At 48.6% G+C, this 334306-nt stretch carries 285 protein-coding genes, 9 tRNA genes, 2 rRNA genes, 1 other RNA gene, 1 riboswitch and 1 other annotated feature (1 of these 299 running past the window's edge); of the genes, 132 read left to right on the top strand and 165 right to left on the bottom strand.

Going from position 1 to position 334306, the window contains the following annotated elements; all coding sequences use genetic code 11:
- The 6 genes from OIK42_RS12265 to OIK42_RS12290 form a co-directional block, all read right to left on the bottom strand.
- Positions 1-616 carry the 5' end (the start) of a sigma 54-interacting transcriptional regulator gene (locus OIK42_RS12265; RefSeq protein ID WP_273640899.1) on the bottom strand. It extends 725 nt beyond the left edge of the window, so only the first 616 of its 1341 coding nucleotides appear in the window; the start codon lies at positions 614-616; its stop codon lies off the left edge, out of view.
- Complete coding sequence (locus tag OIK42_RS12270; RefSeq protein WP_273640902.1) at positions 613-1203, bottom strand: hypothetical protein; 591 nt, start codon at positions 1201-1203, stop codon at positions 613-615. Before OIK42_RS12270 ends, OIK42_RS12265 begins: the two co-directional genes overlap by 4 nt.
- A 4-nt stretch (positions 1204-1207) precedes the next feature.
- Complete coding sequence (locus OIK42_RS12275; RefSeq protein ID WP_273640904.1) at positions 1208-2662, bottom strand: sensor histidine kinase; 1455 nt, start codon at positions 2660-2662, stop codon at positions 1208-1210.
- Positions 2663-3144: 482 nt separating this feature from the next.
- On the bottom strand, positions 3145-3585 hold the full coding sequence (locus OIK42_RS12280; protein WP_273640905.1) for a tellurite resistance TerB family protein: 441 nt from the start codon (positions 3583-3585) through the stop codon (positions 3145-3147).
- 124 nt (positions 3586-3709) lie between these two features.
- Positions 3710-5404, bottom strand: coding sequence for a fused response regulator/phosphatase (locus OIK42_RS12285; RefSeq protein WP_273640907.1), 1695 nt, complete (start codon positions 5402-5404; stop codon positions 3710-3712).
- Between the two features lie 17 nt (positions 5405-5421).
- Positions 5422-5721: an STAS domain-containing protein gene (locus OIK42_RS12290; RefSeq protein ID WP_273640909.1), complete on the bottom strand. Its 300-nt coding sequence runs from the start codon at positions 5719-5721 to the stop codon at positions 5422-5424.
- Positions 5722-5853: 132 nt separating this feature from the next.
- On the opposite strand from OIK42_RS12290, the gene OIK42_RS12295 reads away from it, so the two are divergent.
- The 3 genes from OIK42_RS12295 to pheA all read left to right on the top strand — a co-directional run bounded on the left by OIK42_RS12295 (position 5854) and on the right by pheA (position 8451).
- Positions 5854-6180: an SUI1 family translation initiation factor gene (locus OIK42_RS12295; RefSeq protein ID WP_273640911.1), complete on the top strand. Its 327-nt coding sequence runs from the start codon at positions 5854-5856 to the stop codon at positions 6178-6180.
- A gap of 50 nt (positions 6181-6230) precedes the next feature.
- The gene (locus OIK42_RS12300; RefSeq protein ID WP_273640915.1) at positions 6231-7031 is read left to right on the top strand and encodes a response regulator; all 801 of its coding nucleotides are present in this window, start codon (positions 6231-6233) and stop codon (positions 7029-7031) included.
- A 235-nt stretch (positions 7032-7266) separates the two neighbouring features.
- The gene (gene pheA / locus OIK42_RS12305) at positions 7267-8451 is read left to right on the top strand and encodes a prephenate dehydratase (RefSeq protein WP_273640916.1); all 1185 of its coding nucleotides are present in this window, start codon (positions 7267-7269) and stop codon (positions 8449-8451) included.
- A 61-nt stretch (positions 8452-8512) separates the two neighbouring features.
- On the opposite strand, the gene OIK42_RS12310 is transcribed toward pheA, so the two are convergent.
- The 3 genes from OIK42_RS12310 to OIK42_RS12320 all read right to left on the bottom strand — a co-directional run bounded on the left by OIK42_RS12310 (position 8513) and on the right by OIK42_RS12320 (position 13159).
- The gene (locus OIK42_RS12310; protein WP_273640918.1) at positions 8513-10837 is read right to left on the bottom strand and encodes a methyl-accepting chemotaxis protein; all 2325 of its coding nucleotides are present in this window, start codon (positions 10835-10837) and stop codon (positions 8513-8515) included.
- Positions 10838-10912: 75 nt separating this feature from the next.
- Positions 10913-12064, bottom strand: coding sequence for a bifunctional chorismate mutase/prephenate dehydrogenase (gene tyrA, locus OIK42_RS12315; RefSeq protein ID WP_273640920.1), 1152 nt, complete (start codon positions 12062-12064; stop codon positions 10913-10915).
- A gap of 3 nt (positions 12065-12067) precedes the next feature.
- Positions 12068-13159 carry a 3-deoxy-7-phosphoheptulonate synthase gene (locus OIK42_RS12320; protein WP_273640922.1) on the bottom strand — a complete coding sequence of 364 codons (1092 nt, stop codon included), beginning with the start codon at positions 13157-13159 and terminating at the stop codon, positions 12068-12070.
- A 308-nt stretch (positions 13160-13467) separates the two neighbouring features.
- Here OIK42_RS12320 and OIK42_RS12325 point away from each other — a divergent pair, with 308 nt between their 5' ends.
- The 5 genes from OIK42_RS12325 to OIK42_RS12345 are packed head-to-tail and all read left to right on the top strand — an operon-like array spanning position 13468 to position 18541.
- Positions 13468-14142, top strand: a complete 675-nt coding sequence (locus OIK42_RS12325) for an ABC transporter ATP-binding protein (RefSeq protein WP_273640924.1) — start codon at positions 13468-13470, stop codon at positions 14140-14142.
- Positions 14142-15122: an HlyD family secretion protein gene (locus tag OIK42_RS12330; RefSeq protein WP_273640926.1), complete on the top strand. Its 981-nt coding sequence runs from the start codon at positions 14142-14144 to the stop codon at positions 15120-15122. Before OIK42_RS12325 ends, OIK42_RS12330 begins: the two co-directional genes overlap by 1 nt.
- Complete coding sequence (locus tag OIK42_RS12335; protein WP_273640928.1) at positions 15112-16104, top strand: HlyD family secretion protein; 993 nt, start codon at positions 15112-15114, stop codon at positions 16102-16104. Before OIK42_RS12330 ends, OIK42_RS12335 begins: the two co-directional genes overlap by 11 nt.
- Positions 16101-17285 (top strand): efflux RND transporter periplasmic adaptor subunit, encoded by a 1185-nt coding sequence (locus tag OIK42_RS12340; protein ID WP_273640929.1) that lies wholly within the window; start codon positions 16101-16103, stop codon positions 17283-17285. The genes OIK42_RS12335 and OIK42_RS12340 overlap by 4 nt, the downstream gene beginning before the upstream one ends.
- Positions 17285-18541, top strand: a complete 1257-nt coding sequence (locus OIK42_RS12345; protein ID WP_273640931.1) for an ABC transporter permease — start codon at positions 17285-17287, stop codon at positions 18539-18541. The genes OIK42_RS12340 and OIK42_RS12345 overlap by 1 nt, the downstream gene beginning before the upstream one ends.
- A gap of 58 nt (positions 18542-18599) precedes the next feature.
- On the opposite strand, the gene OIK42_RS12350 is transcribed toward OIK42_RS12345, so the two are convergent.
- Positions 18600-18860: a hypothetical protein gene (locus tag OIK42_RS12350; RefSeq protein WP_273640932.1), complete on the bottom strand. Its 261-nt coding sequence runs from the start codon at positions 18858-18860 to the stop codon at positions 18600-18602.
- A gap of 337 nt (positions 18861-19197) precedes the next feature.
- On the opposite strand from OIK42_RS12350, the gene OIK42_RS12355 reads away from it, so the two are divergent.
- On the top strand, positions 19198-21318 hold the full coding sequence (locus OIK42_RS12355; protein WP_273640934.1) for a response regulator: 2121 nt from the start codon (positions 19198-19200) through the stop codon (positions 21316-21318).
- A 226-nt stretch (positions 21319-21544) separates the two neighbouring features.
- Complete coding sequence (locus OIK42_RS12360) at positions 21545-22294, top strand: glucosaminidase domain-containing protein (protein ID WP_273640935.1); 750 nt, start codon at positions 21545-21547, stop codon at positions 22292-22294.
- Positions 22295-22367: 73 nt separating this feature from the next.
- Here the strand turns inward: OIK42_RS12360 and OIK42_RS12365 are convergent, their stop codons facing one another.
- The 5 genes from OIK42_RS12365 to rpsP all read right to left on the bottom strand — a co-directional run bounded on the left by OIK42_RS12365 (position 22368) and on the right by rpsP (position 24945).
- Positions 22368-22904: a maltose acetyltransferase domain-containing protein gene (locus OIK42_RS12365; RefSeq protein WP_273640937.1), complete on the bottom strand. Its 537-nt coding sequence runs from the start codon at positions 22902-22904 to the stop codon at positions 22368-22370.
- 102 nt (positions 22905-23006) lie between these two features.
- Entirely contained in the window at positions 23007-23366 is a 360-nt protein-coding gene (gene rplS, locus OIK42_RS12370; protein ID WP_273641524.1) for a 50S ribosomal protein L19, read from the bottom strand.
- An 18-nt stretch (positions 23367-23384) separates the two neighbouring features.
- Positions 23385-24101 carry a tRNA (guanosine(37)-N1)-methyltransferase TrmD gene (trmD, locus tag OIK42_RS12375; protein ID WP_273641526.1) on the bottom strand — a complete coding sequence of 239 codons (717 nt, stop codon included), beginning with the start codon at positions 24099-24101 and terminating at the stop codon, positions 23385-23387.
- 45 nt (positions 24102-24146) lie between these two features.
- Positions 24147-24668, bottom strand: coding sequence for a ribosome maturation factor RimM (rimM, locus tag OIK42_RS12380; protein ID WP_273640939.1), 522 nt, complete (start codon positions 24666-24668; stop codon positions 24147-24149).
- A 25-nt stretch (positions 24669-24693) separates the two neighbouring features.
- A complete protein-coding gene (gene rpsP / locus OIK42_RS12385) occupies positions 24694-24945 on the bottom strand; it encodes a 30S ribosomal protein S16 (RefSeq protein ID WP_273640941.1) in 252 nt (83 codons plus the stop codon).
- Between the two features lie 492 nt (positions 24946-25437).
- Between rpsP and OIK42_RS12390 the strand changes: the two genes are divergently transcribed.
- The 3 genes from OIK42_RS12390 (at position 25438) to OIK42_RS12400 (ending at position 31441) form a co-directional block, all read left to right on the top strand.
- On the top strand, positions 25438-27177 hold the full coding sequence (locus OIK42_RS12390) for an ABC transporter transmembrane domain-containing protein (protein ID WP_374211869.1): 1740 nt from the start codon (positions 25438-25440) through the stop codon (positions 27175-27177).
- A gap of 108 nt (positions 27178-27285) precedes the next feature.
- Positions 27286-28341 (top strand): efflux RND transporter periplasmic adaptor subunit, encoded by a 1056-nt coding sequence (locus tag OIK42_RS12395; protein WP_273640944.1) that lies wholly within the window; start codon positions 27286-27288, stop codon positions 28339-28341.
- Entirely contained in the window at positions 28334-31441 is a 3108-nt protein-coding gene (locus OIK42_RS12400; protein WP_273640946.1) for an efflux RND transporter permease subunit, read from the top strand. The genes OIK42_RS12395 and OIK42_RS12400 overlap by 8 nt, the downstream gene beginning before the upstream one ends.
- A gap of 35 nt (positions 31442-31476) precedes the next feature.
- On the opposite strand, the gene OIK42_RS12405 is transcribed toward OIK42_RS12400, so the two are convergent.
- The 7 genes from OIK42_RS12405 to ffh all read right to left on the bottom strand — a co-directional run bounded on the left by OIK42_RS12405 (position 31477) and on the right by ffh (position 41488).
- On the bottom strand, positions 31477-32571 hold the full coding sequence (locus OIK42_RS12405) for an alpha/beta hydrolase (RefSeq protein ID WP_273640947.1): 1095 nt from the start codon (positions 32569-32571) through the stop codon (positions 31477-31479).
- Positions 32572-32805: 234 nt separating this feature from the next.
- Positions 32806-33204 (bottom strand): TerB family tellurite resistance protein, encoded by a 399-nt coding sequence (locus OIK42_RS12410; protein ID WP_273640949.1) that lies wholly within the window; start codon positions 33202-33204, stop codon positions 32806-32808.
- 135 nt (positions 33205-33339) lie between these two features.
- The gene (locus OIK42_RS12415) at positions 33340-34560 is read right to left on the bottom strand and encodes a phosphoenolpyruvate carboxylase (protein WP_273640951.1); all 1221 of its coding nucleotides are present in this window, start codon (positions 34558-34560) and stop codon (positions 33340-33342) included.
- A complete protein-coding gene (locus OIK42_RS12420; protein WP_273640953.1) occupies positions 34557-35192 on the bottom strand; it encodes a condensin complex protein MksE in 636 nt (211 codons plus the stop codon). Before OIK42_RS12420 ends, OIK42_RS12415 begins: the two co-directional genes overlap by 4 nt.
- On the bottom strand, positions 35189-38878 hold the full coding sequence (locus OIK42_RS12425) for an ATP-binding protein (RefSeq protein WP_273640954.1): 3690 nt from the start codon (positions 38876-38878) through the stop codon (positions 35189-35191). The genes OIK42_RS12420 and OIK42_RS12425 overlap by 4 nt, the downstream gene beginning before the upstream one ends.
- 221 nt (positions 38879-39099) lie before the next feature.
- On the bottom strand, positions 39100-39891 hold the full coding sequence (locus OIK42_RS12430) for a hypothetical protein (protein ID WP_273640956.1): 792 nt from the start codon (positions 39889-39891) through the stop codon (positions 39100-39102).
- Between the two features lie 214 nt (positions 39892-40105).
- Positions 40106-41488, bottom strand: a complete 1383-nt coding sequence (gene ffh / locus OIK42_RS12435; RefSeq protein ID WP_273640957.1) for a signal recognition particle protein — start codon at positions 41486-41488, stop codon at positions 40106-40108.
- Between the two features lie 170 nt (positions 41489-41658).
- On the opposite strand from ffh, the gene OIK42_RS12440 reads away from it, so the two are divergent.
- Complete coding sequence (locus OIK42_RS12440; RefSeq protein WP_273640959.1) at positions 41659-42453, top strand: cytochrome C assembly family protein; 795 nt, start codon at positions 41659-41661, stop codon at positions 42451-42453.
- Between the two features lie 80 nt (positions 42454-42533).
- Positions 42534-43826, top strand: a complete 1293-nt coding sequence (locus OIK42_RS12445) for an HlyC/CorC family transporter (RefSeq protein WP_273640961.1) — start codon at positions 42534-42536, stop codon at positions 43824-43826.
- Here OIK42_RS12445 and OIK42_RS12450 read toward each other — a convergent pair.
- Both OIK42_RS12450 and sixA read right to left on the bottom strand, forming a co-directional pair.
- Entirely contained in the window at positions 43816-43992 is a 177-nt protein-coding gene (locus OIK42_RS12450; RefSeq protein WP_273640962.1) for a hypothetical protein, read from the bottom strand. The two genes, OIK42_RS12445 and OIK42_RS12450, sit on opposite strands and share 11 nt — an antisense overlap.
- 114 nt (positions 43993-44106) lie before the next feature.
- Positions 44107-44619, bottom strand: coding sequence for a phosphohistidine phosphatase SixA (sixA, locus tag OIK42_RS12455; protein ID WP_273640963.1), 513 nt, complete (start codon positions 44617-44619; stop codon positions 44107-44109).
- 156 nt (positions 44620-44775) lie between these two features.
- Between sixA and OIK42_RS12460 the strand changes: the two genes are divergently transcribed.
- The 3 genes from OIK42_RS12460 to OIK42_RS12470 all read left to right on the top strand — a co-directional run bounded on the left by OIK42_RS12460 (position 44776) and on the right by OIK42_RS12470 (position 53203).
- Entirely contained in the window at positions 44776-47523 is a 2748-nt protein-coding gene (locus tag OIK42_RS12460) for an insulinase family protein (RefSeq protein ID WP_273640964.1), read from the top strand.
- 180 nt (positions 47524-47703) lie between these two features.
- A complete protein-coding gene (locus OIK42_RS12465) occupies positions 47704-52233 on the top strand; it encodes an EAL domain-containing protein (RefSeq protein WP_273640965.1) in 4530 nt (1509 codons plus the stop codon).
- Positions 52234-52978: 745 nt separating this feature from the next.
- Positions 52979-53203, top strand: coding sequence for a hypothetical protein (locus OIK42_RS12470; protein ID WP_273641556.1), 225 nt, complete (start codon positions 52979-52981; stop codon positions 53201-53203).
- Positions 53204-53247: 44 nt separating this feature from the next.
- Here the strand turns inward: OIK42_RS12470 and OIK42_RS12475 are convergent, their stop codons facing one another.
- The 3 genes from OIK42_RS12475 to fadI form a co-directional block, all read right to left on the bottom strand.
- On the bottom strand, positions 53248-53445 hold the full coding sequence (locus OIK42_RS12475; RefSeq protein WP_273640966.1) for a hypothetical protein: 198 nt from the start codon (positions 53443-53445) through the stop codon (positions 53248-53250).
- A 165-nt stretch (positions 53446-53610) separates the two neighbouring features.
- On the bottom strand, positions 53611-55740 hold the full coding sequence (gene fadJ, locus OIK42_RS12480; RefSeq protein WP_273640967.1) for a fatty acid oxidation complex subunit alpha FadJ: 2130 nt from the start codon (positions 55738-55740) through the stop codon (positions 53611-53613).
- On the bottom strand, positions 55740-57050 hold the full coding sequence (fadI, locus tag OIK42_RS12485) for an acetyl-CoA C-acyltransferase FadI (protein ID WP_273640968.1): 1311 nt from the start codon (positions 57048-57050) through the stop codon (positions 55740-55742). The genes fadJ and fadI overlap by 1 nt, the downstream gene beginning before the upstream one ends.
- A gap of 549 nt (positions 57051-57599) precedes the next feature.
- Between fadI and OIK42_RS12490 the strand changes: the two genes are divergently transcribed.
- The 9 genes from OIK42_RS12490 to OIK42_RS12530 all read left to right on the top strand — a co-directional run bounded on the left by OIK42_RS12490 (position 57600) and on the right by OIK42_RS12530 (position 67863).
- Complete coding sequence (locus OIK42_RS12490; protein WP_273640969.1) at positions 57600-58556, top strand: AAA family ATPase; 957 nt, start codon at positions 57600-57602, stop codon at positions 58554-58556.
- A complete protein-coding gene (locus OIK42_RS12495) occupies positions 58557-59540 on the top strand; it encodes a DUF58 domain-containing protein (protein WP_374211870.1) in 984 nt (327 codons plus the stop codon).
- A complete protein-coding gene (locus OIK42_RS12500; RefSeq protein ID WP_273640971.1) occupies positions 59528-60034 on the top strand; it encodes a DUF4381 domain-containing protein in 507 nt (168 codons plus the stop codon). The genes OIK42_RS12495 and OIK42_RS12500 overlap by 13 nt, the downstream gene beginning before the upstream one ends.
- Positions 60027-61040 (top strand): vWA domain-containing protein, encoded by a 1014-nt coding sequence (locus OIK42_RS12505; protein WP_273641528.1) that lies wholly within the window; start codon positions 60027-60029, stop codon positions 61038-61040. Before OIK42_RS12500 ends, OIK42_RS12505 begins: the two co-directional genes overlap by 8 nt.
- Positions 61037-62950, top strand: a complete 1914-nt coding sequence (locus tag OIK42_RS12510; RefSeq protein ID WP_273640972.1) for a VWA domain-containing protein — start codon at positions 61037-61039, stop codon at positions 62948-62950. The genes OIK42_RS12505 and OIK42_RS12510 overlap by 4 nt, the downstream gene beginning before the upstream one ends.
- Positions 62950-64626, top strand: coding sequence for a BatD family protein (locus tag OIK42_RS12515; RefSeq protein ID WP_273640973.1), 1677 nt, complete (start codon positions 62950-62952; stop codon positions 64624-64626). Before OIK42_RS12510 ends, OIK42_RS12515 begins: the two co-directional genes overlap by 1 nt.
- A gap of 10 nt (positions 64627-64636) precedes the next feature.
- Entirely contained in the window at positions 64637-66490 is a 1854-nt protein-coding gene (locus tag OIK42_RS12520) for a DUF885 domain-containing protein (protein ID WP_273640974.1), read from the top strand.
- 169 nt (positions 66491-66659) lie between these two features.
- Complete coding sequence (locus tag OIK42_RS12525) at positions 66660-67169, top strand: sigma-70 family RNA polymerase sigma factor (protein WP_273641530.1); 510 nt, start codon at positions 66660-66662, stop codon at positions 67167-67169.
- Positions 67162-67863 carry a DUF3379 family protein gene (locus tag OIK42_RS12530; RefSeq protein ID WP_273640975.1) on the top strand — a complete coding sequence of 234 codons (702 nt, stop codon included), beginning with the start codon at positions 67162-67164 and terminating at the stop codon, positions 67861-67863. The genes OIK42_RS12525 and OIK42_RS12530 overlap by 8 nt, the downstream gene beginning before the upstream one ends.
- Before the next feature lie 119 nt (positions 67864-67982).
- Here OIK42_RS12530 and OIK42_RS12535 read toward each other — a convergent pair whose 3' ends face one another.
- Complete coding sequence (locus OIK42_RS12535; RefSeq protein ID WP_273640977.1) at positions 67983-69953, bottom strand: beta-propeller domain-containing protein; 1971 nt, start codon at positions 69951-69953, stop codon at positions 67983-67985.
- Positions 69954-70151: 198 nt separating this feature from the next.
- On the opposite strand from OIK42_RS12535, the gene OIK42_RS12540 reads away from it, so the two are divergent.
- From OIK42_RS12540 to OIK42_RS12560, 5 genes are all read left to right on the top strand, one after another.
- Positions 70152-70997, top strand: coding sequence for a MipA/OmpV family protein (locus tag OIK42_RS12540; protein WP_273640979.1), 846 nt, complete (start codon positions 70152-70154; stop codon positions 70995-70997).
- A gap of 9 nt (positions 70998-71006) precedes the next feature.
- On the top strand, positions 71007-71381 hold the full coding sequence (locus tag OIK42_RS12545; RefSeq protein WP_273640980.1) for a DUF3019 domain-containing protein: 375 nt from the start codon (positions 71007-71009) through the stop codon (positions 71379-71381).
- A complete protein-coding gene (locus OIK42_RS12550; RefSeq protein WP_273640981.1) occupies positions 71381-72085 on the top strand; it encodes a response regulator in 705 nt (234 codons plus the stop codon). The genes OIK42_RS12545 and OIK42_RS12550 overlap by 1 nt, the downstream gene beginning before the upstream one ends.
- Entirely contained in the window at positions 72082-73314 is a 1233-nt protein-coding gene (locus tag OIK42_RS12555) for an ATP-binding protein (RefSeq protein ID WP_273640983.1), read from the top strand. The genes OIK42_RS12550 and OIK42_RS12555 overlap by 4 nt, the downstream gene beginning before the upstream one ends.
- 74 nt (positions 73315-73388) lie before the next feature.
- A complete protein-coding gene (locus tag OIK42_RS12560) occupies positions 73389-73604 on the top strand; it encodes a hypothetical protein (protein WP_273640984.1) in 216 nt (71 codons plus the stop codon).
- 159 nt (positions 73605-73763) lie between these two features.
- Here OIK42_RS12560 and OIK42_RS12565 read toward each other — a convergent pair whose 3' ends face one another.
- Positions 73764-74000 carry a hypothetical protein gene (locus OIK42_RS12565; RefSeq protein ID WP_273640985.1) on the bottom strand — a complete coding sequence of 79 codons (237 nt, stop codon included), beginning with the start codon at positions 73998-74000 and terminating at the stop codon, positions 73764-73766.
- Positions 74001-74246: 246 nt separating this feature from the next.
- Between OIK42_RS12565 and putP the strand changes: the two genes are divergently transcribed.
- The 6 genes from putP to OIK42_RS12595 all read left to right on the top strand — a co-directional run bounded on the left by putP (position 74247) and on the right by OIK42_RS12595 (position 81563).
- A complete protein-coding gene (putP, locus tag OIK42_RS12570) occupies positions 74247-75767 on the top strand; it encodes a sodium/proline symporter PutP (RefSeq protein ID WP_273640987.1) in 1521 nt (506 codons plus the stop codon).
- A 340-nt stretch (positions 75768-76107) separates the two neighbouring features.
- Positions 76108-77022, top strand: coding sequence for a sulfate adenylyltransferase subunit CysD (cysD, locus tag OIK42_RS12575; protein ID WP_273640989.1), 915 nt, complete (start codon positions 76108-76110; stop codon positions 77020-77022).
- Entirely contained in the window at positions 77022-77615 is a 594-nt protein-coding gene (gene cysC / locus OIK42_RS12580; RefSeq protein WP_273640991.1) for an adenylyl-sulfate kinase, read from the top strand. The genes cysD and cysC overlap by 1 nt, the downstream gene beginning before the upstream one ends.
- The gene (gene cysQ, locus OIK42_RS12585) at positions 77615-78403 is read left to right on the top strand and encodes a 3'(2'),5'-bisphosphate nucleotidase CysQ (RefSeq protein WP_273640993.1); all 789 of its coding nucleotides are present in this window, start codon (positions 77615-77617) and stop codon (positions 78401-78403) included. Before cysC ends, cysQ begins: the two co-directional genes overlap by 1 nt.
- Before the next feature lie 2 nt (positions 78404-78405).
- Positions 78406-79821, top strand: coding sequence for a sulfate adenylyltransferase subunit CysN (gene cysN / locus OIK42_RS12590; protein ID WP_273640995.1), 1416 nt, complete (start codon positions 78406-78408; stop codon positions 79819-79821).
- Between the two features lie 17 nt (positions 79822-79838).
- On the top strand, positions 79839-81563 hold the full coding sequence (locus OIK42_RS12595) for an SLC13 family permease (RefSeq protein WP_273640997.1): 1725 nt from the start codon (positions 79839-79841) through the stop codon (positions 81561-81563).
- Between the two features lie 349 nt (positions 81564-81912).
- Here the strand turns inward: OIK42_RS12595 and OIK42_RS12600 are convergent, their stop codons facing one another.
- Complete coding sequence (locus OIK42_RS12600) at positions 81913-83106, bottom strand: ABC transporter permease (protein WP_273640998.1); 1194 nt, start codon at positions 83104-83106, stop codon at positions 81913-81915.
- Positions 83107-83109: 3 nt separating this feature from the next.
- Positions 83110-83889: an ATP-binding cassette domain-containing protein gene (locus OIK42_RS12605; RefSeq protein ID WP_273640999.1), complete on the bottom strand. Its 780-nt coding sequence runs from the start codon at positions 83887-83889 to the stop codon at positions 83110-83112.
- A gap of 298 nt (positions 83890-84187) precedes the next feature.
- Here OIK42_RS12605 and OIK42_RS12610 point away from each other — a divergent pair, with 298 nt between their 5' ends.
- Positions 84188-84892 (top strand): YIP1 family protein, encoded by a 705-nt coding sequence (locus OIK42_RS12610; protein WP_273641001.1) that lies wholly within the window; start codon positions 84188-84190, stop codon positions 84890-84892.
- On the opposite strand, the gene OIK42_RS12615 is transcribed toward OIK42_RS12610, so the two are convergent.
- Positions 84879-85709, bottom strand: coding sequence for a DUF3025 domain-containing protein (locus OIK42_RS12615; protein ID WP_273641002.1), 831 nt, complete (start codon positions 85707-85709; stop codon positions 84879-84881). The genes OIK42_RS12610 and OIK42_RS12615 overlap by 14 nt on opposite strands.
- Before the next feature lie 104 nt (positions 85710-85813).
- Between OIK42_RS12615 and OIK42_RS12620 the strand changes: the two genes are divergently transcribed.
- On the top strand, positions 85814-87454 hold the full coding sequence (locus OIK42_RS12620; RefSeq protein WP_273641004.1) for a M28 family metallopeptidase: 1641 nt from the start codon (positions 85814-85816) through the stop codon (positions 87452-87454).
- Between the two features lie 424 nt (positions 87455-87878).
- The gene (asnB, locus tag OIK42_RS12625; protein ID WP_273641005.1) at positions 87879-89546 is read left to right on the top strand and encodes an asparagine synthase B; all 1668 of its coding nucleotides are present in this window, start codon (positions 87879-87881) and stop codon (positions 89544-89546) included.
- A gap of 148 nt (positions 89547-89694) precedes the next feature.
- On the opposite strand, the gene OIK42_RS12630 is transcribed toward asnB, so the two are convergent.
- Together OIK42_RS12630 and queE are read right to left on the bottom strand one after the other, a co-directional pair.
- Positions 89695-90594, bottom strand: coding sequence for a type 2 periplasmic-binding domain-containing protein (locus tag OIK42_RS12630; RefSeq protein ID WP_273641006.1), 900 nt, complete (start codon positions 90592-90594; stop codon positions 89695-89697).
- A 56-nt stretch (positions 90595-90650) separates the two neighbouring features.
- Positions 90651-91298: a 7-carboxy-7-deazaguanine synthase QueE gene (queE, locus tag OIK42_RS12635; protein WP_273641531.1), complete on the bottom strand. Its 648-nt coding sequence runs from the start codon at positions 91296-91298 to the stop codon at positions 90651-90653.
- Between the two features lie 114 nt (positions 91299-91412).
- Between queE and queC the strand changes: the two genes are divergently transcribed.
- Positions 91413-92069, top strand: a complete 657-nt coding sequence (queC, locus tag OIK42_RS12640; protein WP_273641008.1) for a 7-cyano-7-deazaguanine synthase QueC — start codon at positions 91413-91415, stop codon at positions 92067-92069.
- Between the two features lie 80 nt (positions 92070-92149).
- Here queC and OIK42_RS12645 read toward each other — a convergent pair whose 3' ends face one another.
- The 4 genes from OIK42_RS12645 to OIK42_RS12660 all read right to left on the bottom strand — a co-directional run bounded on the left by OIK42_RS12645 (position 92150) and on the right by OIK42_RS12660 (position 97368).
- A complete protein-coding gene (locus tag OIK42_RS12645; RefSeq protein ID WP_273641533.1) occupies positions 92150-92839 on the bottom strand; it encodes a pseudouridine synthase in 690 nt (229 codons plus the stop codon).
- Between the two features lie 118 nt (positions 92840-92957).
- Positions 92958-93887, bottom strand: a complete 930-nt coding sequence (locus tag OIK42_RS12650; RefSeq protein WP_273641010.1) for a LysR family transcriptional regulator — start codon at positions 93885-93887, stop codon at positions 92958-92960.
- 140 nt (positions 93888-94027) lie between these two features.
- On the bottom strand, positions 94028-96043 hold the full coding sequence (uvrB, locus tag OIK42_RS12655; RefSeq protein ID WP_273641012.1) for an excinuclease ABC subunit UvrB: 2016 nt from the start codon (positions 96041-96043) through the stop codon (positions 94028-94030).
- A gap of 14 nt (positions 96044-96057) precedes the next feature.
- Positions 96058-97368 carry an MATE family efflux transporter gene (locus tag OIK42_RS12660; protein ID WP_273641535.1) on the bottom strand — a complete coding sequence of 437 codons (1311 nt, stop codon included), beginning with the start codon at positions 97366-97368 and terminating at the stop codon, positions 96058-96060.
- A 1168-nt stretch (positions 97369-98536) separates the two neighbouring features.
- On the opposite strand from OIK42_RS12660, the gene OIK42_RS12665 reads away from it, so the two are divergent.
- The 10 genes from OIK42_RS12665 (at position 98537) to nth (ending at position 106807) form a co-directional block, all read left to right on the top strand.
- Positions 98537-98613 (top strand) — tRNA-Asn (locus OIK42_RS12665).
- A gap of 24 nt (positions 98614-98637) precedes the next feature.
- Positions 98638-98714, top strand: a tRNA-Asn gene (locus OIK42_RS12670).
- Positions 98715-98867: 153 nt separating this feature from the next.
- On the top strand, positions 98868-99956 hold the full coding sequence (locus tag OIK42_RS12675; protein ID WP_273641014.1) for a M28 family metallopeptidase: 1089 nt from the start codon (positions 98868-98870) through the stop codon (positions 99954-99956).
- A gap of 222 nt (positions 99957-100178) precedes the next feature.
- The gene (gene rsxA, locus OIK42_RS12680) at positions 100179-100760 is read left to right on the top strand and encodes an electron transport complex subunit RsxA (RefSeq protein ID WP_273641016.1); all 582 of its coding nucleotides are present in this window, start codon (positions 100179-100181) and stop codon (positions 100758-100760) included.
- A complete protein-coding gene (rsxB, locus tag OIK42_RS12685) occupies positions 100760-101326 on the top strand; it encodes an electron transport complex subunit RsxB (RefSeq protein WP_273641018.1) in 567 nt (188 codons plus the stop codon). Before rsxA ends, rsxB begins: the two co-directional genes overlap by 1 nt.
- A gap of 1 nt (position 101327) precedes the next feature.
- On the top strand, positions 101328-103730 hold the full coding sequence (gene rsxC / locus OIK42_RS12690; protein ID WP_273641020.1) for an electron transport complex subunit RsxC: 2403 nt from the start codon (positions 101328-101330) through the stop codon (positions 103728-103730).
- Entirely contained in the window at positions 103727-104827 is a 1101-nt protein-coding gene (gene rsxD / locus OIK42_RS12695) for an electron transport complex subunit RsxD (RefSeq protein ID WP_273641021.1), read from the top strand. The genes rsxC and rsxD overlap by 4 nt, the downstream gene beginning before the upstream one ends.
- Positions 104827-105477: an electron transport complex subunit RsxG gene (gene rsxG / locus OIK42_RS12700; RefSeq protein WP_273641022.1), complete on the top strand. Its 651-nt coding sequence runs from the start codon at positions 104827-104829 to the stop codon at positions 105475-105477. The genes rsxD and rsxG overlap by 1 nt, the downstream gene beginning before the upstream one ends.
- A gap of 2 nt (positions 105478-105479) precedes the next feature.
- Complete coding sequence (locus OIK42_RS12705) at positions 105480-106169, top strand: electron transport complex subunit E (protein WP_273641024.1); 690 nt, start codon at positions 105480-105482, stop codon at positions 106167-106169.
- Positions 106170-106174: 5 nt separating this feature from the next.
- Positions 106175-106807 (top strand): endonuclease III, encoded by a 633-nt coding sequence (gene nth, locus OIK42_RS12710; RefSeq protein WP_273641026.1) that lies wholly within the window; start codon positions 106175-106177, stop codon positions 106805-106807.
- 102 nt (positions 106808-106909) lie between these two features.
- Here nth and OIK42_RS12715 read toward each other — a convergent pair whose 3' ends face one another.
- Both OIK42_RS12715 and OIK42_RS12720 read right to left on the bottom strand, forming a co-directional pair.
- The gene (locus tag OIK42_RS12715) at positions 106910-107377 is read right to left on the bottom strand and encodes a GNAT family N-acetyltransferase (RefSeq protein WP_273641028.1); all 468 of its coding nucleotides are present in this window, start codon (positions 107375-107377) and stop codon (positions 106910-106912) included.
- Complete coding sequence (locus OIK42_RS12720; protein WP_273641030.1) at positions 107370-107768, bottom strand: rhodanese-like domain-containing protein; 399 nt, start codon at positions 107766-107768, stop codon at positions 107370-107372. Before OIK42_RS12720 ends, OIK42_RS12715 begins: the two co-directional genes overlap by 8 nt.
- A 488-nt stretch (positions 107769-108256) precedes the next feature.
- On the opposite strand from OIK42_RS12720, the gene gloA reads away from it, so the two are divergent.
- The 3 genes from gloA to OIK42_RS12735 all read left to right on the top strand — a co-directional run bounded on the left by gloA (position 108257) and on the right by OIK42_RS12735 (position 110758).
- Positions 108257-108640, top strand: a complete 384-nt coding sequence (gene gloA, locus OIK42_RS12725; protein ID WP_273641032.1) for a lactoylglutathione lyase — start codon at positions 108257-108259, stop codon at positions 108638-108640.
- A gap of 4 nt (positions 108641-108644) precedes the next feature.
- Positions 108645-109655 carry a glycerophosphodiester phosphodiesterase gene (gene glpQ / locus OIK42_RS12730; RefSeq protein WP_273641033.1) on the top strand — a complete coding sequence of 337 codons (1011 nt, stop codon included), beginning with the start codon at positions 108645-108647 and terminating at the stop codon, positions 109653-109655.
- Between the two features lie 149 nt (positions 109656-109804).
- Positions 109805-110758 carry a GlxA family transcriptional regulator gene (locus OIK42_RS12735; protein WP_273641035.1) on the top strand — a complete coding sequence of 318 codons (954 nt, stop codon included), beginning with the start codon at positions 109805-109807 and terminating at the stop codon, positions 110756-110758.
- Between the two features lie 74 nt (positions 110759-110832).
- Here the strand turns inward: OIK42_RS12735 and OIK42_RS12740 are convergent, their stop codons facing one another.
- Complete coding sequence (locus OIK42_RS12740) at positions 110833-111711, bottom strand: flagellar protein MotY (protein WP_273641036.1); 879 nt, start codon at positions 111709-111711, stop codon at positions 110833-110835.
- A gap of 198 nt (positions 111712-111909) precedes the next feature.
- On the opposite strand from OIK42_RS12740, the gene rnt reads away from it, so the two are divergent.
- Positions 111910-112551, top strand: coding sequence for a ribonuclease T (gene rnt, locus OIK42_RS12745; protein WP_273641037.1), 642 nt, complete (start codon positions 111910-111912; stop codon positions 112549-112551).
- Between the two features lie 68 nt (positions 112552-112619).
- Here rnt and OIK42_RS12750 read toward each other — a convergent pair whose 3' ends face one another.
- Positions 112620-113225 carry a peroxiredoxin gene (locus tag OIK42_RS12750; RefSeq protein WP_273641038.1) on the bottom strand — a complete coding sequence of 202 codons (606 nt, stop codon included), beginning with the start codon at positions 113223-113225 and terminating at the stop codon, positions 112620-112622.
- A gap of 258 nt (positions 113226-113483) precedes the next feature.
- Between OIK42_RS12750 and OIK42_RS12755 the strand changes: the two genes are divergently transcribed.
- Positions 113484-113678 carry a bacterioferritin-associated ferredoxin gene (locus OIK42_RS12755; RefSeq protein ID WP_273641537.1) on the top strand — a complete coding sequence of 65 codons (195 nt, stop codon included), beginning with the start codon at positions 113484-113486 and terminating at the stop codon, positions 113676-113678.
- A gap of 124 nt (positions 113679-113802) precedes the next feature.
- On the opposite strand, the gene OIK42_RS12760 is transcribed toward OIK42_RS12755, so the two are convergent.
- Positions 113803-114150: a Grx4 family monothiol glutaredoxin gene (locus tag OIK42_RS12760; RefSeq protein ID WP_273641040.1), complete on the bottom strand. Its 348-nt coding sequence runs from the start codon at positions 114148-114150 to the stop codon at positions 113803-113805.
- A gap of 454 nt (positions 114151-114604) precedes the next feature.
- On the opposite strand from OIK42_RS12760, the gene sodB reads away from it, so the two are divergent.
- The 5 genes from sodB (at position 114605) to OIK42_RS12785 (ending at position 120619) form a co-directional block, all read left to right on the top strand.
- A complete protein-coding gene (sodB, locus tag OIK42_RS12765; protein ID WP_273641042.1) occupies positions 114605-115189 on the top strand; it encodes a superoxide dismutase [Fe] in 585 nt (194 codons plus the stop codon).
- Positions 115190-115430: 241 nt separating this feature from the next.
- On the top strand, positions 115431-117353 hold the full coding sequence (locus tag OIK42_RS12770) for a PrkA family serine protein kinase (protein WP_273641043.1): 1923 nt from the start codon (positions 115431-115433) through the stop codon (positions 117351-117353).
- 26 nt (positions 117354-117379) lie between these two features.
- Complete coding sequence (locus tag OIK42_RS12775; protein ID WP_273641045.1) at positions 117380-118666, top strand: YeaH/YhbH family protein; 1287 nt, start codon at positions 117380-117382, stop codon at positions 118664-118666.
- Complete coding sequence (locus OIK42_RS12780) at positions 118666-120177, top strand: SpoVR family protein (protein WP_273641047.1); 1512 nt, start codon at positions 118666-118668, stop codon at positions 120175-120177. The genes OIK42_RS12775 and OIK42_RS12780 overlap by 1 nt, the downstream gene beginning before the upstream one ends.
- Before the next feature lie 58 nt (positions 120178-120235).
- Positions 120236-120619, top strand: coding sequence for a GFA family protein (locus OIK42_RS12785; protein ID WP_445206762.1), 384 nt, complete (start codon positions 120236-120238; stop codon positions 120617-120619).
- Between the two features lie 337 nt (positions 120620-120956).
- Here OIK42_RS12785 and OIK42_RS12790 read toward each other — a convergent pair whose 3' ends face one another.
- From OIK42_RS12790 to prmB, 3 genes are read right to left on the bottom strand one after another with little or no spacing between them, the layout of a single operon-like run.
- The gene (locus OIK42_RS12790; RefSeq protein WP_273641049.1) at positions 120957-122135 is read right to left on the bottom strand and encodes an MFS transporter; all 1179 of its coding nucleotides are present in this window, start codon (positions 122133-122135) and stop codon (positions 120957-120959) included.
- Between the two features lie 24 nt (positions 122136-122159).
- Complete coding sequence (gene aroC, locus OIK42_RS12795) at positions 122160-123260, bottom strand: chorismate synthase (protein ID WP_273641050.1); 1101 nt, start codon at positions 123258-123260, stop codon at positions 122160-122162.
- A 4-nt stretch (positions 123261-123264) separates the two neighbouring features.
- Positions 123265-124200 carry a 50S ribosomal protein L3 N(5)-glutamine methyltransferase gene (gene prmB, locus OIK42_RS12800; protein ID WP_273641051.1) on the bottom strand — a complete coding sequence of 312 codons (936 nt, stop codon included), beginning with the start codon at positions 124198-124200 and terminating at the stop codon, positions 123265-123267.
- Between the two features lie 184 nt (positions 124201-124384).
- Here prmB and smrB point away from each other — a divergent pair, with 184 nt between their 5' ends.
- Positions 124385-124981, top strand: a complete 597-nt coding sequence (smrB, locus tag OIK42_RS12805; protein ID WP_273641053.1) for an endonuclease SmrB — start codon at positions 124385-124387, stop codon at positions 124979-124981.
- Positions 124982-125013: 32 nt separating this feature from the next.
- Here the strand turns inward: smrB and OIK42_RS12810 are convergent, their stop codons facing one another.
- The 4 genes from OIK42_RS12810 to OIK42_RS12825 form a co-directional block, all read right to left on the bottom strand.
- Positions 125014-125139, bottom strand: a complete 126-nt coding sequence (locus OIK42_RS12810; protein WP_273641054.1) for a DUF3149 domain-containing protein — start codon at positions 125137-125139, stop codon at positions 125014-125016.
- Between the two features lie 363 nt (positions 125140-125502).
- Entirely contained in the window at positions 125503-126141 is a 639-nt protein-coding gene (locus OIK42_RS12815; protein WP_273641056.1) for a transglycosylase SLT domain-containing protein, read from the bottom strand.
- Positions 126142-126206: 65 nt separating this feature from the next.
- The gene (gene gshA, locus OIK42_RS12820) at positions 126207-127814 is read right to left on the bottom strand and encodes a glutamate--cysteine ligase (RefSeq protein WP_273641058.1); all 1608 of its coding nucleotides are present in this window, start codon (positions 127812-127814) and stop codon (positions 126207-126209) included.
- Between the two features lie 112 nt (positions 127815-127926).
- Positions 127927-130740, bottom strand: a complete 2814-nt coding sequence (locus OIK42_RS12825; RefSeq protein ID WP_273641059.1) for a M16 family metallopeptidase — start codon at positions 130738-130740, stop codon at positions 127927-127929.
- 167 nt (positions 130741-130907) lie between these two features.
- Here OIK42_RS12825 and OIK42_RS12830 point away from each other — a divergent pair, with 167 nt between their 5' ends.
- Genes OIK42_RS12830 through OIK42_RS12840 form a run of 3 tightly spaced genes read left to right on the top strand, consistent with a single transcriptional unit; the run spans position 130908 to position 133081 of the window.
- The gene (locus OIK42_RS12830) at positions 130908-131471 is read left to right on the top strand and encodes an Hpt domain-containing protein (protein ID WP_273641061.1); all 564 of its coding nucleotides are present in this window, start codon (positions 130908-130910) and stop codon (positions 131469-131471) included.
- Positions 131472-131474: 3 nt separating this feature from the next.
- Positions 131475-132167 carry a TIGR01621 family pseudouridine synthase gene (locus tag OIK42_RS12835; protein WP_273641063.1) on the top strand — a complete coding sequence of 231 codons (693 nt, stop codon included), beginning with the start codon at positions 131475-131477 and terminating at the stop codon, positions 132165-132167.
- 2 nt (positions 132168-132169) lie between these two features.
- The gene (locus tag OIK42_RS12840) at positions 132170-133081 is read left to right on the top strand and encodes a ketopantoate reductase family protein (RefSeq protein WP_273641065.1); all 912 of its coding nucleotides are present in this window, start codon (positions 132170-132172) and stop codon (positions 133079-133081) included.
- A 3-nt stretch (positions 133082-133084) separates the two neighbouring features.
- On the opposite strand, the gene lysS is transcribed toward OIK42_RS12840, so the two are convergent.
- The 13 genes from lysS to OIK42_RS12905 form a co-directional block, all read right to left on the bottom strand.
- Entirely contained in the window at positions 133085-134635 is a 1551-nt protein-coding gene (gene lysS, locus OIK42_RS12845; protein ID WP_273641067.1) for a lysine--tRNA ligase, read from the bottom strand.
- Positions 134636-134661: 26 nt separating this feature from the next.
- Positions 134662-135760 (bottom strand): peptide chain release factor 2 gene (gene prfB / locus OIK42_RS12850; protein ID WP_273641070.1). Its coding sequence is split into 2 segments (ribosomal slippage): positions 134662-135684 and positions 135686-135760, totalling 1098 coding nucleotides; the frame shifts between segments, so codons are not numbered across the junction.
- Between the two features lie 99 nt (positions 135761-135859).
- Positions 135860-136438 (bottom strand): NADPH-dependent FMN reductase, encoded by a 579-nt coding sequence (locus OIK42_RS12855; RefSeq protein ID WP_273641072.1) that lies wholly within the window; start codon positions 136436-136438, stop codon positions 135860-135862.
- Between the two features lie 61 nt (positions 136439-136499).
- Positions 136500-138233, bottom strand: a complete 1734-nt coding sequence (gene argS / locus OIK42_RS12860) for an arginine--tRNA ligase (RefSeq protein WP_273641074.1) — start codon at positions 138231-138233, stop codon at positions 136500-136502.
- 8 nt (positions 138234-138241) lie between these two features.
- Positions 138242-139825, bottom strand: a complete 1584-nt coding sequence (gene prfC, locus OIK42_RS12865) for a peptide chain release factor 3 (RefSeq protein ID WP_273641075.1) — start codon at positions 139823-139825, stop codon at positions 138242-138244.
- Between the two features lie 245 nt (positions 139826-140070).
- Complete coding sequence (gene rimI / locus OIK42_RS12870) at positions 140071-140535, bottom strand: ribosomal protein S18-alanine N-acetyltransferase (RefSeq protein WP_273641077.1); 465 nt, start codon at positions 140533-140535, stop codon at positions 140071-140073.
- A complete protein-coding gene (locus OIK42_RS12875; RefSeq protein ID WP_273641079.1) occupies positions 140520-140984 on the bottom strand; it encodes a hypothetical protein in 465 nt (154 codons plus the stop codon). Before OIK42_RS12875 ends, rimI begins: the two co-directional genes overlap by 16 nt.
- Positions 140985-141164: 180 nt before the next feature.
- Positions 141165-142754 (bottom strand): tetratricopeptide repeat-containing sulfotransferase family protein, encoded by a 1590-nt coding sequence (locus OIK42_RS12880; protein WP_273641081.1) that lies wholly within the window; start codon positions 142752-142754, stop codon positions 141165-141167.
- A gap of 338 nt (positions 142755-143092) precedes the next feature.
- Positions 143093-143169 (bottom strand) — tRNA-Trp (locus OIK42_RS12885).
- A 117-nt stretch (positions 143170-143286) separates the two neighbouring features.
- On the bottom strand, positions 143287-144069 hold the full coding sequence (locus OIK42_RS12890; protein ID WP_273641083.1) for a phosphotransferase: 783 nt from the start codon (positions 144067-144069) through the stop codon (positions 143287-143289).
- Positions 144039-144653, bottom strand: coding sequence for a nicotinamide riboside transporter PnuC (gene pnuC / locus OIK42_RS12895; protein ID WP_273641085.1), 615 nt, complete (start codon positions 144651-144653; stop codon positions 144039-144041). The genes OIK42_RS12890 and pnuC overlap by 31 nt, the downstream gene beginning before the upstream one ends.
- On the bottom strand, positions 144646-144915 hold the full coding sequence (locus tag OIK42_RS12900; RefSeq protein WP_273641539.1) for a YkoF family thiamine/hydroxymethylpyrimidine-binding protein: 270 nt from the start codon (positions 144913-144915) through the stop codon (positions 144646-144648). The genes pnuC and OIK42_RS12900 overlap by 8 nt, the downstream gene beginning before the upstream one ends.
- Positions 144916-144924: 9 nt before the next feature.
- Positions 144925-147000 (bottom strand): TonB-dependent receptor, encoded by a 2076-nt coding sequence (locus OIK42_RS12905; RefSeq protein WP_273641086.1) that lies wholly within the window; start codon positions 146998-147000, stop codon positions 144925-144927.
- A gap of 56 nt (positions 147001-147056) precedes the next feature.
- Positions 147057-147157: riboswitch (TPP riboswitch) on the bottom strand.
- Positions 147158-147545: 388 nt separating this feature from the next.
- On the opposite strand from OIK42_RS12905, the gene OIK42_RS12910 reads away from it, so the two are divergent.
- Positions 147546-149309, top strand: coding sequence for a helix-turn-helix domain-containing protein (locus OIK42_RS12910; protein WP_273641088.1), 1764 nt, complete (start codon positions 147546-147548; stop codon positions 149307-149309).
- Positions 149310-149593: 284 nt separating this feature from the next.
- Here the strand turns inward: OIK42_RS12910 and OIK42_RS12915 are convergent, their stop codons facing one another.
- Together OIK42_RS12915 and OIK42_RS12920 are read right to left on the bottom strand one after the other, a co-directional pair.
- On the bottom strand, positions 149594-150100 hold the full coding sequence (locus tag OIK42_RS12915; RefSeq protein WP_273641089.1) for a GNAT family N-acetyltransferase: 507 nt from the start codon (positions 150098-150100) through the stop codon (positions 149594-149596).
- Between the two features lie 87 nt (positions 150101-150187).
- Positions 150188-150598 (bottom strand): acyl-CoA thioesterase, encoded by a 411-nt coding sequence (locus OIK42_RS12920; RefSeq protein ID WP_273641091.1) that lies wholly within the window; start codon positions 150596-150598, stop codon positions 150188-150190.
- Between the two features lie 155 nt (positions 150599-150753).
- Between OIK42_RS12920 and OIK42_RS12925 the strand changes: the two genes are divergently transcribed.
- Positions 150754-152880 carry a GNAT family N-acetyltransferase gene (locus tag OIK42_RS12925; RefSeq protein WP_273641093.1) on the top strand — a complete coding sequence of 709 codons (2127 nt, stop codon included), beginning with the start codon at positions 150754-150756 and terminating at the stop codon, positions 152878-152880.
- Positions 152881-153092: 212 nt separating this feature from the next.
- Here OIK42_RS12925 and OIK42_RS12930 read toward each other — a convergent pair whose 3' ends face one another.
- The 9 genes from OIK42_RS12930 to OIK42_RS12970 all read right to left on the bottom strand — a co-directional run bounded on the left by OIK42_RS12930 (position 153093) and on the right by OIK42_RS12970 (position 164455).
- On the bottom strand, positions 153093-154379 hold the full coding sequence (locus OIK42_RS12930) for a tetratricopeptide repeat protein (protein WP_374211871.1): 1287 nt from the start codon (positions 154377-154379) through the stop codon (positions 153093-153095).
- Between the two features lie 5 nt (positions 154380-154384).
- On the bottom strand, positions 154385-154996 hold the full coding sequence (locus OIK42_RS12935) for an energy transducer TonB (RefSeq protein ID WP_273641095.1): 612 nt from the start codon (positions 154994-154996) through the stop codon (positions 154385-154387).
- Between the two features lies 1 nt (position 154997).
- Positions 154998-155396, bottom strand: coding sequence for an ExbD/TolR family protein (locus tag OIK42_RS12940; RefSeq protein ID WP_273641096.1), 399 nt, complete (start codon positions 155394-155396; stop codon positions 154998-155000).
- 11 nt (positions 155397-155407) lie between these two features.
- Positions 155408-155932 carry a MotA/TolQ/ExbB proton channel family protein gene (locus OIK42_RS12945; RefSeq protein WP_273641098.1) on the bottom strand — a complete coding sequence of 175 codons (525 nt, stop codon included), beginning with the start codon at positions 155930-155932 and terminating at the stop codon, positions 155408-155410.
- Between the two features lies 1 nt (position 155933).
- Positions 155934-157292, bottom strand: a complete 1359-nt coding sequence (locus OIK42_RS12950; RefSeq protein ID WP_273641100.1) for a MotA/TolQ/ExbB proton channel family protein — start codon at positions 157290-157292, stop codon at positions 155934-155936.
- Positions 157293-157298: 6 nt separating this feature from the next.
- Positions 157299-158063 carry a DUF3450 domain-containing protein gene (locus OIK42_RS12955; RefSeq protein WP_273641102.1) on the bottom strand — a complete coding sequence of 255 codons (765 nt, stop codon included), beginning with the start codon at positions 158061-158063 and terminating at the stop codon, positions 157299-157301.
- 690 nt (positions 158064-158753) lie between these two features.
- Positions 158754-160541 carry a 2OG-Fe(II) oxygenase family protein gene (locus OIK42_RS12960; RefSeq protein WP_273641104.1) on the bottom strand — a complete coding sequence of 596 codons (1788 nt, stop codon included), beginning with the start codon at positions 160539-160541 and terminating at the stop codon, positions 158754-158756.
- A 2-nt stretch (positions 160542-160543) separates the two neighbouring features.
- Complete coding sequence (locus OIK42_RS12965) at positions 160544-161458, bottom strand: hypothetical protein (RefSeq protein ID WP_273641106.1); 915 nt, start codon at positions 161456-161458, stop codon at positions 160544-160546.
- Between the two features lie 90 nt (positions 161459-161548).
- Positions 161549-164455 (bottom strand): TonB-dependent receptor domain-containing protein, encoded by a 2907-nt coding sequence (locus OIK42_RS12970; RefSeq protein WP_273641108.1) that lies wholly within the window; start codon positions 164453-164455, stop codon positions 161549-161551.
- Positions 164456-165150: 695 nt separating this feature from the next.
- On the opposite strand from OIK42_RS12970, the gene OIK42_RS12975 reads away from it, so the two are divergent.
- Complete coding sequence (locus OIK42_RS12975) at positions 165151-165429, top strand: late competence development ComFB family protein (protein ID WP_273641110.1); 279 nt, start codon at positions 165151-165153, stop codon at positions 165427-165429.
- Positions 165430-165700: 271 nt separating this feature from the next.
- Here OIK42_RS12975 and ffs read toward each other — a convergent pair.
- Both ffs and OIK42_RS12985 read right to left on the bottom strand, forming a co-directional pair.
- Positions 165701-165797: signal recognition particle sRNA small type (gene ffs / locus OIK42_RS12980), an RNA gene on the bottom strand.
- 88 nt (positions 165798-165885) lie between these two features.
- A complete protein-coding gene (locus OIK42_RS12985; protein ID WP_273641113.1) occupies positions 165886-166938 on the bottom strand; it encodes a Glu/Leu/Phe/Val dehydrogenase dimerization domain-containing protein in 1053 nt (350 codons plus the stop codon).
- A gap of 202 nt (positions 166939-167140) precedes the next feature.
- Here OIK42_RS12985 and OIK42_RS12990 point away from each other — a divergent pair, with 202 nt between their 5' ends.
- Positions 167141-167608 (top strand): Lrp/AsnC family transcriptional regulator, encoded by a 468-nt coding sequence (locus OIK42_RS12990; protein ID WP_273641115.1) that lies wholly within the window; start codon positions 167141-167143, stop codon positions 167606-167608.
- Positions 167609-167643: 35 nt separating this feature from the next.
- Here OIK42_RS12990 and maiA read toward each other — a convergent pair whose 3' ends face one another.
- The 6 genes from maiA to phhA form a co-directional block, all read right to left on the bottom strand.
- A complete protein-coding gene (maiA, locus tag OIK42_RS12995) occupies positions 167644-168297 on the bottom strand; it encodes a maleylacetoacetate isomerase (protein ID WP_273641117.1) in 654 nt (217 codons plus the stop codon).
- A gap of 142 nt (positions 168298-168439) precedes the next feature.
- A complete protein-coding gene (locus OIK42_RS13000) occupies positions 168440-169450 on the bottom strand; it encodes a fumarylacetoacetate hydrolase family protein (RefSeq protein ID WP_273641119.1) in 1011 nt (336 codons plus the stop codon).
- Positions 169451-169453: 3 nt separating this feature from the next.
- Positions 169454-170593: a homogentisate 1,2-dioxygenase gene (locus tag OIK42_RS13005; RefSeq protein WP_273641542.1), complete on the bottom strand. Its 1140-nt coding sequence runs from the start codon at positions 170591-170593 to the stop codon at positions 169454-169456.
- The gene (gene hppD, locus OIK42_RS13010) at positions 170586-171680 is read right to left on the bottom strand and encodes a 4-hydroxyphenylpyruvate dioxygenase (RefSeq protein WP_273641121.1); all 1095 of its coding nucleotides are present in this window, start codon (positions 171678-171680) and stop codon (positions 170586-170588) included. Before hppD ends, OIK42_RS13005 begins: the two co-directional genes overlap by 8 nt.
- A 216-nt stretch (positions 171681-171896) precedes the next feature.
- Entirely contained in the window at positions 171897-173453 is a 1557-nt protein-coding gene (gene tyrR / locus OIK42_RS13015) for a transcriptional regulator TyrR (protein ID WP_273641122.1), read from the bottom strand.
- 144 nt (positions 173454-173597) lie between these two features.
- Positions 173598-174395: a phenylalanine 4-monooxygenase gene (gene phhA, locus OIK42_RS13020; RefSeq protein WP_273641123.1), complete on the bottom strand. Its 798-nt coding sequence runs from the start codon at positions 174393-174395 to the stop codon at positions 173598-173600.
- Between the two features lie 205 nt (positions 174396-174600).
- On the opposite strand from phhA, the gene OIK42_RS13025 reads away from it, so the two are divergent.
- The gene (locus OIK42_RS13025) at positions 174601-177453 is read left to right on the top strand and encodes a M16 family metallopeptidase (RefSeq protein ID WP_273641124.1); all 2853 of its coding nucleotides are present in this window, start codon (positions 174601-174603) and stop codon (positions 177451-177453) included.
- Positions 177454-177757: 304 nt separating this feature from the next.
- Here the strand turns inward: OIK42_RS13025 and OIK42_RS13030 are convergent, their stop codons facing one another.
- The 5 genes from OIK42_RS13030 to pspA form a co-directional block, all read right to left on the bottom strand.
- Entirely contained in the window at positions 177758-179671 is a 1914-nt protein-coding gene (locus OIK42_RS13030) for an alpha/beta hydrolase family protein (RefSeq protein ID WP_273641125.1), read from the bottom strand.
- Positions 179672-179752: 81 nt separating this feature from the next.
- Positions 179753-182986 carry a TonB-dependent receptor gene (locus tag OIK42_RS13035; RefSeq protein WP_273641127.1) on the bottom strand — a complete coding sequence of 1078 codons (3234 nt, stop codon included), beginning with the start codon at positions 182984-182986 and terminating at the stop codon, positions 179753-179755.
- A gap of 533 nt (positions 182987-183519) precedes the next feature.
- Positions 183520-183966 (bottom strand): envelope stress response membrane protein PspC, encoded by a 447-nt coding sequence (gene pspC / locus OIK42_RS13040; protein WP_273641128.1) that lies wholly within the window; start codon positions 183964-183966, stop codon positions 183520-183522.
- On the bottom strand, positions 183963-184202 hold the full coding sequence (gene pspB / locus OIK42_RS13045; RefSeq protein WP_273641130.1) for an envelope stress response membrane protein PspB: 240 nt from the start codon (positions 184200-184202) through the stop codon (positions 183963-183965). The genes pspC and pspB overlap by 4 nt, the downstream gene beginning before the upstream one ends.
- Positions 184203-184255: 53 nt before the next feature.
- Complete coding sequence (gene pspA / locus OIK42_RS13050; protein ID WP_273641132.1) at positions 184256-184948, bottom strand: phage shock protein PspA; 693 nt, start codon at positions 184946-184948, stop codon at positions 184256-184258.
- Positions 184949-185159: 211 nt separating this feature from the next.
- On the opposite strand from pspA, the gene pspF reads away from it, so the two are divergent.
- Genes pspF through OIK42_RS13080 form a run of 6 tightly spaced genes read left to right on the top strand, consistent with a single transcriptional unit; the run spans position 185160 to position 191587 of the window.
- The gene (pspF, locus tag OIK42_RS13055; RefSeq protein WP_273641134.1) at positions 185160-186263 is read left to right on the top strand and encodes a phage shock protein operon transcriptional activator; all 1104 of its coding nucleotides are present in this window, start codon (positions 185160-185162) and stop codon (positions 186261-186263) included.
- Positions 186264-186265: 2 nt separating this feature from the next.
- Positions 186266-187885: an ABC transporter substrate-binding protein gene (locus tag OIK42_RS13060; RefSeq protein ID WP_374211854.1), complete on the top strand. Its 1620-nt coding sequence runs from the start codon at positions 186266-186268 to the stop codon at positions 187883-187885.
- A complete protein-coding gene (locus OIK42_RS13065) occupies positions 187878-188909 on the top strand; it encodes an ABC transporter permease (protein WP_273641136.1) in 1032 nt (343 codons plus the stop codon). Before OIK42_RS13060 ends, OIK42_RS13065 begins: the two co-directional genes overlap by 8 nt.
- The gene (locus tag OIK42_RS13070; RefSeq protein WP_273641138.1) at positions 188896-189789 is read left to right on the top strand and encodes an ABC transporter permease subunit; all 894 of its coding nucleotides are present in this window, start codon (positions 188896-188898) and stop codon (positions 189787-189789) included. Before OIK42_RS13065 ends, OIK42_RS13070 begins: the two co-directional genes overlap by 14 nt.
- Positions 189789-190784 carry a peptide ABC transporter ATP-binding protein gene (locus tag OIK42_RS13075; protein ID WP_273641140.1) on the top strand — a complete coding sequence of 332 codons (996 nt, stop codon included), beginning with the start codon at positions 189789-189791 and terminating at the stop codon, positions 190782-190784. The genes OIK42_RS13070 and OIK42_RS13075 overlap by 1 nt, the downstream gene beginning before the upstream one ends.
- Complete coding sequence (locus tag OIK42_RS13080) at positions 190781-191587, top strand: ATP-binding cassette domain-containing protein (protein ID WP_273641141.1); 807 nt, start codon at positions 190781-190783, stop codon at positions 191585-191587. Before OIK42_RS13075 ends, OIK42_RS13080 begins: the two co-directional genes overlap by 4 nt.
- Positions 191588-191605: 18 nt before the next feature.
- Here OIK42_RS13080 and OIK42_RS13085 read toward each other — a convergent pair whose 3' ends face one another.
- The 12 genes from OIK42_RS13085 to dapB form a co-directional block, all read right to left on the bottom strand.
- Entirely contained in the window at positions 191606-192736 is a 1131-nt protein-coding gene (locus OIK42_RS13085) for a sodium ion-translocating decarboxylase subunit beta (protein ID WP_273641143.1), read from the bottom strand.
- Positions 192737-192742: 6 nt separating this feature from the next.
- Positions 192743-194518, bottom strand: a complete 1776-nt coding sequence (gene oadA / locus OIK42_RS13090; protein WP_273641145.1) for a sodium-extruding oxaloacetate decarboxylase subunit alpha — start codon at positions 194516-194518, stop codon at positions 192743-192745.
- Between the two features lie 20 nt (positions 194519-194538).
- Positions 194539-194799 (bottom strand): OadG family protein, encoded by a 261-nt coding sequence (locus OIK42_RS13095; RefSeq protein ID WP_273641147.1) that lies wholly within the window; start codon positions 194797-194799, stop codon positions 194539-194541.
- A 602-nt stretch (positions 194800-195401) separates the two neighbouring features.
- On the bottom strand, positions 195402-195590 hold the full coding sequence (locus OIK42_RS13100; protein WP_273641149.1) for a bacteriocin: 189 nt from the start codon (positions 195588-195590) through the stop codon (positions 195402-195404).
- 73 nt (positions 195591-195663) lie between these two features.
- Complete coding sequence (locus OIK42_RS13105) at positions 195664-195816, bottom strand: hypothetical protein (RefSeq protein ID WP_273641151.1); 153 nt, start codon at positions 195814-195816, stop codon at positions 195664-195666.
- 29 nt (positions 195817-195845) lie between these two features.
- Positions 195846-197147, bottom strand: coding sequence for a hypothetical protein (locus OIK42_RS13110; RefSeq protein WP_273641153.1), 1302 nt, complete (start codon positions 197145-197147; stop codon positions 195846-195848).
- A gap of 195 nt (positions 197148-197342) precedes the next feature.
- Positions 197343-197825 carry a GNAT family N-acetyltransferase gene (locus OIK42_RS13115; RefSeq protein ID WP_309568768.1) on the bottom strand — a complete coding sequence of 161 codons (483 nt, stop codon included), beginning with the start codon at positions 197823-197825 and terminating at the stop codon, positions 197343-197345.
- Complete coding sequence (locus OIK42_RS13120; RefSeq protein WP_273641154.1) at positions 197825-198382, bottom strand: NUDIX domain-containing protein; 558 nt, start codon at positions 198380-198382, stop codon at positions 197825-197827. The genes OIK42_RS13115 and OIK42_RS13120 overlap by 1 nt, the downstream gene beginning before the upstream one ends.
- A 96-nt stretch (positions 198383-198478) precedes the next feature.
- The gene (gene greA / locus OIK42_RS13125) at positions 198479-198955 is read right to left on the bottom strand and encodes a transcription elongation factor GreA (protein ID WP_273641155.1); all 477 of its coding nucleotides are present in this window, start codon (positions 198953-198955) and stop codon (positions 198479-198481) included.
- Positions 198956-199261: 306 nt separating this feature from the next.
- Positions 199262-202480, bottom strand: coding sequence for a carbamoyl-phosphate synthase large subunit (carB, locus tag OIK42_RS13130; RefSeq protein WP_273641157.1), 3219 nt, complete (start codon positions 202478-202480; stop codon positions 199262-199264).
- Between the two features lie 11 nt (positions 202481-202491).
- Complete coding sequence (gene carA / locus OIK42_RS13135) at positions 202492-203622, bottom strand: glutamine-hydrolyzing carbamoyl-phosphate synthase small subunit (RefSeq protein ID WP_273641159.1); 1131 nt, start codon at positions 203620-203622, stop codon at positions 202492-202494.
- 321 nt (positions 203623-203943) lie between these two features.
- Entirely contained in the window at positions 203944-204747 is an 804-nt protein-coding gene (gene dapB, locus OIK42_RS13140; RefSeq protein ID WP_273641161.1) for a 4-hydroxy-tetrahydrodipicolinate reductase, read from the bottom strand.
- Positions 204748-204967: 220 nt separating this feature from the next.
- Here dapB and OIK42_RS13145 point away from each other — a divergent pair, with 220 nt between their 5' ends.
- The 3 genes from OIK42_RS13145 (at position 204968) to OIK42_RS13155 (ending at position 207217) form a co-directional block, all read left to right on the top strand.
- The gene (locus OIK42_RS13145; protein ID WP_273641163.1) at positions 204968-205651 is read left to right on the top strand and encodes a cytochrome b/b6 domain-containing protein; all 684 of its coding nucleotides are present in this window, start codon (positions 204968-204970) and stop codon (positions 205649-205651) included.
- A gap of 285 nt (positions 205652-205936) precedes the next feature.
- Positions 205937-206611: a hypothetical protein gene (locus OIK42_RS13150; protein ID WP_273641164.1), complete on the top strand. Its 675-nt coding sequence runs from the start codon at positions 205937-205939 to the stop codon at positions 206609-206611.
- 123 nt (positions 206612-206734) lie between these two features.
- Positions 206735-207217 carry an NADAR family protein gene (locus OIK42_RS13155; RefSeq protein WP_273641166.1) on the top strand — a complete coding sequence of 161 codons (483 nt, stop codon included), beginning with the start codon at positions 206735-206737 and terminating at the stop codon, positions 207215-207217.
- Between the two features lie 273 nt (positions 207218-207490).
- On the opposite strand, the gene OIK42_RS13160 is transcribed toward OIK42_RS13155, so the two are convergent.
- The 8 genes from OIK42_RS13160 to grpE form a co-directional block, all read right to left on the bottom strand.
- On the bottom strand, positions 207491-209068 hold the full coding sequence (locus tag OIK42_RS13160; RefSeq protein ID WP_273641168.1) for a zinc metalloprotease: 1578 nt from the start codon (positions 209066-209068) through the stop codon (positions 207491-207493).
- A 356-nt stretch (positions 209069-209424) separates the two neighbouring features.
- Positions 209425-209751 carry a DUF3392 family protein gene (locus OIK42_RS13165; RefSeq protein WP_273641169.1) on the bottom strand — a complete coding sequence of 109 codons (327 nt, stop codon included), beginning with the start codon at positions 209749-209751 and terminating at the stop codon, positions 209425-209427.
- A gap of 154 nt (positions 209752-209905) precedes the next feature.
- The gene (locus tag OIK42_RS13170; protein WP_273641171.1) at positions 209906-211816 is read right to left on the bottom strand and encodes an acetate--CoA ligase; all 1911 of its coding nucleotides are present in this window, start codon (positions 211814-211816) and stop codon (positions 209906-209908) included.
- A 142-nt stretch (positions 211817-211958) separates the two neighbouring features.
- Positions 211959-214529 carry a putative bifunctional diguanylate cyclase/phosphodiesterase gene (locus tag OIK42_RS13175; RefSeq protein WP_273641173.1) on the bottom strand — a complete coding sequence of 857 codons (2571 nt, stop codon included), beginning with the start codon at positions 214527-214529 and terminating at the stop codon, positions 211959-211961.
- A 303-nt stretch (positions 214530-214832) separates the two neighbouring features.
- A complete protein-coding gene (locus tag OIK42_RS13180) occupies positions 214833-215303 on the bottom strand; it encodes a c-type cytochrome (RefSeq protein WP_273641175.1) in 471 nt (156 codons plus the stop codon).
- Between the two features lie 139 nt (positions 215304-215442).
- Positions 215443-216579 (bottom strand): molecular chaperone DnaJ, encoded by a 1137-nt coding sequence (dnaJ, locus tag OIK42_RS13185; protein ID WP_273641177.1) that lies wholly within the window; start codon positions 216577-216579, stop codon positions 215443-215445.
- Between the two features lie 159 nt (positions 216580-216738).
- On the bottom strand, positions 216739-218667 hold the full coding sequence (dnaK, locus tag OIK42_RS13190) for a molecular chaperone DnaK (RefSeq protein WP_273641178.1): 1929 nt from the start codon (positions 218665-218667) through the stop codon (positions 216739-216741).
- A gap of 87 nt (positions 218668-218754) precedes the next feature.
- Entirely contained in the window at positions 218755-219414 is a 660-nt protein-coding gene (grpE, locus tag OIK42_RS13195; RefSeq protein ID WP_273641180.1) for a nucleotide exchange factor GrpE, read from the bottom strand.
- Between the two features lie 174 nt (positions 219415-219588).
- Between grpE and OIK42_RS13200 the strand changes: the two genes are divergently transcribed.
- Positions 219589-222969 carry a PAS domain-containing hybrid sensor histidine kinase/response regulator gene (locus tag OIK42_RS13200; protein WP_273641181.1) on the top strand — a complete coding sequence of 1127 codons (3381 nt, stop codon included), beginning with the start codon at positions 219589-219591 and terminating at the stop codon, positions 222967-222969.
- A gap of 17 nt (positions 222970-222986) precedes the next feature.
- On the opposite strand, the gene OIK42_RS13205 is transcribed toward OIK42_RS13200, so the two are convergent.
- Together OIK42_RS13205 and OIK42_RS13210 are read right to left on the bottom strand one after the other, a co-directional pair.
- Entirely contained in the window at positions 222987-223634 is a 648-nt protein-coding gene (locus OIK42_RS13205; RefSeq protein WP_273641182.1) for a response regulator, read from the bottom strand.
- Positions 223635-223755: 121 nt separating this feature from the next.
- Positions 223756-226059, bottom strand: a complete 2304-nt coding sequence (locus OIK42_RS13210) for a TonB-dependent receptor (protein ID WP_273641183.1) — start codon at positions 226057-226059, stop codon at positions 223756-223758.
- 189 nt (positions 226060-226248) lie between these two features.
- Between OIK42_RS13210 and OIK42_RS13215 the strand changes: the two genes are divergently transcribed.
- From OIK42_RS13215 to OIK42_RS13240, 6 genes are all read left to right on the top strand, one after another.
- Positions 226249-227544 (top strand): GntP family permease, encoded by a 1296-nt coding sequence (locus OIK42_RS13215; RefSeq protein ID WP_273641184.1) that lies wholly within the window; start codon positions 226249-226251, stop codon positions 227542-227544.
- A gap of 9 nt (positions 227545-227553) precedes the next feature.
- Positions 227554-228747, top strand: a complete 1194-nt coding sequence (locus tag OIK42_RS13220) for an E22 family MetX-like putative esterase (RefSeq protein WP_273641185.1) — start codon at positions 227554-227556, stop codon at positions 228745-228747.
- A 17-nt stretch (positions 228748-228764) separates the two neighbouring features.
- Positions 228765-229766: an extracellular catalytic domain type 2 short-chain-length polyhydroxyalkanoate depolymerase gene (locus tag OIK42_RS13225; protein WP_273641187.1), complete on the top strand. Its 1002-nt coding sequence runs from the start codon at positions 228765-228767 to the stop codon at positions 229764-229766.
- An 11-nt stretch (positions 229767-229777) separates the two neighbouring features.
- Positions 229778-230545, top strand: a complete 768-nt coding sequence (locus tag OIK42_RS13230) for a 3-hydroxybutyrate dehydrogenase (protein WP_273641188.1) — start codon at positions 229778-229780, stop codon at positions 230543-230545.
- A 109-nt stretch (positions 230546-230654) separates the two neighbouring features.
- Positions 230655-231530: an NAD(+) kinase gene (gene nadK, locus OIK42_RS13235; protein WP_273641190.1), complete on the top strand. Its 876-nt coding sequence runs from the start codon at positions 230655-230657 to the stop codon at positions 231528-231530.
- 187 nt (positions 231531-231717) lie between these two features.
- Positions 231718-232812 (top strand): glycosyltransferase family 2 protein, encoded by a 1095-nt coding sequence (locus OIK42_RS13240; protein ID WP_273641192.1) that lies wholly within the window; start codon positions 231718-231720, stop codon positions 232810-232812.
- A 39-nt stretch (positions 232813-232851) separates the two neighbouring features.
- Here the strand turns inward: OIK42_RS13240 and OIK42_RS13245 are convergent, their stop codons facing one another.
- Positions 232852-236781 (bottom strand): S8 family serine peptidase, encoded by a 3930-nt coding sequence (locus tag OIK42_RS13245; protein ID WP_273641193.1) that lies wholly within the window; start codon positions 236779-236781, stop codon positions 232852-232854.
- 381 nt (positions 236782-237162) lie between these two features.
- Positions 237163-238293 carry a response regulator gene (locus tag OIK42_RS13250; RefSeq protein ID WP_273641195.1) on the bottom strand — a complete coding sequence of 377 codons (1131 nt, stop codon included), beginning with the start codon at positions 238291-238293 and terminating at the stop codon, positions 237163-237165.
- Positions 238294-238984: 691 nt separating this feature from the next.
- Here OIK42_RS13250 and recN point away from each other — a divergent pair.
- The 4 genes from recN (at position 238985) to OIK42_RS13270 (ending at position 242606) form a co-directional block, all read left to right on the top strand.
- Positions 238985-240670, top strand: a complete 1686-nt coding sequence (recN, locus tag OIK42_RS13255) for a DNA repair protein RecN (RefSeq protein ID WP_273641196.1) — start codon at positions 238985-238987, stop codon at positions 240668-240670.
- Positions 240671-240825: 155 nt separating this feature from the next.
- A complete protein-coding gene (locus tag OIK42_RS13260) occupies positions 240826-241182 on the top strand; it encodes an outer membrane protein assembly factor BamE (RefSeq protein ID WP_273641198.1) in 357 nt (118 codons plus the stop codon).
- Between the two features lie 285 nt (positions 241183-241467).
- Positions 241468-242124 carry a DUF4097 family beta strand repeat-containing protein gene (locus OIK42_RS13265; protein ID WP_273641199.1) on the top strand — a complete coding sequence of 219 codons (657 nt, stop codon included), beginning with the start codon at positions 241468-241470 and terminating at the stop codon, positions 242122-242124.
- A 2-nt stretch (positions 242125-242126) separates the two neighbouring features.
- Positions 242127-242606, top strand: a complete 480-nt coding sequence (locus tag OIK42_RS13270) for a glutathione peroxidase (RefSeq protein WP_273641200.1) — start codon at positions 242127-242129, stop codon at positions 242604-242606.
- A 27-nt stretch (positions 242607-242633) separates the two neighbouring features.
- Here OIK42_RS13270 and rluB read toward each other — a convergent pair whose 3' ends face one another.
- The 5 genes from rluB to OIK42_RS13295 are packed head-to-tail and all read right to left on the bottom strand — an operon-like array spanning position 242634 to position 246455.
- The gene (rluB, locus tag OIK42_RS13275; protein WP_273641202.1) at positions 242634-243500 is read right to left on the bottom strand and encodes a 23S rRNA pseudouridine(2605) synthase RluB; all 867 of its coding nucleotides are present in this window, start codon (positions 243498-243500) and stop codon (positions 242634-242636) included.
- Positions 243500-244129 carry an SMC-Scp complex subunit ScpB gene (gene scpB, locus OIK42_RS13280; protein ID WP_273641203.1) on the bottom strand — a complete coding sequence of 210 codons (630 nt, stop codon included), beginning with the start codon at positions 244127-244129 and terminating at the stop codon, positions 243500-243502. The genes rluB and scpB overlap by 1 nt, the downstream gene beginning before the upstream one ends.
- Positions 244116-244952 (bottom strand): segregation and condensation protein A, encoded by an 837-nt coding sequence (locus tag OIK42_RS13285; RefSeq protein ID WP_273641205.1) that lies wholly within the window; start codon positions 244950-244952, stop codon positions 244116-244118. The genes scpB and OIK42_RS13285 overlap by 14 nt, the downstream gene beginning before the upstream one ends.
- Before the next feature lie 19 nt (positions 244953-244971).
- On the bottom strand, positions 244972-245592 hold the full coding sequence (locus OIK42_RS13290; RefSeq protein WP_273641207.1) for an L-threonylcarbamoyladenylate synthase: 621 nt from the start codon (positions 245590-245592) through the stop codon (positions 244972-244974).
- Positions 245589-246455, bottom strand: a complete 867-nt coding sequence (locus OIK42_RS13295) for a PHP domain-containing protein (RefSeq protein WP_273641209.1) — start codon at positions 246453-246455, stop codon at positions 245589-245591. The genes OIK42_RS13290 and OIK42_RS13295 overlap by 4 nt, the downstream gene beginning before the upstream one ends.
- A 274-nt stretch (positions 246456-246729) precedes the next feature.
- Here OIK42_RS13295 and OIK42_RS13300 point away from each other — a divergent pair, with 274 nt between their 5' ends.
- The 10 genes from OIK42_RS13300 to OIK42_RS13345 all read left to right on the top strand — a co-directional run bounded on the left by OIK42_RS13300 (position 246730) and on the right by OIK42_RS13345 (position 256165).
- Positions 246730-248328, top strand: coding sequence for an anthranilate synthase component 1 (locus tag OIK42_RS13300; protein ID WP_273641210.1), 1599 nt, complete (start codon positions 246730-246732; stop codon positions 248326-248328).
- On the top strand, positions 248325-248939 hold the full coding sequence (locus OIK42_RS13305; protein WP_273641212.1) for an aminodeoxychorismate/anthranilate synthase component II: 615 nt from the start codon (positions 248325-248327) through the stop codon (positions 248937-248939). The genes OIK42_RS13300 and OIK42_RS13305 overlap by 4 nt, the downstream gene beginning before the upstream one ends.
- Positions 248932-249960, top strand: coding sequence for an anthranilate phosphoribosyltransferase (gene trpD, locus OIK42_RS13310; RefSeq protein WP_273641214.1), 1029 nt, complete (start codon positions 248932-248934; stop codon positions 249958-249960). Before OIK42_RS13305 ends, trpD begins: the two co-directional genes overlap by 8 nt.
- Positions 249957-251354, top strand: a complete 1398-nt coding sequence (gene trpCF / locus OIK42_RS13315; RefSeq protein WP_273641216.1) for a bifunctional indole-3-glycerol-phosphate synthase TrpC/phosphoribosylanthranilate isomerase TrpF — start codon at positions 249957-249959, stop codon at positions 251352-251354. The genes trpD and trpCF overlap by 4 nt, the downstream gene beginning before the upstream one ends.
- A 29-nt stretch (positions 251355-251383) precedes the next feature.
- Positions 251384-252571 (top strand): tryptophan synthase subunit beta, encoded by a 1188-nt coding sequence (trpB, locus tag OIK42_RS13320; RefSeq protein WP_273641218.1) that lies wholly within the window; start codon positions 251384-251386, stop codon positions 252569-252571.
- Entirely contained in the window at positions 252564-253370 is an 807-nt protein-coding gene (gene trpA, locus OIK42_RS13325; protein ID WP_273641220.1) for a tryptophan synthase subunit alpha, read from the top strand. Before trpB ends, trpA begins: the two co-directional genes overlap by 8 nt.
- Before the next feature lie 4 nt (positions 253371-253374).
- Positions 253375-253674, top strand: a complete 300-nt coding sequence (locus OIK42_RS13330; protein WP_273641222.1) for a YciI family protein — start codon at positions 253375-253377, stop codon at positions 253672-253674.
- A gap of 177 nt (positions 253675-253851) precedes the next feature.
- Positions 253852-254127, top strand: coding sequence for a PepSY domain-containing protein (locus OIK42_RS13335; protein ID WP_273641223.1), 276 nt, complete (start codon positions 253852-253854; stop codon positions 254125-254127).
- Between the two features lie 4 nt (positions 254128-254131).
- The gene (locus OIK42_RS13340; protein ID WP_273641225.1) at positions 254132-254824 is read left to right on the top strand and encodes a response regulator transcription factor; all 693 of its coding nucleotides are present in this window, start codon (positions 254132-254134) and stop codon (positions 254822-254824) included.
- A 3-nt stretch (positions 254825-254827) separates the two neighbouring features.
- Entirely contained in the window at positions 254828-256165 is a 1338-nt protein-coding gene (locus OIK42_RS13345) for an ATP-binding protein (protein WP_273641226.1), read from the top strand.
- Positions 256166-256234: 69 nt separating this feature from the next.
- On the opposite strand, the gene OIK42_RS13350 is transcribed toward OIK42_RS13345, so the two are convergent.
- Entirely contained in the window at positions 256235-257293 is a 1059-nt protein-coding gene (locus tag OIK42_RS13350; protein WP_273641228.1) for an AI-2E family transporter, read from the bottom strand.
- A gap of 104 nt (positions 257294-257397) precedes the next feature.
- On the opposite strand from OIK42_RS13350, the gene OIK42_RS13355 reads away from it, so the two are divergent.
- The gene (locus OIK42_RS13355; RefSeq protein WP_273641230.1) at positions 257398-258291 is read left to right on the top strand and encodes a TIGR01777 family oxidoreductase; all 894 of its coding nucleotides are present in this window, start codon (positions 257398-257400) and stop codon (positions 258289-258291) included.
- Positions 258292-258354: 63 nt separating this feature from the next.
- Here the strand turns inward: OIK42_RS13355 and OIK42_RS13360 are convergent, their stop codons facing one another.
- Genes OIK42_RS13360 through OIK42_RS13375 form a run of 4 tightly spaced genes read right to left on the bottom strand, consistent with a single transcriptional unit; the run spans position 258355 to position 263389 of the window.
- The gene (locus OIK42_RS13360; RefSeq protein WP_273641231.1) at positions 258355-259485 is read right to left on the bottom strand and encodes a DUF6136 family protein; all 1131 of its coding nucleotides are present in this window, start codon (positions 259483-259485) and stop codon (positions 258355-258357) included.
- Positions 259482-260087 (bottom strand): ABC transporter ATP-binding protein, encoded by a 606-nt coding sequence (locus OIK42_RS13365; RefSeq protein WP_273641233.1) that lies wholly within the window; start codon positions 260085-260087, stop codon positions 259482-259484. Before OIK42_RS13365 ends, OIK42_RS13360 begins: the two co-directional genes overlap by 4 nt.
- Before the next feature lie 46 nt (positions 260088-260133).
- A complete protein-coding gene (locus OIK42_RS13370) occupies positions 260134-262680 on the bottom strand; it encodes an ABC transporter permease (protein ID WP_273641235.1) in 2547 nt (848 codons plus the stop codon).
- Positions 262670-263389, bottom strand: coding sequence for an ABC transporter ATP-binding protein (locus tag OIK42_RS13375; RefSeq protein WP_273641548.1), 720 nt, complete (start codon positions 263387-263389; stop codon positions 262670-262672). The genes OIK42_RS13370 and OIK42_RS13375 overlap by 11 nt, the downstream gene beginning before the upstream one ends.
- Positions 263390-263425: 36 nt before the next feature.
- Between OIK42_RS13375 and OIK42_RS13380 the strand changes: the two genes are divergently transcribed.
- Both OIK42_RS13380 and OIK42_RS13385 read left to right on the top strand, forming a co-directional pair.
- Positions 263426-264118 (top strand): arylesterase, encoded by a 693-nt coding sequence (locus OIK42_RS13380; RefSeq protein WP_374211872.1) that lies wholly within the window; start codon positions 263426-263428, stop codon positions 264116-264118.
- Positions 264119-264200: 82 nt separating this feature from the next.
- On the top strand, positions 264201-264389 hold the full coding sequence (locus tag OIK42_RS13385) for a hypothetical protein (RefSeq protein WP_273641237.1): 189 nt from the start codon (positions 264201-264203) through the stop codon (positions 264387-264389).
- A gap of 28 nt (positions 264390-264417) precedes the next feature.
- Here OIK42_RS13385 and OIK42_RS13390 read toward each other — a convergent pair whose 3' ends face one another.
- The 10 genes from OIK42_RS13390 to OIK42_RS13435 form a co-directional block, all read right to left on the bottom strand.
- Positions 264418-267309 carry a bifunctional diguanylate cyclase/phosphodiesterase gene (locus OIK42_RS13390; RefSeq protein ID WP_273641239.1) on the bottom strand — a complete coding sequence of 964 codons (2892 nt, stop codon included), beginning with the start codon at positions 267307-267309 and terminating at the stop codon, positions 264418-264420.
- Positions 267310-267824: 515 nt separating this feature from the next.
- A complete protein-coding gene (locus OIK42_RS13395) occupies positions 267825-269102 on the bottom strand; it encodes an amidohydrolase family protein (RefSeq protein WP_273641240.1) in 1278 nt (425 codons plus the stop codon).
- Positions 269099-270517, bottom strand: coding sequence for an amidohydrolase (locus OIK42_RS13400; RefSeq protein WP_273641242.1), 1419 nt, complete (start codon positions 270515-270517; stop codon positions 269099-269101). The genes OIK42_RS13395 and OIK42_RS13400 overlap by 4 nt, the downstream gene beginning before the upstream one ends.
- 133 nt (positions 270518-270650) lie before the next feature.
- Positions 270651-271595, bottom strand: coding sequence for a tRNA dihydrouridine(16) synthase DusC (dusC, locus tag OIK42_RS13405; RefSeq protein WP_273641244.1), 945 nt, complete (start codon positions 271593-271595; stop codon positions 270651-270653).
- Between the two features lie 73 nt (positions 271596-271668).
- The gene (locus OIK42_RS13410; protein ID WP_273641245.1) at positions 271669-271875 is read right to left on the bottom strand and encodes a DUF1289 domain-containing protein; all 207 of its coding nucleotides are present in this window, start codon (positions 271873-271875) and stop codon (positions 271669-271671) included.
- Positions 271876-272118: 243 nt separating this feature from the next.
- The gene (locus OIK42_RS13415) at positions 272119-273018 is read right to left on the bottom strand and encodes a M14 family metallopeptidase (protein WP_273641247.1); all 900 of its coding nucleotides are present in this window, start codon (positions 273016-273018) and stop codon (positions 272119-272121) included.
- A 417-nt stretch (positions 273019-273435) separates the two neighbouring features.
- Positions 273436-273511: transfer RNA gene (locus OIK42_RS13420), tRNA-Glu, on the bottom strand.
- 155 nt (positions 273512-273666) lie between these two features.
- Positions 273667-273742 (bottom strand) — tRNA-Glu (locus OIK42_RS13425).
- A 155-nt stretch (positions 273743-273897) separates the two neighbouring features.
- A tRNA-Glu gene (locus OIK42_RS13430) sits at positions 273898-273973 on the bottom strand.
- A 156-nt stretch (positions 273974-274129) separates the two neighbouring features.
- A tRNA-Ala gene (locus tag OIK42_RS13435) sits at positions 274130-274205 on the bottom strand.
- 667 nt (positions 274206-274872) lie between these two features.
- Here OIK42_RS13435 and OIK42_RS13440 point away from each other — a divergent pair.
- From OIK42_RS13440 to OIK42_RS13450, 3 genes are all read left to right on the top strand, one after another.
- Positions 274873-274948 (top strand) — tRNA-Val (locus OIK42_RS13440).
- A gap of 25 nt (positions 274949-274973) precedes the next feature.
- Positions 274974-275049 (top strand) — tRNA-Val (locus OIK42_RS13445).
- Between the two features lie 249 nt (positions 275050-275298).
- The gene (locus tag OIK42_RS13450) at positions 275299-276933 is read left to right on the top strand and encodes a tetratricopeptide repeat-containing response regulator (RefSeq protein ID WP_273641249.1); all 1635 of its coding nucleotides are present in this window, start codon (positions 275299-275301) and stop codon (positions 276931-276933) included.
- Between the two features lie 61 nt (positions 276934-276994).
- Here the strand turns inward: OIK42_RS13450 and OIK42_RS13455 are convergent, their stop codons facing one another.
- Together OIK42_RS13455 and moaA are read right to left on the bottom strand one after the other, a co-directional pair.
- Complete coding sequence (locus OIK42_RS13455; protein WP_273641251.1) at positions 276995-277531, bottom strand: GNAT family N-acetyltransferase; 537 nt, start codon at positions 277529-277531, stop codon at positions 276995-276997.
- Between the two features lie 6 nt (positions 277532-277537).
- The gene (gene moaA / locus OIK42_RS13460) at positions 277538-278503 is read right to left on the bottom strand and encodes a GTP 3',8-cyclase MoaA (protein ID WP_273641252.1); all 966 of its coding nucleotides are present in this window, start codon (positions 278501-278503) and stop codon (positions 277538-277540) included.
- A gap of 119 nt (positions 278504-278622) precedes the next feature.
- On the opposite strand from moaA, the gene OIK42_RS13465 reads away from it, so the two are divergent.
- From OIK42_RS13465 to OIK42_RS13475, 3 genes are read left to right on the top strand one after another with little or no spacing between them, the layout of a single operon-like run.
- Complete coding sequence (locus tag OIK42_RS13465; RefSeq protein WP_273641254.1) at positions 278623-280407, top strand: ABCB family ABC transporter ATP-binding protein/permease; 1785 nt, start codon at positions 278623-278625, stop codon at positions 280405-280407.
- Between the two features lie 2 nt (positions 280408-280409).
- Positions 280410-280622 carry a DUF3820 family protein gene (locus OIK42_RS13470; RefSeq protein WP_273641552.1) on the top strand — a complete coding sequence of 71 codons (213 nt, stop codon included), beginning with the start codon at positions 280410-280412 and terminating at the stop codon, positions 280620-280622.
- Between the two features lie 6 nt (positions 280623-280628).
- Positions 280629-280961 (top strand): hypothetical protein, encoded by a 333-nt coding sequence (locus OIK42_RS13475; protein ID WP_273641256.1) that lies wholly within the window; start codon positions 280629-280631, stop codon positions 280959-280961.
- Positions 280962-280979: 18 nt separating this feature from the next.
- Here the strand turns inward: OIK42_RS13475 and OIK42_RS13480 are convergent, their stop codons facing one another.
- The 4 genes from OIK42_RS13480 to OIK42_RS13495 all read right to left on the bottom strand — a co-directional run bounded on the left by OIK42_RS13480 (position 280980) and on the right by OIK42_RS13495 (position 284570).
- Positions 280980-282323 (bottom strand): class II 3-deoxy-7-phosphoheptulonate synthase, encoded by a 1344-nt coding sequence (locus OIK42_RS13480; protein ID WP_273641258.1) that lies wholly within the window; start codon positions 282321-282323, stop codon positions 280980-280982.
- Positions 282324-282391: 68 nt separating this feature from the next.
- Complete coding sequence (locus OIK42_RS13485; RefSeq protein ID WP_273641259.1) at positions 282392-283144, bottom strand: ABC transporter ATP-binding protein; 753 nt, start codon at positions 283142-283144, stop codon at positions 282392-282394.
- Positions 283141-284106 carry a FecCD family ABC transporter permease gene (locus tag OIK42_RS13490; protein ID WP_273641261.1) on the bottom strand — a complete coding sequence of 322 codons (966 nt, stop codon included), beginning with the start codon at positions 284104-284106 and terminating at the stop codon, positions 283141-283143. The genes OIK42_RS13485 and OIK42_RS13490 overlap by 4 nt, the downstream gene beginning before the upstream one ends.
- Entirely contained in the window at positions 284103-284570 is a 468-nt protein-coding gene (locus OIK42_RS13495) for a low molecular weight protein-tyrosine-phosphatase (protein WP_273641263.1), read from the bottom strand. The genes OIK42_RS13490 and OIK42_RS13495 overlap by 4 nt, the downstream gene beginning before the upstream one ends.
- Positions 284571-284675: 105 nt before the next feature.
- Between OIK42_RS13495 and pepE the strand changes: the two genes are divergently transcribed.
- Positions 284676-285392, top strand: coding sequence for a dipeptidase PepE (gene pepE, locus OIK42_RS13500; RefSeq protein WP_273641265.1), 717 nt, complete (start codon positions 284676-284678; stop codon positions 285390-285392).
- Here the strand turns inward: pepE and bioD are convergent.
- From bioD to bioB, 4 genes are read right to left on the bottom strand one after another with little or no spacing between them, the layout of a single operon-like run.
- A complete protein-coding gene (bioD, locus tag OIK42_RS13505; RefSeq protein WP_273641267.1) occupies positions 285369-286037 on the bottom strand; it encodes a dethiobiotin synthase in 669 nt (222 codons plus the stop codon). The genes pepE and bioD overlap by 24 nt on opposite strands.
- A complete protein-coding gene (locus tag OIK42_RS13510) occupies positions 286034-286828 on the bottom strand; it encodes a methyltransferase domain-containing protein (protein WP_273641269.1) in 795 nt (264 codons plus the stop codon). The genes bioD and OIK42_RS13510 overlap by 4 nt, the downstream gene beginning before the upstream one ends.
- The gene (locus tag OIK42_RS13515; RefSeq protein ID WP_273641271.1) at positions 286815-288014 is read right to left on the bottom strand and encodes an aminotransferase class I/II-fold pyridoxal phosphate-dependent enzyme; all 1200 of its coding nucleotides are present in this window, start codon (positions 288012-288014) and stop codon (positions 286815-286817) included. The genes OIK42_RS13510 and OIK42_RS13515 overlap by 14 nt, the downstream gene beginning before the upstream one ends.
- Positions 288014-289108, bottom strand: coding sequence for a biotin synthase BioB (gene bioB / locus OIK42_RS13520; protein ID WP_273641272.1), 1095 nt, complete (start codon positions 289106-289108; stop codon positions 288014-288016). The genes OIK42_RS13515 and bioB overlap by 1 nt, the downstream gene beginning before the upstream one ends.
- 38 nt (positions 289109-289146) lie before the next feature.
- Between bioB and bioA the strand changes: the two genes are divergently transcribed.
- The 3 genes from bioA to OIK42_RS13535 all read left to right on the top strand — a co-directional run bounded on the left by bioA (position 289147) and on the right by OIK42_RS13535 (position 291471).
- Positions 289147-290484: an adenosylmethionine--8-amino-7-oxononanoate transaminase gene (gene bioA, locus OIK42_RS13525; protein WP_273641274.1), complete on the top strand. Its 1338-nt coding sequence runs from the start codon at positions 289147-289149 to the stop codon at positions 290482-290484.
- Between the two features lie 35 nt (positions 290485-290519).
- A complete protein-coding gene (locus tag OIK42_RS13530; protein ID WP_273641276.1) occupies positions 290520-291032 on the top strand; it encodes a DUF2937 family protein in 513 nt (170 codons plus the stop codon).
- A gap of 151 nt (positions 291033-291183) precedes the next feature.
- Positions 291184-291471, top strand: a complete 288-nt coding sequence (locus OIK42_RS13535) for a hypothetical protein (protein ID WP_273641277.1) — start codon at positions 291184-291186, stop codon at positions 291469-291471.
- On the opposite strand, the gene OIK42_RS13540 is transcribed toward OIK42_RS13535, so the two are convergent.
- Together OIK42_RS13540 and OIK42_RS13545 are read right to left on the bottom strand one after the other, a co-directional pair.
- Positions 291439-292599: a GNAT family N-acetyltransferase/peptidase C39 family protein gene (locus tag OIK42_RS13540; protein ID WP_273641278.1), complete on the bottom strand. Its 1161-nt coding sequence runs from the start codon at positions 292597-292599 to the stop codon at positions 291439-291441. The two genes, OIK42_RS13535 and OIK42_RS13540, sit on opposite strands and share 33 nt — an antisense overlap.
- Positions 292599-294047: a RimK family ATP-grasp domain-containing protein gene (locus tag OIK42_RS13545; RefSeq protein ID WP_273641280.1), complete on the bottom strand. Its 1449-nt coding sequence runs from the start codon at positions 294045-294047 to the stop codon at positions 292599-292601. Before OIK42_RS13545 ends, OIK42_RS13540 begins: the two co-directional genes overlap by 1 nt.
- Positions 294048-294281: 234 nt before the next feature.
- Between OIK42_RS13545 and OIK42_RS13550 the strand changes: the two genes are divergently transcribed.
- A complete protein-coding gene (locus OIK42_RS13550) occupies positions 294282-295253 on the top strand; it encodes a calcium/sodium antiporter (protein ID WP_273641281.1) in 972 nt (323 codons plus the stop codon).
- 23 nt (positions 295254-295276) lie between these two features.
- Here the strand turns inward: OIK42_RS13550 and OIK42_RS13555 are convergent, their stop codons facing one another.
- Complete coding sequence (locus OIK42_RS13555) at positions 295277-295666, bottom strand: hypothetical protein (RefSeq protein WP_273641283.1); 390 nt, start codon at positions 295664-295666, stop codon at positions 295277-295279.
- 239 nt (positions 295667-295905) lie between these two features.
- Here OIK42_RS13555 and asnS point away from each other — a divergent pair, with 239 nt between their 5' ends.
- The 8 genes from asnS to OIK42_RS13595 all read left to right on the top strand — a co-directional run bounded on the left by asnS (position 295906) and on the right by OIK42_RS13595 (position 306899).
- Positions 295906-297303 (top strand): asparagine--tRNA ligase, encoded by a 1398-nt coding sequence (asnS, locus tag OIK42_RS13560; RefSeq protein ID WP_273641284.1) that lies wholly within the window; start codon positions 295906-295908, stop codon positions 297301-297303.
- 153 nt (positions 297304-297456) lie between these two features.
- Positions 297457-298551, top strand: coding sequence for a paraquat-inducible protein A (locus tag OIK42_RS13565; protein WP_273641286.1), 1095 nt, complete (start codon positions 297457-297459; stop codon positions 298549-298551).
- Positions 298548-300194 carry an intermembrane transport protein PqiB gene (gene pqiB / locus OIK42_RS13570; RefSeq protein ID WP_273641287.1) on the top strand — a complete coding sequence of 549 codons (1647 nt, stop codon included), beginning with the start codon at positions 298548-298550 and terminating at the stop codon, positions 300192-300194. Before OIK42_RS13565 ends, pqiB begins: the two co-directional genes overlap by 4 nt.
- On the top strand, positions 300187-300768 hold the full coding sequence (locus OIK42_RS13575) for a PqiC family protein (RefSeq protein ID WP_273641289.1): 582 nt from the start codon (positions 300187-300189) through the stop codon (positions 300766-300768). The genes pqiB and OIK42_RS13575 overlap by 8 nt, the downstream gene beginning before the upstream one ends.
- Entirely contained in the window at positions 300752-301885 is a 1134-nt protein-coding gene (locus OIK42_RS13580) for a GGDEF domain-containing protein (RefSeq protein WP_273641291.1), read from the top strand. Before OIK42_RS13575 ends, OIK42_RS13580 begins: the two co-directional genes overlap by 17 nt.
- Positions 301886-302016: 131 nt before the next feature.
- Complete coding sequence (locus OIK42_RS13585) at positions 302017-303168, top strand: efflux RND transporter periplasmic adaptor subunit (RefSeq protein ID WP_273641293.1); 1152 nt, start codon at positions 302017-302019, stop codon at positions 303166-303168.
- A gap of 22 nt (positions 303169-303190) precedes the next feature.
- Positions 303191-306334 (top strand): efflux RND transporter permease subunit, encoded by a 3144-nt coding sequence (locus OIK42_RS13590; RefSeq protein WP_273641294.1) that lies wholly within the window; start codon positions 303191-303193, stop codon positions 306332-306334.
- An 82-nt stretch (positions 306335-306416) separates the two neighbouring features.
- Positions 306417-306899 carry a GNAT family N-acetyltransferase gene (locus OIK42_RS13595; RefSeq protein ID WP_273641296.1) on the top strand — a complete coding sequence of 161 codons (483 nt, stop codon included), beginning with the start codon at positions 306417-306419 and terminating at the stop codon, positions 306897-306899.
- Between the two features lie 4 nt (positions 306900-306903).
- Here the strand turns inward: OIK42_RS13595 and OIK42_RS13600 are convergent, their stop codons facing one another.
- Together OIK42_RS13600 and OIK42_RS13605 are read right to left on the bottom strand one after the other, a co-directional pair.
- Positions 306904-307326, bottom strand: coding sequence for a CBS domain-containing protein (locus tag OIK42_RS13600; RefSeq protein ID WP_273641297.1), 423 nt, complete (start codon positions 307324-307326; stop codon positions 306904-306906).
- A gap of 91 nt (positions 307327-307417) precedes the next feature.
- Positions 307418-307774, bottom strand: coding sequence for a hypothetical protein (locus tag OIK42_RS13605; RefSeq protein ID WP_273641298.1), 357 nt, complete (start codon positions 307772-307774; stop codon positions 307418-307420).
- 223 nt (positions 307775-307997) lie between these two features.
- Positions 307998-308117, top strand: a sequence feature (His leader region).
- Between the two features lie 43 nt (positions 308118-308160).
- Here OIK42_RS13605 and hisG point away from each other — a divergent pair.
- Genes hisG through hisIE form a run of 8 tightly spaced genes read left to right on the top strand, consistent with a single transcriptional unit; the run spans position 308161 to position 315307 of the window.
- The gene (gene hisG, locus OIK42_RS13610; RefSeq protein ID WP_273641299.1) at positions 308161-309063 is read left to right on the top strand and encodes an ATP phosphoribosyltransferase; all 903 of its coding nucleotides are present in this window, start codon (positions 308161-308163) and stop codon (positions 309061-309063) included.
- Positions 309064-309079: 16 nt separating this feature from the next.
- On the top strand, positions 309080-310381 hold the full coding sequence (hisD, locus tag OIK42_RS13615; RefSeq protein WP_273641301.1) for a histidinol dehydrogenase: 1302 nt from the start codon (positions 309080-309082) through the stop codon (positions 310379-310381).
- Positions 310382-310396: 15 nt separating this feature from the next.
- Positions 310397-311482, top strand: coding sequence for a histidinol-phosphate transaminase (gene hisC, locus OIK42_RS13620; protein ID WP_273641303.1), 1086 nt, complete (start codon positions 310397-310399; stop codon positions 311480-311482).
- The gene (gene hisB, locus OIK42_RS13625; protein WP_273641304.1) at positions 311479-312549 is read left to right on the top strand and encodes a bifunctional histidinol-phosphatase/imidazoleglycerol-phosphate dehydratase HisB; all 1071 of its coding nucleotides are present in this window, start codon (positions 311479-311481) and stop codon (positions 312547-312549) included. The genes hisC and hisB overlap by 4 nt, the downstream gene beginning before the upstream one ends.
- The gene (gene hisH / locus OIK42_RS13630; protein ID WP_273641306.1) at positions 312549-313154 is read left to right on the top strand and encodes an imidazole glycerol phosphate synthase subunit HisH; all 606 of its coding nucleotides are present in this window, start codon (positions 312549-312551) and stop codon (positions 313152-313154) included. The genes hisB and hisH overlap by 1 nt, the downstream gene beginning before the upstream one ends.
- A complete protein-coding gene (gene hisA / locus OIK42_RS13635) occupies positions 313155-313892 on the top strand; it encodes a 1-(5-phosphoribosyl)-5-[(5-phosphoribosylamino)methylideneamino]imidazole-4-carboxamide isomerase (RefSeq protein WP_273641308.1) in 738 nt (245 codons plus the stop codon).
- Positions 313874-314665 (top strand): imidazole glycerol phosphate synthase subunit HisF, encoded by a 792-nt coding sequence (gene hisF / locus OIK42_RS13640; RefSeq protein WP_273641310.1) that lies wholly within the window; start codon positions 313874-313876, stop codon positions 314663-314665. The genes hisA and hisF overlap by 19 nt, the downstream gene beginning before the upstream one ends.
- Before the next feature lie 18 nt (positions 314666-314683).
- Positions 314684-315307, top strand: coding sequence for a bifunctional phosphoribosyl-AMP cyclohydrolase/phosphoribosyl-ATP diphosphatase HisIE (gene hisIE / locus OIK42_RS13645; protein WP_273641311.1), 624 nt, complete (start codon positions 314684-314686; stop codon positions 315305-315307).
- Between the two features lie 13 nt (positions 315308-315320).
- On the opposite strand, the gene OIK42_RS13650 is transcribed toward hisIE, so the two are convergent.
- The 10 genes from OIK42_RS13650 to OIK42_RS13695 all read right to left on the bottom strand — a co-directional run bounded on the left by OIK42_RS13650 (position 315321) and on the right by OIK42_RS13695 (position 324198).
- Positions 315321-316037, bottom strand: a complete 717-nt coding sequence (locus tag OIK42_RS13650; protein WP_273641313.1) for a substrate-binding periplasmic protein — start codon at positions 316035-316037, stop codon at positions 315321-315323.
- A 76-nt stretch (positions 316038-316113) separates the two neighbouring features.
- Positions 316114-317247 carry an alanine racemase gene (locus OIK42_RS13655; RefSeq protein WP_273641315.1) on the bottom strand — a complete coding sequence of 378 codons (1134 nt, stop codon included), beginning with the start codon at positions 317245-317247 and terminating at the stop codon, positions 316114-316116.
- On the bottom strand, positions 317244-317648 hold the full coding sequence (locus tag OIK42_RS13660) for an MAPEG family protein (RefSeq protein ID WP_273641316.1): 405 nt from the start codon (positions 317646-317648) through the stop codon (positions 317244-317246). Before OIK42_RS13660 ends, OIK42_RS13655 begins: the two co-directional genes overlap by 4 nt.
- A 226-nt stretch (positions 317649-317874) precedes the next feature.
- Positions 317875-318519 carry an adenylate kinase gene (adk, locus tag OIK42_RS13665; protein ID WP_273641318.1) on the bottom strand — a complete coding sequence of 215 codons (645 nt, stop codon included), beginning with the start codon at positions 318517-318519 and terminating at the stop codon, positions 317875-317877.
- Positions 318520-318843: 324 nt separating this feature from the next.
- Positions 318844-320766, bottom strand: coding sequence for a molecular chaperone HtpG (gene htpG / locus OIK42_RS13670; RefSeq protein ID WP_273641319.1), 1923 nt, complete (start codon positions 320764-320766; stop codon positions 318844-318846).
- A gap of 148 nt (positions 320767-320914) precedes the next feature.
- Positions 320915-321514: a recombination mediator RecR gene (gene recR, locus OIK42_RS13675; protein ID WP_273641320.1), complete on the bottom strand. Its 600-nt coding sequence runs from the start codon at positions 321512-321514 to the stop codon at positions 320915-320917.
- 214 nt (positions 321515-321728) lie between these two features.
- Positions 321729-322190, bottom strand: a complete 462-nt coding sequence (locus tag OIK42_RS13680; RefSeq protein WP_273641322.1) for a hypothetical protein — start codon at positions 322188-322190, stop codon at positions 321729-321731.
- Between the two features lie 137 nt (positions 322191-322327).
- Entirely contained in the window at positions 322328-323089 is a 762-nt protein-coding gene (locus tag OIK42_RS13685) for a hypothetical protein (RefSeq protein ID WP_273641324.1), read from the bottom strand.
- Positions 323089-324003 (bottom strand): ABC transporter ATP-binding protein, encoded by a 915-nt coding sequence (locus OIK42_RS13690; RefSeq protein ID WP_273641326.1) that lies wholly within the window; start codon positions 324001-324003, stop codon positions 323089-323091. The genes OIK42_RS13685 and OIK42_RS13690 overlap by 1 nt, the downstream gene beginning before the upstream one ends.
- Before the next feature lie 12 nt (positions 324004-324015).
- Complete coding sequence (locus tag OIK42_RS13695) at positions 324016-324198, bottom strand: hypothetical protein (RefSeq protein ID WP_273641328.1); 183 nt, start codon at positions 324196-324198, stop codon at positions 324016-324018.
- A gap of 142 nt (positions 324199-324340) precedes the next feature.
- Between OIK42_RS13695 and OIK42_RS13700 the strand changes: the two genes are divergently transcribed.
- Positions 324341-325540: an IS4 family transposase gene (locus tag OIK42_RS13700; RefSeq protein ID WP_273641330.1), complete on the top strand. Its 1200-nt coding sequence runs from the start codon at positions 324341-324343 to the stop codon at positions 325538-325540.
- A gap of 148 nt (positions 325541-325688) precedes the next feature.
- Here OIK42_RS13700 and OIK42_RS13705 read toward each other — a convergent pair whose 3' ends face one another.
- From OIK42_RS13705 to OIK42_RS13745, 9 genes are all read right to left on the bottom strand, one after another.
- Positions 325689-326015, bottom strand: a complete 327-nt coding sequence (locus OIK42_RS13705; RefSeq protein WP_273641332.1) for a YbaB/EbfC family nucleoid-associated protein — start codon at positions 326013-326015, stop codon at positions 325689-325691.
- Between the two features lie 127 nt (positions 326016-326142).
- Complete coding sequence (dnaX, locus tag OIK42_RS13710) at positions 326143-328704, bottom strand: DNA polymerase III subunit gamma/tau (protein ID WP_273641334.1); 2562 nt, start codon at positions 328702-328704, stop codon at positions 326143-326145.
- 12 nt (positions 328705-328716) lie between these two features.
- On the bottom strand, positions 328717-329274 hold the full coding sequence (apt, locus tag OIK42_RS13715) for an adenine phosphoribosyltransferase (protein ID WP_273641336.1): 558 nt from the start codon (positions 329272-329274) through the stop codon (positions 328717-328719).
- Between the two features lie 231 nt (positions 329275-329505).
- Positions 329506-330264 carry an HvfC family RiPP maturation protein gene (locus OIK42_RS13720; protein ID WP_273641337.1) on the bottom strand — a complete coding sequence of 253 codons (759 nt, stop codon included), beginning with the start codon at positions 330262-330264 and terminating at the stop codon, positions 329506-329508.
- Entirely contained in the window at positions 330265-331104 is an 840-nt protein-coding gene (locus tag OIK42_RS13725) for an HvfB family MNIO-type RiPP peptide maturase (RefSeq protein WP_273641339.1), read from the bottom strand.
- Positions 331105-331125: 21 nt separating this feature from the next.
- Positions 331126-331704 (bottom strand): HvfA family oxazolone/thioamide-modified RiPP metallophore, encoded by a 579-nt coding sequence (locus OIK42_RS13730; RefSeq protein ID WP_273641340.1) that lies wholly within the window; start codon positions 331702-331704, stop codon positions 331126-331128.
- 130 nt (positions 331705-331834) lie between these two features.
- Positions 331835-333382 carry a methyl-accepting chemotaxis protein gene (locus OIK42_RS13735; protein ID WP_273641342.1) on the bottom strand — a complete coding sequence of 516 codons (1548 nt, stop codon included), beginning with the start codon at positions 333380-333382 and terminating at the stop codon, positions 331835-331837.
- A 493-nt stretch (positions 333383-333875) separates the two neighbouring features.
- Positions 333876-333991: ribosomal RNA gene (gene rrf, locus OIK42_RS13740) — 5S ribosomal RNA — on the bottom strand.
- Between the two features lie 229 nt (positions 333992-334220).
- Positions 334221-334306 (bottom strand): 23S ribosomal RNA (locus OIK42_RS13745); the annotation flags it as partial.

Genomic DNA, 334306 nt, shown 5'->3' on the forward strand with positions numbered 1-334306 from the left:
ATTCCAGCAGGTTTTCGGGCAGCGCACCACAATTAATGGCCACAAAGGGGGCTTCAGCACGATCGCTGGCCCGGTGTATGGCGTTAGCGAGGAGCTCTTTACCGGTCCCACTGGCACCGGTTACCAGCACGCTCACTTCGCGTCTGGCAATGCGGAAAGCCTGATCCAACACTTGGAGCATCTCTGGCGAGCGGGTGATGATTTCTTTACACCATTCGCCGGGTTCGGCCGCTTTTGAATGCTGTAACGCGCGGCTGAGCAGATCACGCAGCTTGTCGTGCTCCACCGGCTTGGTTAAAAAGCCAAAAACACCGCGCTGTGTGGCTTCAACGGCGTCGGCAATAGTGCCATGCGCGGTCATGAGTATGACCGGAATATCCGATCGCACCGTCATGATCTCCTCAAACAGGCTTAAGCCATCAAGACCCGGCATACGCAGGTCGCTTAACACCAGGTCGAAGTTACCGCCATGTATCTTTTTGAGCGCCTCTTTACCATTTTCAGCCGCCGTGACTTCAAATCCTTCGCTTTGCAGACGAATTGTCATGAGGCGCAGCAGGCTTTGATCATCATCAACCAATAAAATATGTGATGATCTTTTTACTTCATCGCTCACTGCTCAGTCTCCTCTTTCTGACCCATCAAATTTGACTCAATATTAAGTAAAGCGTCTAACTGCGCTCTTACTTCATCGGTTTCCTGTGTTTGCGCCGCTAACGCGTCGTTGAGCGCCTGATTGCTTCGATTCATTAAACTCAACGCTGATTCGTATTCGAGAATGTGGTTACTGGGCTCTGCGATAGCCGCTGTAAACCGGGCCTGATTAACCCTGGTCAGGCTTGGCATTACCTGCTCCAGCCAATTTTGGGCTCGCAAACGCGAGCGGTAAGGCGTATTAGTGGGCTGCGATAGCATCACTTTTTGCAGTAACGCATCGGGCGTATTGCCCAGCTCGGCGATTAGACTCTGACGTGTCACCCAGGGCAATTTACTGACTTTAGACCAGTAATCAAACCAAAACTCAAGGCTACAACGGGCTACGTCACTGACCACGCCCGCTTTAAACACACAGTTACCGGCAGGCCCCAAATCTGAAGGCCTGTCAGCGTTATCTGAGGCGGCTGAATCCGCAGGTGTAATGGCGCAGCCTGACACGATTAAGCTTGCACCTAAGGCTGCTATCACTGCAGCGTATTTTTTCATTTTACTAAACTTCCTGTTGAGGGATCACGACCCGAAAACAAACATCTGCGTAATCCACATTGATGACACTCACCCCACCGTGCATTATTCTGGCGCAATCTGCCACTATGGATAACCCTAACCCCGTACCAATGACATTGTCATTGCGCACCCCTTCGCCCCTTACAAAGGGTTCAAATAAATGCTCGATTTCGTCCTCTGATATTGTATTGCCATGGTTCGCCACATCAATATGTACCGCATCTGCATGTTGGGCAACCCGGATATAAATGGCTTTATTCACGGCCCCGTGTGCAACTGCATTCGACAGTAAATTATCTAAGATACGGCGTAACAGCTCTGCATCGGCCATAATAATATCCACATTGACGCGCACATCGACCTCATGCTGCTGCAGCGCAAGCTGATAATCCTCAATACTTTGTTCGACCATACGGGCGACGTTAATCGGCGTAAAACTTGCCCGTGCCTGCTGCAGCAAAATATTATAATCAAGCAGCTTCTCTATCAGCGTATTAAGGCGACTGGTGCTGCTGGCAAGCAGACTCATCACTTCTTTTTGCGGCGCCGTTAATCTGCCTACGGTACCATCGCTGAGCAGTGCGCACCCTTCTTTAATACTGGCCAGCGGGGTTTTTAATTCGTGGGCGGCATGACGCAATAACGCGGTGCGAATATTTTCTAACTGGGCCAGGCGTTCGCCCAGCCAGTGTAAGTCTTTTTCAACGCCGACCAATTCTTTGGGAGCCCGGGTTGATAGTGGCGGCAAGCGCCCTTGCTGGCGAGCCAGCATGCGGATCACTAACTTGAGTTTCCGCACCGGATTAATCACTAACTGACTACCCAGTAAAATGAGCACTAATGAGACGGAGACTAACAGCGCACTCAGCCAGCCTTGCTGTGCCTGCATGGTTGTCACGTCGGCTAATTGTACCGATAAACGCTCTGCAATAGCCTCATCCACACTCTCCTGAACTGACATCATGGCCTGACGCATGTTATTGAGTCGCGGATTAAGCTCATCAACAGTGGTAAGAGAGGAGTAATCGGCGAGCGCCATTATAGTGGGCGATAGGGTGTCACAGCCCACCAACTGCGATGACACCTTGCACAAGGTTGTGTGGCGCTCACTGAAACGCGTTAAAGCGGTATCAACTAAGTTGGCTGCCTGGCTATTCCTTAACACCAGGTATTGCCGCAACGAACGTTCAAGCATCACGCTGGCGCTCTCAAGTTGTTGCACCTTGGAAACGATCCCCGCTATTTGTTGGGACGCATCGATGGTCGTGCGACTGACTTTGGTTAAATCGCTATGACTTTTCCACAATAAGGCCGCCAGTGGCACCAATGCGACAAAAAAGCTGCCTAAAATAAGCTGACGTAACGAACCTAAACGCAAAAGCGAACCACTCTCAATTAACCTTGATGCAAGCATCGCATAGCGCTGATAGTTCGACAACGTTATAACGCCTATTTAACCAATTCGGCGGATTAACGCAGGTGGGCAGAGCCAGATACCGACGTAATCAGTTCGTTCTGGCACCCCACCAGCAAAAATAATAGCAGTAATCACTTGTTCCCCCTTTGCCAAAGGCAAAAAATTATCACGGTGTGGCGGTAACTTCCACGAGGTGTAGCCCTGCTATATGCCAGTGCACACCAGTGCATCGCTATGCCAACACCAATGCCCTGGTGTCAATAACAAAGTGATAGCAGGGTCTGTACCAATTAAAAATATAATTTATTTTTCAGTAAGATAGCGCCAAACATTGTGACCAGAGTATGGCATAAGGAAGAGGTGTGTTGCCAATAAGAGACAGTCATGGGGGGTGGCGATGTCTGCGCTGAACTGGCGGTAACGATAAGCCTTGGCAAACACCAGACTTGATTCAGTGTTATTACAGCACCGACTTTATCAATGCTATTGGTCGCCGCCATTAATTACGGTTTGGACTGTGCTGTTAATTTAGTTTTGATAAAGCGACTGTGCGGGATGTACAGCAAGTCGGCAATTTTACGAATAAGGTGCTCTTCGTGAGGATCCAAAGTGCTATCGGCATAAGCTACCTGCCACAGCCCCAACATTATTTTTTCCTTGTTCTCTGCGCTCATGCCTTCGTTCAGGGCTTGCGTAAACTGAACCAGATCAACGGCTTCATCGGAGCGCGCATCAGCAACACTTACCACATTTTCCAGCTCTTCGTCAGAAAGCTCAAAATGTTCATTAATAATTTGCTTCAGCGCAGACAATTCCCGCTCATCGGCCTGATTATCCGCTTTTACGACCTCCGCGAACAATGCCGCGGTGGCTATTTCAAGTTGATGGGGATTAGGCGGCTCTGAGGGTGAGCCTTTGATCATTGCGACAATCGATTTAAGCATACGACACTCCGGTAACTGACACTCCGCTAAGACTGGATTCACCATAACGGGCAACAACCCATCTTGTCCAGCCTACCACCGCTGTTGGGACTTTTAACGTTCACTGACCGCAGCAATCATCGCCTTAAACTTTCAACAGCACCCTGACTTTGTTACCGCCGTCAGCAATGTCGACCTGTTGGCACAACTCACGGATTAGTGCCAAACCACGTCCATAAGCCTCATCTTCAGCGTTTTTTACGGTAGTCTCGCTAAATCCGGGACCGTTGTCACGCACGGCAATTTCGAGCAACTGATACGGCTGTGGCGGTACTGATGATTGTTTGGTTTGCGCTGGTGCACCGGGGTGAGCCGGATAGCTAATGTCTATCCAAATATCGCCCGTGGTTAAATTCGCTAAGCGCTGCGCCCGCAACTCATAGTACTCTATAAAGCCTTCCGGCTCTGCTTTCATTGTAGAACTTAAACCAAGCAACCCATGCTCAATAGCGTTGTTGGTGAGTTCCGTTAACACCGTGAATATTTCGGACCTGATCACTGCCAGCCCCGGCACACTATTTACGATCCCCATGAGATGATCGATCAATTTTGACTGTTTGATTTGCTCTGCCTGCAAATGAAACGACAGCGTGAACGGCACCCCCCCGATGGTTTTATCTCCGGAGGCGTCAAACTCAAATGGCCGACAGCAAAATTGCACAACGGTTAAGTCGTCATCGGGTGCCAGACCACCAGTATACTCAATCGCTTTTGCGACTAATGCCGCTGAAGTAACATTTTGCCCGCCGACAAACCACGCCTCAACCCCCTCCTCGCCCAGCAAACCATGAGTGGGATGCTGACATTCCATCAGGCCATCGGTATAGACTAACAACGTATCACCTTCCTGAGCCTGAAAAACCTGTGTGGTTTGTTCGAATTCATCGTCCGATAAGATACCCAGAGGCATATGCTGCGCGTCAATAGTGTATCGCAACAGGCTATCGGCTGTTTTGACCGCCATGCGCGGCAAACCTCCACTCCAGATAATAAATTGCTTGCCATCCCGGCTTATCTCTATAATCGCGGCAACGCAAAACATGTCGGCGGGTAATAACGAATAGAGTAACGCATTTAGCCGGGAGGCAATTTCTTGTACCGCCATACCGCGCTTCGTCATTGATGTAAATGCCTGCGCAACCGGGATCGCGCCAATCGCTGAGGCCAGCCCGTGACTGGTAAAATCCCCCACAAACAAATAAGTCCCACCAGAGGGGCTTTGTTCGCAAAGGAACAAATCACCATTAAACTGGGTGGTAGGTTGGGTATAGAGATCGAAGTAGCTTTTTTCGACGCCACGATGCGCCAGCGCGTTATCAAAAATATGCTCAACAATACGATGGTTGCGCTCGACTTCCTGCTGAAAATAGGTCAGTGAACGGTTTTTATCTTGTATTTCTAAGCTAAGCCGTCGGGAACGGGCGTGCGCCGCTAACTTAGCATAAAGAATGATTTTTTCGAACGGCTTCGCAATAAAGTCGTCGCCACCACACTCCAGGCAATTCACCAGACTCTGCTCATCGTCGAGACTGGTAATAAACAGCACTGGCATATGACACTCCGGTGACATAGCCTTGAGCAATGGTGCCACCTCAAGCCCTGACATTCCCGGCATAATAACATCGAGTAATACGATATCGGGTTTGCAGTCTCGTGCTTTTTCGATGGCTTGCACACCATTTTCAGCTTCTACACAATCGGTATAACCAGCCTCTCTGAGTATTTCAGTGAGCATGATCCGATTGATTTCTTCATCATCTACAATTAGCACTTTTAGCATGAGGTGTTAGCCAGCGGTTATTCAATAACAAACTTTTTATTAAAGCGTGATATCTCGAGAATTCGCCCAATTTGCGGCTGGCTGTTAATAATACGGTAAGTTAATTTGCGTCCCGCCAGCACTTTTTGCATATTAAGCAACATCCCCAGGGCTGAGCTATCCATGTATTGGGTGGCCGCCAAGTCCACATCAATCTGGGATATTTCAGCAGGCATGTCTTCGTAAGCAAGGCGGAATTTATCCACTAAGGAAAAATCAAACTTATCACCCACCTGGATGACCAGTGTTTTGTTTGTGACTTCGGTATTAATCGTCATTTTTGCTCCCACTCACAATCCGCGTTTGCTAGAATCAGCGTTGAGATACTGTTACTAAGCAGAAGACCTATTCACGCTAAACAGTATGCTTTGTTTAGAGTGTAGACCAGTTTAAGAGAGTTATAACAACCTATGCAAAATTCGAGAATTGTTTACAGTAGTGAGACAGGTAGAGTCGAGCATAAACAACAACAACAGGACACCCGCTCGGTCAACAAAGATGGTATTGCCCGAATTTTACGCGAAACCAAAGGTCGCAAAGGTAAAGGTGTGTCTATCATTACCGGACTCGACCAATCAAATGATCAACTCAAAGGATTGTGCACTACACTTAAAAAGAAATGCGGCTGTGGTGGTGCGGTAAAACAAGGCACAATAGAACTACAAACCGATTTGCGTGATAAGATTCAGCAATTGCTTGCTGAACAGGGCATTAAGTCAAAAGTGGCTGGTGGTTAACAACCAGCGCGGTACATCAATGATTAGCGTCGTAAACTAAGAGAGCCTCAATGGAACACTTATCAATCTCAGACCTCAATATTCTGCTGATAGAGCCGTCAGATACTCAGCGAAAAATTATTAGTGGTATGTTGACCAATGAAAACGTCAAACAAATAGATACCGCCGCCAATGTTAGCGAGGCGAAAAGTCTGGTTGAGTTACACGGCGCTGACCTCATTGTAAGTGCGATGTATTTTGAGGACGGTACCGCGATTGACGTACTCAAGTTTACCAAAGAGCATGACTCTTTTAAGCACATCCCGTTTATGCTGGTATCGAGTGAAAGCCGCACCACCAAGCTTGAAGAATTTAAACAGGCCGGCGTAGCCGCCATACTGCCCAAACCTTTTGAAACCCTCCATTTGCAACGTGCCTTAAATGCCAGCCTGGATCTGTTAAATACTGATGAGTTAGAACTGGATCTATTTGATGTGCATGAAGTCAGAGTACTGTTAGTTGATGACAGTAAACTGGCCAGAAATCACATCAGACGAGTCCTTGAAGGAATGGGATTACAAAAAATCAAAGAAGCTGAAAACGGCGCTATGGCGCTTACCCTCATTAAAGATGAAGCCTTTGATTTAGTGGTCACCGACTACAATATGCCTGAAATGGACGGTCGTGAGCTGTCTGAGTTTATCCGTTTTAATCCTGAAACCTCGCATATCCCGATTATTATGGTTACCTCAGAGGCCTCTAACAGCCTGCATATGGCCAATATTCAACAAACCGGGGTTAATGCGCTCTGCGACAAACCCTTTGAACCCAACGAAGTGAGAACCATGCTGGCGGCATTGCTGAGCAACTGACGCTGAATGGCTAAAATTGTCAAGCCGTTAAGTTAATTTTGCGTTAAACAATGCGTATAAATGAGTTGACAGCAACGGCGTCGCACAATACAGTATCCCCATGAAATTATGTAATGAAAACGTCACCGCTCGCTTTTTTGCGTTTATCACCTTCATCTGAGGGAGGGAGCGTAGCGCGTGCAAATAACCTCCCGGCGGGAGGTTTTTTTTTGCCAGAAATCGTTAGAGAGATAATATGTCTACCCCTGAATTAGATACCATTAGAGAACGTATTACTGCACTTGATAGTGAGTTGTTACGCCTGTTGTCAGAGCGTCGAGGCCTGACAAATCAGGTAGCCGAAACCAAAATTAAGCATCACATTCCGGTACGCGACCAACAACGCGAAGAGCAACTGTTAATACGCCTGATCAAAGAAGGTCAGAAACAGAATCTTGATGCCCACTATATAACGCAAATCTTTCACGTCATTATTGAAGACTCGGTGCTGAACCAGCAAGCTATGCTGGCGGCACGGGCGAATCCGGGCAGCGCTTTACCCCTTAACAGAGTGGCGTTTTTGGGTGACCGCGGTTCATACAGCTATTTAGCCACACAAAAATATTTCTCGCGTCGGCCAGGCGATTTGTTAGAACTGGGTTGTCAAAGTTTCCGTGAGGTGGTGAGTAAGGTAGAAACCAATGAAGCAGATTACGCTGTCCTGCCCGTTGAAAATACCACCTCAGGCAGCATCAACGAAGTGTACGACCAGCTGCAAAACACCGAACTGAGTATTATTGGTGAACTAACGCATCCTATTAAGCACTCATTACTGGTAGCTAAAGAGACGTCCCTGAGCAATATTAAAACGCTTTATGCACATCCGCAGGTGTTTACCCAGTGCAGCCATTTTCTCGCCGAACTGGGCAATGTAGAAGTTAAAACAATGGACGCAACGTCGTCAGCGATGCTCAAAGTAAGCGAACTCAATCGTGATGATGTTGCCGCAATAGGCAGTGAAGCCGGTGGTAACCTGTATGGTTTGATCGCTATAAAATCGAATCTGGCTAACCAAAAAGAAAACCATAGCCGCTTTATTGTGGTGGCTAAACAGCCGGTGAACGTGCCCTTGCAGGTGCCCGCCAAAACAACCTTTGTGATGTCTACCGTGCAAAAAGCCGGTGCCTTAGTTGAAGCACTGCTGGTACTTAAAGCCAATAATATTAACATGACCAAGCTGGAATCAAGACCAATCCCCGGCAACCCATGGGAAGAGTTATTTTATATTGATGTTGAAGGCAATACCCAGGACGGTCCGGTGCAAAGCGCGATGGCGGAACTCAAACGCATTACCCGCTATCTCAAAGTGTTGGGCTGTTATCCCAGCGAAGAAATTAATCCCACCAAAGTGGCGGCCTCTAAAGCGCTCACTGCAGAATAACGACTCACAGCAGCCAGGTTTTTCTGGCTGCTGCCCTGCCCGGTTATCTATAGCATGCGCGTCAGACTTTAAACCGATCAACCATTACCTGGGTGTTGCTGGCAATATTGGCCAGTTCATGGGCAGCGCTGCTGATTTGGCTGGCGCCGGTGCGCAGTTCACTGGATAACGAATTGACCGTGTTAACACTGCCTAATACGACTTTAGAGGTGCTTTCCTGCTCGTTGGTTGCAGCAGAGACAAGGTTAGCCATATTCTGCACTTGATCAATGGTCTCACTTAGCTCGCGCATGGCCGTTGTAACCAGTTCAACAAGATGAATGCCACCGCTGGCGGCGGCTTCTGCTTTTTCCATGGCCAGGACTGACTCTGCTGAAGAGCGGTTCATTTTTTCAATTAGCTGGCCAATTTCTTCGGTACTTTGCTGCGAGCGGCTTGCCAGTGCTCTCACTTCGTCGGCAACAACAGAAAAGCCCCGACCAGCTTCACCGGCGCGCGCCGCCTCAATAGCCGCATTCAGAGCCAGCAGATTGGTTTGATCAGCAATGCTGTTAATCACATCAAGCAACGAGGTTATCTGCCCGACTTCATCCTTTAACGCACTAATAACTTTTGATGAATCCTGAATGAGTTTAACCAGCAACTGAATATTATCGGCAACATAGTCTGCCCGTTCCTTGTTTTCACTTAAACTGATATTGGCCTGATCGCCGTGATCGCGGCTCATCGCCGTGGAGTTCGCCACTTCCTCAACCGATACCGACAGGCGTTTTATTGCATCATCAACAATTTGCATTTGTTCATTCTGATGCACCGCATTTTGCTCCCCCTGCTGAGTCACCGCGCTAAGCTCTTCTGCTGCGGAGGCCAGGGACGCAGCATCCACTTTCACCTGGGAAACAATGGTTCTTACCTGATCAATAAAAACATTAAAGGGCTCAATGATACGGTTTATTTCCGGAATACGGGATGGTTTGAGCTGAATGGTCAGGTCACCCTCACCAGAGGCTAGCGCTTCACATGCATCACCAACATCGTTTAACGGTTTAACCAGGCGGTTGGCCAGCCATATTGCAAGCAGGACTGCCGCCGCCGCAATCGCAGCAGTGGCAATCAATGTACCGGTCAGCAATTTATTTTTTAACACTGTTGCCGGCCGCAACGCTTCTTCAACGTCAATTTCGGCAAGTGCGGCATAGCGGTACTCACCAATCTGCACCGTTGAATAGGCAGAAAACACCTCTACACCACGGTAGTCGGTAACACGTTCAAAGCCACTTTCACCAGCCAGGGCTTTTCGCGCTGCCGCGGTGGTCACCGGCTGAATACCAACAGAGGTGCCCGCCTGTTGTATTTGCCGCGCGATTGACGGTGACGCTTTCGCAAACACGGCATTATATTGCGCTGGGTCCTCTAAAAAGAAACGGCTCTCGGTCACCAGGGTTCCCTGAGGTGAAACGATATAGGTTTCTCCTGATTCTCCCAGACCGGCCTGCTGCCATTGCTGGCCGTGCGTCATGATTTGACTGATAACATTTAACGGCATCTGAAAAATCAATACTGCTTCAACCTGCCCGGACTGGCTCTCGATAGGTGAGGCAATAAAACCTGCCATTGCATTGTACGAAGGCAAATAGCTGGCTAACGAACTAACATAGACGTCATCCGTGCTGCTACTGTTAATGGCCTTTTTAAACGCTTCACCAATACCTGTATTTGCATAGGGACCAGTTGAAATGCTGGTGGCAAAATCGAGTTCTTTAAACACTGAGTACACAATGTTGCCGGTGTCAGCGTCGACGATGAAAATATCGTAGTACTCAAATTCTTTAAGAAACGCTCTGAAATACTCGTGATACTGCTCATGGTAGCGGGCATAGTCGGTATCGTTGGCCAGACTATACAGGCCGTCTTTTTCGCCAATGGCAAAATCAGAGCCGGCAATAAAATCAAATTGCAGCGCCTTAGCATTCGCCGACAGGCCATCAACCAGTCCACCCGGATTGTTTAACCGGGTGTTATTTCGCGCTTCAAAAAGCGCCGAAAAATCATCGGTATAATAAGCAGACAGCTCACTTTGTTGCGCGCTGCTGAGACTTTGCCGTTGCGCTGAATAGCGGTTGAAGGCGCCAATAAAGGCGTCAGCAGCCTGATTCACATAACTTTGTGAAGAAACTGACCTCACCTGACTTTCGATGGTTTGAACGTAACGTTCAATGGCCTCAGAGGTTTGTTTATTTTCTATCTTTAACTTATCTGACGCCGCCTGGGTTAGCGCATCGGTTGACTCGACAACCCCTAACTGCAACGACACGGCCGCGATGACCAGTATCGCGGTTAAAACAAGTGGAATGATAGTGACTAGTAATCGTAACTTCAGCGTCATTAATGGCTACCCCGGCGCACAAATAATTTGCAAACCGCTGCCACTATGCCATCTGAGCATTGCTCAGTTCACTTATCAGGTCCTGAGCATTTGATCATCATCGGCTTTTAGTAGCAGACGTTTGCTATCGACTAAACATGTTTTAGCGTAATCGCCAAACCAATCGCCAATCTCATTGAACTGGCGAATAAACTCAGCTTTATCACCGCTATCAAGCACCTTAAGCGCTTCACCAAAGCGACGATGAAAACGTTTTAATAACGCAAAATTGTCTGGGTTATTAAAAATAATATCGGCATATAATGTCGGTGATTGAGCAAACAATCGACCCACCATAGCTAACTCTAGTCGATAAATTGGCGAACTCAAATTGGTTAACTGAACTAAATCGGGATTTTCGCCAGCAAGGTGCGCACCGTACAAAAACGTATTGAAGTGGCGCATCACCTGAATAAAGGCCATGGCCTTGTCGTGCTCTTCGGCGCTGACCTCTATCAGCGATGCGCCCCATGTTTCCATTTGGTTTAATAACCAGTTGTATTGCGCAGGTTCACGACCATGACATACCACCACTACCTGCTTTATCATGCCCGGTGCATCGGGGCCAAACATGGGGTGTAACCCTACCACCGGACCACTGTGCGCCTGCATCATGGCGCTAAGCGGCTTATCTTTAATACTGGTTATGTCAGCCAGAATGCAATCGGCTGGCAAGCGCTTGAGCGCAGCAATCACATCGACAGTGAGATTGATGGGCACCGAGACAAGCACCAGGCTGGCGGCAGCAAACATTTCATCGGCGTGCTCCCAATCGTCTTTTTCAAGAATATCTACGTTATAACCACTGCGCTCAAATAGCCCGACAAACACCTTGCCTAATGCGCCTGCACCGCCAATAATCACAATGCGTTTGATACCGGGGTTTACACAGCGGTAACGGTTATTTTGCAGATGGTAAGATTCGCGCATGATGCGCCGCAATAAGTCTTCGATGAGTGAACTTGACACACCAAGCGCTTCGGCTTGCTGTTTGCGCGCTTCGAGCATCTCGGCCTCTCGCTCAGGCACGTATATCGGCATACCGGTTTTTGCTTTGAGCTCACCGACCTGGCAGGTTAACTCTGCACGTCTGGCCATGAGTTCGATGAGTTGACTATCCAACTCATCGATACCAAGGCGTAACTCACTCAGTTGCTGAGCAAATTGTTCCGAATTGTTTTGAGACATTTATCAGGCTAATTCCGTTCGCTTGTTTTGGCGCAATGGTAGCACAGTAATGAGCTTATCTCGCATTTGATCAAGCAGACTCTCGGTCGCTTCCCAGTCGATACAGCCGTCGGTTATCGACACCCCGTACTCGAGATCTTCAAATGCAATCCCGTCTGACTTTTGATTGCCAGACTTTAAGTGACTTTCCAGCATAATTCCAATAATCGATTGATTACCCTCCAGAATTTGGTTAACCACATTCTTTGCAACAGCCGGCTGACGACGGTAATCCTTGCTCGAATTAGCATGCGAGCAATCCACTACCAGCCCCGCGGTTAGTCCGGCACGGGCCATCCACTCTTCGCATTCACTTACACACACCGAGTCATAATTGGGCTGTTTGCCGCCCCGAAGAATGATATGGCCATCAGGGTTACCCTGGGTTTCAATAATACTCACCTGCCCCTGCTTGTTGATGCCCATAAACCGGTGTGATGAAGCAGCCGAGCGCAGTGCATTAATGGCAATATCGAGACTGCCGTCTGTGCCGTTTTTAAACCCTACCGGCATCGACAAGCCACTGGCCATCTCGCGGTGAGTCTGTGATTCAGAAGTGCGTGCACCAATAGCACTCCAGCTAAACAGTTCCGCCAGATATTGCGGACTGATAGGGTCCAGCGCCTCGGTGGCGACAGGCAGCTCCAGCTCCGCCAACCAAATAAGTAATTCTCTGGCTTTATACAAACCGGTTTCAATATCAAAGGTGTCGTTGATGTGCGGGTCGTTAATCAGCCCTTTCCAACCGGTAGTGGTGCGAGGTTTTTCAAAATAGACGCGCATAACAATGTATAAGGTATCTTTATAACACTCATGCAATTCTTTTAAGCGCAGCGCGTAGTCTTTGGCTGCTTCGATGTCATGAATCGAACAGGGTCCGCAAACCACCAGCAGGCGGTGGTCCTTGCGGTGAATAATGTCTGAAATGATATTCCGCGATTGTTTGATCACTTCCAACGCCCGCTCTGAAACCGGTAACTGCGCCGAGAGTGCTTCCGGCGTCACCATAACGCTCTCTGAACTCACGTGAATATTATTAATGGTGTCCTTAATCATAAAGAGTCGCTCTTATTTAACAGGAATTCTTGAATGCCGCTTTAACACAAAGCAGAGCTCGGCAAAAAATACATATGTACAAAATTATTTACACTAAGAAAATACGATATCATTTTTAAGCGTTGACTTTTTAACAATTTTCTATAAAGGAAGCAAGGAAAAACTTTACATTTGAACTTATTTGTAACGAACTGTTACCACACGTGAAGTAGCAACTTTCTTGGCTTGTACCAAATCGCAGACGCCACTAAAGTAAGGAATTCGCGAAATTTGTTCTTGCAGACAAAAAGACAATAATGAGCACACGGATGATAACACTGCATAATATTCGTAAGAGTTTTACCAATGGTGAAGAAACCATTGTCGCGCTTAACGATGTTTCACTGACCATTGAAGAAAACGAATTTGTCGCCTTTATGGGAAGTTCAGGCTCCGGTAAATCGACACTCATGAACATTTTAGGGTGTCTTGATACCCCTGAAAGCGGTCAATATCTGTTAAACCAAAACCCGGTTAGCAGTTTGAGCGACGAAGCACTGTCAAAGATCCGCAATGAACACATCGGTTTTATTTTTCAAACATTTCACCTGTTGCCCAAGCTGGATGCTGTCGGCAATGTTAAGCTGCCGCTGCGCTATAGTGATGTCAGTGATGAAGTCGCTACGCAGCGGGCAGAAGCTTTATTAAAAAAGGTGGGTCTCGAACACCGCATGCATCATCGCCCTTTTGAGATGTCGGGGGGCCAGCGTCAGCGTGTCGCCATTGCCCGGGCACTGGTCAACAACCCGACGATGATCCTCGCCGATGAGCCAACCGGTAACCTCGACAGTAAAACATCCGACGACATCATGGCTCTGCTTACCGAACTGCATCAGCAAGGGCAAACCATTGTGATGGTCACCCACGAAGAAAACATTGCCGACTATGCCCAAAAGGTCGTCACCATGAAAGACGGTCAAATCATGAGCGAGAGGGTCAATTAATGAAATCGATTAAGCTTGGAGGCGTTGCGTTACTGGTATTGTTTGCTGCCGTTTGTCGCGGCCAGGATGTGCCACTGATTATTACCGGCAAAATAAGTTCCTCCAATATCCAGACTGTCAGTGCACCGCGTACCGATCGCTGGAACATTCAAATTCAGTGGATGATCGAGGAAGGCACGATTGTTAAGCCCGGCGATACCATTGCCGTATTCGATTCAGGCAGTGTGGATGCCCAGCTAGAGCAGAACGAAGATGCCCTGCAAACCCAGCAACTGGAATTGAAAAGCAAACAAGTCGAACTTGATCAGGCCGTCAGCAAAGCCCGCAGCGCCGTTGAAGTTGCCGATTTGGAAGTGGAAAAAGCCCGTATAGAAGCCGAGATCGAAAGTGACGACGTCAGCGATTATGACAAAGGCCAGTATAAACTGGCGTTGGAGCGGGCGTTAGTTGAGCAGTTCAAAGCTCAACAAGCCCTCGAGCAAAAGCTGACCGAACGTGAAAATACCATCGAAAAGCAAAAAATAGAAATTACCAAACTCGAAGAAAATATCGAATACCAACGCTATCAGCTTTCACAGTTAAAAGTGGTTTCAACCATCGAAGGGGTAGTCAGCCACATGTATCACCCCTGGAATAACGAAAAAATTACCGCTGGCACATCGCTGCAGGCAGCCATGAAAGTCATGGAAGTTCAGGATATCAAAGGTTTTAAAATAGACGCCTGGGTACATGAGATTGACGCTGACAGAGTGAAGGCGGGCAATACCGCGGTGGTCACACTCGATGCGTTTCCCGGCGTTCAGCACAGTGCGCAAGTCACTAACGTAGTGTCCCAGCCTGAGAAAAAAGCCAGTTGGGGCAATAGCGCCTATTACCAGATGGAGCTGTCGTTCACTGAAAAACCCACCCAAAAGCTGTTACCCGGTATGAGCGTACGCGTGGTAGTGCCGCAATCCGAGGAGCTTGCTTATGCGAATTAGTGCCGTCACTTTAGCCTTACTGCTTTTATGCGGATGTAGCGATAACCCGTCGCAACAGACTGCTACAGGCAAAACACTGGTTCAGCCTCTTACCGCCTCCGGCGAAATCGTATCACTGGAAACAGCGAGCATCTCGCCGCCATCTGTGCGCGGCATGTGGCAAATGAAAGTGCAGTTTTTGGTGCCCGAAAATACCCATGTAAAAGCCGGTGATATGCTGGTGAAATTTGACGGTCAACAGCTGCAAACGCGGTTAATAGAGCAACAAAGCTCACTCGCTGCCGAGAAAAAGAATTTTGAAAAGCAACAACTTGAAAACGAGGCAAAAGCCGAAGAACTTAAGCTGGCGTTAGCCGAAGCGCAGATGAATTATGATAAAGAAAAACGCCTGGCAGAGATTGTTGATATTAGCACCAAACGTGTCGAAAAAGAAAAACAACGCAAGGAGTTTGCCATTGCCACCGCTAAATTAGCCCAGGCAACCCAGGAAGCTGCTCAGTTTACCCAAACCAGAGCTCTCAACGATCAACTGGCGCAGAGCAAAATAAAGCGATTACAATCTAAATTGTCTGAAACACAACGCAATATCGCCAAGCTGTCTGTGACGGCGCCAAAAGCCGGGCTGATTATGTACAAAGCAGACTTTGATGGTGAGAAAGTGGCTGTCGGCGACACCGTCTTTATGGGGCGAACACTGCTCACGATACCTTCGCTGGATAAGCTGGCAGTCAAGGCACAGTTCGATGAGGCTGACACCGCAAAGCTCAGTATTGGCTCAACGGTAAAAGTCACGCTGGATGCCTACCCCGAAGTGCCCTACTCGGGCAAAATCATTTCCCTGGGAGAGGCTTATAAAGAGAAATCCTCAACCAATTTAAGCATCGTATTTGATGTCGAAATAGAGCTTGACCGCATTGACGCTGAACGCATGCGCCCCGGAATGAAAGCCAATGTTGAAGTACAAAAGGACGCCTTGTCATGACCCGTCAATTGTTCTCATGCCTGATAGCAGCCCTGTTACTGTGCGCCTGCAGTGAAACTGAACAAACTATACCGACTTATAAAGTGGGGTTACAGCCCTTTGAACTAAAGGTACCTGTTGAGGGGGAACTGGAGGCGGCCAGCGCCACTACCATTGGTGCATCCAGCCGCCAGCCAATGACCATCGCCTGGCTCGAAAAAGAATACACCAATGTTAAAAAAGGCCAGTTGATTGCCCGTTTTGATGCCGAGCAGCTCACCCTCGATATGCGCAAGGAAATGTTGGCCATAATGCTGCTCGAAGAAGATATGAAACTCAACCGCACCACACTCACCCAGGAGGAGCGCGATGTTGAGATGGATAAAACGCTGGTTATGAAAGAGTTTGCCTTTGCCGATGAATTTACCGTGGACGACCTGCGGGTTTATTCGCGGATTGAAATTATTGAAAATATGCAAAACAAAGAATATCTGGGCGCCAAAGACAACTACCTGGACTGGAAAAAAGACAGTGTGGTGGAGCAAAATACCAGTGCCATCGATGTACTCGACATTCGTAAGCAAGGCAGTGAACAGAAGTACAACCAAATCAAAGCGGCAATTGAAAGTCTCGAAATTTATGCGCCCTACGATGGCCTGCTGGTGTATGAGTCAAACTGGCGCGGTGAAAAGCCCTCGGTAGGTCAGACCGTGTTTCCGGGACGTCCGATTGCGAAACTGCCAGACCTGTCAAAAATGCAGGCCAAAGGTTATGTCCTCGACAAACAGGCCATCGCCCTGGAGCCAGGCCAGCCTGTGTCAATTCAGCTTGAAGCCTACCCTGACCGGACGTTCTCCGGCTCACTGAAAGAGGTCTCAGGTTTCTCACGGACCATTTCGCGAGCCGACCCCACAAAGTATTTTGAAGTGACCATTACCATCGACGATCAGGATTCGCCCCTGCTAACACCGGGACGAAAATTAAATGCCACTATCGCTGTAGCAAGCAATGAAGAAAAGTTACTGGTGCCTATGCAGGCTATTTATAACCAGCAGGGTATTAATTATGTTTTCCTGCGCGATGGCAACCGTTTTAGTCGCCAGAAAATCGATATTGGCAGTAAGAACCTGCACTTTGTAGAAGTGACCAACGGCCTCAGTGAAGGCGATCACATTGCCTTGTCGTACCGGGAGCTAATCTGATGTTACAGCAATTAAACTTAACGAAAATACGCCTGTTGGTCGCCGATGCCTGGCACGAGTTACTGGCGCAAAAGCTGCGCACATTCCTTACTCTGCTCGGCATGATATTTGGTGTGGGCGCAGTTATCGCCATGCTCAATATCGGTAAAGGTGCAGAGCAGGAAGCATTAAAAATGATCGGCTCAATGGGACTACAAAATCTCATTGTTGAGTCGAAGCGCTACAGCGCAGAAGAACTCAGGGATATTCGCGAAGACTCGCTGGGCTTGAATGCTGCTGATGTAGCAGCGGCAATGGCAACCCTGCCTTTCATCGCCAGTTACAGCGGCGAAAAACAAATTAAACTCTTTGCCTTGTACAGCGACTTTGCTAAAGCCGACGCTACCGCGGTGGGCGTCACCAGCAGTTATTTTGAGCTGGCGAGTATGGCGCCGGCCAAGGGCCGCTTACTTACCGCAAATGACGAACTGCGCGTTGCCCAGGTCGCCGTGCTGGGGGCGGATGTTGCAGCGGCCTTGTTTCCTGATGCCGAGCCTTTAGGACAATTCGTAAAAATTAACCATGCCTGGTTTGAAGTTGTAGGGGTTATTGCTGCCCCAACGTTTAATAAGGATGCCTTCCAGGGAGTTAAGATCAACGGCGATCGTAACCGGGTATTTATTCCCCTTTCCACCAGTCAGAAAAAACTCAATAGTGAGCCGCTGGCCAGCGAACTGGATGTAGTTAAATTTGAAGTGACAGAGGATTACTCCACGGTACTCGCCGCCAAAGCGGTAACCCAACTCCTTGACCAACGCCATGCTGGCGTCGAGGACTACCGTTTAATTATCCCGGTTGAATTACTCGCACAGCAGGAAAACACCCAGCGTATATTCAACATTGTGATGGCCTGCGTGGCCGGTATTTCGCTGTTGGTCGGTGGTATCGGCATTATGAATATCATGTTGGCCAACGTACTTGAACGCACCAAAGAAATCGGCCTGTTACGGGCAGTAGGGGCCACTCAACAGGATATAAAACTACAGTTTATCGCTGAAAGCTTTGTGATCTCTGTTCTGGGCGGCGTACTCGGTATCGTTTTTGGCCTGGTATTATCAGAAATTATTGGCTTTTATTCGGAGTGGGCGGTGAGTTGGTCGCTCACCGCTATTGTCTTGTCGGTATCGATTTGCTTGCTGGTTGGCGTAGGCTTTGGTGTATTTCCCGCGATAAAAGCCTCAAAGCTTAACCCGATTGATGCCCTCCATTCGGACTGATTTGTACGCTTATTACGTGTGCCGCATCCTCATACGGTACACGTAATAGCTCAGCATGCTACTCACCAGAGCCACTGGATCCCGCTACTGCAGCCGAACTTGCCACCACCGCCGCAGATACTGAGGCCTGCTGCGCCTGCTGTAGTTGATTAGCAATGAGTGATGCATTTGGATTTTCGATGGCGATGATACAAGCGCCGTAGCCTAAACCGACCAGTTTGTTTTCCCAGCATACATGGCCGCTGTCAGCATCCAGACAAAACAGGTGGCCACCGGCATAGGCAAAAATAAATCCCTCTTCAAACAGCAGGTTGGTCACGCCGGACGTCGACTTTAGCTTTGTTTACCATTGCCTCGTGCCGGTGGTTTTATCTACGCACACGACGTGCCCGTTTATACAATAGACAGTTTTGCCACCAGCCTTTTGGTGGCTATCTCTGCATTTTTTATTTACCAAAAAAAAACCCTCTCTTGCGGAAAAGCGTAAAAAAACTTCTATACTTACAGCCACGTGGACCTTTATTTTATTTGCAAAGGTGATCTACCCAGCACCTTGCTAGCCAAAATGAGCAATGCTACTGTTCATTATAGCCAACAGGCGATTGAAAATACGTAAAGCTCCAGCGTTCACAGCCTTTCTTGCAGCGGAAGTTTTAATGACATTAACAGCACGCTATATTCTCGCGCTGGTACTCATTGCAGTAACAGTTTCGATCTCAGCCTGGACGATCCAGGACTTATTGAGTACGCAACGTAAAGACGCTGAGATTATTAACCGGGCCGGTCAACAGCGCATGCTATCACAGCGCATATCGTTGGCAGTAACGCGTTTATCACAGTGCGATACTCCTGATAGCCTGCCCCGCGATACGTTGGCCATTGCCCTAAAACGATTTTCAGAAAATCACACCTACTTGGTAAACCAGCCGAATATGCCCGCCCGATTACACGCGATGTACTTTAGCGATGGCGGGCTGGATGCGCAAAGTCAGGCTTATCTGCAAGCAGGTTATCGCTTACTCAATAATGGGCAATGTTTTGCGGTACCTGAAATATTTGCACAAGCCTATTCCGATCAACTGTTAATAAAACTCGATGAGGCCGTCGATATTTTTGAACAAAGCGCCCGGGAACGTGTTGCTGAAATTGAAACCATTGAGTTTTACCTGTGGGTGATCACCTTGCTGATGCTGCTTGGCGAAGCCCTTTTAATATTCAGGCCAATGGTACAAAAAATAAACCGCACCATTGCCAGGTTAAAAGTGGCAAAAGAGGAGGCTGAAGCGGCAAGCAAAGCCAAGTCCTCTTTTTTAGCCAATATGAGTCACGAACTGCGCACGCCGATGAATGGTATGTTTGGCATGATTGAATTGGCCCGGGAGAATCCCGGTAAAGCGAATGCTTACCTTAAAAAAGCACTCGCCGCCGGAAACCAGTTGCTGACGCTGATTAACGACATTCTCGATTTATCCAAAATTGAAGCTGACAAGCTGGTGATCTCAAACGAGCATTTTAATCTGCTTGAGATGCTTGATGATCTTGCCACACTCTATTCAATTAGTTGTCAGCGAAAAAATTTAGCGTTTAATTATCAGCGCTCGTCGAATCTGCCCACCACTGTAATCGGCGATCCTAAACGGATGTCTCAGGTGCTGCATAACCTGCTCAGTAACGCCGTGAAATTTACCCCTAAGGGATCCGTCACGCTGGAGGTCGCTTTAGTGCAGCATGGCCAGCGGGACTGGCTGAGTTTCAGGGTTACCGATACCGGTGTGGGGATTTTACCCGAGCACGCAGAGTCTATTTTTAACGACTTTGAACAAGGCAATCAATCCACCACCAAACTCTTCGGCGGCACGGGGCTGGGCCTTAGCATTGCTAAACGCCTGGCGACACTCATGGACGGCAAACTATCCTTTGATTCAGCGGAGCAACAGGGCAGTGAGTTTCGGTTTTTACTGCCCGTGAATATACCGCTTGCCCAGCCCGGCGATTTGCTGCCAGCCGTGTCGCTCAAAGCGGCCGTGGTCGACGACCTGCAAACCAGTCGGGAGTATCTCAGCCATATACTTAGCGAAATGGGCGTAGAAACCCTAACCTTTAGCTCTGCTCAGGATTTTTTAGACTGTGAAAAGAAATTTGATGTCGCACTGATAGATCTGTCGATGCCAGAAATTGATGGTGTTACGCTGATAAGAAAAGTCCTGGCCCGCGGTCAGGTTCCGCCGCCCTACCTCATTGTAGTCTCTGCAGTACTCGAACATATAGATGCCGAACCACGCATTCTTGATGCGATATGGCGTATGTATGCTAAACCCGTTGACCGTAATGCCATCAAGTCAGATATTCTTGCTCTGCAATCACTGAAGGCTTCCGGGGAGGAACCTCAAAGTAGCACGGCGGGCAACACGACTGTAGAAGTGTTAGTGGCAGAGGATAACGAAATTAATGCCGAGGTTATCCGCAGTATGCTCGAATCAGCAGGCTGTGAAGTGACTGTCGCCGAAAATGGCCAACTGGCTATCGACGCATTACATGGCGTTGAGTTTGATCTTATCTTTATGGATGTTCAAATGCCTACAATGGATGGCCTCGAAGCCACCTCAATTATTCGCAATACACTCGGCATGACCGACATTCCTATTATTGCCCTCACCGCCAATGCTTTTGCCGAAGACCGCGAACGCTGCCTTGCCGCCGGTATGAATGACTTTTTAACCAAACCGGTTAATCGCGACAAGGTTATCAGTATTGTCAGGCGCTACACAGCAGGCTAGGAAATGATGAGCAAAGTGGGTACTCGCCACATAGTCAAAGCCGAATCCCGTCTGGTTAGCCCCCGCTGTGCCGTAGCAGTCGCCAAAAAATGATCTCTTTGCGATGCCATAACTTATTAGAGAATACCGAGTTGCTCAAATCGTCGCTTGCCCCGGCGTTACCCGTGTTATTAAAGGTACATTCCCGTTTGCGCAACAACATACAACTAACAAAATAAACGGAATCATGATGATAAATATCAAAGACAGTAAAATACTGATTGGATTAATGGCCGTACTACTGGCACTGGTTATTGCGGTGTGGTTTATTTTTTTCAGTCGGGTCACTCCACCAGACTTCTCAGAGCATCCGGCGGGGCCGGAACGAAAAATGGCATTTTTTTCCTACTTCAAACCCATCATTGATGACGTCAATCAGGAATTTATTGCCGACAGAGAATTTGTTACCAGTGTTTGCTCGACAGACGATAAGAATGCCGACAGCCAACTTGCCGAATTAGCCGTTAAATACCGCATAGATAAAGTAGACATTGAAAACGAGTCCTTGTGTGATGTATTACTGCGTCGCGTTGATATTGTGCCCCCTTCCCTCGCGTTAGCACAGGCAGCCAATGAAAGTGCCTGGGGCACGTCACGCTTTGCGCAACAGGGTAATAACTTTTTCGGTCAATGGTGTTTTGAGAAAGGTTGTGGCATTGTGCCAAACAGTCGCGATGAAAGTAAAATCCACGAGGTTGCTGACTTTCGCTCCCCCGCTGACTCTGTTAAAAGCTATATGCTTAACTTAAATGGCCACGACGCTTACAAGTCATTACGCAGTATTCGCCAGTCGCTTCGTGCACAGAATGCTTCATTCAGCGGCATTGAACTCAGCTACGGGTTAAACAAGTATTCTGAAAGAGGCGAGGAATACGGCGAAGAACTTCGTGAGATGATCCGCTTTAATAAATTAACCGAGTACGACAAAACCTCTTAATCAATCTGGGGCAAGCGTTTTACCGACTAGCAGTATGAATGTAACGGTGACAGCCGCCGGGCTGTCACGCTGCTTAAATGCCAACAGTACGGCCGCTGAAGCTTGTTGAGGCAGTAACAACCGCACCAGCCCCGATGTCAGTATCATCAGGAATGTTTGCTCCCGGTAAAACCGAACATCCCTCACCAAGCGTCACGTTATTCCCTACTGTGATGGCCGCTGTTTGCTGCCACCCTGCTTTTCGCCGGTCTGACTCCAGCGGGTGTGTAAGCGTGGCCAGCACCACGTTATCAGCAATGGTGACACTGTGTCCCAGACGAATGATACCCGGATCGAGCATCACCACTTTACGGCCAACAAGCAGATCACTACCCGCATAAATATTGACGCCATAGTCGCAGCCAAAGTATGCCCCCACGGTGACAGAACTCACATTGGGCAGCAGCTGTGTCAGTATGGAATGACGCTCACTTGCTGGCGTTTGAGGCAGATTATTGAGCCTCCAGCACAATGCTTTGGCGCGCTCCCGGGCCACCACCAGAGTTGGGTGTTGAGTCTGATACCACTGTCCGGACAGCATCTGCTGCCAAATGTCCTGAGCTTGTGTCATAACCTGCCTCGTGGTGATGTCTGGCTTTACTGTAAGCCACAAAAAAGCCCGCAACAAGTGCGGGCTTTTCTTAAGTTAACAATAACGCAAGGATTAGTAATCTTAGTTAAGCTTCTCTTTGATACGTGCAGATTTACCTGAACGTTCACGAAGATAGTAAAGCTTGGCGCGACGCACTGCACCGCGACGTTTCACTTCAATAGAAGATACCGCCGGGCTGTGTGTTTGGAACACACGCTCTACGCCTTCGCCACTTGAAATTTTACGTACTGTAAAAGCCGAGTGAAGACCACGGTTACGCTTAGCGATAACAACACCTTCGTATGCCTGAAGACGTTCTTTATCACCTTCAGTTACACGAACTTTAACAATCACTGTGTCACCTGGACCGAACTCAGGCACATCAGTTTTGAGCTGTGCTTGCTCAATTTTCTTGATGATATCTTGACTGACTTTGCTCATCATATCCTCTCATCCTAGTTAACTGTCATCTTGCTGCAACGACGCCTGGAATGCATCCAGTAACCGTTGTTGCTCCTCAGTCAGAGCTAGGTCGTTAAATAACTCAGGGCGGCGCAACCAGGTTCTGCCTAAAGATTGCTGTAACCGCCACTGCCTGATTTTTTCGTGATCACCACTTAACAACACATTAGGTACCGCTTTGCCGTCGAGTATTTCGGGGCGCGTATAGTGCGGACAATCTAACAAACCATGGCTAAACGAATCTTCAATTGCTGAATCGCTGTGTCCGAGTACACCCGGCACCAAACGCGCAATTGCATCCATCATCACCATCGCTGGTAGTTCACCGCCGCTGAGCACGTAATCACCAATTGACCATTCTTCGTCAACATGGCTCTCAATGACACGCTCATCAACACCTTCGTACCGACCACACAATAAAATAATATTATCGTGCTCAGCGAGCGATTTAACGCCCGCCTGGGTAAGCGGCTTACCCTGTGGAGACAGGTAAATCACTTTACTTTTTTCACCCCCCGCCAGTTTGGCGGCGGTAATTGCGTCAGTGAGCGGCTTGACCATCATCAACATGCCCGGGCCACCACCGTAGGGGCGGTCATCAACAGTACGATGACGATCGTGAGTGAAGTCTCGGGGGTTAAAATGCTCGACCTCAAGTTTGCCCGTCTTAACTGCTCGCCCTATCACACCCTGTTGGGTGAAAGGGGCAAACATCTCAGGAAACAAACTGATGATGCCAAACCATTTTTCCGCGGTCACTTAGAACCCCGGATCCCAATCAACTGTAATCACCCGCTCGGTTTTATCTACGTTATGCACAACAGAGTCGTACACAAACGGTAATAATCTTTCTTTCTGACCAAAAGCATCGCTACTGAGCGCTTTAACGCGGATTACGTCATTCGCCCCTGTATTGAACACTTCTTTAATCACACCCAGGTTGTAACCTTGCGTAGTTACTACCTGCATGCCGGTTAACTCACGCCAGTAAATATCATCGCCTTCCAGTTCAGGAAGCTGCTCAGCGTTAATGCTGATATCCAGGTTTTTAATGCGCTCGGCATCATCCCGGCTATCGACACCCACTAGCTTTGCTACGATGGCTTTACCATGCGGTCGCCACTGATCAGTTTGGTATTCTTTACCATCAGCCAGATACCACGGGCTGAAATCAAAAATACCTTCTGGTACTTCGGTAGAGCTGTTGATCTTGACCCAACCTTTCACGCCATAGGGCGCGCCGATTTTGCCAATAACCACTTTGTCAGACGCTTGACTCATCTAAACCTACCAGATTATGGACAGCTTACGCTGCCGCTTTTTTCGCTTCTTTTACCAGTGTATTCACGCGCTCAGATAAGCTCGCGCCAACACCAACCCAGTATTCTACGCGGTCAATGTCTAAACGAAGACGTTCAGCCTGACCTTGTGCAGTTGGGTTGAAGAAACCGACGTTTTCAATAAAACGGCCGTTCCGTGCGCGACTGCTATCTGCAACCACTACCTGATAAAATGGACGCTTTTTGGCGCCACCACGCTGTAAACGAATAGTAACCATAAATGCCTCAAACTCGTTGTAGCGTTACCGTTAACTTACCTTTTCAACCATGCTGCAAACGTGCAGACAAGGCGAAAGGCCGCGGAATTATACGTATACACAACAAAAATGCAAGCCGTATCAGCGATTAAACTTACTTTAAAGCGATATACTGTGTAAATGTGTGAGGAGTTCGCCGTCGCGTGGCGACTTTTGTTGGTGAATAATGATGCCGGGCGATTGTGAGGCACAAAGCAGCGGCCAACATTGGCGTTAAGTGGTATCAGCAGTTTACGGGTAATCCGGGGTGTAACAACGGCAATATCACGTAACATAATCCCAACAGTAAAAAAACATTAGTTTGGACAACAAAGTAATGTTCCCCTGTTATTCTTGACTCGCCCTGAAATAATAAAAAACCATTCGCTGCAAGCGACTGTATTGACTATGACCCGGCCCTGCGTTTTACGGGGCCCTTTTGCCTTAACCGGCGTTTGATAATTTGTATTGGTGATCGTATTGATTTCTACCAAAGATGTACTTTATTGGCTCCTGGGCCTGCTCAAAGCCTATACCTGGCAAGCTGTTGGCGCATTACTGGCGCTGATTGTCGCCGCCTCAGCCTGGCTATTGCTTGGCCAGGGGATAAAGCTGACTGTTGATGAGGGGCTCAATGCCGGCAACATCGCCAGGCTTGACGCGGCAATCGGTTGGGTAATTGCGTTTGCAGTACTCGGTTGCCTTGCTACCTATTTTCGGTTTTATTTGATGACCTGGCTTGGCGAGCGGGTCAGCGCGGATATTCGTATTCAGGTTTACCGGCATCTGCTCACCCTGCCACCGGCCTTTTTTGCCGACACCCGTACGGGTGAGGTGATCTCGCGTTTTACCAATGACACCAGCGTAATACAAACTGTAGTCGGCATGAGTTTGTCGATGGCGCTGCGCTCGGTAGTGGGATTTGTCGGCGCGTTGATTCTGATGTTGTTTACCAGTCCTTTACTGACCCTGTGTGTGCTGCTGGCAGTGCCGTTTATACTGGTACCACTTAAACTCATCGCCCCCAAAGTGCGTCATTTTTCACGTCAGAGTCAGGATCGTATTGCCGATATGGGTTCACAAATCGATGAAACCCTGCATGAAATTATGATTGTACAGGCGTTTAATGCGGTCAGTGCTGAACAACAAAAATTTAGCGAAAAAGTCATGGCCGCGCTGCAGGCGGCCTCGCACCGAATACACTACCGCTCCATGCTGATTGGCGTCATCATGCTGGTCAGCATGCTGTCGGTTATCGGCATTGGCTGGTTAGGCATTCGTCAGGTAATGAGCGATGACATCACTGCTGGCCAGTTGTCAGCATTTTTATTCTATGCGGTATTAGCGGGCAGTAGTATTGCCACGATCAGTGAAGTGTTAGGCGAGATCCAGCGCGGTGTCGGGGCCAGTGAACGGCTGTTAGAACTACTGGCCACCAAACCAGACAATAATGGCGGTACGAAACACATAGCGGTATTCACCGCGCCACCGGGGATTCGCTTCGATGACGTGACGTTTAACTATGCCCAGAGCAGTTCGCTGTTTGAGCGATTTAACCTGCAGATTCAGCCAGGAGAGTGCGTTGCACTGGTTGGCCCAAGCGGCGCCGGCAAATCCTCTTTATTTCAGTTGCTACAGCATTTTTACCCCATTGACGACGGTAAAATATGGATCGGTGAACACGATATCAGCACCCTGACCCTGGATAGTCTGCGTCAGCAAATCGCGCTGGTGCCGCAGGAGCCGGTTATCTTTGCCAGCACGGTGATGGACAATATCCGCTATGGACGCCCCGGCGCCACGCAAGCGGAGGTTATCGACGCGGCGCAACAAGCGTTTGCCGATGACTTTATCCAGGAACTCTCTGCAGGCTATCACACCGAGCTCGGTGAACGCGGGGTTAAGCTTTCAGGCGGACAACGTCAGCGTATCGCGATTGCGCGGGCCATCTTAGCCGACCGCCCCATTCTACTACTTGACGAAGCCACCAGCGCCCTTGATGCGGTCAGTGAACACAAAGTACAAATTGCCTTAAAACACCTTATGAGAGGGCGCACGACGCTAATCATTGCCCATCGCCTGGCAACCGTTCAAATGTGCGATCGTATTGTTGTAATGGAGCATGGTCAGGTGCGTGCCACCGGCAAACATGCCGAGTTAATTAAAATCGACACCTTGTATCAGGAGTACGCCGAGTTGCAGCTGCTACCCTAGCCCCATTCAGAACGTTAAGAGATAATAAGTAATATTAACATAAAAATAAAATGCTCCCTCAGTCGGTTTATCACGTAGCAGTACTGAAAGTGACATTATGGAATTAAAATGCTTAAGACGATCAGAACAATAATTTGTATCAGCGCCCTGGCTCAGGCAGCGCTAATTTCACCGGCTACGCTTGCGCAGAGCTGGCGTGGCGACAGTGGGCCTAAACTAGTTGTGCTTAACCAAATTGAGTTTGTCAATGAGCAAAAAACCGTCGAAGCAGTAGGCACAGCGGAGGCCGTTAAATCGGTGACATTATACCCCGCGGTAGGTGACAGAGTGACAGCCGTTAACTTTAAACCTGGTCAAAAAGTGCAACAAGGGGACGTACTTGTTGAGCTTGATGATCGTCGCCAGTTAGTCGCAGTGCGCCGCGCTGAGTTGCAATTAGAAGAAACAGAGCGCGCCCTGAAACGTTTGCTCGACAGCCGTGGTATGGGTGCCGTCGCGGAGAGCGAAATAGACGCTGCCCGAACCCTTCGTGACCTCGCCAAAGTCACCCTCGATGAAGCCAAGGCCGACCTTGAGGACCGCCACATCACAGCGCCCTTCTCCGGCTACGTGGGCCTTACCGATGTTGAAGTCGGCGATCGCATTACCACTACCACGGTAATCACCACCATCGACGATCGCAGCGAACTGTTTGTTAATTTTCGGGCGCCGGAATCAGCGGTCACACTACTGTTTTCAGAAAAAGAAGTGACCCTGCAGCCCTGGTCGTCGCGGGAAGTATCATTGACTGCCGATATTGCCCAGCTTGATTCCCGCATTAACGATACGGATCGCACCATGTCTGCCAGAGCCTTACTGGATAACGCGCAGGATCAGTATCGCCCGGGCATGAGCTTCAGAGTTAAAATTAATTTACAAGGGGATCGCTATGCTGCGATACCCGAAGCAGCCTTGCTGTGGGGCGCCACCGGTGCCTATATTTACAAAGCCGTGGATGGCAAGGCGCAGCGTGTTGACGTAAGCGTGCATCAGCGCTTACGAGGCACAATTTTGGTCAACGGTAATTTATCCAGCGGCGATTTACTGGTTGCAGAAGGCATTCAGTCGCTGCGTGAAGGTCAGGAAATCACCACGTCATTAGCGCGGAGAGCGCCAAATGAGTAACCTTGCCGACAATCACAATGACTTACCGTCATTATCGATTCGCCGACCAGTACTGATAATTGTACTTAATTTACTGATTGCCATCGCAGGTTATGCTGCACTCAATGGCCTTGAGGTGCGCGAATTACCCGACGTTGATACCCCCACGATAACTGTGAGTGCACGTTATCCTAATGCCTCTCCCGAAACCGTTGATGCAGAAGTCACCGCAGCGCTCGAGGGCGCCGTAGCGCGCGTCAGCGGGGTAAAAAACATCTATGCACAAAGTGAAGAAAACTCCGCCCGGGTGCGGGTAGAATTCCGCCCGGGCATTGATCTGGACGCTGCGGCTAATGAAACCCGCGAATCGGTTAGTCGTGTGCAGCGCGCGTTGCCAGACGAGGTAGAACAAGTCTCCATCATAAAAGCCGATAACGATGCTCAGGCGGTGGTGAGTTTAGCCGTGTCCAGCGACACTCTGGATCAGGAAACGCTCACCGAGCGCGTCGATACGGATCTAGCGCCATTATTTTTGAGTATTCCCGGCGTCGCGGATGTTAGCATGAATGGCGACCGCCAGCGGGTATTGCGGGTTAGTGTGGATCCCCTGCGGCTTACCAGCTTTGGGCTATCCATGACCGATGTGGCTAATGTACTGCGCACTGCCCCCTTTGATGTGCCGGCCGGCAGTATTCAGTCGAGCGACCAAATGCTGATTGTGCGCGCCGATGCCACCTCGCTGTCGGCTGAAGATGTTAAGGATATTGTCATCAATGGCGACACTAAAATAGGCGACATCGCCAGTGTCTACTTTGGCCCCGCAGATTCGACCAGCGCCGTGCGACTGGACGGCAAGCCAGTAATCGGTTTAGGGGTAATTCGCCAGGCCAGCTCTAACACCATAGAAATTTCAGATGAAATTCTCGCGCTGGTAGATACCTTTGAAGATCGATTCCCCGATATGAACATCCAGGTGACCTCCGACGATGCCGAATTTATTCGTGACTCGGTAGAAGAAGTGGCTTTTTCACTTGGTCTGACAATTATACTGGTTGTCTTTACCCTGCTCTTTTTTATTGGCTCCTGGCGCGCCACTATTGTCCCTGCCTTGTCGATTCCGGTGTCACTGGTCGGTGCGTTAGCCATTATCTGGCTGCTGGGTTTTTCTATCAACATACTGACGTTGCTGGCACTGGTGCTTGCCACTGGTATGATTGTCGATGACGCCATCGTCGTTTCAGAAAATATTCAGCGCCGGCGCGCAATGGGCTTGGGCGCCAGAGCCGCTGCGGTCATCGGCACGCGCGAGGTCTTTTTTGCGGTAATAGCGACCACCGCAGTACTGGCCTCGGTGTTTATTCCGATCGCCTTTTTGCCATCTACGGCCGGCCGTCTGTTCAGGGAATTTGGTGGCGTACTGGCCGGCTCGGTGATTATTTCATCATTTGTGGCCTTATCACTGGTGCCGGCCCTCACAGCCCGGTTACCAATAAAAAGTAAGACAGCGGGCAAGCGCGGCCTGTTTGATGCCACTTTAGGCCGTTTTGGTAACTGTTGTTTGAGTTTTTATCGCACCACTTTACTGTGGTCACTGAAATATGCGTGGCTGGTACTGGTCTTGTGTCTGCTTGCCGCAGGCGGCGCCTATCTCACCTCTCAACATATCGAGAACGAATTACTGCCCAGTGAAGACCGTGGCACGGTGCGCATTTTTGCCCGCGGCCCTGACGGTGTTGGCCTGAATTTTATGGACCGTCAGGCGATGAAAATGGAAAGCCTGCTGATGCCCTATGTGGAAAGCGATACCATTGAATCGATTTATACCGTTGTAGGAAGCTGGGATCCTAACATTGTCTTTATTACCGCCGATCTGAAGCATTGGGACGAGCGTGATAAGTCGCTCCAGGACATCATCGGTGAAATCCGCCCTGCACTACAATCGGTGCCTGGTGCACCGGGTAATGCATTTGGCGGTAACAGCTTAAACCTGCGTGGTCGCGGTGGTGGCCTTGAATTAGCGCTAACCGGCGACACCTATGAGCGCATATTTGACGCGGCGGTTCAATATTCGGCGGTGATAGAAGAACGTATGCCGGAGCTTGGCAACCCGCGTATAAGCTACGAACCGACCCAGCCGCAGTTGCGGGTGAATATCGATCGCCGCCGCGCCGACGAACTGGGCGTGCCGCTTGACGATATTTCATCAACCTTGCGCGCTGCCATTGGTGGCAACGACGTGGTGGATTTAAATATCGGCGATCAGGCAATCCCCATTATTTTACAAACCAACGATCGCAATACAGCGGATCCGCGGGATTTAACCAACCTGTTTGTTAAATCAGACAACGGTAGTTTGATTCCGCTATCCAGTGTTGCCTACATTACCGAGGAAGGTGTGGCGGCTGAACTTGAGCGTCAGGCTCAGCGCCGGGCCATAAAAATCGAGATGAATCTGCCTGAGGGCGTTCTCATTAGTGATGCCGTGGATCAGCTGCGCGCCATCGGCAGCGAAACGCTCCCTGATGGGATTGGTTTAATCTTCCTGGGCGAAGCGCAAACCTTTGAAGAAACCTCACAGCAGGTCGCCCTGACTTACATACTGGCCTTTGTAATTGTATTTTTAGTGCTCGCGGCGCAGTTTGAGAATGTGAACAGTGCCATTGTGGTAATGCTGACAGTGCCCTTTGGTATTGCTGCTGCCATATATGCGCTGTATCTCACTAACACATCTATAAACGTATACTCGCAAATTGGTCTGGTAATGCTCATCGGCCTGCTGGCTAAAAACGCCATATTACTGGTGGAATTTGCCGATCAGCTGCGTGACCGCGGCTATGAAGTGTTTGATGCCATCGTTGAGGCCGGGAAAGTGCGTTTACGGCCCATTATGATGACACTAGTATCAACCATTTTAGGTGGTTTGCCGCTTATCCTGTCGACCGGGGCTGGTGCCGAAGCCCGCAACGCCATTGGCTGGGTAGTCTTTGGTGGCCTTGGCCTGGCGGTGGTCTTTACCCTCTACCTGACACCGGTGATTTATTTAGGCCTGGCGCGCTTTACCAAACCACGCGCCGACGAAACCCGCCAGTTGGAAAAAGAGCTCGATACCGCACAAATCTAGCCCTGTGGGCGCACTAAAACAAGCCGCGAATAACGTCAGTTACTCGCGGCTTGTTTATTTAAAAAGGCCACAGCCTCTCTCACCATGATGTCAAAATAAGGGTTATAGGTAAGCCGGGCATATACTTTGTTTTCTTCTGTGTAGCCCCAGGGACCATACCAGACCGTCTCTCCTGCTTCACAGCGTGCGGTTTTCTCATCAGACTGGCCATTGTCACAAATACGTAGCGTGCCATCGATGCCATACAGCGGATTACCCGGACTAAACAGCACACTCATATGCGACGCCGCACTAATACGCTGTGCCGGAATCGTCATCGATAGTACCTTTGCCCCTGCTGGCGCCTGTGCCCCGTTTCCTAGCCACAGTAATGCATTATCCGGATGTTTAAACCGGCGCTGATAGAGCCTGCCCACCTCACGGACATCCACCACGCTATCTCCCTCGGGTATTACCATAAACACAGGTTGTGACAGGGGCTTCGCTGCCAGAGTCTGTGACACCGCATCAACGCTGTGTTGATAGGCAGCAAAGCCTTGCATGGCGACCGAATTATAGCGCGTTGGATTATCTTCAGGCTCGAGGTTAGGCCAGCGATAGACTGAGGTCATATACGGGGCCAGCCAGGTCACTCCAAAGTTCGGCTCAAAGGCCGGTGAAAATAACAGTAAGCCACTAATGGCCGGTCGCTCGCTGGCCGCCACGACAGCAATATGGGTTCCGGTTGAAAAGCCGCCTAAAAACAACCTGTTCACCTGTTGTGAAAACGCATCAATATGGTATTCGGCGGTATCTTGCCAGGCAGAATAACTGGCATTGAGCATATCGCCTGGCTTAGAGCCGTGACCTGGCAACAAGACCGTGCGTACCCAGAACCCATGCTGGCAAAGCCGTTCGCCGACATCGCTGAAAAAGTAAGGTGAATCCCCCAGTCCATGCACAAAAAGAACCCCTGTTTTGTTACCTACGCCACATTCAAACGGGGTATTGAGTGTCACTTCCCACTTGGCATTATTCCCCACGCTGACACGATGCTCAGCCAGCCACTGAGCAACTGCATGCTGATAACGGGTAAACGGTGACACTGTGGTGGGCAGAGGGGTTACAGAAGCAACAAAGCGTGGCTGCATAGTCTGCTGACAGCTGGTAAGCACCAGCATGCTAAGGACAATAGCAGATAAAATTACCAAAGGGAGCGGTGAGAAAATGCGGATCGACATGCAGCATTAAAGACCAATAACTTACGACGTGTTATGACCCTAACGGCTACCATACAATAATGCAAGACGCAGAGCAGCGCGAACCGGCTGACCGGCACGCGCGTTGTTCAGATCCCATACCCGGGCGCGACTGCCCGGGCTGTATCAGGCCGCGGGGATTTCCAGAGCACTGGTCGTGAGCGCCCGGGCAAGTACCTTATGAGTAAGTAAACTGAGTAACTCTGTTTCTTCGTCGCTGCGCTCGCCATCGATGCCTGACATGGCCATGGCCACTTCCAGCGCGCGATTCGCATCAAAAGAGAGTTCACCTTGCAGACTACGCAAAATGTCCGCGGCATCCCCTGTATCTAAAGCCGTGCGTGTTTGGTGGATAACGTCATTAACGAACGCTTCGCGGCAAATTGGACTGTCCCACTCCAACGACTCCACGAGCTCTTCAAGGTAGTCCTGCTCACTCAGTAAAATCCTGCGATCGACCTGATAAAAAAGGACCGCCAGCTTAATTAGCGCCTGATTAAATAATTGTTCTTCGGATAAATGCATAACAGCTCCTGTTTACTTATACCAGCATCCCGCCAGTTACCACTTAACAGATAATACCTTATTATGTTACGCAATTGTAAATAAAAAGTTTAAATAAATATTTATTATGCCGGTATCGCTTAAAGAACCGGCAACTTATCGCAACCCAAGTGTAACGTCGTGAATAATAAAATTACCGGTATAATACTCATCAGGATGACCAACCGGATCAATGGCGAAGAAATGTTTATCGTCATCATCCAGCGCCTGATAGCCGCCTATTACCTGATACAACCACACCTCAGGATCAAACTCTAATTGTCTGGCACTAAAATAATCGAGCGCCGACAATGCCTGGCCGTTGTCGATCACTTCACAGAAATAGGCATCGACCTCGGCCTGCAGCGGATCGAGTGCTAAATCCACCGCCTGTTGCTCGTTCACCTCAATGCTTGAAGGTTTGGCTTGTTTATTGTCTGCCGGTTTGCGCCGGTAAACAGAGCTGAGAGAGGCAACAATTTGCTGTAATTCTTGCTCATGGGATACCTGATTCACATCGATACTGGCCGGCTTCAGCATGGCATCAGACTGATTAAACAATATTGGCACCTGGGTCAGGTTGGGGTAATTACCCGGTACAAAATCAGGGTGGTGCTCCATATGCAATAAAAAGCCTTTAAGCAGTCGGGTGCGGCCCTGAAACTCCCGAAAACGACCCAGTAAGTCCAGCAGGCGCGCCTGGGCAACCGAGAGTTCCTGGGTGGCTTTAGAAAAGTTTTGTTGGAGCGCAACCACTAATAAATGGCGTAGCTCGCGGTTACTGCCGGCAATTTCGCTCAGTTCATCGAACCTGAAACACTCAAGTTGTTTTAATAACTCTGACACCTGTCCCTGCGCCAGTTCATTCTCACGTATTTTGGCATCAACCGATGACACATAGCCAAACTCATTGTTAATCCGGCTAAACATTACCCTGACACTATTCGCCAGCGACTCGGTGAGTTGATACACATGCTCGGTAAGATCTGTCATATAGGCATGCGCTTCGTTAAAGCGATTGTAATGCAAGGCCTCTTTGTAGTGCTCAGCAATAGTTTTTAAGCTTGCCAGCGCCGTGCCAATGTTGGCGTCAATATTACGGTTACGTTCATCCTGCAGGCCATTCTCCAGCAAATTACGCACGGCACTTTTGAGCCGCAGCGCACTTTGTGGGTCAGGCCGCCATAAAATCCCCAACTGGGTCAGTTGCTCGAGTATTTTGCGGCTGAAATTGGCCTCCTCCACGGAGCCATTCACATAGGCATGCATAATAAGATCGCTATGCCGTCCGAGCGCATTTAAAAAGCGATTACCGGCTTGGATCAGCGCCTGGCTCATAACAGGTTACCTTGCTGAATTGCCGCTTCTGCTTGTTCCGACAGTGACAACGACTCGGTTTCATCAATAAACCGTATCACTTCAAACAGGTGCTCAACTTTACCGGTTGCCAGGTAAATTTGTTTTTCTGGGTTAGGCTTTATTAAGTAGCCTAAATCCGTGAGTTTTTTAAATACCTGCTTTAATTGTCCGTCGAGGTTAACACTGGTAGAGCCAAACAAACGATAGCGGGAAATTTTTTCCAGTTGCTCACTGTAAGCGGGGGTATCTTCTATCACGCTTTGCAACTCATTTAAGCGAATAGCATTGCCCATAGTAAGCGGCATATCCGACTCACTGGCTTGCTGCACTAACAACAACCATTCAACCAGCGGTACCAGGCTCGAGGTGGTTTCCTGAAACTGTTGCTGGAGAATTTTGCGTTCGTCTTCGCCGAGGGTTAAATAGGCGGCAAAAAACACCTCGCCCTCGCCGGTGGTCGACAATGTGCGGTTTAGCAGATTTAAGTGCGGCTCGAGCTTAGTGGCGTTATCGCGGCTTTTTAAAAACCGCCAGCTGTCTTCGTCACTGACCTGACAAATAAACTGGCCATTAAGTAAGGCGCTGAGTACTTTACCTTGTTCTGTCATCATGCGTTGGTCACTCCCTGCTGAGCCTTACGGGCCTGAATTAACGACGACAGGTTACTGCTCTTAGGCTGCACGACCTGTAACTGCTTGGTTACCTTGTCAATCAGGTAACGATTTTGGAACAATTTAAGCACATCGGATTCGGGGTTAGGAAACGCTCCCACCACCGAGATATTATTGCTCTGACAGGCGTCAAAAATTTTCTTAACATTACTTTGGTGCAGCGTGCCTAATTCGTCGATAGGCCAGTGAATTACAGCCTGTGCATTGCCCCGCAAGAGGCGCGTGAAGGCAAGCAAAAACTTACATAAAATCAAATATGCCATGCCATGACTGGATGACTCATTAAGCTGACGGTCGGTACGAATAACCAGATCGCTGTTACCTTCCCGAATATGCAGTTCGATATCCAGCAATTTACTGATCCCCCCGGTCAGCGCTGCGCGTCCCAGAATGTCCAGCACCCGGCGCATGCTTTGCCCATACTCATCGTCGGGTAACTCATGCGCGCCCTCCTCCAGCCAACTGTCGTAGAGACGTCTGAATTGCTCCAGTTCCGGCCAGAACTCCAATTCACTGATGCGTGAGCGGATTTTAACGGCAGAGTCTGACACCCCTTCTAAGAATAACTCGCCATCGACCTCTTTACTGATACGCCGGCTCTGGCTCACTATGCGCTTATCGATATCTGCCAGCACGTAATAATACTGACTTAAATCAGCCCCGAAAATACGCCCCTGCTCGCGCAGACCCTGGAGTTTTTGCGGCACAATCACGTTCAGCAGCTGCGCTAAATGCCCGACCATTCGGCGATGGTCGATACCTTTCACCCCGTGGGCATTGATCACCGCACATTCCTCGCGGGCACGTTCCCAGGTATCCGACAGCCCGGTGCCTGCCTGCGCCGCAATTAACTGATCGAAGCGTTCCACATAGTTACGAATATCGCTCAGCAGCTCTTCGCGTTCTTTCAGCAAGGCCTGGGCGCGTGATAACCGCTGGGTAATACTCAGTTCATCGTGTTGCCACTCACTGACAGCGTCGACGGCAGGCAAACTGTGTTTGCTCAGCGTTTTAGCCAGTCCATCGACCTGGCCTAACTGTTCGGTAGCCACCGTGAGAAGTTTTTCAAGGGCCGACTGCTGGCCTTTAAGGGTTTCCCGGGTTTCCTTAAATTGTACCTGTAGTTCATTAAGCTCACGCTCCGCATCGCTTAAGGTTTTACGGGACTTGGTCAGGCCCTGCTGCCAGGTAACCTTTTGACCGGTAAATACGGTTTGGTACCAACGCTCGTAATCGGCCACTTTATGACGCTGTGTTTCTGTTTTGTATATGGAATCTTTGAGCGCTTTGACCTGTTTCTTTAACTGGCCAATTTCATCCACATCGAGGCCGCGCTGATTGAGTTCGTTCTCCAGCCATTTAGCCATTTCGTCGCGGTCATTGGCGGCGGATGCTTTGGCTTGTTTAATTTCGCCATCAAGCTGGGCTAACCGTGCGTCGCTGTCGGCAATTAACTGTTGCCAGTGGAAGCTGTGTTCGGTCACGGCTTCGCGCTGTTGATCCTGAATATTGTCGCGATCCAGCTCAAACTGCTGTTGCAGCTTTTTTTGTGCAAGCTGGTTGCTTTCTAACTGGCTTTTGGCGCGCTGTTTGCGTTCTTTGAGCGCATGCTGATATTCACTTAGTACCGACTCTTTGTCCTGGGTGGCGCGTTTACGGGCCGCTTCGGCGCTACGAACAGCGTTGTCCTGGCGGGTCAGCGCAAGTTCTGCCACGCGCACCGCTTCGTTACATTTTGCCAGTTCAGCCTCACAGGCGTTTTGGACGTCGAGAGCCCTGGCAAGCGCCGCTTCTGACTCTTTCAGGCTGTCTTTTAAATCCTGTTCGGTTTTAGCATACGCCGGGGCATCGATATGCTCCAGCGCCAGTTTAACGCCAAACATTGCGTCGCTGTTATCGGCCGCAGCGGGGTGCAAATCAGTACGGTCGAGTAATTCAGGGCGAATTAAACGACCAATAGAACCTTCCCACTCATTCACATTGGCGCGCAAAAACTCCAGCAGAGAACCCTCTCCCGGATACAGCAGTGCATTTACGTCATCAACCTGCTGTTCGGCTTTGCGGTGCTGATTACGGGCTTTTTCGAGGGCCTGATTAGCGCTATCGCGCTGTTGTTGGGCTTGCTTATATTCACTCTGACTTTGTCGGTACTGCGAGCGCACGGTGTCTTCGCTAATGCTGGCTTCTTTTATCGCCGCATCGAGTAGCTCTAACTGCGACTGCTCAAACTCGTTGTAGCCGGCATTCGCCAGTGCCGCTTTGGCTTGTGCTTCGCTGACCTGTAATTCATTGCGTTTATTCTGGTAGGTATCGCTAAGTTGCTGTACCTGATTTTCGTAGTCAGTTTTTATATCCTGTAGTGCCTGACGCTCTTTCTGTTGCTGTTCACTGCGTTTTTCTGCGGCTTCCTGACGCGCCTCAGAAAGCTCCTCTATTTGTGCACTCAGGGTTTCGCCAATTTCGGCAACACGGCGGTTATAGGCCGACTCAATATCCTGATGCTGCTCAGTGAGCAAGGTGTAGCGACTTGATACCAGTTCCAGTTCGCGCTGCCACTGTGGCAGTTTGCCAACATCCTCTTTAAGCTGTTCAATGTTTTGCTCCTGCCACTGGTCAAACTCTCGCTCCACCGCATCCAGCTCTGCGGTATACTTTTCTACATCGGCGCGCGACGCGGACACTTGCTGATTTAACGTATCCCGTTGTTCGCTCCACGTGGCATCGTTGTGTTTTTTCTGGTGCAGCACATCGTCGAGTTGCTGACGACTCTCTTCAACCCGTGCGGTAAGTTTTGATTTGTCCAGGGCGAAGGCCTGATTGATCGCCGCCAAATCATTCTCGGCATCCTGCAATGCCATATTCGCTTGCTCAAGACGGGTGAATTCAGGGCGGATTTGATCAAACGCACGGATCAGGTGGCACTCACGGATCCAATCATCGACGCGGTTGCGCGACAAACTTGAGGTAGGCGGCTGTACTCCGTCCTCTTCCAAAATAGCGGCAATCATGGCTTTTATGGTTTCCATTTTGCCTTCTTTGGAATGCACCGCCTTGGCCAGCTTCTCAATATGGCGTAAGTGCTCACTGGACTGACTCAGGCTAAACACTTTTGCGTAACCTAAAAGCTCGCGAGCACTGCTGCTTTGATTCAATACACCCTGGTCATTTTGAATTACCGCGCGGAAATCTTTGGTTGTGAGCAAGCTCGACACAATCACATTGTTGCGTTTCATTGCGCGGGCAATTTCCGTTGCCGACAATGACCCGTGCTGACCACTTTTTTGTTTGTACAGGTAGTCATCGAGTTCGAATGCTTTGGCGATAAACCGGTAATTAACCCCGGTGCCATTAGAAGACAATACCGCCTGGCATAGTTCGCCATCAGCACGACTGTATTCATAAATAATAAACGACGACGTACGCGGTAAATACCAACGTTCAAAGCTGTCGCGCGTGGCCGGCACTACGCGGCTTGGATATTCACCATAGAATACCGGGATCAGGCGTTGTAAGGTGGTTTTACCTGAGGCATTGGTGCCGCAGATGTTGGTGTGCCCGTCGAGTTTAAGTTCAACGACGCCCGGTAAATGGGTGTCGATTAATACGATGCGTTTAAGACCGGCCATAAGATTCCTGTTACTTTATTAGATCAATCTTCGCCATGTTTGTCTGATTGGGTAAATGAGAATCCGCTCCCGGCGCTGCTTGCGCTGGGTGAACTGCACGGCGAAATTAGCGCGTCAGTTTATTATGAATTCGTGTTGTTGCACAGTTTTGCAGGGCTCAGTTTTGAATTCCTGAAGAAAAACCGCAACAATCGTGTATTAAATGAACAGGCAAAGCGTATTTATGGGTTTTCGGGTAGCGTATTGAGCCAGAATTGCTGATTTGCTCTGTACTCAGGATCATCCATTACGTCATCAAGTACCGCGTCGATAGCATCTACTGCACGTTTTCCCCAGTCATTATTAGTGCAACCAATGGCGCCATAAACTGACTGCGCGCCGAACTCTGTAGTAGGCAAATACCGAAGCGACTGATTATTTTCTTTAATTGAAAAATAGCGAAGTACACCCGGATAATCCAGCGTGTAATGAATTCGACCCAGTTCAATTTGCTGGAGCAAGCGAAGTGGCGCAAACACTCCCGGTAAGGCGAGTACGTTGCTGGCCCCCTCATGCTGGTCAATAATCGTTTGTAAAATATCCGGGAAACGCCGCGCTTCGGCAACCCCGAAGATCAGCGATTGATTGTTGAGCATTGCTTTTAGCGAGATAGCTTGCGGTTGGTCCGGATATACCTCGCTTAAAAGCGCTTTACTCAGGATAACTCCCAACGGCGGGTAAACTGTGGTTTTGCGGCTATAAACAAAACGGTCGCTATCCTGGCGCTTAATCATACAGGGGAAGCACAAGTTTTCGGAGCTCTCAATCAGTCGCTCAATTCTTGACTGCGGATAAATATCGATAGTGGTGCTCAGCGGCACCAGTTTTTCATTTAACTTATCGACCAGTACGTCACAAAGCCCGAGGCCGGAATAACGCCCCTCAAGAATATGAAAGGGGGGAGACGGGTTTTTAATCCAGCGAATGTCCGCCTGAGGCTTTATAACCGACGCCTCTGCGAACAGAAAGTTCATTCCAGAGCACACACTCATTGTAATCGCTATGATGAGTGAGGCTAAGCAATTTGTTCTTTTCATTTAACGAAAAGTAACCTGGTTTCAATTTACGGATTTAGCGAGTATAAACGTTACCTACATCTTTTGTACCCGGTGACCATCAATATTTGTGATGGTGCCGGACTACGTAAACGCCGAGCAGATCAAAACAACCTGCTCGGCGTCCGGTGCGTTAGCGGGGCGGGAACATTCCACCCGGGCCGCCACCACCGGGGGGCATCATCCCCTTCATCTGACGCATCATTTTCTTCATGCCGCCGCCAGACATCTTTTTCATCATCTTTTGCATTTGGGTAAACTGCTTAAGCAAACGGTTTACGTCCTGAATTTGGGTACCCGAGCCTGCAGCAATACGGCGTTTGCGAGAGCCTTTAATCACATCAGGGCGTTCCCGTTCGCCCGGTGTCATGGAATTAATAATGGCTTCCATCTGGGTAAACTGTTTGTCGTTAGCCTGATCTTTGATTTTATCGGTCATGGCGCCCATGCCGGGCAATTTATCGAGCATGCCCATCATGCCGCCCATGTTGCGCATTTGCTCTAACTGCTCTTTAAAGTCCTGCAAATCAAAGCCTTTGCCTTTTTGTACTTTTTTGGCCAGTTTTTGTGCTTTGTCTTTGTCAACTTTACGCTCTACTTCCTCAATTAAGCTGAGCACGTCGCCCATGCCCAGAATACGTGAGGCAATACGTTCAGGATGGAAAGGTTCCAGCGCGTCGAGCTTTTCGCCCATACCGATAAATTTAATCGGCTTACCGGTAATTTTTCGTACCGACAGCGCCGCACCACCACGGGCATCACCGTCTGCTTTGGTGAGGATCACGCCGGTTAATGGTAACGCTTCGTTAAACGCTTTAGCCGTGTTAGCGGCATCCTGACCAGTCATGGCATCGACCACAAACAGGGTTTCCACCGGTTTCACCGCCGAGTGCAGCGCCTTAATCTCGTCCATCATGTCGCCGTCGACATGCAGACGACCGGCGGTATCTACCAGCAGTACATCGTAAAATTGCTTGCGGGCTGCTCCAATCGCATCGTTAACGATATCGACTGGCTTTTGCATAATGGTTGACGGAAAGAACCCTACCCCGACTTCTTCAGCGAGGGTTTCTAACTGCTTGATTGCCGCCGGACGGTAGATATCCGCACTGACCACCATGACTTTCTTCTTTTCGCGCTCAGTCAGGTATTTGGCCAACTTACCTACCGAGGTGGTTTTACCCGCCCCTTGCAGACCTGCCATCAGCACTACCGCTGGCGGCTGGGTGGCCAGATTGAGCTTTTCGTTAGCCTCGCCCATAACCGCTTCAAGCTCAGACTGAACAATCTTGATGAAGACCTGTCCTGGCTTAAGGCTTTTAGACACCTCAGTGCCGACTGCACGGGCTTTTACCTGACTAACAAATTCTTTTACCACCGGCAGCGCAACATCGGCTTCAAGCAACGCCATGCGAACTTCCCGTAGCGTATCTTTGATGTTGTCTTCGGTTAGTCGTCCACGCCCGCTAACGTTGCGTAACGTCTGGCCAAGGCGTTCAGAGAGATTCTCAAACATAAATCAATCACCTGATTTGAGTGTAATGCGCGCAGTATACCGAAATTTACGCCTTTTACGTAGGGGGGAATTGACCTTTTATCGTATTCAAGAAGACATCGGGTTAAATTCTCTGTTATTCTCTGCTCCTAATTGATCTTTATTAATCATCAACAGGTTATATACGACAAATGGCTACCTTGTTTGCGCTGCTGGCGGTTGTTGCCTATTTATTCTCAGCGATTTCGGTAACGGGGCGATTTTTTCACAATCAGGGACCCAATCGCATGCTGGCGCTAAGCGTGGCAGCACTGGCAATTGTTTGTCATTCTCTGTTTTTGGGTGAGGCAATTCTGGCAGCGCAAAGCGGTCAGAATTTAAGCATTACGAATGTGCTGTCACTCGTCTCCTGGCTGATCACTTTATCGATGCTGATAAGCAGCAGTTTGCTGCCAAATACCATTTTATTGCCGGTGGTCTTTGGCTTTTCGGCCTTTACAGTGCTGGCCTCGCTATTAATTCCGGTGCAGCACATTATGCAGATTGCCATGCGGCCAGGCCTGATTATTCATATTTCGTTGTCGTTGTTTGCCTATGGCACATTAGTCATTGGTTTTTTATACGCCGTACAGATGTCCTATATCACCCATCAACTTAAACATAAAGGCGCCGGTCTGTTGCATTCTTCGTTGCCGCCCTTAACGTTGGTGGAATCGATTTTATTTAAATTGATATTACTCGGCACTATTTTACTCGTGGTGGCGCAGTTAAGCGGGTTTGTTTTTCTTGATAATATGTTTGGTCGCGGATACATACACAAAACCGTATTGTCAATTGCCGGTCTTTTGGTATTTGTGCTTTTGCTCATTGGCCAAAAACTTTGGGGCTGGCGCGTAAAACAAGTCATTACTCTGACAGTAGTAGGCGTTATACTATTGTCGCTAGCCTATTTCGGTAGTCGCTTCGTAAGTGAAATCATTCTCTAACCGGATACGGCTAATTAACACTTGAAACCGCGTAGCTGACTGTCTACATTGGTTGTTTATTAAAAATAAGGTACCCCTCGTTGGAAGAGATTTCTACCAGTGCACTGCTGATTGCACTGGGCATTTTGATTGCGTTGTCAGCCTACTTTTCCAGTTCTGAAACTGGAATGATGTCTATTAACCGCTATCGCCTCAAGCACCAGCAAAGTGCCGGGCACCGGGGTGCCCAGCGGGTATATAAACTGTTAGAGCGCCCTGATCGCCTGATCGGGCTTATACTGATTGGTAACAATCTGGTTAATATTGCCGCATCGGCAATTGCGACCATAATCTGTACGCGCTGGTTTGGTGAATACTGGGCGGTATTTGCAACCACCATCGGCCTGACCTTTATACTATTAATTTTTGCCGAAGTAACGCCCAAAACCCTGGCCGCGCTCTACCCCGAAAAAATCGCCTTCCCAAGTTCGTTGATCCTGACGCCGATGCTGGTGGTGCTGTACCCCTTTGTGGCGTTTATTAATGGCATTACCAACGGCATATTAGCGATTTTACGTATTCGTCCTCAGGACGGTGGCGGCGACTCATTAAGCCGTGAGGAACTGCGCACCGTTGTGTACGAAGCTGGCTCGATGATTCCCCAAAAACACCAGGACATGCTGGTGAGCATTTTAGATCTGGAGAATGTGACTGCCGAAGATATTATGGTGCCGCGCAGTGACATTGTTGCCATTGATATTAATGATGACTGGAAAGACATCCAAAAACAGCTAACCCAATCACAGCACACACGCGTTCTGCTGTATCGCGATAGTATCGACGATGCAGTGGGATTTGTGCACATGCGCGATGCGCTGCGATTACTGTCTAAAGATCAATTTACTAAAGCAACGCTGCTGCGGGCTGTGCGCGAAATTTACTTTGCGCCGGAGTCGATCCCATTGCATACACTCATGTACCAGTTTCAGGTAGAGAAAGAGCGTATTGCGCTGGTGGTTGACGAGTATGGTGATATTCAGGGTCTGGTGACACTGGAAGACATTCTGGAAGAAATCATTGGCGACTTTACCACCACGACACTGCCTGATCACAGTAAAGAAGTTTCTATTCAGCAAGATGGTAGTGTACTCATTGATGGCAGCGCGAATATTCGCGAGCTAAACAAAGAGATGAACTGGGAATTCCCCACGGAAGGCCCGAAAACCCTTAACGGTCTGATTCTGGAATACCTTGAAGAGATCCCCGAAAACAACGTCAGTCTGAGACTTGCCGGCTACCCAATAGAAATCATTGATATTAATGAGAACATGATAAAAACAGTCCGTGTAATACCTGACTATTACCGACAGGTTAATAATCCGTCTAACGAGTGACCTTGCGTCTGGCCAGGGCTTTCGCTTTGGCCGCGGCAACCTTATCCGACAAATCGCTTAACTTGCTCATCAGTTGAATGAGCTCGTCATTTTGTTGCAAATCAGCATCTTCGATATGCTGCTGCAAGGATTTGCGCAATTGTTCTGGAATCGACTGGCCTGACATGTCTGCTCATGGATTATGGACTCTACAAGCTATTTATCGGAACCTTGCAAGTTTTCTAAAGAAGATTATGCGTAATAATTGTGGATGCTTATGATCCACCACGACAAAACGTGATTATCGCCCCTGAAAATGTTGTTCTAAAACGCCTTTGCGCTGTGACACCGAATAGCGAACTACCGCCACCGATCCTGTCGAAAATAATGACATTTGTTCAGTACTACACAACTCATCCAATAAAAAGGAAACAAAGGGCATATGACTGACCACCAACAGCGGCCGACCTGCTGCGGACTGTAAACTTTGTTGGGCCAGGACGTCGATGTAATCGTGAGCTAACTTTACATTGCCATCAGGCGTAATATCACTGCATATTTCAAAGTGTGATGCCTGCAGAATACCGGCAAGTTCCTGGTATGATTGTCGGGTTCGTTTATACGGACTCACTAACACAGTGGCCAGTTGCCGATCGTGACAATAGGATGATGTCAGCCAGTTGCATGACAGGCTAATCTCAGCGCAACCCTGCGAGGTTAATTGCCGGTCCTTATCATTAATAAGCAAAGATTCTGCCTCACCGTGCCGCATGATGAAGATAAAAATGTCGTCTTTGCTACTTTGACCTGACATAACATTGCTAATATGATGAAAATATGGAAATGTACGATAACAAAGGTAAACGCCCGCGCCTAGTCTTAATCTGCAGTACTTAGATTACGCATTGTTAGTTTAGCCAAAAAATATTGCGTTTGTCGAAATAATACACTGATAAATAAGACGATCACTTTGAATATAATCCAGGACTTAAACAGTACTGAATCACTTGTTCTCGACAACGGTCTACGGGTACTCGTCATTCACAAACCAGACATCGACAGCTGTTGTGTGTCTGTAAGCGTAAAAGCAGGCCATTTTTTTGATCCTCAGGAATGCCCTGGGCTCGCCCATCTGTTAGAACACATGTTGTTCATGGGTAATAAACACCATCCTAAGCCAAATGGGGTCAATGAGCTGGTTGAACAAGCTGGTGGCGCAATAAATGCCTGGACCGGCACCGAGTTTACCAATTATCACTTTCAGGCTCAGGCTCAGGCCCTCCCCCAGCTATTACCGGCGTTTGCCGCGATGTTATATGCGCCCCTGTTTGAGACTGCGAAAATCGCCGCCGAGATCCGCTCTATTGATGCTGAGTTTAAATATAAGCGCAAAGATGATTTACGGCGCCTGTACCAAATACACAAAGAAACCGCTAACCCTGACCACCCATTTACTAAGTTTTCAGTAGGCAACGAAGAGATTTTCAGCCGTTTTAGCTTAGCTGAGCTGCAAACCTTGCTCAGGCAGTTTCATACCGGGCATTATTGCGCCAAAAATTTGACGATGTGTATTTATTCGCCTTTCAGCGCTGCGCAAGTGGCGGCATGGCTCACCGACAGTTTTGGTCAGATATCACCTGGTGAAGCAGCAACCATTGATTTGCCTGCGCTTTATACAACTGAGCAATTGGGCGTACAAATTAATATCAAACCTCTGCAGGCTGCCCGTCGCTTAATTGTGACCTTTGCCTTGCCAGCATTACAGCTCGAAATCGACACCAAACCACTGGATTTTATAAGTCATGTGTTGGGAGACGAGGGGTCAGGGAGTTTGTTTGCCTACCTGAAAGCGAAAGGCTGGGTGACTAATTTGATCGCGGGCTCAGGTATCGAAGGACAAACCTTTAAAGATTTCAATATTAATTTACAACTGACCGAGTCCGGCCTGAACTATCAGGATGACATTGTAAATGCCATTTTTTATGCGTTACAACTGCTTCTCAGTGCCTGTGACGAAACCTGGCGCTTACAGGAAAAAGCGAAGCTCAATCAATTAGCCCGCCAGTATGATGACTCCCATAAGCCGTTACAGGCCATCAGTGACCTCGCTGAGTTACACCAGTATTTTGACTGGCAGGATATTGCCAGCGCCTGTCAGCGCGAAGCCCTGACCCAACAAAGCTTAGCACAGGCACTCACTCACTTTACGCCGCAGAACCTTCGGCTCAAAGTCATTGCACCGGAAATACAAACCAATAAGCAGTGCGCTTATTATGATGCTGAATATGCAATGCAGCCCATAAGCGAAGCAAAGCTGGTCAGTTGGCAACAGCCCAGGCCAGTTAAGGCAATCTATTTACCTCCGGCCAATCCGTTTATTGGTGATAGTTACAGTTTAAGTAAACCGGAGCAAAAGTTCGCCCTGCCTCAGCCTGTTGTCGCCACCAAAGGCATGGACTTCTGGTTTTGTCAGGATCATCAGTTCGCCTTACCTAAGGGCGATATTTTTGTCTCTTTTGACGTACCGGCGCTGGCTCAGAATATTCACCAGGTTGCCGCCAAACGCTTATGGTTAGCGGCAGTTAACGACTACCTGCAGGGTCAGTTTTATCGTGCCGAAATTGCTGGCTTACACTACCGTATCTATGGCCATCAGGGCGGATTCAGTTTACATACCCGGGGGTTCAGTGCCCAACAAGGGCAGTTAGTTAACCGCCTGATTGCCGCTATTGGGGATTTTTCACCCGACCCGCAGACCTTTCATCAGGTCCAGCAGGTACAGTGTCAGAGCCTGCATAATTCGCTGTTGAACAAGCCTATCAACCGCCTGTTCTCACGTCTCAGCGTGTTAATACAGCGCAATACGCATGCGCCTATCGATATGCTCGATGCCGTAGCGCAGTGCCAGTTTGACGATATAAAAGTCGTGCGTGATCGGGCATTTGATTATTACCATATTGACGGGCTTATTCACGGCAACTGGTCTTCCGGTGCTGCCAACCGCATCATTGAGTCAATCCGCGCGCAAACACCCAGCGCCATTGCGCCTCCGCTGCCACGCCCGGTGGCAAATTTACCCTTGGGTAAAACGCTGTATCACGAGGTGGTTTGTGAACACGATGATGCTGCGATAGTGCTGTTTTTACAGGCACCCAGTAATGATGTATGGGATGTCGCCATGTGCATGGTATTGGAGCAGATGCTGGCCGGGGCTTTTTTCAATACGTTGCGAACAGAGAAACAACTCGGCTATATCGTCGGCACGGGTTATGTCACCCATAACCAGCATCCCGGTATCGCATTTTACATTCAAAGCCCGAACAACTCTCCGCAGGTGTTATTAGAACACATTACGGCATTTTTACATCAGCAAACCAGCGAAAAGCCATTCTATGAAAACTACTGGCCACATATTCAACGCAACTTATTAAAGCAACTACAGGATGCCGATTTGAATCAGTCGATGCGTTCGCAGCGAATATGGCAAAGTCTGGGGGCAAACGACCCTACCCTTAACCATAACTTAATGATTGCCAGCACCATCGAGACTATGCAATTTACCGATATTGAACGATACGCCAATGATATGAGCATAAATCAAAGCTTTAAACAGTTAGTGCTGTCTGCACCAGGCAAATTCCCGTCAATATCAGCTTCGCCCGAGGCGAGCATCGCCAATATTGCTGACTTTAAATCGAAAGTTGAGTTTTACCTTTGAGCAATATGCAACCACTTAGAGTATTTAAACATACCGGGTTGGAGAAGAATTACGCAACGGCCACTGTCCTACAAAAAAAACCTTGTAGATCACTTGCATATTGGGCATATTGGGTATGGATAGAAGGGATGCTAACCACTTTAAATTACAATAATATAAGGCATACATTGCCAAAGGTGTATGGTGCGCTCAACCCATTTATCGACAGCAACACTACTGATTGTAGTGTTTACATTTTTTGCCCGCAGCGCGATAGCTGCAACGGCGCTTAGTGATATTCGTTTTAACGAATATTCTCGTGAAGACGGTATAACTGACCATACAATAATGTCGATCGTTGAAGACCAGCACGGTTTTCTATGGGTGGGTTCGGTCGACGGTTTATATCGCTTCGACGGTTATAATTTCAAACATTACCGCCACTCTTCGCAATCCGACAACTCTATCCCGCCAGGCTTTGCCCGCTCAATGTATTTGTCGTCTGACGACGAACTCTGGATAGGGACCTACTCTGGCTTAGCAAAATATCAGCCCGAGTCTGACGACTTTAAAATTTATAACAGCGAAAACTCGCTGATTAGAAACGATGATATCTGGTCAATCAGCGAAGATAATCAGGGCAATATCCTTATTGCTGATACGTCGAACATTTATTCCATCGATGCAGAGAGTGAAACCCTGTCATTGCTCGACGACCGTATCGACTTCCCAGACGATATCAATATTATTCATAACGAACCCACACGTATCTGGATTGGCACCTACGCCTCTGGTGCATATATATACGATAAAAAAAGACGCCAGCTGTTTTCGCTGGAAACGGTTAATCCCTGGGGGATTAATGTAACAGCGACGTCGGTATTTGATATCAAGGTTATTGACGGCAAATACTGGCTGGCCACTAATGACGGTATTGCCGTTATCAGTAACCAGGGCGAAACCGTTCAGAACATCAATAACGACTCGTACCCACAGTTGATTAATTCTACCGTGCGAGCTATTCAGGAAATAGAAGAAGGCTTGATTTGGTTTGGTACAGAAGACGGTCTCGGGATCTACAACCTGGTTAAAGACAAGCTCACCGTTCTGGGTAAAGATACCCAAAATCTCACCTATTTAAATAATCAGTTCATCCGCCATATTTACCCTGACTCAAGCGGCTCGGTTTGGCTGGCGACCTTTGAGGGCCTTTACCGCCACAACCCGGCTACAAATTCCCTTAGATTGTATGCCCACGCTGGCACCACATTGACCGACAATGGTTCTGAGCGAATCTGGGCTATTGACGAAGACAGCAAAGGTAACCTGTGGATCGCAACACAAGGTGCCGGGTTGGGCCGGTTTAATAAGAGTAACAGTACCCTGGAATACTTCTTAACCAGTCATCAAAATCAGTTTTGGGATATGGTAGTCGACCAGCAGGACAATATTTGGCTCGCCACATCACAAGGGGTAGAACTCTACACTGAACGCAACCACGAAATGGTCATGATAGAGCAATTTATGCCAGGCATGATCGTTGATGTAATCCATTACGATGGGCTGCGAATATGGTTTTGGACTCAGGAAAATGGCTTAGTTTCAATTGAACCAACCAAGGATACCAGTAAAGATTCTCTTACTTCGAGTTTACAGTATGAAGTAAAGAATCACCCTGACAAGCTTAAGAGCTCTATCTATTCACCAATATTCAGCGATAACGACGGTAACCTGTGGCTTACCACGCAAGGCAAACTTAAAATTTTCAGCCCGGAACTAAATGACGTTGTCAGCACTATCAGTCTTAAGGTAGATCAACGAAAAGACTCAACCCCGGTCAAATCAGTTTATGAGTGGGGCAACTATTATTGGCTTACCACACATTTATCCGGAGTTTTTCAACTCGATAAAGAAACATTAAAACCTGTCAACCATCATTCCTTGGATTTTTATGGCAGCGTACTTTCGGCGATCGGACTTAAAGATTCTATCTGGATAGCTTCCGACACTGAAATCAGGCAAATTACTTTGCCTGACGTCGCCTTTGATATTACGCTCAGCGAGCAAAAGCTTGAATATAACAGTTACTCCGAAGGTGCCATTGCCAAAACCAGCGACAATGCGCTGGTATTCGGCGGCGGCAAAGGGTTTCACTATTTTTACCCGGAATTTTTAGCCTTCGATGAATTTAACGATTTGCCATCAAGTGTACCCCAGGTGTTTTCGTTACGTATCTTTGGCAAAGAGCAAAAGTTTAGTCACAAGACTGACACCCAACTGCTGGACAAGCCACTGTACCTTAAGGACTCTCTTACGCTGGCTTACACTGATTCGCGATTCAGTCTTGGATTCGGGGTGGTTAATCCGGTATCGCCGCAAACGGTAAAATACCGTTACAGACTGTCGGGCTGGGATCATAACTGGACCGAAGCCGGAGCAGAGCGCAAAGCGTTTTATAATAATGTGTCATTTGGTGATTATATCTTTGAAGTACAGGCCAAAGAAGACGGCAAAGCCTGGTCACCTTCACGCAAACTTACGCTAACCGTGTTGCCTCCCCCATGGCTGCATCCGGCGGCACTGATTTTTTATGGTTTTTTTGCTGCAGTGATCACTTTGTATGTGGTTCGCCAGTATCATTTGCGCCGCCGCCAACGTATTGCCATTTCCGAGTCCGAAGAGCGTCTCAAACTCACTTTGTGGAGCAGTGGCGATGAATTGTGGGACTGGGATGTCTATCGAGGTCAGGTATACCGTTCCAACACCTGGGGAACGCTGGATTTCCCTCAGGATGACATCCGCACTAACAGTGGCTATGAAGCCAATATTCATACCCATGACTTAAAGCGGGTACAAGACGCGTTAAGAGAGCACCTTGATGGCAAGTCTGACTTTTTTGAACTGGCATACCGGGCCAAAACCTTCAATAACACATGGATATGGATTCTTGACCGCGGCAAGGTAGTGCAGCGCGACCATAATAATGAACCAATCCGCATGACCGGAACGCTGAAGAATATCCAGCATTTAAAAGACGCAGAAGAGCAGCTTAACCTGTTTAAACGGTCAATTGAAAATATCTCCGAAGGGGTATTTATCACTGATACCAAATTCCGCTTTATATCAGTGAATAACGCCTATTGTAAATACACCGGTGAAACCCGCGACCAGGCGTTGGCGACGTACCTGTATTTTCACCAGTATCCGGACGCATTTACCGAAGAAATCAAGAAAACGCTGCGGGTAAAAGGCAATTGGAGCGGTGAAGTGGAAAGTAACCGGGTGAACGGTGAACGCTACGAAATAGAACTGAATATTGATGCCGTGCACGATGACGATGGCCGGATATCCCATTTCGTGGGCGTATTCTCTGATATCACATCACGTAAGAGTACCGAGAAAGAGCTGCTTAAACTGGCCAATTCTGACCCGCTTACCGAGCTGCCTAACCGCTCATTCTTCCAGGCCAGTCACAATAACCTGGTCCGCAAAGGCAGCCACCACGCATTGTTATGCCTGGATATGGATAATTTTAAAAAGATTAATGACTCCCTGGGGCATCAAACCGGCGATATATTAATTAAACAGGTGGCAAAGCGCATTCAACGGATGACTAACAGTAATTCCACCTGTTACCGTCTCGGTGGTGACGAATTCAGTGTGTTGATGGAAGATTTTTCAGATATCCATACCATTACCCACTTCGCTCAAAACGTGCTAAACACACTCTCCCGGCCATTTATTATCAATAAGCAGGAGTTCGTGTTGGGCGCAAGTATAGGTATAGCCCTGTACCCCGAAGATGGCTCCTCGCCCCAGGAAATGCTTAAAAATGCCGACACCGCGATGTATTTTGCTAAAAATAACGGCGGCAACAGTTACCAGTTCTTCAGTGGCGAAATGAATCAAAATGCTGTGCGTCAGTTGCAAATCGAAAACCTTATTCGCCAGGGAATTAAAGATGATCTGTTTACTGTGTTTTATCAGCCCAAGGTGGATATTACTACGGGTAAGCTGGTCAGTATGGAAGCCCTGGTCAGGTTTGAACACCCCAGCAAAGGGATTGTCAGTCCCGGCCAGTTTATTCCGTTAGCAGAACAGACCGGGCAAATTATCGAGATCGGTGAACAAGTGTTACGAAAAGCTTGTGAAGACACTAAACGCTGGGTTAAAGCAGGCTTATTTAACGGTCGTGTTGCCGTCAATATTTCGGCGAAACAATTCGAGTTACCTGATCTTGATGATCGAATAGAACAGATCTTACGACAGGTTGGCTTATCCCCCCTGCATCTGGAGTGTGAGATTACCGAGGGTACGCTAATGGAGAACCCTGAAGAAGGCCTAAGAATGATGCAGCGGCTGCGTGACCGTGGTATTCACCTGGCATTGGATGACTTTGGTACTGGCTACTCCTCACTGGCGTATTTAAAGAAATTCCCGCTCAATACCCTGAAAATCGACAAGGCATTTATTGACGATATTGCCGAGAGTAATGTCGACCGCCATATGGCTGCTGCCATTATTAACATTGCCCACAACCTTGGATTGAAGGTTGTTGCTGAAGGGGTAGAATACGAGGAACAACTGAATATTCTGCGCCGTTATGACTGTGAGATGTTACAGGGTTTCTTATACAGTAAGCCTTTAAATGCCGAGCGCTTTGAAAAACTTTTAAAAGAAAACAGCCTGCTGCAAAAAATTATCAGCAAAGCCTCTCCTAGTAAGCAATAACGCTCTGTTTGCCTGGGCTATCTGCCCCTTAATATCGGCTGAGCGTTGCAACGGACAACGCCTATCCAAAGCGATTTGCAGCAAGGCTATGCGTGTTTAAACACGCATCCAGCTTACAGTATCATGGCCCTGCGCAAAGGGTTACATGTGCTTTACGGTCTCTCTCCCCTGCTGCACAAGGTGCGCCATATTTTTTGCTTTGCAGCGACGTGGTGGTGTAACGCCGTTTAACATTAGTTACAAATGAGCGTCTGAAACGACTAGCCTGATACCGCATCAACCTCGCCTGTAAACCGGTCACCTATCGTCACTGTCGCCGCTGTCGCCGCTTGCCCAGCCACACTGGCTCGCAGCAGAATTGACGTTTTATGTATAAGCCTGAAGCCATACCGACGAGTTTAATTTGACACGATTTAACTTGATTTAGCTTGATATCAAAGGCAAGCACAGCAAAGCCACCAAATTTACACCTTATCTATTTGCAATATCTCTAAGCTATTTAAAATAAAGACTTTCCCCACCAAAAAGAACATATATTCTGCATATTTCAGCGCCATACCGGGCCGTAATCGTACTAAATAATGGGTATTGAACAGAATAAGACAACATTTTCCGGCAAGCGGCATAAAAATGCATAGCGTGGCAAGAATATGCGGCAACGTTTTTTTGACGCTCACAAAAATTAACGCGCAATCCATTGATAAATATAGCTTTTACAGTTTGGCACGCCGTTCGCATTATACTAATGGACAATAAGAAATTGTCGGCAGTTTTGTTTTGTTTTGTTTGTTTTGTATATAATAATGAGGATAGAAAGATGTTGAAAGCTTACGCAGTAGCATTAGTAATATCGACAGCAGCACCTGTAGCCGATAAGCAAGAAGGCGCACAGAAAGCACCTGTTCAGAAAAAAGAAGTAGCAACTGAAACTCAACAGTATAAGCCAAAAACTAGCGCAGCACGTATTTAGTCGGTTAGTTAAGAATTCTAAAAAAGGAGCAGCAGCTCCTTTTTTTATGCCTGCAGATAGGCATTATTAAAGCCGCAATCCCTTCTGAAACGCATATGACGGCTAATGGTGAACATCGGCCATACCAGAGGGCCAAAGATCAATCCCACCACTGCCCACTGTTTTGCAGATAAGCCCGATTTAATGGCTTCAACATAGTAATAGCAACTGCTTGCCAGGCAAATTAAAAAAATCGTCAACATTTTGACACCCTTTAATTCATCAATATATTCGCGCTAGCTTAAACGCTATCGTGTAAATAACGAGGGCGAATTTTACTTACCTTCGCGCAGAAAACCATCACTTTTATCAATTAAAGCAAAAAAAACCGGGCAGAGCCCGGTTTTTAACATTTAAGTAATAATAATTTAATAAAATGTTTGCCCTTTACTGGCCATATCGGTCAGCACCTGGGCCGGGCTGAACTTAGCATCCACCGTTTCGGCGTAATGATTCAGCCTTTCGACAACCTTATTGATTCCGAGCTCATCCATGTAACGGAATGGTCCACCAAGAAACGGCGGGAATCCAATACCAAAAATAGCACCAATATCACCATCACGGGCGCTGCGAATGACGCCTTCGTTCAAACAGCGTGCCGCCTCATTGAGCATTAACAGTACACAGCGCTCGGAGATTTCAGATTCACTGCGGCTTTTTGCAGGCTGTACGCCCAGTAGTGCATAAATGCTCTCATCCACGGTTTTCCCGGGCTTTTTACCACTGTAATCGTAAAAGCCCTTTTTGTTCTTTTTGCCTTTGCGATCGTCTGCCAGAACCTTTTCAAAGGCAGAAGGCGCGGTAAATCGTTCACCAAAGGCATCAATTAAAATCGGGATGATTTTAGTTCCCACATCAATACCGACTTCATCGAGAAGCTTTACAGGCCCTACCGGGAAACCAAAATTGAGCAATGATTTGTCGATATGTTCAATCGGCTCTCCAGCCAGTATTAAACTAGCCGCTTCGTTCATGTAGGGAGCCAGAATGCGGTTCACGTAGAAGCCCGCGCCATCTTTGACCACAATGGGGGTTTTGCCTTGCTTTTTAGCAAACTCTACCGTGGTTGAAATTGTTTGATCTGACGTCTTCTCGTGGGCAATGACTTCTGCCAGCGGCATTTTATCTACCGGTGAAAAGTAATGCAGACCAATCACATTCTCAGGACGTTTAGCGCCCTCTGCAATATCTGCAATTGGGATCGACGAGGTGTTCGATGCGAAAATGGTTTCAGACTTACAGCCAGACTCCACATCAGCGACCATCTTTTGCTTGAGCTTAACGTCCTCAAAAACCGCCTCAACAACAATATCAACGTCCTGCATCCCCGAATAATCCAGGGTACCGGTCAGTAAAGATAACTGTTTTTGCATTTCAGATTTGCGAATAAACCGGCGTTTGACCTTTTTATTCAGTAAGTCGTAGCTGTACTTCATAGCGTTGGCAATACCTGCCGGCTGGATGTCTTTTATACGAGCCGGTACGCCGGCTTTAGTCGCCGTCACAAAGGCAATGCCTCCGCCCATCAGGCCGCCGCCAAGGACACCGGCCTTGTTGACTTTTTTAGGCGCTACAGCAGCCACGCCAGACTCTTTTTTCATGGCGGTCGTGGCAAAGAATATCTGCCTTAACTGTCTGGACTCCGGCGTCATTACCAATTGTCCAAACGCTTTCGCTTCAGCATCAAGGCCCGCCTGCCTACCCTTATTAATGCCCACCGCAACCACATCAAGGATCTGCTGCGGCGCCGGATAATTACCCCGGGTTTTAGACTGGGTTTGCTCAGCGGCTTTCTTAAAGACAATATTGCGACCCGGGCTGGTACCTTCCAAAAACTTATTCACCAAACCTTTGGGTTCGGATTTGCGCGTTGGCTTACTTTTAGCGGCAAACTGCTGCGCCACATCAATGAGTACCGAACGCGGCACTACGTCATCAACGATACCGTATTTCTTAGCCTGTTTGGCGCGCACAGAGCTGCCGGTCAGCATCATTTTAATGGCTTGTTGAATACCCGCCAGCTTAGGCAAACGTTGCGTACCGCCACTGCCGGGTAGCAAGCCTAACTGCACCTCAGGCAGGCCTAGCTGTGTCGCCGAACTGTCGGTACAAATACGATAATGGCACGCCATCGCAAGCTCCAGTCCACCGCCCAGCGCCGGGCCATGAATAGCCGCAACAAAAGTTGCCCGCATATTTTCTATGCGGTTAAAAATGTCCTGCCCGCCTTTGGCCAGGGCCATCGCTTCTTCGGCAGTGCTGCAGGCGTCCAGCATGGTGATGTCGGCTCCGGCAACAAAGGAGTTCTCCTTGCCACTGACCAGAACCACCCCTTTAATGGCCTTATCCTGTTCTATTTCATCGAGCAGCGCACTCATATCGTCACCAAACGCTTGTTTCAGCGTATTCATGCTCTCGCCAGGCACGTCCATAGTTAATATGGCAATACCGTTATCCTGACGGGTGAGTGTAAAGGCACTTGTTGTTTGTTCAGTCATTACGCTGTCTCCAAGATCATAGCTGCGCCTAAACCACCTGCTGCGCAGGCAGTTACCAGTCCGGTACCACCGCCGCGACGATTAAGTTCGTTTAGCATCTGCGTGATCATACGGGTGCCGGTCGCCGCAAACGGGTGTCCATAGGCAATAGAGCTACCCATCACGTTAAATTTATCCATATCAATTTCACCGGTCGCTTTGCTGCGGCCCAGCTTTTCCTGAGCAAACTTGTCACTGGCAAACATTTTAACGTTGGCCAGGGTTTGTGCAGCAAAGGCTTCGTGCATTTCTATCAGGGTTAAATCATCCAGTGTCATACCGGCACGATCCAATGCAATTGGTGTGGCATATGAAGGTCCCATCAGCATATCCTCCCACACATCAATGGCCGCAAAGGCGTAACTTTTTATATAACCGAGTGGCGTGTAGCCCAGCGCTTTGGCTTTACTTTCGGTCATCATCACAACCGCTGAAGCGCCGTCGGTAAGCGGGGTTGCATTTGCCGCGGTGACCGAGCCATATTTGCGGTCAAATACCGGGCGAAGCTTAGCGTAACCTTCAAGCTTAGACTCAAAGCGAACGTTATTGTCTTGTTCAAGCGCGCCCTTGTAGGGTTCGGCATAAGCGGTCATGACTTCGCCACTCAGCTTGCCTTCATTCCAGCTTTGAGCGGCCAATGTGTGTGAGCGATGCGCCAGTTCGTCCTGTGCCTGACGGGTTATGCCATGGCTTTTAGCCATTTGTTCGGCGGTTTGCCCCATCGACAATCCCGTTGAATATTCAGCAACAGCCGGCGGAACCGGCAGCAAATCTTTAAGCCCCAGCTTTTTAAGTACGGCCCATTTTTGACCCAGTGTTTTAGTTTTTTGCAGGTCAACCAATGCACGGGCAAGATTCTTAGACACCCCGATAGGTGATACCGACGTGGAGTCAGCGCCACCTGCAACCCCGACTTCAACATGACCGGCCATCATCGCTTCGGCGATATTAACGGTTGACTGGAAACTGGTCGCACACGCGCGCGATACGCTGTAAGCGTCAGTATGCACATTCATGCCGGTGCCGAGCACGATTTCACGCGCAATGTTGGGGGCTTCTGGCATCTGCACTACCTGGCCATATACCAGTTGGTCAACAAGTTTAGGGTCGATTGCATTCCTGACCAATAACTCATTAACCACCATTTTACCGAGATCGACCGCCGGCACACCGTGAAAGTATGTCGCCATTTTCGCGAACGGTGTTCTCAGGCCTGCGACGATAGCAATTCTGTCGCCATCACGCGTAGTAACTGATTGTTGTTTAGCCATTAATTTACCCTTATTGTGACCCTGACTAGCATTTAGTCAAGTGGTCTGACCTGTAGACATTAAACAGATTTTTACAAACTATTTAACAAATAGCAAATCCACACTGGAATATTTTGCAACATTTCTTTACTTGAGCTGCGCTAAAGGCTTGAAACAAAATAAAGCGACCCTATTACACATAGCTGATAGAACAATAATGCAAAGCCTGCTGACCTTTGGTGTACGAATTTTGGTCCGGATGAAAGCATTGTAATCGCGAAACAGACCTGCTGGCCTGGTGGTTCTAAGTCAAAGGGCTGTGACAAAGAGTAACATACTTTCATGACGATCCCTTCGGGCAGCGTCCGTAGTCGGTTATGGACTGCTGCAAAAGTGCACAGCAAAGGTCAACAGGCCTTAGTGACTACGCCATTTTGTATAGCGGGAACCTTTCATCGGCTTTACAGTCATAGTTCACCGTTAACATCACACTGTGGTATTACTGCAGGTCCATTGTCGGCGTTTTGATAACAACTAAATAAATAACAACTAAACAAGGTAAGATTTTCTATGGCAGCTGAGCAGTTCAGACAGTTACACGCATACCTCGACTCACAAATCATTGGTCAGTCTCAACTTACGCTCAATATGTTAATTGCCTTGCTAGCAGATGGTCATTTGCTGGTTGAGGGCCCTCCGGGGCTGGCTAAAACCCGCGCCATCAATGCCCTGGCAAAAGGCATTGATGGTGATTTTCACCGGGTGCAATTTACCCCGGACTTATTACCGGCAGATTTAACCGGTACCGATATTTACCGTCCCGAAACCGGCGAGTTTGTGTTTCAACAAGGTCCATTGTTTCACAATTTAGTGCTCGCCGATGAAATTAACCGGGCCCCGGCCAAGGTTCAGTCTGCGCTGCTTGAAGCCATGGCCGAACATCAGATAACGGTAGGCAATAAAACCTATGCCCTGCCCGAGTTATTTTTGGTCATGGCCACCCAAAACCCACTGGAACAAGAAGGCACTTATCCGTTGCCGGAAGCGCAGCTTGACCGCTTTTTAATGCATCTGGAAATTGACTACCCCGACGCCGGCACTGAGCTGCAAATTTTACAGCTTACCCGTAACGAAGAACTCAGCAAGGGTTCGGTGACAGCGCCGAATTTAAGCCAGTCCGATATCTTTGCCGCCCGTAAAGAAGCCTTGGCGCTGCACATGGCCCCGGCGCTAGAAACCTATTTGGTTCAACTGATCATGGCTACCCGACGCCCGGCCGACTATGCGCCGGAACTGGCCGACTGGATTGAGTTTGGTGCCAGCCCGCGGGCGACCATCGCGCTTGATCGCTGTGCGCGTGCTCATGCATGGTTAGCGGGTCGTGACTTTGTTGGTCCTGACGATATTCAGGCAGTATTTCATAATGCCTTGCGCCATCGTATTATTTTATCCTATCAGGCCGAAGCCGAAGGCATCACGACCAATGAAGTACTCAATAAGATCGTTAACCTGGTGGCTGTACCGTAAATAATGACAACGCAATCACAACTGGCACGATTGCAGTCAAATGGCATTCAGTTAGGTGTCAAAGAACTACTGCAATACCGACAATTTGCTAATTTACTGGACTTATCACCGCGGCGCACGCCTCAGGCACGCCTGGCAGGCAGTTACCTGACCAAGCACAAAGGGCGCGGTATGGAGTTTGATGAAGCCCGTCATTATCAGCCTGGCGACGATATTCGTGCCATTGACTGGCGGGTAACCGCGCGCACGGGTAAAACCCACACCAAGGTGTATCGCGAAGAACGCGAGCGCCCGGTATTTGTATTGTGTGATATGTCAGGCTCAATGCAGTTTGGCACACAGCTTCTACTAAAATCGGTGCAGGCAGCCCATCTGACTTCACTGATCAGTTGGGCGGCAGCCCAACGCGGCGATAAAGTTGGCGCGCTTATTTATTCCGATACGCTTCATTCAGAATGCAAACCACTCAGTCGCAAACGCGCTGTGCTGTCGATTTGTCACGAATTAATGCGCTGTCAGAACAGTGTCGAGCTTGATGCCGTGCATAAAGCAAAACCGGCAGAGCAAATGAGCACTAACCTGGAGCAGGCACTCGGGCGCTTGCGACGACTGGCTAAACCAGGCAGCCTGGTTTACCTGATTAGCGATTTCATCCAGCTTGATGAGCGCGCCCTACAGCACTTATTACAAATAAGCAGGCATTGTGAGGTGAGCGCCCTGGCAATCACCGATCCGCTTGAACAGGAGTTACCCAGTATCAGTCGCTTGCAACCGGTGAATGTCACCAATGGGCAACAACAACAGACCTGGTTACTTGGCGATCGTAAGCTTGCCAGTCATTACACGCGCAGTCAGCAAGCCCGGTGGGCGCAGGTTGAGAGTCACTTAAAACAGTGCAAAACGCCGCTCAGTTTCATTGATGCCGGCGTACCGCTTACCGATCAGTTTGAACGCTTACGGAGGTTGTCGCAATGGACCCGTTAGCACAGTTAAATGATATCCAGACACCACAAGGTGTGGACTGGTGGCCACTGGCCTGGGGTTGGTGGGTAATACTGGCTGTTCTGCTGGCACTGTTGATAGCATTGGTTTACTTAACGGTAAAACACGTGCGTTTTAACCGCGCTCGTCGTGACGCGATCGCTATGCACCAGCAATTGCCGAAAGATGCCAGCTACCCTGCACAGGCAAATCAGCTCCTCAAACGCGTTACCCTGCATTATTATCCGGCCATTGATTCGGCCGCCAGCTACGGGCAGCGTTGGCAACATTTTTTACAGCATTGCCTCAGCGAAAAGCGCCGTGAGAAGACGGCGCAGGGCTTGGCCGTTCTGGCGCAGAGTCCTTACCAGCCGTTACCCGCTGACGAACAGGAAATTGAGCAAATGTACCGCGCAGTCAGCGACTGGCTTAAGCATGCCAGGCTTAAACAGGCACCGGGTGTAACCAATGAACAGGAGGCAGCCAACCATGTTTGAGTTTGCCTGGTGGTGGATGCTTGCCGCCCTCCCCCTGCCCTGGATAATTCGTTTGCTAAGCGGTAAAACCGACAGTGCAGACGTGGCCTTACGAGTACCTAGCTTATTAGCTGATCTCCCGCAGGCAGAATCTTCGCAAGGTAGCGCAAAATGGCTGCATGCGTTGGCTGCGCTGATCTGGCTCAGCCTGGTCGTGGCCGCAGCCCGCCCCCAATGGCTGGGTGAACCAGTGAGTATTCCCAGCGAAGGCCGGGAACTGATGCTGGCGGTGGATTTATCCGGCAGTATGAAAATTGAAGACATGCTGGTGAACGGCCGTCAGGTGAACCGGTTAGCCATGATAAAGTCAGTATTGCAGGACTTTATTGAACGACGTGTGGGTGACCGGCTTGGCCTGATTTTGTTTGCTGACACCGCTTATCTGCAAGCCCCGCTCACCTACGATCGTGATACGGTCGCGACCTTGTTGGATGAATCGGTCATTGGACTGGTGGGAGAACAAACTGCTATCGGTGACGCTATTGGTCTGGCAGTAAAGCGCTTTGAACAGAAGACCAACTCAAACCGGGTGTTGATCCTGCTTACCGACGGGCAAAATACCGCCGGTGCCATTACCCCCGAACAGGCCCGTGAACTGGCTGTGGATGCAGGTGTCACCGTATATACCATCGGTGTCGGCGCCGACATGATGACCGTGAACAGTTTCTTTGGCAGCCGCCAGGTGAACCCCTCTCAGGAACTCGATGAGTCGATGTTAACCGACATAGCCAAAGCTACTGGCGGGCAGTACTTCAGAGCCCGTGACGCGGCCGAACTGGAACAAATTTACGCAATGCTCGACCGCTTGCAGCCTATTGCCGGCGATGAGCGAAAAATGCGCCCGCTTACCGCCTTATATTATTACCCGCTGGCACTGGCCCTGGCGCTGAGTTTACTACCGGTAGCGGGGTTAATGATGAGTGCTGCGTGGCGACGTGTTGCAACAATGGGAATCGAATCAAAATGACATTTTTGCCTGCTGATTTTCATTTTTTAAGACCTGAATGGTTTTATGCACTGGTACCCCTGGTATTAGTCTTGTGGTTTATTAAACGCTGGCGCTCCCAGGCCACAGGCTGGCAGGGCATTGTTGCCGGCCACCTGTATCAGCATCTGGTCACCGGCAAACAAAGCTCCACCCGCTCGCCCTTTGTGCCGTTTTTAACGTTAGCCTGGATGTTGGGCGTGATTGCCCTCGCCGGCCCCACATGGGAACGGATCCCGCAACCGGTCTACCAGGTTAAAACCGGGCATATCATCGTCATGGATATGTCGCTGTCGATGCGTGCCACCGATATTACGCCAGACAGGTTATCGCGCGCCAAGTACAAAGCTATCGACCTGGTTAATCTGATTGACGAGGGCGATATGGGCCTTGTGGCGTATGCCGGCGATGCCTTTGTCATTAGTCCACTGACGCAGGATGCCAGTACCTTAAAAGCGCTGTTACCCGGCCTGAGCCCCGAAATCATGCCGGTTGCCGGTAGTGATCCCGTGCTGGGGTTACAAGCCGCAGAGGAGTTATTAAGGAGTGCAGGGTTTCAGACTGGTGTTCTCTACTGGATTACTGATGGTGTTGAAATTTCACAAATGAAGGGCCTCAGCGACTTTTTATCGGAAACCCCCTACACGGTGAATATTCTTGGTGTGGGCACTGCTGAGGGTGCCCCCATAAAGCAGCTTAACGGCGAATTGCTCAAACGTAATAATGGCTCTATTGTGATCCCGAAACTCAATGGCGGTGCCTTGCAGCAACTCAGTCGTCAGGGCGGCGGCCGCTTTACCGAACTGACCGCCGATGACCGCGATATTCGCTCATTGGCCAAGACGGACCGCTTTGACAATCGCGAAACCCGCGAAGACGATCAGGATAATCAGGGCGATGAGTGGCGCGAAGCCGGCCCTTACCTGTTACTGTTATTATTACCCATTGCCGCACTGGCGTTCAGACGCGGGGTCATTTTTATTTTGCTGGTGGGTGTAGGGACAAGTCTTCCTGCCCCTGAGGCGCTGGCTCAACAACAGAGCACGCCACCTGAAGCGATGGCAGCTGACACCGCATCCGAGCCGGTCAAACCGGTCCTCTCATGGTGGCAAAAACCGTTTTTAAATGCCGATCAGCAAGGTTTAGCGGCTTATGAAGCCAGGCAATATGACAGCGCAACCAATGATTTTGATGATACTGCATGGCAAGGTGCGGCCCAGTACCGTAACGGCGATTATATGGCTGCGGCGCAGTCGTTCGCCGCGCTCGATACTGCCCAGGGCTACTACAACCAGGGTAACGCACTGGCCAAAGCCGGTGAACTTGATGCAGCAATAGAAGCCTATGACAAAGCCCTGGCGCGACAACCTGAGTTCCCCGCAGCGCAGGAAAATAAAGAGCTCCTTGAGCAGTTAAAGGAACAGCAGGAACAACAGCAGCAAAATGATCAGCAACAGGATCAGTCAGAGCAGGATCAGCAAAACCAGGATGATAGCCAGCAACAGGATGGTGAGTCTGACAATAGCGACCAACAGTCTGAGCCACAAAACAGTGAAGGCCAGCAAGAGGGTCAACAGGACGGCCAGCAGGATAATCAACCGCAACCCAACGACGCCAATCAAGAACAACAAAATGAAGGCGAAGAAAACCAACAACAAGGTGACGAACAGCAAAATGATGAGCAGCAGGCTGATAACGAAGCCCGGCAAGCAGAAGCTCAGCAGGCGTCAACCGAGCGTACTGAACGCGATAAAGAAACTCAGCAACGCCTCGATAACCTGCTGCGCAGAGTGCCCGATGACCCCGCTTTCTTACTCAAACGCAAAATGCAACTGGAAGCCCAGAAACGGCAGTATCGCCGCCCGCCAGATTCAAACCGGAGTGATTGGTAATGTTTAAACAACGCCATTGGTTATGGTTACTTTTTATCTCTTTTGCCTGCTCTTTTGCCAGTAAGGCTGATGTACAGAGCGTGACAGCCAGCATAGACAAAAACCCTGTCATGCTGGATGAAGCAATAACGCTGACGGTGACGGCACAAGGTGATGCCGAGCGCAATGCCTTCGACAGCTCTGCTTTATTGAGCGACTTTGTCGTGGGCCGCACGTCGGTGAGCTCACAAACCTCCATCGTTAATTTTACCTCAAGCCAAACCACCACCTGGAACACCACTTTGTTTCCCCGGAAAGTGGGCGACTTTACGATTCCGGCCTTTACCATTGAAGGACAACGCAGTGCACCGATAAAGGTAAAGGTTATTCCCGTTCAGCAAGGCGAAGATGCACCGGCGCGTGATTATTATGTCACCACCGAAGTCAATCACGACAGCGTGTACCTGCAGCAACAGTTGCGTTACACCGTAAAACTGTATTTAGCCTCACAAATTGAGCGCGGCAGTTTACAGTCACCAGAATTAGAAAACGCACAAATTCAGCAGTTGGGCGATGACAAACAATATACCGAGTTAGTCAACGGCCGTCGCTATCAGGTGGTAGAACGCAATTTTGCTATTCTTCCCCAACAGTCCGGCACCTTTACTATCAGCGGGCCGGTGTTTTCCGGTGAGGTAATGGCCCCCAATACCAACCAGCGTTTTGGCTTTTTCAATCGCACTAAATCGATAAACCGGGTGGGCCCGGATCTCACTATCGAAGTTAAACCCATCCCAACCAGCGTGGACTATCATTGGTTACCCAGTGATTTTGTTGAACTTGACCAAGAGTGGCAAAGTCAGGAGTTCGTGGTGGGTGAGCCAATTACCCGCACCCTTACTCTGACGGCAGTGGGAGTGGTTGAAGAGCAACTGCCTGAAATTGAACAGATCTACCCGCCAGACTTTAAGCTTTACCCGGATCAGGCCAACAGTGCCACCGCAGAGCGAGACAACCGTTTGGTTGTTCAGCGAACCGAATCTGTGGCAATGATCCCGACTAAAGCCGGTGATTATATTATCCCTGAGGTGCGTGTTCCCTGGTTTAATGTAAAAACCGGTAAAACTGAAGTGGCCACTTTGCCAAGCAAAACGGTAACTGTTGCACCTGCTGCGGGCCAGGCCCCGGCTCCCAAAACCCCGCCTGTTGCGGCGCCAGTGCCAGCACCAGAAACGGCCAATCAACCAGCAGGCGCCGACAGCACTGTTGTACCGCCGCCCGCACAGGCCGGCTTTGACCGCTTCCACCTGGGATTACTTATACTTTGGCTGGTAACACTGACAGGCTGGGCGCTCACCTGGTTTAAGCGTAAAAATGCCGCCCCGGCGAAACCAGCAGGGCAACCGTTGAATACTGCCCAGGCAGTCACAGCGCAACAATTAATCAATACCATACAGTCGGCTGACATTGGCACAATTCAACAAAGCCTGAACCAATGGCTGGCGCAGTTTAATGCCGCCCGGCGCTGGCACATCAGGCAACAAATAAAGCCCGAGGTAGACGCAATGATGGCGTCGGCCTATGCCGCCAATGCCGGCGACTGGGATCGCACCGGGTTAGCCGGTAAACTTAAACAGCTTGTGGCAACACAAAAGCAAAAAGACGGGGCGTTAACCCCGCTATATCCAACAACATAGTGGAAACAACATGAAAATAACGACAGTAAAACTTAGTTTGTTAATGTCAGTCACGGCGGGGCTACTTGCTTGCTCTCCTCAGCAACAGGTGCAAACGCCAGCCAGTGGCGAGCAGGCAGAAACCGCCATCAGTGCTGCCATGCCAAATGAATCAGAGCGCCTGAGCGCCTTTTTTGAACGTACATTTAATGAAGACTTAAAACGCTCCCCTGAGTTTCAGAGTTACCTCGGCATAAAATGGGACTACGGCAAGTGGGATGACGAAAGTGAAGCCCATATTGAGCGCAGTATCACTATTGCCAAAAACCGCCTGGACGAGGCCAACGGCTTTGACACCAGCAAGCTAACCGAACAAGAAAAACTGAGCCTGCGTTTGTTCAAAACCGGCATTGAGCGCCAACTGGCCAACGACGAATTTCGCCACCACCGCTATATCGTGCATCAGTTCCGTGCGGCGCACACCAAAATCCCCAGCTTCCTGATCAATATTCATCGGGTTAATGATATCAGCGACGCCCAGGCCTATATCAGCCGCTTAGATAATGTTGATTCCTATTTTTCGCAGGTCATTGAGCAGATGAAATTACGCGAAGAAGCCGGCGTATTCCCGCCAAAGTGGGCCTACGACCAAATGGTTGAGGCAGCGCAAAATGTGATAACCGGTAAGCCCTTTGACTTGTCAGATAACGACTCCACAATTTGGCAGGACTTTCAGCAAAAGGTGGCGGCACTAGAGTTAAGTGAAACCGACTCTGCAACCATGCTGGAAGAAGCCAAAGCAGCATTGTTAGTGTCGGTGAAGCCTGCTTACGAGAAACTGATTGCCGAATTTAAGCATCAGCGCGAGCTTAGCCCGGAAGGTGATGGTGTGTGGCGCTTGCCCAATGGCGAAAACTGGTATCAGAATCGGCTTAATTGGTTTACAACAACCGACCTGACTGCCGATGAGGTGCATAACATCGGTCTTGAAAATGTTGAACGTATTCATAATGCGATGCGCGGGATTATGCAGCAGGTAGGCTTTGAAGGCAGTCTCAATGAATTTTTTGAATTCATGCGTACCGACGAGCAATTTTACTACCCCAATACCGATGAAGGCAGAGCCCAGTACTTGCAGGAAGCAACCGCCATGATCGATACCATGCGCGAAGCTTTACCAGACTATTTTGGTTTAACGCCGCAAGCACCAATGGTGGTCAAACGGGTTGAGGAATTCCGCGAAAAATCAGCCGGAAAAGCCTTTTATCAAAGCCCGGCACTGGATGGTTCTCGCCCCGGTCGCTATTATGCCAACCTCTATGACATGAGCGCCATGCCGACCTATCAGATGGAAGCGCTCGCTTACCATGAAGGTATTCCGGGCCACCACATGCAGCGCGCCATTGCCCAGGAACTTGAAGGTATTCCTAAGTTTCAGAAATACTTAAGCTTTACCGCCTACACTGAAGGTTGGGGGCTGTACAGTGAGGAACTGGCCAAGGATATGGGTTTTTATGAGAACCCTTACTCTGATTTTGGTCGCCTCGCGATGGAATTATGGCGCGCCTGCCGCTTAGTGGTTGATACCGGTATTCATGACAAAAAATGGAGCCGCGAAGAGGCTATTCAGTACTTACTGGATAATACCCCCAACCCGAAGTATGACTCAGTCAAAGCCATTGAGCGGTATATCGCCATGCCGGGCCAGGCAACTGCTTACATGATTGGAAAACTCAAAATCATGGAGCTCAGAGAGAAAGCCAAACAAGCCCTGGGTGAAAAATTCTCTTATGCCGGTTTTCATGATGAGGTCCTCAAAGACGGTCCCGTGCCCCTTGATATTCTTGAGCAAAAAATTGACCGCTGGATAACGCGCCAGCAATAAGCTTACCGAAAGACTATTGAGCATGATTGTATAAATGATGCTCAATAGTCACCTGCCCGTCTTCTCTGGATAAAAAGATAAATTTCAGCGCGTTTTGGCAAATTTATTTTTTTTGGCTTTTTTATCATTTAAATGAAATGAATTTAATTAATGTCAGGTCTTGTAAATGATGAAAGAGAAAACGCTCCGCTACGAAGCTCTGGTTCGCGCCTTACACGGTGATATTTATCGCTACGCGTACTGGCTCACTAATGATAAGAGTACTGCCGAAGATATTGTGCAGGAGACATTCCTGCGCGCCTGGCGGGCGCTGGACAGTTTACAGGACGAAAAAGCGGCTAAGTCGTGGTTGATCACCATATTAAGGAGAGAAAACGCCCGCCGTTTCGAGCGCAAGCAATTTGATCTGGTCGACTTAGACGATGTGTCAGTGTCTGGCGACGATGATCAGGACAGCGCCGCAGAGGTGCGTCAGGTTCGTAAAGCAATGAGTAAACTGGCACCTGATTACCGCGAGCCTTTGATGTTACAAATTATATTTGGCTTTAGCGGTGATGAAATAGCGCACCAGTTGGAACTGAACAAAAACACCGTTATGACCCGGTTATTCAGAGCCCGAGCGCAGTTAAAAGATGTACTGACATCACCAGTGCAACAAAGAGGTTTCCAAAGTGGATGAATTAGAATTCCGCCGTCGCATTTATGCAAATCCCGCTGATGACGACAATGCGTTGTGCCAGGCTGCCCAGTCAAATACTGACAATGAAGCATTCTGGAAAGACACTAAAGCCCTCGACGAAAAGCTTAAAACTGCCGCGAATGTGCCTGTGCCTGATGATTTGGCCAGTAAAATTATTCTCAATACATCGCTGATAGAGTTTAACCAGCAAAAACGGCGTAACCGTTGGTACATTGGCCTGGCAGCCAGTGTTGCTTTTACCTGCGGAATTGCCCTGACAGCCTGGCAGCAACAGCACGTAGAACTTGATGAGGCCGCCCTCGCCCACATGTATTATGCTGAAAATGAGCGACCAGTCGGTGAAGCCACAATTACACCGCAACTGGTAAACGCCAAGCTGGCCCAATTCGGTGCGCAATTAGATCCGTCGATTGGCCACATTGCATCCATTAATTATTGTCTGCTGGACTCCATTCGCAGCCTGCATATGATTATCGAAACCCCAACGGGCAGAATGTCGGTATTTTTGGTCCCCGATAAGGCTCGCCAGGCGCCTGATGCGTTTTCAGATCAGGTGTATCAGGGCACCAGCTACGCATTGCAGAAGACCAACGTATTAGTGATAGGCGAAAAGAACGCCGATTTACCGGCATTTACCTCACAGCTTCAGCAACGTTTAAAGCTCTCAACCTAGACTGTTATTTGCCTGGGTATTTTGTGTCACTGCTTATCTGTGCGTTATCACATTGGCACGACCACAAAAGTAAAAAAAGGTACCTTTATGCTGATTTTATCCTGATTAAGCACAGCGCTCTAATACGGCCCATCAATAGACGATGAGGCTTGCCACAGAGCATGATAAATCACATTCCCGTGTAAATAATATACATGGTCATCATGCAGTACGCTGCGGTCCTGATAGGTACCAAAATACTCATCCTCCCCGGGATTAAGCTCGATATTGTTGCGCAACGTCAGGGTTCGCTGTGTTGTGTTAACCTCTATAGTGTTAAGTGCATTGATTGCGTACCAGCCGTCTTCGTTATTCAGCCAGGTTTCAGACGGTAACGCAAAGCGGTAACCCTGATCTGTTTTAAGTACCGACAGCGCGCGGTGATCAAACTCTACCGGAGTATAGGCATCGGTCCACACCAGCTCACCCAGTACAATCGGGTTCGCCGGGTCCAGCACATCAAACAGGCTGATCTTCATACCCTCAACGACCACTGGTAATAATGGCTGACTTCCGCTGACCGGAAGACCATCACTACTGACCTGCTGCCCTACCCCTAATAGCAGGCCATTTTCCATTGGATGAAGGTAATTTGAAAAACCGGGTATTTCCAGTTCACCGGCAATGAAAGGTGCGCTCACATCGCCCAGATCAATGACATATAACGGATCGATACGCGCAAAGGTTACCACATAGGCTTTGTCTGCAAAGAATCTAACCGCATAAATGTCTTCGCCCGGTTTACCAATTGGCGCCGGTTGTGACGCATTGGGCAAGCTGGTTACGGCAACCAGTTCACTGCCTTGCTGATCGAGTACATGTAAGGCATGCTTTCTGTCGGTTGACCACATATCTGTGGTCGTTACCGCAATAAACTTACCGTCACGCTCGGCCATTTTAAACTGCGGCGCACTACGCCAGCTAAACTGGCCCGCTACACTACCGGAGGCTTCATAGCGAATTTCGTCGCCAAGTGACAACTTGTGAAAGACGGTGTTTTGATCAAAATCAGCATGTAGATATACGTTTGACGCTGACATAAAGAGTCCGCGCGCCTCGGTTAACAAACACTCGGCGGTTATATTCGCCGGATTGTCCAGGTCGATTTTAACTAAGCTGACCATTTGCGCATGGCCATTACTGCGACTGGCCGCTTCCGGTATTAAACAGTCGTCTAGCTGAAACAGTTCACTGCTTTGACCATTGATTGTCACCTTAGGCACCAGATCCTGTTCTGCAACATTGAGTATGCTCTGATAAAGTTTGATCAAACTTTTGTCGGTATCATCAATGTTGGGCAGTCCACTCACATTGGGCACATATTGGGTAGCGATAAACAAATTGTTATCAATACGACGCGAGCTGATCAGGCCGCCATCTATACGGATTTGGCTGGCACTGACTGGCGAAGCCGGGTCGGTAACATCGTAAACATCGACAATGATGTCATTGTCTGTTCGTTGCCACGGGCTATCCTCCTCCAGTGCGCCTGCCATGGTGGCATACTGATAAGTATGACTAACCACACCCAGCGTATCACTGTAAAGGTACATCCCTGACACATTAAATTCTGGTTGCAATGGAATATTGGCCGCCTCACTGAGTGAAAAATCGTCCAACCGTCGCAATATCCGCACGTTGTTTATCAGACCCGTTTCTTCTGTCCAAATCGGTACATCGGCGACAAAGAAATACTCGCCGTTGTATTCAATACGATCGGCTTCATCAACCCCGTCAATCTGATTATTGGTGGTGGAGTAGTTGTCTGATGCGCTAAATTCAGGCGCATCGGCATCCCCGCCTGAAGTGGGATCCTGATATTCCAGCTGCATTAAATAAAGGCCGTTTTTAACATACTGACCGGGACTGACATCTTGTGACGCGGTCAATGCAGAGCCTGATGCTGGCATAAAAGATAACTGCGGTGGGCTGGTGATGCTCCCGGGGGTGCTTTCACTGTCATTGCCACAGGCAATGATTGCAGAAGTTGAAAATATCGATACGGCGAGATATTTCCACATCAGATCGGTACGGTGACTCGCATTCATCATCAATGTCCTTGTTGGGTGAGAAATTGAGTAATATAGTAGTGACGTATCTTTGAACATTCCGATCCAAACTGATATGAAGTGTGACAATTTGTAATCGGGAGCTGTGCGAACGCGCTGTGTTTGGTAGTCTTAAGCAGTTTTTCGTGACATAACCAGGGTTTGACTGTGCTGATCCGTTCGCTATTGTGTTTATTGCTAATGTTGACATGCTCGTTTTCGGCATGGGCTTGCAGCAGCGACAACGTTTGTGTGGAAGAAAACAGCTGGCAAGTGGGTGTGGCCCTAGGGTTAGGCGCCCGAACCAACCCGCTGGTCGATGGCGATCCGATCCCGCTGGTCGTGCTACCTGATATTGCCTGGTATGGCGAAAACAGCTATTTCGACAATGGTGAACTGGGTTATCAATGGCAATTAACCCCGTCGTTGACCAGCGAGCTCTTTGTGGCGGCCAATACTGAACGCGCGTTTTTCTCTTTCTGGCACCCCGCCAACCTCATGCTGCCGCTCACCGGTTTACAAGACAGCTCCGTGCCCGCCATTGTTGATCCCTCAACGGGTGGCGATCACACTGTTAACCAGCCTCTGCGCATCTCTATAAACGACGTCAGTAAGCGCAAATGGTCGGCAGATATAGGGACCCGTATCAGTTGGTATAAGCGCCATGGCATATGGTCTTTTTCTGTGGCGGGTGATTTGTTGGGCGTCCACAACGGTTATTTCGCATCGCTGCGCTATCAACATTTATGGCAGTGGGGCGAGTGGTTAGTCTCAGCGAATGCATCGCTGACCTATAAAAGTCGGCAATTAATTAACTACTATTATGGCATTGATGCTGACGATACAATCGATAACAGCCTCTGGTACACAGCCGGTCACACCGTGCAGCCAGGCGTGGGCGTGTTATTGAGTAAAACCATAAATAAACAGTGGCGATGGGTAGGACGCGTTCAACTTACCGCATTAGACGACAGCATGACTGACAGTCCGATTGTTGCTAAACATTTTATCGCGAGTGCCTTTATTGGTATTGGCTATCAGTTTTAGGATGAATTGATGGGCTATTTGCGGTTGTTCATTTTTTTGCTCAGCGCATATCACATGGATGTACTGGCCAATGATGTTTCGTTTTCTGTTTCTCCCAGTGAATGCATTACGGCTGAAAAAGGCGACGTTTGTGCAATGTCTTTATCGATTGTTTACCCCCGGCTATCGCCCGGCGATTATTGTGTAATCTTAAACGACACCTCCCTGGGTTGCTGGCAATATGCCAATTTACCCGAATCCCTGGACGTGAAAATAGAAACTGAGTCGGTACTTTCCCTGGTTGACGAAGATAATACTTTTCGCACGTCGACATTACTGAAGCTTCGTTACCGCAGTGCAACAATGTTGCGCCGGCGCGTACGTAACCCCTGGAGCTTATTCTGATGAAAACCATTGTGCTGGTTGAGGACGACGAACGTCTGGCCGAACTGGTATGTCAGTACCTGCAAAACAATCATTTTAACGTTACCCGGTTTGCCAACGGTCAGGGGCTTATCGAGCACGTCAGAAAAGCACAACCTGATGTGATGATTCTGGATGTCATGCTGCCTGGAGATGACGGCTTTATGTTGTGCCGGCAATTACGCCAGTTTTATACCGGACCATTGCTATTTATGACGGCCAAGAGTGAAAATTTCGATCAGGTACTCGGACTCGAAATTGGCGCTGATGACTATGTGGTAAAACCAGTAGAGCCCAGGGTATTGCTGGCGCGGATCAACGCGTTGTTGCGACGAAGCGCCCCGCTATCAGCACCAGTCAGATCTGGCACGGTTATCTCCTTTGGTAATTTAAGCATTGATAAACTCTCGCGCAGAGTGCACCTGAGTGGCGAAGACATTCCGCTGACCAGTCATGAGTTTGATATGCTATGTTTGCTGGCCGATAACGCCTCTCAGGTTGTAGAGCGAACCACCCTGTACAAAGAGCTGATTGGTCGCGAATACGACGGACTGGATCGCTCTGCGGATGTGCGCATTTCACGGCTGCGTAAAAAGCTTAAAGACGATCCGCAAAACCCCTTCCGGATAAAAACTATCTGGGGTAAGGGTTTTTTCTTTGTGGCTGATGCGTGGGACGATGAATGACACGTTTGTTTGTCAGCTTTTATCTTTTTATGGCCATCTCCCTGGTGCTTATCAGCAGCACGTTGGAGCTGGTGTGGCCACGCGCCGAGCCGCAGGAACCCGCCGAAGTCGCACTGGCTGAAGCAGTATTGCCGCTGGCGGCGACCGATATTTCAACGCTGCAGGCCAAGCTTAAACGTGAAAATATACCCTATGAGCTAAGCAATATGGCGTCAACAGCCTGGTCAGCGAAGGAGCGTCAGGCCTTTAGTGAAGGGCGCAGCGTAACGCTCTATAGTGATACGGCAAGACTCATCTATGCGCCGCTGGGGAATGAGGAGTTACTCGTGGTTACTTTGCCCCATTCAAAGCTATCCACGTCGTATCTACTGGTGTACCTGTCTGCATTCCTGCTGTTGCTGGGTGTGCTACTGGCCGTTTGGTTATGGCCGTTGTGGCGCGACCTTTCTTACCTGACCCGCAAAGTCAGTCATTTAGGGCAAGAACCAGAAAACTTTTCGATCGCTTTGAAGAAGCGCTCCGTTATGCAACCCATCTCGAACAGACTCAATATGCTCAGTGAGCGCGTGCATAATTTACTTCGCGACCAGCGTGAACTTACCGGCGCCGTCGCCCATGAATTCCGAACCCCCATTGCCAGGCTCAAGTTTGCTCTTGAAATGCAGCCCCAACCCAACAGCCAGGCGTGGAAAGGCATACAAGCCGACCTTGATGAGCTGGAGGGGCTGGTGCAGGAAATGCTCGAATATACCCAGTACGATGCCATGACACCGGAGTTAAATATTGCCGACATTCCTGCCCGGACCTTGTGTGAAAACCTCATTGCTAAACTCGCGCCCACAACCACCAGGCTACTGAGCGTTTCCGGCGAAGATCTTACCCTGCGTGGAGATGGTCATTTTATAGAACGGGCGGTATCTAACCTGCTCAACAATGCTATACGGCATGCAAAATCCACCGTTAATATTCATATTTGCGGCAACGACGAAACCATTACCATCGCCGTCCATGACGATGGTGCAGGCATTGACCCCAGCCTGGCATCACGTATTTTCGACCCGTTTTACCGGCCCGACAACAGCCGGGTTCGCTATACCGGCGGCGCAGGATTAGGCCTGGCCATTGTGCAGCGTATTCAGCATTGGCACAACGGCACTGCTACGGTCGGCGAGAGTGTGTTAGGCGGTGCGTGTTTCACATTAGAGTACCCTTTGTATACAACCGACTAGCAGCTGACCATCGGGTTAGTTATACTTTCGCGACTGGTTCACCACAGAACCAATCGCTATTTCGCTCCGTCCGTATGAAAACAATATTCCGTAAGCACCTTACTTATTTGAAGCTGGCACTCGACAACTCGGGCGTTGACTATGAATTAAGCGATGTTGAGGTGCCATCACTACCGCAAAGCCGCAGCGGCAAACTCATTGACCAGCAGGCTTATGGCGTGCTAATCAAAGGGCGAACTGATTATCTGCCGCGCTCGTTCATCGAAGTCCAAAGTGAAACTTTAAAATAGCAGGGTATCCAGATCTGACTCCTGAACCCCACATTGCACTGTATTATCCTCAGGCGGTCTACTTTTTACCCATAACACCAATACCCGCTTGCACGGTCTGATTGCAAATGGCCTTAAATTAGCAAGCCAAAACGGTCAGTTCGATACGCTGTTTAATACCTACTTTGCCGAAACACTGGCGCAAGCACAACTTAATGAAAACAAATCATAAGGTTGTGAAACGTCACCCTGCCCTCTAAAACACCTGTTAAAAAACCCGGTATTGGTATGCAGAAACTCTGCTAGCCTGTCGGTCTGCGCCTGTTCTTCAGCTTTAAATGCGTCAGCAAGGGTGAAGCGATAGTCCGCTTTTAATAACGGTTTGACGGGCATAACGGCTTCAATTAACCCATACAAAAGACATTAAGCTCCCCCGCACGACCAAAACGCTTCTCATATGAATACACTCACAACAGTACAGAGTATGACTGCGTATTGAACACCCTGTGCAACGCAGCACCCTGACGACCAATATTCGTCCCTGCCTTACCTCTTGATAGGCATCCTGCTATAGTGGCTTCTACTCTAAGCTTTCTACCGCAACTCATAAGGGCCTGCGCGAGGAAAGTCATCAACACAAACAATAATGAGAAGGGAACACGAATGGCCATAGGCACTATGATTTCGTTGGGGTTATATTTTCTGGTGATGTTAGGGATAGGCTGGTACAGCTTTAAAGAGTCTGACACCAGTGTAGAAGGCTACATGTTGGGTGGCCGTAAACTGGGCCCCGCGGTTACCGCCTTGTCAGCCGGTGCATCAGATATGAGTGGCTGGATGCTGATGGGTTTGCCAGGCGCCATGTATGTCGCGGGCATTTCGGCCGCCTGGATTGCCGTCGGTTTAACCATCGGGGCATTTTTTAATTATATTCTGGTTGCGCCGCGTTTGCGGGTCTATACCGAAGTGGCCAACAACGCCATTACGCTACCCGACTATTTTGAGAACCGCTTCGCCGATAACTCCCGCATGCTCCGGGTGATTGCCTCTATCGTTATCGTTATCTTTTTTACTTTATACACCTCATCAGGTGTCGTAGCAGGCGGTAAGTTATTCGAAACGTCCTTTAATTTAAGCTATGAGCTGGGCTTGTATGTGACCGCAGGTGTTGTCGTTGCCTACACGCTGGTCGGGGGGTTTATGGCCGTCAGTATGACCGACTTTGTGCAGGGTTGTATTATGTTCCTGTCGCTCATACTGGTGCCGATTGTGGTTGTTATGGATTTAGGCGGGCTATCAGCGGCCAACACGATTCTCGATAACATAAACCCAAATATGTTTGATTTGTTTACCGATGCTTCCACTAACACCGCGTTATCCACCATCGGTATTATATCGCTGTTGGCCTGGGGACTTGGCTACTTTGGACAACCGCATATCATTGTCCGTTTTATGGCGATTCGCTCGGTCAAAGACGTGCCTGCGGCACGCCGTATTGGTATGAGCTGGATGATCATGTCGATTATCGGTGCATTATTTACCGGCCTTTACGGATTGGCCTACGTTAGCCAGCAGCCGGGCGTCAGCATCGATCCGGAAACCATTTTTATTTATCTGTCGCAGTTATTATTTCACCCGCTCATCGGTGGTTTTTTACTGGCCGCCATACTGGCCGCCATCATGAGTACTATTTCATCGCAATTACTGGTTACCTCGAGCTCTCTGACCAGTGACTTTTACCAGGTGTTTTTGCGCAAAAACGCGTCTCAAACAGAGCTGGTTATCGCTGGCCGTGCCTCTGTCATTATTGTGGCGGCGGTGGCGATTGCGTTAGCTTACGATCGTGACAGTACTATCCTGACACTCGTGAGCAATGCCTGGGCTGGCTTTGGTGCCGCCTTTGGCCCACTGGTTATCATTAGCCTTTTCGACCGGCACATGACCCGTGCAGCTGCGTTTGCTGGCATGATAAGCGGTGCGCTAACAGTCTTATTGTGGATTTACCTGCCGGTGACAGTGGGAGGACAAACCTTAAGTGACTGGATGTATGAAATTGTGCCCGGTTTTATAATTTCGACGCTCGCCATTTTAGTGGTATCTAAGTTCACGCAGCCCCGCGAAAGCGTAAAAGAAACCTTCGCAAAATTTGAACAGGAACTGCATAAGCAGCGAAACGTTATTTAGTTGCTGTTGCGACAATAACTGATCGGAGCAGTATCATCAGGTTTATTATTTGATGGTGCTGCTCGTTTCCCCTCCTCCGCTATACTCGTTTTTACACCGCTACCTGCTGCTGTGCGACAAGCCGTTGTCAATACGTTTGCCCATTGCTGGCAAGGCCTGCAACGACACATTATATCGCTGCCGCTAAACCACCGCGCCGGGACTTCGTGACAAACACGTTACTGTGGAATAAAAACACTATTTCAAATAGCAAAATGACATAGCACTTTTAATCCTAAATATGTTAGGGTTCTATACATATAATCAATTCGTATATAAACCTCAACTTCGGACTCGACAAATGACTGAAAGTATCCCGTCAACTACACACTTAAAACAACTCGAAGCCGAGAGTATCCATATCTTTCGCGAAGTCGCCGCTGAATTCGAAAATCCAGTGATGCTTTATTCCGTTGGTAAGGACTCCTCGGTTTTGCTTCATTTAGCGCGTAAAGCTTTTGCGCCGGGGAAAATTCCTTTCCCGCTGTTACACGTAGATACCACCTGGAAGTTTCAGGAGATGATCAAGTTTCGTGATGAACAAGCGAAAAAGTACGGCTTTGATTTGCTGGTTCATATCAATCAGGAAGGGGTCGACATGGGCATGGGTCCATTCACCCACGGCAGTGCCAAGCACACTGATGTGATGAAAACCGCCGCTCTGAAGCAAGCGTTAAATAAATATAAATTTGATGCCGCCTTTGGTGGCGCTCGTCGTGACGAAGAAAAATCACGTGCCAAAGAGCGCGTGTATTCATTCCGCGACAGCAACCACCGCTGGGATCCAAAGAATCAGCGCCCGGAACTGTGGAACATTTATAACTCGCAAATTAATAAAGGCGAGAGTATCCGTGTATTCCCCATGTCAAACTGGACAGAGCTGGATATCTGGCAATATATCTATAAAGAAAACATTGATATCCCTCAGTTGTATCTGGCCAAACCGCGCCCGGTTGTTAAGCGCGATGGGGTGTTAATTATGGTCGATGACGACCGCATGCCGCTGGAAGAAGGCGAAGTACCAGAAATGAAGTCTGTGCGTTTCCGAACCCTTGGCTGCTATCCGTTAACCGGAGCCGTTGAGTCAACGGCAGCAACATTACCTGAAGTTATCCAGGAAATGCTGCTGACCAAAACGTCTGAGCGTCAGGGCCGGGTGATTGATCACGACAGCGCTGGTTCCATGGAGAAAAAGAAAATGGAAGGGTACTTCTAATGACCACCAATGTTGTCTGGCATAAACACGAGATCAATAAGTCAACTCGTGCAGAAAGCCTCGGACAAAAGCCACGGGTATTGTGGCTAACGGGGTTAAGTGGCTCAGGTAAGTCAACCATGGCTAACTTACTGGAGAAAAAGCTGCATGCACTGGGTAAACATACTTACCTGCTCGATGGCGACAATGTTCGACACGGCTTATGCGGTGATTTGGGCTTCAGTGATAAAGATCGGGTCGAAAATATTCGTCGAATCAGTGAAGTAGCTAAGCTCTTTGTCGATTCGGGCATGGTGGTGATAACCGCTTTTATTTCTCCGTTCCAGGTAGACCGCGACTATTGCCGCAAGCTCCTGGCCGACGATGAATTTATTGAAGTGTTTGTTGATACGCCACTGGAGGTTTGCGAACAGCGCGATCCAAAGGGCTTATACAAAAAAGCCCGCAGTGGAGAAATTAAACATTTCACTGGTATTGATTCGACCTATGAAGCACCCGAATCACCAGAAGTACATTTGCAGTATCAGGACGAGCCAGCGGAACAAACCGCTGAACGACTGTATACACTGTTAGCAGAAAAAGGATTGTTATAATGGCGATTTCGGACCCGCTGGCACTACAAGTGCTGGCCATCGCAAAACAGGCCGGTGACAAAATCATGGAAATCTATGACCGTGACTTTGCTATCTACGAAAAACAGGATACCAGCCCGTTAACTGAAGCGGATTTAGCCGCACACAACACAATTGTGGCTGGCCTTGAAGCTATTTCAGAACTGCCTATTCTGTCGGAAGAATCAGCAGACATTAGCTGGGATGAGCGCAAAACCTGGAACCAGTATTGGTTAGTTGACCCGCTCGACGGCACCAAAGAATTTATTAAAAAGAACGGCGAATTTACCGTCAATATCGCTTTGATAGACGGCGGTAAGCCGGTAATGGGGGTGGTATACGCCCCTGTTTTGAAAAAATCCTACATCGGTATTGTTGGCGAAGGTGCCTGGACCGAAACGGTTGATGGCATTAATGCAATCACAGCTAAGCCGCATCAGCCTGGTGAAGTCTGGAAAGTCGTGGGCAGCCGCTCACATCAAAGCCCGGAGATTAAAAACCTGCTGGATCAACTCGATGGCGACACCGAATTAGTTGCAATGGGCAGTTCGTTAAAACTGTGCCTGGTTGCTGAAGGTGCGGCGCACCTGTATCCGCGACTTGGGCCCACATCTGAGTGGGATACCGGAGCTGCACATGCTGTAGCGCTGGCTGCTGGCGCAGATGTCACCGTACTTGATGCCGCCGATCCGCTTAATTCTGATGCCGAGCCTCTTACCTATAATCAGGAAGAGTCTGTGTTAAACCCTTATTTCCTCGTGAGTGCCTAAGCATGAATAACGAAAATCAATTACTTAAAGACGATATCCTTTCGTATCTCGACCAACACGAACATAAAGATCTGCTGCGTTTTTTAACCTGCGGTAGCGTGGACGATGGTAAATCAACCCTGATTGGCCGCTTGTTACATGACTCAAAAATGATTTTTGAAGATCAGTTAGCTGCCATTACCCAGGACAGCAAAAAAATGGGCACCACCGGCGACAAAGTCGACTTAGCCCTGCTGGTAGATGGTTTGCAGTCAGAGCGTGAGCAAGGTATTACTATCGACGTAGCCTATCGCTACTTCTCTACCGACAAACGCAAGTTTATTATTGCTGACACCCCTGGGCACGAACAGTACACCCGAAACATGGTAACCGGCGCTTCAACCTGTGACTTGGCGATATTAATGGTTGATGCTCGTGCCGGGGTAAAAACCCAGACTCGCCGTCATTCATTTTTAGCGTCACTGCTGGGAATAAAGCACGTCATTGTGGCCATTAATAAAATGGACTTAATGAATTACAGTGAAGAAGTGTATAAAGAAATTCAGGCGGACTTCCTGGAATTCTCTAAGCAGTTAACTATTCCGGATATTCAGTTTGTGCCGATTTCTGCACTGGAAGGCGACAACGTGGTTAATCTGAGTGAACATACACCCTGGTATGACGGCGGCACGTTAATGGAGATGCTTGAAAACATCGAAATCACCAAAGACGCCAATACAGAAGATTTCCGTTTCCCTGTTCAGTACGTAAACCGTCCAAACCTTGATTTCCGCGGTTTTGCCGGTACCGTTGTTTCTGGTCAGATTAAACCAGGTGATGAGATTACCGCCCTGCCGTCAGGTAAAAAATCAAAAGTTAAATCCATTGTGACTTTTGATGGTGAGCTGGAAGTGGCCTACCCGCCATTGGCCGTCACCCTGACACTGGAAGACGAAATCGATATTTCCCGTGGCGATATGATTGTTAAATCAGACAACATGCCGCTGCTAAGCACCCAGTACAAATCACACCTGGTGTGGATGGCCGATGAACCGATGATGCCTAACAAGCAATATCAGTTTAAATTTGCCAGCCAGTTAACGCTGGGATCGGTTGCCGAGATTGATCATTTAATTGATGTTAACACCCTGGAAGAAACACAAGGCGTGCACATGAACTTAAATGAGATTGCAGTGGTCGACCTGAAGTTTAACCAGGCTGTACCGTGTGATAACTATCAGAAAAACCGTGCTACCGGCGCGTTCATTGTTATCGACCGCCTGACCAATGGTACCGTTGGTGCCGGTATGATCATTGACGAACTGGCGCAGGATAAATACCATGCTACACAACAATTCTCAGCGTTTGAGCTGGAATTTAATGAGCTGGTACGCAAGCACTTCCCGCACTGGAATGCTACTGACATCACTAAGCTGTAGGAGCGGGTTCGCACAAGATGGATCTCAACCAGCTGCTGGTACTATCGTTTTTCTTTGGTACCATCGGGGCGCTGATTTTTACTAATCAGCGCCCTTCTACTGTATTTGCATTGACGGTATTGGGTTTGTTAATCACCCAACAGGTTACCTTCGATCAAATTCTTCATAATCTGACAAACAAAGGACTCATTACCCTTATTCTGTTGTTGGTAGTAAGCAGTGCTATCGACAAAACCGCGTTTATTAAACGACTTGGTCGCAAGCTTATAACGGCCAGCTTTGCTAAGTCGTACTGGCGTTTATTTGGCCTGACATTCTTTTCATCAGCGCTGCTGAATAACACCGCCATTGTCGCCAGTTTAATTGGCCCGGTAAAACAAAATCAGTATCACGCTGCATCCCGGTTGCTGATCCCGTTATCTTACGCGGCTATTTTGGGCGGTACTGTTACTCTTATTGGTACTTCTACTAACCTGATTGTTGACAGTTTTTTACAGGAGCAGGGACACCCCGGCTTTGGTTTTCTCGACTTTACCCTGTTTGGCCTGGTGGCTGGTTTAAGCTGCGGCGTACTGATGTTTATGCTCACGCCCTTATTACCGGCTATCGCCAACAAACAAGGTGATTATCGTGAATATATCGTCGAAGCCGAAGTGAGCAACGATTCTGAGCTGGTCGGTAAATCGGTAGAGCAAAACCACTTACGTAATTTACCGGAACTGTTCCTCGTTGAAGTGGTACGTAACGGTAATCTCATTAGTCCGGTTAATCCGGAGCTGGTCATTCAGGGTGGTGACAAGCTGATATTTTCGGGCAATGTTAAACATCTTGATACCTTAAGCCACATTAAAGGGTTAACAACCTTTGCAGAAGCCGACGGTATACTGCGCGAAAACCTCACCGAAGTGATAGTGTCTAACCGGGCGCAAATTATTGGTCGTACAATTAAGGCGCTGGGCTTCAGAGCCCTGTTCGATGCTGCCGTGGTGGCGATTCGACGCGATGGCGAACAACTATCCGGTAAACTCGGTGAAATAAAGCTTCAGGCCGGTGACTTTTTATTGCTGGCGGCCGGTCCCGATTTTCATACCCGCCATAACCTGACCAAAAACTTTTTTATTCTTTCTGAACAACGTATTGCACGGCCATTATCGACGCCGCAGGAGTGGGTAACAGTGGGTGGCTTTTTGCTTACGGTGTTGCTGGCTGCCACCGAACTGGTGCCCTTAGCGATTGGTTTGTTGTTTTTTGCTGCGGTATTACTCGGCGCAAAAGTCACCAATAATGGCGAGTTAAAAAGAAACCTGCCGCTAAACCTGATTGTGGTTATCGTTGGTGCCCTGACCCTGGCGAGCGGGCTTCAGCAATCGGGCGTCATTACGCTATCAACCAAACTGTTACTGCCTTACCTGGCCGATACTAACTGGCTGATAGCACTTATTGTGGTATATGTACTGACTCTGCTGCTGACCGAGTTTGTTACCAATAATGCCGCGGCAGCATTGATGTTTCCCTTCGCGTATGGACTCGTCGAGATAATCGGAGCGCCCTTACTGCCATTTGCGTTGGCCGTTGCCTTTGCCGCCAGCGCCAGCTTTATCTCCCCTTACGGTTACCAAACCAATTTACTGGTTTTCAATGCCGCCAATTATAATTTTCGCCACTTTATTCGCTTTGGCACACCTATTTCGTTAGTGTATTCCTCCATTGTCATCGCGTTATTAAATTGGGTGTACCTGTAAGCCCTGTTGCCGGCCTGGTACACCTGATTGCCTTAAAAGCCTGTACGTCGACTTCCCCCCGGGATGTCGGCCTTCCCCCGCACAGACACTCAGATGGCGCCGTCAGCTAAGCGCCATTGCGGATAAATGAGATTTGCCCCCTCCCCTTTACTGCTATGTGTTTTGTCGATGACGCCGGGGTATTTAGGTAATGAGCGTTTGACAGACAAAAAAAATCCCCGCGCACAGAGTGCGCCGGGGATAAGGTGAGTTTTACCTGTTTAAAAATGCCACTTAATCATAACTGAGCCCCACTTGCACCAATATTCATCGGTACGCAACGTGGGGCATTAGCGTGCTTAACGGTCAATTACCGGAAAAGCACCTTCTCTTTGTTAAACCAAAATACACAGAAATACAGCAGTACACCGGCAATGGCCGCGGTTGACGAGAAGATAGCGAACAACTGGAAGTAATCCATGGTGCCCTTTATAAGCTCTTTAATGGCCAGCGCCACATTGGTTAACGGCACCCAGGCCCAGCCGCCTTTCAGCTCGACACCCGGCAACATTGCTAACACCACCGGCACAATAACCACAAACACCAGCGGCGTCATATAACCCTGTGCTTCTTTAAAGCTACGCGCGTAAATCGACAAGCTCAACAATACCGCTGAGAAAATGGCCACGATAGGCACCAGCATCAAAAACATCAGCACAAAATCGATAGGGTTAATGGCGCCCATAAACTCAGCAACCACTTCCAGCGCCATACTTTGGCCTAAAACCAGTCCCCAAATTGCGATACTGGTCACGGTAATCAATGCAGAGGTTGCCCCCGCCAGCGCAATAGTAAAGAATTTACCCAATACCAGTTTATGCCGCTCGATTGGTGAGATGAGCAGCGTTTCCAGTGTGCCCCGTTCCTTTTCACCAGCGCCTAAGTCAGTAGCCGGGATCATAGCGCCCTGCAAACACAGCATAAATATCAGGTAAGGGAACATACCACCAATTTTTTCGCCCCAGTTTTCCCGCTTATCAGCCACATTCACTTTGGTGATCACGATCGGATCAACCAGTGCTGCTTGCTGCGATTCATTAAGCCCAAGGGTGACAAACGCTTTTTGCTGACTGGCATCGGCAAAGGTATCAACAATTTTATCCAGCCGACGGTGCACCATATTTAAGCCGGCGTCGTTCAGATAGAGCGTCAGTTCAATCTGACCACTGGCCAGCGCGTCGTCACTGAAATTCTCCGGAATTACCAGCACAAAATCAGCCTGTTCAGACTTCACAAACGCCGTCACGTCGGCACCTTCTTCAATAGCGACCTGGTTAAATAAGTCAGACGCCGATAACTCTTCGACCAGTGCCGGGGCGAACTGCGCTCCCACCACCGCATAGTCGAGGACTTTGCTTTCGGCTTTGTCGACGGCCTTGCCTGCCATAAACATCACAAGGCCAATAATGAGCGGAAACACCAGAATGGGCAGTGCAACCATAAAGAACAGTGTTTTGCGGTCGCGCAATAGCTCTTTAATTTCTTTTAGCATGACAATCCACATAACTTACGCTCCCTGATTAATAACATGCATGAATGACTGATGCAGCGAACCTGGCACCTGTGCTTTAAACTGGTCAAAAGAATCTGAAAAGTGGCTTCGGCCATGATGGATAACGGTTACCCGGTCACACAGCTCGGCCACTTCATCGAGATGGTGAGTAGAAAAGATCACCGGCACACCCTGATCTTTGAGACGACGAATAAAATCGAGCACGGTTTGTGCCGCCATAATATCGAGCCCGGTGGTAGGCTCATCCAGGATCACCACCTTTGGATCATGCACCACAGCGCGGGCGATAGCGGTTTTTTGCTTCATGCCGGTAGAGAAGTTCTCGCAACGACGATCCAAAAAAGTTCTCATGTCTAGAATGTCGGCCAATTCTTCAATCTTCTGGTCGATTTTATCCGGCGACATGCCGTGTAGCTGGCCAAAATAGGCAATATTCTCCCGCCCCGTTAACCGCCCGTACAAGCCGGTTGAGCCCGACAAAAAACCAATCATTTGCCTCGCTACCACTGGCTTTTTAACCACATTGGTGCCATTGATGACGATCTCACCGCTATCAGGGGTTAATGCTGTGGAGAGCATGCGTAAAGTGGTTGTTTTGCCAGCACCATTGGGGCCGAGTAACCCCAGCACTTCTCCCGATTCACAGTAAAAAGACACATCCTGCACAGAATGGAAAAATTTACCTTTTAAACGAGGATCCTTTTTTTCCTGTTCACTCAGCTTTTTAGGATTCTCTACGGCGAATTTTTTTGCCAATTGCGATATTTCTATCATTAGCTTTCCCTACGTTATTGTTGTTTCCGTTGGCCCGCCCGTGATCCGCTCACTTGATGCACTCAGCGAGGCTGTCGCGAACATGATGCATCGCTCAATACGTCCTCAGCCGAACATAGACGGCAGCGTGAGTGTATAACCCGCATGTCCTGATATAAATCATGGCGAACGTGTACTGCCGGTATTGTGTGAAAATTCGTTACACTTTTCCACTCAAAACCCTATCAGTTTATGAGTATACTGACATGTGTGAAAATTATTAATCTTATAAATGTTACAAAATACTAGGGAGTCAGGGATGTCAGAGGTCACTAATCCTTTACAGGCATGCAACACTATATTCGTTAAACCCAACAGCGTTTTTAAGGCACTCAACGAAAAAAGCAACTGGTCGTGGATACCTTTTTTTATTGTGATTGCAATGAGTCTTTTACCCGCCTATCTGTTTATTAATTTTGTTGATTTTGAATGGTATAAAAACATTCTTATCGACAGTCAATATGGCGATGTGAGCCCGGCAGAGCAGGATATGGTCAGAGCCCAAATGGCAAAGTCATCTGTAATGACCTTCATGATGATTGGCGGCATCTTTGGCCCGATCATTATTAATGCGGTTCTGGCGCTGTACTTACACCTGACAACCAAATCGGATGAGGAAAACCTCAATGGTTATACTGATTGGTATGGGTTTACCTGGTGGGTCGGCATGCCCATCGTTATCAGTTCATTGATAGCGATAGTCCTTATTGCCATGTCCAGCGACCATCAGATATTACCAACTATTATCAGCCCGTTATCGGTAGCCTATCTGTTTAACGTTGACATGGCATCTGACTGGTTTGCGTTTGCGCAATCATTGCGTATTGACAGCCTGTGGACGATTTACCTGATCACCGTCGGTATTTCGCAGTGGACCCGGTTTTCGACCCAAAAATCGGCAACCATAGCCGTGGCCCCCTTTGCGGTGATTTGGGTGGTTTGGGCAGCCATTAATTTACTGTAGTCAGCGGTAGCTGATTGGTTGCTGGCGCGTTCTGCGTCAGCGGCCTGAAGTAATCGGTATTACTGTAAAACGCTGCGGTTTGTTGGTGATACCACCCCGGCACGCCCAGCAAAGGCAGTGGTTTCAGTGTTCTCTTATCAGCCAGCCCATCAAATAAAGTAAGCCGTTTTACCAGCGCCTCATCCAGCATTGCATACTGTTGTTGTATAGATTGTGCGGCGAACTCTGCAGGTACCACCACTGCCAGCCATTTACCGGTTAAACCAATAAACGGCGCCATCAGCATTTCATACAAGGCATGCCCAAAGATGGCCGGATGCAGCAGCTCTCCCCAAACCTGCTGGCTATCAATAAATACCTTTTGCCATTGGTGATTCGCTAACTGCTGTAAGCAATCATTAGCCGCCTCCAGTTGACCTTCGGGCACAGCAATCACCACACCACACTCGTCAAAATGCGTTAACCTGTTTCGCCGCGGCGAACGCGGGTGCACACCAAAACGCGCAATCTCATCACAGTGCCACTGGTTTAACAGTTGCTTGGCACGCGGGAACACTATCCACATTAGTGCGTTATAAGCGTCATGCCAGTTATGCTCTCTGGTAGGCACTTTTTGCTCTTCGGCGATAAAGACTTCGTAGTAACGGTTGGTAAGCTCAACTGACTGCTCAGCAACAAACTGCGGCCCTTGCCAGTGTGTTTGCCACTGCCGGGCCCACTGATTAAGCTGCGCGATAGCTGGCAACTCACTGCGCTCTGCTCCAAACAGAGCTAACAGCGTATCAACAGGCACGGTAGGTTTATCGGTTGCATTCATTCTCTGAGCAAAGCCTTAATCGCAGGTATACAAACTTGCCATGAATTCTCTATACTGGGGCGCGAATGTAAAGCATTTATCGACAATAAAACAGAGACAATAAAATGAAAACAATCCTCTCTCCCTTACTGGTGTCAGGTTGCGTATTACTCAGCGCTTGCAGCGCAGAAGCACCGGCACCACAACCGACAGAACAAAGTAATTTTGACGCCGTATACACTGGTATCAACGCCGATAAAATAGCGCCGCCACTTAAAACACTGGCGTCAGACGAGTTCGAAGGCCGTTTGCCCACCACGGAAGGCGAAAAGAAAACCCTCGAATACCTGACTACCGAATTTAAACGGATAGGCCTTGAGCCCGGCAACGGCGATAGCTTTTTACAGGAAGTGGCGTTGATGGAAATTACCGCCGATCCGGCAATGACCATGACAATCGGCGACAACACCTTTGATTACAAAGTGGATATGGTGGCAAGTTCGAAGCGTGAACAACCACAGGTGAGCCTGACCGATTCTGAGTTAGTGTTTGTTGGCTACGGAATTAACGCACCGGAATATGACTGGAATGACTATGAAGGTTTAGATGTGACCGGCAAAACCGTGGTGATGCTGGTTAACGATCCGGGCTTTGAAAACGCCCAAAGCGGTAAATTTCAGGGCACCACCATGACCTACTACGGACGCTGGAGTTACAAATACGAAGAAGCCAGCCGTCAGGGTGCTGCCGGCGCTATCATTATTCACGAAACGGCCCCGGCCTCCTACGGCTGGTCGGTTGTCGCCAATAGCTGGAGCGGTCCGCAATATGGTCTGGTAAGCGCCGATAAGGGTGCCAGCCGTGTGGCAGTAGAAGGCTGGTTAACACTGGATGCTGCGCAAAAAGTGTTTGCCGATGCAGGGCTGAACTTTGCCGAAGAAAAAGCCAGGGCGTTACAGGGCCCCTATTCTGTTGCGTTGGATCAAAGCATGTCGGTCACGGTAAACAACACTTATAAATCTTCCAAAAGCTACAATGTCATTGCGACGCTGCCCGGCAGTGAACGTCCGGATGAGCATGTCATTTACACCTCACACTGGGATCACCTGGGTAAAGATGACAGCCTTGAGGGCGATCAGATTTATAACGGCGCACACGACAATGCCACCGGTACAGCCGCGGCGCTGGTGATGGCCGAAGCATTTACGCAGCTTGAACCTGCACCGAAACGCTCTATCACCTTCTTAATTGTAACCGCCGAAGAACAAGGCCTGTTAGGCTCAAAGTACTACGCAGAGAATCCGGTCATACCACTGGATAACACCGTAGCCAATATCAATATGGATGCCATGAACGTGCTCGGTAAAACCAAAGACGTTGCCGTTATTGGCATGGGTAAGTCTGATCTGGAACAAGAACTCACGATAGCCGCCGGGCGTCAGGGCCGGGTTGTCACACAGGAAGACAGGCCAGAAGCCGGTTATTATTACCGTTCAGACCATTTTAGCTTTGCCAAAGCTGGCGTTCCCGCGTTATACGCCAAGGGCGGAAGCGAGCCCGTTGACGAGGCAACCGCGCAATACCGTAAACGCACCAAGGTTATTGTTGATGGCTGTTACCATCAGGTATGCGACAAGTTCCGTGATAACTGGGACCTAAGCGGCATCGCTCAGGATACCCAATTACTGATGGAAGTGGGATATTTAGTGGCCAACAAAGCCATGTGGCCAAGCTGGAGCGAAACGAGCGAGTTTCAGCGTAAATAACCCTGCGCAGGCGCTTTATCAGGCCACGATAAACAGAAGGCTTAGCTAAATTTGTCGCGGCCTGAGGGTGCAGGATTCACCGCATGGGCAGCGACGCCGCCAGGGTACGTACTCAGTGCTGGCAACAGCACAATGCGACTCCGGCACAATGCGTGAAATTAATGCTGAAAATTTAAGCACTCGCCCTTAGTGGCCCCGCTCATATGTTAAAAGGATTTTAAAAACCGCCCATTGAGGCGGTTTTTTGCCGTTAAATCATGAAATCCGCCAGATTGTACTTGCATTTTTTACTCATGCTGGCACATTCAATAGTCGCGAGTGAAGAGGTTTAACCTGCAATAAAAATAATCCACCGCTGTACACCAAATCGAGCACCGACAGAAAACACAATCCTTTAACTATGTGACTAGAGAGAACGCTTTTTATGTGTGGTATTTTCGGTATCTTAGATATCAAAACCGATGTGTCTGAAATCAGAACCCAAGCCCTGGAACTTACTAAAACGCTGCGTCATCGCGGCCCAGACTGGTCGGGCATCTGGAATAATGACAATACCATTTTGTGTCACGAGCGTTTGGCTATCGTCGATGTTGATACGGGTGCGCAGCCGCTAATTAGCGACACCGGTGATCAGGTGCTGGCTGTGAATGGTGAAATTTATAACCACAAACAACTGGCCAAAGAACTCGCCCAACCCTATAGCTTCAAAACCCGCTCTGATTGCGAAGTAATTTTACCTTTGTATCAACAACGCGGTATTGATTTTATTGACGATTTACAAGGCATGTTTGCGTTCATTCTGTATGACGAAAAAGAAGATGCCTATCTGATTGCCCGTGACCACATTGGTATTATTCCGCTATACACCGGTTACGATGAGCATGGTAATTTCTATGTCGCGTCAGAAATGAAAGCCCTGGCGCCAATTTGTAAAACCATAAGTGAATTTCCTCCCGGCCACTATTTTTGGAGCAAGACCGGTGAGATGAAAAAGTATTACAAGCGCGACTGGATGGACTATGACGCGGTTAAAGATAACCCGTCAGATATCAAAGAACTCCGCGTTGCCTTTGAAAAAGCCGTTAAGTCGCACATGATGTCAGACGTACCTTACGCAGTATTACTGTCGGGTGGCTTAGACTCATCCCTGGTATCTGCTGTGGCGGCTAAATATGTTGCCAAACGCGTCGAAGACGAAGATAAATCTGATGCCTGGTGGCCGCGACTGCATTCCTTTGCGGTAGGCCTTGAAGGTGCGCCAGACTTACAGGCAGCCAAGAAAGTGGCCGATATGATTGGCACTGTGCACCATGAAATACACTTTACGATTCAGGAAGGCTTAGACGCCATTCGTGACGTTATTTACCATCTTGAAACCTATGACACCACCACCATACGCGCTGCTACGCCAATGTACCTGATGAGCCGCAAAATAAAGGCAATGGGCATAAAAATGGTACTTTCTGGTGAGGGCGCTGATGAAATCTTTGGTGGTTATCTGTATTTCCATAAAGCCCCTAATGCGAAAGAGTTTCACGAAGAAACCGTGCGTAAGCTGGACCGTCTGCACATGTTTGACTGCGCGCGCGCCAACAAAGCGACATCAGCCTGGGGTGTAGAAGCACGCGTGCCTTTCCTCGATAAAGAATTTATGGACGTGGCCATGCGTCTGAACCCGAAAGACAAAATGTGTGGCAACGGCAAAATGGAAAAGTACATTCTGCGCGAAGCCTTCGACAACGGCGATACGCTGCCAGCCGAAGTTCTCTGGCGTCAAAAAGAACAGTTTGGTGACGGTGTGGGTTACTCCTGGATTGACTCAATAAAAGACTTTGTTGATGCTGAAGTATCAGCGCAGCAACTGGCTACAGCTGAGTTCCGTTTCCCGGTAAATACCCCCGATACCAAAGAGGGCTATTATTACCGCACTATTTTTGAAGGTTACTTCCCGCAGGAAAGCGCCGCACGCTGCGTACCTGGTGGTAAGTCAATCGCCTGTAGTACGGTTGAGGCACTGGAATGGGACGAAAGCTTTAAAAGCAATGCAGACCCATCGGGACGCTCTATGCGAGACGTTCACGGCAAAGGCTAAGCCCTTTCCCATGACACAAAAAAACAGCACCTTGGGGTGCTGTTTTTTTATGCGTAACACTTATCGTTATAGATGAACGACCGGTTTTGAACGGCCGGGCTCAAACAGATTTGGTGAGCAAAAACAAGGTAGGCGCTATGCAATAGCACTAGGGGATATTATCTACCGTCTCCGGTGCATGTTTTTGCGGGTCAAACCACAGGGCCTCATCATCTACCGGGGTTTCTTTAGGCAACAACGGGTTTACCAGTTCAAATACTTTGCGCTCGTTAACGTCAACTTTTAACAGCGCGTCGCGGTGGTGGGCCACAAACAAGTTGTCGAAGGAACCATCTTCAATCGCACGGCGCAATCCCGTCTCAATCAGGCGCGCCATGATAGGGTTTGAGCGATTAACAAAAAAATACACCGCGGCAGGATAATGCAGCGCCAGGGAGGGCTCCAGCATAATACTGGGATCCATTGACCGGGCATTGAGTTCGCCTAATACTTCGCTTACCGCACGCGGGAAGTAGTCAGCCTGCCTTTGGCTTAAACGACTGTAGGCTTCCGGAAATTCAGGCACCGTCAGCACATTAAACCCATTGGACTGCAATATTTTGGTGTCTGGCCATTCAGCGCCTTGCAGTGCTGTCAGTGACGTTAAGTCAGCAACGTCATTGATATCCCTGAATTTATGGCTGAACGCCTGATTGATTAAAAATACCCGCCAGCCAATCAACCCCTTATAGACCGGGATTCTGATGGGTAGAAGGTCTTTTTCGCGCTGGCTATCGGTCATGGCCCACAAGATATTGATCTCACGACTTTCTTTTAACTGTCGAATGGCCTTACCTTGCAACAGTATGCGCTCTGAAGGCGATAATGAATAGCGTACACCGGTTTTACTGAGCGCCAGCTTTAACAGGGCTAACGGGTACTCATGACGAATATCGTTTTCATTAATCGGGCGAGGATAATAAATAGACCAGTTGGCGGAATAACTCGCCGCCGACCAGAGCAGCCCCACCAGCATAATAACAAAACAGCTGCGCCCTTGTTTGATCATAGTGACTTCCCTCGCATTTTCACTGCACTTAACACGGTCTGCAATCAATACATAAGCTAAGCAATACCGACATACTTATGGGTTTGTAATGACAACCGCCAATTTCGCTCAATACAGGTTTTGATGGCCAGTTCGGTAGCACGCGGCTGCTGACTGATGGGCTGCAAACAGACGTTTTGAGGCGGCGTCTCCAGCACCGACAGCAACGCATCCAGCTCATCGATGTGCTTTTGCATGGCAATGGGGTGCTTAATTTCATCGGCCCGTTGCAAGGCGCTGGTAAGCACATCATAGCCCCCTTTCATGTTAATTTTGGGTGACACGGTCACCCAGGTTTCGGAGGCGCAACGCACTTCAAAGGTACCGCTGGTTTCAATTTGGGTAGTATACCCATGGGCATGTAATAGTGTTGTCAGCTCAGTCAAATCATACATGCACGGCTCGCCACCGGTTAACACCACATGACGTGCCTGATAGCGCTGTTGTTCAAACAATGCCAACAAACCCAGCGCAGAAATACCAAAATAGCGCTCAGACTCACCACGTTTACTGACCACCGCATCGACAGTATCAATGTCTTTTTCATCCAGCGTCCAGGTATGTTTGGTGTCGCACCACGGGCACCCTACCGGGCAGCCCTGCAGGCGCACGAATACCGCGGGCACTCCAGTGTGTATACCTTCGCCCTGAATAGTTTCAAACATCTCATTAATGTTGAGTCGCTGATCTGTCAATTGCATAATCCTGTGATGATTGTAGTTGGGATTCTAGCAGGGATAGCATAAAATTCCGTTATCATTTCCTAAATTATACCTGTTATGTCTGAAAAAGTGATTGTTATCTATTCTGGTGGCATGGACTCCTTTACCGTATTACATAAAGCCATCGAAGACGGTAAAACGCCACTAGCCCTGTCTTTTAACTATGGTCAGCGTCATAAAAAAGAGCTCGATTACGCGGCAAAGGTATGTACTGAACTGAATGTACCGCACAAAATTGTAGATATATCAGCAATTAACAGCTTAATTGGTGGTTCAGCACTGACCGATGATATCGACGTGCCAGAAGGCCATTATGAAGAGCCCAGCATGAAACAAACGGTAGTGCCAAACCGCAACATGATTTTATTGTCGATGGCCGTCGGTTACGCTGTCAGCGAACAGGCCAGCAAAGTGTATTACGGCGCCCATTCCGGCGACCATGCCATTTACCCTGACTGCCGCCCGGAATTTGTCGAGAAAATGAACGATGTGTGTGCCATTGCTAATTACGAAGCGATTGAGATTGTCACGCCTTACCTGAAGGTGAGTAAAACGGCTATTTTAACCGATGGCCTTCGCATGAGGCTGGACTACAGTAAAACCTGGACCTGCTATAACGGCCGCGAGAAGGCCTGTGGCGAATGTGGAGCCTGCCAGGAACGCTTAGAAGCGTTTCGTGACAACGGTCAAACCGACCCACTCCCTTACGAATAACATTTAACAACTAAAACGCCGGTTGTGTCTTCACGGCTGGCACTGACTACGCCGTGTTCAACTTGTTTTGCAGTAATGCTTTACTGACGCAAAGATTGCACTTCGTGTTGCGTTAGGTATCGCCATTGTCCCTCTTCGACATCGAGGGACACAGGGCCTATCGCTTCACGGTGCAGCGCGACCACACGATTACCTACCGCAAAAAACATTCGCTTCACCTGATGAAACTTGCCCTCGGTTATTACCAAGCGGGCTTCGCGAGGCGCTAAAATCTCTAACTCGGCGGGCCGTGTCAGGTGCGCCTCCCCTTGCAGTTTAACGCCCTGTCTGAACTGATCCACCAGGTTTTCTGCGATAACACTGGATAATCTCACCCGGTAGACTTTGCGACACTGCCTGGATGGATGAGTGATGTTATACGTCCAGCGACCATCGTCAGTAATTAAAATCATCCCTGTACTATCAGCATCTAAACGCCCGGCAATATGTAATTGGGATTGATTTTCCAGGTTTAGCAGGTTTAATACTGAGGGGTAATGCTCGTCTTTATTTGAACAAATGGTCGACGCGGGCTTGTGTAGCAATATGTACCTGGATGCCCGGGCCGTGAGTGTCACGCCCTTTAGCGTTATCAGATTATTTTCATGAACTTGTGTTGCTGCATTGGTAATGGTCAGACCGTTCACATCAACCTCTCCCCGGTTAATGCATGCTAAGGCTTCAGCCTGACTCAACTGAGTACTTTTACAGATAAACTTATCAAGTCGCATAATATTTCGCTGGCCCTGAAGATCCATGTGGCCGGCGTAGTAATCCCGGCACAGTGTCAGACTGGCAGACAGCCGTTTCACCAGCCCTTCAATTGGACTCTGGCACTCTGCCTGACAATTACTTCTGACTTTCAGTAATAAAGTAACTGAGCTCTTTAATACAGTGGCGTAACACCGGATTTAAGCGGGTGTTTTTACCGTTCATGACAAACAGCTCATGACTGAACTCAAACATACTGCCATTCGCTATTGGCACCAGGCCTAATGCCACCCCCTGCTCTCTGGCCATATAATCAGGCAACAGCGCTACGTATTCGCCGGTCATCATGGCCGACATAGCGGCATCAAAGGAGTCTGAAAAGGTCTGGATAGCCAGTCGTCTGTCACCGTCTATGTAATTGGCTGATGATAAACCGGAAATACCAATGGCCGGAAAATCCTCAATTCTGACGTTGTCAGGCAGGCTCTCCACGTCGCGGTACTTCGCCAGAGGGTGAGACGGCGCACAGTACAAGCGGCCTTTACACGAGGTGCCGATAGGGTGAAATGTGACGGACTCAGGTTTAACCATATCATAGGTAGAAATGACCAGGTGACATTCGCCGGACAGCGCAACGTGTTCCACTTCATTGTATAAACGCGTTTGAATATTGACATGGATGTCGTCAAACTTTTTCATGGTGCTTTTCACTGCGCGGCTCACAGCAAGGTGCATCGAGAGCGGCAAACCCGCCATCATCACCAGTGTTATATGACCTGAGTAGTCGTCATGTAACGACTTTAAATTAAAAACAAAGTTATCGAAGGCATTAAATATGCGCTTGGTTTCCTGAAAAACCACTTCGCCTTCTTTGGTCATTTGGAATCCACCGCGGCCCCGGTGACACAGCACTAAATCGAGGCGCTCTTCAAGCTTTTTAATCGCAGCGCTAATGTTAGGGCGTTGCATTCTTAATACCGGCTCAGCGGCGGTAAAACCATTGCAACTTGCTACTGCATAAAAGACCCGCAGAAGCTTAATGTCTGATTCTTGTAATCGATTTAACATGCCAGCACCATCGTATGTATATAGGTATAGTTATCAATACTCAATCCATAATAGGCAGAGTCGCCGACATTTACAATTAGATTTTTAACAAAGGCTCATTTTACTAAGGATTATCACTATTTAGGCTGCTCTCACAAAAATCAGGACAGCGCCACAACCTGCTTTCTTAGTTGTTCAATATCATCCCGAAGTGATGCGGCTTTCTCAAACTCAAGCTCTTTAGCGTACTCAAACATCTGCTTTTCAAGCTCAGCAACCTGCGCCATTAAATCAGTCGCCGTCGCGGCTTTGGCAGCCTGTTTCGATTCAGACACTTTGCGCAGCCTGACCTTACCGGCCGCCGGCGCCACCGAGTCGCCTAAATCCATGACATCGGTAATGGGTTTATGCAGCCGTTGTGGCGTAATGTTGTTAGCCAGGTTGTGCTCAATTTGCTTGTTTCTGCGACGTTCGGTTTCGTCTATGGCCTTACGCATGGAGCCCGTTACCCGATCTGCGTACAAAATGGCCTTACCGTTAATATGGCGGGCCGCCCGTCCCATGGTTTGTATCAGGGACTTTTCGGCGCGTAAAAAGCCTTCCTTGTCGGCATCTAAAATGGCAACCAGGGATACCTCCGGCATGTCCAGACCTTCCCTTAACAGGTTGATCCCAACCAACACGTCAAATTTACCCAGGCGCAAATCGCGGATGATTTCGATCCGCTCTACCGTATCGATATCAGAATGCAGGTAGCGCACTTTCACGCCATGCTCATTAAGGTATTCGCTAAGATCTTCGGCCATACGCTTGGTAAGCGTGGTGATCAGTACCCGTTCGTCAACCGCTACACGTAACTGAATTTCCGACAATACGTCATCAACCTGCGTAGCAACCGGACGGATCTCTATGACCGGATCCAGTAAGCCCGTTGGCCGCACAACCTGCTCAACCACTTCGCCGTCTGATTTTTCCAGTTCATAGTTACCAGGCGTTGCCGACACATAAATAGTTTGCGGCGAAATATGTTCAAATTCATCAAATTTGAGCGGCCGGTTATCCAGCGCAGAGGGCAAACGAAAGCCATATTCTACCAGGGTTTCTTTGCGCGACCGGTCGCCCTTATACATGGCACCGATTTGCGATACGGTCACGTGTGATTCGTCGATAAACATCAAACCATCAGCCGGAAAATAGTCAAGCAAGGTCGGCGGTGGCTCACCCGGCGCGCGACCCGACAAGTACCGTGAGTAATTTTCGATGCCTGAGCAATAGCCAAGCTCCAGCATCATTTCGATATCAAACTGTGTGCGTTGCGAAATACGTTGTTCTTCGAGTAGCTTGCTGACATCGAGCAACTGCTTTTTACGTTCAGCCAGTTCCTCTTTCACCTGCTCTACGGCGCTGACTATTTTTTCACGCGGCGTAACATAGTGAGTTTTAGGGAATACCGTGGCCCGCACGACATTTTTGTCGACAGAACCGGTAAGCGGATCAAACAAGCTTATGCGCTCAATTTCTTCGTCAAATAACTCAACCCTGACCGCTTGTTTTTCAGAGTCGGCCGGGAAAATGTCAATCACATCACCGCGCACCCTGAACGTACCGCGCTCAAACGCAATATCATTACGCTTATACTGCAGTTCGGCCAGACGCCGCAAAATATCACGCTGGTTAATGGTATCGCCCTGACGCAAATGCAGTAGCATTTTCATGTACGACTCAGGATCGCCCAAACCGTATATCGCCGACACACTGGCTACAATGACGACATCCCGCCGTTCCATCAGCGCTTTGGTGGCTGACAGGCGCATTTGCTCTATGTGGTCGTTAATGGAGGCGTCTTTTTCGATGAAGGTGTCAGTACTGGGCACATAAGCTTCAGGCTGATAGTAATCGTAGTACGACACGAAATATTCCACCGCATTGTGCGGAAAAAACTCTTTCATCTCACCGTAAAGCTGCGCGGCCAGCGTTTTGTTGTGCGCTAAAATAAGTGTTGGCCGCTGTACCTGACTAATAATATTGGCCATGGTGAAGGTTTTACCCGAGCCGGTTACGCCAAGCAGGGTCTGGTTTGCCAGACCGCTTTCCAGACCATCCACCAGAGCCTCGATTGCTTTAGGCTGATCACCGGCAGGTTGGTAATTTGAAACCAGCTCGAACCCTTTCGCCATGTTTTATAAACCTTTCAATTAACTTCTGTTTGTTTATGCTCGTCAGTCAACGAATGCAGCGAGCGACGAAACCAATACACAGAGACCATCGCCATAAGAAAATTGGCCACCACAGCGCCAATAAATATGCCCTGCAAATCTAAATACAGACTCATTAGCACGGTAATTGGCACAAAGAACACGAATAGTCTGACGACACTTAATACTAATGCAGTCATGGGCAGATGCATGGCATTTAATGACGAATTGGTCAGGATAACGATACCCTGTAAACCATACCCTAAGGGTACAATGATGAGAAACAACTGGATCAGTTCTGCGACGGCTTGTTCTTTAGCAAACAGCGCCGCTAATAAACCTGAAGTGAGCCACAACAGTACGCAAATCAGTAACTGCCATCCCAGTACAAACTTGATAATCAACCAGTAAGCACTTTTCACTCTTTCGATGCGTTGGGCACCGAGATTTTGACTTATAAAGGGTGGCAAGCTCATTGACAGCGCTAACACCACGATAGACGTGAATGACTCCAGTCTGTTACCCACCCCCCAGGCTGCAACCGCTTCTTCACCGTAGCCCGCCACAACACGGGTAAGAATGGCTCCGGCCACGGGCGTTAACATGTTGGCACCTGCTGCAGGTAAGGCAATGGGTAATATTGCCCGGCCGCTTTGCGCTAACTCGGGCAAAGACAGCAGGCGCGGCAAAATATAACCGCGCTGCTTAGCTAATAAATACAACACCCAAACTGAACAGACTATCCAGGATATCAGCGTTGCCAGCGCCGCGCCGCCAATCCCCATGGCCGGAATTGGTCCAAAACCGAAAATCAGCATTGGATCTAATAGCGCATTAATCCCACCGCCAGTGGCCATAATAATACTTGGCGTTTTCGTATCACCTCTGGCTCGCAGTACGCTATTACCTACCATCGGAATAGCCAGAAACACCGATGAAAAATACCAAATCGCCATGTAATCATGAATATAAGGTAATAAATGCGACTGGGCGCCCAGCAACTCAAAGGTAAAATTAATGCTGAAACCGCCAACAAGGGCAAGTATACCGACCATAAGCACCGACAGCATAATTGCACCGGTGCCTGTTTCACGGGCATTGTCCTGATTCCCCTGGCCGGCGAGTTTGGCTATTACCGCCGATGTGCCGATGCCAAGGCCAATATTCAAACTTATTAACGTAAAGGTAACGGGAAAAGTAAAACTTATCGCAGCAAGCTGTTCAGTGCCGAGTAAACTTACAAAGAATGTGTCAATCAAGCCAAAGCTCATCATCATGACCATGCCAATGATAACCGGTACCGTCATACGCTTCAGCGATTCGGCGATATCGCCATTTAATAAATCACGCGACTTAGGTTGCTTCACTCTATTCACTTCTTAATATTAACTGTGCCAGGCTGTCGGCAGACAACCTGAATAACTATGACCTTTGCGTGTGCCTCACTGACTTATCCTATCGTGGCTTATTCGTTGTACAGATAAGTAAATTGCGAGATGTTCATACTGTCAGCTATTACGCTTTTTGAACAAGATAATGTCTAACGCATTAATTGTAATTGACAGCGATGCCTAACAACAGGCTTTTATCGTTTAAATACCTTAAGCCACAAACATCAAACTTATTTGTTCTTTTTATCAATTAGCCAAATTACTCCGCAACCTCTTTTGTGTGTTTTTTCTGCAAAAACAAAATGAGACTAAACCAACACAATCCACAAAGCCTTGACGCATAAGGACAACATAAAGACTGTACGAAAAGTATCGATTTCAATTGTATGATAATCGCCGCTAACTTGCTGTCCATTCGTAAATTTGTTGTTAACAGACTTATTTTTTATGTCTTTTAAAGGCAATTAACACACAAGAAATTCGTTGTCTATTATTCTTATTAAAAATTTGACAGACAACCTTTAATACGTCCAAATAAAAACCTAAACAGTTGTTTTTTAATGAATTTAAACAAAGCAAATATGACACTTCTATGACACTTTATTGACTGTCCCGGTTGAATTCCCCCCGGCTTCAAAAACTATCAACATAGTTATCCACAGATTTGGTGGATAACTGTTAAAGAGCCAGTAACCACGCGGCTTTGAACTAAAGAACAACATTCACTTTGTAAGTAACGACTAACCTTGTGACGTTATCTGCTAGGTTACAAAATTATTAAACACTGTACAAGAAAACAGTGTTCAATTGTTTTTTAATAGCGTTTGGTTATAGTTCTATGATTTAACATTACTAAAAGTTGAACCTAATTTTGCCTGTACAAAGTTCAATTTATTAAACCATTTGTAATCAATTAATTAGCCCATTCACAAAGGATTAAAGCCTAAAAAACACTCGTTTCGTCCATTAATTGTACCGAAACCCTTCTAAAAAATATTTTTTAACTATTCGAGTGAAAAAATTGACGAAGTTAGTTGACACAGCAACAGATGCTCATTAATATTCGCCACCGTTGAAATACAGGTCCCCCTTAGCTCAGTTGGTTAGAGCGACGGACTGTTAATCCGCAGGTCCCCCGTTCGAGTCGGGGAGGGGGAGCCAACATTTCAACAGCAATATTAGTGTTCCCCCTTAGCTCAGTTGGTTAGAGCGACGGACTGTTAATCCGCAGGTCCCCCGTTCGAGTCGGGGAGGGGGAGCCACTTTATTGGCTCACACTTACCACCTCAAAATAGTTCACACACTTTTTTAGTATTTTTTCAGTAATATCACTCGTTTATCACTATTGTGTTTCGAATATACGAAGGCATCATGTATTATGCGTAGCCTTTTGTTATTTTCGATGGTGACAGCTGATGTTGTTAAAATCCGTATTCCTGATAGCAGTACTTATAACCACTTCTTTTTCGACTTTTGCCAACAGTGATGTCAACGCGCTTGCCAACCGTGTCACGGATCGCAGCATGATTATTTTAAACGAGGTGATCACGCAGATTGGCGCCCGCCCTGCCGGCAGTCAGCAAGAAAAAAACACCGTAAAGTTGGTCGCCGATATCTGGCAGCAGGCCAATTTAACCCGCGTTCAGCGACAATCGTTTAATGTAGAAATCAAAGGTCAGGTTATTAATAGCCAGAATATTTGGGTTACCCTGCCCGGGGATTCAGCTAAACATATCGTCATCGGCGCTCATTACGACTCCACCGGCGTAAAAGCAGGTTCACAGGGTGCTACCGACAATGGTGTGGCAATGGCCTTGGTTACCGCTTTAGCCGAACAACTATCCGCATACCAACTCAATGCAACCGTCACTTTTGTGCTATTTGGTGCCGAGGAAGTGGGCTTACAGGGCGCCAAAGCTTTTGTTAACCAGATGGTGAAGTCAGGGCAAGTGCCCGAGCCGGATAGCATGATTAATTTAGACACCATTGCCGGCGGCGATAAGCTGTATATCCACAGTCCGACGCAGACCCCCTACAAGAGTTGTAATAACACCAGCACCTATAATGCATCACCGGCAGTGCGCGGTGAGCTGCTATTGCTCGCAAAAAATAAGCAATTGGCGTTTAATTTACATCCGAGTTTTCCGGGCTATCCCGAGGGCGAAACCGCCGGCTGGTCTGATCATGCGCCATTCGCCTGTGCAGGTATTCCCATTGCTTATATTGAGGCCACCAACTTTGCGATTAATGGCCGCGACGGTTTCGATGGCTATTCACAGAGTTTGCATCCCGGGTTATGGGATTGCCTGGATACCTCATTGCAAACCGCTTGTGACCGGGACACGGAAGAGCGCTGGGGCCGTATTTGGCATACTGGCCAGGACAGGCTCGACACCCTTGAAACCTTGCACCCTGGTCGCTTGCGGGCACAACTATCAGACGTAAGTGAGTTACTGGTTGATTACCTGATCGGCGACGTGCTGACGCCTCGTCATGGGCGGTGATCTTTTCGCGGCGGTTAGCCATACAACAGTGAGCGGTTAATGTATAACCAATCAATCAGTTAGCATGGCCTGGCTGTGCTCAAATGTTGACGCAAACAACGTCGAACAACATTGTTAATCTGCGTAAAAATATTAGATAATACACATGCATGTAGTATGACAACTTCAACAAGCCAGCTTACAACGCTTTACTTTAACGACACAGTGGCCAAACAATAACCCATGACTGAATTTTTATTGCTGCTCATCAGCACCGTACTGGTTAACAACTTTGTACTGGTTAAGTTTCTTGGATTATGCCCGTTTATGGGGGTGTCCGGTAAACTTGAAACAGCCATCGGCATGTCTATGGCCACTACCTTTGTGCTTACGCTGGCTTCGGTGTGTAGCTATTTAGTTGAAACTTACCTGTTACAACCTCTGGGCATTGGTTTTTTAAGAACCCTGAGTTTTATTTTAGTGATTGCGGTGGTGGTTCAGTTTACCGAAATGGTGGTGCATAAAACCAGCCCGACGCTGTACCGGTTACTGGGGATATTTTTGCCGCTGATCACTACCAATTGTGCTGTGCTGGGTGTCGCATTATTAAACCTCACCGAGCAGCATAATCTGATAGAAAGTATTATTTACGGCTTTGGTGCCGCCATGGGCTTCTCACTGGCCATGATTTTATTTGCAGCAATGCGCGAGCGCCTTGCCGCAGCCGATGTACCCGGCCCCTTTAAAGGAGCATCGATTGCTATGATTACAGCCGGCCTTATGTCACTGGCATTTATGGGTTTTAGCGGACTGGTTACGTCTTAATGTTAGTCTCTTCGTTAGTCGCACTTGGATTACTTGCGCTGGCCTTCGGACTGGCGTTGGGGTATGCCGCTATTCGCTTTAAGGTGGAATCTGATCCACTGGTAGAGCAGATTGATGAAATTTTACCGCAAACCCAGTGTGGACAATGCGGTTACCCGGGGTGTCGCCCTTATGCTGAAGCCATCGCCAATGGCGATGAAATCAACAAGTGTCCGCCCGGTGGCGAGAGCACCATAAAAGAATTAGCCAACCTTATGGGCGTTGAAGCTAAACCCCTCGACGCAGCTCACGGCGTTGATGACGCAGCAAAAGTTGCCTATATCCGCGAGGACGAGTGTATTGGTTGCACAAAGTGCATTCAGGCCTGTCCGGTCGATGCCATCGTCGGTGCCGCCAAACAGATGCACACGGTTATCACTGACGCCTGCACGGGTTGCGATTTGTGTGTCGAGCCCTGCCCGGTAGATTGTATAGATATGGTTACCTTAAGCCCTACCACCGCGTCCTGGCAGTGGGACTTTGAACAAACACCGCGTGGTGATATACCCGTTAAAGTGGTGTCCTGATATGCAGAATGAATTTTCACAGATACTCGATCGCATCGATCAACAGAAATTCTGGACCTTCCCCGGCGGGGTAAATCCTGATTACCGTAAACAGTTATCAAATCAAACAGAAATAACCAGCCTGCCGTTGCCACCCAAACTGGTGATCCCGGTGCGCCAGCATATTGGAACCGCAGGAAGTTGTTTGGTCAGCGTCGGTGACGCCGTATTAAAGGGTCAGCCGCTTACCAGCAGCCCTAACCCATTTTCGGTACCCATTCATGCCCCTACTTCCGGCACCGTCACCGCCATCGAAGATTGTACTACCGCTCATCCCAGCGGTTTGCCCGAACTCTGCGTGATCATTGAGCCGGATGGCCTGGACACCTGGACTGCGCTGCAACCGCTGCACGATTATCAGCAACTAGACAAGAAAGTGTTGCTTAATGCCATTTGTGACGCAGGCATTGCAGGCATGGGCGGCGCCGGATTTCCGACGCATATAAAGTCTACTGCCCGCAAGCCCGTTGAGTTTTTGATCATTAACGGGGTGGAATGCGAACCCTATATTACGGCCGATGATCGCCTGATGCGCGAACATGCCTGGCAAATTCGTCAGGGCGTCGACATTTTGCATCACCTTATTGCGCCCAAAGTGATCGTTATCGCAATTGAAGATAACAAACCCCAGGCGTTTAAGGCGATGCAAAAAGTGTGCGCCGATAATGCCCATATCCGGGTTGTACAGATCCCAACCAAATATCCGGCGGGCGGGGAAAAACAGCTTATTCAGGTGCTGACAGGTCGTGAAGTACCGCGCACCGGCTTACCAGCTGATGTCGGTGTGATGATGTTTAATGTGGGTACCTGCTATGCCATTGCTGACGCGGTGCTATACGGCAAGCCATTAATTCAGCGCGTGGTTACCCTTACCGGTGAAGCGCTGCAAAAACCCCAGAATGTGTGGGCGCTGATTGGCACGCCCATACAGCAGTTACTCAATCATGCCCATTACCAGATAAAACGACAGAAAACGCCCACCGTCATTATGGGCGGCCCCATGATGGGCTTTACGCTGCCGTCAGTTGACGTGCCAGTGGTAAAAATTACCAACTGCATATTGGTGCCGGCCAAAAAAGAACTGAACATGAGTCAACGAGAGCTCGCCTGTATTCGCTGCAGCGCCTGTGCAGATGTTTGTCCGGCGAGCTTACTGCCCCAACAGATGTATTGGCACAGTAAAGCCGGCGAGCTCGACAAAGCCGAAGACTATAATCTGTTTGATTGTATCGAATGCGGTGCCTGCGCTTTTGTTTGCCCCAGTGAAATTCCGCTGGTGCATTATTACCGCAAAGCCAAATCACAAATTCGTATTCAACGCGACGAGAAAGACAAAGCAGAGAAATCACGGCAACGATTTGAAGCCCGCAAAGCCAGACTCGAAAAAGAAAAACAAGAACGCGAGGCTAAACACCAAAAGGCAGCGGCGGCGCGTAAACAGGTCAAACAAACCAGTGACGATGATAGCAACTCAGCAAAAGACAAAGTAGCGGCAGCACTGGCTCGTGCCAAAGCCAAAAAAGCCAGCCAATCAGACATTACTGCGTCAACACCTGAAGATCCAGCAACAACGTCACCGGCAGATAACGTGGAGCCGGCTGATAACAAGGCTAAAGTTGCGGCGGCGGTAGCCCGCGCAAAAGCTAAACGCGCCCGGCAAACCGAAGACAACGACGGCTCAGCAGACAAAGACACTGAGACTGAGAATAAAGCGACCACCAGCGCCGATACCGAGCGCCAGGCAAAGGTCGCAGCAGCGGTAGCCAGAGCAAAAGCCAAAAAAGCAGCGGCCCAACAAAGCAACGATACGGCGCAGTCTGACACGACCCGGGCACAGCCTGAGGATAGCCGGGCTAACGTGCCACAGGCAACTGACAACGCGCCCACCGAGGACTCGCCGGAAGCGCAGCGCAAAGCAAAAATTGCTGCGGCTGTGGCCCGTGCCAAGGCGAAGAAAGCCGGCACACATAGCAACACAGAAACCGAACATACTGATACCAAGCCAGAAAGCGCAGACGCAGACATCGACACGTCATCGCAGTCTAACAGCAAAGTCACTATTGATGATTCGCCTGAAGCGCGGCGCAAAGCAAAAATTGCGGCGGCCGTGGCGCGCGCCAAGGCTAAAAAAGCGGCGACACAACAAGCCAGCCCAGACGACGCGCCAACGCCAGGTAACAACACACCTGAGGATACGCCGGAGGCACAGCCTGCCGAAACAAACAATGATGGCGACGCTGCAACAACGGATACTTCACCAGCGGCACAGCGCAGCGCCAAAATTGCCGCAGCCGTTGCCCGTGCCAAAGCAAAAAAAGCGCAGCGTGAAAACCAAGGTAATGACGAAGGTAATACAGACGCATGAAATTAGCCGTATCGAGTTCACCCCATCAGCACGTCAGGCGCACCACCGATCAAGTAATGCGTCTGGTGCTTTACGCTATGATCCCGGGTGTGCTTGCGCAAGTCTGGTTTTTTGGCTGGGGCGTGTTCTGGCAAATGCTTATTGCTCTGGCAACAGCGCTGGTAACTGAGGCCGCCATTGTTGCCTTGCGAAAACGCGAGATAGGTCAGGCACTGGGAGACTACAGTGCTGTTGTTACAGCGCTGTTACTGGCAGTCAGCTTACCGCCGCTATTACCCTGGTGGATGACCGTTGTAGGGACGTTTTTCGCCATTGCCATTGTTAAACAGTTATACGGTGGTTTGGGTTATAACCTGTTTAACCCTGCCATGGCAGCCTACGTCATGTTGTTAATCTCCTTTCCCGCGGCTATGAGTAGCTGGTTACCCCCGGCTGACTTAGCCAGGCACACCATTGGTATCTTTGATGCTTTGCAGCTTATTGTGGGAGGTTTTGACAGTGCCGGCTATAACACTCTGCAGTTGCGTGCCGGTATCGACGGCGTGACCATGGCCACGCCGCTGGATTATGTAAAAACACAAATTGGCCAGGGCTACACTTATACCGAGGCCTTAAGCCATTCACTGTTTAACGATACGCTATGGTCATCGGCCAGTGCGGGCTGGACCTGGGTTGCTTTGCTTTACGCAGCAGGTGGCCTGGCGCTCATTCAACTGAGAGTTATTAGCTGGCATATTCCGTTGTCTTTGCTGGCTGGCGTTGCGGTGACAGCGACCCTGTTAACCCTGCTCGATGGTGACTTATACGGCTCGGCACTGTTCCATTGGAGCAACGGTGCCATTATGTTCGGCGCGTTTTTTATTGCCACCGATCCGGTGTCAGCGTCGACCACGCCCAGAGGCCGGCTCATATTTGGCGCGGCGATCGGCTTTTGGACCGTCATTATCCGAACCTTTGGTGGTTACCCTGATGCTATTGCATTTAGCGTTATCATTATGAATATGGCGGTACCATTGATTGATTACTACACCCAGCCAACAGTATACGGGCAACACCGTGGGCCTAAGAAGAAGGCCAATCAACAGGGAGAGTCGTAATGCCCTTATCAAGCATCGGTAAAAATGGCCTGATACTCGCCGCTTTTGCGGTTGTGACAACGGGGTTAATCGCCCTGACCTATGATGGCACCAAGCACAAAATTGATGCCCAACGGGCGGCTAAAAAGCTTTCAACGTTAAATCAGGTTATTCCGCCAGATTATTACAATAACCGCCTGTTTATGGACTGTATTGAAGTTAATGCCAGCGCACTGGGGCGTGAGTCCAAGTCCGTTTACCGCGCTCGACAGGATGGTTCTGATAAAGCTTTAGCCGTTGAGTTTACTGCGCCGGATGGCTACAGCGGTAACATTGATCTCATCCTTGGGGTATCATCCGATGGCGAAGTACTGGGCGTACGCGTATTAGAACATGCTGAAACCCCCGGACTGGGTGATAAAATTGAAATGAGCGTAAGCGACTGGATGCTATCTTTTAATGGCAAATCTTACTCACAAGAGAACGCTAAACGCTGGCGGGTAAAAAAAGACGGTGGTCAGTTTGATCAGTTTACCGGCGCCACCATTACCCCCCGCGCGGTGGTCAGCAGTGTTGCCCGGGCGCTGGCGTACATCAACGATAACCAGTCTGCGCTGTTTAACCAACCGGCAAACTGTCAGGTATCGGCTGACCGTGAACAACAAGGGTAAATATGTATAAACAACTCGTTGTCGATGGACTCTGGAAAAACAACCCGGCGCTGGTGCAGCTTTTAGGCCTGTGCCCGTTGTTAGCGGTGACTTCAAGTGTGATTAATGGTCTTGGCCTTGGCCTGGCGACAATGTTAGTGTTGATTGGCTCTAACGCTACGGTGTCAGTCATTCGCCACTGGGTAACATCAGCCATACGGATCCCGGTATTTGTGATGATCATCGCAGCCTTTGTAACCATCATTCAGTTACTAATGAATGCCTACACCTATGAACTGTTTTTAGCCCTGGGCATTTTTATACCGCTAATCGTCACCAACTGCGCCATTATTGGTCGTGCCGAAGCCTTTGCATCAAAAAATTCACTCCCCAATGCTGCCTTCGACGGCCTCATGATGGGCGCAGGCTTTACCTTTATTCTGGTTGCGCTGGGCGGTTTACGCGAAATCCTGGGCAATGGCACCCTGCTTAATGGTGCCGAGCGACTGTTTGGCGCCGGTGCTGAACAGTGGACAATCACTCTGTTTACTACCGAGCATCCTTTTTTGCTGGCTATACTACCGCCGGGCGCTTTTTTAGGCATGGGCCTGCTCATTGCGGCAAAGAACATTATTGATAAAAAGCTCGCCGAAAAGGCCGCTAGCAAAGACACTAAAACCGTTGTGCGGGCCCGGGTCACTGCAGAGAGTTAGATGGAATGAATAAAGCGAAACGACTGGAAATACTCACCCGCCTGCGTGATGCCAATCCGCACCCTACCACAGAACTTAACTTTTCCAGCCCATTTGAGTTATTGGTTGCGGTCACCCTGTCAGCACAGGCCACTGACGTGAGTGTTAACAAAGCCACCGATAAACTCTTTCCGGTAGCCAATACCCCCGAAGCTATTGTGGCGCTGGGCGTTGACGGTCTGCGCGATTATATAAAAACCATTGGCTTGTTTAATTCCAAAGCGCAAAACGTTTATAAGCTGTGTCAGATACTTATTGAGCAGCATAATAGCGAAGTACCCGAGAGCCGTGAAGCTCTTGAAGCACTGCCAGGTGTTGGCAGGAAAACCGCGAATGTGGTGCTGAACACCGCGTTTGGCTGGCCGACCATTGCCGTGGACACGCATATCTATCGCGTCTCTAACCGCACCAAATTTGCCATGGGCAAAGATGTAGTTGCAGTAGAACAAAAGCTAGAAAAAGTGGTACCAAAAGAATTTAAAGTGGACGTTCACCACTGGCTGATTCTGCATGGCCGCTACACCTGTATTGCCCGTAAACCGCGCTGCGGCTCGTGCATTATTGAGGACTTGTGTGAGTTTAAAGAGAAAACGGAATAGGCCTGCTGGCACATTGAGCCAATAAGCTAAACTCACTCAACTGCGCCATTGGCCAATGACATATACGATAACTATTTGTTTAAACGCTTAAGCTAAGCATATTTACTGATCATCTGTCGCTATGTCAATTGACATAATGCGCCAGTCAGATTCAATTTGGGCACCGTGACGAACATAAAACCGTTGAGCCTTACTATTATCGGTTAGTACCTCCCATTTAATTTTGGAGCACTTGTTTTCTGCCGCCTCTTGGCGAGCATAGTTAAATAGCTCATGCCCCACCCCTAAACCACGGTACACCGTTGAAACATAAAATTCTTTAATCACTAACCACGGACATAAGTCGTAAGTAAATGGTTGAAAGAAATAGACCAATATACCTTCTATATCTTCTTCTACAGTTGCAACCAATACCTCAATACTTTTTTGCTCAAATAGATAATAGCCAAGTTTAGGTACAGTAACCCGGAACTTGTGGATATAACCTTCAAAAACAGCCAGTTCCTGCATCAATTCCAGAACGCGCGCGCAATCTGCTGATTGCGCTTTGCGAATAACGACGTTACTCATCAGACTTGAGCTCAAAACCTTCGTCAAGCCAACCTGTGACACCACCAATCATTTTTTTAACCGGACGCCCTAGCTTAGCCAACTTTATCGCAGCCTTTTCTGTGGCATTACAATGAGGGCCGGCGCAATAAACAACAAATACGGTCTCTTTGGGATACTCCGCTAATCTCTCCTGGTTTATTGTTGTATAGGGCATAAGGGTTGCGCCTTCGATATATCCTCGTTTCGCAGTTTCCAGCCCTCTGACATCCAATAAAATAAAGTCATACAAATCATTATTCATGGCATAATGAACATCCCAACAGTCTGTTTCAAACCTTTGCAATGACTGAAAATATTCTAACGCTTCAGCGCTCGAAGCTGGTTGAGGTCGTACAACGTTAGACGGCATAAATACTCCTTTTAATTGATGTACAGATTTCATTTCTCAGGCCCATTATTGATGCAATTCAGCCTTCGTGAAACTGTCCAAATAGACTATTATCGATAATATTTAGACATACCAGCAAGCGCTGACAACCTATCAAAATACCTACTCTGATTTAAAGAGGTATCGCTGCGTTGAACAGACTTGCGCCGTTGAGCTATTGACATTGCCGGGAAATACTCACCCTGGTTAATACTGCACAGCAATCCGCTGCAACCTTAGCCAATCATAAGAATCGCTTCACTGAATCAACAAAGCTATAAGCCTGCTTAATCAGTGCTGGCTTTTTAGCTCTCATCTAAATAATCATTATGCCCGCAGCACCGACACGTTTTGCGATGCTGCGATACATCTGTATCTACGTTAAAACTCGCTTAAATGAAGGACAATTCACTGTCATAATGCTGACAAACATCGTTATTAAACTATGAATGCACATTAAGGAGTTATGTATGCGAATGCTGCACACCATGCTGCGCGTGAAAGATCTTGACGCATCACTGAAGTTTTATGTTGATACCATGGGTATGAAACTGCTGCGCCAGAGTGAGAATACCGAATATGAATACACGCTGGCCTTTGTAGGCTATGCCGACGAAAGCGAACAAGCAGTACTTGAACTCACCTACAACTGGGGTGATAACCAGTATGACATGGGCAATGCCTATGGCCATGTGGCCTTTGCCGTGGATAATATTTACGCCTTTTGCGAGCAGCTCGAAGCCAAAGGGGCTGATGTCTACCGCAAGCCGGGGCCAGTCAAAGGCGGCAAAACGGTAATTGCATTTGTACGCGATCCCGATGGCTATGCCATAGAGTTAATTCAACCCGAGTAATCTGATGAACAAAACATTAAAATGGATAAAATCAGCTGGCCTTAGCATTGCCGTCGCGAGTTTGTATTCAGCTAAGGTCTGCGCCTTTGACATCATCGCTCACCGCGGTGCATCAGGCTACCTGCCCGAGCATACCCTCGCGGCTATGGCCATGGCGTACGCCCAACAGCCCGATTATATCGAGCAGGATCTGGTGTTAACCAAAGATGACCAACTGGTTGTTCTGCACGACATCCACCTGGAAACAGTTACCAACGTTGAGCAGGTTTTCCCGCAGCGCCACCGGGAAGACGGGCGTTATTACGCGCTGGATTTTACCCTTGCCGAATTAAAAACGCTTACCGTGCACGAACGGACCAAAGCCGATGGCTTACCGGTTTTTAAAAATCGCTATCAGGGTAATGGGCATTTTAGCGTGGCAACGTTTGAAGAGCACCTGAGCTCAATTACCTCGCTGAATAACACCACCGGGCAGAATATTGGCCTGTATACCGAAATAAAGTCGCCGGGCTGGCACCGCGCACAGGGTCACGATATCAGCGCGCGCCTGTTAGAGGTGCTGCGTCAGCATAACCTTGATTCAGCAGATGCCAATATTTATGTGCAATGTTTTAACTTTGACGAAATCAAGCGCTTACGCGATTCGCTCAATGCAAAGGTTAAATTAGTGCAACTCATTGCAGAAAATAGCTGGCAGGAAACGCCCACAGATTACGATAACCTGAAAACACCAGCGGGCATACGCAAGTTGCAAGACTATGTTCAGGGTATTGGCCCCTGGCTTGGCCATGTTACCCAATCTACTCCAGAGCAACCCAGCACCGCGTTGGCGCCCTGGGTTGAGGCTGCGCAGCAGGCCGGTTTAGTGATCCACCCCTATACTTTTCGCATGGATCAGTTACCTGCGGGAATAAGTGCTGAGCAGTTACTTTATCTGATTGTTGAGAAGTGGCAGTTTGATGGTGTGTTTACCGATCAGGTGCCACCGGTAAAAGCCTTTCTCACGGAGCAGTAATCCATTACTGAGCCGGCAACAAAACGGTAATCTATCGCGTTGTTTAATCAGCAGTAATGACGATGGCAGGTTTGGTTGTATGATAGTCATATCAGCAACAGACTAACCAGGCATAGTCTTATTTCTGTTAGACAATGCGAGAGAAAAACATGACCAAAATCGTTTGCATCCTGGCCTATGAGGGCGTGGAACTGCTCGACCTTGCCGGCCCACAATCCGCATTTCATGAAGCCAACCAGGTAAAGCCGGGCAACTATAAACTGCTGGTGGTTGGCTTTAAAATTGCGCCAGTCACCTGCGAAGCCGGCATGGCTATCATCCCCGAACAAACAATCAATGACGTTGAACGCTGTCACACCTTAATTATCCCCGGCGGCGCTGGCAGTCGCAGCCCGTCAATCACCGAACGACATTTAGCAGCCTTAAGGCAATTAGCAGGTCGCAGTGAACGCATCGTGTCGATTTGCACCGGCGCTTACCTGCTGGCCCGAACCGGGCTGCCTTCGGGCACAATCCTGGCAACGCACTGGGCCTTCGCAAAATCGCTTAAAGCTGCCTTTCCAGCCATTGAGGTCGATAGCGCCAAACTTTACCGACAACACGGTCGCTACTGGTCGTCTGCCGGGGTTACCTCTGGCATTGATTTAACCCTGAGCCTGATAGAGCAAGACTACGGCAAGGCAACCGCGCATTATGTAGCCAGGCATCTGGTGGTGTATATGCGCCGCGCGGGTAATCAAAAACAGTATTCAGATGCCCTGGATATTCAGTCTCCTGCTGATGACAGACTAGCGTCTATCGTCAACTGGCTGCATGAGAATATGAGTCAGGAAATTACCGTCATGAGACTGGCTGAATTACTGTGCATGAGCGAACGACAGTGTCATCGGTTTTTTAAAGACAAAACCGGGTTGACACCAGCAACCTACGTTGAACGCTTTCGCATGCAGGTAGCAAGCGATATGCTGGTTAGTTCTGCCAAAGAGATTAAGGTTATTGCCTTACTGGTTGGGTTTAAATCCTATGACGGATTCAGGCGCGCCTTTGAGCGAAATTTTTCGATTTCACCCAGCGCCTACCGGCACGCGTTTCTGTTGGACTAATCGAATCGGCTGCATGCGCCTGGCAATAATGTCATATGGCTATGCAGCGGCCTTAAGGCCGCCACCTCTGAGAGTCAGGATTTCGCCATTCTTACCACCACCCGGCGGTTTTGCGCCCGCGACTGACTGGTTGTATTAGGCGCAATATGCCGTTTTTCACCATGGCCGGTGATTTCGATGCGGTTTTCCTCAATACCAAAACCAGTCAGAAATTTTTTAACCTGCTCAGCACGGCGTTCTGAAAGCTGCTGATTGTTCCAGGAGCCGCCATAACTGTCTGTATAGCCATCGAGCAGCACCAGTTCCAACTGGTTATCTTCGCGCAGGTAATCCCCTATCATGGCTAACCGGCGCTGCGAATACTTGGATAATTCGGTACTGTTTTTCTCGTAGCTGAGTACGGTGTAGCTAATATCTTCAAAACTATAGGGCAACAGGTTTGAAACACAGCTAACGAACTCCTGGTAAACCGGTCTGAAGTTGCTGGCATTTAAACCCACAGCCACCTTGTCATTGGGGTTATACCAATCCTGGTAATAAATGGTCGGCCAGAATCCCTTTTCCAGTTCGCTGAGCATGGTCCAGGCGGTATCTTCCGGCAGGTCGCCATCGTACTGGGTACGTAGCGTCATATCGGCTATCTGGCGGGCTCTGACACCGGGCATCCAGTTTGGCGGTACCGAGTAGACCGCCGCTGAGCCGAAACTTTTCGGCAGCAAATGCATGTCCAGCACGAACTCCATGTTTAACTGCTTGGATGCCTCGCTGGTAAACTGCGCTTCGCCGTAGCCCGGCAACGCGTGGCTCAAGGTACAGCTGAGCCTTGAGCTCTCGCTGAGCTGCCACTGTGAGCTCTCTACCGACGAGCGGTACTGGCGCAACGACGCCTGCGCCGTGCCCACAACAACACATAACCCTAAAGCGAAAGAATAGCGCGTAACGGATTTAAACATAATAGCCTCTGCGAATGCCCTACTACCTTATCGTCAATAGCTAAGAAAAGTTTAGCATCGGGTAGATACTCACGCTTAATATTGACATAATTCCCCGCTTATTAAGAGTTGTATTTTTCGCCTTTTCCAGCTGGCGCGCACAGCAGCGACAACGCTAGCTGGGGCCGGCCCCTCTAAACCTGTTAAATGTAGAGTAATATGCCACAAACAATGCCTCCTCTATCGCAACGATTTCGCGGTTACTTTCCGGTAATTATTGATGTTGAAACGGCCGGTTTTAACGCGCAGACCGATGCCCTGCTTGAAATTGCCGCGGTAACCCTGTCTATGGACGACAACGGCATGTTACATCCAGATCAAACCTACCACGCACATGTTGACCCTTTTGAGGGGGCAAATCTGGAAACAGCGGCACTGGATTTTAACGGTATCGATCCCAATTGTGCGTTACGCGGTGCAATAGCCGAAGACGAGGCAATGAAAGGATTATGCAAACATGTGCGCAAACTGCAAAAAGCCGCCGACTGTCAACGCAGCGTAATAGTGGCCCATAACGCCACGTTTGATCAAAGTTTTGTTAATGCGGCAATCGAACGCTGCAATATTAAGCGCACGCCCTTTCATCCCTTTGTGTCCTTCGATACCACGACCCTGGCAGGGCTTGCTGTTGGCCAGACGGTCTTAGTGAAGGCATGCCAGGCAGCGGGCGTCAGCTTTGATCAAAAAGAAGCCCACTCGGCTCTGTACGATGCCCAAAAAACCGCCGAATTATTCTGTTATATCGTTAACCGCTACACCAGCCTTGGCGGCTGGCCATTGAGCGCTGACACTGACGCGTAAACACAAAAAAGCCCGGTGATAAACTCAACCGGGCTTTTGTATAAGTATTAGTTACTTACAGAATTTGCTTATAGATCGTCAGACTTTTCGCTCAGATATTTAGCTACGCCTTCCGGGCTTGCATCCATACCGGCTTTACCTTCAGTCCAACCAGCCGGGCAAACTTCACCATGGGTTTCGTGGAAGTCCAGAGCATCAACCATACGCAGCATCTCATCAATGTTACGACCCAGTGGCAGATCGTTGACGACCTGGTGACGAACCTGACCTTCAGCATCAATCAGGAATGAACCACGGAATGCAACGCCTGCGTCCGGGTGTTCTACGTCATAGGCCTGACAAATTTCGTGCTTAGTATCAGCTACCAAGGTGTACTTCACTGCACCAATACCGCCTTCTTTAACCGGCGTATTGCGCCATGCGTTGTGCGAGAACTGAGAATCGATAGAGACACCGATAACTTCAACACCACGTTTGGTAAACTCTTCGTAACGCTTGTCAAACGCAATAAGCTCTGACGGGCATACAAAGGTAAAATCAAGCGGATAGAAAAACAACACTGCTTTTTTGCCCTTAATCGCTTCGCTCAGGGTAAAGCTGTCTACAATCTCGCCACTACCTAACACTGCTGCTGCGGTGAAGTCCGGAGCCGGACGTCCAACTAATACGCTCATATTTGTTCTCCATTATCGTTTTTTGACTGGCAGTATGCGCTGAAAATTATCAGTTCATGCTCTGCCGCTGCCTGATATATTGTGCGCTATCGGGCAAAATACAATTGTTCAGAGTAACTTTTTCAACTTGTCGGACCAGAAGCGTCATTTACCGTCTACTTTTACGACAGTCCTGTTATAAAAGTGAACAATTTATTTGCAAAAGTCTTAAATAGCAATTATTATCATTTGCATACTGAATTTGGAGATGACTTGTCGATGTACGTTTGTATGTGTTACGGGGTGACTGATAAAGCCATACGCCAGGCTGTTACAGCAAGTGGTGTGGGTAATATTCGCGATCTGCGTGAACAACTCAATCTGGGCTCACAATGTGGTAAGTGCATTCAAATGGCACAACAAATTATCGATTCGACGATCATCGACGAAAGTCTGTTTAAAGACGTCGGTTAGCCGGTAAAGCAGTCGCCGCGACTCACCGACCATCAGGACAATATATCCATCAAAAAAGCCGACCTCGGGTCGGCTTTTTTGTGTCGCTGCATCAGGTAATGCCGCTAAAAACGTCTGACGTCGTTTATTCCGCCTTGTTTTTTTCAACACTCTCTTTAATCAGCGCTTGTAACTCACCTTGCTGAAACATTTCTAAAATAATATCACAACCGCCAACCAGTTCGCCGTCGACCCACAGTTGCGGGAAAGTCGGCCAGTTCGCATAATGCGGTAATTCCGCACGAATATCCGGATTTTGTAAAATATCAACGTACGCAAATTGCTCACCGCATGACATTAGTGCCTGTGACGCCTGAGCTGAAAAGCCACAGCTTGGTAGCTTGGGTGAGCCCTTCATATAAAGCAAAATTGAATTTTCAGCAATTTGCTCTTTAATGCGTTCTAATGTGGTTTGTTCACCTGTGTTTTCCATGAATGCCTCTTCGAATTTTCATATTAGCCTGTATATGACTGCAATGATCACAGTTTTCAAGGGTTGATTGGTAGTTTAACACTTTTACCCCACCAGCATAAAACCAAATTATATTCTGCGCAGGCATAAGCATTGATCCAGTAAGGCCAAATATGCCTATCATATAGCAAGCCATTGTTGGTGTTTAAATGCGGTATACGTTACGCTTGCGAGTTCCAGGCGTGACTGACCAACGTTGCAGTTGGCACGCAATACTTACCAACAACGACCAGTATTCGCCGGCTTGTTGGTGTCGGTTGCCAATAATCAGCCAAAAACAGAATAAATTCATCGAATTGTCATTGGGATAAGCGAAAGCGCCCTTATATATTAACCGTCAGGGTAAATGACAATGAATAAATAGTTACTCTGATAAGCAGACTACGTACAACTAACCAAGAAAATGGAGACTCATATGGCTTTTGAATTACCAGCGTTACCTTATGAAAAAGATGCACTGGAGCCGCACATTTCGGCTGAGACCCTTGATTATCACTACGGAAAACACCACGCCACATATGTAACCAAACTGAATGGTCTGGTTGAAGGTACTGATCTTGAATCAAAGAGTCTGGAAGAAATCGTTAAAACCTCTGAAGGCGGTGTATTTAACAACGCAGCGCAAATTTGGAATCACACCTTTTACTGGCACTCTTTAAGCCCGAATGGTGGTGGTGAGCCAACAGGCGCACTGGCCGATGCAATTAAAGCAAAATGGGGTTCTTTCGAAGATTTTCAGGCCGCATTTAACGACAAAGCAGTGAACAACTTTGGTTCAAGCTGGACCTGGCTGGTTAAAACTGCAGACGGCAGCCTGGATATCGTTAACACCAGCAACGCCGGCACCCCGCTGACCGACGACAGCCTGACACCTGTACTGACTGTGGATCTGTGGGAACACGCGTATTACATCGACTACCGTAACCTGCGTCCTAAGTACTTAGGCGGCTTCTGGGCCCTGGTTAACTGGGAATTTGCGGCAGCTAACTTCGGCGCATAATTCTGATAATTTGTACCCGCAGCGTTGCGGGTACAACTTTCTTTGCTTTTGATCCCTCATTTTTCACTTATTTCCCTTCCTACTGCGCTTTGTCAGCCCTTGTCTTACCTGCTTATAGTGATTTTGTTAACAAAATTGTTGCAAAAATAAACGATAAACAACCATAACAAACCCTTTGTTTTCTGGAAATTATAGGTCTATGCTGGAAATACGGGAGACCGTTTTTTATACAGGGGTATTTATGGGTATTTTCGAGCATTACCAAGAACGCTATGAAAAACATAAGCAAGAAGAGTTTACCATTCAGGAATTCTTAGACATCTGTAAAAAAGACCCGATGGCTTATGCAAATTCCGCCGAGCGGTTGTTACACGCCATTGGCGAGCCCGAGATGATCGACACTGCTACCGACCCGGCGCTTAGCCGAATATTTTCAAACCGGGTTATCTCGCGCTATCCAGCTTTTAATGAATTCTTTGGAATGGAAGAGGCCATCGAACAAATCGTCTCTTACTTGCGTCATGCGGCGCAGGGTCTGGAGGAGAAAAAACAAATTTTATATTTACTGGGGCCTGTTGGCGGCGGTAAATCTTCGCTCGCCGAGCGTCTCAAAGAACTGATGCAAAAAGTACCGGTGTACATGATTAAAGACTCGCCGGTAAACGACCATCCATTTAGCTTATTTGACGTCAATGAAGACGGCCACATTCTGGAAACCGAATACGGCATTCCTAAACGCTACCTGAAAACCATTATGTCGCCCTGGGCACGTAAGCGCCTGCACGAGTATAATGGCGATATAACGAAGTTTAAGGTCGTTAAGGTTTTCCCCTCGATTCTTGATCAGGTTGGGATCGCCAAAACCGAACCCGGCGATGAAAACAACCAGGACATTTCATCCCTGGTGGGTAAAGTCGATATCCGTCGTCTGGAGCAATTTGCCCAAAACGATCCCGATGCCTACAGCTATTCCGGCTCTCTGTGTAAAGCCAATCAGGGCTTAATGGAATTTGTTGAGATGTTTAAAGCGCCTATCAAGGTGCTACATCCGCTCCTGACAGCAACGCAGGAAGGCAACTACAACCCCACAGAAGGCTTCTCAGCCCTGCCCTTCGACGGCTTAATTCTGGCTCACTCTAACGAATCAGAGTGGCAAACATTTCGCAACAACAAAAATAACGAGGCCTTTTTAGATCGGGTTTACATCGTTAAAGTGCCCTATTGTTTGCGTGTTTCTGAAGAAATGCGAATTTATAACAAACTGCTCGAGAGCAGTGAGTTACATGGTGCACCCTGCGCACCGGATACCCTAAAAAGCCTGGCGCAGTTTATTGTGTTATCAAGGCTTAAAGAGCCTGAGAATTCGAGCCTCTACTCTAAAATGCGGGTGTACGACGGAGAAAGCCTGAAAGATACCGATCCAAAAGCCAAGTCGTATCAGGAGTATCGCGATTATGCTGGTGTCGATGAGGGCATGGAGGGGCTGTCTACCCGCTTTGCCTTTAAAATTTTATCGCGGGTATTTAATTTTGATCAAACCGAAGTAGCAGCCAACCCGGTGCACTTGTTTTATGTGCTTGAACGGCAAATAGAACGTGAGCAATTTCCTCAGGATACCGCCGAACGCTACAAGGAATTCCTTAAAGGCTTTTTGATCCCACATTATGTGGAGTTTATTGGCAAAGAAATTCAAACTGCGTATTTGGAGTCTTATTCTGAATACGGCCAGAATTTGTTTGACCGGTACGTTACCTATGCTGACTTCTGGATACAGGATCAGGAGTACCGGGATCCCGAAACCGGCCAGCTCTTTGACCGTGCGTCACTCAATGCTGAGTTGGAAAAAACCGAAAAACCGGCAGGCATAAGTAACCCTAAAGACTTCCGCAACGAAATTGTGAACTTTGTGCTGCGGGCGCGGGCGAACAACAGCGGCAAAAATCCAAACTGGACCAGCTACGAAAAACTGCGCACAGTAATTGAGAAAAAGATGTTCTCTAACACCGAAGACTTGTTACCGGTGATTTCCTTTAATACCAAAGGTAGTGCTGAAGATAAGAAAAAACACGATGACTTCGTGAACCGAATGGTCGAAAAAGGGTATACACAAAAACAAGTACGGTTACTGTGCGAATGGTACCTGCGAGTCCGCAAAGCATCTTAGGGTGTAGAATAGCGTGAAGGGGTTGTATGGCACATTTTATAGACCGCCGGTTAAACAGCAAAGGTAAGAGCACGCTTAACCGGCAACGGTTTTTGAAACGGTATAAACAACAGATAAAACGCGCTGTATCCGACGCCGTAGGCGAACGTTCGGTTACGGATGTCGACTCTGGCGAACACATTAGTATCCCTAAACGGGATATTTCGGAGCCTTTATTTCATACCGGGAAAGGCGGCAAACGCTCGGTTGTTCATCCCGGTAATGATCAATTTACCACCGGCGACAGAATAGACCGGCCACCGCCACAAGGTGGCCAGGGCGCCGGACAAGGCGAAGCAGGCAATAGCGGCGAAGGTGAAGATGACTTTACCTTCTCCATCTCCAAAGACGAATACCTGGATTTGCTATTTGAAGATTTGGCGCTGCCCAATTTAAAAAACAGCCAGTTTGATCAGGTTGTGCAGTATGAAAGCTACCGGGCCGGTTATCAAACCGATGGTGTGCCAACCAACTTAGATATTGTGCGTTCGCTGAAGGGCTCCATGGCCAGACGTGTGGCGCTCACAGCTGCAAACCGCCGTAAGTTGCGGGAATGCGAGGAGGAATTCGAACGCCTCAAGGCCGATAAGCACGATAACACTTTGGCCCTGCTTGAATTAGAAAAAACCATTGCCGAGCTCAAAGCAAAAATTGCCGGTGTGCCCTTTATCGACACCTTTGATCTACGCTTTAAGAACTACGCCAGAAAACCGGTGCCCACCAGCAAAGCCGTTATGTTTTGCCTGATGGACGTATCTGGATCTATGGATCAGGCGACCAAAGACATGGCTAAACGCTTTTACATTTTGCTGTATTTGTTTTTAAGTCGCACCTATAAAAATGTCGAAGTCGTGTACATTCGTCATCATACCCAGGCTAAAGAGGTCGACGAGCAGGAGTTTTTCTATTCTCAGGAAACCGGCGGCACTATCGTGTCGAGTGCCCTGAAGCTCATGGATGAGATCATCCGCGAGCGGTACCAGGACAGTGACTGGAATATCTACGGCGCGCAGGCATCCGATGGTGACAACTGGGCTGATGACTCCCCCCATTGCCGCGAAATTTTAATGAAAAACATCCTGCCGGTAACCCGGTACTTTGCCTATATCGAAATTACTGAACGCCAGCATCAGAGCTTATGGCGCGAGTACCAAAGTGTTGAGGAGGCGCGTCCCAACTTTGTCTGCAAACACATTATCTCGGTGAATGATATCTATCCGGTATTCCGGGAATTGTTTGAACGTACCAACGAACACAGCGGAGTAGACAATTAATGACTGCAGAAGTAGCCGAACGGCGCAGCACGCTCAGCGATGGTCCTGACTGGACTTTCGATATGTTGGGTCAGTATGAAGCCGAAATCGATCGCATCGCAAAAGAATTTAAACTCGACATCTACCCCAACCAGATAGAGGTTATCACCGCTGAACAAATGATGGATGCCTATGCCAGTATCGGCATGCCGATAAACTATACCCACTGGTCGTTCGGTAAAAAGTTTATTCAGAATGAACAACAGTACCGACGTGGTCAAATGGGCCTGGCCTACGAAATTGTGATTAATTCCGACCCGTGTATTGCCTATTTAATGGAAGAAAACACCATTACGATGCAAGCGCTGGTGATGGCCCATGCCTGTTATGGTCACAATTCTTTTTTTAAAGGTAATTACCTGTTTCAAACCTGGACCGATGCCAGCTCAATCATCGATTATTTAGTGTTTGCGAAAAACTACATCGCCAAATGTGAGCAAAAGTATGGCTACGAAGAAGTCGAGCAAACCCTCGACTCATGTCATGCCCTGATGAACTTTGGTGTAGACCGCTATAAACGACCGCAAAAGCTGTCGTTGCAGGAGGAAAAGAGCCGCCAGAAACAGCGCGCAAAGTATTTACAATCACAAGTCAACGAACTGTGGCGGACACTACCCAACCATAAACAGGACAAACAGCCCCAGGCGGCCCGTTTCCCTGCTGAACCACAAGAAAACCTATTGTACTTTATTGAAAAAAACGCACCGCTGTTAGAGCCCTGGCAACGGGAAATCGTACGCATCGTGCGTAAAGTATCGCAGTACTTTTACCCGCAAAAACAAACCCAGGTAATGAATGAGGGCTGGGCGTGTTTCTGGCACTACCATATTTTAAATAAGCTGTATGATGAACATCTGGTTACAGACCGCTTTATGCTGGAGTTTTTGCACAGTCACACCAGTGTGGTCAGCCAGCCTGATTATAACAGCCCCTACTACAGCGGCTTAAATCCTTACGCGCTGGGCTTTAATATGTTTATGGATATCAAACGTATCTGTGAGTCGCCTACCGAGGAAGACCGCTATTGGTTTCCCGACATCGCCGGTAAAGACTGGCTCGAAACCGTGCATTTTGCTATGCACAACTTTAAAGACGAGAGTTTTATCAGCCAGTTCCTGTCGCCCAAAGTCATGCGCGATTTTAAGCTGTTTGCCATTGATGATGATGCCGACAAACCCTATGTGAGCGTGTCGGCCATTCACGACGAGCGAGGCTATGCTGCCATCCGGGAAAAGCTCTCGGCGCAGTATAATTTAAGCAACCTTGAGCCGAATATTCAGGTATATAACGTGGATGTGCGTGGCGATCGGTCGCTGACTTTACGCTATGTCCCGCAAAATGGCATTCCGCTGGCCGACAGCAAAGACGAGGTCATGCGCCACCTGCACCGGTTATGGAAATTTGATGTAAAACTGGAGGAAGTGCAGGACAACGGCGAGATTGCCGTACTTGCCCGCTGTGTCAGGCAATAGTCGTGCCCGACACAGCAATTACTGCGCTAAATCAAACAGATAATCAGGGACGTAGTTTATGGTCGAACATTACGGTAGCTGTCATTGTGGCGCCATCCGCTTCAGGGTGAGTGCTCCACCTAACATTACAGTCAATGAATGTAATTGCTCAATGTGCAGTAAATCGGGGCATCTTCATCTGATCGTGCCCGCGAGCCGTTTTCAGCTTCTGCAGGGTGAAATGCATTTGAGTACCTATACGTTTAATACCCACACTGCCAAACACCTTTTTTGCAAGATCTGCGGTATAAAGCCATTTTATGTGCCCCGCTCCCACCCGGACGGGTTCAGTGTCAACGCCAGATGCCTCGACGACGCAACAATCAGCAGCGTAACAGTCAGGCACACCAACGGTAAAGAATGGGAAAAGCAGTATCCCCGCGGCCGCGGAGATTATGAATAGCGCTGACCGCCCGCCATGCACCACCTGATTAGGTATCATTACGTCACGACCCTATTGCCCAGGACCTTATGTATCCGACATATCCTGACTCAAATGATGCATGCCGTTTTACGCTGAAGGCGCTAATCCTCTGAATGCCGCCGATTGACATGGGCTAACCTCAAAAGTATAGGGGACTGGAAAAATACCTTGCTCTTCGAGCTTCAGGCAGTGAGAAAGAGTCACTGACCATAAGCACACCAACCCGCTTTACCGGCAAGGCTTCGCTACCCAGTGCGATGATAAATATTAACGCACTGTGAGTATGCTCAGATAAGGTTTAATTCAGCCTGCAGACTCAGCGATGATGACAAGCTTCCATTTGCTTCGGCGATATTAACAATAACGCCATACCGCCAATTGCCGCACACGCTCCAGCCGCCGAGAAGGTTAACATGGAGCCGGCGCCCTGTTGCCACAATAACCCGGCGGCGTAATTCCCCATTGCGCCGCCCAAGCCAAAGGCAAGGCTGATGTAAGCGGCCTGAATGCGGCCGTGGATCTGGGTGGGGAAATAATGGTGAATAAAGTGCATCGACGTGGAGTGATTTAAACCAAAACTCAATGCATGGATAAACTGACTAAAAAACACCAGCCAGAACATATCGGCCAAGGTTCCTAATACCAGCCAGCGCAGCCCGGTTGCCAGCAGGCAAAACACCATTAATCGCCACACGCCAAAGCGGGAAATTAACCGCTGAGCGACCAGAAAGATACCAACCTCCACGGTAACACCCAGCGCTATCAGTAGCCCGGTTTGCATACCTGAATAACCCAGATCACGCATGTACAACGCAAAAAAGCCGTAGTAAGCACCAAAACTAACCTGCAACAGGCCATTTGACAGCAAAAATAGCAAGGCCACTTTATCCCGCAGAAAGGGCATTATGCGCATCGTTACCGCCGCCTTAGGCTTACGACTGCCTGCCTGAGTCAATGTCAGGCTGCTGATAAAGAGCCCTATCAGCACCAGCATGGATGCATAAATAGGCGCATCGGTAGAAAAGAAATCCAACGCTTTCCCCACCAGCACCGTCAGCACAATAAAGCCGATACTGCCCCACAAACGAATGCGCCCGTAGCGCTTTGAGTCGCCCTCAATGGTTTGTAAGGTGAGCACTTCAAGTTGCGGCAAAATGGCCGTCCAGAACATCATCATCATGCCCATGACCAGCGTCAGATACCAAAATGAGTAAGCCCAGAACACGCCAATAAAACTGAGCACGGTTAAACCACTGCCCAGACGCAAAATAAACAATACTTTCCCGCTGCGATCGGCGACGCCTGCCCACAATGATGGGCCGATAATTCGCGCCAGGGTAATAACGGCAAACAACTCGCCAATCTCTACCGAGGTAAAACCGCGCCCATCAAGAAACACCCCAAGATAGGGCGTGATGACTCCTAACTGACCAAAATACAGTGCATAGGTAAGGCTTAGCGCGATAATAGCAAAGCGGCTGGAGGACGCCGCCATTACTTGGATATCAGGTTGAGCATGTTACTTTACTGAACCCGGAATAATTGGCGTGGCGCACGCTACCGCCGCATTTTGCGCGCGATGACGCAAACTGTGATCCATCAGTACTATCGCCAGCATGGCCTCAGCAATGGGCACGGCGCGAATGCCCACACAGGGATCGTGACGACCTTTGGTAACGATATCAATGGCATTGCCATCCACGTCAATGGTTTCGCCGGGTACCGAAATACTCGAAGTTGGTTTAAGCGCCATGTGCACTACCAAATCCTGGCCGGTGGAAATACCACCCAGCACGCCACCGGAGTGATTAGAGCTAAAACCTTCTGGGGTCAGCGAATCGCGGTGTTCACTGCCTTTTTGCGTAACCACATCAAAACCGTCGCCGACCTCGACACCCTTCACCGCGTTTATGCCCATCATCGCCCCGGCAATATCAGCATCGAGACGATCAAATACCGGCTCACCCAGGCCAACCGGCATGTTGGTAGCCACGACGGATACCTTGGCACCAATGGAATCCCCTGACTTTTTCAGGTCGCGCATGTACTCATCAAGGGCGTCCAGCTTCGTGGCATCAGGACAAAAAAACGGGTTGGTGTTAATCAGATCATAATCGACCGAATCGATGCCTATCGGGCCTAACTGCGACAAAAAACCATGGATCTGAATGCCGTGTACATGGGCCAGATACTTCTTAGCAATACCGCCGGCCGCCACCCGAATCGCAGTTTCACGGGCCGAAGAGCGACCGCCGCCACGATAATCGCGAAAACCATATTTTTGCTGGTAAGTATAATCGGCATGGCCAGGACGAAAACTGGCAGCGATGTTTGAGTAATCCTGACTACGCTGATCTTTGTTTTTAATTAGCAAACCGATGCTGGTACCGGTGGTTTTACCTTCAAACACACCGGAAAGGATTTGGACTTCATCATCTTCACGGCGCGCAGTGGTGTAACGCGAGGTCCCCGGTTTACGCCGGTCCAAATCGGGCTGTAAGTCACTTTCGCTCAGTTCCAGGCCGGGAGGACATCCGTCAACTACGCCACCAATGGCAATCCCATGACTCTCGCCAAAGGTTGATACTGTAAAAATTTTGCCAAATGTATTACCCGCCATGAATCTATTTATCCTGTTGTTTGTAACTGTCTAACGCCGCTTTGGTAACGGCAAATATACCATGTCCACCGTGAGCTAGCTCAACCCACTCTATCTTAAGCCCTGGAAACCGGTTGGCCATATGCACCAAACTATTCCCCACTTCCACAAATAGCACGCCCTGCTCTGAGAGATAATCCGGTGCATGTTCGATAATGCTTTCCACTAAGTCCAGACCATCATCGCCAGCCGCTAACGCCAACTCAGGTTCATGCTGAAATTCAACCGGTAAATCCGCCATATCTTCGGCATCAACATAAGGCGGGTTCGATACAATTAAATCGTATTTCTGGCCTTGCAGTTGCGTAAATAAATCCGAATACAATGGGTAAACCCGGTCACCTAAGCCATGTTCCTGAATATTGATCTCGGCCACCGCCAGGGCATCTTCGCTAATATCCACGGCGTCTACTTCGGCGTCCTCGAAGGCATACGCCAGGGCAATTGCAATGCAGCCACCACCGGTACACAAATCCAGTATGCGTTGTGGCGATGTTGTCAGCCAGGGCGCAAATTGCTGCTGAATAAGTTCTGCAAAAGGTGAACGCGGAATGAGTACCCGCTCATCAACATAAAAAGGTAAATCACAGAAAAATGCCTGATGAGTAATGTAGGGCAATGGCAAACGGGTTTGCACTCGTTGCAGCACCAGCTCAGCAATTTTGGTCCGTTCGCTGGTAGTTAATTTAGCGGCAAACAATCCATCGCCGGTTTGTGCGGTCAATCCATGCGGCAAATGTAACGCGTAAAACACCAGGTTTACCGCTTCATCCCAAACGTTGTCAGTGCCATGTCCGTAATAGAGCTCTGCATCATTAAAGCGACTCACAGCCCAACGCACCATATCCAAAATGGAATGAAGATCAGAAATTGCTTCATCAAGGTAAAACTTATCAGTCATACAGGCTACAATATCCAGAAATTTGAAAGCTGCTATGATACATAATGTTGCCCTGTTCGCACATGGTTATTTAGGGCCTGTTGGGCTTTGCCGTGCACTTTTATACCAAAGATCAACAGGCCCTGACGTAAACCAACACCTGGCGTTGCATTGCTGTAAATAAAAAAGGGGGAATAATAAAAACGTGAAAAAACAACTGGCACAATTAAAGCAGTCGCAACAACTCGCCCGTCAGGCCAACAAACCCACAGCAGATGATATTGACGATGCGGACTTATTCAAAGCTGCCGTAAAGGGGGTTGTTCCCCTCAAACAAGATACACATGTACCAAAAGCGCCAAAACCATCATTACGGGTTCGCCGCCAACGTAAAGCAACCAGACAAGCGCAGGCAGGCTTTGAGTTTTCTGATGCATTCGAGGGGTTTATTCTTCCTGAAGGGGCACTACGGTATTGCCGGCAAGACGTACCCGGCTACGAATTAAAGCAGTTGCGCCGCGGACGTTACACGCCAGAGTATATCCTGGATTTACACGGTATGACGCGAGAACAGGCTAAACATGAGCTGGCTGCCTTATTGCACACCGCCTACCAGGAAAATATTGATTGCGTGTGTATTGTTCACGGGCATGGCGCAGGTGTGTTAAAACGCGCCCTGCCGCACTACTTAATCCAACACCCTAAGGTAAAGGCTTTTCATCAGGCGCCGTTGGAGTATGGCGGCCAGGGCGCTCTGCTGGTATTGCTTGACGCAGAATCCCCCTTCAGCCGGAAGCGCTGACAATTGCCCGCCATGAACGAGACCCTGCCCGGCTACTTATGCAGATCCCCACTATTGTGAATAAATAAATAAGCGTAATACCCCATCATCACCAGAATAATGAAAATCCCCAGTAGAGAGCCCCAAACAACCGGATCTTTTAATAACATTGCCCACATAGTGTTCACCTTTAGCGTTACTTAATCTATTGGGATATTGTGCGCTTCTGGTGTCAAAAAAATGCTGATCTATATCAAATCCAAACATGCTTCGGGCCGTAAACCATGACCTGGATCAAACCATGGCACATTCTCACAAATAGCACCAATTAACACTTGATAATAATTATCATTTAGATTAACTTAAGTATGCCTGTTGGGTTTCCGAGTGTTTTACGGTCTTGGACGGATACCCACCGTTAGCGGGCGGGTTGGTTGACACCCGCCTGCTTTTTTTATTAAAGCGTGATGTAAATGCAGAATAAACGAAAGATAATGACGCGGGCCAGCCAGGCGAAATAAGCCTGCCGGTGAGCTTAAAGGTTAATCAAACAGTTTCCAAAACCAACTTTTTTGTAAATCTTCTTCGCAGGTTTTTAGTTGGCTTGCATAGCGCAGGGAGCGACTCTTCACACGCTTGGCAACGTCAACTAACCAACCTTTACGTAAATAGGTTTTACGCCGGTATCCGCCCCAGCCTTCATGATAATTGAGATATTGTGCATTGGCATCCCACTTGGAAATGCCGTTCAGAGAATGGGTTTTGCTAATAAACCACCCCATAAAATCAATGGCATCTTCAAAATCGTCCCGATCTGCGCCTGAGTTACCCGTTTCGCGAATATAATCGCTCCAGGTCGGCGTTTTAGCCTGCGAATAGCCGTAGGCTGAACTCACCCGGCCCCAGGGAATAAGGCCAAACAATATGTAATCGCGGGGTGGCAGAGCGTCGTGACGAAAAGAGCTCTCCTGATACATCATTGCCATCGGAACATGTATTGGCACTCCCCATTTGTCACGCATATCCGCCGCAGCATCGTACCAATCTTCTTTTTCGTAGAAAATTTCACACAGGTTGCTGGTATCTTGTGGCGGCGTTGTCGCGCAACCCACCAGGAACAAAGGCAGCATCACTAACAAGCCGGAAAAAAAGATACAAATATTTTTGAACTTCTTGTACATAGAGTGTCCAACCTAATGTTCCGAAAGTGTGTTTCCCTGGAACAAATTCTTATGCCTGACCCTTGTCAGGCATTTTTTTTAGCCGCCTCACGCGCAAAATAATCATCAATAAAGCGATTAAACGGCACGGTATCGGCCGCTTCCACCTCTTGCTGCGCTATCACCGAACGTTCAGCCTCACCAATAAAATCTGCTGAATTCTTATAGTGATAGGTGAAGTCGCTGATTTGCTGACGATAGGTATTGGCCAGATCGCGCCCCACAACGGCGTTATCACCTTCGCTAAGCAGTTTATTTAACCAACGCCCGGAATAGGTTAAATCTGGTGACAATACTTTTTGCCATTCACGCTTAACCGCCGCTGAATAACGCCCATCACCGGTATTTTGATCCATCAGTTCAGCTATCGTGGCATAGCGTTCAAACAGTTGTTCAGCCCAGTCCTGCATTGCCACATCCTGACCATTTTGGCGCAACATTAAACCGGGTTTGCGCCCTTCCAGCACCACGCTATTCAAATTGATGTCCGTTTCTTTATATCGCTCGGCATCAAACTGCGGGCTATCGGTTAACAGGCAGCTGAGCAGAAACACATCAAGAAAATCAATTTGCTCACGACTGATACCAATAGGACTGAAAGGATTCACATCCAGCGCCCGGACTTCGATGTAATCAACCCCACGCAGGGCCAGTGCATCTGTAGGTTTCTCGCCCGAAGCGGTGGGTTGTTTGGGCCGGATTGGCGAATAAAATTCATTCTCAATTTGCAGTACATTTTTACTGAGCTGCTGATAATTGCCGCCTTCCCCTGCCGCAAAGTGCGCGTAGTTTTGTGACGGTGTATACATCGCCTCACGCAACAAGCGCACATAGGAGTCGAGCGAGTTGTAACAAATACGCAGGGAGGACTGCTCATGGCTGGTATAACCAAGCCCACTCATGCGCAGCGAAGTCGCATAGGGCAAATAAAGCGTTCCCCGCCCTAACTTTTTAAAGTCCAGGCCGTGTTCACGACCTTCCACAAATGAACTGCACAGCGCTGGTGATGCGCCAAAAAGATAAGGAATAAGCCAGCAACTGCGTCGATAATTACGGATCAGGCCAAAGTACTGCTCTGATACCCATGACTGAGACGCGGCAACACCTTTTTGCTGAGCCAGTTGCTGCCAGAAACTATTTGGAATCGAAAAGTTAAAATGCACACCGGAGATGACTTGCATCATGCTGCCATAACGGTTGCGCAACCCCATTCGATAGGCTTTTTTCATCTTACCAACGTTCGATTCACCGAAGTAGGCAATGGGAATATCAGCTTCGTTTTCGATAAAGCAGGGCATACTCAGCGGCCACAGGCGCTCTGCACCGATATTCTCTACCGTGAACTTGTGCACATCTTCCAGTTGAGCCAGCGTTTTATCCGCATCGGATTCTGGCGGCGTAATAAATTCCAGCAACGACTCTGAATAATCTGTGGTGATGCTGTCATGCGTTAGCGCTGCCCCGAGTACTTTAGGATGTGGCGTTAACGCCAGTGTGCCTTCTGGGTTTATACGTAAGCATTCTCGCTCAACACCACGTTTAATTGCACTCAGTGAGGCAAATGCGCCGTTTTGTTTAAGGGCGTTTAAATCGTAAGAAAGGTCGTGAGTCAATGGGCGCAATGTCGGTTCCATATTGTCGTTTGCGGCTTACAGTTGTTGCAAGACGGTGGGTAATGGCCGGTATATTATCAATTTATTATTACCGACCAAAGCATAAATCGTAACAGTTAATATCAATAATGTATCAAAACACGACTTCCCGAACCGGGATATCAAGGGCTTCCAGCTGTGGCATGATGACTTCTTTATCGCCGGCAATCACTATTTGCAGGTCATTGGGTGCCAGTTCACGCTGGGCAACAGTGTCGATAGCGGCTTTGTCTATGCCCAGTAGAATTGCCTTTTGCTGCTTCTTATAATTGACCGGCAAGTTATAAGCGAGTAAGCGTCGGAGGAATGATGCTTTATCGAGAGGCGTTTCATACTCGAGCGCTTCACTTAAGGTAAATGCATTTTGCATATACTGCAGTTCCTGCTGACTAATCCCCTGTTCTTTGTAGCGCTTGATTTCGTTGAGCAACGCCTCTATACCGGCCCCCGTATAGACTTGTTTGAGATCAGCACCGGCTTCGAACCACCCTAGTGTTTTACCACCATTAAACGCCGAAAAAGCGCCATAGGTATAGCCTTTATCTTCTCTGAGATTCAGATTAATGCGACTGTTAAAATCATCGCCAAGGGGAAAATTCATCAGCTGGGCAAGAAAATAATCGCCGGTTGCATCGTAGGGCATTGCACGTTTAACCAGCCGCACCGAACTTTGCGCAGCCCCTGGTACATCCACTAGAAATATCTGCTGGCGCTGATAGGTAGGAAACTGCCCGTAGTCAGCAATGGTGTAGTCATCCCCTTGCCAGTCGTTTATAAAACCAAAATAGTCTGTAATCTGGCCCGGTCTCATATCCCCCACAACCACCAGGGTACCCTTGGCGGGCACGTAATATTGCGCATAAAATTGCTTAATATCGTCGAGGGTGATTTGCTCAATAGTTTCAACCGTGCCGCCGGGGGGAAGCCCGACACGGTTATCCTTACCCCACAGTACCGCGGTTTTAGCTCTTTCCAGCAGCGCGTTCGGTTCTTTATCCTGAGCCTTAACGTTGTCCAGCATTTGCTGTTTTAATCTGTTGAAATCCGCTTGCGTAAAGGCCGGGTGAAACAGTTTTTCTTTCAGCAGTTCGAGGGTTTCCGGTAGATATTCGGTCAGACTTGAAACAAAAACCTGGGTGTAGCGTCCATTGCTGGCGAAGCTAATCGATGAGCCCAACTTAGCCAGCGCATTTGACATCGCTTCGTTGCTGTAATGTGCCGTTGTTTCATTCATCATTGCGGCGGTAAATGCAGACAGACCGGCTTTATTTTTGGGGTCAAGCAGCATGCCGCCATCCAGATCAAGGGTGAACGTGATGGTGGGGGTTTCACGATTGGTTACCCCCAGTACCTGAATACCATTGGCCAGTTTGAGCTGCCAGAAACTCGGGATACTGATAACCGGCGGCTCGCCGGCGGCGGGTATCACACTGCGGTCAAAAGAGGACGTCAATGCATCTTCAGTAACAGCTGGTGTTGCACTTGTGCTGGCGATCTGCCGTTGCGGCCGCTCTACGGTAGGTTCAGCCACCGCCAGTTCGCCCTGCCCTTCGGGTACCACACTCAGGATCACCGCCGGTTGGCCCTTAATATATTGCTTGAATACCCGGTAAACATCTTGCTTCGTCACCGCATTGTATCGCTCTACGTCAGCATTAATCAGATCAGGTGTATCAAAAAACGTTTCGTTGTATGCCAGGGTAGACACCTTACCACTCACACTTTGCAAGCCGTAAATGGTTGACGCTTTAATGTTGGCTTTTACTCTTGCCAGCGCGTCATCGTCGAAAGGCCGGTTTTCGAAATCAGCGAGAATGGCCTCAATGGCGGTATAAATGTCAGTCAACGATTGACCTGAGTCGGGCGATACCAAACCTACCAGGTTAAATTCACAGGCTAGTTCACTGCATGGATGCGACACACCGGCCTGAGCAACCTTGCCGGTCTTAACCAGTTTTTCGTAAAAGATTGACGTTTTACCACTGCCCAGGATACTCGCCAGCACATCCAGTGCGGCTTCGTCTTCGTGACGCGCATGAACCGTTGGGAACACCACCTGCACAAGCGGTAAATGGATATTGTCTTGCATTGTAATAAAGCGGTTTTCGCTTAAGCTGGCAGGTTGTGGGGACTGCTTCGGGATTTCAGGACCACGTGGCAATGTGCCGAAGTATTTTTCAATCCAGGCTTTTGTTTGCCTGACATCAATATCGCCGCCAATCGACAAAACAGCATTGTTCGGGCCATACCAGCGCTTAAAAAACGCTTTCAGATCGTTAACGTTTACCCGATCAAGATCGTCAACATAGCCGATTGTCAGCCACGAGTAAGGATGACCGGCAGGATAAAGCGCTTCGGCAATACGTTCGTGACGCTGGGCGTAAGGCTGATTATCTATACGTTCAGCGCGCTCGTTCTTTACCGTTTCACGCTGAATCTCAAACTTTTCCTGAGTAACCGCAGGCAATAAAAACCCCATACGGTCAGCTTCCAGCCACAGCACCTTTTCTAATTGATTGGCCGGCACGGTCTGGTAGTAGTTGGTGCGGTCACGGTTGGTAGAGCCATTCAGCGTGCCGCCAGCGTCGGTAATAAGCTTAAAGTGTTGCTCGTCGGCCACATTGGCAGAGCCCTGAAACATCATATGTTCAAAAAAGTGGGCAAAGCCACTTTTGCCAGGTTCCTCTCTGGCAGAGCCTACGTGATACGTCACATCAACGTGTACCAGGGGATCGGAATGATCTTCATGCAATATAATTGTTAAGCCATTGTCGAGTTGATATTTTTCATAATCAATTGCGACGACCTGTGCTACACTTTTTGCAGTAGTAGCGGAGTGATTGGTGGTCTGGCTGCACCCGTAGAGAAAGCAGGCAAGAAACCCTATAACGATGAATCTAAACAACATTTAACATTCCGGGATTGACAGGTGTAGAAGAAATTCAAAGCCTACCGAGAGGTTTTTTAAACTGAATTTGACAACATTAACAAAAAATACAACTAAAAGTGTACCGCAAATCACATCCTATGTAGAAATAATTCCATAGAAAACCTATATTGAATTATCAGGAACTTATGCAAGAAAATTTGATGATCGTAGATTTTGAATTTGGACTTCGTCAGCTAAACGGCAACAAAAGTTTATTGTATAGGCTGCTGCGCAAGTTCGCCGCCGAATATCGCGACGTCGACGTGCGTTTGCAGGATCTGGTGGGCGCCCGGAATATCAGTGGTGCAGAAGATCTGGTTCACACCTTAAAAGGGGTATCGGGTAATCTTGGCTGCAACGCCGTTTATCAGGACAGCCGTTTGGTTAATGAGCAGTTAAAACACGGCGAGGCAGACGCCGCCGCCATGCAAAGTCTGTTCGACAACCTTAATAAAACCCTCGCGGTTATCGACGATTTGCCTGACGAACACACGGCATCAGCACCGGAAACTAAACCCGATGCGCATCACGAAGCCCATCAGGCATTTTGCCAGGCGCTTGAGCACCACGAATATATTAATGATGAAAAGCTGGCAAACTGGTTAGCCAAATTATCCCTGACACCTGCGCAGCAGGAACAGTTAACCGCGGCAGTGACCAGTCTGGAATACGATCAGGCATTAACAATACTTGCCACTGTGAAAAACTAACCCGTGGAGTTGCTGCTGTGCCATGACGACTTTATTGTCGTACATAAACCACCTGGCATCACCATGCACAATAGTGACACCGGCATTGTGCAACAGTGCGAGAGCCTCCTTAATTTATCCGGCTTACACCTTGTCCATCGACTCGACGATGTTACCTCTGGCTGCCTGATATTAGCGCGTCATGCTCAGTCTGCGGCCGTATTTGAACGGCTTTTTCGCCAGCATCAGGTGCAAAAATATTATCTGGCGCTGGTTGATAAAAAACCCAAAAAGAAACAAGGTACAGTTAAAGGTGACATGAAAAACCGTCGCAATGGCCAGCATATACTGCTAAAAAGTCAGCAGAATCCCGCTATTACACAGTTTTTCAGCTACGGTTTTGCTGATGCGCCGCGCATTATGCTGGTTAAGCCGCTCAGCGGTAAAACACATCAAATCAGGGTCGCTATGAAAAGCCTGGGCAGTCCTATTACCGGTGATACCCTGTATGGGGCGCAACCAGCAGACCGAACCTACCTGCACGCCTGGGGCTTAGAGTTTAGCTACAATGACGAGGATATCAGTATATTTTGCCGTCCTCAGTATGGTCAGCATTTTCTGACCCCGGTATTTACGGACTGGTTAAACAAGGCCCCCGCCCCGGGTGACTTAAACTGGCCGAAAACCACTCCCGCACCGCCAGTAAGCCCGCTGTAACTATGTCTGCAATAGTCAATATTCTTGGCAGTGGCGCAATAGGCGGACTCTGTGCGGCCGGCGCACAACAGGCCGGGGTGAGCTACCGTTTACTGCCCAGAGCCAGCTCAGCCCTTTTGCAAACCGTTGTATTACAAAACAGTCCTTCGCACGATAGTCGGTCGGTGTCGCTTCAACCGCTCGCTGATAGCGCTCCGGCGGCATTCACAGCGGATGACATTCTGATTTTGCCGCTTAAAGTGTTTCAGCTCAAAGCTGCGATAGCATACTGGCAACCCAAGCTCACCACAGACACGCCGATTATCCTGCTCCATAACGGCATGGGCGGTATGGAGCTGGCAGCTGAGTATTTACCGCTTAATCCGGTGTATCTGGCCACCACCAGCCATGGCGCCTTTAAAACGACAGCAACAACGGTGCAACATACCGGAGTGGGTAAAACCATGCTCGGATTGTCCCCCCTGCACAGCGCCTCAGCGTCATTGAATACCCATATTGGCCAACTCCTGCATCATTGTATTGGCCCGGTGACCTGGCGTGATGATATTTTATTAGCGTTGTGGCAAAAGCTGGCAATTAACTGTGCCATCAATCCGCTCACCGCGCAGCATAATGTTCGCAACGGCGCGCTGAGTAGTGCGGTGTTCCGGCCCACCATTGAAGCGGTCGTTAACGAGGTGTGTGAGGTTGCGGTAGCCTGCGGGATTGAGCTTCGCTACAGTGTCGTTTTAGCGCAGGTGTTTGAGGTAATTCAGCTGACAGCGACAAACTACTCAAGTATGCATCAGGATGTCGCCCACCAGCGCCCTACTGAAATAGACGCTATTACGGGTTATATTATTGCCCAGGCAAACAAAAAGGGTATTGATGTCACCACCAATACCCTGTTGTATAACGCCATAAAAAACGCGTGAGGTTTATTCGCTGTCTTGCTGCGTCTGCGGCTTCATATGCGGGAATAAGATAACGTCTTTAATGGTCGGGCTATCGGTAAACAGCATGGTCAGGCGATCGATACCGATACCCTCACCGGCTGTAGGCGGTAAGCCAAACTCCAGGGCCCGAATGTAGTCTTCGTCAAAGTGCATGGCTTCGTCGTCGCCGGCATCTTTTTCTTCAACTTGCTTACTAAAGCGTTCAGCCTGATCTTCGGGATCGTTAAGCTCACTGAAGCCATTGGCTAGTTCGCGTCCGCCAACAAAAAACTCAAAGCGATCGGTAATGAACGGGTTATTATCATTACGGCGCGCCAATGGTGACACTTCCCACGGATATTCGGTAATAAACGTAGGCTGCTCAAGCTGTTCTTCGGCGGTGGCTTCAAATATTTCGCACAAGTACTTGCCCGCGCCCCAGATACCGTCCACTTCCGGCTCTTTAATGTGTAACTGCTTGGCCATGGCTTTGAGTTCAGGCAAATGCGCTTCCGGATCGCGTATCGCGGCTTCATTGGCTTCTGGCCAGTATTTTAAGATGGCCTCGCCCATGCTCAGTCGCTCAAAGGGCTTGCCAAAATCATAGTGCTTTTCGGCAATCACATTACCGTCGGTATCACGTACGGTATTAACCAGTTTGGTAGTACCCAGAATATCGTCAGCCAGCGAACGCAGCATGTCTTCAGTCAGGTTCATCAGATCGTTATAGTCTGCATAAGCCTGATAAAACTCCAGCATGGTAAATTCCGGGTTATGGCGCGTTGACAGGCCTTCATTGCGGAAGTTACGGTTGATTTCGAACACGCGTTCAAAGCCCCCTACCACTAACCGCTTGAGGTATAACTCAGGCGCAATCCGTAAATACATATCGATGTCTAACGAATTGTGATGGGTGACGAAAGGTTTGGCTGTCGCGCCGCCCGGGATAACCTGCAACATGGGGGTTTCCACTTCGATATAATCGCGGGTGGTTAAGAAGTTACGGATACCGTTTACAATTTTGCTGCGAACCACAAAGGTTTCGCGGGTTTTCTCACTGGTGATGAGATCCACATAGCGCTGACGGTACTTGGTTTCCTGATCGGTCAGACCATGGAACTTCTCTGGCAGTGGACGCAGTGACTTGGTGAGCAATTCATAGCTGGCCATATTGACATACAAGTCGCCCTTGCCGGATTTATGCAGCGCGCCAGCCACACCAATAATATCGCCAATATCCAGTGACCCATAACGGGCTTTAAGATCTTTTTGAACCGTTTTATCGGCATACGCCTGAATACGACCGGTCATATCCTGGAGCAGTATAAAGGGGCCACGCTTGGCCATCACCCGCCCGGCAACGCTAACCTGGTTGTCTTGCTCAACCAGTGTTTCTTTGTCCAGCTCAGCGTATTTGTCTTGCAGTTCTTGTGCGTAATTCTCGCGACGAAAACTGTTAGGAAAGCCGTTAGCGCGACATTGTTCGCGAATAGCGCTGAGTTTAGCGCGACGCTCGGCAATCAATTTGTTTTCGTCGAGTTGTTGTTCGCTCATAGTTTATTCACTTAATTTTTGAGTTACTACAGGCCCGATTTCAGGCTGGCTTCTATAAATTTATCTAAATCGCCGTCTAAAACGGCCTGGGTATTACGGTTTTCTACGCCAGTGCGTAAATCTTTAATCCGCGAGTCATCCAACACGTAAGAGCGGATCTGACTGCCCCAGCCGATATCAGACTTGTTGTCTTCCAACGCTTGCTTTTCGGCATTTTGTTTTTGTAATTCAAATTCAAACAACTTCGCTTTTAACTGCTTCATTGCCTGATCTTTGTTTTTATGTTGCGAACGGTCGTTCTGGCACTGCACCACAATGTTGGTCGGTAAATGGGTAATTCGCACTGCCGAGTCTGTCCGGTTAACATGCTGACCACCCGCACCTGATGCCCGGTAGGTATCAATGCGTAAATCCGACGGATTAATATCGATTTCGATGTCGTCGTCTATTTCAGGGTAGGCAAACGCCGACGCAAAAGAAGTATGTCGGCGATTCCCTGAGTCAAACGGCGATTTACGTACCAGTCGGTGAACACCGGTTTCGGTGCGCAGCCAGCCAAACGCATATTCGCCACTAAACCGAATCGTTGCGCTCTTAATCCCCGCTACATCCCCGTCTGATACCTCGATGAGCTCGGTTTTAAAGCCGTGCAGTTCACCCCAGCGCAAGTACATACGCAGCAGCATATTGGCCCAGTCCTGGGCTTCGGTTCCGCCAGAGCCTGACTGGATATCCAAATAGCAGTCATTGGCATCGTTGGCACCGGAGAACATACGGCGAAACTCGAGCTTCTCAAGCTGCGAAATCAGCTCATTTAGTTCTTTTCGGGTTTCGTCAAAGGTTTCTTCATCTTCAGCCTCAACGGCTAATTCTAATAGCCCTTCAACGTCATCAGCACCCTGCTCAAGGTTAACGATGGTTTCAACCACCTGCTCCAAGGCAACCTTTTCTTTGCCTAACGCTTGCGCCTTCTCCGGATCATTCCACACGTCGGGGCTTTCAAGCTCGCGGTTAACTTCTTCTAATCGCTCTGACTTTGCATCAAAGTCAAAGATACCCCCGAAGCGCCGCAGTGCGCTCACGAATATCCTGAATGCCATTTTGAACAGGGTTTACTTCAAACATACCAACCTTTTAATTTGTTTGTTTTTTCGGATGCGCGATAGTACCGAATTTCGGCTGCTTTTAACAGCCGTTTTCGGTACTGTGACTGGTTAAGGACGCTTACCCGGCGTTGAGTTTCTGCGCCATGCTGACCAGCTGTTTGGTCAGGTTGGTAAGTTGCTTGCGGGCCGTCTCATCGGTCAGTTTGCCGTTGTCATCGAACTTGTCAGCGGCATTGGCCACCGATACCTGCAAGGGGATTACCACACTCATGATGTTCTGCAAAAGCATGCGCAGCACTGCCAGTACACGCATACCGCCAAGGCCGCCGGGCGACGCCGCCATCAAGCCAATCACTTTATCCTTGTAGGCCGCCAGCATGGGCTCATCATCGCTGGTCTTACGCGACGCCCAGTCGATGGCATTTTTTAATAGTGCCGGATAACTGCTGTTATACTCCGGGCTGGCAATTAAAAACGCATCATGATCAATGAGTAATTGTTTAAAGGCCTGGGCGCGTTCGGGCATGCCATATTCACTTTCTTCGTCTTCATTAAAAATGGGCATCGCATAATCAGCCAGGCTGATTACCGTAACCTCTGCACCGGCCGCTTTTGCCGCTTCTGCGGCATTTTCGACTAACGCCTGATTATATGAGCCATTACGTGTGCTACCTGAAAAAGCGAGTACTTTTACCATGGTTCCATTCCTTTTTGTATGAGTCTGATGATTATACGCACAGACCACTCAAACCGTGCACTTACATTTTATCCAGCGTTTCAATACCTAATAATTCAAGACCCAGCTTCAGCTCTCTGGCAACCAGTGCGGCTAATGCCAGGCGACTGGCACGGGTGGCTGCCGGCACGTCACTTTTTAATATCGGGCACGCTTCATAAAAACTCATAAAGTGACTCGCCAGATCGTACAGATAGCTACATAACACATGCGGCGTTGCATCACGGGCCACCACATTTAACTGCTCTTCTAACTGCAGTAACTGTACAGCCAGCGCATGTTCCTGCTCGTGTTCGATACTGATGTTAGCCTGCAGCGCCGTCGGCGCGACTTCGGCCTTCCGAAACAAGCTTTGGATGCGGGTGTACGCATATTGCAGGTAAGGCGCGGTATTGCCCTCAAAACTTAACATGGTGTCCCAGTTAAACACATAGTCGGTAGTGCGGTTCTTACTTAAGTCGGCATACTTTACTGCGCCAATGCCCACCTTGCGGGCAACCTCTTTCAGCTCGTCGGCGTCTAAACCGGTGTCTCTGGCAGCCAGTAACCGGGCCGCGCGCTCTACCGCCTCATCGAGCAACTCTACCAGCTTCACCGTGCCGCCACTGCGGGTCTTAAAGGGTTTGCCGTCGCTGCCTAGCATCATACCAAAAGGGCAATGCTCGTAGGTTTGCTCCGCTTTCATAAAGCCCGCTTTACGGCCAACAATTTCAGTTTGTTTAAAATGCAAGGCCTGGCGGGCGTCGGTTAAAATGAGCGTGCGGTCTGCATTGAGTGTACCGCTGCGGTAACGCATAGCCGCTAAGTCAGTGGTAGCATATAAGTATCCACCTCCTGATTTTTGCACTATGTATACGGCAGGGTTACCTTCTTTGTCGGCCAGTTCGGGAATAAAGGCAACCTGTGCGCCTTGGTCTTCCACCACGATGCCTTTTTCTTTCAGCTCGGCGACAACCGGCGCTAAATCGTTGTTGTAAGCCGACTCACCCATAATGTCGGCGCGGGTGAGGCTGACATTTAATTTTTTGTACACTTCTTCGCTGTGTGAAATAGACACATCAATAAACAAATGCCACAACTCGGCGCACTGCTGATCGCCGCTTTGCAGTCTGACCACATACTCACGGGCCCGATCGGCAAAGCCGTCTTCTTCATCAAAGCGAATTTTCGCTTCGCGGTAAAAGTCTTCTAAGTCAGACAGGGCTGTCTCGGCTACCTGGTTTTTATTAAGCTTGTCGCTTAAATGCGCCAGTAGCATGCCAAACTGGGTACCCCAGTCACCCATGTGATTCTGGCGAATAACCTTGTGGCCCAAAAACTCCAGCAGTTTTACCACGGCGTCGCCAATAATCGTGGTACGCAGGTGGCCAACGTGCATTTCTTTGGCCAGGTTGGGCGAGGAATAATCAACCACCACCGTTTGCGGAGTCTGCTGCGCAACACCTGCGCGCGTATCCTGCAAAGCCTGTTGGCAGGCAGATGCCAGCCATTCATCGGCCAAATGGATGTTAATAAAGCCAGGGCCGGCGATGTCCAGTTTGCTGGCAATATCATCGAGTTTTACATGCTCAAGTACCTGCGCGGCGATGTCACGCGGCTTTTGCTTTAGTTGCTTGGCCAGCGCCATGGCGCCGTTAAACTGATATTCACCAAATTCAGGACGACCACTGCGCGCGATGGGCACCGGTGCATCGGTAATTCCCATGTCGGCCAGAGCCTGCGAGAAACGAGAGATTAATAAGGCGTGAATATTCATAGCTGTGTTTAGTGCTCGCGTGTGGTGTTAAATTCAATATCGGGGTAACGCTCCTGAGCTAACTGGAGGTTTACCATGGTGGGCGCTACGTAGGTGAGATTGTCACCGCCATCGAGTGCCAGGTTCTGCTCTGCTTTGCGGCGAAATTCATCGAGTTTTCGCTCGCTGTCTGAGTACACCCAACGCGCCGTTGCCACGTTAACGTGCTCATACAGGGCATCAACGTTATATTCTGCTTTTAAGCGGGCGACCACCACATCAAACTGCAGCACCCCGACCGCACCAACAATCAGATCGTTGTTCGCCAGTGGCCTGAATACCTGCACGGCGCCCTCTTCTGACAGCTGAATAAGGCCTTTCTGCAGTTGCTTTTGACGCAACGGATCACGCAGTCGAATGCGCTTAAACAGCTCTGGTGCAAAGTTTGGAATACCGGTAAAGCGATAATCATCGCCCGACGAAAAAGTATCGCCAATACGAATAGAACCATGGTTATGCAGGCCGATAATATCGCCCGCGTAGGCTTCTTCGAGTAATGAGCGATCGCCGGCTAAGAATGTCAGCGCATCGGAAATACGCACATCCTTACCAATGCGGGTATGGCGCATTTTCATGCCCTTTTCATACTTGCCCGAAACAATACGACAAAAGGCGATACGGTCACGGTGTTTAGGATCCATGTTGGCCTGGATTTTAAACACAAAGCCACTGAACTTAGCGTCAGTCGAATCGATCTCACCCTTGTCGGTGGCTCGCCCCTGCGGCTGTGGAGCCCAGGCAACCAAACCATCCAGCATGTGATCAACACCAAAGTTACCCAGTGCTGTACCAAAGAATACGGGGGTAATTTCACCGGCTAAAAACAATTCCTGATCAAACTCATTGGAGGCACCCATGACGAGTTCCAGCTCATCACGAAATTCAGCCGCCAGGCCATCACCTACTGCAGCGTCAACCTCAGGATTGTTCAACCCTTTAATGATTCTCACATCCTGAATAGTGTGGCCCTGCCCCGACTGATACAGCATAACCTCGTCGCGATGTATGTGATACACCCCTTTAAACTGCTTACCGCAACCAATTGGCCAGGTGACCGGCGCACAGGCAATATTCAGTTCCGTTTCAACTTCATCAAGCAGCTCCATGGGGTCGCGGATATCGCGGTCGAGCTTGTTCATAAACGTTATGATTGGCGTATCACGTAAGCGCGTGACTTCCATCAGTTTGCGGGTACGATCCTCAACACCTTTTGCGGCGTCGATTACCATCAGGCAGGAGTCTACTGCCGTCAGGGTACGATAAGTATCTTCAGAGAAATCTTCGTGTCCTGGTGTATCGAGCAGGTTGATCAGATGATCCGAATAAGGAAACTGCATCACCGACGTCGTTACCGAGATCCCCCGCTCTTTTTCCATGTCCATCCAATCGGACTTCGCATGCTGCCCTGACTTTTTACCTTTTACGGTGCCGGCAGTTTGCAAAGCGTGTCCGTACAGGAGCACTTTTTCGGTGATTGTGGTTTTACCGGCATCGGGGTGCGAGATAATCGCAAACGTGCGCCGACGCTTAATTTCTTCTAACAGCTGGGTCATTCAATAAACCTGATTTTAATTCGGGAGTGCTGGCACTGGACGTATCGCTGTTCGTAGCGATAGTCTCGCAATGGCCAGGCCTTGTCATGTCGCGGGATTATACGGACTTTTACATTTTATTGGTAGTCAAGCTACATGAGAATCAAATAGCCCGACAACGCTGGCATGCAGGCGAAGCAGTGTGGTAAGCGCGTCGGCTGAAAAACCATTGCAAACTATTGCAAACTGTCGCCCATAATACGCTGTTAAAGCTGCAAAGACATCATTAATGCGTCTTCCCTGCCCCCGGCAATGGGATAGTAATTTTTGCGCCGCTCAAGCAGGGCAAAACCGGCCTTTGTATACACATGAATAGCAGCCTGATTAGACTCGCGAACTTCTAAAAAACAAACCCTGTGCTGCTGATGACGACAATGACAGAGCACATGCTGCAATAGCTGTTTACCCACGCCCTGGCCCTGATATTCAGGTGCTATGGCAATATCCATTACTGTTACTTCATCGAGTACAATCAGCAAAATGGCATAGCCTAATATGACATCATCACTTATTACCAGCCAGCATTCATATGGCGAAGTTGTACAATCAGTAAAAGTTGATTTGCTCCACGGTACCACTTGTACAGCGCAGTGAATAGGATAACAAACCGCCAGTGACTCAGGACTGGCCAGTTCAAACTTCAGCGGCGTGGAGGCTACCTTTGTTGACACAATGCCTTCCACAGCTGTTTTTTATGCTCGGCAGACAGTTTATCCGGTGTTGCAGGTAAGCGGATGTGCGTTGCATTAACGCTTACATCCCCGCCAATCATAACCGGTAAGGATACGTTTGCAGCCGTTAGCTGCAGGGCCTGCAATACATCATCGGCAAACGCCGGATACTGTTGTGCTGATAAGGGTTGCAAGTCAGGTTGGGCGTCAGCCTTGTCAGGCGGTGCCGGTTTAGCTGACATATTGTCTTTAATTTTTTGCAAATGGCTGCGCGCATCAGATTGCGATGCTTTGGCTGGGGCTTGCACAGGTGATGACGATGCAGCATCCGGGCGCTGTCGTTGCCCCTTGGTGGCTGTGCTGACCGCGGCTTTATCCTGCGGTTGCCACACCGGAATGTGCATTTCCTGCAATGCTGCAATTTGATAATCGGATAATTCTGCTGTCATGAATTAATTGGTCCTGCGCAGTTTTAGGGAGTTCGCCCTGCACCGCAGTTTATCAAACGAAAGGGGAAAATGGCAGGCAGAGGTGTCTACTTTCACTTTACAGATAGCGGCCCCCGCCAGTCCAAAACCTGAGTCGGACCCAAGATTAACATAAACTAAATAAAGGCCCCGATCATTCTCTTATTGCGGCCGGTGCTTATTAAGTTCTTGTAGCATTGGCTGCAACTGAGATTCATACTTTTTCCACCGTTCAATGGATTTTGTATAAACAGGCTGCCTCACTTGTACTGAGCTGGCAGTGCTAACCGGCGTTGATTGCTGGTGAAATTGCAAACAACTGTCTTCCCAATCTAATCCCAGGTAGGTAATAATTTTACGTGCATTGGGCTCAAAATTCATTGCAAGTTCTTCGTAATGAACTTCCAGATATTGTTCACCAAAGCGCGTACGCCAGGTTTCCATCATATGGAGGTACCTGGCGTGATGCCTGGCCATCTCCAGTTGATCATACGAATAGGGATAGGCATGGGTAAACAGCTGTTTAAATCCAGATAAACAGGTGTCCATTGGATCTCTGCGCAGATGAACAATTTTTGCCTTCGGTAGCGCTTTGAGAATAAGTGGCAGGAAAAGAAAGTTACTGGGCAGTTTATCAACAAAATGTGGCGTATTCCCCCTCACCTTTTTGACACTATTCATATACGCTTCGCCTAACAGACGGGGGGCGCATTTAGTTGCTCGGATTGCTAACTGTGGCGAGAGCTCAGCTTCACCAACGGTGTCAGAAAGCTGACTGATACAGTAAATTAAGTTCTTTAATTCACCTGCTGAACTTATCTGTGAATGGGCGCTAATGATGTGTTCTACCAGCGATGTGCCAGAACGCGGCTCGCCAATAACAAAAATTGGCGCCTCGTCCTCGTGACCATCGGCCCCATTTTGCAACCACTCTTCGGTGCAGGTAGCCATCAAATGTTCGTACATTTGCTGTTCTAAAGCTTCATCGTATTGGATAGATGCCCGCTTTGCAGCGGCACCTGCTGAAAATGACTGAAACGCTTCACTCCATTGCTCTAAGTCCTCATGCTCTTTACCACAAGCATAATGGAAATGCGCCAGATCGCCCGGTCCGAAGCGGAAAGACTGCATTACCGATTTCATTTGCGTGATGTGTTTCTGATCCTGCGCTTTTTTGAGACCTGAAAGCAACCAGTGTGCAGTTGCAAAGGCCGGTTGCAGTTTCACAATAGATGATAAAATTGTTTCAGCTTCGTCTATTTTTCCAAGGTACATAAGACACGTGGCCTGATTAAGTAAAAACCCAATATTGTTTGGCTGCTGCTGTGTCGCTTTTTGATACCATTTAAGTGCGTCTTCATAGCGAGTCAGTGCGGAATTTACTAATCCCACCATTTGTTTTAGATTCGGACTGCCATCATCATATTTAATCGCCTTGTTAAGGGCGTCTTCCGCCGCCGAAAACTCGCCAAAAGCGGCTTTCAACTCGGCAATATGTGCCCAACAAGCGCAATTTTTTGGGTCATACCTGAGCACATTGCAAAACGCATTGAGGGCCTCTTTGCGATTATTTAACGCATTTTCAACCAATCCTGATAAGAAGTTCGCCTGCGTCGAATCGGCATTAATCGACAGTGCTTGGTCTACAGCCTGTTTTGCACTTTGAAATTGCCCAGTGTTAAGCGAGTGAAGTCCTTGTTGTAACAGGCGCTGAAATTGCTGCAGTGTTGCTATGTCATTGCTTTTATTCAAGCGTATGTCCTTTTGCGTATGCTAATTAGTAGTGAGCTTACTATTCGTGAACTGATAATTACAGAGGATTTGTCTCAACGAGTATTAAAAGCGAAAACCGGCATACGTAACAATGATACGGCTGGTGCAGAGAGCAAAAGGCTAAGCAGAAAGCCCGGATTTCAGTCCTGAATTCACAGTTTAAAACAGCACGTTCAGACGCAGATCCGCAGCAAACAAAAAATAAACAGAGGCTACCCTGGTCGTTTGACATTTAACGCTGGGATAGTGGGCGCTAAGATTGCGCGCGGATTGTTTACAGAGAGGTTTTACCATTTTGACGCGCTAGCCACAAGAAGTGGCAGGGGTGGAGGGACTCGAACCCCCAACCATCGGTTTTGGAGACCGCTGTTCTACCAATTCGAACTACACCCCTAACGCGCTGTGAATTATACGTAAGCGCGATCAAAGGTAAAGTATTTTTAGCTTAAATCGGTAAAATCCTGCTCAAGCGCGCAAATAATAAACGTTTTGTTTTGTGCCTCAGTATTGTTTAGCACTGGCGCTCGGCCGCAGCCTGCCAAAGTCGGTTGGTAAAATCCACAACCGGTATAAAGTCCTGTAATTTACCGTACACCAGTGAGCGCTCAAGGCCCATTCTGGTAGCATAGTCATCGCTTAACGCCCGACACTGTGTTTCATTTAGCTCATTGATCAGCGCACAGGCAGCCAGGTCAAAATAGCGGTTGCCGGTGGCGGCATATTCCCAGTCAATCACGATATCGCGGTTGTCTCCCACCAAATGGGTAAATGATAAGTCATTGTGGCACAGGCAAAAGTCGTAATAATGACTGGATTGTCCGATCACCGCCGCAAGCTTGTCCCGCTGTGGAATAAATTGCCTGGCTTGTTTGCTGGGCAACTGCTCTAAGTAATGCTGCCAGCACGGTAACAATGCCAGCGTTGGTGCCTGAAGGTCGAGGTTATGGATCTTCGCCAGGGCTTGCGCCAGACGGTCCGTCTCAATGCCGCCGGACGATGGCGTATCTACCCATTGTTCAACCCAAACGCGATGCTGCAAGTTAACATCAACCACCGTTGGCGCAACCTGCAAGTTGGCTAATTGCTGCTGCAACTGCTCTATTTTACGATAATCGACCGCGCTGAACCCCGCCGGCCCGAGTATTTTAACTGCCCAGGAGATGCCCTCTCCCCTGACATGATAGACCTGGTTGGCCATGCCCTTGCGCACGGGCTCAAGGGTGATGTTTTGAGCATCGGTAAGCAGCGGTGCCAGTAATTGTTTCAGCTGTTGCTCTGGTAACACTTTGACCATTGCACTCTCCACTGGCTATACCCATAAATCGAAAACCCGACGTACCCGAGGAACAGGCATGCCGATAATACCAGCCCACTTTGCCAGTAAAGAAAGACTGCCGCACTGTTAATCACGAACCAGTAAATCCAGTTCTGCAATATTTTGTGCGCCACCATAAAGGTGGTTGCCACACTAAAAACGTTAATGGCCGCATCCAGCCACAAATACTCACCGCTAAATTGTGTACCGGCTAATTTACCGAGCAGTATGGCCACCACGGTTAACGCAGCAACCATCAACAGATGCCAGCGCAGCGGCTTTGACTGCACCTGCCGTGTCTCGCCCGGTTGATGATGCCACTGCCAGTAACCGTAAACCGCCATGATCATATAAAAAATATTCAGCGCCGACTGAAATGGCAGTGTGACCTGCCAAAACAACCAGGTATAAATAGCGGTGCTGATAAACGCCGCCATCCAACACCAGGCACTTTGCCGTGCCGCAAGCAGCACATAGGCGATGGCGAGCAGTACTGCCAGCCATTCAGCTAACGAGGTGCCAGCGACCTGCCCGGCAAATTGAGTCACCGCCTGCTCAGTCATCGTTTACCTGTCTGCTTTGCATGGCATCGTAGTTAAGAAACTTCGCCACAAACACAGCCTGACCGACTTCTTCATGAGTACGCTGCATTTCTGCGCCGAGAATTTGCATCACCTCACTGTAATCGCCGTGCACCTGGGTACTGGTTGAACAGGTTGTGACGGTTAACCTTGGGTAATTATTCAGCCGCTCAATAAAGGCTTTGATAGGCGGAATAAACTCATTCACAAGTGGATACAACGACAGTTCAACCATGACTTGCATCATATTCTCCTAAAAGTGGTAACGTACGGTTACACCGGTTTGACGGCCATCACCAAGCTGATAATAGGGTTCGTCAAACTCATAAAAATCGCGCGGATCGTTACTAAAGCCACCAAAGCCACGGGTATAATGAGTGCGATCAAAGGCATTATTTACCCACAACGTGGCTTCCCAGTCCTGCTGTTGCCAGCTCAGCTGAGTGTGTACCAGTACGCGCGACGGTGCCGTTACATCGTGACCATCAGAAAAGCGGTAACTGTCGACATAGTCCACTTCAATATTCCAACGCAAGGTGTCGGTAATATCAAACCGGCTAAGCATATTCGCCGTGTATTTCGGGGCCTGCGCCTGTTGCTGCTCAGTCACCTCGGTACCATCGGCCTGCACATACCCCTCAAAATACGCATCCAGATAGCCGGCGGACATATCCAGCGACCAATTATCTGCCAACTGCACGCTCACTTCGGCTTCAACACCCTGATTGGTGCCAAGATCAGCATTGGCAATGATATCGATAAACTCGGCTGAGCCATCCTCTCGATATTGCAGTTCGTAATCACTCACCTGGGTGTCCTGGCGTTTCATGACGAAGGCAGCAAGCCGCGCTGTCACATTGGGGGCAAAGCGACCTTTTACGCCTAATTCGTAATTCCAGTTATATTCTTCATCGTAAAAACGATTGGCTTCGGTGACGTTTTGGTCAGGGTTGATCCCGGCGCCTTTAAAACCACGGGAGATACTGCCGTAAAGCACCTGTTCGCCCAGTTGATAACTCAGCGCAAACTTGCCACCCAGCATGGTCGAGTCGTTGTCCCGACTAAGGCCGGCATTATCAGCATAGGAAAAGTCGTAATTTTCCAGTCGCAACGACAAGGTCGCAGTGAGCTTATCGCTGAGTTCACTGTCGAGTTCGCCATACAGGGCTTTTGTTATAGGTTGGAAGCGGCTGATAAAGTCGCCGTCGTTGTAAGTGTATTCCCGCAGTAAGTCTTCCTGGTTGTTTTTAATGCGCGCGCCAATCACCCACGACGTGGTGTCGTCGAACAATCTCAGGCTGTCATCACTTACAAACCGGACTTCAACGGTATTGGTATCAACATCACGATAATAATAGTCAGTGGAGGTATAACCCCACGGGTGGAAACCGGTGTAAGTCCAGTCTTCATCAAACCCGTAATCGATGTTGTTGCTGGCATGGGTAAAAATAAAATGCATGTCACCGCTGGCCAGTTGTGTGAGCACGTTTGCACTGAGCGCATGTGTTTGCTGGCGATCAAAGCCCGGCTCATCAGACAGGGTTTCCCGGGTGTTATCCAGTGAAAACGCATCGAAACCGTTGTCGATATCATACCAGCGGTAGTTTAACGTGAGCGTCACGTCATCACCGTACTGATATTTAGCAGCCAGTTTAACCGCCGACTCGTCGATATTATTGGTATTGTCCCGGTTTAAGTAGGTATTGCGCACGAAGCCGTCACTGCGGTTGTGCAACAATGCTCCACGAAGATGGAGATTGTCGGATACCGCAACACTTTTACCTAACTCCAGGCGGTGACTATTTTGCGTGGCTTTGCTAAACAAACCGTAGTCGGCTTGTTCGGCATCGGCCGCGGTAGACTTAATTAATACCGCTCCGGCCAGGGCTCCGGTGCCAAATACGGTAGCCTGAGGACCTCTGAATACTTCGACCTGTTGGGTATCAAACAATACCGCGGCAGCACCTAACCCGGTAAAGTCAAAATCGTCAACCATAATGCTGACCGAAGGATTTATCGGCTCGGCAAACTGGCTGCGTTCGCCAATACCACGAATCTGAATAAAGCGCCCGCGGGATGCACCGCTGGAAAAATTAACATTAGGCGCAACGCGCAGTAACGAATCTATGTGAACGGCCTGACGGTTTTGAATACGGGCATTATCAATCACCGACGCACTGGCGCTGAGCTGGTCAAGTGTACGCTGGTAAAAATCACCATAAACAGTGACTTTTTCGATGTTCTCGTCGGCACTGTCGTTTTGCTGAGCGGCAAGATTTACCGATACGCTAAGTAACGAGAGCGACAATAATGTTGTGTGTAATTTCATACTGGATCTCTTGTGCAATGATGTCCAAAAGATCCGGCTTTTAACGGCAGGTGATAAGTTCTGATGATAACCATCCCTACGCCGGTATTATCCGGATCAGGTTTAAGGGTTCCCACATGTTGGATCTCAGCCGCTGACGGCACCCCTTGGTAAACGCATATAGAATGCGAGGTGGAGTCTACCAAGACTTATCTGAATTGCAACAGCAATAACCTGCAGAGAATTTACTGAACAGAAATAAAAATGCCCACCAGGATGCGGTGGGCACTGCTTTTGCGCTCCCGGATTAAGAGCGGTTTACCGACCGGTGGTGACGACACCAGTCTTCATGGCAATGGTAGGATACAACTAACGTTACAGCGGTTGAAGCGTCAGTTCCAGCCAGTGCCATAGCTGTTAACGACAGTTAATGTAACGCTGTGCAGCTATCACTGCTAGGACACATTTGGTAAAACTATAGGACAATTTTGTATCCCAAGGCTTAACAGTTGGGGAAATTTAAGTATGATGGCTATGAAACGGGACTTGGATATAAACACTCAGTTATGTCAGTAACTTACACTGGAACGTTCTGGTCGGGAGTAAGCCGTGCACTGCTCTCATTGCGTCGCGATAAACATTTACCTACGCCAGCAGAGCAGGAAACGCTTAAGGCACTGAGCGACATAGAATCCAGTAACTACCCCATTGAACAGCTCAACGACCTGCTCAGCAAACTGTTTTTGTGCGAGGTACCCGAGCACATAGGCCAGTCAATTCTCGGCTATTTTGATTTTACCCGAATGGGCACGATTCACTGCTATGTATCGATGGCCAGGGATATCAGTGCCGCACTGGATGGACTAACTCAGTTTAACAGCCCCTTATTTGACGCCTCAGAGACCTTTACCGTCGAACAAAGTGATACGGCAGTCAAACTCATTATTACTGCTCACTACCTGGCAGAAATGGAGCCACCAATTGTGGCTTTTCTGCTGGCGTTATTCAGGCACATTGCCGGGCGCGAATTCGATTTTATCGCCATTGAAACCAAATATGCGCATCACTGGTGGCCTCTTGCACCGGTTAGCAAAGCAACACTGACTCACCATTCGCGTGCCCTGGTTGTTACCTTCGCGCCGCAATGGCTTAACCGTCCCTCATACTTTTATAGCCCTAAATTACAGAGTATCCTGGTAAAAAACCTGCAGCATCATTCACCATCCAATTTTAAACATGAACTGCTGCAAGTGTTTCGACAGTTTCCAGCGCCGGCTAAAATTCGTGCCGAAGCGGTGGCCGATGCCATGGGGTTAACTGAATCGGTATTTCGGCGCAAGCTGCGTGACGAAAAGCTCTCATTCAGCGCTTTGTTAAAATCGCATATTCATGAACAGAGTGTCAGCCAGCTACTGCGTGGCACCAGGATTGACCACTTATCTGAGCAACTGGGCTTTTCAGACCGCCGTTCCTTTGATCGGAGCTTTAAAGAATTTACTGGCGTGAGCCCTGCCCAACTGCGACAAATCGGCAGCCGTCTGCGCTTTCAGCGGGGTAATCAGGCATTAACTGAGATTACCGAGAACCTGCCACCTCTGCCCGAAACCATAACAGAGATCATCAATTTGTCGGAGCAACAGCTCGGGGTCGACAAACTGGTAACACTTATCTCCGCTGATCCGGTTTTTCGTGCCCACGTTATGGGGAAAGCCAGCCGCGCATTATATGGCAATATTCCGGGCTCGCTGGAACAGGCCATCGGTCGTAATCTTGGGGTCAGTAACGTGAAATACCTGGCGGTATTATTTGCTGCCCAACAGTATCTCACTGTGCAAAGCGTTCATCCGAACGTGCCGGGCATGATTGATGCCATGTTATTGAGTCACGCACTATTTGAGCGCACTTTTGCAAGCGAATACAGTGCAGAAGACAACGCCCTGATTGCGCAGCTTCTATTGTTCGGACCGCTGGCATTGTTACTCATTTTTCACACCGAGCATCTCGACGCTAAAGATTTTTTAGCCGCCTGGCAGCAAAGTGGGTCTTTTAACGACTTTATCCATTGTCTTACCAACGAATACAATCTTTGCCTTTATGGCGCATCCACCCTGATGCTGATCAGGTGGGGCTTTACCTCCAATGTCAACCAGTCGCTCTGGCGGCTTTGCCAGGACCGGGATTCAAAAGTCAGCCAACGCATTAAATTCTGCCACAGCCTGGCGTTTGATAAACTTTGCTTTAATCAAAATACCGGAACACTGCAAACAGACGAATCGCTGTTTAGTGCGCAACAAGCCACAACGGCTGAGGATTTATTGAACAACTGGTAATTCGGGCATTTACTTATCTGACGCGTCCATTGATTCATTGTACTTTCTTTTCAGGTACTTATCGCTGGCGCTTAATTCTCTTTGAAATCATAAAAACGACAATCGGCACGGAGAGCCAAAGCATTACTAATGCTTAACTGACTGATTATACTGAAGACCCCAACCAGCACCGACAATTAACGAATCCAAGTTGATTTTCATCCTGAGAATATTTTCTTAAACGCACGCAATCCCTCAGCTGTACTTCAGCAAACACTACGAATACTGACTCCACCCTATTACTGTTACTCCGTATTGTTAAGCGGTCTGAGTTTCGCAAAGATATGACTATCAAAGTACTGACCATTTTTAAAGATAGCTTTTTGCAGTACCGCTTCCTGTGTAAAGCCGGATTTTAAAAGTAACCGCATTGACGCAATATTGCCCGAAAATACCGTTGCAAATAAACGCACTATGTCTGTGCCTGAAAACACCACATCGGTGATTTGCTGAATGGCAGACCCTGCAATGCCCTTGCGCCAATACTCTCGTGCTATCCAGGACCCGATTTCACCTGATTTCTGATATTCATAATCTCCACGTGTTACACCAATGCACCCGACGAGCTGGCCATCAACGGAAATCGCTTTGGTTAAGTCACCACGGCTTCCCTCCTCTACCCACCAAAGCGCATCTTCTGTGGTATAGGGAAAAGGAATTTTGGGCGACAGAAACTGGGTAACGGCCGCGTCGTTAAGAATGGTAACCAGATTACCCATATCATTTTGGGTAAAGTCCCGAAGAGCAATCATTGAAGTCCCTTGATTATCATTAGATTTTATCTATGTTGCTGTTGTATTTTTTGCAGGTCTGCTTGGTTAAGCTTATCGCCCAAGCACTTATATGCCGTTTTCAGCAAACGCCTGGGCGGTCTGCTCTGCCAACGACTCCAGGGTTTTGCCATGGGCGACGGGCAGACGACTGGAGGGATCAAGTTTCACAAAAACAATATCGTCGGCTAAACAAATCGATTTTTTGGTGGCTTTATTACGTACCAGACAGCTGACTGTTATGGAGGTTTTACCTACCGCTTTGGTGGCTAGTCCAAACTCCACAATATCGCCCTGCATCGCCGGCGACTCAAAGGTAATTGCGCCAATATGTTTGGTTACCAGACAATTGGTTTCCAACTGACATATTGCATAGATTGCGGCTTCTTCGTCTATCCATTGCAGCAAACGCCCGCCAAATAAAGAGTGGGCGTAGTTTAAATCGTTCGGCATAACCAGTCGGCGGGTCAAAAATCTCATTGCACTCATGTGTTCCAGGGTTAACTTATTGACAGGATGCTATTTTAAGAGAATTTTAATTGTGATGCGCCATTGATTACGACATTTTTGCTAATCATTGGTACCCAACGACAAATTCGTTACACTAAGGTCATATTTTCCGGGTCACTGGTATCGTGAACAACTTCCAAGAAAAATTAAAGGGCTGGCTGTGGCAGCGCCAACAAGACCAATCCCATCGCCAATTATTAGTGGTTTCTGGCAGTCAGACCTTCTGTCGCAGTGTGTTAAGCACGCTGACCGAAGAATACCCAAAAAGCGCAACAACGTTGCTTGGCCGTTCATTATACTCTTTTAGTAAAGCACAGGAGCTCAAGCGCTACCGCCATTTGCTGGGCAGTGAATGTCAACTCGCCATATATGATGCCTTTGATGCGTTGCGCCCCAATGCGGTATTAGCCCTGGCCGGCACGGTTGCTCGTGGTGGCTTAATGGTTATATGCTGCCCGCCGTTGACACAATGGGCCGGGTATCAGGAGCAAACCTCAGGGCATTATCTCAGTTACGGCGAAACCTGCCTGACCAGCCCCCTCCGCCAATACCTCGCGGCTGAATTTAAACACGGCAAAAGTGTTGCGCTTTACAGCGAAGACGGTGAGCTATCGTTGCCCCTTGGGACGTTTGCCTGTGCCCCGGCAGGCGTTCGCCCACCGGCGCCCTTTGCGACCGAAGATCAGCATAGGATCTTTAGTCAAATAGCCGCCAGACTGAACGGCCTGAGGTGTGCACTTATTACCGCGCATAGAGGACGAGGCAAATCTACCCTGATGGGTATGGTGGCCGGCCAATCACTGTTAAACAACACGCCGGTAATCGTTACCAGTCGCCATGAATCAGCAGCCGAAATGGTGTTTAAGGGGCTGGCACTCACCTGCCCTGATATTGTACAAATCGCCCCACAGCAATACAGTTATAACGGCGTACTGTGCAGTTGGCTGCCACTTGATCACCCTTCCCTGAATAATCCGGATAACCATCTGGTTATCATCGATGAAGCTGCAGCAACACCTATACCGCAGTTAAAACAGCTCTGCAGTGCTGCTTCAAGGGTTCTGCTGAGCACTACAATGATAGGTTATGAGGGCTCAGGCCGGGGCTTTATTACTCGTTTTATCCCATGGCTGACTAATCAATACGACGCCCTGGCCCATTACAGCTTACAAACTCCGGTACGCTGGTTTGCCGGCGATCCGCTGGAACACTTTTGGCACAGCGCTTTTGGTCTCAATACCGCCGAAGGGCCGCTAGCGCAGATAAACCAACCGAACTCTCCCCTGGCACATAACCGGGTCAGGATTAACACAGTTGACCGTTCCTCACTTGTCGTCGAGCACAAAGAGCAAATATTAGGCTTATTAATGCAAGCCCATTACCAGACCACAGCCGATGAACTGGTGAGATTAACCGATAGCCCCAACCAGCATACGCTCACAGCCACGAGCAGAGGTACAGTCATCGGCGTGCTGCATTATCAGTTAGAAGGCAGCCACTATCTTAAGCCGGTTGCTGACGCTGTTGCTTCAGGAACCCGGCGCGTTAACGGGCATCTTTCGGCACAAGCCTTGGCCCTGCTTGTTGCGGATCCACAGTTTGCTACATTCAGTTACTGGCGCATTAACCGCATTGCGGTGCTTCCCTCATACCGGCGCAAAGGCGTGGGCAGGAAGCTCGTTGAAGCACTTAAGGCGATGGCGAAAGCAGCCAACATAGATGGCATCACTACGTCATTTGGCACCACCGATGAACTTGTCTGCTTTTGGCAGCGACAACAGTTTGTAGCAGTAAAACCAGGCTTAAAAAAAGACGCTGCCAGCGGAGAGTACAGTTTACTCATGCTAAGGCCAATTTCCGAAGCCTTGTCTGCGCATAGTGCATTGATTGATTATCGCTACGGACAAGAATTAAAGCTGCACCCTGCCCCAAAATCGTTTGCCCGTTATGTCGTCAAACCCTTAAGCGATAAGGCCATTACCGATGCTTGTAATCACAGGATCCTTACCGCACTGGTAGACAAACACAGAAGCATTCAGCACAGTAATGCGGCCGTAGCCTGGCTACTCACGCAAATTGAGTCAGAATCGATACCACCGGGTTTACAGGTGAGTTACGAGGTACTTAGCCACTATATTGCAATGCTTAACACGCCCAAAATGTTCATCCAACGCTATACACTTAACGGTAAACGCGCGGCAGAAGACTACGTCGTAGAACATCTCACGCGCCTCTATCAGCACACGGATTAACGTCCTGCGTTGCTGCGCGCCTTGGCAGTTATAAGCCTGTATCACGGACATTTAATATCTGAAGATTATTCAGGTTGCCTAAAAAACCCGTTATTGCAGTGGTCTTACCAAACCGGTTAGCTGATTTTAAACAGATTGGAGACAGTGTTTTAAAAGGCATTAAAAAAGCGCCGCAAGGCGCTTTTTAAGTGGTTAAATTGATACCAGAAATACTAGATATTAATACCACGGTTTTTAGCTTTTTGCTTGATGTAAGGTTCCCACGCATTTGCGTTACGACGCAAGCTTCGGTCCTTTTTAGCTTCCTGAATATGCACATACGCTTGTTTAAAGTCGCCAGCATAAAAGTTAGCTTCCATCAGGCTGAAGTGAACCTTTGCAGGATCTTCAACGCCACGGTCAAGGGCATTCTTCAACGCTGTAATCGCACCTTTGTAGTCTTCTGCTGTTAACAACAGAACACCTTGCTTGCGATAGTACTCAGGGTCAGATGAGAGTTTAGCAGCTTGCTCGTAATACTTGGCAGCTTTCTCATACTCCAGAGCCTGGTGATAACTGTTCGCAACCGATGCTAAATTATCGGCATTACGCTCGATTCTGCCATTCTCGATATTCTCAGCCAAAAACTCGGCTGACTTGAATGGCATATCGTTTGTCGCGTACAGCTGTGACAGCATTTTCAGCAGGTTTTGCTTTTCTATAAAGCCTGCATTGTAAGCAATTTCCAGTGTGGAGAGCGACTTTTTAAAATCCTCTACCATCAGATAAAATTGCCCTAACTGTGTCCACCATTTACCTTCATCAGGGAACGTATTAACAATGTCTTCTGCAACCGAAATAGTTTCAGAATACATTTTACGTTCGTAAAATGAAGATAGCTTCATAACATAAGCGTTGATGTTGGGCTTTTCATAAAGCTCAATCGCCTTGTCTGCCGGCGCAATGACCGAGTCATAATCCTTCAGTTCATAGAACGCATTTGCCATGCGCAAATATACTTCAGGTTCTTCTTTACAGGTGAAATCTAACCAAGACTGATAATATTCAACAGCTTGCTTATATTCCTGCTCCTGTAAACTCAGGTCGGCGACCAGCTTCAGCGTTTGCGCATGCTCAAGGTCGTTCAGTACCTTGGGTTTAACTGATGACACCAAAAGGCTAAGTGCTTCACCACCTTTACCTTCCTTGGTTGCCAACATGTTACCCAGCAAGCGGTTTACATAAGCTTTATCGAAGTCTTCATCTGCATCGATATCCCGTAGCATCTGAATAGCTTCATCAAGCAAATCTTCGCCGTAAGCCTCGTATGCACTTTGTACTTTCTTGCCCACACGCTGACCAACCAGGTTGGTATTGCCCTTTTCATATCCAGGACAAACAACCGGGCCAACTGGCTTAGGTTCTTTTCCACCTTGCTGCGCGAACGCAGGGGCGGCAACCGCAGAGCTTAAAGTCAATGCTGCAACTACTAATGACTTTTTAAACATTTTGGATTTCAACATAATTATTGCTCCAGTTTAAAGTCTAGTTGAACAAACATATTAAACTGCTTCACTGGCTTACCGTCAACGATCTTAGGCTTGTACTTCCACTTAGCCAACGCTCGGCGAGCTTCACGATCAAAGATACGTTTCGGATCTGCGTCGATAACATCAATATCATCAACCGAACCGTCTTCCATGATCGTAAACTGCAGTTTTACCCAACCTTCTTTACCATCACGGGCAGCCTGTGGTGGATACTTCGGGTTAATACGAACAATCGGGGTTGCTTCACCATCAGATTGCATTGCACCAACTCCACCGATGTTGACCCCTACACCACCGGTATCAACACCTGGGATATCCAGGCTGAAACCATCAGTATCAGGCTCTGCATCTTCCGGCTCAACAGGCTCCATTTTAGGCGGCTGTTGTGGCGGAGGCGGCGGTGGTGGTGGAACACGAGTCCGCGTTTGAACATCCTCTTCTGGTGGCTGCATAACCACATCGATTATCGGCGCATCAGGTATTTCATCTACCGGTCGCGCTGAGTTTTCAATAAGCTTCGCCATTACTACGAATAGACCGAAAGCAATAGCGGCGCCTAATAATATAGAAGCGATAAATCGTACCATCTTAGTTCCTCGCTGCTACCGCTATACGGTCAATGCCTGCAGCTTTAACCTGGTCCATGACTTCAACAACCACCCCGTGTTTGGCCTTAACATCAGCCTGAATAAACACATAATCAGTTGGTTGCTCCGTTAGTAATCGCTCTAGATTAGCCCTGACACTGTCTACCGACACCTCACGTTTATCTAACCAAACATCACCATCCTCTGTAACAGCAATGAAAATGTTTGCATTTTTGTGTAGAAACGCTCGGCTCGCATCGGGCTTATTAACATCTATACCGGCTTCTTTTACGAAAACGGTTGTCACGATAAAGAAGATCAGCATGATAAACACGATGTCCAACATGGGCGTCATGTCAATCGCTGCATCTTCCTCTTCGGTTCTGACTTTTCGAGCCATAATCTCTCTCTCTAATGATACGGCAAGCTATCAACTAGCTTTTCCCGCGCTATCTTAACTCTCGCTTCAAGACGAGAACTGATGAACAGTCCAGACAGCGCTGCAACCATACCGGCCATTGTCGGAATTGTCGCCATTGAGATACCGCCAGCCATAAGACGTGCGTTACTCGTACCCTGCGTTGCCATTGTCTCAAACACGCTAATCATCCCTGTAACGGTGCCTAGTAGCCCAATCAATGGACACATCGCAACCAATGTTCGGATAATTAGCATCCTGGCATTCAGATCATCTGAAGCCTGGGAGATCCACGCGTCACGAATTTTATGCGCATACCATGACGTAGTATCTGAACGTGCTTTCCAATCCTGAATAATTTGCTTTTTCATTTTTGGAAACACTGATGTCAAATACCAGTAGCGCTCAATCATTAAAACCCACATGAGAAAGAGCGCGGCAGCAACGAAGTAAAGTACGTCACCGCCGGTAGCGATAAAGTCCCTGACCGATTCCCATAATCCAATCAGGTAAACCATATTATGCTTTCTCCGACTCAGCGTGTTCAGCAATAATGCCCGCAGTTTGCTCATCCAGTACGTGGATGATTTGCTTAGCTTTAGAGGCAACAATGCTGTGCGTCAGGATTAATGGCAGTGCGGCAATAATACCTTGTGCGGTTGTTACCAGTGCCATTGAGATACTTCCAGCCATCATACGAGGGTCACCAGTACCGAACAACGTGATAGTTTGGAAGGTTGCAATCATACCCAGTACTGTACCTAACAGACCCAGTAGCGGAGCGATAGCAGCAAAAATCTTGATTACGTTAACGCCAGAGTCAATGCTAGGTAATTCACGCAGGATAGCTTCATCCAGCTTGAGTTCCATGCTTTCAGCATCAACATTCTTGTTCTCGGTATAAACTTTCAGGATACGACCCAGTGGGTTTTTCTCTGAAGGTGAACCAGGATTTTTAAGTTGCGAACGAATCTTGCCACCAATCAGGCTTAAAGTGATCAGCTTGTAAAGACCGATTAACAGGCCGATAGCCAGCATACCAGTGATTACATAACCTACAACACCACCTGCGTGATAACGCTCAGACATTGTCGCTTTTTGCTTCAACAGACCTAAGATTTGGCCACGTGAAGGGTCAGCATAGAAAGGGTGAAAGCCAGAGGTTTCACTGCGTAAGTTTTCTGCAGCTGATACCAAATAGCCATCAGGCTGACGACCAAGAGGCTGAACGATTTCGTTTTCTTCGTCGTAAGTCAGGTAACCTTCGTCACCAATCAGGTTGAATGTACCAACACGCAGAACTTCCTGAGACGTTGTACCGCCATCCAGATTAACTACTTCAGTGTTAAACTTAACAACCTGACCTTGTTCGGTCATTTCGGTTTGCAACGCAACCCACAGTTGTTTTAGTTCACTGATGTTTGGCAGCCCTTTAGACTCTTCAGACATACGCGCCAGGAACTCATCACGACCAGGGTACTGAGCACTAACAATTGACGTAGCAACACGGCCATACGCTTCAGAAGAAGCCTGACGTACCACACCAAACATTTCACCCAGAGTACCGGTAGCCTGATCAAGCTCAGCCGCTTTTTCGTTCAACGTTACTTCGTTGTCAGAAAATTGCTTCTGCAGGCGGTCACCACGTGCTTCTTCAGCTTGCAGTTCTGCTTGCGCTTTGCGTAAAAGGGCTTGCTTATCAGCACGTGCAGACTGGAATTCAGCCTCGCGCTGGGCGTTAATTTTCGCTTCCGAAGAAAGGTTAGACTTTACTGAGTCTAACAGGTCTTGCAACGTTACCGGCTCTTGGGCCACTGCTGTTGAAGACATAACCGCTACCGTCGCAGCGGCGAGTAGAGATTTTATTACTGGTTTCATTAACGCTTACTCCGCTGCTTTTATAGGAAGTTTGATCAGTTCAGGTGGTACGAGGTTATTTGCCATCTTCACAGCTTCGTTAACTGAAGCCAGATACTCGTCACCCAGTTTTTCCCAACTGCGCGAATCATTATTCCAAACCCAAGCATTCTTTTGGTCAAGGGATAGTGCCAGCAACGCGGTCCGACCCAGGTTAAAGAAATCAACCGTGACCTCTGTACCTGAATCATCAAGCGTACCCTGATACGACGCAATACGCGTGCCGTATTCAGTTTCGATTAGATAAGCGTCCAGTACCTGACGGAACTGCTCAGAAACAGTTACGTTAGAGTTAGCCATAAGATCACGTAGTTTTTCTACACGTTCTTTACGCTCGTCCAGACGAATTGGAACGTCCAAATCGATGAATTTTTCCAGGCTGTCAATCATCTGGAACATCAAAGGAACGATACCTTGTTTGGTATCTTCGATGCTGTCGATCTGACTTTGCAAAGAATCGATACCACGCTGCTGGTCTGCAACCAGACTCGCCAGATAATCGTTATATATTTTGAGGTTCTCAGTTTCGTCAACAACACCACGATATTCAACTAACAAGTCTTGTGACTGTTCGAAAAGCGAGTTGATTTTTTCTTGAGATTTCGCTGCAGCCGCATGAATCTTCGCTTCTTCTTTGTGAAGATCACTCAGAGTAGTTGCAGAGACGACTGCGCTACCAGTCAGTGCGAATGCACCCATCATAGTAGAAGCAATAAGAGTTCTCTTGCTCATTTTGGACATAGTTCCCAACCAATTTCTTATTTGAATCCTTGCGACTTGTAATAAAAATACTGCTTCGCAAGGGGCTATAAAATTTATCTATTTTCAGGAAGGTAGTATTTGCCGTACTGGCTCCAATACTACGAACTTCTTATACTCACACGAGATCAATGAGAGAGTCAAGTAACATGGTCTTTACGTCCCCATAATTCAGCAATGATTGCTCAGGGTTTAAACAAATACCCTGTTGAACAATCGTAAATTGAATTACAAAAGTGTAAATGAATTACAAAAACTTAACGGAAAAGCCAAACTCAGACTCAAGTATTTCGCGATACTACAACCGCTAGCACAGTCGACATAATGTTAATTGTTAACCAGGCTACCTGCTGTGATTAACCGTTTTACAACCAAACTTTTTTCATTCTTTTAGAATCGTATACTAAGTTAACGTTTCTATGCTGTCACAGCGCGCGCCCGATGGGCATGCTACTGGTCTTTAATTTTCCGCAAAACAACCCGCCCAGCATGAATTTTAGTCACTGTTGCAAGCACTTATTCTGATGATTGTTCGTTAGCGAATGACGCTATTCGGTGAATGAATTGCAATTGCAGCATTCTCAATCAGACTGTAAAGCCAGCATCGGTTGTATCTCATTAAGACCGTAAAGATAAACCCGACCACCACCTTGGCTAAAGCGCTTAGTGTTGTGCTTTACGAAGGACGAAATCAGCGGCGACAGTTAGCCGATTGTTGCCTTTTAACAAGGGTAGCGTGCCGTGCCAAAAGCAGGATGGGAACAACAGCAATTTGCCAATTTCGGGCGTAAAAACCTCCCGATGTAAGGTAAACGGCGTTGCAAAAGGCGGTACACCAAATTGGATTCCACCGTTCTCAGCCGATATGTCTGCAGGCAGCGAGATGTAACACACCGAGCTTAGCAGTCCCATGGGGTGAATATGATTGTTATGGTAACCAGCCGTTTTAGTATTTATAGACCACGAGCCACTGGTATAGAGACTGCCCTCTTTTTCAAACCCGGCATGTAAGGTTTTCGCCGCTTTGCATTTAGCTAACGCTTGCGATGCAGCGTGCTCAAATTCTGATTTTAAATGAGCAATAAGCGGATGCTGCAAGGTAAAGAGATTCGCATGGGATTGCGTGCCGCCGTGTATGGTTACATTTAACGGGCTGTTTTCTGTTTCACCGTGCAACGTATTGAGCAACGAGGCTAATGCTTGCAAATACGCTTCTGTATTATCAAAACCGGCTGGCGGCCGAAGCGCGTATTCAAAGATATAATCAATATAATTCAAATGGTTAGCTGAATTACCTTGGTCATTATGAGAGAGCAGGATGGCCAATGCTAACGCCCATTGATTTGTTTCATCACGGCATAATACCTGCTGCAAAAACGCTTGCGCCAGGGGGTACTCAGCGTTTGTAATAAGGTGTTGGGTAAGCTGGCACAATTGATCGTTAGTCAGGCACTGACTGTCGATGGCTTTGGTCGTCTGTATAGCTTGCTCGCTATGGCCCGCCAGGCGTTGTGCTTCGGCTTCAAAATACTGTAATGATTCACGGCCAAATTGATGGCGATAGTATTCGGTGAGCGTTAACACCAACGGATAGTGATTCAAACGCAGCAAAAAAGACAAATAATCACAGAGTGTCGGCAGATTAAAGCGGTTTTCACGATGCAGTGCTTCATAACTGGAAAACATCATCTCTGCAGAGCCACGCTGAAACATCAGTTCCGCTAAATTAAAGTGGCTAAACCGGTACTGGTCGTTTAACTCAATCGCTTTACTATAACATTCACAGGCATTGTCTAAGTCGCCTAGATCGGCATAGCAATTCGCCATTTGATGGTACACAGCAAAATGACGACCATAGTCATTTTCAATCATCATCAACGCATCAAGGGCTTTATGGCATTCACCATTCATCCTGTTTGCCATGGCATAAGTTATCCTGACGTCTACTGCAGGATCCTTAATCTCGTCCAACTTTGCCAAAGCCAGTGTCGCATCTGACAAGGCGATATAAATATTGGCCAGGGCGTTTTTGGCGCTGTCTGTAGTTACCATGTCTGTGTCGATGGACGCTATCAGTACACGGACATCGGCATCACTGAGTTCATCCAGCATTGAGCGGTGAACAAAACATAACGCGGTCTGATAAAACCGGTCTTTACAGTTAAGAGCCTTTAAAATGTATTGAAATGCGTTCGTCAGGTCATTCGAGAATACATACGCTTTGGCCAAATTCATAAATAACTCGCCGTCGCTCATTCCCTCTTCGTTCGCTTTATTAAGATCACTGATCGCCTCGGGATACTGCTTCAAGGCAAAAAAACAGGTTGCTCGCAAACGGTGTAAAACAGCACGCTGTTGTGAACCCGTTTTTAATAGCGAATCCAGTGCGGTAATGCCCTGGGCGAATCTCTGCTGTTTAATCAGGGTTAAAACGGAATTTATAGGATTCATCGTTATTTTGTAGCAGAAAGTAATAAACCAATAACACTTTTTCGCTGTGTATCCATGAAAGTATCAGCCTTAAAGTTTTGCATTGCAAAACTATTAAACAATTGCTGCAATGCTTCAAGCTTTTCCTGGTTCAGGGCTGCTCCCCTTATTATTCTTCCACGGTTAGCTATATCATTACATTTCTGCGTGGCTTGGTCGCACCAGTTCAACACATCTTGCTCAGCATATTTATTTAAATTAACCATTATCTCTTTCAACGACATATGAATATATGCGGCGATAGTTTCTGAATGCTCAACAGCAAATTGCGCAACTATTGGTTCTGCAACCCGAAACGCGTTGATCGCTTTTGCAATTGCGGGTTGGTCATTCGCGTAAATGGCCTTCACACAATCAATTGCCAAAACAATAAAATGGGTGCTTTCCAACACATCGATACTGGCTAACTGTCGCTTTTGCTGACGCTGGATCAAGCTGTCATCACTGTGACACAAACAGGTCAGCGTACCACCATCAGACAACTTTGATAACGCCGCCTCAAACGCGTCGATACCACCATATTCAATACCAAACTGGCTGACAATATGTTTGACCTCTGGCAATGTCGCAACAGGCTGTGATATGTCGTGTTCAATGACATCAACGGTTGGCATATCATGTTGCAATGCCTGTAATGCAGCGGCTGAACCGTCTATTGCAATCAGATTATTGAACCGTTTGTACTCGATACTTCGATAAACCGAGCCGGCGCCGCTGGCGATATCCACAATACAGTCTTTTGCGTTGAACTGCGCAAACACAGATTGCCATAACGCACCTAACTTATCTTTATTTTTACCTTCGCGGCTCACATATACTTCGTGAGAATCCTGACTCGTCTGCCAGTAGGCATTCCAGTCTTGTTTTTCATCTATCATAAATCCAGCTCATCTTGTTAGTTTTTTACCAGACTATAAACAACAAAGCCCCCCTAATGGGAGGCTTTGAAATCTAAACTAGCTAAACGCTTAGAATGATGCGCGGAAGTTCACATAGTATGTGCGTCCAAATACATCATAGGTCGCCGGGTAGGTATTGGCCTGCTCGGCGTTACCACCAATAATTGGTGGCGCCTTATCGAACATGTTGTCAATACCTGCAGTTACCCGCAAGCTCTCTGTTAAGAAATACGTACCTGCTAAATCGAAGTAGTTAAATGCACTGATCTCTTCAACTGAAAAGTCCTGAGAATTATCATCATCGTTTACTTCGCCTACATAGCGCCACAATAACTGAAGCGTGTAGTCGTCAGCAGTATAGCTTACCGTCGTTCTGTGCTTGTACTCTGGCACAGGTTCGCCACAGTTAGCACCAAACAAGCCGGCACACTCAATCAGGTCCGGAGAACCGTCAAATGGCAGGAAGTCACTTTCTGCAGTGTAAGTACCTAAGTAACGAACAGAGAAATCACCGCCCATTACTTCAGTTTCGTACGATGCAATTAAGTCATAACCTTTCAGTGTGATAGACGCTACGTTCTGTGAACCTGCTTCTACGAAATCAATAGTACCGTCAGAACGACGATTTACTGCATTACAGAAAGGGTTACCAAAACCAGAACCTGCTTTAGACGAGTCGTAACAAGTATCCAGGATATTGTTAGTACCACCACCGAATGCAGATACCGCATCTTCAATTTCGATATCGAAGTAGTCAAGACTGAATGAAATTTCGTCAGTCACGTCAGCAACGAAACCGATAGTCAGTGTTTCTGCTTCTTCCTCAACCAGGTTCGGGTTACCACCACTAAGTGTGCGAACCTGACCAGACGCTGGGTTAATTGCAGGCGTATGGACTACATCTGCTGGAACACCAGTCTGGATACACAGATCTTTAACCTGCTGGGTTTTGAACACGTCAGGCGCATTACCCGCGCATGGATCGGTCGCGCCAGGGAAGTTTTCGCCTTGCGGGCTAAACAGCTCAGCAATGTTTGGTGCTCTTACCGCAGTGTTAAATCCTGCACGGAAACGTAATGTATCCATCGGCGCCCAGCTACCTGAGATCTTATACGCGTCAACAGTACCCGCAGTGGTGTAATCTTCAGTACGGTATGCCAGTTCCAAATCAAGCAATTCAGCAAATTCAGCACCAACCAAAATTGGCAAGTAAACTTCTACGCCATAACTGCTTACGTTAAATCCACCTTCTACCGCAGGAGAACCGTTAAAGCCAGCAATAGTACTTGCGGCTAAATCCTGTGACGGTAAGAATTCAAAGTCATCTTCACGGTGCTCATAAGTAAATGAGATACCAATTGGACCACCAGGCAGTTCAAACCAACCCTGGGTATCACCAGTAACGTTGGCACCGAATAAACGCTGCTCAAAAGTAGAGGTAGCAGAAACCGCAGTACGCAAGAACGCCGCTGAGCTTTCAGAAATATTGCCTTCACCGAAGATATTCAGTGGAGTACAGCCTACCGTTGAACCATTCGCTGAGGTATCGGCACAAGAAGGATTACCGTTTGCATCCAGAATGACCTGACCATTTTCGTCGGTAGCAAGTAATAATGCCTGGTCAAAACGGCCACGGTTAACGTTACCTAGCTGAGCATTGGCATTACGTACACGACCTGTTTGATAGTAAGCATCGTAGCTCCACGATGAATCACCGAAGAAACCACGTACACCAGCCATCAACTGGAATGATGTAAAGGTATCTTCTGAACGACGGTTACCAACTTCTTCAAGACGACGACGTAACAATGCACGACCTTCATCATCAATACCGTCACCGTCTGTATCAACACCTAAACCAATGGCATCAGAGATAATACCTTGCGCTTCAGGAGTAAGAAACGGGTTGCCGTCCAGGGTAAAGGTACTGGTCTGGAAGATTGGCGTAGGCGCCAGCTGCGACGGTACGTTACTGTCGGTAAACATGGCACTACCGTATACTTCGATATTGTCAGTTACATCGTAGTGACCTAATGCTGAGAACTGATGACGCTCTTGTGGCAACTGCAGGTAGTTTACCGGCGCATAGTTATAATAGTCGTTGACCTGACCAGATGCTACGAATGGACGAACGCCGCCATTCTGATCAAAAATAATACCACTGCTGTCAGGTGCATACCCAGCAAAACCACCAGCAAAGATTGCAGTTTGCGGTACACCAGATGAACCCGTTGGCTCTAAGCCGCCACTACCATCTTCACCTAATGCTGTGTTAGCGAAACTTCTGTCGCCCTGGAAAAGATCTTCACGGCTGGTATAAGCCATGTTGAAAACCACGTTACCCCGGCCATCGTCAAAGTTTCCACCGATGGTCAGGTCCGCATTCCAGATACCTGCATCGCCTTGTTCTGTTGATTCGTAACCGATTGACGTATCAACGCCTTCAAAGTCGTCTTTAAGGATAAAGTTAATTACCCCGGCAACCGCGTCAGAACCATAAACAGCTGATGCACCACCTGTTAATACTTCAACGTTTTTGATCATGGCAGTAGGAATAGCGTTAATATCCACAACACCCGATGAAGTTGTAGGTGTAACACGCTTACCGTTAACCAGAACCAATGTACGGTTTGCACCAAGACCACGCAGGTCGGCCGTTGCAGTACCGTTACCAGGGTTGTTAGACGTTCTGTCTAAGCCTGGTACAACCTGAGGTAAGGTGTTCAACAATGACTCAGTGTTTACCGTAGCGGTCATGTCGAATTCTTGTTCACCAACGGTAGCAATAGGTGCATTAGACGCGAATTCGATTTTACGAATACGCGAACCGGTAACCTGAATTTTTTCTACTGCCGCCGCGGCTTCTGCTTCTGTCTCTTGTGAGAGTGCTGCGTTAGGTGCAACCAATGCTGCCGTTGCAGCACCAAATGCACAAGCCAGTTTTACTGACTTTGCCAATTTAGTATTTATAAACATTATTAATTGTCTCCCTGGACCACTATTATCTTTATATGTATGTCGATTCAACTTCGACTTATATCGACGCAGCATTTTATTATTATTACTATGCCAGCTTATCGACGAACTGCACGTTTGCAGCGATAACCTATACGTCAGCGTCGATAATAACCAGATAGAGCCGAAGCGGTCAACTAGCTTGCAAGCTACAAATCTAAAAAGTTCCGGACAACAATTAATAATAAAACTCCGGCGTAAACTTATAATTACGGAGTGTAATTTATTGTTAACACTTCCACTGCCTGGTAGCCAAAAGAAACGGGAATTTAGTTGCTTTTTTAAGCAAATCCTGACGTGCACGAAAATTGATAGTTAAAATTAACGGTTGATTTGTTAATCACTGACAACTCATCCTTTTTACGTTTGATTTTTTTAGTTAACTGTGCATCGTGCTTTTTAATGATTTCTTGTCGATGCCTGCTATCTTTAGCTGCAATATCCAAATTGAGACACTACAGCAAATAGCAATCGTCTACGCCTTGTTCAGCGAATAAGGTCAGGTTAACTCCCCTTGGGTAGGTATTGCCGCAAAGTAGTAAGTAAATTTTAAGCAGACCGAGCAACTTTAGTTGCTGTTTTCTCGACAACTGGTTGAAAACGGCTATAACTGATTGTAGCGACTTAACAGAACTGGATTGAAACAGGGTGATAGTTTGAAACTAGATGACGACATTCACAATTATTATGAGCATCTCGTGTTAGAAAGAGTTGTTCAACTAGGACTTAATGATACCAAATCGGCCGATTATCTGGCGGACTTATGTTGTTTAGCCTTAAACCAGGTACCCCCGCGTTACATTCGCTACGAGGTTGATATGGCATTTTATCTTCCCCAAAGTGAACGCCAGCAAATGGAAATGAATGTAGAGTATGCTATCGACAAAGCGATAAAGTTTTTGGATCAGGCAAAGAAAGCCCCCGAAAAAGAGTAGTATCACGCTTAGTTGACCGCGTCAGAGGGTTTCTCGCAGTGACTGCCTGACAAACATCGCAACATAAGCGCTATTTACACGGGGCAGTTCGGATCTAAAAAATCAGACACGCCATGGCACAGGCAGTAGTCGAGTCTCAGGGTAGCACTTTTATGGCATTGTATACTGCAGCATAAAAACAATACAGAGTAAGCCGCTGCGGCGTTATGTTCCGTCTGTAGTATAGCGAATATGGCGTTTTGAACAAAAGAGTGTGCAGAATTGGGTGGCAGGCCTCCAGCCACATCCCGGCACATGAGTCGTCTGCTGCGGCTGCTCCCTTCCAGGCCTGACCGGGTTCACAGAGTATCATTGCGGGAGGACCAAAAGCCCACCATAGAAACTTGTGCGCCGTGTCTCTACTATGAGCTACACGAGCGCCGCGCATTATGACGACTTGTTATGTAAAGTTCAACCCTACTTTGAAAATCGTTCTTCAGCGATACGGTTGGCAATGATGTTGGTCGCCAACGACTGCTCTTCGGCACGCTGATAAACCTCGCTCAATGTATCGCCAATCTGGTCAATGTGCGCGCGCAGCGCATCATCAGAAGAGTCGCTCTTCTTTTGGTGATAGATATCGATAATGCCACCGGCGTTAATGACATAGTCAGGTGCGTAACATATACCGCGCTGATGCAACGCCTGACCCAGTTCTTCACGCGCCAGCTGATTGTTGGCGGCGCCAGCGATAATCTTAGCCCGAATATCGGGTAGAGATTCATCGTTAATGGCTGAGCCCATCGCACATGGCGCAATCACGTCTACCGGTAACGACAGGATATCTTCCGGTGCAACAATTTTTGCGCCGAATTCCTGTTCGGCTTTGGCCAGTCCTTCGGGAAAAATATCGGCCACATAGAGTTCAGCGCCTTCCTCATGAAGTTGCTTAGCCAAACGGTAGCCCACGTGTCCCATCCCCTGAATGGCGACTTTAACGCCGTTCAGGTTACTGTTGAGAACATGTTTAACGGTTTGCTTTAACCCTACAAATACGCCATAGGCTGTGGATGGTGCGGGGTTACCGGTAGGCGTTTCACCGAGCACGTTGTATAACGCATGGGTGCCCGCAACGTGCTGCGTCTGGGTTGCCACCGCTTGTAAATCGGCAACCGTGATACCCGAGTCTTCCGCCGTCACATACTGACCATTAAAACTTTCAACAAATCTGCCCATTGCCTGCATAAAAGCTTCATTTTTATGCTGTCGCGGATCACCAATGATCACCGATTTTCCCCCGCCCTGCTGCAGATTCGCCATGGCCGCTTTGTAGGTCATACCCTTCGACAATCTCAACACATCGGTCAGCGCTTCAGCACTATTGAGATAGGGCCACATCCTGCACCCGCCCAAAGAGGGGCCAAGGTTGGTGTTGTGAATAGCAATGATTGCTTTCAGGCCGGTGGCCGAATCATGGAAAAAAGCAACGTGCTCATGGGAATCAAATTCGGGGTGTTCAAATACAGACATTTGGCTCAAAGTTCCTTGCGGTGCGACCTAAGGTTAAAATGTAATAGTAGCGCAGTGTCCTGAGGACAAGTCTTGCGAGTTTTTGATATAAATTTTACAGCCAGCAAACAGGTTTTTTTACCGTACAGCTTTCTAGGATAGCCATCCTAGTATTATAATGAATGCACAATAACTATCATAATAAGCAATCATGGATACGCCGATGAAACTGGACAAGTTCGACCGCGAAATTCTCCGGGTGTTACAACTCAATGCCACGATTTCGATGGCCGATTTAAGTCAGCAGGTTGGGTTGTCTCATACCCCTTGCTGGCGGCGCGTTAAGCGACTTGAAGCTGAAGGCATTATTCTGCGTAAAGTCACATTGTTAAATGGTAAAAAACTTAATCTGGGTGTATCGGTGTTTATTTATGTTTCATTGAGAAATCACGATGGCGACTCACTTACCGACTTTGAAACTGCTGTGCAGTCTGTCGATGAAATAGTTGAATGCCACACCACCAGTGGCGAAAAAGACTATTTGCTTAAAGTCATCGTCGAAAGCATCGAAGAATATGAGTACCTGCTCAAATCCAAACTTACCCACTTACCCTGTGTTGACCATCTCAGTTCCACGTTTGCCCTGAAACAGGTTAAAAACACCACCGCTCTCCCCATTAAAAATCAATGATTGGTTAAGGGGTTAGCGCTACGCAGGCTGAAGCCCTAGGGGCAATCCGCCTGCTCTTCGGGCTGTGCTTTTTGAAACGCTTGTAATGTCTGGCACTGATGGTAAATCCGGCTAATCAACGGAAACGGCGTCATATCAACGTTAAACCGTTTTGCAGCATAAACCTGTGGTACCAGACACACATCCGCCAGTGTCACATCAAAGCCAAAGCAATAGCGCCCGGCCTGGGTTTGCAAACGGCGCTCAATACCGCTAAGCCCTTTGGTAATCCAATGAGATGCCCATTGATTGCTGTGTTCTGCCGACAGCTCATACTGCTGTTGTAGCGCCGTGAGCACACGCAAATTTGCCAGCGGCTGAATATCGCAGGCAATATCCTGGGCCAGCGCCCTGATACGCGCCTTTTCGACACTGTGCGCTGGCAGTAACGGATACGGCTCACGATAACGTTCATCCAGATACTCAATAATACTTAACGACTGGTTAAGAATAATATCCTCGTCATCATCCACAAAAGTGGGCACCAGGTGAGCCGGGTTCACGGCATCGTATTGCGCGCTATGCTGTTGCCCGCCGTCTTTTTTTAGGTCTATGGCGATATATTCATACTCGAGACCTTTCAGGTTAAGCGCGATGCGCACCCGATAGCTCGCTGACGAGCGCCAGTAACCATAAAGTTTTAAGCTCATTTACCAAACCTCTAAGTGGAAAAAAAGGATTGCAGATATCGCCCTGTGAATGCCCCCGAGAGCAGCTAACCACACGGATTACATGGCAGACGATACATACTTTCTGCCATGCAGGGTCCGCCAAGCTTTACTTAAGCATAACTTACTTTATTATTTTTACCCGTTGATTAATCGCACCAAATACCGACTGGCCTGCGGGATTGGTCATGGTAATTTTTACCTGGTCATTGGCGCTCATAAACGCCGTTGTCGGGTTACCATCGCGGATCGTCTCAATCATTCTGACTTCGGCAATGCATGAATAGCCTACGCCACCATGCACAATGGCCGAGCCATGGTCCGTGCCTTGTTTGTTAGAAACCGTACCCGAACCAATAATCGAACCGGCTCTTAAGTTACGGGTTCGCGAAGCATGCGCAATCAATTCACCAAAACTAAATGTCATATCAACACCGGCATTGGGTTTACCAAAAAGCTCGCCGTTATAATAGGTTTCCAGCGGCAAATGAACCTTGGTGTCATTCCAATATTCGTTGAGCTCGTCAGGGGTTACCGCTACCGGTGAAAAGCTACTGGCGGGTTTCGACTGATAAAAACCAAATCCTTTGGCCAGCTCCCCGGGGATCAGGCCCCGCAGTGATACATCGTTAACCAACATAAGCAGCTTGATATGCCGGGCGGCGTCTTTGGCGCTTGTTGCCATTGGCACATCATCGGTAATCACGGCAATCTCAGCTTCAAAATCAATGCCCAATTCTCCCTCTGGCACAACGATATCGTCACAGGGTCCGATGAAATCGTCGCTGCCACCCTGATACATCAGCGGATCTGTCCAGAAACTGGCAGGGATCTCTGCCCCCCGTGCTCGTCGCACCAACTCGACATGATTCACATACGCGCTGCCATCAGCCCAGTGATAAGCCCGCGGCAACGGCGAATGACAGCGGCTTTCGTCAAAGGCTTCACCAGCAATTTCGCCGTCGTTTAACGCCCGGTTACACTCTGCTAATTGCGGCGCAAGCGATTGCCAGTTATCGAGTAACTGCTGCATTGTTCCGGCTAGCGGTGCGGCCGGACAGCAGCGGGTTAAATCCCGGCTGACGACCATAAGCTCACCATCACGAGTATTATTTTTATAGGTTGCTAGTTTCATTAATTACTCCTGTTCAGACTGCCAGCTATAGACATATCCGGGATTCTCTACCGACTCACCCGCCGCCGTTATCGTCAGCGCATCACGGGTATCGAGCATTACAGCCACTTCATCCGTAAACGTTTTTTTGTGGGCCTGACCGGCCGCAAAGGCTTTGGGATGCGGACCATGGGTGAATCCAGCCGGATGAAAAGTCACCATGCCTGCCTCGATGTTGTCACGACTAAAAAAGTCTCCCGCGTGATAAAACAACACTTCATCGTAATCATCGTTACTATGGTAAAAAGGCACTTTAAGCGCGCCTGGGTCACTCTCTATCGGGCGCGGTACAAAGGTACACACAACAAACCGTTTGGCCACGAAGGTCGTATGTGCCGACGGTGGCAGATGATAGCGATGGCTCATAAGTGGCCGAATATCCCGCCAGTTAATCTTCATCACTGTCAAGTCGCCATGCCAGCCCTGGGCATCGAGGGGGTTAAATGGATAAGTAATGCGCGATAGTCGTTGATGACGTTTTACCGCCACATGCCAAACAGACTCATCCTGCTGGTCCAGAAAGGTGTCGTTGATTCGTGGGTATTGCAACATGGCCGGGTCAAATACCGCATGCTGGCCAACGATGCCTTTGTCTGGCAATTGGTAGCTATCATCGGTCGCTTCGATCATTAATAGCTGCATTGGGCTGCTGGGCGTTAGCCGCCACATTGTTGCCCGCGGAATAACCACATAGTCCCCCTCTTCTACCGGTAAATGACCATAATCACAAAAGAGCTCACCGTGGCCTTTGTGAATAAATAATAAGTCATCACCATCGGCGTTACGTGCCAGCACTTTCATTGGCGCATCACAGTGCCAGAACCGGTACTGACAATGAGGATTGTGCAAGATAACCGGCGCCGCAAAAGGTAATTCGCCGCCGGCCAGTTGATCTAACTTATTAAGATCCATTGCGCGCGGCCGCAGCTCTCCCTCCCACTCTGTCCAGGCGGTAGGCGGATGTTTATGATGAATATGTGAGGCTGGCCCAAAAAAACCATCGCGGCCAACTTCACGCTCATAAATCGCCTGTTCGGGCAGATCGGCATGGGCCTGGCGTGAATGCAGGCCTTCTTTTATCGGAAATCGCGCCGGATTACGCATTGCCGCCCTCAACATTTAACACGCCGCGGCGGATCTGATCCTGTTCAATGCTTTCAAACAGCGCCTTGAAATTCCCCTCGCCAAAGCCTTCGTTACCTTTGCGCTGTATAATTTCGAAAAATACCGGACCAATCACCGTATCAGTGAAGATTTGTAACAAGATACCGTCTTTCGATGGCGCGCCATCAATGAGTATGCGTAGCTCGCGCAGCGCATCAACAGACTCTCCATGCCCTTTTACCCGCTCATTAACGGCATCATAATAAGTATCAGGCGTGTCCATAAAGGCCAGGCCGCGGGCTTTGAGATCTTTGACTGTTTTATAAATATCATCAGTTGCCAGCGCTATATGCTGAATGCCTTCGCCGTTATAAGCTTTAATGAACTCTTCGATTTGTGAATGCTCATCTACCGACTCATTAATGGGGATGCGGATCTTGCCACAGGGTGACGTCATCGCCTTGCTGACCAGGCCGGTTAATTTACCTTCAATATCGAAATAACGAATTTCACGGAAGTTACCGATATTTTCATAAAACTCTGCCCATACAGCCATATTGCCGCGTTTAACATTGTGGGTAAGGTGGTCTACCACCTGCAATCCGGCGTCGGCTTGTTTCATGCGAGCCTGCCAGTCTGCATAAAAATTGAAATCCACATCATAAATGCTTTGTTCACCATACAAGTCAACAAAATACAGCGTGCTTTCGCCGATACCGTAAATGGCCGGGATGTTCAGCTCCATGGGCCCTAAGTTGCCATGAAATGCTTTACCACCATGTGCCAGGGCATGCTTAATGGCCGCGCCGGCATCTGCCACTCTGAACGCCATTCCGCAAACGCTAGGACCCCGTAACCGGGCAAATTCTTCAGCCTGTGACGCCGGCTCTGCATTGATAATAAAATTGATGTCACCCTGACGGTACAGCCATACCCGCTTAGACTTATGGGTGGCTACCTCAGCAAAGCCCAGTGAACCAAACAGCGCTTTTAGCGCATTAATGCCTTCTTCATCAGCCGCGGTGTATTCAACAAATTCAAAGCCATTGGTGCCCAGCGGATTATAGTTATTGGGATGTGCAGTCATTGTGCTCTCCGTTTATCGTCACATTATTAACAATTATGCAACGTATATAATCAGAGAACTCAGAATTCGCAAAGTACCTGCCACGCGAACCGGTCGCTCGCCTGTTTACATTAAATGTAAACTTAAGCGGACAGTGAAAGCCTTATCAAAAGCGACTTCAATGAAGAGCAGACGGGCCGGCGATACCAGCCCGGTCGGGGGGTAATAAATATGTAGCTATAACTTTACAGTTGCCTTATTGATGCCGTATTCGCGCAATTTATTGGCTATCGCGGTATGGCTTAAACCAAGCTTTCTGGCGAGCTGACGGGTGCTCGGGTAAGACGGATACAGTTTTCGTAGCAATTCACGTTCAAACTTTTTCACCTCTTCATCCAGCGTACCTTCAAAGTTTTCATCCACATAGGTCATGCTCGGTGTACAGCTGGGCAGTTGAATGTCTTCTTTGGTGATTTCATTGCCATCGAGCAACGACAACGCTCTGAACAAGGCATTTTGAAGCTGCCTGACATTCCCGGGCCACGGGTAATGCTGCAAAAACTCAACGCAGGATTTACTCAACTTAGCCGGCCGCCGGCCAAGCTTTATACTATGTTGTAAAATAAACGATTCAGCCAAAGGCACCACGTCGTTACGGCGGTCCCGCAGCGCCGGTACCACCAGGCTTAACACGTTTAAACGGTAGTATAATTCCTTGCGAAACTTATTCTCTTCCACCAGTTGGCCGAGATCCTGACAGGTAGTGCAGACAAAGCGCACATCAACAGCTACCGGGTTGACATCGCCTACCCTTCGGAATTCTCCGTCTTCCAGTACACGCAACAACTTACCTTGCAGGTGTACCGACATATCGGCAATTTCATCTAACAACAAGGTGCCGCCGGCAGCCTGTTCAAGTAAACCGGCTTTGCCCTCGGTCTGGTTAAAGGTTCCTGCGGCATAACCAAACAGTTCGGTTTCGGCTACGTTATCGGGCAGTGCGCCGCAGTTCAGCGCCAAAAATGCCTTGTCTGCCCGGCGACTGCTCTGGTGACAGGCTCGTGCCAGCATCTCTTTACCAGTACCGGTTTCGCCAAAAATCAGTATTGGTGCATCAAGATCGGCAATGCGCTTTGCCTCACCCACGGTCTGCTGCATTACCGGCGATTCTGAGATCAATTTCTCGAAGCTGTCGGTGCCATGTTGGTGAAAAACTGTGATTTGCTGGCCCAATCTTACTTCGGACTTGAGCATAATTACTGCGCCCGCCAAAATTGAACTTTCAGCCGCATCAGGCACCGTTATCGGCAAAATATCGGCAACGAAATCCTGCTGAATAAACTTCACTTTGATGCTTTTGGGTGCTGGTGCCTTGCTCTCCAGCCAACGAGAAAAATTAAATCCTTTTACATACTCACTGATATCGGTGTGGAGTAACTCCGCAAAAGTCATTTCCAGGCCACTGGCTACCGTATCATTGCACAGCAGCAGCCGCCCTTTGTTATCGACAGAGAACACCGGATCAGGCAGGGTTTGCACAATGGCTGATAACTGGTTGCGCTCACGCTCGCCAGGCATAAACAGGGTTGTTTTAACGTCTTCTATGCCTTCGATACGACGTAATTTAGGCATTATGTGCTGAAAGTCTTCAAACTCAATATTAGGAAAATTCAGGAAGATCTTTCCGGCCTCATCAATTTCGATGCCGCGTAAATCAATGTTATGGGTTACCAGAATGTCCAGCACATCCTGGGTGATCCCGAGTCGGTCCTGACAGCTAATTTCTAAACGCATCAATCACTCAATTACTGTAAAGTATATTTTACAAGATATCACAAAATCATAACTTTTAAAGTTTAATACGCAAAAGGAAAGCTAATTGTTCAAAATCACAACCATTAGCTTTCTGCAGAAAGAAGTACGCAAAGGATGAGCAGTTTAACTTGCTTGCTGTTTAGGAGGAAACAGCGGTTGGTACAAGCCTAGCTGTTGCGCCTCGCGCACCAGTGGCATCAGGTCCATGTTGGCAATATCCATAAGCTGCGAAAAATCGTCCAGGACATAATAGAGGGGTTGTAAAATATCGATTCGATAAGGCGTTCTCAAAGCATCGACAACCGCCATCGGTTGCCGCACAGGTACATCGCTTTCCAGCGAATAGCGGGTTTCTTTGGGTGATGATAAAATGCCGCCGCCAACAATCCGCAGCTTTCCATGCTGACGCACCAGGCCAAACTCTACCGTAAACCAGTAAAGGCGCGCTAAAAAGACCCGCTCCTCTTTGCTCGCCTGCAGCCCGAGCTTGCCATAGGTCTCAGTAAATGCAGCAAATGCCGGATTAGTCAGCAAAGGACAGTGTCCCATGACTTCATGAAAAATGTCAGGTTCCTGTAAATAATGAAAGTCATCCTGACTGCGAATAAACGTGGCTACCGGAAACCGCTTACTGGCTAACAGTTCAAAGAACTCAGCGAAACTAATTAGCGCTGGTACGGCGGCCGTTTGCCAGCCGGTAGTTTGTTGTAGCACCTCATCAATATCGGTAAGTTGTGGAATAGCATCGGGCGACAGTGCGAGTAAATCCAAACCGGTAAAATACTCATCACAGGCGCGATGGGGTAGCAATGACATTTGCCGCTTATACAAAGCACTCCACACCTCAACTTCGTCCGCATCCCATTTGATGAAGCCATTTTCATCGGGTGTTTTTGAGTTATATTTTGAGTTTTTAGGCATAAACCAAATTAATATTATTTAAGACCACTACAGTGTACCGGTTTAAACGTTTGGCAATAGAGAGGCACAACCGATAACCAGGAGCAGGTTGTAACATATTTTTTACATTCAGTTTTCAGCCTCGCCCGTGGCAGCTTAATTTTCATCATTTGAACATCAATAACAGGTTGTTTAAGCTAGGATCTGATTAACCATGGAAAGAATAATGAAACTACAAAAAGCGCTTATCGCCTCTTTACTGTTAACCCTGTGGGGCTGTTCAGAACCCCCAACTCCACAACAGACAGCACAACCACAGCCGGCATCTCCTGCCGCCAGTGAACTCAGGGTAGATTACGAAACCTACACCCTTGAAAACGGCCTGACCGTAGTGCTGCATGTGGATAAGTCTGACCCCATTGTGGCAATGGCGACGGTTGTACATGTTGGCTCGAACCGGGAAAAACCAGGACGCACAGGCTTTGCTCACTTTTTTGAACACATGTCGTTTAACGACTCGGAAAATGTGCCCAAAGGCGCTAACCGTAAAATGATCCCGGAACTCGGCGGTACGCGCAACGGCGGTACCTGGAGTGACGGCACCATCTATTATGAAGTCGTGCCGAAAGACGCCTTCGATAAATTACTTTGGATAGACTCAGATCGCCTTGGTTACATGATAAATACCGTCGACCAGGGTACCCTCGAACGCGAAAAACAAGTGGTAAAAAATGAAAAGCGTCAGCGCGTGGACAACCGCCCTTACGGCCATATGGACCATGTGGTGCGCAAAGCTCTGTACCCACAAGGACACCCCTATAACTGGACTGTGATTGGCGACCTGGCCGATCTGCAGGCTGCTACGCTTGATGATGTGCGTGAGTTTTACAACCAGTTTTATATGCCGTCCAATGCCACCCTGGTCATCGCCGGTGACATCGATATACAACAAACCAAGCAAAAGGTTGAGCGCTGGTTTGGTGAAATCAAAGCCGGTGAGCCTTCCGCTCCGCTTGAGCCTCAGCCAGTTACCCTTGAAGCAGATAAAAAGCTTTATCATCTGGATAACTTTGCCAAGTTACCCTTAGTGCGCCTGACCTACCCTACCGTCGAACAATATAGCAAAGACGCCTACGCGCTTGACGCACTGGCGCGATTATTAAGTAACGGCAAAAATGCCGTGCTCTACAAAACACTGGTTGAAGAGCTTAAGCTCGCGCCCAGCCCGAATGCCTGGTCGTCAACCGATGAAGTGGCAGGTAGTTTTACCATTAATGTTCAGGCTAATGCAGACGTGCAGCTCGACAACGTTTACGCGGGTATTCAGCAGGCGCTGGATGATTTCGCCAAAAATGGCTTTACTGACGCACAGCTGCAAACTATAAAAGCGGAGCAGGAAACCGCGTTTTATTACAGTATTGAAAGTATTCTCGATAAAGCCCTGCAACTGGGAATTTATAACGAATATGCCGGCTCTCCAGGCTTTATTGAGCAGGATATCGCCAACATCTCTGCAGTCACACGTGACGATGTCATGCGGGTATTTAAGCAGTATATTTACCAACAACCGGCGGTGATTGCGTCTTTTGTGCCAAAAGATCAACCAGAACTGATCGTCACCGGCTCCGCCAAAGCACCGGTTGTTGAAGAAGAAATCGTACCCGGACAAGAGCCTGAATTTGAAGAAAAGCCGGTGGAATATACCAAAACGCCGACCCAACATGACCGTTCAGAGCCCCCCTTATCCGAGTTGCCAACGCTTTCAACGCCGGATATCTGGCGTAATACACTGGCTAACGGTATGGAAGTTATTGGAATTACTACTACTGAGCTGCCTGTGGTTAACTTCGCCCTTACCATAGACGGTGGTCAGTGGCTCGATCCTGCCGGTAAAACGGGTACCGCGTTATTAATGGCACAAATGCTCAATGAGGGTACGGCAACAAAGACACCTCAGGAGCTGGAACAGGCTATTGGTCAGCTTGGCGCGCAACTGTCTGTCGCGGCAAACCGGGATGCTATTACCCTGTCAGGCCGGGTACTGGCCAGGCATTATCCGGCACTAATGGAATTAGCCGCAGAAATGCTGCTGGCGCCGCGCTGGGATGAAAACGAGTTTAACCGCCTGAAATCCACCCGCCTTACGCGCATTAAACAGAGCGAAGGCAATGCTGCACGCATTGCCAGCAATGTATTTAGCCATTTACTCTATGGCGACAATCACGTCGCAGGGGTACCCATGGGTGGCACCAAAGAAAGTGTAGAAGCGATTACATTAGATGACGTAAAAGCGTATTACGATGAGGTCATTTCGCCCAAACAGGCTACCTTGCATGTGGTGGGCGCATTAGCTCCCGAAGCTGTGACTGCAGCAGCCAATGCACTGAGTCAATGGCAAGGCAGTGCAATCACGCTGCCAGCTCAACCTGCGGTTACCGCTGTTACTCAGCCAACGGTTTATTTTGTCGATGTACCAGATGCTAAACAGTCGGTTATCTATGTGGGTAAAACGGTTTTACCGGCCAGTGATCCGGATTTTTATGCTATCGATTTTGCCAATGAACGCCTCGGTGGCGGAATGAGTGCGCGTTTAGGTCAGACACTGCGTATTCAAAAAGGCTACACGTACGGTGCCTATTCTTATTTACCTGAAGCGCGCTATCAGGTGCCTTTTATTGCGGCCTCACAGGTGCGCACCAATGTGACTTTAGAGTCGCTGCAAATCTTTAAGGAATTAATAGGCCAGTATCAGCCAACTTACCAGCAGGATGATCTGGATGTAGCTAAAAATATGGTGATCAAAGCGAACTCGCGACGCTTTGAAACACTGAACAGTTTGCTGGACATGCTGCAAAATATAAGTCGTTTTGACCTGGCTGAGGATTACATTGCGCAGCAGCAAGGATTTGTTCAATCAGCCACCCTTGAGGAGATTCACCGGGTAATCAATACATACCTTAATGAACAGCAAATGATTTACCTCGTTGTAGGGGATGCTGCAACCCAGTTAGAACGCATTGAAAAGCTCGGTTATGGTAAACCGGTAGTGCTGGATATTTATGGCAACAAGCTACATTAGCCAGCGGTTAACGGTGCTGCGCCCTAACTCGCAGCGCCGCTTTTTTTGCTTTATACCTATTTAAAATTAATGCCCCGGACAACACACTGTTGCCTTCTCTTGCCATGCAAACTGGCGCGTGAAGGGTAGAGTCTGCTTAATGTTAGCGCGATCCAGGATTGTCTTAATAGCGTGGTTGCTGACGTTCAGCGCAGCTAAACCCTGACCTACTCGGGAGAAGCGGTAATGCAGTTATTTGGCAGGAAACAAAAAAGGCCATAGTGCTTCGCAATATGGCCTTTTTAACAGGTTACTGGCTACATTGTTACTGCGGTGCTAAACCACACTTATTGTCTAACCAGTTAATTAACTCACCATAGAACTGCATTTTATGATCGTAAAACAACGTGTCTGAGAAATGGTCGGCGCCATCCAGTACCACATATTTATGATCTTTGTTGAGCCGTTTTAACTCATCAACAAATGCATCACTGTGCTTAATAGGCACCCGCTGGTCGATGTCACCATGTATGACTAATATCGGTACATTCGCTTTAGCTACATTTTCCACCGGGCTTACCCCATCGATAGTCGGCTTTTGTAACTTGCTTAACAACGGACTCTCATTGAGTGTTGCATTAATTCGTGACAAATCACTTACGCCGGCCCCGGCAACCGTACACTGATAAATATTAGGTTCTCTCAGCGTGGCAGCAAAGGCAGCGTATCCACCATAGCTCCAGCCAAACATGGCCAGCTTGTCTTTATCGGCCAATCCTTTTGAAACCAGGAAGTTGGCCGCATCATCCAAATCATCCTGCATGGTCAGGCCCCAGTTTTTATCACCGGCCTTCCAGTGCTCCAGGCCGTAACCTATTGAGCCCCGATAGTTTGGCTGAATCACCAAATAGCCGTGGGAAGCCAGTAACTGTGACCAGTCATCAAACACAAACGCGTCACGCACCCAGGGTCCGCCGTGTGGCAGCACTATGGTTGGAAACGGCGCTTCACCTTGCGGCTTGGTGACATAAGCGTTGATTTTTCTGCCATCACGCGCTTTATACGACACATACAAGGTTTTACCCAGCTTGCTCTTGTCGATAAAAGGCATACGTTCGCCAAGCTTCATTAAATCCTTTTTGTTGCTTAGCAAATAGTAGGTGCCTGGATCATCCGACGCCTGGGTATATAAAATCACTTGATTGTAGTCGTCAGAGGCGCTGGCTATTGATACTCGTCCACTCGGCGACAAACCATCGATACTTTCCTGAAGCGCTTTGAACTCTTCGTCTTCAAAAAAGGTTTTGCCAAACTTAGTGGTGTACGTGTAACCAATAACATGACCATCATCGTCATACCGTACGCCGTCGACGTCATAGCCATTTAACCCAAACAAGCGCTCGCTGTATTCGCCGGTTTTGATGTCCATTAAGTAAACACCAGTGGTGTCTTCTCCATGATTAGCCACAACGTGCAGTTTGTTTGGATCATCAATACTAAAACCGGCTATATCGAAGTTTTCACGATTCTCACCGCCATTAGAGTTAATCAAAATCCATTCATCTTCGCCTTTGGCCCGCACATAAGTTTCAATAGCCTGTTTACTGCGGTTCCAGCCCTGCCCTATACGCACTTCACCATCACTGTCAGCAACAAAGCCATTGCTGACTTCTGTATTACCACGAAGTACTGTGGAGCTGCGGCCTGTTTTGATATTTAACTTAACCACATCCGGGATGTAGTTATCGTTAATATCAATTTCAACAAGAATGTTATCGTCGTCATCCTCGAGCATATCCACAACACTAAAACTCACGGTCTCCCGCTCACGGAAAGGGATTAACCAGTCGCCTTTACCGTCGGCATCAGTCACCGCAAATTTTGCAACCCAGTATTTGCTGCCGCCATCTTCGAGTAACTGGCGAAAATTTACACCTATCTTTTCATTATTGAGCCAGGATACTCCTGACACGCGCATTTTATCGGCGCCGAGTCGTACCGGGTCTTTACCCAACTGATTAGTCTGGTGGATTTCGATGATGTAATCACCATCTTTACTGGTTGCTCTGACCAACGCCAGTTGCTTACCGTCTGGCGATATCTGCACGCTGCGAATAGCCGGCAAAATTGCAAAAGACTCAATCGTGGATATTTGTTCTTCAGGGCTGGTTTGGGCGTTTCCAACCATGCTAAAAGGTATACCTAATAACGTAATCCCAGCTAATAGCAATTTTTTCATTGTTATTTCCTTTTAAATAAAAAAGGCTCCTGCTAAATGCAGAAGCCTGTTTAGTTAAACAACTGCGGTTCTAAGTGCTAATTAGAATTCAGCCGTGAAATTAATGAACGGCGTTCTGCCATTAGTATCGTATCCCACACCTAACGGAATGTTGGTATTCGAGAATGTATTAGCCGGGTCAACCGGAGGTGGCGCGTCGTTAAACACATTACGCACACCAGCACTTACCTGGAATGAATCAAACTCGTAAGAAATACTCACGTTATGCACCGTGTAATCTTCGGTGTAGGACAGCGGACGACACTTGAGTGGATCGCCGCTTGAGTTCAGCAAGCCACGACAGCCAACTGTACCTTCTTCGTACTCACCCAGATCGTCTTCTTTACCTTCACCGATGAAGCGTGTTTCCCAACCGAATACAAAGTCAGAGACTTCTACACGTAGTCTGGCAAATCCGCGCCATTCTGGCACTGCTGGTTCACCTTTAAAGTCATCAATCGTACCCAGCACGTCATAGAGTGACTCAGTCATACGGGTGGCTTGCACATCAAGAGTAACGCCAACATTTTGCTCACCAATCAGGATATCGCTTGAGTAGAAAATGTTGTAGTCGAAACCTTTAGAGGTTAACAAACCAACGTTGATAAAGCTCGAATCAACCAAATCAATCTGCTGATTTTCATCACGCGAGATACGGCTACAGAACGCAGGGTTACCTTCTTGCGAATAACACTGACCGATGCTGTAGGTTGGGCTTGGCTCAGCGATACTGTTGGTTACCTGAATGTCAAAACGCGTAAGTGACAGGGTCAGGTCAAAATCATCGCTGAATGGTTGTTCAATAACAAATCCATAGGTTTTAGCCAGTGACGTTTCCGGATTAAGCTCCTGGGAACCACCAGTGATTACTTCTGCGCTAACAAAGTTAGTAAACTGGGTTTCTTCTGTGTCACCTATACCCAGACTGGTTGGGTCAACACCGGCTGCCACACAGGCATCCAGTACGCTCTGATCACGTTCGTCTTCAACCGGATTGTAAGTAATAGGCGCGGTATCATCCAATGGATCTTCGATTCGTGCATCTTCAGGCACAACACAAGGATCGCTCAGGCTTTGGAAACCAGTTGTACCATTTAGGAAGCGTTCACGTAAGTTAGGGGCGCGGTAAGATGTACCTTTGGTACCACGCAACGTAAACCAGTCTACCGGACGGTAAACCGCTTTCAGGCTGTAGGTACTTTCTGCATCGTAGTAGCTTTCGTCAGAAATACGGCCAGAAGCTGTTAAGGTCAACTCTTCAGCATACTTGGCGCCACGTAAAAGCGGGAACTCAAGTTCTGCAAACACTTCTTTTAAGTTACGCGCACCGTCAGCACCCTGGTCAGCAAAGTAACCCCACAGTAAACCTTCAGAGGCCACATCGTTTGGACTGGATTTAATCTCATCACGACGATATTCCAAACCAATTACCGAACTTACGACTTCGTCGTTCCATGGCAGCGTTGTTAAATCACCACCAATAAAGCCGTTGACAACAAACTGTGATACTTCAGTGCCAATGGTGCGATCAACCATCAGGTAAGCATGTTCTTCCGGCGTTAATGTGCCGCCACCAGGCTGATAGATGTTATCTGCAAACAGGTTTACCGGCACACAACCGTCTGAACCGTCGCCACAAGTAACTGAACCATCATCATTTACAACAGCAGTGTTTAATGCGTTTAACAGGTTCGCTTCACTGATACCCTGACGAGAGTCACTACCCTCAGAGGCGCTATAAGACACATACGCATCGTAATACCAGTTGTTCAAACCAATGTTTTCAAATGACAACAGGTTACCTGTTACACCACCGACTAAACGGTACTGCTCAACTTCGATATCAAAGTTGTCGCGATCGCCACGAATATTGAGGATAGGTATTACATCCTGCGGGCCGTATGGGAAGCCAATGCCTGCACGGCAGTCTGTGCCGTAAACACCACAGGGGTTGTAAGGATTCGACGCAAGCACAGTTTCAAAAATCTGTGCGCCCGGGTTAAAGATTGGAGACTCACGCTTGGCGTACAAGCCTTCGTAATAAAACAATGTATCGCTGGCGTCATTGAGTGAGTATTCACCGTTTAATAATACCGAGTAACGTTTATTGCGGCTGCGGTAGTCACCACTTCTGAAATAATCAGACTGCTCGTAGGCATACATAGGATCCTGGAAGTCGATATCGAGGAAGCCGTCGCCGTTGCCATCAGGGAACCATAAGTCGTTGATACCGTCACCGTCTGAATCGCCATGGGTCCAACCTGGAATCCCATAATCAGGGCCTAACTGACCACCAGTAGGGTCGGCCGTTTCAGACCAGCCTGGAATACCGACGTTAGTGTAGCCATTAGTACGGTATACGCTACCCCAGAATGGAATGCTCATACGGTTAGTCAGCGGGAAAATGTCACAGGTATCGTCGCCACGCGGAATTGGGCCATACCCACTTACACGGCGCAGAATATCACCTTCTTCGGTTTCCCAGATTCGCTCTTCACAACCTTTCAGGAACGGGTTACCGCCATAGGATTGTGCTTGTCTGTCATCGTATTCTGCACCGATTGAGATAAAGCCATTATCAAAGGTTTTACCCCACATAGCAGATAATACGGTTTGTTCACCGCCTTCACCATCTGGCTGTAGGTAAGAACCCTGAAGCTCGAAACCTTCTACGTCTTTACGTAAAATGACGTTAGCCACACCGGCAACCGCATCAGAACCGTAAACGGTTGAGGCACCGTCGAACAGGTTTTCGATGCGCTGGATCATGACCGCAGGGATCAGGTTCAAGTCAGGCGATGTGGGTGCACCACCCACCCCTGCAGGCGCCATACGACGACCGTTGACCAGTACTAAGGTACGTTCTGCACCTAACCCACGAAAACCGATAGTGGCGGCACCCGGACCATTGTCCAGTACGAAACCACCAAAGGTGTTATCGATTTGAGAACCTGCAGCCTGGTTAGTACCCTGCAGCATTTGGCCGGCGTCAAACAGGCCCATTTCGCGCGAGATATCACCGCTTATCACCTGCACTGGCGACGCATTTGAAAACTCTGAGCGACGAATACGAGAACCAGTAACCTGAATCCGTTCAGTTCCTTCCTCTAGTGAATCTTCTGCTAGTGTATCTTCTACTAGAACATCTTCACTCTGTGCGTTTGTTACTTCTACGTCTTGCGTTTCCTGCGCAAAGGCCGTAGCCGTCGTTATTGAAGCGATGCCGGTAAACAGCGCGAGTCTAACTGCGCTGGCCAGCTTATTTGCTTTGGTCATTGAAGTACCCCTGGAAAATTATTTTTTTATATTATGTTGAACCAGCTACAGCACAAAAATACGACAAATCGTACCCTTTAAAACTGATTCTAAGCAGATACTATGATTTTTTTACTAAAAGTTGTAGCTATTTTTTTTAATTCATTGAACTCTGAGTTTATAAAGCTGTCCAGCTTGAATTATTTATCAATAACCATGTAATACAATCAGTTAACATCAGCCCTTTGGGATAACTCGCGGCCACCGGGTAAACTGAGTGCAAATTTTTTTACTATTACAGGGGATTTTTCATGAAAAAAATGGCATCTACTGCAGAACAGGGTATATACAGTTCGTTTTACTCACCGAAGGCGTTAAAGCCAATAAATATCAGGCCTTAAAAGAGCTACTGGTCGGACCGCGGTAGCTTATACAACTGCTCATTAAAGCGCACAACATGTTGCCAGGAGTGTGTCATGATGCCTAAAAAAACGCGTAATGCTGAGCATTACGCGTTTTGTTGGAACATTGTTACCGACAATCTAACCTGGTACTTACAGCCGGCTGATTTCGCGATTAAGCTGAAATTCCCGCGAGGTCACATAGGTTTCCATTTTACGTAAACGCGTTTCAATGAACTGGAAACGGTTGGTAATATCATGAAACGCCTGACGTGGTGGCTCGCCCGCCTGCCACACCCGTGTTTTCAGCTCAACTTTATCCTGTTGGCTGGTGGCGCCAGAATTACGCCATCCCTTACCGCCCGACGCCGCCACTGTCTGTTCAGTATCCATAACCGACATATTGCTCGGCTTTTTGTCAAAGATAAACCAACAGGCAATATAGCTGACAATCACGAAAGGACCCGCCAGCAGAAAAAATGCTGTCACGGTTAAAATTCTCACCAGCCAGACTTCCAGTCCAAAGTATTCAGCAATCCCTGCACAAACTCCTGCTATTCGACCGTGGTTGGAATCACGATAAATGGTTTTCCCGTTCATGCGCGGTTTCTCCATTCTGGCGTTTCAGAGTCCAGGATTGCTTCTAATGTCTGAATACGTTCAGACATGAGTTCTGCTTTCCCAGCCAATTCCTGAAGCGCAATTTGCTCTTCGGCTGATAACCCCTGACTTACCTGCTTTTTGCTGCGGTAGTGCAGGATTAACCAAATTGGCGCCACGAAAACCAAAAAGATGATTAACGGGGCCAGTATGAGTGCAATAATATCTCCGTCCATTTTTACCTCCGGTCAGAAGCGCTGACCCTCGTCAGCCTTTTATTCTTGATGTGTTATTTTGATTTCTCAGATTTGGCAGCAGGCTTATTGGCCTTCTTCATCTTTGCTTTTAATGCTTCTAACTCATCATTAATTTTATCGCCGGCTTCCAGCTCAGCAAATTCATCGTTCAATGTTTTCTTACCCAGATCATAAGACTCAACCTGAGATTCAATATCGTCTATTTTACGTTCGTATTGCTCGAAACGCCCCATGGCTTCGTCAATTTTACTGCTGTCCAGGGTTTTGCGCACTTCCAGCCTTGAAGACGCCGTTTTTTGACGCATCAGGATGGTTTTCTGGCGCGCCTTAGCATCGGCAAGCTTCTCCTGCAACTGCACGATTTCTTCCTGCAGTTTACTAATTTGTTCATCAACTGCAGTCAGTTCACCGTTAAGTACATCAGCAGCTTCCTGACTCTTTTTCTTTTCCTGCAACGCAGAGCGAGCCAGATCTTCGCGGTCTTTACTAAGTGCAAACTCCGCTTTATTTTGCCAATCGGCTGCATCCGCTTCCATTTTGCTGATTTGCACAACAATCTCTTTTTTGTGTGCAATCGTTTTTGCTGAAGAAGAACGCACTTCTACCAGTGTGTCCTCCATTTCCTGAATAATGAGACGAACCATTTTTTCAGGATCTTCGGCCTTATCCAGTAACGCATTGATATTTGAGTTCACAATGTCTGTGAAACGAGAGAAGATACCCATAATAATTTACCTCTAGCTCGTGTTAAGAATTAATTGGTGTACGTACTGATTGTACTTATTGATACTACATTCAAATACCCTGCCAACTTAACAAACCAAGTTAACGCATTGTTTTTATTGAGCAATATTTAATTTCAATTAACATTGTATTCAACAATCTATTTAATCTACACTATTAATTGGTCGATTTGGCTATTTTTTGAGGGAATTAATGAGTCGGTTTCGCCAGCAAGACAATTTACTAGGCCAGGCCAATAGCTTTCTTGAAGTGTTGGAACAGGTTTCACAAATAGCGCCGCTAAATAAGCCGGTACTCATCATAGGTGAACGAGGTACAGGTAAAGAGCTAATTGCCGCCCGGTTACATTTTTTATCGAAACGCTGGGATCAAAACTACGTTAAGCTCAACTGTGCAGCGTTAAATGAAAACTTGCTGGAAAGTGAGCTGTTCGGCTATGAGGCCGGTGCATTTACTGGTGCCGGAAAACGCCGTGAAGGCCGGTTCGAACTGGCTCACGACGGTACCCTGTTTCTCGATGAGCTTGCTAATACCTCGGGGTTAATTCAGGAAAAGTTACTGCGGGTTATCGAATACGGCGAATTTGAGCGCGTGGGCGGTAACAAAACACTGAAAGTGGATGTTCGCCTGGTGGCGGCAACCAACGAGGATCTGCCCGCACTGGCCGACAGCGGCGAGTTCAGAGCAGACTTACTTGACCGTTTGGCCTTTGACGTAATTACGATCCCGCCGCTGCGGGAACGTCAGGAAGATATTCTGCTGTTAGCAGAGACCTTTGCCATTAATATGGCCCGTGAACTGGAAATGGAGCTCTTCAGTGGCTTTACCGAAAAAGCCAAGCGAATTCTGTTGGACTATGACTGGCCAGGGAATATTCGAGAGCTTAAAAACGTGGTGGAACGCGCGGTTTATCGCTGCAATAATCCTCACTTGCCGGTGCACGAAATAAACCTCGATCCTTTTGAGTCTGCATTTCGGCCCAAAGGCAGGATTAAAACACAGGATCGCATCAGCACCAGTAAAGAGACTGTTGTAAAGGCGGCTGAACCAGCTTCGACACCACCAGCTACAGAACCTGAAATAGCACAACCACCAGCGGTAAAAGCAGCGGAATATCCTCTTGATTTAAAAAATCTATCGCAACAATATGAGATCGAACTGATCCAGCAGGCACTGGCAGACAGCCAGTACAACCAGAAAAAAACCGCCGAAAAACTCAGCCTTACCTATCACCAGCTGCGCGGTTATTTAAAAAAATATAACCTGCTCGACTCAGCCGCGCCCGAGGAACTATAACAATGCTCAACCGGTTTGCATGGCCTGTTACAACAGCCGTGGTTATGGCCATACTCAGCGGTTGCTCGCCTCAAAAATACAGTACCAATATTGACGAGGGATTAGTCTATTGCTCGGAAAGCGATCCGATATCAATGAACCCTCAGTTAGATACCTCTACCACCACAGCCGATGCAACTGCCCACCAAATTTACAATCGACTACTGGAGTTTGATACCGAAACCGGTCGTATCCGCCCTTCGTTAGCAAGCAGTTGGTTAATTAGCGAGGACGGGCTGGTTTATAGTTTTGAGCTGCGCCAGGATGTGCAGTTTCATCATACCGCTTACTTCACACCAAGCCGCCCTTTTAACGCTGATGATGTGCTGTTTTCGTTTAATCGGTGGCGATTGCCCGAACACCGGTTTCATTCGGTTTCTGGCGGGTATTACCCCTATTTTGAGAGTTTGGGACTGGCCGAAAACATTGCAGATATTGAAAAAATTAATGCCCATCGCGTTGAAATCAGGCTACATCAACGCGATAGCTCGTTTCTGGCAAATATCGCCAGCGATTTTTCGGTTATCTTATCAGCAGAGTATGGTGATACGCTCATGTCTGAAGGTCTACCGGAACAAATCGATGAACTACCGATAGGCACAGGCCCGTTTCAATATTCTGATTACAAACAAAACCATTATATTCGTTATGACGTGAATCCGGCCTACTGGCAAACCGTGCCATCCCATTCTCTGATTTTTGACATTACGCCTAAAAGCTCAATGCGATTGGCAAAACTCATGACTGGCGAATGTGACGCTGTGGCCTTCCCCGCCCGGGTCGATCACCCGATCATCCGTGAGCGCGAAGATTTAGTATTAGCCGAAAAAGCAGGCCTTAACATTGGGTTCTGGGCGTTTAATACGCAACGCGCCCCCTTTGACAACCCGCTTGTACGTAAAGCCCTGGCGCATGCAATCGATAAGAACACCTTGCTTGAGGCTGTTTACTTCGACAGTGCAATCCGGGCTAAATCTTTATTACCAGAAGCCAGCTGGGCCTATCAACCCGATGCCAGTGACACAGGGTACAATCCGGTATTGGCGCGTAAAATGCTCGATGAAGCGGGCATAAAACCTGGCTTTACTTTTTCAATCTGGGCTATTCCTGTTGAGCGGGCCTATAATCCTAATGCGCAAAAAATGGCTGAACTGATCCAGCGTTATCTCGCTGAGATTGACGTTGAGGTGAATATTGTAAGTTACGACTGGTCAACGTTTCGCCGGCAATTGCGCCAGGGCAACCATGACTCAGTATTAATCGGTTGGTCAGCCGATAATGGCGATCCTGACAACTTTTACCGGCCATTATTGAGTTGTGATGCGATACCTTCTGGCACTAATCGCGCGCGTTGGTGCAATCGAGCCTACGATGATATTCTCGATCGTGCCTTACAAACCGAAAATATCGATATTCGCAAGGCATTGTATCTGCAAGCCAATGAATTAATCTTCGATAAGATGCCACTGGTACCCATTGCTCATGCGTTCCGTTATCAGGCATATCGTGAAGAATTATCCGGCATGGTCATTAACCCCTATGGCGGCGTCAGATTAGGTGGAGTGACAATAGCTCGTGATTAGAATCCTGCTGCGCTACTTAATTTTATTTAGTCTGACGTTTCTGACGCTCAGCGCATTGTCTTTTTCACTGATTTACTTATTCCCAGCCGATCCTATCACTACATTGACCGGCATTACTGCGCAAAATAGCGTACAACATGAAGTATTGGTGAAGCAGTACCACCTTAACGACACCTATTTGGTGCAGTTTGGCCATTATCTCGGCGAGCTGTTTAACGGCAACTGGGGCGTCAGCTTATTTTCCGGCGAGCCATTGTTAGACGAAATCATGCAGGCCTTACCTGCCACCATAGAACTCAGCTCCTACGCTATGTTCATTGTGCTGGTAGTTGGGATCCCCCTGGGTTGCTACAGTGGCTTAAAAGCCTATACAGGCTCCGATTACACCATAAATTCGCTCAGTGTAATGGTTAACTCAATCCCGGTTGTGTGGCTGGCCGTGCTGTTCATTTTAACCTTTAGCCTGCAGTTTGGCTGGTTACCCCTGTCGGGCAGAATTAACTTGCTGTTTAATATTCCTAACCAGACCGGCTTTCTGTTTGTCGATATTTTACTGACCGACAATATCGACAGAGCCAGAGCCTTACAGGATGCCTTTTTGCACCTTATTTTGCCGACCCTGTCCGTGGCGTTTATTTCTACCGCATCCATGGTTCGCATTACGCGACGTTCTATTATCGATGTACTTACTCAGCCTTATATTATTGCTGCCCGTTCAAAAGGGTTAACCAGCCGACAAATATTTTTCCGCCATGTGCTACGCAATGCGCTATTGCCAGCGCTGCCGTTAATGGCGATGCAAATTACCACCTTAATCACCAATGCAATGATAGTGGAAACCATGTTTTCCTGGCCAGGCATAGGCAGTTGGCTGATTCAGGCAATTTATCAGCGTGATTATTCAGCGCTGCGAATGGGTATGCTCGCGGTATCAACCTTAGTTGTCATGATCACCATTGCCATTGATCTATTTAATCGCTTAATCGATCCAAGCAGGGAAAAGTACGAAAGTGTCACGATTTAGCCTCTACGATGATGAAGCACATCCGTCGCCCTGGCAGCAGACCTGGCAGGCGTTTAAGTCGAGCCATATTGCCCTGCTGGGTTTGGCCTTGCTCATGTTGTTTGTGTTTTTTGCCTTTTTCGCGCCATTGGTAACCCCTTACGATCCGAATTATCAGAATACCGAAGCCTTGTTGATTCCGCCGAGTTGGGCTGCCAATGGCTCTATTACCCATCTTTTTGGCACCGATGCCCTGGGCCGGGATTTATTTTCCCGCATCATGTACGGATGCCGAGTCACTTTTGGTACCAGTCTGTTAGTGGTTATTATAGCGATGGTGATAGGCGTCACCATTGGCACCATCGCCGGCACCCTCAGAGGCGTGCGCTCAAGCATTATTAATCACTTACTCGACGCATTGATGGCCATTCCCACGCTGCTCATCGCTATTATCATCGTCGGTATTTTAGGCAGTGGTCTGGTGAACAGCATGTGGGCGATTACCCTGGCGTTGATTCCGCAGTTTATTCATCACACGCGGTCCTTTGTTCGTGGTGAAATGAAAAAAGACTATATACAATCCTCGACACTCGATGGCGCCAATCACTGGCAGGTGTTTTATCACTCAATTTTACCCAACATGATCGAAATGCTGGTTGTACAGGGCACTTTGGCGCTGTCGGTTGCCATTCTTGATATCAGCGCTCTGGGCTTTTTAAACCTCGGCGCTCAGCCGCCGCTGCCAGAGCTCGGTGCTATTCTTGCGACCGGTCTTGATGCCGGCTATTTGGCCCCCTGGAATGTGGCGATACCTGGGATTACGATTTTCTTAATGGTACTCTCCATTACTATCGTCGGTGACGGGCTTCGCTCCGCGCTTAGAAAACGGGTAAATCGCTAATGCCATTGCTGGATATTAAAAATCTGACCCTCGAAATTAACACCGGAACCCAATCAATCAAAGCATTGGATAAAATCAATCTTACGGTTAATTCGGGTGAAATTCGTGCGCTGGTTGGCGAATCCGGCTCGGGAAAAAGCCTAATCGTTCAGGCGATTGCTGGTGCAACACCGCCAAATTGGACCATTACTGCTGACCGCATGAGTTGGAATGGCAACAATTTGCTGTCTATGTCAGAGCAACAACGGCGGCAAATTCTACGTAAAGACATTGGCGTGGTGTTTCAGAATGCGCTGGCGTCTCTGGATCCATCCGTCACCCTGGGTGAGCAATTAGAAGAGTCGTTACCCGACCAGCTGGTTGAAGGAAACTGGTTCTGGCAGCGCAAACAATCTCGGCGCAAGGTGGTGATAAATACGGTCCACAAAGTAGGTATCAAAGATCATGAGCACTACCTGCGGGCCTACCCACACCAAATTCCTACCGATATAGGGCAAAAGCTGATGCTGGCAATGGCGTTAATCAGCCAGCCTAAAATGCTCATCGCCGATGATCCGACCCGGGGCATGGAAACCACCACCAAGGTGCAGGTATTAAAATTATTGTCCCGCCTTAACCAGACACGATCGCTGGGGATTTTATTTGTCAGCCACGATTTATTAGCCATTGCCAGCATGTCAGACACCATGACCGTGCTGTACTGTGGGCAAACCGTGGAATCGGGCAGAATGAAAAATATCCGCAAGCGCCCTTTACACCCTTACACCAAAGCATTGCTCGACAGCGCGCCAAGTTTTACCAAAGATTTGCCGCCTAAGTCTGAATTGCCAACCCTGGCCGGGACCATACCGACCTTGCAACATTTACCCATCGGCTGTCGCCTTGGCCCCCGATGCCCAAGAGCACAGCGAGACTGCGTTAACGTACCTGCCGTACGTAAAATTCACGACCACAGCTACAGCTGTCATTTTCCGTTACACAGAGATAAGACATGAGCCAGATCCTTGATGTCAGTGGTTTAACTTTTCGTCACAGCGGTAAAAAACACTGGCTTAAAAAGCCGGAGATATTCGCTTTAGGTCCCATCGATATGCAGGTGATGAAAGGCGAAACCATTGCCATCATAGGTCAAAACCGTTCTGGTAAGTCACTGCTGGCCAAGATGCTCGCCGGCGCCGTTGAACCAGACGCGGGGACTATTCGGCTACTGGAAAGAAAATACTGGTCGGTAAAGCATCGTAACGCCCGTAAAAAAGCCGATATCACTGGCATCCGGATGATTTTTCAGCATAGCAGTGAGTCGATGAATCCGGGCATTTCAGTGGGCCAGATTCTGGATGAACCGCTACGGCTAAACTCCTCGCTGTCTGAATCGCAGCGCAAGGATCTCATTGCCGATACATTGGTAAAAGTGGGCTTACTCAGAGAGCATTTTTATTTTTACCGTCACATGCTGTCAGATGGCCAACAACAGCGTGTGTCGCTGGCGCGCGCCATATTACCTGATCCCAAGGTATTAATCGCCGATGAGCCCTTTGCCGCACTGGATCCCACCATTCGCTCGCAAACGGTCAACCTTATTTTGCGGTTACAAAAAGAAATGGGCCTGGCCTTTGTGTTTATTTCGCATAACTTAGGTATTGTCAGGCACATTGCCGACCGGGTCATAGTGATGGATAACGGCCAGATTATAGAAAGCGGCAAAACCGAGACCATCTTTCGATGGCCTCAGCATGAAATGACAAAAAAACTGGTGCTGTCTTATCAGTCGCTGGTCCCTCAGCAAACCTTACGCTAAGCGCGCGATAGGGGTTAGCTAGCCTACCAGCGCTAACAACACACCGGCAGCAACCGCTGATCCCAGAACACCAGCGACGTTAGGGCCCATAGCATGCATCAGCAGGAAGTTATGCGGATTCGCCTCCAGGCCAACTTTATTCACCACCCGTGCAGCCATCGGTACCGCAGAGACACCTGCCGCGCCAATAAGCGGATTAATTGTGCCGCCACTGGCCTTGCTCATGGCTTTTGCCATCAGCACCCCGGTGGCCGTACCAATCGCAAAGGCCACTGCGCCTAAACCTAAAATCCCCAGAGTTTCAACAGTCAGAAATTTATCGGCGGATAACTTAGAGCCCACGGCCAGACCGAGGAAAATCGTAACAATGTTAATCAGTTCGTTCTGCGCGGTCTTGCTTAAGCGCTCAACAACCCCGCACTCCTTCATTAAATTACCAAAGCAGAACATACCCACCAATGGTGTGGCTGATGGCAAAAACAGAATGGTTAAAAACAGCACCGCCAGCGGGAACAGGATTTTTTCTTTCGCTGACACATGGCGCAGTTGGGCCATTTCAATTTTGCGTTCTTCAGGCGTGGTGAGGGCCTTCATAATAGGCGGCTGAATAATCGGTACTAAGGCCATATAGGAATAGGCAGCAACGGCTATCGCACCGAGTAGTTCCGGGGCCAGACGTGAGGCTAAAAATATAGCCGTTGGCCCATCAGCGCCGCCGATAATGGCAATCGCAGACGCATCTTTAAGGCTAAAATCAAAGCCCGGGATCACATTCAGCGCGATTGCCCCGAACAACGTGGCAAAGATACCAAACTGCGCCGCTGCGCCCAGCAAAAGCATACGCGGATTGGCAATCAAAGCGCCAAAATCGGTCATTGCCCCTACGCCCATAAAAATGAGCAACGGAAATACGCCGGTATCAATGCCAACTTCATAGATGTAATACAACATGCCGCCCGGTTCACTAAAGCCCGCCAGCGGGATATTGGTGAGAATGGCGCCAAACCCGATCGGAAATAACAGCAGTGGCTCAAACTTTTTGACAATGGCCAGGTACAGCAACAATGCCCCAACGGCCATCATAATCACCTGGCCCGACTCAAAATGGGCCAGCGCCGTGCTGTCCCATAAAATAGCTAATTGTTCCATTGGCCGTTAACCCAGGTCGATAAGAGGCTGACCGTTTGTCACACTGTCACCCTCTTTCACTTGCACTGCAGAAACGGTGCCGTCAAAGGCACTACGGATTTCCGTTTCCATTTTCATGGCTTCCAGAATAATCACCACATCGCCATTACTCACCTCATCACCCGGCGCTACCAGTATTTTAAATACGTTACCCGACAACGGCGCGTTAATACTTTGCCCGCCGCCAGCCGGAGCAGGTGTAGCTGGCTCAGCAGCGGCCGGCGCGGGTGTTACAGCGCCTAGCTGACCCGAAGCGCCCACCTCTACACTGTAGAGCTTACCGTCCACTTTAACGTCGTAGACCGCCGCCTCAGAGGTTGCCGGTGCGGCTGTCGCTGCTGGTGCAGGTTCTTCGCCAGTCGGCACAGGCTCAAAGGCATCCGGGTTGTTGCGATTCTGCAAAAACTTGAGGCCAATTTGCGGAAACAGCGCATAGGTCAGAACATCGTCAATTTTAGCCTCAGCTAAGGAGATTGACTTTTCTTTGGCCAGCTCGTCGAGTTCTGCTTCGAGTTTGCTAAGCTCAGGCTCAATCAAGTCAGCAGGGCGACAGGTGATGGCTTCACCACCATCCAGCACACGCTGTTGTAATTCACTGTTAACCGGCGCGGCGGTGGCACCATATTCGCCTTTTAGTACGCCTGCCGTCTCTTTTGAAATGCTCTTATAGCGTTCACCGGTGAGGACGTTAATGACCGACTGCGTACCCACAATTTGCGATGTCGGCGTCACCAGCGGAATAAAGCCTAAGTCTTCGCGAACGCGGGGGATTTCCTGTAACACTTCATCAAATTTATCAGCCGCCCCCTGCTCTTTTAGCTGGCTTTCCATGTTTGTAAGCATGCCGCCGGGCACCTGGGCAAGCAAAATGCGGGCATCAACGCCTTTCAGGCTCCCTTCAAACTTGGCATATTTTTTCCGCACTTCGCGGAAGTAAGCAGCAATTTCGGCCAGTTCAGGCAGATCCAAACCGGTATCCCGCTCGGTGCCCTCTAATATGGATACAATGGTTTCGGTCGCTGTGTGTCCGTAGGTCATGCTCATCGAAGAGATTGCCGTATCGAGAATATCAATCCCGGCATCTATCGCTTTTTGGTAGGTGGCCGTACTTAAACCGGTAGTTGCATGACACTGCATCGCAATGGGCACATCAACGGTCTTTTTAAGTTCAGTGATCAGGGTTTCACATTCGTAAGGCTTAAGCAGCCCAGCCATATCTTTAATACAGATAGAATGAACGCCCTTGTCTTCAAGCTGCTTAGCCATATCCAGCCAAACCTGCAGATTATGCACCGGGCTTACCGTATAGGAAATGGTGCCTTGCGCATGAGCACCGCAGTTTATTGCGGCTTTTATCGCTGTGTCCAGGTTACGCACATCGTTCATCGCATCAAAAATACGGAACACGTCTACGCCGTTATCGTGAGCGCGCTCAACAAAACGGGTGACCACGTCATCAGCATAGTGACGATAACCAAGCAGGTTTTGACCGCGTAATAACATTTGTTGGCGGGTGTTCGGCATCGCCTGTTTCAGCGCACGAATACGCTCCCACGGGTCTTCACCTAAATAACGAATGCAAGCATCAAAGGTTGCCCCACCCCAGGATTCAACAGACCAGTAACCGGCCTTATCGAGCTTTTCCGCTATGGGGAGCATATCGTCGATACGCATTCTGGTGGCAAGCAGTGATTGATGCGCATCCCGAAGCACCAGTTCGGTAATCGCCAGTGGCTTAGACATGTGATCTCCTAAAATATATTTTATTTATTTGCGTTTCTGTGCGCATGAACGGCAGCCGATATGGCTGCGATAACGTTGTTGTCAGTTGAAGGCGCTTGCTTAGCTTTATTGCCTGACGCTCTGACCGGCGCCTGAGGCTGGGCACCAGGAAACCGCTCACAAAACGCTTTGAGTCCGTTTACTGCAAAAATAAGGATGGTCAGGAATACAAATACAAAGCCCATTCCCACCAGCAACAAATTTCCAGCTTCTACGAGTAATTCTGAAATTGATGTAGCCATTGTTTTTTCCGGGCATTTTTTTCGAAACAGATTAGTATCATGCCACCTGCTAAAAGACAATATAAACAGTTGTTTAAACTGCATAAAAAGTCATTAAATACGACTAAATATTTATAATCATGCAAAATTACGCATAAAATAAACTTGGCTTATGCGCTCTATAAGTTTGGATGATTAAATTACAAAACCTGATTGGTTTCTTTGAGTTGCTATCTTTTTAGCCAGGCCACTGTTATTAGTGTATCCCTGCAAGCGATACTTCGCTGTATTCATCCTGAGGGAGAGGCTTAACAAAAGCAATAGAGATTGTGTTACCGATTACAGTATTTGCATAGAAAAACTAAAAAAGCCTGGTCTCTTAACCAATCAAACATCAATCAGTAATAGCAACCAGGCCCTTTACTTACTGTTGTTTGGGTGAGACAAGATAAAATACATACAACACGAGCAACACTGCAAAATATACTGCGCCGATGAGCGATTTTATTGCCAGGGTTAAATCGGTATACATTGAGATAAATGCGAGGATTGCACCGCCGATAAACCCCGCTGCCAAAATATACCTAAAGTTGAAATATCTGTTTGTCATAAAGAACCGATGATTAACCATAGCGCGTGCTTAAATATGACGCCGCATAGGAGCCAAGAACAGCCGCCATAGCGATCGGTCCGGTTGTTACGATGGCAACACCAATCAGGGCTGCAGATACGCCGATACTTGCACTCCAAGCTGTGTCATCACTGACCCCACCGGAAACAGTTTCTAATTCTTGTGTCGTTAATTCTTGCATATAAAATCTCCTGTAAATGACTCATTAAATGTCGATACTGCAACAAGAGTGTGTGTGATTTATATGCTTGAATCTACTGGCCACAAAGCCTGATTTGGCTTGCCGTTGTATGCAAAGCTTGGTGCATAAAACAACTGTTAGGATCTTCCGGGTAATCGGCAAAAGGGCCGCAGAACTCAAAACCATGCTTTAAATACAGCTGTCTGGCCGGTTCAAAAAACGCCATGGTGCCGTTCCTTGATGCGCGGCCAAACGTTACTTAGCATTAATATAGATTTCTGCCGATGAGTTCGAGGCGGTAAATTCGCCGTCAGAGACGATTACCGTCGCCCAAATTATATCGCCTGCAGTTACAACATCTGCTGGTAAAGTACGCTCATTTTGATCTGGGATAATAGCCCCAAACTTCGTCCATTGATAAGATATGCTTATCTGGGATTCTGGAGTATCTGGATCAATATAACGAATATTCTGTATTTCTAATTGATCACCTTCAAATGCCAGCTCGGGTGTAATAAACGGCGCAAATACTCTTGGCGGCCGATTCAATGCTTCAGGGGCAGTCAGTGGAGTGACATTGAAATCAGCATCGAGAAAATCATTGAGTGAAATAAAATACTTACCAGAGTCGGCTTCGCCGTCGGCATCCTCATCAATCAATAACTTTAGATCTCTTTCAAATTCCAGGGAAGCGGTGGCAGCATTTGCCATGCTAAATACCATTTTAGCGTAAAAAGGGTCGTTATCATTGGAGAATTTATTTTCTGTAACAAATTGAACTGCACCATATGTTTCTAATGTTATTTCACCCGAATAGCTGATGCCATCTTCTTCGCCACGATTACCGTCTGCACGCCAATCCAGTTGTTCTAAATACTGAATACCGGTTGATTGGGCTGAAAATAACAGATGACTAGATGAAAAATTAATATCAAATGGGCCTTCATCTCCTTTTTCAGTACCGTAAAGGTAATGACCCGTAATAATCCATTCCTCTTCATTAGTCAGCAAGCTAACCTCATTAAAAAAAAGTACACCATTGAAGTTGGCTTTGTCTGCCCCGTGCAGGCTAACAGCACCGTTGCCGGTAAGGATGCCACTTCCGACATCACATTGATTGTAATCTACTTCAAGAATGCCTACCCCATTCTCGTCCAGGTCACCAGTAAGATCGAGGCTCCCAGACAGCGAGCAGGGTTTAGAATAGCTACCGGTTATGGATTGACTTAGTATACCGAAACGTACGAGTATATAATAAGGAACACCAGGGTTTCCTGTTCCCAGCAGTTTACCCGTTACTTTCTGAACCACTTCAGGATTTATTGCCGCAGGTTCTGTTACTCCTTGATACAGGTGTTTTGCATACCCCCAGTAATTCTCCTCAAGTTCAGCTTCACTTAAGGTCGTAGGGTCTGTACTCATGACTTCAGCCCAATTAATAGGCGGAGGCGAAGGAGGGATCTGGGTATCGGGCAGGTCTATAGCACCGTTGTCATTTCCACCACAGGAGACTACAGAAATGACCAAGACAAAAATCGACAGGACTTTTGATAACATAAGTAGAGCATCCTTGCGTAAAAAACTGTGTATATTTTAATTTAATTACAGAAGTATAAGTTCTTTCTTTTCATTTATTTATCGTATCATAATATTTTTCAAACTACGGTATTTTAACTTTCATTGATGAAAAGCCTTCGCGCAATACTGCCAGTCAGCTTTGGTCAAGACTATTGCGAATTTGTTTCTAACAACTTACTTCAGCACTTTGTGCATAAAGCAACTGTTAGGATCTTCCGGGTAATCGGCAAAAGGGCCGCAGAACTCAAAACCATGCTTTAAATACAGCTGCCTGGCCGGTTCAAAAAACGCCATGGTGCCGGTTTCAAGCAACAGGTTTTTATAGCCTTTGTCCTGTGCAAATTGAATGATATGGGTCAACAACTGTTTGCCTGCACCAGTGCGCCGGGCATTGGCCGGTGTGCGCATAGACTTGATTTCGGCGTCATCATCACTGAGACGTTTGATGGCAATACAGCCTTTCAGCTCGGCGCCCTGGCGAGCTGCAAAAAAGGTAATGGCCGGATCTTTTAATTTTGCGACATCGAGCGCATGCACGCTCTCTGGCGGAGAGGTGGCGTACATATCAGCCAGGTGTTCTTCTAATAATTGGATGACATCGCCGCCTGACAAGTCATCGATGCTTATTGTCAGTGCCATGGGACTGCGTGGCGCCATCACAGAAAACCTTTCAGAGTTGCCAATCCAAATGCATTACACGTGGTGGCGTCCATCATTTCGCCACTTACGATGCGTTGCTTTAACTGGGCGAGCGGCATTTTATGAACGATTAGCCCCTGCTCTTCGTCTTCCAGCGCCTGGCTGGTGCCGGTTAACTCAGTGGCCACAAAAATATGGTAGCGTTGCGAGCACATCCCATACGCTAAGAATTGCTCACCCACGTACTGCCAATTATCGGCCAGTAAACCGCATTCTTCGCGCAGCTCTGCTTTAGCAACACTCAGTGCATCAAAGCTCTCTGCGCCTTCTTTAGCGCCTTGGGGGAACTCTAAATGCCGCCCCTTTACCGGATAGCGATACTGTTCAACAAGATACACATCGTCACCTGAGAGTGCTATCACCACAACAAAATCGGGTTTGTCGATAACTCCGTAAATGCCGCGATAACCATCGTCGCGACCAATGGCATCTTCACGCACCGTCATCCAGCGGTTTTGATAAACCACCTTCGAATCCAGCGTCTGAATCTCATCATCAGGGTAGGTGTTGCTCATGCTTTTTCATCCATACAAAGCGTTTTATTAGCGGCTGTGGCCAGCTCAACGTATCAATGTGATTAACCGCTGGCTGGCCAGTATAAGGGGGATGTGTTAAATATATTCCACTTCGATGATTTCGTACTCCACCGCACCTGATGGTGTTTGGATATTAACCATATCATCAAGCTCCTTACCGATTAATCCTCGCGCAATGGGGGAGTTAACCGAAATAAGGTTTTCTTTGATATTGGCTTCATCGTCACCCACGATGCGATATCTTGTTTCCGCACCAGATTCTACATTAAGGATGGTAACAGTCGCGCCAAAAATCACTTTGCCGTTATTATTTATCTTGGTCACGTCGATGATTTGTGCATTTGACAGCTTACCTTCGATATCCTGAATACGGCCTTCACAAAAGCTTTGTTGCTCACGGGCGGCGTGATATTCAGCATTTTCTTTCAGATCGCCATGCTCACGGGCTTCAGCAATCGATGCGATAATTCTTGGGCGGTCAACTGTTTTAAGTTGATTCAACTCCTCACGCAGCATTTCTGCACCACGCATAGTCATAGGATATTGAGTCATAATTTTATTCTCACTTTATGGAATAAGTTCACAAGTAGCAAAAAAACTGCGCCTGACAGGCGCAGCTTTCAATATTTGTTCACGTTTAACTTACAATGAATACTAAAGGATACCGCGTATCCGGGCTTAAATACCAGATCTGTTTAGTAAAATAGGTATCCTTACCCGGGTTATAGCAGCCTCACAGCAATAAAAAAGGCGTCTCATCCGACGCCTTTTAACAGGTTGTTAGTGTTGTCTGTCCGGGCACCTGTAGGTTAGCCGTTATGGCGTTACAGCCCCTGCTGACCGGGCAACACTTACCCTTTAGTGAATTCTGGCATGCAGTTCCTGTACAGAGGTCACTTTTCCGCGGTCATCGGCCGATTTGGCCTGTACCGTTGCAAATGCAGCATTCATGGTGGTGGTATAAGTCACCTTATTAAGCAGCGCTTCGCGACGAATATACACCGAGTCAGTGATTGCCTGGCGTCCTTCTGTAGTGTTTACAATATAGGTGTATTCACCGTTTTTGATTGCATCCACAATATTCGGACGACCTTCAGACAGCTTGTTCACTATGCTTGCTTCGATGCCATTGTCATGCAAATAGGCGGCGGTGCCTCGCGTACATTCAATCGAGAAACCTTTCGCCAGTAATGCTTTTGATAGCTCAATCAGCTTAGGCTTGTCGGTTTGACGTACCGATAACAACGCTTTACCCGAGTCAGGCAACGGCGCACCGGCACCAAGATTGGCTTTTGCATAGGCTTCTTCAAAGGTATCACCAACGCCCATTACTTCGCCGGTTGAACGCATTTCCGGGCCCAACAATGGATCAACGCCCTGGAACTTAGCAAACGGCAATACAACCTCTTTCACCGAGTAAAACGGCGGAATGATTTCGGCTGTAAAGCCTTGTTCTTTAAGCGAGGTTCCGGCCATGGCGCGGGCAGCAATTTTGGCCAGCTGAACGCCGGTTGCTTTCGATACAAAGGGTATAGTACGGGCGGCGCGCGGGTTCACCTCAATCAGGTACACTTCGCCATCTTTAATTGCGAATTGGGTATTCATTAAACCCACCACGCCCAGCTCAAGTGCCATTGCTTTAACCTGCTCGCGCATGACGTTTTGAATGTCCTGCGGCAGTGAGTGAGGCGGCAATGAGCAGGCTGAATCGCCGGAGTGAACACCTGCCTGTTCGATATGCTCCATGATACCGCCAATCACAACATCAGTGCCGTCGCATACGGCATCAATGTCTACTTCGATAGCATCATCAAGGAAACGGTCGAGTAATACCGGCGAGTCGTTAGAGACTTTTACCGCTTCGTTCAGGTAGCGTTTAAGATCTTTTAAGTCATAAACGATTTCCATCGCCCGGCCACCCAGCACGTAAGATGGACGAACCACCAGCGGGAAGCCGATTTCCTTGGCCATTTCCAGCGCCTGCTCCATATTACTGACGGTCGCGTTAGCGGGCTGCTTGAGGTCAAGCTTGTTGACCATCTGCTGGAACCGCTCACGGTCTTCAGCGCGGTCAATAGCATCCGGTGAGGTGCCTATAATGGGTACACCGTTCGCTTCCAGTGCGCGAGCCAGTTTCAGTGGCGTTTGGCCACCATACTGCACAATCACACCTTTCGGTTTTTCAATATCAACAATCGACAGCACGTCTTCAAGGGTGACTGGTTCAAAGTACAAACGGTCAGAGGTGTCATAATCGGTTGAAACTGTTTCAGGGTTACAGTTAACCATAATGGTCTCGTAACCATCCTCGCGCATCGACAAGGCAGCGTGAACACAGCAGTAATCAAACTCAATGCCCTGTCCGATCCGGTTTGGACCACCACCAATGACCATAATTTTATCGCGCTCAGATGGCGCCGCTTCGCACTCTTCGTCGTAAGTTGAATACATGTAAGCGGTACTGGTTGAGAATTCCGCCGCACAGGTATCAACCCGCTTGTAAACAGGCTTGATGCCCATCTCTAAGCGCAATTCACGTACATCACTTTCTGCTACGCTGGTTAAATCGGCCATGCGTGCATCAGAGAACCCTTTACGTTTCAGGGTACGCATAAGTTCTGCATCAATTTTGCTGATGCCCAAATCGGCGATTTTCTGCTCTAGCTGAATGATCTCTTCAATCTGCACCAGGTACCAGCGATCAACGTTAGTGAGTGAGAACACTTCATCAACAGACATACCAAAGCGGAATGCGTCACCGATGTACCAAATTCGTTCAGCACCGGGCTGACGCAGTTCGTACACTAACTTATTGCGCGCTTCCGGGTCTTCAACATCGAGCATGGGGTCAAAGCCATTGGCGCCAACTTCAAGACCTCTCAGTGCTTTTTGCAGCGACTCCTGCTGGTTACGGCCAATGGCCATTACCTCACCCACAGATTTCATCTGTGTGGTTAAGCGGTCATTAGCGCCAGCGAACTTCTCAAAGTTAAAGCGTGGTATCTTGGTAACCACATAGTCGATTGCCGGCTCAAATGATGCAGGAGTTAAACCACCGGTAATATCATTGGCCAGTTCATCCAGGGTGTAACCTACCGCCAGCTTGGCAGCCACTTTGGCAATAGGGAAACCGGTTGCTTTAGAGGCCAGCGCTGATGAGCGTGACACCCGCGGGTTCATTTCGATGATCACCAGGCGCCCGGTCTTAGGATCTACACCAAACTGTACGTTCGAGCCACCGGTTTCAACGCCAATTTCGCGCAGTACGGCCATCGCCGCGTTACGCATAATCTGAAATTCTTTGTCGGTCAGTGTTTGCGCCGGGGCAACGGTGATAGAGTCACCGGTATGCACGCCCATAGCATCGAAGTTTTCGATGGTACAGACAATAATGCAGTTGTCCGCTTTGTCGCGCACCACTTCCATTTCGTATTCTTTCCAGCCAATCAGCGACTCATCGATGAGCAATTCATTGGTGGGGGATAAATCCAGGCCACGGGTACAAATTTCGTTAAATTCGTCGATGTTGTAGGCAATACCGCCACCGGAGCCGCCCATCGTGAATGACGGCCGGATAATACACGGAAAACCAATGCGGCTTAGCACGTCGTGGGCCTGCTCCATGGAGTGGGCAATTTCAGCGCGCGGACACTCAAGCCCAATAGATTTCATGGCCTGATCAAAGCGCTCACGATCTTCGGCTTTGTCGATTGCATCGGCGGTAGCACCGATCAGCTCAACGTTAAATTCGTCGAGCACACCTTCGCGGTTAAGATCCAATGCACAGTTCAGTGCAGTTTGCCCGCCCATGGTAGGCAAAATGGCATCAGGGCGCTCTTTTTCGATGATCTTGCGCACGACTTCCCAGTGAATAGGCTCGATGTAAGTCGAATCGGCCATTTCAGGATCGGTCATAATCGTAGCAGGATTCGAGTTCACCAGAATAACGCGATAGCCTTCTTCGCGAAGGGCTTTACACGCCTGGGCGCCGGAGTAATCAAACTCACAGGCCTGACCGATAACAATTGGCCCGGCTCCCAGAATCAAAATACTTTTTAGGTCGGTACGTTTTGGCATTGGGCTAGTTCCTACTGCTTTGACTGTTCAATTAAGTCGATGAAATGATCAAATAATGCAGCTGCATCGTGCGGTCCCGGGCTCGCTTCAGGGTGTCCCTGGAAGCTAAACGCCGGCTTGTCAGTACGATGAATGCCCTGCAGGGATTTATCAAACAAGGAAACATGCGTTACCTTGAGGTTATCGGGTAAGTTATCTTCATCAACCGCAAAACCGTGGTTTTGGCTGGTGATCATTACCACATCACGCTCAAGATCTTTCACCGGGTGGTTAGCACCATGGTGACCAAATTTCATTTTTACCGTTTTAGCACCACTGGCCAGCGCTAACAGCTGATGCCCTAAGCAAATACCGAACACGGGTAAATTGGTATCAACAATGGTTTTTATCGCTTCAATAGCGTAGTCACATGGCTCAGGATCGCCCGGTCCATTCGACAGGAAAACCCCATCAGGTTTCATCGCCAACACGTCTTCGGCTGACGTTTGCGCTGGCACCAAGGTCAGCTTGCAGCCGCGGTCCACTAACATACGCAAAATATTGTGCTTGGCACCGTAATCGTAGGCAACCACATGATATTTGAAATCTGCACCGGCTTTATAGCCACCGCCGAGCTCCCACACGCCGCTGTTCCACTCGCTGATTTCTGTGGTAGAAACCACTTTGGCTAAATCCATTCCTTTGAGACCAGGGAACGCTTTAGCATTCTCCAGCGCGGCGGCTTCATCCAGTGCATCAGTACAGACGATACAACCGTTTTGAGCGCCTTTATCACGCAGAATACGGGTCAGTCTGCGCGTGTCTATATCGGCAATGCCAACAATGTTGTTGGCTTTAAGATATTCAGACAGTGTTTGTTCGTTTCGAAAATTACTGGCAACGAGGGGAAGATCTCTAATCACCAGTCCTTTAGACCAGATTTTATCAGATTCAACATCTTCCTGGTTAGTACCGGTATTGCCAATGTGGGGATAAGTCAGGGTAACAATTTGTTCAGCATACGAAGGGTCAGTAAGAATTTCCTGATAGCCTGTCATAGAAGTATTAAATACTACTTCACCAACTGACACGCCTTGGGCACCGATAGCAGTACCCTTAAACACAGAACCATCCTCTAACACCAAAAGGGCGGAATTAGCCAAGTCAACCTCCAAATTAAGGATAACCGAGAGTTTTTATTAACACTCACAAAAAACGGGAGGTAAGGTTAATTTACATCCCGTTTACTAGTATTTGCAGCTAATGAATATGCATTTTTGCAGTGATTAAACTGTAAAAATGCTAATTTTTGGCAAATTCCGTGGATTATAGACCATCTAAGCTTAAAGGTCTAACACAATCTGGAAAAACATTAAAAATATCAACTTAACGCTAAAATCCCTTCAAACTAGCCAAAAGCGCTAGTTATCTATGTTAATAAAAGCCAGAAACACACTTTTAAAGCACAAATTTTAAAATGCTAATTAGTGCTCTAAAGACAGCACATCGTGCATACCATACTGCCCCGCGCCCCGGCCTGACAACCATATGGCAGCATGAACAGCACCGCGGGCAAAGGTGAGACGGCTGGAGGCCTTATGGGTAATTTCCAAACGTTCACCAATGTCGGCAAACAGCGCGGTATGCTCTCCTACCACATCACCGGCTCGCACCGTCGCAAAGCCAATGGTGTTGTGATCCCGTGGCGGCGTTTTGCCTTCCCGGCCATATACGGCGCACTCAGATAAATCGCGGCCTAACTCACCGGCAATGGCTTCGCCTATGGCCATGGCTGTGCCCGATGGCGCATCCTGCTTAAAGCGGTGATGGGCTTCGAGTATCTCTATATCAGCGGTTTTGCCCAGGGCTCTGGCGGCTTGTTTTACTAATGAAAGCATCAGGTTTACCCCCACGCTATAGTTGGCAGCAAACACCACGGGGATTTTCTCTGCGGCCGCGGCCAGAGAGTCAAGCTGCTGTGCTGACAAACCGGTAGTGCCAATTACCACCGGCTTGTTATGGGCCACACACCAGGCAAGATTACTTTCAAATGCAGCGGGCAAGGTAAAGTCAATCATCACATCAACCTCATCAGGGCTGATCAATGATAACCCGGAGCAAGGCGTCCCAAGCTTACCAATTCCGGCCAGTTCACCGACATCAATGCCCACCAGTGGCGAGTCATCACGAACCGTGGCCACACTTAAGGTTGCATCATTATTTTCATTGAGCGCTTCAATTAATACACGCCCCATACGGCCATTGGCACCAAAAAGACCTACTTTCATCGCTAACCTGCTTGCTTATTCTCGACACCCTTGGTTGACTGTAGCAACAGCAATCCGGGCATAATGACTATTAATAATGGCGAATTGTGCCTGATAGCAGTGCAGATGAAAACCCGCAAGTAACGGTACTTCGTCGCTTGCCTGCGCTCAATGCCATGGGTTACCTTATTCGGTAGTCTTTATCATCAGGTCTGAACGCGTTTTTTAAGGAACATCCAACATGGAAAAACGACTAATCTGGGATATTCCCACCCGCCTGTTCCACTGGTTACTGGTGGCCTGCATACTCGCGCAGTATTTAACGGCTGAGGTGTTCGATGCCATAGACTGGCATTTTAAAATTGGCTATTTCACACTGGGGCTGATTTTTTTTCGCTTAATGTGGGGATTTGCCGGCCCAACCTATGCCCGTTTTAGTCAGTTTTTGCATGGCCCGGGGACTGTTTTAACATATGCAAAAACACTTCCCAGCCGACACTCACCTGAACATGCCGGCCACAACCCAATGGGTGGCTGGATGGTAATGGTATTGCTGGGCCTGGTAGCATTGCAGGGGATCAGCGGCTTATTTATCGGTGACGATATTATTAATAACGGCCCTTACTATGACGCTGTATCAGACGCCACCCGCGACACCATGAATGCCATTCACCACACTGCCTTTAACGTTCTGCTCGCGGCCATTGCGCTGCATGTTGCCGCCGTAGTGTTTTATGTTCGCTATAAAAAGCAGCTACTGATAGCCGCTATGCTGCATGGTAAAAAGCCTACTGCTGAGCCAGGCATTTCATCTTCGAGACTATTGCTGGCACTCATTCTGATCATCGCAGTTATCAGCCTGATGTATTATGCAATAGAAATTGCGCCGCCTGCACCGGCAGTGGATGCTGATATGTACTACTGATTTTATGTGTTGCCCGGGCGACTTCGGATAGTGTTGAAAGCTGCGTCGTCAACGGCAACTTATACCGCCTTGAATCCACACGCCGTTGACGACCTAAGCAGTAGAAGATAGAGCAGTTAAAAATATAAACAGTTGAAAACAGTAGCACTGCAGCGCATAGTTAAAACGATGATGCATGGAAACGCCGCATCCCTGCGCCGATAATTTATTCTAAGGTGGTTTCAACGCTTTTTTACTTAACGGTAGCGCAGAATTCAGAAAGTGTATTTCACATACAAGGACTTAATGATGAAACTTTCAACAGCCTTAATGACATTAATTGTTATTTTACTTGCTGCGAATATCGTTTTATACGCCAGCGATAATTTCTTTTACAATAAACAATCTCCGGTAACTGCCCCTGTTCAAACGCAAGGTAATGATATGTCGCCCGGAATAAAAAACATTGCGGAAGGCCAAAACCATCAAACACAAAACAGCCTGAATGAAACTGCACAAATTAAACGTGACGAAAGTCAGCCTTTGTCAGCGGAAAATAAACCGGCCGGGCCGGATGTTGCAGAACAAACCAATCAACGCTCTCTGTTTATCAAACAAGGTGATAAACAGGCACTCAATTTTGACTACCTTGAATCGATCGACATCAATAGCATGAAAGAAATTATTGATAATATTGATTTTTCTGCCAAATATGAGAGTACAATATCCGGTGAAAATGCGTTGAACAGGGCTTTGCACAACGCACTGACAGAACAAGTGCACATTTTGGATCAACAAGCGGTTTGTAATAATGAGATTTGCGCAATAGCGTTACAATCTGACTCATTAGACAGTTTGGATTCCACCTTGTCCCAGCTAGCCTTTGGCGAAGATACCTCTCAATACCTCAACGGTGGCTTAATGCGAGTATTTAAAGATAACGGTCAATATTACGCGGTGATGCTATCTCCCAAAGAATAGATGGCCGATTATTACCCAGTACGCAATAGCTTTCCCATAGTCTGTGATTGTGCCCATCCGAAAAGTCAGTAGTATAGCCGTAACGCTGCACCCAACGCAGTTTGTACAATAAGGAGAGAGTGATTGTTTCAACATAATACACAGATGGAAAACGCCTACCGTTTTTCTCGATTCGATATGGATAACCCGCTTTCCAGTTGTAGTCAGCATCCAATTGTTCTGGAGGATCAAAACTGGACGACCTGCGAGCATTACGTGCAGGCCAGACTATTACGCTCACCGGCGCAGGCAAAAAAAGTGGAGCAAATGACGAGCGGCGAACAAGCTGTTGCGTTTGCCGCTCCCTGGTACCGCCGCAAAGTAACCGACTACAAAAAGCTGGCACCTGTTCTTATGACGCGTGCCCTGTACACCAAAGTACAAATGTACGAAGAAGTCAGGGAAGCCTTACTGGCAATTGAAACGCCATTAATTATCGAAAGTTCACAATACGACTATTTTTGGGGCATTGGTCGTGACCAGCGAGGCGAAAACCACCTTGGTAAAATCTGGTTGAATATCAGAGAAAAAATTACAACATCAGATATTCGCAAACCAGAGGCCTGAATTCTTCTTTCCAGATCTCGCTGCTAATCATGCCTTGCAGGCATCATCTGTAAAACTCTCCGGCAACAACAAATATCGACCAGAATTCACGCATGATTGAAGCCACTTTCATTGAAATGATTTAGTACAGAAACGAAACGATTCTCGGCAATTTTGGCAAAATGAACGCTTCGCATGTAGCCGCGAGGAATCCTGGGGTCCGGCCACACCTGCGGAGTAAAACAGGGAGAAAACCCCGAACAGTATTACTGATCGGGGCAATAATTGGACAAACTACCCCTTAGGACCGGGCACCGCTGGCACGCCGTTACCTGGTTTCCCATTGGTAATATACATACTTACTTCGTAATTACCGGTGCGCAATTCACCTAAGCCATTGGCGTCCAACGAGATCACGCCTGCACTGGGTATTAACAAAATATCCGGCGATGAAACCTGCATTACATAGGTTCCGTCTTTTTCTAACGGCGCATCAACCATGTAGGCATCAAACCCTTCAAAGTTCTGGAAGTTTCTCTGTACGAATGTGAGGGAACCATCGGCTTCCTGATAATACAGTTCAACCGCACCAATAACAGAATCAGCCAACTCGACCTGTTCAGCCGTGAGCGTATCGAAGCCAAAGAACTCAGCGCTCAAAAACTGGCCTGCTTTGGCTTTAAATACGTAACTATCAACTTCGTTTGCAACATCGATACGCCCGGCAACCCGCGCTTCAAGCAGTTCCAATTTGCCATCGGCATTGTCGCCGGTCACCAGGGTGTTTGGCGCCAGGACTTTATTCAACTTCACTTTCTTGTTACCGCCGGACACCGCTTCTTCCTGAACGATACGCGCACGTTGGTTAGTTGCCAGTTTTAGCGCAGAACGCTCAGAGAAAAAGCGTAAATCAAGGGTACTGTCGCCTAATCCGGTACCAACACTTGCACCTGATGCCATGGTGTGGTCAAAAGATTCGAGCGCTGCTAACGGACCGTCAAACACTGGGAAAAAATCACCTGTACCGGGTGTTACGCCGTCACCGGGGGCACCAAAGCTATCGTGATGACGCAGGCCGAGATTATGGCCGAGTTCGTGCGCACCGGTATTTGAAGCCTGGTTAACAATAGCAAACGACAGCGCTCCCGCTACATCACCGTCGATAACAGGCACGCCCGAAAGCTGCGAGAAAAATGCGCCACTAGGATCCAGCTCAACCAACACTTGCCAAAGACCAGCATCAACAAAGGCGCTGTCGTTACGAATTTCGTTTCTAACATCAATGGACTGAGCTCGCCCAAACAAAATGCCACCACCAAAATCAATACAGATACCGTCCTCATCCTGACACTCAAAATTGAGTGTTGAATATTCACCTTCGGTGGGCTGAGTTTGAGTAAAACTAATGTTGAAACCTTCATAGCGACTTTCAATGTTTGCCTGAATTGCATCGCGTTCAGCTTGTGAATACTCATAACTGGTAAAAGTTTGAGGAACTCCCGGGGTGAAGGTTATTGCCTCAAACGTCGGCGATGACTGCTCGAAGTTTAGATATACCACCTGAGTTGAATTATCTTTATGGCCCATGGCAATTCCCTTGCCTGCCTTTTTACCGCTTTTACCGCCAGCGCTGCTTTTGCCTGACATAACAGCCGCTGCGCTTTGCTCTGCAGTTGTTGCAACTGATAAAATGGCGAGGGTCTCTTCGCGACTCAGTGCGCGTCGGTCGACGCATGAAGTTTCACCGCAGTCGTCGGTGATAACCGGTAGTTGGGTAATTGCCGTTAGATCCTGTGCGTAAGCGCTTTGTGCAAAACACATCATGCTCGTTGCAATGATACTCAAACCCTGAATTTTACTTTTTGTTGTCATTTTACTTCCCTATTACTTGCTATAAAACAGTAATCACTTTATGCAAGCTAACTCGTTTTGATGTTATTTTAGTTTGGCTCGAAAACCAAAATTAACACTAGCAAAGTTAACTATATTTGGGAATTTTTCAGCGCCGTTCATCTGGCACTAAATAGTTACACCGCGTTGCTCGCAGTGTAATCATAATTTGAAAGAAATCTGACGCAGTCAAGGAAGAAACCTTTTACCGCCCCCGGCAAGCAGATTGCCAATGGATCTGAATCATCAGGAGTTTCCCCTGTCCATACGCTTGCGTTGGTACTCACTATTAAACGGCTTGATACACTTTCAAAGGCTCTTCCGGCAGATGCCAGTAACTAAATATAACGTCTTCGCTCAGCAGCAATGCCCAGCCCTATAAACGCAGCAATATACGCTACACCCCGGTACTCGTAAGCAATAAAGTTAAACATATGATGTAACAGCGGCGCACCATAGAGCGTCAGGGCGCCGTACCCGAAGGCGCAAAGTAAAACAAACAGGCTGCTGCGTATAATAAAATGCAATCCGCTTAAGCTTCGTTTGAACTGGCGGTTAATGATATCGCCGTATACGACTAACAGCGTGGCCATAAGCATTAAGCTCATTTCAGTAAAATAATCCGCCAGGAGCTGGCTTATTGGAACGGTCACCGACGACAACATACTAATTCTCTTATTCTGACAGTGATAAAATGTGCATAATGCGTTGCGGTCACGCGGCTGTCAAAAAAAAGCCGGACAAAGCCGGCGCAAAAAAACAGGCCCCAGAAGAACGATAAAGGCCGTTTTAGATGTTGAAACTTGTCAGGTAAATGGTTTATTGCGTCTCAGTGGCAATGTCGTTTACCAATCCCTGCGCCTGCATAATCGCCTCAATTTCGGCCACACTGCCAGGATCATCAATGGTCGATGGCACTGCCACTTCCTGATTGGCTGCAATTTGCCTGAGCAGTTTACGTAAAATTTTTCCCGAGCGGGTTTTGGGTAGCCGGGGAACCACCACAGCACGGTTAAAACAGGCAATCGGGCCAATTTCTTTGCGCACCATGGCAATCAGTTCTGCCTGCAATGTGTCTTCGTCTATCGCGACACCGTCTTTTAATAATACCAACCCTACCGGAGTCTGCCCTTTCAGCGGACAATGAACACCAATAACAGTGCACTCGGCGATAGCATCATGAGCCGCGATAATCTCTTCCATTTCACCGGTTGATAAGCGATGGCCAGCGACGTTAATGACATCGTCTGTACGCCCCATAATGTAAACATAGCCATCATCATCTATATAGCCACCATCCCCTGAGCAGTAATAACCCGGAAAGTCTTTCAGATAACCAGACTTAAAACGCTCAAAGTCGCCCCATATGGTGGCCAGGCAACCCGGCGGCATAGGTAATTTTATCGCTACTGCCCCCTGATGGCCGGGCGGTAATTCATTGCCGCGGGGATCAAGTATTTTTACGTTGAAACCGGGGGTCGGGAAGGTCGACGACCCCGGTTTTGCCGGCATTTCCTCTATTCCCATCGGATTAGCGCAAATTGCCCAGCCCGTTTCAGTTTGCCACCAATGATCCACAATGGACTTGGCGGTCTTTTCGGCGGTCCATAAATAGGTCGGCGGATCGAGCCGTTCGCCGGCCATAAAAATGGTGCTGAGCGATGAGATATCGTATTTATTCAGCTCGCTGGCCTGTGGATCTTCTTTACGGATTGCCCGAAATGCGGTTGGCGCAGCAAACAACGCTTTAACCTTGTATTCTTCTACCATCCGCCAAAACGCACCGGCATCCGGCGTGCGTACCGGCTTACCTTCGTATATGACGGTTGTACAACCATGCAATAGCGGCCCGTATACAATATAAGAGTGCCCCACCACCCAGCCCACATCAGAAGCCGCCCAGAACACATCACCAGGCTGCATATTGTAAACCGCCGACATGGAATATTTTAATGCAACCGCATGACCGCCATTTTCCCGCACTACCCCTTTGGGTTTGCCGGTAGTGCCCGACGTATAAAGGATATACAGTGGGTCAGTACCTTTTACTGCAACACACCCTGCGGGCCTGGCGTCAGCCATGGCGGTAGTCCAGTCTACATCAATGGTGGAGTGCATCTCTGCTCTGGCCTGTGGTCGTTGCAGTACGATACAGCAATCAGGTTTGTGCGCAGATAACGCAATGGCCTCGTCAACTAAGGGTTTGTACTCAATGACTTTTGCAACCTCGATACCACAAGACGCTGTGACAATCACTTTCGGCGCAGCATCTTCGATTCTGACCGCCAACTCGTGGGGTGCGAAGCCACCGAACACAACCGAGTGAATAGCACCGAGGCGAGCCACCGCCAGCATTGCGATAACAGCTTCATTGATCATCGGCATATACACAACAACCCGATCGCCTTTAGTAACTCCGCGGGCTTTTAATACACCCGCAAAAAGCGCGACCTGTTGCTGCAACTGTTTATAGGTTAATACTGATTTGGCATTAGTGACCGGAGAATCATAAATAATAGCAGGCTGGTTGCCACGGCCATTGTCGACATGATAATCAACCGCCATGTAAGCGGTATTCATTTCACCATCTTCAAACCAATGATAATTGCCCTCGTTATCCTGCGTGAGTATGTCTTGCGGGAATTTATACCAGGGAAGCGCGTTGGCTTGCTCCGCCCAAAACCGGGCGGGCTGTTCAATAGAACGCTGATATTCTGATCGGTATGACATAAATATTCATTTCCTACACGTAATGTTGAGCGCTGAAAGCTACTATGAAAACTTCAGCATCACATTACAGTAATCGAAAATGCGTTAATTGCGCATACGACCTTGGGCTTAGATGTCGACAATATTGTTAATTTTTGTTCTTTCAGACGTGCTGACGTGGTGCCAGAACGCTTCCGTGAATGTAGTCCAGCCAGGCCTTTTCGGGTAATGGTCTGGAAAAATAGTACCCCTGAAAAAACTGACAGCCCCGGCTTAACAGATAATCACGTTGAAAGTCGTTTTCGATGCCCTCTGCCACATTGCTTACCTTTAGCGCCTGGGCTAAATCGATAATCGAATTGACGATAGGCACATCGTCGTCTTTGTAAGTAATTTCGTCCACAAAGTAGCGGTCAATTTTAAGCTCTGAAATGGGAAGTTCTTTAAGGTAACTCAAACTTGAATAGCCGGTACCAAAGTCATCAATCGAAAATGAAAAGCCCAGCTGACCCAGCTCTTCCATCCGTTCACGAACCAAATCAATACTGGAGACCAGCGTAGTTTCGGTAATTTCAAGCATTAAGTCCTGGGGTGCCACCTGCCAATCCCCGACCAGTTTTTGCAAGGTATCAGGAAAATCAGCACGTACAATATGGCGACCACTGATATTTACCGCAATACGAGTTGACTGGTTGAGCTCCCGGCATCGTTTTATCAGGCGACAGACATCATTCAATACCCAGTTACTAATATCGATAATGGCATCGCTTTCTTCGGCAATCGGAATAAACTCAGCCGGGCTGATAAAGCCCAGTTCAGGGTGCTCCCAGCGGATCAGAGCTTCTGACCCAACAACACGATTTTGCGCATCTAACTGGGGTTGCAGCATTAAATAAAACTCATCGTTCTGCAGGGCATTTTGAAAGGAATGACTTATCGTATTGTACCGGTTATAGTCTTCAAACGCACTTTTATCCAGTGTCAAAAGACTCCCAACACCTTGTTTTTTAGCGCGTTTATTGGCAAACGACAATATCCCGTTAATTTTTTCGTAGCTGGCTTTTGACGCCTCCAGGCGACAGGAAGATATTGCCGCAGTCACAGCGTGACTTAAGTCAGCGGTGACAACAGGTTCCTTGATTGCTTTGTTTAACGCATACTCCAGCATGTTGATGTTATCGTGACTTTGCTGGTCGCTACCGATGGGAGCCGTAGACAAAATTAAAAAGTTATCACCAATGCCCCTGTACACCTTTAGCCCCTGGGAAACCACATTGGTTAAGCGCTCGGCGATAGTCAGCAAAATTTTATCGCCCACATTCTTACCAAAACTCAGGTTGTACTGCGTAAAATTATCCATGTCTATAAGGCAACAATATATATCCAGTACCTTAAAGTGCGACGAGGCTTGTTTGAGCACTTTTGCCAAATCAATCTCAAATGAGCGCATATTAGGTAATGCGGTCAGCGCGTCAAAATATGCCGCATGGTAAATTTCTTCCATGGCTTTCTTGCGCTCAGTGATATCTTTTACAATACCAATAAACTGACGCTGACCATCCTGAATAACCTCAGAGAGAGACAATTCAATGGGAAATACCCGCCCTGATTTGTGCAATCCCGGTAACTCGCGACCCACACCAATTATTTTTGCGCGGCCAGTTTCCAGATAATGTGCAATAAACTCATCATGATATTTCGCGTAAGGCTCAGGCATTAAAATGCTGACATTTTCACCCACTATCTCATCAGCTTCGAAACCAAAGATTGTCGACATTGTGCTGTTTGCGGTAATGATAATGCCATTGGTGTCGATAGTCACCACAGCGTCATTTAAATTATCAAGAATAGCAGTCAGGTAGGCAGCATGATTGTACTCGGTTTCAAGTAACCGGTATTGTTCAGTAACATCCTCCAATGCGCCGTAAATATGGGTAACCTTGTTTCCCGCGTAACGGGGTTTGCAGGTTGCTTTCACCCGGATTGTGCTGCCATCAGCGCGATTTAGAGCCCCCTCAAGACAATACTCTCCGCCCGCGATAATAACGTTGTTAACGCCTGCGCGTATATCGGCTTTGGTCTCCGGCGCAAAATAAGATAACGAGGCTTCTAAGTCTATGGGTGCACCAATGGGCAGACCGTAAAGCAGAAACATTTCATCAGTCCAGGTGAGCGCACCGCTCGCCAGGTCAACTTCCCAACCGCCGGTTTTAGAGATAGAGCCTATTTCGTTGAGTAGTTCCAGCTTTTGATTAAGCAGGGCGTTGGTGCTGATAACAGGACAGGCATGATCCTGGGCTTTTTCGATAACCAGCGATATACGCTGACAGGCAATCTCAAGAGCAGGTTCACATAAGGTCGAAAGCTTCGAACTCTGCTCACACATCATCACAATGCAAGCAACCGGTAATCCATCGGGTATATAAAGCTGTTTAGCAATGCAGTGGAAATTATTATGCAAAGCATTTCCATCGAAGACTAATTTACTCACTTCCATAGTTGCCAAACTAAGGTAATCATAGTCCGGTATTTCAAGCTCTACACTTTCAACCGGTATCGCCTTGCCATTGAGCTGATAAAACATCACGTTGTCAGCGCGATACGCAGTGTCGAGCCCAATCACTGCAATGCCGCAACATCCTGAGATTTGCGTTGCCTGCCCGGCGATTGTGCGAAAGTTGAATCCTGATAATTTGGCCAATGCATTCGGCCGGTTAAAACTCTGGTCTTCCATAAACCATCACCATTGATGCTTACTAAACAATAAAACCCATACTTACTCCCATAAGCTTAGGTAAGATTGTTTAAAATACAACTATTTAGCTAACCTGAAAATGATGCGAAAGAAGCCAGATTGGCTTCATCGGTAGCCATGCCACAAAACAAACATATCTTACTGATATAAATACAATTATCTATTTCGGGAGCGTTGTGACGTTGCCACTGTACTGACGTTTAACGATTGAAATTTTTGATGAGAACCGGGGGCACAAAAAAGCCCGGTCAATGCCGGGCTGCATTAAAGTATCTGACAAGGTTAGTCTTTGTAATCATCATGACATGATTTACACGAGCCCCCCAAGGCTCCAATTGCATTTTTATAACGGCTTTCATCACCCGACATAGCGGCGGCCTTTATACCACTGGCCGCTTGTTTAAAATCCGCAATCTTTGCCAATACATCGGCTTCGTTGGTAAACAACGCAGGTAACGCATCGGTGCTGACATCAAACTGGGTGGTATCCACCAGCAGGTAATCTGCCATCATATCAGCCAATTGCTCTAACCGGGTGGCGTTGGTCTTCATCACTGCGGCATCATAGGGTAACGCCCCTTTGGCCATACCAAACATCGGTGATGCATTACTTTTGACCAGTTGATACAACGACTGACGATATTCCACGGCAGCTTCAGCCTGTTTTTCTGATGTCGCCACAGAAGCAGCATGGGTTACCGTCGATAGCCCCAGCGCGATCATCGCTGCTGTAAGTACCTTTACTGTTTTCATTTCCTGTTCTCCGGTTTGGTTTGTGTAAATTGCCTGTTGGTTGTTAAACCTTTTTTTGTTTGCAGCTTTTATCTTGAACAAAAAAAAACGGATCAACAAGTGTTGATCCGTTAAATACTTATAATTACAAGCTAAATGACTAGTTCGTCAGGTCGTCAAAGAACTTCTTAACGCCGTCAAAAAAGCCCTGCTCCTTGGGACGGTGCTTGGCCGCATCGGTGCCTTTGCCCATCGATTCGTCCAGTTCACGCAGTAAGTCTTTTTGTTTCGACGACAGGTTCACTGGCGTTTCCACAACGACTTTACACATTAAGTCGCCGACCGCACCACTACGCACTGATTTTACCCCTTTACCCCGTAAACGGAACATACGTCCTGTCTGGGTTTCAGGGTTCACTTTCAGCTTTACTTTACCGTCTAAGGTAGGCACCTGCAGTTCACCGCCGAGCGCCGCCGTGGTAAAGCTTAAAGGCACTTCACAATACAGGTTGTTACCGTCACGAGTGAAGATATCGTGATCACGCACATGCACCTGCACGTACAAATCGCCTGCTGGCGCGCCATTTTCACCGGCTTCACCTTCGCCGCTTAAGCGAATACGATCGCCGGTATCAACGCCTGCCGGCACTTTAACCGATAAGGTTTTGGTTTGCTCGGTGCGGCCCTGCCCATGACATTCATTACAGGGATCGCTGATAATCTTGCCGCGACCAGAACACGTCGGGCACGTTTGCTGAACCGCAAAAAAACCCTGGCGCATTTGCACCTGACCCTGGCCATGACAAGTTGGACAGGTTTTCGGACTTGAACCTTTCTTGGCACCAGAGCCATGACAGCCATCGCACGCCACCAGTGTGGGGACGCGAATTTCAACGTCTTTACCACGTACCGCTTCTTCCAGCGACATTTCCAGGTTGTAGCGCAAATCAGCGCCCTGACGTGCCCGGGACTGTCGCCCGCGACCACCACCAAAGATGTCACCGAAGACGTCACCAAAGATGTCACCAAAGTCAGCACTACCGCCACCAAAGCCGGCACCACCGCGATTTGGATCAACGCCGGCATGACCATATTGATCGTAAGCAGCCCGTTTTTGGTCATTCGTCAGCACTTCATAGGCTTCCTGAATTTCCTTAAACTTCACTTCCAGATCTTTATCGCCCTGCGTACGGTCAGGGTGGTATTTCATAGCCAGTTTTTTGTATGCTTTTTTAATTTCGCGCTCACCGGCACTTTTGTCTACGCCAAGCACTTCGTAGTAATCTCGTTTCGACATATCGCTCGCTATTCCTACCCGTTAAACGCAACGCTTACATTTTTCGCATTGCTTACTTTATTCATCGTTATTACATAAAAAGGCGCAACAAGGCATTACCTGCTGCGCCTGATAGGTAACGCTGACCGGCAGAGCAGACCCTGCCGACAGTCTCGTTACTTATTTTTTGTCGTCGTCTTTCACTTCTTCAAATTCAGCGTCAACAACGTCATCATCAGGCTTGCCTTTGCTTGCGCCGGCATCACCAGCGTCTGCACCACCAGCTGCAGCTTGCTGCGCTTGTGCTGCTTCCATCAGTTTGGAAGAGGCTTCGATAAGCGCCTGAGTCTTCGCTTCGATTTCAGCCTTGTCTTCACCTTTAGCAGCAGTTTCCAGCGCGCTCAAAGCTTCTTCGATTGGCGCTTTGTCTTCCGCGCTCAGCGCATCGCCCACTTCTTCAAGCTGCTTGCGCGTCGCGTGAATCATGCCATCAGCCTGGTTGCGGGTTTGAATAAGCTCTTCAAATTTCTTATCAGACTCTTTGTTGGCCTCGGCATCGGCAACCATTTTCTCAATTTCATCCTCGCTCAGACCAGAAGACGCCTGAATGGTGATCTTCTGCTCTTTGCCGGTGTCTTTGTCTTTGGCAGACACATGCAAGATACCGTCAGCATCGATGTCGAAGGTGACTTCGATTTGCGGTACACCGCGCGCCGCCGGACGAATTCCTTCTAAGTTAAACTGACCCAGTGACTTGTTGCCCTGCGCCTGTTTACGCTCACCTTGCAGTACGTGCACGGTTACCGCAGACTGGTTATCTTCTGCTGTTGAGAAGGTTTGCGATTTCTTGGTAGGAATCGTGGTGTTCTTCTCAATCAGTGCGGTCATTACGCCGCCCATGGTTTCGATACCCAGTGATAATGGCGTCACGTCAAGTAACAATACGTCTTTCACATCACCCGACAATACACCGCCCTGGATAGCCGCGCCCACAGCAACTGCTTCGTCAGGGTTGACGTCTTTACGCGGCTCTTTACCGAAGAACTCTGTAACGTATTTTTGCACCAGTGGCATACGCGTTTGACCGCCCACCAGAATGATATCGTTAACGTCAGACACCGACAGGTCGGCATCGGCCAGCGCTTTTTTCACTGGCTCAAGAGTCTCCTTCACCATGTCTTCTACCAGCGATTCCAACTTGGCGCGAGTTACTTTAATCGCCAAGTGCTTAGGACCTGACCCATCAGCAGTGATGTAAGGCAGGTTCACTTCTGTTTGCTGTGAAGAAGACAATTCAATCTTGGCTTTTTCGCCCGCTTCTTTTAAGCGTTGCATGGCCAGCGGATCTTTACGCAGGTTGATGCCCTGATCTTTATGGAACTCATCTACCAGATACGTAATGATACGGTTGTCAAAGTCTTCACCACCTAAGTGCGTGTCACCGTTGGTCGCCAGTACTTCGAAGGTGTGCTCACCATCCACTTCATCAATCTCAATGATTGAGATATCAAACGTACCACCACCTAAGTCGTACACTGCAATCACGTTGTCGCCAGACTTCTTGTCCATACCGTATGCAAGCGCGGCAGCTGTTGGCTCGTTGATAATACGCTTCACTTCGAGGCCAGCAATACGTCCGGCATCTTTAGTTGCCTGACGCTGGTTGTCGTTGAAGTAAGCAGGAACTGTAATAACAGCGCCGGTTACTTTTTCGCCTAAGTAATCTTCTGCGGTTTTCTTCATCTTTTTCAGCACTTCGGCAGAAATTTGCGGCGGCGCAATTTTGTCGCCCTTCACTTCTACCCATGCATCACCGTTGTCTGCCTTGGCAATCTTAAATGGCATGATGTCGATGTCGCGCTGTACTTCTTTGTCTTCAAAACGACGACCGATTAAACGCTTAATTGCGAAAAGTGTGTTTTCCGGATTGGTTACCGCCTGGCGTTTAGCCGACTGACCAACCAGTGTTTCACCGTCGTTTGTGTAAGCGATAATTGATGGCGTTGTGCGATCGCCTTCCGCGTTCTCAATTACCCGCGGTTTGTCGCCGTCTAAAACTGCGACACATGAATTCGTTGTACCTAAGTCGATACCAATGATTCTACCCATTACGTGTCTCCGTATAATTCTCTAATCTTGCAAAATTAGTGGGGTTATTTCCCACCGTTTTCAATAGCTGTCGTAAAAAATATCTTTTTATGCTTGTGTATCAACACCGCTGCTTGGCGCTCTTGATACCATTACCATGGCCGGACGCAACAAACGTCCGTTAAGCTCGTATCCTTTTTGCATAACTGCCATTACCGTGTTGGGCTCATGGTCAGCACTTTCCTGCATTGACATTGCCTGATGCAATTCCGGATTAAATGCCTCGCCTTGCGGATCAATAGGGACCATTCCGAATTTTTCAATTGTGCTGACAAAAGATTTCAGGGTCATTTCTACCCCTTCAATCATTGGCTTGATCGCGTCGTTTTCCGCATCGGCCATTTGTAAACCGCGCTCAAGGTTGTCAATTACCGGAAGCAGTTCACCGGCAAACCGCTCTAAGGCGAATTTACGCGCCTTTTCAACCTCAGCATCGGCGCGGCGGCGCGCATTATCGGCATCAGCGCGGGCCCGTAATACTGAGTCCTGCTGTTCGTTTACTGTCGCCTCAGCAGCGGCCAGGGCTTTTTCGAGCTCGGCTATTCTCTCGGCGCTTTCATCCACAACCTCACCTTCTACGGCATTGTCGTCGACGATCTCACCCTCTACAGTTTCAACTTCAACCTGTTCAGCTTCAACTGCCTGGCTGTCGGTTTGGCCCTCAGGGGCTTCATTATTTTCTGTTTGCACGTCGCGTGGCTCGCCCATGCTTTCCTCCACAAGTTAAATTGGGTCGTTATTCACATTGAGGCTAGTAATGGGGGTGGTTTGAGCGCCTTCAAGGGTAACCACAATTTTTTTATGGTCGCCAATCAACGATTATTGTTGCCTGGGGTTTTATGCTAACTTTAAGCGCATCGAATTTGTGGGTATTGTGGGCTAATGCTGAGTATTTGGAGTGTTAGTGCAATCGTTCTGGTTTATCTTGCCGGATTATTTGCACTGGCCTTTTGGGGCGATAAAAAAATAGATAAAAATCAGCAGCACCCGGTACTGTACAGTTTGGGTCTTGGCGTGCACTGCACGTCCTGGGCATTTTTCGGTACCACCACCCAGGCCACCCACTATGGCTGGCCGGTGTTTCCAACCTACATCGGTATTACCCTGGTTATGCTGTTCGCCTTTCCGGTGCTGGTTAAAATTAGTCGCATTTGCCAGCAAAATAGCGTGAGTTCACTGGCTGACTTTATCAGTCTGCGCTACGGCCGCTCCAATACGCTGGCCGCCATGATTACTGTCTTATGTTTTGTTGGCGTGGTGCCCTACATTGCGCTACAACTCGACGCCATTACCGAAAGTATTAATCTACTGACAGCCGACGCCAGCAGTGGCTCAGGTACCGTAGGTTTGTACGTAGCCGCGCTCATGGCCTTGTTTGCCATTCTATTTGGTACCCAAACCTTAAGCCTGACCGATAAACACCCGGGCTTACTGGCCACCATTGCCTTCGAATCGGTAATCAAACTGGTGGGACTGAGCATTGTGGGTATCTATGTGTGTTATATTTTGTTTGATGGTGTCTTTGATCTGGTCGCCCAGGCGGCGCAACATCAGGCAGGGCGCGATATTCTTTATGCCGACAAAAGCTGGAGTGTATTTTTTAGTCATATCCTGCTGGGCATTTGCGCGATGTTTATTTTACCGCGTCAGTTTCATATGAATTTTGTGGAAAGTAACGGGGCCGGTGAATTAGCCACCGCCCGCTGGCTGTTTCCGCTGTACTTGCTGGGGATGACTGCCTTTGTACTGCCGATTGCCCTGGCCGGCAGTTTATTGCTGGAGCCATCCACCGCGCAATCTGACTCGCTGGTCCTGGCCATACCGCTACAACAAAATAATACCGCAATAAGCGTTATCGCGTTTATCGGCGGGCTCTCTGCCACCACCAGCATGATTATCGTGGCAACACTGGCACTGGGTATAATGATTGCCAACAACCTTGTTACCCCACTGTGGTTTAAGTTAAAACTGAAACAACAGTCGCAACACGCCATGCACGCCAGTCAGCTGTTGAATATCCGTCGCATCACGGTGTTAATCGTCCTCTCGGTGGCATTTTGGTACCACGTCAATATCAGTCAGTCAGCACCGCTGGTTAAAAGCGGCATTATTGCTATGGCGCTGTTATCGCAAATGCTGCCGGCGATGATGCTCAGCCTGTATTGGCGCAAACGCAGCAAAACCGCGGCAATTTGTGGCATGTTGGCCGGTTTTACCGGGTGGGTTGTTTGGATGCTCTATCCGAGCCTGTTGTCGAGCTATTACTTTAGTCCTATTCCCACTGACGAAATGCTCGCGCAAAGCTATGTGCTAAGCCTGATGATAAACTTTGCTGTCTACGTTGCCGTGGCGTTACTCTTGCCAACGTCGGTGATGAGTAAAAAAGCGCAGCCAGACTCCCTTTCTCCCCGCCCGGATGAACCCGAACTGGTGATTGAGATCAGCGATTTGCTCACTCTTACCGAACGTGTTCTGGAGCCATCATCCCATCAGGCCCTAGCCAGCCAGCTGTCGTCGGCGGGCGTCGCCAGCGGCGCCCACAGATATGCCAGTCAGGGGCTGTTAAGCCGGGTCGAAAAGCTCATGGCCGCGCAAATAGGTCATCCCAGTGCCCGCCTGTTGTTAACCGCCATCGCCGACTCGACCCGCAGCGAACTGTCTCATTTAGTGCACTGGGTAGAAGAGGCATCACAGAGCTTTCAGTTTAACCATGAAGTGCTGATGTCTTCGGTACAGCATATTCAGCAAGGTATTGTGGTGCTGGATCAAAACCTCGCGATGCTGGCCTGGAACGAACGCTACCTGGAGCTGTTTAATTACCCGCAGGGGTTTATTCAGGTGGGTATCCCGATTAAAGACATTTTGCTGTACAACGCGCAGCGCGGCCTGCTCGGAGACGCCGGTGACATGCAAAAAGAAATCGATAAGCGCGTGCAATACATGGCGGCAGGCAGTAAATATAAATACGTGCGAAAACAAGCCGACGGACGGGTAATAGAGTTAAACGGCAGCCCTCTGCCCGGCGGTGGATTTGTCACAACCTACAGTGATATTACTGAATACATACGCATTCAGGAAGAGCTCGAACACGCTAAAACCGAACTTGAAGCCAGAGTCGCGCACCGCACCAAACAGCTGGAAATGGCCAAACAAGATGCCGATAAAGCAAACGAAAGTAAGACTAAGTTTTTAGCCGCCGCCGGGCACGATTTAATGCAGCCGTTTAACGCCGCCACCTTGTTTGCTTCGATGCTGGTGCAAAAAACTTCAGGCTCGGAGCTGCAGTCACTGAGCGAAGGGTTGTTGCATTCATTAAACAGTGCGGAAGCATTATTAAGTTCCTTGCTTGATATGACTCGTCTGGAGTCAGGCCGCCTGGCTGTGCAGAAGGCTCATTTCCCATTGGATGATATGCTTGCCGGGCTTGTTAACGAGTTTCGTGTAATTGGTGAGCAAAAGTCGGTCGTATTGCGTTACGTTCCCACCCGCCTTGTTGTGTATTCAGATCCCAAACTGCTGCGGCGGGTAATTCAAAACCTGATCTCCAACGCGGTACGCTATACCGATACAGGCCGGGTCTTAATTGGCGTTCGCCGATGCGCCAAACACGCGGTTAAAATAGTAGTCATCGATACCGGGCCGGGTATTCCAGCCCATCAGTTACGAGAAATTTTTAACGAGTTTCGCCAACTCGACGACCGGCAAAATCAGGGGCTCGGTCTGGGATTAACCATCGTAGAACGGATAAGCCAATTGTTAGTGCACCCGGTTGAGGTGACCTCGCAAACGGGTAAAGGCACCTTGTTTAGCGTCGAGGTTGAGCGTTCCAATCAACCCATGCAACGCCTGGCACCGGATGTCAGCGACAACAATAATGAAGCCTCCCGGTTGCTGGCCAATAAGCATGTTATGGTGATTGAAAATGACGAGCAAATCAGTGCAGCAATCCTCACCCTGCTTTGCGACTGGGGCGCTCAGGTTATGCTGGCCAAAAACCTCGATGATGCACTGCGTCATACTACGGTGCCTGACTTTATGCTGGTTGATTACCACCTGGACCACGGTGAAACCGGTATAAACGTGGTCAATACGCTGCGCGCTCACTGGCACACCAACGTACCGGGCATACTCAACACGGCTAATCGTAATGACGGTGTTCGTGATGAAGCCCGCGAAGCAGGACTGCTGTATTTACCAAAGCCTCTTAAGCCTGCTGCGTTAAAGCGGCTGATTAAACAACATAAGCTGGCCGCCACATCCTGATTTACGCGCAGCCTGTACTATGAATCGTCTGTATTCATCATTTGCTTAAACAACACACCGGCCTTAGTACGGTTGATCACGTCTAATTTTCGTAATACCGCAGAGACATGCTGTTTTACGGTGGATTCAGAAATATCCAGTTCGTAGGCAATTTGCTTGTTAAGCATGCCATCAGCCATCATTTTAAGCACCTTAAACTGGTGCGGTGTGAGCTGAGCGAGCCGGTCAGCAAACACTTTATCCTGATGATTGTCGAGCCCCTCGACTGCTTCGTTAAGATTTTCGGGCAGCCATTGCTCGCCATCCAACACCTGATTAACGGCAGCAGCAATGCCGGCCAGTGGTGTTGATTTAGGAATATAACCACTGGCGCCCAGATTAATCGCCTTGCGGATTAAGAGCGGATCCTCTTCAGCAGAAACAATCACCACCAGCACGCTGGGAAACTGGGTGCGAAGCGTGGTTAACCCTGTCAGCCCTTCATTGCCCGGCATATTCAAGTCAAGAAACACCAGATCCAGCGACTCATCAGCTTCAATTGCACTGTAAGCCTCTGAAAAAGAGGCAACTTCGGTAATGTTATTGCCAACAATATCCACCAGAGCCTGACGCATAGCAGCGCGAAATAATGGATGATCGTCGGCAATTAAAATACGGCTTTCCACAGGGGTCTCATCTCATTTGTGGTGATGCATTTGCTACTTTAAGTGTAACCTAAAATCAGGCAGTTAAACACAAAACGGCCAGCAAAGGCCGGCCGTTTTATATAGCAAGACAAGCCGGTGTTTAGAACCGATAACCGACTGTCAGTGCAATAGTCATCGGGTCGCCGTAATAACCAATCAATGTGGTATCGCCGCCCAGTCCCGGCCCGTAGCTACCGTCTTCGTTTCGGGTGACAAAGTCGTAACCACCCACCAGGTACTCCTCATCGGTGAGGTTTTTGGCATGCAGGCCGGCATACCAGTCGCCTTCAATGCTTTCCCAGTTAACGCTGACATTGACCATGCCGTAGGCATCCTGCTCAATCAGATCGCTGGTTTCAAACAGCAGGTAGTCATCGCGGTAATAGTAGTTGGCGTTAAAGTTAAAATAGCCCATGTCAGTATCAAGCGCGTAACTTGCGGCCAGGTTCAGGGTATTTTCAGGTGTGCTGGCCAGCCCAATAAGGGGTGGTACAGCGTCGTTCTCTTTAATTTCAAAGTCGATAAAACCATAAGCTGCTGACAACGTCAGGTTGTCGGTCGCCACATAAGTCAGCTCCACTTCAGCACCGGTTGCCGCGGTTTGCGCAGCATTACGTAAACGCTGCTCCAAAGCCGTGGGGTCATCACTACCGCCTTCAATACCAATATACTGACGATCTTTATGATCGTAACTAAACAAGGTGACGTTAGCGCGGAAGTTACGAGTTACATCGCTCTTCATACCAATTTCGTAAGAATCAACCACTTCTGGGTTAACCCCCGGCTCGTTCGTGGTAGCGCGCGGGTTGAAGGTACCCGATTTAAAGCCTTGTGAATAGCTGGCAAAGAACATGGTATCCGCTGTCATTTGATACTCTATCCCGATCCGCGGTGTGAAGCGCGACCAATCCTGTACCGCTGGCGCATCAAGCACGCCATCACCATCGGAGTCGCTACCTAACACCTGTGGCACTAACTGACCGTCGGGACGAACGTAGCCGGGGACCCAGCCTGTCTCAGGGTAGACATTGTCAAACACCAGGCCGTTAAAAACCGTCGCCTGCTTTTCTTCGTCAGTGTACCGGGCGCCCACAGAGACCGAGAGCTGATCGGTAATATCGTAGTTTAACTGACCGTACACCGCCCAGCTTTCACTATTGTTGCAGCCGGCGACTTCACGAGTCAGGCCAGGCGTGGCAAATGCACTGCGCCCAAGTAAACCAAGAATGGCTTCGAACTGACCACAAGAGGTGCCATCGTAATAGTACAACCCGCTCACAAAGGTATAATTGTCACCCAGTAAATTGGCTTGTAGCTCGTGGGTGTCATTTTCATCTTCGTAAATGGCCGGCACATCAAAAATATCCAGCGCCGTGTTATCAAAGTCGATGTTAGTCGGTGAATACCCTTCACGATGCGAACCAATATATTTAAGCTCCAGCGCATCGGAAACATCATAACGCAATAACCAGCTGTAGCCTTCCAGCTCAACTTTGTTCCAGGTTGGTAAGCTGGTGTAAGAATCGTACACCGAGTCTGGCACCGGTGCGTCGGTTACCAGACTGGGTAACAAACGATAGCCCCCTTTGGCATTAGAGGTATCTTCGGTTTTATCCCAGCCCAGACGGAAGAACAAATCATCGGTAATGTGCGCTTCCAGGGTTAACCGCGCGGCCCACAGATCTTTGTTGTAGTTTTCGCGATTCTGTCCGTCCAGCGCGCTTTGTAAAAATTCACCGTAACCGTCACGGTTAAGGTTGGCGTAGCCAAATCCAAGGTAAACTTTATCCTCGATTAACGGGTACTGACCGGTTGCCTTGACGTCTTTCCTGCCATAGTTACCCACCGTACCCTCTAAATTAAAGGTCGGGTCGCCGGTCATGTCTTTGGTGACATATTTTACCGCACCACCAATGGTGTTTTTACCGTAAAGCGTGCCCTGAGGTCCGCGCAGAACTTCTATGCGTTGCACGTCCAGCAGGTCCAGTACTGCGCCTTGCGGGCGGGCAATGTACACATCATCAACGTAAATCCCCACACCCGGCTCGTATCCCCAGAGTGGATCCTGTTGGCCCAAACCACGGATAAACGCCGTTAAGGTGGAGTTGGTACCACGACTGGTCTGCAACGTGGTATTCGGCGAGAATTGTTGCACTTCTGTTAAAACACTGATGCCTTTATTGCCTAGTTCAACGGCGCCCAGCGACGTGATTGCCACGGGCACTTCCTGCAAACTTTCAACGGTTTTACGGGCAGTGACTTCAATTTTTTCCAGCGTACCGCGCTCTGTTTCTGCGTCAGAGTCTTGCGCCAGAACCGGCTGTGCGCCTATACAAGCAAGGGTTACAGCGGTTGCACACAGGTTACGTGAAAACTTAATTGTATTGCCGATTGTGTGTTTCATAATAGGGTGTCCCTTTTTTATTTAATCAGTTTCGTGTTGCTGAAGGGTGCGGTCGAAGTAACTGTAGAGTTTTTTAACATTTTCGTAACTAGTACCATCGTACTATGGGCAGAATTGAGTTTGCAGTTCACACTTTGCAACACTTCTGAAGATCTGCGGTCACAGATTTCAATCAAAGGAAGTAACGTTATGTTGAGTTTACTTGGTCTGGTTGGTGGACTGGGACTGCTTATTGTTCTCACAATTCGGGGGATGAATCTGTTCATTGCCGCGCCGTTGTGTGCTTTGCTGGTCGCACTCACCAATGAAATTCCGGTCTTTACCGGCGATATAAATTTTGTCGCAAGCTATATGGATGGCTTTTCAGGCTTCATTGCCTCCTGGTTTTTTATGTTCCTGCTGGGCGCCATTTTTGGCAAACTCATGGAAGACTCTGGCGCGGCTGATGCCGTGGCACGCTGGATTGTGGGCAAACTCGGATTTAAACATGCTGTCGTGGCCGTAGTGCTGGCCTGCGCCATTCTTACCTATGGCGGCGTGAGCCTCTTTGTGGTGGCGTTTTCGGTCTACCCCATGGCACTGAGTCTGTTTAAAGATGCCAATCTGCCGCGCCGCTTTATTCCGGCCACCATGGCCTTTGGCTCAGTGACGTTTACCATGACCTCCGCCGGTTCGCCGGAAATCCAGAACTGGATCCCCATTAAGTATTTAGGCACCTCCCCTTTTGCCGGCTGGGAAGTCAGTCTGGTGGTGGCGATATTTATGGCCAGCTTTGGCTACTGGTGGCTAAAACGTATGATCGGCAAAGCCATTGCCAATGGTGAGCATTTTGAAGCGCGCGACGCCGACCCACAAGTGCCGGTTCGCGATCTCCCTCACCCGCTGACCGGCTTAATTCCGTTGGTCGTGGTGCTGGTAGTAAGCTTTTTACTGCACGATTCTTTGTCACAACTGGCCCTGATTGTGGCGCTGTCAGCCGGTGTATTAACCTTGCTGGTGATTAACTTTCAGTATTTTCACGATTTGGCAAAAGCCATTAACAGTGGAACCACCGGCGCGTTAGTGGCGATTGGTAATACTGCCGCGGTGGTGGGGTTTGGCTCCATTGCCAAAAATACTGAAGCGTTTCAAACCACGGTCGAAGTTATGGCCAATTTACCCGGCAATGAATTAATTGGCGCGGCGGTCGCGGTTAGTGTGATTGCTGGCTTAACCGGCTCGGCCTCCGGCGGGCAGGTCATTGTACTGCCGCTCATTGGCCAACACTATATCGACCGCGGCGTTGAGCCGGAAGAACTCCATCGTATTGTGGCAATTTCGTCCGGCGCACTGGACTCTTTACCCCATAATGGGTACGTTGTGACCACCATCAGAGCCATTTGTCACGAGACCCATAAGGCGGCCTATGGCTCCGTGGCCGCGCTCACTGTGGTGGTGCCGCTGATTGGCCTGGCAATGGCCATTGCCCTGTTTAGTGTTTTTTAAGGAGTGACCATGACACGGATTTTAGCATTATGCTGGGTGTTGCTGTGGACGTTACCGGGCATCGCAGCGAACAACGATAGCCCGGCGCCACTGCTGACGACCAAGCAACGCTTTAGTATGCCGGTTTACACCACGGTTGGCGGGCGCACCATTAAATCGTTACAGGTTGGCTGGGAAAGTTACGGTGAACTGAGCCAGACCAAAGACAATGTGATTTTAATCACGCATTATTTCTCGGCCAATTCTCATGCCGCCGGAAAGTATCACCCCGATGATGCAGCGCCCGGGTACTGGGATGCCATTATAGGTCCAGGCAAGGCCATTGATACCAATAAGTACTTTGTCATCAGCGTGGATAGCCTGGCGAATTTAGGCGCCAATGATCCCAATGTGATCACCACCGGTCCGGCGAGTATTAATCCGGATACCGGCAAGCCCTATGGATTGGATTTTCCGGTGGTCACCATAAAGGACTTCGTTAACGTACAAAAAGCAGTACTGGAGAGCCTCGGGATTACCAAACTGCACGCAGTCGTTGGTGCCTCCATGGGGTCTATGCAGGCGCTTGAGTGGGCGGCCAGCTACCCGGATTGGGTACCACGTATGATATCGGTGATTGGCGCGGGTAAAAGCGATGCCTGGACCACCGCCGCCCTGGAGCAGTGGGCCATCCCCATCCGCCTGGATCCCAACTGGCAAAACGGCAACTACTATCACAGCCAGCCACCACTGGAGGGACTGGCGGCCTCGCTGATGCTCATTACCCAACAAGCGCTGCACCCGGACTTTTTTAATCTGCAGGGCGAAACGCTCGGTTATCAGCCGCTGGAAACGGGCCCGCTCAACGATATTCGCCAGTCACACAGCATTGTTAACTGGCTCAGTGAACGTGCCCACAGCCGCGCTGCGTTAATGGATGCAAATCATTTGCTATATTTAGTGCGGGCCTGCCAGTTGTTTTTAGCCGGGCATGGCAACTCGTTAACAGCCAGCATGCAGGCAGTGAAAGCCAAAACATTATTTTTGCCTGCCGAAAACGACTTACTCCTGATGCCTTATATGGCCGAGGCGGCTCACGAAGCGCTGTTAACCAATAAGAAGCAAAGCGTTTATGATGAATTAAAAGGCCAGTACGGCCACCTGAATGGCGTTGTGAATATTCAGCAAAAAGCCGCCGACATCAACGCATTTTTACAGAATTAACCATAAGGACATCCGTAATGAAACAGACAGCCAAGTGCACTATTGCTGCGTCACTGGTCATGCTGGCCGGTAGCGCATCGGCCAGCGATGACGCGCCGTCGTTGCAACTAGATACCCGCGCGATAACTGTATCCGGGCTATCCTCCGGTGGCTATATGGCAACCCAGTTTCACCTTGCTAACAGTGACAAAGTGGTGGGTGCTGCGATGCTCGCGTCGGGTCCTTATTACTGTGCTCAGAATAATATTGCCACCGCGCTCGGCCAGTGTGTGGATAAAGTAAATCCCCCCATTGACGTTAAGGCACTGAGCGCCAAAGCCGAGGAATTAGCCACCGCAGGTAAGATCCCGGCGCTGGATAACCTGCGCGGCGATAAAGTCTGGTTACTTCACGGTAACGCCGATACGCGCGTTAACCAGGCCGTATCTGATGCTTTATATCAACAGTATAAGCAATGGATACCCGCTGCGCAGCTGACTTATGTTAATGACAAGGCCTTCGCCCATGTGTTCCCCACAGAAGCCGAAGGCGGAAGCTGTCTGGATTCTGCCGCGCCTTACATTGGCAAATGCGGGTACGACGCAGCAGGCACATTACTCACCGCATTACTCGGTGAACTTAATGCACCGGATGACGTCATAACTGGTGAAGTCATTGGCTTTGATCAGCACGCCATTGCCGGCGACAATGCCAGCACTCTGGCGGAAGAAGGCTATGCGTTTATTCCTCAGTCGTGCAGCGAGGGCGCGCAGTGCCGGGTGCACGTTAGTTTTCATGGCTGTAATCAGTATGCTGATGCTGTGGATATGGCCTATGTAGAAAAAACCGGGCTAAACCGCTGGGCCGATGACAACAACCTGGTTGTGGTTTATCCGCAAACCCGAAAGTCGTTAATTATGCCCATGAACCCGCAAGGCTGTTGGGACTGGTGGGGATACACCTCCGCGGCATATGTCACCAGTGAAGGGCCGCAAATTAAAGCAGTCAATGCCTTTATTGACTTTCTTGCTACGCGCTAAGGATTATTTTCATGTCTTCGTATAACGTATTCATCACCGGTGGGGCCAGTGGTATTGGCTTTGGTATCGCCGAGTTTCTGGCCGCTAAAGGCCACACCATTTTAGTGGCTGATATTAACCTTGAGGCGGCAACCGATGCGTGTAAAACGCTTACTGACAAAGGCTTTAAAGCCAAACCTGTAGAAGTGGATGTTACCAATGCAGCGCAAGTCGCAGCGCTGCCGGAGCAACTTAAAGAGACGCCGGTTGATATTCTGGTAAACAATGCCGGTATTCAGCATGTGTCTAAAATCGAAGATTTTCCGCCTGAAAAGTGGCAAATGCTGATCAACATTATGCTGGTTGGCCCCGCTCTGCTTACGCAGGCATTTTTACCCGGCATGCGCGCCAATAACTTTGGTCGCATCATTAACATTGGTTCTATTCACTCAGTAGTGGCATCGCCATTTAAATCGGCGTATGTGGCGGCTAAACATGGTCTGTTAGGCTTTGCAAAAACCATCGCCCTTGAAACCGGTGATACCAATGTAACCATCAACACCGTTTGCCCGGCCTATGTCAAAACTCCGCTGGTAGAAAAGCAAATTGCCGCCCAGGCCAAAGAAAACGGCATCACCGAAGAAGAAGTTATCAATAAGATCATGCTCGAACCCATGCCGAAAAAGTCGTTTATCAGCCTTGAGGAACTGGGCGAGACCACCGCCTTCTTAATCAGCAATGGGGCCCGTAATATTACCGGTCAGACGATGATTTTAGATGGTGGCTGGACGGCCAGATAAACTTACTGCAAGCCATTTGCATTAAAAGCCGGGGTTATTCACTCACCCGGCTTTATTTTGTCAATTAGAGTATGGTAATGTCGCTCCAGAAAGTGGGGAAGACTCAAACATGTCATACAACACCGTTGGTTTAATCGGTAAAGCTGCCCACGTGGGCGCCCATGCAAGTCTCAATGCGTTAGCAGATTATCTGCGCGCCAAGAAATGTACTATTTTGGTTGAAGAAAACGTCGCCCAGGAAATGGACTGCGACGACTTTACTGTGTGCGATCTGGTGACCATTGGTAAACAAGCCGATTTGGCCGTTGTGGTGGGCGGTGATGGCAACATGCTCGGTGCCGCCAGAGTACTGTCCCGTTTTAACATTCATGTGGTGGGCGTAAACCGCGGTAACCTTGGTTTTTTAACCGACATTCATCCGGACGAAGTCGTACAACAAATGGATCTTATCTATAACGGTGAGACCATGGTTGAGCAGCGCTTTTTACTGGAAGTGGAAGTGTATCGCCATGAGCAGCTAAAGAGTAATAACTCGGCGGTAAACGAAGTGGTATTGCACCATGGTAAAGTCGCTCACATGACCGAGTTTGAAGTCTTCATTGACGGCCAGTTCGTATTTAGCCAGCGCTCAGACGGTCTGATTGTTGCCACACCAACCGGTTCGACGGCCTATTCGCTGTCTGGCGGCGGCCCCATTTTAATGCCGCACTTAGACGCACTCACTTTAGTGCCTATGTTCCCTCACACGCTCAGTAGCCGGCCGATTGTGGTAGACGCCAACAGCACCATTTCAATGCGCGTGTCAAAAGTCAATTCAGATAGCGTACAGGTCAGTTGCGACAGTCATATAGTGCTACCTGTGCTGCCCGGCGATGAGATCAGAGTGAGCAAAAGTAACGACCGCTTATCGCTGGTGCACCCCGCAGACTACAATTACTTTAACGTACTGCGTAAAAAACTCGGCTGGGGCAGCAAGCTTTTTTAAGCACACCCAATAACCCCTGTTACCTTGCTGCAAACTGGCGCTTATCGATGCTTCACACACTTAATACAAACTCTTACTGATGAAGCGATAGGCTTACCCGTGCAGACAAAGCATCCAGCAAGGAGCACATTTGACCGGGCTGATAGCGAGCACCTAATCACTGTTCTGGTTATGTAAATAATAGAGTATGAAAATCAAACAAACACTTTACCGGTTAAAACAACGACTGCTTGAGCGCAGTCATATTCTGCGTCGAGTGATACACCGGTGTACCAGGCAGCCACAGAGAGTAAAGCTTGTCGCGGTAGCCAAAAATGAAGCGGCGTACATTCCCGAGTGGATTTATCATCATTTATATTTTGGTTTTGATGACATTGAGATTTACTACAATGGCTGCACCGACAATACCGCCGCATTGAACACGGTTTTTAAACAGCGCAACGTGAAATTTATTTGTGCCGATGAGTATTTTGAAGAATCCCGTTACTCGCCGCAGATGGTGATTTACAAAAAAGCCCTCCATGAGGCCCGGCAACAAGGCTTTGGCTACGTACTGTTTTTAGATCTGGATGAATACTGGTTGCCCACTGACTGTCGGTCTTCGATACATACGGTAATAAACAAAATGCCCTATTTTGACCTGCTGTCATTTCAGTGGCGTAACAAGGTAAACGAAACCTTATTTGAAAACGCAGTGCCGCCAGCATTCACGGCAGAAAAATCTCAGCAGGTTAAAACGTTGTACAAAGCGTATCTGCGCCCTTTCAACATGAACCCGCATAATGCAGTAGATAAATACCTGATCCGGCGTCAGGAAAATGGACAGCCCTTCGCATCGGTCAACGCCTATCAGTCACGACTGTCGGAACACACCACGCCGGTAAATGCGTTTATCGTGCACCGTAAATACCGCTCAGAACAAGAATATGTTGCCATGCTCGGACGCGGCAGGCCTACCGGTAACTCAGGCAAGGTCTCACTGTTTAAAAATAATCGTCAGGGCTTTGAAGAACAGGCCGAACAGATCACGTATCGTTTTGACAACGACAGCTATGCCGATTATCACCACTACATGACCCACGCGCTCTCAGCGAGCAAAGTAGCTGCGGCCATTAAAGACGGGCAAATGCACGTGTTGCAGCGCTACCAGCAAGTTATAGCACTGATTGCCTCAGCGCCGCCACACGAAGCCGCTTTGCTTAAGCGGCTTCTACGCGGTGTCACCCTCAACGAAGTACAACAGGCTTACCAACAGTTTTTGGCAACGAATGGGTTGTCCTAGCGGAGCAAGGCGACAATCGCCTGCTCTGCACTATACAAATTAAGCACCACGGGTTTTGCTGCGCAGCCGCCACAGCAGCATCAGCGCCAGCATGATATTCAGGACGTAAACGCTACCGCCGCTTTTAGGGTTGGTGACTATCACACTAACCTTCGCAGCGGGGCTGACCAGCTCACCATCAGATACCGTGACCTCAAATTGCATTGTCATTTCATTGTCAGGTGCGGTAAACGTTATTTGATTGCCCTGTTGCTCAACATCAACAATGACTCCCGTGGTTTGTTGCCAGTTAAATTGCAGTGCAGTACTGTCAACATCCTGCGCCTGTGCAACCAGGGTGATTTGCTCACCCGGTTTCACTTCGTAACGGGGTTGAACAGAAACCTGGGGGGCATCATTTACCGGCGTTACGTTAATACTGACGGGCGTAGGAACCGAGTAATGACCATAGTTATCAGCCACTCTGTACGCCAGTGTATCCGCGCCATAGTAATCGTCGTTAGGAATGTACTGAACATTACCGTTAGCAATCGATGCACTGCCATGTTCTGGTGCCTGGGTGATTTCCAGGCTTCCGGCGTCAAAATCACTCTGTGCTGACACCATCACTAACCGGGACGTTTGATAAGTGCTACCCGCGTTCAAATCGGCATCGAACGTGAAAGCGAGGGTCCCGGTGTCGTTGTTTAATACGCCAATATCAATACTGGCGTCTTCAGCAATGGTAACCTGATCAGGCATGGTTGACTGTTGGTTGTTGGCTAGCCTGACGTCAAACTGAATAACAGCTTCGCCGGTGGGTTCGCTGTCTAGTTTTAAGGTGTAACTTTGTTGAGAAACGGGCACCGGTAATCGGCTACCCTGACCGTTAAAGTAATAGTTAACCCCAACCAGCCCTTCAAGATTTTCAGCGCCGATTGTGGCTCCCTGTGGCATGTAGGGAATATTCAAATAGTTAAACCAGATATTGTCGGTATTTTCTTCAATGATCAGTTGAAAGCTGAATGTCTCATTTTGCTCGGCCCCGTCGTCCATACCAAAAACAGACAGTGAGTCCCATTCCGCTATCAGATAGCGACTGCCGTTAACATTACGAATGGTGGCTCTTAAGCGCGCGCCGTTTTCACCCGTGTTGAATTCAGAATAGTTAGCCCATAATGGCGCAATCACATTATTTAACTCGTCCTGAGAAGGAAATTGACGACGATTGTCCATTGCAAAGGGATTTACCGCTACATTGCCGGGCATGGCAAACCCGTTGCTCGACAGTGTCAGTGCCGAATATGACTGACCATAATATTCAAAGTTAAAGTCCACGACATGGCTAAAATCAAAGCAGTTAGTGAGACAGGCAATAGCGGGAATATCCAACGAGGCTAACGTGGTCGAGCCCCATGGTGTAACGGGCGTAAGTTGCATAAAGCCTGGCTGTAAATTACCGGTCCATTTCAGGGTAGTTGTTGCAGCGTCAAATTGCAGTTGCTCGGTTTGGCCCCGGTTAACTGTCGCGAGCTGGCTATCGTCGATAAACTCCACATTTTCGGGCAAGGATACGCTGAGTTGCGGCGCCTGAGTAAAGTCGAAGTTGCGTACAACCGTGCTGATTTGAACATTGCCATCCACAGCAACATTAGCTGCCATGGTTGATAAGGCTGTCTTGTCGCTGTTGTCGTTAGCAAATACCGCAATCGGCAGATGCTGCGAGGCATAATTGGGATGGCTGAATATAACCTTACCAAACACCCATACGCCCGCGTCGACCAGTGTGGTATCTATTTCTATGTTAAGTTGTTTGCTGTCATCGGCCTCGCCTTTGGCGCCCAGCGTAATCATACTGCCTTCGCTTATAACAGTGCGGGCGGCATTGTTATCCAATTGAACCTCAACAAACCAGCTTTCCTCGTTGTCAGACTGATTGTGCAGCACATTGTTAAAGTAACACCGGCCAATGCACGCCGCATTGGCGTAGGAAGGTTTGCTAAAGGTTAGTTTGGCATTCAGCGCAGCGTCAAGCTGAACCCGTCCTGCACCGACCTCAAATGGCTTGGCTGTTACGCCGCGAAAAGTAACCTGCTGCGATGCCGTTGACGTCAGTGCGCTCTTAATATCGGTTGTTGTCCAGTCTGGGTGAGCCTGCTTAAGCAGCGCCGCTGCCCCGGCAATATGCGGAGATGACATGCTGGTACCGGAAATTAAGGTAAACACAGGCCCCTCTTGTGCTGGCTCTGTGGGTATTTCCGGATCAAAGGGATTAAAAGGATCGAAGGGACCGGGGCCTGCGTTTACTTCAGGCGCTGATGCAGAAAGTATGCTGGTGCCGGGCGCAGCAAGGTCGGGCTTTAAGACATTTGGATTGGCATTCGGCCCTCTTGAGCTGGAATCATTTAACGTGTCGGCAAATTCAGGGTCAATAATCCGGCTCACCTGCGACGCTATCTCAACGACGGAGTTACTGGCATGAGCCTTCTCAAATAAGGTGAGTCCGGTTGCCCGGCTGACGCCTAAAACAGGTACAGCATAATCCAGATCGTAAGGTGTAAAAGGCCCGTTGCTCTGCGAGTCAGGTACTGTGCTTTGATACAAAATAGCCACCTGACCGCCAGCCAATTTCACATTCTGCGCCACCGTTTGCATGTCGCAGTTTGCGCGGTAATCCACCAGCACCGCGGCGTTATTAAACGTCGCGCTGGCAAACGGGTAACTACAACCGTCACTCATTTGGGCACCGAACTCACTGAATGAGCGCAGAGGCAGAGACTGATCCTGCTCAAGACTGGTGTTTTTGCCCTGCACCGCCACATAGCTGTCACCATCAACGGTGAGTTTGTGACCAAAAAACCGGCCGTGCATGGTATTGGCTACGGTAATGCCCGACTCAATACAGCCCGGACAATTGATACTACCCTGATCAATACCGCCGTTATTACCGGCAGAGTTAACAATGGTAATCCCGAGCGCCTCCGCGTTTGCAAAAACATCGGCATACACCGATGATTCCGGGCTTTCCCCGGCGAAAGCGCCCCACGAGTTATTGATAATATCCGCGCCGTCATTCACGGCATGCTCCAGTGCTTCTAGCAGCATGCTGTCTGAGCCAAATGTACTGCCCTGGCTGGCGTAGAGGCCTTTATAAATCATCAGATAACTGCCCGGCGCTACGCCTGACAGGGTGGTCGAAACGCCGTTGTATTCGATATTTACCGGATTGCCTGCAGCAATGCCCGCCACATGACTGCCATGACGGTTAAGCCCAAGCGGGCTCATATATTCATTGCTATCTAAGCCGAATACATCATGCTCCAAAGGGTCGACCCAGCGCGCCACAATGATTTTATTGTTACAAAAACCCGGGTCGCCATCTGGCGCGCGGCAGTAATCAGGGTTTTCGGCTAAATACGTGTTGGATGACAAATCCGGGGCGTCAAAACCATCATCAAAAAACATCGGGTTATCGTTTCTGATCCCGGAATCAATAATGGCGATCTTAATGCCCTTGCCGGCTTCACTTTGCCCACCTACAACTTCCCAGACCTCGGGAGTGTTGATCAGATCATGACTGGCATCGAGGTGCACATATCTGAGGTGATCCTTATAGATTTTTTTTACCTCCGGATGTTGCCTTAAAGATTGTATTTGCTCTGCCGGGGCAACAACGGCAAAGCCGTTAAACAATGATTGAAACTGGTGGTGAACCTTGATGGCGGGGGCGGTTTGGCGAAGTGAACTGATTAATGCGTTTTGCTTAGCGCGCAATGTTTTGCGGTAATCCAGCGCTTTAACCGATAAGAGGTTAGGCCTGGACGCTTTGCCCGGCTTACTTTGCGTGGTTGCTACCGATTGCGCCTCTGCCATATAGCGGCTTAGTGTTTTATCATGCAGTTGCACGATATAACGCTGTGGCTGGATTGTCGCTGACGGATTATTGTCCGGCGCAGCATTTACTCCGGTAACGGCCAGCCAAGCTGTCATTGACAGCAGTATTAAGGCACTACCGGCAAGCCTTTGTCTGTCAACTATACGAACAAATATTTCCCGTACCACCTGCAGTCTCTCCTTAAACATATCATCACTTAGATTAATAAGTAATCGATACTACGAGACTCCAGTGGCACAAACTTTTGCAATTCGTTAAACGATGTAATTAATTGTAATCAGAACGATTGTTTGGCCATTCAGCGCTCTAAGTGCCATCTCAACGTTGTCAGCCTAACGTACCTAATACCCGTTTTACTCTGAGTAGCATCGTCAGAAACTGACGGACAGATGTTGACTCTTCTGCAATCAATACTGTTTTTGACATCACCAACGTGCTTCTCTTTTACTTGTTACATTTATACCGTGATGCAATAGTTAATGGCTTGCCAAAAACCGGTTTACCGAACGGTTGATTGTTTCTGCAATATTATTCATTCGTTCATCTAACAATAAGCCGTCTTCGTAAGCGCTAAATATTTTTTCTGAATAGCGTTCAACCATTTTTAACAGCAGATTTTCCTGCTCCTCTGTTAACCCGTACTCGAACAGACCAACCTGAATCTCCTCAAGCATTTCATCCATGATCTTGATGTTTTTTCCTTTCGACATACTTTGTAGCGAGCGGATTGAATTTACCGAACTTTCGGTTTCTTTAAGCAAGTTGTTCATTTCTTCTATAACGAAAAGAGCGTTCAATCTGGTTTGCGCTCCCTCTAAAATGACCGCCAGATGATCCCGATACCGCCCGCACTTTGCCTCATCTTCTAGCGGCAGGTTCTTAATTAGGTGTGAGATCTCGTTAAAGTTTAGAATGAGCCGATTCGCATGCTGGCGAATACGCCCGGAGTCTTTTAACTTGGTAAGCATTTCTATTTCTAACGGTGAGCACGTGCCTTGCGAGGACACCGTGATTACCTCCCAGGGCGTACGGATTTGAACCGTACTCGAAAGCCCCAGGTTTGTGGCGGCATCAATCACAGCCTGGGCAAGGCTCTTCGTAGTTGCGCACTTAAAACTATCGCGCAAAAAATGCACCACACTGCCTTGCTCACCAGCGTCGACGATTGCAGTCATTGCAGTATCCAGCGCACTTTTTGACTGTGCCTCAATACTTTTCTGGGTCGATGCACGCTCTACCGCAAGCGCTACTTTTCGTCTTAACTCATCAGGATTAACCGGCTTGATGAGATAGTCAGACCCGCCCACTTCGTAGCCTCGGCGTTTTTCATCAATAGCGTCGTTAGCACTTATAAAGATGACTTCTACTTGCTCAAAACCTGCACACTCTTTAATTTGGAGGCAGGTTTCGTAACCGTTAAGATCGGGCATCGAAACGTCAAGCAACACTACGCTTGGTTGATGCTTCCCACTCGAACACAATTCTACGGCTTGACGACCGTTACTTGCTTCGACAAAGGAGTAGTTTTCACCGAGTATTTCTTTAGTAATAAGAAGATCAATTGAGGAATCGTCAACAATGAGTATCTCTGATGCGCTGCCTGACATTTAATACCACCCGCTATTTCTAAGCCTACATTAGGGATGACATCTCATACCCCGACAGACCCATATAATACCGTGCATCAACCAGCAAGCACCATTAAACTTTAGGCCAAACGATTAAAGGGCTCGGAACAAACACGTGCCACCCAAAACTATCGTAAACACTGAATCATTCCAACACTTTTTAAAAATGCACCAAACACAAAAGACAACATAACTCATTGTTTTCATTAACATCCATACAACTTCAAAAAGCCATATTGTTATTAATAAAAATACCTATCCTGTGTAAGCAAGAAGCACTTTGTCAACAATGCGGAATTGCAGGGTTGAATAGGTGTCTTTCCCTCTGACATCCGACAGGGTAAATGTGGACAGCCGACTCAACCTAATAACTATTAGCTTATATTTTGCTTTTTTTCATGCAAAAGGCTGGTTAAGAAGATTTTTAACTTTGACAGTATGAGCTTTCAAGTCACCGTGGCGATTATTGTGGTTTAGGGTTAAGTTAAACGATATAGCAGCGGCATAGTTGAATATGCGAAACTACTGTGGCACCGTCATGGCAACTCATTGATATCTTTGTTTCTTATTCAATTCCTCAAACATCGTACAAAAAAAGCAAACATAGCTCTTTAAATTTCACAAATTACTGTATATATTTACACTACCTGTATATTTATCGAGTACGCTTATGTTATCGCACTTATCTGTCAAGAATTTTGCTGTTGTAAAAGAAATCAATATCTCATTTGAGTCAGGCATGACAGCGGTGACCGGCGAAACCGGCGCCGGTAAATCGATTGCTATTGATGCGTTAAGTTTATGCTTAGGTGAACGCGCTGAGGCATCTGCAGTACGTAAAGGCTCGGATAAAGCCGAAATTATTGCCTATTTTTCGCTGTTGGATGCGCCGCTGGCCAGAGCCTGGCTGGACGAAAACGAACTGGTGCTCGAGGATGATGCAAATACCTGTTTTATACGCCGGCTTATTTCTAAAGAAGGCCGCTCCAAAGCGTTTATAAACGGCGTGCCTGTGGCTTTACAGCAGTTAAAACACCTGGGCCAGTATTTGTTAGCTATTCATGGTCAAAACACCCATCTGCAACTGCTCAAAGATGAAGTGCAGCGTAAACTGGTAGATGACTTTGCAAATCACCATAAGCTTTTACAGGCAACCGCCGAGAGCTACAGTACCTGGCAGGAGCTCGCCAAAGAGCTGAAAGCACTAGAGCAAGCCGCCCAACAACGCACCGACCGCGAGCAATTGCTGAGCTACCAGGTAGCAGAGCTGGATGAATACGCACTGGGTGAAGATGAATTTGGTGAACTGGAAGCTGAGCACAAGCGCCTGAGTAATGGCCAGACTCTGCTTGAAGAAGCCCAAAATAGTTTTTATCACCTTTATGAAGCCGATGAGTTTAATGCGCTCTCGGCCATACAAACCAGCATTGATAAGTTGAGTAATCTGCAGGATCACGATCCGGCATTAAGTCCAATTGTGTCGATGCTGAATGATGCGGCAATACAGGTAGAAGAAGCAGCCCACGAATTGCGCGGCTATTGCGATCAGTTAGAAATTGACCCACTGCGCTTGCAACAGGTAGAAAACCGTTTTAGTCAGGCGATGGAACTGGCCAGAAAGCATCAGGTGACCCCTGAAACACTTTACCAGCATCACCAGCAATTAACCGCTGAACTATCAGGGTTAAGCGCCGATACCGAACGACTGGAACGGTTGGCCAGCGAGTTAAACGAAGCCCACCAGCACTTTTTAAACGCCAGCGAAGCACTCTCTAAAAGCCGGAGTAAAGCGGCGAAAGCCCTGGCAAAACAGGTTGAGTCGCAGATCCGTACGCTCAATATGCCACATGCCGAATTTATCATTGAGGTAACATACTCGCCCGACAGCAAACCGTCGGCGCAAGGTATGGATAGCGTACAAATGAAAGTGTCAACCAATCCGGGGCAGCCGCAAGACCGCCTGGATAAGGTCGTATCAGGCGGTGAATTGTCACGCATAGGTCTTGCATTGCAGGTGATTAGCCGTGATAACAGCCTTACACCAACGATGATTTTTGATGAAGTAGATACCGGGATCAGTGGCCCCACGGCCTCTATTGTGGGGCAACTGTTACGCCGCCTTGGTAAACAAAGTCAGGTAATGTGTGTTACCCACCTTCCTCAGGTGGCAGCCCAGGCTCATAACCAGTTGTTTGTGACCAAAACCACCGATAAAGGTGAAACCCAAACTCATATTCTCGCCTTAACAGAACAAGCGCGCATCGACGAGCTGGCCCGCTTGCTTGCCGGTGATAAAATCACCCCCAATGCCCTGGCTAATGCGCGTGAATTACTTGATAATGCTGTTGCGAACTAATCACCAATTTGCTGGTCGAAGTTGACGTACTGGTGCAGAGCGATTAGCATGCTCGGCACCGGTTTAGTCTGTCGTTTAAAATAAATAACCATTTTATTAAACGAGCAGATATAAAAATAACGAATACTCACTGTTTTTATTGGATTTCTCTGTTAATGAAGCTGTCTCACCTGATTGTTGTGCTCACTCTGACTCTGTTTTCAAGCGCCTGCTCGAACTGGATTTACCGAATTGATATTCCCCAGGGCAACTTTTTGGACGAACAAGACGTTGAAAAGCTGCGTATTGGCATGACCAAAGAACAGGTAGAATTCGTTTTAGGCCGTCCTATCCTTAAAGACGCCTTCGACCATGACACCTGGTACTACTATTATGAAATGAAGCGTGGCATGTCGAAGCGTGGCGAAGATTTCGAAAAAAGTTTAACCGTGTATTTTGTAAACGACAAAGTCGACAACGTCGAGACCGACTTTGAGCTATCGGAAGACTTCAATACGCCGTTAGAGCAGTAATTGCTGCAATAGGTTGCTAATCCTTTATTGAGCAGTAACAAAGTATTACTGCTCTGCTCCCACCCATTACGCTTATAAGCTTTGACACCGATTTGCGCTTTCCTGCTTATAAAACGTGTTACTACGCTACACCCTTTATAGCCACGGCAAGCGTCTTACGGTTATTCATAAACACTAAACCACTGTCCGCCGACATATTTTGAAAATATTTTAGAGTACGTTTGCGCCGCGCTGCCGTGCTAACGTTTGCCCACTTTACAAAACTGACATTAGCGAAACACCAACATGAACAAAAAAGCACAGATTCTTTCTTTACTATTGGCAACAGCTACGGCGCTATCAGGATGTGTAATAAACATCGGCGGCCACAGTGATACCGATAGCGGCGGTAGTCTGACCAAAGTATTTGGCAGTATTAACATCAGCGATAATCGCCACGTTTCATCGTTAACCACTGTTAATGGCAGTATCACGTTGCAGGATAATGTCACAGCCGACGATCTGAGTACGGTTAACGGTAGTATAACCATCGGCGACAACGCTACCGTCGAATCTATCTCTTTAGTGAATGGCGATGTCACGGCGGGCGCTAATCTGATGTGCGACAACATCGACACCGTCAATGGTGGTGTTGAGCTAGGACAATCTGCCCGGGTAGATGGTGATATCAACAATGTGAACGGCAATATTGAAGCCACGGACCTGCAGCTCAAAGGCAGTATTGAAACCGTCACCGGTGACATTACTATCAAAGGTAACAGCCAGATCGGCGGCGATATTGTGTTTAATGAACCGGACGACAGCCACAGTAGTGATGTTCCCTCACTGTACCTTGATGAAGGCGTTACCATCAACGGCGAAATTGTGTTAAAACGAGAAGTGGAATTACACATTCCACAACGGTTAATGTCTCAGGTTCGTTACCAACATTCGGCAATGTAAACATGAAATTTGATAGTATTACGGTTAAAGATGCTAACGGCCAGGCGGTCGAAATGGGTCAGTACAATGACAAGGTATTACTGATTGTAAATACGGCCAGTAAATGTGGTTTTACGCCGCAATATGAGGGTCTGCAGGCACTGTATGAACAATACAAAGACAAGGGTCTGGAAATACTCGCGTTTCCGTGTAACCAGTTTGGTAAACAAGAACCCGGTGATATACAAAGCATCCAGTCTTTTTGCTCATTAACCTATGACGTGTCGTTTCCGGTCATGAGTAAAGTGGATGTCAACGGCAGCAATGCCAGCGAGCTGTTCGACTATTTAAAACAGTCTGCGCCAGGCTTATTTGGTACCCAGTCGATTAAATGGAATTTTACCAAGTTTTTAATCAGTAAAGACCGAAACACCATCAAACGTTATGGCCCTAAAGACAAGCCAGAGTCGTTACAAAAAGATATAGAACAACTTCTGGCTTAGCGTAGTCTCAGTAACCCCGGCGCCGGCCTAGAACTGGCGGCGCTGATGGGCTCTTTCCTTGCGCACTTTGTGCTTTTTAACCGAGCGGCGCATACGACTTAAGCGGGCATGATCCAGTTTAGTCTGGCGGTCATCAACCATGCTTTCGTTCTCTGCCGGCAACTGCACGATGTGTCGCAATGCATTTACGTCAGTAAGTGCTAACTCAATCCATGCACCTTGTGGCAAGCGCTTCTGCAATTCTACAGGCCCATAACGAACACGGATAAGTCGGCTAACCTGACAATCCTGACTTTCCCACAACCGGCGCACTTCACGATTACGCCCCTCTTCCAGAGTTACGTTGTACCAGTTGTTCATGGTGTCTTCATCAGAGGGGCGCGGTTTGATGGTGGTAAATTTGGCCATACCATCTTCCAGTTGCACGCCTTCTTTTAATTTCTTCAGTGACTTACCGGTCACTTCACCAAAAATACGTACGGCGTATTCGCGCTCAATGCGACAACGCGGGTGCATAAGGCGGTTAGCCAGTTCACCGTCATTGGTAAATAACAATAAACCGCTGGTATTAATATCTAACCGACCCACGGCTATCCAGCGCCCCTGGCTGATCGCAGGCAGGCGATCGAACACTGTAGGCCGCCCTTCGGGATCATCACGGGTACACAACTCCCCTTCCGGTTTGTTGTACATCAACACCCGGCAAACGGGCTCTTCAGTGGTTCTCGACAGTAAATGCCCGTCAACGCGGATCTGTGCGGTGGCATCAACTCTGTCGCCGAGGGTGGCGATGTTCCCATCAACGGAGATCCGGCCCTGCTCTATCCAACGTTCCATCTCGCGGCGTGAACCTACTCCGTGGTTGGCGAGGACTTTCTGTAGTTTATCTGTCATTAGTGTAATGGCTCTTCTTGGTTGTCGCTATCACCCACAGACTCAACGTCAGGCACATCATGAATTACTTTGATGTCGTCATTAATCTCATCCAACGATGCCAAAAAGGCATCGCTATTGGGTAAGTCACTCAGTGACTTCAGCGAAAAATAGTCTAAAAACTGTTTTGTGGTGGCATACAATGCAGGCCTTCCTGGCACTTCTTTATGCCCCACTACTTTAATCCACTCACGTTCTGTCAGTGTTTTAACAATATTACTGCTTACCGCAACACCGCGTACCTGCTCAATTTCCCCACGTGTAATAGGCTGACGGTAGGCAATAAGGGCCAGCGTCTCGAGCATCGCCCGCGAATATTTGGGGCTGCTTTCCTGCCATAGCTTGCTCAGCCAGGGACTGAGGCTGTCTAACGACTGAAACCGGTAACCGCTGGCCACTTCAACCAGTTGGATCCCACGCGGCCGGTAATCAAGCGCTAAAGCTTTGAGCGCCGATTGTATCGCTTTATCGCTCACGGTGAAATCAGCCAGCACGGTATTTTTGAGTTTGTCTACAGATAAGGGCTGCTCAGAAACGAAAATAGCCGCTTCGATAAGCTGCGTTAACTGCTCTGTTTTAATTTTCTTCATGACGGCCTAATTTGACATGAATTTGCGAAAAAGGCCCTGCCTGTACCAGCAGTATAGTTTGTCCTTTCACCAACTCAAGAATGGCCAAAAAGGTTACCACTACTCCTGCTTTGCCTTCTTCGGCTGTAAACAATGACTCCATCGGCAGGTAAGTCTCTTTGTTCAAGGTTTGCAATATTAAACTCATACGCTCCCGGGTACTTAGGGCCTCAGGGGCAATATGATGGTGTTCAAATGCAGCAGCTCTTTGCATCGCTGCCGAAAACGCCAGCACCAGCTCTTGTAAACTCACGTCAGGCTGTACAATTACCGGCTGAATGTCGGCTGACGGGGTCACCGTTACGGTAAATAAATCCCGCTCCATACGTGGCTGCAGATCAAGATCTTCAGCGGCCTGTTTAACCAGCTCATACTCTTTCAAACGACGAATAAGGGCCGCCCGGGGGTCGTCCTCTTCATCTTCTTCGTCGGCCCGTTTAGGCAACAATAAGCGCGATTTAATTTCGGCTAAAATCGCTGCCATCAGCAGATATTCAGCGGCCAGCTCAAGCTTCAGTGTTTGCATCACGTCAACGTACTCCATGTACTGATGCGTAATTTGCGCCACCGGCATACTGGTAATATCAAACTTTTGTTTTCGAATGAGGTATAGCAGCAGATCGAGCGGCCCTTCAAACGAGTCGAGAATAACCTCCAGCGCTTCGGGAGGTATATACAAATCCTCGGGTTTTTCGACCACGGCCTCACCGTTTACAAACGCCAGTGGCAGCGGCTGTTGAACCGGCGTGGCTAGGGTCGAAATGGTCTCGTCCTGATCACTCATAGCAGACAGTTTTCACTCTTTATAAAAATGGCGCGGTATCGCCACGGCCCTCGCGAACGACCACCGGCTCACCGTCACTTAAGTCGATCACCGTGGTCGGCTGCTCGCCCAGATAGCCGCCATGAATAATTAGCCCGACTTGCTTTTCTAGCTTATCGCGAATGTCATCAGGATCTGATTCAGCAACCTGTTGCCCGGGTAATATCAGCGACGTCGACATCAGCGGCTCGTTGAGCTCTTCCAACAGTGCCAGTGCAATAATATTATCAGGCACTCGGATACCAATGGTTTTACGCTTGGGATTTTGCAATCGCTTGGGGACTTCGCGGGTCGCTTTTAAAACAAAGGTGTATGAACCTGGGGTGTTGTTCTTAATTTGCCGAAACGCCACGTTATCCACCTTGGCATACACCGACAGTTCAGACATATCACGGCACATTAATGTAAAGTTATGATCTTTACCAATATCCCGGATCCGACACAGTTGCTCAAGCGCGCGTTTGTCTTCCATTTGACAACCGATGGCGTAGCCAGAGTCAGTAGGATAAACCACCACTTCGCCCTGGCGCACTAATTCGGCGGCCTGTTTTATCAGGCGCGGCTGTGGGTTGTCTGGATGAATATAAAAAAACTGACTCATACAGGTTCCTTAATCGATGAATTTGCTACGTTTAAATCCCAGTCGTGCCAGACCGGCGTTAACACGTCCGAAGCCAGACCGCAGCGGCCTAATTCGGTCCAACGGCCGGGAAAATGAAAATCGGAGCCGGCTGAGGCCAGCAGGTTATGCTCTTTGGCTAACGATTGCACAAAAGTTTGCTTGTCGGCATTTATACCCGGAAACACCACTTCGATACCATCACCGCCCTCAGCACTGAACTCGGCCACCAGACGGCGTAACCATTTGGCGGTCATATCATAGTGTATTGGGTGGGCCAGAACCGCCCGCCCACCGGCTTGCTGAATCACCCCGATGGCTTCGGCCATAGCCGGCCATTCGGCTTTCACCGCGGCGCGCTTGCCTTTGCCAAGGTACAGTTTAAAGGCTTTTTCAAAACTACTGACCTGATAATTATTGACCAGCACCCGGGCAAAATGCGCACGGGTAATTTGCCCGTCACCGGCGTATCGCCGGGCGCGTTCCAGCACGCCTTCAAAACCACACTTAGCCAGCTTTTCGGCAATTTTAACCGCACGTTCCTCTCTTTTTTGCTGCTGTTGCTTTAAAAAGGCCTGTAGCTGCGGATGTTGCTTATCAATTGCCAGTCCGACAATGTGGATCTCAAAACTCTGCCAACGTGTGGATATCTCAACGCCATCAATCAGGTGCAGGGCCGGAAACTGCTCACTGGCCACTTCACGCGCCACCGCCAAACCATCGGTTGTATCGTGATCGGTAATGGCCAGCACATCAACCTGCATGGTTTGCGCGCGTTGAATTAGCTCGGTCGGCGTTAAGTGACCATCGGAAAAAGTAGTATGACTGTGCAGGTCAATTTTCATGTTATTTTCAAATTTATGGTTGACACAATATCGTTTTTGTTTTCTTCTATAGCACAGTATACGGATTGAATGCTTCGATGCCTATCGAAGTTGATAAATAAATAAGAGACAGAAAAACCAATGCTAAATCAACCACAACAACGTCTTGTTAAGGCAACTATCTGGTGGTGGCACTCCCTTCGGTAACGGGCGGTGTGAGCGTTGGTGCGCAGAACAAACAAAAAAGGCCCGTTGTTAACGGGCCTTTTTTTTAATTTTTAAATGGAGTAATACAATGAGTTTGGCCGAATTAGGCATGGTCCCAGGCAAAGTGGAAACCATTGAAAGAACAGCCACCTATGTAAATGATCCCCTTGCAGCATTTGCCCAGTTGTGCAGCGGCCAGCGTCATGCACTGTTATTGGAATCTGCCGAAATCGACAGCAAAGATAACTTACAAAGTCTGCTTATGGTTGATGCTGCGGTACGCTTTGAATGTCGTGGTCAACAGGTCGTCATAACAGCCCTCAGCGCCAACGGCAAAGGTATTTTGCCGCTGTTTGCAGCACATTCTCCTGCCGACATTCAGTGTGAGGTAACGGGCGATAACGAAGTGTGCCTGCAATGTGTTAACCACAGCGAAGATCTCGATGAAGATGCGCGGCTCAAATCCACCAGTGTATTTGATATATTGCGCATGGTCATCAATCACATTACTCCCCTTCGTCAGCATCAGCACGCGGTATTCTTAGGCGGCGTGTTTGCCTACGATCTGCTGGCAACATTTGAAAACCTGCCGGAAGTGCCCGATGGCGATAACGACTGTGCCGATTACGTGTTTTACCTGGCAGAAACCTTAATCACCTTCGACCACCAAACCCGCCAGGCCACCCTGCTGGGAAGCGTATTCAGTGGCGATCAGGTTGCTACCAGTTATTTTGCCATTGCCCAGCGCCTCGAAGCCCTCGGGGCAGAGCTTAGTACCATTGCACCGCTTGATGTATCGCCGGTGGAAGTTCAGGAGCCGGTTGAATTGCAGGTAAATAAATCCGATGCTGAGTATTGTCAGGATGTACTTACCCTCAAAGAAAACATTCTGGCAGGTGATATTTTTCAGGTCGTGCCATCCAGAACCTTCTCCTTGCCGTGCCCGGCGCCGCTCACCGCTTATGCTGCGCTTAAACAACAAAATCCAAGCCCTTACATGTTTTACATGCAAGACGCCGACTTCACCATTTTTGGCGCGTCACCGGAGTCAGCCCTTAAGTATTCCGCCGCCAGTAACGTGGTAGAAATCTATCCCATTGCCGGCACCCGACCGCGTGGCAAACGGTCCAATGGCGATATTGACCCTGATATGGATAGCCGCATCGAGCTTAACCTGCGTGAAGATCAAAAAGAAAAAGCCGAACACCTGATGCTGGTTGATTTAGCCCGCAACGATGTGGCGAAGGTATCAGAGCCGGGCACCCGCTATGTTAAAGACTTACTCAAAGTTGACCGTTACTCCCATGTTATGCACCTGGTGTCGCGGGTGGTTGGTCAATTGCGTCACGATCTCGATGCCCTGCATGCCTATCAGGCCTGTATGAATATGGGTACCCTGGTAGGCGCTCCCAAGGTCAGTGCTGCCAGCCTTATCCGCCAGGTAGAGCAGCAACGCCGGGGTAGCTATGGCGGTGCCGTTGGCTACCTTAATAACGATGGCGATATGGATACCTGCATTGTCATTCGTTCAGCCTTCGTAAAAAACGGCCGGGCGTACATTCAAGCCGGAGCCGGGGTAGTGTACGATTCCAACCCGCAAGCCGAAGCCGACGAGACCCGTGGTAAGGCGCAGGCCGTGATCAATGCGGTAAAATCATCAATTGTGTTTCCGGGAGATGCCTCATGAGCCAGCCAATTACCGTATTTCTGCTCGATAATGTTGACTCGTTCACCTATAACCTGGTCGATGAATTACGTACCATGAACCTCAACATTGTGGTGTATCGCAATAACGTGAAAGCCGCAATGTTGTTCGAAAAAATGCAGCAGCAGGCTAAAAGCGGACCGGTTTTATTGTTATTATCCCCCGGTCCGGGCGCGCCTCATGAGGCAGGCTGTATGCCCGAGTTGTTAAAGATGGTGCAAGGGCATTTCCCGGTGCTGGGTATTTGTCTTGGCCATCAGGCGATTGTCGCCCACTATGGCGGCACCGTCGGCCGTGCTGAAGATGTCATGCATGGTAAGTCGTCGGCAATCACCCACAGCGGTGATGCCATGTTTACCGATCTGCCACAGCCGTTGCACGTGGCGCGGTATCACTCGCTGATGGCACTGGAGCTTCCCGAGGGTCTGCAACCACTGGCCCGGGTTGGCTCAACCGTTATGGCGGTATACCAGCGTGATGACAGGATGCTGGGCTTTCAGTTTCACCCGGAGTCAATACTGACCGCCGACGGCAGCCGGTTATTGCTGCAAAGTATACGTTATCTTACCGAAGAGGAATGCATTCATGGCTGAATACAGTGAGGTAATTAACAAATTATTTAACGGTCAACACATGAGCCAGGCCGAGTCTTTTTCTGTGTTTAACCAGGTGATGCATGGAGAGCTGTCAGAAGTAAAGCTGGCAACCTTATTAACGGCGCTTAAAATTCAGGGCGAGTCACCTAACGAAATCGCCGGTGCAGCCAGTGCTATGGTGTCAAATGCCCGACCTTTTCCGGCCCCTGAATACGAATTTGGTGACATCGTTGGTACAGGTGGTGATGGCCACCACACCATCAATATATCGAGTGCTGCGGCCTTAGTCGCTGCCAGTTGCGGTATAAAAGTGGCCAAACATGGTAATCGCAGTGTCTCGAGTAAATCAGGATCTGCTGATTTTTTCCGGGAGTGTGGTATTAAGCTTGAGATTTCGCCGCAAACAGCCAGGCAGTGCCTGGATACCACCAACTTCTGCTTCTTATTTGCCCCGGTGTATCATGCCGGTATGCGCTTTGCTGCGCCGGTTCGGGCAGAAATGAAGACCCGGACTTTGTTTAATATCCTCGGTCCGCTGGCGAATCCGGCGCGCCCCACGTTTGGTGTTTTTGGCGTATATACCCCGACATTGCTGGACGTTTATGCGCAAACCCTTACCCTGATGGGTCAGCAACGCGCCTTAATTGTCCACGGCGATGGCCTTGACGAACTGGCCCTGCACGGACCAACCCAGATTGTTGAAGTTGATCATGGCGCAATTGATCATTATACCGTTACGGCCGCTGATTTTGGCTTAACCGAAGCTCCCATCAGCGCTATTGCCGGCGGCGAACCCCATGAAAACCGCCAGCTGATAGAGGCGGCGCTGAGCGGACAAGGCGCCAAAGCTCATCAGGAAGCCATTGCCATGAACGCGGGCGCGCTATTGAAAATAGCCGGCCAGGTCGCAACCTTTAAAGAAGGTGCTCAACAGGCCCTTGAGGCCATGGCAAATGCCGCGCCCATAACCTTAATCAAACAAGTCGCTGAACACAGCCAGGTGGAAGAAAACGCATGACCGATGTACTTGCAAAAATTGTTGAAGATAAACGCATTGAACTTGAAGCGCGCATGGCTGCTGCTCCACTCAACACCATCAAGCCAGGCCTCAAACCGTCAACAAAAAGTTTGTTTGAGGCGCTTAACGGCGCCAATGCCGGGTATATTTTTGAGTGTAAAAAGGCATCGCCTTCCAAAGGGCTAATCCGTGAACATTTTGATCTCGACGAGATACTGGCGGCCTACACGCCGCACGCGGCGGGAATTTCAGTGCTGACCGACGAAAAATATTTTCAGGGCAGCTACGACTACCTGGCCTATGTTACCGAACGCGTCAGCCAGCCGGTGCTTAACAAAGACTTTTTTATCAACGACTATCAGATTTATCTGGCCCGCTACTACAATGCTGATGCAGTGTTGCTGATGCTGTCGGTCCTCGACGACGAGAGTTATCGCCAACTGGCAGCCGTGGCGGACAGTCTGAGCCTGGATATACTCACCGAGGTGAGTAACGAAGAGGAAATGCATCGCGCCATCGCCCTTGAAGCCAAAATTATTGGCATAAACAACCGCGATTTGCGCGATCTCTCTACCGATTTAGCGACCACTGAAAAACTGGTGCCCTTATTGAAGAAAGCCACCCACGAGTACGTGGTAATTAGCGAATCTGGTATTTACACTCACCAGGATGTACTGCGTCTGGCGCCATTGTGCCAGGGCTTTTTGGTAGGCAGCGCGCTGATGGCACAACAGGATTTACCGTTAGCGGTAAAACAGTTGGTGTACGGCACCGTTAAAATCTGCGGTATGACAAATGCCGAGCAGATCGCTCATGCCTTCGCCAGTGGGGCCAGTTATTGCGGGTTAATTTTTGCCACCCACTCAAAACGAGCAGTAACGGCCGAGCAGGCTCGTGACCTGGTCACTACCGTGCCCGGCAACTACGTGGGTGTGTTTGTTAATCAACCTCTGGAAATGGTACTCAGTATTGCCAACGAGTTGTCGCTGAAAGCCGTTCAGCTCCACGGTGACGAAGACACCATGTACCGACAACACCTCAAGGCTAACCTGCCTGCCGATTGCGAAATATGGCAGGCCATTGGCGTCGCCGGAGAACTGCCCTATTTGACCCACGCATTACTCGACGATGACACGCTCGACAAGGTACTGCTGGATTGTCAGGTTGGCAAACAAACCGGTGGCACCGGCCAACAATTTGACTGGTCGGTGATCCATGCAGAGCTCGATCTCGAAAAACTAGTTATCGCTGGCGGCGTTAATCCACAAAATGTGGCGGCTGCACAGGCAACAGGCGTCGCCGCTGTCGATGTCAACTCTGGTGTTGAAGACAGCCCGGGCAATAAATCTAATCAACGCGTTAGCGAACTCTTTACAGCTTGCCGGACCTACTAGTCAGCAAGCGTCATAACACAGGACATCAAATGAATCAGCTAGACACAAAATTTGGGGAATTCGGTGGCATGTATGTGCCAGAGTTACTTATTCCCGCACTGGATCAGCTCGAAGCCGCATTTTTAGATGCGAAAGACGATCCTGAATTTAACGCCGAGTTTATGTTACTCTTAAAGGATTATGCTGGCCGCCCCACCGCCATGACACTGACCCGCAACCTGGTATCAAATCCCAAGGTTAAGCTTTATCTGAAGCGCGAGGATTTGCTCCATGGCGGCGCCCACAAGACCAATCAGGTGTTGGGGCAGGCACTACTCACCAAACGCATGGGTAAATCCGAAGTCATTGCCGAAACCGGCGCAGGACAACACGGCGTAGCAACTGCACTGGCATGTGCCTTACTCGGCCTTAAGGCGCGTATTTACATGGGCGCAAAAGATGTTGAAAGACAGTCGCCCAATGTCTTCAGAATGCGCTTAATGGGCGCCGAGGTCATTCCGGTTAACTCCGGTTCCGGTACCTTAAAGGATGCCGTTAATGAAGCCATGCGCGACTGGTCAGCCAACTACGACAAAGCCCATTATTTACTTGGCACCGCGGCAGGCCCGCACCCGTTCCCAACCATTGTTCGTGAATATCACCGCATGATAGGCGAAGAGACCCGCGCGCAAATACTCGAAAAAGAAGGCCGTTTACCCGACGCGGTAGTAGCCTGTGTGGGCGGCGGCTCCAATGCGATTGGCATGTTTGCCGACTTTATCGACGAACCATCGGTGCGTCTGGTTGGCGTGGAACCCGCCGGCAAAGGCCTGCACACTAAAGAGCACGGCGCTACAATTTGTACGGGGTCGAAAGGTATTCTGCATGGTGCGTTTACCTATATTATGCAGAACCCCGACGGTCAGATTGAAGAAAGCTATTCAGTTTCAGCCGGCCTCGACTACCCGGCTGTGGGCCCGCAACATGCGTATTTATCGGATATCGGCCGCGCTGAATATGTCTCGGTGACCGATGACGAAGCCCTCAACGCGTTTCAGTTGTTGGCGCGCAAAGAAGGTATTATTCCGGCGCTGGAGTCCTCTCACGCACTCGCCTACGCACTGAATATGGCCGACGAAGCAGAAGAGGACACTATTATTGTGGTGAATCTTTCCGGCCGTGGCGATAAAGATCTTGGACACGTAATCAATATTCTTGGAGATCAGGTTAATGGATAGATATGCAACCATGTTTGCTCAGTTGTCAGAGCAAAATGCCGGCGCTTTTGTGCCTTTTGTAATGGTTGGGGATCCGGATATCGACACATCCGAGAAAATCATTACCCAGCTGATAGAAAGCGGCGCCGATGCCCTGGAACTCGGTATTCCTTATTCTGATCCAATTGCCGATGGCCCGACTATTCAAAAAGCCGCGATTCGCGCCCTCGACAGCAAAGTAACCCCCTCGGTATGCTTTGAGTTACTCAGCCGCGTTCGCCAGCGTTTTCCTGACATCCCGATTGGCTTGTTGCTATACAGCAACCTGGTGCTGGCAAAAGGGCTTGATGCCTTTTATCAACAGGCGGCTGACGCCGGTGTCGACTCTATTTTGATTGCAGATGTGCCTATTCGCGAGGCTAAACGCTTTGTGGACACCGCCAATGCGCATAACATTAAGCAAATCATTATTGCACCGCCGAATGCCTCCGACGCCACCATGCAGTCAATTGGCGACTTGTCTGATGGCTATACCTACTTGCTGGGCAGAGCGGGCGTTACCGGCGCAGAAACCGCTGCAACCATGCCTGCCGCCTCATTAATCGAAAAACTCAATAGTGTTAACGCGGCGCCGGCGTTACTGGGTTTTGGTATTTCCAACCCAGAGCAGGTGAAGCATGCCATCGAAAGCGGCGCTGCTGGCGCAATTTCAGGCTCGGCAACCGTCAACATCATTGCTGAACACCTCGACGACACACCGGCTATGCTTAAAGCGCTGGATAGCTTTGTCCGTGCAATGAAAGCCGCCACAAGGAAGTAAGCCCATGTATTATATGATTTGCGCCACAGACAAGCCCGACACGCTGGCACAGCGCCTCGCCGCGCGTCCGGCGCATCTGGCCCGCCTGAATGCCCTAAAAGAAGAAGGTAAACTGTTAATTGCCGGCCCCTTTCCGGCTATCGACAGTGAAGATCCCGGCGCTGCCGGTTTCACCGGCTCATTAGTGGTTGCGGAATTTGCCAGCCTTGATGAGGCCAACGCCTGGGCCGGGGCCGACCCGTACATCGAAGCCGGGGTATATGGGGATGTGGTGGTAAAACCCTATAAAAAGGTGCTGCCCTGACTGAGTAGACTTAAGTGAGCATACAGGGGGTGACAGTATAATTTGCGCCCCCGCCTGCCAGTGGTATGATTGGCTTAACCAAGGCATTATGCTGATTAATTCAGACAACATTCAGTCTGGCCGCGATACCCTAAGAGTAAGAATAACCGGTTGGGTTGTCCCAACAAATGGAGTGACATGTTCAGAGCCGTCGTAATGGGTTCTTTTTTAGTACTGTTGGCAGCCAGTTCCAATCCGGCGGTGGCGCAGCAAAACCAAAAAGTCCCGGTAACCAATTCAACACAAGCTGCCCAGCAAGCCAAACGGCATATTGAAGGGCGGGTGCTGAAGGTCGACAAGCAAAAAAGCTCCTACCGGGTAAAAATGCTTAAAAAATCTGGTCGGGTGGTTACGCTTGACGTAGACAAACGCTCAGGCAAAGTTAAACCCAGTAAAACCAAGGACGATAATTAGGGTAATGAGAATTTTAATCGCAGAAGACGACAGCCGTTTGCTGATGCAATTGGACTCACTTTTTCAACAACAGGGGTTCAGTGTTGATTTGGCCGACGATGGTGACAAGGCGCTGTTTCAACTCCGGGAAGTTAATTACGATCTGGCTATTATTGATATTGGCTTACCCAAACTGGATGGCTTTGATGTAATTCGTCAGGCACGCAGCAATGACATCATTACCCCGGTGCTTATCTTAACCGCTCGTGACCGCTGGCAGGAAAAAGTAGAAGGACTGGATGCGGGCGCCGATGATTATCTGACCAAGCCGTTTCACAATGAAGAGCTATTGGCGCGGGTTAACGCGCTGATCCGCCGGGCCTCCGGTCAGGCAAGCTCAGTGATAGAGTTAGGCCCCATAGTGCTGGATATCCAGGGCAAAGAGGTACGGGTTAATTCTCGCGCACTGGAGCTTACTGCTTACGAATACAAGGTAATGGAATACCTGATGTTACACCCCCACAAAGTCATTTCTAAAACCGAGTTGACCGAACATATCTACGATCAGGACTTTGATCTCGACAGTAATGTGATTGAGGTATTTATTGGTCGCCTGCGCAAAAAAATCGATCCGGAAAACCGCTTAAAACCCATCGAAACCATGCGTGGCCGTGGCTATCGAATTAACCGAGAGCTAGCTCAACCGAGTAACGTCTGACCAATGGTAAACTTATCGCTACGACTTCGCAGTTTACTGATTGCGACGCTGGCGCTGATTGTGTTTGTGCCGGTCACGGTCTTTACGCTGTCTCAGGCTTATACCAGTAGTCTCGAACAGGCTAAATACAGTGAATTAAAACTCATGAACCTGGCGATGATTTCTGTCTTCGAAATTGACGCTGACATCGTGCAAATGCCCGATATGCTCTACGACGAACAGCTTAACCTGCCTGATTCGGGCTATCTGGGTGTGATTGCCCTGGATAACGAGGTGGTCTGGCAATCGGCCTCTGCGGTTACCGAAATAACCAAACAGATCCTGCCACCCGCCCCCGCGGTGGGTGATGAAGCGTTCGTCAGAGCGCTGCAGCTGACAGAGCGTGAAACACGTTTTTTTGCGTATTCGTTTACTGCTGAATTTGATAACGGCAGCCAGTATGTTCCGGTCACGTTTTATGTTTTTAACGATCGAACGGCCTTTTTAGAAGAACGTGACACGTTTTTGTGGTCGGTATGGCAATACCTGGGCGTGCTGGCTATCAGCCTGCTAGTCTTTTTAATGATTGGCATGAATACCCTGTTACGACCGGTACGCCTGTTGATTGACGAGATACGGCGTACCAGCACCGGCACGCAGGAACGTTTAACCGAGCATTATCCCCCCGAGTTCACCCCGCTAAAGCTGAGCATTAATCAGCTGTTGAGCGGCGAAGCTGAGCAACGTGAACGCTATAAAAATAGCCTTGGCGATCTGGCCCACAGCTTGAAAACTCCATTGGCAGTGGTGATGGGCACCAAGGCTCTGCCCGCTTCTGCACAGGAGCCTCTGCAACAAATTGATACGCTGATTCAGCGGCAATTAAAGCGCGCAGCATCAGGGGCCGGCACCTGGCAGCAGGGTGTGCCGGTAACACCGGTTATAAAACAATTAATCAGTGCACTAAATAAAGTCTATCGGGATAAGTCATTACACCTGCAAGTCAGCGGCGACGACGGTCTGTTTTATGGTGATAAAACCGACCTGATGGAAATCCTTGGAAATTTGCTGGACAACGCCTGCAAGGCGGCTCATAAACGCGTTGACATAACGGTTAAGCAACTCCCCCGCCATACTGAACTTCATATTAACGATGATGGCCCCGGCATACCGGCCCGACAGGTTGAACGCATCCTCAATCGCGGACAACGCCTTGACGCCTATACCGAAGGCCAGGGTATCGGCATGGCAGTCGTCACCGATCTGCTCACCGCGTATGAGGGTAAACTCACTATTAGCCGCGCCTCACTCGGTGGTGCTAGCATCAAACTGACGTTTCCAGCGCCGCTGAAGCAGGTATAGCTCATGCGGTATTCAGTTACCTGGCATAGCAGGTAACTTGCGGCTTCCCCTTGCCTTGCAACAGGGGGGTTATTGCGCGGCATCCTGTTTATTTTCTGCCAGTACCGCTTCGCCATCACTGGACAGTAAAATCGCCAGCCAGCGGCTTTCTTCGCGAGACTCCAGGGCGATTTTTACAATCATGGTCAGCGGTACAGACAATAACATGCCTACGCTGCCAAGCAGCCAGCCCCAAAAAATTAACGATAAAAAAACCACCAGCGTTGATAGCCCAAGGCCCCGCCCCATAAAGCGCGGTTCAATAAGATTGCCCATCACTGTATTAATAACCAAAAAGCCCAGGGCGACCAGGCCGGCTTCGCCACCACCATATTGCACTAACGCCATAAGTACGGCAGGTATGGCGGCAATAATCGAACCTATATTAGGAATATAGTTGAATAAAAAGGCCAGCACGCCCCAGAGCAAATAGTGATCCACGCCAAGAAAGTACAGCCAGGTCCCTGCTAACAAGCCGGTAAATAAACTCACGACTGTCTTAATTGCCAGGTAACTATTGACCGAATGAATGAATCTATCGATGTGGTGCATTTTCATGTCAGGATCTGCCAGTGCCACATGCAATCTGCGTGGCACGCCCTCGGCCTCAAACAACATAAAAATCACAGTGAGCAAAATTAAAAATAAGTTTGATAGTACCCCACCCATACCGCTTAAAAAATTGGTCACCATCGACATTGCCATGCCCGGATCCAGATAAGATACAATGAGATCCTTATCGACATGAATGTTAAAGGTTTCAAGCTGGGTGACAACCCAGGTAAATTCACCAGACAGCTTTTGCCGGTATTGCGGCATATTATCCTGAAACTCGCTTAGCGACTGTCCTACTAATCCGGCCAGCATGAAACCAAAAACCACTATCAGGAGTATTACTAGAGTAATAGATATCGCGCGCGGTATACGGTATTTCGTCATCCAGAGGATCAGCGGCCCACAGGCAATAGCAATAAACCCGGACAAGAAAAACGGCACCATTATGGTACTTGCAGCTTTAATACCTGCCAGGATAATGATCAGGCTGGCAAAAATGAACATGGCTTTTACTGTGGGCGATTGGGTCGACATAAAATATTGGTTTAACAAATAAAGTAGCACGCTATCAGATTTAACATTGAATCGGTAGTCCTGCAGTGAACAAGCCTGATGAAAATAATGTAACGGAGCACGTCATGCATATCTTTATTACCGGTGGAACCGGGTTAATAGGTCGGCAGTTAATTGAGCAACTACACCGACAACATTCCATTACCGTGCTCAGCCGCAATGCAAATGCTGCACGTAAAGCACTCCCTGGCGACGTTAAGGTCATTGCTGATATTGATACCCTGAGTGATTTCAACGACTTCGATGCGGTCATTAACCTGGCGGGTGAACCCATTGCCGATAAACGCTGGAGCGAGCAGCAAAAGTACCGGATATGCCAGAGTCGCTGGCAGCTCACCTCATCGATTGCCAACAAACTTGACGCCTCTGATAAGCCGCCGGCGGTTTTCATTTCAGGATCAGCCATCGGCTATTATGGCCGCCAGGGTGATACGCCGATAACCGAGAATAACCATCAAGCCCACCAGGAATTTACCCATGAAGTGTGTCAGCAGTGGGAGAGCATTGCCCAATCGGTGAGTAATACCTGCCGGGTTTGCATACTGCGCACCGGTGTTGTGCTGGCACCGGACGGTGGCGCGTTAAGTAAAATGCGGCTGCCATTTAAACTGGGGCTTGGCGGGCGCATCGGTAGTGGTAAGCAATACATGTCATGGATCCACATCGATGACATGGTGGCGGGCATTTTATTTTTGCTCTCCCAGCCAGAGCTCAGCGGGCCGTTTAATTTTACTGCGCCAAACCCGGTTACCAATCAAACCTTTATAAAGGCATTTGCCAGCGCATTAAACCGTCCGGCGTTTTTCCCTATGCCCGCCCCCGTCCTCAAACTCGCCATGGGCGAAGCGGCCGATCTGTTACTCACCGGTCAGCGAGTGCTGCCGCAAAAGTTGCAGGAGGCCGGTTTTCAGTTTAAGTACGAGGACATTGACGCAGCGTTTGCTGATACAGAGAGTTAAGTGCCCGGGCATTAACCAGCATTATTGTGCCAACGCCATCAATAGCGAGTGTTAGTCGGATGGCTAAAAAAACAGCGCATAGGCAATAACTGTCAGGATGGCGGTAATGAGCGGAAACACCAGGTAATAATCCGGTTTGGTCAGTATGCCCACCTGCGTAACGGTATAGGTGAGTAGTAGCAGTGCCCAGTGCACCGGCCAAAGCACACCAATATAGGCAATGATGCCAAACGCAGGGGCAGCAAAACCACCTGCATAGAACAGCATGGTCAGTATTTGTTGTCGCCGGTTAAGCGGCAAACTGTGGAAATAATAATGGTACCGGGCTTGCAAAGATCTAAGCTCCAATAGCTTACTGGCAATCACCACTGCCAGTAAAACGGCCATTACCGCGCCGGCCGGCCCTTGCGAATCCTGGTTAATATTGCTGATAAAAATATTGCCCAGGATCAGCAACAGCAGCACCACAACCACGCGTAACAATGTCGGTTTTAAGTAGTGCAGATCGCGTTGTAAAAAAAACCGCCATAAGCCAACCGGTAAGCCGCTGACTTTAACCGGTGGCAACGGTATTAATCGCTCTGCACAAATCGCCACAGCGTAGCCCAGTAAACATAAGCCCTCCGACAGCTGCCCTGCCAGGGGTGCAAGTGCCAATGGCAGCAGTCCTAAACTAAGCCAGGGCCGCCTTGAGCCTGTGGCGATGACAATATAATAACCGGTGAGTACCAATACACCGGTGATGGGCATTAACTGCGCAAAAGACTCCGCCAACGGCACACTCAACAGTTCATGGAAGTGACTGTAAAACATACTGAGTAATACCACCAAGGGCCCTAAAATAAAGACATTTGCGGCGTATAACAGTAAGCCGGCGTGGGTGAATCGCCGCGTCGCACTGCCCGCAGGTAACGCGCGATCGTAGAGCGCATAGCGGGTGGCGTTAATAGCCTCTTTTTGCATACTGACCCAACCAAAGCTGAGCAGTAAATAGCCCCAAAGCGTATAATAATAGAGCTCGCTGCTACTCGAATTATCAGCCAACACGCCTAACGCCAGCAGCGGCAGTAACAACAGTGCTGGTAGGGCCATCGGAAACAGCGCCACCAGCGCAGCACTGGCCTGGCGCAAACTATTAAGCCAGTCTTTTAACGTTTGTTGATATACCTTAAGCCGAAACTGCCAGTACCTCACCGTTCATGCACACCATTGTGGTCCAGATGCAACTGTCTGACGGTGTGGCCGGCGAAATTCAAAGGTTCATGGCTGGCGATAACAATTTGCCCCGGATACTCTGCCAAGCATTGATACAGAGCCTCGCGGGTTTTGGCATCCAGACCGTTGGCGGGCTCGTCCAGTAACAGCAGCTCCGGCTGATGCATCAAAGCCAGGATCAGGCTCAGCTTTTTATAATTGCCAAGCGACAGGTCCTGTACCAGAGTCGGCAAATAATCACTTAATCCAAAGGCAGTTATCCAGTACTCAGGCGCTGCGCAGCCGTACAGGCGCTGATGAAACTGCAGGAGATCACTGGCCGACATAAATCCCGGTAATGCCACTTTGCTGGCACTCATACCAATGAGCGGCCGGGCGGCACTATCGAGCACGTTATTACCGTTGAGGGTTACCTCACCATTAGCAGGCCTTAAGAGTCCCCCGGCAATTAGTAACAGCGTTGTTTTACCAATACCGTTGGCGCCGCTTAAAACGACTCTGGGCTCAGCGATTGCTAACGACACATCGTTGAAAATGGTCCTGGCAGCAAACCGATGACCAACACCATTAAATGCTAACATTCGTTCCCTCGCGCGTAGCTCGCCACATTGTCAGATTATCACCAGGTCAGACCATCTTGCGTAACAACTGCCCGGTGTTTAACCGTAATAAACGGTAACAGCCCACAGCCCCGAGCACACCAACCACCAGCGCACCCGCCGTCGGCGCAATCAGCCAGTATTCCCAATGCATTGACGCTTCCATATCAAACACCCGCCATTGCAGCAGGAACAAACTAAACTCATTTGCCATCGCGGCCATTAAGCCGGCCACCGTGCCAATAATTAAAAATTCATTAATGACACTAAACCGAATTAAACGGCCCCTGGCGCCCAGCGTGCGCAAAATCGCCAGCTCTTGCTGACGTTCATCCATACTCGCCTGCACCTGTGCAAATAACACCAGGGAGCCGGCAATGAGCACCAATACCAGAATAAATTCAACGGCGAGCGACACCTGTTCGATAATCTCACGCAGTTGGTTGATCCGCGCATCAACATCAAATAGCGTCACCGATGCAAAAGGCAGCATCAGCGCGGTTATCTCTGATTTGCGCTGTGCATCCAAATGAAAGCTGGTGATATAGGTGGCATTAAAATCTTGCATGGCAGCAGGGTGCAACACAAAAAAGAAATTGGGCTGCATGGTTTGCCAGTTAACCTCACGAATACTGCTGACGCGGGTCTGCACAATCTCGCTGCCAACATTAAAGGTCAGCGTATCATCCATCTCGATATTTAACCGCTCCGCTACGCCACTTTCTACTGACACCGGATACAGCACATTCCCGTCTTCGTTACCGTCTGCGTTGTCGGTACCAGGAGACTGCCAATCGCCATGCCACTGCCCCGCCACAATCCGATTCTCGGTTTGCAGCGTGTTACTCCAGGTTAAGTTTGCTTCGCGCCCGAGTCCGCGACGCCCTTCGCTTTGCTCCGGGTCGTCTTCTTTGGTCACTTCGGTGCTTACCCGTTCGTCGTTAACCGCTACAAAGCGGCCACGAACCACTGGGTAAAACTCATCGATAAGCACCTGATTATCAGCAAAGTGCTGCTCCAGTCCCCCTTTCTGCGCCTCGGTAATATTTGACATAAAGTAGTTGGGGGTATTTTCGGGCAACTGCGCACGCCACTGCGCCACCATGTCGTTACGCATCACCAATACTACCAACAGCAGCATGATGGTAATCGAAAAGCTAATAAGCTGGACGCTGTTGTCCATTGCGCGTCGGCGTATGCGCGCCCAGGCCAATTGCCAGGATCCCATGGCCCCCTGCCCCAGCCTGCGTCCAAGCGCAATCAGGCCAAAGGTCACAAATAATAGTGCAACCACCAGCAGTGCACCTGAACCAAATAAAATGGCGCTGATTTCGAAATCGCGACTGTATATCCACATCAGCAGGAATATCGCACCACCTGACGCACCAAATTGTAAGCCTTTCGAGCTCAGGCCCGCGCCCATATCGCGGCGCAACACCCGCAGTGGCGGTACCGAAAACAACCGCAACAACGGATATAAAGAAAACAATACCGCACAAATAGAGCCGGTTAGCACGGCAATGAATACCGGCCGCCAGTGCCACACATCCAGCGATACGTCTACCTGTCCAGCCAGTGCCGTCACAACAATCTGTTGTATGATCACCCCGGCAATAATACCAATGGCAATACCTAACAGCGTTATAAACATGATTTGCAATACATAAACCTGGCGAATCATCTGCTTAGTAGCCCCCAGGGTTTTGAATATAGCAACCGGGTCGAAGTGACGCTGGCTGTAGCGTTGGGCAGCCACCGCAATGGCTACCGCCGCCAACACAATCGCTAACAGACTGGCCAGCAAAAAGTAACGCTCAGCACGTGCCACCGAGCGGCCAATGGCCGACTCATCATCGCCCACGTCTTCCCAGCGGTGCAACTCTTCGTCAAGTTGCGGGCGCAGCCATTCGTAATAGTCTTCGATGATGTCATTGTCGCCGGTATAATAGGCCTTGTAAGACACCCGGCTGCCCGGACCGGTAATATTGGTGGCTGGCAAATCGCTCAGTGACATGAGCACCATAGGATCGGTGTTAAATATGCTAAATCCCTGATCGGGTATTTCCGTTAACACCCGCTTGACGGTAAACTCACCGTCGCCAATATACACTGTGCTCTCTAACTGAACGTCCAGTAGCTGAAACAATCGTGAGTCAATCCAAATCTCGCCCGGTGCAGGCGTTGAGGACGTCGGCGCTGGCGTACCAAAGGGCTCATCGGTGACTTTTATTTCGCCTTTTAACGGGTAAGTGTCGCTGACAGCACGCAAATCAACCAGTGACATCTGGGTTTCACCAAACGCCATTGACCGGGTGCTGACCTGCCGGGCGGTGGCCAGCCCCTGCGCTTGTGCCTGGGATAACCACTCCTCGCTGATTGGCTTGCGTGAGCGTAGTTGGCTGTCGGCAGCGATAAACTGGGAAGAACGTTCAACCAACGCACTCTGCAGACGCTCGCTGAATAACGACAGGGATAATACTGAGGCGACCGACAAGATGATGGCAAATAAAATAATGGTCAGCTCGCCACGGCGGGCTTCGTGCTTAAACAGTCGCCAGGCGAGATTAACTACCATGGGCAACTCCTTGCGATGCCGCATCATTAGTCGCCCTGGCGTTCTCGGTGACTTCCGTCAACTCTCCGGCCAGCATTTGTAACTGGCGATCACACTTTTTGGCCAGCTCGCTGTCGTGAGTGACCAGTACCAGCGTTGTACCTATTTCACGGTTTAAGTCAAACAGCAGATCCTCGATTTTTACACTATTAGCCGCATCGAGATTACCGGTGGGTTCATCGGCAAACAAAATTTTCGGCTGCCCGATGAACGCCCGGGCAATGGCTACGCGTTGTTGTTCACCGCCCGATAGCTGATTAGGATAATGATGTGAACGGTGCCCTAAACCAACTTGCTCAAGGATTGTTGTGGCCCGCTTTTTGGCATCCGGCAAACCCGCTATTTCAGCCGGCAGCATGACATTCTCGATGGCAGTAAGACTTTGAACCAGCATAAAGCTCTGAAAAATAAAGCCCACCTTGTCGCCACGTAACCGGGCTCGCTGCTCCTCATCAAATGTATGTAATGGCGAACCATCGAGAAATATTTCGCCCGCGCTCACCTCATCAAGGCCAGCAAGCAAACTCAGTAAGGTAGATTTACCGGAACCGGATGCCCCAACAATAGCAATTGATTCGCCAGCCTTGACTTGAAACGAAATAGGCTGAAGGATCTGTAACGAACCTTCGCTCGTATTGACGGTCTTAGTAATGTCTTTGGTTTGGATCATAAAGGAGCTATTGTTGTTGTGATTTGTCATTTTTTTATCCGTTTGCGGTACACACTGTATTGGGCAAAAAACCTAATATTATTAATACCTTTATTATTTTTTTCAGATCACATTCTGGCCACGCCTGAAAGCAGCTCTGAACAGTCTGCTGAACAAAGCCAAAGTGTTAACGCCGATAAACGTTTGCTCATCCTTGGTGATAGCCTAAGTGCCGGTTATGGTCTTATGCAAGCACAAAGTTGGGTTAGTTTGTTACAAAATATCTGGCACGACGAGCAGCGTGGGGTCGAGGTAATAAATGCTGCGATAAGCGGTGAAACCACCGACGGTGGGCTGGCGCGTTTGCCACGCTTACTCAAGCAGCACAACCCTACCCATGTTCTCATTGAGCTCGGTGGTAACGATGGTCTTCAGGGCCACAGCGTACAAAAGCTTCAGGACAATCTCAGCCAAATGGTTTCGATCGCCAGGCAATTTGGCGCCGAGGTGTATCTGCAGGATATGCAAATCCCCACCAATTATGGGCGACGCTACAACCAGTTGTTTAGCGATAGCTACGAAGAAGTTGCCACGGCACAAGACGTTACCCTGATCCCATTTTTTATGCAGGATATTGCGCTTCAGGAGGAGTTCATGCAACGCGATGGCATACACCCCAACGCCGAAGGTCATCCGTTGATTGCTGAGTTTATGCATGCCCAATTAACGCCTTTGCTTTTTACCCGGTAATGGCGGCCGGGATAGCGTGGTAATTCGCGTTTTCCGCGCCTTTGCCTATACTTTAGTCAATTAATTTAGTAGAGAGGTCAGTATGGAAATTGGTCAGAACCCTATCGATCAGGGCTATGCGCAGCGCCCGCTTAATTCGATTGAGCAGCGCCCCAGCCCACAACAAAACGCGCCCGAAAACAGCCAGGAAACGCAAAATCAATCTGTCCGGCAGTCTGAATCTCCGGCGACGACCGGCGCGGTAGGACGTAATATCGACACTTATGCTTAGGCGTAGATAATTACCGGGTAGTTGGTGCTTACAACGTCAGATACTTCGCTTCAAATTCAGACATGGGCAGGGGTTTGCTGTAGTAGTAACCCTGCACTCTGTTACACCCCATTGCCTTTAACAAGTGTTCCTGCTCAGCTGTTTCAACGCCCTCAGCAACCACTCTCAAGCCAAAGTTACCGGCCAGGTCAATGATCGATTTCACGACGCCGGATTGTTCGCCCTCTCCCAGCTTGGAGATAAACTCACGATCTATTTTCAATTTATCGACGGGCAGTTTATCCAGATAAGCCAGAGACGAATAACCGGTGCCAAAATCATCAATCGCAACGCAAAAACCGAGTTTTCTGAGCTTAACCAGAATGCTGCTGGCCGACTCGAAGTTTTCAATGATGGCACTTTCAACAATCTCCAGCTCAATTCTGCTGGTATCGATGGGATGGTCGGCCAGTACTTCGGTCATGCGTCGCAATAGCTCGTTATCAGCCAAATCAAGCGCTGAGACATTGAAGGAAATAAACAATTGAGGATACTGGGTTTGCCAGCGCTCAATGATGCCAAATACCTCTTTTACCAGCCAGCCAGTGACTAAGCGAATAGCGCGGGTTTGCTCTGCCACGTCGATGAACGAATCCGGGGTAAGGAAGCCTTTAACCGGGTGATTCCATCTCAGTAATGCTTCGGCGCCCACCACGGCACCGTTAGCCCCATCAATCTGGGGTTGTAAATACAGTTCCAGTTCGTTTTCTGCTACCGCTCGTTTTAATTCAGACGCAATGGTAAGCCTTGAACTGGCCTCAACCAGAATATCGCTGGTAAAGAACGCAAGCTTAGATCCCCCGGCCTGTTTGGCTTTATACATGGCTGCGTCGGCCCGCACTAACAAATCTTCACTGTTCGCAGCATCGGCCGGATACCGCGCAATGCCTACCGAACCACCAACATTAACTTCATGTTCTCCAACCAGGTAAAACGGTTGATTCATTTCATCGATGAGTTTTCTGGCCAGTACTTCAAGTTCTGAGTCATGTTTATAATCTTCAACCAGCAAAACAAATTCGTCGCCCCCCATTCGTGCCAGCAGATCCGACGATCTTAACCGTAAACTTAATCGCTCAGTGACCATGCGTAACAATTCATCGCCAGCGGCATGACCAAGACTATCATTAACCACTTTAAAGCGATCAAGATCGAGATACAGTAAAGCACAATGCTGCCTGACTTCCTGACAGAGCGACACGGTATGTTGCAGGTGCAACTGAAACTGAACACGATTGGGCAAACCTGTCAGCGCGTCGTAGTGGGCTAAGCGTTCAAGTTTTTCTTCGGATTGTTTAAGGCTGGTAATGTCTGAAAATACAGCCAGATAATTTACCGCTGCGCCAACATCGTCTTTCACCACCGAGATACTTAACAGTTGGGGAAATACACTGCCATTTTTACGCCTGCTCCAAACCTCTCCGCGCCAAAATCCCGTTTCTGTAATGATAAACTGCATTTGCTCTATAAAGCTGCGCTCATACAAATCACTACCAAGAAAATCGGGTTTCTTGCCGAGTACCTCTTCCTCCTGGTAACCCGTAATGTCACTGAATGCAGGGTTAACCGATATAATATTGAGTGTGGCATCTGTCACAATGATGCCCTCCAAACTGTGGTTAAAGACCTGCTGACTTAACTCCCAACGCTTTTGATACTCTAAACGCTCGGTCGTATCGATGACGATGGTGTAAATAAGCTGACGGCCATTGCTCTCTATGGTCGTATTAAGTAGTTCGACATCGCGGATTTCACCTGAGGCGAGGCGATGTTGAACCGCATATTTGGAAGAACGCTCGACCATTGACCTTTTGATATGCCGCATCACAGAATCACGATCCATGGTTTGAATATCGACAACACTCATAGCAGACATCTGCTCTGCCGAATAACCGTAATAGTTAACGGCGGCACGGTTAGCTTCAACGATTTGGCCATGCTCATCAATAATCAGCATCACCACGGCGTGTGCCGAAAAGAACTGCCGGAATTTTCGTTCGGATAATTTAAGCGCCGATAATGTGTCTTGTTGTAACAGACGGTTATTGAGCCTCAGTTGTGCGATATAGCAGGCTATAGTACCGATAATAAGCGCCATGACCCATGACAGAGGATGCAGTGTAAAGTTAATCCAGCCGTCTTTAGGTTGTGCCGCTAATTGCCATTGACCGTAGGGTAATTGAATCGATAAACGGACCGGTTGTTGCAGCTCGCGACTGCCGGTGTCTCGAAAAACATCAATTAACTGCCCCTGAGCATTGTGTCCGCTAATGACCAAGTCCAGTGTTTGCTGATCAATAAAACCGGCTTCCCTAAGCACTTCCTGATAATCCAGCACCACCGACAAAATACCCCAGATGCCGTTTTCATTCACCACGGGTATACGGGCAATAAACCCAACGCCTCCCTGAACCAGATCAACAGGTCCGGTTAATATGGTTGTGCCGATATCCAGCGCCTTAAACACAGAGTCCCGCTGTGCCTCGTTAACGCGATAATTCAACCCGAGTACTTTTTCGTTACCCTCCACCGGATAAATTAAGCTCACGACAAGGTCACGAGCCCCAGCAATGTTGATAATATTATTGCGCTGCTCAAGTAAGCGACTCATGTACAGGCTAAACCCTTGCTGATTTAAATCCGGGTTTAGTGACACATACGCGGCCGCACCACGGATCAACTCAATGTTAGTATAAAGCTCAAACTCCAGCGCCGCGCGCAAAGCGGACAACTGCTGGTTAACAGCAGTTTTTTGTTCTTCACGCTGCCAGCGGCTGGCCGCGTAATCCGCGGTTAATGTCAGCAGGACAACAACCATAATGATCAACGAAAAGAGCACAACGGGTCGCTGTGTGGGATTGGTTACATGTTGACTTTGCAAGAAAGACTCATTCTGTTTAGCCCAAAGTTATACTTTGATGCCTGTCCGGTTAGTGATGCAGCGTCAGTATCTCTGCCTGTTTATGACAATAATAGGTCAATACCGTTGAAAAGGAAGATTATTTTTACCTACACCGAGCGAATTAGCTTTCCCGCTCAGTTCGGGGGTTAAAAAGTGAGTCTGCCGATGAGCGTGCAACAGATAGATAACAATACGCGGGTACTTTCAGCTGTTTATTGTGTAAGCAGGAAAATACAGAGCCAATATATTTCCTACCTTTTTAAACGAAAAGCTTATAGTTACCCGTCGTTTATTACGACTAATCACTCTCGAAAGAAACTAATAATGGTGGGAGTCAGCGTTGTAATTTTGGACTCAGGGCTATGCTGACTCATTAGCTCAGGTGCGCATCATGATCGCCAACTGAATAAATCATTGCACACTTTGCAGGGCACTCATCAATAAAAAATGCCGGCTAAAAAGCCGGCATTGTTGGTATCACATTAGCGCGCCAATCAGCGAATATACTGTGACGTTTGCTTGGTTTGTGAACGCGTTTGGTAACGCTGCTGTAGTTTAATCTGACGTGAGGTCATCTCTATCGACTCGCCATCAATAATAACCATCTCAGCCGCTTCGGTCACTTCAAGCGGATCGCCACTCCATACCACAACATCGGCCCGGGCACCTTGTGCTAACGTTCCTACCTGCTGCGAGACATTATAGATACTGGCAGGGTTGACAGTTAACGCCGCCATGGCTGCGTCCCAGGGAAGTCCGAAAGCCACCGCGTTGCCGGCATGCTGCGTGGCTAAACGGATATTATGCGTTTCCATGCCAATGGCAATGGTAACGCCAGCGTCATGCAGCCTTGCCGCGTTAGCAAGCGTGGCACCTAACTGATCAAAGCCACCGGGTAAGTTAAATTCAGGATCTAAAATAACCGGAATATCAGCCGCCGCTAACTCATCGGCGACGCGCCATGCTTCCATGGCATTCACCAGCACAACTTTTATTTGAGGGTAGCGCTTTTTAAAGGCGATAACCTGGCGAATATCCGCTGCACGATCGGCAAACATCAGTAACGGGGCTGCTCCCTCTATCACAGGTTGCAGAGCTTTTACATCAGCGCGACTGTTGATGCCATGCCATGGGTTAGTTGGATTGAGTTGAGCGCTACCGGTAAATTGCTTTGCTTCGTCAATCACCTGGTTCAGCGTTACCCACAAAGCAGCTCTTGAGCCACCGTTGTCGTCGGCACCATGATTGCTGACATCTACCGACATAAACGCCTGAGGCTTTAACACCGAATCAGCAGCGCCCGATAACGTAATCACAGCCCCCAGTCCATTAAGCAATGTGTCAGCGCGGGAAACTGTTGTAGCTGCTGACGTGATCCCCTCTACCCGGCTAATCGCCATCAAGGATGAATCGGGATTTACTGCATAACTAACATCAAATGCGGCGCCGGTTGCAGATATCAGGCTATCGCTTACCGATGAATCAACGGTACCAGCTGAACTGCTTACCTCTACCAAACCAAGTTGTGTGTAAGCTCCAAAGAGACCAGGCGTAACATACTTGCCCGTGGCATCGATTGTATCGTAACCGTCTGGCACATTACTGCCCTCTCTGACAGCAACAATTTTATTGTCTTCAATTAAAACCGTCGCTGCCTCAAGCGTTCCCTGGGCCGTACCGGTATAGACTTTACCGCCAACAATCGCCAGTTTGTCTGCCAGTGCGGCTGAACTCATTGCTGTCAGCAAGCAGGTTAATAATAATTTCTTCATTTGATGTCTCCCTCACCGACTTGTCCTAACTCAAAATCAGCCACTGGCCAGGAATCAGGATCGTTGAGATCAAAGGCCAGACCGCCATCGATATAGACTTTCGTGGCGCGCGCGTACGTCGAAAACGGATCGGCGCTCCACAGCACTAAATCGGCATTTTTGCCGCTTTCCAATGAACCGGTTTCATCAAAAATACCCAGTGATTTGGCCGGATTGGCAGATAACCAGGTCCAGGCGTCTTCCTGACTAATGTCGATACCGGCGCGACGTCCATCAGACCATGCCTTGGCCGCTTCCTGATTTAAACGCTGAATACCTAAATCACTGTCGGAGTGGACAATCGCACACGCCCCGGCTTCGTGAACCATAGGCACGTTTTCGCGAATACCGTCGTAGGCTTCCATTTTAAAGCCCCACCAGTCGGCCCACAGTGCTGAACAAACGTTATTTTCGGCCAGCAGATCACTAATTTTGTATGCTTCTACGCCGTGTTGAAAGGAGTAAATCTGGTAACCAAACTCTTTCATCACATCCATCATTACCGCCATTTCATCGGCCCGGTAACAATGCATATGCACTCTGATCTCGTCTTTCAAAACACCCATAAGTGTTTCAAGGTTGAGATCACGCTTAGGAGGACTAGGATTTTTACCCGCTTCATAGTCGGCTTCGTACCGCTCCCATTTGCGCATATAATCCTGTGCATCAGACCAGGCCTGACGATATCCGGCAACGTTACCCATACGGGTCGACGGGCCGCCACGCTGGCCATAAACCCGCTTGGGATTTTCACCACACGCCATTTTTAAGCCATACGGGGCATCGGGAAATTTCATTTCCTGCATGGTCCGCCCTGGTACATTTTTCAGTACCACCGAACGGCCACCAAATAAATTAGCCGAGCCAGGTAAAATTTGCAGCGCTGTCACACCACCGGCCAACGCGCGGCCAAACCCGGGATCCTGCGGCCAGACTGAATGCTCAGCCCAGACATTCGCCGTTACAGGCTTAACCATTTCGTTGCCGTCGGAGTGAGACTTCGTAGAAGGGTTAGGATAAACGCCTAAATGACTGTGCACGTCAATAATACCCGGCGTGACCCATTTACCGGTACCATCAATCGTCTCAACATCTGCAGGCACGTCTACATCGCTGCCTACAGCAACAATTTTACCGTCGGCGAAATACACCGTGCCGTTTTCGATTTTATTACCTACACCATCTAAAATAGTCACACCGGTAATGGCTACCGGACGACTTTCTAAAGGCTGGTACTGACTGGGGAATGGATTTTTATCAATTGTAACCTTGGCTGCCTGTTCTTTTTGCGCCGCGTTATCGTCTCCACAAGCAGAGAGTAACACCGCACAACAACACACCAAGGAAACACTCATTTTTCGTAGTGTATTTTCCATGAGCTACCTGTATTTTAATTTTAGTTTTTTCAGACCTGTCGTTAGCAAGCCGGTTTACTATAGCAGCGCGCACGCGCGCTCTTCAAAAGCAGCTATAACGTTAGCCGAATGTGGATTGGGGTACAAGTAGGTGTTACGCCGATGCGTTGGCTGACCGATTAAGTACGGCGACAATCTCGTCGGCGTGTTGCAAACGGCGAATATTGTCGAATAATTCAGCGGCTTCGGGGTATTGGCGCTTAAGATATCCGCACCATTGCTTAAGACGATTAGGGTAATAGCGGCCTTTGTCACCGTAAATTTCGTAGCCAGAATAGTCAATCAGCAACCGCGCTAACTCGGGCCAGCTCATGGGCGCGACGTTATTGCGAATATGCAACGCCAGATTCGGCATGGCCAATGCGCCTCTGCCAATCATGATGTCGTCACAACCGGACATCTGCTGGCACCTCAGCGCATCGTCATGTGACCAGATTTCACCATTAGCAATGACAGGCAGCTGGGTTTTAGCGCGAATTTTTTTAATCCACTCCCAGTAAGCGGGCGGGCGGTAACCTTCAGTTTTTGTGCGGGCGTGAACGACCAGCTCAGACGCGCCGGCTTCATCAATGGCCACCGCATTGTCTATGGCCAGAGATTTATCTTCGTAACCTAAGCGGATTTTAGCGGTCACGGGTAAATCTGCCGGTACCGCTTCGCGAACGGCTTTAACAATATCATGCAGTTGCTGGGTGTATTGCAACAACACTGCCCCACCGCGGCTTTTATTCACGGTTTTAGCCGGACAACCAAAATTTAAATCAATGCCTGGTGAGCCTAACTCTACCGCCGTTAAGGCGTTTTCCGCTAACCATTCGGGGTGTTGCCCTAATAATTGCACCCGCACCGGCACGCCGCTCGGCGTTTTGCCACCGTTCTGCAGTTCCGGACACATGCGATAAAACGTCTTCGCCGGCAGTTTTTGGTCTACCACTCTGACAAATTCTGTCACGCACAGATCAAAGCCACCCACACGGGTAAGCATATCTCGCATTAAGTGATCAACAACGCCTTCCATCGGCGCTAGCAGAATTCGCATAATTTAGGGTATTCAAAAATTAAGGGAGGCGGATTTTAGCAGATCATGACGACGCTGGCATCTGTATTGGTACTCAGCGTGCACGTAATTTGCAGCGTTCCTGACAACGTAACAAAATTGCCCGGCGCTCAGTGACATCAGCATGATGCCAGCCGGTGATCTCATCAATGTGACGCTGACACCCCAGGCAAATATCATCTGGATCCAGACAACAGTTGCCAATACAGGGCGACGACACTATCGCCTGTTCGATGGGTACTTCCGGCGTTGGCTTAATCATTTTCTGTTTGCTGTTCCACAGTAAACCACAAGCACACATAACAGCTGAACTGCGCGTTGAGCTGAGCAAAAAACTCGGTCTCGCTATTGGCTTGTTGTCTTATCAGCTTTTGTCCTATGCCTTCATACAAGAGTGCGACGTAAACCATGATATCCCCGCTATTTGGTGACTATAGCGAGGATTATACATTTAGACGTCTAGAAACCCAAACATCCACACATCTAAACCCGATTATTTATTCCATTATTTCAGCAAATACTGTAAAGCGCCCTCCACGGCGGCCACCTGTGCCCGGTTACAAATTTCCGGAGTGGCCGATGGGCTGTCAGGGTAAACTTCCGTGGTTGAACAATAGGTGGCATGACTAAAACCACCGCATAAAAATAGTTTTCTTTTGTCGTAGCATATTACCCCTTCAGACGGGACTGCGGCACCGATAATCAGCCCATTCTCATCGGCAGGCGCAATGTGGGTAACCTTACTGACTTCATTAATGATGGCTTGTTGCAAAGGTAAATTGGGCGCCGCCTCATCCGCCACCAGATAAAAACCGTCCGGAATATCCCACGCCTTTTGCTCTATGGCATCGCGAGCAGCCAGGGCCGGGCGAAATTCACTGTTATCGGTATCGGTGGTCTCATGCAGGTCGATATGTAATAAAAACGACTGGGGCATGGCTCCAATAAAGTCCATCAGTAGCTTCGCTTCAGGCGCTGGAGAGTCAGGATAAAACGACCGGTTTGGATCGATGGCTAAGGGATTCCACCGGTTGATGGTTTCATAACCCCAGGGACTGATACAGGGCACAACAATAAGGTTTACGTTGTCAAAGTAAGTCTTTGCATATTCTCTGGCAAACAGCAGCGCACCCTGCACGCCACTGGTTTCATAACCGTGCACACCGCCAGTGACCAGCACCCAGGGCGCATCGGCCAATGGTGCTTTAGGTAACAATGCATACAGTGGATAACGGGATTCATCATAAGGTAAGGCACCGTACTGAATAACCGAAAAATAATCCGGCACTGCCTCAAGTTGATTCAACACCTCATCTGCATAACTACGCTTAACCGTTTGCGCGGCGAGCCACTGCTTTTTTTCCTCTTCTCCCCAAGGACGACCTGGTGTGCCAATAGAATACATACTTCACCTCTTTTTAAGTAATACAGGAGTATAACACGCAGCCCTGCGCTCAAAAATACCATCAGTGCTGACACGCTGTGCAGAGCAAGCAGCACTGAGCCACGCCCTGGTAATTACCCGAATTGGGCGTTTCAACCGTAAATCTGAAAACGCGCTCAAGACTGCCAGAAAATTAATTGAACCCGGCTATCCACCGGCCACGTTGGCCACTTCACTTAATAAAAGGGCAGTTAAAAAAGTGTCGTGTAATAAAATAATCAATGGGGGCGTTGTCAATACACAGTCGGCTTTGCCATCCGGCATCGTCTACCCTGCAGCGCGTGTATCCGTGAGTGTTAAGGCAGTGAGTCAATAGGCATTGTTTTTCAGCCGACGAGCAGGCATAAAAAAACCAGCCAAAAGGCTGGTTTATTTATATGGCGTCCCCTAGGGGATTCGAACCCCTGTTACCGCCGTGAAAGGGCGGTGTCCTAGGCCTCTAGACGAAGGGGACAGAAATTTTGCTAACGAAGTGAACTTCGTTACGTGTCGGCAAGGTAAACAAGGCGTTGCACAAGCAACATTCATTTTACTTTACCGCTATTTCAGTCCTGAAAGTCTTGCAACTTCCGGCCTATTTCACAGTTACGGACTGTGACACCGTTAATATGGCGTCCCCTAGGGGATTCGAACCCCTGTTACCGCCGTGAAAGGGCGGTGTCCTAGGCCTCTAGACGAAGGGGACAGAAATTTTGCTAACGAAGTGAACTTCGTTACGTGTCGGCAAGGTAAACAAGGCGTTGCACAAGCAACATTCATTTTACTTTACCGCCATTTCAGTCCTGAAAGTCTTGCAACTTCCGGCCTATTTCACAGTTACGGACTGTGACACCGTTAATATGGCGTCCCCTAGGGGATTCGAACCCCTGTTACCGCCGTGAAAGGGCGGTGTCCTAGGCCTCTAGACGAAGGGGACGGAAATTTTGCTAACGAAGTAAACCTCGCTAACTGTAAGGACGGAAGAATGACCGCTGTATAAACAATCTGCTCGTTAGTACCTTACAAGTATTTCAGTCCTGAAGCTTATGTAAACTTCGGCCTATTTCACGACTTAACATCATGAAAAGTAATTTGGTGGAGCCAGGCGGGATCGAACCGCCGACCTCTTGCATGCCATGCAAGCGCTCTCCCAGCTGAGCTATGGCCCCGTTAGGGATGTCAGAATCAGTAACATGACTGTTCCGTGACAGCGGGGCGCATTCTAGATATCACACCCATTTATGTCAACGCTTTTTTTATGAATTTTCTCTGTTTGCTATAAAATTAAGCGGCCTGTTTATTCTCTCTACAATTTTCGCTCATTTCGCTCATAAGTTACAACGGTGTCTCCCTGTAGCAGCCCTTGTGGCCTCACTATACAGACAGTTAACCAAACGCTTGGGCGTAAATCTTTTTCATCTTAACATTCGCTTCGGCAATAACACGGGTTGTATACGCCGCGTTGTGCAACTGACCACCGGTTAAACGTTAAACAGCCAAATCGGTGCCAGTCGTTATTAATAGATTAACAGCATGCGGTTAATGACGATAAGCCAGGCCAATATAATGACGTCATTAACACATAACATTATTAGCAACCATAATTAGCAGCGTTGATAATCACCCGATCCGGCATGTCCCGCAACCGCAAATGTCACTAACCAGATTGCCAAATTGCCCTGTCAGAGGACAAATTTGCTCGCGGAATAACCACTCAAACAAAAATTAGGCTACTTTTCAGCCAAACAGTTATTTTTTTAATTTTTGGTGTTGACAGTAGCGCTTCCCTCTCTATAATACGCCTCCACTTGCCAAGCACGGCAAGGCAAAGAAAGAGGACGCTTAGCTCAGTTGGGAGAGCATCGCCCTTACAAGGCGAGGGTCACTGGTTCAAGTCCAGTAGCGTCCACCACTTCTTATCTTTGCGCAAAAAATTAGGACGCTTAGCTCAGTTGGGAGAGCATCGCCCTTACAAGGCGAGGGTCACTGGTTCAAGTCCAGTAGCGTCCACCACTTCTTCGATTAAATTCAAATCCTTTAAATATTATTATCAGTACTAAACCGTTCACTGGCTCAACAACTTCGTTGCGAGTCACAGCAGACGTCCACTCTTTTTACCAATCAAAAACTACCCGATGAACTTTGCAACATTAATACGTGTTGCCCACTGTTTTTCGTGACTCCTGAATAAAATCACGTTTTAATAAGTTTTTTACTGTTTTTGCCGATACAGTTTTCATAGTTCAAACGGACACAGTGGTAATGAATTTCAAGTTAGCCAGACAAACTCGCGTGTTAGTGATTGACGACCAGGTACTCGCTAAAGGGTATCTGAAATACTCGTTGGAAGAACTGGGCTTTCAGAACATAGAATACGCAGATAAGGTTAATACCGCTTTGACATACATAAGACGTAATCACTACGATCTGATTGTGTGCTCATATGACCTGCAAAATGAGCAGGATGGCTACTTTTTATACGACCAGCTTAAAGAGCAAAACCAACTCCCGGCCAGTACCGCTTTTGTCTTTATCAGTGCGGAAACAACCGCTGATATCGTCCATAGCATTGTCGAACTGCAGCCAGATGACTTTTTAGCAAAACCCTTTACGGTGAGCGAATTGGGTCAACGCTTGGAGCGCTTATTAACCCGCAAGCGTGCTTTACAAGACGTGTATCATTTAATTGAAGACAGTACGTTGGATAAAGCGTTGCTGAAGCTTGAAGGGTTCCTGACCGAACCTAAAAATTCGGAATTTTTCCCGCTGGCGTTAAAACTCAAAGGCGAATTATTACTCGCTTGCGGACAGTATAGCGATGCACAAGAGTTTTATGAGGCGATCATCAATGTACAGAATTTTACCTGGGCGCAGCTGGGCCTGGTAAAAAGTTACATTGCGTTAGATAAAGACGAGGAAGCCGAAAAACTGGTCATTGAACTGGCCCTGAAGCGCGACTCCCTGCTGGCTGCCTATGATTTACTGGCCGCCTTGCAAATAAAACATCAGGAGTTTGAGGATGCACTGGAGAACGTGGAAATAGCCGGACAGATTTCGCCGCGCAACCTGCACCGGCACACCAAGGCACTCGACTTATCAAGGCTGACGCACAATTACGAGTCACAGTTCGAAGCCGCCAAAAAGATCGTTAAAATTGCCAAAAACTCGATTCATGACAACCCCGACATTTACTTAAATGTCGCGCGTGCAGGTATCGATTTCGCAATGACCTCTGACGAGCAACATACCAAGCGACTCATCAAACAATCAACCGAATACCTTAAACAGCTTAAGAGTCATTTTCCTAAAGCCGACATTGACGATCAGCTTAAAGTTATCAATGCGCGCTTGCTGTATTTAGATGACGAAACGGATAATGCAAAAGCATTACTTGATCAGCTCAGTGACAATAATTGGGAAACCGAAAGCATTGAAGCGCTGCTGGACAAGGCAAAAGCGTTCCATGAAGTCGGAATTCAGGAGCATGCACTTAAGATCCTCGATGTGATTGAACGTCGTTGTAATCAGGACTCCACGCAAAGTCATTTGTTTTTGCAATACGTAAGACAAGAGAAATCAGAAAAAACCGAAATCAAACTGAGTCCGAAAGATCTCAACAACCAGGCTGTAAACCAGTATCAGCGGGGAGATCTAAAAAGTGCACTGCAAACCTTTCGGCAGGCTTTTACCATCATGCCGAAAAACCCTTCCATTGCGTTAAATTTGTTGCAGGCAGCGGCCATTAACCTGCAGGAGATGAGTGGTGAAGAGGCAACCCAGACACTCAGTGGAGATTTAATTTATAATTGTTTAAAAACCATTGAGTCCGGCACCCTCGATGAAGAGCAGGAACGCCGCTACCAACGCGTTCGATCGGTACTTAAAAATTTAGGCTAACCCAGGCACCGTTAACGCCGCCTACTCGGCTGCGTTAACATCTTATGGGTGTCAGTCATCATTAATTATGCCGAACAGTATACACCTCTACCTGTTCGTCAAATACGGCATCCTGATAGCGCTCACTGTGACTAAACGACATACCCAGTTTGCCCATCACGTTTATCGAGGCCGTGTTGCTCTTAAGCGCGATGGCCGAAAACTGCGTTATGCCATTTGCCAGTAATGCCTGCATCACCGCTTTCGCCGCTTCGGTGGCAATGCCCTGCCCCCACACGGCGCGGCTAAAACGCCAGCCTAATTCAAGATTACTGTCATCACGATTTCCAGAGAAAAACCCCATCGGCCTGACTAATATCCAGCCTACCGGCGACCGCGTATTCACCCTGACCTGCCATAGCCCCCACCCTTTTTGCGGATTACTGAACGCCATGACCCGTGGCATAAAAACCTCGTCAATCTCCTGGCGGCTGGTTTTTTTTCCGCCATTGATGTAACGCATGACGGCCTCGTCCTGATCCAATTGAAACAAAAAATCATGATCATCGGCGGTGACCAGCCGAAACGATAAACGTTGTGAGTCGGCAATGTGCAACATCGTCGCTTAGCCTCCTAACATCGAGAGATTCCTGGTGATACCGGTGATACCTTCCTGCAGGTAATGAGACACTTTTTTATCGGCCAGACTGTCAGTAACAAAGGCTTTCACCGCAGCAACGTCGCCCGACTGCAGCGCATCGCGCAAATCGAGGCCCTGATCGGCAAACAAGCAAAGGTGCAGTTTACCCAATGCGGTAATCCGCAAGCGGTTACAGCTATCACAAAAGTCGCTGCTGTAGGGCATAATGAAGCCCAGCCGCCCGGCATAGTCCGGGTGCGCCAGTTCAATCGCGGGACCGGCGTCTTTACTGCGCTCAATAGGTGTCCACCCCTGCGCTTTTAACTGCGCTAAGTAAGGCTGTGCGCTGATATGGTGAGATTTAAAAAACGTTTTGTGCTGACCTGTTTCCATGAGCTCAATAAAACGCACGGTAACCGGCATCTCTTTGAGCCAGGCAGTAAAGTCACGCAGTTGTTCCTTAGCGAAGGGTCTGAGCAGCACCGTATTTACTTTTACATTAACGCCTTCAAGCAATGCCGCTTCAATGCCATCGAGCACGGCAGCAAGCTTGTCGTGACCACTGAGCAACGCAAACTGGCCGGGGTCAAGACTATCCAGGCTAATGTTAACCTGCCCCAGCCCGGCTTTCGCCAGCGGCCTGGCAAGTTTTGCCAGTCTGCCGGCATGCGTCGTCATTGCCACTTTAGAGATGCCCTGAGCATTAGCACACACCCCGATGACATCGGTAATATCGCGGCGCAAAGTGGGCTCGCCACCGGTAATTCTGATTTTAGCTGTACCCATTTGCGCAAAGGCATTTACCAACGTGGAAATTTCATTTAGGCTCAAAAACTGTTGTGCCTCGCCCTGATAACCATCAGGCAGGCAATATTGACAACGAAAGTTGCATACATCGGTAATGGAGAGCCGCAAATAATAAAATCTGCGACCAAATGAATCCTGTAGCACTTGGATGCCTCGGTTATCAACAAGCAAATAAGTCTGCTTTTTGTTCAGTTGCCCCCATTCTACCTGATCCCTGGCACTAACATAACCATTGCATTTATAAGGGTATAAAAAGAGCACTCATGCGCCCACACCGACAACCGATCGACCCGGACACGCCCATTAAATGGCAGGTTTTTCGCCAGCTATGGCCCTATTTACTGGAGTTTAAACAACGGGTGTTTATGGCCTTACTGTGTCTGGTCGCCGCCAAACTTGCCAGCATTGGCTTACCATTTATCCTCAAGCACACAGTCGATAACCTCAACAGTGACACTGCCAGGACACTGGCCGTGCCTTTAGCACTGGTGCTTGCCTATGGGGTATTAAGGCTGCTTAATGTGATTCTCGGTGAGGTGCGCGATACCCTGTTTGGCCGTGTGACTGAGCGCGCGATGAGGCGCATGGGCTTGCAGGTATTTGAGCATTTGCACCGACTTGATTTAGGATTTCATTTATCACGTCAAACCGGTGGGTTGTCACGGGATATTGAGCGCGGCACCAGTGGTATCAGCTTCCTGATGCGTTTTATGGTGTTTAATATTGGCCCTACCCTGCTTGAAATTGCTTTGGTAGTGGGCATATTACTCACCCAGTATGGCGCGTCATTTGCGATGATTATTTTATGCTCGGTGATTGCTTATGTGTGGTTCTCAATGAAAGCAACCGACTGGCGCACTGAGTATGTCAGGCAAGTGAATAACGCCGACTCCAGCACCAATACCCGCGCCATCGACAGCTTACTCAATTACGAAACCGTTAAGTATTTCAACAACGAAACCTACGAAGCTAACCTCTACGACGCCAATCTGGCAGAATGGGAGCAGGCGCGGCGTAAAAATCGCTTATCACTGTTTGCACTGAACGGCGGACAGGCGTTGATTATTGCCACCGCGATGACCTCAATGCTGTTACTGGCAGCCATTGATGTCAGCAACGGCGATATGACTATCGGTGATTTTGTGCTGATCAATGCCTTCACCATGCAAATATTTATGCCGCTTAACTTTCTGGGCTTTGTGTACCGTGAAATACGCGGTTCACTGGCTAACATCGAAAACCTTTTCGCATTGCTCGACACCACGCCTAAAGTGGCCGATGCCGCCTCTGCCACCACGCTCAAAGTCAGCCTTGGTAAGGTGGAGTTTGACAATGTGAAATTTAACTACCACGTCGACCGGCAAATACTCAATGGCGTATCTTTTACAATTGAACCCGGCAGTAAGGTGGCAGTAGTCGGCGAGAGCGGCGCAGGCAAATCAACGCTGGTAAAGCTGCTGTTTCGCTTTTACGACCCTACTTCGGGGTCGATTCGCATTGACGGGCAGTCCATCGCGCAAGTTTCTCAGCACAGTTTGCGCCAGCATATTGGTATTGTGCCGCAGGATACCGTGCTATTTAACGACACCATATTTGAAAATATTCGCTATGGTCGCCCAGATGCCAGCAAAGACGAAGTAACAGAAGCCATAAAACTTGCTCATTTAAAGACGTTTATCGGCAATTTACCAGAAGGGGCAGAAACCAAAGTCGGAGAACGGGGTTTAAAGCTCTCAGGGGGCGAAAAACAACGGGTTGCCATTGCCCGCGCTATATTGAAACGTCCGGCCATTATGGTTTTCGATGAAGCCACATCGTCTCTGGACAGTCAGTCGGAGCAGGCGATTTTGCGAGCGCTAAGGGAAGTGGCCAAAGGCCATACCAGCCTGGTTATCGCGCATCGGTTGTCTACCATTGTCGATGCAGATAACATTCTGGTTATGCGTGATGGCCGTATTATCGAGCAGGGTGATCACGACACACTGCTGGCACAACAAGGCATGTATGCGGGCTTGTGGCAGGCACAACAACGACAGGCAAACGAATAATGATGGATCCTAAAGCGCTGAAAGACGCGGTTAATCAAACCATGCCATTTGGCAAATATGCCGGACGTAAGCTCATTCATTTACCGGAGCCCTATCTGGTGTGGTTTAACAAACAAGGCTTTCCTGAGGGTAAGCTGGGCCAGCAACTGGCGCTGATGTACGAAGTGAAACTCAATGGCATGGAAACCATGCTACAGCCACTGATCAACGACTAACCGGCCGTGGCATATCATCAGAAAAAATATCAGCAACAAGGGGCCGACCAGCGCAGTTTGTGTCTGCACCGCTGCATTGCACATAAAATCAAGTCAAACCCGGCATTACTAACGCAGGTCTTCGATACATTGGAAAGCCGGTATGCAGAGAGACTGATGAGCTATGGCAGCTATTTGCACTGGCAGGCCATTCTTAGTCTCAGCGCCGATCACCAACAATTTTATAACGCCCTCACCGCTGAGGATAAAACCACCACGGCTCTGCGTCGTAAAACTATTTTCACCGGTATTCTAAACGAAAAAGAGCGCCGCGATTGCCTCGCTGCGCTCCTCGATTAAGCAATGATTGGGATAGGATCAAATGCGGCGCAGGTGATCTGAAATCAAAAATGCCATTTCCAGAACCTGATCGGCATTTAAACGCGGATCACATTGGGTTTTATAGGCTTTAGCTAAATCGTCATCGCTGATCTGATACGCGCCGCCAGTACACTCGGTAACGTGCTGGCCGGTCATTTCCAGATGGATACCACCAGCATAAGTGCCTTCGGCTTCGTGCGCCTGGAAAAACTGTTGGATTTCACTCAAGATGGCATCAAAGTTACGGGTTTTATAACCACTTGACGCTTTGATTGTGTTGCCATGCATGGGATCTGAACTCCACACCACGTTGCGTCCTTCCGCTTTTACGCGACGCAGTAAGCGTGGCAAATTCGCTTCCAGTTTGTCAGCGCCCATACGGGTAATGAAGGTTAAACGCCCGGCATCATTGTTGGGGTTTAAGACGTCGATCAGTTTAATTAACTCATCTTCGTCCATCGTCGGCCCCACTTTGACCCCAATCGGGTTGTGAATACCACGGAAAAACTCAATATGGGCATGATCTAACTGACGAGTACGCTCACCAATCCACACCATGTGCGCAGAGCAGTCGTACGGCTTGCCGGTTAACGTATCGACCCGGGTCAGCGCCTCTTCATAGTTAAGCAGCAGCGCTTCGTGTGAGGTAAATAGCGAGGTTTCATGCAGCACAGGCGTATTGGTTGAATTAATCCCTATCACGTCCATGAATTCCAGCGAGTCCTGAATACGACGCGAGATATCCTGATACTTTTCTTTCTGCGGATTATTCTCTAAAAACGTCATGTTCCAGCGATTCACTTCATGCAAATCAGCCAGTCCACCCTGGGCGAAAGCGCGTAACAGATTGAGCGTGGCTGAGCTGCGATGATAAGCTTCAACCAGGCGCTGCGGATCGGGGCGACGTGCCGCTTCGGTAAATTCGAAGCTGTTGATAATATCACCGCGATAGCTTGGCAATGTGACACCATTAATGGTCTCACTATCAGACGAACGAGGCTTGGCATATTGCCCCGCCATACGTGCCACTTTGGTTACCGGACAACGTCCTGCGAAGGTCATCACAATGGCCATTTGCAACAGAACTTTAAAGGTATCGCGAATTTTCGGTGCGTTAAACTCACTGAACGATTCGGCGCAATCCCCACCCTGCAGTAAAAAGCCTTTGCCTTCACACACCTGCCCCAGTTGGCGACGCAACTCACGGGCTTCAGCAGCGAAGACTAATGGCGGATACGTGCTCAGCGTTGCTTCAACACGTTTTAATTCAGCCTGATTGTCGTATGCGGGTTGTTGCAAAATTGGCTTTGAGCGCCAACTATCGGGTTGCCAAGGATTCACTTAAATCTCGTCCTGTACAAGGTTGCTAAAAATCGGGACGGGAGTATAGCACAAACAACACGACGGATTTATGGCTTTTGTAGATATATTCCGCAATTTAACGCAGGCACAAATTCAAACTCGCAATCAAAAACCTGTTGTAAGCTTTCGGTCGTAACGACTTCCATGCACGGACCCGCTGCCAGTAACTTTCCCTGTTTCAGTAAACAGGCAAAATCAGCACAACTCAGCGCTGCGTTAATATCATGGCAGCTAAACATTACCTGATTGCCGTAACCGGCCAATGTGCGTAAAAACTGCAAAAAAATACGTTGATGGCGAATGTCCAGCCCCTTGAGCGGTTCATCGAGCACGATTAAACATTTGCCCGCTAATACCCCGGCCCAGTTTTGCAGGAGCGTTCGGGCTAGTGTCACTCGCTGCTGTTCACCACCAGAGAGGCGCACAAACGGCTTATCGAGCAGCACAGCAACTTCCAGTACTGTTTCGAGTTCGTCGGGGATTAAATCGCTGCCTGCCCCCTGAGTGTAAAAACTCAGAAACTCACGGGCGGTGAGCTCAAACTGCATGCTGTCGCCCTGGGTTTGATAGCAGCGCACGGCGGCTTGTTCGGTTAATGGCACGCTCTCAAGGTCAACAGATTGCCAGTAAATCGTTCCTTTATCCGGCGCTAACAAGCCCGCGACACACTCCAGTAAGGTTGTTTTGCCGGCCCCGTTTTGCCCCAGCACACAGCTAACCCCGGCGCCGGGCAACGCCAGGGATACCTCCTGCAGCCGCTGCGCGACGCTGACACTGACGACCTCCACCACAACACTCATTTAAACTGGCCCCGGGTTAACGCCAACAGTAATAATGGCCCGCCAATCGTGGCTGTCACCATCGAAACGGGCAGCGTTGCGTAGGGCACTACTTCGCTACTCAGAGCCACCAGCAATAGCGTAATCGCCCCACAAAGCCCGCTGGCGGGCAGTATAAAACGGTTGTCGTAGCCCCAGCGTAAGCGTAAATAGTGAGGTATCAACAAGCCCAGGAAGGCTATTGAACCGGCGATCGCTACGGCGCAACCCACCGACAATGCGGCGGCAATTAACACGCCCCGGCCCAGTTTTTGAGGATCAACCCCAACACTTTTGGCCGTGGTGTCACCGGCATAGAGGCGGTTTAATTTCGGAGCCTGGCGAACTAAATACACAAAACTCGATACAATAAGCGGCGCAGCGACCATCAGGATCCAACCATCAGCCTGATGTAAACTGCCCATAATCCAAAAGGTTAAGTTACGCATCGATTGTGCATCTGCAATTAAGTAGAGCCAGCCCATTAAGGCGCCTGCGATGGTGGTCAGCGCAATCCCGGCGAGAATAACGGCACTGTTAAAGCCTCTGAGACGCCGGGCAATCATAAAGATTAACCACGTTGACAACAGCGCGCCGGCAAAACAGGCCGCGGGCAGCATATAATGCAGGTACTGCATAAAAGACGTGGGCAGCAGGATCAACAAACCGGCCGCCACCAGACTGGCCCCGCTGGCAATGCCTATGACCCCGGGATCCGCAAGCGGATTGCGCAACACCACCTGCAAGGCGGCACTGCTGGTACACAATGCCACTCCCACTAAAATAGCGGTAGTGATTAATGGCAGTTGTATACGCAAAAGAATATGCCAGTTTACCGCCGAAGTGAGTTCCCGTTGCCAGCTGTTGACTAAAATAAGCCCGGCGCAAAGTACCACTGCGGCACTTAGCATCACCATATAGCGGGCTCTTTGCGCGCTGCTCATTGGCGTAGTGCGGTAATCAGGCCGTCACAGGCCTGCTCTATTAACGTCAGTACTAATTCAAAGCCTTTCTTGCCACCATAATAAGGATCCGGTACTTCCTCATCGGTTAACCCGGCATAATCCAGCATTAACTTAATTTTATGATGATGGGACGGGTCGCTCATGTTCCGCAAATTCTCTAAATTGCTGTGATCCATGGCTAAAATCAAATCAAACTTTGTGAAATCTTCGTCGCTCACGCGCCGGCAGGTAAGGCCCTCAAAACTGTAGCCCAGGGCTTGTCCGGCGGCCTGCGAGCGTTTGTCTGGCGGACTACCAATGTGATAGCCGTGAGTCCCCGCGGAATCAATTAAGAGGTTAAGCCCGGCTTCGTCGGCTTTATGCCGGAATACCGCTTCAGCAGTGGGTGAACGGCAAATATTGCCTAAGCACACAAACAGTACTGCAGTTTGTTGAGTTGTCATGGTTTGTCCTTTTTATGTCAACCTGGCAAATTACCTGTCAATCAGTGTGATATTGTACTTATCATTGCCACTGAAAACCATGTTTGATACCAAGAGAACGGATTTATGTCGACACAATCGAATTATCACATACTAATGTTATCGAGTTCCCGAATGGGCAAAGAAGACTATCTGGAACATGCCAAAACACTCATCATGTCACATCTGGACGGACAGCGAGAGGTTCTTTTTATTCCTTTTGCCGGCGTAACCCTGGACTGGGATGATTACGTTAAAAAAGTCAGCGAGGCACTACCGGAACTTAGCATCACCGGTATTCATCGTCACAACGATCCGCTGGTTGCTTTGCAAGAGGCAAAGGCTGTACTGGTGGGCGGCGGGAACACCTTTAACCTGCTATCTGAACTGTACCAGCAGGAATTGTTAGTGCCTTTGCAGGAGCGGGTAGCCCAGGGAATGCCCTACATTGGCTGGAGCGCCGGCAGTAATATCTGTGGCAACAGTATTCGTACCACCAATGACATGCCCATCATTGAACCACCATCGTTTGCCGCGCTCAACTTTGTGCCGTGTCAGATTAACCCTCATTATACCGATTACCAGCCGCCTAATCACAACGGCGAAACGCGCGATGATCGCTTATTTGAGTTTACTCAGCTTAATCCTGACACGCCGGTATTAGCCATTCGCGAAGGGACGGCACTGCAATACAGTCAGGGCAGCCTGACCTTGCTCGGTGAGCTGGAGGGATTTTGTTTCAAAGGGGCCAACAAGACCCCTATTGCGCCCGGTCAGGAGCTAACTCAGTATCTTAGCAGCTAGCTGCGCATAGTCTGGCGCTGTGCCATAGGGCACAGTAGCCAGGTGCGGCGCTGGCATCAGCCTTTCAAGGGTGGCCAGATTTTCGTCAAAACAGGGCATGGCATCACAGAGTTGGTTAGCAATCCAGCCTTTAACCTTCAGTCCGTCAGCCTGAATAGCTTCGGCAGTTAACAGGGCATGATTAAGGCATCCCAGACGCATCCCCACGACCACAATCACCTCGAGTGCCAGATCCTGCACCACATGGCTTAAAAAGCGGTCGTTGCCAAGCGGCAGCCGCCAGCCACCAGCGCCTTCCATGATCACAACATCAGGTTGCCTGGCCTGCAAACGGGCAAGCCCGTCCTTAATAAGCTGTTCGCTGATCTCTACCCCAGCCTGTTGCGCTGCGATGTGCGGCGCAATAGCAGGTTGCAAGGCAACAGGGTTCACTTCGTTAAGGGTTACTGCAACATTTGACGCCTGTAAAAAAGCCAGCGCGTCTTCATTTTGCCAGGCGCCGTCGCGCCATTCGCAGCCGGCGGCCACAGGCTTGTAACCCACGGCGGTTTTGCCGGCCTTAGCCGCGGCAGTAAGCAACTGGCAACTGACATAGGTTTTACCCACTTCAGTGTCGGTACCGGTAATAAAATAGGTCCGGGTCATTCAGGCTTCTCCAGGGACAGGTGCAGCACCTGATACGAATTTGATAACTGGCCGGTGGCTGTGCATGCCATTGCTTGTTCAACGGCTTTCAGGCGGCTGCGGGTAACCGGTAAGCCCGTTTTTTTATTGGTTGGGCTGCCCGCCCCCACACACTTAATGGAGCGTAATAGCGTAACCAGTGAGGTAAATGTGTCGGTATAGGTCATGACGTCGCTGCGTGTCACGGTAAATCCGGCCTGCTGCGCGGCATTCAGCCAGTCCTGGGCTGCGCTCAGACGATTAAGCTGCAAGCCGGCGTTGGCCTTTCGGTTTGCAGTGACTAGCTCGGCAAAGGAGCCATCGACCATAATCGCCAGCTCTGCCCGGCCTCTGGACATCAGTACGCGATGTATTTCGGCCAGCGCCACCATCGGGCTCTGACACCACTGCAGCGCCATAGAGGAATACACGATATCAAACCGGGGCGTGGTCCAGGGTAACTGTTCTGCATCGCCCTGCACAAACAGGATATGCGGAAATTGCTGGCGGGCCACTTCAACCATGCCCGGCGCTAAATCCAGTCCTTCGGTGCAGCGCGCAATACCCGCCAGTTCAGCAGTATGGCGCCCGGTACCACAACCAATATCCAGCGCCCGCTCTACGCGTAATCCGGTCAGGCGGGATAAGGTTTTACTGGCAATCTGCAACTGAATATTAGCAAACTGTTCGTAGTCGGTTGCGGCCTTACTGAAACGCCGGGCGACATCGACTTTACGGGTCAACTGATACGGTTCTGGTTCAATCAGCGCCATGCCCGAGCGCCTCCCGTACCAGTACCAGCGCATCAACCAATGCATCAATATCTTTGCTGGTGTGCACCGCACTTAACGTCACTCGCAGCCTGTCAGTGTTCTTAGGCACCGTAGGATGGCGCATCGCAGGTACCCACAGACCGCGGCGTGACAACTGCTCAGAATACGCCAACGCCAGTTTTGGCGCGCCAATACAAACAGGCTGTATGGCACTGTCTGACGGCAGTAAGTTCAACCCTTCTGCCCTCGCCCGTGCCTTAAAGTGGCTGATATTATTATGCAATAATTCCCGTTGCCCACCGGTTGTCACACAGTTAAGCGCGTAAATGGTCGCGACGGCCTGGGCTGGCGGAAACGCGGTTGAATAAATGTAATGACGGGCATAATTCACCAGGTAATCAATCAGCTCATGGCTGCCCGCAACAAACGCACCGGCTGTGCCCAGCGCCTTCCCAAAGGTGCCCATCACTATCTGACAATCGCTTTGCGACAAGCCGTAGTGTTCAGCAGAGCCCATACCGTGCTCACCAGTGACACCCAAAGCATGAGCATCATCGAGCATTAACCAGCTGCCGGACTGTTTAGCGGTGTTTACCAGTGCGGCGATATCCGGACTGTCACCATCCATACTGAACACACCTTCTGAGGCCACTAAACGATGTTCAGCGGATGAGGCCGCTAACAAGGTGCCGAGGTGGTCGGTGTTATTATGGGCGAAGCGTTTTAGCTTAGCGTGACTGGCCATTGCCCCTTCAATAAAGGAAGCGTGGATAAACTTATCAGCAAAAATTTCACCTTTACTGACTCCTGAGCCAGCGCCCGGATCAGAAAATAACGCCTGGCAGATAGCCTGATTCACCGCAAATCCGGAACTAAACAGTAACACGGCATCGCGGCCCAGCCCCTCAGCCAGATTAGCTTCCAGCTCCCGATGGGCAACGCTGTAACCGGTCACCAGCGGCGATGCGCCGCTGCCCGCACCAAATTGAGCAAGCCCTTCTACCCAAGCCTGCAATACGCCCTGATCGTGGCGTAAGCCCAGATAATCGTTACTGCCAAAGTTAAGGTAATGCTGGCCGTTGACGGCAATCATGCCATCGCGCTCATAGTCAACACAGGTGCGTTGGCGGTAATAGCCGTCACGCTGGCGCTCACTCAATTGTGTACTAATAAACTCAAATGACATTAAGCGGTCTCGGTTTGACCTTTGGATGTCGCGTCATAAAACAAGTCATCTCTGGCGCTCTTGCTTTGCGCCAGGGCATCGCCAATGACCATTTCATGAGCTTCATCAGAATATTCACGCTTACGTTCAGAGTTGATACCCAGCTTTTTGAATAACTGCACATCTTCGTGGGTATCGGGGTTAGAGGTAGTGAGCAATTTGCAGCCGTAAAAAATTGAATTAGCGCCCGCCATAAAACATAACGCCTGCATTTGTTCATTCATTTCTTCGCGGCCTGCCGACAATCGCACATAGGATTTTGGCATCATAATACGGGCGATGGCGATAGTGCGGATAAAGTCAAAAGGCTCCATGTCTTCCACATTATCCAGAGGCGTACCATCGACTTTCACTAACATATTAATTGGCACGCTTTGGGGCTGCTCGGGTAAATTTGCCAGTTGCATTAATAAACCCGCTCTGTCGGCCACGCTCTCCCCCATACCTACAATCCCGCCGGAGCAGACATTCATGCCCGCATCTCTGACATGTTGCAGGGTGTCCAAACGGTCCTGGTAAGTCCGTGTGGTGATGATATCGCCGTAAAACTCCGGCGAGGTATCAAGATTATGATTATAGTAATCAAGCCCGGCTTGTTTTAGGGCCAGTGCCTGCTCGCTGTTTAACATACCCAGCGTCATGCAGGTTTCCATACCCATGGCTTTAACTTCAGCCACCATCTTTGTCAGGTATGGCATATCACGGTCTTTAGGGTTACGCCAGGCTGCGCCCATGCAAAAACGGGTTGAGCCAGCTTGCCGGGCCTCTTTGGCGCGCTCAAGAACCTTGTCAATTTCGAGCAGACGCTCCTTTTCTAAACCGGTATCGTAGCGGGCACTCTGCGGGCAATACTTGCAATCTTCGGGGCAGGCGCCGGTTTTAATCGACAGCAACGTGCTCACCTGAACCGCATTCGGATCAAAGTTTTCACGATGCACCAACTGCGCCTGAAACAGCAAATCATTAAATGGCAGCGCATATAACGCCTCTACTTCGTCCCGGGTCCAGTCATGTCTTACTGCGTTTGCCGTTGAATTATGCTGTGTTGCCAACATCGCCTATCCTTTACTCTGAGTGTCTGGTCGCTTAGTCTATGCAGCAACAAAAAGTTGTCAACGAAATTAACTTTAAAAGCTTTACTACTGTGCACAAATTAAACAATAAAGATTTTGATAAGCAACACATATGGCATCCTTATACCTCTGCCATCGACCCTTTACCCTGCTATGAAGTCAGCGGTGCTGAGGGCGCCCAAATCCGTCTTACCAGCGGCGAAACCCTGATTGACGGCATGTCCAGCTGGTGGGCAGCCATCCACGGCTACAATCACCCTGCTCTCAACGCTGCAGCCCACCAGCAGGTGGATAAATTCAGTCATGTGATGTTTGGCGGCCTGACCCACGAACCGGCCATTAATCTGTGCCGACAATTACTGGATATGTCGCCGCCCGGTCTGGAGCGAGTCTTTCTGGCCGACTCCGGTTCGGTATCGGTAGAGGTGGCAATTAAAATGGCGGTCCAATACTGGTCTTGTCAGGGGCGCCCGGAAAAAGCCCGTCTGATTGCGCCGCGTAATGGTTATCATGGCGATACGTTTGCCGCCATGTCGGTATGCGACCCTGTTAATGGCATGCACAGTCTGTTTAGTAACACTATTGCCCAACAAATATTTGCACCAGCCCCGCAGACGCGTTTTGATCACACCTTTAGTGAAGACGATATCCTGCCCCTGGAGGAACTTTTCGCCCGCCATCACAACGAACTGGCCGCACTGATATTAGAGCCCATTGTGCAGGGCGCTGGTGGTATGCGTTTTTATCACCCTGAATATTTACGTCGCTGTCGTCAGTTGTGCGATACCTACGATGTACTGCTAATTTGTGACGAAATTGCCACAGGATTTGGCCGCACTGGCAAGCTCTTTGGCTGTAACCATGCTGACATTAGTCCCGACATTATGTGTTTAGGTAAAGCGCTGACCGGTGGCTACATGACCCTGGCGGCCACCTTATGCAGCGAAGAAGTGGCTCGCGGCGTGTGTGAAGGCTCACCAGGTGTATTTATGCATGGTCCTACGTTTATGGGCAATCCGCTGGCCTGTGCTGTGGCCGGTGCCAGTCTGGCGCTCATTCAGCAACAACACTGGCAAAAACAGGTAGCAGCAATTGAAGAGCAACTTGGTGCAGAGCTGCAACGCTGCAATGAACTTGCCTGCGTTGCTGATGTCAGAGTATTAGGTGCTATCGGCGTGGTTGAAACAAAGCACCCGGTTGACATAAAACGCTTGCAACCGTTATTTATTCAGCACGGCGTGTGGATTCGCCCCTTTGGCAAGCTGGTGTATATCATGCCGCCGTATATTATCAGCAGTAGAGAACTCAGTTGTCTTAGTGATGCTATCTATAGTAGTTTAAAGACATTATATGGATAAACTATGACCTACGAACCAGTGGCCTTTACAATACGATGATCATTATACGGCTCGTCGACAAAGTCTTATTTGCAGGATTATTTATTTTGCTGCTGCAGGTTCCCGTGGTCACTGAGCACTACTTACAGCATCTGAATGGCTTTGTGGATGCAACCAATAGTGAGGTCCGTCATTATCAGACATTGGCTGACGATTATGGCTACGCCAGCACCGACAAAATGATTGAGACGTTACTGCGCAATACCGACCCACTGATAAGGGACGACGCCGCTCACAAGCAACAGGTTATAGAAGCACACGAAACTGCTATGCAGGCACTGGCGGTGCTGCGCCAAAGTAATTATTTTGAACAAGCGTGGTTTTTTGCTCAACCCGGCCAGTACGATCGTCTCGGCAAAGTTCTTACGCTGTACCAGCCATCGCTACCATTGCATCTGGATGCGGTGGGATCAGCCCTTATTACGACCGTTATTATCTACCTGATGCTTGCATTGCCAATCACACTGCGGCGGCGCAAACAACGCCACCTTTATCGTCCGCTTGGCTAATGTGGCAGGTTTCACCCAGTGTATAGGTATCAAAATTGCTACCTATACATCAGGGTTTACACCTTATTAACAGCCAAAGTCGTTTATTATTTGCTCAGTCTCGCGAAATGCCCACTTTTATCGGGCCAGGCGATTAAAGTGAGGAAATACCATGACTGACACACCTAAAAACCAGACACTGATCACCGGTCAATTGCTGCAGATCCGTGACAAGCTGATGGCGAAACGCCATTTGATCCCCGCGACCTACCAGGCGCAATGGCAACAAATCGAAGCCCAAACGGCCATGTTCGATGCAGCCAGCCAGGGCCGGTTTAATCACCAGGACAGCGCCTCAATGGTCAAAAAGTCTGCCTTTCAGGGCAATATCGATGACCTTATGAAGCTGGTAGACGCTATGCGTAACTTAGACCGCCAAATCAAAATCGCTGTACATTAAGTCTGGTTGCGGGCGGCGTATAACTACCGCCGCCTGAACCCGCCGCTTTCCGTAAGATGCCATACGCTGGAAATCATCTCTGGCAACGGGGATGTGCTGATAATCCAGCATGCCGGATCCCGCCGCATCAGTATCAGGATCAGGGTCGTGAATGTACACACAGTGCTCATCAGTACCGGTAACCACAACCCAGTGTGGTGCCTTACTGCGATCCAGACGATAGGTACTAATTAAACACAATAAGGCGCGGTCACTGGCGTTTGCCTCCTGATCCAAGGCAGCGAACCAGTCAGTGTAAAATACCGGCAGTTGCTGCGCTTCCGCCTGCTGAAAAAAATCATTTTCAACCGCGATCAACGTTTGTCGCTTGTGTTCATTACGCACGCCATCGATAAACAGCGGACCTTCATGACTTAAATACACTTTCGCCTCGAAACCACGCTCTATGGCTGCCATCGCCAAACCCAGAGGATGCGTTCCGGCCGGTCCGCTGGTCATATACACGGTATTGGCCGTGCGCCAAATGGCCAGTTCTTCGGATTGGTTCATGGGCAGATCCGGCTCAACCATGGCCATCGCCATCATCAGACTGGCAGGACCGCAGGTAAAGGCTGTGGATTGCTGATACCAGGGGCATTCACGCAGACTTTTACCTGCGGTATTAAGTGGTAATGCTTTTTGCATACGAATAGCCGTAGCGTCATCTTCGTAATAATGCGCTGTCACCGCAAAGGGTAAAAAACCGAGCCGGCGATAAAGCCGGATAGCGCCATGATTATGTTCGGCGACTTCCAGTCGCATGTACCGTTTGCCACGTTGACTGGCGCGAAGTTCAAGCTCGCCAATGACTTTTTCGGCAAGTCCCTGACCACGGGCAATCTCAGCAACGGCCAGCGAGTAAAGACGGGTGAGTAAGGTGCCACGGCGGAACAATAGCAAACCATAAGCCAGCAGGTTGCCCTGCTGCTCAATCACCACCAGCTCAGCACTGCTGGCCTGTACATAGTGCCGCAAACTGCGGCGGCTTAACTTATCATTGGCAAAGCAGCTGTTTTCTAATGTCACCAGGGCATCGAGATCGGCTACCGTAGCCGAACGCAGCGTCAAGCCCGTGTCATCAGTGTTCATTACTGCCGCCCCCGACGTTCTACACGACTCACAAATTCCTGCATAATCAGGTAATACAACTCATCGCCCAGGTATTTGTCTTCAATACCAGCATCGATGTTGGGGTTATCATTGACTTCGATCACAAAGACTTTATTGCCACGTTGTTTAATATCCACGCCGTACAAACCGGTGCCTACAACACCAGCGGCAGCAATAGCTGCTTTTAATACTGGCTTAGGCACTTCAAACGTTGGCATGGTAATAAAGTCACCTGAGTCGGTTTTATCGCCGTCATGGTGATAAATCTGCCAGTGATTACGCGCCATAAAATATTTACATGCGTAAATGGGTCGGCCACCTAACATACCGATACGCCAGTCGAACTCAGTAAACACATATTCCTGCGCTAGCACTAATGCCGACGCTTCTAACATTTCCTGCAACCGCGATTTTAATTCCGTGGCTGATTCCACCTTAAACACACCTTTTGAAAATGAGCTTTCCGGCAGTTTCAGAATAATCGGCAGTTGCAATTCCTGAATCAGCTCACTGCACGTAGCAGGTTTGGCGTCAGTAACGAAACGCGCCTTAGGAGCCGGTACTTTATTGTAACTAAACGCATCCTGCAGATAGATTTTATTACAGCAACGTAAAATGGACTGACTATCATCAAGCACCACCAGTCCTTCCCGTTCGGCCGCTCTGGCCAACCGGTAAGTATTGTGGTCAATAGCAGTCGTTTCACGAATAAACAAAGCATCGTACTGGGTAATGTCACCAATAGTCGCGGCGGTCACCACTTGCGCATGAAAGCCAGCTTTACCGGCCGCTTTAACAAATCGGTTCAGCGCCTTTTTGTCGCTGGGCGGCATAGGTTCGTCAGGGTTGGTCAAAATGGCCATGTCCCAGCGATATTGTTTGTTTTTACCAGCACTGCGCCACTGCTGCTGACGGTAGTCGTCGAGGCGCGCAGCAAATGTAGGTTGTAAAGCTGGTTCAATGGCATCAAAACCCACCGACTGGCAATACACCGCATTTTGCTCCGGGCGGGCGACTAACTTTAATACCGGACTCGGAAAACGGGCAAACGCCAGACTGGCCAGACGTTTCAGACGGCTGTCATCGGTTTTGCCAAAAAAGACATAGCAGTCACCGCTGAGGGCTTCCAACACCACTTTTTCCTGTGGCTTGACTATCAGCAACGGCGCTTCATGACTTTTTTGCGCCAGACGCAAGTCGTTGATGGTGTTAACACTGGGGATTACCCGGTGTTGTCTGGCTTCGGCCAATAGCGAGCAATAATAGCCGTTACTTAGATACTGCTCAGTATCACATAAATTGATGACACGGGTTTTTGGCTCATTCCATTTTGGATAGTCAGCCAGATATTGTTCGAAGGTCACAACAGTTAGCGCCGGTAGCGCCAGGTCAATAGGCTGGTTGGCGACAATTAAAGTATGGTGCATGAAAACACTCAGATCCTTAGGATTGGTAGTAAGGGAAATGCGGATAATTAACTGCGGCAAGAATACTGGATTCAAAGCGTTAGTGATAACGGATTATTTTTGTCGTTACGAGTGGTTTTATTGCTGCTTATATTGAACCTGCCAGAATTGAACAATTTGCATTGCCGAAGGGTTATGCACTATCCTGCTCTACTTTGAGCCCCTGTGGTCTCGCAACGTTTTTCAGGAGTGTTTATGTTGTTGGCAAGCATCGCGATAATTGTTGGTTTACCCTTGTTACTGTGGAGTGCCGATAAGTTTGTCGGGGGCGCCGCGGCCGTTGCTAAACATTTTGGCCTGTCACCTATTCTGATAGGTATGTTAATTATTGGTTTTGGGACTTCTGCGCCCGAAATTATCGTATCGGTTATTGCCGCCATGGAAAACAGCGCAGGCATTGCGTTGGGTAATGCCTATGGCTCGAACATTGCCAACATTGCATTGATTTTAGGCATTACAGCGCTCATCAGTCCTATTGCAGTGCGCTCCGAAATTATTCGCAAAGAACTCCCAATCATGTTGGGGCTGACATTTTTTGCGGTCTGGCAGCTTCTTGATCTTACCATCTCAAAAGACGATGCGTTCTCGCTACTGGGACTGTTTATTTTATTGATATCCTGGAGTATCTGGACCGGTATGACCGGCGATAAAGACGCCCTGGCAGGCGAATACAATGAGGAGCTGGCGAACACAGGCGTCAACCTGAAAAGCGAGACATTGTGGTTAATTGCAGGGCTCCTGATACTGGTCGCCAGCTCACGATTATTGGTATATGGCGCCGTAGAAATCGCCACCTTCTTTGGCGTTAGCGATGTGGTCATAGGTTTAACCATTATTGCTATAGGAACATCACTGCCTGAGCTGGCTTCATCTCTGGCCGCGGTCAGAAAAGGCGAACATGACCTGGCGTTGGGCAATGTGATCGGCTCCAATATGTTTAATACACTGGCTGTGGTGGGTATTGCCGGCGTTATTCAACCAATGCAGGTTGGCTCTGACTTTTTCTACCGCGACGTGCTGTTCATGCTGGGCTTATCGATTGCGTTATTCGTTTTTTGTATAGGTCTGAAAGGCGCGGGGCGGATAAACCGGCTCGAAGGGGGACTCTTTTTGGCAGCCTATATCGGTTATACCTATTACCTTATCAGTAGCACCTTTGTGGCCTGATAAGCACGCTTTGATGCTGGCCGCTAGGCGATAACGGTTGTATGTAAGGTCAGTAAACACGCAGCACTTATTCCAGCCAGAATAAACAGGTGTACGCCATAGCGGTCAGACTTGCTGCGTTTGCGCTTGTAACGCAGCAACATGGTAATCAGTGTGGTCATAAGACTGACTTGTAACAGGGTTGCCAGCGCCGCGACGTGCTCACCAGACCAATAGGTTCTGGCTTCTACACCCCAGAATTGCTGAACACCAGTGACCATCTCAGGCCGGGCAAAATGAAACAGAATTAAACAGACAAGCAACACCAGCCACGCCAGCGTGTTGAGCATCAGCTCAACCCGATAAAAGCCTTTCTGCCTGCCGGGCGAACGTTCGCGCTTGTGCGCTAATGTTTGTGTCTGTTTCACTGCCATAATGAATCTCATTGCTAGCATCCAAAAGCTGGATGAGTATACTTAGTTTCAGTTTTATTAATCTGTCGGAATAACTGCTTGAATTTCAAGCAACCCGACAGGTTTTTACGGCTTTTCGACCGTGTATGTAAGTGATATCGGCCAAGCTTGCATTTTGTTTAATGAATCTGGATGCAATCAGGTCTTGGCTGTGCGATGATTTGCGTTTTTAAAGACCATAGCGATTGGAGAAAATAACCATGACACACGCCCCCGTAGTTGACGTACTTGCTGGGAAGTACGCGGTTGGCGAATCGGTAACTGTAAAAGGCTGGGTTCGTACCCGTCGCGACTCAAAAGCAGGCCTTTCTTTTATAGCGGTACACGATGGAAGCTGTTTTGATCCCGTGCAGGTTATAGCGCTCAGCACTTTACCTAATTATGCCGACATTCAACGTTTAACTACCGGGTGTTCTCTGGTTGTAAAAGCTAACGTGAAACAGTCCGAAGGTAAGGGGCAGGCCCTGGAGCTGGACGCCACTGAGGTCGAAATCGTCGGTTGGGTAGAAAATCCTGATACCTACCCAATGGCCGCAAAACGCCATTCAATTGAGTATTTGCGTGAACATGCCCACCTGCGTGCTCGCACCAATGTCATCGGTGCGGTAACCCGTATCCGTAACTGTTTATCACAAGCGATTCATCGATTTTTCCATGAACAAGGCTATTTCTGGATCAGTACACCTATCATCACCGCCAGTGATACGGAAGGCGCCGGCGAATTATTCCGGGTATCAACACTGGATTTGATGAACGTGCCCAAGACCGACAAAGGCGATGTTGATTTTAATGAAGATTTCTTTGGCCGCGAAGCCTACCTGACGGTGTCTGGTCAGTTAAATGGTGAAACCTATGCGTGCGCCATGTCTAAAATTTATACCTTCGGACCAACGTTTCGTGCTGAAAACAGCAATACTTCACGGCACCTTGCTGAATTCTGGATGATTGAGCCTGAAGTGGCGTTTGCCGATTTAGGCGATATCGCTCAGTTATCAGAAGATCTGCTGAAATATGTGTGTAAAGCGGTGCTTGAAGAGCGTGCCGATGATATGGCGTTTTTTGCCGAGCGCATCAATAAAAACGCGATCAGCCGTCTGGAAAAGTTAATCAGCAGCGACTTTGTGCGTATGGATTACACCGATGCGATTAAGATCCTCGAAAACTGTGGTAAAGAGTTTGAGTTCCCGGTGAGTTGGGGAATAGATTTATCCAGCGAGCATGAACGCTATCTGGCAGAAGAACACGTTGGCGCACCAATTATCATGCAAAATTACCCCAAAGACATCAAAGCATTTTACATGCGCTTAAATGATGACGGTAAAACAGTTGCCGCCATGGATGTGCTGGCGCCGGGTATTGGTGAGATCATTGGTGGTTCCCAGCGTGAGGAGCGCCTTGATGTGTTTGATACCCGCTTAGCAGAAATGGGACTCAGCAAGGAAGATTACAGCTGGTACCGCGACCTGCGACGTTACGGCACCGTGCCTCACTCTGGTTTTGGCCTGGGTTTTGAACGTTTAGTTGCCTACGTCACAGGTATGCAAAATGTGCGCGACGTTATTCCGTTTCCACGCACACCTGGTAACGCCAGTTACTAACCTTCCCGGGACGCTGCGTTATCACGCGGCGTCCGCTTTATCCCCTATTCAATATCGCTTTATTCGGTTAAGCTAATAAAAAATAACGTTTCGGCTTTACCGATGTCCGCACCGCTTGTTCGACAAATAACCTGCCCACAATGCGAAGCTACTGTGAGTATACCGAACTTGCAGAGTAAGCAACGTGCACTGTGTCCCCGATGTAATCATACGTTAAGTATCTATCACCGAAACGATGTCTCCTTGGCCTTGTCACTGGCAATTAGCGCATTGATCTTTTTGCTGCTGTCATTGCCCTTTAACTTTTTAACCTTTCGCGCCAATGGCCAATTCAACAGCATCGATTTACCCGGCGGCCTGAATATGCTGATAGAGCAGGACTATGTATCATTAGCGCTGATAACCGGCCTGGCAACGCTTGTTTTACCTGGCTTGGTATTACTGGGTTTAGTGGTATTGCTCACCGCCCGGCTTACCACGCCCCCCAGGCCATGGATGAAAACCGTACTTAGCTGGGTCATGGTTTTATTGCCATGGAGCATGGCAGAAATCTTTTTATTGGGCACATTGGTGAGCCTGATAAAAATAACGTCCATGGCGGATATCGCTGTAGGCATGTCGTTTTATGCCTTCGTCGGCTTTAGTCTGAGCATGAGCGCGGCGTTATTTTATTTTGACGAAGTACGACTCAAGTTATGGTTGTATGCCGGCGACTTACCGGTGCTAAAGCCCCTATCCAAACAAACCGCCAGCCTCAGTATACAGCGTACCTGGGCGTTGCTGTTCACGGCACTGTTACTGTATATTCCAGCTAACACCTTGCCAATAATGAGTACTGAATTATTTGGCAGTGCAGAGAAAAATACCATTATGGGTGGCGTCATATCGCTGTGGCAATCAGGCTCATACCCCATAGCAATGGTCATTTTTTTTGCTAGTATAGTGATACCCGCAGTGAAACTTGTGGTTTTAGCGCGTTTAAATTACGCCGTACAACACTATGAACTTACCAAACCTAAACGGCAAACCCAGTATTACCGGTTTATAGAACTGATTGGCCGTTGGTCCATGATTGATGTATTTGTGGTAGCCATACTCGTGGCCCTGATCCAATTGGGCAGTACGTTATCCATTCATCCGGGGCCGGCTGCACTGGCTTTTTGCGCGTTGGTATTCATTACTATGCTGGCAGCTATGACTTTTGATTCGCGACTTATTTGGCAGCAAAGGGACAAACCAAATTTATGACTGATAGTGCAACGATAAAACCCACTACACGTATTTCAAAGGTGTGGATTATTCCCATCATTGCGCTGTTGGTGGCTGGCTGGATGGTGTATTACCAGTGGCATAATCAGGGACCGCTCATCACCATTGACATGAGTTCGGCCAATGGTATCGAAGTTAACAAAACCCCGATTAAAGTGCGAGACTTAGAAGTTGGGCTGGTCAAAAAAATTGAGCTTAAACCCGATCTCAATGGCGTGACGGTTACCGCACGGCTGGAAAACAGCGCAGCGCATCTACTCAATGAAAACACGCGTTTTTGGGTGGTTGCGCCCCGGGTGTCATTTTCTGAGGTATCAGGACTCAACACGCTGTTATCCGGCAGTTTTATTGCCATGACTGCCGAAAGTGGCACACAGGAAAAAGAACATTTTAATGCGCTGGAGCGCCCACCTGTTACGCCACCGGGGACGCCCGGTTTACACGTTATCTTAAGCAGTGACACCGACGACTTAACCTACAAGCCCGGCGACGCCATCATTTACAAAGGGTTTAAAGTGGGTGAATTTGAAGAGGTCAACTTCGATGTGGAACACGGCCTTATTGACTATCGTGCCTTTATCCACGCGCCGTACCATAATCTCATAGATGAAAACACCCGCTTTTGGAATGTCAGCGGCGTAAAACTGCAACTTGCATCCAATGGTGTGACAATCCAGGCTGGTAGCCTCGAAACCCTGTTAGCCAACGGCATTACCTTTGGCAATCCACAAGGTGATTTAAACGGCGAGCCTATCGCTAACGACTCCAGATTTACCATCTATGCCGATTACAACGCGGCAGCCGACGAGCGGTTTCGGTATTCTGCTCAGTACATTTTGTTAATTAAAGAAAGTGTCAGGGGCTTAACAAAGGGTGCGCCGGTTGAATACCGGGGGCTGCAGATAGGCAAAGTCGCCGCCATTAATTACGATGACATTGAAGTAGGCAGTTTGCTGGATGATGAATACCCTATACCGGTACTCATTAACATATATCCGGGTAAAGCCCGCCTGGCGGATAGTGAAGAAGGCCTTGAGTTTTTACGGTTACGATTTGCACGCTGGATTAACAAAAATTTACGCGCCACCCTGCGTATGGGCAACATTTTAACTGGAGGGTTGTATGTTGACTTACAGCATGTTTCCGATCCGCTGCCCACAGACCAACTCACCATCAAAGGCTATGACATCATCCCCACTGTCTCCAGCGAGTTTACCCAGTTAACCCAAAAAGCCGATGCCATACTGGATAAAATCAATGCACTGCCTCTGGAAACCCTGGTTAAAGACATTACCGAGGTGGTGGCAACTCTCAATGATGCGGCCGAGTCGGTTAACACCGCCAGCGACAATTTTGACGCCAGTATCGCCGAACTCGACACCAAAGTGCTGAATCAGCAAATTCAACAAAGCCTTAAAGCCTTTGAGAAGTTGCTCAAGCACTACTCAGAGGGTGGCCTGAGCAAATCTGAAATCGCAGATACCGTTAACGCCCTGCAGGAAACGCTGCGTGCCATCCAGCCGCTGTTAATTCAGTTAAACAAAACACCCAACGGCCTGATCTTTTCCGATAATACCGATATCAACATTCAACCCAGGGCGCGGGAGCAAAACAATGAATAAATGGATGTTCAGCATAGTCGTTCTGACCTTGGCAGCCTGTAGCAGCCAACCAACCAATGTGAACTATTACCTATTGCATCAACCGGCCTCTGCTACAATGCGGGAGAGCATGGATATCTCAGCGCTACCCGCAATCTATCTGCGTTCATTATCAACGCCTGACTATCTCAAACAGCGCAATCTCAGCCTGCAAACCAGTGCCAGTGAACTTCACTTTGCACCGCAGCATGTGTGGGCCGAAGATTTTAGCAATGCGTTTGTCATGGCCCTGCGTGACACGTTAGCAAATGCGCATAAAATACGCTTGTACTCGCAAAGCCAGTGGTCAAACTCTAATCCAAAAGAATACTTTTTGGACATCCAACTGGACGATTTCATTCCCACGTACGATAATAATGTGGTGTTAACAGGAACATACCGGCTGGAGATGAGTCATTTACCGCCGCAGATTGTCCAGTTTAGTTTTAAGCTGCCTTTAGACCAGGATGGTTTCGCCAGTTCAGTGGCGCAAATGCGTGAACTGATTGACTTATTAGCCCATGACGTAGTATCTCGAGTTGAAAGCACAAAATAGTTCCCGCTCAATCATTATGCGCTTCTATCATGGGGTAATTTCCAGTGGCTGCCGGGATTACAATGATGAAGAAACCAACCGCAAAATAGTGGTTGTTAATCTGTTTGCCCTGGTAGGTATGTCAATTACTTTGTCACTTGGCATAAAAGCGTTATTCAATGCAGACTACCCACTCGGCTCAGTATTGTTAGGTTCTGCTTTTTTGTTTGCAGTCTGTAAAGGTTTGTTACATCACTCTAAGCTGCGTTATAGCCATATCATCACACCCGTTTTGTTGGTGATTTGTTTAATGAGCCTGATGATATTTTTAATCATCGGCGGCGGTGTCGCCAATACCGGACCGCTGTGGATTTTTGTATTGCCGCCCGTAGCCATGTTTTTCGCCGGTGTTGTTTTCGGTGTCGTCACCATGGTGGTGTTTACCCTTATTTGCTGCGTCATTATGTTTTATCCCGGTGAAGCACTGTTAATGACCAGTTACCCACACGAGTTTAAAGTTCGCCTGTTACTCTCCTTCGCCACCGTCACGTTTTTATCAGCGTTTTACGAACACAGCCGCCAAACCAGCTTTCGTATTATCAGAGACATCAGTGAAAAGTTTGAAAAACAGGCGCTCAACGACCCTTTGACTGATTTGCCAAACCGCCGTGGTGTGCAGCAATTTATTGATTTTGAAATAGGCCGGGCAAAACGCCAATCTGAAGAGCTGAGTATCATTCTTTGTGATATTGACCGCTTTAAACAAGTGAACGATAAATACGGTCACGATGCCGGTGATATAGCACTGCAGCATGTAGCCAGCCTATTTAAGTCATCCATTCGCCATCAGGATGCGGTATCCCGTTGGGGGGGTGAAGAGTTTTTGTTTGTATTGCCCGGCACAAAAGAAAGCGACGCAGAACACCTTGCCGATAAAATACGTCAATCACTGGCCGATACACCGGTTCAGCTCAAGAATGAACAATTAACCATTACCGCAAGTTTCGGCGTCGCCCAACTCAATTTATCTGTTGGCCTTGATAAAGCCTTATCGTTGTCAGATAAAGCATTGTATCGGGCAAAAGAAAATGGTCGCAATCAGGTCGTAACTGCGTCATCATTGACCCCAAAAGCCTAGGTCTGGGTTAGTTCGGGACAGCCTGATTGCTAACATATTGTTACACATCTCTCTGCACATATATTTCGACGCCTGACCACCTTACTGCATAATAACACCCTGAGATAAACGGGAAGTGGGAACTGTTTTTTATGAAATGGATGAAATTTATACTGCCCCTGGCGATTCTTATCATCGGTTTTGCTGCCATGAAAAGTGTGATAGCACTTGACAAAGGCGAAAGCGAACCGGATGAGATTGATACCCGGCCATCAGTCAAAGTCACCAGTATGACGCCAGAGTCTTACGCCATTCAAATTGAAGGTTTTGGTGAATTAACACCACTGGAAACTACCAATTTAGCTGCTCAGATCAGCGGTGAGGTAGTTGAATGGAATCCGAAATTAGTGGCCGGCGGCATTATCAAACGCGGCGAACTCCTGTTTTCGATTGAATCTGATACCTATGAAGCCGCTTTACTCCAGGCTGAATCGTCGTTGGCAGCCGCAGAAGCAACCCTGATTGAAGAAAAAGCGCTGGCTGAAGTGGCGAAGCGCGAGGCTGCAACACTGCCCGAAGCCAGGGTCACCGATCTGTATCTGCGTAAACCGCAAATTTTATCGGCCCAGGCAGCATTAAAAGCCGCGCAGGCGCAGATTAAAATAGCCCAGCGGGATCTGGCTAATTGTCAGGTCGTTGCGCCTTATGATGCATTAATTGTGGACCGCAACATCGGTAAAGGCGACTTTTTGTCTGCCGGCACCGTTGCCGCAACGCTCTACAACATTGAGGTGGGCGAAGTGGTCTTTCCATTGGCCCGCTTTGATCAGGCCTTTCTGCCGGACACCGTGGCTGGCACTGTAGCCGAGGTATCGCTGCTGAATCGCAGCAATGACAACCTTGTTCGCGCCGCGACCATTGTGCGTGATACCGGTATTTATGATAATGCCACCCGCATGACACATCTTGTCGCTCAAATTGTCGACCCCTATGGCCTGTCATCCGGTGAAACTGCCATTAAGTATGGCGCGTATACAAAAGTTACCTTTACCGGCAAAACCATTGACAATATTTACCGCATTCCTCAGGAACTGATCAATAAACGTCAACTGTGGCTCCTCGATGATGAGGACAGGTTAGTTGCCAAAAACGTTGAAGTGATCAGGGAAGTTGGCAGCGAATTTTTAATCCGCGCCGACATTGATAACGATGACAGAGTGGTCATGACGCTGCCTGAATACCCGCAAAATGGTATGGCAGTAAAAGTGATTGAGCAGTCAGGTGACTTAGTTGCCAGGCAGTAATTAAGCAGAGGAATTAATCGCAATGAAAGATCCCTTGGATGCCCAAACGGGGCTAATCGCCTGGTTTGCCCGTAACCCGGTTGCCGCTAACCTGCTCATGGTATTTATATTGATCATGGGAGCCGTTGGCTATGTCACTATCCAGCGGCAGATGTTCCCTAACATCGAAATTAACTATATTAATATTTCGGCGCAGTATTCAGGCGCCTCGCCCCAGGAGATAGAAGAAAGTATCCTCATTAAAATTGAGGAGAGCCTTAAGGATGTCAGTGAAATTAAACGCACGGTATCACGGGCGTTTCGCAATAGCGGCAGAGTTTCGCTGGAAATAGATAAAGACGAAGAACTCACCGATGTTTTGGATAAAATAAAACTGCGTGTTGATAGTATCGCAACGTTTCCGGCCGACATGGAGCCGGTCACTATCTCTCAGGCCGAATTTCAGCAACAAGTTTACGAAATGGCCCTGGTTGGCGATATTCCGCTGGAAGAGCTCAAACCCATCGCCAAGGAAATAGAGGATGACTTACTTCAGTTAGGCACAATATCTATTGCCAACGCACGCGTACCTACCGACGAAATTGCCATCGAAATCAAGCCAGAATTACTCAGAATGTATAACCTGACGATTTCTGATGTTACCACTGCCATCAATCAGTATTCCGCTAACGTATCTGCAGGACAATTACGTACCGATGCAGGGCTGGTCTCTGTACGCATTGAAAGTCAATTTTATGATGGCGACGAATTTGCCAGTATCCCGGTAAAAATTGGCGACGATGGGGCTAGAGTACTGCTCTCTGATATAGCCGAAATCAAAGATGGCTTTACCGAGGGCGAACGGTATTTTCGCTATACCGGCCAGAATGCCGTGTTAATTGCAGTCAATGCAACCAAATCACAAAATATTATTCCCATCGCCGAAACCGTAAAAGATTTCATGGCGTTTAAAAACAAGGAACTGCCAGCCGGGCTTGAGCTTAAAGAGCTGGTCGACATGACCTATTACTTAAATGCACGCCTCGATATGATGCTCAGTAACCTGCTACAGGGCTCTATTTTAGTGGCTCTCATGCTATCTATCTTTTTGCGCTTCAGACTCGCTTTTTGGGTGATGGTTGGCCTGCCACTGTGTTTCCTCGGCGCGGTCATGTTAATGCCCGTGTTTGGTGTGAGTGTGAATATTTTATCCTTATTTGCATTTATCATGGTGCTGGGGATAGTGGTGGATGATGCGATTGTCATCGGCGAAAGTGCCTATACCGAAGTAGAATCGAAAGGCGGCGGCGTAGAAAACGTTATACGCGGCGCCAAACGCGTTGCGACCCCAGCCACTTTTGGCGTGCTGACGACGATTGCAGTATTTGCGCCCTTTACTATGAGCAGCGGGCCTGAGGGCGAATTTTTCTACAATATCGCCGTTGTGGTCATTTTATGTCTGGTTTTTAGCCTGATTGAGTCAAAACTCATTCTGCCAGCGCACATTGCCAACATTAATTTTAAGCCAATTAAACCTGATAGCTGGCGTGCCCGCTTCAACAACCGGTTTAATCAATTTGTTAACGGCCCTTACCGACGCACCGTCGCCAAAGCCATCGAATGGCGCTGGGCTGTACTCATGGGTTTTGTTGCCATGCTGATGCTGAGCTGGGGACTCGTTGCCGGCAACCATGTGCGCATGATTCCCCAACCTAAAGTGCCCCATGACTTCCCTGACATCGAAATTGAAATGAACGAAAATGTCTCGGATATGGCGACCATCGAAGCGCTCAAAACCATTGAAAAAGTGGTCATGGAGATAGAGGCAGAAACCATACAGGAGTATGGTTCGGGCATGATCAAGGATATCCTGGCCTTTAATGAGTCGCGCAACGAAGCGCGTTTGGTGATCCCTTTAGTCGATGAGCAGGCACGCCATTTCAATACATTTGAACTGGCCCGCAAGTGGCGTGAACGGATCCCAGCCATTCCTGGCATGAAGAGCTTTAGTATTCAGGATGACGTCAACGGAGGTGGCGATAATGGCGAATTTGGCTACCTGCTTTACGGTGCTGACATTAAATCCTTAAACGAAGCCGGCTTGCGTTTTATTGAAATGCTACAGCAGGAAAAAGGACTTTATGATGTCAGTTCCACCATCGACCCGGCCAGTAAAGAAATTCGTATGGAATTGCTCCCTGCAGCATACGAGCTGGGCTTAAACCTGCGCAATATTGCTAATCAGGTTGGGCTTAGCTTTTATGGTGGTGAAGCGCAGCGTGTCATACGGGACGGCGAGGAAGTAAGGGTGATGGTGCGCTATCCTCGCCTCACTCGCGAGCGTTTTTCAGAACTCAAATACACCATGATTAAAACACCGGATGGCGCAGAGGTTGTGCTCGGTGATGTAGTGGCACTTACCGAAGAACCCGGCATTAGCTACATTCGTCGTGAAGATGGCTATCGTTCGGTGTACGTCTGGGGAGCTATCGACGAAGAGCAGATTGAACCCAATCAGGTCGTGGCCAACATTGACGAGAAGCTGTTACCCAGACTTTTAGAAGAATACCCTTCGGTTAAAACTCAGCTTGGCGGCGATATCGAAGAGCAGCAGGCGCAACAGGATGAGCAAATCATGTTCTTCGCAGCGGCAATGATCATGGTCTATATACTGCTTGCGGTACCGCTAAAAAGTTACGGTCAGCCACTTATTATTATGTCTGTGATCCCGTTTAGCCTGACCGGCGCGATATGGGCACACTTCCTGTTAGATTTGGACTTGAGCATGATGTCGACCTTTGGCTTGATTGCGGCCGCTGGGGTAGTCATTAATGACTCACTGGTGATGACCGACTATATCAACCAAAAACGCGCAGAAGGCTTTTCAATACTGGATGCGGCAAAACATGCAGGCTGTGCGCGATTCAGGGCCATTACACTAACATCGATTACCACATTTGCCGGGGTCACCCCAATCCTGTTTGAATCCAGTCTGCAGGCTAAGTTTGTTATTCCGATGGCCGCTGCGCTGGGCTCGGCAGTACTCTACGCCACGCTGGTTACGTTGATCCTGGTTCCCTGCCTGTATCTGATTTTGCAGGACCTGGGGAATGGCTGTCGTAAAGTCGGCAGTGGATTTTCTTACCTGGCCGGCAAGGTCGGACGAAAGCCTGTGCAATATTCATAAGTAGCACCATCAGCAGGCTTCGCAGCCTGCTGATGTATGTGTTGCACACATATTCATACTAGTAACGTTTGATGGAGCGTTAATGAGCATTAAGATAAGAACTGCAGTAAAAGCTGACACCGACACCATATTACACTTCATAAAAGAGCTGGCCATTTATGAAAAGGCCGAACACGAGGCCAAAGCCACCCCAGAACATATTCATAACACACTGTTTGCTGAGACCCCCAAAGTACACGGCCTGATCTGTGAACAAGACGGCACCGCTGTAGGTTTCGCCATCTACTTTTACAGTTACTCAACCTGGCAGGGACAGCATGGCCTGTACCTCGAAGATTTGTATGTGTCGCCCGATTTTCGTGGCCAGGGAGCAGGTAAAAAGTTACTTACCCACCTCGCCGCAATTGCCGTTGAAAACAACTGCGGTCGGTTTGAGTGGAGTGTGTTGGACTGGAACAAACCAGCTATCGATTTTTACGAATCGCTGAATGCTAAACCACAAGGTGAGTGGATACGTTACCGACTCGACGGCGCGGCACTGACCGCGCTAGCCAACCAGGCATAACGCGCTAAATTCTTCGCTCAGCGACAGACGCAGCAAAATACCGGAATATATCGCGCCAGCTAATAATACCTACCGGATTTTGCTGCTTATCGAGTACCGGTAAACAGGAAATACGATGGGCATTAAACAGCTCTATTGCCTTTACCATGGTGTCATGAACGGAGATCGTGATGACATCGCGCGTCATAATTTGATGTGCTTTTCGCTCCAGTGTTGCGCGGTCACGCAGGCGCTCACTGATGGTGTCAATAAACGGGCTAATTGCTTTGAGGTAATCCCGATCCGAAATAACCCCAACCAGCTGGTTATTTTCGATAACCAGCAAGTGGTGAAAACCACTGGCAGTAAATATATCTCTGACAACAGTAAGCGAGTCGTCCATTTTCACAGAAACGATCCGCCGGGTCATGACGCTGGCAATACTCATGGCCTACGCTCCCAAAATCATTATAAACCACACCAGTAAAGCACCTGAACAGCACATCAGTCTTTACAGGGCCTGCTGATAATCTGACACCTTACTCATAGGTGTCTATATGATGAATATCTTCGTCTGGCGGTTCATGATGCGCCTCAGTTTCGCCATGGCTATTATAAACGACCTCGTCATCGGCCTGATCCTCGGCGTCGCCGTGCGCCTGTTGCTCAGGATGTTGGTCTGAACGCTCTTGCTCGGCATCGTCTCGTTTGGTCCTGCGATGCACCTTATACTGCTGCTGTTCGCTGATGGTGCGTTCTTCCTCGTGGGTTTCTTTTTCCTCTTCAGACAGGTTTTTGGCACGCGCTTCCTTGCTCACGCGTTTAACGCGATTATCGGTGACAATCGGTACTTTCCCTTCCCGTGGAAGCACCGAGAATAACAGATCGTTACTCATACCCTCTCTCACTCAACAGACACACCATCAATAAATATACGCCTCGTTACCAAAATATCTACTGCCTGAAACAATTCATTCCAATAGCGCAGCACTTATAACTATTAGTTAGAGCATATTTATACTTAAAAGTTGCAAAACACTTGCAATGATTGCGTCTCTTGGCTATTGTTTGCGCGTCAAAATAAATGAACAAAATGAAAATGATTAAACGCGCCGCCATTCATCACCACCATCATAAAGCATAACCTTTCAGGTTTGTGCTGGAAGGTTGTTGTTTTCCTTCCAGTGGCGCAGATACCAATTATCGACCCCCGGAAGGAAACTTCCGGGGGTTTTTCGTTAATGGCGCACCAAATTCAGGATTTTAACAGAGGATGATCACCATGAGTGATAACAGCAGACTGCGAATTGCAATTCAAAAATCAGGTCGTCTGAGCGACGACAGCATCGCACTTCTTAAGGCCATTGGCATTAAACTGAATATTCGCGATCGCCTGCTGATTGCCCATTCTACCAATGAAAATATCGATCTGCTGCGCGTGCGCGATGATGATATTCCCGGCCTGGTCATGGATGGGGTTGTCGATATGGGGTTCATCGGCGAAAACGAGCTGGAAGAAAAAATGCTCGAACGTCAGGCCACTGGCAAGCCTGCCGACTTTGAAATTTTACGCCGGCTGGATTATGGCGGTTGCCGCTTGTCTATTGCAGTGCCTACCGAAATGAACTACACCGGCGTGGCATCACTGGAAGGTAAAAAAGTAGCCACCACTTACCCTTACCTGCTGGAGCGCTATTTTAAAGAGCAAGGCATCAAAGCCAAAGCGGTTATGCTGACCGGCTCAGTAGAAGTAGCTCCGCGTGCCGGCGTCGCCGCCGCTATTTGTGACCTGGTCTCCACCGGTGCCACCCTGGAAGCCAATGGCCTGCAGGAAGAAGAAGTGATCTTCCGCTCAAAAGCGGTCTTAATTCAGCGCGCCGACGGGGAGCTCGACGCCGAGAAGCAAGCACTGATAAACCGCCTGGTGCCGCGCATTGATGGTGTGATCCAGGCCAAAGAAAGCAAGTACATTATGTTGCATGCCCCTAAAGCGTATCTGGAGCAGGTAAAAAGCCTGTTACCGGGTGCCGAAAACCCAACGGTACTGCCTCTGGCGGGTAGCGATGACACTGTGGCCATTCACGTGGTGAGTCCCGAGAACCTGTTTTGGGAAACCATGGAAAAGCTCAAGGCCCTGGGTTGCAGCTCAATCCTGGTCATGCCAATAGAAAAAATGATGGGTTAATACGAGGTATCAACGCATGATTAACTGGTCTAGTTTAAGCGCTGCAGACAAAGCCTCTGCTCTGGCCCGTCCGGCCATGGCCGACAGCGCAGCCTTGCGCACAACGGTGGCGGAGATACTCACCGCCGTAGAAAGCCGTGGTGACGAAGCGGTACTGGAATACACACGGCGCTTTGATAGTGCCGGCCTAAACACACTGCGTTTACCGGTGGCGCAACGCGATGAACTGGCAACACGGGTAAGCCCGCAAGTGAAGTCAGCCATTAAGACGGCATTTAGCAACATTAAGCAGTTTCACGACGCGCAGTACCCACAGGATATTCGCCTGACAACCACACCGGGTGTGGTTTGTGAACAACGCTTTACTGCCCTTGAAGCAGTTGGTCTGTATATCCCCGGCGGCAGCGCGCCATTACCTTCAACGGTTATGATGCTCGGTGTGCCGGCCATGGTTGCCGGATGTAAACGCAAAGTACTGTGTACACCGCCCAATCAGGCACAGGAAATTGCCCCCGAAATCGCCTTTGCGGCCCAGTGCTGCGGCATTGAAGAGATCTATTTATGCGGCGGCGCACAAGCGATAGCCGCAATGGCATTTGGTACCCAAAGCATTATAAAAGTGGATAAAATCTTTGGCCCCGGCAATAGTTTTGTCACCGAGGCCAAACAACAGGTTAGCCAGCGTGCTGATGGCGCAGCCATTGATATGCCGGCTGGTCCATCAGAAGTACTGGTACTGGCCGACGGTAATGCCGATGCGCAGTTCGTCGCTTCGGATTTATTGTCTCAGGCAGAGCATGGCCCGGACTCGCAGGCGATTCTGGTTACCGACAGCGCGGCCTTAATTAACGCCGTGAAAGAAGCCGTTACAGAGCAACTTACCCACTTATCGCGCAACAGTATTGCCGCCAGGGCAATGGAAAACGCGCGCTATATTCTGGCCGACAGTTTATCTGAAGCGATAAGTGTCAGTAACGACTATGCACCTGAGCACTTAATTGTACAGTGTGATAATGCCCGTGAGTTACTACCTGAACTCAAGCATGCCGGTTCGATTTTCCTTGGTCCCTGGTCACCTGAGAGTGCCGGTGATTATGCATCAGGCACCAATCATGTGCTACCCACTTATGGGTATGCCAGAAACTATTCAAGCCTCGGCTTACTCGATTTTATGCGCCGCTATACGATTCAGGAATTATCCGCTGACGGTATGCGTAATTTGGGCCCGGCGATTATGCAACTTGCTGATGCGGAAGGACTGGATGCTCACAAAAATGCTGTGGGTTATCGGTTAAACAAGTTGCAGCAAAACGATTAAACGGTAGAGACCGCTATGACAAGTAAATTAGTTGATCAACTTATCAACGACAATCTGGTGCCGCTGAAGCCATATGAATCAGCGCGCCGTTTATTTTCCGGTGGCCAGGACTGGCTGAACGCCAATGAGTCGCCCTTTGCCAATCCCTATGACGTCGATTCAGGTAATTTTAACCGTTACCCGTCATGCCAGCCCGGTAACGTAATTAACGCCTATGCCGCCTATGCCGGGGTAGATAAGTCACAACTTATTGTAACCCGTGGCGCCGACGAAGGCATTGAACTGCTGATCCGCACATTTTGTACGCCGGGTGAAGACAGCGTGCTTATTTGCCCGCCTACTTATGGCATGTACGCCATTAGTGCTGAAACCTGCAACGTGGGGATAAAGCGCGTGCCACTCAAGAATGACTTTAGTCTCGATGTAGATGGCATTTGTGCCACCGGGAATGTCAATGTGGTGTTTATCTGCGCACCGAATAATCCTACCGGTACGCAGGTAGACCGTGCCGACCTCACTCGCGTGCTTGAGCATTTTGCGAATAGCGCACTGGTGGTGGTCGACGAAGCCTACATCGAATTTGACGCCGACAATAGCTGGGCGGCTCAGTTAGCCCAATACCCTAATCTGGTAATCCTGCGCACCTTATCGAAAGCCTTTGCGCTGGCGGGTTTACGCTGTGGCTTTACGCTTGCCAGTGAAGACATCATCCAGGCACTGCTCAAAGTGATTGCGCCCTACCCCATTCCGGAGCCCGTGGCACAAATTGTTGCTCAGGCACTCAACCCCGACAACATTGAGCGGATGCGTCAACAGGTGACGTTTTTAAATGACCAGCGTGATGCATTGCAACAAGCCCTGGCCCAACGCCCCGGGGTTGAATTAGTCGGTGATGCCAAGGCGAACTTTATATTATTCCGCCACGCGCAGAGCGCGCAGATCATGCAATATCTGGTTAGCCAGGGCATGCTAATTCGCGATCAATCAAAACAAATGAACTTACAACACTGTCTGCGGGTAACCGTGGGCAGCGCTGAACAAAATCAGCGGTTACTTTCGTTTCTCGATACCTACTTTGAGCAAGCAGGAGCTTCATCATGAGTCAGCAAGCCATTTTATTCATCGATCGGGACGGCACTCTGGTTGAGGAGCCACCGATTGACAAACAGCTCGACAGCCTCGAAAAACTGGTATTTGAGCCACAGGTAATACCGGTACTCCTTAAACTTAAAGCCGCTGGCTTTAAGCTGGTCATGGTATCCAATCAGGATGGCCTGGGTACTGAGAGCTTCCCTCAGGCCGATTTTGATCTGCCCCACAACGCCATGATGGCAGTCTTTGAAAGTCAGGGCGTAACCTTTGATGATGTGCTTATTTGCCCGCATTTTGATGCGGATAACTGCACCTGCCGTAAACCCAAACTGGGCCTGGTAAAAGATTATCTGCAGCAAGGCAGAGTCGATTTTACCCGCTCTTATGTGATTGGCGATCGTATTACGGACATTCAACTGGCTGAAAATATGGGCATTAAAGGCCTGCAGTACAGTCGTGATGACCTTAACTGGCCGGCGATTGAAAAGCAGTTACTGGCGTCATCGCGCATTGCCGAAGTCACCCGTACTACCTCGGAAACCGACATTCACGTACGTGTTGATTTAGACTCAACAGCGAAGTCCAGTATTGCCACCGGCATGGGCTTTTTTGATCATATGCTTGATCAAATTGCCACCCACGGTGGCTTTGAGCTGCAGCTTAAAACCAACGGTGATTTACATATAGATGATCACCACAGTGTGGAAGATACCGCACTGGCACTGGGCGAAGCGCTTAAAAAGGCGTTGGGTAACAAACGCGGCATTGGCCGCTTTGGCTTTGCCTTGCCTATGGATGAATGCCGCGCCGAATGTATTATGGATATCTCCAACCGCCCGCACCTTAAATTTGAGGCCAGATTCAGCCGCGACCAGGTGGGTGAAATGGCCACTGAAATGGTTGAGCATTTCTTTTACTCGCTGGCCCAGAGTATGGGACTGTCGCTGCACTTATCAACCACCGAGGGCAATGCCCACCATCAGGTAGAAAGCTTATTTAAGGTGTTTGGCCGGGCGCTGCGTCAGGCGATTACCCGTCAGGGCGACGCCCTGCCGAGCAGTAAGGGAGCCTTGTAATGTCACAACAAACTATTGTGATAGTAAATACCGGCTGTGCGAATATCTCGTCGGTCAGGTTTGCTCTGGAGAGATTGGGGGTTAGCGTAACGGTATCCGATGATGCAGCCGTGATTGCCGGTGCTGACAAAGTCTTTTTACCCGGTGTCGGCGCGGCAGGCGCAGCCATGACCAGCATTGCCGCGAAAGGGCTTATCGAGCCGCTGCAAAAGCTCACTCAGCCGGTGCTCGGTGTCTGCTTAGGCATGCAGTTAATGGTTGAACGTTCTGACGAAGCCTCAACCGGCACCATCGATTGCCTGAAGTTACTGCCCGGCCACGTTAAGCGCATGCAGGCAGGTGAGCTGCGGTTACCCCACATGGGTTGGAATACAGTTTCTCCGGCGAAGGAGTCACCGCTTTTTGCCGGCATTGATGCCGGTACCTACTTTTATTTTGTGCACAGTTTTGCCGTACCGGTCTATGCCAACACGCTGGCCAGCTGCGAATACGGTCAGACGTTTTCCGCGGCGATTCAGCACAACAATTATTTTGGTGTGCAATTTCACCCCGAGCGTTCCGGCGAAGCCGGCGCACAACTGCTAACCAACTTTGTGAACATGTAAATGATTATACCAGCAATAGATTTAATCGATGGTGCGGTAGTTCGGCTGTATCAGGGCGATTATAACCAAAAAACCCAATATACCCTGGACCCGGTTGAGGTAGTGCATACCTATGCCGATCAGGGCGCCGAATGGCTGCACATTGTTGATTTGACGGGCGCCAAAGATACCGACAAACGTCAGCTTGAGCTGATCCGTAACATGGTGGATACCAAGCGCATGAAGTTCCAGTCGGGCGGCGGTATTCGCGAAGAACGCGAAGTGGCACAACTGCTTGAGTCAGGCGTTAGCCGCGTGGTTATTGGCTCGCTGGCGGTTAAGCAAACCGAACTGGTGAAAAGCTGGGTAAAACAGTACGGACCTGAGCACATTGTGCTGGCGCTTGATATTAACATCGACGATGACGGCAATAAGTTTATTGCTACTCACGGCTGGCAGGAAAATTCCGGCGTATCACTGGAGCAGATTCTGGAAGCCTTTGCCGAAGTGGATGCTAAACACGTATTGTGCACCGACATCAGCCGTGACGGCACGCTGCAAGGCTCTAACGTTGAACTGTATACCGAAGTAAGCAGACAGTTTCCCAACGTTGCCTGGCAGGCCTCTGGTGGTATTGGCGGCCTCGATGATATTCGTGCACTGCGACCTACCGGTGTCAGTGGCGTCATTTTAGGCCGGGCATTACTGGAAGGTAAATTTACGGTTGAGGAGGCTATCGCATGCTGGCAAAACGGATAATTCCCTGTCTGGATGTACGCGACGGTAAAGTGGTTAAAGGTGTGCAGTTTCGCAACCATGAGATCATTGGTGATATCGTGCCGCTGGCCGAGCAATACGCTAAAGCCGGTGCCGATGAGCTGGTATTTTATGATATTACCGCCAGCTCTGACCAACGCGTCGTGGATAAAAGCTGGGTCAGCCGCATTGCCCAGGTGATTGATATTCCTTTCTGCGTTGCCGGCGGCATTAAATCGGTTGAAGATGCCGGGCGTATTCTTGAAATGGGCGCGGATAAGATTTCGATTAACTCCCCGGCTCTGACCAACCCCGAACTGATTAATGAATTGCACGATGTGTACGGCCAGCAGTGCGTGGTAATTGGTATCGACAGCTTTTATAACCAGGCGAACAATCAGTACGAAGTGTACAAGTTTACTGGTGATGAAAGCCGCACTCAGCAAACCGCCTGGCAAACGCTGGACTGGATAAAAGAAGTCCAGCAACGCGGCGCCGGTGAAATTGTGCTTAACTGCATGAATCAGGATGGCGTGCGTAAGGGCTACGATTTGGCGCAGCTCAAAGCCGTGCGCGAGGTGTGTAACATTCCGCTCATTGCATCCGGCGGTGCCGGTGCTATTGAGCATTTTACAGCGGTATATAAAGAAACCGACGTCGATGGCGCGTTAGCCGCCTCAGTGTTTCATAAAGGCATTATTAACATTGACGAGCTCAAGGCGACCCTGGTCAGTGAGGGAATTCCCATGCGTCAACGCTATACGCCAGCGCAATAAACAAAGGTTTTAAAAGTAATGAAAGTAACAACAGAAAATCAGGCACAACTGGCGTGGGCCAAAATGGATAACCTGTTACCGGCGATTGTTCAGGATGCCGTAACCGGTAAAGTGCTGATGCAAGGATATATGAACCCACAAGCGCTTGAAGCGACGCTCACCAGCGGCAAGGTAACTTTTTTCAGCCGCTCCAAACAGCGCCTTTGGCAAAAGGGTGAAACCTCGGGCAATACCCTGAATCTGGTTGAAATTGGCAGTGATTGTGACAACGATTCGTTGTTGGTGCTGGCCAACCCGGTTGGCCCCACCTGCCATACCGGCGCTGAGAGTTGCTGGTTTAACAGTGAAGTAGCGGACTATACCTTTATGGGTGATCTGGAGCGTTTACTGGCGCAGCGTAAGACAGCCGATCCGGAGTCAAGTTATACTGCCAAGCTTTACAGCAAAGGGATAAAGCGTATCGCTCAGAAGGTCGGTGAAGAAGGTGTGGAAACCGCCCTGGCTGCAACCGTGATGGACAAAGACGAATTGCAAAACGAAGCGGCTGATCTGCTTTACCATTTAACCGTATTACTGCAGGCCTGTGACATGTCGATGTCAGATGCCGTGGCGGTGCTGCGTAAGCGTCAGCATAAAGGTTAACCCATACTTCAGGCTACCGCTCCTCGTGGTAGCCTAATGCGTGTGCAGCCTGGCGCAGCCGTGCCACACTATCGGCATCCATGGCGTTATTGGCAGCAAGGTAACCGGTTACCGACAACGCCGGAATCACCTGTTGCAGCATAACGTCTGCGCCGGTTAACCCCACCAGCGCAGCGGTTTCATCAATCAGATTGGGATCTTCAATAATAAAATCAACGGTGCCGCGTTTTAATTGATGCCAGGAGCACAGGATATCAGCGCACAGTATCAGGTTATCTCCCTCAACAAACCCCTGCTTTAACAGCCATTCGGCAGCGATATCGCCGCGCTGTGCGGCCACCGACAGCGCGTGTGGATCAAGGGGTAATGAAAAGCGTTCCGGGCTGGCGCTCTTAAGCGATAACACCCCCAGTTCAAAGGCAGCCACAGGTGCAATCCAGACAAACTGTTGGTCACGCTCAGGTGTCTTAGCGATGGAATAAATAAGCCCTTTCGGGGACTGCTCGACCTGTCGCAAAGCTCTGGCCCAGGGATACACTGTGAACGTAGCAGTGAAGCCTGCTCGCTTTACTATTTCCTGTACTTTTTGGGTGGCTAGACCCTGAACTTTATCATCGCTGACAAATTGATAAGGAGGAGAGTTTTCAGTATAGATAAGGAGTTGTGGCGCGCCGGCCACCGACGCCGAAAAGCCTACTAACGATAACGCTATTACCAACAGAAGTTTCATGAAATCCCAAATACTGCCAAGAAGAGGTTCAGGTTGCTAAAGTTTAATCGCTAAACAACAAGTTGCAAATATTCTGCTACCAGCCACTGATGCGAGACCACTGCTGCGATACCGTCAGGGTGTCATCAACAACATGATATTGTTGATATTGCGCTGCGGTAGCACACGCATGAACAGGTAAGATTCGCAGCACCTGCCCGTACGAGAATAAGGCTTCAGGTGGTTCGATATTATCGCGGTGACAAATAATACCATGCTCCTGGTTGGTTGCCTTCACATACCAGCCATCAAGTACCTGGCCGTTAATGTCACAAACCAGTCCGTAGCCACAATCTGTGTGATGACCAGCCGTGCCCTGATCCCGTGACAATGCCATCCAGCCGGCATCTACAATCACCCAGTTTTTGCTACGTTGATGTCCTATAACACAGGTCAGCACTGACATTGCGATGTCAGTTACCTGACACACTCCTAACCCTGCCATTACGCAATCGAAGGTTGCGTAAACGCCGGCGCGTAATTCTGTTATCCCCTGGTGACTCACCCCGGCCAGCGCAGTGGGCGTGGAACCAGCAGACACGATATCACACTGGATCCCGTGCCTGGCCAGTTGGCCGGCTGCCGCGCTGATACGCTCGCACTCTTGCTTCGCCATCGCCTGGCGGGCGCTGCTATCAAGACAATCATAAGAGCCACCAGCGTGGGTCATAACGCCTCTGAAACGAAGGTTTGAGGCGTTTTGTATTGCCCTTGCGCACGCGATTAGCTCATCTGATTCCGGCAGAAGTCCTGCGCGGTGGTCGTCTACATCGACTTCCAGCATGACCGCCAGAGACTGACTATACTGAGGAGCAAAATCAATCAGCGTATTCACCGCGGCTAAGCTGTCTGCGATGACGGTAAAATCTGCGGCCAACCGTAAAATAGCATCGAGTTGATTAAGTTTATTGGGTGCTATACCCACCGCATACAAAATGTCGGTATAACCGGCACTGGCAAAGTATCTGGCCTCGGCCAGCGTCGACACCGTTACCGGCATGGATGAGGGCGCATAGTATTTGGCTGCCTGCAGTGATTTCAGGGTTTTGACGTGCGGGCGCAGTACGATTTGTTCAGACTCAGCCACCGCCAGCATGCGCTGGCAATTACGTTTGAATATGTCAAAGTCAATAATACAGGCAGGCGTTGGCACCTGGCTTAAAGAGATCATAAAAACGGCAACCAGTAAATAAGCGTTAAGTTAGCTGCCGCCAACCCCGCTAAGGTTAATAATGTCAGCACCATGCCACACAACCGTTGCCAGGTGGCCCCCACTGAGTGGCTTAAACCATAGGCATGCAATACCCGCCCCAAAGTTAAGCCGCCGCCAAACAGATGAATTAACCACGGCAGTTCAATACTGATTTCTAAAATGGCTAACAGTAACAGGGTAAGAGGGACATATTCGGCAAAGTTAGCATGCACCCGGATAAATCGCGCTAGCGGCTCATTGCCACCATCACCGACACCAATTTGGTTACGTCGGCGATGGATAATCACCAACGCCGTTAAATACAGATAAACAAATGCTAAAACGCTGGCATAGAAGGCGGTAACGGGCAATACAATCATTGTTGTTATAGTCGTCGTTAATGCTACGAGGCACTATTGTGACAGCGATTAGGTTGTCGGGTAAAGTACTACAGGCCGACTTTTTACGATTGCTTGCTGTTTGGCGGTGCAACGATGAGTGCCCGGAACCTGGCAGCACGAAGGCCGTTTGCGTTGATGCTGACAGGGTCGTTAGCCATAAAAAAGCCGCTATCAGAAGCGGCTCATCGTGGTATCTATGGTGTTGCTAACCGAGCAGTTCGCTCAGTTGCTTACTGACTTCGTCTACCGGTTGGGTACCATCTATTTTATGGTATTCACAGTTTCCGGCGGCAGCTTCTTCGCTGTAGTAGTTAACCAGCGGCTGTGTCTGATCGTGATAAACCGCCAGGCGTGCGCGAACAGTGTCTTCTTTGTCGTCATCACGGATGATCAAATCATCACCGGTTTCATTGTCTTTACCTTCCACTTTCGGTGGATTGTACACAACATGATAAACCCGGCCAGAGGCAGGGTGAACACGCCGGCCGCCCATGCGGTCAACAATTACATCGTCAGGCACGTCAAACTCAATCACGTGATCGACTTTTACGCCGGCTTCTTTCATCGCATCAGCCTGAGGAATAGTACGAGGGAAACCATCTAACAGAAAACCGTCTTTGCAGTCATCCTGAGCAATGCGTTCCTTAACTAATCCAATAATAATCTCGTCGGAAACCAGTTTTCCTTCATCCATGACTTTCTTTGCAGCCAGGCCCATTTCGGTGCCAGCTTTAATGGCACTGCGTAGCATGTCACCCGTTGATATTTGCGGGATACCATATTTGCCCATTAAAAATTGCGCTTGTGTTCCCTTTCCGGCTCCCGGTGCACCGAGAAGTATAATTCGCATAATTGCGCTCTCCGCTTATTTTCATTAACTGTGAGGCACTTTACACACTCCCAATGTGCGTGACAAGTGCTCTACAACGCTAGTCTGCGTTCTTACGACTAATAGCGTATGAATAGTAGACTATTGACCCCTTCTGTATTTCGTTGACGCCAACACACCCGTATTGACGAGGTCTGACAACACAGGGGTTGGACGCTGTTTGGATTCTTTTTATAACATTAACTTTGCATACTCGCCATTAAACCTGAGCAGCCAGTCATAAAAAAAGCGGGCTGCTAAGGCCCGCTTTGGTTGGTATTTTTACAACTTACCTGCAATACCGGTTTATTTTGACAGCGTCATGAGCAGACCATTTAAGTTGCGCACAAAGCTGGCTGGATCTTTGAGGTTACCCTGTTCAGACAACGCAGCCTGGTCGAACAGCACTTGTGTCCAGCTATTGAACACTGCCTCATCCTGCACATCGGCTAAGAGTTTCACTAACTGATGCTCCGGGTTCAGCTCAAAATGATATTTCACTTCAGGTACCGGCTGGCCCGCCGCTTCCATTAGTTTCATCATTTGCGTGGTCATGCCGTTATTGTCAGCCACAATACACGCCGGTGAATCGGTCAGGCGGTGAGTAAACTTAACGTCCAGCACCTTTTCACCCAGTGCAGATTTAGCACGTTCCAATACGCCTTCAACCTGCTTCTCGGCTTCTTCCTGGGCTTTCTTGCTTTCTTCGTCTTCCAGATCGCCTAAGTCAAGATCGCCACGGGCTATGGACTGCAGCTGTTTACCGTCGAACTCATTCAGGTGCTGCATAAGCCACTCGTCGATACGCTCACCCATGAGTAATACTTCGATACCTTTCTTGGTAAAGATCTCAAGGTGCGGGCTGTTCCTCGCGGCTTTATAGCTGTCGGCGGTCACAAAGTAAATTTTATCCTGGCCTTCTTTCATACGGGAAATGTAATCGGCCAGTGACACAGACTGCTCGTCTGAGTCATTATGGGTTGAGGCAAAGCGCAGTAATCCGGCGATTTTTTCTTTGTTGGAGAAATCTTCAGCCGGGCCTTCTTTAAGCACGTTACCAAACTCATTCCAGAATAACTGGTACTTTTCGGCATCGTTTTTCGCCATGCGCTCAAGCATTTGCAATACACGCTTGGTACAACCGGTGCGCAGTGACTGGGTCACTTTATTGTCCTGCAGAATTTCTCGCGACACGTTGAGCGGCAGATCGTTGGAGTCCAGCAAGCCTTTCACGAAGCGCAGGTACGTGGGCATAAACTGCTCGGCGTCGTCCATAATAAATACGCGCTGTACGTAAAGCTTTAAGCCGTGAGACTGGTCACGATTCCACATATCAAACGGAGCTTTGCTGGGGATATACAGCAAGCTGGTGTATTCCGTTTTACCTTCAACTTTATTGTGCGCCCATGTCATCGGGTCTGAATAGTCATGAGAAACGTGCTTGTAGAACTCTTTGTATTCCTCATCGCTGATTTCAGACTTGTCACGCGTCCACAGTGCAGTGGCTTTGTTCACCGTTTCCCATTCGCCTGGCTGCGCCGGGATTTTTTCACCGTCGGGACCTTCTGACTCGGCAATCGGCTCTTTGTACATGCGCACAGGAATGCTAATGTGATCTGAGTACTTGCTAATGATTGAACGCAGGCGCCAGTCATCGGCGAACTCTTTCTCGTCTTCACGCAGGTAAAGCGTGATTTCGGTACCACGTTCAGCCTTTTCAATATCGGCAACCGTGAACTCACCTTCGCCTTCTGACGTCCACTCGACACCCCGGTCAGCACTCTCACCGGCAGCGCGTGTGCGCACTACCACTTTGTCGGCAACGATAAAGGCAGAATAAAAACCAACACCAAACTGACCAATCAGTTGAGAATCCTTTGCCGAATCACCGGACAACTTACTGAAAAAGTCTTTGGTGCCAGACTTTGCAATGGTCCCAAGATTTTCGATAACATCGTCACGGGTCATGCCGATACCGTTATCGGTGATCGTCAGGGTGCCGGCTTCTTTGTCGACGCTCAGTTTAACGCACAGGTCGCCATCATTCTCATACAGGCTATCATTTTCCAGAGCGTTAAAACGCAACTTATCGGCTGCGTCGGCGGCGTTTGATACCAGCTCGCGTAAAAAGATTTCTTTGTTTGAATAAAGAGAATGGATCATCAGATTGAGAAGTTGTTTTACTTCGGTCTGAAATCCGTGAGTTTCTTGATGGGCCACTTCAGCCATAAACCAGATTCTCCTAGTTAGTTTAATTATTTTTCAACAAGTCAAATGTGGTCGGCAGGCAAGGAATTCAACTGCCAGAAATAAAAATATTGGCTGAATAATGTCGCGAAGTGGGTTGCTGGGGCTACGCAGGTAACAACAGCGGGCGCTACAGCGCTCGCCGTCCGGAGAAAGCGTGAGTCAGTGTGTTGCCATCAATGTATTCAAGTTCACCACCGATTGGTACACCATGAGCTATACGGCTGGCTGAGACCTGGTTTTTCTGGCAAATCTGGCCTATAAAGTGGGCTGTCGCCTCGCCTTCCACCGTTGGGTTAGTGGCCAGAATCACTTCTGAATATTGTCCGTCTTTAATCTGCTTCTCAAGAATATCCAAACCAATCTCAGCCGGGCCAATGCCGTCGATGGGTGATAAATGCCCCATCAGCACAAAGTAGGTCCCCTTATAAGCCAGCGTCTGTTCAACCGCCATTACATCCTGGGGGCTTTCAACCACACATAATTGCTGACTTGCACCACGCTCCGGATGCTGGCAAATTTCGCACAGATCCTGCTCCGAAAAATTACGACAACGCTGACAATGGCCAATGTGCTCCATAGCATTATGCAGCGCCGCACTCAGTGTGCGACCACCTTCACGGTTACGTTCAAGCAATTGAAACGCCATGCGTTGAGCGGTTTTATTGCCAACACCGGGGAGGCAGGTCAGGCTGTTAATTAACTCTGCCAGTAAAGGACTGTATTTCATAATGGATTACTACGCAGTTGATAGCCGGGTAAAGGCTCTAATGGCAATTGCAATAACAAGCATGTGGATGCTGATGTCATCGGTAACGTAAAACGGTTTTACTGCGCGTACTATACAAGACCCGATTTTAAGCGTAAACCAATACTCGTTAAGCGGAGTTATGCGGGAGACTTTTAATAACGCCTCTCAGTTTCCATTCTGCACTCTTTCTAATTTAGGTATTCTTTGCTATCAAGTCTGCTTTTAATAACCCCCCTTTGGTGAAGAGCTTTGCAGAAAACTTTGGATTGCGTCGCGATTTATAGGCATCAAGAATTTTCTTTAGACCTTCAGCTTCTAATAATGAGATATTAACTTCAGTATCCATCTCAGCACTTTCAACGAAATCCTCTGAGAATGTTGGGGCCACTATTAGTACCTGTGCGACTCGCTTTCCAGCTTGCTCGCACCGGTTAGCGTATGATTTTACCTGGCGTGAAGTAGTGGAATATTTTGCAAAGTCTCCATTCTTGCAGGTCTTAGCCTCACCAACAATTACATCATCTACACTCAACGAGATTAGAACATCGGCTTTGTCTTTTGCAGTATTGATAGCTCTGCGAAGGTCTTCGTCAACTACCAGACCCAATTGTTCAAAAATTGCCTTAGTTACTCCCGAATTCTTAGAATTATGCACCTAACACTTGCATTTTTTCATGCAATACATACCGTTTAATATAAATTAATATTCACCAATGGCATATATAAAAATCAATCAGCACTGGCGAATTAGTATATTTTGGATTCTATTTTATAAAAATCTGGTGCACGCCATTAAGAGTGACATAAAGTTCCCTTTCTCCTTGCAATATTTTCACAATAATTAAAAAACAATATTCCGCAAGACAAGTAAACCAATGAATTAATTCCAATAAAAAAAGCATCTTGCAATTGAATGGCATACTGGTAATTTACTGCTAATTTGGAAATGCTCGAACCTAAAACAAAAGGTAAAAAAGCGAAATAATTAAGTGGGTGCGCTGAAAGTAAAATCAGCCCAACAATTAACAACTGTACTACTATTTTTAAAGTGTCGGTGTTCTTCATTAATAAAAAAAGACCACCAAGAAAATAGCCGACTCCCAATAATGATGGAGCTGCTAATAGCATTGACGAGAGCATTGTGAAATAGTCTATGTCCAACCACCTCGAGCTAATCCACATAAATAGGAATAAAAAGGGGAAAAAATTAGCCATACCTAATATTACATCTACCACAGCTCTCACCATAATGATGTACCATAGCGAATGTTGAGTGACATAAATTTTGTCAAAAGTACCATCGTTGACTTCCTTATCAATTTCGTCACTAACGCCACTGTAACTGGTCACAGCAAACATCCAAATTACCATGCCAATTATAAATGTATCTAGCTTATCGGCATCCTGATCGGCATATAACCCAACTCCATAAAAGATACCCATAAAAAACATGAGAGTAATAATATAGCCCATTATCATCTCAGGCATATATCTTATTTTAATTAAAAACCATAGATATATCTCGTTTAGGAAGAGTCTCGCAAATAATATCATTATGTACTTTCCTTGAACTGCTGTTCTAAATCATATTTACTTATAGTGATGGAGTTCTGGTCTATTTCATTATCAATAACGAATTGTATTACAGTAGAAAGCTCTCCCAAGTTCTTTACCATAAATAGGCTATTGTTGTTAGAAAACATTCCAAAATCCTGCTCTTTAAGCCATTCCTTTAGTATTATGTTTTCTTGAACACTAATCTCATATAAGAAGTTTTGCGCGTTAAAATCTAAAAGACTACCGTCATATATTTTTACTCCATTCCGTAAACATATTAGTCTTTTCACCACTCTTTCGATAAAACGAAGATCATGAGAGGTGATAATGAAAGTCGCGCCATGTTCTTGAGATAAAGCATTAATTAAACTCTCTAAGGCGGATAGGCAGTGTACATCCATACCAAGCGTTGGCTCATCTAATATTACAAGTGATGGCTTATGAATAATTGCATTAATCAAGGCTGCTTTTTGTTTGTTTCCTGTAGAGAGATATCTAGCTTGCTTATCATGCTCGGATAAACTTAAAATATCAGCCAAGTATTCAAAATAATCTTTATCAAATTTGACGTTTCTCAAGCGACAGTAATACTTTGCATTTTCATAAGCACTCAGGCGTTCCATCATTTCCTTATTGCCTTCAACAATTGCACCTACATCCTTCAAGTAAGCTTTATTGTTAGCCTTAGTCCCGACCTTCTGACCATTGAACCTCATCTCTATATCATCGACCATAACTACTGAGAGTAACACCTTAATTAGCGTGCTCTTGCCGGAACCATTTGGTCCAAGTATTCCAACAACATCGCCTTTTTTTACATTGAACTCTATATCCCTCAAAGCGAACACGCTTTTTTTAGCGAGTTTATATTCCTTGCTAAGGTGATTTACTTCTATAGAATCAGTCCGCACCTTATTACGTCCTTATATACTCAATTTGTACTTTGCCGCACGAATAATTGCCGCATCATCATTTAATGCGTGTGTCCAGGCTTTTTCACCTTCGATCATTTCTAACGAACGATATAGAGCCAAACGATTATCAACAGAGCTCTGCTGATGTAATTGCTCATAAATTATCTTTTTCGCTCTTCCGTCTAGACCCATCTTCATCAACTTTTCAATAAATGAAAGGGTAAAAATGCTGAGCTATCCCCACGAATAGCAAAATAAAGTCAAAGAGTTAGGGAACATTCATGGCATTTGGTGATTCAGATCTTTCGCCAAAAAAACCAACACAGAAAACACCATGAATGCACGCTCTATATTGAACAATCTTGTCTCTTTTGTCAGCCATAAAATGCATAAAACCCGCAAACAGGCCGTTGTCGCCTGTGTGAGAAGCTTGATTGAGAGCGGTTCGGCCACTGTAACCAGCATGGGCCGCGGGATCCGTTCCAATGCCTATGAGAAACATCGTATTAAGCGGGCTGACTGGCTGTTATCTAATGGTCACCTCCAGCGTAAAGTACCGTTTATATATGCAATGATTTGCCGGTTATTTTGTACCTGTAAACATCCTGTCATTGCCGTTGACTGGTCAGATTTGGATAAGTGCAAAAAACACTTTTTACTTCGCGCCGCAATTGTCGTTAAAGGGCGGCCTATTACCCTTTATCAGGAAGTGCATGATAGAAAAGCCAGTGCAAAAGCGACTACACATAGAGACTTTTTAGAGATATTGCACACGCTCTTACCGGATACCTGCCAGCCCATTATTGTCACTGATGCGGGCTACAAATCGCCGTGGTTTCGTGAAGTGCAGGCATTGAGATGGCATATTGTCGGGCGTGTACGAAAGCCACATTTATATTCGCTGGATGGCGGTAATAAATGGCAATCTATCGCTGAGCTTTATCTAAAGGCTACAACACGCCCCAAGCGATTTGATAACGCGCGTATCGTCAAGTCACGACCTTTTGCCTGTACCTTGGTGTTGGTTAAAGAGAAAGCGAAAGGTCGAAGGGCGTTTAATGCCAATGGCTCGCGCCAACGGGATACCAGCTCATTAAAATATGCTAATGGCGCACAAGACCCGTGGCTGTTGGCAACGTCATTGCCCTACCATCGTCACTTGTCTAAACAAGTCGTCGGTATTTATCGCCAGCGTATGCAAATAGAAGAAGGTTTTCGGGATATGAAAAGCACGCGCTTTGGTCTGGGATTTGAAAATAATCGCAGCACAACCAAGACACGCATTACTGTTCTGGTGTTGCTTACCACACTGGCTTCTTTGGTCGCTGTACTGCTGGGCATGCTATTAGTTGTCAGTAAAAAGCATCGACGCTTTCAGGCAAATACCGAAACAAAATCCGTACTATCCTTTCACTTTCTTGGCTTGAGAGCCTTTAACACCGCAATACGATTTACCCTGCCTCAGTGGAAAAAGACGATCCGCTGGCTTGATGAACTCACCGCTGAAGCTTGCATGGGCAAGATTACATGCTAAATTCGTGGGGATCCCTCAGAGCTTAATATTAGATTTTTTAAACAAAAAAGCTCGAACAAATGCCGAGCTTTGAAGATTTATCTTTGTCCCCTATTTGTCCCCCTAACTTTTCACGAAGCCAGCGACCAACAAATACGGGGCTTGCGGCCTAAAACGGCATTTTCATTCCGGGTGGTAATGGCATACCACCGGTGACATCAGCCATTTTTTCTTTGGAAGTTTCTGCGACGCGACGGGCAGCATCGTTGAATGCGGCAGCGACCAGATCTTCTACCATGTCTTTATCGTCTTCCATCAGTGACTCATCGATTTCAACGCGGCGAACATTGTGGTTGCAGGTCATGGTTACTTTTACCATACCGGCACCAGACTCACCAACCACTTCGAGTTTGGCCAACTCTTCCTGGGTTTGTTGCATGCGCTCTTGCATTTGCTGCGCCTGCTTCATGATGTTGCCCATTCCACCTTTGAACATATTACTATCTCACTTATAAAAAATTAATTTAACGATTACGCGTTGACGATAATACTGAAAAAATATCTCGCCAGACTCAGTGGCACAACGCTTTACTCAATTCTGCATAGCTGTGCCGTTCTGAGTGCTAACGAGGCTGAATACTGTCATCCAATACGCTGGCATTGAATGCTTGTACTACCGACTGAATCACGTCATCACTTTGAATAACCTGCCGGGCATAACGCTCGCGCATGATATTAATTTGTTGCTGTATCTGAAACGGCGTGTCACTCACACTGCCATATTCAAGTGTCACCTGTACCGGTGATTGTAACACCTCTTCCAGCGCCGTTGACAACTGCATTGCCGTGGTGTCGTTGACCAAATGCTGTTGAGCGCTATCCAGGGTCAGCGTAACCTCGTTGCCGTCACGAGCATACAACGAATGTAACGCCACTTGTTTAAGTAACCCCGCCACCGGCATCGCTTCAATGAGCCGGCTCCAACTGTCTAATTGGCTGGCTTTAAGCAATTTATCGCCATTTTCCAAATACGCAGGAAGATTAGTATAGTCGTCAAGTGATACGTTGGCATCATTATTAAGATCGTTTTGTACCCTGGCCGCTTGCTGCGTATCACTGTTACTGGCTTCAGCCTCTGTTGCCGGTTGTTGACCGCTTGGGTTACCGCTGTGCAGATTGTCAGTTGTCTGGACTGGCTGCTCCGACCACTGCTCAGGTTCTTCGTATGAGCCGGTTTGAGCCCCGGGAGCTGAGTCTGCTGAGGTGTCGTCCCCGGTGTTTTCCAATACCCATGGCGGCGGAGCATCGAAATCGTCGCCTGGCGTATCCGCTTTGCTGTTATCAGGTTGAGGCGTAGCAGGCGAAGAGACTGCTTGTTCCTGCGTCTCAATGCCCGGTTGTTCGGCGTTATCACGTGGCTCAGCGGGAGTGGGTGTAGTAGCCGAACGATTGGCAACCGGTGGCTTATACCCGTCGGCACTAGTTGCCGGCTTTTTTGCCGCGTTTGCTTTTTCCTCCGCGGCCTGCTGTTTCAGACGTTGGCGCAACGCCAGCATCGCAGCGGTATTCGATGCAGCCGGCTTACGCGGCTCATCTGCTGCGTCAGGGCCAGGGCTGTCACCCACTTGTTGGCCTGACTGGGGCGGCGCAGGGTCTGCAGTTCCTTGCGCTGCATCAGTATCAGCATTATTGCTGGTATCAAACTGGCTGTACTGAGCGTTATCCTGATGGCGGTCGTGATGTTGATGGTCATCGTGATCAGTGAAGTGGGCGCTTTGCCGACGATAATCCTCGGCTTCATCGAGTAATTGCGCGGCTTCATCACCCAGTTGCTGTGACTCGTCATGATGAGTATCACTGATATCCTGTGCCTCGGACGGGTTTATTTGCGCGTGTTCCATGGCGCCCGATGCACCCGTTACCAGGTCGTCGTCAGCTGCTGAATGCACGGCCTCAGCGATATGCTCACTGGCATTAAAGTCACCGCTTTGCTGATGAGCTTGTGCAGCAGTGGCCGACGCCATGTCTGCCTCCGCATCCTGCGTTTCAACAACACGAGCCGGCGCTTGCTGAATAAGCGTTTCACGATCTCCTAATGGCTCTGCCGGTGCAAAAGACATCATTCGTAACAGCGTCATTTCAAACGCGCTACGCGCATCGCTGGCATAAGGTAAATCCTTGCGCCCCTGCAACGTAATCTGATACAGCAACTGCACCTGCTCGGGGGCAAAATGGCGGGCCAGCTGATAAATGGCCTTTGCGGTATTCGTTTCGAGCTTGCAGGCTTCCGGCACCCACTGGGTTAAGGCAATTTGGTGCAACAAACTGGATAGTTCAGCCAGTACATTGCTGTAATCAGGTGCCAGTACGTCTATTTCTGCGGCCTGGGCCATCACTTCGGCGGGCTCGCGTTTAGTCACCGCAAACAAAATCTTCAGCAACTGTTGGCGGTCCATCAAGCCGAGCATATCGGTTACGATGGCGCTGCTGACCTGGTTGTTGCCTTGTGCGATGGCTTGATCGGTAAGGCTTAGCGCATCGCGCATACTGCCCTGGGCAGCTTTCGCCAGCAAAGTGAGCGCGTTATCTTCGAAACTTATTTGTTCCTGCGCCAAAATATGGTGTAACTGCTGGCTAATTTGCTCGCGTGACAAGGCTTTTAAATTGAACTGCAAACAGCGCGACAATATCGTTACTGGCAGCTTTTGCGGATCGGTTGTGGCTAATAGAAACTTAACGTGTGGCGGTGGTTCTTCGAGGGTTTTAAGCAGCGCATTAAAACTGTGCTTGGACAGCATGTGCACTTCGTCAATCAGGTAAACCTTAAAGCGGCCACGGCTGGGTTTGTACTGCACGTTATCGAGCAATTCGCGCGTATCTTCTACCTTTGTTCGCGAGGCGGCATCGATTTCGAGCAGGTCCACATAGTTGCCCTGCTCAATTTCCACACAGGTGCTGCACTGTCCACACGGTGTAGCACTTTGGCCTTGTTCACAATTTAAACTTTTAGAAAAAATACGCGCAATGGTTGTCTTACCCACACCACGCGTACCTGTGAAAAGGTAGGCATGATGTAAACGATCGTTGGTGAGCGCATTACTGATCGCTGAAACAACGTGTTCCTGCCCAACCAGCTCTGAAAATATCCCGGGGCGCCATTTTCTTGCCAGTACCTGATAGGCCAAAGTTAGCTGTCCTTATTCGCCGTCGAATTCACAAATACAATAAGGTTCGACGCCTAAATCAGCCAGCTTCTCGTACCCATGTAACGCGGGTAAGCCAATGACAAATCCGGCGTACTCGACCACGCCGCCGAGATTACGAATAAGCTTGGCTGTGGCTGAAATTGTGCCACCGGTGGCTAATAGATCGTCTATCAGCAATACCTTGTCACCCGGATTAATAGCATCTTTATGAATTTCAAGGGTATCCTTGCCGTACTCGAGCTCGTAGCTCTCGCTCAACACATCACGCGGCAACTTATTGGGTTTTCTCACCGGTACAAAACCTATGCCCAGCTCCAGTGCCAGAGGCGCACCAAAAAGAAAACCACGCGCTTCGGTGCCAGCAACTTTATTAAAGCCGAGTGGACGATACTTTTCGACCAGCATGGCTATGCACTGACTAAACGCCTGGTAGTTTTCAAGAACACTTGTGACGTCACGAAACTGAATGCCGGGTTTAGGATAATCCGGCACGGTTTTTACCACTGATTTAATGAATTCTGAACGCGTGCTTTCCTGTGTAGTCAGCATGAAATCACAACACCCAAGTGTATATACCAGCTAATGTCGGCAGCAGTGGTAAAGCAACTAATGTGACTACAATTGCTAACAAATACCACCAGTTGAATACTTCTTTAAAATCTTCGTTACCAGCCATGCAAATACTCAATTCTTATTAAGCTTAAAAAATGGTTGTAAATGGTAATCGAAACCGGGCAAAAATAACAGGGTAAATATGCATGGAGTCGTATTTGTGGCTAATTACTCTACACCGCTGTTGTCGGTATCATAAGCGGTCACCGCGCCGCCCTGAAGCCAGCCGGATAGTACTTGCTGAAGACCATTAATGAGCGTGTCATAGTCAATATCAGGTACCTTCTCGTGCAGCGCTTTAGCGAGCGTTGTAAAGTCGGTCGGCTGGGTTGCCAGCAATTCCATTGTCAACGCTGACAATGGTGAGAGGTGCTGAAACTGTACGTTGTGTTGCGGGTCACGGTACAGCAAATAGTAGTGCATGCCACCCGGTGAGTCCGGTTGATAATCAGGGCCGATTTTGTGTACTGCATAAGGATACCCGGCTAACTCGCTTAGCGGCGACGCCATCATGGTGTCAGGCATGCCACTTTGCCGCCAGTAAGTGACCGGCTGCTGAGGCTCCCTGACCGATAATGCCAGTTCCAGCCATTCGTAGTGAGCCATTTCTTTCAGAAACACCGGATCATGTTCGGTTAATTGGTAGCCATTACTGAGATACTCTATAAACTCCTGGCTTATGTGAATAAAGTAAGGTGATGTACATTGGTGTTCAGTAAAAAACTGGCGAACCAAACGCTCCCACTCTTCTTCTGCATAAAAGCTGTGGAGCACCGGAAAACCGTTTTGGATAAAACCATTCACGTTATTAAAAAATAACGAGCGGTAGATATCCATGCGCCTTTTGGTGTCGGCGTCCTCTGCGCCCTGCGGTGAGGGATATCGAACACTCCGGGCAAAAGCGTTGAGTTGGTCAGGCAGTGACACTTAAGCCACTCCTCTTTGCAAAGCACTCACGTCGGCCTGAATTTGCTTAATACGTTGCACTTCTTTTAGTAAATCGGCCATGGGAGGAATGTTGAAGTCCCGCTCAAGCAGTGTGGGAAAAACATGGTGGGTTTTGTAAGCATGCTCCAGCAACTGCCACACTGGCTCAATGACATCACTGCCATGGGTGTCCACACGTAAATCCTCCGCTTCATCGAAATGACCGGCAATATGCCCATATACAATACGCTTACCCGGTAGCTTGTCGATAAACTGGTAGGGATCGTAACGATGATTAATCGAATTTACGTAAACATTATTTACATCAAGTAGCATTGAGCAATCAGCTTCAGCTAATACCGAATTGATAAACTCCAGCTCTGACAAGCGGTTATCCGCCGTAATATAGTAAGAGACGTTTTCCAGCACAAGCGGCCGTTCTAAAATGTCCTGTACTTTACGTACCCGGTCTGCCACATACTGCACAGCCTCATCGGTGAAAGGGATTGGCATTAAATCGTATAAGTGCCCCTGCGCAGAGCAATAGCTCAGGTGCTCGCTGTACAACGCGATATTGTAGCGATCTAAGAATGCTTTAAGTTCATGTAAAAACCGATAATCCAGGGGATCAGGGCCACCTATGGATAGCGAAAGCCCGTGAGTCGTAAAACTACTCTGGCCCACGCAGCGCTCTAAATCTTGTCGAAATTGACCGCCAAGTGGGATCCAGTTTTCCGGAGCAACTTCCCAAAAATCAACGTTGTCAGGCAAAACGGGTAACACGTCACTCAGCATTTCACGTCTTAACCCCAAGCCTGCCCCGCTAATCTTATGTGTCATTGATTACTCCTTTTTTGCAAGCTATGCGCCGCTACCACACTTACCTTCTTTTTTGGCTTTTTTGTCGGCGCCACACTTACCTTCGCCGCATTTGCCTTCTTTCATGGCTTTTTTATCGGCACCGCACTTGCCTTCGCCACATTTGCCTTCTTTCATGGCTTTCTTGTCTGCGCCGCATTTACCTTCGCCACACTTGCCTTCTTTCATGGCTTTTTTGTCTGCACCGCACTTGCCTTCGCCACACTTGCCTTCTTTCATGGCTTTTTTGTCGGCACCGCACTTACCTTCGCCACACTTACCTTCTTTCATGGCTTTTTTGTCGGCACCGCATTTACCTTCGCCACACTTACCTTCTTTCATGGCTTTTTTATCTGCGCCGCACTTACCTTCGCCACATTTTCCTTCGCCGCATTTGCCTTCTTTCTCGGCTTTATCGCCGCCGCAAGAGCCTTCTGCGACAAATTGCATATAGCCAGAATCCAGTTGTTCAACTTCAAATGGGTTGGCAGCATCAGCAGCAAAGGCCACTGTTGACATACTTGAACCTAAAACCACCGCACCTATTGCGCTTGCAACGCTGTTTTTCTTAACCTGTTTCATGGTAACGCTCCTGACAAAATATCTGTTGTTAAGTTCTGTAAATAGTTAGACCGTGGGCACCACTATTTCATTTCGGCTTTGCGATAAAAAAAGCGCCATTGGTATGCATTCTTTATCCGATAATACAAAGTTACTCAGCCTGATAGCCTATCCTGAATCCGCCCCAATGCCTATTGTTTACAAATATTGGCGCAGACAAATCATGCATCACCTCGCCGGTATCACGCTTATAGGTTTGTAATAAAAAGCTTTCCGTATTTTTGCCACAGCGGCTACCGGTATAATCGTCAAATATTCGTTTGGTTCGGCTTTTTGCCAAATCGACGTCGTAATCACCCGTCATTGCATGACTAAATTTTTTATTATGGGTTGGGAAATAGCCATTTTTATCAACCGCTCCGGCATAAACAATAAAGCTATTTTCTTGCAAAATAGGCTCCTGAATACCAGGTAATTGCTTATCCGTGAACTGGTCAAACTGCGTAGTGAACTTTTGCGGATTAGTATTCGGCACGGGCTTGTATTGAAAATCAAATAACTGTTGTTCGCTAATACCGCCGTCTCGGATGGCATTTTCAAATAACTGACCAATTCTGCTTGCTGCATCTTGTGCAATACGCTGCACATGCGCGTTACGGTTATCCAGCTCAAATACCTGCAACTGGCGAAAGATGTCTTCAGTTTGGTGGCTAAGGGATAACACTTTTTCTGACACATCACTGAGTTCATGCTCCAGATATTTAGTATTATCATTCAGATCGCTCGTATTAGCGCCTATTCCCAGGTTCGCCTCACCATGCATATCGACCGTATCTTTCATCACTGCCATCGACGATGCAGCAATACTCGACGCTTCACTCGCCGACTTAATTAAATTTGACGACTCATTGATCATCTGCGACATCTCTTCGCCAGCCGCAGACACCCTTTCAATAGCCTGCACCGAGTTCTGACTGTAGGTATTGATTTCGTTTAACACTGCATCAATGCCCTGGGTGGCATCAGTGGTTTTTTTAGCCAGATCGCGTACTTCGTCGGCTACTACCGCAAACCCACGGCCCTGATCGCCAGCACGAGCAGCCTCTATTGCAGCGTTAAGCGCTAGCATGTTGGTTTGATCTGCGAGTTGGTTGATGGTAGTGGTGATACTGCCAATTGACTCTGCACTGCTGCGCAGACTCTCCAGCATCGATTTAGAATCGCTGATCTGTTGAATGAGATTTTCCTGTTGACGCAATATATCAGCTAACAATTTTCGGCTTCGTTGTGTCATGTCATCCGACGTTCTAATTTCTTCTTCGGCTTGACCCGCATGTTCTATGAGCTCAAGATTACCGGACTCTATGTGCTTAATTTGGTTGGCAATGTCCTCAACACTGGCAACCTGCTGTTTAAACATACCGGCAAGCTTATCGAGAAAATAAGAAACATTGGCGCCACCTATCGCAACGCGACTGGCAGATTGGCTAATACGCTCAGCCCTTTGATTAAACTCAGTGAATCCAACGGACTGCGAACTACTTTCTTCACCATTCGCAAACGCTGAACAAGCGTAATAGGTTACCAAACAAGAACAAAAACCAATAACAACCGATACCATCGCCCAAGAGACGTCAAATAGTGCTAACACAGCACTGACGATAACAATACTAACCAGCTGACTTATTACAATCTTCATTGTTGAACTTCTTATCTCAAGCTTCTTTAACTAATAGCTTACTATAGACCATTTACGTTAATAAACTGTTAATTTACTAGCCATATATTCATTCGTTGAGCTAAAGGATAAGTCCTTCTCCGGGGATTAGCACTGTGTGAAATCGCACATACTTATATCTGCCGCTCATTATAAACATCATACGCAGGGTGAGCGCTGTACGAATTGCGCATTAATATAACAATCTCAAGAGAAGTATTGTGGGTTAAGAGTTAAGGGTTAAAGCGATGAAAAGGGGAAAGCGTCAGTGAGTAAAATAAAGTGGTGAAATACAAGTAGCGCTGTAAATTGGCGGCGGCGCAAGATTGTGAATGTATTGGCTGCAGCACAACAGTGGTTACCAGGTGTTTGCAATGCTAAAGGTCATTCCCGGCACATTGATGCATTGATTTTGTATTTTCGACCAGACACAAAAAAGGCCCACTCAACTGAGTGGGCCTTCTTCTTAATGGGAGCCTGGCGGTGTGCTACTCTCACATGGGGAGACCCCACACTACCATCGCCGCTAATACGTTTCACTACTGAGTTCGGAATGGGATCAGGTGGTGCCGTATCGCTATGGCCGCCAGACAAAGTCGTGCAAAATCGAGTGCTCTTCTCGACTTTTGCGCAAGGAGGACAAACAGTACCCTCAGGTGCTGGCCATCATCCTCTTGTAAACTGTCTTTAAAAAAAATTTAAATTAACAATTTTGGAATCTGATACGTTCTTCAATACTCACGAGTAACTTAGCTACTCTTTGACTTAATTAGTCAGCCATTGCCATCAACATCTAAATGTAAAGCCATTTAGGCGTTGTATGGTTAAGCCTCTCGGGCAATTAGTACAGGTTAGCTTAACGCCTTGCAACGCTTCCACACCCTGCCTATCAACGTTGTAGTCTAC

The sequence above is a fragment of the Alteromonas gilva genome (genome assembly GCF_028595265.1).
Classification (GTDB): Bacteria; Pseudomonadota; Gammaproteobacteria; order Enterobacterales; family Alteromonadaceae; genus Alteromonas; species Alteromonas gilva.

What these genes read in the sequence shown, in the direction of transcription:
- OIK42_RS12270 (WP_273640902.1), bottom strand. Translation starts at nt 1,203, where the DNA reads ATGAAAAAATACGCTGCAGTGATAGCAGCCTTAGGTGCAAGCTTAATC.
- OIK42_RS12280 (WP_273640905.1), bottom strand. Translation starts at nt 3,585, where the DNA reads ATGCTTAAATCGATTGTCGCAATGATCAAAGGCTCACCCTCAGAGCCG.
- OIK42_RS12285 (WP_273640907.1), bottom strand. Translation starts at nt 5,404, where the DNA reads ATGCTAAAAGTGCTAATTGTAGATGATGAAGAAATCAATCGGATCATG.
- OIK42_RS12290 (WP_273640909.1), bottom strand. Translation starts at nt 5,721, where the DNA reads ATGACGATTAATACCGAAGTCACAAACAAAACACTGGTCATCCAGGTG.
- OIK42_RS12295 (WP_273640911.1), top strand. Translation starts at nt 5,854, where the DNA reads ATGCAAAATTCGAGAATTGTTTACAGTAGTGAGACAGGTAGAGTCGAG.
- OIK42_RS12300 (WP_273640915.1), top strand. Translation starts at nt 6,231, where the DNA reads ATGGAACACTTATCAATCTCAGACCTCAATATTCTGCTGATAGAGCCG.
- pheA (WP_273640916.1), top strand. Translation starts at nt 7,267, where the DNA reads ATGTCTACCCCTGAATTAGATACCATTAGAGAACGTATTACTGCACTT.
- OIK42_RS12310 (WP_273640918.1), bottom strand. Translation starts at nt 10,837, where the DNA reads ATGACGCTGAAGTTACGATTACTAGTCACTATCATTCCACTTGTTTTA.
- tyrA (WP_273640920.1), bottom strand. Translation starts at nt 12,064, where the DNA reads ATGTCTCAAAACAATTCGGAACAATTTGCTCAGCAACTGAGTGAGTTA.
- OIK42_RS12320 (WP_273640922.1), bottom strand. Translation starts at nt 13,159, where the DNA reads ATGATTAAGGACACCATTAATAATATTCACGTGAGTTCAGAGAGCGTT.
- OIK42_RS12325 (WP_273640924.1), top strand. Translation starts at nt 13,468, where the DNA reads ATGATAACACTGCATAATATTCGTAAGAGTTTTACCAATGGTGAAGAA.
- OIK42_RS12330 (WP_273640926.1), top strand. Translation starts at nt 14,142, where the DNA reads ATGAAATCGATTAAGCTTGGAGGCGTTGCGTTACTGGTATTGTTTGCT.
- OIK42_RS12335 (WP_273640928.1), top strand. Translation starts at nt 15,112, where the DNA reads ATGCGAATTAGTGCCGTCACTTTAGCCTTACTGCTTTTATGCGGATGT.
- OIK42_RS12340 (WP_273640929.1), top strand. Translation starts at nt 16,101, where the DNA reads ATGACCCGTCAATTGTTCTCATGCCTGATAGCAGCCCTGTTACTGTGC.
- OIK42_RS12345 (WP_273640931.1), top strand. Translation starts at nt 17,285, where the DNA reads ATGTTACAGCAATTAAACTTAACGAAAATACGCCTGTTGGTCGCCGAT.
- OIK42_RS12355 (WP_273640934.1), top strand. Translation starts at nt 19,198, where the DNA reads ATGACATTAACAGCACGCTATATTCTCGCGCTGGTACTCATTGCAGTA.
- OIK42_RS12360 (WP_273640935.1), top strand. Translation starts at nt 21,545, where the DNA reads ATGATGATAAATATCAAAGACAGTAAAATACTGATTGGATTAATGGCC.
- OIK42_RS12365 (WP_273640937.1), bottom strand. Translation starts at nt 22,904, where the DNA reads ATGACACAAGCTCAGGACATTTGGCAGCAGATGCTGTCCGGACAGTGG.
- rplS (WP_273641524.1), bottom strand. Translation starts at nt 23,366, where the DNA reads ATGAGCAAAGTCAGTCAAGATATCATCAAGAAAATTGAGCAAGCACAG.
- trmD (WP_273641526.1), bottom strand. Translation starts at nt 24,101, where the DNA reads ATGTTTGCCCCTTTCACCCAACAGGGTGTGATAGGGCGAGCAGTTAAG.
- rimM (WP_273640939.1), bottom strand. Translation starts at nt 24,668, where the DNA reads ATGAGTCAAGCGTCTGACAAAGTGGTTATTGGCAAAATCGGCGCGCCC.
- rpsP (WP_273640941.1), bottom strand. Translation starts at nt 24,945, where the DNA reads ATGGTTACTATTCGTTTACAGCGTGGTGGCGCCAAAAAGCGTCCATTT.
- OIK42_RS12395 (WP_273640944.1), top strand. Translation starts at nt 27,286, where the DNA reads ATGCTTAAGACGATCAGAACAATAATTTGTATCAGCGCCCTGGCTCAG.
- OIK42_RS12400 (WP_273640946.1), top strand. Translation starts at nt 28,334, where the DNA reads ATGAGTAACCTTGCCGACAATCACAATGACTTACCGTCATTATCGATT.
- OIK42_RS12405 (WP_273640947.1), bottom strand. Translation starts at nt 32,571, where the DNA reads ATGCAGCCACGCTTTGTTGCTTCTGTAACCCCTCTGCCCACCACAGTG.
- OIK42_RS12410 (WP_273640949.1), bottom strand. Translation starts at nt 33,204, where the DNA reads ATGCATTTATCCGAAGAACAATTATTTAATCAGGCGCTAATTAAGCTG.
- OIK42_RS12415 (WP_273640951.1), bottom strand. Translation starts at nt 34,560, where the DNA reads ATGAGCCAGGCGCTGATCCAAGCCGGTAATCGCTTTTTAAATGCGCTC.
- OIK42_RS12420 (WP_273640953.1), bottom strand. Translation starts at nt 35,192, where the DNA reads ATGATGACAGAACAAGGTAAAGTACTCAGCGCCTTACTTAATGGCCAG.
- OIK42_RS12425 (WP_273640954.1), bottom strand. Translation starts at nt 38,878, where the DNA reads ATGGCCGGTCTTAAACGCATCGTATTAATCGACACCCATTTACCGGGC.
- OIK42_RS12430 (WP_273640956.1), bottom strand. Translation starts at nt 39,891, where the DNA reads ATGAACTTTCTGTTCGCAGAGGCGTCGGTTATAAAGCCTCAGGCGGAC.
- ffh (WP_273640957.1), bottom strand. Translation starts at nt 41,488, where the DNA reads ATGTTTGAGAATCTCTCTGAACGCCTTGGCCAGACGTTACGCAACGTT.
- OIK42_RS12440 (WP_273640959.1), top strand. Translation starts at nt 41,659, where the DNA reads ATGGCTACCTTGTTTGCGCTGCTGGCGGTTGTTGCCTATTTATTCTCA.
- OIK42_RS12450 (WP_273640962.1), bottom strand. Translation starts at nt 43,992, where the DNA reads ATGTCAGGCCAGTCGATTCCAGAACAATTGCGCAAATCCTTGCAGCAG.
- sixA (WP_273640963.1), bottom strand. Translation starts at nt 44,619, where the DNA reads ATGTCAGGTCAAAGTAGCAAAGACGACATTTTTATCTTCATCATGCGG.
- OIK42_RS12465 (WP_273640965.1), top strand. Translation starts at nt 47,704, where the DNA reads ATGGTGCGCTCAACCCATTTATCGACAGCAACACTACTGATTGTAGTG.
- OIK42_RS12470 (WP_273641556.1), top strand. Translation starts at nt 52,979, where the DNA reads ATGGACAATAAGAAATTGTCGGCAGTTTTGTTTTGTTTTGTTTGTTTT.
- OIK42_RS12475 (WP_273640966.1), bottom strand. Translation starts at nt 53,445, where the DNA reads ATGTTGACGATTTTTTTAATTTGCCTGGCAAGCAGTTGCTATTACTAT.
- fadJ (WP_273640967.1), bottom strand. Translation starts at nt 55,740, where the DNA reads ATGACTGAACAAACAACAAGTGCCTTTACACTCACCCGTCAGGATAAC.
- fadI (WP_273640968.1), bottom strand. Translation starts at nt 57,050, where the DNA reads ATGGCTAAACAACAATCAGTTACTACGCGTGATGGCGACAGAATTGCT.
- OIK42_RS12490 (WP_273640969.1), top strand. Translation starts at nt 57,600, where the DNA reads ATGGCAGCTGAGCAGTTCAGACAGTTACACGCATACCTCGACTCACAA.
- OIK42_RS12500 (WP_273640971.1), top strand. Translation starts at nt 59,528, where the DNA reads ATGGACCCGTTAGCACAGTTAAATGATATCCAGACACCACAAGGTGTG.
- OIK42_RS12505 (WP_273641528.1), top strand. Translation starts at nt 60,027, where the DNA reads ATGTTTGAGTTTGCCTGGTGGTGGATGCTTGCCGCCCTCCCCCTGCCC.
- OIK42_RS12510 (WP_273640972.1), top strand. Translation starts at nt 61,037, where the DNA reads ATGACATTTTTGCCTGCTGATTTTCATTTTTTAAGACCTGAATGGTTT.
- OIK42_RS12515 (WP_273640973.1), top strand. Translation starts at nt 62,950, where the DNA reads ATGTTTAAACAACGCCATTGGTTATGGTTACTTTTTATCTCTTTTGCC.
- OIK42_RS12520 (WP_273640974.1), top strand. Translation starts at nt 64,637, where the DNA reads ATGAAAATAACGACAGTAAAACTTAGTTTGTTAATGTCAGTCACGGCG.
- OIK42_RS12525 (WP_273641530.1), top strand. Translation starts at nt 66,660, where the DNA reads ATGAAAGAGAAAACGCTCCGCTACGAAGCTCTGGTTCGCGCCTTACAC.
- OIK42_RS12535 (WP_273640977.1), bottom strand. Translation starts at nt 69,953, where the DNA reads ATGATGAATGCGAGTCACCGTACCGATCTGATGTGGAAATATCTCGCC.
- OIK42_RS12540 (WP_273640979.1), top strand. Translation starts at nt 70,152, where the DNA reads ATGTTGACATGCTCGTTTTCGGCATGGGCTTGCAGCAGCGACAACGTT.
- OIK42_RS12545 (WP_273640980.1), top strand. Translation starts at nt 71,007, where the DNA reads ATGGGCTATTTGCGGTTGTTCATTTTTTTGCTCAGCGCATATCACATG.
- OIK42_RS12550 (WP_273640981.1), top strand. Translation starts at nt 71,381, where the DNA reads ATGAAAACCATTGTGCTGGTTGAGGACGACGAACGTCTGGCCGAACTG.
- OIK42_RS12555 (WP_273640983.1), top strand. Translation starts at nt 72,082, where the DNA reads ATGACACGTTTGTTTGTCAGCTTTTATCTTTTTATGGCCATCTCCCTG.
- OIK42_RS12560 (WP_273640984.1), top strand. Translation starts at nt 73,389, where the DNA reads ATGAAAACAATATTCCGTAAGCACCTTACTTATTTGAAGCTGGCACTC.
- putP (WP_273640987.1), top strand. Translation starts at nt 74,247, where the DNA reads ATGGCCATAGGCACTATGATTTCGTTGGGGTTATATTTTCTGGTGATG.
- cysD (WP_273640989.1), top strand. Translation starts at nt 76,108, where the DNA reads ATGACTGAAAGTATCCCGTCAACTACACACTTAAAACAACTCGAAGCC.
- cysC (WP_273640991.1), top strand. Translation starts at nt 77,022, where the DNA reads ATGACCACCAATGTTGTCTGGCATAAACACGAGATCAATAAGTCAACT.
- cysQ (WP_273640993.1), top strand. Translation starts at nt 77,615, where the DNA reads ATGGCGATTTCGGACCCGCTGGCACTACAAGTGCTGGCCATCGCAAAA.
- cysN (WP_273640995.1), top strand. Translation starts at nt 78,406, where the DNA reads ATGAATAACGAAAATCAATTACTTAAAGACGATATCCTTTCGTATCTC.
- OIK42_RS12595 (WP_273640997.1), top strand. Translation starts at nt 79,839, where the DNA reads ATGGATCTCAACCAGCTGCTGGTACTATCGTTTTTCTTTGGTACCATC.
- OIK42_RS12600 (WP_273640998.1), bottom strand. Translation starts at nt 83,106, where the DNA reads ATGTGGATTGTCATGCTAAAAGAAATTAAAGAGCTATTGCGCGACCGC.
- OIK42_RS12605 (WP_273640999.1), bottom strand. Translation starts at nt 83,889, where the DNA reads ATGATAGAAATATCGCAATTGGCAAAAAAATTCGCCGTAGAGAATCCT.
- OIK42_RS12610 (WP_273641001.1), top strand. Translation starts at nt 84,188, where the DNA reads ATGTCAGAGGTCACTAATCCTTTACAGGCATGCAACACTATATTCGTT.
- OIK42_RS12615 (WP_273641002.1), bottom strand. Translation starts at nt 85,709, where the DNA reads ATGAATGCAACCGATAAACCTACCGTGCCTGTTGATACGCTGTTAGCT.
- OIK42_RS12620 (WP_273641004.1), top strand. Translation starts at nt 85,814, where the DNA reads ATGAAAACAATCCTCTCTCCCTTACTGGTGTCAGGTTGCGTATTACTC.
- asnB (WP_273641005.1), top strand. Translation starts at nt 87,879, where the DNA reads ATGTGTGGTATTTTCGGTATCTTAGATATCAAAACCGATGTGTCTGAA.
- OIK42_RS12630 (WP_273641006.1), bottom strand. Translation starts at nt 90,594, where the DNA reads ATGATCAAACAAGGGCGCAGCTGTTTTGTTATTATGCTGGTGGGGCTG.
- queE (WP_273641531.1), bottom strand. Translation starts at nt 91,298, where the DNA reads ATGTTTGAAACTATTCAGGGCGAAGGTATACACACTGGAGTGCCCGCG.
- queC (WP_273641008.1), top strand. Translation starts at nt 91,413, where the DNA reads ATGTCTGAAAAAGTGATTGTTATCTATTCTGGTGGCATGGACTCCTTT.
- OIK42_RS12645 (WP_273641533.1), bottom strand. Translation starts at nt 92,839, where the DNA reads ATGCGACTTGATAAGTTTATCTGTAAAAGTACTCAGTTGAGTCAGGCT.
- OIK42_RS12650 (WP_273641010.1), bottom strand. Translation starts at nt 93,887, where the DNA reads ATGTTAAATCGATTACAAGAATCAGACATTAAGCTTCTGCGGGTCTTT.
- uvrB (WP_273641012.1), bottom strand. Translation starts at nt 96,043, where the DNA reads ATGGCGAAAGGGTTCGAGCTGGTTTCAAATTACCAACCTGCCGGTGAT.
- OIK42_RS12660 (WP_273641535.1), bottom strand. Translation starts at nt 97,368, where the DNA reads ATGACGGTACCGGTTATCATTGGCATGGTCATGATGATGAGCTTTGGC.
- OIK42_RS12675 (WP_273641014.1), top strand. Translation starts at nt 98,868, where the DNA reads ATGTTGTTAAAATCCGTATTCCTGATAGCAGTACTTATAACCACTTCT.
- rsxA (WP_273641016.1), top strand. Translation starts at nt 100,179, where the DNA reads ATGACTGAATTTTTATTGCTGCTCATCAGCACCGTACTGGTTAACAAC.
- rsxB (WP_273641018.1), top strand. Translation starts at nt 100,760, where the DNA reads ATGTTAGTCTCTTCGTTAGTCGCACTTGGATTACTTGCGCTGGCCTTC.
- rsxC (WP_273641020.1), top strand. Translation starts at nt 101,328, where the DNA reads ATGCAGAATGAATTTTCACAGATACTCGATCGCATCGATCAACAGAAA.
- rsxD (WP_273641021.1), top strand. Translation starts at nt 103,727, where the DNA reads ATGAAATTAGCCGTATCGAGTTCACCCCATCAGCACGTCAGGCGCACC.
- rsxG (WP_273641022.1), top strand. Translation starts at nt 104,827, where the DNA reads ATGCCCTTATCAAGCATCGGTAAAAATGGCCTGATACTCGCCGCTTTT.
- OIK42_RS12705 (WP_273641024.1), top strand. Translation starts at nt 105,480, where the DNA reads ATGTATAAACAACTCGTTGTCGATGGACTCTGGAAAAACAACCCGGCG.
- nth (WP_273641026.1), top strand. Translation starts at nt 106,175, where the DNA reads ATGAATAAAGCGAAACGACTGGAAATACTCACCCGCCTGCGTGATGCC.
- OIK42_RS12715 (WP_273641028.1), bottom strand. Translation starts at nt 107,377, where the DNA reads ATGAGTAACGTCGTTATTCGCAAAGCGCAATCAGCAGATTGCGCGCGC.
- OIK42_RS12720 (WP_273641030.1), bottom strand. Translation starts at nt 107,768, where the DNA reads ATGCCGTCTAACGTTGTACGACCTCAACCAGCTTCGAGCGCTGAAGCG.
- gloA (WP_273641032.1), top strand. Translation starts at nt 108,257, where the DNA reads ATGCGAATGCTGCACACCATGCTGCGCGTGAAAGATCTTGACGCATCA.
- glpQ (WP_273641033.1), top strand. Translation starts at nt 108,645, where the DNA reads ATGAACAAAACATTAAAATGGATAAAATCAGCTGGCCTTAGCATTGCC.
- OIK42_RS12735 (WP_273641035.1), top strand. Translation starts at nt 109,805, where the DNA reads ATGACCAAAATCGTTTGCATCCTGGCCTATGAGGGCGTGGAACTGCTC.
- OIK42_RS12740 (WP_273641036.1), bottom strand. Translation starts at nt 111,711, where the DNA reads ATGTTTAAATCCGTTACGCGCTATTCTTTCGCTTTAGGGTTATGTGTT.
- rnt (WP_273641037.1), top strand. Translation starts at nt 111,910, where the DNA reads ATGCCACAAACAATGCCTCCTCTATCGCAACGATTTCGCGGTTACTTT.
- OIK42_RS12750 (WP_273641038.1), bottom strand. Translation starts at nt 113,225, where the DNA reads ATGAGCGTATTAGTTGGACGTCCGGCTCCGGACTTCACCGCAGCAGCA.
- OIK42_RS12755 (WP_273641537.1), top strand. Translation starts at nt 113,484, where the DNA reads ATGTACGTTTGTATGTGTTACGGGGTGACTGATAAAGCCATACGCCAG.
- OIK42_RS12760 (WP_273641040.1), bottom strand. Translation starts at nt 114,150, where the DNA reads ATGGAAAACACAGGTGAACAAACCACATTAGAACGCATTAAAGAGCAA.
- sodB (WP_273641042.1), top strand. Translation starts at nt 114,605, where the DNA reads ATGGCTTTTGAATTACCAGCGTTACCTTATGAAAAAGATGCACTGGAG.
- OIK42_RS12770 (WP_273641043.1), top strand. Translation starts at nt 115,431, where the DNA reads ATGGGTATTTTCGAGCATTACCAAGAACGCTATGAAAAACATAAGCAA.
- OIK42_RS12775 (WP_273641045.1), top strand. Translation starts at nt 117,380, where the DNA reads ATGGCACATTTTATAGACCGCCGGTTAAACAGCAAAGGTAAGAGCACG.
- OIK42_RS12780 (WP_273641047.1), top strand. Translation starts at nt 118,666, where the DNA reads ATGACTGCAGAAGTAGCCGAACGGCGCAGCACGCTCAGCGATGGTCCT.
- OIK42_RS12785 (WP_445206762.1), top strand. Translation starts at nt 120,236, where the DNA reads ATGGTCGAACATTACGGTAGCTGTCATTGTGGCGCCATCCGCTTCAGG.
- OIK42_RS12790 (WP_273641049.1), bottom strand. Translation starts at nt 122,135, where the DNA reads ATGGCGGCGTCCTCCAGCCGCTTTGCTATTATCGCGCTAAGCCTTACC.
- aroC (WP_273641050.1), bottom strand. Translation starts at nt 123,260, where the DNA reads ATGGCGGGTAATACATTTGGCAAAATTTTTACAGTATCAACCTTTGGC.
- prmB (WP_273641051.1), bottom strand. Translation starts at nt 124,200, where the DNA reads ATGACTGATAAGTTTTACCTTGATGAAGCAATTTCTGATCTTCATTCC.
- OIK42_RS12810 (WP_273641054.1), bottom strand. Translation starts at nt 125,139, where the DNA reads ATGTGGGCAATGTTATTAAAAGATCCGGTTGTTTGGGGCTCTCTACTG.
- OIK42_RS12815 (WP_273641056.1), bottom strand. Translation starts at nt 126,141, where the DNA reads ATGTACAAGAAGTTCAAAAATATTTGTATCTTTTTTTCCGGCTTGTTA.
- gshA (WP_273641058.1), bottom strand. Translation starts at nt 127,814, where the DNA reads ATGGAACCGACATTGCGCCCATTGACTCACGACCTTTCTTACGATTTA.
- OIK42_RS12825 (WP_273641059.1), bottom strand. Translation starts at nt 130,740, where the DNA reads ATGTTGTTTAGATTCATCGTTATAGGGTTTCTTGCCTGCTTTCTCTAC.
- OIK42_RS12830 (WP_273641061.1), top strand. Translation starts at nt 130,908, where the DNA reads ATGCAAGAAAATTTGATGATCGTAGATTTTGAATTTGGACTTCGTCAG.
- OIK42_RS12840 (WP_273641065.1), top strand. Translation starts at nt 132,170, where the DNA reads ATGTCTGCAATAGTCAATATTCTTGGCAGTGGCGCAATAGGCGGACTC.
- lysS (WP_273641067.1), bottom strand. Translation starts at nt 134,635, where the DNA reads ATGAGCGAACAACAACTCGACGAAAACAAATTGATTGCCGAGCGTCGC.
- OIK42_RS12855 (WP_273641072.1), bottom strand. Translation starts at nt 136,438, where the DNA reads ATGGTAAAAGTACTCGCTTTTTCAGGTAGCACACGTAATGGCTCATAT.
- argS (WP_273641074.1), bottom strand. Translation starts at nt 138,233, where the DNA reads ATGAATATTCACGCCTTATTAATCTCTCGTTTCTCGCAGGCTCTGGCC.
- prfC (WP_273641075.1), bottom strand. Translation starts at nt 139,825, where the DNA reads ATGACCCAGCTGTTAGAAGAAATTAAGCGTCGGCGCACGTTTGCGATT.
- OIK42_RS12875 (WP_273641079.1), bottom strand. Translation starts at nt 140,984, where the DNA reads ATGACAGCAGAATTATCCGATTATCAAATTGCAGCATTGCAGGAAATG.
- OIK42_RS12890 (WP_273641083.1), bottom strand. Translation starts at nt 144,069, where the DNA reads ATGGTCAAAGTGTTACCAGAGCAACAGCTGAAACAATTACTGGCACCG.
- pnuC (WP_273641085.1), bottom strand. Translation starts at nt 144,653, where the DNA reads ATGACTGAGCAGGCGGTGACTCAATTTGCCGGGCAGGTCGCTGGCACC.
- OIK42_RS12900 (WP_273641539.1), bottom strand. Translation starts at nt 144,915, where the DNA reads ATGCAAGTCATGGTTGAACTGTCGTTGTATCCACTTGTGAATGAGTTT.
- OIK42_RS12905 (WP_273641086.1), bottom strand. Translation starts at nt 147,000, where the DNA reads ATGAAATTACACACAACATTATTGTCGCTCTCGTTACTTAGCGTATCG.
- OIK42_RS12910 (WP_273641088.1), top strand. Translation starts at nt 147,546, where the DNA reads ATGTCAGTAACTTACACTGGAACGTTCTGGTCGGGAGTAAGCCGTGCA.
- OIK42_RS12915 (WP_273641089.1), bottom strand. Translation starts at nt 150,100, where the DNA reads ATGATTGCTCTTCGGGACTTTACCCAAAATGATATGGGTAATCTGGTT.
- OIK42_RS12920 (WP_273641091.1), bottom strand. Translation starts at nt 150,598, where the DNA reads ATGAGATTTTTGACCCGCCGACTGGTTATGCCGAACGATTTAAACTAC.
- OIK42_RS12935 (WP_273641095.1), bottom strand. Translation starts at nt 154,996, where the DNA reads ATGGTACGATTTATCGCTTCTATATTATTAGGCGCCGCTATTGCTTTC.
- OIK42_RS12940 (WP_273641096.1), bottom strand. Translation starts at nt 155,396, where the DNA reads ATGGCTCGAAAAGTCAGAACCGAAGAGGAAGATGCAGCGATTGACATG.
- OIK42_RS12945 (WP_273641098.1), bottom strand. Translation starts at nt 155,932, where the DNA reads ATGGTTTACCTGATTGGATTATGGGAATCGGTCAGGGACTTTATCGCT.
- OIK42_RS12950 (WP_273641100.1), bottom strand. Translation starts at nt 157,292, where the DNA reads ATGAAACCAGTAATAAAATCTCTACTCGCCGCTGCGACGGTAGCGGTT.
- OIK42_RS12955 (WP_273641102.1), bottom strand. Translation starts at nt 158,063, where the DNA reads ATGAGCAAGAGAACTCTTATTGCTTCTACTATGATGGGTGCATTCGCA.
- OIK42_RS12960 (WP_273641104.1), bottom strand. Translation starts at nt 160,541, where the DNA reads ATGAATCCTATAAATTCCGTTTTAACCCTGATTAAACAGCAGAGATTC.
- OIK42_RS12965 (WP_273641106.1), bottom strand. Translation starts at nt 161,458, where the DNA reads ATGATAGATGAAAAACAAGACTGGAATGCCTACTGGCAGACGAGTCAG.
- OIK42_RS12970 (WP_273641108.1), bottom strand. Translation starts at nt 164,455, where the DNA reads ATGTTTATAAATACTAAATTGGCAAAGTCAGTAAAACTGGCTTGTGCA.
- OIK42_RS12985 (WP_273641113.1), bottom strand. Translation starts at nt 166,938, where the DNA reads ATGTCTGTATTTGAACACCCCGAATTTGATTCCCATGAGCACGTTGCT.
- OIK42_RS12990 (WP_273641115.1), top strand. Translation starts at nt 167,141, where the DNA reads ATGAAACTGGACAAGTTCGACCGCGAAATTCTCCGGGTGTTACAACTC.
- maiA (WP_273641117.1), bottom strand. Translation starts at nt 168,297, where the DNA reads ATGAGCTTAAAACTTTATGGTTACTGGCGCTCGTCAGCGAGCTATCGG.
- OIK42_RS13000 (WP_273641119.1), bottom strand. Translation starts at nt 169,450, where the DNA reads ATGAAACTAGCAACCTATAAAAATAATACTCGTGATGGTGAGCTTATG.
- OIK42_RS13005 (WP_273641542.1), bottom strand. Translation starts at nt 170,593, where the DNA reads ATGCGTAATCCGGCGCGATTTCCGATAAAAGAAGGCCTGCATTCACGC.
- hppD (WP_273641121.1), bottom strand. Translation starts at nt 171,680, where the DNA reads ATGACTGCACATCCCAATAACTATAATCCGCTGGGCACCAATGGCTTT.
- tyrR (WP_273641122.1), bottom strand. Translation starts at nt 173,453, where the DNA reads ATGCGTTTAGAAATTAGCTGTCAGGACCGACTCGGGATCACCCAGGAT.
- phhA (WP_273641123.1), bottom strand. Translation starts at nt 174,395, where the DNA reads ATGCCTAAAAACTCAAAATATAACTCAAAAACACCCGATGAAAATGGC.
- OIK42_RS13025 (WP_273641124.1), top strand. Translation starts at nt 174,601, where the DNA reads ATGAAACTACAAAAAGCGCTTATCGCCTCTTTACTGTTAACCCTGTGG.
- OIK42_RS13030 (WP_273641125.1), bottom strand. Translation starts at nt 179,671, where the DNA reads ATGAAAAAATTGCTATTAGCTGGGATTACGTTATTAGGTATACCTTTT.
- OIK42_RS13035 (WP_273641127.1), bottom strand. Translation starts at nt 182,986, where the DNA reads ATGACCAAAGCAAATAAGCTGGCCAGCGCAGTTAGACTCGCGCTGTTT.
- pspC (WP_273641128.1), bottom strand. Translation starts at nt 183,966, where the DNA reads ATGAACGGGAAAACCATTTATCGTGATTCCAACCACGGTCGAATAGCA.
- pspB (WP_273641130.1), bottom strand. Translation starts at nt 184,202, where the DNA reads ATGGACGGAGATATTATTGCACTCATACTGGCCCCGTTAATCATCTTT.
- pspA (WP_273641132.1), bottom strand. Translation starts at nt 184,948, where the DNA reads ATGGGTATCTTCTCTCGTTTCACAGACATTGTGAACTCAAATATCAAT.
- pspF (WP_273641134.1), top strand. Translation starts at nt 185,160, where the DNA reads ATGAGTCGGTTTCGCCAGCAAGACAATTTACTAGGCCAGGCCAATAGC.
- OIK42_RS13060 (WP_374211854.1), top strand. Translation starts at nt 186,266, where the DNA reads ATGCTCAACCGGTTTGCATGGCCTGTTACAACAGCCGTGGTTATGGCC.
- OIK42_RS13075 (WP_273641140.1), top strand. Translation starts at nt 189,789, where the DNA reads ATGCCATTGCTGGATATTAAAAATCTGACCCTCGAAATTAACACCGGA.
- OIK42_RS13080 (WP_273641141.1), top strand. Translation starts at nt 190,781, where the DNA reads ATGAGCCAGATCCTTGATGTCAGTGGTTTAACTTTTCGTCACAGCGGT.
- OIK42_RS13085 (WP_273641143.1), bottom strand. Translation starts at nt 192,736, where the DNA reads ATGGAACAATTAGCTATTTTATGGGACAGCACGGCGCTGGCCCATTTT.
- oadA (WP_273641145.1), bottom strand. Translation starts at nt 194,518, where the DNA reads ATGTCTAAGCCACTGGCGATTACCGAACTGGTGCTTCGGGATGCGCAT.
- OIK42_RS13095 (WP_273641147.1), bottom strand. Translation starts at nt 194,799, where the DNA reads ATGGCTACATCAATTTCAGAATTACTCGTAGAAGCTGGAAATTTGTTG.
- OIK42_RS13100 (WP_273641149.1), bottom strand. Translation starts at nt 195,590, where the DNA reads ATGCAAGAATTAACGACACAAGAATTAGAAACTGTTTCCGGTGGGGTC.
- OIK42_RS13105 (WP_273641151.1), bottom strand. Translation starts at nt 195,816, where the DNA reads ATGGCGTTTTTTGAACCGGCCAGACAGCTGTATTTAAAGCATGGTTTT.
- OIK42_RS13110 (WP_273641153.1), bottom strand. Translation starts at nt 197,147, where the DNA reads ATGTTATCAAAAGTCCTGTCGATTTTTGTCTTGGTCATTTCTGTAGTC.
- OIK42_RS13115 (WP_309568768.1), bottom strand. Translation starts at nt 197,825, where the DNA reads ATGGCGCCACGCAGTCCCATGGCACTGACAATAAGCATCGATGACTTG.
- OIK42_RS13120 (WP_273641154.1), bottom strand. Translation starts at nt 198,382, where the DNA reads ATGAGCAACACCTACCCTGATGATGAGATTCAGACGCTGGATTCGAAG.
- greA (WP_273641155.1), bottom strand. Translation starts at nt 198,955, where the DNA reads ATGACTCAATATCCTATGACTATGCGTGGTGCAGAAATGCTGCGTGAG.
- carB (WP_273641157.1), bottom strand. Translation starts at nt 202,480, where the DNA reads ATGCCAAAACGTACCGACCTAAAAAGTATTTTGATTCTGGGAGCCGGG.
- dapB (WP_273641161.1), bottom strand. Translation starts at nt 204,747, where the DNA reads ATGAAAGTAGGTCTTTTTGGTGCCAATGGCCGTATGGGGCGTGTATTA.
- OIK42_RS13145 (WP_273641163.1), top strand. Translation starts at nt 204,968, where the DNA reads ATGGAAAAACGACTAATCTGGGATATTCCCACCCGCCTGTTCCACTGG.
- OIK42_RS13150 (WP_273641164.1), top strand. Translation starts at nt 205,937, where the DNA reads ATGATGAAACTTTCAACAGCCTTAATGACATTAATTGTTATTTTACTT.
- OIK42_RS13160 (WP_273641168.1), bottom strand. Translation starts at nt 209,068, where the DNA reads ATGACAACAAAAAGTAAAATTCAGGGTTTGAGTATCATTGCAACGAGC.
- OIK42_RS13165 (WP_273641169.1), bottom strand. Translation starts at nt 209,751, where the DNA reads ATGTTGTCGTCGGTGACCGTTCCAATAAGCCAGCTCCTGGCGGATTAT.
- OIK42_RS13170 (WP_273641171.1), bottom strand. Translation starts at nt 211,816, where the DNA reads ATGTCATACCGATCAGAATATCAGCGTTCTATTGAACAGCCCGCCCGG.
- OIK42_RS13175 (WP_273641173.1), bottom strand. Translation starts at nt 214,529, where the DNA reads ATGGAAGACCAGAGTTTTAACCGGCCGAATGCATTGGCCAAATTATCA.
- OIK42_RS13180 (WP_273641175.1), bottom strand. Translation starts at nt 215,303, where the DNA reads ATGAAAACAGTAAAGGTACTTACAGCAGCGATGATCGCGCTGGGGCTA.
- dnaJ (WP_273641177.1), bottom strand. Translation starts at nt 216,579, where the DNA reads ATGTCGAAACGAGATTACTACGAAGTGCTTGGCGTAGACAAAAGTGCC.
- dnaK (WP_273641178.1), bottom strand. Translation starts at nt 218,667, where the DNA reads ATGGGTAGAATCATTGGTATCGACTTAGGTACAACGAATTCATGTGTC.
- grpE (WP_273641180.1), bottom strand. Translation starts at nt 219,414, where the DNA reads ATGGGCGAGCCACGCGACGTGCAAACAGAAAATAATGAAGCCCCTGAG.
- OIK42_RS13200 (WP_273641181.1), top strand. Translation starts at nt 219,589, where the DNA reads ATGCTGAGTATTTGGAGTGTTAGTGCAATCGTTCTGGTTTATCTTGCC.
- OIK42_RS13210 (WP_273641183.1), bottom strand. Translation starts at nt 226,059, where the DNA reads ATGAAACACACAATCGGCAATACAATTAAGTTTTCACGTAACCTGTGT.
- OIK42_RS13215 (WP_273641184.1), top strand. Translation starts at nt 226,249, where the DNA reads ATGTTGAGTTTACTTGGTCTGGTTGGTGGACTGGGACTGCTTATTGTT.
- OIK42_RS13220 (WP_273641185.1), top strand. Translation starts at nt 227,554, where the DNA reads ATGACACGGATTTTAGCATTATGCTGGGTGTTGCTGTGGACGTTACCG.
- OIK42_RS13225 (WP_273641187.1), top strand. Translation starts at nt 228,765, where the DNA reads ATGAAACAGACAGCCAAGTGCACTATTGCTGCGTCACTGGTCATGCTG.
- OIK42_RS13230 (WP_273641188.1), top strand. Translation starts at nt 229,778, where the DNA reads ATGTCTTCGTATAACGTATTCATCACCGGTGGGGCCAGTGGTATTGGC.
- nadK (WP_273641190.1), top strand. Translation starts at nt 230,655, where the DNA reads ATGTCATACAACACCGTTGGTTTAATCGGTAAAGCTGCCCACGTGGGC.
- OIK42_RS13240 (WP_273641192.1), top strand. Translation starts at nt 231,718, where the DNA reads ATGAAAATCAAACAAACACTTTACCGGTTAAAACAACGACTGCTTGAG.
- OIK42_RS13245 (WP_273641193.1), bottom strand. Translation starts at nt 236,781, where the DNA reads ATGACAGCTTGGCTGGCCGTTACCGGAGTAAATGCTGCGCCGGACAAT.
- OIK42_RS13250 (WP_273641195.1), bottom strand. Translation starts at nt 238,293, where the DNA reads ATGTCAGGCAGCGCATCAGAGATACTCATTGTTGACGATTCCTCAATT.
- recN (WP_273641196.1), top strand. Translation starts at nt 238,985, where the DNA reads ATGTTATCGCACTTATCTGTCAAGAATTTTGCTGTTGTAAAAGAAATC.
- OIK42_RS13260 (WP_273641198.1), top strand. Translation starts at nt 240,826, where the DNA reads ATGAAGCTGTCTCACCTGATTGTTGTGCTCACTCTGACTCTGTTTTCA.
- OIK42_RS13265 (WP_273641199.1), top strand. Translation starts at nt 241,468, where the DNA reads ATGAACAAAAAAGCACAGATTCTTTCTTTACTATTGGCAACAGCTACG.
- OIK42_RS13270 (WP_273641200.1), top strand. Translation starts at nt 242,127, where the DNA reads ATGAAATTTGATAGTATTACGGTTAAAGATGCTAACGGCCAGGCGGTC.
- rluB (WP_273641202.1), bottom strand. Translation starts at nt 243,500, where the DNA reads ATGACAGATAAACTACAGAAAGTCCTCGCCAACCACGGAGTAGGTTCA.
- scpB (WP_273641203.1), bottom strand. Translation starts at nt 244,129, where the DNA reads ATGAAGAAAATTAAAACAGAGCAGTTAACGCAGCTTATCGAAGCGGCT.
- OIK42_RS13285 (WP_273641205.1), bottom strand. Translation starts at nt 244,952, where the DNA reads ATGAGTGATCAGGACGAGACCATTTCGACCCTAGCCACGCCGGTTCAA.
- OIK42_RS13290 (WP_273641207.1), bottom strand. Translation starts at nt 245,592, where the DNA reads ATGAGTCAGTTTTTTTATATTCATCCAGACAACCCACAGCCGCGCCTG.
- OIK42_RS13295 (WP_273641209.1), bottom strand. Translation starts at nt 246,455, where the DNA reads ATGAAAATTGACCTGCACAGTCATACTACTTTTTCCGATGGTCACTTA.
- OIK42_RS13300 (WP_273641210.1), top strand. Translation starts at nt 246,730, where the DNA reads ATGAGTTTGGCCGAATTAGGCATGGTCCCAGGCAAAGTGGAAACCATT.
- OIK42_RS13305 (WP_273641212.1), top strand. Translation starts at nt 248,325, where the DNA reads ATGAGCCAGCCAATTACCGTATTTCTGCTCGATAATGTTGACTCGTTC.
- trpD (WP_273641214.1), top strand. Translation starts at nt 248,932, where the DNA reads ATGGCTGAATACAGTGAGGTAATTAACAAATTATTTAACGGTCAACAC.
- trpCF (WP_273641216.1), top strand. Translation starts at nt 249,957, where the DNA reads ATGACCGATGTACTTGCAAAAATTGTTGAAGATAAACGCATTGAACTT.
- trpB (WP_273641218.1), top strand. Translation starts at nt 251,384, where the DNA reads ATGAATCAGCTAGACACAAAATTTGGGGAATTCGGTGGCATGTATGTG.
- trpA (WP_273641220.1), top strand. Translation starts at nt 252,564, where the DNA reads ATGGATAGATATGCAACCATGTTTGCTCAGTTGTCAGAGCAAAATGCC.
- OIK42_RS13330 (WP_273641222.1), top strand. Translation starts at nt 253,375, where the DNA reads ATGTATTATATGATTTGCGCCACAGACAAGCCCGACACGCTGGCACAG.
- OIK42_RS13335 (WP_273641223.1), top strand. Translation starts at nt 253,852, where the DNA reads ATGTTCAGAGCCGTCGTAATGGGTTCTTTTTTAGTACTGTTGGCAGCC.
- OIK42_RS13340 (WP_273641225.1), top strand. Translation starts at nt 254,132, where the DNA reads ATGAGAATTTTAATCGCAGAAGACGACAGCCGTTTGCTGATGCAATTG.
- OIK42_RS13345 (WP_273641226.1), top strand. Translation starts at nt 254,828, where the DNA reads ATGGTAAACTTATCGCTACGACTTCGCAGTTTACTGATTGCGACGCTG.
- OIK42_RS13350 (WP_273641228.1), bottom strand. Translation starts at nt 257,293, where the DNA reads ATGTCGACCCAATCGCCCACAGTAAAAGCCATGTTCATTTTTGCCAGC.
- OIK42_RS13355 (WP_273641230.1), top strand. Translation starts at nt 257,398, where the DNA reads ATGCATATCTTTATTACCGGTGGAACCGGGTTAATAGGTCGGCAGTTA.
- OIK42_RS13365 (WP_273641233.1), bottom strand. Translation starts at nt 260,087, where the DNA reads ATGTTAGCATTTAATGGTGTTGGTCATCGGTTTGCTGCCAGGACCATT.
- OIK42_RS13370 (WP_273641235.1), bottom strand. Translation starts at nt 262,680, where the DNA reads ATGGTAGTTAATCTCGCCTGGCGACTGTTTAAGCACGAAGCCCGCCGT.
- OIK42_RS13375 (WP_273641548.1), bottom strand. Translation starts at nt 263,389, where the DNA reads ATGATCCAAACCAAAGACATTACTAAGACCGTCAATACGAGCGAAGGT.
- OIK42_RS13385 (WP_273641237.1), top strand. Translation starts at nt 264,201, where the DNA reads ATGGAAATTGGTCAGAACCCTATCGATCAGGGCTATGCGCAGCGCCCG.
- OIK42_RS13395 (WP_273641240.1), bottom strand. Translation starts at nt 269,102, where the DNA reads ATGAAGAAATTATTATTAACCTGCTTGCTGACAGCAATGAGTTCAGCC.
- OIK42_RS13400 (WP_273641242.1), bottom strand. Translation starts at nt 270,517, where the DNA reads ATGGAAAATACACTACGAAAAATGAGTGTTTCCTTGGTGTGTTGTTGT.
- dusC (WP_273641244.1), bottom strand. Translation starts at nt 271,595, where the DNA reads ATGCGAATTCTGCTAGCGCCGATGGAAGGCGTTGTTGATCACTTAATG.
- OIK42_RS13410 (WP_273641245.1), bottom strand. Translation starts at nt 271,875, where the DNA reads ATGATTAAGCCAACGCCGGAAGTACCCATCGAACAGGCGATAGTGTCG.
- OIK42_RS13415 (WP_273641247.1), bottom strand. Translation starts at nt 273,018, where the DNA reads ATGTATTCTATTGGCACACCAGGTCGTCCTTGGGGAGAAGAGGAAAAA.
- OIK42_RS13450 (WP_273641249.1), top strand. Translation starts at nt 275,299, where the DNA reads ATGAATTTCAAGTTAGCCAGACAAACTCGCGTGTTAGTGATTGACGAC.
- OIK42_RS13455 (WP_273641251.1), bottom strand. Translation starts at nt 277,531, where the DNA reads ATGTTGCACATTGCCGACTCACAACGTTTATCGTTTCGGCTGGTCACC.
- OIK42_RS13465 (WP_273641254.1), top strand. Translation starts at nt 278,623, where the DNA reads ATGCGCCCACACCGACAACCGATCGACCCGGACACGCCCATTAAATGG.
- OIK42_RS13470 (WP_273641552.1), top strand. Translation starts at nt 280,410, where the DNA reads ATGGATCCTAAAGCGCTGAAAGACGCGGTTAATCAAACCATGCCATTT.
- OIK42_RS13485 (WP_273641259.1), bottom strand. Translation starts at nt 283,144, where the DNA reads ATGAGTGTTGTGGTGGAGGTCGTCAGTGTCAGCGTCGCGCAGCGGCTG.
- OIK42_RS13490 (WP_273641261.1), bottom strand. Translation starts at nt 284,106, where the DNA reads ATGAGCAGCGCGCAAAGAGCCCGCTATATGGTGATGCTAAGTGCCGCA.
- OIK42_RS13495 (WP_273641263.1), bottom strand. Translation starts at nt 284,570, where the DNA reads ATGACAACTCAACAAACTGCAGTACTGTTTGTGTGCTTAGGCAATATT.
- pepE (WP_273641265.1), top strand. Translation starts at nt 284,676, where the DNA reads ATGTCGACACAATCGAATTATCACATACTAATGTTATCGAGTTCCCGA.
- bioD (WP_273641267.1), bottom strand. Translation starts at nt 286,037, where the DNA reads ATGACCCGGACCTATTTTATTACCGGTACCGACACTGAAGTGGGTAAA.
- OIK42_RS13510 (WP_273641269.1), bottom strand. Translation starts at nt 286,828, where the DNA reads ATGGCGCTGATTGAACCAGAACCGTATCAGTTGACCCGTAAAGTCGAT.
- OIK42_RS13515 (WP_273641271.1), bottom strand. Translation starts at nt 288,014, where the DNA reads ATGTCATTTGAGTTTATTAGTACACAATTGAGTGAGCGCCAGCGTGAC.
- bioB (WP_273641272.1), bottom strand. Translation starts at nt 289,108, where the DNA reads ATGTTGGCAACACAGCATAATTCAACGGCAAACGCAGTAAGACATGAC.
- bioA (WP_273641274.1), top strand. Translation starts at nt 289,147, where the DNA reads ATGCAGCAACAAAAAGTTGTCAACGAAATTAACTTTAAAAGCTTTACT.
- OIK42_RS13530 (WP_273641276.1), top strand. Translation starts at nt 290,520, where the DNA reads ATGATCATTATACGGCTCGTCGACAAAGTCTTATTTGCAGGATTATTT.
- OIK42_RS13535 (WP_273641277.1), top strand. Translation starts at nt 291,184, where the DNA reads ATGACTGACACACCTAAAAACCAGACACTGATCACCGGTCAATTGCTG.
- OIK42_RS13540 (WP_273641278.1), bottom strand. Translation starts at nt 292,599, where the DNA reads ATGAACACTGATGACACGGGCTTGACGCTGCGTTCGGCTACGGTAGCC.
- OIK42_RS13545 (WP_273641280.1), bottom strand. Translation starts at nt 294,047, where the DNA reads ATGCACCATACTTTAATTGTCGCCAACCAGCCTATTGACCTGGCGCTA.
- OIK42_RS13550 (WP_273641281.1), top strand. Translation starts at nt 294,282, where the DNA reads ATGTTGTTGGCAAGCATCGCGATAATTGTTGGTTTACCCTTGTTACTG.
- OIK42_RS13555 (WP_273641283.1), bottom strand. Translation starts at nt 295,666, where the DNA reads ATGGCAGTGAAACAGACACAAACATTAGCGCACAAGCGCGAACGTTCG.
- asnS (WP_273641284.1), top strand. Translation starts at nt 295,906, where the DNA reads ATGACACACGCCCCCGTAGTTGACGTACTTGCTGGGAAGTACGCGGTT.
- pqiB (WP_273641287.1), top strand. Translation starts at nt 298,548, where the DNA reads ATGACTGATAGTGCAACGATAAAACCCACTACACGTATTTCAAAGGTG.
- OIK42_RS13575 (WP_273641289.1), top strand. Translation starts at nt 300,187, where the DNA reads ATGAATAAATGGATGTTCAGCATAGTCGTTCTGACCTTGGCAGCCTGT.
- OIK42_RS13585 (WP_273641293.1), top strand. Translation starts at nt 302,017, where the DNA reads ATGAAATGGATGAAATTTATACTGCCCCTGGCGATTCTTATCATCGGT.
- OIK42_RS13590 (WP_273641294.1), top strand. Translation starts at nt 303,191, where the DNA reads ATGAAAGATCCCTTGGATGCCCAAACGGGGCTAATCGCCTGGTTTGCC.
- OIK42_RS13595 (WP_273641296.1), top strand. Translation starts at nt 306,417, where the DNA reads ATGAGCATTAAGATAAGAACTGCAGTAAAAGCTGACACCGACACCATA.
- OIK42_RS13600 (WP_273641297.1), bottom strand. Translation starts at nt 307,326, where the DNA reads ATGAGTATTGCCAGCGTCATGACCCGGCGGATCGTTTCTGTGAAAATG.
- OIK42_RS13605 (WP_273641298.1), bottom strand. Translation starts at nt 307,774, where the DNA reads ATGAGTAACGATCTGTTATTCTCGGTGCTTCCACGGGAAGGGAAAGTA.
- hisG (WP_273641299.1), top strand. Translation starts at nt 308,161, where the DNA reads ATGAGTGATAACAGCAGACTGCGAATTGCAATTCAAAAATCAGGTCGT.
- hisD (WP_273641301.1), top strand. Translation starts at nt 309,080, where the DNA reads ATGATTAACTGGTCTAGTTTAAGCGCTGCAGACAAAGCCTCTGCTCTG.
- hisC (WP_273641303.1), top strand. Translation starts at nt 310,397, where the DNA reads ATGACAAGTAAATTAGTTGATCAACTTATCAACGACAATCTGGTGCCG.
- hisB (WP_273641304.1), top strand. Translation starts at nt 311,479, where the DNA reads ATGAGTCAGCAAGCCATTTTATTCATCGATCGGGACGGCACTCTGGTT.
- hisH (WP_273641306.1), top strand. Translation starts at nt 312,549, where the DNA reads ATGTCACAACAAACTATTGTGATAGTAAATACCGGCTGTGCGAATATC.
- hisA (WP_273641308.1), top strand. Translation starts at nt 313,155, where the DNA reads ATGATTATACCAGCAATAGATTTAATCGATGGTGCGGTAGTTCGGCTG.
- hisF (WP_273641310.1), top strand. Translation starts at nt 313,874, where the DNA reads ATGCTGGCAAAACGGATAATTCCCTGTCTGGATGTACGCGACGGTAAA.
- hisIE (WP_273641311.1), top strand. Translation starts at nt 314,684, where the DNA reads ATGAAAGTAACAACAGAAAATCAGGCACAACTGGCGTGGGCCAAAATG.
- OIK42_RS13650 (WP_273641313.1), bottom strand. Translation starts at nt 316,037, where the DNA reads ATGAAACTTCTGTTGGTAATAGCGTTATCGTTAGTAGGCTTTTCGGCG.
- OIK42_RS13655 (WP_273641315.1), bottom strand. Translation starts at nt 317,247, where the DNA reads ATGATCTCTTTAAGCCAGGTGCCAACGCCTGCCTGTATTATTGACTTT.
- OIK42_RS13660 (WP_273641316.1), bottom strand. Translation starts at nt 317,648, where the DNA reads ATGATTGTATTGCCCGTTACCGCCTTCTATGCCAGCGTTTTAGCATTT.
- adk (WP_273641318.1), bottom strand. Translation starts at nt 318,519, where the DNA reads ATGCGAATTATACTTCTCGGTGCACCGGGAGCCGGAAAGGGAACACAA.
- htpG (WP_273641319.1), bottom strand. Translation starts at nt 320,766, where the DNA reads ATGGCTGAAGTGGCCCATCAAGAAACTCACGGATTTCAGACCGAAGTA.
- recR (WP_273641320.1), bottom strand. Translation starts at nt 321,514, where the DNA reads ATGAAATACAGTCCTTTACTGGCAGAGTTAATTAACAGCCTGACCTGC.
- OIK42_RS13685 (WP_273641324.1), bottom strand. Translation starts at nt 323,089, where the DNA reads ATGATATTATTTGCGAGACTCTTCCTAAACGAGATATATCTATGGTTT.
- OIK42_RS13695 (WP_273641328.1), bottom strand. Translation starts at nt 324,198, where the DNA reads ATGGGTCTAGACGGAAGAGCGAAAAAGATAATTTATGAGCAATTACAT.
- OIK42_RS13700 (WP_273641330.1), top strand. Translation starts at nt 324,341, where the DNA reads ATGAATGCACGCTCTATATTGAACAATCTTGTCTCTTTTGTCAGCCAT.
- OIK42_RS13705 (WP_273641332.1), bottom strand. Translation starts at nt 326,015, where the DNA reads ATGTTCAAAGGTGGAATGGGCAACATCATGAAGCAGGCGCAGCAAATG.
- apt (WP_273641336.1), bottom strand. Translation starts at nt 329,274, where the DNA reads ATGCTGACTACACAGGAAAGCACGCGTTCAGAATTCATTAAATCAGTG.
- OIK42_RS13725 (WP_273641339.1), bottom strand. Translation starts at nt 331,104, where the DNA reads ATGACACATAAGATTAGCGGGGCAGGCTTGGGGTTAAGACGTGAAATG.
- OIK42_RS13730 (WP_273641340.1), bottom strand. Translation starts at nt 331,704, where the DNA reads ATGAAACAGGTTAAGAAAAACAGCGTTGCAAGCGCAATAGGTGCGGTG.
- OIK42_RS13735 (WP_273641342.1), bottom strand. Translation starts at nt 333,382, where the DNA reads ATGAAGATTGTAATAAGTCAGCTGGTTAGTATTGTTATCGTCAGTGCT.